382 protein-coding genes, 4 tRNA genes, 6 rRNA genes, 20 pseudogenes and 2 riboswitches (2 of these 414 only partly in view) are annotated in these 461,373 nt (G+C 64.0%); of the genes and pseudogenes, 181 read left to right on the plus strand and 231 right to left on the minus strand.

The features are described 5' to 3' along the window. The 4 genes from OKW37_RS30005 to OKW37_RS30020 form a co-directional block, all read right to left on the minus strand. A protein-coding gene (locus OKW37_RS30005; RefSeq protein WP_429404318.1) for a UbiA family prenyltransferase crosses the window boundary here: on the minus strand, positions 1 to 546 show its beginning. The gene continues 669 nt to the left of window position 1, outside the view; only the first 546 of its 1,215 coding nucleotides appear in the window; it begins with the start codon at positions 544 to 546; its stop codon lies beyond the left edge, outside the window. A 274-nt stretch (positions 547 to 820) separates the two neighbouring features. Continuing rightward, positions 821 to 1,276: a hypothetical protein gene (locus OKW37_RS30010; RefSeq protein ID WP_429403075.1), complete on the minus strand. Its 456-nt coding sequence runs from the start codon at positions 1,274 to 1,276 to the stop codon at positions 821 to 823. A 31-nt stretch (positions 1,277 to 1,307) separates the two neighbouring features. Beyond that, entirely contained in the window at positions 1,308 to 2,492 is a 1,185-nt protein-coding gene (locus OKW37_RS30015; protein ID WP_429403076.1) for a hypothetical protein, read from the minus strand. Between the two features lie 296 nt (positions 2,493 to 2,788). Continuing rightward, the gene (locus OKW37_RS30020; protein ID WP_429403077.1) at positions 2,789 to 4,069 is read right to left on the minus strand and encodes a DUF445 domain-containing protein; all 1,281 of its coding nucleotides are present in this window, start codon (positions 4,067 to 4,069) and stop codon (positions 2,789 to 2,791) included. Positions 4,070 to 4,282: 213 nt separating this feature from the next. Between OKW37_RS30020 and OKW37_RS30025 the strand changes: the two genes are divergently transcribed. Both OKW37_RS30025 and OKW37_RS30030 read left to right on the plus strand, forming a co-directional pair. Beyond that, positions 4,283 to 5,488 carry a metallophosphoesterase family protein gene (locus OKW37_RS30025; protein WP_429403078.1) on the plus strand — a complete coding sequence of 402 codons (1,206 nt, stop codon included), beginning with the start codon at positions 4,283 to 4,285 and terminating at the stop codon, positions 5,486 to 5,488. After that, positions 5,485 to 8,106 carry an AAA family ATPase gene (locus tag OKW37_RS30030; RefSeq protein ID WP_429403079.1) on the plus strand — a complete coding sequence of 874 codons (2,622 nt, stop codon included), beginning with the start codon at positions 5,485 to 5,487 and terminating at the stop codon, positions 8,104 to 8,106. The genes OKW37_RS30025 and OKW37_RS30030 overlap by 4 nt, the downstream gene beginning before the upstream one ends. A 34-nt stretch (positions 8,107 to 8,140) precedes the next feature. On the opposite strand, the gene cobJ is transcribed toward OKW37_RS30030, so the two are convergent. The 4 genes from cobJ to cobG are packed head-to-tail and all read right to left on the minus strand — an operon-like array spanning position 8,141 to position 12,694. Then, complete coding sequence (cobJ, locus tag OKW37_RS30035) at positions 8,141 to 9,895, minus strand: precorrin-3B C(17)-methyltransferase (protein ID WP_429404320.1); 1,755 nt, start codon at positions 9,893 to 9,895, stop codon at positions 8,141 to 8,143. After that, on the minus strand, positions 9,892 to 10,635 hold the full coding sequence (locus OKW37_RS30040) for a precorrin-2 C(20)-methyltransferase (protein ID WP_429403080.1): 744 nt from the start codon (positions 10,633 to 10,635) through the stop codon (positions 9,892 to 9,894). Before OKW37_RS30040 ends, cobJ begins: the two co-directional genes overlap by 4 nt. Then, positions 10,636 to 11,262, minus strand: coding sequence for a precorrin-8X methylmutase (locus OKW37_RS30045; protein WP_429403081.1), 627 nt, complete (start codon positions 11,260 to 11,262; stop codon positions 10,636 to 10,638). Next, positions 11,255 to 12,694, minus strand: coding sequence for a precorrin-3B synthase (gene cobG, locus OKW37_RS30050; RefSeq protein ID WP_429403082.1), 1,440 nt, complete (start codon positions 12,692 to 12,694; stop codon positions 11,255 to 11,257). Before cobG ends, OKW37_RS30045 begins: the two co-directional genes overlap by 8 nt. Positions 12,695 to 13,001: 307 nt before the next feature. On the opposite strand from cobG, the gene cbiE reads away from it, so the two are divergent. The 6 genes from cbiE to OKW37_RS30080 all read left to right on the plus strand — a co-directional run bounded on the left by cbiE (position 13,002) and on the right by OKW37_RS30080 (position 19,168). Next, on the plus strand, positions 13,002 to 14,225 hold the full coding sequence (gene cbiE, locus OKW37_RS30055) for a precorrin-6y C5,15-methyltransferase (decarboxylating) subunit CbiE (protein WP_429403083.1): 1,224 nt from the start codon (positions 13,002 to 13,004) through the stop codon (positions 14,223 to 14,225). After that, complete coding sequence (locus OKW37_RS30060; protein WP_429403084.1) at positions 14,225 to 15,325, plus strand: cobalt-precorrin-5B (C(1))-methyltransferase; 1,101 nt, start codon at positions 14,225 to 14,227, stop codon at positions 15,323 to 15,325. The genes cbiE and OKW37_RS30060 overlap by 1 nt, the downstream gene beginning before the upstream one ends. Continuing rightward, entirely contained in the window at positions 15,322 to 16,062 is a 741-nt protein-coding gene (locus OKW37_RS30065) for a cobalt-precorrin-6A reductase (RefSeq protein ID WP_184060059.1), read from the plus strand. The genes OKW37_RS30060 and OKW37_RS30065 overlap by 4 nt, the downstream gene beginning before the upstream one ends. Positions 16,063 to 16,082: 20 nt before the next feature. Further along, positions 16,083 to 16,811 carry a precorrin-4 C(11)-methyltransferase gene (gene cobM / locus OKW37_RS30070; RefSeq protein ID WP_184035399.1) on the plus strand — a complete coding sequence of 243 codons (729 nt, stop codon included), beginning with the start codon at positions 16,083 to 16,085 and terminating at the stop codon, positions 16,809 to 16,811. A 171-nt stretch (positions 16,812 to 16,982) separates the two neighbouring features. Then, positions 16,983 to 18,002, plus strand: a complete 1,020-nt coding sequence (locus tag OKW37_RS30075) for an AraC family transcriptional regulator (RefSeq protein WP_429403085.1) — start codon at positions 16,983 to 16,985, stop codon at positions 18,000 to 18,002. A 2-nt stretch (positions 18,003 to 18,004) separates the two neighbouring features. Continuing rightward, on the plus strand, positions 18,005 to 19,168 hold the full coding sequence (locus OKW37_RS30080) for an alpha/beta hydrolase family protein (RefSeq protein WP_429510004.1): 1,164 nt from the start codon (positions 18,005 to 18,007) through the stop codon (positions 19,166 to 19,168). A 37-nt stretch (positions 19,169 to 19,205) separates the two neighbouring features. Here the strand turns inward: OKW37_RS30080 and OKW37_RS30085 are convergent, their stop codons facing one another. Next, positions 19,206 to 20,906, minus strand: a complete 1,701-nt coding sequence (locus OKW37_RS30085; protein WP_429403086.1) for an MDR family MFS transporter — start codon at positions 20,904 to 20,906, stop codon at positions 19,206 to 19,208. Here OKW37_RS30085 and OKW37_RS30090 point away from each other — a divergent pair. Both OKW37_RS30090 and OKW37_RS30095 read left to right on the plus strand, forming a co-directional pair. Further along, positions 20,905 to 21,180: a DUF1488 domain-containing protein gene (locus tag OKW37_RS30090; RefSeq protein WP_008923225.1), complete on the plus strand. Its 276-nt coding sequence runs from the start codon at positions 20,905 to 20,907 to the stop codon at positions 21,178 to 21,180. The genes OKW37_RS30085 and OKW37_RS30090 overlap by 2 nt on opposite strands. Before the next feature lie 319 nt (positions 21,181 to 21,499). Next, complete coding sequence (locus OKW37_RS30095; protein WP_090809864.1) at positions 21,500 to 22,135, plus strand: carbonic anhydrase; 636 nt, start codon at positions 21,500 to 21,502, stop codon at positions 22,133 to 22,135. A gap of 110 nt (positions 22,136 to 22,245) precedes the next feature. Here the strand turns inward: OKW37_RS30095 and OKW37_RS30100 are convergent, their stop codons facing one another. Further along, entirely contained in the window at positions 22,246 to 22,455 is a 210-nt protein-coding gene (locus OKW37_RS30100) for a hypothetical protein (protein WP_429403087.1), read from the minus strand. Between OKW37_RS30100 and OKW37_RS30105 the strand changes: the two are divergent. Beyond that, positions 22,454 to 23,352 (plus strand): annotated as a pseudogene (locus OKW37_RS30105) (DMT family transporter). The gene OKW37_RS30100 and the pseudogene OKW37_RS30105 overlap by 2 nt on opposite strands. A gap of 247 nt (positions 23,353 to 23,599) precedes the next feature. Further along, the gene (locus tag OKW37_RS30110) at positions 23,600 to 24,394 is read left to right on the plus strand and encodes a DUF4148 domain-containing protein (protein WP_429403088.1); all 795 of its coding nucleotides are present in this window, start codon (positions 23,600 to 23,602) and stop codon (positions 24,392 to 24,394) included. A gap of 31 nt (positions 24,395 to 24,425) precedes the next feature. On the opposite strand, the gene surE is transcribed toward OKW37_RS30110, so the two are convergent. After that, positions 24,426 to 25,205, minus strand: coding sequence for a 5'/3'-nucleotidase SurE (gene surE / locus OKW37_RS30115; protein WP_429403089.1), 780 nt, complete (start codon positions 25,203 to 25,205; stop codon positions 24,426 to 24,428). A 116-nt stretch (positions 25,206 to 25,321) separates the two neighbouring features. Between surE and OKW37_RS30120 the strand changes: the two genes are divergently transcribed. The 4 genes from OKW37_RS30120 (at position 25,322) to OKW37_RS30135 (ending at position 29,154) form a co-directional block, all read left to right on the plus strand. Then, the gene (locus OKW37_RS30120) at positions 25,322 to 26,497 is read left to right on the plus strand and encodes an epoxide hydrolase family protein (RefSeq protein ID WP_429403090.1); all 1,176 of its coding nucleotides are present in this window, start codon (positions 25,322 to 25,324) and stop codon (positions 26,495 to 26,497) included. Between the two features lie 163 nt (positions 26,498 to 26,660). Continuing rightward, positions 26,661 to 27,620, plus strand: a complete 960-nt coding sequence (locus OKW37_RS30125; RefSeq protein WP_429403091.1) for an aldo/keto reductase — start codon at positions 26,661 to 26,663, stop codon at positions 27,618 to 27,620. 172 nt (positions 27,621 to 27,792) lie between these two features. Next, the gene (locus OKW37_RS30130; RefSeq protein WP_429403092.1) at positions 27,793 to 28,737 is read left to right on the plus strand and encodes a metallophosphoesterase family protein; all 945 of its coding nucleotides are present in this window, start codon (positions 27,793 to 27,795) and stop codon (positions 28,735 to 28,737) included. Between the two features lie 36 nt (positions 28,738 to 28,773). Next, complete coding sequence (locus OKW37_RS30135) at positions 28,774 to 29,154, plus strand: cupredoxin domain-containing protein (RefSeq protein ID WP_429404322.1); 381 nt, start codon at positions 28,774 to 28,776, stop codon at positions 29,152 to 29,154. 78 nt (positions 29,155 to 29,232) lie between these two features. Here the strand turns inward: OKW37_RS30135 and OKW37_RS30140 are convergent, their stop codons facing one another. From OKW37_RS30140 to OKW37_RS30155, 4 genes are all read right to left on the minus strand, one after another. Further along, entirely contained in the window at positions 29,233 to 29,538 is a 306-nt protein-coding gene (locus OKW37_RS30140) for a hypothetical protein (RefSeq protein ID WP_429353705.1), read from the minus strand. Between the two features lies 1 nt (position 29,539). Next, complete coding sequence (locus tag OKW37_RS30145; protein WP_429403093.1) at positions 29,540 to 29,899, minus strand: hypothetical protein; 360 nt, start codon at positions 29,897 to 29,899, stop codon at positions 29,540 to 29,542. A gap of 27 nt (positions 29,900 to 29,926) precedes the next feature. Then, a complete protein-coding gene (locus OKW37_RS30150) occupies positions 29,927 to 30,286 on the minus strand; it encodes a hypothetical protein (RefSeq protein WP_429403094.1) in 360 nt (119 codons plus the stop codon). 254 nt (positions 30,287 to 30,540) lie between these two features. Beyond that, positions 30,541 to 31,608: an FUSC family protein gene (locus OKW37_RS30155; RefSeq protein WP_429403095.1), complete on the minus strand. Its 1,068-nt coding sequence runs from the start codon at positions 31,606 to 31,608 to the stop codon at positions 30,541 to 30,543. A 588-nt stretch (positions 31,609 to 32,196) separates the two neighbouring features. On the opposite strand from OKW37_RS30155, the gene OKW37_RS30160 reads away from it, so the two are divergent. Then, the gene (locus OKW37_RS30160; RefSeq protein ID WP_429403096.1) at positions 32,197 to 32,988 is read left to right on the plus strand and encodes a hypothetical protein; all 792 of its coding nucleotides are present in this window, start codon (positions 32,197 to 32,199) and stop codon (positions 32,986 to 32,988) included. After that, complete coding sequence (locus tag OKW37_RS30165) at positions 32,945 to 34,141, plus strand: diguanylate cyclase domain-containing protein (RefSeq protein ID WP_429403097.1); 1,197 nt, start codon at positions 32,945 to 32,947, stop codon at positions 34,139 to 34,141. Before OKW37_RS30160 ends, OKW37_RS30165 begins: the two co-directional genes overlap by 44 nt. 12 nt (positions 34,142 to 34,153) lie before the next feature. Here the strand turns inward: OKW37_RS30165 and OKW37_RS30170 are convergent, their stop codons facing one another. The 3 genes from OKW37_RS30170 to OKW37_RS30180 form a co-directional block, all read right to left on the minus strand. Further along, complete coding sequence (locus OKW37_RS30170; RefSeq protein ID WP_429403098.1) at positions 34,154 to 34,804, minus strand: glutathione S-transferase family protein; 651 nt, start codon at positions 34,802 to 34,804, stop codon at positions 34,154 to 34,156. A 162-nt stretch (positions 34,805 to 34,966) separates the two neighbouring features. Next, entirely contained in the window at positions 34,967 to 36,442 is a 1,476-nt protein-coding gene (locus OKW37_RS30175) for a sodium:solute symporter family protein (RefSeq protein WP_429403099.1), read from the minus strand. Continuing rightward, complete coding sequence (locus tag OKW37_RS30180; protein WP_184047032.1) at positions 36,439 to 36,654, minus strand: DUF3311 domain-containing protein; 216 nt, start codon at positions 36,652 to 36,654, stop codon at positions 36,439 to 36,441. Before OKW37_RS30180 ends, OKW37_RS30175 begins: the two co-directional genes overlap by 4 nt. A gap of 349 nt (positions 36,655 to 37,003) precedes the next feature. Between OKW37_RS30180 and OKW37_RS30185 the strand changes: the two genes are divergently transcribed. Both OKW37_RS30185 and OKW37_RS30190 read left to right on the plus strand, forming a co-directional pair. Continuing rightward, on the plus strand, positions 37,004 to 37,681 hold the full coding sequence (locus OKW37_RS30185) for a MarC family protein (protein ID WP_018425193.1): 678 nt from the start codon (positions 37,004 to 37,006) through the stop codon (positions 37,679 to 37,681). Positions 37,682 to 38,101: 420 nt separating this feature from the next. Further along, the gene (locus OKW37_RS30190) at positions 38,102 to 38,347 is read left to right on the plus strand and encodes a DUF6723 family protein (RefSeq protein ID WP_090809892.1); all 246 of its coding nucleotides are present in this window, start codon (positions 38,102 to 38,104) and stop codon (positions 38,345 to 38,347) included. Between the two features lie 47 nt (positions 38,348 to 38,394). Here OKW37_RS30190 and OKW37_RS30195 read toward each other — a convergent pair whose 3' ends face one another. Then, entirely contained in the window at positions 38,395 to 38,631 is a 237-nt protein-coding gene (locus tag OKW37_RS30195) for a hypothetical protein (RefSeq protein ID WP_429403100.1), read from the minus strand. Between the two features lie 195 nt (positions 38,632 to 38,826). On the opposite strand from OKW37_RS30195, the gene OKW37_RS30200 reads away from it, so the two are divergent. The 5 genes from OKW37_RS30200 (at position 38,827) to OKW37_RS30220 (ending at position 42,957) form a co-directional block, all read left to right on the plus strand. Next, positions 38,827 to 39,153 carry a hypothetical protein gene (locus OKW37_RS30200; RefSeq protein ID WP_429403101.1) on the plus strand — a complete coding sequence of 109 codons (327 nt, stop codon included), beginning with the start codon at positions 38,827 to 38,829 and terminating at the stop codon, positions 39,151 to 39,153. A 60-nt stretch (positions 39,154 to 39,213) separates the two neighbouring features. Next, positions 39,214 to 39,390, plus strand: a complete 177-nt coding sequence (locus OKW37_RS30205; protein ID WP_429403102.1) for a hypothetical protein — start codon at positions 39,214 to 39,216, stop codon at positions 39,388 to 39,390. 53 nt (positions 39,391 to 39,443) lie between these two features. Continuing rightward, the gene (locus tag OKW37_RS30210; protein ID WP_184060095.1) at positions 39,444 to 39,989 is read left to right on the plus strand and encodes a cupin; all 546 of its coding nucleotides are present in this window, start codon (positions 39,444 to 39,446) and stop codon (positions 39,987 to 39,989) included. 265 nt (positions 39,990 to 40,254) lie between these two features. Beyond that, on the plus strand, positions 40,255 to 42,336 hold the full coding sequence (gene tkt / locus OKW37_RS30215) for a transketolase (RefSeq protein ID WP_429403103.1): 2,082 nt from the start codon (positions 40,255 to 40,257) through the stop codon (positions 42,334 to 42,336). A gap of 162 nt (positions 42,337 to 42,498) precedes the next feature. Beyond that, complete coding sequence (locus OKW37_RS30220; RefSeq protein ID WP_184060099.1) at positions 42,499 to 42,957, plus strand: ferritin-like domain-containing protein; 459 nt, start codon at positions 42,499 to 42,501, stop codon at positions 42,955 to 42,957. On the opposite strand, the gene OKW37_RS30225 is transcribed toward OKW37_RS30220, so the two are convergent. Further along, on the minus strand, positions 42,954 to 44,063 hold the full coding sequence (locus OKW37_RS30225; protein ID WP_429403104.1) for a DMT family transporter: 1,110 nt from the start codon (positions 44,061 to 44,063) through the stop codon (positions 42,954 to 42,956). The two genes, OKW37_RS30220 and OKW37_RS30225, sit on opposite strands and share 4 nt — an antisense overlap. 378 nt (positions 44,064 to 44,441) lie before the next feature. Between OKW37_RS30225 and OKW37_RS30230 the strand changes: the two genes are divergently transcribed. Further along, positions 44,442 to 45,146: a LuxR C-terminal-related transcriptional regulator gene (locus OKW37_RS30230; RefSeq protein WP_184060101.1), complete on the plus strand. Its 705-nt coding sequence runs from the start codon at positions 44,442 to 44,444 to the stop codon at positions 45,144 to 45,146. Positions 45,147 to 45,187: 41 nt separating this feature from the next. Here OKW37_RS30230 and OKW37_RS30235 read toward each other — a convergent pair whose 3' ends face one another. Next, positions 45,188 to 47,134: a hybrid sensor histidine kinase/response regulator gene (locus OKW37_RS30235; protein WP_429403105.1), complete on the minus strand. Its 1,947-nt coding sequence runs from the start codon at positions 47,132 to 47,134 to the stop codon at positions 45,188 to 45,190. Positions 47,135 to 47,203: 69 nt separating this feature from the next. Further along, a complete protein-coding gene (locus tag OKW37_RS30240) occupies positions 47,204 to 49,153 on the minus strand; it encodes a hybrid sensor histidine kinase/response regulator (protein WP_429403106.1) in 1,950 nt (649 codons plus the stop codon). 633 nt (positions 49,154 to 49,786) lie between these two features. Between OKW37_RS30240 and OKW37_RS30245 the strand changes: the two genes are divergently transcribed. After that, entirely contained in the window at positions 49,787 to 50,140 is a 354-nt protein-coding gene (locus tag OKW37_RS30245) for a DUF4148 domain-containing protein (RefSeq protein WP_429403107.1), read from the plus strand. Positions 50,141 to 50,262: 122 nt separating this feature from the next. Then, positions 50,263 to 50,595, plus strand: a complete 333-nt coding sequence (locus tag OKW37_RS30250) for a hypothetical protein (RefSeq protein WP_429510006.1) — start codon at positions 50,263 to 50,265, stop codon at positions 50,593 to 50,595. On the opposite strand, the gene OKW37_RS30255 is transcribed toward OKW37_RS30250, so the two are convergent. Further along, positions 50,570 to 51,403 (minus strand): oxidoreductase, encoded by an 834-nt coding sequence (locus OKW37_RS30255; RefSeq protein ID WP_429403109.1) that lies wholly within the window; start codon positions 51,401 to 51,403, stop codon positions 50,570 to 50,572. The genes OKW37_RS30250 and OKW37_RS30255 overlap by 26 nt on opposite strands. A 154-nt stretch (positions 51,404 to 51,557) precedes the next feature. Between OKW37_RS30255 and OKW37_RS30260 the strand changes: the two genes are divergently transcribed. Next, positions 51,558 to 52,469 (plus strand): AraC family transcriptional regulator, encoded by a 912-nt coding sequence (locus tag OKW37_RS30260; RefSeq protein WP_260321133.1) that lies wholly within the window; start codon positions 51,558 to 51,560, stop codon positions 52,467 to 52,469. Positions 52,470 to 52,944: 475 nt separating this feature from the next. On the opposite strand, the gene OKW37_RS30265 is transcribed toward OKW37_RS30260, so the two are convergent. From OKW37_RS30265 to OKW37_RS30285, 5 genes are all read right to left on the minus strand, one after another. Continuing rightward, positions 52,945 to 53,247, minus strand: coding sequence for a hypothetical protein (locus OKW37_RS30265; protein WP_429403110.1), 303 nt, complete (start codon positions 53,245 to 53,247; stop codon positions 52,945 to 52,947). A gap of 228 nt (positions 53,248 to 53,475) precedes the next feature. After that, complete coding sequence (locus tag OKW37_RS30270; RefSeq protein ID WP_429403111.1) at positions 53,476 to 53,904, minus strand: VOC family protein; 429 nt, start codon at positions 53,902 to 53,904, stop codon at positions 53,476 to 53,478. Between the two features lie 250 nt (positions 53,905 to 54,154). Next, complete coding sequence (gene zapE / locus OKW37_RS30275) at positions 54,155 to 55,255, minus strand: cell division protein ZapE (RefSeq protein WP_429403112.1); 1,101 nt, start codon at positions 55,253 to 55,255, stop codon at positions 54,155 to 54,157. 229 nt (positions 55,256 to 55,484) lie between these two features. Then, positions 55,485 to 57,320: a thiamine pyrophosphate-requiring protein gene (locus OKW37_RS30280; protein ID WP_429403113.1), complete on the minus strand. Its 1,836-nt coding sequence runs from the start codon at positions 57,318 to 57,320 to the stop codon at positions 55,485 to 55,487. Positions 57,321 to 57,416: 96 nt separating this feature from the next. Continuing rightward, positions 57,417 to 58,319, minus strand: a complete 903-nt coding sequence (locus OKW37_RS30285; protein ID WP_090809917.1) for a YihY/virulence factor BrkB family protein — start codon at positions 58,317 to 58,319, stop codon at positions 57,417 to 57,419. 159 nt (positions 58,320 to 58,478) lie between these two features. Between OKW37_RS30285 and OKW37_RS30290 the strand changes: the two genes are divergently transcribed. The 8 genes from OKW37_RS30290 to OKW37_RS30325 all read left to right on the plus strand — a co-directional run bounded on the left by OKW37_RS30290 (position 58,479) and on the right by OKW37_RS30325 (position 67,681). Further along, positions 58,479 to 59,561: a ligase-associated DNA damage response exonuclease gene (locus OKW37_RS30290; protein ID WP_429403114.1), complete on the plus strand. Its 1,083-nt coding sequence runs from the start codon at positions 58,479 to 58,481 to the stop codon at positions 59,559 to 59,561. Between the two features lie 10 nt (positions 59,562 to 59,571). Next, on the plus strand, positions 59,572 to 61,245 hold the full coding sequence (locus OKW37_RS30295; protein ID WP_429403115.1) for an ATP-dependent DNA ligase: 1,674 nt from the start codon (positions 59,572 to 59,574) through the stop codon (positions 61,243 to 61,245). A gap of 443 nt (positions 61,246 to 61,688) precedes the next feature. Beyond that, positions 61,689 to 62,165, plus strand: a complete 477-nt coding sequence (locus tag OKW37_RS30300) for a response regulator (protein WP_018425151.1) — start codon at positions 61,689 to 61,691, stop codon at positions 62,163 to 62,165. 270 nt (positions 62,166 to 62,435) lie between these two features. Next, a complete protein-coding gene (locus tag OKW37_RS30305; RefSeq protein ID WP_184062277.1) occupies positions 62,436 to 63,302 on the plus strand; it encodes a glucose 1-dehydrogenase in 867 nt (288 codons plus the stop codon). Between the two features lie 87 nt (positions 63,303 to 63,389). Continuing rightward, on the plus strand, positions 63,390 to 63,704 hold the full coding sequence (locus OKW37_RS30310) for a hypothetical protein (protein ID WP_184060127.1): 315 nt from the start codon (positions 63,390 to 63,392) through the stop codon (positions 63,702 to 63,704). 154 nt (positions 63,705 to 63,858) lie between these two features. Then, positions 63,859 to 64,419, plus strand: a complete 561-nt coding sequence (locus OKW37_RS30315) for a (2Fe-2S)-binding protein (RefSeq protein ID WP_429403116.1) — start codon at positions 63,859 to 63,861, stop codon at positions 64,417 to 64,419. Continuing rightward, a complete protein-coding gene (locus OKW37_RS30320) occupies positions 64,416 to 65,423 on the plus strand; it encodes an FAD binding domain-containing protein (protein WP_429403117.1) in 1,008 nt (335 codons plus the stop codon). The genes OKW37_RS30315 and OKW37_RS30320 overlap by 4 nt, the downstream gene beginning before the upstream one ends. Beyond that, the gene (locus tag OKW37_RS30325) at positions 65,420 to 67,681 is read left to right on the plus strand and encodes a xanthine dehydrogenase family protein molybdopterin-binding subunit (protein ID WP_429403118.1); all 2,262 of its coding nucleotides are present in this window, start codon (positions 65,420 to 65,422) and stop codon (positions 67,679 to 67,681) included. Before OKW37_RS30320 ends, OKW37_RS30325 begins: the two co-directional genes overlap by 4 nt. Positions 67,682 to 67,752: 71 nt before the next feature. Here OKW37_RS30325 and OKW37_RS30330 read toward each other — a convergent pair whose 3' ends face one another. Beyond that, positions 67,753 to 68,175 (minus strand): PRC-barrel domain-containing protein, encoded by a 423-nt coding sequence (locus OKW37_RS30330; protein WP_184060132.1) that lies wholly within the window; start codon positions 68,173 to 68,175, stop codon positions 67,753 to 67,755. A 292-nt stretch (positions 68,176 to 68,467) separates the two neighbouring features. Between OKW37_RS30330 and glgX the strand changes: the two genes are divergently transcribed. From glgX to OKW37_RS30345, 3 genes are all read left to right on the plus strand, one after another. Then, the gene (glgX, locus tag OKW37_RS30335) at positions 68,468 to 70,681 is read left to right on the plus strand and encodes a glycogen debranching protein GlgX (RefSeq protein ID WP_429403119.1); all 2,214 of its coding nucleotides are present in this window, start codon (positions 68,468 to 68,470) and stop codon (positions 70,679 to 70,681) included. A gap of 151 nt (positions 70,682 to 70,832) precedes the next feature. Next, on the plus strand, positions 70,833 to 71,009 hold the full coding sequence (locus OKW37_RS30340) for a DUF2934 domain-containing protein (protein WP_429403120.1): 177 nt from the start codon (positions 70,833 to 70,835) through the stop codon (positions 71,007 to 71,009). 95 nt (positions 71,010 to 71,104) lie between these two features. Then, on the plus strand, positions 71,105 to 73,084 hold the full coding sequence (locus OKW37_RS30345; RefSeq protein WP_429403121.1) for an AI-2E family transporter: 1,980 nt from the start codon (positions 71,105 to 71,107) through the stop codon (positions 73,082 to 73,084). 22 nt (positions 73,085 to 73,106) lie between these two features. On the opposite strand, the gene OKW37_RS30350 is transcribed toward OKW37_RS30345, so the two are convergent. From OKW37_RS30350 to OKW37_RS30370, 5 genes are all read right to left on the minus strand, one after another. Then, positions 73,107 to 74,699 carry an efflux transporter outer membrane subunit gene (locus OKW37_RS30350; RefSeq protein ID WP_429404325.1) on the minus strand — a complete coding sequence of 531 codons (1,593 nt, stop codon included), beginning with the start codon at positions 74,697 to 74,699 and terminating at the stop codon, positions 73,107 to 73,109. 70 nt (positions 74,700 to 74,769) lie between these two features. Beyond that, positions 74,770 to 76,368, minus strand: coding sequence for a DHA2 family efflux MFS transporter permease subunit (locus tag OKW37_RS30355; RefSeq protein WP_429403122.1), 1,599 nt, complete (start codon positions 76,366 to 76,368; stop codon positions 74,770 to 74,772). Then, complete coding sequence (locus OKW37_RS30360; protein WP_184060142.1) at positions 76,365 to 77,594, minus strand: HlyD family secretion protein; 1,230 nt, start codon at positions 77,592 to 77,594, stop codon at positions 76,365 to 76,367. Before OKW37_RS30360 ends, OKW37_RS30355 begins: the two co-directional genes overlap by 4 nt. Before the next feature lie 138 nt (positions 77,595 to 77,732). Continuing rightward, positions 77,733 to 77,912, minus strand: coding sequence for a hypothetical protein (locus tag OKW37_RS30365; RefSeq protein WP_184060145.1), 180 nt, complete (start codon positions 77,910 to 77,912; stop codon positions 77,733 to 77,735). Between the two features lie 39 nt (positions 77,913 to 77,951). Beyond that, positions 77,952 to 79,562, minus strand: a complete 1,611-nt coding sequence (locus OKW37_RS30370; protein WP_429403123.1) for an FAD-dependent oxidoreductase — start codon at positions 79,560 to 79,562, stop codon at positions 77,952 to 77,954. 265 nt (positions 79,563 to 79,827) lie between these two features. On the opposite strand from OKW37_RS30370, the gene OKW37_RS30375 reads away from it, so the two are divergent. From OKW37_RS30375 to OKW37_RS30390, 4 genes are all read left to right on the plus strand, one after another. Next, positions 79,828 to 81,972 (plus strand): response regulator, encoded by a 2,145-nt coding sequence (locus OKW37_RS30375; RefSeq protein ID WP_429403124.1) that lies wholly within the window; start codon positions 79,828 to 79,830, stop codon positions 81,970 to 81,972. A 151-nt stretch (positions 81,973 to 82,123) separates the two neighbouring features. Next, the gene (locus OKW37_RS30380) at positions 82,124 to 82,411 is read left to right on the plus strand and encodes a hypothetical protein (RefSeq protein ID WP_187611388.1); all 288 of its coding nucleotides are present in this window, start codon (positions 82,124 to 82,126) and stop codon (positions 82,409 to 82,411) included. Between the two features lie 294 nt (positions 82,412 to 82,705). Next, a complete protein-coding gene (locus tag OKW37_RS30385) occupies positions 82,706 to 83,362 on the plus strand; it encodes a hypothetical protein (protein WP_260321127.1) in 657 nt (218 codons plus the stop codon). A gap of 28 nt (positions 83,363 to 83,390) precedes the next feature. Beyond that, a complete protein-coding gene (locus OKW37_RS30390) occupies positions 83,391 to 83,876 on the plus strand; it encodes a hypothetical protein (protein WP_184060155.1) in 486 nt (161 codons plus the stop codon). A 189-nt stretch (positions 83,877 to 84,065) separates the two neighbouring features. Here OKW37_RS30390 and OKW37_RS30395 read toward each other — a convergent pair whose 3' ends face one another. The 3 genes from OKW37_RS30395 to OKW37_RS30405 form a co-directional block, all read right to left on the minus strand. Continuing rightward, the gene (locus tag OKW37_RS30395; RefSeq protein ID WP_184060157.1) at positions 84,066 to 85,085 is read right to left on the minus strand and encodes a class I fructose-bisphosphate aldolase; all 1,020 of its coding nucleotides are present in this window, start codon (positions 85,083 to 85,085) and stop codon (positions 84,066 to 84,068) included. 97 nt (positions 85,086 to 85,182) lie between these two features. Beyond that, the gene (locus OKW37_RS30400; RefSeq protein ID WP_184060159.1) at positions 85,183 to 85,602 is read right to left on the minus strand and encodes a secondary thiamine-phosphate synthase enzyme YjbQ; all 420 of its coding nucleotides are present in this window, start codon (positions 85,600 to 85,602) and stop codon (positions 85,183 to 85,185) included. 15 nt (positions 85,603 to 85,617) lie between these two features. After that, positions 85,618 to 85,938: a thioredoxin family protein gene (locus OKW37_RS30405; protein WP_184060161.1), complete on the minus strand. Its 321-nt coding sequence runs from the start codon at positions 85,936 to 85,938 to the stop codon at positions 85,618 to 85,620. Positions 85,939 to 86,107: 169 nt separating this feature from the next. Here OKW37_RS30405 and OKW37_RS30410 point away from each other — a divergent pair, with 169 nt between their 5' ends. From OKW37_RS30410 to OKW37_RS30430, 5 genes are all read left to right on the plus strand, one after another. Beyond that, positions 86,108 to 86,404, plus strand: a complete 297-nt coding sequence (locus OKW37_RS30410; RefSeq protein WP_090810532.1) for a DUF2628 domain-containing protein — start codon at positions 86,108 to 86,110, stop codon at positions 86,402 to 86,404. A gap of 78 nt (positions 86,405 to 86,482) precedes the next feature. Beyond that, complete coding sequence (locus OKW37_RS30415) at positions 86,483 to 86,971, plus strand: hypothetical protein (RefSeq protein WP_429403125.1); 489 nt, start codon at positions 86,483 to 86,485, stop codon at positions 86,969 to 86,971. A 234-nt stretch (positions 86,972 to 87,205) separates the two neighbouring features. Further along, positions 87,206 to 88,549 (plus strand): sugar efflux transporter, encoded by a 1,344-nt coding sequence (locus tag OKW37_RS30420; RefSeq protein WP_429353741.1) that lies wholly within the window; start codon positions 87,206 to 87,208, stop codon positions 88,547 to 88,549. Positions 88,550 to 88,765: 216 nt separating this feature from the next. After that, positions 88,766 to 89,800, plus strand: a complete 1,035-nt coding sequence (gene gnd / locus OKW37_RS30425) for a phosphogluconate dehydrogenase (NAD(+)-dependent, decarboxylating) (protein ID WP_184060167.1) — start codon at positions 88,766 to 88,768, stop codon at positions 89,798 to 89,800. A 74-nt stretch (positions 89,801 to 89,874) separates the two neighbouring features. Further along, positions 89,875 to 90,573, plus strand: coding sequence for an HAD family hydrolase (locus tag OKW37_RS30430; RefSeq protein ID WP_184060169.1), 699 nt, complete (start codon positions 89,875 to 89,877; stop codon positions 90,571 to 90,573). A 51-nt stretch (positions 90,574 to 90,624) separates the two neighbouring features. Here the strand turns inward: OKW37_RS30430 and OKW37_RS30435 are convergent, their stop codons facing one another. After that, on the minus strand, positions 90,625 to 91,155 hold the full coding sequence (locus tag OKW37_RS30435; protein ID WP_184060171.1) for an ankyrin repeat domain-containing protein: 531 nt from the start codon (positions 91,153 to 91,155) through the stop codon (positions 90,625 to 90,627). Between the two features lie 463 nt (positions 91,156 to 91,618). On the opposite strand from OKW37_RS30435, the gene OKW37_RS30440 reads away from it, so the two are divergent. After that, the gene (locus OKW37_RS30440; RefSeq protein WP_429403126.1) at positions 91,619 to 94,012 is read left to right on the plus strand and encodes a phosphoketolase family protein; all 2,394 of its coding nucleotides are present in this window, start codon (positions 91,619 to 91,621) and stop codon (positions 94,010 to 94,012) included. A gap of 167 nt (positions 94,013 to 94,179) precedes the next feature. On the opposite strand, the gene OKW37_RS30445 is transcribed toward OKW37_RS30440, so the two are convergent. After that, positions 94,180 to 94,434: a BON domain-containing protein gene (locus tag OKW37_RS30445; RefSeq protein ID WP_184035143.1), complete on the minus strand. Its 255-nt coding sequence runs from the start codon at positions 94,432 to 94,434 to the stop codon at positions 94,180 to 94,182. A 195-nt stretch (positions 94,435 to 94,629) separates the two neighbouring features. On the opposite strand from OKW37_RS30445, the gene OKW37_RS30450 reads away from it, so the two are divergent. Next, positions 94,630 to 95,325, plus strand: coding sequence for a YceH family protein (locus tag OKW37_RS30450; RefSeq protein ID WP_429403127.1), 696 nt, complete (start codon positions 94,630 to 94,632; stop codon positions 95,323 to 95,325). Positions 95,326 to 95,374: 49 nt separating this feature from the next. On the opposite strand, the gene OKW37_RS30455 is transcribed toward OKW37_RS30450, so the two are convergent. The 6 genes from OKW37_RS30455 to OKW37_RS30480 all read right to left on the minus strand — a co-directional run bounded on the left by OKW37_RS30455 (position 95,375) and on the right by OKW37_RS30480 (position 100,725). After that, positions 95,375 to 95,893 (minus strand): SLATT domain-containing protein, encoded by a 519-nt coding sequence (locus OKW37_RS30455; RefSeq protein ID WP_429353745.1) that lies wholly within the window; start codon positions 95,891 to 95,893, stop codon positions 95,375 to 95,377. Between the two features lie 22 nt (positions 95,894 to 95,915). Next, on the minus strand, positions 95,916 to 96,959 hold the full coding sequence (locus tag OKW37_RS30460) for a rod shape-determining protein (protein ID WP_013091688.1): 1,044 nt from the start codon (positions 96,957 to 96,959) through the stop codon (positions 95,916 to 95,918). Positions 96,960 to 97,105: 146 nt separating this feature from the next. After that, positions 97,106 to 97,963 (minus strand): IclR family transcriptional regulator, encoded by an 858-nt coding sequence (locus OKW37_RS30465; protein ID WP_429403128.1) that lies wholly within the window; start codon positions 97,961 to 97,963, stop codon positions 97,106 to 97,108. Between the two features lie 90 nt (positions 97,964 to 98,053). After that, a complete protein-coding gene (locus OKW37_RS30470) occupies positions 98,054 to 98,782 on the minus strand; it encodes an SDR family NAD(P)-dependent oxidoreductase (RefSeq protein ID WP_429403129.1) in 729 nt (242 codons plus the stop codon). A gap of 13 nt (positions 98,783 to 98,795) precedes the next feature. Next, entirely contained in the window at positions 98,796 to 100,097 is a 1,302-nt protein-coding gene (locus tag OKW37_RS30475) for an MFS transporter (protein ID WP_187611371.1), read from the minus strand. Positions 100,098 to 100,203: 106 nt separating this feature from the next. Then, positions 100,204 to 100,725: a 2,4'-dihydroxyacetophenone dioxygenase family protein gene (locus OKW37_RS30480; protein ID WP_187616730.1), complete on the minus strand. Its 522-nt coding sequence runs from the start codon at positions 100,723 to 100,725 to the stop codon at positions 100,204 to 100,206. A 327-nt stretch (positions 100,726 to 101,052) separates the two neighbouring features. On the opposite strand from OKW37_RS30480, the gene OKW37_RS30485 reads away from it, so the two are divergent. Then, positions 101,053 to 102,471: a trypsin-like peptidase domain-containing protein gene (locus OKW37_RS30485; RefSeq protein WP_429403130.1), complete on the plus strand. Its 1,419-nt coding sequence runs from the start codon at positions 101,053 to 101,055 to the stop codon at positions 102,469 to 102,471. A gap of 63 nt (positions 102,472 to 102,534) precedes the next feature. Here OKW37_RS30485 and OKW37_RS30490 read toward each other — a convergent pair whose 3' ends face one another. The 7 genes and pseudogenes from OKW37_RS30490 to OKW37_RS30520 form a co-directional block, all read right to left on the minus strand. Then, the gene (locus OKW37_RS30490; protein ID WP_429403131.1) at positions 102,535 to 104,016 is read right to left on the minus strand and encodes an efflux transporter outer membrane subunit; all 1,482 of its coding nucleotides are present in this window, start codon (positions 104,014 to 104,016) and stop codon (positions 102,535 to 102,537) included. Beyond that, positions 104,009 to 107,208, minus strand: a pseudogene (locus OKW37_RS30495) (multidrug efflux RND transporter permease subunit). Before OKW37_RS30495 ends, OKW37_RS30490 begins: the two are co-directional and overlap by 8 nt. A gap of 11 nt (positions 107,209 to 107,219) precedes the next feature. After that, positions 107,220 to 108,428 (minus strand): efflux RND transporter periplasmic adaptor subunit, encoded by a 1,209-nt coding sequence (locus OKW37_RS30500; protein WP_184060188.1) that lies wholly within the window; start codon positions 108,426 to 108,428, stop codon positions 107,220 to 107,222. A 367-nt stretch (positions 108,429 to 108,795) separates the two neighbouring features. Continuing rightward, entirely contained in the window at positions 108,796 to 110,262 is a 1,467-nt protein-coding gene (locus OKW37_RS30505) for an amino acid permease (protein WP_429403133.1), read from the minus strand. Between the two features lie 313 nt (positions 110,263 to 110,575). Beyond that, a complete protein-coding gene (locus OKW37_RS30510) occupies positions 110,576 to 111,304 on the minus strand; it encodes a hypothetical protein (protein WP_184060192.1) in 729 nt (242 codons plus the stop codon). 321 nt (positions 111,305 to 111,625) lie between these two features. Then, positions 111,626 to 113,107, minus strand: coding sequence for an ISNCY family transposase (locus OKW37_RS30515; RefSeq protein ID WP_429401505.1), 1,482 nt, complete (start codon positions 113,105 to 113,107; stop codon positions 111,626 to 111,628). 612 nt (positions 113,108 to 113,719) lie between these two features. Then, positions 113,720 to 114,142, minus strand: coding sequence for a hypothetical protein (locus OKW37_RS30520; protein WP_184038385.1), 423 nt, complete (start codon positions 114,140 to 114,142; stop codon positions 113,720 to 113,722). Between the two features lie 691 nt (positions 114,143 to 114,833). Here OKW37_RS30520 and OKW37_RS30525 point away from each other — a divergent pair. Next, positions 114,834 to 115,238, plus strand: coding sequence for a helix-turn-helix domain-containing protein (locus tag OKW37_RS30525; protein WP_090809994.1), 405 nt, complete (start codon positions 114,834 to 114,836; stop codon positions 115,236 to 115,238). A 70-nt stretch (positions 115,239 to 115,308) separates the two neighbouring features. Here the strand turns inward: OKW37_RS30525 and OKW37_RS30530 are convergent. Then, positions 115,309 to 116,265, minus strand: a pseudogene (locus OKW37_RS30530) (pyridoxamine 5'-phosphate oxidase family protein); the annotation flags it as partial. A 43-nt stretch (positions 116,266 to 116,308) separates the two neighbouring features. Next, positions 116,309 to 116,950, minus strand: a complete 642-nt coding sequence (locus OKW37_RS30535) for a glutathione S-transferase family protein (RefSeq protein ID WP_429403134.1) — start codon at positions 116,948 to 116,950, stop codon at positions 116,309 to 116,311. 109 nt (positions 116,951 to 117,059) lie between these two features. On the opposite strand from OKW37_RS30535, the gene OKW37_RS30540 reads away from it, so the two are divergent. Then, positions 117,060 to 117,974 (plus strand): LysR family transcriptional regulator, encoded by a 915-nt coding sequence (locus OKW37_RS30540; protein WP_429403135.1) that lies wholly within the window; start codon positions 117,060 to 117,062, stop codon positions 117,972 to 117,974. A gap of 136 nt (positions 117,975 to 118,110) precedes the next feature. Next, positions 118,111 to 118,986, plus strand: coding sequence for a formyltetrahydrofolate deformylase (gene purU, locus OKW37_RS30545; RefSeq protein ID WP_429403136.1), 876 nt, complete (start codon positions 118,111 to 118,113; stop codon positions 118,984 to 118,986). Between the two features lie 58 nt (positions 118,987 to 119,044). Here the strand turns inward: purU and OKW37_RS30550 are convergent, their stop codons facing one another. From OKW37_RS30550 to OKW37_RS30595, 10 genes are all read right to left on the minus strand, one after another. Then, the gene (locus OKW37_RS30550; protein ID WP_090810004.1) at positions 119,045 to 119,902 is read right to left on the minus strand and encodes a glycine betaine ABC transporter substrate-binding protein; all 858 of its coding nucleotides are present in this window, start codon (positions 119,900 to 119,902) and stop codon (positions 119,045 to 119,047) included. 183 nt (positions 119,903 to 120,085) lie between these two features. Further along, positions 120,086 to 121,276, minus strand: a complete 1,191-nt coding sequence (locus OKW37_RS30555; RefSeq protein ID WP_429403137.1) for a 2Fe-2S iron-sulfur cluster-binding protein — start codon at positions 121,274 to 121,276, stop codon at positions 120,086 to 120,088. Between the two features lie 34 nt (positions 121,277 to 121,310). Further along, positions 121,311 to 122,597: an aromatic ring-hydroxylating oxygenase subunit alpha gene (locus OKW37_RS30560; protein WP_429403138.1), complete on the minus strand. Its 1,287-nt coding sequence runs from the start codon at positions 122,595 to 122,597 to the stop codon at positions 121,311 to 121,313. A 73-nt stretch (positions 122,598 to 122,670) separates the two neighbouring features. After that, positions 122,671 to 123,450: an electron transfer flavoprotein subunit beta/FixA family protein gene (locus OKW37_RS30565; RefSeq protein ID WP_429403139.1), complete on the minus strand. Its 780-nt coding sequence runs from the start codon at positions 123,448 to 123,450 to the stop codon at positions 122,671 to 122,673. Then, positions 123,447 to 124,631 carry an electron transfer flavoprotein subunit alpha/FixB family protein gene (locus OKW37_RS30570; RefSeq protein WP_429404327.1) on the minus strand — a complete coding sequence of 395 codons (1,185 nt, stop codon included), beginning with the start codon at positions 124,629 to 124,631 and terminating at the stop codon, positions 123,447 to 123,449. Before OKW37_RS30570 ends, OKW37_RS30565 begins: the two co-directional genes overlap by 4 nt. A gap of 7 nt (positions 124,632 to 124,638) precedes the next feature. Continuing rightward, the gene (locus OKW37_RS30575; RefSeq protein ID WP_429403140.1) at positions 124,639 to 126,555 is read right to left on the minus strand and encodes a (Fe-S)-binding protein; all 1,917 of its coding nucleotides are present in this window, start codon (positions 126,553 to 126,555) and stop codon (positions 124,639 to 124,641) included. A gap of 2 nt (positions 126,556 to 126,557) precedes the next feature. Beyond that, positions 126,558 to 128,621: an FAD-dependent oxidoreductase gene (locus tag OKW37_RS30580; RefSeq protein ID WP_429403141.1), complete on the minus strand. Its 2,064-nt coding sequence runs from the start codon at positions 128,619 to 128,621 to the stop codon at positions 126,558 to 126,560. A gap of 25 nt (positions 128,622 to 128,646) precedes the next feature. Then, positions 128,647 to 129,186 carry a DUF5943 domain-containing protein gene (locus OKW37_RS30585; RefSeq protein ID WP_429403142.1) on the minus strand — a complete coding sequence of 180 codons (540 nt, stop codon included), beginning with the start codon at positions 129,184 to 129,186 and terminating at the stop codon, positions 128,647 to 128,649. Positions 129,187 to 129,231: 45 nt separating this feature from the next. After that, complete coding sequence (locus OKW37_RS30590) at positions 129,232 to 130,203, minus strand: dipeptidase (RefSeq protein WP_008922398.1); 972 nt, start codon at positions 130,201 to 130,203, stop codon at positions 129,232 to 129,234. Between the two features lie 18 nt (positions 130,204 to 130,221). Continuing rightward, positions 130,222 to 131,496: a serine hydroxymethyltransferase gene (locus OKW37_RS30595; RefSeq protein ID WP_429403143.1), complete on the minus strand. Its 1,275-nt coding sequence runs from the start codon at positions 131,494 to 131,496 to the stop codon at positions 130,222 to 130,224. A gap of 418 nt (positions 131,497 to 131,914) precedes the next feature. On the opposite strand from OKW37_RS30595, the gene OKW37_RS30600 reads away from it, so the two are divergent. Further along, positions 131,915 to 132,910, plus strand: a complete 996-nt coding sequence (locus OKW37_RS30600; RefSeq protein WP_184060219.1) for a GlxA family transcriptional regulator — start codon at positions 131,915 to 131,917, stop codon at positions 132,908 to 132,910. Between the two features lie 19 nt (positions 132,911 to 132,929). Here OKW37_RS30600 and fdhA read toward each other — a convergent pair whose 3' ends face one another. Then, on the minus strand, positions 132,930 to 134,129 hold the full coding sequence (fdhA, locus tag OKW37_RS30605) for a formaldehyde dehydrogenase, glutathione-independent (protein ID WP_429403144.1): 1,200 nt from the start codon (positions 134,127 to 134,129) through the stop codon (positions 132,930 to 132,932). A 280-nt stretch (positions 134,130 to 134,409) separates the two neighbouring features. Between fdhA and ampC the strand changes: the two genes are divergently transcribed. Next, positions 134,410 to 135,591, plus strand: a complete 1,182-nt coding sequence (ampC, locus tag OKW37_RS30610) for a class C beta-lactamase (protein ID WP_429403145.1) — start codon at positions 134,410 to 134,412, stop codon at positions 135,589 to 135,591. Positions 135,592 to 135,603: 12 nt separating this feature from the next. Here the strand turns inward: ampC and OKW37_RS30615 are convergent, their stop codons facing one another. From OKW37_RS30615 to OKW37_RS30640, 6 genes are read right to left on the minus strand one after another with little or no spacing between them, the layout of a single operon-like run. Beyond that, positions 135,604 to 135,867, minus strand: a complete 264-nt coding sequence (locus OKW37_RS30615; RefSeq protein WP_018425089.1) for a hypothetical protein — start codon at positions 135,865 to 135,867, stop codon at positions 135,604 to 135,606. A gap of 31 nt (positions 135,868 to 135,898) precedes the next feature. Further along, the gene (locus tag OKW37_RS30620; protein WP_429403146.1) at positions 135,899 to 136,555 is read right to left on the minus strand and encodes a sarcosine oxidase subunit gamma; all 657 of its coding nucleotides are present in this window, start codon (positions 136,553 to 136,555) and stop codon (positions 135,899 to 135,901) included. Further along, complete coding sequence (locus tag OKW37_RS30625) at positions 136,545 to 139,547, minus strand: sarcosine oxidase subunit alpha family protein (protein ID WP_429403147.1); 3,003 nt, start codon at positions 139,545 to 139,547, stop codon at positions 136,545 to 136,547. The genes OKW37_RS30620 and OKW37_RS30625 overlap by 11 nt, the downstream gene beginning before the upstream one ends. Continuing rightward, entirely contained in the window at positions 139,544 to 139,879 is a 336-nt protein-coding gene (locus tag OKW37_RS30630) for a sarcosine oxidase subunit delta (RefSeq protein WP_429403148.1), read from the minus strand. The genes OKW37_RS30625 and OKW37_RS30630 overlap by 4 nt, the downstream gene beginning before the upstream one ends. Positions 139,880 to 139,896: 17 nt before the next feature. Further along, on the minus strand, positions 139,897 to 141,141 hold the full coding sequence (locus OKW37_RS30635; RefSeq protein ID WP_429403149.1) for a sarcosine oxidase subunit beta family protein: 1,245 nt from the start codon (positions 141,139 to 141,141) through the stop codon (positions 139,897 to 139,899). Positions 141,142 to 141,180: 39 nt separating this feature from the next. Further along, positions 141,181 to 142,575 carry an L-serine ammonia-lyase gene (locus OKW37_RS30640; protein WP_429403150.1) on the minus strand — a complete coding sequence of 465 codons (1,395 nt, stop codon included), beginning with the start codon at positions 142,573 to 142,575 and terminating at the stop codon, positions 141,181 to 141,183. A 324-nt stretch (positions 142,576 to 142,899) separates the two neighbouring features. Between OKW37_RS30640 and OKW37_RS30645 the strand changes: the two genes are divergently transcribed. Then, complete coding sequence (locus OKW37_RS30645) at positions 142,900 to 143,982, plus strand: GlxA family transcriptional regulator (protein ID WP_429403151.1); 1,083 nt, start codon at positions 142,900 to 142,902, stop codon at positions 143,980 to 143,982. Positions 143,983 to 144,013: 31 nt separating this feature from the next. Here the strand turns inward: OKW37_RS30645 and OKW37_RS30650 are convergent, their stop codons facing one another. From OKW37_RS30650 to OKW37_RS30670, 5 genes are all read right to left on the minus strand, one after another. Beyond that, positions 144,014 to 145,006, minus strand: coding sequence for a GlxA family transcriptional regulator (locus OKW37_RS30650; RefSeq protein ID WP_429403152.1), 993 nt, complete (start codon positions 145,004 to 145,006; stop codon positions 144,014 to 144,016). Between the two features lie 20 nt (positions 145,007 to 145,026). Beyond that, a complete protein-coding gene (gene choW, locus OKW37_RS30655) occupies positions 145,027 to 145,929 on the minus strand; it encodes a choline ABC transporter permease subunit (protein ID WP_429403153.1) in 903 nt (300 codons plus the stop codon). Then, a complete protein-coding gene (locus OKW37_RS30660; RefSeq protein ID WP_429403154.1) occupies positions 145,922 to 147,097 on the minus strand; it encodes a quaternary amine ABC transporter ATP-binding protein in 1,176 nt (391 codons plus the stop codon). The genes choW and OKW37_RS30660 overlap by 8 nt, the downstream gene beginning before the upstream one ends. A 259-nt stretch (positions 147,098 to 147,356) precedes the next feature. After that, positions 147,357 to 148,484 (minus strand): VIT1/CCC1 transporter family protein, encoded by a 1,128-nt coding sequence (locus OKW37_RS30665; RefSeq protein WP_184060241.1) that lies wholly within the window; start codon positions 148,482 to 148,484, stop codon positions 147,357 to 147,359. A 67-nt stretch (positions 148,485 to 148,551) separates the two neighbouring features. Then, positions 148,552 to 148,863: a hypothetical protein gene (locus OKW37_RS30670; protein WP_429354225.1), complete on the minus strand. Its 312-nt coding sequence runs from the start codon at positions 148,861 to 148,863 to the stop codon at positions 148,552 to 148,554. A gap of 421 nt (positions 148,864 to 149,284) precedes the next feature. On the opposite strand from OKW37_RS30670, the gene OKW37_RS30675 reads away from it, so the two are divergent. Beyond that, positions 149,285 to 149,662 (plus strand): BON domain-containing protein, encoded by a 378-nt coding sequence (locus OKW37_RS30675; RefSeq protein ID WP_429403155.1) that lies wholly within the window; start codon positions 149,285 to 149,287, stop codon positions 149,660 to 149,662. An 18-nt stretch (positions 149,663 to 149,680) separates the two neighbouring features. On the opposite strand, the gene OKW37_RS30680 is transcribed toward OKW37_RS30675, so the two are convergent. From OKW37_RS30680 to OKW37_RS30690, 3 genes are all read right to left on the minus strand, one after another. Next, positions 149,681 to 150,250: a helix-turn-helix domain-containing protein gene (locus OKW37_RS30680; protein ID WP_429403156.1), complete on the minus strand. Its 570-nt coding sequence runs from the start codon at positions 150,248 to 150,250 to the stop codon at positions 149,681 to 149,683. A 36-nt stretch (positions 150,251 to 150,286) separates the two neighbouring features. Continuing rightward, a complete protein-coding gene (locus tag OKW37_RS30685) occupies positions 150,287 to 150,466 on the minus strand; it encodes a hypothetical protein (RefSeq protein WP_429403157.1) in 180 nt (59 codons plus the stop codon). A 152-nt stretch (positions 150,467 to 150,618) separates the two neighbouring features. Then, positions 150,619 to 150,909, minus strand: a complete 291-nt coding sequence (locus OKW37_RS30690; protein WP_090805850.1) for a nucleotidyltransferase family protein — start codon at positions 150,907 to 150,909, stop codon at positions 150,619 to 150,621. Between the two features lie 294 nt (positions 150,910 to 151,203). Between OKW37_RS30690 and OKW37_RS30695 the strand changes: the two genes are divergently transcribed. Next, complete coding sequence (locus tag OKW37_RS30695; RefSeq protein ID WP_429403158.1) at positions 151,204 to 152,598, plus strand: LLM class flavin-dependent oxidoreductase; 1,395 nt, start codon at positions 151,204 to 151,206, stop codon at positions 152,596 to 152,598. Positions 152,599 to 152,645: 47 nt separating this feature from the next. Next, positions 152,646 to 153,209, plus strand: a complete 564-nt coding sequence (locus OKW37_RS30700; RefSeq protein ID WP_429403159.1) for a flavin reductase — start codon at positions 152,646 to 152,648, stop codon at positions 153,207 to 153,209. 221 nt (positions 153,210 to 153,430) lie between these two features. Here OKW37_RS30700 and OKW37_RS30705 read toward each other — a convergent pair whose 3' ends face one another. From OKW37_RS30705 to OKW37_RS30730, 6 genes and pseudogenes are all read right to left on the minus strand, one after another. Next, on the minus strand, positions 153,431 to 154,579 hold the full coding sequence (locus tag OKW37_RS30705; RefSeq protein WP_429403160.1) for a DUF1501 domain-containing protein: 1,149 nt from the start codon (positions 154,577 to 154,579) through the stop codon (positions 153,431 to 153,433). Between the two features lie 5 nt (positions 154,580 to 154,584). Next, on the minus strand, positions 154,585 to 156,081 hold the full coding sequence (locus OKW37_RS30710) for a DUF1800 domain-containing protein (protein ID WP_429403161.1): 1,497 nt from the start codon (positions 156,079 to 156,081) through the stop codon (positions 154,585 to 154,587). An 81-nt stretch (positions 156,082 to 156,162) separates the two neighbouring features. Next, positions 156,163 to 156,675 (minus strand): periplasmic heavy metal sensor, encoded by a 513-nt coding sequence (locus OKW37_RS30715; RefSeq protein WP_090805856.1) that lies wholly within the window; start codon positions 156,673 to 156,675, stop codon positions 156,163 to 156,165. Continuing rightward, positions 156,672 to 157,088 carry a hypothetical protein gene (locus tag OKW37_RS30720; RefSeq protein ID WP_429403162.1) on the minus strand — a complete coding sequence of 139 codons (417 nt, stop codon included), beginning with the start codon at positions 157,086 to 157,088 and terminating at the stop codon, positions 156,672 to 156,674. The genes OKW37_RS30715 and OKW37_RS30720 overlap by 4 nt, the downstream gene beginning before the upstream one ends. Further along, a pseudogene (locus OKW37_RS30725) lies at positions 157,085 to 157,675 on the minus strand (RNA polymerase sigma factor); the annotation flags it as partial. The gene OKW37_RS30720 and the pseudogene OKW37_RS30725, both read right to left, overlap by 4 nt. A 256-nt stretch (positions 157,676 to 157,931) precedes the next feature. Next, positions 157,932 to 158,249 carry a YXWGXW repeat-containing protein gene (locus tag OKW37_RS30730; RefSeq protein ID WP_184060263.1) on the minus strand — a complete coding sequence of 106 codons (318 nt, stop codon included), beginning with the start codon at positions 158,247 to 158,249 and terminating at the stop codon, positions 157,932 to 157,934. Positions 158,250 to 158,538: 289 nt separating this feature from the next. Here OKW37_RS30730 and OKW37_RS30735 point away from each other — a divergent pair, with 289 nt between their 5' ends. The 4 genes from OKW37_RS30735 to OKW37_RS30750 all read left to right on the plus strand — a co-directional run bounded on the left by OKW37_RS30735 (position 158,539) and on the right by OKW37_RS30750 (position 163,119). Further along, entirely contained in the window at positions 158,539 to 160,263 is a 1,725-nt protein-coding gene (locus tag OKW37_RS30735) for a phospholipase C (protein ID WP_429403163.1), read from the plus strand. Positions 160,264 to 160,425: 162 nt separating this feature from the next. Further along, entirely contained in the window at positions 160,426 to 161,871 is a 1,446-nt protein-coding gene (locus OKW37_RS30740) for a cytochrome-c peroxidase (protein ID WP_429403164.1), read from the plus strand. A 98-nt stretch (positions 161,872 to 161,969) separates the two neighbouring features. After that, complete coding sequence (locus tag OKW37_RS30745) at positions 161,970 to 162,656, plus strand: HAD family hydrolase (RefSeq protein ID WP_429403165.1); 687 nt, start codon at positions 161,970 to 161,972, stop codon at positions 162,654 to 162,656. 208 nt (positions 162,657 to 162,864) lie between these two features. Then, positions 162,865 to 163,119 carry a hypothetical protein gene (locus OKW37_RS30750; protein ID WP_429403166.1) on the plus strand — a complete coding sequence of 85 codons (255 nt, stop codon included), beginning with the start codon at positions 162,865 to 162,867 and terminating at the stop codon, positions 163,117 to 163,119. Positions 163,120 to 163,339: 220 nt separating this feature from the next. On the opposite strand, the gene OKW37_RS30755 is transcribed toward OKW37_RS30750, so the two are convergent. After that, positions 163,340 to 164,770, minus strand: a complete 1,431-nt coding sequence (locus OKW37_RS30755; RefSeq protein WP_429403167.1) for a mannose-1-phosphate guanylyltransferase/mannose-6-phosphate isomerase — start codon at positions 164,768 to 164,770, stop codon at positions 163,340 to 163,342. A 238-nt stretch (positions 164,771 to 165,008) separates the two neighbouring features. Further along, positions 165,009 to 165,209 (minus strand): annotated as a pseudogene (locus OKW37_RS30760) (UDP-3-O-acyl-N-acetylglucosamine deacetylase); the annotation flags it as partial. 73 nt (positions 165,210 to 165,282) lie between these two features. Between OKW37_RS30760 and OKW37_RS30765 the strand changes: the two are divergent. Both OKW37_RS30765 and OKW37_RS30770 read left to right on the plus strand, forming a co-directional pair. Then, positions 165,283 to 166,509, plus strand: coding sequence for a chondroitin 4-O-sulfotransferase (locus OKW37_RS30765; RefSeq protein ID WP_222944822.1), 1,227 nt, complete (start codon positions 165,283 to 165,285; stop codon positions 166,507 to 166,509). Positions 166,510 to 166,798: 289 nt separating this feature from the next. Next, a pseudogene (locus OKW37_RS30770) lies at positions 166,799 to 166,965 on the plus strand (IS5/IS1182 family transposase); the annotation flags it as partial. 128 nt (positions 166,966 to 167,093) lie between these two features. Here OKW37_RS30770 and OKW37_RS30775 read toward each other — a convergent pair. Beyond that, on the minus strand, positions 167,094 to 169,490 hold the full coding sequence (locus tag OKW37_RS30775) for a glycosyltransferase family 4 protein (protein WP_429403168.1): 2,397 nt from the start codon (positions 169,488 to 169,490) through the stop codon (positions 167,094 to 167,096). 69 nt (positions 169,491 to 169,559) lie between these two features. Between OKW37_RS30775 and OKW37_RS30780 the strand changes: the two genes are divergently transcribed. After that, positions 169,560 to 169,856 carry a hypothetical protein gene (locus OKW37_RS30780; protein ID WP_429510008.1) on the plus strand — a complete coding sequence of 99 codons (297 nt, stop codon included), beginning with the start codon at positions 169,560 to 169,562 and terminating at the stop codon, positions 169,854 to 169,856. On the opposite strand, the gene OKW37_RS30785 is transcribed toward OKW37_RS30780, so the two are convergent. The 7 genes from OKW37_RS30785 to OKW37_RS30815 all read right to left on the minus strand — a co-directional run bounded on the left by OKW37_RS30785 (position 169,843) and on the right by OKW37_RS30815 (position 179,968). Further along, positions 169,843 to 171,504, minus strand: coding sequence for a glycosyltransferase (locus tag OKW37_RS30785; RefSeq protein ID WP_429403170.1), 1,662 nt, complete (start codon positions 171,502 to 171,504; stop codon positions 169,843 to 169,845). The two genes, OKW37_RS30780 and OKW37_RS30785, sit on opposite strands and share 14 nt — an antisense overlap. A gap of 4 nt (positions 171,505 to 171,508) precedes the next feature. Beyond that, positions 171,509 to 173,695: a rhamnan synthesis F family protein gene (locus tag OKW37_RS30790; RefSeq protein ID WP_429403171.1), complete on the minus strand. Its 2,187-nt coding sequence runs from the start codon at positions 173,693 to 173,695 to the stop codon at positions 171,509 to 171,511. Positions 173,696 to 174,157: 462 nt separating this feature from the next. Next, positions 174,158 to 174,499, minus strand: coding sequence for a cytochrome o ubiquinol oxidase subunit IV (gene cyoD, locus OKW37_RS30795; RefSeq protein ID WP_429403172.1), 342 nt, complete (start codon positions 174,497 to 174,499; stop codon positions 174,158 to 174,160). Continuing rightward, a complete protein-coding gene (gene cyoC, locus OKW37_RS30800; protein WP_018425052.1) occupies positions 174,500 to 175,105 on the minus strand; it encodes a cytochrome o ubiquinol oxidase subunit III in 606 nt (201 codons plus the stop codon). Beyond that, positions 175,105 to 177,126: a cytochrome o ubiquinol oxidase subunit I gene (gene cyoB, locus OKW37_RS30805; protein ID WP_429353803.1), complete on the minus strand. Its 2,022-nt coding sequence runs from the start codon at positions 177,124 to 177,126 to the stop codon at positions 175,105 to 175,107. Before cyoB ends, cyoC begins: the two co-directional genes overlap by 1 nt. Before the next feature lie 3 nt (positions 177,127 to 177,129). Beyond that, the gene (gene cyoA, locus OKW37_RS30810) at positions 177,130 to 178,020 is read right to left on the minus strand and encodes a ubiquinol oxidase subunit II (protein WP_184060279.1); all 891 of its coding nucleotides are present in this window, start codon (positions 178,018 to 178,020) and stop codon (positions 177,130 to 177,132) included. A gap of 391 nt (positions 178,021 to 178,411) precedes the next feature. Beyond that, positions 178,412 to 179,968: an NADH-quinone oxidoreductase subunit M gene (locus OKW37_RS30815; RefSeq protein WP_184060281.1), complete on the minus strand. Its 1,557-nt coding sequence runs from the start codon at positions 179,966 to 179,968 to the stop codon at positions 178,412 to 178,414. Between the two features lie 686 nt (positions 179,969 to 180,654). On the opposite strand from OKW37_RS30815, the gene OKW37_RS30820 reads away from it, so the two are divergent. The 3 genes from OKW37_RS30820 to OKW37_RS30830 are packed head-to-tail and all read left to right on the plus strand — an operon-like array spanning position 180,655 to position 185,214. Beyond that, on the plus strand, positions 180,655 to 181,386 hold the full coding sequence (locus tag OKW37_RS30820; protein ID WP_429403173.1) for an ABC transporter ATP-binding protein: 732 nt from the start codon (positions 180,655 to 180,657) through the stop codon (positions 181,384 to 181,386). Beyond that, on the plus strand, positions 181,376 to 183,955 hold the full coding sequence (locus OKW37_RS30825) for an FtsX-like permease family protein (RefSeq protein WP_429403174.1): 2,580 nt from the start codon (positions 181,376 to 181,378) through the stop codon (positions 183,953 to 183,955). Before OKW37_RS30820 ends, OKW37_RS30825 begins: the two co-directional genes overlap by 11 nt. Then, a complete protein-coding gene (locus tag OKW37_RS30830; RefSeq protein ID WP_429403175.1) occupies positions 183,955 to 185,214 on the plus strand; it encodes a lipocalin-like domain-containing protein in 1,260 nt (419 codons plus the stop codon). Before OKW37_RS30825 ends, OKW37_RS30830 begins: the two co-directional genes overlap by 1 nt. A gap of 72 nt (positions 185,215 to 185,286) precedes the next feature. On the opposite strand, the gene rrf (OKW37_RS30835) is transcribed toward OKW37_RS30830, so the two are convergent. From rrf (OKW37_RS30835) to OKW37_RS30855, 5 genes are all read right to left on the minus strand, one after another. Further along, positions 185,287 to 185,400 (minus strand): 5S ribosomal RNA (gene rrf / locus OKW37_RS30835). A gap of 227 nt (positions 185,401 to 185,627) precedes the next feature. Then, positions 185,628 to 188,509, minus strand: a 23S ribosomal RNA gene (locus OKW37_RS30840). A 344-nt stretch (positions 188,510 to 188,853) separates the two neighbouring features. Next, positions 188,854 to 188,929, minus strand: a tRNA-Ala gene (locus OKW37_RS30845). A 53-nt stretch (positions 188,930 to 188,982) separates the two neighbouring features. After that, a tRNA-Ile gene (locus OKW37_RS30850) sits at positions 188,983 to 189,059 on the minus strand. 75 nt (positions 189,060 to 189,134) lie between these two features. Continuing rightward, positions 189,135 to 190,667, minus strand: a 16S ribosomal RNA gene (locus tag OKW37_RS30855). The 16S, 23S and 5S rRNA genes sit together here with 2 tRNA genes alongside, the layout of an rRNA operon. A gap of 576 nt (positions 190,668 to 191,243) precedes the next feature. On the opposite strand from OKW37_RS30855, the gene OKW37_RS30860 reads away from it, so the two are divergent. Then, complete coding sequence (locus OKW37_RS30860) at positions 191,244 to 192,188, plus strand: flagellar brake protein (protein ID WP_429403176.1); 945 nt, start codon at positions 191,244 to 191,246, stop codon at positions 192,186 to 192,188. Positions 192,189 to 192,255: 67 nt separating this feature from the next. Here OKW37_RS30860 and OKW37_RS30865 read toward each other — a convergent pair whose 3' ends face one another. From OKW37_RS30865 to cobW, 4 genes are read right to left on the minus strand one after another with little or no spacing between them, the layout of a single operon-like run. Continuing rightward, on the minus strand, positions 192,256 to 192,870 hold the full coding sequence (locus tag OKW37_RS30865; RefSeq protein ID WP_429403177.1) for a vWA domain-containing protein: 615 nt from the start codon (positions 192,868 to 192,870) through the stop codon (positions 192,256 to 192,258). Positions 192,871 to 192,926: 56 nt separating this feature from the next. Continuing rightward, the gene (locus tag OKW37_RS30870; RefSeq protein ID WP_429403178.1) at positions 192,927 to 194,027 is read right to left on the minus strand and encodes an ATP-binding protein; all 1,101 of its coding nucleotides are present in this window, start codon (positions 194,025 to 194,027) and stop codon (positions 192,927 to 192,929) included. Then, positions 194,024 to 197,842, minus strand: a complete 3,819-nt coding sequence (gene cobN, locus OKW37_RS30875; RefSeq protein WP_429403179.1) for a cobaltochelatase subunit CobN — start codon at positions 197,840 to 197,842, stop codon at positions 194,024 to 194,026. The genes OKW37_RS30870 and cobN overlap by 4 nt, the downstream gene beginning before the upstream one ends. A gap of 14 nt (positions 197,843 to 197,856) precedes the next feature. Then, a complete protein-coding gene (cobW, locus tag OKW37_RS30880) occupies positions 197,857 to 198,948 on the minus strand; it encodes a cobalamin biosynthesis protein CobW (RefSeq protein ID WP_429403180.1) in 1,092 nt (363 codons plus the stop codon). 202 nt (positions 198,949 to 199,150) lie between these two features. Continuing rightward, positions 199,151 to 199,428, minus strand: a riboswitch (cobalamin riboswitch). An 80-nt stretch (positions 199,429 to 199,508) separates the two neighbouring features. Then, positions 199,509 to 199,768: riboswitch (cobalamin riboswitch) on the plus strand. Positions 199,769 to 199,963: 195 nt separating this feature from the next. Between cobW and cobA the strand changes: the two are divergent. From cobA to bluB, 5 genes and pseudogenes are all read left to right on the plus strand, one after another. Continuing rightward, positions 199,964 to 200,704: pseudogene (gene cobA, locus OKW37_RS30885) on the plus strand (uroporphyrinogen-III C-methyltransferase); the annotation flags it as partial. 75 nt (positions 200,705 to 200,779) lie between these two features. Next, on the plus strand, positions 200,780 to 201,214 hold the full coding sequence (locus OKW37_RS30890) for a cobalamin biosynthesis protein (protein ID WP_429404329.1): 435 nt from the start codon (positions 200,780 to 200,782) through the stop codon (positions 201,212 to 201,214). Beyond that, on the plus strand, positions 201,211 to 201,813 hold the full coding sequence (gene cobO, locus OKW37_RS30895; RefSeq protein WP_090805916.1) for a cob(I)yrinic acid a,c-diamide adenosyltransferase: 603 nt from the start codon (positions 201,211 to 201,213) through the stop codon (positions 201,811 to 201,813). Before OKW37_RS30890 ends, cobO begins: the two co-directional genes overlap by 4 nt. 3 nt (positions 201,814 to 201,816) lie before the next feature. Beyond that, positions 201,817 to 203,196, plus strand: a complete 1,380-nt coding sequence (locus OKW37_RS30900; protein WP_429403181.1) for a cobyrinate a,c-diamide synthase — start codon at positions 201,817 to 201,819, stop codon at positions 203,194 to 203,196. After that, complete coding sequence (gene bluB, locus OKW37_RS30905; protein WP_429403182.1) at positions 203,180 to 203,839, plus strand: 5,6-dimethylbenzimidazole synthase; 660 nt, start codon at positions 203,180 to 203,182, stop codon at positions 203,837 to 203,839. Before OKW37_RS30900 ends, bluB begins: the two co-directional genes overlap by 17 nt. Before the next feature lie 36 nt (positions 203,840 to 203,875). On the opposite strand, the gene OKW37_RS30910 is transcribed toward bluB, so the two are convergent. The 8 genes from OKW37_RS30910 to OKW37_RS30945 all read right to left on the minus strand — a co-directional run bounded on the left by OKW37_RS30910 (position 203,876) and on the right by OKW37_RS30945 (position 216,081). After that, positions 203,876 to 204,490: a DUF4136 domain-containing protein gene (locus OKW37_RS30910; RefSeq protein ID WP_429403183.1), complete on the minus strand. Its 615-nt coding sequence runs from the start codon at positions 204,488 to 204,490 to the stop codon at positions 203,876 to 203,878. 42 nt (positions 204,491 to 204,532) lie between these two features. Further along, positions 204,533 to 207,019: a CHASE2 domain-containing protein gene (locus OKW37_RS30915; RefSeq protein ID WP_429403184.1), complete on the minus strand. Its 2,487-nt coding sequence runs from the start codon at positions 207,017 to 207,019 to the stop codon at positions 204,533 to 204,535. A 66-nt stretch (positions 207,020 to 207,085) separates the two neighbouring features. Continuing rightward, positions 207,086 to 208,537 (minus strand): FecR domain-containing protein, encoded by a 1,452-nt coding sequence (locus tag OKW37_RS30920; RefSeq protein WP_429403185.1) that lies wholly within the window; start codon positions 208,535 to 208,537, stop codon positions 207,086 to 207,088. Continuing rightward, positions 208,534 to 209,274, minus strand: coding sequence for a response regulator transcription factor (locus tag OKW37_RS30925; protein WP_429403186.1), 741 nt, complete (start codon positions 209,272 to 209,274; stop codon positions 208,534 to 208,536). The genes OKW37_RS30920 and OKW37_RS30925 overlap by 4 nt, the downstream gene beginning before the upstream one ends. A 1,035-nt stretch (positions 209,275 to 210,309) precedes the next feature. After that, positions 210,310 to 213,816, minus strand: coding sequence for an SNF2-related protein (locus OKW37_RS30930; protein ID WP_429403187.1), 3,507 nt, complete (start codon positions 213,814 to 213,816; stop codon positions 210,310 to 210,312). Positions 213,817 to 214,013: 197 nt separating this feature from the next. Continuing rightward, positions 214,014 to 214,553, minus strand: a complete 540-nt coding sequence (locus tag OKW37_RS30935; protein ID WP_090805927.1) for a cytochrome b — start codon at positions 214,551 to 214,553, stop codon at positions 214,014 to 214,016. Next, on the minus strand, positions 214,550 to 215,659 hold the full coding sequence (locus tag OKW37_RS30940; RefSeq protein ID WP_429403188.1) for a catalase family peroxidase: 1,110 nt from the start codon (positions 215,657 to 215,659) through the stop codon (positions 214,550 to 214,552). The genes OKW37_RS30935 and OKW37_RS30940 overlap by 4 nt, the downstream gene beginning before the upstream one ends. Before the next feature lie 149 nt (positions 215,660 to 215,808). Continuing rightward, positions 215,809 to 216,081, minus strand: coding sequence for a DUF4148 domain-containing protein (locus tag OKW37_RS30945; RefSeq protein WP_184068896.1), 273 nt, complete (start codon positions 216,079 to 216,081; stop codon positions 215,809 to 215,811). Positions 216,082 to 216,247: 166 nt separating this feature from the next. Between OKW37_RS30945 and OKW37_RS30950 the strand changes: the two genes are divergently transcribed. From OKW37_RS30950 to OKW37_RS30960, 3 genes are all read left to right on the plus strand, one after another. After that, positions 216,248 to 216,973: an anti-sigma factor family protein gene (locus OKW37_RS30950; protein WP_429403189.1), complete on the plus strand. Its 726-nt coding sequence runs from the start codon at positions 216,248 to 216,250 to the stop codon at positions 216,971 to 216,973. 158 nt (positions 216,974 to 217,131) lie between these two features. Further along, complete coding sequence (locus tag OKW37_RS30955) at positions 217,132 to 217,650, plus strand: sigma-70 family RNA polymerase sigma factor (protein WP_018421072.1); 519 nt, start codon at positions 217,132 to 217,134, stop codon at positions 217,648 to 217,650. Further along, entirely contained in the window at positions 217,647 to 218,498 is an 852-nt protein-coding gene (locus OKW37_RS30960; RefSeq protein WP_429403190.1) for an anti-sigma factor family protein, read from the plus strand. Before OKW37_RS30955 ends, OKW37_RS30960 begins: the two co-directional genes overlap by 4 nt. 33 nt (positions 218,499 to 218,531) lie before the next feature. On the opposite strand, the gene OKW37_RS30965 is transcribed toward OKW37_RS30960, so the two are convergent. After that, a complete protein-coding gene (locus tag OKW37_RS30965) occupies positions 218,532 to 219,443 on the minus strand; it encodes a helix-turn-helix domain-containing protein (protein ID WP_429403191.1) in 912 nt (303 codons plus the stop codon). A gap of 238 nt (positions 219,444 to 219,681) precedes the next feature. Here OKW37_RS30965 and OKW37_RS30970 point away from each other — a divergent pair, with 238 nt between their 5' ends. Beyond that, the gene (locus tag OKW37_RS30970) at positions 219,682 to 220,587 is read left to right on the plus strand and encodes an NAD(P)H-binding protein (RefSeq protein WP_429403192.1); all 906 of its coding nucleotides are present in this window, start codon (positions 219,682 to 219,684) and stop codon (positions 220,585 to 220,587) included. A 78-nt stretch (positions 220,588 to 220,665) separates the two neighbouring features. Next, on the plus strand, positions 220,666 to 221,076 hold the full coding sequence (locus OKW37_RS30975; protein ID WP_429403193.1) for a hypothetical protein: 411 nt from the start codon (positions 220,666 to 220,668) through the stop codon (positions 221,074 to 221,076). Between the two features lie 395 nt (positions 221,077 to 221,471). Here the strand turns inward: OKW37_RS30975 and OKW37_RS30980 are convergent, their stop codons facing one another. From OKW37_RS30980 to OKW37_RS31045, 14 genes and pseudogenes are all read right to left on the minus strand, one after another. Next, positions 221,472 to 222,350: a DUF4396 domain-containing protein gene (locus tag OKW37_RS30980; protein WP_429403194.1), complete on the minus strand. Its 879-nt coding sequence runs from the start codon at positions 222,348 to 222,350 to the stop codon at positions 221,472 to 221,474. Positions 222,351 to 223,038: 688 nt separating this feature from the next. After that, complete coding sequence (locus tag OKW37_RS30985; protein ID WP_429403195.1) at positions 223,039 to 223,698, minus strand: hypothetical protein; 660 nt, start codon at positions 223,696 to 223,698, stop codon at positions 223,039 to 223,041. A 43-nt stretch (positions 223,699 to 223,741) separates the two neighbouring features. Next, positions 223,742 to 225,034: a chloride channel protein gene (locus OKW37_RS30990; RefSeq protein ID WP_184050100.1), complete on the minus strand. Its 1,293-nt coding sequence runs from the start codon at positions 225,032 to 225,034 to the stop codon at positions 223,742 to 223,744. A gap of 95 nt (positions 225,035 to 225,129) precedes the next feature. Further along, the gene (locus OKW37_RS30995; RefSeq protein ID WP_429334609.1) at positions 225,130 to 226,332 is read right to left on the minus strand and encodes an MFS transporter; all 1,203 of its coding nucleotides are present in this window, start codon (positions 226,330 to 226,332) and stop codon (positions 225,130 to 225,132) included. 531 nt (positions 226,333 to 226,863) lie between these two features. Then, positions 226,864 to 227,187, minus strand: a complete 324-nt coding sequence (locus OKW37_RS31000; protein ID WP_429403196.1) for a DUF1840 domain-containing protein — start codon at positions 227,185 to 227,187, stop codon at positions 226,864 to 226,866. Between the two features lie 375 nt (positions 227,188 to 227,562). Then, positions 227,563 to 228,294, minus strand: a complete 732-nt coding sequence (locus tag OKW37_RS31005) for a YfdX family protein (RefSeq protein ID WP_187610278.1) — start codon at positions 228,292 to 228,294, stop codon at positions 227,563 to 227,565. 524 nt (positions 228,295 to 228,818) lie between these two features. Further along, complete coding sequence (locus OKW37_RS31010) at positions 228,819 to 230,420, minus strand: APC family permease (protein ID WP_429403197.1); 1,602 nt, start codon at positions 230,418 to 230,420, stop codon at positions 228,819 to 228,821. A gap of 245 nt (positions 230,421 to 230,665) precedes the next feature. Then, positions 230,666 to 231,394, minus strand: coding sequence for an ABC transporter ATP-binding protein (locus tag OKW37_RS31015; protein WP_429403198.1), 729 nt, complete (start codon positions 231,392 to 231,394; stop codon positions 230,666 to 230,668). Next, positions 231,391 to 232,140 carry an ABC transporter ATP-binding protein gene (locus tag OKW37_RS31020; protein ID WP_429403199.1) on the minus strand — a complete coding sequence of 250 codons (750 nt, stop codon included), beginning with the start codon at positions 232,138 to 232,140 and terminating at the stop codon, positions 231,391 to 231,393. The genes OKW37_RS31015 and OKW37_RS31020 overlap by 4 nt, the downstream gene beginning before the upstream one ends. Then, entirely contained in the window at positions 232,137 to 233,030 is an 894-nt protein-coding gene (locus OKW37_RS31025) for a branched-chain amino acid ABC transporter permease (RefSeq protein WP_260334916.1), read from the minus strand. Before OKW37_RS31025 ends, OKW37_RS31020 begins: the two co-directional genes overlap by 4 nt. A 53-nt stretch (positions 233,031 to 233,083) precedes the next feature. Then, the gene (locus OKW37_RS31030) at positions 233,084 to 233,953 is read right to left on the minus strand and encodes a branched-chain amino acid ABC transporter permease (protein ID WP_429353831.1); all 870 of its coding nucleotides are present in this window, start codon (positions 233,951 to 233,953) and stop codon (positions 233,084 to 233,086) included. Between the two features lie 116 nt (positions 233,954 to 234,069). Next, the gene (locus tag OKW37_RS31035) at positions 234,070 to 235,326 is read right to left on the minus strand and encodes an ABC transporter substrate-binding protein (RefSeq protein ID WP_184069005.1); all 1,257 of its coding nucleotides are present in this window, start codon (positions 235,324 to 235,326) and stop codon (positions 234,070 to 234,072) included. Between the two features lie 531 nt (positions 235,327 to 235,857). Beyond that, entirely contained in the window at positions 235,858 to 236,244 is a 387-nt protein-coding gene (locus OKW37_RS31040) for a hypothetical protein (protein ID WP_184069008.1), read from the minus strand. A gap of 190 nt (positions 236,245 to 236,434) precedes the next feature. Beyond that, positions 236,435 to 236,905, minus strand: a pseudogene (locus tag OKW37_RS31045) (chloride channel protein); the annotation flags it as partial. Positions 236,906 to 237,296: 391 nt separating this feature from the next. On the opposite strand from OKW37_RS31045, the gene pal reads away from it, so the two are divergent. Beyond that, positions 237,297 to 237,794: a peptidoglycan-associated lipoprotein Pal gene (gene pal / locus OKW37_RS31050; protein WP_429403200.1), complete on the plus strand. Its 498-nt coding sequence runs from the start codon at positions 237,297 to 237,299 to the stop codon at positions 237,792 to 237,794. 28 nt (positions 237,795 to 237,822) lie between these two features. On the opposite strand, the gene OKW37_RS31055 is transcribed toward pal, so the two are convergent. Both OKW37_RS31055 and OKW37_RS31060 read right to left on the minus strand, forming a co-directional pair. After that, on the minus strand, positions 237,823 to 238,077 hold the full coding sequence (locus tag OKW37_RS31055; protein ID WP_429403201.1) for a hypothetical protein: 255 nt from the start codon (positions 238,075 to 238,077) through the stop codon (positions 237,823 to 237,825). Further along, positions 238,061 to 239,995, minus strand: a complete 1,935-nt coding sequence (locus tag OKW37_RS31060) for a chloride channel protein (RefSeq protein WP_429403202.1) — start codon at positions 239,993 to 239,995, stop codon at positions 238,061 to 238,063. The genes OKW37_RS31055 and OKW37_RS31060 overlap by 17 nt, the downstream gene beginning before the upstream one ends. Positions 239,996 to 240,468: 473 nt before the next feature. On the opposite strand from OKW37_RS31060, the gene OKW37_RS31065 reads away from it, so the two are divergent. From OKW37_RS31065 to OKW37_RS31080, 4 genes are all read left to right on the plus strand, one after another. Next, positions 240,469 to 240,903 (plus strand): MarR family winged helix-turn-helix transcriptional regulator, encoded by a 435-nt coding sequence (locus OKW37_RS31065; RefSeq protein ID WP_090805961.1) that lies wholly within the window; start codon positions 240,469 to 240,471, stop codon positions 240,901 to 240,903. 468 nt (positions 240,904 to 241,371) lie between these two features. Then, positions 241,372 to 242,112: an ATP-binding cassette domain-containing protein gene (locus OKW37_RS31070; RefSeq protein WP_184067230.1), complete on the plus strand. Its 741-nt coding sequence runs from the start codon at positions 241,372 to 241,374 to the stop codon at positions 242,110 to 242,112. 113 nt (positions 242,113 to 242,225) lie between these two features. After that, positions 242,226 to 243,164: an ABC transporter permease gene (locus tag OKW37_RS31075; RefSeq protein WP_090805964.1), complete on the plus strand. Its 939-nt coding sequence runs from the start codon at positions 242,226 to 242,228 to the stop codon at positions 243,162 to 243,164. Positions 243,165 to 243,375: 211 nt separating this feature from the next. After that, positions 243,376 to 244,368, plus strand: a complete 993-nt coding sequence (locus tag OKW37_RS31080; RefSeq protein ID WP_184067251.1) for a sugar-binding protein — start codon at positions 243,376 to 243,378, stop codon at positions 244,366 to 244,368. A gap of 811 nt (positions 244,369 to 245,179) precedes the next feature. Here the strand turns inward: OKW37_RS31080 and uppS are convergent. Both uppS and ribA read right to left on the minus strand, forming a co-directional pair. Then, positions 245,180 to 245,920 carry a polyprenyl diphosphate synthase gene (gene uppS / locus OKW37_RS31085; protein WP_184067224.1) on the minus strand — a complete coding sequence of 247 codons (741 nt, stop codon included), beginning with the start codon at positions 245,918 to 245,920 and terminating at the stop codon, positions 245,180 to 245,182. Between the two features lie 1,541 nt (positions 245,921 to 247,461). Beyond that, complete coding sequence (gene ribA, locus OKW37_RS31090) at positions 247,462 to 248,112, minus strand: GTP cyclohydrolase II (RefSeq protein WP_090805969.1); 651 nt, start codon at positions 248,110 to 248,112, stop codon at positions 247,462 to 247,464. 338 nt (positions 248,113 to 248,450) lie between these two features. Between ribA and OKW37_RS31095 the strand changes: the two genes are divergently transcribed. After that, complete coding sequence (locus tag OKW37_RS31095) at positions 248,451 to 248,894, plus strand: CBS domain-containing protein (protein ID WP_018420894.1); 444 nt, start codon at positions 248,451 to 248,453, stop codon at positions 248,892 to 248,894. 280 nt (positions 248,895 to 249,174) lie between these two features. Here OKW37_RS31095 and OKW37_RS31100 read toward each other — a convergent pair whose 3' ends face one another. Then, complete coding sequence (locus OKW37_RS31100) at positions 249,175 to 249,516, minus strand: DUF4148 domain-containing protein (protein WP_187610266.1); 342 nt, start codon at positions 249,514 to 249,516, stop codon at positions 249,175 to 249,177. A 302-nt stretch (positions 249,517 to 249,818) separates the two neighbouring features. After that, the gene (locus OKW37_RS31105) at positions 249,819 to 250,448 is read right to left on the minus strand and encodes a DNA-3-methyladenine glycosylase (protein WP_429510011.1); all 630 of its coding nucleotides are present in this window, start codon (positions 250,446 to 250,448) and stop codon (positions 249,819 to 249,821) included. Between the two features lie 369 nt (positions 250,449 to 250,817). On the opposite strand from OKW37_RS31105, the gene OKW37_RS31110 reads away from it, so the two are divergent. Together OKW37_RS31110 and OKW37_RS31115 are read left to right on the plus strand one after the other, a co-directional pair. Further along, positions 250,818 to 251,177, plus strand: coding sequence for a BON domain-containing protein (locus tag OKW37_RS31110; protein ID WP_184067215.1), 360 nt, complete (start codon positions 250,818 to 250,820; stop codon positions 251,175 to 251,177). 319 nt (positions 251,178 to 251,496) lie between these two features. Continuing rightward, positions 251,497 to 252,579, plus strand: a complete 1,083-nt coding sequence (locus OKW37_RS31115; protein WP_429403204.1) for a calcium:proton antiporter — start codon at positions 251,497 to 251,499, stop codon at positions 252,577 to 252,579. Positions 252,580 to 252,614: 35 nt separating this feature from the next. Here OKW37_RS31115 and OKW37_RS31120 read toward each other — a convergent pair whose 3' ends face one another. Next, complete coding sequence (locus tag OKW37_RS31120) at positions 252,615 to 253,508, minus strand: LysR substrate-binding domain-containing protein (RefSeq protein ID WP_090805978.1); 894 nt, start codon at positions 253,506 to 253,508, stop codon at positions 252,615 to 252,617. A gap of 491 nt (positions 253,509 to 253,999) precedes the next feature. On the opposite strand from OKW37_RS31120, the gene OKW37_RS31125 reads away from it, so the two are divergent. The 7 genes from OKW37_RS31125 (at position 254,000) to OKW37_RS31155 (ending at position 260,466) form a co-directional block, all read left to right on the plus strand. Beyond that, complete coding sequence (locus tag OKW37_RS31125) at positions 254,000 to 255,094, plus strand: ABC transporter substrate-binding protein (RefSeq protein ID WP_429403205.1); 1,095 nt, start codon at positions 254,000 to 254,002, stop codon at positions 255,092 to 255,094. Positions 255,095 to 255,099: 5 nt separating this feature from the next. Further along, positions 255,100 to 256,083 carry an ABC transporter permease gene (locus tag OKW37_RS31130; protein ID WP_429510065.1) on the plus strand — a complete coding sequence of 328 codons (984 nt, stop codon included), beginning with the start codon at positions 255,100 to 255,102 and terminating at the stop codon, positions 256,081 to 256,083. Further along, the gene (locus OKW37_RS31135; protein ID WP_429403206.1) at positions 256,080 to 256,973 is read left to right on the plus strand and encodes an ABC transporter permease; all 894 of its coding nucleotides are present in this window, start codon (positions 256,080 to 256,082) and stop codon (positions 256,971 to 256,973) included. Before OKW37_RS31130 ends, OKW37_RS31135 begins: the two co-directional genes overlap by 4 nt. Positions 256,974 to 256,998: 25 nt before the next feature. Then, positions 256,999 to 258,093: an ABC transporter ATP-binding protein gene (locus OKW37_RS31140; protein WP_429403207.1), complete on the plus strand. Its 1,095-nt coding sequence runs from the start codon at positions 256,999 to 257,001 to the stop codon at positions 258,091 to 258,093. Between the two features lie 62 nt (positions 258,094 to 258,155). Beyond that, a complete protein-coding gene (locus OKW37_RS31145) occupies positions 258,156 to 258,977 on the plus strand; it encodes a transporter substrate-binding domain-containing protein (protein ID WP_090805986.1) in 822 nt (273 codons plus the stop codon). A gap of 62 nt (positions 258,978 to 259,039) precedes the next feature. Next, complete coding sequence (locus OKW37_RS31150; RefSeq protein WP_184067205.1) at positions 259,040 to 259,807, plus strand: amino acid ABC transporter permease; 768 nt, start codon at positions 259,040 to 259,042, stop codon at positions 259,805 to 259,807. 2 nt (positions 259,808 to 259,809) lie between these two features. Continuing rightward, positions 259,810 to 260,466 carry an amino acid ABC transporter permease gene (locus OKW37_RS31155; RefSeq protein WP_184034006.1) on the plus strand — a complete coding sequence of 219 codons (657 nt, stop codon included), beginning with the start codon at positions 259,810 to 259,812 and terminating at the stop codon, positions 260,464 to 260,466. 25 nt (positions 260,467 to 260,491) lie between these two features. On the opposite strand, the gene OKW37_RS31160 is transcribed toward OKW37_RS31155, so the two are convergent. The 4 genes from OKW37_RS31160 to OKW37_RS31175 form a co-directional block, all read right to left on the minus strand. Then, the gene (locus tag OKW37_RS31160; RefSeq protein WP_429403208.1) at positions 260,492 to 261,814 is read right to left on the minus strand and encodes an MFS transporter; all 1,323 of its coding nucleotides are present in this window, start codon (positions 261,812 to 261,814) and stop codon (positions 260,492 to 260,494) included. Between the two features lie 274 nt (positions 261,815 to 262,088). Further along, positions 262,089 to 263,393 carry a c-type cytochrome gene (locus tag OKW37_RS31165; RefSeq protein WP_184067202.1) on the minus strand — a complete coding sequence of 435 codons (1,305 nt, stop codon included), beginning with the start codon at positions 263,391 to 263,393 and terminating at the stop codon, positions 262,089 to 262,091. Between the two features lie 17 nt (positions 263,394 to 263,410). Beyond that, positions 263,411 to 265,663, minus strand: a complete 2,253-nt coding sequence (locus OKW37_RS31170; protein WP_187610254.1) for a xanthine dehydrogenase family protein molybdopterin-binding subunit — start codon at positions 265,661 to 265,663, stop codon at positions 263,411 to 263,413. Position 265,664: 1 nt separating this feature from the next. Continuing rightward, complete coding sequence (locus OKW37_RS31175; RefSeq protein WP_018420878.1) at positions 265,665 to 266,120, minus strand: (2Fe-2S)-binding protein; 456 nt, start codon at positions 266,118 to 266,120, stop codon at positions 265,665 to 265,667. A 361-nt stretch (positions 266,121 to 266,481) separates the two neighbouring features. On the opposite strand from OKW37_RS31175, the gene OKW37_RS31180 reads away from it, so the two are divergent. Beyond that, on the plus strand, positions 266,482 to 266,880 hold the full coding sequence (locus OKW37_RS31180; protein WP_184034018.1) for a hypothetical protein: 399 nt from the start codon (positions 266,482 to 266,484) through the stop codon (positions 266,878 to 266,880). A 250-nt stretch (positions 266,881 to 267,130) separates the two neighbouring features. On the opposite strand, the gene OKW37_RS31185 is transcribed toward OKW37_RS31180, so the two are convergent. From OKW37_RS31185 to OKW37_RS31195, 3 genes are all read right to left on the minus strand, one after another. After that, on the minus strand, positions 267,131 to 268,078 hold the full coding sequence (locus tag OKW37_RS31185; protein WP_184067196.1) for a peptidoglycan DD-metalloendopeptidase family protein: 948 nt from the start codon (positions 268,076 to 268,078) through the stop codon (positions 267,131 to 267,133). A gap of 427 nt (positions 268,079 to 268,505) precedes the next feature. Beyond that, entirely contained in the window at positions 268,506 to 269,684 is a 1,179-nt protein-coding gene (locus OKW37_RS31190) for a porin (protein ID WP_184067193.1), read from the minus strand. A 73-nt stretch (positions 269,685 to 269,757) separates the two neighbouring features. Beyond that, positions 269,758 to 270,000 carry a hypothetical protein gene (locus OKW37_RS31195; RefSeq protein WP_143037192.1) on the minus strand — a complete coding sequence of 81 codons (243 nt, stop codon included), beginning with the start codon at positions 269,998 to 270,000 and terminating at the stop codon, positions 269,758 to 269,760. Positions 270,001 to 270,211: 211 nt separating this feature from the next. Here OKW37_RS31195 and OKW37_RS31200 point away from each other — a divergent pair, with 211 nt between their 5' ends. Then, positions 270,212 to 271,321 (plus strand): OpgC domain-containing protein, encoded by a 1,110-nt coding sequence (locus tag OKW37_RS31200; RefSeq protein ID WP_429403209.1) that lies wholly within the window; start codon positions 270,212 to 270,214, stop codon positions 271,319 to 271,321. Between the two features lie 212 nt (positions 271,322 to 271,533). After that, positions 271,534 to 272,406 carry an alpha/beta hydrolase gene (locus OKW37_RS31205; RefSeq protein ID WP_429403210.1) on the plus strand — a complete coding sequence of 291 codons (873 nt, stop codon included), beginning with the start codon at positions 271,534 to 271,536 and terminating at the stop codon, positions 272,404 to 272,406. A 57-nt stretch (positions 272,407 to 272,463) separates the two neighbouring features. Here the strand turns inward: OKW37_RS31205 and OKW37_RS31210 are convergent, their stop codons facing one another. Further along, complete coding sequence (locus OKW37_RS31210; protein WP_429403211.1) at positions 272,464 to 273,558, minus strand: AI-2E family transporter; 1,095 nt, start codon at positions 273,556 to 273,558, stop codon at positions 272,464 to 272,466. Between the two features lie 343 nt (positions 273,559 to 273,901). On the opposite strand from OKW37_RS31210, the gene OKW37_RS31215 reads away from it, so the two are divergent. Then, on the plus strand, positions 273,902 to 274,189 hold the full coding sequence (locus OKW37_RS31215; protein WP_013091570.1) for a DUF3331 domain-containing protein: 288 nt from the start codon (positions 273,902 to 273,904) through the stop codon (positions 274,187 to 274,189). A 283-nt stretch (positions 274,190 to 274,472) separates the two neighbouring features. After that, a complete protein-coding gene (locus OKW37_RS31220) occupies positions 274,473 to 277,058 on the plus strand; it encodes an adenosylcobalamin-dependent ribonucleoside-diphosphate reductase (RefSeq protein ID WP_429403212.1) in 2,586 nt (861 codons plus the stop codon). Between the two features lie 57 nt (positions 277,059 to 277,115). On the opposite strand, the gene OKW37_RS31225 is transcribed toward OKW37_RS31220, so the two are convergent. The 5 genes and pseudogenes from OKW37_RS31225 to OKW37_RS31245 all read right to left on the minus strand — a co-directional run bounded on the left by OKW37_RS31225 (position 277,116) and on the right by OKW37_RS31245 (position 282,773). Continuing rightward, positions 277,116 to 278,069, minus strand: coding sequence for a dimethyl sulfoxide reductase anchor subunit family protein (locus OKW37_RS31225; RefSeq protein ID WP_184067176.1), 954 nt, complete (start codon positions 278,067 to 278,069; stop codon positions 277,116 to 277,118). A gap of 19 nt (positions 278,070 to 278,088) precedes the next feature. Continuing rightward, entirely contained in the window at positions 278,089 to 278,859 is a 771-nt protein-coding gene (locus OKW37_RS31230; RefSeq protein WP_429403213.1) for a 4Fe-4S dicluster domain-containing protein, read from the minus strand. 21 nt (positions 278,860 to 278,880) lie between these two features. Then, positions 278,881 to 281,832: a molybdopterin-dependent oxidoreductase gene (locus tag OKW37_RS31235; protein WP_429403214.1), complete on the minus strand. Its 2,952-nt coding sequence runs from the start codon at positions 281,830 to 281,832 to the stop codon at positions 278,881 to 278,883. A gap of 220 nt (positions 281,833 to 282,052) precedes the next feature. Continuing rightward, positions 282,053 to 282,436 (minus strand): annotated as a pseudogene (locus OKW37_RS31240) (Ldh family oxidoreductase); the annotation flags it as partial. Then, on the minus strand, positions 282,432 to 282,773 hold the full coding sequence (locus OKW37_RS31245; protein WP_187610244.1) for a UxaA family hydrolase: 342 nt from the start codon (positions 282,771 to 282,773) through the stop codon (positions 282,432 to 282,434). The gene OKW37_RS31245 and the pseudogene OKW37_RS31240, both read right to left, overlap by 5 nt. Before the next feature lie 269 nt (positions 282,774 to 283,042). Between OKW37_RS31245 and OKW37_RS31250 the strand changes: the two genes are divergently transcribed. Next, a complete protein-coding gene (locus tag OKW37_RS31250; protein ID WP_429403215.1) occupies positions 283,043 to 283,801 on the plus strand; it encodes a GntR family transcriptional regulator in 759 nt (252 codons plus the stop codon). Positions 283,802 to 283,924: 123 nt separating this feature from the next. Continuing rightward, positions 283,925 to 285,403, plus strand: coding sequence for a diguanylate cyclase domain-containing protein (locus tag OKW37_RS31255; protein ID WP_429403216.1), 1,479 nt, complete (start codon positions 283,925 to 283,927; stop codon positions 285,401 to 285,403). 45 nt (positions 285,404 to 285,448) lie between these two features. On the opposite strand, the gene OKW37_RS31260 is transcribed toward OKW37_RS31255, so the two are convergent. The 3 genes from OKW37_RS31260 to OKW37_RS31270 form a co-directional block, all read right to left on the minus strand. Then, a complete protein-coding gene (locus OKW37_RS31260; protein WP_429403217.1) occupies positions 285,449 to 285,751 on the minus strand; it encodes a putative quinol monooxygenase in 303 nt (100 codons plus the stop codon). 104 nt (positions 285,752 to 285,855) lie between these two features. Then, the gene (locus OKW37_RS31265; RefSeq protein ID WP_429403218.1) at positions 285,856 to 287,256 is read right to left on the minus strand and encodes a heavy metal sensor histidine kinase; all 1,401 of its coding nucleotides are present in this window, start codon (positions 287,254 to 287,256) and stop codon (positions 285,856 to 285,858) included. After that, complete coding sequence (locus OKW37_RS31270) at positions 287,253 to 287,924, minus strand: heavy metal response regulator transcription factor (RefSeq protein WP_429403219.1); 672 nt, start codon at positions 287,922 to 287,924, stop codon at positions 287,253 to 287,255. The genes OKW37_RS31265 and OKW37_RS31270 overlap by 4 nt, the downstream gene beginning before the upstream one ends. A 232-nt stretch (positions 287,925 to 288,156) precedes the next feature. Here OKW37_RS31270 and OKW37_RS31275 point away from each other — a divergent pair, with 232 nt between their 5' ends. From OKW37_RS31275 to OKW37_RS31285, 3 genes are read left to right on the plus strand one after another with little or no spacing between them, the layout of a single operon-like run. Continuing rightward, on the plus strand, positions 288,157 to 288,798 hold the full coding sequence (locus OKW37_RS31275) for a hypothetical protein (RefSeq protein WP_429403220.1): 642 nt from the start codon (positions 288,157 to 288,159) through the stop codon (positions 288,796 to 288,798). 43 nt (positions 288,799 to 288,841) lie between these two features. Then, the gene (locus OKW37_RS31280) at positions 288,842 to 289,492 is read left to right on the plus strand and encodes a cytochrome b/b6 domain-containing protein (protein ID WP_429403221.1); all 651 of its coding nucleotides are present in this window, start codon (positions 288,842 to 288,844) and stop codon (positions 289,490 to 289,492) included. Further along, positions 289,489 to 290,295: a molybdopterin-dependent oxidoreductase gene (locus OKW37_RS31285; protein WP_429403222.1), complete on the plus strand. Its 807-nt coding sequence runs from the start codon at positions 289,489 to 289,491 to the stop codon at positions 290,293 to 290,295. Before OKW37_RS31280 ends, OKW37_RS31285 begins: the two co-directional genes overlap by 4 nt. On the opposite strand, the gene OKW37_RS31290 is transcribed toward OKW37_RS31285, so the two are convergent. Continuing rightward, entirely contained in the window at positions 290,292 to 291,260 is a 969-nt protein-coding gene (locus OKW37_RS31290; protein WP_429403223.1) for an AraC family transcriptional regulator, read from the minus strand. The two genes, OKW37_RS31285 and OKW37_RS31290, sit on opposite strands and share 4 nt — an antisense overlap. A gap of 337 nt (positions 291,261 to 291,597) precedes the next feature. On the opposite strand from OKW37_RS31290, the gene OKW37_RS31295 reads away from it, so the two are divergent. Together OKW37_RS31295 and OKW37_RS31300 are read left to right on the plus strand one after the other, a co-directional pair. Next, positions 291,598 to 292,650 carry an NAD(P)-dependent alcohol dehydrogenase gene (locus OKW37_RS31295; RefSeq protein WP_184067146.1) on the plus strand — a complete coding sequence of 351 codons (1,053 nt, stop codon included), beginning with the start codon at positions 291,598 to 291,600 and terminating at the stop codon, positions 292,648 to 292,650. A 740-nt stretch (positions 292,651 to 293,390) separates the two neighbouring features. Continuing rightward, positions 293,391 to 294,347 carry a LysR family transcriptional regulator gene (locus tag OKW37_RS31300; RefSeq protein WP_429403224.1) on the plus strand — a complete coding sequence of 319 codons (957 nt, stop codon included), beginning with the start codon at positions 293,391 to 293,393 and terminating at the stop codon, positions 294,345 to 294,347. A 33-nt stretch (positions 294,348 to 294,380) separates the two neighbouring features. Here the strand turns inward: OKW37_RS31300 and OKW37_RS31305 are convergent, their stop codons facing one another. The 5 genes from OKW37_RS31305 to OKW37_RS31325 all read right to left on the minus strand — a co-directional run bounded on the left by OKW37_RS31305 (position 294,381) and on the right by OKW37_RS31325 (position 300,498). Beyond that, positions 294,381 to 295,526 (minus strand): nucleoside hydrolase, encoded by a 1,146-nt coding sequence (locus OKW37_RS31305; RefSeq protein ID WP_429403225.1) that lies wholly within the window; start codon positions 295,524 to 295,526, stop codon positions 294,381 to 294,383. A gap of 170 nt (positions 295,527 to 295,696) precedes the next feature. Then, positions 295,697 to 297,178 carry a glucose-6-phosphate dehydrogenase gene (gene zwf / locus OKW37_RS31310; RefSeq protein ID WP_429403226.1) on the minus strand — a complete coding sequence of 494 codons (1,482 nt, stop codon included), beginning with the start codon at positions 297,176 to 297,178 and terminating at the stop codon, positions 295,697 to 295,699. A 236-nt stretch (positions 297,179 to 297,414) separates the two neighbouring features. Further along, the gene (lhpI, locus tag OKW37_RS31315; protein ID WP_429403227.1) at positions 297,415 to 298,347 is read right to left on the minus strand and encodes a bifunctional Delta(1)-pyrroline-2-carboxylate/Delta(1)-piperideine-2-carboxylate reductase; all 933 of its coding nucleotides are present in this window, start codon (positions 298,345 to 298,347) and stop codon (positions 297,415 to 297,417) included. A gap of 130 nt (positions 298,348 to 298,477) precedes the next feature. Continuing rightward, positions 298,478 to 299,110: a C39 family peptidase gene (locus tag OKW37_RS31320; protein WP_429403228.1), complete on the minus strand. Its 633-nt coding sequence runs from the start codon at positions 299,108 to 299,110 to the stop codon at positions 298,478 to 298,480. Between the two features lie 47 nt (positions 299,111 to 299,157). Next, on the minus strand, positions 299,158 to 300,498 hold the full coding sequence (locus OKW37_RS31325) for an NAD(P)/FAD-dependent oxidoreductase (protein ID WP_429403229.1): 1,341 nt from the start codon (positions 300,496 to 300,498) through the stop codon (positions 299,158 to 299,160). Positions 300,499 to 300,729: 231 nt separating this feature from the next. Between OKW37_RS31325 and OKW37_RS31330 the strand changes: the two genes are divergently transcribed. The 3 genes from OKW37_RS31330 to OKW37_RS31340 all read left to right on the plus strand — a co-directional run bounded on the left by OKW37_RS31330 (position 300,730) and on the right by OKW37_RS31340 (position 303,588). Then, entirely contained in the window at positions 300,730 to 300,984 is a 255-nt protein-coding gene (locus OKW37_RS31330) for a helix-turn-helix domain-containing protein (RefSeq protein ID WP_184067129.1), read from the plus strand. 1 nt (position 300,985) lies between these two features. Further along, entirely contained in the window at positions 300,986 to 302,326 is a 1,341-nt protein-coding gene (locus tag OKW37_RS31335; protein ID WP_429403230.1) for a type II toxin-antitoxin system HipA family toxin, read from the plus strand. A gap of 407 nt (positions 302,327 to 302,733) precedes the next feature. Beyond that, positions 302,734 to 303,588 (plus strand): helix-turn-helix domain-containing protein, encoded by an 855-nt coding sequence (locus tag OKW37_RS31340; protein ID WP_184067124.1) that lies wholly within the window; start codon positions 302,734 to 302,736, stop codon positions 303,586 to 303,588. A gap of 51 nt (positions 303,589 to 303,639) precedes the next feature. Here the strand turns inward: OKW37_RS31340 and OKW37_RS31345 are convergent, their stop codons facing one another. Beyond that, the gene (locus tag OKW37_RS31345; protein ID WP_429403231.1) at positions 303,640 to 305,487 is read right to left on the minus strand and encodes an ATP-binding response regulator; all 1,848 of its coding nucleotides are present in this window, start codon (positions 305,485 to 305,487) and stop codon (positions 303,640 to 303,642) included. Next, positions 305,457 to 306,026 (minus strand): molybdopterin-dependent oxidoreductase, encoded by a 570-nt coding sequence (locus tag OKW37_RS31350; protein WP_429403232.1) that lies wholly within the window; start codon positions 306,024 to 306,026, stop codon positions 305,457 to 305,459. Before OKW37_RS31350 ends, OKW37_RS31345 begins: the two co-directional genes overlap by 31 nt. A 270-nt stretch (positions 306,027 to 306,296) precedes the next feature. On the opposite strand from OKW37_RS31350, the gene OKW37_RS31355 reads away from it, so the two are divergent. Next, positions 306,297 to 307,244 (plus strand): phosphoribosyltransferase, encoded by a 948-nt coding sequence (locus tag OKW37_RS31355; RefSeq protein ID WP_187610232.1) that lies wholly within the window; start codon positions 306,297 to 306,299, stop codon positions 307,242 to 307,244. Positions 307,245 to 307,284: 40 nt separating this feature from the next. On the opposite strand, the gene OKW37_RS31360 is transcribed toward OKW37_RS31355, so the two are convergent. Continuing rightward, positions 307,285 to 308,952 (minus strand): ATP-binding domain-containing protein, encoded by a 1,668-nt coding sequence (locus OKW37_RS31360; protein ID WP_429510013.1) that lies wholly within the window; start codon positions 308,950 to 308,952, stop codon positions 307,285 to 307,287. A 182-nt stretch (positions 308,953 to 309,134) separates the two neighbouring features. Between OKW37_RS31360 and OKW37_RS31365 the strand changes: the two genes are divergently transcribed. Then, positions 309,135 to 309,761, plus strand: a complete 627-nt coding sequence (locus OKW37_RS31365; protein ID WP_429403233.1) for a glutathione S-transferase family protein — start codon at positions 309,135 to 309,137, stop codon at positions 309,759 to 309,761. Between the two features lie 26 nt (positions 309,762 to 309,787). On the opposite strand, the gene OKW37_RS31370 is transcribed toward OKW37_RS31365, so the two are convergent. Together OKW37_RS31370 and OKW37_RS31375 are read right to left on the minus strand one after the other, a co-directional pair. Then, the gene (locus OKW37_RS31370; protein WP_429403234.1) at positions 309,788 to 310,480 is read right to left on the minus strand and encodes a potassium channel family protein; all 693 of its coding nucleotides are present in this window, start codon (positions 310,478 to 310,480) and stop codon (positions 309,788 to 309,790) included. Continuing rightward, positions 310,473 to 311,714: a TrkH family potassium uptake protein gene (locus OKW37_RS31375; protein ID WP_429403235.1), complete on the minus strand. Its 1,242-nt coding sequence runs from the start codon at positions 311,712 to 311,714 to the stop codon at positions 310,473 to 310,475. Before OKW37_RS31375 ends, OKW37_RS31370 begins: the two co-directional genes overlap by 8 nt. Positions 311,715 to 311,974: 260 nt before the next feature. Here OKW37_RS31375 and OKW37_RS31380 point away from each other — a divergent pair, with 260 nt between their 5' ends. Beyond that, the gene (locus tag OKW37_RS31380) at positions 311,975 to 312,574 is read left to right on the plus strand and encodes a Fur family transcriptional regulator (RefSeq protein WP_429403236.1); all 600 of its coding nucleotides are present in this window, start codon (positions 311,975 to 311,977) and stop codon (positions 312,572 to 312,574) included. Between the two features lie 148 nt (positions 312,575 to 312,722). Here the strand turns inward: OKW37_RS31380 and OKW37_RS31385 are convergent. Beyond that, positions 312,723 to 313,248: pseudogene (locus OKW37_RS31385) on the minus strand (response regulator). 522 nt (positions 313,249 to 313,770) lie between these two features. On the opposite strand from OKW37_RS31385, the gene OKW37_RS31390 reads away from it, so the two are divergent. After that, positions 313,771 to 314,502: a ribonuclease activity regulator RraA gene (locus OKW37_RS31390; protein WP_429403237.1), complete on the plus strand. Its 732-nt coding sequence runs from the start codon at positions 313,771 to 313,773 to the stop codon at positions 314,500 to 314,502. Between the two features lie 47 nt (positions 314,503 to 314,549). On the opposite strand, the gene OKW37_RS31395 is transcribed toward OKW37_RS31390, so the two are convergent. Further along, a complete protein-coding gene (locus OKW37_RS31395) occupies positions 314,550 to 315,362 on the minus strand; it encodes a TetR/AcrR family transcriptional regulator (RefSeq protein ID WP_429403238.1) in 813 nt (270 codons plus the stop codon). A gap of 75 nt (positions 315,363 to 315,437) precedes the next feature. On the opposite strand from OKW37_RS31395, the gene OKW37_RS31400 reads away from it, so the two are divergent. From OKW37_RS31400 to OKW37_RS31410, 3 genes are all read left to right on the plus strand, one after another. Further along, positions 315,438 to 316,949: an MDR family MFS transporter gene (locus OKW37_RS31400; protein ID WP_429403239.1), complete on the plus strand. Its 1,512-nt coding sequence runs from the start codon at positions 315,438 to 315,440 to the stop codon at positions 316,947 to 316,949. A 431-nt stretch (positions 316,950 to 317,380) separates the two neighbouring features. Beyond that, entirely contained in the window at positions 317,381 to 318,553 is a 1,173-nt protein-coding gene (locus tag OKW37_RS31405; protein WP_429403240.1) for a hypothetical protein, read from the plus strand. 256 nt (positions 318,554 to 318,809) lie between these two features. Next, positions 318,810 to 319,883 (plus strand): TAXI family TRAP transporter solute-binding subunit, encoded by a 1,074-nt coding sequence (locus tag OKW37_RS31410; protein WP_187629790.1) that lies wholly within the window; start codon positions 318,810 to 318,812, stop codon positions 319,881 to 319,883. A gap of 45 nt (positions 319,884 to 319,928) precedes the next feature. On the opposite strand, the gene OKW37_RS31415 is transcribed toward OKW37_RS31410, so the two are convergent. Then, a complete protein-coding gene (locus tag OKW37_RS31415) occupies positions 319,929 to 321,368 on the minus strand; it encodes a PLP-dependent aminotransferase family protein (RefSeq protein WP_429403241.1) in 1,440 nt (479 codons plus the stop codon). Between the two features lie 111 nt (positions 321,369 to 321,479). Between OKW37_RS31415 and OKW37_RS31420 the strand changes: the two genes are divergently transcribed. From OKW37_RS31420 to OKW37_RS31430, 3 genes and pseudogenes are all read left to right on the plus strand, one after another. Beyond that, on the plus strand, positions 321,480 to 322,367 hold the full coding sequence (locus tag OKW37_RS31420) for a DMT family transporter (RefSeq protein ID WP_184008450.1): 888 nt from the start codon (positions 321,480 to 321,482) through the stop codon (positions 322,365 to 322,367). Positions 322,368 to 322,523: 156 nt separating this feature from the next. Further along, positions 322,524 to 322,892: pseudogene (locus OKW37_RS31425) on the plus strand (hypothetical protein); the annotation flags it as partial. A gap of 76 nt (positions 322,893 to 322,968) precedes the next feature. Continuing rightward, positions 322,969 to 323,556 (plus strand): N-acetyltransferase family protein, encoded by a 588-nt coding sequence (locus OKW37_RS31430; protein ID WP_429403242.1) that lies wholly within the window; start codon positions 322,969 to 322,971, stop codon positions 323,554 to 323,556. Here the strand turns inward: OKW37_RS31430 and OKW37_RS31435 are convergent. The 8 genes from OKW37_RS31435 to garD all read right to left on the minus strand — a co-directional run bounded on the left by OKW37_RS31435 (position 323,553) and on the right by garD (position 332,787). Beyond that, on the minus strand, positions 323,553 to 324,107 hold the full coding sequence (locus OKW37_RS31435) for a putative glycolipid-binding domain-containing protein (RefSeq protein WP_026225863.1): 555 nt from the start codon (positions 324,105 to 324,107) through the stop codon (positions 323,553 to 323,555). The two genes, OKW37_RS31430 and OKW37_RS31435, sit on opposite strands and share 4 nt — an antisense overlap. Positions 324,108 to 324,357: 250 nt before the next feature. Next, on the minus strand, positions 324,358 to 325,569 hold the full coding sequence (locus OKW37_RS31440; protein ID WP_090806074.1) for a porin: 1,212 nt from the start codon (positions 325,567 to 325,569) through the stop codon (positions 324,358 to 324,360). Between the two features lie 77 nt (positions 325,570 to 325,646). Next, complete coding sequence (locus tag OKW37_RS31445; protein ID WP_429403243.1) at positions 325,647 to 326,999, minus strand: TRAP transporter large permease; 1,353 nt, start codon at positions 326,997 to 326,999, stop codon at positions 325,647 to 325,649. A gap of 13 nt (positions 327,000 to 327,012) precedes the next feature. Continuing rightward, positions 327,013 to 327,522, minus strand: a complete 510-nt coding sequence (locus tag OKW37_RS31450; protein WP_429403244.1) for a TRAP transporter small permease — start codon at positions 327,520 to 327,522, stop codon at positions 327,013 to 327,015. A 177-nt stretch (positions 327,523 to 327,699) separates the two neighbouring features. Then, complete coding sequence (locus OKW37_RS31455) at positions 327,700 to 328,692, minus strand: TRAP transporter substrate-binding protein (protein ID WP_184067071.1); 993 nt, start codon at positions 328,690 to 328,692, stop codon at positions 327,700 to 327,702. 612 nt (positions 328,693 to 329,304) lie between these two features. After that, positions 329,305 to 330,234 (minus strand): SMP-30/gluconolactonase/LRE family protein, encoded by a 930-nt coding sequence (locus OKW37_RS31460; protein WP_429403245.1) that lies wholly within the window; start codon positions 330,232 to 330,234, stop codon positions 329,305 to 329,307. Beyond that, a complete protein-coding gene (locus OKW37_RS31465; RefSeq protein WP_429403246.1) occupies positions 330,231 to 331,097 on the minus strand; it encodes an NAD-dependent epimerase/dehydratase family protein in 867 nt (288 codons plus the stop codon). The genes OKW37_RS31460 and OKW37_RS31465 overlap by 4 nt, the downstream gene beginning before the upstream one ends. Positions 331,098 to 331,197: 100 nt before the next feature. Beyond that, positions 331,198 to 332,787, minus strand: a complete 1,590-nt coding sequence (garD, locus tag OKW37_RS31470) for a galactarate dehydratase (protein WP_184067062.1) — start codon at positions 332,785 to 332,787, stop codon at positions 331,198 to 331,200. 255 nt (positions 332,788 to 333,042) lie between these two features. On the opposite strand from garD, the gene kdgD reads away from it, so the two are divergent. From kdgD to OKW37_RS31485, 3 genes are all read left to right on the plus strand, one after another. After that, entirely contained in the window at positions 333,043 to 333,960 is a 918-nt protein-coding gene (kdgD, locus tag OKW37_RS31475; RefSeq protein ID WP_090806087.1) for a 5-dehydro-4-deoxyglucarate dehydratase, read from the plus strand. 190 nt (positions 333,961 to 334,150) lie between these two features. Then, positions 334,151 to 335,509 carry an MFS transporter gene (locus OKW37_RS31480; RefSeq protein ID WP_429403247.1) on the plus strand — a complete coding sequence of 453 codons (1,359 nt, stop codon included), beginning with the start codon at positions 334,151 to 334,153 and terminating at the stop codon, positions 335,507 to 335,509. A gap of 221 nt (positions 335,510 to 335,730) precedes the next feature. Then, a complete protein-coding gene (locus tag OKW37_RS31485; protein ID WP_090806091.1) occupies positions 335,731 to 336,474 on the plus strand; it encodes a FadR/GntR family transcriptional regulator in 744 nt (247 codons plus the stop codon). Positions 336,475 to 336,617: 143 nt separating this feature from the next. Here OKW37_RS31485 and OKW37_RS31490 read toward each other — a convergent pair whose 3' ends face one another. Then, positions 336,618 to 338,201 (minus strand): aldehyde dehydrogenase (NADP(+)), encoded by a 1,584-nt coding sequence (locus OKW37_RS31490; protein WP_429403248.1) that lies wholly within the window; start codon positions 338,199 to 338,201, stop codon positions 336,618 to 336,620. Positions 338,202 to 338,433: 232 nt separating this feature from the next. Between OKW37_RS31490 and garL the strand changes: the two genes are divergently transcribed. Then, a complete protein-coding gene (gene garL, locus OKW37_RS31495; RefSeq protein WP_429403249.1) occupies positions 338,434 to 339,234 on the plus strand; it encodes a 2-dehydro-3-deoxyglucarate aldolase in 801 nt (266 codons plus the stop codon). Next, a complete protein-coding gene (locus OKW37_RS31500; RefSeq protein WP_262414788.1) occupies positions 339,231 to 340,160 on the plus strand; it encodes a 2-hydroxy-3-oxopropionate reductase in 930 nt (309 codons plus the stop codon). Before garL ends, OKW37_RS31500 begins: the two co-directional genes overlap by 4 nt. Before the next feature lie 28 nt (positions 340,161 to 340,188). Here OKW37_RS31500 and OKW37_RS31505 read toward each other — a convergent pair. Next, positions 340,189 to 340,358: pseudogene (locus OKW37_RS31505) on the minus strand (IS5/IS1182 family transposase); the annotation flags it as partial. A 290-nt stretch (positions 340,359 to 340,648) separates the two neighbouring features. On the opposite strand from OKW37_RS31505, the gene OKW37_RS31510 reads away from it, so the two are divergent. Together OKW37_RS31510 and OKW37_RS31515 are read left to right on the plus strand one after the other, a co-directional pair. Then, a complete protein-coding gene (locus OKW37_RS31510; RefSeq protein ID WP_184067047.1) occupies positions 340,649 to 341,482 on the plus strand; it encodes an RNase A-like domain-containing protein in 834 nt (277 codons plus the stop codon). Further along, positions 341,482 to 341,772, plus strand: a complete 291-nt coding sequence (locus tag OKW37_RS31515; protein WP_429403250.1) for a contact-dependent growth inhibition system immunity protein — start codon at positions 341,482 to 341,484, stop codon at positions 341,770 to 341,772. The genes OKW37_RS31510 and OKW37_RS31515 overlap by 1 nt, the downstream gene beginning before the upstream one ends. A gap of 138 nt (positions 341,773 to 341,910) precedes the next feature. On the opposite strand, the gene OKW37_RS31520 is transcribed toward OKW37_RS31515, so the two are convergent. The 3 genes from OKW37_RS31520 to OKW37_RS31530 form a co-directional block, all read right to left on the minus strand. Continuing rightward, positions 341,911 to 343,209: an MFS transporter gene (locus OKW37_RS31520; protein ID WP_429403251.1), complete on the minus strand. Its 1,299-nt coding sequence runs from the start codon at positions 343,207 to 343,209 to the stop codon at positions 341,911 to 341,913. 45 nt (positions 343,210 to 343,254) lie between these two features. After that, entirely contained in the window at positions 343,255 to 344,049 is a 795-nt protein-coding gene (locus OKW37_RS31525) for an NAD-dependent epimerase/dehydratase family protein (protein WP_184067005.1), read from the minus strand. A gap of 359 nt (positions 344,050 to 344,408) precedes the next feature. Next, entirely contained in the window at positions 344,409 to 345,230 is an 822-nt protein-coding gene (locus OKW37_RS31530; RefSeq protein WP_429403252.1) for an alpha/beta fold hydrolase, read from the minus strand. Between the two features lie 624 nt (positions 345,231 to 345,854). On the opposite strand from OKW37_RS31530, the gene OKW37_RS31535 reads away from it, so the two are divergent. The 4 genes from OKW37_RS31535 to OKW37_RS31550 all read left to right on the plus strand — a co-directional run bounded on the left by OKW37_RS31535 (position 345,855) and on the right by OKW37_RS31550 (position 349,504). Beyond that, positions 345,855 to 347,279, plus strand: a complete 1,425-nt coding sequence (locus tag OKW37_RS31535; protein WP_429403253.1) for a cytochrome ubiquinol oxidase subunit I — start codon at positions 345,855 to 345,857, stop codon at positions 347,277 to 347,279. A 24-nt stretch (positions 347,280 to 347,303) separates the two neighbouring features. After that, entirely contained in the window at positions 347,304 to 348,308 is a 1,005-nt protein-coding gene (cydB, locus tag OKW37_RS31540) for a cytochrome d ubiquinol oxidase subunit II (protein WP_184066997.1), read from the plus strand. Then, positions 348,283 to 348,480, plus strand: coding sequence for a hypothetical protein (locus OKW37_RS31545; protein ID WP_090806107.1), 198 nt, complete (start codon positions 348,283 to 348,285; stop codon positions 348,478 to 348,480). Before cydB ends, OKW37_RS31545 begins: the two co-directional genes overlap by 26 nt. Positions 348,481 to 348,736: 256 nt before the next feature. Next, on the plus strand, positions 348,737 to 349,504 hold the full coding sequence (locus OKW37_RS31550; protein ID WP_429365324.1) for a response regulator: 768 nt from the start codon (positions 348,737 to 348,739) through the stop codon (positions 349,502 to 349,504). A 46-nt stretch (positions 349,505 to 349,550) separates the two neighbouring features. On the opposite strand, the gene OKW37_RS31555 is transcribed toward OKW37_RS31550, so the two are convergent. Next, positions 349,551 to 351,443: a hybrid sensor histidine kinase/response regulator gene (locus OKW37_RS31555; protein ID WP_429403254.1), complete on the minus strand. Its 1,893-nt coding sequence runs from the start codon at positions 351,441 to 351,443 to the stop codon at positions 349,551 to 349,553. A 432-nt stretch (positions 351,444 to 351,875) separates the two neighbouring features. Between OKW37_RS31555 and OKW37_RS31560 the strand changes: the two are divergent. From OKW37_RS31560 to OKW37_RS31570, 3 genes and pseudogenes are all read left to right on the plus strand, one after another. Then, positions 351,876 to 352,097, plus strand: a pseudogene (locus OKW37_RS31560) (Arm DNA-binding domain-containing protein); the annotation flags it as partial. Next, positions 352,069 to 352,374, plus strand: a pseudogene (locus tag OKW37_RS31565) (hypothetical protein); the annotation flags it as partial. The pseudogenes OKW37_RS31560 and OKW37_RS31565, both read left to right, overlap by 29 nt. A 314-nt stretch (positions 352,375 to 352,688) precedes the next feature. After that, positions 352,689 to 353,015, plus strand: a complete 327-nt coding sequence (locus OKW37_RS31570) for a hypothetical protein (protein WP_429510072.1) — start codon at positions 352,689 to 352,691, stop codon at positions 353,013 to 353,015. Positions 353,016 to 353,022: 7 nt separating this feature from the next. On the opposite strand, the gene OKW37_RS31575 is transcribed toward OKW37_RS31570, so the two are convergent. Together OKW37_RS31575 and OKW37_RS31580 are read right to left on the minus strand one after the other, a co-directional pair. After that, entirely contained in the window at positions 353,023 to 353,640 is a 618-nt protein-coding gene (locus OKW37_RS31575) for a flagellar biosynthesis sigma factor (RefSeq protein WP_184066974.1), read from the minus strand. Positions 353,641 to 353,642: 2 nt separating this feature from the next. Continuing rightward, the gene (locus tag OKW37_RS31580) at positions 353,643 to 354,656 is read right to left on the minus strand and encodes a DUF2515 family protein (RefSeq protein ID WP_429403256.1); all 1,014 of its coding nucleotides are present in this window, start codon (positions 354,654 to 354,656) and stop codon (positions 353,643 to 353,645) included. Between the two features lie 564 nt (positions 354,657 to 355,220). Between OKW37_RS31580 and OKW37_RS31585 the strand changes: the two genes are divergently transcribed. From OKW37_RS31585 to OKW37_RS31595, 3 genes are all read left to right on the plus strand, one after another. After that, positions 355,221 to 356,012: a hypothetical protein gene (locus OKW37_RS31585; RefSeq protein ID WP_429403257.1), complete on the plus strand. Its 792-nt coding sequence runs from the start codon at positions 355,221 to 355,223 to the stop codon at positions 356,010 to 356,012. A gap of 252 nt (positions 356,013 to 356,264) precedes the next feature. Further along, complete coding sequence (locus tag OKW37_RS31590) at positions 356,265 to 359,681, plus strand: alpha/beta fold hydrolase (RefSeq protein ID WP_429403258.1); 3,417 nt, start codon at positions 356,265 to 356,267, stop codon at positions 359,679 to 359,681. A 312-nt stretch (positions 359,682 to 359,993) separates the two neighbouring features. Continuing rightward, entirely contained in the window at positions 359,994 to 360,167 is a 174-nt protein-coding gene (locus OKW37_RS31595; RefSeq protein ID WP_260321456.1) for a hypothetical protein, read from the plus strand. Between the two features lie 18 nt (positions 360,168 to 360,185). On the opposite strand, the gene OKW37_RS31600 is transcribed toward OKW37_RS31595, so the two are convergent. Both OKW37_RS31600 and OKW37_RS31605 read right to left on the minus strand, forming a co-directional pair. Continuing rightward, entirely contained in the window at positions 360,186 to 361,616 is a 1,431-nt protein-coding gene (locus OKW37_RS31600; protein ID WP_429403259.1) for an FAD-binding oxidoreductase, read from the minus strand. Between the two features lie 11 nt (positions 361,617 to 361,627). Next, positions 361,628 to 362,602 (minus strand): isopenicillin N synthase family dioxygenase, encoded by a 975-nt coding sequence (locus tag OKW37_RS31605; RefSeq protein ID WP_429403260.1) that lies wholly within the window; start codon positions 362,600 to 362,602, stop codon positions 361,628 to 361,630. 239 nt (positions 362,603 to 362,841) lie between these two features. On the opposite strand from OKW37_RS31605, the gene OKW37_RS31610 reads away from it, so the two are divergent. The 5 genes from OKW37_RS31610 (at position 362,842) to hutC (OKW37_RS31630) (ending at position 366,809) form a co-directional block, all read left to right on the plus strand. Beyond that, positions 362,842 to 363,669, plus strand: coding sequence for a transporter substrate-binding domain-containing protein (locus tag OKW37_RS31610; RefSeq protein ID WP_187618363.1), 828 nt, complete (start codon positions 362,842 to 362,844; stop codon positions 363,667 to 363,669). 88 nt (positions 363,670 to 363,757) lie between these two features. Continuing rightward, complete coding sequence (locus tag OKW37_RS31615) at positions 363,758 to 364,408, plus strand: amino acid ABC transporter permease (RefSeq protein ID WP_018420800.1); 651 nt, start codon at positions 363,758 to 363,760, stop codon at positions 364,406 to 364,408. A 28-nt stretch (positions 364,409 to 364,436) separates the two neighbouring features. Further along, a complete protein-coding gene (locus OKW37_RS31620; RefSeq protein ID WP_429403261.1) occupies positions 364,437 to 365,099 on the plus strand; it encodes an amino acid ABC transporter permease in 663 nt (220 codons plus the stop codon). 13 nt (positions 365,100 to 365,112) lie between these two features. Continuing rightward, positions 365,113 to 366,000 (plus strand): amino acid ABC transporter ATP-binding protein, encoded by an 888-nt coding sequence (locus tag OKW37_RS31625; RefSeq protein WP_429403262.1) that lies wholly within the window; start codon positions 365,113 to 365,115, stop codon positions 365,998 to 366,000. Next, positions 365,997 to 366,809, plus strand: a complete 813-nt coding sequence (gene hutC, locus OKW37_RS31630) for a histidine utilization repressor (RefSeq protein WP_429403263.1) — start codon at positions 365,997 to 365,999, stop codon at positions 366,807 to 366,809. The genes OKW37_RS31625 and hutC (OKW37_RS31630) overlap by 4 nt, the downstream gene beginning before the upstream one ends. A gap of 15 nt (positions 366,810 to 366,824) precedes the next feature. Here hutC (OKW37_RS31630) and hutC (OKW37_RS31635) read toward each other — a convergent pair whose 3' ends face one another. The 4 genes from hutC (OKW37_RS31635) to OKW37_RS31650 form a co-directional block, all read right to left on the minus strand. Then, positions 366,825 to 367,610, minus strand: a complete 786-nt coding sequence (gene hutC / locus OKW37_RS31635) for a histidine utilization repressor (RefSeq protein ID WP_429403264.1) — start codon at positions 367,608 to 367,610, stop codon at positions 366,825 to 366,827. A gap of 112 nt (positions 367,611 to 367,722) precedes the next feature. Further along, on the minus strand, positions 367,723 to 368,403 hold the full coding sequence (locus tag OKW37_RS31640; protein ID WP_429404332.1) for a methyltransferase family protein: 681 nt from the start codon (positions 368,401 to 368,403) through the stop codon (positions 367,723 to 367,725). Between the two features lie 23 nt (positions 368,404 to 368,426). Then, positions 368,427 to 369,263 (minus strand): arylamine N-acetyltransferase family protein, encoded by an 837-nt coding sequence (locus tag OKW37_RS31645; protein WP_429403265.1) that lies wholly within the window; start codon positions 369,261 to 369,263, stop codon positions 368,427 to 368,429. 91 nt (positions 369,264 to 369,354) lie between these two features. Beyond that, the gene (locus OKW37_RS31650; RefSeq protein WP_429403266.1) at positions 369,355 to 370,032 is read right to left on the minus strand and encodes a hypothetical protein; all 678 of its coding nucleotides are present in this window, start codon (positions 370,030 to 370,032) and stop codon (positions 369,355 to 369,357) included. Positions 370,033 to 370,361: 329 nt separating this feature from the next. On the opposite strand from OKW37_RS31650, the gene OKW37_RS31655 reads away from it, so the two are divergent. The 6 genes from OKW37_RS31655 (at position 370,362) to OKW37_RS31680 (ending at position 378,322) form a co-directional block, all read left to right on the plus strand. Continuing rightward, entirely contained in the window at positions 370,362 to 371,885 is a 1,524-nt protein-coding gene (locus OKW37_RS31655; protein WP_429403267.1) for a carbohydrate porin, read from the plus strand. A gap of 181 nt (positions 371,886 to 372,066) precedes the next feature. Then, positions 372,067 to 373,161 (plus strand): hypothetical protein, encoded by a 1,095-nt coding sequence (locus OKW37_RS31660; protein ID WP_429404334.1) that lies wholly within the window; start codon positions 372,067 to 372,069, stop codon positions 373,159 to 373,161. 33 nt (positions 373,162 to 373,194) lie between these two features. Continuing rightward, positions 373,195 to 374,508: an iron uptake transporter deferrochelatase/peroxidase subunit gene (gene efeB, locus OKW37_RS31665; RefSeq protein ID WP_429403268.1), complete on the plus strand. Its 1,314-nt coding sequence runs from the start codon at positions 373,195 to 373,197 to the stop codon at positions 374,506 to 374,508. A 71-nt stretch (positions 374,509 to 374,579) separates the two neighbouring features. After that, a complete protein-coding gene (locus OKW37_RS31670; protein WP_429403269.1) occupies positions 374,580 to 375,611 on the plus strand; it encodes an iron ABC transporter substrate-binding protein in 1,032 nt (343 codons plus the stop codon). Continuing rightward, complete coding sequence (locus OKW37_RS31675) at positions 375,612 to 377,216, plus strand: ABC transporter permease (RefSeq protein ID WP_184068374.1); 1,605 nt, start codon at positions 375,612 to 375,614, stop codon at positions 377,214 to 377,216. Between the two features lie 50 nt (positions 377,217 to 377,266). Continuing rightward, the gene (locus OKW37_RS31680; protein ID WP_429403270.1) at positions 377,267 to 378,322 is read left to right on the plus strand and encodes an ABC transporter ATP-binding protein; all 1,056 of its coding nucleotides are present in this window, start codon (positions 377,267 to 377,269) and stop codon (positions 378,320 to 378,322) included. Positions 378,323 to 378,345: 23 nt separating this feature from the next. Here the strand turns inward: OKW37_RS31680 and OKW37_RS31685 are convergent, their stop codons facing one another. Then, complete coding sequence (locus tag OKW37_RS31685) at positions 378,346 to 379,203, minus strand: LysR family transcriptional regulator (RefSeq protein WP_090806141.1); 858 nt, start codon at positions 379,201 to 379,203, stop codon at positions 378,346 to 378,348. 102 nt (positions 379,204 to 379,305) lie between these two features. Between OKW37_RS31685 and OKW37_RS31690 the strand changes: the two genes are divergently transcribed. Beyond that, complete coding sequence (locus OKW37_RS31690) at positions 379,306 to 380,238, plus strand: DMT family transporter (protein ID WP_187610185.1); 933 nt, start codon at positions 379,306 to 379,308, stop codon at positions 380,236 to 380,238. Positions 380,239 to 380,259: 21 nt separating this feature from the next. On the opposite strand, the gene OKW37_RS31695 is transcribed toward OKW37_RS31690, so the two are convergent. Then, entirely contained in the window at positions 380,260 to 381,558 is a 1,299-nt protein-coding gene (locus tag OKW37_RS31695; protein ID WP_176078874.1) for an MFS transporter, read from the minus strand. 205 nt (positions 381,559 to 381,763) lie between these two features. On the opposite strand from OKW37_RS31695, the gene OKW37_RS31700 reads away from it, so the two are divergent. From OKW37_RS31700 to mdcH, 8 genes are read left to right on the plus strand one after another with little or no spacing between them, the layout of a single operon-like run. Next, positions 381,764 to 382,534 (plus strand): GntR family transcriptional regulator, encoded by a 771-nt coding sequence (locus tag OKW37_RS31700; protein WP_184068364.1) that lies wholly within the window; start codon positions 381,764 to 381,766, stop codon positions 382,532 to 382,534. 20 nt (positions 382,535 to 382,554) lie between these two features. Beyond that, on the plus strand, positions 382,555 to 384,225 hold the full coding sequence (gene mdcA, locus OKW37_RS31705) for a malonate decarboxylase subunit alpha (RefSeq protein ID WP_429403271.1): 1,671 nt from the start codon (positions 382,555 to 382,557) through the stop codon (positions 384,223 to 384,225). A 2-nt stretch (positions 384,226 to 384,227) separates the two neighbouring features. After that, positions 384,228 to 385,193, plus strand: coding sequence for a triphosphoribosyl-dephospho-CoA synthase (locus OKW37_RS31710; RefSeq protein ID WP_429403272.1), 966 nt, complete (start codon positions 384,228 to 384,230; stop codon positions 385,191 to 385,193). Positions 385,194 to 385,198: 5 nt separating this feature from the next. Continuing rightward, the gene (locus OKW37_RS31715) at positions 385,199 to 385,522 is read left to right on the plus strand and encodes a malonate decarboxylase subunit delta (RefSeq protein WP_184038621.1); all 324 of its coding nucleotides are present in this window, start codon (positions 385,199 to 385,201) and stop codon (positions 385,520 to 385,522) included. Continuing rightward, positions 385,519 to 386,403 (plus strand): biotin-independent malonate decarboxylase subunit beta, encoded by an 885-nt coding sequence (locus tag OKW37_RS31720; RefSeq protein WP_429403273.1) that lies wholly within the window; start codon positions 385,519 to 385,521, stop codon positions 386,401 to 386,403. Before OKW37_RS31715 ends, OKW37_RS31720 begins: the two co-directional genes overlap by 4 nt. After that, a complete protein-coding gene (gene mdcE, locus OKW37_RS31725) occupies positions 386,400 to 387,221 on the plus strand; it encodes a biotin-independent malonate decarboxylase subunit gamma (RefSeq protein ID WP_429403274.1) in 822 nt (273 codons plus the stop codon). The genes OKW37_RS31720 and mdcE overlap by 4 nt, the downstream gene beginning before the upstream one ends. Continuing rightward, positions 387,221 to 387,919 carry a malonate decarboxylase holo-ACP synthase gene (locus OKW37_RS31730; protein ID WP_429403275.1) on the plus strand — a complete coding sequence of 233 codons (699 nt, stop codon included), beginning with the start codon at positions 387,221 to 387,223 and terminating at the stop codon, positions 387,917 to 387,919. The genes mdcE and OKW37_RS31730 overlap by 1 nt, the downstream gene beginning before the upstream one ends. Continuing rightward, positions 387,919 to 388,851, plus strand: a complete 933-nt coding sequence (gene mdcH / locus OKW37_RS31735) for a malonate decarboxylase subunit epsilon (RefSeq protein ID WP_429510015.1) — start codon at positions 387,919 to 387,921, stop codon at positions 388,849 to 388,851. The genes OKW37_RS31730 and mdcH overlap by 1 nt, the downstream gene beginning before the upstream one ends. Before the next feature lie 116 nt (positions 388,852 to 388,967). Here the strand turns inward: mdcH and OKW37_RS31740 are convergent, their stop codons facing one another. Continuing rightward, positions 388,968 to 389,882 carry a LysR family transcriptional regulator gene (locus OKW37_RS31740; RefSeq protein ID WP_429403276.1) on the minus strand — a complete coding sequence of 305 codons (915 nt, stop codon included), beginning with the start codon at positions 389,880 to 389,882 and terminating at the stop codon, positions 388,968 to 388,970. A gap of 100 nt (positions 389,883 to 389,982) precedes the next feature. On the opposite strand from OKW37_RS31740, the gene OKW37_RS31745 reads away from it, so the two are divergent. The 3 genes from OKW37_RS31745 to OKW37_RS31755 all read left to right on the plus strand — a co-directional run bounded on the left by OKW37_RS31745 (position 389,983) and on the right by OKW37_RS31755 (position 393,808). Next, positions 389,983 to 390,810: an SDR family oxidoreductase gene (locus tag OKW37_RS31745; RefSeq protein ID WP_429403277.1), complete on the plus strand. Its 828-nt coding sequence runs from the start codon at positions 389,983 to 389,985 to the stop codon at positions 390,808 to 390,810. Positions 390,811 to 391,102: 292 nt separating this feature from the next. Continuing rightward, positions 391,103 to 391,540 (plus strand): RidA family protein, encoded by a 438-nt coding sequence (locus OKW37_RS31750; RefSeq protein WP_429403278.1) that lies wholly within the window; start codon positions 391,103 to 391,105, stop codon positions 391,538 to 391,540. Positions 391,541 to 392,182: 642 nt separating this feature from the next. Next, positions 392,183 to 393,808 (plus strand): L-lactate permease, encoded by a 1,626-nt coding sequence (locus OKW37_RS31755; protein WP_429403279.1) that lies wholly within the window; start codon positions 392,183 to 392,185, stop codon positions 393,806 to 393,808. A gap of 835 nt (positions 393,809 to 394,643) precedes the next feature. On the opposite strand, the gene OKW37_RS31760 is transcribed toward OKW37_RS31755, so the two are convergent. Both OKW37_RS31760 and OKW37_RS31765 read right to left on the minus strand, forming a co-directional pair. After that, positions 394,644 to 395,741: an extracellular catalytic domain type 1 short-chain-length polyhydroxyalkanoate depolymerase gene (locus tag OKW37_RS31760; RefSeq protein ID WP_429403280.1), complete on the minus strand. Its 1,098-nt coding sequence runs from the start codon at positions 395,739 to 395,741 to the stop codon at positions 394,644 to 394,646. Positions 395,742 to 395,786: 45 nt separating this feature from the next. Beyond that, complete coding sequence (locus OKW37_RS31765) at positions 395,787 to 396,212, minus strand: CopG family transcriptional regulator (RefSeq protein ID WP_018420777.1); 426 nt, start codon at positions 396,210 to 396,212, stop codon at positions 395,787 to 395,789. A 623-nt stretch (positions 396,213 to 396,835) separates the two neighbouring features. On the opposite strand from OKW37_RS31765, the gene OKW37_RS31770 reads away from it, so the two are divergent. Next, complete coding sequence (locus OKW37_RS31770; RefSeq protein WP_090806167.1) at positions 396,836 to 397,645, plus strand: class I SAM-dependent methyltransferase; 810 nt, start codon at positions 396,836 to 396,838, stop codon at positions 397,643 to 397,645. A 20-nt stretch (positions 397,646 to 397,665) separates the two neighbouring features. Here OKW37_RS31770 and OKW37_RS31775 read toward each other — a convergent pair whose 3' ends face one another. Together OKW37_RS31775 and OKW37_RS31780 are read right to left on the minus strand one after the other, a co-directional pair. Next, on the minus strand, positions 397,666 to 400,419 hold the full coding sequence (locus OKW37_RS31775) for an HAD-IC family P-type ATPase (RefSeq protein WP_184068318.1): 2,754 nt from the start codon (positions 400,417 to 400,419) through the stop codon (positions 397,666 to 397,668). A gap of 45 nt (positions 400,420 to 400,464) precedes the next feature. Further along, positions 400,465 to 401,412, minus strand: a complete 948-nt coding sequence (locus OKW37_RS31780) for a polyphosphate kinase 2 family protein (protein WP_429403281.1) — start codon at positions 401,410 to 401,412, stop codon at positions 400,465 to 400,467. A 297-nt stretch (positions 401,413 to 401,709) separates the two neighbouring features. On the opposite strand from OKW37_RS31780, the gene OKW37_RS31785 reads away from it, so the two are divergent. After that, positions 401,710 to 402,018 carry a phosphatase PAP2 family protein gene (locus OKW37_RS31785; RefSeq protein ID WP_429403282.1) on the plus strand — a complete coding sequence of 103 codons (309 nt, stop codon included), beginning with the start codon at positions 401,710 to 401,712 and terminating at the stop codon, positions 402,016 to 402,018. Positions 402,019 to 402,111: 93 nt separating this feature from the next. Here the strand turns inward: OKW37_RS31785 and yjfF are convergent, their stop codons facing one another. The 5 genes from yjfF to OKW37_RS31810 all read right to left on the minus strand — a co-directional run bounded on the left by yjfF (position 402,112) and on the right by OKW37_RS31810 (position 407,904). Further along, the gene (gene yjfF / locus OKW37_RS31790) at positions 402,112 to 403,209 is read right to left on the minus strand and encodes a galactofuranose ABC transporter, permease protein YjfF (RefSeq protein WP_018420772.1); all 1,098 of its coding nucleotides are present in this window, start codon (positions 403,207 to 403,209) and stop codon (positions 402,112 to 402,114) included. Then, positions 403,206 to 404,249: an ABC transporter permease gene (locus OKW37_RS31795; RefSeq protein ID WP_184069082.1), complete on the minus strand. Its 1,044-nt coding sequence runs from the start codon at positions 404,247 to 404,249 to the stop codon at positions 403,206 to 403,208. Before OKW37_RS31795 ends, yjfF begins: the two co-directional genes overlap by 4 nt. Beyond that, entirely contained in the window at positions 404,246 to 405,880 is a 1,635-nt protein-coding gene (locus OKW37_RS31800) for a sugar ABC transporter ATP-binding protein (protein ID WP_429403283.1), read from the minus strand. Before OKW37_RS31800 ends, OKW37_RS31795 begins: the two co-directional genes overlap by 4 nt. Before the next feature lie 253 nt (positions 405,881 to 406,133). After that, complete coding sequence (locus tag OKW37_RS31805; protein ID WP_090806177.1) at positions 406,134 to 407,120, minus strand: ABC transporter substrate-binding protein; 987 nt, start codon at positions 407,118 to 407,120, stop codon at positions 406,134 to 406,136. A gap of 181 nt (positions 407,121 to 407,301) precedes the next feature. Continuing rightward, the gene (locus OKW37_RS31810) at positions 407,302 to 407,904 is read right to left on the minus strand and encodes an alpha-ketoglutarate-dependent dioxygenase AlkB family protein (RefSeq protein ID WP_090806179.1); all 603 of its coding nucleotides are present in this window, start codon (positions 407,902 to 407,904) and stop codon (positions 407,302 to 407,304) included. Between the two features lie 140 nt (positions 407,905 to 408,044). On the opposite strand from OKW37_RS31810, the gene OKW37_RS31815 reads away from it, so the two are divergent. Then, positions 408,045 to 408,629, plus strand: a complete 585-nt coding sequence (locus OKW37_RS31815) for a malonic semialdehyde reductase (RefSeq protein WP_429403284.1) — start codon at positions 408,045 to 408,047, stop codon at positions 408,627 to 408,629. Positions 408,630 to 408,687: 58 nt separating this feature from the next. Here the strand turns inward: OKW37_RS31815 and OKW37_RS31820 are convergent, their stop codons facing one another. Next, entirely contained in the window at positions 408,688 to 409,035 is a 348-nt protein-coding gene (locus tag OKW37_RS31820; RefSeq protein ID WP_090806184.1) for a hypothetical protein, read from the minus strand. 392 nt (positions 409,036 to 409,427) lie between these two features. On the opposite strand from OKW37_RS31820, the gene OKW37_RS31825 reads away from it, so the two are divergent. From OKW37_RS31825 to OKW37_RS31835, 3 genes are all read left to right on the plus strand, one after another. Then, positions 409,428 to 410,591: a metallophosphoesterase gene (locus OKW37_RS31825; RefSeq protein ID WP_429403285.1), complete on the plus strand. Its 1,164-nt coding sequence runs from the start codon at positions 409,428 to 409,430 to the stop codon at positions 410,589 to 410,591. Positions 410,592 to 411,067: 476 nt separating this feature from the next. After that, entirely contained in the window at positions 411,068 to 411,775 is a 708-nt protein-coding gene (locus tag OKW37_RS31830; protein WP_090806188.1) for an MgtC/SapB family protein, read from the plus strand. A gap of 162 nt (positions 411,776 to 411,937) precedes the next feature. Beyond that, positions 411,938 to 412,192 carry a GlsB/YeaQ/YmgE family stress response membrane protein gene (locus OKW37_RS31835; protein WP_184068294.1) on the plus strand — a complete coding sequence of 85 codons (255 nt, stop codon included), beginning with the start codon at positions 411,938 to 411,940 and terminating at the stop codon, positions 412,190 to 412,192. 104 nt (positions 412,193 to 412,296) lie between these two features. On the opposite strand, the gene OKW37_RS31840 is transcribed toward OKW37_RS31835, so the two are convergent. From OKW37_RS31840 to OKW37_RS31850, 3 genes and pseudogenes are all read right to left on the minus strand, one after another. Then, on the minus strand, positions 412,297 to 413,796 hold the full coding sequence (locus OKW37_RS31840; RefSeq protein WP_429403286.1) for an acetyl-CoA hydrolase/transferase family protein: 1,500 nt from the start codon (positions 413,794 to 413,796) through the stop codon (positions 412,297 to 412,299). 177 nt (positions 413,797 to 413,973) lie between these two features. Then, on the minus strand, positions 413,974 to 414,192 hold the full coding sequence (locus tag OKW37_RS31845) for a hypothetical protein (protein ID WP_090806192.1): 219 nt from the start codon (positions 414,190 to 414,192) through the stop codon (positions 413,974 to 413,976). A gap of 138 nt (positions 414,193 to 414,330) precedes the next feature. Beyond that, positions 414,331 to 416,543, minus strand: a pseudogene (locus OKW37_RS31850) (FUSC family protein). A 199-nt stretch (positions 416,544 to 416,742) separates the two neighbouring features. On the opposite strand from OKW37_RS31850, the pseudogene OKW37_RS31855 reads away from it, so the two are divergent. The 3 genes and pseudogenes from OKW37_RS31855 to OKW37_RS31865 all read left to right on the plus strand — a co-directional run. Next, positions 416,743 to 417,387, plus strand: a pseudogene (locus OKW37_RS31855) (LysR family transcriptional regulator); the annotation flags it as partial. Positions 417,388 to 417,454: 67 nt separating this feature from the next. Further along, a protein-coding gene (locus OKW37_RS31860; RefSeq protein ID WP_429402993.1) for an IS3 family transposase occupies positions 417,455 to 419,022 on the plus strand; the annotation gives its coding sequence in 2 pieces (ribosomal slippage) (positions 417,455 to 417,893 and positions 417,893 to 419,022; 1,569 coding nt in all). Positions 419,023 to 419,053: 31 nt separating this feature from the next. Further along, positions 419,054 to 419,422, plus strand: a pseudogene (locus OKW37_RS31865) (LysR substrate-binding domain-containing protein); the annotation flags it as partial. Here the strand turns inward: OKW37_RS31865 and OKW37_RS31870 are convergent. From OKW37_RS31870 to OKW37_RS31945, 16 genes and pseudogenes are all read right to left on the minus strand, one after another. Further along, positions 419,411 to 419,890, minus strand: a pseudogene (locus OKW37_RS31870) (integrase core domain-containing protein); the annotation flags it as partial. The pseudogenes OKW37_RS31865 and OKW37_RS31870 overlap by 12 nt on opposite strands. Before the next feature lie 49 nt (positions 419,891 to 419,939). Next, a pseudogene (locus OKW37_RS31875) lies at positions 419,940 to 420,047 on the minus strand (hypothetical protein); the annotation flags it as partial. A 218-nt stretch (positions 420,048 to 420,265) separates the two neighbouring features. Beyond that, positions 420,266 to 420,379 (minus strand): 5S ribosomal RNA (gene rrf / locus OKW37_RS31880). A 227-nt stretch (positions 420,380 to 420,606) separates the two neighbouring features. After that, positions 420,607 to 423,488: ribosomal RNA gene (locus OKW37_RS31885) — 23S ribosomal RNA — on the minus strand. Positions 423,489 to 423,834: 346 nt separating this feature from the next. Then, positions 423,835 to 423,910: transfer RNA gene (locus OKW37_RS31890), tRNA-Ala, on the minus strand. 53 nt (positions 423,911 to 423,963) lie between these two features. Next, positions 423,964 to 424,040: transfer RNA gene (locus OKW37_RS31895), tRNA-Ile, on the minus strand. Positions 424,041 to 424,114: 74 nt separating this feature from the next. Then, positions 424,115 to 425,647: ribosomal RNA gene (locus OKW37_RS31900) — 16S ribosomal RNA — on the minus strand. A gap of 502 nt (positions 425,648 to 426,149) precedes the next feature. Then, positions 426,150 to 426,710 carry a phosphonate degradation HD-domain oxygenase gene (locus tag OKW37_RS31905; RefSeq protein WP_429403287.1) on the minus strand — a complete coding sequence of 187 codons (561 nt, stop codon included), beginning with the start codon at positions 426,708 to 426,710 and terminating at the stop codon, positions 426,150 to 426,152. A gap of 3 nt (positions 426,711 to 426,713) precedes the next feature. Continuing rightward, positions 426,714 to 427,633 (minus strand): annotated as a pseudogene (locus tag OKW37_RS31910) (aldehyde dehydrogenase family protein). Then, entirely contained in the window at positions 427,630 to 428,895 is a 1,266-nt protein-coding gene (gene phnA / locus OKW37_RS31915; RefSeq protein ID WP_429403288.1) for a phosphonoacetate hydrolase, read from the minus strand. Before phnA ends, OKW37_RS31910 begins: the two are co-directional and overlap by 4 nt. A 121-nt stretch (positions 428,896 to 429,016) precedes the next feature. Beyond that, positions 429,017 to 429,772, minus strand: coding sequence for a phosphonate utilization associated transcriptional regulator (locus OKW37_RS31920; protein ID WP_429403289.1), 756 nt, complete (start codon positions 429,770 to 429,772; stop codon positions 429,017 to 429,019). A 107-nt stretch (positions 429,773 to 429,879) separates the two neighbouring features. Beyond that, positions 429,880 to 430,743 carry a 2-aminoethylphosphonate ABC transport system, membrane component PhnV gene (gene phnV / locus OKW37_RS31925; RefSeq protein WP_187613138.1) on the minus strand — a complete coding sequence of 288 codons (864 nt, stop codon included), beginning with the start codon at positions 430,741 to 430,743 and terminating at the stop codon, positions 429,880 to 429,882. Further along, positions 430,733 to 431,695, minus strand: a complete 963-nt coding sequence (locus tag OKW37_RS31930; RefSeq protein WP_184068117.1) for a 2-aminoethylphosphonate ABC transporter permease subunit — start codon at positions 431,693 to 431,695, stop codon at positions 430,733 to 430,735. The genes phnV and OKW37_RS31930 overlap by 11 nt, the downstream gene beginning before the upstream one ends. Then, the gene (phnT, locus tag OKW37_RS31935; RefSeq protein WP_090806214.1) at positions 431,673 to 432,773 is read right to left on the minus strand and encodes a 2-aminoethylphosphonate ABC transport system ATP-binding subunit PhnT; all 1,101 of its coding nucleotides are present in this window, start codon (positions 432,771 to 432,773) and stop codon (positions 431,673 to 431,675) included. Before phnT ends, OKW37_RS31930 begins: the two co-directional genes overlap by 23 nt. A gap of 73 nt (positions 432,774 to 432,846) precedes the next feature. Continuing rightward, a complete protein-coding gene (gene phnS, locus OKW37_RS31940) occupies positions 432,847 to 433,938 on the minus strand; it encodes a 2-aminoethylphosphonate ABC transporter substrate-binding protein (RefSeq protein ID WP_429403290.1) in 1,092 nt (363 codons plus the stop codon). Between the two features lie 506 nt (positions 433,939 to 434,444). Continuing rightward, positions 434,445 to 435,200 (minus strand): DeoR/GlpR family DNA-binding transcription regulator, encoded by a 756-nt coding sequence (locus OKW37_RS31945; RefSeq protein WP_429403291.1) that lies wholly within the window; start codon positions 435,198 to 435,200, stop codon positions 434,445 to 434,447. 295 nt (positions 435,201 to 435,495) lie between these two features. Between OKW37_RS31945 and OKW37_RS31950 the strand changes: the two genes are divergently transcribed. Further along, positions 435,496 to 437,052, plus strand: a complete 1,557-nt coding sequence (locus OKW37_RS31950) for an ABC1 kinase family protein (RefSeq protein ID WP_429403292.1) — start codon at positions 435,496 to 435,498, stop codon at positions 437,050 to 437,052. An 84-nt stretch (positions 437,053 to 437,136) separates the two neighbouring features. Beyond that, positions 437,137 to 438,006 carry a DMT family transporter gene (locus OKW37_RS31955; RefSeq protein WP_429403293.1) on the plus strand — a complete coding sequence of 290 codons (870 nt, stop codon included), beginning with the start codon at positions 437,137 to 437,139 and terminating at the stop codon, positions 438,004 to 438,006. Between the two features lie 36 nt (positions 438,007 to 438,042). Here OKW37_RS31955 and OKW37_RS31960 read toward each other — a convergent pair whose 3' ends face one another. Continuing rightward, positions 438,043 to 438,990, minus strand: a complete 948-nt coding sequence (locus tag OKW37_RS31960; RefSeq protein ID WP_429403294.1) for a L,D-transpeptidase — start codon at positions 438,988 to 438,990, stop codon at positions 438,043 to 438,045. 450 nt (positions 438,991 to 439,440) lie between these two features. Between OKW37_RS31960 and nadE the strand changes: the two genes are divergently transcribed. Then, positions 439,441 to 440,301, plus strand: coding sequence for an ammonia-dependent NAD(+) synthetase (nadE, locus tag OKW37_RS31965; RefSeq protein WP_429403295.1), 861 nt, complete (start codon positions 439,441 to 439,443; stop codon positions 440,299 to 440,301). A 111-nt stretch (positions 440,302 to 440,412) separates the two neighbouring features. Here the strand turns inward: nadE and OKW37_RS31970 are convergent, their stop codons facing one another. The 5 genes from OKW37_RS31970 to OKW37_RS31990 form a co-directional block, all read right to left on the minus strand. Continuing rightward, complete coding sequence (locus OKW37_RS31970) at positions 440,413 to 440,679, minus strand: RNA-binding protein (RefSeq protein ID WP_184054915.1); 267 nt, start codon at positions 440,677 to 440,679, stop codon at positions 440,413 to 440,415. A 315-nt stretch (positions 440,680 to 440,994) separates the two neighbouring features. Next, positions 440,995 to 441,345 carry a hypothetical protein gene (locus OKW37_RS31975; RefSeq protein WP_018425032.1) on the minus strand — a complete coding sequence of 117 codons (351 nt, stop codon included), beginning with the start codon at positions 441,343 to 441,345 and terminating at the stop codon, positions 440,995 to 440,997. A gap of 80 nt (positions 441,346 to 441,425) precedes the next feature. Further along, positions 441,426 to 442,100: a hypothetical protein gene (locus tag OKW37_RS31980; protein WP_429353935.1), complete on the minus strand. Its 675-nt coding sequence runs from the start codon at positions 442,098 to 442,100 to the stop codon at positions 441,426 to 441,428. A gap of 184 nt (positions 442,101 to 442,284) precedes the next feature. Next, a complete protein-coding gene (locus tag OKW37_RS31985; RefSeq protein WP_429403296.1) occupies positions 442,285 to 443,949 on the minus strand; it encodes a S10 family peptidase in 1,665 nt (554 codons plus the stop codon). 80 nt (positions 443,950 to 444,029) lie between these two features. Then, positions 444,030 to 445,589: a S53 family peptidase gene (locus OKW37_RS31990; RefSeq protein WP_429403297.1), complete on the minus strand. Its 1,560-nt coding sequence runs from the start codon at positions 445,587 to 445,589 to the stop codon at positions 444,030 to 444,032. A gap of 311 nt (positions 445,590 to 445,900) precedes the next feature. Here OKW37_RS31990 and OKW37_RS31995 point away from each other — a divergent pair, with 311 nt between their 5' ends. Further along, positions 445,901 to 446,413: a DUF1993 domain-containing protein gene (locus OKW37_RS31995; RefSeq protein WP_184068086.1), complete on the plus strand. Its 513-nt coding sequence runs from the start codon at positions 445,901 to 445,903 to the stop codon at positions 446,411 to 446,413. 35 nt (positions 446,414 to 446,448) lie between these two features. Here the strand turns inward: OKW37_RS31995 and OKW37_RS32000 are convergent, their stop codons facing one another. Next, on the minus strand, positions 446,449 to 446,775 hold the full coding sequence (locus tag OKW37_RS32000; RefSeq protein WP_429403298.1) for a YnfA family protein: 327 nt from the start codon (positions 446,773 to 446,775) through the stop codon (positions 446,449 to 446,451). 161 nt (positions 446,776 to 446,936) lie between these two features. Then, positions 446,937 to 447,608: a LysE family translocator gene (locus tag OKW37_RS32005; RefSeq protein ID WP_429403299.1), complete on the minus strand. Its 672-nt coding sequence runs from the start codon at positions 447,606 to 447,608 to the stop codon at positions 446,937 to 446,939. 154 nt (positions 447,609 to 447,762) lie between these two features. On the opposite strand from OKW37_RS32005, the gene OKW37_RS32010 reads away from it, so the two are divergent. Further along, the gene (locus tag OKW37_RS32010; RefSeq protein WP_018425024.1) at positions 447,763 to 448,233 is read left to right on the plus strand and encodes an Lrp/AsnC family transcriptional regulator; all 471 of its coding nucleotides are present in this window, start codon (positions 447,763 to 447,765) and stop codon (positions 448,231 to 448,233) included. 86 nt (positions 448,234 to 448,319) lie between these two features. After that, on the plus strand, positions 448,320 to 448,553 hold the full coding sequence (locus OKW37_RS32015; RefSeq protein WP_013091435.1) for a hypothetical protein: 234 nt from the start codon (positions 448,320 to 448,322) through the stop codon (positions 448,551 to 448,553). Positions 448,554 to 448,623: 70 nt separating this feature from the next. Here OKW37_RS32015 and OKW37_RS32020 read toward each other — a convergent pair whose 3' ends face one another. Both OKW37_RS32020 and OKW37_RS32025 read right to left on the minus strand, forming a co-directional pair. After that, entirely contained in the window at positions 448,624 to 449,100 is a 477-nt protein-coding gene (locus OKW37_RS32020; RefSeq protein ID WP_090806238.1) for an OsmC family protein, read from the minus strand. Positions 449,101 to 449,147: 47 nt separating this feature from the next. Next, on the minus strand, positions 449,148 to 449,540 hold the full coding sequence (locus tag OKW37_RS32025) for a hypothetical protein (protein WP_429403300.1): 393 nt from the start codon (positions 449,538 to 449,540) through the stop codon (positions 449,148 to 449,150). A 150-nt stretch (positions 449,541 to 449,690) separates the two neighbouring features. Here OKW37_RS32025 and OKW37_RS32030 point away from each other — a divergent pair, with 150 nt between their 5' ends. The 4 genes from OKW37_RS32030 to OKW37_RS32045 all read left to right on the plus strand — a co-directional run bounded on the left by OKW37_RS32030 (position 449,691) and on the right by OKW37_RS32045 (position 457,847). After that, positions 449,691 to 451,694 (plus strand): VTT domain-containing protein, encoded by a 2,004-nt coding sequence (locus tag OKW37_RS32030; RefSeq protein WP_429403301.1) that lies wholly within the window; start codon positions 449,691 to 449,693, stop codon positions 451,692 to 451,694. 768 nt (positions 451,695 to 452,462) lie between these two features. After that, positions 452,463 to 453,704, plus strand: coding sequence for a phospholipase A (locus OKW37_RS32035; RefSeq protein ID WP_429403302.1), 1,242 nt, complete (start codon positions 452,463 to 452,465; stop codon positions 453,702 to 453,704). A gap of 296 nt (positions 453,705 to 454,000) precedes the next feature. Continuing rightward, on the plus strand, positions 454,001 to 455,233 hold the full coding sequence (locus OKW37_RS32040) for a hypothetical protein (protein WP_184068065.1): 1,233 nt from the start codon (positions 454,001 to 454,003) through the stop codon (positions 455,231 to 455,233). Positions 455,234 to 455,249: 16 nt separating this feature from the next. Beyond that, on the plus strand, positions 455,250 to 457,847 hold the full coding sequence (locus tag OKW37_RS32045) for an ATP-binding response regulator (RefSeq protein WP_429403303.1): 2,598 nt from the start codon (positions 455,250 to 455,252) through the stop codon (positions 457,845 to 457,847). A 36-nt stretch (positions 457,848 to 457,883) separates the two neighbouring features. Here the strand turns inward: OKW37_RS32045 and OKW37_RS32050 are convergent, their stop codons facing one another. The 3 genes from OKW37_RS32050 to OKW37_RS32060 form a co-directional block, all read right to left on the minus strand. Next, a complete protein-coding gene (locus OKW37_RS32050; protein WP_187613122.1) occupies positions 457,884 to 458,990 on the minus strand; it encodes a porin in 1,107 nt (368 codons plus the stop codon). 107 nt (positions 458,991 to 459,097) lie between these two features. After that, positions 459,098 to 460,357 (minus strand): MFS transporter, encoded by a 1,260-nt coding sequence (locus OKW37_RS32055; RefSeq protein ID WP_429403304.1) that lies wholly within the window; start codon positions 460,355 to 460,357, stop codon positions 459,098 to 459,100. Between the two features lie 92 nt (positions 460,358 to 460,449). Then, positions 460,450 to 461,373: the 3' portion of a PDR/VanB family oxidoreductase gene (locus OKW37_RS32060; protein ID WP_429403305.1), read on the minus strand. Its footprint extends 39 nt past the window's final position; the window shows 924 of its 963 coding nt (coding positions 40-963); its start codon lies off the right edge, out of view; it ends in the stop codon at positions 460,450 to 460,452.

Raw genomic sequence — 461,373 nt, forward strand, 5'->3', positions numbered from 1 at the left:
ATGACGCCGATCTGCATCGAGGTCGAGCATGTCATTTAGCAGGTACACGGACGACGCACAGAAAGAGAAAGAAACAAAGGCTATTGCGTCGGCGCTCAGTGCCTCGACATTGGCAAACCGGTGCGAGGCGGGAAGCGGCACGAAGATAAGGAGATTCTTCACCCATTGATAGACGCGCATCTCTTTGATGACGAGCCAAAGGAGCGGTCTTTTGCTATCAAACACGACCGTTGCGTGATTGACTTTGGAGGCCGCAGCCTGGATGCTTTTTCCTCCAACGACGATTGCCTTGCAGGCCTGCTTCCACACGGGCACGTCAGCGTGGGAATCGCCGCAATAGTCGAAACCCTGTAGGCCGAACTCGGCCGTCAAGGCGCCGGCTTTGCTAGCGCCTGATAGATTTCGCAGCTCGTTGCTCGCCATCACGCCTTTGAAGAAGCCGAAATGCGAAGCGATCTGTTCTGCAAAGCGTTGATCGCCTGCCGTGCACAGGTAAAGGTCGCGACCGCTCGATCGCTCACGCTTCAGGAAATCAATCAGGCGAATCGCATGAGATCGCTATCAAGAGACAGATAGGTCCGGTGCGCTCACTTTATTGATAACCGAGCCTCTAGTTGTGTAGAGCGCCATTGGCGGGAAGCTGCTGAACAGCATCCGAGCGGTCAGGAAACGGGTTCGGCAGACCTTCCGTACTATTCTGTCTCGGTTTGTTGCGATATGAGGCGAAGCTCAGAGAATGCATACCCGACGAACGGTGGTCCCTCGTCGAACCGTTGCTACCCGTGGGGGCGCTCGCAACAGCTTCCAAGCCGACAGAAGTTCACCGACTGAGTACCGTCACAGCGGGAAACCGCATCAGATACCAGGCGTCTCGACTGTCTCCCACATAGCGAATATCAAGCAACCTCCCCGGGCGAACAGGATCGGCCGCCACGCCGCGAGCAACCAGACGCTCCAGGACGTCATGACGCAGCCAGAAAAGCGTCCCATTGTAAATCGCGGGCAGATAGTCCGTCTGGAATTCGGCGACGGAGTATATCCCGCTGTTGCTGCTCCAAAGGCCATGTGTTTCGATAACTTCCGGACGTTCCTTGCTCAGATAGTCCGCAAACCCTGCATACCCGCGACGCGCCAGCGATGGGTTGGTCAACAGCGCCGAATCCAGAATGTCCAGATGTTCGCAGCACAGTGCGGCGCCACCAACGTCTGGCGTCATGAACTTGAGTGTCGGTTGCCCCAGATACTCGCGCAGATGATCAACCGAAGCACCCGTCATCGCGTAGTTCGCTGGCGTAATTCCGCGCCAGTCACCGGGGAAATCGTGCCACGCTCTTTTTCGGGCCGCGTCTCCTGCCGCATTCAGCGCAGCGGGCAGCACGCCACGCATCGCCGCAAAGGATTACCGTGTCGACGTTGTCGCGCAGCAACGCAATGTTGAACAGGAAAGTTCCAGAAAGGCACAGCAAGAGCCCACGAAATACATATGGTTGACGCATATTCGCAAAGCGTTCTGCGAGAGAAAGGACGAAAAGGGGAACCACGGCCATGAACATCCGCCCGGTATACCCCCAATTTTTTCCCGATACGAGCGCGAATACGGCAAAAGAACATATTAGAAGTACAGGCATCGGATCCAGACGGCGCTTTTTCTCTCCCTTCCGGCTCAGGTACATGCCAGCCAGAAACGCGGCATTCACGAAAAGGAAATCCTTGAGACCGCGCAGCTTTACCAATACGCCGTCCCAGCCTTTTTTACTGTAGGGCATTTGCAGCTTGGCCAGGATGGTATTCGGCAATAGCGTGCCGAAGACACGATACCTCCAGATTGTCATCAGCAGAAAGCAAAGCATGAGCCAGACGCACATTCGAATGGCATGCGGCCTATCCTGCGGGCAAAACACGACCATCCAGCCAAGCGCGAATCCCAGATAGAACACCGCCTCGAAGCGAGTCAGCATCAGAAGCGGCAACAGTGCATAGGCGAGTGTCGATCGCGCGCGCCAGGAGAGCACGAACGCAAACAGCAGCAACGCAAAGACCGGCATTTCCATGCCATTGATGATCTCGGCCTGGCAGGCTGGCAGCAGCCCCAGCAAGCACACCACAATGAGGCGATGCGTTGGGCTCGGCAGGCACGGTTCAAGTGCGCGCCACACGAGCACCAGAGTAGCGCTCAGTGCGATGAAGGAGAGCAACTGCGCCGTCATGATCGCATCCAGAAAGCCTGGATGCATCATCCACTGCCCTATCGCCAACATTGCCGTCATGAGCAAAGTTGACGTACCTTCGGCCGGCGCCGAAGCTGATGTCAACGCGAATACCCCATGTCGCCCGAGTGTATGCGCATAGGCAATAGTGATGGCGCCGTCGTCCCAGCCATACGGGCCGACCAGCGCTATCGCTGTCAACGAAAGTGCCGCATACGCGACGACGAAGAGGAATCCGGTGGCTCCAACTCTCCCCTCGACACTGCGTGTCAGGTTCTCGGACATAGCCAGTCGACGTAAGTAGGATGGCTGATAATACATCGGGCAAGCGGCGAGGGAACGTGGCCCCGAATACATGGACGCAGGTTGGTTCGACTTTCCGTTTTGTACAGACCATTGTCCGATTTGCGCGTGACGAAATGCGAAGTGATTGGCGAACGCGGCATGCACGAGTCAGAGAATTGCTCGATGCGCACTCCTTGATCAAAACTGCGATCGAAACCGCATCAGTCAAAAAGTGCGACGTCCTTCGGCCGATCGACGGCATGGAAGACTACCGGTAGGGGCCGCCAATCCGCATGCTAGCCGACATGCACCCGCAGCATCTCCAGCAATAGCGAACTCACATACAGCAACAAGCCGATAAATCCGCCGACGATCGTCCCATTGATGCGGATGTACTGCAGATCCTTGCCGATATTCATCTCGACCTGGTGCGACATCTCGTGCGCGGGCCAGTTCTTCACCGTATCGCTGATATGGCGCGTGAGGAACCGCGCGAAATCCGGCGCCATTGCGCGCGCCGCTTCCTCGAGGTGATCGTTCAGCGATTGCCGCAGCGCTGGATCGCGCGCGAGTTCGCGGCCGACCCACGCGCCCATCGCGGCGACACGCGCATGCAGTGCCGAATCGGCGCTTTGCAGATCGCGCTTGAGCCACGCGCGCAACTCGCCCCACATGTCCTTCACGTAGCTGCCGAAAGCCTCGCCTTCGACCAGATAGCGCTTCAGTGCTTCGCCTTGCTGCAGGAACACGGGATCGGTCTTCAGCCGCACGATCAGCTTCTGCACCGCGTGGTCGAACTTGTCGCGCAGCTCGTGCGTGGGGTTCTCCGCGATCTGTTCGAGCATACGGTTCGCGGCGCTCGCGATCGCCTCCGCTCCCTTGTCGCCGAGCCATACCGACGGCAGAAACTTCTCCATCGTCGGATACTCGCTTTTCACCCAATCGACGATGCGCGCGGCAATGAATTCGCGCGCCGGCGCCCCGCGCAGCACCGCGATCACCTGATCGATCGCGGTGTCGAGCAGTTCCTGATGGCGGCCGTCGCGCGTCAGCGTGTCGAGAACCGCGCCGAGCGATTGCGACAGATCGACCTTCGCGAGCACGTCGCGCAACCCGTCCCTGATGAAGTTCTGAATGCGCGCGTCGTCGGCCACGTCGAGGATGCCGCCGGTGAGCCGCACCACGTAGTCGCCGAGGCGCGCGGAGTTGGCCGATTCGCTGAGCCACGCGGTGATGGTCTGCGCCGGATCATGCCGGCGGATCAGACCGACCAGCGACGGCACGTCGAGAAACTTGTCCTGCACGAAGTGCGCGAGGTTGTCGGCGATCTTGTGCTTGTTGCGCGGGATGATCGCGGTGTGCGCGGACACGAGCGGAATCGGCACGCGGCGAAACAGCGCCGCGACCGCGAACCAGTCGGCGAGCGCGCCGACCATCGCGGCCTCGGCGACGGCCTTGATGCCGTCGACCCACAGGCCGCGCGGCAGGAATGCGGCGACGACGAAAACGCAGGCGGCCGCGAGCAGCAGCAGTAAAGGCGTGCGCTTGGCCTTCTTCAGTTCGGTGATCTTGTCCATCGGGCGCGGTTGATCGTGTCGGGCGGGGGCTGGAAAGTCGGCGGGCTCAGCCGGTTCGGTTGCAATGATGCGGTACGGCCCGCGCGCGCGTCCAGCCTGGATACGCGCGCGCAATACGCGCCGGCGCTTCGGCAAGGTAACATTCGCGATCGGGCTCCTCGGCGAAATCAACGCAAGAGGACGCAACGCAATCGCAATCGCAATGGAGGCACAGTGATCAGGTTTCTGCACACCGCGGACTGGCAGATCGGCACGCAATTCGGTCAGTTCGAACCGGACGAGGCCGCGCATCTCGCCCAGGCGCGCTTCGACACCGTGCGCCGCATCGCCGAAGAAGCGGCCGCGCGCAACGTCGACGCGGTGCTCGTCGCGGGCGACGTGTTCGATCTGCAGACGGTGTCGGACACCGTGATCCGACGTTTGTTCGCCGCGCTGCAAGCGTTTTCCGGAGCGTGGATCATGCTGCCGGGCAATCACGACGCGGCGCTCGTCGAAAGCGTGTGGACCCGCGCGCAGCGGCTCGATTGCGTGCCGCCGAACGTGCGCCTCGTGCTCGAAGCCGGCGTCGTGCTGCTCGACGCGTGCCGTTGCGCGCTGCTGTGCGCGCCGCTCACGCAGCGCATCACCTACGACGACACCACCGCGTTGTTCGATTCCACCGATACTCCGCCCGGCTATCACCGCGTGGGGCTTGCGCATGGCAGCGTCGGCGGCATTCTGCAAGACGGCATCGATTCGTCGAATCCGATCGCGCCGACGCGCGCCGCCAGTGCGCGGCTCGACTATCTGGCGCTCGGCGACTGGCACGGCCATCTGCGCGTCGACGAACGCACGTGGTACGCGGGCACGCACGAGCAGGACCGTTTCCGCGCGAACGAGCCGGGCTTCGTGCTCGACGTTACCGTCAGCGATCCCGGCGCGGTGCCGCAGGTCGACGCGGTGCGGGTCGGGCAATACCAGTGGCATCGCTGGGACGAGACGATTTCGGTGCCGACCGATGTCGATGCATTGAAAACCCGCCTCGCCGAACTCGGCGCGAATGACGTGCTGCGCATCGAGGTCGGCGGCACCGCGGCGCTCGCCGATGCCGAGGCGCTGCATGTCGCGGTCGAACAGGCGCGCGCGCGCGTGCGCGCGTTGCGTGCCGATCTGGGCAGTCTGCACGTGCTGCCGACCGCCGACGATCTCGCCGAACTCGGCGCGCAAAGCGGCTATCTCGCGAAGGTGGTGGCGCGGCTGCGCGGTCTGCAGGAAGACGCGCAAGCCGATCCGCAAGAGGCGCGGCGCGCGGCCGAGGCGTTGCTGCTGCTGGCGCGTTTTCAGCGCGACCAGCGGCAACGCGATTCGCAGGCCGCACCACCCGCGCAGACGCGCGAGCGGCAGCAACCTGAAGCGCCGCGTGAAGGAGCCCCCGCATGAAGCTGCAACGTATCGCGATTCAGGAATTCAGGCAGTTCGGCGGGCAGATCGTGATCGACGATCTGCAGCCCGGTCTCAATCTGTTCATCGGCCCGAACGAGGCCGGCAAAAGCACGATTGCCGAGGCGGTGCGCACGGTGTTCCTCGAACGCTACAAGGCGTCGCATCTGAAAGACCTGTTGCCGTGGGGGCTCGCGAGCGGGCAGCCGTCGGTCGAGGTCAGCTTCGAGCTCGATGGTGTGGCGTGCCGTCTGTCGAAGCAGTTCGTGTCGCGTCAGCGTTGCGAGCTGAGGATCGGCCAGGCCGTGTATAGCGAGGACGAAGCCGAAGACAAGCTCGCCGCGCTGCTCGGCTTCTCGCGCGCGGCGCGCGGTCCGATGAAAGCCGAGAACGCCGGCGTGCCGGGTCTGTTGTGGGTGCAGCAAGGCGGCACGCAGGAGATGCGCGATTCGACCGGGCACGCGGCGCAGTATCTGCGCGACGCGCTCACGCAACTGTCGGGCGGCCGCGAAGCGGGCGGCGAGGACGCGCTGATCGCGGCCGTGCAGCGCGAGCTGCGGCAACTGCTGACCGCGCGCACGCAGAAGTCGACCGGGCCGCTCGCCGAGGCGGAGCAGAAGCTCGCCTCGCTGATCGCGAGCCGCGACGAGCTGCAACAGCAGCGCCAGCAGTTCGACGACAACATCGCGCGCCTCGCCGCCCAACAGCAGGCATTCGACGACGCCGAGCGCAGGCGTCCGTGGGAGCTTCACGAGCAGAAGGCCGCGCTCGCGCAGCAACGTGCCGCGGCGGTCGAACGACTCGAACGCGGTCTCGAAGGGCTCGCGCAGTCGCTGAAGATCGGCGAGGCCGAACTCGCGTTGTCGGTGCAGCAGGAGCAGGGCGCGCTCGAACTGGAGGCGGCCATCGCGCGCGAACGCGAGCAGCTCGACGCGGCGCGCGCGGAGGTCGCGGCCGCGCAAACCGCGCATGTACAGGCGCAAAGCCGTGTGGCGCAATTCGAGCAGGCATCGGCCGAGGCGAACCGCGCGCTCGAACTCGCGAACGCGGCCGTGACCGCCGCCGATCTGCGCAGCCAGGTCGATTTCTATCGGGCGGAGGGCCAGCGGCTCGAAGCGTCGATCGGCGAGGCGGACAAGGCGAACGCGGCGGTGTTGCAGGCCGCGCGAGACGCGGCGGCGCTCGAACTCGACGACGCGCAGTTCAAGCGCCTCGTCGCGCTCGACGGCGAACTGACCGTGCTGCGCGCGCGGACCGAAGCGGCGATGACGCGCATCGAGTACAGCTTGAATGGCGAGTTGAGCGTCGGCGATCAGACGATCAGCGGCACGGGCGTGCTGCATGTCGACGATGAAAAGCGCATCGGCCTCGGCAAGCTCGGCGAATTGCGCGTGATTCCGGGCGTGTCCGATCTGTCCGCGCGGTTGTCGGAGCTGGCGTCGCTCGAGGCGAAGCACGCGCAGTTGCTGCGCTCGCTCGGCGTCGCGTCGGTGGGCGATGCGCAGGCGCGTCACGAGCAATGGAAAACGCTGGTCGCGCAACAGAACAGCCAGGCGAGGATTCTCGAGGTCCATGCGCCGCAAGGCATCGATGCGTTGCGTGCGGCGCTGGCATCGACGGCGGCGCGCTTGCAGGCGTCGAGCGAGCGCCTTGCCAGTCTGCCCGACGTGTCCGCGGCGCCACCGCTCGACGACGCGCGCCGCAACGCCGACATCGCGCGCGACGCGTTGGAGATCGCGCGCAAGGTGCTCGCGCAGGCGGCGGGCGCGCAATCCAGCGGCGTTGCGAAGGCCGATTCGCTCACGGCGCAGTTGCAGCGCAAAGAAGCGCAGCTGCACGACGAGGCGTTTCGGCGCAACCGCGCGCAATGGCAGGCGCATATCGTCGAGCAACGCATCAAGGTCGATGCGCTGAAGAACCAGCGCGGCGAGCGCGAGCGCGAACTCGATGCGGCGCGTCTGGACGACCCCGTGGCGGAGGCGAAGCGCTATCGCGCATCGGCGGAGCTCGCGCGCAACGAGCAGCACGAGCGTCAACTGCGGATCGCGGAGCTGCGTAGCCAGCTCGAAACGATGGGCGCATCGGGCCTCGGCGAACGGCTTGCCGCGCTCGAAGCCCAGGTTGAGCAGGCCACGCGTCGCAACGACGAACTGCGCCTGCGCGCGAGCGCGCTGAGTCTGCTCGACGAAGTGCTGGTCGACGAACGCGACGCCGCGCTCGCCCAACTGCGTGCGCCGTTGACCGAGCGGGTCGGTCACTACCTGAAGCGGCTTTTTCCGCAGTCGAGCCTCGCGCTCGGCGACGATCTGATTCCGGCGATGCTCGATCGCGACGGCCGCGCGGAACTGCTCGATGCGCTCAGCTTCGGCACGCGCGAACAGCTCGGCATCCTGACGCGGCTCGCGTATGCGGATCTCTTGCAGGCCTCAGGCCGGCCGACTCTGCTGATGCTCGACGACGCCGCGGTACACACCGATGCCGCGCGCCGCGACGCGCTCAAACGCGCGTTGATCGACGCGGCGACGCGGCATCAGATTCTGGTGTTCACGTGCCATCCGGAGTTGTGGGACGACCTGGGCGTCAGGCAGCGGGCGGTGCAGGATCTGAAGGTGGGGTGAGCGGGGCGGGCCGGTACCACCCGGTACGGTCCGCTTACTCGTACCACCGCGGCGTGTACACCCACTGCGCGCCGTGATGACCGCAAGCGAATCTTCTCGTCAGCGACGACCCGACGATCACCATCGTGCGCATATCCACATCGGCCGAGCGAAGCTCGCCGAGCGTCAGCGTGCGCAGCGTGCCGCCGGGCCGGCCGATATCGCGACCCAGCACCACCTGGGTCGATGGCACGCGATACTCCCGCACGATGTCGAGTGCCTTGTCGAGTTGCCACGGACGCGCGCGCGAAATCGGGTTGTAGAACGCCATCACGAGATCGGCTTGCGCCGCATGGCGCAGGCGGGTTTCGACGATCGTCCACGGCTTCAGGTTGTCCGACAGCGACAGCATGCAGAAGTCGTGGCCAAGCGGCGCGCCGGCCTGCGCGGCGGTCGCGAGCGCGGCCGACACGCCCGGCACGATCGATAGTTCGACGGCCGCCCATGCGTCGTTCCGGGAAGCTTCGAGCGCTTCGAGCACGGCGGCCGCCATCGCGAACACGCCGGGGTCGCCCGACGACACCATCACGACCGAGCGGCCTTCGCTCGCGAGCTCGAACGCGTGCCGCGCGCGCTGCATTTCCTCGCGATTGTCGGTGCCGTGCACGCGCTGACCGGCGCGCAGCGGGCCGGCCATTTTCACGTAGGTGTCGTAGCCGAGGATGTCGGTCGCTTCGTTCAACGCGGTGCGCGCGGCCGGGACCATCAGCTCGGCCCGGCCGGGACCGAGGCCGATCACGGTCAGACGGCCTCGGGCACGGCCGAGCGTCGCGGGGTCGATGGCGAGCGGGGAGAGGGCGAGCGCGACGTTGGGGTGCGCATCGTCGTGCAGCGTTTCGTGGGGGACGCGTAGCGCGGTATGCAGCAACCTTGCGGCACTCGATTCGCCCGGTTCGGCGCTGGCATCGGCGAAGCGCAGCGGCACCTCGAGAAGCCTTGCCGCTTGCGCGAGCGCCGGGTCGGCCATGCTCGTCGATGGCGCGAGCAAGGCCGCAAGCGAAAGCATCGCGAGACCCTGCGCGTTCAGTGCCGCGCGCACGCGCGCGACGATCGCGTCGGCGGCATCGGCATCGTCGCTGGCGACAGCCGCCACCACACTGCGCGGATGAATCACGAGCTCGTCTTCACGCCCATCCCACGCGCGCGGCGTCACGCGAATCGCGAGACGCGCCGACGCCGAGCGCGGCAGTTGCGCGTCCTCGAGCCACGGCGCGTCGCCTTCGATGCGCGTGCTTTCGCCCGCGAGCAGATCCGACACGAAGCGCTTGCCCTGACCCAGGTCGGCGAGCGCATAGCCATCGGGCGGATTGAGCACGCAGGTGCCGAAACGCAGCTCGCCGCTCGTCGTGATCGCGGGCTGTACGGCCAACGCCGCGGCGATGTCGCGCGCCATCACGTTGACGCCCGCGAGGCCGCCGAGCAGCGGCACGACCGCGCTGCCGTCCTCGGCGACCGCGAGGACCGGCGGCTCGGCGCCTTTGTTCGACAGCAGCGGCGCGAGGCAGCGAATCACGATGCCGGCCGCGCACAGCGCGACGATCGGCGTGCCGCGCGCATACAGCTCGCGCAGATGCGCGCCGAGTTCGCCGTACGAGACGTCGGCGTCGACGCGCCCTTGCAGCGCATGGACCTGGCAGTCCGTGGCAACGCCGGCCGCGGCATGCGCGCCACGCTCGACATACGACGCCTGAATCCGCCGCGCGGTCGCAAGCGCGCCCGTACCGAGAATCACGATGGCGGGCGCGTTCATCCTTGCCATTTTTGCCCCGGCACGACCAGCAGTGAGAAATACGGCGACGCCATCGGATCGACTTCCGCGAGCGGCACGATGCGCTGATTTCGCATCGTCGCGCGTTCGACGTACAGCGCGCGCTGCGCGAGTCCGAGTTCGTCGAGTACGCGCCGTACCTTGTCGAAATTGCGGCCGAGTTTCATGATGACCGCCGCGTCGGCGTCGGCCAGACGGCGGCGCAATTCATCTTCGTGCAGCACGCCCGACAGCACCGACAAGCTCTGGTTGCGATAGACGAGCGGCGCGCCGAGCACCGCCGCGCCGCCGAGCATCGAGCACACGCCGGGCACTACCTCACTGTCGTAGCGCGCCGCGAGCCGGTCGTGCAGATACATGTACGAGCCATAGAAGAACGGATCGCCTTCGCAGATCACCGCGACGTCGCGGCCCGCGTCGAGATGGCCCGCGACGATTTCGGCGGCGGTGTCATAGAAGTCCGCGATGATCGCTTCGTACGACAGCGGCGGTTCGAGTGCTTCGGTGGTGACCGGATAGACGAGCGGCAGATGCTGCTGCGCGTCGTGCAGATGCGCCTCGATGATGCCGAACGCGTTGCCCTTCTTGCCCTTCGCGACGAAATACGCGACCACCGGCGCCGCTTTGAGCAGCCGCAGTGCCTTCAACGTCAGCAATTCCGGGTCACCGGGACCGACGCCGATGCCGTACAGCCGTCCGCGACTCGTTAGCTGGCTCGCCATTTATTCGACCTCCGTCGCAAGCGCGTTGACCGCGGCGGCGGCCATCGCGCTGCCGCCGCGCCGTCCGTGCACGACCACATAGGGGACGCCGCGGCTGTTTTGCGCGAGTGCCGCTTTCGATTCCGCCGCGCCGACGAAGCCGACCGGAAAGCCGAGAATCAGCGCCGGCTTTTGCGCGCCGGCATCGAGCATGTCGAGCAGATGAAACAGCGCGGTCGGTGCATTGCCGATCACGACGACGCTGCCCGCCAGATGCGGGCGCCACAATTCGAGCGCGGCGGCCGAGCGCGTGTTGCCGATTTCGCGCGCGAGCGCGGGCACGTCCGGGTGCGTGAGCGTGCAGATCACTTCGTTGTTCGCGGCCAGCCGCGCGCGCGTGATGCCTTGCGCGACCATGCCCGCATCGCACAGGATCGGCGCGCCTTGCGAGAGCGCGCGGCGGCCCGCGCTGCCGGCGCCGTCGGAGAACGCGAGGTCGTCGATCACGTCGACCATGCCGCACGCGTGGATCACGCGCACCGCGAGCTTTTCGAGGTCGGCGGGGATGCGCGCGAGGTCGGCCTCCGCGCGGATCGTCGCGAACGATTGGCGATAGATCTCCTGACCGTCGCGAATGTAATCAAGCATGTGGAGTACTCCGGGCGAGGCGCGCGAGCAGCGCGGCGGCCTCGTCGATCGTCAGTTGGGGCGCGACGCATTGGCCGAAGCCGGGGCGGCCGTCGCGTCGATAAAGGTCGTAGAGGCCGGGCGCGGCGGCGAGCAGCGTGTAAGGCGCGCGATGGGCGGCCGCGCAGGAGCGCGGACAGCCGGTCAGATGCACGTCGACGCCGGCGGGTAAGCGCTCGGCGAGTTGCAGCGCGTCGGTCTTGGTGTCGGCGAGGCCCTTCGCGCAACCGGCCGAACCGGTGCAGGCGATCACGTGCGTGATGGCCTGCGCGGGATCGCACGCGAGACCGAGTGCGATCAGCTTCGCGAGCACGGCGGGCACCGCTGTCGTCGCGATGTCGGGCAGCAGCACGCTTTGCCATGGCGTCGCGTGCAACCTGCCGTTGCCGTGTTTTTGCGCGAGCGCAGCCAGGGCGCGCAGCGTGGCCGCATCGATCCGGCCGAGCGGTGGTTGGCCGCCGACATGCGACGTGCCGTCGCCGCGCTGCGCGTGCGCGCCGAGCCGCAGCGATGGGTCGGCGGCGATGTGCCGTTGCCAGTGGCTCAGCGATGCGTCGCGCGCGAGCGGGAAATCGACGTAGCGCTGCGCGTGCTGCAGCAGCGCGTCGGCGCAATGCGTGGCGAGCAGGTCGCGCATGCGGGTCGTGTCGGCTGCGGCGAGGTCGAGGAACGTGTGCAGCAACGCGCGCAGGAGCGCGGGCACGCGCGACGCCGGCACCGCCGCGAGCGCGCCCGTGCCGTTGGAATCGTGATGGTCGCGCGGGTTCGAGTTCTCGCCTGCCGGAGCCGGGCACCCCGCGAGGCCGAACACAAAGCGCACGCCTTCTTCGTCAGCCGACGCCGCGAGCCACACGTCATGCGGATGATCGACCCGCGCAAGGTGTTCGCCGCCGTCGAGCAGCAGCGCGAATTTCGGCGACAACGCTACCAAGCGCGCATCGCCTTGCAGCAGCGTCAGCAGTTCTCCGCACAGCGGCGTCGTGTCGATCAGCGCGTGCGGATCGCGGCCGGCGGCGGGGCTGATCATCACGTTGCGGACGTCGTCGGCGGAACTGAGCGCGCCGGCCGGTCCAAGCCCCGCGCCGATCAGCGCCGCGCTCAACGCCGCTTCGTGTCCGTTACGCACGCCGCGCAGTTGCAGATTCGCGCGATTGGTCAGCTCGGCGACGCCGTTCGCGTGCCGCGTGCTGGCATCGGCGATCGCGCGTGCCTGCGCCGCGCTCAGCACGCCGCCGGGCAGTTTGATGCGGCAGATGCCGCCGTCGCGCGCGGAGACGATGCGCAGCAACCCCGGACATGTCGAGGACCGCGGTGTCGTGACCGCGTGGGACGAAACGGTGGGAGGCGAAGCTCGATTCAAAGGGGCACCGGGTTTAGCGTCGCGCGACGGCATGGCTGCGGCCTCGCTGCATGCTGCCCGACGAGGGCCGGCGTGAACTGTGCGGCCGAAAGGCGCTTCGGGCCGACCGTGGGCAATGAAAGCGGCCATTATATCTTTACGCTGTGGCCGCAGCGCCTGTTTGCCGGCCATCGCGCGATGCCGGTGATCCCGGGTGCATGGCGCTCCGCCGCGAAGCCGCGGGCCGCATGGCGGCGGTATCATGCGGACTTTCGCAACCGGCGCTCCGAGCGTGCGCAAAGCCGCATGCGTGAGCCGGTGCAATCGCTAAAGAATCGACGCAACCGATGAGGATGGATGCATGCCGGCATGGCTGACCGTAGTGGGCATTGGCGACGACGGCTTCGCCGGTTTGGGGCGGCCCGCGCGGCGTGCGTTGCTGGGCGCGTCGGTCGTGTACGGCGGCGAGCGCCATCTGGCGATGCTGCCCGCGCGGCTCGCCGCGCGCCGTGCCGCGTGGCCGCGTCCGTTCGATCTCGCGCCGTTGCTCGCCGAGCGTCCGCACGCGGTGTGCGTGCTCGCGAGCGGCGACCCGATGCTGTTCGGCGTCGGCGCGACGCTCGCGCGGCAGTTGCCGGCCGGCGAGTTGCGCGTGCTGCCGGCGCCGTCGTCGTTGTCGCTCGCGGCCGCGCGGCTCGGCTGGCCGTTGCAGGATGTCGCGACCGTCTCGCTGGTCGGCCGACCGCTTGCCGCGCTGAATGCGCATCTGCGTGACGGCGCGCGCCTGTTCGTGCTGAGCGCGGACGGGCACACGCCCGCGGCACTGGCGGCCTCGCTCGATGCGCGCGGTTTCGGCGCGACTGCCATGACCGTGCTCGAACATCTGGGCGGTGCACGCGAACGGCGTGTCGATGGCCGCGCGGGTCAATGGCCGGCCGGCGAGATGGCCGCGCTGAATCTGATCGCGCTCGCGTGCCGCGCGTCGGCGCATGCGCCGCGTCTGCCGCTGACCTGCGGTTTGCCCGACGACGCCTTTATCCACGACGGCCAGTTGACCAAGCGCGACGTGCGTGTCATCACGCTCGCGCGCCTCGCGCCCGCGCCCGGCGAGTTGCTGTGGGACGTCGGCGCGGGCAGCGGTTCGATCGGAATCGAATGGATGCGCGCGCATCCCACGTGTCGCGCGATCGCGATCGAAGCGAACGAAGCGCGGCAGCGCTTCATCGAACAGAATCGCGATGCTTTGGGCGTGCCCGGGCTGCAACTCGTGGCCGGCCGCGCGCCTGACGCGTTGCGGGGATTGCCGGCGCCGCACGCGGTGTTCATCGGCGGTGGGGTGACGGAGCCCGACGTGCTCGACACCTGTTGGACACAACTGCGCGACGGCGGCCGGCTCGTCGCGAACGCGGTGACGCTGCAAGGCGAGGCGGTGCTCGCCGCATGGCGCGAGCGGCATGGCGGTACGCTGACGCGCATCGGACTCGCTCACGCGCAACCGCTCGGCGGCTTCGATACGTGGCGCCAGGCGTTGCCGATCACCCTGCTCGACGTGACCAAACCCGCCAAACCATCGGCCGATTCGTGATGCGCGACGAGACTCCCGAGCAGCCGGCGCCGCTGCGCAGCGGCTATACGACCGGCAGTTGCGCGACCGCGACGTCGCTCGCGGCCGCTCGTCTACTGCTGGCGGGCGAGGTTAGCGAGGTCGCGGAGATCGTGTTGCCGAAGGGCCAGCATGTGCCGATGCGGCTCACGTTCTGCCGGCTTACCGCGCTGGACGGCGAGCGGATCGCCGAAGCCGGCACGATCAAGGACGCCGGCGACGATCCCGACGTGACCCATGGCGCGCTCGTGTTCGCGCGCGTGCGCCTCGTGCCCGGGCCCGGTGTGATCTTTCGCGCGGGGCCGGGCGTCGGCACGGTCACACGCGCGGGGCTTACATTGCCGGTCGGCGAACCGGCGATCAATCCGGTCCCGCGCCAGATGATCACGCAGCACCTCGTCGAACTCGCCGCGCGCCACGCGTATCGCGGCGGCTTCGAAGTGACGATCGGCGTCGAAGGCGGCGAAGCGCTCGCGCTGAAAACGATGAACCCGCGACTCGGGATCGTCGGTGGACTGTCGATCCTCGGCACCACCGGCATCGTGCGGCCGTTTTCGTGCTCGGCATATATCGCGTCGATCCATCAGGGCATCGACGTCGCGCGCGCGAACGGCTATACGCATGTGGCCGCCTGCACCGGCAACGCGAGCGAGGACGCGATGCGCGCGCACTACGGCCTGCCCGATATCGCGCTGATCGAAATGGGCGATTTTGTCGGCGCGGTGCTCAAGCATGTGAAGCGCGCGCCGGTCGAGCGACTGAGCATTTGCGGCGGCTTCGGCAAGCTCAGCAAGCTCGCGGCCGGCCATCTCGATCTGCATAGCCGCAACTCCAGCATCGATCTCGAACAACTCGCCGGCTGGGCTGCCGCGCATGGCGCCGACGCCGCGCTGCAAGCGGCCATGCGCGCGGCCAACACGAGCCAGCAGGCGCTCGCGCTTGCTCACGCGCGGCAGGTGCCGCTCGGCGATATCGTCTGTCGGCACGCGTTGGCCGTTGCTCGCGATATCGTGCCGCCGCAGGTCAGCGTCGAAATCTTCGCGATCGACCGGCAGGGCAACATCGTCGGAGTCGCGCGATGACGCGCATCCTACTGCTCGGCGGCACCGGCGACGCGCTGAAGATCGCGCGCCAACTCGGTCCCGCGCATGTGTACAGCCTCGCGGGACTCGGCAAGGTCCCCGACGACTTGAAGTGCGCGGTGCGCGTCGGCGGTTTCGGCGGCAGCGCGGGTCTGGCGCGTTACCTCGCGAGCGAAGCGATCGGCCTCGTGATCGACGCGACGCATCCGTACGCGGCGCGGATCAGCGCGAATGCCGTCGACGCGTGCCGCGTGGCGAAGGTGCCGTGCTGGGCGCTGCGGCGTCCAGCGTGGCAGCCGCAAGCCGGCGACGACTGGCGCATGGTCGATGACTGGAACGAACTGATCGACACGCTCGCGCCGTTCAGGCGGCCGCTTTTCACGCTCGGGCGCGAACCGCTCGCGCATCTCGACGAGATTGCGCCGCATCAATTCTGGACCGTGCGCGTGCTCGATTCGCATCCGGACACGGCGCGCTCGCGCATCCTCGCGGCGCGCGGACCGTTCACGCTCGACGGCGAACGCGCGCTGTTCGCGCTGCAGGCGTTCGACGTTGTCGTCAGCAAGAACAGCGGCGGCGGCGCGACCGAGGCGAAGCTCGAGGTCGCGCGCGAACGTGGCTTGCCGGTGATCATGCTGCGACGGCCGGTGTTGCCCGAGGTCGATCGCGAGTTCGCCGGCGTTGCCGATCTTCTCGATGCGTTGCCCGAGCAGGCGAATGCGGATTCGGGTAAGTGAGCAAATAATTGGAGTACTGAATGACAGTGTTTTTTATCGGCGCGGGTCCGGGCGACCCGGAACTGATCACGGTCAAAGGGCAGCGTCTCGTGCGCAGTTGTCCGGTGATCCTGTATGCGGGGTCGCTGGTGCCGGCCGCGGTGCTCGAAGGTCATAGCGCGCAACAGGTGATCAACACCGCGGAGCTCGATCTCGACCAGATCGTCGCGCTGCTCGCGGCGGCGCATGCGAAGGGCCAGCATGTCGCGCGCGTGCATTCGGGCGATCCGTCGCTGTACGGTGCGATCGGCGAGCAGATCCGCCGTTTGCGCGAGCTGGCCATTCCTTACGAAATCGTGCCCGGCGTGACCGCGACGGCCGCATGCGCGGCGGCGCTCGGCTGCGAGTTGACGCTGCCCGGCGTGTCGCAGACGCTGATCCTCACGCGCTACGCGAGCAAAACGTCGATGCCCGAAGGCGAGCAGTTGGGCGATCTCGCGCGGCATCGCGCGACGCTGGCGATTCACCTCGGCGTGCGGCATCTCGCGCGCATCGTGGATGAGTTGCGGCCGCATTACGGCGGCGCGTGTCCGATCGCGGTGATCTATCGCGCGAGTTGGCCCGACGAGGAAAAGATCACTGGCACGCTCGACGATATCGTCGCGAAGGTGCAGGGCAGCGCGATCGAGCGCACCGCGCTGATTCTGGTCGGCCAGGTGCTGGCCGCCGAAGGGTTCGCCGATTCGACGCTGTATGCGAAGGGCAGTTGACGGCGCCGTGAAAGCCGTTCTGGCGTCAGGAAGCCGCTTGGGTTGTCGATCATAATGTGACGCAGCGCGCGAGCCTGGCCGCCCGTCTGCTGGCAAAACGCGAAGCGCGAAAACGCGAAAATCCGCAAGTTCTGCACCGCCTCGCGGCGCGCAGACCGCTATCGTGGCGCCATGATGAAGCCCAGCACCGAACGTGATTACCGTCGACGGATCGCTCGCGTGGTCGAGGCCATTCTGGTCGAGCCCGGCGCGCGACACACGCTCGACAGCCTCGCGGCCGTCGCGCATATGTCGCCGTATCACTTCCACCGGATTTATCGCGCGTTGATGGGCGAGAGCGTTGGCGACACCGTCAAGCGTCTGCGGCTCGCCGAGGCGGCCCAGCGGTTGACCGACGCCGCGCAGGTCACCGCGGTCGCGCACGACGCCGGCTACGACAGTCCCCAAGCATTCGCGCGCGCGTTTCGTGATTTCAGCGGTGTGTCGCCGAGCGAATTCAGAACCCGGCAGCGGCATCTGGTGGCGAATCCGGCGGTTTCGACAGCTTCGGCGCGGACCCTGCGAACGGCGCAAGCGCGCATCGCGCAGCGAGGCGACGGCGATGGCGCCCGCATTCACGATGGCGTCGACGGTAACCGTGACGAAAGCACCGAAAGCCAAAGCCCGCCCGCGCTGCCGTCCGTCGAAGTCACCGAGCTCGCGCCGCTCGACGTGCTATGCCTTCGCCATGACGGCCCGATCGCGACGATCGGCCAGACCTTCCACACGCTGATGACGACGCTGCGCTGCGACAAGAACCCGCTGTTGCAACAGCGGGTCGGCATTTGCGCGCGCGATCCGTCGATGGCTGGCGGGTTTTGCTATCACGCGGCAATTGTCGCGGGCTCGCAGGCGGCGTTGAGCAGTGCGATGGAGCGGCTCGACGAAGCCGCGCAACGCCCGCGTGTTGCCGGGCCGCCGCCGGGCATCGAGCCGCTGCGGCTCGAAGGCGGGCTGTATGCGGTGCACCGCCTCGTCGGCCCTTATGCGCTGATCTCGCCCACTTTCAGGGCGCTGTACAGCGGCTGGCTGCCGCGCAGCGGCTACCGGCGCGATCAGCGGCCGGGGCTGGAACTGTATCGAAGCACGCCCGATCGCGGCGCGCAACATCCCTGCGTCACCGATCTGCTGATCCCCATTTGCGAGAACTAACCATGATGCGTCGAGGTTGTGCCGCGCTGTCGAGCGCGGTGGTGGTGTCGTTGACCGCGGCGCTGTCTGGCGCGATGTGGGCTTCGTTGCCGGCGAACGCCATCGCGCAAACCGCCTCCGCCGGCTGGCATGTCGGCGAAACGAGCCGCGTATTTCACCCCGCCGTGGCCCGCAACTGGCGCGGCGCGCAAACGCAGGCGCTGATCACGCGCATCTGGTACCCGGCCGATGCGGCGCAACCCGAGACGCCTCACGATATCGGCGCGCCGGGCCATCCGATGTTCGTCGGCCACGCGGCCGCCGACGATGCCCCGCTGTCCGCCGCGCAGCCCAAATACCCGTTGCTGCTGCTATCGCACGGCACCGGCGGCAGCGCGGACAGTCTCGACTGGCTCGCGGCCTCGCTGGCCGCGCAGGGTTATATCGTCGCGGGCGTCAATCATCCGGGTAACAACGCGCTGGAGCCGCGCACGCGCGACGGCTTCATCCTCTGGTGGGAGCGCGCGACCGATTTGAGCGAAGTGCTCGACGGGGTGCTCGCGGACCCGCGTTTCGGTCCGCGCGTCGACACGACGCGGATCGGCGCGCTGGGCTTTTCGCTCGGCGGCTATACGGTGCTCGAAGTCGCGGGCGCACGGACCGATCGCGCGGCGCTGGAGCGCTTCTGCACGTCGCCCGAAGCCGATGCGATCTGCTCGCCGCCCGAAGCCGCCAATCTCGCGCACGCGCCGGGCACGCCGGCGCTAACGGTCGAGGGGCTATCGGCGGAAACGAACGCATCGCGCGCGCGCTCGGGCGACTCGTATCGCGATCCGCGCGTCAAAGCCGCGTTCGCGATCGCGCCCGCGCTCGGCGAGGCATTCAACAGTTCGTCGTTCAAGGAAGTGACGATTCCGGTCGCGCTGCTGGCGGGCGAGGCGGACACGACCGCGCCAGTCAACACCAACATTCACCGCATCGCGGGCTTCATGCCGCAAGCGACGGTGACGATGGTGCCGGGCGCCTCGCACTATACGTTCATGGATGTGTGCGAGCCCGAGGCGATGGAGCGTCTGGCGCCGATCTGCAAGGACGGGCCGGGTGTCGATCGCGCCGCGATTCATGCGCGAACCGCGGCACAGGTGCGTGATTTCTTCGCGGCGACGCTGCCGGCGGGCGGCCCGTAGCGCTCGCGAACGCACGTGGTTCGCGACGCCGCGCGACTCAGTCCTCGAGCGGCGACAATGCCTTGAGTGGTGCCGGCTTGTCGTCGCCGAATCGGATCGTTGGGACCAGCGCGAGCAGCGCGACCACGAATAGCGCGATCACGAACATCGACACGAAGGTCAGATGCAGCGACTGGTGCAGCACGAGCCGGACCAGATCGCTGTCGCCGAGATCGGCGGCGCGGTTCTGCAGCAGCGCCTTCAGCTGATCCGACGTGACGGTCGCGACGCCCTGCGAATGACTGAGCCCGAAGTTCAGCACCGCGCCGAACAGCGTCGCGCCGAGCGTGCTGCCGAGATTGCGCGAAAACAGGTTCGACGCGGTCGCGCTGCCGCGTTCGTCCATCCTGACGATCTCCTGGATCAGCACGAGCGAACTGACGCTCGACGTCCCCATGCCAAAGCCCATGATCAGCGACGCGAACCCGGCGACGAGCGGCGACGCGCCCGGCGACAGCAACAGCAGCAGCACCGCGCCGAGCGGCACGAACGCGCTGCCGCAGATCAGGATGCGCCGCAAACCGAGCCGGTGAAACGACTTCGCCGCGAACGTCGCGCCGGTGGGCCAGCCGACCATCATCATCGTCAGCGCGAGGCCGGCCACCACGGGCGAACGATGCAGCACGCCCTGCACGTACATCGGCAGGAACGTGGTCGCGCCCATCAGGATCATGCCGGCCAGCACCGTCGCGCTGTTGCATGCGGCGATCGGGCGGCGGCTCCATAGCGCGAACGAGATCATCGGTTCGGCCGCGCGACGCTCCTGCCGCACGAACAGCAGCACGCACAGCACGAAGACGCCGGCTGCGAACGAGGCTGGCGCCAACGCGTCGTCGCCGGCGTAGGTCAGCGCCATCATCAGCGCTGCGATCGCGGCCATGAACAGCGCGGCGCCGGCGAAGTCGATGGACGGCCGCGCGTGCCGTTCCGATTCGCGCAGGAACGCGATGAAGCCCGCCGCCGACGCAAGCCCGATCGGCACGTTCATCCAGAAGATCCACGCCCACGACAGGTTGTGAATGATGAAGCCGCCGACCATCGGACCCACGACCGCCGAAATCGCCCACACGCTCGCGAGATAACCCTGCACCTTGCCGCGTTCGCGCGCCGGGTACAGATCGGCGACGACGGTCAGCGTGACCGGCTGGATTGCGCCCGCGCCGATCCCCTGGATCAGGCGGAACACGATCATCGCCGGCATCGACCACGCGAAGCCGGCGAGCACCGAGCCGACGAGAAAGATCGCGATGCCCGCGAGGATCACGGGCTTGCGCCCATAGAGGTCGGCGAGCTTGCCGAACACCACGGTCATCGCGGTCTGCGTCAGTAGGAACGACGAGAACACCCAACTGTATAAATGCAGGTCGCCGAGTTGCGAGACGATCTGCGGCATCGCGGTCGACACGATGGTCGCTTCGATCGCGACCATCGCCATCGAGGCCATCACGGCGGCGATCACGAGCGGGCGTGAAGATTGAGTATTGCGGGACATGAAGGGCGTAGTATCGATATGTTGAATGCGTCGACGGCCCGGAGGAGGCCTTGCTGCGACGCATCGGCGCGGCCGCGCGTGGCGGCCGGTCAGGAGTATGCACCTTGCGGAGAATGCGCGCTCGCGCCCGGGCAGCCGGCGAGCCGGCCGGATTGGGCACGACCGTTGCGTATTCGGATTTCCCTTTGACACACGGAGGACAATCATGAGGATCGAATTCACCGGACGCCGGGAAGTGGTGGCTGCTGCGCGCGTCGCCTACGAGGCCAATGTGGACGGGAAGGACGTATGGTGCAGCGTGTCGCTGGACGCGCTCAATGACCATTTCGGCAATGGCAGCCTCGGCAACGGCGCCCCGTCTGCTCACGATCTGGTGGGAGCGTTCGAGGCGAACCGCGCCCGCATTGAAAATGCTACGCGGCGGGTGCTCGAACGCAACGGGGGACGGTCCGTGGAGCTCGAGACGCGCGACTTCGATTGAGCGACCCGCTTGCTTGTATCGGGTCAAGCGATTCGTGCCGCGGTGGAAAGGACTCTTCCATCGCGGCGACTATATCCGCGACGTCGGCGCGGCTACAGTATCGACGCACACACCGCTTAACGCGTGTGAGCGAGAGAGTTGGACCCGGCTGCCGGCAGCCGGGTCTTTTTTTATGGCGCGTGCAAGCATTCCATTATTTCGCTGGCAGTTCACCGCAGGAGCGTCCGACGATTAGCACGGTGATTCGCGCGACGATTGAAAGGCTGCGGTATAGTCGCGGCAACTTTAAATCCGTCTCTTCGATTCTCTGGAGAATATCGTGCAGGAAATCATCGAAGGTCTGATCCGCTTTCAACGCGAGGTCTTTCCACAGCAAAGCGCACTCTTCAAGCGTTTGTCGACCGCGCAGAATCCCAGCACGCTCTTCGTGACCTGTTCGGACAGCCGCGTGGTGCCGGAACTGCTGACGCAGACCGAACCGGGGTCGCTGTTCGTGATCCGCAACGCGGGCAACATCGTGCCGTCGTACGGTCCGGAGCCGGGCGGCGTGTCGGCGACCGTCGAATATGCGATTGCCGTGCTCGGCGTGACCGACATCGTGATCTGCGGCCATTCGAACTGCGGCGCGATGACGGCGATCTCGAGCTGCACGAATCTGGAGCACATGCCGGCGGTCGCGAGTTGGCTGCGTCACGCGGATGCGGCGAAGGCGATCAACGCGTCGCGCCACTACTGCTCGGATGCGGAGCGTCTCGAGGCGCTGGTCAAGGACAACGTGATCGCGCAGCTCAGCAACATCCGCACGCATCCGTCGGTGGCGGTCGGACTCGTGAACAAGACGCTGCGGCTGCACGGCTGGATCTTCAATATCGAAAGCGGTGAAATGCTTGCGCTCGATGGCAAGACCGGTAACTTCTTGCCGCTTGCGGATAATCGGGAAATTTGTGCGAGTTGAAGTGGCATTAAAACGGGTTTTTAGTTTGCGGGATTAACACTCGGCTTGCTAAAAGCCGGCGCGGCGGCGCGGTTTCAACCCCACCGCGCCGCCCGCCACAACCATCCCTATCAGCTCGACGACACCAGCGAATCCGACGGCACGATCTTCAACACACCAGGGCTCTTCGCAGCCGGGTTCGACCACAGCAGATGCATGCTCGCCGCGCTCGTGCCGTGCAAGTACTCGACCTTGATCGACGCCCTGATTTGCCAAAGTGGGCGCGAGGGAGCGCGGGCATAATCCTGTTTTCCATCACCCACGCCCACCGAATTGTCCATGCCGCACGTCGCCGCCGTCCGCCCGAGCGCCATACCGTTGCGCAGCGTCGCGCTGATCCTGGTGTCGATGTTCTGCTTCGCGCTCGTCGACGCCCTCGCGAAATCGCTTGCGCTCGCCTATCCGGCCAACGAGGTCACGTTCTTCCGCATGCTGTTCGGTCTGTTCCCGGCCCTCGCGATGTGCCTGCGCGGCAAGCCGCTCGCCACGCGCTTGCGGCAACTGGACGTGCGCGGGCAGACCCTGCGCGCGCTGACGCTGCTCGGCGCATCGGGGCTGTTCTTTGCGGGCTGCCGTATATGCCGCTCAGCGAGGCGGTCGCGATCGTCTATTCGGAGACCTTGCTCGTGATCGTGCTGGCGCCGCTGTTGTTGCACGAAACGCTCAAGCCGCGCGACGCGCTGGCCGCGGCGGTCGGTTTCGCCGGCATGCTGCTAGTGGTGCGCCCTGACGGCTCGCATGCGAGCTGGCTCGGGCCTGCGCTGCTGATCGCGAGTGCGTTGTGCGGCGCGCTGTCGATCATCCAGATCAAGCGCATCAAAGCCAGCGACGATTCGGGCACGACCGTGCTGTACTTCACGCTGGTCGGCACGGCCGTCATGGGCGCGTCGCTGGTCTTCGCATGGCGCACACCGTCGTTCGATGCGCTCGCGATCATGGCGCTGCTCGGCGCGCTTGCGACGGCGGGCCAGTTGCTGATGACGATGGCATTCCGCGATGCCGATGCCGGTGCGCTCGCGCCGTACAACTACACGAGCATCGTGTGGGCCGCGCTGTTCGGCTACCTGGTGTGGGGCGAGACGATCGGCGCAATATCGATGCTCGGTATCGCGTTGATCGTCGGCAGTTCGATCGCCGTCGCGATGCGCGGCAAGCCCGAGGAAGGGCCGCTCGTCTGAGCTGCGCTTGCGTCGCTGAAAACAGGGTCGAAGGGGGCGCCGGAAGAATCGCTTGGGACTCCGATCAAGGCGCGCGTTTGAACGGAAGAATACCCGTCGGTTTCGGACACATCCCCGACCAGATCCGCCGATTCGTCTGTTGTTGGGTCTAAAAAGGAAAACACTGTCATTCGTATCGCCCACACTTTGACTAATGGGTCGGTCGATCGGTTGGAATGGGGAGCGTGCCTTGTATAGCGAACCGAGAATGATCGTGTTGATGGGCCTCGTCTTCGGCGCGGTGACGATCGGGGCCTATGTGTCGCAGCTGGACAACGACTGGTCGTCCGGTCGGGACGTGAGTCTCGTCGCCGACGGCGAACGGGGTGTCAGCGCGACGGGGGCGGCGGCGGGGCAGAGCGAAGGCCGGCCCGGCGCGGCGACGGTCGCGCCGGCAACGCGCCGCCATGCGCTGCGCGACGACGTGGCCGCCTTGCGGGCTCAGCCGGCCGCGTCGATTGGAGCGCAGGCGGGCGATGCTCTGGCCATCGCGGCGCTACAGTTCGCGCGGGAGTCGAACAAGGCGCAGCAGCAGCCGCACCCGCAGCCGCAGCCGCAGCAGACGAGTTTGCCGCCGCAGCCTGCGGTGACTTCGAACTGGACCCAGGCGCCACCCACGGCAAAGACCGGGCACGCACACCATAGCCGCGTTGCGTCGGGTACCACGACGAAACCGCACTCAGCGCAAAGTGTTGCGACGACATCGGGTAGTCATGCGCGGGGCGGCAGCCACCGGAAAAGTTCTACTGCTGAGCGGTCTGGGAAGAAAGCGGCCAGCGTCGTGCCAGAGGCGCGGCCGTTGCCCCAATATGCAACGCAAGGCGTCGAGTCGCCTTGGTCGATGCCGCGCGCGGGGCTGACCAGCCCGTCCGCAACTCAGGCGGTCGCCAGCAACGGCCCCAAAACCCGCGCCGAAGTAGAGGCCGAACTCGTGCGCGCGCGTGAGAACGGCACGATGCCCGCGTTCGGCAGACCCGAGCCATCGGGACCTGGGGCGCACTGAAGCGGACCTTGCGCCGCGTCCCCGACAACCGTTAGATCAACGACGCGGCGAGCCGCGCGAAGGTGGCTTCGTCGGTGCGATCGAACGCAAGCGGCGTGACCGATACGCACCCCGCCGCGACGGTTGCCGTTTCGCTGTCGGCATCGTTCTCGCGCGGGCCACGATCGAAGCGCAGCCAGTGATACGCAATGCCGCGCGGGTCGACTTCCGGCAGCACCTCGATGTCCCTGACGAGCCCGACGCCCTGGCGCGTCGGCGTCAGCGGACCTGCGTCGGCGGCATCGACGTCGGGGAAGTTGATGTTCAGGCAGGTCGGCGCCGCATGCTCGATCGCGAGCAATTGACGGATCACGCCGGGTGCGAGCGTGCGCGCGGTGTCCCAGCGCACGCGCTCGCGATCGCTGAACGCCTGGCTCAGCGCGAACGACGGCAGCCCGAGCAGCAGACCCGTCATCGCCGCGCCGACCGTGCCCGAGAACATCGTTTCGATGCCGAGGTTGCCGCCGCGATTGACGCCGGACAGCACCAGCGACGGCGGCGCCTCGCGCATCAGATGACGCACGCCCATCACGACGCAATCGCCGGGCGTGCCGGTCACGCCGAAACGGCGTTCGCCCTGGCGGCTCACGCGCAGCGGCGAATGCAGGCCGATGGAATGCGACGTACCGCTCTGGTCGTGCTCGGGCGCGACCACCCAGACTTCGTGCGCGAGCTCGGCGGCCACGGCTACGAGCACGGCGAGGCCGGGCGCGTCGATACCGTCGTCGTTCGTCAGCAGCACTCGCGGCAGCTTGGATTCGTAAGCGGACATCGCGTCAATCTCCTGTGGCTCGGTGAATGAATCGTAGGGAAGGGACGCCCATTATCGGGCTTCCGTCCGACGCGCGTACGATGACGGTGAGCCGCCAACGACCCAGGACGACCCCCATGCAGATCGACCCGTTTGAGATTGCGATCGCCGATCAGGATATCGACGATTTGCGCCGCCGCATCGACGCCACCCGCTGGGCGCCCACGACGCCCGCGCCCGCCTGGCAGCAGGGCGCCGACCCGGCCTGGCTGCGCGAACTCGCGACCTATTGGGCCGGGCAATTCGACTGGCGCGCGGCCGAACGCAGGTTGAACCAGCTGCCGCAATTTCTCGCCGACGTGAACGGCCAGACCGTGCACTTCGCGCATCGGCGCGCCGCGAGTGTCGCGCCCGGCTTTCAGGCTTATCCGCTGGTGATCACGCACGGCTGGCCCGGTTCCTTCTTCGAGTTTCACGCGCTGCTCGATCAGTTGTGCGATCCGGTCGCGTTCGGCGCCGATCCCGCCGACGCCTTCGACGTCGTCGCGCCGTCGCTGCCGGGCTTCGCGTTTTCGCCTGCGCCCGCGCAGGCCGGCATGTCCGCGTTCCAGGTCGCGGACCTGTGGGTGTTACTGATGCGCGGGCTCGGCTACGAGCGCTTCGGCGCGCAGGGCGGCGATCTTGGCGCGGGCGTGTCGATCGCGTTGGCCGCGCATCATCCGCGGGTGGTCGACGGCATCCATCTGAACTTCCTGCCGAGTTCCTATGAGCCCGCGATCGGCGCGGCGCAACTGGAGCTGACGCCGGCCGAGCAGGACTATCTGCGCGAGAAGAACGACTGGGCCGCACTCGAAGGCGGTTACGCGCATCAGCACGGCACCAAACCGCTGACGCTCGCCGCATCGCTGAACGATTCGCCGGTGGGACTCGCCGCATGGATCGGCGAGAAGTTTCGCTCGTGGAGCGATTGCGGCGGCGAGGTGGAAAGCGTGTTCTCGAAAGACGATCTGCTGACCAATATCTCGCTGTACTGGTTCACGCAGTGCATCGGCCCGGCGATGCAGATGTATTGGGAAAACCGCCTGCAGCCGATGCGTTTCTCCGACGGCGAGCGCATCGACACACCAGTCGGCTTCGCGCTGTTTCCGAAGGAGATCAATCATCCGCCGCGAAGCTGGCTCGAACGAACCTTCAACGTCGCGCAGTGGAGCGAAATGCCAGCCGGCGGGCACTTCGCGGCGATGGAAAAGCCCGCGTTGCTCGCGGCCGAGATTCGAAAGTTCTTCAGGCCGTTGCGGCGGAAAGCGCGCTAGGCGCGCAGCGCGACGCGTCACGCTGCTTCTGTTTCACCTGGCACGACCGCGCCGCTGGCGTCGAGCGTCTCGCGGCGATCGCAGGCTGCCCGCATTCATCGACGACAGCCAGGCCAGCGTGGACGGTGGTCGAACTTTCATGCACGAGGGCACCATACACGCTATGGCACATTCGTCGAACCACGATCACCGCCGCCGCTTTCTGCGCACGGCGCTCGGGCTGCCGGCAGCGCTTGTGCTGTCGCGCGTCACGTCCGCGCAAACCGAGGCGCACGCGCAATCCGGTGCCGCCTTACCCCGCATGAGCCACCGCGCGATCCCGTCCACCGGCGAAGCGCTGCCGGTGATCGGCTGCGGCACGTGGCGCACCTTCGACGTCGGCGACGATGCCGCCGCCCGAGCCCAACTCGCCGAGGTGCTGCGCATCCTGTTCGAAGCGGGCGGCTCGGTGATCGATTCCTCGCCGATGTACGGTTCGTCGGAAGCGGTCGCGGGCGCGCTGCTCACGCAGCTCGACGCGCATCGCAAGGCGTTCGTCGCCACCAAGGTCTGGACCGAGGGACGCGAGGCCGGCATCGCGCAGATGGAGGAATCGCTGCGGCGTTTTCAGCAGCCGCATGTCGATCTGATGCAGATCCACAATCTGCTCGACTGGCGCACGCAGCTCGCGACCTTGCGCGACTGGAAAGCGCGCGGCCGGATTCGCTATCTCGGCATCACGCATTACACATCGAGCGCGTTCGACGAAGTCGCGGCGGTGATGCGCAGCGAGAAGCCCGACTTCGTGCAGATCAACTATGCCGCCGACGATCGCGCGGCCGAGCAGCGCATCCTGCCGCTCGCGGCCGATCTCGGCATCGGCGTCGTGATCAATCAACCGTTCGGCGGCGGCGGTTTGCTCGCGCGCGTGATGAAAACGCCGTTGCCCGCATGGGCCGGCGAAATCGGCTGCACGAGCTGGGCGCAGATTCTGTTGAAATTCGTGCTCGCGCAGCCGGCGGTGACGGTCGTGATTCCGGGCACCGGGCGGCCGCAATACATGGCGGACAACGTGCGCGCCGGATCGGGACCGCTACCCGACGACGCGATGCGCGCTCGGATCATCGCGGCGGTCGGCGGCTGACTCGATGCGCAATCCAGTGCGCAATCCATCACGGCGATTACTTGCCGCTTGCTATTCGCATACAGGTGCCGCCTCCCACAAATGCCGCACGATACGGGAATAAAACCCGCCCCACGCCAGTCATGCCTCACGAACCGGGTTCGGTTCGGCGAATCCTTATCGTGAGGTCATCATGTCGTCACATCATTCATTCGATCCGGCGCGTCGCGGCGCGCTGAAGTGTCTTGCGTTCGGTGGCCTCGGCACCGTGTTCATGCTGTCGGGCGGCGTGCTGACGCCGGTCGAACTCGCGCTCGCGGCCGACGCGAACACCGCGACGCCAGCGGCTGGCACGCCGCTTTTCCTGCAGATCAGCGACACGCATATCGGCTTCAACAAGGAGGCGAATCCCGACGTCGCGGGCACGCTGAAACAGACGATCGATTACGTCAACGCGATGCCGGCGCGTCCGCCGCTCGCGATTCACACCGGCGACATCACGCATCTGTCGAAGCCCGCGGAATTCGATCTGGCCGCGCAGCTGATGTCGGGACTGAAGATCACCGAGCTGCACACGGTCCCCGGCGAGCATGACGTCACCGACGGCCCCGGCACGGAGTACTTCAGCCGCTTCGGCAAGGCTTCGGATAACCGCGGCTATTACAGCTTCGATCACCAGGGCGTGCATTTCGTCGGGCTCGTCAACGTGATGCATTTCAAGCCGAACGGCCTCGGCGGTCTCGGCGACGAGCAGCTCGAATGGCTCGAAAACGATCTGAAAGGCCGCTCGTCGAGCACCCCGGTCGTGGTGTTCGCGCACATGCCGATGTGGACCATCTACGAGCCGTGGGGCTGGGGCACCGGCGACGCGGGACAGGCGATGAGCTATCTGAAGCGCTTCGGTTCCGTGACGGTGTTGAACGGCCACATTCATCAGATCGTGACGAAGGTCGAGGGCAACGTTACGTTCCATACCGCGCGCTCGACCGCCTATCCGCAGCCGACCGCCGGCCAGGGCGATGGCCCTGGGCCGCTGAAGGTCGCGAGCGACCAGCTGCCGAAGATGCTCGGCGTGACGAGCGTCAGCATCGCGCGTCATCCGCTGAAGGCGATGCTCGACGACACGACGCTCGCCTGACGACACGCGCTACTTTTACGCTCGAGGAGATCAATGATGCTAACCAGGATGATGGGCCGCGCGCTCGCGATTCTGCTCGGCAGTGTCGCGATTCTGGCGGTGTCGGCGGGGCTCGGTTTTGCGCAAACGACGATGCCGATGCAGGTGCAGAAACAGACCGTCGCGTCGACGCCTAACGCGATCGTCATCAAGAACTTCATGTTCTCGCCGATGGAACTGACCATCAAGGCGGGCACGACGGTCACATGGAAGAATCTCGACGGCGAGCCGCACTCCGTGGTCAACGACGCGGGCCTGTTCCGCTCGGCCGCGCTCGATCAGGACGACACCTATCGGTTCAAATTCGATAAACCGGGCGTGTACAAGATCTTTTGCGGCATCCATCCGAACATGAAGGCGACCATTACCGTGCAATGATCCAATTGCCGCCAAGCCCTTGCTCAGCAAGGGCAGTTCGGATTTTGCTCCGAACTCAACCCTGGATCGCGAGCACTGTTATTCCGTAGGCGGCTTGGCCTGCCCCCAGTCGACGGGGTGGTGCAGCGAAATGTGCAGACGATCGCGCAATTCGGGATGGACAGACGCCTGGTTGAGAACAGCCATGCCTCCGATTTGACGCAAGGTTTCGTCCGTGATCGGCGCGCGGCAATCGTCCGAACCCAGAGGCACAGTCATTGCCATTCCGCGCGCTATCTGCCGATCTATTGCCCCCTCGACTTCCTCGCGCGACACGGTACATACCTGGATTTCACAGGCATCCTCGTTATAAAAAATCACGGTGGCGCGCTGGCGCTTTGTCATCTCAGAAACCTCTGCAGCTCTGGTAATTTTGAAATGCCGTCTGTTTGCACATGGCATAAGCACGGGGGTCTTGGGTCATCGCTCGTACGAAGTTGCATTGCTCCAAATCCAATTCGTACTCGGCAAAACAATTTGCCTCATGCACTTCACTGACGCCACGCGCGGCCAGTTCCTGCGCATCGCCGAACTGCGGATCTTCAGTGTACTCAAACGGCCGCTCATTGCCGAGTGGCGTTGATACTGGCGTAGCGATGGTTCCGTCCAGCAGCACGTCGCCGGGGCGGGCATACCAGATCGCCAGGCCATCTTCGGCTGGCAGCCGCGGCAATTTGGGGCGCTCGAACGAGCGCGCGGCACGCACTACGGGCAGTGCGCCTCGCACGAGCTGTTACGGCGTGATGGTTGGGTAGTACGGCCGGATCTGCTGCTGGATGGGTGCGCTCCCTCCGCGCGAGGTGCGGAGCGAGGGCGCGACCGCAATCACATCGCCGCGCTCGACGGCGGTCTGTAGCGTGCGGGCGATCTGCTCCGGAGCAGCGCCGCTCGCATATGCGCGGCCCGGCGAATTGCGCATGAACTCGGCGAGCTGCGCTAGCTGGCGCGTGTTGTGTGTAAGCTCCCATGAACTTGCCGAGATAATGAGACGGCGCCCGGTACCCACCTCGTCGCTAAAGACGTTGCCGCGATATTCCTGCCGAGTATGGAGCGTGCAGCTCCGGTGGTTTCCGACTTTGAAATCGATCGCCATCTGTCTTCCATGTACATGTCAGATCCGCCAGCGAACCTATCATGGCGTCGAATTGCGTACCGCAAAAAGAATGAGTCCCTGAGGCCGCCGCGAATGCGATAGCAAGCCTTGGCCGGTACGGGAAGGCACCGCTCGACGAATTCCTGCACCCTGGAACATCGTGGAAAACTGTCAACACAGGTAGTACGCGACTGGAAGTTGTCCATCGTGCATCGTGTTGCGGTCCTGGTAGTTCTGACTGTGCGGAAGGCCCCTCACGCGGTATGCAGCTCGCTCAACCGGCATAGCAGAATCCCATAGCCGGTCAGATGCCCGAGGTACACGCTCGTGAACACGTTCGACGCGGGCAGATCCTCGGTCAGCTGACGCAGGTCCTCCATATGCAGCGGCGGCGCGTCGAGCGACGGACGCTCGACGCGCAGGTCCGCCGCCCCGGCCAGTTGCCGGTGCGCGTTGACGAGCCGCGCGAGCCGCGCGAGAAACATTTCGCGCCACGCGGCGTCGAGCGCGGCGAACTGATCGTGAAACGTGTCCATCGTTTCAAGAAAATTGACCAGCGAATCGAAGGTCTCCTGATAGCTCGCGAACACCGGCAGCCGTGCCGCGTTGCGCTTCAGATGTGGCGACACCCACGCCTGCTCGAGGTCGGTCTTCAGCAACAGGTGCGCCTGCTTCAGGTTCGTGCTCAGCGTGCGCAGCCTGGAGGCCGCCGGCTTGATCTGCGCTTTGTCGAGCTGTCCCGCGGCCAGTTGCGCGACGACATCGGTGGCCTGTTCGTTGCCGTCGTTGACGAGCGTGTTCGCCCAGTAGCCGTGATCGGGCGGAAACGCGATCTGCTGGATGACGAAGCCGAGCAACATGCCGAGTACCACGCCAATCAGGCGCTGTTCGAGCAGCGGAAGATGTTCGCCGGTATAGAGCACGAGCGTGATCGGCACCGTGATGCTGGTCATCTGGAACAGCGACGGCCGCAGCGCGACGATGCTGAAGATCACGACCGGCAGCAGCGCCGCGCCCATCCACAGGTGCGGCGCGGTCAGCCAGATCAGCAGCGTGCCGATCGGCATCGCCACCACGTTCGAAAACACCCGCTTGTAGAAGTAGCTTCGAGCCGCCGAAATCGAGCTACCGAGCGCCAGCGTCAGCATCGTCGAACCGGCTAGCGGCACGGCCGCGTCGGGAAAGCCGAGCAGGTATGGGATGCCGAAACCGATCCACAGGCCGAGCGTCAGCTTCGTGTACTTGGCGGTTTCCGACAGAGAAAAGCGCGCGAGCGCGCGGCGCAACGGCGTGAGTGGCTGGTGCAGATACCTGTTCGACATGATTTTTATGTTGACCGATGACGTTGGGCCGGGCGCCCTTGGGCTGGGCACCGTTGGGCCCGGCACGGCGCGGCGTTCGCGACATGCGCGCACGTGACCTTATCATCCGGCGCGGACGGCTTCGGGAATTCGCACGGTAGCAGGTTCGCGGAATGCGGCTCGAGTCGCGCGGCGCGCGCAGTCCAACGCGGGTTTCAAGCGGCGGTTTCGGCGTCGCGTGCGCGTTCGCCGCCAGGCCCGGTTGTTGCGTGCGAAACGGCGACCGCGTTGGCGCGTTTCGCAGAATCCGCGTCGCATCGGGCGTAGCGGCCGACGGCAGGCGCACGGCTGGCTGTCGGGCTCTGTGCTGGGTTGGAGTTTTTACCTGCTTTGCACGCTTTTTTGCCAACTCACACGGCATCTGGGGGGCCGTTTGAAGCACCGCCGGAGCGAGGCGGAAACGCAACGCTGCTATGTTGTCGGCCGTTCGCGACAGGATTACATTCATTGAGCATTGCGTGCAGCGGCAGCCTGCGAGCTCGGTTTACGCGCCGGCTCGTCAGCGCGCCAGCTTGTCTGCAAGAAGTGGCATACCCGGAGCGTATTGCGATGGCTACCGATCCCGACGATATCGACTTGCGTCATTCCACAACGGACGGCCGGTCCTCCTTCGAACCCGACGGCCCTGACGAATCGGGCGTGCCGCCCCCGCGCTTCGGCCGCCTCGCCCTGTGCCTCGCGGCGGCCGGCGCGCTGACCTTCGGTGTGGTGGGCACCGTCGCCTACGGCGTCTGGTTCAACCAGGATCAGCAGACGTACGCGGATGCCATTGCGGGCGCGCGCCAGGCGCTCGGCTCATCGGCATCGGCCCGGGTGCCGACGGTGGCCGTCGCGCACGCGTCGGAGGAGGCCGCCGCGCCGTTTGCCATGCCGTTTGCCATGCCGTCAGCCAGGCAGCCCGCCGCGCCAGAGGTCGCGCTCGCAGCGGCCGGCGCGAACGGCGGCTTCGAGGACACCAACCCGGCCGTGTGGTCCGGGCAGATCCGCCCGAGTACGCCTGACCCGAATCTCACCGCCACGCTGGCCGATACGCCGGTCGATACCTCGGCGGATATGTCGGCAGATATGTCGGCAGATATGTCGGCCACCCCACCCACAGCCCCCATTGTTCCCACGCCACCGCCGGGCTACACGCGGCACGTCGCCAATGCCGCCAATTCCACCGCGAAGCCCGCGGCCGGTCACGACGCGAAAGAAGCACGGCTCGCACAGCAGGAGCGGCGCGCGTCGTCGCAGCACAAGGGCGGTCTGTTTGCGCGGATCGGACAGTTCTTTCGACGCGTGAGCTATCGTCAACATGACAACGGCCGACGGCAACAAGATCCCTACTCCCATCCCTGAGCACGCGGTCGTCGGGCCAGCGGGGCGAGCAGGGCTGCGCGGCGCCGCACGCGCACGCGCGCCGGTGTGGCGCTTCCGGCCGGGGCCCGCGAGCGTCGGCGTGGCCGCGCTGTTGTGTCTGCTGTTCGGCCTGCTGTATGTGGCGATGCAGATCCGCACGGTGTTTTCCGATCAGTTGAAGCAGGAGTACGCGGGCCTCGTGCTCGAAGCCGCCGGGCGCGTCGACAGCGCGCGCGAACAGTTGGCCGCGTGGCAGCGTATGGCCGACACCCGGGCGAGTCACGACGCGTCGTTCGTGCCGGCCTATGACGCGGCGCGCGCCGAACTCGCGCGGCGTTTCGCGGCGCTCGCGGCGCTCGTCAACGCGAGTCCGTCGCCGGCGCCGCCCATTCCGCTGATGTCACCGACACAGGCGACGCCCGAAGCCGTCGCGGCGGCGCTCGGCAGCGTGTCGGCCTACTGGCGCGCGCAACGCGACGCGTCGAGCGCCGACGTGCGGCTGCGCGTCGCGCACGTCGCGCGCACGCTGATCGCGCTCGCCGCGCTGCTGTTCTGCATGCTGATCACGGCGCTCGGCATGTACGCGAAGCGCACCCGCCAGCTCGCGGGGCAGTCGCACGAGTTCGAGCTGGCGTCGCTGCACGATTCGCTGACGGGCCTGTCGAACCGCCGCAAGCTGCTGGCCGCGCTCGACTCTGCCGCCAGGCACGCGCGGACCGTGGCCGTCGAGCAGCGCCTCGCGGTGCTGTATATCGACCTCGATGGCTTCAAGCAGGTCAACGATTCGTTCGGGCATCGCACCGGCGACGAATTCCTCGCCGCGGTATCCGCCCGGTTTCGCGCGTCGGTGCGCAAAGGCGATCTGGTCGCGCGCATCGGCGGCGACGAGTTCGCGGTGCTGGTGCGCACCTTTGCGGGCGATGACGAGCTCGCCGAGATCGCGCGCCGGCTGATGGCCTGCGTGGTCGACACCGACCAACAGATGGGAATCGGCGGCGTGCGCGCGAGCGTGGGCATTGCGAGTTATCCCGACGACGTCGACGATCACCGCCGTCTGGTCGCCGCCGCCGATGCCGCGATGTATCAGGTCAAGCGCGACGGCAAGAACGGCTTCGCGTTCGCGGCGCAGACGGGCAGGGAAGCGACGTTGTGAACCGCCTGAACGTCACTGGCCTTCGTTGCGCCACTCCGTCAGCTTTTCGCGCTCGTTGAGTTCGATGAACGCCGGCCGTGCGCGCAGCCTGCGGATATAGCTCGCGAGATGCGGCCAGCCCACCGTCGCCGGGTGGGGCATGTTGCGGGTCCAGCGCATCAGCACGAGCGCGAGCAGATCGGCGGTGCTGAGCTTGCCGCCCGCGAGGTATGCGTGGCCGTCGGCGAAATGCCTGTCGAGCCGCGCACACGCTTCTTCGATGCGGCGTTGCGCGAGCGCACGCACCGCCTCGGCGCCCGCGGGGTCGCCGTCGCTGCCGGCGTAGAACCAGTCGCGCATCGCGGGCAGCAGCGTATTCGCGAGGTAGATCATCCATTCGAGCCATTCCGCGCGTGCGGCCGAGCCGGGCGCGGGCGCGAGGTCGGCCTCGGCGTGGCGCTCGGCGAGCAGCATCAGCAGCGCGGCCGATTCATGCCGCGGCACGCCATCGACGACCAGCGTGGGCACGCGCCCGGCCGGATTCAGACGCAGATACTCGGGATCGCGCTGCTGGCCCGCGTCGATATCGACGAGGCGCGCTTCGAACGGCACGCCCATTTCGAGCAGCATCCAGTGCACGGGCATGCTGGCCGCGCCGGGCGAGTAGTAGAGAACGTAGGACATTCGGGGCTCCGTGGATCGTCGAGAGCGCGGTCGAGCCGTGCACAGAAAGAATCAGGGGCTGTCGCCGAAACGAACAGCCCCTTCAGATGCGTCAGGCGCCAGCGTACGCAAATGCGGGCGCTCGAAACAGCAAGCCTCGAATCACGCCCGCGGCCAGGTCTTTCAATGCGCCGACGCGTGCTTCTCCTGCTCGGCTGCGCTCGGCTGCGTCACCGCGCTGACGATCACGAACACGATCACGTTGACCGCGAGCGCAAGGAAGCCGATGTTGACGTCCTTCAGCGCCTCGGGCAGGAACGGCATCAGTTGACCGACGCTCCAGTGCAGCGTCGTGGTCAGTGTGACCACCGCGACACCCGCGACGATGCCGCAGAACGCGCCTTGCCTCGTCGCGCGGTTGTGCGGGAACAGGCTGCAGAGCACGGCCGGGAACAATTGCGTGACGAAGCTGTAGCCCATCAGCAGCAGCGCGACGATGGTTTCGCCGCCGTTCAGCGTGAAGGCGACCGCGACCAGCGCCACGACCGGTACGAGGAAGCGCGCGATCACCGTGACCGACGCATCCGACGCGTTGCGGTTCACCATGCCGCGATACACGTCGTTGGCGAGCAGCGTCGACGCCGAGGTCAGGATCATCGAGCCCGGCACCAGCGCGGTCAGGATACCGGCCGCGCCGATCACGCCGACGAACCACGGATCGAACGTCTGCAGCGACAGGCGGAACAACGACAGGTCGATGTCGGCGCCCTTCAGGCCCGGCACGCGCAGCGTCGCCGCGAAGCCGACGAAGAACACGAACAGCAGGATCAGCTGATAGAGCGGCAGAATCGCGGCATTGCGGCGGAAGATTCGCTCGTCCTTCGCCGTGAAGATCGAACCGAACGTGTGCGGCCACATGAAGAAGCCGAGCGCGGTCAGCAGCACCGTCGACTGGAACCACACGACGCTCGAACCGCGCGCCGGGAAGGTCAGGAAGCCGGGACGGGCGGCGTCGATCGTGCGGAACATCGCGCCGATGCCGCCGTAGTAATGCAGCGGCAGATAGATGCCGAGGAACAGCACGATCGCGAGAATCAGCAGATCCTTGGCCACCGAGTTCCAGGCGGAGCCGCGCACGCCCGACACGATCACGTAAGAGGTCACGACGATCGCGCCGATCCAGATCGCCGCCGTCGACGAGATCGCGCCGTACGACGCGGTCGCGACGATGATGCCGAGGCCCTTCAGTTGCAGCACCAGGTACGGGATCAGCGCGGCCACGCCGACCAGCGCGACCAGCGTGCCGAGCGCCGGGCTCTCGTATTTGCGCCTCAAGAAGTGCGGCTGCGAGACCAGGCGGTGCGTCTTCGCGTAGCGCCAGATCGGCGGCAGCATCCAGTACGACAGGATGTACGCGAGCGTGCCGTACGCGAGGATGTAGTAGACCGGCGCCCCCTTGCCGTACGCGAAGCCGCTGCCGCCGAGGAACGTGAAGGTCGTATAGATTTCGCCGGCCATCAGCAGGAACACGAACGCGGTGCCGAAGCTGCGGCCGCCCACGGTCCACTGCTCGAGGCTCATGTCGTGGCCGCGCCTTGCGCGCACGCCGAGGAACAGCGCGAATAGCGTAACGGCGGCGATGATGACGAGTGCGCTCATGGGCGAACCTCCTCGCCATCGGCGGCGACGTGTCGGTTGGACGGATCGAGGTTGTAGATGATCGCCATGATGATCGCGCTCAACACCACCCACATGACGATCCAGGCCAGCACGAACGGCATGCCGAGCACGAGCGGCTCGACGCGATTGACAAACGAAATGCCGACCAGGATGCCGACGAACGGCAACGCGGCAAGTACACGAAGCAGCATGTGGACAACTCCTCGAACCAGTAGGTATGTGTCGTTGAAATTCCGGCTTCGCTGAGGACTGTATGCCGGATACTTCGGTCCCGTAAAGCAGGTCAAAATAAATGTCGGAGTTTCGACCGCTGCAATTGCATCTTTCCAGCCCGGATTGCTGCAGTGCAAAGCGGGACGCGCCGTGGCGCGCAAGGCGTCGCGCGGCTTTTCTGCAGGCCGACTGGCGCGCCGCGATATGATCTGCGAGCATTGCAGCATTTTCCGGACCGCGCGATTCCAGCCGGGTTCATGACCGGCGGCGCGCCCAGGCGCGAACCCGCGCGAGCACACGCAGACAAGCAGGCACACGGACACCCACATGGTCGAAAGTCTGATCTCGGACATCATGTTTGGCTTTATCGGCTTAATCAGCATCATCAATCCGTTCAGCGGCGCGTTCGTGTTTCTGGACCGGACTGCGTCGTTGACCCTCGACGAGCGCACCCTACTCGCCCGCAAGATCGCGATCAACGCCGCCGTTGTGCTGCTGGTGGCATTCTTCATCGGCACGCCGATCCTGCATTTCTTTGGTATCTCGATGGAGGCGCTGCGCATCGGCGGCGGGCTCGCGCTTGCCGTGGGCGGCTGGCAAATGCTCAATGCGCCGGACACGCCGGCAGTCGAGCAGACGGAAGTCAAGCGCGTCGACGCCGAAACCGCGAAATCGCGCGCGTTCTTTCCTCTGACCGTGCCGCTGACCACCGGGCCTGGCTCGATCGCGACCGCGATCGCGCTGTCGGCGAATCGCACGCACAAGCTGTCGGCGTTCGTCATGTCGGGCATCGCGTCGGTCGCCATCACGTTCGCGGTGGCCGTCTGCGTGTATCTGATCTACAGCCGCGCGACGATCCTCGCGCGCTATCTCGGCGTCGAGGGCACCAAGGTCGCGTTGCGGGTGTCGGCGTTCCTGCTGCTATGCATCGGCGTGCAGATCATTCTGACCGGCGTGTCCGAATTCCTGATTCCGATCGCGACGATGCGCCCGCCGGCGGGCTAGCGCCGCATGCCGGCGCCATGCACGCTGTGGCGGCGGCGCCGCAGGTGGATCGCCTTCGGGTGGTTCGTGCGGAACGTCGACCGGATCGTCCGGGATCGGATCGGGGTCGATCTTCGGCGGCGGCGTGTTCGGCGCGATGTCGGGGTCGACTTCGGGCGGCATCGGCGCATGCGGATGCAGCGGCAGCGACTGGTCGAATGTGCCGATTGCACTGGGCGCTTGCCGGCTCGTATCAGGTAAATCCATCAGTCCTCTCCTAGTCTTCGTTCAGACGCGCAATGCTCGTGCCGCATGCCGACAGATGTCGTTCGCGTGGAACGCCAATTGCTGGAACCCGGCACGCGCGCCGCATCGCGATGACCGCGCGCGCCCGGCTCACATTGGACATCGCCCACGCAAAGCACAGGACGAGGAGCGCATATGGCGCGACACAAGGCCGACGTTGCCGACGACGACTTCGAGATTTTCGCCAGCTATCACGGAACAGGCGACGGCCGATACATAGGTGGACTGAAGGTTGTGAGGAAAGCGGACCGGCGGATTCTGTTCCCGTTCGAGGGCGCACCGCAGATCGGCCCCTATGCGACCGCCGACGAAGCACGCCGCGCCGCGATTGCGTACGGCCGCAAGCTCGTCGCGGCCGATCGTGCCGCGCCCGAAGGCTGAGCGGGCGCAGCAGGTTTCGCAGTGCGTGCGTGAGAGGCGCAGAGCCATCAGGGCATACCGCCGAGCGACGGGGAAATCGTGCTGCCGCGCGCGGGATCGCCCGGATGTTCGTCGGGCAGGGTAGGGCGCGCCGACAGCGGCGGATGATCGCGATAGCAGGTGTCGACCGAACCGTCGACGAGGCAGTACTGGAACGCATCGGCGTCGCTCTTTTGCGCGAACGTGTACAGCGTGCGCTCGACCTGCACCTCGGTATCGGATACGCGAATTGTCGTAATGCTCATGAGGTTCTCCTTCGGGGGCGCTTTTTTACAAAGCGAACGTGCCGCGCTACTGCCTTCGAGATCGCAATGGCCGTGCCTGTTGCGCTGCGCGCGGCCTTCTCCGGCAAGGCTCGAATGTTGCTGCATGAACCAGGTGCCCGTTCGAGATGGCGCGTAACGACGCGAATCGACGGCAGAGCAAACGAGGAGGGCGCGATGCAAGATCCCCAATCGACCGACACCCCGCAGCAGAGCGCGACGCAAGGCGGCGAGCAGTCCGCGAGGCCAGATAACCGCGCCGCGCCCACGCTGTCCGACGAAGTCAAAGCCCGCAACAAGCCGAGCGGCACGCACTACGTCGAGCCGAGTCCGCTCGGCATCGAACCGGTCGTGCAGACCGGCGTGGACAAAGCGACCAATCCGCCACGGTCGAGCGAGCGGCCGCGCCAGGGCGCCGAAGTGCCGCTCGGCACCGGCGAGCACGCGGAGCCGCCGGGCGGCGGCGGGCGCGAATCCCATCACAAGCAGCCGGGCGAGCAATGACGCGGCGCGTTGCGTGCCAGCCGTGCATCCAATCCGTCAACACCCAACCGGAGAAAGCGCATGCAACCGGACAATCCAACCCCATCGATGAACCCCGGCGACGAAGCGCCGCCCAACACGCCGGGCGCTGGCGAAGACCTGTGCGGCGCCTGCCACGGCACGGGCAAGGTCGAGGGCGCTCGCTGCGCGGTGTGCGGCGGCACGGGCAAGGTGCTGCAGGGCATCGGCGGAGGCTAGCCGGCTGCTCGTCCGCAGGTTCGCGGCAACCGCATCACAAGCCAGGAGCAACCATGTTCAACGAGTCCAGGCACGGCTTCGACGCCGCGCAGACCGAATACGAAGCGTTCATGCTGGAGCCGCACGACTGGGTGCCGAACAACAGCAAGCTGCCGGTCGTGCTGTACCGGCGCGCGCTGTCGCCCGGCAGCGGCAATCTGCCCGCCGCGTTCGAAATCCTCTTCGAGCGCAATGCATGGCCCGCGCAGTGGCGCAACAGCATCTTCGACTTCCATCACTTTCACGCGACCGCGCACGAGGTGCTCGGTGTGACAGACGCGAGCGCCGAGGTGATCGTCGGCGGGCCGGGCGGACGCGTGGTGACGCTGCACGCGGGCGACGTGCTGCTGCTGCCGGCCGGCACCGGCCATTGTCTGCAATCGTTCGAGCGGCATTTTCAGGTGGTGGCGGGCTATCCGTTGGGGCAGCAATGGGACATTCGCCGCGAAGCGCTGACGCCGCAGGAACTCACCGAGATGCTGGCGTTGCCGTTTCCGCCGCTCGATCCGATCGACGGCAAGCATGGTCCCGTCATCGAGTTTTGGCTGCAGTCGGCCTGAACTTCGTCGTTCGCGAAGCAACCGACCTGCCGCAGCGTGATGTGCAGAGTCGCGCGGTTAGGCGCATCATCTGTGGGCTTTGCCGCGATTTTCCCGCGCGCTTTCGGCGCTGACGCTGGCACGTGGGCGGTTCCACGTGCGGCTTCGCGTCCTTATTGACATGCCCGGACGCGCGCGATTCCATGTCGACACGATGCGCCGATCCGTCCGCGCGCTCCGCGGCGCGCGTCGGCCGTCTTGCGAATTGCCGAACAAGGAGCGTCCCATGCAAAACGATTCCGCCCTCGATCAGTTGTGCATCAACACGATCCGCACGCTGTCGATGGACGCCGTGCAGAAAGCCAATTCCGGCCACCCCGGCACGCCGATGGCGCTCGCGCCGGTCGCCTATCACCTGTGGCAACACCACCTGCGTTACGACCCTGACGAGCCGCTGTGGCCGAATCGCGACCGCTTCGTGCTGTCGGCCGGGCATGCGTCGATGCTGCTGTATTCGCTGCTGCATCTGGCCAACGTGAAAGCCGTCGACGAACACGGCAAGCCGACCGGCGCGCCGGCCGTGTCGCTCGACGACATCGAGCATTTCCGCCAGATCGACAGCAATACGCCGGGCCACCCCGAGTACCGGATGACGACCGGCGTCGAGACCACCACGGGACCGCTTGGGCAAGGGCTCGGCAATAGCGTCGGCATGGCGATGGCCGCGCGCTGGTACGAGAGCCACTTCAATCGCGCGGACGCGCCGCTGTTCGACTACCGCGTGTACGCGATTTGCGGCGACGGCGACATGATGGAAGGCATCTCGCACGAAGCGGCCTCGCTCGCGGGGCATCTGAAGCTGTCGAACCTGATCTGGATTTACGACAGCAACCGCGTGACGATCGAAGGCCATACGGACCTCGCGTATAGCGACGATGTGGCAAGCCGCTTTCACGGCTACAACTGGCACACGCTGCACGTCGGCGATGCGAACGACACCGCCGCGCTGGAAAAGGCGCTGGTCGAAGCGAAGAGCGTGACCGACCGGCCGTCGCTGATCGTGGTCCACAGCATCATCGGTTGGGGGGCGCCGAACAAGCAGGACACCGCGTCCGCGCATGGCGAAGCGCTCGGCGTCGAGGAAGTCGCGCTCGCCAAGAAGTTCTACGGCTGGCCCGAGGACAAGTTCTTCTACGTGCCCGAGGGCGTGCACGAGCGCTTCGCGCAGGGCATCGGCGCGCGCGGCAAGGCGGCGCGCGAACAATGGCAGGCGAAGTTCGACAGCTACAAAAAGCAGTATGCGGAGCTCGCGCGCGAATTCGCGCAGATCGAGGCGCACGAATTGCCGCAGGGCTGGGACAGCGACATCCCGAGCTTCAACGCGGACCCGAAGGGCATCGCGACACGCGAATCGTCGGGCAAGGTGCTCAATGCGATTGCCGCGCGTGTGCCGTGGATGATCGGCGGCGCGGCGGACCTGTCGCCGTCGACGAAAACCAACCTGAAGTTCGAAGGCGCCGGCAGCTTCCAGGCGGATCACTATTCCGGCCGCAATCTGCACTTCGGCATTCGCGAGCATGCGATGGGCGCGGTGGTCAACGGTCTTGCGCTATCGAATCTGCGCGCGTACGGCTCGACGTTCCTGATCTTCAGCGACTACATGAAGCCGCCGATCCGCCTGTCCGCGATCATGGAAGTGCCGGCCATCTTTGTGTTCACGCACGATTCGATCGGGCTCGGCGAAGACGGTCCGACGCATCAGCCGATCGAGCAGCTCGCGTCGTTGCGCGGCGTGCCCGGCCTAACGGTGCTGCGTCCCGGCGACGCGAACGAAGCGGCCGAGGCCTGGCGCGTTGCGCTGACGCAGCCGCATCGGCCAGCGTGCATCGTCTTGTCGCGCCAGCCGCTGCCGACGCTCGACCGGAGCCGCTATGCGCCCGCGAGCGGCGTCAGGCACGGTGCGTATGTGCTCGCCGATGCGCCCGCTGGCAAGAAGCCAGAGGTGATCCTGATGGCGACCGGCAGCGAGCTATCGGTCTGCGCCGACGTGTACGAGAAGCTGAAGAGCGAGGGCATCGCGGCGCGCGTCGTGTCGATGCCGTCGTGGGACATCTTCGAGCGCGAGGACAGCGCGTATCAGGAGTCGGTGCTGCCCGCGGAGGTCGAGGCGCGCGTCGCGGTCGAGCAGGCTGCGTCGCTCGGCTGGGATCGGTATACAGGACGGCTCGGTGCGCAGGTCGTCATGCATACGTTCGGCGCGTCGGCGCCGATCGCGGATCTGAAGAAGAAATTCGGTTTCACGCCGGAAGTCGTGTATCAGGCGGCGAAGCAGCAGATCGAGCGGGTGAAGAAGGGGAAGGGCACTTGAGCGTGCGGCGCTCGACGACGTCGTGAACGCTTGATGCGAAAAGCGGTGGGCCGGCGGAATCTATCCGTTTCGATCAGGCGTGCGGCCACGGTTTGCGGCCGCTTGCCGGCCTACTCGGTCGCGAGGCCGGACGCCTCGCCACGCCATGAAAGGAGACTTCAAATGGCCGAGATCAATAAGGAAGACGTTGTTGCGGTGCTGAACCGGATTCTCGAATCCGAGTTGGCCGGCGTCGTCCGATATACGCACTATTCGTTCCTTGTTTTCGGATTCGGACGCATTCCGATCAGGTCGTGGCTGCGCGCGCAGGCCGATGAATCGTTATTGCACGCACAGCAGGCCGGCGAATGGATCACGACTCTGGGTGCCTATCCGTCGCTTGCGATCGGTCCTCTGCTCGACTCGCACACCTTCGATATCTCTTCGATCCTCCGCGAGTCGTTGCAAGCCGAGAATCTTGCGTTGCAGTTGTATCGCGACCTGCTGGCGCTCGTCGAGGACCGCTCGGTTGCACTCGAGGAGTTCGCCCGTCAGATGATCCACGTCGAGGAGATGCACGCGGGCGAAGTCGACAAGATGCTGCGCCGCCCTGGGGAAATGTCGACCTCGGAGGACAGCTAGTGCTGATGCCGATGATGGATATCGGGGAAATGCGCGTGCGAATGTGTAATAGGCAGATGCACGTGAAGGTGCGTGTGCGGCTCTTCACCGGCATAAGGAAACTCATGCGCGTGCTGATGGTGCTCGTCATGGCGATGCCGGTGCGTGTGTTGAAGAAACTCATGGCTGTGCTCATGCTCATGCCGCTCGCGCACATGTAGCCAGATACCCAGCGCCATCAGGGCGGCGGCAATCCAGAAAGACAGATTGGGTAGCGCGGGCCATATGATCAGCGAAAGCATGACACCGAAAAGCGGCGCAACGGAAAAGTACGCGCCTGTACGCGCCGTACCGAGATGGCGAAGTGCAACAACGAACAGCACGAGGCTGATGCCGTAACCGCCAAGCCCGGTCAGCATCGCTGCCGCCATGGTTCCTGCTGACGGAAGCGAAGCGCCCGCCGCGATCGCAATGCCGAGATTCACGGGACCGGCCACCATCCCTTTGAGACACGCGATCACCATCGCGTCGTTCGCCGAGACCTTGCGCGTCAGGTTGTTGTCGATTGCCCAGCACAGACACGCGCCGACGATCAGTAACGCACCCACCGGCACGCCTGACTGTCCCGGATGCCACGACAGAAGTACGCCGCCCGCAACGATCGCCACCATCCCGAGAAAAACCTGAATGTCGACATTTTCCTGGAAGACCACCCAGGCAATCACTGCGGTCAACACACCCTCAAGGTTGAGCAATAACGAACTCGTTGCCGCTGGAGTGGTGGACAGGCCCAGCATCAGCAATGCGGGGCCGGCGACGCCACCCATCGCTATCGCCCCGATCAGCCAAGGCAACTCGCCTTTGGTGATGCGGTGGTCCGCGGCGGACTGAAGCCCGCGCGATCGAAAGGCACGCCACGCGATGCCGACGCCAAGCCCCAGGCCGCTACCGAGATAAAACAGTCCTGCGAGCATGAAGGGGCTGACTGAGCCGAGCAGCGCCTTGGCCAACGGTGTCGCGGCGCCGAACAGCGCCGCGGCGATTAAGGCGGTGAATATCGCGCCGTATACTGATCTCACCACTCCAACCTCCTGTCCGCAGCAGAAGGGACAGTTTCCAAGGTACATCGGTCGTTCGACACCGCCTGGACGAAATGATAGGGGCATACGTCGACGCACTTCGCACGTGTTCGGAGCATCGAACTGTCGGCACGCCGCAGACATTTCGCCGCGAGGCTGTCCGTGCGCCACCACCACTCGCGAATCGCCTTCATGCCGGCGGCTGCCGCGCAAACCGATTCGATCGCGCAAAGCCGTGTGCCGCCCGGGGCGCGGCACACGGCGCGAACATGGCACACCCTGTGCGCTAGAGACCGTGGGTCCGCAACACTCTGCAGTTCAAGGATCTGCGGCCTCGTTCGATATGCTAAGCTGTCAGGCAGTACTCCGCGCAAACGTAGCGCACGATCGATGCTTTTCTCGGATGTATAAAGAGGAGAAGCGACCATGAAAATCCTATGGGTCGATGACCACGAAATTCTTTGCGTTGCTCTTTCCGAATATGTCCAAACACACGCGTCGGAGCTGAGCGCAGCCCCAATCGACATCACGCCCGTCTTTACACTTGCCAGCGCGCTTGAAGAAGTCAACAAGACACCGCCCCCGGACCTGGTATTCCTGGATCTTAATCTGGATGGTGAGAATCGTGGCGCCGCGACACTTGAACATTTTCAGGCCGGAAATCCATCCAATGTTCCCGTGGTCATCTGCACAGGACTTGCTCCTGGAAACGATCATGAAGTTGAAATTTTGCGAATGTGCATGCGTGACTACGCCGCTCGAGGAATCCTGTTGAAAGGAGGCGCGCACAAAAAAATGTTCATTGGACTGAGCAGAATCTTAGGAGGTGAACTCTGGATTCCGGAAGAAGTCTTGCTCCGCTTTGCATGCTCGACACAAGCGCCCTCAGCTAGCCGGAATCAGCATCATCTTGGGCTTTCTCCGCGAGAGTGGGATTTGGCGCGTTGCATTGCACGTGGCCTCTCAGGTAAACAGATCGCAAGAGAGCTTGGCGTCTCCGAGGGACATGTCAGACAGGTTTCTTGTGTTATTTACGACAAACTTCAAGTCAGAAACCGCGTTGAAGCTGCACTTCGAGTCAATGCCGAACTTACCCTTGGAACGGGGGCAGCAGATACGCGACTGTCGTGAAGATCTCTGCTAACGCTCTTCATGTTTCCCTGCCATCACTTTTAACCGCCTTCGGTCGACGTTTTTGGCTTATGTTCTGCAAGTGTGGTCAATAAGGTTCGTTCCGAAACCGGTTTCGACAAAAGCTTGATGCCACTGACGGCTACTTTTTTGAGCACAGCTGACGAGGTGTCGCCCGACCACAGGATCGCAGGGATCGAAGCGTCGGTAGCAGCGCGGACCGCCGTAATCGCCGCAATGCCGTCCTCGTTTTCCAGCCGGTAGTCAGAGAGGATGAAGTGCGGACCGCTTGCCAAAGCCTCAATGCGCAACTGCTCGATGACGTCGGATGACGATTCCCCCGCCACGACGTAGCAGCCATGCTCGATCAGGCGCATCGATATTTCTATTCTTAAGTCGCTGTTGTCCTCGATGATCGCCACGATCATATTGGTCAGGTCCGGGTCGCCGTCTTCAACCGTTTGAACCTCGCGCAACTCCGGCGGTATGAGTCCCATGAACGGGACCGTAACCGAAAAACGCGATCCACGTGCTGGTGTCGAGTCCACGTCCAGTTTGTGACCAAGAAGGTTCGCGAGACCCTGGACAATGGACAGACCCAGGCCGAACCCTTTTTCACGATTCCTCTCGGGATTATCGACCTGTACATAGCTTTTGAAGATATCCGCCTGTCGACCTTCAGGGATACCGATCCCGTTGTCCCAGACGCTTATCTTTATGCCGCTGCCTCGCCTCTGGCAACTCACCAGAACATGTCCCTTCTTGCCTCCCTGTTCGGAAGGCGTGTAACGGAGCCCATTGAGCACCATATTCCGGACGATCCTGTCCAACGCATGTCGATCCGTACGGACCAGATAGGGGCGACTATGGAGTCTTAACTTCAGCCCCTTCGCCTCAGCCAGCGGCTGCATATCCACGACTATGCCGCGTAAAAGGGAAGGCAGCGCCACCTCCTGAATTTCTACATTCCAGGTGCCGGACTCGAGGCGGCAGATATCCAGTGCCCCGTTAATCATCCCTTCCATCGCATCCACTTGCCTTTGCGCAATCGAGACGCCTTCGTCCAGATCGGTCGATTTAACGCTCCGCTCGATGAAATTTAACTTCAGGCCGAGCGTGGTGAGCGGTTGACGCAGGTCATGGCTTATCGCAGCGATAAGCAGGTTCTTCTCCGCCGTTGCCGCTACAGCCTGAGATCGCGCCTCCTCGAGAATGATCTCTTTAACATATGCGCGCTTCTGAGTGTAAAAAATGAACCACGCGAGGAAACAATAGCCAATTAGTTGAGCCTTATAAAAGCCCAGCATTGCTGGCCGGTAAATAAATAGAGGTGGTCCCAAGCTGAATCCGAACGGGATAGCGCCGAGCACGAATGAACCTAAATTCGCACGAAGACTCGGTGCGAGCAGCAGCAAGGTAAATGTATGGCTGATTAGCGTGTACTCAAGGAAGCCAGAACTGGCCAATTTGACGTAGGGAGCATGGCCCGAGAAATCGGGTGGAGTTAGCCCAAAGCTACCTGCCGCCCACCAGAACGATGTCAGTGTGACGACTGCAGCCCATGTCCAGTGCATCTGCTCGACCGCGTCGACGCTGGCGTGCTTCGGGAGCGCCATGGTCTTTTTCAGCAAGTATGCTGCCATGGGAGTGGCTATCCCCCACAGTCCCAGGACCCAGACGACACGGAACCAACGGTAGCTATCCGACGTTTTGATCCACGATCCATATACGCACAACAGCGAGGCTCCGACCGACACTAGCACGGTCCAACATACCGCTCGACGGGACAGCGATTTCAATAACTCACGTTTGACATAGAGATTCTGCTCGGTACTGAGTGCCGCACCCGGTCCCAGAAAAGGATTCACAAGTTCAGCGAATACGCGGCGCTCGATTGTGTGAGCCGTTTCGCCCGCGCACAGTGATGTGCTGGCCCCGGGCTTTTCGCCCGCGTCGGAATCACGTCTTGTTTGAATACGGGACGCCATAGCAGGCCTCCGAGAATCAAGTGCAGCTACGCTCCGTTGCGCTAGCTTTGTGTTCCCCTGCCATCTCTTTCACCCGCCTTCGGTCAATGTTTTTGGCTTATGTTCTGCAAGTATGGTCAATAAGGTCTGGTTAGAATCCGGTCCCGACAAAAGCTTGATGCCACTGACGGCTACTTTTTTGAGCACAGCTGACGAGGTGTCGCCCGACCACAGGATCGCAGGGATCGAAGCGTCGGTAGCAGCGCGGACCGCCGTAATCGCCGCAATGCCGTCCTCGTTTTCCAGCCGGTAGTCAGAGAGGATGAAGTGCGGACCGCTTGCCAAAGCCTCAATGCGCAACTGCTCGATGACGTCGGATGACGATTCCCCCGCCACGACGTAGCAGCCATGCTCGATCAGGCGCATCGATATTTCGATTCTTAAGTCGCTGTTGTCCTCGATGATCGCCACGACCATATTGGTCAGGTCCGGGTCGCCGTCTTCAACCGTTTGAACCTCGGGCAACTCCGGCGGTATGAGTCCCATGAACGGGACCGTAACCGAAAAACGCGATCCACGTGCTGGTGTCGAGTCCACGTCCAGTTTGTGACCAAGAAGGTTCGCGAGACCCTGGACAATGGACAGACCCAGGCCGAACCCTTTTTCACGATTCCTCTCGGGATTATCGACCTGTACATAGCTTTTGAAGATATCCGCCTGTCGACCTTCAGGGATACCGATCCCGTTGTCCCAGACGCTTATCTTTATGCCGCTGCCTCGCCTCTGGCAACTCACCAGAACATGTCCCTTCTTGCCTCCCTGTTCGGAAGGCGTGTAACGGACCGCATTGATCACCATATTCCGGACGATCCTGTCCAACGCATGTCGATCCGTACGGACCAGATAGGGGCGACTACGGAGTCTTAACTTCAGCCCCTTTGCCTCAGCCAGCGGCTGCATATCCACGACTATGCCGCGTAAAAGGGAAGGCAGCGCCACCTCCTGAATTTCTACATTCCAGGTGCCGGACTCGAGGCGGCAGATATCCAGTGCCCCGTTAATCATCCCTTCCATTGCATCCACTTGCCTTTGCGCAATCGAGACGTCTTCAACCAGATTGGTCGATTTAATGCCCCGCTCGATGAAATCTAACTTCAGGCCGAGCGTGGTGAGCGGTTGACGCAGGTCATGGCTTATTGCGGCGATAAATTGGTTCTTCTCCGCCGTTGCCGCTACAGCCAGAGATCGCGCCTCCTCGAGAACAACCTCTTTTACACATGTGCGTTGCTGATCGTTGCAAATGAACCATGCGACGACACAATAGCCAATTATTTGAGCCGTATACCAGTCAAACATTCCTGGCCGGTTAATAAAGAACAGTGGTGCCATGTTAAATCCGAATGGGATAGTGCCAATCACGAGTGCGCCTAAAGCCGCACGAAGACTGGGTGCGAGCAGCAGCAACGTAAATGCCTGGCAGATCATCGTCAGTTCCAGAAAGCCATACCGGCCGAATCTAAAGTAATAACCATGGAGGACCACGAATTTGGGTGGGATGAGCCCAAAGCTGGCCGCCGCCCACCAGAAAGATGTCAGCATGATCAATGCAGCCCATGCCCAGTGCATCTGCTCGACCGCGTTGACGCTGGCGTGCTTCGGGAGCGTCATGGTCTTTTTCAGCAAGTATGCTGCCAAAGGAGCGGCTATCCCCCACAGTCCCAGGATCCAGACGACACGGAACAATGGATAAATATCCGATGTTTGGATCCACGATCCAAATACGAACCAGAACGGGCTTCCGACCAGCAGTAGCGCGATCCAATATACCGATCGGCGGGACAGCGATTGCAATAACTCGCGTTTGACGAGGAGATTCTGCTCAGTACTGAGTGCTGCAACCGGTCCCGCAAAAAGATTCATGAATTCAGCGAATCTGCGGCGCTCGATTGTGTGAGCCGTTTCGCCCGCGCACAGTGATGTTCTGGCCCCGGGCTTTTCGCCCGCGTCGGAATCACGTGGTGTTCGAGTACAGGACGCCATAACAGGCCTCCGGGCATCAGGTGCAGCTACACGCCATTGTGCTAGCGGTCCGCCAGCAAGTCGATGGACAAGTGTTCTGTTTTTTGCCGAACAAAAGTTCGTGATCCACGCAGGTGGTCCCTACCGGAGATTTGTGCCCGCTGTGAAGAGCGTTGGGCGCAAGACCGTCAAAGCTGCTGAACGAGGGTAAGTATGAGGCTGATCTCTAGCGCTGCGCAGTACCAGTAACTCGCGGTTGTCCTGATCAAGCACGGCTCGCCAATTGCGATATTGGGTGCTCGCTCCGTGTGTGCCGCGTCGAACTGCATCCGTAACCAGGCGTGCGCCGTACGCTCAAGAAATCACTCTAACGAATAATCGTAAAGCGACACCGAACATTTATTCTCCAGAAAAGGAACTTTTAATGCCGAACATCAAATTATCGACGTAACTACAACTGACACGATTACACGGCGCAATAATGCAACATAATTCGATACAAGGAGGGCGTCAATCACCGCACAATGGCCCGCGTTCTTCTCTTGTCGAATGCCCCCATATCAACCACAACTTCCAGTTTGTCTGCAGAACTGGCTGCAGTGTGCTATTCGGTTTCCCGATTGTTAAGTTAGCCATGAATCAAGGAGCTCCACGATGAAAACCCTTGCATGCCTTGTCCTCGCCAGCTGTGCGCTTGGCAGCCCAGTCGTCAGCTTCGCTCAGAGCACCGCGCCCGTCACCCGTGCGCAGGTGCGCGCGGAACTGATCCTTCTCGAGCAGGCCGGCTATCACATGGGCGACGGCGACCATACGAAGTATCCCGAGCAAATTCAGGCTGCTGAAGCGAAGATCGCTGCACAGGACAGCCAGCAGGCGGGCAATAGTGACGTTGGCGGTACGACGACCAACGGCACCGCAGCTTCCGGCAGTGTCGAGCATGTGTCGACGCCCTCGCCATCGTCGTGCGTCGGCCCCGCAAGTTATTGCAACCTTTTCTTCGGTAATTGACCGCAGATGGCTCGCCCGACACCGCCCCGACGATCCGGGTAACGTGCCTGGATCGTCGGGGGGCGTCCTCACCGGTGGCGTCCGAATCTTCGGACCCTGCGCAACGAATTCCAGGTGAAATGATGAACCCGCGGTCGATACGCATCGCCGGCCACATGGTGTTGACCTCGTTGACACTTTACGTCGCCGATGTATTGCTGCGCACTAACAACAGCGTTGCAGGCGCGATGTTGCTGATCCTCGGGACGTTGGTCATACATCTCCTTCGCCCCTTAATCCATTCGAGCATCGAGCCGCCTTCGATGAGCTTTCGCGTCTGGCTCAACAAATCCTCGCTGCCAACGGACTTTCAGATCGGGCAAGCATCGCTTCGTTCGCACCCGACGCCGCGGGATACGGTTCTCGACAGCTTCTCAGCCTCGGCGCTCATCAGCCGTCCGTCGAAACGGTGGTAGCCTCCCATGCATCGATTTCCACGTTCAATGCCGACAACCTGTCGCGAACGAGCCCGAGTGCGTCGCTACCGAGCAAAAGACGCGTGGGCGGATGATCCGCTGCCATGGCGGCCAGCATTGCGCGCGCCGCTTTCCTGGGATCTCCCAATTGCTTGCCGCTTTTTTCCTCGCGGGCCTGGCGGATGGGATTGAAAATATCGTCGTAATCCGAAATCGAGCGGGGGGTCCGCGTCATCGAGCGACCTGCCCAGTCAGTGCGAAATGAGCCCGGCGCCACGGCCGTCACGGCAATACCGAAGGGCTTGACCTCTTTGCCAAGCGCCTCGGAGATGCCCTCCAACGCAAACTTGCTGCCGCAGTAATAAGCGATTCCCGGCATCGTGATGTAGCCGCCCATCGATGTGATATTCAGAATGTGGCCGCGGCGGCGCTCACGCATGAACGGCAGGACGGCCTTCATCATGGCGACCGCACCAAATACATTCACATCGAACTGTCGGCGCATATCCGAGAGCGGCGATTCCTCCATGATGCCCTCGTGGCCGTAGCCGGCATTGTTGACCAGCACATCGATTGGTCCGACGCCAGTCTCGATTTCCGCCACGACGCCGTCGATCGCGTCGAAGTCGGTCACGTCGAGCACGCGTCCCCAAGCGGCATTCGCGGATACGGACTCGAATTCACGCTTTGCCTGGGCACTTCTCACCGTACCGACGACCTTGTGACCCACCGCCAGCGCTTCCTGTGCGAGCGCGCGGCCAAAACCGCTGCTGACGCCGGTGATGAGCAGTGTTTTGCTGGTTGCCATTGAAGCTTCTCCCGAATGTCGATTGGAGAGTGCATACTAATCTGACCAGCGAGGCAAATTAAGCCGAATTCCGCTGATTTTCTTGCATAAAACTATGAACACGATACGCGCTTTGGCCCAGCATCCAGCTCTATCCTCTCGAAGCCAGAAACGCATGATTGTCCTGCTACGCGCGTTGGCGCCTGACGAGGGCTACAACCTGACGGCACTGCCGAGCGTCCGCATCTTGCGGTCGAACCGGGCGCTATCGCGCACGCCCGTTCTGTACGATCCCGGTATCGTGATCGTCTGCCAGGGCCGCAAGCGAGGTTATTTCGGCGACCAGCTCTACCTGTACGACGAGCGTCACTACCTGGCCGTGTCCGTGCCCGTGCCGTTCAGCATGGAGACCGACGCAACCGAGGAGCGCCCACTGCTCGCGCTGTATCTGCACCTCGATTTCGCATTGGCCGCCGAACTTGCGGAGCGGATCGACCGCGAAGGCGTGGGGGAGTGCGCACCAGCACCTCAAAGCATGATGTCGACGCCGATGGATGACGCAATGCAAGCGTCCGTGCTGCGCTTCCTCGAGGCGATGCATCGGCCACTCGAATCTGCTGTGTTGGGCGCCGGGCTGCTGCGTGAACTGTATTTCCGGGTGCTCACCGGAGCCCAGGGAGGCTCGTTGCGCGAGGCTTTGGCGATGCGAGGACAGTTCGGCCAGATAGGCCGCTCACTCCGCCTGATTCATGCAAGCTATGCGCAGCCCCTCGACGTGAGGCAACTGGCCGACGAAGCGGGCATGAGCATTCCGAGTTTCCACAGCCACTTCAAGGCGATTACGCAGGTGTCGCCGATGCAATATGTGAAGTCGACGCGCCTTCATCAGGCTCGCCTGTTAATGGTGCGCAAGGAACTAACCGCGGAGGCGGCGGGACACGCTGTGGGTTATGCGAGCCCGTCCCAGTTCAGCAGGGAATTCAGGCGTCTGTTTGGCTTGACGCCTGCCGCAGAGGCTAAGCGTATGCGCGAGAGCTTCGCGATCCCGGCAGTATTCGCTGATACGGCTTATGTCTCGTCGCACTGAATTTGCCGCACCGGTGAGCGCGATTGTTCGATGTCACGCCGATTGTCCGAAAGTTAGGGGGATACAGGGACGGCGGCCGTTTTCAAGCGGCGATGCAAACCACCGAGCCAACGGATTAACTGACCGAGGTCCGTCCTTGATTCGTTGCGCGGCCGCCGCCTTGAACTCCGCCGTGTACACCTGGTTTGGTACCTTGAACATCTCTTCTTTCCTTCCTTTGGGTCGATTTTATGCACGACCTACTGGAAGGCGAAATTTCGGGGGAAGCTCAATCGAGACGTTTTGGCACACAGGCCGACACGTTGGGGCGAACTCGACCTTCTGGCGCGTTATGACCGGCCAGTCACACCAACTTTTTTCTACCGTCGCGATCTGTGTTGCCAGTCGCGGCTATCCGGTCACGCTACGCCCGACGAAATTGAACCGCCTGGTCGCATTGCGCTCATTTGCGCCCGGTTGCCAGCCTTGATTGCTCTCATTGGCCTGCTGGCGACTTTGTGGTTGGGGTCGCCAGCGAGTTGTTAACCCCGTAAGCGGGGGGGCGGGCCGTCGAGCTACTGTTGGCGCTATTCGGCTGGCCCCAGGTCGGCTGGCCCGAGGTCGGCGACCCGGCGCCGCTGTCCGTGTTGGTGGCACCAGGCGTGCCGTAGCCACTCGTTGCAGCGGCCGGCGACTGTGTGCTCGGAGTCGCCAGCGTGTTGTTGCTTTGTGCATATACGCCGCCCGACAGCGTGAGTGCGGCGACGGCCGCGATCAATGTGGTGGTTGACTTGTTCATGACACGCTTCTCCTTGGTTGGACTGCGATTTCGACGCAAACGATGCTTCCGCACTGTTTCCGTCGTGCTCGCCTAATGCCAAGTTTAGGAAAGCGGTGGCTGATAGTTACGCGCATTATTCACAATGGTGAATATCGATTTTCGGCGCTAACCGGTAACCTGACGCGCGCTGGTCCCCAATCTGAGGCTATCAGTCACCGCGCGCAAGACTGCCACTGTGGCTGCCCATCATTTCTGTTCCCGCATCCACGGCGTAAACGTGATTCCGACCAGCAATCCTTCCGGCCCGATGAAGCGACTGACCGTCTGGCCCCACGGCTCATTCCGGTTCCTGACCAGCATCCGATACCCTTGCGATTCAAGTTCCGCCGTTGCCGCCTGGACGTCGTCGACATCAAACTCGATCCAGGCTTGCGGGATGGGTACGTCGCGAGGCCACGAATCCGTGCCGAAGCACGACTGGGAGGCGTGGGAGAGCGGCCACAAGGCGAAAGAGTTTGCGCCGTTCAGACCCTCCGTATGGAGATAGCCGCCGTTCTCTTCCTTGAAGGGGATACCGAAGGCCCGACCGTAGAGATCGCGGCTTGCCTGGGCATCAATCACAATCGGGCCAAAACCTGCGATGAACAAGGCCGTGGCTTTTGGGATCTTTTCCATGGCTTCTCCTTTGCCGCGAAAGAGCGGCGCGATGAAGAGCGAACATGTTCGCCCACGCCCATCGAACTGATCTGGCGGCGAGTTTTCCGGTACCGCAGGGCATGGCATGGTTGAGTGTAGGCTTGTTTCGGGGGGCCGGCGATGCATCGCCCGGCGCCGTGGCGCGTGCGTCGACGCGAAACGGCGTTGGCACGCTTTACCGTCGCTTTGCAAGAATTGCAGAAATGCGCGCGGGTCCGATGCCCGGCCATCAAGCCTTGGCGTTGATGCCGTCTTGCGCGTTGTCCTCGCCGCCTCGTTCAAGCGTGCTGCGATATGCGCGCGACTGCATCTCGGCAAGCCGGCTCAGCGTACGCGACAGATCATGCGCGCCTTCGAGACCGATCAACGCGGTCTCGATCGGCTGATCGGAGGCGATGAAGAGCGCACGCTTGCGGTCGTAGAAGATGTCGATGAGCCAGACGAGTCGCTGCAGCGTATGCGGCTGCCTCAGCGCTTCCGTATGCAGACGATCGACGATCAAGCCTTGCCATTGCTCGGCGAGATCGAGGTAGTCGAGGTGCGAGCGGCTTGCGACGCACAACTGCTCGAAGTCCGCCCACAGCAGCGCGCGGCCGGCTGCCCGCGCTTCGAGCGGCCGGCCCGCCGCGCTCATCCTGACCGGCTCGATCGCAGCGTCGCGTTCATGGCCCGTGAAGATATCGCGCAACGCGGCCTCGCTCGATGCGTCGAGCGGCGCGAAAAAGCGCGGCACCTCGGCCGCTTCGCCGCCGAAGCGGTAATCGCGCACGCCGTCGAAATGGATCACCGTGAAGCCGCGTTTGATCTGCGCGATGGTCGGCAGAAAGCGCTCGTGAAACTCGGGGTCGGGCAACAGATCGTCCGGTGCGTAGTTCGACGTCAGCACGATACGCGTGCCCAGCTTGATCGCGGTGTCGAGAAAGCGGCCCATCAGGAACGCGTCGGCGATATCGTGCACATGGAATTCGTCGAAGCACAGCAGCTCGATACCGTCGAGCCATTGCCGCGACACGTCGCCGAGCCGGTTGTCGCCGCGCGGCGCGTGCACGAGCCGGCGGTTCATTTCGCGCAGGAACTCGTGGAAATGCAGGCGCCGTTTGCGGCATGGCGCAAGCTCGAACAGCGTATCGACGACGAGGCTCTTACCGCGGCCCGGCAGTCCGTGACAGTAGACGCCTTGCGGCCCGAACGCGGCGGTGGACCATGCCTGCCGCGCGCGCTGCTGCGCGCCGACCAACCCGACGAGCGCGCCGATGGCCTCGCGCTGCCGTGCATCGGCAGAGATGCCGCGCGCGGTCAATGCGCGCGCGATGCGGGTTTCGTCAAGCATGGCCAAGAGCGTGCATGCCTGATGACGCGAATGATGCGACTTGCGCGAATGACGCAGTGTGGGCCGCCGCGAAAACGGCGAGGACGTGTGTGAGCATGAGATAACGGCCGACGTGATGGCCTGCGGCGAAGCAGACCCAATGAGCGCGTGCACGGAGCGCGCGCCATTTTACCAGCCACGTTCTGCGTCGAACGTTGGCGCGCACACGCGTCGTCGAGCCGCTACCGCGTCATTTGTCGTGATGCCCCGGCAGCACGGCACCGAGCACCTGCTTCGCGGTTTCGACCACCACGTTGCGCTGATCGGGGTCGCCCTTCATCAACGTCTCGGCGAACGCTTTGGCCTGCGCGAGCGTGACGTGCGGCGGCAACGGCGGCACGTTCGGATCGGCCTTCACCTCGATCACGACCGGACGATTCGACGCGAGCGCGTCGTCCCAGGCGGTGGCCATCTGATCGGGATTGTCGACATAGATGCCCTTCAGACCGATCAGTTCCGCGAAGCGGTGATACGGCACGGACGGAATGCTCTGCGAGGCCTCGAACTTTGGATCGCCTTCCATCACGCGCTGCTCCCACGTGACCTGATTCAGGTCGCCATTGTTGAGCACCATGCAGATCCAGCGCGGATCGCTCCAGCCTTGCCAGTACTTCGCAACCGTGACCAGCTCCGCCATGTTGTTCATCTGCATCGCGCCGTCACCGACGAGCGCAATCACGGGCCGCTCGGGGTACGCGAACTTCGCGGCGATCGCATAGGGCACGGCCGCGCCCATCGACGCGAGCCCGCCCGACAGCGAGCACATCATGCCGCGCTGCACTTGCAGATCGCGTGCGTACCAGTTCGCGACCGAGCCCGAATCGCTGGTGACGATCGCGTTCGAGGGAATGCGCTTCGACAGCTCCCATACCGAGAGCTGCGGATTCAGGCCATCTTTCGCGGGTTCGTGCGCGCGTTTCTCCAGCGTCTTCCACCAGTCGGACACCCAGCCTTCGATGCGCTCGCGCCACAGCCGATCCTTCTTTTCCTCGAGCAGCGGCAGCAGCGCGCGCAGCGTCTCGGCGCTATCGCCGACGAGGTTCACTTCCATCGGATAACGCAGGCTCAGCATGTCGGCCTTGATGTCGATCTGCACGCCGCGCGCGTCGCCTTCCTTCGGCAGAAATTCCGAGTAGGGGAAGCCCGAGCCGATCATCAGCAACGTATCGCAATGGGTCATCATGTCGTAGCTCGGCTTCGTGCCGAGCAGGCCGATCGAACCGGTCACCCACGGCAGATCGTCGGGCAGCGCGGCCTTGCCGAGCAGCGCCTTGGCGACGCCGGCGCCGAGCTTCTCGGCGATCGCGATCACTTCGTCGGTCGCGTGCAGCGCGCCCGCGCCGACCAGGATCGCGACCTTGCGGCCCGCGTTCAGCACGTCGGCGGCCTGGCGCAACTGCTCGTCGCTCGGCACGACGCGCGGGCGCGCGTAACCGATGCCCGAATGCAGCGTGCCATGCTTGCGCCCCGGCGGCTCGTAGGGGATGTCCTGCAGATCGTTCGGCAGTATCAGCGCCGTGACCGCGCGCTCGGCGAGCGCGATGCGCACCGCGCGATCGACCAGATGACGGACCTGCGCGGGCATCGTCGCAAAGCCGACGAACGAGCCGGCCACGTCCTTGAACATCGCGGGCAGATCGAGCTCCTGCTGATAGTGTCCGCCGATCGCCGCGCGCGCCTGCTGACCAGTGATCGCGAGCACCGGCATGTGATCCATGCGCGCGTCGTACAGCCCCGTCAGCAGATGCGATGCGCCCGGCCCCGAGGTGGCGATGCACACGCCCAACTCGCCGGTGAACTTCGCATGCGCGGAGGCCATGAACGCGGCCATTTCTTCGTGACGGACCTGAATGAATTCGATCGGGCCCGGCTGATCCGTGCTTTTGTGGCGTTTCTTCGCTTCGCTCTGCGCGCGGTTCAACGCGCCGAACACGCCGTTGATGCCGTCGCCCGGATAGCCGTAGATTCGCCGCACACCCCATGCGTGCAGCCGCCCGATGATGAAATCGCCGACGGTTTCAGCCATGATCCTCGCTCCTCGATAGACAGTCGATGCCGCCCTGCGAAACGGGCGGCCGTCGTCGGTATCGGCGAGCAAGGGTTGTTCCTTGCGAATGGCTTGCTACCCGGTCTTGATCCTCGGCTGCGGCGCGTCGAGCGGTTCGTGGCCGAAGCGCTCGTATTGCGATATCACCTGCGCGCCGAACAGCAGCAAGGTGGCGAGCCATTCGAAGCTGAGCAGGATCACGATCGCCATCGTCAGCGAACCATAGACGACGCTGACCTGCGACAGCGTGGCGAAATACCAGACCAGCACGTGCCGCGTGATCTCCCACAACGCGCCGGCCACCACGCCGCCGATCAGCGCGTGTTTGAGCGATGGCCGTCCCACCGGCATCACCAGATACACCGAGGTCAGCACGAAGATTTCGCCGGCGAGCCCGAACAGATACAGCATCACTCGCGAGAAGCCCTGCAACGACACGTGCAGGCCGAACAGTCTGAGTCCTTCTGCGCCGATCGTGTCGAGCGCGCTCGACACGAACGTGACGATCAGCAGTCCCACGCCAAGAAACAGGATGTAGCAGTACGGCAGCAGCGCCGAGATCAGGAAGTGGCGCCGCTTCACGACGACCCGATGCACGAAGATCAGCGACATCGCGTTTTCGAGCACGGTGAACGCGAGCGAGCTGAAGAAGATCATCGTCAGCAGCAGTACCCAGCCGATTACCGCGCGGTGCAGCAGGAAGTTCGACAGCTCACGCACGAGCGCGGCCGATTGTCCGGGCACGAGCCAGCGCAGCAGATGCGCAAGCGCGTCGAGCACCAGCTGCTGCGGCACCACGCGCGACAACACGATGACGATCAGGATCAGCAGCGGCACGATGGACAGCAACGCGTAGTACGCGACCGCGCCCGCGAGCAGCAGCCCCTGGTTAGCGCGAAACGCTTTCAGCGTTTGCAGCAGGAAGCGCCAGGGATGTCTGGCGATATACAGCGCTTGCTGGTCGAGCAGGATCGGCATGAGGCCTCGCGGTGCGCGCCGGGCACTGCCGGATGGCAGCCGCTCTCGACACGCCTGTGTGCTTTATATACCGTAAGCAGAAACGGGGCCATCAATGGCGCGGCATATAGTTTGCTTGGCCGCGTTCGCAAGATCGCGTTCCCTTGCCGAGGACAGCCGATGGATCAGTCGCCGCGTCAGACCGACACCGCGCCGCAAGCCAACGATCTGGTGATCGCGCGGCCGGAGGGACTGTATTGCCCGCCCGGCGATTTTTACATCGATCCGTGGTGGCCGGTCGAACGCGCGGTGATCACACATGCGCATTCCGACCACGCGCGTTTCGGTCATCAGCGCTACCTGGCCGCGCGCGCGGGCGCGAGCGTGCTGCTATCGCGGCTGCCCGGCATCGCGCTGCACACGCTCGACTACGGCGAGCCGCTGACGATTGGCGCGGCGCGCGTGTCGCTGCATCCGGCCGGGCACGTGCTCGGCTCGGCGCAGGTGCGGATCGAATACGCGGGCCGCGTGTGGGTGGCGTCGGGCGACTACAAGCTCGAAGCCGATCCGACCTGCGCCGCGTTCGAACCGGTGCGCTGCGATACGTTCATCACCGAATCGACCTTCGGTCTGCCGATCTATCGCTGGGATACGCCGCAAAGCGTGTTCGATTCGATCGATTCATGGTGGCGTCACAACGCCTCCGAAGGGCGCGCGTCGGTGCTGTTCTGCTATTCATTCGGCAAGGCGCAACGCGTGCTCGCGAGCGTCGATGCGGCGATCGGGCCGATCTTCTGCCACGGCGCGCTCGAGCCGCTCAATCGCGCGTATCGCGACACGGGCGTGCGTCTGCCGGCGCTCGGTCTGATCGGCGAGATTGCCGCGAAAGACAAGGGCGTATTCAAACAGGCGCTGATCGTCGCGCCGCCGTCCGCGCAGAACAGCGCGTGGCTCAAGCGCTTCGGCGACTACAGCGATGCGTTCGCGTCGGGCTGGATGCGCCTGCGCGGCGCGCGTCGCCGGCGCGGCGTCGATCGTGGCTTCGTGCTGTCGGATCACGCGGACTGGCCGGGTTTGCAAACGGCGATACGCGAGAGCGGCGCCTCCCGCGTGATCGTCACGCATGGCTCGATCGAACCGATGGTGCGCTGGCTCAACGAGCAGGGCCTGCACGCCAGCGCGTTCGAAACGCAATACGGCGACGATACCGTCGAAGCCGATGCGGCCGGCGCCGACCAGGCGCCGGCGGCGAGCGAATCATGACGGGCACCGTATGAAACGCTTCGCGGCTCTCTACACCGCGCTCGATGCGACCACGTCGACGCACGACAAGCTCGCGGCGCTGACCAGTTATTTCTCGGTGGCCGACCCCGAAGACGCGGCATGGGCGTCGTATTTCCTCGCGGGCGGCAAGCCGCGTCAACTCGTGCCGACGCGTTTGCTGACCGAAATCGCGCGCGAGCGCGCCGGCTTGCCCGAGTGGCTGTTCGAGGAGTCGTATCACGCGGTGGGCGATCTGGCCGAGACCATCGCGCATATCCTGCCGCCCGCGTCGCGCAACTCCGAGCTGGGTCTCACGCAATGGATCGAGCAACGCATGCTGCCGCTGCGCGGCCTGCCGCCCGACGAGTTGCGCAGGCGTCTGCTCAGCTACTGGGACGAACTCGACTGGGGCGGTCGTTTCCTGCTGACCAAGCTGATCGGCGGCGGCTTTCGTGTCGGCGTCGCGCGGCAACTGGTGGTGCGTGCGCTCGCCGAAGTGGCCGGCGTCGATCACAAGCGGATCGCGCAACGAATGGTCGGCTGGACCGATTCGCAACAGAAGCCCGATGCGGCGCGCTATCTGCGTCTGATCGCGCCGCAGACCGACGACGATCCGCAAGCGCACGCGCCTGAACACGATAGCGACCTCGGCCTGCCGTATCCGTTCTTTCTCGCGCATCCCTTGCAGACCGATCCGGCGACGCTCGGCGATCCCGCGCACTGGCTGATCGAGTGGAAGTGGGACGGCATACGCGCGCAACTCGTCAAACGCGGCGGCCGCGTGTGGTTGTGGTCGCGCGGCGAGGATCTGATTACCGATCGTTTTCCCGAAGTCGCGGCATTGGGCGAGTCATTACCCGATGGCTACGTGATCGATGGCGAGATTCTCGCGTGGGAGCCAGGCGCGGCAGCGCCATTGCCGTTCGCGCGGCTGCAACCGCGCATCGCGCGCAAGACGCTGACGCGCAAGATACTCGCGGATTCGCCCGCCGCGCTGCTCGCATACGACCTGCTCGAAGCAAACGGACAGGACCAGCGCATGAACCCGCTCGCTGAACGGCGCGCACGCCTCGATGCGCTGGCCAGCTCCGTCGATGGCACGCTCGCGCGTGGTCTGCTGCGCATATCGCCGCTCGTCCTTGCAGCGGACTGGAGCGCGCTCGCGGCGTTGCGCGACGAGAGCCGCGCGCGCGGCGTCGAAGGTTTGATGCTCAAGGAGCGCGAGTCGATGTACGGCGTCGGTCGTACCAAGGCGTCGGGCACGTGGTGGAAATGGAAGATCGAGCCTTATGCGGTGGACGCTGTACTTATTTACGCGCAGCGCGGTCATGGCCGTCGCGCGAGTCTTTACACGGACTACACGTTCGCGGTGTGGGACGAGGCCGACGGCGTGCGCACGTTGGTGCCGTTCGCGAAGGCCTATTCAGGGCTCACAGATGAAGAGATGCGTCGGGTCGATGCGATCGTGCGCAAGACCACCGTCGATAAATTCGGCCCGGTGCGCAGCGTGACGCCAACGCTCGTGTTCGAGATCGGCTTCGAAGGGATACAAGCGAGTTCGCGTCACAAGTCCGGCGTGGCCGTGCGTTTTCCGCGCATGCTGCGCTGGCGCACGGACAAACACATCGACGACGCAGATACGCTCGCGATGCTGAAGGGGTTTATCGATAATCGTGCGGGATAACCCGCAGAGCACAAACCCCTAACATGTCGAGCATTTTTTTATCGGCATCGTCGCTTATTCTTTTGATAAGACCGCGTCATCGATTCGCGCCATAAGTGCGATTGCGGCTTGCATTGCGTGGACCCCTCAATCCGTTGAAATACCGATATCGTGCGACGCCTCTGAACGAGACGGATCGCACAAGGACAGTGCGTCGATCGATGTTGCGCAGCGCGCACATCGCAGGCGCCGTCATTCAAACGCCGTGATGAATGGGCACGCTGAATCCCGCATTCCAGGTGATTGCAACGTCGGAATGCGCGACCAGGCGTGCTGGCCGCGGCATCGTCCGAGCGAAGCGGAAATAACAAAAAACCGGTCGTAGTCCGGCAGACGCAACGGGATCGAATCTTGCACGTGTGGCGCGGATGCCCTTCAGGGCCAATGTAAAAGGGCGAGAAAAAATGACTGTGTTCAACGACAACGTGGACAGCAGCGACGACGTGCTCGTATGGCGACCAATCCGCTATGCGATGGCCGCGCATCGTCGCGTGCTGGTAGTCGACGATTACCGGGAAGCGGCCGATGCGCTGCAAATGCTATTGATGGCCGACGGCTTCGAATGCCGCGCGCTCGACGATCCGTTTGCCGTGTGCGAGACCGCGCGCGAATGGCAGCCGTTCGCGGTGGTGCTCGACATCAAGATGCCTGGACTCGACGGGCTCGAACTCGCGCGGCGGCTGCGCGCGCATCCGCAGACTTCACACATGCTGCTGGTCGCATGTACCGCGTTTGCGTCGCGCGACGATCGCGCGCTCGCGAAGGCCGCCGGCTTCGACGCGCATTGCGCCAAACCGTTGACACCCGAGCGTCTGCTGCGCGTGCTCGAATCGGCGGCGGCGTTGCATGCGGCGGAGCCATCATCTGAATCACGTTGTTAGCGAAAACTCACTGATAGTTCTGTTATTTCTGCACGGTCGTCGCCAGAAAATCGCACTCGTCGCTCTGCGAATCTATTTGTCATCAATCTGCCATCTGTCCGCCACCGTTCTGTCCAACGCAGTTTCTTAAGCCATGCGTGCCCCTGCGCCGCCCGGCGCGCAGCAGTTTCCTCTCGCTATTGCAGGCAGGCCCACTCGTTGCTGAAAGACCGATGACGCGGCGCGCTCGTGCGCGCCGCCCATGGTCATTCGCACCGAGGGAGATCCGACATGAGCGACACGCAACGTCCGGCACCGCCGTTTCCTGAACAGCAGCAGGACCAGAGGCCCGGCCGCACGGCCGACATGAACCCGCAACCGGATCACGGCGAGAAAACCTATGAAGGTTCGGGGCGTCTCGCTGGCAAGGCGGCGATCGTGACCGGCGGCGACAGCGGCATCGGCCGCGCGGTCGCGATCGCGTTCGCGCGCGAAGGTGCGGATGTGCTGATCGCCTATCTCGACGAAGACGACGATGCGCGCGAGACCGCGCGCTGGGTCGAGGACGCGGGTCGCAAGGCGGTGCTGGTCGGCGGCGATATCCGCGATCGCACGCATTGCGATGCGATCGTCGACAAGGCGATCGAGGCATTCGGCCGGCTCGACGTGGTGGTCAACAACGCCGCGTATCAGATGAGCTATCCGTCGCTCGATGCGATCAGCGACGAAGAATGGGACAAGACCTTCGATACCAACATCGGCGCGATGTTCAGGATCACGCGCGCGGCGGTGCGCCATATGAAGCCGGGCGGCGCGATCATCAATACTTCGTCGATCAATGCCGATCATCCGAATCCTGGTCTGATCGCGTATGCGACCACCAAGGGCGCGATCCAGAACTTCACCGGTGGCCTCGCGCAATTGCTCGCGGAAAAGGGCATTCGCGCGAACTGCGTGGCGCCGGGACCGATCTGGACGCCGTTGATTCCATCGACGATGCCGGCAGACAAGGTCGAGCAGTTCGGCAAGCAGGTGCCGATGAAGCGCCCCGGCCAACCGGCCGAACTGGCCGCCGCGTACGTGATGCTCGCGTCGGATGAAGCGAGCTACATCTCGGGCGCGACGATTGCGGTAACGGGCGGCGCGCCGATTATTTAGGTTGTCGAACTGATGGCGGCATGGCCGCCTGCGCTCACGTACGAGGTTCGCGCAGTGGGTTTTCATAACGTCTTAAGGGAGAGTGCCATGAAGATCGATGTATCCGTCAAACTGGCTGCCGCGCTCGTTTCAGGCTGCTTCGCGCTAGGCTTTGCGCAGGCGGGCTTCGCGCAGACCGGTACCAATCCGTCCATGCAAAACAGCAAGTCTGCCGCGCAACCCGGCGCAAGCCTGGAAGAATCGCGCACGCCGGACACGACCAGCGCGAACAACGCGAACGGCAATGTCGGCGAATCGGGGGGCGCCACCAATGGCGTCGCCGGCGGCGGCAATGGGAAAACCACCAACAGGCGCTTCAAAGGCGCGACGCCGCCGCGCGCGGGTAGTGGGGCGGGGCAATAAGCGATCCGTCGAGCGCGTCGGCCTGCCTCGCGACGCGCCGGACGCCGCGGCGGCATCGCGCTCGCGCGCTGTCGCCGCTTTGCATTGGTTCGAATTGCGTTGAGTTCCGTCGCGCGCCGCACTGCTTGCGCGAGCCTTGTGAGGAGGAAATCCGATGGCTACCCCCGATGCTGAAACCGCCCGGGGCGACGCGCCCGCGTCGCATGCATTGACGTTCGAGATCAACGGCGAGACGCGGCGCTTCGACGTCGAGGCGTGGACCTCGCTGCTCGATCTGCTGCGCGAGCATGCGCACCTGAGCGGCACCAAGAAGGGCTGCGATCACGGTCAATGCGGCGCTTGTACGGCGATCGTCAATGGCCAGCGGATCAATACCTGCCTCGCGCTCGCGGTCGTGTACGACGGCGCATCGATCACGACGATCGAAGGTCTCGCGAACGGCGACACGTTGCATCCGCTGCAGCAGGCGTTCATCGATCACGACGCGTTCCAGTGCGGCTACTGTACGCCCGGACAAATCTGCTCGGCGTACGCGATGCTCGAAGAAGGACATGCGCGCTGCGCGGACGATGTGCGCGAGCAGATGAGCGGCAATCTGTGCCGCTGCGGCGCGTATCCGAACATCGTCGCGGCGATTCTCGACGCTGCGAATTTCGGTGACGATGACGCAAGGCAAGACAGTGCGGTCGCGAATAAATCTGGAGCGCGGCCATGAACCGCTTCTCGTACACGCGCGCCGATGCGGTGCAGGATGCGCTCGAACGGCATCGTTCGGACAGGGGCGCCGCGTTCCTCGCGGGCGGCACGAATCTGGTCGACCTGCTGCGCGAAGACGTGGCGCGCCCGGCTTTGCTCGTCGACATCAACCGTTTGCCGCTCAGGCAGATCGAAGCGTCGGCGCAAGGCGGCCTGAAGATCGGCGCGCTCGTCACCAATAGCGCGCTCGCGTATGACGATACCGTCGCGACACGCTACCCGCTGCTCGCGAAAGCGATCCTGGCGGGCGCGTCGCCGCAGATTCGCAACGTCGCGACGGTCGGCGGCAATCTGCTGCAACGTACGCGCTGCTACTACTTCTACGACGTGGGCACGCCGTGCAACAAGCGCGAACCCGGCAGCGGCTGTCCGGCGCTGCACGGCGTGAACCGCATTCACGCGATCCTCGGTGCCAGCGAGCACTGCATCGCCGTGCATCCGTCCGATATGTGCGTCGCGTTGGCGGCGCTCGGCGCCACCGTGCATCTGATCGGCAACGACGGCGCACGCACGCTGCCGTTCGCGGATTTTCACCGGCTGCCCGGCGATACGCCGCAGATCGACACCAACCTGCGCGACGACGAACTCGTGACCGCGATCGAACTGCCGCCGCAAGGTTTTGCCGCGCATCACGCGTACGTGAAGGTGCGCGACCGCGCATCGTATGCGTTCGCGCTGGTGTCGGCCGCGGTCGGCGTCGAACTCGATGACGAGTCGCGGATCGTCGACGCGCGTTGCGCGCTCGGCGGGGTCGCGCACAAGCCGTGGCGCGATCCCGCCGCCGAAACCGCACTGCGCGGCGCGACGCTGAACGCGCGAACGTTGCGCGACTTTGCGGCGACGCTGCTGCGCGGTGCGCGCGCTCAGCGCGACAACGCGTTCAAGATCGAACTCGCGGCGCGCGTGATCGTGCGCGCCTTCGGCGAGGCCACACAACGTTCGTTCGAGGAGGCCGCGCGATGAACCGTGCCGAAACCTTGCCGTCGACAGGCAGCCCGAAGCCTGCCACCGGCGTGCCGCATTCGCGTGTGGACGGGCCCGTCAAAGTGACCGGCGCCGCGCAATATGCCGCCGAGTTCTGCGTCGAAGGGCTCGTGTATGGCGTCGTCGTGTCGGGCACGATCGCGGCAGGCAAGATCGTGTCGATCGATACCTCGGCCGCCGAGGCGCTGTCCGGCGTGCTGCTCGTGCTCACGCATCGCAAGCGCCCGGCGCTGCCGTCGGACGTCGACGCGTTCAAGGACATGGTCGCGCCCGGCGGCACGCCATTGAGGCCGCTGTGGGACGAGCGCGTGTGGTACAGCGGGCAGCCGGTCGCGCTGGTGGTCGCCCAATCGCTGGAACTGGCGCGCTACGCGGCGTCGCTGGTGCAGGTGCGTTACGAGGCCGGCTCGCACCAGACCGATATCGAAGCAGCGTTGACGAGCGCCGTGCCGCCGTCGGTGGAGAAGGGCGGCTTCGATCCGCCTCCGCCCGAGCGTGGCGACCCACGCAAGGCCTTGGCCGATGCAAAGGCGCGCGTGGACGCGTTCTACACGACACCACCGGAGTATCACAATCCGATGGAAATGCACGGATGCACCGTGGTGCCCGATGCGCAAGGACGCTTGACCGTCTATGAAAAGACTCAGGGCGTCGTCAATACGAAGGGCTATCTGACGCGTGTGTTCGGTTTGAAAGACGACGAAGTGCAGGTGGTGTCGCCGTTCGTCGGCGGCGCGTTCGGCTCCGGCTTGCGGCCGCAATATCATCTGGCGCTCGCGGTAATGGCCGCGCGCGAACTGAAGAAACCCGTGCGCGTCACGCTGACCCGGCAGCAGATGTTCACCTTCGCGCATCGTCCGCAAACGGTGCAGCGCGTCGCGCTCGGCGCGTCGGCGGATGGCCGCCTGCAGGCGGTGATCCACGAGGCGGTGTCGGAAACCTCGCGCTACGAGGACTACTGCGACGTGGTGGTCAACTGGGCGGGGCAGCTGTATCGATGCGACAACGTGTCGATGGGCTACAGGGTCGCGAAGCTCGACGTGCCGACACCGGCCGACATGCGCGCGCCCGGCGCGACACAAGGGCTCTTTGCGCTCGAAGTCGCGATGGACGAACTGGCCGAGGCATTGCGGATGGACCCGCTCGAATTGAGGCTCGTCAACTATGCGGAGCGTGACGCGAACAAGAACCTGCCGTTTTCGAGCAAGGCGCTGCGCGACTGCTATCGCGAAGGCGCGGCCCGCTTCGGCTGGGCGGGGCGGCCGCTCGAGGCGCGCGCACGCCGCGACGGCAACGAGTTGATCGGCTGGGGCATGGCGACCGGTGCGTGGGACGCGATGCAGAACGAAGCGGCCGCACGCGCGGTGTTGACGCCCGATGGCCGCGTCAGCGTGTCGAGTTCGACCGCCGATATCGGCACCGGAACCTACACCGCGATGACGCAGATCGCCGCCGATGCGCTCGGCGTGCCGCTCGGCGACGTCAGCTTCGAACTCGGCGACACCCGGCTGCCGAAGGCGCCGATCGAGGGCGGATCGTGGACCGTGTCGTCGGTGGGCAGCGCAGTCGACGCCGCGTGCACGCGCCTGCACAACAGTCTGGTTGAACTGGCGCGCGAACATGGTGGGGCACGGTTCGCGTCGGCGACTCGCGAACACGTACGGCGCGAGCGCAACCGGCTCGTGTGCGGCCCACACGAGGACGACTCGATCGCGATTGCGACGCTGTTGCAGCGCGCCGGGCTGGACGAACTCGAAGAGCAGGCCAGCGTGAAGCCGCACGAAAAGCAGCAGGCGTATTCGATGGGCACGCATTCGGCGGTGTTCGCCGAAGTGCGCGTCGACGCAGCGCTCGGCACTGTGCGGGTGACGCGCGTGGTCAGCGCGGTCGCGGCGGGACGCATCGTCAATCCGAAGACGGCGGGCAATCAGGTCGCGGGCGGCGTCGTGTGGGGCATCAGCATGGCGCTGCACGAGCACGGCCAGTTCGATCACGCGCTAGGACGCCAGATGAATCACAACCTCGCCGAATATCACATGCCGGTGAATGCCGACATTCACGAGATCGACGTGCTATTCGTCGACGAGCGCGATGACATCGTCAATCCGCTCGGCGTCAAAGGTGTCGGCGAAATCGGCGTGGTGGGCGTGGCCGCGGCAGTGTGCAACGCGATCTGGCATGCGACCGGCAAACGCATCCGCGATTTGCCCATTACGCCCGACAAGCTGCTCGGCTGACTACGCCCCTGAACGCCTGTGCATGGACGGCCCGTTGCCGCGTCGATCGATTCGACGCGGCAACGCCGCGCTCAATTCGCGTACTTGAACTCCGGCAACGCCTCGAGCGATTTCTTCGTCGCCTCGGGCAGCACGACGCGCCGGTTGTCGATCTGCAGATCGTTGAACGGCACGGCGACCAGATGCTTGCCCATGCCGAGAAAGCCGCCGACCGACAGGATCGCATACGTGGTGCGCTCGGTGCCCGGCGACACGATCAGATCGTCGAGCGTGCCGATGTTGTCCTTGTTGCGGTTGTACACGTCCGCGCCCGACAGCTTCGACGCGCGATAGCCGCTCGCGAGCTGCACGACGTCCGTGCGTTTTTCGGTGATCGCCTGCGGCGCGCCTTGCGCGAACGCGCTGCCGCACGTGCCCAACGCGGAAATCAGCGTCATGGCGGCGAGAAGCGATGCGGAAGCGGCCAGCGGTGTGATCTGCGGGTTGCGCATCATCTGTGTTCTCCCGGTTTGGTGTGGTGGCGTTTCGACGGCGCGCAATGCGTGCGCCTTGCCGGTATGCTGCAAATCTCATGCCGCGACTTTGAGCTGAGGGAAAGCGAGGCGCATCAGGCCCACAAGTTGCTACACGCACCGGCCCGCTGCTCGCGCGGTGCAATGTCCGGCGCGCGGGCCTCCAATGCCTACACTGGAACAATGAGCAGCAAAGAACACGTGGAAAGGCAGTTGAAAAAAACACATGCATGACCCTGAGATACACACCTCCTTGCAGCCATTGAGAACACCTATGTCTTCCCCAGCCAGCTACTCGACACGCATTGCCGAAGGCACGCCTTTTCCGCTCGGCGCGACATGGAACGGCAGTGGCGTCAACTTCGCGTTGTTCTCCGCGCACGCAACCAAAGTCGAACTGTGTCTGTTCGATGAAACTGGCCAACACGAACTCGAACGGATCGAGCTGCCCGAATACACCGACGAGGTATGGCATGTGTTCGTACCGAATCTGAAACCGGGTGCCGTCTATGGATATCGCGTGCATGGTCCCTACGAGCCCGAAAACGGGCATCGCTTCAATCCGAACAAGCTGCTGCTCGATCCCTATGCGAAGGCGCACATCGGCGAGCTTATATGGGCGCCGGAAATCTTCGGCTATACGCTCGGCTCGGAAGAGCTCGACCTGTCATTCGATGAACGCGATAGCGCGCCTTTCGTGCCGAAGTGCAAGGTGGTCGACGCGAATTTTTCGTGGAGCCATCCGGAGCGCAACGCGCTGCCGTGGGAGCGCGTGATTCTCTACGAGACGCACGTGCGCGGCTACACGAAACGTCATCCGCGGGTGCCCGAGCGTTTGCGCGGCACGTTCGCGGGTCTGGCGCAGCAGCCGGTGCTCGACCATATCCGCAGCCTTGGCGTGACCTCGGTCGAGCTGATGCCGATCCAGACTTTCGTCAACGACAGCCATCTGCTCGACAAGGGTCTCACGAACTACTGGGGTTACAACACGATCGGCTTTTTCGCGGCCGATCCGCGCTTTTTCGCGTCGTCGACCGAGTCGGTCGGCGAATTCAAGGAGATGGTCGACCGGTTTCACCAGGCCGATCTCGAAGTGATACTCGACGTCGTGTACAACCACACGGCCGAAGGCAACGAACGCGGCCCGACGGTCTCGTTCAAGGGCATCGACAACGCGTCGTACTACCGGCTGATGCCCGACGAGCCGCGCTACTACATCAACGACACCGGCACCGGCAATACGCTGAACCTGTCGCATCCGCGCGTGCTGCAGATGGTGACCGACAGCCTGCGCTACTGGGTCACCGAAATGAAAGTGGACGGTTTCCGCTTCGATCTCGCGACGATCCTCGGCCGCGAAGATCACGGCTTCGACGAGGGCGGCGGCTTTCTCGACAGCTGCCGCCAGGACCCGGTCCTCTCCAGCATCCGGCTGATCGCCGAGCCGTGGGATTGCGGCCCCGGCGGCTATCAGGTGGGCGGTTTCCCGCCGGGCTGGGCCGAATGGAACGATCGCTTCCGCGACACCGCGCGGGCGTACTGGAAGGGTGACGAGGGCACCGCCGCCGATCTCGCGACGCGCGTCACCGCGTCGGGCGACAAGTTCAATCATCGCGGCCGGCGGCCGTGGGCGAGCGTGAACTTCATCGCCGCGCACGACGGCTTCACGCTGAACGATCTGGTCTCGTACAACGACAAGCACAACGAGGCAAACGGCGAGGACAACCGCGACGGCCATTCGGACAACAAGTCGTGGAACATGGGCGCCGAAGGACCGACCGACGACGCCGACATCCGCCAGCAACGCGAGCGCCAGAAGCGCAATCTGCTCGCGACGCTGCTGCTGTCGCAGGGCACGCCGATGATCCTCGCCGGCGACGAATTCGGCCGCACGCAGCAGGGCAACAACAACGCGTATTGCCAGGACAACGAGATCAGCTGGGTCGATTGGGATGCGATCGACGACGACGGCCGCGCGCTGACCGAGTTCGTGCGCAATCTGACCACGTTGCGCCACCGTTTGCCGGTGCTGAGGCGCGGCCGTTTTCTGACTGGCGAATACAACGAGACGCTCGACGTGACCGACACGCGCTGGCTATCGCCGGACGGCACCGACATCACGGGCGAGCAGTGGGCCGATCCGGCGATGCGCTGCTTCGGCCTCGTGATCGACGGACGTGCGCAGGCGAGCGGCATTCGCCGTCTCGCGTCCGACGCGACCTTGCTGCTGGTGCTGAACGCGTATCACGACGTCGTCAACTTCACGCTGCCCGACATTCCCGAGGGCGATTTTTGGACCTGCCTCGTCGACACCAACATGCCGGTGCGCGCCGAGCTGCCGCAATTCAGCGCGGGCGATGCCTACCAGGTGACCGGCCGCTCGCTGCTGCTGTTCGCGCTCGAAGCGCCGAGCCGCGCGACGCAGCGCGTGTTCGACCGCCTCGAAGAGCAGTTGACTTCCGACGAAGGCGACTCCGCGCCAGGCTAGTGCAGGCTGGCGAGCGACGCCAGCCCTGTTGCAAAAGCGGGCCGCAGCACAGGTACAAGGTTTGCTCCCGCTGTTGTTGACGATACGCACGCGTCTCCGAGCTTCGCCACGGCAGGCGTGCGCACGCAAATGGCCAAGCTGGAGTGAACAAATGGAACAGGAACCAAGCGTCGACGAGCAGATCCGCACGCGCGCCTACTATCTGTGGGAGCAGGCGGCCGAGCCGAAGGGCACGCCCGAGCAATACTGGGAGCAGGCCCGCAGTGAGATCGAGAAGGAGGCACCACCGGTCGAGAGCGGGCCGGTGTCGGACGATTCGATGAAATAGACATTGCTCAACGGTATTGAGTAATAAGACTCCGAGCCGGCGAACCGCGTGCGGCTCAGAGACCGTTTTCCCATGCCCGATTTTCGCTTCGCAACATGAACGACACACCCGAGCCGCGCGGCACGAGCGCCGCCTCGCGCATTCAGGCGGCCTCCACCGCATTCGGTATCGAGGGCCTCGTCACGTTCGGCGTCGGCGTGATCGCGGTCGCATGCCTGTACGTCGCGAGCGCGGTGATGATTCCGATCACGCTCGCGATCCTGTTGAGCTTTCTCGTCGCACCGCTCGCCGATGCGCTGTCCCGGCTCAAGCTCGGCCATGTCGCGTCGGTGTGCGCGGCGGTCCTGATCTCGGTGTCGGTCATCGCGCTGCTGTGCGCGGTAATCGCCACACAGCTGACCGATCTCGCGGCCGGCATGCCGCGCTATCAGGCGACCATCCAGCACAAGATCGACACCGTGCACAGTCTGACGATCGGCAAGCTGAACCGTTTCGCGAGCGAGGCGGGGCAGGCATTGCAGCGCGCGACGATCGAGCCGCCGCAGCCGCGAGCGCCGAACGGCGCCGCGGCCGCGGCGAGTCCGCAGGCGTCGACGGCGGTGCCGGTGGAAGTGCGCGAGCCGGTGCCGACGCCGTTCGAGCTCGCGCGACGGGTGCTGTCGCCGGCCATCAGTCCGTTGGCAACCGCGTTCATCGTTTTCGTCGTCACGATCGTGATCCTGCTGCAACGCGACGACCTGCGCGATCGCGCGATCCGGCTGTTCGGCTCGCGCGACCTGCACCGCACGACCACGGTGATGGACGAGACCGCGCGGCGCCTGAGCCGCTACTTCGTGTCACAACTCGGCGTCAACACCGGCGTCGGCGTCGTTATCGGGACGGGGCTGTTTCTGATCGGCGTGCCGAGCCCGATCCTGTGGGGCATTCTCGCGGCGCTGCTGCGGCTCGTGCCCTACGTCGGCATCTGGATCGCGGCGATACTGCCCACCGCGCTCGCCGCCGCGGTCAGTCCCGGCTGGGCGATGGCGATCTGGTCGCTGGTGCTGTTCGTGGTCGCGGAGCTAGCGGTGGGGCAGGTGGTCGAGCCGCTGCTGTATGGGCGCAGCACCGGCCTGTCGCCGTTTTCGGTGGTGGTCGCGGCGATCTTCTGGAGCTGGATCTGGGGGCCGATCGGACTGATCCTGTCGACACCGTTGACGCTGTGTCTGCTGGTGCTCGGCCGGCACGTGCGGCGTCTCGAGTTTCTCGACGTGCTGCTCGGCGATCAGCCCGCGCTGACGCCGGTCGAAAACTTCTATCAACGCGCGCTCGCCGGCGATCCGGATGACGCGATCGAGCAGGCCGAAGTGCTATTGCGCGACCGCTCGCTGTCGGCCTATTACGACGAAGTCGCGATCAAGGGCTTGCGGCTCGCGGCCAACGACGTGACGCGCGGCAGCGTGACGAGCACGCAACTCGCGCGCATCGAGTCGACGACCAACGACCTGGTCGACGGCCTCGACGGCTACGAGGATCGCGAGCCCGCGCCGCTCGCGACGCAGGCGAAGCCGGCCGCAGTGGGGCCGCTGGCACCTTCCGACGAAACGCAGGCCGCGCGGGCGATGCCACGATCGGTCGACGCCGCGGCCGTGTTCGCCTCGCATGCGCCGACGAGCCGCGTGTTGTGCCTGCCGGGCCGTGGCCCGCTCGATGCGCTCGCGACGATCATTCTGCTGCAGTTGCTCGGCAAGCACGGCTTCGCGGCGCGCTCGCTGCCGCACGAGGCGGTGTCGCGCGCGTCGATCGACAGCCTCGTGGCGGACGACGTGGGCATCGTCTGCCTTCTGTATCTGCAGATCGACGGCATTCCGTCGCATCTGCGCAATCTGATCCGGCGCATCCGCACGCGCTTGCCGAATGCGTCGATCGTGGTCGGCCTTTGGACACCCGAGGATACGCAGCAGTGGAGCGCGGAACAGCAGGAATCGCTGGAAGCGGAGTGCGCCGTGATGTCGTTGCAGCAGATGCTGGCCGCGTGCCGTCGTCTCGATGCGACGCGAACGGTGATCGCGGAGCCGCAGTTCGAGGATGGCTGAAGCCTTGCGGCAGCGTGGCTGGTTATCCGCCGCTGCCTGACGGCGTCGCCGCGCCCGTTGCTCCTGCCGCATCGGCATCGCTCTGCCAGCCGCCGCCTAGCGCCTTGTACAGCGCCACCAGGTCGGTGCTGACCTGGGTCGTGCCCTGAGCGTATTGCTCTCGTGCCTGCGCGAGCTGCCGCTGCGCATCGAGCACGTTGATGAAGCTCGTCAGGCCCTTGCGATAGCTATCGCGCGACAGATCGAACGAGGTCTGCTGCGCGGTGACGCTGTCCGCGAGCGCATCGCGCCGCGCCTGATCGGTGCGATAGACGACCAGCGCGTTGTCGACGTCCCTCAGCGCGCTCAGCACGGTCTTGCGGTAATCGAGCGCGGCTTCGGCCTGTTGGGCCTTCGACATGCGCAGATTGGCTACCAGCGCGCCGCCCTGGAAAATCGGCAGAGACACGGTGGGCCCGAACGAATAGAACAGGTGCGACCAGCGCGCGAGATCGCGGGCATTCGTCGCGCGCATGCCGGCCTGGCCGGTCAGCGACACGTCGGGGTAGAACTGCGCGACCGCGACGCCGACACTGGCCGTTGCCGCATGCAGATTCGCCTCGGCGCGGCGGATGTCGGGCCGGCGCCGCGCGAGCGTCGACGGCAAGCCTATCGGCACGACGGGCGGCACCGGCGGCACGGTTTGCGGCGTGCTCAGTTGCGCTTCGAGCGCGCCGGGCGGCTCGCCGATCAGATACGCGAGCGCGTTGAGCGACTGGGCAATCTGCTGATCGTATTGCGGCAACTGCGTTTTCGTTTGCGCGAGCTGCGCCCGCGCGCTTTGCACGTCGAGCTCGCTCGCGAGCCCGACCTTCGCCTTGTTCTGCGTCAACCCGACGGTCTCGGCTTGCTGCTCGACGAGGCTCATCGCGATGTTGTGCAAGGTTTGCGCGCCGCGCAGCTGCATATAGGTCTGCGCGACCTCGGCTTCGAGCGACAGCAACGCGTCGTTGCGGCTCTCGTACGCGGCCTCGGTTTGCGCGCTCGCGGCCTCGACCGAGCGACGCACGCGGCCGAACAGATCGAGTTCCCAGGTTGCGTCGAAGCCGACCTGCCATAGATTGATCGGCGCGCTCAACTGGTCGAGCAGGTTGTTCGCGCCTTTTTGCAACGCGGCGCCCGCGCCCGGTGCGATCGCATTGACGGGCGAATTGGGCGCGCCGAGCTGATCGACCTTGTCGTAGGCGCCGTTCTCCTGCAGAAAACCCTTGAGGCCAAGCTGCTCGCGCTGATAGCTGCCGGTCGCGCGCAGATTCGGCAGACCCTGCGCGGCCGCCGATTGGACCTGGGTGCGCGCTTCGACGATGCGCAGCACCGCTTGCTGCAAGTCCAGATTGCCGAGCGCGGCGCGCGTGATCAGCGCGTCGAGCGTCTGATCGTTGAAACTGCGCCACCAGAGCGGGTCGGGATCGGTGTCGAGGGTGGGCACCGAAGCGACGTTGGGCCTCGTTACGGACGCGTCGCTCGCGGCGGCATTCGCCGCGGTGCGCTGCGTATCGTGCCACTGCGCCGGCACGTCGGCGTACGGCGCATGAAAGTCGGGGCCGACCGTGCAGGACGCGAGCAGCGCGGACATGCCGACGACGACACAGGCAATCAAACACGTGGCGGGTTCGGGAACGCCGCGCTTCAAACCAGGCTTCACTTCAATGTCCTCCGCCGCCGGACGCCTTGGCCGGTGAAAAGAAAATCGTGATCGGAATGCAAAGCGTGCAGAAAATCGCGAGGAACGCGAACACGTCGACATAGGCAAGGAACGTCGCCTGCGAGATGTACGTGGTGTACAGATGACCGTTGGCCGTTTGCAGCGCCTGAGAAAGCGGCATGCCATTGATGTCCGCGATCGTCCGCGCGTTGCGTTGCAACGTATCGTTGTAATTCTGTGAAAGCGGCGACATGAACTCCGACAGATGCGCCATGCGTGCCTGCGTGCGCTCGCGAACCATCGCGGTCGACAGCGAGATACCGATCGAACCCGCGACGTTGCGGAACATCGTGAACAGCGCGGACGCGTCGTCGTTCAGTCGCGGCGGTACCGTCAGATACGCAAGCGTCGTGATCGGCACGAACAGGAAGCCGATCGCCAGCGACTGCGCGCTGCGCATCTTCACCAGCGTGAAGTAGTCGATGTCCGGCACCAGCGTGTGCGAATACGCGAGCGCGCACGCGAGCAGCCCGAAGCCGGTGGCCACCAGAAAACGCGTCTGCACGTACGGCATCATTTTGCTGATCAGTGGAATTTCCATCGTGATCAGCACAGCGCCAGGCGACAGCACGAGGCCCGCGAGCATCGCCGTATAGCCGAGCTGCTGTTGCGCGAGCTGTGGCACGAGCACCGCGCTGCCATACAGAATCGTCGCGAACGCGGCGATCGTCACGCAGCCGAGCGCGAAGTTGCGGTCCTTCAGACAGCGCAGATCGACGACCGGCTTCTTCGTGTACAGCAGCCAGTACGTCGCACCGACGATGCCCGACACCGCGAGCACTGCGAACGTGCGAATGAAGTTCGACGAAAACCAGTCGTCGTCCTCGCCGCGATCGAGCATCACCTGCAGGCAGCCGAGGCCGATCGCGATCAAAAGGATGCCCACGTAATCCACCGACACGCGCAGATCGCCCTTGCGTTTCCACGGCGGATCCTCGACCAGTTGCATCACCGCGAGCGAGGTCAGCACGCCGAACGGCACGTTCACGAGGAACACCCAGCGCCACGAAAAGTTGTCGGTGATCCAGCCGCCGAGCGTGGGTCCCAGCACCGGCGCGACGACGATCGCGACCGCCGAGATCGAAAACGCGCGGCCGCGCTGCTGCGGCGGGAACGTGTCGAGAATGATCGATTGCTGGTTCGGTTGCAGTCCGCCGCCGAAAAAGCCCTGCAAACAGCGGAAGATGATCAGCTGCCACAGATCGGTCGCGATGCCGCATAGAAACGAGCACACGGTGAACGCAATGATGCAGAGGAGGAAATAGCGCTTGCGCCCGAACAGCCGACCGAAGAAACCCGAGATCGGCAGCACGATGCCGTTGGCGACCAGATATGAGGTCAGCGTCCACGTCGCTTCGTCGTAACTGGCAGACATCGTGCCCGCGATGTGCGGCAGCGCGACGTTGACGATGGTCGTGTCGAGCACTTCCATGAACGCGGCGAGCGTGACGACGATCGCGATCAACCACGGATTCGCGGATGGCTTCCAGTTCGACGCATCGCCGGGCGACGCCTCGCCGGGCGCGTCGGACGCCGTCATTTCAGGTACACCTTCGGCGTGACCGACAAGCCCAGCCCGAGCGGATGATCGCGCGGCAGACCTTCGTCGATGATGATCTTGACCGGTACCCGCTGCACGATCTTCACGAAGTTGCCGGTTGCGTTTTCGGTCGGGAACGCCGAGAAGCGCGAGCCGCTGCCGAGTTGCACGCTATCCACGTGGCCGCGCAGATCGAGCTTCGGATACGCGTCGACGTCGACTTCGACCTTGTCGCCGGGGCGCAAGCGGTCGAGCTGCGACTCCTTGAAGTTCGCGGTGACCCACACCTGCGGCGTGACGATCGAGAACAGCGACACGCCCGCGCTCAGGAAGCTGCCGAGCTGCACGTTGCGCCGCGTGATCCAGCCATCCGACGGCGCGCGCACTTCGCAGTACGACAGATTCAGCTGCGCCTGTTCGAGCTGTGCCTCGGCCTGATGCACCTGCTGGCGGCGTTCGTCGACGGCGGCCTCGGCCTCGCGCAACTGCTGCGGCACGAGGCTCGCGGTCCGCTGCTGCGCGCGCGCCTGCTCGAGGCTCGCGTTGGCCGACTGGCGCTGTGCGTCGGCGGTATCGACGTTCTGCTGCGTGGTCGCGCGCGGATCGACCGTGTGCTGACGCTGCCAGGAGGCTTGCGCCTCGCGCAGATTCGCTTCCGCCGACGAGGTTTGCGCCTTCGCCTGGCGATACTGCGCCGGATACTGCACGCGCGCGATGTCGAGCTGCACCTGCGCGGCGTTCAATTGCGCCTTTGCAAGACCAAGCTGCGCCTTCGCCTGATCGACCTGCGCCTGGTAGTCTCGCTTGTCGATCACGAGCAGCAGGTCGCCCTTGTGCACGAACTGGTTGTCGTCGACCGCGAGCGTCACCACGTAGCCGGAGACTTTCGGCGCCATCGTGATCGCGTTGCCATCGGTGTAGGCGTCGTCGGTCGTCACCTCGTTGCGCGTCGCGAACCACCAGACGAAGCCGACGATGCCAATCAGGATCACGACCGCGCCGAGGATGATCAGCGGCTTCTTGCCGGGCGTCTTTTTCTGCTGACCGTCGTCGCCGTTGTCCTTGTCGCTGTTGCCGTTGCCATGTTTGCCGTCAGCGCGGCCCTGGTCGCCGCGTTTGCCGACGCCATCGCGTTCGTCGTTGCCGTCGCGGCGATCATCGCCGTGCGGCGCATCACGCCCGAATGCTTCCTGCCCGGTGCTGGCCGAGCCGGTCTCGTCTGACATGGTGAGTCGTTTCCGTCGTTCCAGTGGGTTGAGAATGGGGGAGTGCAATAGATGCCATCCGCGGCCGCCGCGAACACAATGATGGGCGAGGCCGCGGGCGCTCGGCAAGCGCGGGCAGCGCGAACCGCTGCCACGCGGCTATTGACCGGCGGGCTTGTCGTGCCCGGCCTTTGCCTTTGCCTTGTCCTGCTCCGGCTCGATCCTCGTGGTGCCGCCCGTCGACGGCGGGTCGCTAGCCGGGAAGCTGTCTTCGACCTGCTTGTCGATCTGCTTTTCACTCTTTTCCGAGTGAGGATGTTTTTCCTTGTGCGTCGTCATGGTGGCTCCTTAGTCAAGGTTGAACGGCAACACGATGGGTCACGACGCCGCCGCTTCCGGCGCGCCGATGATCGCGAGCGCGTCGGCCCGCGACAGCCCGCCGCGCATCGCGTCGGAAAGCCGCGCGGTCAGCGCTTCGCGCTCGCAGGCGAACACCGCGTCGACGTGGCCGTCGCGCACGTACAGCGCGATGAACTGGTGATGATCGAAGTCGCCATCGACGACGATCTCATCCCACTCGCTCGCGTGGCCGAGGTATTCGAAGTTCTTGCCGTAGTGATAGGTCCAGAAGAACGGCACGTCGGCATAGCGATTGCGCAAACCGCACATGTTCTGCGCGGCGATGCGCGCATGCTGCTGCGCGACGCGCCAATGCTCGATACGCACCGGCTCCTGGTTCTCATGCAGCGTGAACACGGCGATATCGCCGGCCGCATACAGACCGCACGCGGCGTTCATGCCGGCATTGACGACCACGCCGCCGTCCTTCTGCAATGGCAGTCCTTCGACAAACCCCGTAGCCGGCGCAACCCCCGTGCCCAGCAGCACGACATCGGCCGCGATGGCCTCGCCGCCGGCGAGCATCACCGTATGCACATTGCCTTCCTCGCCCTCGAGCGAGGCGACCTTGGCGTCGAGATAAAACTTCACGCCATTGCTTTCGTGCAGCGCGCGAAACATCTGGCCCGCGCGCTCGCCGAACTGCTTCGCGAACGGCACCTTGTCGCGCGAAATCACGGTGACGGGCACGCCGTGCTTGCGCAACGCGGACGCGACTTCGAGGCCGATGAAGCTGCTGCCGAGAATCGCGACGCGGGTTTGCGATGCATCGTCGCCGAGCGCGTCGATCAACGCGGCGGCATCGTCCAGGTGTCGAAGCACATGCACGCCGCCGAGTTCGCAGCCGGGCATGTCGGGCACTTTCGGCACGCTGCCGGTCGCGAGCAGCGCGGTGTCGTATTTCAGCGGCTCGATGCTCTGCTCGCTACCACCCGCGCCGGCTTCGAAATGGATCGTGTGCGCAGGCACGTCGAGCCGCGCGACCTTCGCGACGATGCGCTCGATGCCGTGCGTGTGCAGCCAGTCGGGCGGCAGCAGCGGCGGCACGTCGGCGGGCGTCATTTCAAACGAGGGGACGAATTTGCTCAGCGAGGTGCGGTCATAGGGCGCGTGCGCTTCGTCGCCGATCAGCGTGATGCGGCCCTCGAAGCCGAACTCGCGTAGCGCGGCACAGGCAGCGGCGCCGGCCGCGCCCGCGCCGATTACCACGTAGTGCTTGACTTGCGCGGTGGCATCGGGCGGGGATGTGTGCGCCGCCGGTTCCGGTGCTGCGATTTTTTCCGCCGACACGAGCACGTCGTCGCCATCGAGCGTGACCGGGTAGCGATCGAGCGGCAGCAGCGGGGGCGGCTCGAGCACGTTGCCGGTCGCGACGTCGAACGTACCCTTGTGCCATGGGCAGATGATGCGGCCGTGGCACAGCGCGCCCTCTTCGAGCGGGCCCCCGGCATGCGGGCAATCAGGCGAGTAAGCCCGCACGGTGTCGCCATCGCGCACGAGCAGAATCGGCGTGCCGTCCACGATCACGCGCACCGCGCGGTCCGCTGGCAATTCCGGGAGCCGCGCGACGCGGCGGGCAGTCGTGGACATGGTGAGGCCTCGCGCAAGAAAGAGCTCGCGCAGCGCACGCAAACGCGTCGCGAGCGGTGACGGAAGTACGCTTGCCATCAAGCAGCGATAAGCCAGCAATCGTCGTGCCCGGACGCGTCGGCGGAGTGATGCCGTGAAGCTGCTTGGGAAGATAGGCCGAGTTGCGGTAAATTTCGAGGCAGGGGAATTAGCGCGCGAACAGCGGCGTGCGAATTCACAGGCAATGCCTTCCCTGACCGTATGCAACTTTGATGGAGCAGGGACCGTGCAGCGTGCAGAACGTGTCGCAGTCGATGTGCCGATGCCGTCACGCAACTTCGCGGCGACGCAGCGCATGCTGCTGATCTTGCTGGCCGTGTCGATCGTGTTTCCGTTGGCCTGCCTCGTGGGCTACGGCTACTTCGACTACCAGCGCCGCATCTCCGATGCGAACGATGCGCTCGACCGCCTCGCGCGCGTGGCGCAGGAGCAGGCCGTCAAGGTGCTGGATTTGAACCGGCAGATGGCCTCGCGCGTGATCGAGCTGCTCGGCAATTCCGACGACGCGCAGATCCGCGCGCGCGAGCGCGAATTGCACGAGCGTCTGCAGAGCATCGGCGGCGACTTTCCGCAGGTGGCGTCGATCTCGCTGCTCGGTGTGAACGGCCAGTTACTTGCGTCGAGCCTCGCGTATCCGGCGCCGGCAGTGACGAGCGGCTTGCGCGACGATTTTCTCGCCGCGAAGGCAATGCGTCCGCAGCCGTATTTCTCGCTGCCGATGTTCGGCAAGCTGTCGAAGGTCGACGTGTTCACGACCGCGATCGGCCGCTCGGGTACGGACGGTCAGTTTCTCGGCGTGGTCACGGTGGCGCTGCGCAGCGAATATTTTTCGCGCTTCTATCGCGAGCTGACCAACGGCGATCCGTCGCTCGCGCTCGCGCTGTACCGGCAGGACGGCAATCTGCTGGTGCGCTATCCGCCGTGGCCGGCCGGCGCCCGGCCGTCGATGCACAGCGCGTTCATGTCCGCGTTGCGCGACAAACAGCTGTTCGGCCACGTGCACCTGAATTCGACCGTCGACGGCGTCGAGCGGCTGCTCGCGTTTCGCCGTGTCGGCGACTATCCGTTGTATGTGATGAGCGCGTACGCGATGTCATCGATCGTGGCGGCGTGGCGCACGCACTTTATGTTGATCGCGGCGCTGACGGCGGTGCCCTGCATCGCGATCTGGTGGCTCGTGCTGTATTCGCTGCGTCAGCTCGAGGCGGAGCGGCGCGCGTGGGAGCGGTGGCAGGGCGAGGTCGCGATGCGTCTGTCGGCCGAGGCGTCGAGCCGGCAACTGCAGCGCATGGGCGCGCTCGGCAATCTGGTCGCGAATGTCGCGCACGATTTCAACAACCTGCTGATGGTGGTGTCGGCGAACACCGAACTCGCGCGCCTCAAGCATTACAACGATCTCGAGAAGGAAGTGCATGCGGTCGAGCGTGCCACTGCCACGGCCGAAGCGCTGACGCGGCGTCTCTTGAGCGTCGCGCGCAAGCAGCCGCTGAAGCAGGAGCCCGTCGAGCTTGCGCGCTGGCTGCCGGCCGCCGTGCCGCTGATCAACGCGGCGCTCGGCGACACGGTCGAACTGGCGTTGCGCATGCCGGAGAACCTGTGGCAGGTGCTCGTCGATCCGACCGATCTCGAGTTCGCGATCGTGAACATCGCGATGAACGCGCGCGATGCGATGCCGCGCGGCGGACGCTTCGTGATCCGCTGCCAGAACAATCGGCTGGTCGGCAGCGATACGCTGCTGCCGGACGGCGAGTACGTGCTGATCGCCTGTTCCGACGACGGCGAAGGGATGCCCGAATCGGTCGCGCGACGCGCGTTCGAGCCGCTGTTCACGACCAAGCTGCGCGGCTCGGGCACCGGCCTCGGGCTCGCCCAGGTGCTGTCGATGTCCGAGCAGGCCGGTGGCACCGCGAAGATCGACAGCGTGCTGGGCAGCGGCACGACGGTGCGGATGTTTTTGCCGCGCTATCGTGAGGGCGCCGCGCTGGCCGGCGCCGATGCGCGCCAGCCGCTGCCGACCGCGGCCGGGGCCGTGCTGCTCGTCGAGGACAACGAGGACGTCGCGGCCGGCGTGACCGCGGTGCTCGAAACCTTCGGCTGCGAGGTGCATCACGAGCCGACCGCCGACCAGGCGTTCGACGTGCTGAGCGCTGGCGAGCGCTTCGAGCTCGTGCTGTCGGACATCCAGATGCCGGGCAAGCTGAACGGTATCGACCTGGCGGAGAAGATCCGCAGCGCGTGGCCGTCGCAGAAGATCGCGCTGATGACCGGTTACGCCGACGAGCTCGACCGCGCGCGTCGGCTCGGCATTGCGATACTCGCGAAGCCGTTCAATATCGACGAACTGCATGCGCTGGTGGCTTGCGGCACCTGAAGCCGCGGCACCGTTCGTCTATCGCATCCATGGGCTTTTCCTGGCGTGCTGTGCTGCGGCACAGCCCTTGCTGAAAAGAGCGCGAGGTTTGCGCGTGCGGTCACCGCGCGCCCACTTCCTTTCGACACTCTCGACACCCAGGAGAATCGCCATGAAGATCAGACACGCAGTGCTCGTTTCCACCTTGCTCGCGGCTTCGTCGCTCGCAATGGCGCAAGGGGCCGGCGGTGGCGCAGGCGGCGGCGGGGGGCCGGCCGGCAACGACCCGAACAGCAACGCCGCGACCTCGACACGCGAGGGCGGCGATGCGGGCGCGACCGGGGAGACCACGCCTTCGACTCACCATCACATGAAGAAGCATTCGAAGTCGAAGAAGCCCATGACCGACTCGACGAATACGCCGGGCGCCGACGCGAGCAGCGATACGAAGGGGCAGTAAGCGCAGCGTGTCAAGGCAGAAGGGCGGCTGGCGCCCCGCGTCGAACATCGTCTGGCGCGTCGGCTCCGGCAGTTTTTCTGTGCGCCGCAGTCCCCGCCAGAACCCGGCACTGTCGGCAACGGGGGTTTTATGAGATGGTGCCATGTTGCACAATCGTGCCTCGTCAATTGACTGTGAGGCACGATGACTTCACTTTTTCCCGCTCCTCACCTCGACGTCCGTGAAAGACGGCACGGACATTTCTTCTGGCAGAGCGTTCGCAAATCGATCTACCTTCACATTGAGTCGCCCCGCATGTTTGACGCGGACCGCTGGTTTCATTTTGCCCTGCCAGCCGGCGCACCCCGCGCGGGAAACGACGACCTGGCGCAAGGCATGGAGGAAGCGCGCGCAGCGTGGCTGCAACACGCCCCCTCGATGCTGCTGTCCCTCCAGTCGTACGAGCTGCGCGACGTGCTTGGCCGAAGTGACAACCGATTCGATATGCGCCGGATGGACGACCATGAGGTTGCAAAGGCCCTTTACAACGAAGTGCAGAACGGTGGCCTGCTCTTTGTGCCGGAGCGGCAGGATATGCGCAAGTGCGTGCAGGCGATACAGGAGCAGCGAGACAAGGGTTCCAGGCAAGCGCCCGCGCGCGCGCAACAGCCAGCCGACGCGGACATGGCAAAGCTTCTTCGTAGCAACAGCGCGCGCGTGCCGCAGAATCTCGCCAATGTAAAGCCGTTCGAGTACACACCGGACGCGGCAAGTGGCGACGTTGAGGTACTGGCGGGCGCCGAGGGAATGCCGGGTAATAATCAGGCGCAAAACAGGCAGACTCGTGATGTAGCAACTGCCTTGGGCCTGAACAAAAATCAGGCGCAGCAGCTTCATCGGGAAATTGGCGGTCAACGGCTCGGCTATCACGAAATAATGGAACGCGCCAAAGATATGTTCAACTTGTGGTAACGCGGCCAACAAACAGTGGAATTACCGAATGATTAACACACGAGACGAGATTGAGCGCCGCCTGTCAGCTGTTGAAGGACTGCCGATAAGTGCGGTACATCATGCAGCAGGCACGCTGACGATGCAGTTTGGCTCCCTAAGACCGGTAGCCAATTTCAAAGGTGCGATCAGGCACGTTGGGGAGTGGTCGTTACACATCCAATGCAACTGGAAAATAGAACAGGCTGGCAGTGCGATTGCAACGCAAGATGATCTTTTCGGTCCCGATGAAAAGGCACACCGTTCGGCTCAGCGTATTGACGATTTGCTGGTCAAACAGGGCCCTGCCATTGTGAAAGGCGTATCGGGAAGCGAAGAAGGCGGTGCAGACATTTTACTGTCCGGTGGCTTGCGGCTTGTCATCAGCCCGAACAGTGCGCCTGACGAAGAAGACTGGCGCTTTTTTGACCCAACCTCCAATGCGAAGCACTTTATCATCGAGGGCGGCAAGGTTGATCCCTGGTCTTTATCGTGACGAACGTCCCCAGGAAAAGGCAAATCTCGGCGTTGGATTATCTGCAAAGCCCGTAACAGTCGCTGACCGTCAATTCGTACTGTCGGCTGTGATATGTGCGGGATGGATGTTATGCGCGGACGCGATCCAGAAGCCTTTTTCCACAGCTCCCGGATAGCCTGCGCCCGCGCCCGGGTTCAATCCCTGGGTTCAATCCTTTTCCATCGCCGCGTCGTACTTGCCGAGCGCGGCCGCGCCGTTCAGACGCGCGCGCTTGAGCAACGCCTGCTGCGCTTCCTTCACGTTGGCCGGCTGTCCGCGCCACGCATTCAACGGCGGCTCCTGCAACGCGCGCCCGTACGAAAAGCTCAGATTCCACGGCAGCGCGCCGAGCCGGTTCATCGCACTGAGATTGGCGGTAGCCTCCTCGGGCGACTGTCCGCCCGACAGGAACACGAGACCGGGAACCGAAGAGGGCACCGTACGCATCAGCACGCGCACGGTCGCCGCCGCGATATGCGCCGTGCTCGACTGCTGCTGATGCTCGGAGCCGGCCAGCACCATGCTCGGCTTCAGCACGATATGTTCGAGCACCACGCGATGCCGATGCAGCGCATGAAACACCTCGTGCAACACGGCCTCGGTGACTTCCGCGCAACGCTCGATCGTGTGCTCGCCGTCCATCAGCACCTCGGGTTCGACGATCGGCACGATGCCGGCTTCCTGGCTGATCGCCGCGTAGCGCGCGAGCGAATCGGCGTTCGCCTCGATCGCGAGCCGGCTCGGCAGGCTCGCCGTGATGTTGTAGACCGCGCGCCACTTCGCGAAGCGCGCGCCTTGCCGTTTGTAATCGACGAAGCGTTTGGCGAGACCGTCGAGGCCCTCGGTGATCTCGTCGCCGGGAGCGAGCGCAAGCGGCACCTTGCCGAGGTCGACCTTGATGCCGGGCACGATGCCGTTTGCCGCGGCCACCTGCGGGAACGGCGTGCCATCGTCGGCTTTCTGGCCGAGCGTTTCTTCGTAGAGGATCACGCCGCTCACGAACTCGCCGAGGCCGGGCGTCGTCAGGAGCAGGTTGCGATACGCGCGACGGTTTTCCTCGGTCGACTCGAGGCCGATCGTCTTGAAGCGTTTGGCGATGGTCGGGCCGCTTTCGTCGGCGGCGAGAAGACCCTTGCCCGGTTGAACCATCGCCTTGACGGTGGCTTGCAGCTCGCTACGGGTGTCCATGAGGTGTGCTCCCTTGGGTAGGCTCCGGTCGATGCGGTGTGCGGAGAAGTGCCGGTGACAGTTTCCTTTGCGTGACGAGTGGGTGCGAAAGCGGACTTCATTCGCCGAGCAGATGCAACACGATATCGCGCGGCTGCGGGTGACGCCGATGTTCGAACAGATACAGCCCCTGCCATGTGCCGAGCACCATCCTTCCATGCTCGACGGGCACGCACAACTGCACCTGGGTGAGCGCCGTGCGCAGATGCGCGGGCATGTCGTCGGGGCCTTCGGTGTCGTGCTCGTAGCGCGTGTCGTCCTCGGGCGCGAGGGTCTCGAAGTAGCGCTGCAGATCTCGCCGCACGGACGGATCGGCATTCTCCTGAATCAGCAGCGACGCCGACGTGTGCCGGCAAAACAGCGTCAGCAGACCGGTACGGATGTCCGTGTCGTCGACGAAGCGGCGCGCGTCGTCGGTAAATTCGACGAGCCCGCGGCCGCGGGCCTGGACACTCAGATGATGGATGACCTGGCGCATGACGGAGCTCGAATCTCAGAGCGACGCGAACGCGTCGTCGATATCCTCGGCGCTGCGTGGCCGCACCACGCGCGCGACCTCGGCGCCGTCGCGCATCAGCACGAGCGTCGGCCACAGCTTGACCTTGAACGAGCGGCCGAGCGGGCGGCCCGGGCCGTCCTCGATCTTCAGATGCCGCAGGCCCGTGTGCGGCGCGAGCGCCTGGCGGATCGATGCCTGCGCGCCCTGGCAATAGCCGCACCAGTCGGTGCCGAATTCGACGACGGTGACGCCGGGCAGCGAGTCCAGCTCGGCGCGGGTCGGTCCTTTCGGGGAATAAGCTGTCGGCGAGGTCATGCGTGCTCCGCTGATCGTGATCTGCCAAGGGTAGCAGCTATGCCGCGGATCGTCAGCGCAGCGGCCGTATGCTGCCGATGCGCGCGGTGTCACCGCGGCATGTTAAAAAGCGGTGCGCGCGCGCTCGATCGATCGACGCGCCGCGTCATCGCACGGAACCTCGCAAAACATGAACGCACGAATCTATCTGCAACATCCGCAACACAAGGACGCTATCGCGGTCGCGACCGGCTTCAGCTGGGGCGCGTGCCTGCTCGGCTTCATCTGGGCGCTGTCGAAGAGAATGTGGTTCGCCGCGTTCGTGATGCTAGGCATCAACGTGATCCTGCTCGGCATCGGGCTGTGGGGCGAGACGGCCGATCTGATCGGCTTCGTGCTGTCGATCGTGTTCGCGTTCGCATGCGGCGCGTATGGCAACCGGTGGCACCGCTGGACGCTCGAACAGCGCGGCTACGTCGTGGTGTGATGCGTTCGCGCTGGAGCGGGGATTGCTGCGCGCAGGGGTGTGATCGAAGCTGAGTTCAATCCGTCATGGAGGCGTTTTATGCTCATTGCATCAGCAATCGCTGGTCTTTCCGCTGATCGGCTTTCGACGCGCGGCGCGCGGGCGGTCGCGCTGGCTGCATCGTTGGTCATGTTGGCCATCGCGCCGCTCGCGCACGGCGCCGACGCGGCGCCCCCCGCCACGATGGCGGCCACCTCAGCCACGGCAGCCTCCGCCCCCGCCGACGACACCTTCCTGCTGACGATCTTCCTGCGCCACGACGAATCGAAGCCGCTGCCGAAAATCAACGATCAACTGCGCGAGCAGGGCTTCTTCAAGACCTTCCCGCCGCCAGGCATCGAAGTCGTGTCGTGGTACGTGATGATGGGCATCGGGCAGGTCGTGACGCTGCGCGTGCCCGCGAGCCGGTTGCGCGAAGTGAACCGCGCGATCGAATCGACCGCGTGGGGCGGCTATCACACCGAGTTTTATCCGACCTACGACTACAAGGCGCAGGCGCAGCAAATGCGCGCAACTGAGGGCAAGTAGCGGCGAGCGTGCCAACAGCTTGCCGCTAACGGCACGCATCGGCACGGCGCGGCGCGAGTCGCCGGATGCATCCGCGCACGCCTCACGGATTTGGGACAGCTATTAGCGGGTTTACGCGAGCCGCGCTCCGGGTCGATAATGCCCCGGTCGTTCCGGCCCCCTGCCTGCGACGCCTAACGTGCCTTCGAGCGCTTCGCTGCGTATCGAGGCCCGCTCCACCTGACCCACCGCCCCGTGTTGAAAACTGCGCGTTTTTTCGACCTGCTTCGCATTCCAGGCTTCAAGCCGCTCGCCGCCGCCACCCTGATGCTCGGTGTGGCGATGTCCTTCACCGCACCGTATCTGTCTCTGTTCGGCATCGAACGCGCCGGCATGACGCCGTTCCGGCTCGGCGTATTCATGACGCTGATCGCCGCGAGCGGCGTGCTCGCGAGCACGGTGGCGGGGCGCTGGAGCGACCGGAGCGGGCGGCATCGACCGTTATTGCTGGCGGCGCTCATCGCAGCCGCGCTCGGCTACCTGTGTCTGTGCGTGGTGCGCGATTACCGACTGCTGCTCGTGGTCGGCATCGTGTTCATCGGCGCGGGCGGTTCGGCGATTTCGATGGTGTTCTCGTTCAGCCGCGCGGCGCTGCCGGTGCCCGACCCTGCCGAGCGCGTGTTCGCGAGCGCGACGCTGCGTACGATCCTCTCGGCCGCATGGGTGTTCGGGCCGGCGGTCGGCGCGCTGGTGCTCGCCGCGACGAGCTTCACCGGACTCTTCCTGTTCGCGGCCGCCAGCTTCGCGACCTGCGGCTTCATCGTCTGGCGCATGCAGGAGCCGCAGAGCCATCTCGGCGATCACACGGTCGAGGACACCGCGTCGGAGCCGTCCGCGTCGATCACGGTGCCGCCGCTGAGGCAGCCCGGCGAGGACGCGCACGAAACACTGCCGGTCGCGTCGGCGAACGACATCCTGCGCTCGGTGACCGCGCTGACCTTACTCGGCCTCGCCGCGAACGCGACGATGATCGTACTGCCGCTGTACATCGTGCATGGGCTCAACGGCACGCATCTCGACGTGTCGGTGATGCTCGGTCTCGGCGCGCTGACCGAGATCCCGATGATGCTCGCGCTCGGCGCGAAGTCGTCGTCGCTGCACAAGCCGAACTGGCTTGCCGCGTGCGCGGCCGTGCATGCGGTGTACTTCGTCGCGATGTCGCTGGCCGGCAACGTCAGCGTGCTGATCCCGATGCAGATGCTGAACGCGTTCGTGGTCGCCGTGACCTCGTGCCTCGGCATGACCTACGTGCAGGATCTGATGCCGCATTCGCCCGGGCGTGCGACCGCGCTGTTCTTCAATGCGGCGCGGGTCGGCTCGATCCTGTCGGGCGTGCTGTCGGGGCTGCTCGTGCAGGCGTTCAGCTATCGCGGCACGTTCCTGTTCTGCGGACTGCTGGCGCTGGGCGCGCTGGTGCTGTTCGCGGTGCCCGGCTATCGCTATCCGCTGATGTGGCGCGCGGTCAAGCGCTTCGCGGCCGAGCAATACGCGAAGCTGGCCGCCCGCCGCGGCACGCGCGTGCCCGAGCGTAGCGAATGACACGTGGGCTCGCCGCGTTCGCTTTCGTGCGGATGCGGCGCGCCTCCAGTTGCGTGGAACTTTGAGCCGCGCTGCGCCTCTGCAAAAAAGTGCGGCTTGCTTCGATACATGCGGCGTAGCTCGCGACACAGCGCCTATGCTTAAGGGCAGCCGCGCCGCCGCAACACGATGACCGGAAAATCGGGCAGCGCAACGCAGCATCTTTAGGAGCGAGCCATGCAGCTAGGCATGATTGGATTGGGACGAATGGGCGCCGACATGGTGCGGCGCCTGACCAGGGGAGCTCAGCAGTGCATCGTCTACGACGTGCAGCCGGCGGCGGTCGACAGGCTGAAGCAGGAAGGCGTGGCCGGCGCGAGCTCGCTCGAAGACCTCGTCGCGAAGCTCGACAAGCCGCGCGCCGTGTGGCTGATGGTGCCCGCCGCCGTGGTCGACGCGACGCTCGACAAGCTCGTGCCGCTGCTCGAGCCGGGCGACGTTGTGATCGACGGCGGCAACTCCTACTACCACGACGACATCCGCCGCGGCCAGCAACTCGGCGCGCGCCAGCTTCACTACGTGGACGTCGGCACGAGCGGCGGCGTCGCGGGGCGCGAGCGCGGCTACTGCCTGATGATCGGCGGCGAGGCTGAGGTCGTCAAACGGCTTGAACCGATCTTCTCGACGTTGGCGCCCGGCGCGGGCACGCAGAGCGCGACGCCGGGCCGCGCGGCGGGCGCGAGCACCGCTGAGCAGGGCTTTCTGCATTGCGGCCCGCAAGGCGCGGGGCATTTCGTCAAGATGGTTCATAACGGCATCGAGTATGGGCTGATGGCCGCCTACGCCGAGGGTCTGAACGTGCTGCGCCACGCCGACGCCGGCCGGCACGCGCGCGAGGCCGATGCGGAGACGTCGCCGCTGCGCCGTCCCGAGCTGTATCAGTACGATCTGAATCTCGCGGATATCGCCGAGGTCTGGCGGCGCGGCAGCGTGATCGGCTCGTGGCTGCTCGACCTGATCGCCGGCTCGCTCGCCAGCGACACCGAACTGAAAGGCTACGCGGGCCGCGTATCGGATTCGGGCGAGGGGCGCTGGACCGTCACGGCGGCCATTGACGAAGGTGTGCCGACGCCGGTGCTCAGCGCGGCGCTGTTCGCGCGCTTCAGTTCACGCGGAGAAGCCGATTTCGCGAATCGCGTGCTGTCGGCGATGCGGCACGATTTCGGCGGCCACGCGGAAAAACCCGTTGCGCCGGACGGCGGGCTGAAGTAGCCGAGGCCATCCACGCGTGCGCTATCACGCCGACCCGCCGAACCGGCCCGCCGAACTTGCCACAAGGAACCCCGATGCCAGTCACCTCCGCCACGCCGCACGACGTCGTGTTTCTGTTCGATTGCGACAACACGCTGCTCGACAACGATCACGTGCTGCAGGATCTGCGCGCGCACATGATGGGCCAGTTCGGCGAAGAGAACAGTGCGCGCTATTGGGAAATCTTCGAGAACCTGCGCACCGAACTCGGTTACGCCGACTACCTCGGCGCGCTGCAGCGCTACCGGACCGAGCATCCACGCGACACGCGCCTGCTGTTGATGTCGTCGTTCCTGATCGAGTATCCGTTTGCGAACCGGCTCTATCCGGGTGCGCTCGACGCGCTGCGGCATCTCGGCAAGCACGGGCCGACGGTGATCCTGTCGGATGGCGACGTCGTGTTCCAGCCGCGCAAGATTTCGCGCTCGGGCCTGTGGGACGAAGTCGACGGGCGCGTGCTGATCTACATCCACAAGGAGCTGATGCTCGACCAGGTGATGGAATGCTATCCGGCGCGCCATTACGTGATGGTCGACGACAAGCTGCGAATTCTGAGCGCGATGAAGAAGGCATGGGGCGCGGAGCTGACCACCGTGTTTCCGCGCCAGGGACACTATGCGTTCGATGCGAAGCAGATCGCGAGCAATCCGCCCGCGGACGTGACGGTCGGGCGGATCGGCGAGTTGGCGGAGCTCGACGTGGACACGCTGTTGCGTAGCGCGAAGGGCAACTAGGCGGCGCCGCGCGCGTGGTGCGGGCGCCGTTTCATGGGTGACATCGCGGGCTCATGCGCCCAGCGCTTTCAGGCGCGCCTGGGTATCGGCCGCGCCCATCCGTGCGGCGGCATCGGCCGCGCTGACGCCGTTCGCGTCGCGCGCATGCGGGTCCGCGCCGTGCGCGAGCAGCAGATCGACGATCGCGGTGCGGTTGAACATCGCCGCGATCATCAGCGCGGTACGGCCATCGGGCGATGCGCCTTCGACGTCGGCGCCATGCGCGAGCAAGGTTTCGATCACCTTGTCGAAGCCCTTGAACGCGGCGCCCGCGATCGGCGTCTGGCCCGCGTCGTTGCGCAGGTTCGCATCGGCGCCCCGGTCGAGCAGCGTGCGCACCGCGTCGACGTGGCCGTGGTAGCTCGCGAGCATCAGCAGGCTGTCGCCGCGCTCGTTGCGCAAATTCGGCGGCACGCCTTTCTCGATGACGGCCGCGAGCATCGTCGCATCGCCGCGCCGCGCGAGGTCGAAGACTTCGCGCGCGAGCGCCTGCAATTCGGGATCGGGTTGCGATGCGGGCGGGTTGTCGGTGCGGTCGGTCAAGGCACTCTCCTTGCGATGAATGAGCGGCGCATTGCCAATGCCGCGCCCGGTCTTTCAGCGAGCATACACATTCCGTGGCGCTCGCGTTCGCACGCTGGCAGCCGCGCCGCTGTGCTAGACGTGGCTGAACAGCTTGACCAGCAGCCCGAATATGCCGATCGGTATGGCGACAGCCAGGCATGTGAACACGAGCGTAAGGACCAGGACCACGAGCACTTTGAGCGCACTGGGAGATGTCGACATGGCGGCCATTGACCTGAGACAGAAGATCACGAAAAGAAAGCAGACAGCGCAAGGAGTTGCAGCACGAATGCCACATTCAGCGCGACATACTGGGAGGGGTAGAAAGCATTCGCCCCCGTTTGAGCAGCTTAGTACATTCGACTCGCACCGCCCGGCTTCGTTTCGAGTGCGCCGCATCATCCGCCAACCAGCCTGACAGTTCTTTTCGAGGAGTGACGCCATGGCCGAAGCAACCTCGCATCCCACCCCACCGGAAGTTCTGGACCCCGATACGCTGCGCAACCTCGATCGCTACTGGCGCGCATGCAATTACCTGTCGGTGGGCATGATCTATCTGCGCGACAACCCGTTGCTGCGCAAACCGCTGAAGGCCGAGCACATCAAGAACCGGCTGCTCGGCCATTGGGGCTCCGACGCCGGCCAGAGCTTCGTGCTCGTGCATCTGAACCGGCTGATCCGCAAACACGATCTCGACGTGATCTTTCTGTCCGGCCCCGGTCACGGCGCCCCCGCGAGCCTCGCGCACTGCTACCTGGAAGGCCACTACTCGGAAATTTATCCGGACCGCAGCGAGGACGAAGCCGGTATGCGGCGCTTTTTCCGGCAATTCTCGTTCCCGGGCGGCATCGGTTCGCATTGCACGCCCGAAACGCCGGGCTCGATTCACGAAGGGGGCGAACTCGGCTACAGCCTGTCGCACGGCTACGGCGCCGCGTTCGACAACCCCGAGCTGATCGTCACCGTGATGATCGGCGACGGCGAAGCGGAAACCGGCCCGCTCGCCACGTCGTGGCATTCGAACAAATTCCTGAACCCGATCCGCGACGGCGCGGTGCTGCCGGTGCTGCATCTGAACGGCTACAAGATCGCCAACCCGACTCTGCTCGCGCGCATTCCGCGTGAGGAACTCGAAGCATTGATGGTCGGCTACGGGCACAAGCCGTATTTCGTCGAAGGCGACGATCCCGACACGATGCATCAGCAGATGGCCGCGACGCTCGAACAATGCATCGGCGAAATTCGCGCGATCCAGCAGCATGCGCGGCAGAACAACGACACGACGCGGCCGCGCTGGCCGATGATCGTGCTGCGCTCGCCGAAGGGCTGGACCGGGCCGAAGGAAGTCGACGGTCACAAGGTGGAAGGCTCGTGGCGCTCGCATCAGGTGCCGGTGGCCGATGCGGTGAGCAATCGCAAGAGTCTGCAGATCGTCGAGGATTGGCTGCGCAGCTACGGCCCCGAAACGCTGTTCGATGCGAACGGCCGGCTCGTCGAAGAACTGCGCGCGCTCGCGCCCGAGGGCGCGCGCCGCATCAGCGCGAATCCGCACGCGAACGGCGGACTGTTGTGCAAGATGCTCGATATGCCGCCGTTCCGCGACTACGCGGTGGCCGTGAAGAAACCGGCGGCGGCGTATACGTCGCCGACTGCGGTGCTCGGCACGTTCCTGCGCGACGTGATGCGCAACAACATGTCGAACTTCCGGCTGTTCGGTCCCGACGAAACTTCGAGCAACAAGCTGCACGCGGTCTATGAAGCGTCGGGCAAGACCTGGCTCGCCGCGCTCGAACCGGGCGACGCCGACGGCGGCGAACTGTCGCCCGATGGCCGCGTGATGGAAATGCTCAGCGAGCACACGCTCGAAGGCTGGTTGGAAGGCTATGCGCTGACCGGCCGTCACGGACTCTTCGCGACCTACGAAGCGTTCGTGCACGTGATCGACTCGATGTTCAACCAGCACGCGAAGTGGCTCGAAAAAGCCAAGCGCGAGCTCGGCTGGCGGCAGCCGGTGCCGTCGCTCAATCTGCTGATCACGTCGATCGTGTGGCGCCAGGATCACAACGGTTTCACGCACCAGGACCCCGGTTTTCTCGACGTGGTCACCAACAAGAGCCCGGACGTCGTGCGCATCTATCTGCCGCCCGACGCGAACTGTCTGCTGAGCGTCGCCGATCACTGCCTGCGCTCGCGCGACTACGTGAACGTGATCGTGTCCGACAAGCAGCCGCACCTGGACTATCTCGACATGGACGCGGCCGTCACGCATTGCACCAAGGGCATCGGCATCTGGGACTGGGCGTCGACCGATCAGGGCGTCGAGCCGGACGTCGTGATCGCGTGCGCGGGCGACATCGCGACGATGGAAGCGCTCGCCGCCGTGCAGATCCTCAAGGAGCACTGCCCGACGCTGAAGATCCGCTTCGTCAACGTGGTCGATCTGTTCCGCCTGATGCCCGAGCATGCGCATCCGCATGGACTGTCCGACCGCGATTTCGATTCGCTGTTTACGACCAGCAAGCCGGTGATCTTCAACTTCCACTCGTATGCGGCGCTCGTGCACAAGCTCACGTACAACCGACAGAATCACGGAAACATGCACGTGCATGGCTATAACGAGAAGGGCAACATCAATACCCCGCTCGAACTCGCGATCATCAACGGCGTCGACCGCTTCACGCTGGCGATCGATGCGATCGATCGCGTGCCGTCGCTGCGCGGCGTCGGCGATCATACGAAGGAGTGGCTGCGCGGGCAGATCATCGAGCATCTCGCGTATGCGCACGAGGAAGGGATCGACAAGGAGGAAATCCGCAACTGGACGTGGAAAGGCTGAGCGTGGAGGCGCCATGCACGACCACGATCAGGAACGGACGATCCTCGTGCTGAATAGCGGGTCGTCATCGCTGAAGTTCGGGCTGTTCGCCCACTCGGCCAACGACGAAACACTGCTGCTCGAAGGCGCGGCTGCAAGCGGGCGGGAGCTGACTCGCCTGACTGAGGTCAGCCCTTGCGGACGACGGTCCGGTCCGCGACTGAAGTGACGCCGAACAGACGCGTCACGTCTTCGAGCATCGCGGCGCGTTGTGCTTCGCGCTGAAGCTCGCCCGACAGCGTGATGCGCCCTCGCGCGACCTTCACGCGCACGGCGCGCGGCGGCACGGCCGAATCCCACGCGAGACGGCGCGCTGCTTCGGCGGCGATCTGCGCGTCGGTCAGGCGGGCAGATTCGCTCGATCTCGAGCTTGTGGACCGCATGGCGTCTCCGCGAAACAGAATGTCGATCAACTCACACTAGCAGATGTGGCGGGTTTTGCCGGCGTGCGCGCTTCGCCGGCAACGCAGATTCGCTCGCCGCGCCGGGCTCGCCACGTTTATCATAGTGCCCACCTGACAGAACGCGCCGTCCAGCCGCGAACGGCGCGCGCATCTTCCACGAGATCTCGCAATCCCATGAATTCGACTCCCGACGCTCCTTCCCGACCCTCGCTGCGCGCGCTGACCGCGCTCGAAGGACGTCTTCTCGGCGTGCTCGTCGAAAAACAGCACACGGTACCCGACAGTTATCCGTTGTCGCTGAACGCGCTGACGCTCGGCTGCAATCAGAAGACCGGCCGCGCGCCGGTGATGAGCGCGACCGAGGCCGAGGTGCTGACCGCCGTCGACGGCCTGAAACGCCTGAGCCTCGTGTTCGAGGGCAGCAGCAGCCGCGTGCCGCGCTTCGAGCACAACATGAACCGCGTGCTCGGGCTGCCGGGACAGTCGATCGCGCTGCTGACCACGCTGCTGCTGCGCGGCGCGCAAACGGCCGCCGAATTGCGCCTGAACAGCGCGCGCCTGCATGGCTTCGCCGATATTTCGTCGGTCGAGGCGTTCCTCGACGAGCTGGCCGCGAACGATCCGCCTCGCGTCGTCCGGCTGCCGCGCATGGCGGGCGAGCGTGAGAATCGCTGGATGCATCTGTTGTGCGGCGAGCTCAGCATCACCGAAGCCGCGCAGTCCGCGCTCGCCGAGGACGACAGCGTGCCGCTGTCGGCATTCGAGGCGCTGAAGGCCGAGCAGAAGCGTCTCGCCGATGAAGTCAGCCGTCTGCAGGCCGTCGTGCGGCGCATGGCGACCGAGCTGGGTATCAGCGCGGACGATCTGTGATCTGAAACGGAAACGAAAGCGAAGGCGAAGGCGCGCCCGGCCGCCTGTATCACGCATCACGCCGACGCGGCCTGTCCGCCAGCAACGTACGCTGCGTGCGATAGAAGATCCGCGGCGGCACGTTCGGCGAGTCTTCGGCGAGACGGTCGAGTTCGGTACGGATCCCGGTGAGATAGTGCGCTTCGCGCGCATCGGCGTCGCCGGCAAACACCGCTTCGAGCCGCCGACGCACCGCGCCATAGCGCGCACCGGCCGCGCGATGCTTCTCGGCACGCTCCGCATAGCGCAGGAACGTCTGCAACGCGGCCGACAGCGCCGCCGCCACGCTGACGAGCCCAACGACTATCCGCATCTCGATCGACACCGGCGGCGCGCTCAACGACGCGAACACCGCCGTGCCGACGAACGCGGTCAGCGCGGTCACGAGCCAGCCCATGCGGCGCTCGCGCGCCGACAGCAGATCCGCCATGTCGTAATGGCTCATCTGCGATTCGCGCGCGCGGCGAATCCATTTCAACAGCAGCTCGGTTTCGTCGACGGGCGGCTCGTAGGCGGGCAGGGTCGTCATCGTTCAGCGTTCGGCACGCGCATCAATCGTAGGAAAACGAGCTGCCGAACTTCTCGATCCGCTCCAGCGCCATGCCCGAGCCGCGTACGACGCAGGTCAGCGGCGCCTCTGCAACGAACACCGGCAGGCCGGTTTCCTCGGCGAGCAGACGGTCGAGATCGCGCAGCAGCGCGCCGCCACCCGCGAGCGTGATGCCGCGCTCGGCGATGTCCGCGCCGAGTTCCGGCGGCGTCTGTTCCAGTGCGATCTTCACCGACGACACGATCTGATTCAGCGGATCGGTCAGCGCTTCGAGGATCTCGTTGCTCGACACAGTGAAGCTGCGCGGAATGCCCTCGGACATGTTACGGCCTTTGACTTCCATCTCCATGACCTCGGAGCCCGGAAACGCGGAGCCGATTTCCTTCTTGATCGCCTCGGCGGTCTGCTCGCCGATCAGCATGCCGTAGTTGCGGCGGATGTAGTTGACGATGGCGTCGTCGAACTTGTCGCCGCCGACGCGCACCGAACCTTTGTACACAATGCCGCCGAGCGAGATCACGCCGACCTCGGTGGTGCCGCCGCCGATATCGACGACCATCGAACCGGTTGCATCCGACACCGGCAGGCCGGCGCCCGTCGCCGCGGCCATCGGTTCCTCGATCAGATAGACCTGCGAGGCGCCCGCGCTATGCGCGGCCTCCTTGATCGCGCGACGCTCGACCTGGGTCGAACCGCACGGCACGCAGATGATGATGCGCGGCGATGGCGCAAACAGCCGCGACTCGTGCGCCATCTGGATGAAGCGCTTGATCATCTGCTGGGTGATGTTGAAATCGGCGATCACGCCGTCTTTCATCGGGCGGATCGCCTCGATGTTGCCCGGTACCTTGCCGAGCATCTGCTTCGCTTCGCGGCCCACGGCGAGGATGATCTTCTTGCCGTTCGGCCCGCCTTCCTGGCGGATCGACACGACCGACGGCTCGTCGAGAACGATGCCCTTGCCGCGCATGTAGATCAGCGTGTTCGACGTACCGAGGTCGATTGCCAGGTCGTTGGAAAAGTAGCCGCGCAGAAAACCGAACATGCGTATTCCTGTCTTTGCGAAGGCGGGCGCGTGAGCGCCGCCGGGAGCTTGTCGGGGTCTGCCGCTTGCACGCGGCGGGCGGCCAGAGCGGCCGCGCGACAGCAAGAATAGCAGTTTATCGACGGGCGCGGCCGCACTATCGTCCGCTATCTGCCGCTCGCCGGCCCCAGCCGCGCCGCGATCGTGCGGCATGCCGCAAGCAGCGGCTCGATGTAAGTGGCTTGCACATCGTCGCGGCGGCGAAAGGTCGGCATGCTGATGCTCACGCAGCCGGCCGCGCGGCCGTCCGGGCCGCGAATCGCGGCGCCGTAGCAGCAGATCGATACTTCGTTCTCCTCGTGGTCTTCCGCGTAGCCGCGTTGCGCGGTCGCGTCGAGCTCGCGGCGCACGGCGTCGAGGTCGGTCAGCGTGTGCTCGGTGAAACGCTCGAGCGGCGCGTTCTTCAGCAGCGCCTCGCGCTCGGCTACGCTGAGTGTCGCCAGATACGCCTTGCCGACCGAACTCGACGTCAGCGACACGCGCGTGCCGATGCGCGATGCCATGCGCACCGCGTGCGGGCTTTCGAGCTTTTCGATGTAGACCATCTCGCCCTGGCTGGGCACCGCGAGGTGGATCGTCTCCGATGTGAAGTCGCGCAACGCCATCAACGCATCGACGGCCGCGAGCCGCAGATCCGAGCGCTCCCAGCTATGGCTCGCAAGGTTGATCAGGCGCGGTCCGAGGCCGAAGGTGTTGGCGCTGCCGCTCGCGACGATCAGCCCTTCAGCCTGCAAAGCCGCGACGATGCGATGGACGGTCGGGCGTGGATAGCCGCTCGCCGCGCTCAGCTTCGCGACGTTGGGCGGCGTTGGCGCATCGGCGATCAGTTGCAGCACCGCGATGAACTTCGAGAACGCGGCGGCGCCGGCGACGGCCTTGGAGTCGGCTTTGTCGTCGGCGTGCCCGACAGCGTCATGGCCGGCGGCGCTGGCGTGGGAACGGGGTTTGGAAGCGGAACTCGACATCACACAGAGGCAGGGCAGGGCAGGGGTACGCAATTATGCCTTTATCGATGGCGACGAACGACGGCGGCGCCGCTTCACGCGCCGACTCGATCACGCGACGAGATATCCGCCGTCGACCGGCACGATTGCGCCCGTCATGAACGACGCCGCCGGCGAGCACAGGAACACCGCGACCTGCGCGACTTCCTGCGGCGTGCCCCAGCGACGCAGCGGCGTACGTTCCAGAATCGCCAGCGAGCGGCCATCGTCGTCCTGCAACGCCTGGGTGAGCGGCGTTGCGATCCAGCCCGGCGCGACCGCATTGACGCGAATGCCGTCGACGGCATAGGCGATCGCGAGTGACTTCGTTAGCTGCGCCACCGCGCCCTTGCTCGCGCTATAAGCGGGCACGAGACCGCCGCCGAAAAAACTCAGCATCGACGCCGTATTGACGATGCAGCCCGCCGACGCCTTCAACGAATCGCGCGCGGCGGCGCACACGCGCATCGTGCCGTTCAGATTGATATCCATCACGCGTTCGAACACGTCGAGCCGATGTTCTTCGACGCGGCTGATCACGCCGGCGCAGTTGACCACGATGTCGAGACGCTCGAACGCGTTCACCGCGGCCGTGACGGCGTTGCCCGAGCGGACATCCAGCGTGACGCGCGCAATCTCGCGATTGAGCGTATCGGGCGTGCCTTCGGGAAGCGGCAAACCAGCCGCCACCGTGTGCGCGCCAAGCTGCGCGAGCGTGTTGGCGATCGCCGCGCCGATACCGGACAAGCCGCCGGTCACGAGCGCGGTCTTGCCTTCGAGGAGCTGGTTCTGGAACGTCATGGGAGAAGCCGCCTCAGGTGGGTTGGGTCTCGATCGAGTTCGCGAGCGGCGCGGGCGCCACTTCCTGGACGACGAACAGATAGACGAGCGCCGCCGCGAACGCGACGGCCGCGCTGATCAGTAGCGCGTTGACGAACGAATGCGTCCGATCGACGACGATGCCGGTGATCACCGGCGCGAACGAGCCGCCCAGATAGCCACCGAAGTTCTGCATGCTGCCGAGCGACGCCACCAGATGTCGCGGCGCGGCGACGCTGACGAGCGCCCATGCGCTGCCGCTCGACAGGTTCACGAACAGCATCGCGAGCGACACGTAGACGATCGCGAGCGTCGTGCTCGGTGTGTAGGCGGCCGGCACCGTGAATGCGGCGGCGCCGACGAGACCGACGCACAGCGGCCACTTGCGGCTGCGGATCGGCGCCATGCCGCGCTTCAACAGATAGTCGGCGATCACGCCGCTGCTCGCCATGCCGATCGTGCCGAACACATACGGAATCGCGACGAGCCAGCCGGTGTGCGCGATGCTCAGATGACGCTCACGCTCCAGATAGCCGGGCAGCCACGTCAGATAGAGCCACACCATGTAGATCACGCCCATGAAGCCGAAGATCATGCCCCACGTGTTGCGCAGCTTGAACAGCGCGCCCCATTCGGACCAGCTGAGGCCCTGCGGATTCTCCTGGCCGGTCGCGCCTTCGTTCAGATGCGCGGTTTCTTCTTCGGTCAGCGCGATTTCGCTGCGATTGCGATAGACGAGGTACCACGCGAGCGCGACGACAACGCCGACCACGCCCATGATGACGAACATCGTTCGCCATCCGAAGGAAAGCATCAGCACCGTGAGCAGCGGCGGCGCGATCATCGGCGCAATGGTGGATGACGAGATGAAGGTGCCGATCGGCGTGCCGCGTTCGCGTACCGCGAACCATTCGCTGACGACTTTCGCGCCGGCCGGAAACAGCGGCGCCTCGGCGATGCCGAGCACGACGCGCGCCGTGAGGAAGTGATTGAGCGTCTGGATGAAGCCGCCCGCGACCTGGGCGATCGACCACACGAGCATGCCGAGGCCGAGCATCACGCGCGATCCGAAACGGTCCAGCAGCGCGCCGACCGGCAACTGCGCGAACGCATACGACAACGAGAACGCGGACAGCAGCAGCCCCATCTGCGAAGCGGACAGATGCAATTCCTCGCTGACCAGATGATTCGCGATCGACAGCGTGCTGCGGTCGAGATAATTGACGATGCCCGCGACCGTCAGGAAGACGACGGCGACCACCTGGATACGTTTCAGACGCTGCGACTTCTGAAGCATGTTTGTCTCCTGCGCAATGGGTCCTGCTGTGTGGGAATGGTGTTGCCGTGCCTGTCGGTATTGCGGTGTCCTGGCCGTTGGTTCTGTTGGGGGCTTGCGCGGCCTTTTACCGGACGAACTGGTCGACGTAGTCTTCGCCGAGGCCCACCGCCGCGTAGTGCTTGCGACACATGTCGATCTTCGTGAATACGTCTTCGTAACCGGTGTAGTTCCCGTACGGATCGCAATAGAACATCACGCCGTTGACCTGGAAGTACGTGATCATTTCCTCGACGTCCTCGGGCACATATAACGTATGCGTTTCGCCCGGCGGCTCGTACACGTAGCTGCCTTCGGTCGCGACCCAGTCATGCTCGAGATAACGCCAGCGGCCCTTGAGCACCATGCCGTGCACAGCCTGCGGATGACGATGCCGGCTCAACACACCCGAGCGGCGTACGCGCAGCAGATTCATCCAGTATCCCTGCGACGCATTCAGGCACAGTGGGCGGAACGACACGTTTTCTGCCTGCGGGACCCACACGCGTTCGTCGGTCGGAATCGCGAAGGGCACGACGATTTCCTTTTGCGCTTCCTTCGGGAACGGTAGCTGGTACGGCGTCAGGTCGGATTGATTGGCCTCTGGCATGGGAAATTCCTCGCGAAGTGTGCAGAAAAAAGAAATGTCCACATTGTGGATAACAAGTCCACGATATGGTTATTATCCGAACCGCTTTGGGCGGGGTCAATCCTGGGGAAATTACTGGTCAGGCACGATAAAGCGACGCTGCACTCGTTCTCGAATCGCGCGAAAGATGCAGATGTTGCTATCTCATAAAAGCCGCACGACACGCAAAAAGCGCCTAAAACAAGGCCTGCGCGCGCATTCTGATCGAACACCATCTTTAAGTCTGCTTTAAGTGGAGGCCACTACATTACGCATCCACCACGTAACCCTCCGCAAGACTCCCTGACTATGACCACCAAAAACTATTGGCGCGGTAGCGCCGCGATCTGCGCTGTCCTCGCAATCGGCGGCGCGTATGCGCTCAGCCATCGCAATGCCGATGCGTCCGTAAACGACGCGCAGGGATCGACGTCGTCGCTGCACGCGGCGGCGGATGTCGTCGGCTCGCGCTCGTCGGCACCGGACTTCTCCAGCATCGTGACGCGCTATGGCCCGGCGGTCGTGCATATCGGCGTGAAACAAGCCGCGTCGGTCGACGAGAACGGTCAACGCAAGAGCGGCGGCGAAGCGCTCGGCTCGGGCTTCATCATCAGCCAGGACGGGTACATCCTGACCAACAATCACGTCGTCGACGGCGCGACCAGCGTGACCGTGAAACTCACGGACGGCCGCGAATTCCACGCGCGCGTGATCGGCAAGGACAAGGCCACCGACGTCGCCGTCGTCAAGATCGACGCGACCAATCTGCCGACCGTGAAGATCGGCAACCCGGACAGCAGCAAGGTCGGCGAATGGGTCGTGGCGATCGGCTCGCCGTACGGCTTCGACAGCACGGTGACCTCGGGCATCATCAGCGCGAAATCGCGCTCGTTCTCCGACGATAGCCCGATCCCGTTCATCCAGACCGACGTGCCGGTCAACCCGGGCAACTCGGGCGGTCCGCTGTTCAACCTGAACGGCGAAGTGATCGGCATCAACTCGATGATCTACTCCCGCACCGGCGGCTTCCAGGGACTGTCGTTCGCCATTCCGATCGACGCGGCGATGCACGTGAAGGACCAACTCGTGAGTACCGGTCACGTAAGCCGCGGCCGCATCGGCGTGGGCGTGCAGCCGCTCAGCGCCGACAAGGCCAAGGCGCTCGGCCTTGACTCGACGGGCGGCGCACTGGTCGGCTCGGTCGATCCGAATGGTCCCGCGCACGCAGCCGGTCTGCGCCAGGGCGACGTGATCGTCGGCGTGAACGGCAAGCATATTGGTAACACGACCGAATTGATCGGTCAGGTCTCGCAACTGTCGCCGGGCAGCAAAGCGACGATCAGCGTGTGGCGCAACGGCGGCGAAAGCAAGCTGGCGGTGACGGTGGGCGCGCAGCAAGCGTCGGACATGGCGTCGGCCGCGCCACGCGAAGAGCAGCAGGAACAACCGCAGCAGCAAAACCGTCCGCGTCTCGGCGTCGCCGTGCGTGCGCTGACTCAGGACGAACAGCAGCAAGCGCAGCTGCCGGGCGGCGTGGTGGTGCAGCAGTCCACCGGTCCGGCCGCCGAAGCCGGCATTCAGGCGGGCGACATCATCGTTGCCGTCGACGGCAAGGTGATTCACGGCGTCGAGCAACTGCGCCGCATGATCGCTCAGGCGGACGACAGCGTGTCTGTCACCGTGGTGCGCGATGGTGAACAAGCATCGGTCGACGTAACGCTTGGCTGATGAGTAGAACCCGCCGGTGCAATGCCGGCGGCGGACACGACGCGCTGCTGTGGCGCGCGTGCCTCAGTTGGACGGGTGGACCCCCGCAGCGTGAGACGTGCTTTGCGTGACGTTCCGCGGCTCGTCGGGCCCGCCCCCCAATGCGACGTAAAGTGACACTCCGTTCTGCAAGGCCGTCGCCCGAAGCTGGATCAGCTGCTGCTCGGCGGCAAACTGATTGCGTCGCGCATCCACCACCTCGAGATAGATCGAGATCCCGTTTTCGTAGCGCAGCTCCGCCGTTTCGGCGAGTTGCCGCTGCGCCTGCACCGCCTGCTCCTGCGCCGCGATCTGTTCCTTGTAACGTTGTCGCGCGACCAATGCGTCGGACACTTCACGAAACGCGTTCTGCACCGTGCGCTGATAATCGGCGACCAGTTCGTCGCGTCGCGCGCGCGCCTGCGATAGTTGCGCCTGGCGCTGTCCCGCATCGAAGATCGGCATGCCGACCAGCGCGCCGAACGACCACGCCTGCTTGGCCGGCACGAACAGATCGCCGAGTTCGGGCGACACATATCCGAAGCTACCCGTCAGCGCGATGCGTGGAAAAAAGTCCGCACGAGCGGCGCCGATGTCGGCATTGGCTGCGCGCAGTTGCTGCTCGGCCTGCTGGATGTCCGGCCGGTCGATCAGCAGTGCGGAGGGCAGGCCCGCATCGAGCTCGCGGAACTGCGCGGCGTCGGCGATCGGCGGCGCCGGCGGTAGCGACCCGCTGAGCGGCCCTCCGATCAGCACCTCGAGCAGATGGCGCTGCTGCGCGGTGGTCCGTTGCAGCTCGGCCAGCTGCGTCTGTGCCTGCGTGACCAGAATGGCCGCCTGGTCGTAATCGACCATCGACGTGACGCCCGCGTCGAGCCGCATCTTCGCGACTTCCAGCGCGTAGCGCCGACTCTCGAGCGTCTGTTGTGCAAGCTCGATGCCTTCCTCGCCAGACCGGATCGCGTAGTAGTTCGACGCGACATTGCCGATCAGCGACAAACGGAACGCGTGCTGCGCGTCGACAGTGGCCAGATATCGACGCCGCGCGGCTTCGCTGGTGTTGCGCACGCGCCCCCAGAAGTCGAGTTCGAACGACGTCACTGCGGCCTGCACGTTGTACTGGTTGAACTGGACCGAGATGTCCGTGTTGTCGAACTCGGGATCGATCGAACCGAGTGGCGCCCTGGTGCGGGTCGCACCCGCGTTCGCATTGACCTGCGGCAAACGCGCGGCGTTCTGGATGCGATAAAACGCGCGCGCCTGCTCGATGCGCGCGATCGACGCGGCGAGATCGCGGTTGTGCTCGAGCGCCGCCTCGATCAGCAGCTTCAGTTGCCGATCGGCGAAGAAGGTCTGCCAGTCGACTTCGCTTGCCAGATGCGCGGCGGCCGGATTGGCGGTCTCCGTCGTGTCGAAACGATCGGCGATCGGCAATTGGGGCTGCTGATAGTTCGGCGCAAAGTTGCAGGCGGCGAGCGAGCAGCAGAAGAGGGGCAGCACCAGGCGCACATGAAGGCATTTACGCATCGCGCGGCCCTCCACCCGAATCGCGCGGCATGCCTGTCGGCAGATCGTCATCGTCGAGATCGGTGCTGCGTTTCTTGCGGCTCAGCCAGCGTCGCGCGGCGACATAGAACAGCGGCGTAAAGAAGACGCCGAACATCGTCGCGGTTAGCATGCTGCCCATCACGCCGGTGCCGACCGCGCGGCGGCTCGCCGCGCCCGCGCCGGTCGCGAGCACGAGCGGCAGCATGCCCAACACGAACGTGACGCTCGTCATCAGAATCGGGCGCAGACGCTGCTGTGCGCCGCTTTTGGCGGCGGCTAGCGCGTCCCTTCCTTCGGATTCCTCCTTGATCGCAAATTCGACGATGAGGATGGCGTTCTTCGCGGCAAGGCCGATGATCGTCACGAGGCCGATGTTGAAATACACGTCCGCGGACAGTCCACGCAGCATCGTCAACAGTACCGCGCCGATCACGCCGAACGGGATGATCAGCAACACCGCGACCGGAATCGCCCAGCTCTCGTACAGCGCCGCGAGCAACAGGAACACGACCACGAGCGACAGCCCGAGCAGCATGCCGATCTGGCCGCTCGCCTGTTTTTCCTCGAGCGCGGTGCCGGGTCCATTCGTAAGTCAGGTTGCCGGTCAACACGTGCGACGCGATGCGCTCCATCTCGGCGATCGCCGCGCCGCTCGAGCGGCCGGGCGCGGCCTGACCCGACAGCGTCGCGGACGGAAAGCCGTTATAGCGTTCGAGCTGCTGCGGTCCAGAAATCCAGCGCACGCGCGTGAACGCCGAGAACGGCACCATCTCGCCGCGGTTATTGCGCAAGCGCAGCGAAGTCACGTCCTCGGCACGCATGCGTTGCTCGGCGTCCGCCTGCAACAGCACGCGCAGCACGTTGCCCTCGAACACGAAGTCGTTCACGTAGTTCGAGCCGAACGTCAGCGCAAGCGCCTGGTTGACCTGACCGATTTGCAGGCCTAATGCGCGCGCCTTCACGCGGTCGATCTCGACATACAGTTGCGGCGCTTCCGGCATGCCCTCGGCGCGCACGCCGGCGAGAAGGGGGCTTTGCGACGCCTCGATCATCATCCGCCGCGCGGCCTGTTGCAGCGCTTCGCCGCCGATGCCGCTGCGATCCTGGATCTTCATCGTGAAGCCGGTCGCGTTGCCGAGCGACGGAATCGGCGGCGGGTCGAGCGCAAAAATGATCGCCTCGGGAATCTGCCGAAACGCCGCATTCGCGCGACGCACCAGCGCGCTCGCCGAATTGGCCTCGCCCGAGCGCTCGTCCCACGGCTTCAGATCGACGAACGACAGAGCCGCCGATTGCCCCTGGCCAAAGAAGCTGAAGCCCGTCACGGACGCGACGTTGCGCACTTGCGGCTGGCTTCGCAGAAACGCCTCGACCTGGTCGATCGCGTACTGCGTGCGCTGGTCGGTCGACCCCGGCGGGCCGGTATACGTGATGAAGATATGCCCCTGGTCCTCGGTCGGCAGAAAGCCCGTCGGCAGCCGCGTGAAGAAAAACACGGTGATCGCGCAGGCCGCGACGAACACCAGCAGCCAGCGCAGCGGCGAGCGCAGCATCGCATCGACGCCCACGATATAGCGTGTGGTGCCCGCGTCGAGCCCACGATTGAAGCCGTCGAACACGCGATGCAGCAGACGCGAAGCCGCGTTCTTCGGCCGCTCTTTGGCGGCCGCCTCGCTGCGCAACAGCGCCGCGCACAACGCCGCGCCGAGTGTCAGCGCCAACATCGTCGACAGCAGGATCGACACCGCGAGCGTGACCGAAAACTGCCGGTAGATGCCGCCCGTCGAGCCCGGAAAAAACGCCATCGGAATGAACACCGCGACGAGCACCAGCGTACTCGCGATCGCCGCACCCGATATCTGCCCGATCGCCTTCACCGTTGCGCGCGGCGCGCCGAGCCCTTCCTCGCGCATGATGCGCGCGACGTTTTCGACGACGACGATCGCGTCGTCGTTGAGGATACCGATCGCGACCACCATGCCGAACAGCGACAGAATGTTGATCGACAGCCCGAACAGGTAGAGTCCCGCGCACGTGCCGATCAACGCGATCGGCACCACGATCGTCGGGATCACGGTCGCGCGCCAGTCCTGCAGGAACAGGAATACCACGACCGTCACGAGCAACAGCGCCTCGACCATCGTGCGGATCACGCCATGCACCGAGGTCGTGATGAACGGCGTGGTGTCGAACGGCACGGTCCACACGACGCCGCGCGGGAAGATCGGCTGCAATTCGGCCATGCGCTGGCGCACCGCGTTGGCGACTGCAAGTGCGTTCGCGCCGCTCGCGAGCTGGATCGCGATCCCGGCCGACGCCTTGCCGTTGACGGTCAGGCGGTTGCCGTAGCTGTCGTTGCCGAGCTCGACGCGCGCGACGTCGCCCACCCGCACGGTCGAGCCATCCGGATTCGCGTGCACGATGATTTCGCGGAACTGCTCGGGCGTCGTGAAGCGGCTTTGCGTGACGATCTGCGCGGTGAACTCGGAGCCCGGCGCGATCGGCTGATCGCCGAGGCTGCCGCCCGCGGTCTGGCTGTTCTGCTCCTGGATCGCCTGCAACACCTCGCTGGCCGACAGCCCCAAAGCCCGCGAGCTTGCGCGGATCGAGCCAGATCCGCATCGCGTACGACGAGCCGAACAGTTGCACGTCGCCGACGCCGTCGATACGGCGCAGCTCGTTGACGATGTTGTTCGACGCGAAGTTGCCCATCGCGACGGCGTCGGTGGTGCCGTCGGTCGCCTGCAGTGCAAGCAGCATCAGAAAGCCCGACGACGCCTTCGTCACGCTCAAGCCGATCTGACGGACTTCGAGCGGCAGGCGCGGTTCGACGCGGCTCAGACGGTCCTGCACCTGAGTGCGCGCGATGTCGAGATTGGTGCCGGGCTTTAGCACCACGGTGATCTGCATCGTGCCGTTCGAGCGGCTCACCGACGACATGTACAGGAAATTCTCGATGCCGTTCATCTCGTCTTCGACGATCGACGTGACGGTACGCTCGAGCGTGCTCGCGTCCGCGCCGCTGTAGACCGCGCTGATGGTGAGCGACGGCGGAGCGACGTCGGGGTACTGCTCGACCGGTAGCAGCGCGAGCGCGATCGAGCCGAACAGCACGATGAAAAGGGCGATGACCCACGCGAAAACCGGCCTGGCGACGAAGAATCGATTCATCGGCGAGCCCGTCAGTGCGCGGTCGAAGCGGGAGCGGGGGACGCGGCCGAATGCGCCGCTGGCGACGCATCGGGGGCGGGCCGCGCGTCGACCCGTTGACCGGGCTGCACCTTCTGCCAGCCATCGACGATCAGGCGCTCGCCAGGCTTCAGACCGTCGCGCACGGTCCAGCGTCCTTCGCCCTGCTCGCCGAGATCGATATTGCGGCGGACCACGGTGCCGTCGTCGGCGACCAACGCAACGCTTGCAATGCCGTTGTCGAGCTGCACCGCGCGCTCGGGAATACGGATGCCCTGCGCATTGCCCGCCGCGATGATGCGCCCGCGCACGAACTGCCCCGGCAACAGCGTGCGGTCCGGATTCGCGAACTGCGCGCGCACCGTCTGCGTACCGGTCGACGGATCGACGACGAGATCGGCGAAGTCCAGAAAACCGCGCTCGTTGTAGACCTGGCCGTTGGCAAGGATCAGTTGCACCTCGACGTGCTTCATGCTGGTCGGCTTGCGCGCGCCCGACTGGATCTGCTGCTCGACGTCGAGCATCGCGGTATTCGACTGCGTGAACACCGCGTTGATCGGCGTCAGTTGATTGACCTGCGTGAGCAGCGTGGCGGCGCCCGCGCTGACGAGCGCGCCTTCGGTGACGAGCGCGCGGCCCGCGCGTCCGGCGATCGGCGTGCGTACGATGCAGCGATCGAGCCGCAATTGCGCAAGCGAGACCGCAGCTTGCGCATCGGAGACATTGGCCTGCGCCTGCTGCATGGTCGCGAGTGCGGCGTCGTATTCCTGCGCGCTGACTGCATGACGGCCGACGAGCGGCTTGAACCGGTCCACCACCGACGCCGCGTTGTCGCGCACGGCGCTCGCGCGCGTGAGCGCGGCCTGCGCCTGCTGCAACTGCGCGCGATAGTCGCTCGCGTCGATCTGGAAGAGTGGGGCGTTGGCCGGCAGGTCCGTGCCTTCCCGATAGAGCGTGCGCTGGACGATGCCGTCGACGCGCGCGCGAATCTCGGCGGTGCGCACGGCCTCGATGCGGCCAGGCAACTCGACGACATCGGCGACAGGGGTGGTGGAAACCGTTTCGACCAGCACGGGAACCGGTGGCATCGACGCGGCGGTGGGCGTCTGCGACCGGTCGTTGCAGGCGGCAAGCAGGAGCGGCAAACCGGTGATCAGAAGCGATACGGCACGACTACGCAGGCGGCATGCGGAGCAAAGCAAGAGAAACTCCTTTGATCAAGGCAGTCTTTTTTGCGCGTGAGATCGGTGACGGTTTTAACGGTTTGCGGTCGAATTAACTATTCAGAACGTGTGTGGGTGCGTTAATGCGGGGAAAAGATTTCTGTTGATCCTACCGTGTCTGGGTAGCTTGTCAATTTATTCTTGGTGGTCGCGAGTGGAATGGACTCGCAACGACCAGGCGGCGCATGCGGTGGGCACGAGCGGGTGATTCCCGCTCGCAGACGAGGTGTTGAATGGTAATTGTCAATTACATGTCAATTGTCATCCAGCAATTGCCGCAATTCAAAGGCATGCAATTGTCATCGAAATCGAGGCGCCTGAAAAAATATTCCGAGTCGCCACACATTCACGTACGCTTGCGCTCCGGATGCCGCAACACCGAATGGTTGCGGCCGTATGACAGATAAATCGTCATGCCGATCACGAGCCACACGACGAGCCGCAGCCACGTGACGAGCGGCAAGCCGACCATCAGCAGCAGGCAGAACAGGATGCCGAGCACTGGCACGACCGGCACGCCGGGCGCCCGGAATGGACGCGTCGCCTCGGCGTCGCTGCGCCGCAGATAGATCACCGCGCCGCACACGAGGACGAACGCGAACAGGGTGCCGATGCTGACCATCTCGCCGAGCACGCCGATCGGTGTCAGCGCCGCGACGATCGCGACGACGGTGCCGATCAGGATCTGACTCAGATAGGGTGTATGCAGACGCAGATGGACCCTCGAGAAAAAGTGCGGCAACAAACCGTCTTGCGACATCGTGAAGAAGATGCGGCTTTGTCCATAGAGCAGCACGAGTATCACGGTGGTCAGCCCCGTCAACGCGCCGATTTTGATCAGGATCGAGAACCACGTGAGCCCGATCACGTCGACGCCCTTGGCGATCGGATCAGGAACGTTCAGCTCGGGGTACGCAACGAGGCCGGTCAGCACGCCGGCGACGAGGATGTACAGCACCGTACAGATGATCAGCGAGCCGAGAATGCCGATCGGCATGTCGCGCTGCGGCTGTCGCGCTTCCTGCGCGGCGGTCGACACCGCATCGAAGCCGATGAACGCGAAGAACACCACGGCCGAGCCGCGCAGAATACCGCTCATGCCGAAACTGCCGAACTGGCCGGTATTGGCAGGAATGAACGGATGCCAGTGTTCCGGCTTGATGAAAAACACGCCGACGGCGATAAACGCGACCACCACGGTCAGCTTGATCGCGACCATCACGTTGTTGAGCCGCGCCGACTCCTTGGTCCCCAACACGAGCAACGTGGTCAGGATCGCGATGATCAACACCGCCGGCAGGTTGATCACGCCGGTGATCGTCGAGCCATCGGCCAGTTTGACGACGGTGCCGGGGGCGGCGGCGAGGGTAGGTGGAATGTCGATGCCGACGTTGCGCAACAGGCTCACGATATAGCCGGACCAACCGACCGCGACGGTCGCGGCGCCCATCGCGTACTCGAGGATCAGGTCCCAGCCGATCATCCACGCGAAGATCTCGCCGAGCGTCGCATACGTGTACGTGTAGCTGCTCCCGCACACGGGCAGCATCGCCGCAAGCTCCGAATAGCACAGGCCGACGAACGCGCACGCGATGCCGCCCAGCACGAACGACAGCGTGATGGCCGGCCCCGCGAACTGCGCGGCGGCGGTCCCGGTCAGCACGAAGATGCCTGCGCCGATGATCGCGCCGATGCCCATCGCGGTGATACTCGTCGCGCCCAGCGTTTTCGACAGGTGACGGCCTTCTTCGGCGTCGGCGCTGGCGACGATATCAGCAACGGTTTTGCGTGCCATGTAACCGGTATCGGCCATGATGAGTCGTCCCTTTTCAGTGTTGATCAGGCACGAACCGGTTAGGCTGCCATCGGCTCGTGGAGCACGACAAAAACATCCGTCGCCGTGCACGGCAATGGCCACGGCAAGTGCGGAGAAAGCGTCTAACGGAAAATTCAGTCTATGCCGGATTAAAGGCAAAGTGAAATCCGCTTGCTTTGTCGGCGCGATAGGGCAGTGCGATGGCTGGCGATCGCAAGCAAGGCCTCTGGTTCGATTCAGGAGGACTTACGATGTGCGATTGCGGAATCGGCAAGCCAACGTGGACGATTTCAGGCTTGCGGGGCGGACCTCAGCCGATCCGTCCGCGCCGCAGCACGCCGCTCAGACCGAGCGAGTGGCCTGGGTCGTAGTAGTGAATGAGGAGCGTGCGCCGCTGTCCGTTCTGTACGTCGAGGTTCGCATGCTGAAGTGCGAAGCCGTTGAATTCGTAGACGCTGCCCGGCTTGACCGGAATGCGCTTGCAGTTGCCGACACGCAGATCATGCAAGGTATGCCAGCTGCGCCAGCTGAGCGGCAGGCTTTGCAGGAAGCCATGGCGCATCTTGCAGATCATGTTGGTCAGCGTCGTTACGGACAGGCGCGGCTTGCGGTACATCACGAGGTCGCCGTTGTGAACTCCGTCGGGTGCGAGCTGAAGCGGAATCAGCAGCGTCAGCAGGTGCGAGTCGTAGTGGCGGCAGTGGCTCTCGGCCAACGAAGTCTTGCTCGCACAGCGCAGTACGTGGAACGGCTCAGTCGGTAAGTTTGTCCGACCGAACTTCGCGGCCATCGCGCGCGCATTCGCGCAGATCGTCTGTTCGAGTTCGCGAAAGGCCTGACCGCGACGCAGCATCTCTGCAATCTTTGCGCCGGACTGCGAGCGCGGTGCCGTCGTGCCAAACAGGTGGTCGATGAAGTCGTTGATTTCGACGATCGTCTCCTGCGGAATCACGTCATCAAAAGAGTTCAACGCGACGCTTTTGTCGATTCGAATCCGCTTAGTCTCTGTATGCCCACGCACGTCTGTCAGGGTGTCCATAGCCCAAATTTCCATTCGCTTTTTGTTCTACGACCGTATTGAAAAATATTCCCTCCGAGGCGCGCACAATGTGCGCCAGCGTACATAAAGTCATCAGGCGATTGAGCTCGATCATTAAATCTAAAGCGGATTTCTCTGACAGCTTTGGTAAATCTCGTTGGGCCGATTTGGAAAATGCTGCGACTGCGACGCTTCAGCTTTGCTTAGGTACGACATTACAGCTCTGCCGTAACACATCATGTCGAGGCCATTCTGAAATGTCCGCTTTCCGGCTAAGTTGAAATGTCCAGGTTTGGGGGGGTGTTTCTAACGCTTTTTGTCTCACACATTGTTGAAGGACGACGCCTGAACTGGCAGGGCGCTTAGGTCTGCGTCGACCACCTTTGCAGACCGACGGCCAGGTTTGCGTGGTTGTTGCGTTTGCCGCTGCTGCGACTGTTCCAGAATCACACCATTGATATCGGCCTGCGTGAACTCGCGTTGCTTCTTCTTGCCTGGCGAGCGGCTTTGAACCCTCGTTGCGACGCCCAGGTGGGTTCGCGAAGGCGCTTTGCCGATCCGGCTGTTATCGCGTTGAGCCTGGATCACCTGCGAGACCTGAAGCACGTGACCCAGCCGCTTATGCTCAACAACCGCGCCCTGGTCAACTTCGGTCAGCCGGTCGTACTGTTTGCATGACAGTGCACGACCATCGGCGCGGAGTTCGATACGCCCGTCCGGATACTCCCACACGTCGATGTAGCGGCCGATCAGTTTGCGGTGCCCGGGCGTGTCGTCCAGCAGATACATGACGCGGTCATACCGCACAGTCAACGACTTGCTCACCTTGCGCGGTTCGCGCCACGTGAGCACCAGATCAAGATTCTCGTCAGCCCTGAGTGGGCGGTGAGCATCGAAGCCGCTCTTCGGTGGCTTCGCGAAGCGCACGTTGTAATTTGCCATGAAGGCAGACGCATACGCATTGGCTCCGGCAGCCGTGCTGATGCCACGCAACCGCAATTCTTTTACGAGCCGGTCCTGCAACGTCAGGTGTGCCCGCTCGACGCGCCCCTTGGCGGGGCTACTGTTCGCGCAGAACGTGTCGATGTTCAGCTCGTACATCGCCCGGCCGAAATGGGTCACGCTGCTGCCATCCCTGTTCGCGCCGGTCTTGCGAAACACGCTGTACTTGTCGCTGTAGAACGCGACGGGCTTGCCGTGGCGTTCAATGTACGCGCGCGTCGCCTCGAAGTAGCTGAAGGTCGACTCGGTGGCTGTGAAATGCAGCATCATCAGCTGGCTCGTTGCATCGTCGACGTACACCAGCAGCGAGCAGGCCGGCGCCCGTTCCTCGAACCACCGGTGATCGCTGCCGTCGATCTGGATCAGCTCGCCCAGACACGCGCGCCGCGCGCGTGGCTGGTAGACCTTCGGTGGTCGCTGCCGGCGGGGAACCCAGAGACCTGCATCCGTCATCAGGCGCCTGACCGTCTCCTTTGCAAGCCGGATGCCGTGACATTCGTACAGCTTCTCGCAGGCCAGCGTGGGCCCGAAATCGGCATAGCGCTCACGGATGATCGAGAGTGCCCGATCAGCCGTCATCGCGTCCAGCTGGTTGTTGCTGGGCTTCGAGCGCCGACGCGACACGAGACCTTCCGGTCCATGTTCGCGCAACCGTCCAACGAGACGGCGAACCTGCCGCGTCGTCAGCCTGAGCCGTTCCGCCGCGCGCCAGGGCTTGAGCCTGCCGTCGGCGACGTCCTGAATGACCTTGAACCTGTCCAGTTCGCGCATCGTCATCGTTATCCGTTCGGTCGCAGCCATGGAAGCCTCCCGCGCCGAAACGCCGGCGGCCGGTCAGCTTACGCTGCGAAAAAGCGGACATTTGAACTTGGCTAAAAGCGGACATTACAACTTAGCCTCTACACATCAAAACGTTGATAATTTATCTTATGTCAAATTGTGGATTCTTCAGAAAAAGGCTTCCAGTACGCATCGCATCGGCCACCGTCGATGCGCGTGCCGCGTGTCGGCCCTCCGCCACAAGCGATGCACGCCGGTGCGCGGTGACCATCGCGAATCGTCCGAACCGCGACTCTTTCGCCTGCCACAACTGACACCGGGTGCAGCCCGGTTCAGTGATCAACAAAACTGGCGCGGCAATTCAATTCCAATTTCTATGGCGGGCCCAATCAGAGCCCTCACGAATTAAGACGCGGCTGTGCGTACAGATCAATTTATGCACGCGACATGCCGAAATTAGACAACTGTTAAATACAGCTTTTGCGCACCACGAGAATAAGCTTTGTAGCGAAAGCCAATGCCGCTATCGCAGCTCGCGCGGATTTTTATCGTCGGCTATTGCCTTGTGGCTTAGAGACGTTTCGCATTTCTCTCAACCGGCGAGCGTGTCGTCGTTGAGCGACTGTGAATGGGCTACGTGCATTTCGACGTGGCGTACGGGCGCAACGTGTTCGCCACCCTCCCACTTGCCGCGATCTGAGATGCATGTTCGAACACGCGCAGACGCTCGGCATCCGCAATCAGTCGCTTCTTCGTCATCGAGCGTCCCGCCGATCCGAAGCCCATCACCTTTTCGTACTCACGCGGCCTGCCGTGCCTGAAGCGATTAAAGAAGTCATCGCCCGGCAGGCCGTTGTCGAGGCTCATCAGGCAGCCGTAGTCGAGCGACGCGCAATCGCTCAGTGAGCGCGCCGCGTCCTCCAATGCGCGATAGCGGCTTTGCAACGGTTCGTCGCGACCGAAAAGCGCGTGCAGTTCCTGATAAGTCACGAGTCTTTTGCGTTTCGCGGCACGCAGTAGCATCGCGGCAATATCGCGGGTCCTATCCATGTTCATGTCGTTCTCCTTACCGCCTGCTTGCAAGCGCCCAATGGCAACCGATGAAAGCGCTGTCAGCTTTTATCGCGGTTAGGCGTATCGAGTCGGAAACTGCCCGGCATAAAATATTTCCGGTATTGAACGACGCAGCTAAAATTAAGCGGGTGGTTACTGGATTCGGGCTTCACAACGCCACTCTGCGCGAATGTCCCGTTTACATATAATCCGCTGGAAAAACGCCGCGAAGGATTTTCAATCTTCAGCACCTTTTCGCAGCTTTTCGGCGAATCGCCACCCTGCACCGAAAAATGCATTCCAATTACATTCGCAAAACAGGAATCCGCGCACTCAAACGGTTCAGTCTTCCGACCTGCTGCCCGCACTTAAAAGCGCCCGACGTCAAGCCGTATGCGGCCTAGCGCTATCCGGGCTGCCAGAGCGAGCCGACTGTTTGAAATCACGTCAATCAGGTTAGCAAACGTTAAATTCAATCGCAAGAGAGATATTTAAGATTTTAGAAAGAAAACATCGCGTAACCGCCTTACGGGCGGCTTGCGTGATTTTCTATCAGAGGAAAGACGCGATTGATTTTTTATTCTTTTGGACACAACGGGCGACTTTTCGATTATCTGTAGGTGGCGCGCCCTCCTCACTGTCTACCCCATAACCGATTGCAGTCCGGTCAGCGACCCAACGGCGGAGTTCTCCGATGCATCGACCAAATGACGATTTGCCGACCGTCGCGCGGCGTCTCACGGCGGGCAAGAAACTGCTCGACGGCGTCGCTGCGGCCGAGGTCGCGAGACAGATGGGGATGGCCAAGACCACCGTCGAGCGATATCGCAAGCTGTTGGAGCAAGGCGGGCTCGAGGCGCTGAGAAACATGAGCGTCGGCGGCCGCCATTCCGCACTCGCGGTGGCGGATCTGGACTGGTTGGCCCAGGCGCTGAGGGCCTCGCCGCGGGACTACGGCTTCGACGCCGATGGCTGGAGCAATGCGCGCATGCGGGAGCTGATAAGCCGTCAGTTTGGCATTTCGTACTCGCGAGTCTATGTATGGCAACTGGCCACCAGACTCGGCGTGTCTTATCGGCTCGGCCGGAATGCGCAGTAAAACGGCGCCCGTACCCAGCTAAAGCACGCGCGTGCGCATCGGCTCAAGCGCTTTCTCGTACCTTTGGCAGAAACTGCGGCGCCAGTTCGACCTCCGACCATTGGAACGGCAACGCGCCGCGACTGCGCCGCACTTCGCTCACATGAAACCGCACGAGCCGCTGCGCGCCCGCGAATGCCGCGAGTTCGTCGCCGTCCCAGATGATCTCTGCTCGCACCGCCAGATAAAGCAGATCGCCGGTTGCGAAGTCGATAAACAGCAGACCCGCGCGCGGATCATGCACGAGGTTGCCGATCGTGTTGAAGAAGCGGTTGCCGCTGTAGTCGGGCGTGGTCAGCGTCGTTGCGTCGTCCACGCGCACGAAGCCCGGCGCACCGCCGCGATGGGAAACGTCGATCCCCTTTCCCGGCCCCGCTTCCTCGCTCAGATTCGCGCTGGCGATAAAGAACGTGTCCGCGCTCGCGAGCAACTCGCGGTCGGCACTGCTCAGAAGCGTGGCGATCTCGGGCTGCGCGCGCGTCGCGGCCGGGTCCCGCTCGATGAAAGACGGCGCGCGGCTCTGGATATACTTCGGGCAATTGCCGAAGCTCTGCGTGACTTCGACCTGCAACGTGTCGCCTGCCACGGACCGGACTACGCCATTTGCCCGATTGCGCCGCCGCGTACGCGGCTCGATGCCCAGCGCACCAAGCTGCGCGCCTTCGCGCCAACCCGCGGCGAGCGGATCGCCAGCCAATGTGCCACCTTCGATGCGCAATGTCCGCGCATCCGGTGACGAGACGAAACCCGGCGCACCCGCACGCAGCGTCGCCCACGGCTGAGCGCTCGCATCGACGCCGCCAATCACGACGAACGGCTGCGCGGCAAAGAACTCGCGATGCTGCTCAGGCATGAATCGGCGAATGCCTCGACGTCCCATCGACTCGGCCACCTCACGCACACCCGCGCGCTGCTGCGCATCCTGCTCGCCGGCATGAAACGGCGACGCGTCGCTTCCCCAGTTATTCAACGGGACGAACTCGGACATGATCGGACTCCTTTGCAAGATCTGACGCAGCCGTCAACGCGTATCACGCCGCCAGCAAGCCCGCCTTCGTCGAAGGCATTGCGATGAAACGCGGCAGTGCCTCCACGCGCTGCAGCCACGCACGAATGTTCGGATACGGCCGCAACGACACGCCGCCCTCGGGCGCGTGAGCGATATACGTGTGCGCGGCGATATCGGCGATCGTGACGTGCGCGCCAGCCACGAACGGCTTACCGGCAAGCTCCTCGTCGATCACGTCGAACAGCTTGACGGCGATCTGCTTCGCGCGTTCGTGGTCGAGCGGCGCGCCGAACACGGTCACGAGCCGTGCCGCGCACGGCCCGTAGGCGATCTGGCCAGCCGCGAGCGACAGCCAGCGCTGCACCGCCGCGGCGCCGCGCGGATCGTCCGGCAGCCACGATGCGTCGCCATAGCGCTTCGCCAGATAGACCAGAATCGCGTTCGAATCGAACAGCGTGAGCTCGCCGTCCTGAATCGTCGGCACCTGACCGAATGGGTTGAGCGCGAGGTACTCGGGCTTGCGGTTGTCGCCCGCCTTCATGTTCAGCTCGATGACCTCGAACGGCAGATCGAGCAGCGTCAGAAACAGCTTCACGCGATGACCGTGGCCTGAAAGCAGCGTCGTATGCAGCTTGATAGGCTCGGCGAGTCTGGCAGCGGGCATGGATGGCTCCGGATACGTTGAATGACACGCCCAGCATAAGGCGTAGGCACTGTCGTGCGGAAGCCCGATAATCCGGGAAACACAGTCAAGCGAGAATGGACAATCGATCATGGCCGATGTGCGCAACGTGAACCTGAACCGCCTCGCGATCTTCGTCGCGGTCATCGACGCGGGCTCGCTGAGCGCCGCCGCGACGCGGCTCGGGCTCGCGAAGACGATGGTCAGCACGCACATGCAGAGGCTCGAGGCGGAAGTCGGCGCGAGCCTGCTGGTGCGCACCACCCGGCGGCTCGGCGTCACCGAGGCGGGCCGCACGTTCTACGAGGCGAGCGTGAAGATTCTGCGCGCCACCGAGGACGCGCTGAACGCGCTCGGCGGGGAAACCTCGCCGGTGCGCGGCACGCTGCGCGTCAGTGCGCCGAACGACTACGGCACGCTCGTCGTCGCGCCCGCGCTGGTCGAACTGCGCCGCACGCATGCGCAGCTCGACGTCGAGCTGCTGAGCAGCGACCGCTACGTCGATCTGATCGCCGATGGCATCGATGTAGCGATCCGGCTTGGTCGCCTCGCGGATTCCAACTATCGCGCGGTGAAGCTCGGCAGCTTCGTCAAATGGCTTGTCGCGAGTCCGGACTTCCTGCGGACGTGGGGCATGCCGGGCACGCCGGCCGCGCTGGAGACGCTGCCCTATTGCGCGTTGTCGGTGCTGCCGCATCCGTTGACGCTCGACTTGCGGCACGTCGACGGCAAGATCGCGAGCGTGCGCTGCGCGTCCGCGTTGCGCGTCAACACGGCCGATGCCTGCCGCGCGGCGACGCTCGCGGGCGGGGGCATCGGTCTGTTGACGGATTTTTCGATCGCGGACGACGTCGCGGCGGGACGGCTGATCCGGCTGCTGCCCGAATGGGCGAGCGCACCGGCGAGCATTCAGGCCGTGTTCCCGCCGACGAGTCACCCGCCGGCGAAGGTGCGCGCGTTGATCGATACACTGAAGCGAAGGCTCGCGGCGGAGCCTGCGGATTAGCACGGCAGATCCTCCTGGCGCTCCCATTCCAGCGCAACGGCGGTTAGCTTCTATCCGCGTTATCGCCCGATTTGCTCTACTGCGACGATGCGCGCCGCACCCCGCGGCCTCGCCTGATCGTCAATGTGGAGAGCTGATGTCCGCCATTTCCCGTTCTGCTCAAGGGGTTCTCACCGTCGCGTGTCCGAGCGCGGCGGGCCAGGTTGCCGCCGCCGCTGGCTTTCTCGAACGGCATCGTTGCTATGTCGACGAACTCACCGTATTCGACGACGAACTGAGCGAGCGCTTTTTCGTGCGCTGCGTGTTTCACCACGTCGATCGCGACGATGCGCTGCAGATCGCCACGCTGAAGCAGGAATTCGCGCCGATCGCCGAACGCTTCCGGATGACGTGGGCGATCCACGATCTGTCGAGCCGGCCGAAAGTCCTGATCATGGTTTCCAGGCTCGAACACTGTCTCGCCGACCTGCTGTTTCGCTGGCGCATGGGCGAACTGAAGATGGACATCGTCGGCATCGGCTCCAATCATCGCGATCTCGAACCGCTCGCGCGAGCGCACGGCCTGCCGTTCCATCATCTGCCGATTACAGCCGACACGAAGCCACAACAGGAAGCCGGCCTGCTCGAGCTGTTCGATACGTCCGGCGCGGAACTGCTGATTCTCGCGCGCTACATGCAGATCCTGTCCGCCGAAACGAGCCGGGCGCTCGCCGGGCGCGCGATCAATATCCACCATTCGTTCCTACCCGGTTTCAAGGGAGCGAGACCGTATCATCAGGCCCATGCGCGCGGCGTCAAGGTGATCGGCGCCACCGCGCATTTCGTGACCGACGATCTCGACGAAGGTCCGATCATCGAGCAGGGAGTCGAACCGGTCGATCACTCGTACAGCCCCGAACGGCTGCTGACGACCGGACGCGACGTCGAATGCATTACGCTCGCGCGCGCGGTCAAGGCGTTCGTCGAGCGGCGTGTGTTCATCAATGGCGAGCGCACCGTCGTGCTGCGGTAAACAGAAAAACGCCGCTGAAAAGCGGCGTTTTCGTGTGCTGCGCCGACGCGTGGCCGAGTTACTTCACCCAGCTATCCACCCGGTCCGCATGCGCGCTGACCCACGCGTCGGCCGCTGCAGCCGGCTTTTCGCCATTCTGCGTGGCCAGCATCACCGTGTCGATCTCGCCCGGCTTCCATTGGAACTTCTTCAGGAACGCGACCACTGTCGGCGCTTTTTTCTCGAGCTCGGGATTCACCACGCTATCCACGTGCTCGGCTTCACCGAATACCTTCTTCGGATCGTCGAGGAATTTCAGCTTGTACTTGGCGAACATCCAGTGCGGCTTCCATCCGGTCACGATGATCGGCTTGCTGGCCGCCTCCGAGCGCGCCAGTTCGGCGGTCATCGCGCTTCCGGAACTCGGCATCAGCTGATAGTCGAGCCCATAGGCCTTGATCGCCTCGCTAGTTTTCTGCATCACACCCGCGCCGGCGTCGATGCCGACGATGCGCGCGCCGAACTCCGCCTTCTTCGCCTGCAGATCGCCGACGCTCTTCACGTCCGCGTTGTCCGGCACGATCAGACCGATCTTCGCGTCGTTGAAGTTCGGCCCGAGGTCGACCACCTTGTCCTTGAAGTTGTTCCAGTAGGCGCCGTGCGTGACCGGCAGCCACGCGGACAGCGTCGCGTCGAGATCGCCGCGCGCCACGCCCTGCCACATCACGCCGGCCGCCACCGGCACCAGTTGCACCTGATAGCCGAGGCGTTTTTCGATCACCTCGGCAGCCACGTTCGAGGTCGCCACGCTATCGTCCCAGCCCTCCACGTAACCGATCTTGATGGTCGGTTTCGAATCGGCCGACACGCCCGCACTGACCGCCGCCAGCATCACCCCCAACGCGCTTGCCACCACTACCTTTCCGATCAGTCTCATCGACGTTCTCCCGTTGATCCATTTGCCCATTGACGCGTTTGCCATCGAACCGCACATCGCGTATTTAGAATCGCCAACCAGAATTGCCGGGTAGCGTTGTTTTTCGACATGCAGTTGTCCGCATGCGACATCCACGCAAATCCGCCCAGTGTTTGCCGTGTTCTTGCGGTGTTATCAGTCGTATTACTTGTCGACGACGAGATCGGTCAGCGGCTTGCTACAGCACAGCAGCACCATGCCCTGATCGATCTCGCGCTGACGGATACCGCCCGCGTGCTTCATCGCCACTTCGCCGGACACGAGCTTCACCTTGCAGGTGCCGCACATGCCTTGCGTGCACGACGCCGGCAGCCGCACGCCCGCCTGCTTCGCCGCATCGAGCACATGCTGGCCGCCGCCGCACTCGATCTCGCGATGACTGCGCGTAAAGCTCACCTTGAAACGCGTGGCGGTTTCGGCCGGCGCGCACGCATCGCTCAGCGTGTGCGCGACAGGCGCTTCGGCCAATTGCGCGGCCACTTCGCTGACGGTCTCGAACGAGAAGCTTTCCTCGTGATAGTGCTGGCGATCGAAGCCGCCTTCATCGAGCAGATTGCGCACCGCCTGCATATACGGCGCGGGGCCGCACGTGAAAATCTCGCGCTCCAGAAAATCCGGCGCAATCAGTTTCAGCAGCGGCAGCGTCAGAAAGCCGGTGATGCCGGGCCAATTGGTGCGCGTGCCCACGCGTTCGCAGACGAACGCGGTGCGGAAATGCGCCTGATTGGCGGCGATCAGATCGAGCTCGCGCGCGAAGATGATGTCGTCCGGCGTACGCGCGCTGTGCACGAAGACGATATCGCTGTCCTCGCCGAGTTCATGATGCGCGCGGCTCATCGACATCAGCGGCGTGATGCCCGAGCCCGCCGACAAAAACAGCAACTTGCGCGCCGGATGCCGCGCGCAGGTGAATTCGCCGGCTGGGCCCAGCACGCGTACCTGCATACCCGCATGCAGATGGTCGTGCAGCCAGTTGGACACCGGGCCGCCCGGCACGCGCTTGACGGTGATCGAAATCGTATGCGGCCGGGTGGGCGCAGACGAGATCGTATAGCAGCGATTGACGCGCTCGCCGTCAATCTCCAACTCCAGCGTGATGAATTGCCCCGGCTCGAACACGAACGCCCGACCGGATGGCGCGCGGAAGAAGAAACTCTTCACGTCGTGCGTTTCGCTGCGGACCTGGCAGCACTCCAGCGTGTCGTCGGCGTCGCTGTTCCAGCGCGCCGGCAGCGCGTCCCAGAAGCGCGGCTGCGTGACGCGGCTCGGCGCGTCCGCTGGATTCTGTGAAGTCTGCTCGATGTCCGGTTGAAACATGGCCTGATCGCGCATCATGGTTGTCCCCCCGCTCCTCATTGCGGTCTTGCGCTCAGCGCACGAACGACACGACTTTCTCGTCGTGCACCGCCCGTGGGTTCGCGTCGTAATCCGCGAGACGGCCGATATACCACTCGCAGAACTTTTCGACGAGTCCTTCGGTGAACGGCGAATAAGGACCGGGCTCATACGCGCTGCTCGTCGCGCCGCGCTGCGAATATTCGACGAGCGCGCGATCCTGGTCGTTGGTCGCGCGCCATACGGCGGTCAGATTGTCGACGTCGTAATCGATGCCTTCGCGCGCGTCCTTGTGCACGAGCCATTTGGTGCGCACCAGCGTCTTGCCGGCCGACAGCGGAATCGCCGAGAAACTGACGATGTGGTCGCTCATGAAGTGATGCCACGAATTCGGCTGGGTCCAGAACGACAGGCCGCCGAGATCCGCATGCCTGAAACCGCCGAGCAGCTTCTTCGAGGCGACCTTCGCGTCGAGCGTCTGCGATTCGCCGTCGCGATCGAGCGGCAGACGTTGCGTACGAAACCCGGTGACCAGGTCGGCGAGCCGCTCGATTTCCGCCGACGGCAACTGCATCGCCTCCCACTGCGCGGTGCGGCGCGCGACCGTCGTCTCGAACGCGGCCATGCCCTCCTCGTTCGCCGGCGTGCGCTGATAACCGAAACCGTATTCGTACAGCGAGATGGTCAGCTCCGGATGGTTCGCGACGCAGTGATAGCACTCGCGATTGTTTTCCATCGTCAGCTTCCAGTTGCCCTCCTCGATGATGTCGATCGACGCGGCGATCTTGCAGCCGGCCAGATCGTGCGGCAACAGATACGGTTCCATCGCGGCGCGCATCACGGCGAAATCGGCGGGCGGCTGCTCGGCGAGGCAGATGAAAATCAGTCCGGCGAGATTTTCGACATGCACCGCTTTCAGACTATGTTTGCAGCGCTCGAACTGCTCGCCCATGTGCTCGGCGAACATCAGGTCGCCATTGAGGCTATACGTCCAGCTGTGATACGGACAGACGATATTGCCAAGCGAGCCCTTGCCGGTATTGCACAGACGCGCGCCGCGGTGGCGGCATACGTTATGAAACGCACGCACCCGCATGTCGTCGTCGCGCACGATCAGGATCGAATCGTCGCCGATCTCGACCGTCACATAGTCGCCCGGCTCGGGCACGTCGGGCTCGACCGCGACCTGAATCCAGTGCCGACGGAAAATCGCGTCGATGTCGAGCGCGAAGATGGGCTCGCTGGTATAGAACGGCGCTTCCAGCGTGTAATTCTGCTTGCGGCGTTCGATCATTGCGCGAACGTCTGCGGAAACTTTCATTGTTTGCTCCGTTGCGTGTCACGTCTGGCGCCGCGCCAGGCCCTCCTGGTCGCATGCTGGCCCGAGCCGGAATTCAGTAATCCACCAGTTGATGCTCGCGCAAATACGCGAGTATCACTTGTGCTTTTTCGACGGAACTCCCTTCAATTACGACGCTGCCGCCGCGGCTCTCGGTCGTCGTCGCCGACAGCATGCGCGCGTGGCCTGAGCGCTTTTCGGCGGCGGCGAGGCGCACCGGTTTCGCTGTGGCGGGGCCGATCGTCCATGCGGACTGTTCGGGAGTGGTGCCGTGCCGCGCGTCGGCGAGCGGCGCGACGGCGCGCTCGATCGTGCCTTCGCGCATCCGTGCATATGCGTACGACGTCGCGACGTTCGCGAGCGGATGCACGGCAACCAATGCCGGCAGCCGCACTTCGACGCGCCGTCGCAGGCCCTTCGGCATGAACTGCCGGACCTGCGCTCGACCGTCGCGCAGCGCCACATCGACGGCGGCGCCGACGAGCGGCACCGCCAGCGCATGCGCGACGCGATACGGCAGCATGCCGCTATCGAAACCGCCTTCGGCGCGCGTGCCGGTCAGCACCAGCTGGTAGCCACGCAAACGCCCGGCGAGTTGCGGCGCAGGATCGGCGTCGGGCGGCATCTCGAGCACTTCGACCGAACGCGCGCCGAGCGCCAGATACTCGTTCAACGCGGCGTTCGACGGATCGCCCGCGTGCAGCACGTCGAGCGTCGCGCCATGCGTTCTGACGAGCGACAGCGCCAGCGTCAACGCCGCCGCATCGTTGCGGCTGTAGCGCGCGACGCCGCTGACCGGGTGACGTCCGACTGAAACCAGCACGGCGATCTTCATGCGAGCACTCCTTCGGCAAGCTTGCCCGGCCGCAGCAGCGCGGCCGAGGTGGCGCGGGCACCGCGCGCCGCGGCCGCCGCCTCGTCGAGCGCCGCGATGGTTTCCTGCGCGTCGGCGATCACGGTCAGATTCGCGCGCTTCGCGATCGGCGCGCTCGCGTCGAGATTCACCGCGATCACATGGCGGCAATCCTTGATGCCTTGCAGATGCTGCACCGCCCCCGAGATGCCGAACGCGATATACACGCTCGCCTCGACGGTCTTGCCGGTCGCGCCGATCTGCTTGTCGCGCGTGAACTTGCCGTCGTCGACGGCAACCCGGCTGGCACCGATCGCCGCGCCGAGGGTCGTCGCGAGTCGCTCGAACGCGAACACGTCGCTGACGCCGTTGCCCGCCGACACGATGAAATCCGCCTCCTCCAGCGCGACCTGCGCCGCGTCGATTTCGTCGATGCCGAGATCGTGTATCGCGCGTTGCGCGACCGTGCTGTCCGCTTCGCGCTCGAAGCGCCAGGCGACCCGCTCGCCCGCGCCGACGAACGGCAGCTTCGGATCGACCGCATTCGGCTCGAGCAGCACGACCTCGGGCAGCGCGCGGCTGGCGAGCGCCGTATCCGCGCGAATATAGGTGCACACGTGCCCGGCAGCGATCTCGACGACGTGCGTCGCGACGCTTGCATCGGCCGCCGCCGCATAGCGTCGGCCGAGGTCGCCGTCGCCGGTCGCGTTGTCGGGCAGCAAGACATGGGCTGGCGCATAGGCTGCGACGCAGGCCGCCAGCGCATTCAGTTCATCGTTCGGCGCGTACGTGCGGCGATCGAACATCGGCAATTCGATCAGCTTGTCGGCGCCGAGCGCGGCGGCATCGCCGGTGAATTCGCCGAACACCAGCAGCACGACTTCGCTGTGCGTGTCCGCGATCAGCGCGGCGGCCGCGAGCGTCTGGCGCGCATGTTCATCGAGCGCGCCGCGGTCCGCGTGCGCCGCGACCAGCAGCACATGGCGCGGGGCGGCCGTCGTGCGGCGCGGCTTCGGCTGTTCGCGATGCCCGGCATGACGCGCATCGGACCGTGTGGCACTGTCGGCGTCCGCGATGCCAACGACGCCGAGCGTGATGCGCCTGAGTCCCTCTGCCGTCACCGTGAACGGCCGGCGCGGATCGATTCGTTTGAGCGTATTCATCATCGCGTTATTCCAGCGCCGCGGCGACCAGTTCGGCGACGTCCAGCACTTCCGGTCGCGGCCCCACCACCCCTTCGAGCATCGCGGTGCAATTCGGACAGCCGACCGCGACGATCTCCGCGCCGCTCGCGCGCGCGTCGTCGATACGGATGTCGGGAATCCGCCGTTTGCCGGGAATATCGGTCAGCGGTGCGCCGCCGCCACCGCCGCAGCAGCGTCCACGCAGGCCGTGACGCTCCATCTCGACCACCTTGATGCCGATGCTCTTCAGCACCCGGCGCGGCGCTTCCGTCTCGCCGTTGTAGCGGCCCAGATAGCACGGGTCGTGATATGTGACGTTGCGCTCCGCGACGGTGGCGGCCGCGCGCGGCGACAGCTTGCCGCTCGCGATCAGTTCGTCGATCAGCGCCGTGTGATGCTGGACCTGATAGAACCCGCCGAGCGCGCGATACTCGTTGCGCAGGCTATGCAACACATGCGGATCGGCGGTAACGATGCGCGCGAACGAGTACTGCGCGAGCGTCCCGATCAGCGTACGGGCCAGTTGCTGGAACGTCGCTTCGTCGCCGAGCCGCCGAGCGGTGTCGCCGGTATCGGTCTCGACACCGCCCAGCACCGCGTAATCGACGCCCGCGCGGTTCAGCACCTTGACGAGCGCGCGCAGCGTGCGCTGATAGCGCATGTCGAACGCGCCTTCGCCGGCGATCAGCAGCACGTCCACGTGACGGCCCGGCTGCGCGACCTGCACCTGCAGATCGACGGCCCAGTCGTAGCGCGCGCCGATGTCATAGCCGTTGAGGCTGCCGGTTTCGCGCAGATTCGCGAGCGTCGCCGGCCCCTTGCCCGGCACGCTGCCTTCGACGAGCGTCTGATTGCGGCGCATGTCCACGATGGCGTCCACGTGCTCGATCAGCATCGGGCACTCCTGCACGCAGGCGCGGCAGGTCGTGCAGGACCACAGCGTGTCCGCTTCGATCAGCGTCGAGATCAGCGGCTTGCCGGGCGCGCCCGCGTGCTTGCCGACAGGAATGCCGGGCGTCGGGCTGCCTGCGTACTGCGCGTCGGTGCCGCCGACCATGCCGGTTACCAGATCCTGAATCAGCTTCTTCGGATTGAGCGGCTGACCGGCCGCGAACGCGGGGCACGCCGCTTCGCATTTGCCGCATTGCACGCAGGCGTCGAAGCTGAGCAACTGGTTCCAGCGGAATTCGACCGGCTTGCCGACGCCGTATTCCTTCGCGTCGAGCAGCGGGGTTTTAAGCGCGGTGGGCGGCACGGCATCGCGAGCAGCGGCAAAACCAGCAAAGCGCTCCTGACGCGGATGAAACGCGAGGTGCAGCAGACCGGCCACCGCATGTTTCATCGGACCGCCACGCGCCGCGCCGAACGTCATCGTGAACGCGCCCGCCGCGATCAGCAGCGCGACGATCACCGCGAGCGCGCCGGACATCGCCGTCGCGGGCAGCGCGATGAACAGCACGAGACCGAGCGCGAACGCGCCGAGCAGCAGCGGCAACTGATCCCACGGGCCGCGCGAGAGTCGCGCCGGCACCGTCTTCGCGCCATGCCGGCGGCGCCACACGAACACCGTGCCGATCAGCATCGCCAGCGCGGCGAGAAAGATCAGTTTGTCGAGCCACGGCGAGTAGATCGCGAGACCGTAGTTGACGAACACGAGCGCCATCGCGAGGATCGCTCCGCCCGCCGTGGCAACGTGCGTGCGGGCGATATACGGATCGCGCGCGACCACATGATGCAGGTCGACGAAGTAACGCTTCGGGATCGCGAGCAGATTGGCCCAGCCATAGGCGCCCGCGACCGTCGCACGGCCCTCGCGCCAGTAGGCGGCGCGGCGCGCCAGCGCGAACGCGAGACCGGCCACCGACACCCACAGCAGGACGGTGATGACAAACACGGGGCTCATCGTCAGAAATCCTTGCAAAGGCGCAGCGCATCGTAGATCGCGCCGTGAATGTTGTGCATCGAGATGCAGTCGCCGACCCGGAACAGCAGGAAGCGGCCGTCGCCGAGCTGCTCGTCGAGACACGGTTGCGGTTCGGACGCGAACAGTTTGTGCACGTCGACCTGGCCGCGATTGACCGATTCAGGCTTCAGCTTCCAGTAAAGCCGGTCGTTCGGCGTACTGCCGTTTTCGATCACCACCTGGTCGACCGCGCGCTCCTCCTGCTCCTCGGTGTACTCGTTGCGGATCACGGCGATCTTCTTGCCGTCCTCCTCGTACACCCTGTCGAGCCAGTAATTGGGCGTATGGATCACCCCTTGCGCGTACAGACGGCGATAGAAGATCGGGAACGTGGTGCCGCCGACGTCGTCGGCGACCTTAACGTCGGGCGTGACGATCTCCACGTTGGCGCCGCGGCTCGCGATGAAATCGGCTACGCCCGCGCCGGCATGCGTGCTGACGCCGTCGTACACGAGCACGTTTCTGCCCGGCTCGACCTTGCCGGCCAGCACGTCCCACGAACTGACCGCGAGCCCAGCGTCGACGCCCCACGCCGCGACCTGCGACGTGAACGCCGAACCGCCGGTGGCGAGCACGACGATGTCGGGCTTCTCGGCCATGATGGTCCGCTCGTCGGCGGCGACACCGAGGCGGCGGTCCACGCCGAGACGCTTCGTCTCCATGTCGAACCAGCGCACGATGCCCGCCATCTGCTCGCGCTGCGGCGCTTTCGCCGCCAGCATGATCTGGCCGCCCACGTGATCGCTCTTTTCGAACAGCACCACGTCGTGACCGCGCGACTTCGCGACGCGCGCCGCTTCGAGCCCCGCCGGCCCCGCGCCGACCACCACGACCTTGCGCTTCGGTCCGCGCGAGCTGGCGATCACGTGCGGCATCGTCGCTTCGCGCGAGGTCGCCGCGTTCTGCACGCACAGCACATCGAGCCCGTTGTACTGACGGTCGATGCAGTAGTTCGCGCCGACGCACTGCCTGATTTCGTCCTCGCGGCCATCGCGGATCTTGATGACCATATGCGGATCGGCGATCTGGGCGCGCGTCATGCCGACCAGATCGACCATGCCGCTCGCGAGCAAGCGCTCGGCCTGGCCGGCGTCGCGAATGCTTTGCGCGTGCATCACCGGCACCTTGACGACCTGCTTGATGCCGGCCGCGAGATGCACGAACGGCTCGGGCGGCAGCGCCATCGGCGGCATGCAGTTGGCGAGCGTATTGTGGGTGTCCGCGCCGGAACCGATCACGCCGAGATAGTCGATCAGACCGGTCTCGCTCATCGCCTGGGCAATCTCTTTCAGCTGCTCGTGATCGAGCCCGTCTTCATGGAATTCGTCGCCACACATGCGCAGGCCGACGCAGAAGTCGGCTCCCACCGCCTCGCGCACCGCCTGCAACACTTCGACGCCGAAACGCAGGCGGTTTTCGAGCGAGCCGCCCCATTCGTCGGTACGGAAGTTGGTGCGCGGGCTCCAGAACTGATCGATCAGATGCTGGTGCGCCGCCGAGATCTCGATGCCGTCCATGCCCGCATCCTTCACGCGCTTCGCGGCCGCCGCGAAGTCGCCGATGATGCGGCGGATCTCTTCGACCTCGATGATCTTCGCGTTGCCGCGATGCACCGGCTCGCGCACTCCCGACGGCGACATTAGATGCGGCCAGTGCTCGCCGTGAAACGCCGAGCGGCGTCCCATGTGGGTGGCCTGAATCATGATTTTCGCGCCATGCGCATGCATCGCTTCGGCGAGCCGCGCGAGCGGATCGACGATCCGGTCGGTGGCGAGATTCACCGACTTCCACCAGCCTTGCGGGCTGTCGATCGACACCGGGCTCGAACCGCCGCACACGGCGAGTCCGACTCCGCCCTTCGCCTTTTCCTCGTAGTACCGGATATAACGGTCGCCGGGCAGACCACCCGGCTCCGCATAGACCTCCGCGTGCGCGGTACTGACGATGCGATTGCGCAGCGTCAGCTGGTTCAACGTGAGCGGCTTGAAAAGGTTCGGGTAACGCATCGCGATCGACCTCGGAATGCCCGGATTAAATTGACGCGAGCGGCGAGACTTCGAACACGCAGTGCTCGTGTCCCTCCGCCGCGCAGCGCGCTTCTTTCGACTGCGACGGCGGGCCCTTGCGCGCGCCGTCGGGCGCGGTATCGTTGACCCAGTCCATCGCGCCCGCGAACCAGCCGGCGAACATGTAGCAAAGCTTGCCGGTCTTGCCCGGTTGCGCGAGCACGAACGACGAGTGCCGCAATTCGATCCGCGCATGCGAGCTGGCCGGATCGGCTTCGATGATCCTGAAGATGCCCCAGCCGCGCTGCGACAGACGGTTCAGGTAATGCTCGAATACCGCCATGCCGGCAAGAGCATGTTGCTTCGCTTCCTTCTCGCACCAGAAATAGGCGGACTTGTGACCGGCCTTGTAGAGAATCCCGGCGTACGTATCGCGGCCGAGCGCTTCCTCGACGGCGACGTGGTTGTTGGTGAAGAAGTGGCGCGGCACGTACAGCATCGGCAGCGCGTCGGTGGTCCAGACGCCGGAGTCCGGATCGACGTCGATAGGCAGTTGGGGTTGCATGTGGAGACTCCGTTTCGTATCCGCTATGAAAACAAGGGCTAAAGCTCACACCTTCCAGACTTCGCCGAACACCCTTACCCAGTTTTCGCCCATGATCTTGCGGATGCGCGTCTCGCTCCAGCCGGCGCGTTCCATCGCGGCGGTCAGGTTCGGAAACTCGCCGATCGTGCGAATGCCTTCGGGATTCACGACCTTGCCGAAGTTCGTCAACTGGCGATAACGGCCCTTGTCGTGCGTGATCCAGTCGAAAAACTCGGTGCTGTAGCCCTGCGTGAAATCCGTGCCGATCCCCACCTGGTCCTCGCCGATCAGGTTCACCACGTACTCGATCGCCTCGATATAGTCCTCGACGGTCGCATCCGGTCCGCGCTTCAGGAACGGCGCGAACATCGTCACGCCGACGAAGCCGCCCGCGTCCGCGATCTCCTTCAGCTGCTCGTCGGTCTTGTTGCGCGGATGCTCCTTGAGCCCGGACGGGCAGCAATGCGAATAGCAGACCGGTTTCTTCGACGCCGCGATCGCCTCTGACGACGTCTTGCCGCCCACATGCGACAGATCGACCATGATGCCGACGCGGTTCATTTCCTGAATCACTTCGCGCCCGTAGCCGGACAGACCGCCGTCGCGTTCGTAGCAGCCGGTGCCGACCAGGTTCTGCGTGTTGTAGCAAAGCTGCACCACGTTGACGCCGAGATCCTTGAACGCTTCGATATAGCCGAGGTTGTCCTCGAACGCATGCGCGTTCTGGAAGCCGAAGATGATGCCGGTCTTGTTCTCTTTCTTGGCGCGGAAGATGTCGTCGGTGGTGCGCACCAGCGTGAGGATCTCGCTGTATTGGCGGATTTGCTGCTTCATTTCGGCGATGTTGTCGACGGTCTTCTGAAAACTCTCCCAGACCGACACCGTGCAGTTCACTGCGGTCACGCCGCCCTTGCGCATGTCCTCGAACACCGAGCGCTCGAACTTCGAAATGTTCAGCCCGTCGATGATGATGCTGTTTTCGTGCAGTTGACTCACCGTTTGCTCCACGCGTACTCAGTAAATGGGAAAGCGCTCGCACAGCGCGAAAATCTCGCGGCGCACGCGTTGTTCGGTTGCGGCATCGCCTTCGGGCGACACGCGCAGCGCATCGAGCACCTCGACGATCAGACGCCCGACCTCGCGAAACTCGCTGACGCCGAAGCCACGTGTCGTGGCCGCCGGTGTGCCGAGGCGGATGCCGGAGGTGATGGTCGGCTTCTCCGTATCGAACGGAATGCCGTTCTTGTTGCAGGTGATGCCCGCGCGCTCCAGCGCCTGTTCGACCTGATTGCCCTTGAGCCCCTTCGGCCGCAGATCGACCAGCAGCAGATGGTTGTCGGTGCCGCCCGTCACCAGATCGACGCCGCCCGATGTGAGCACCTCGCCCAATGCCCGCGCGTTCGCGAGCACGCTGTCGATATAGGTTTTGAAGCCCGGCTGCAGTGCCTCGCCGAATGCGACCGCCTTGCCGGCGATCACGTGCATCAGCGGGCCGCCCTGCAAGCCGGGGAACACGGCAGAGTTGATCTTCTTTGCGATCTCCTCGTCGTTGGTCAGCACGAATCCGCCGCGCGGACCGCGCAAGGTCTTGTGGGTGGTCGACGTGACCACGTGCGCATGCGGGACCGGATTGTCATGGCGGCCCGCCGCGATCACGCCGGCGATATGCGCCATGTCCACCATCAGCTTCGCACCGGCGCCATCGGCGATCGCGCGCAGCCGCGCGAAGTCGAGCGCGCGCGGATAGGCGGAGAAGCCGGCGATCAGCAGCGTCGGCTTGTGCTGTTGCGCCAGTTCCTCGATCTGCTCGTAGTCGATCAGCATCGTGTCGCGCCGCACGCCGTACTGCACCGCGTTGAACCACTTGCCCGACATCGCGGGTTTCGCGCCGTGCGTCAGATGCCCGCCCGCGTCGAGCGACATGCCGAGCACCGTGTCGCCCGGCCTGGTGAGCGCGAGCATCACCGCGCCGTTGGCCTGCGCGCCAGAATGGGGCTGCACGTTGGCGAACTTCGCGTTGAAGAGCTGCTTGATGCGATCGAGCGCGAGCGTCTCGATCGCGTCGACGTATTCGCAACCGCCGTAGTAACGCTTGCCCGGATACCCTTCCGCGTACTTGTTGGTCAGCACCGAGCCCTGCGCGTCGAGCACCGCGCGCGACACGATGTTTTCCGACGCGATCAGCTCGACTTGCGACTGCTGACGCTCGAGCTCTTTCAGAATGGCGCCGCGCACGGCCGCGTCGCGCGCCGCTAGCGAGTCTTCGAAGAAGGGATTCGGGTTCGACATGGAAGGTCCGTGAGAACGTTGACGGGAAGGCCGCTACGGGTTGCCGGCGGGATCGCGCTACCGCTTTGCCCTGGGTCTATTCTTGACGGTCACCCGGCGCGTCTATTTACGAATTCAGACGCGTTCTTTGCCTTTTCCGCCATGCGCAACCTTTTTCGACAAGTCGGCGCAATCCGCGCGCTCAGCGCTGCACTACAACGCAGTATTCCTGCGCCGATCGGGTGCGCTGCAAGAGCGTCGCCGCGCTGTTCCGGTGCCGCGCGGATGCTTTCATCAGTCGATTGCTTAGCTATTCCAGGCTTTGTGCGCAGTATCCAAGGGTTTAGCCTGATGGCACGGTAGTTGCCCTGATACTCAGAATTCAGATAGTCGCCCTCCCCACGGCGACGCGACATTTACATCAGGAATCACCGTTCCCATGTCCACCGATCGCACGGCATCGTTGTCGCATTTCGCATTCATGCCGGTCCCCAACTTCACGATGATCGCCTTCTCGAACGCGATCGAAGTGCTACGCATGGCGAACTATCTGACGGGCCAGACGCTTTACCGCTGGTCGATCGTGAGTCCCGCCGGCGGGCCGGTCATGGCGAGCAACGGGTTATCCGTCGATACGGGGTCGGTCGAATGCGTCGGGCAACCCGACATCGTGTTCGTGGTCGGCGGCATCGACGTGCAGCGCTCCACCACCGCCGAGCATCTGTCCGCGCTGCGCCGTTTCGCGCGCATGGGCTGCGTGCTGGGCAGTCTTTGCACGGGCACCTATGCGCTCGCGCGCGCCGGCCTGCTGGCTGGTTATGCGTGCGCGATTCATTGGGAAAACATGTCGGCGCTGAAGGAAGAGTTTCCCGATACGCGCTTTCTGAAAGAACTGTTCGTGATCGATCGCGATCGCGTGACCTGTACCGGCGGCGTCGCGCCGCTCGACATGATGCTGAACCTGATCGCGCCGCGTGTTGGCACCGCTCGGGTCACGCAGATCGCCGAGCAGTTCATCGTCGAACACGTGCGCGACACCAGCGCGCAGCAGAAGATGCCGCTCGTCGCGCGGCTCGGCTCGGCCAACAAATCGCTGTTCGAAGTGATCTCGCTGATGGAGAACAACATCGAGGAGCCGCTGTCGCGCGAAGAACTGGCGCGGCTCGCCGGCATGTCGCAACGGCAGTTGCAACGGCTGTTCCGCGAGCATCTGGGCATGACGCCGACGCACTACTATCTGACACTGCGCCTGCGGCGCGCGCGCGAGCTGCTGTTGCAGACCGACATGTCGATCATGCACATCACGATGGCGTGCGGCTTCCAGTCGGCCTGCCACTTCTCGAAGAGCTATCGCGATGCGTTCGGCACCGCGCCGACGCGCGAGCGTCGCAAGCAGGTGCCTTCGCTATCGAACGCGCCGGTGATGGCCGCTTGATACCAGCGGCCAACGAACCTCAAGCGGCCTTCAACAACCCGTGCGGGTCGATCACAAACTTCTTCGGCGCGCCGCCGTCGAATTGCCGGTAACCCTCGGGCGCATCGTCGAGCGACACCACCGTCACGTTGACGATGTCGGCGATCGGCAAACGGTCCCACAGGATCGCCTGCATCAGATTGCGGTTGTACTTCATGACCGGCGTCTGCCCGGTGTGGAACGAGTGCGATTTGGCCCAGCCGAGCCCGAAACGCAAGCTGAGGCTGCCCTGGCGCGCGGCGGCATCGGTCGAGCCCGGATCGTCGGTCACGTAGAGTCCGGGAATGCCGATCGCGCCGGCCGCGCGGGTAATTTCCATCGGCGAATTGAGCACCGCGGCCGGGGCCTCCTCGTGTGAAGCGCTGCTGCCGTGACCGTGTGCTTCGAAGCCGACGCAGTCCACCGCGCAATCCACTTCGGGCTTGCCGAGAATCTGCTCGATCTGTTCGCCGAGCGTCACGTCCTTCGACAGATTGATAGTCTGGAAGCCCATCTTGCGCGCATGCGCAAGGCGTGCCTCGTTCATGTCACCGACGATCGTGCAGGCCGCACCCAGGAGGCGCGCGGACGCGGCCGCCGCCATGCCGACCGGGCCCGCGCCCGCGATGTAGACGCTCGCACCGGGCTGCACGCCGGCCATCACCGCGCCGTGATAGCCGGTCGGCAGAATGTCGGACAGGCACGTCAGGTCACGGATCTTCGACATCGCCTGCGCGCGGTCGGGAAATTTCAGCAGGTTGAAGTCCGCGTACGGCACCAGCACGTATTCGGCCTGGCCGCCGATCCATCCGCCCATGTCGACGTAGCCATACGCGCCGCCCGCGCGCGACGGGTTTACGTTCAGGCACACGCCGGTATGCTGCGCCTTGCAGGTCGGGCAGCGCCCGCAGGCGACGTTGAACGGCACCGACACCAGATCGCCGACCTTCAGCGTCTCGACATCGCGCCCGACCTCGATCACTTCGCCGGTAATCTCGTGCCCAAGTACGAGGCCGACCTCGGCGGTCGTGCGGCCACGCACCATGTGCTGATCGGAGCCGCAGATATTCGTGCTGACCACTTTCAGGATCACGCCGTGGCCGATCGAACGGCCGCGAGGATCGACCATCTTCGGGTAGTCGATCGATTGCACTTCGACCATACCCTGCCCCAGATACACGACGCCGCGATTGCTGCTCATTGTCTCGTCTCCATGTTCGTGAGCGGCACGCCCCGCACGCCGCGCGGCGCACCGTTTCACCAGCGTAGCGGCCGCCCGGAGCGACACCTGTGTCGAACCCGACACGCGTTTGGCTTCAGCCGACAACGCCGGCGCCGCTCGGATTGCCGCCCACAACTTTTTCTTTACCGTCGCCTAACTTATCCTCGTTTGCCAGCGGTTCTCAAAAGCCGGATAGTGCTGCCTCAGCCGAATCGCCGATCCACCGATTCACACTCCCCCGACCGAGGACCCGTTTGCAATGAAGACCCGAGCGCTCAAACTGATAACAACCGCCAAGTTCGCGCTGCTCACGCTCTGCGCGATCTCACCCGTCGGCCACGCGGCCGAGCCCACCGCCGCGCAACTCCAACCGACCATCGATGCCGCGATCAGGCCGCTGATGGCGAAGTACCATATCGCCGGGATGGCGGTCGGCGTGATCGACGACGGCAAGCCCTACGTGTACAACTACGGCGTCGCGTCGACGCAAACCGGCAAGCCGGTCACACGCGATACGCTGTTCGAACTCGGCTCGGTCAGCAAGACCTTCACGGCGACGCTTGCGTCGTACGCGCAGCTCGACGGCAGGCTGTCGTTGTCGGATAGCACGGAGCGCTATCTGCCGACGCTGCGCGGCCGCCCGTTCGGCAAAGTCAGCCTGCTGAACCTCGGCACGCACACGCCTGGCGGCCTGCCGCTGCAGGTACCGGACGACATCCACAACAACGCCCAATTGCTGCAGTACTTCCACGACTGGCAGCCCGCTCACGCGCCCGGCACGTTCCGCACCTACTCCAATCCCGGCATCGGCACGCTCGGCCTGATCACCGCGAAGAGCATGGGCGAGGACTTCACCGTGCTGATGCAGCAACGCGTGTTTCCGGCGCTCGGTATGAAGAGCACCTATATCGACGTGCCCGCGGCGAAAATGCCGGACTACGCGCAGGGCTATGCGAAAGACGGTGCGCCGATCCGTCTGACGGGCGGCGTGATTTCCGCCGAAGCGTACGGGGTGAAGTCGACCGCCGCCGACATGCTGCGTTACGTGCAGGCAAACATGAATCTGATTCCGCTCGACAGTCAGTGGCAGCGCGCGATCACGGACACGCATACCGGCTACTTCCAGTCCGGCGTGCTGACCCAGGATCTGATCTGGGAGCAGTACCCGTATCCGGTCGCGTTGCCGACCTTGCTGGCCGGCAATTCGCCGGAGATGGTCCTCAACGGCACGCCGTCGACCGCAATCAAACCGCCGCTGCAGCCGCAGCAGAACGTCTGGATCAACAAGACCGGATCGACGAACGGCTTCGGCGCGTATGTCGCGTTCGTGCCGCAAAAACGCATCGGTATCGTGATGCTCGCCAATCGCAATTTCCCGAATGAAGCGCGCGTGAGCGCCGCGCATCAGATCCTGACGGCGCTGGATGGCGGCAAGCCCTGATACGGCGTGGACTTACGGGCGCAGCCGCGCACGCGCTGCGCCGGCGATCCGCGCGAGCGCATCCGCGCTCAGACGGGCCGCGATTTTCTCGACGTACGCATGATGCCGCGCTTCGAGCGGCGCACCGAGCTCCCGCGCGAGTAGATAGCGGATCAGCGCAATGCGCCGATGACGCAGCGCGATACTTTGATCGAGCAGCGCGAGCGCGGCGCCGGCATCGCGCTCATCGCACGCGCGTGCCGTGAGAAGCGAGGTGGCCGCGCGTGCCGACGTCATGGCGAAATCGGCAAAGCGAAGCGCGCGTCGCTCAGCACATCAACGGCTCGGCGGCGTCGAGCATGATCCTGACGAAGTAATCCGCGAAACTGCGACGCACGACGATGTCGAAACTGTCGGTGCCCGTGGGCAGCAACGTGATCGACGCCTTGAAATAGTGGCTCTGCGCGCACTGCCCCAGGCCGAAAAGTTTGGGATGCAGGTCGAGCGGACAGCCGCGCGCGAGCACGTCGCGCGTGCGCGTGCCGGTGATTTCGAGCACCGTATAGCCGCTGCCCACATCGACCGCCGATGCGAACACGCCCGCGAACGCCGCGCCGAGCTTCGCCTGCAACGGCGCCGTGCGCGTCGCATCGTGCGCGGCCTCCGAACGCACGAGCCATTCGTCCGGGCCGAGCCAGACCATGTCGTAGCCGTTGCCGCGCGCGACGGTGTTCGGCTTCTCCGGCGGCTTGCAGCCGATCACCTGTTCCACCGCGCGAATGAACGCCGCGTCGCGCGTATCGCCGCGCACGTTCACGAGTTCGAGAAATGGCCGCTCGCCAAGCCGGAACGCGGCAGTCGCGTTGGCCTGATGCTGTTTCAGCAGCCCATCCACACCGACCAGCGGCGACTCCTGCCACGCGCCGTTTTGCCGCCCGAGCGTGCGGTCCACGATGGACACCGTCCCGCCTGTTTCATTCCACATGTTGACGTGCTCCTTCGCTGTCGTAGAACACCGGACTCGCGATCTTCGCCGCGATCTGTTTGCCGCTCGCGAGCGGAATCGTGACGGTCGTGCCGATCTTGTCGAGACCGCCCTTGACGACCGCCATCGCGATCGAGCGTTGCAGAATCGGGCTGTAATAGCTCGACGTGACGTGCCCGAGCATCGGCGCGGTGTCGCCCTGGAACGGACCGGCGACGATCTGCGAGCCCTCGGGTATCACGAACGACGCATCCTCCGCGAGCAGCCCGACCAGTTGCTTGCGTCCCGCCTTCGCGGTGTCCGAGCGGGCGAGCGAGCGCTTGCCGAGAAAGTCCTTGGACTTCGCGACGAGCCCGCCCATGCCGAGGTCGTGCGGCGTCATCGAGCCGTCCGTATCCTGGCCGACGATGATATAGCCCTTCTCCGCGCGCAGCACGTGCATCGTCTCGGTGCCGTACGGCGTGATGTCGAACTCCGCGCCCGCGGCCATCAACGCTTCCCACACCGCGCGTCCGACGTTGGCCGGCACGTTCACCTCATACGCGAGTTCGCCCGAGAAGCTGATGCGCATCACGCGCGCCGCCGCGCCCGCGACGGTGCCTTCACGATACGTCATGAACGGAAACGCCGCGTTCGCGAAGTCGATGTCGTCGCAGACCTTTTGCAGCACCTTGCGGCTCATCGGGCCGACTACCGCAAAAGTTGCCCAGTGATCGGTGACCGACGCGAGCCGCACGCGCAGGTCGGGCCATTCGGTTTGCAGCCAGCGTTCGAGCCACGTGAGCACACGCGCCGCGCCGCCGGTGGTGGTCGTCATCATGTAGTGCTGCTCGGCGAGGCGCACGGTGACGCCGTCGTCGAAGATCATGCCGTTTTCGTCGAGCATCAGGCCGTAGCGGCACTTGCCGACTTCGAGCTTGGTCCACGGATTCGTGTACACCCAGTTCAACAGTTTCGCGGAATCGGGGCCCTGAATATCGATCTTGCCTAGCGTCGACGCATCGAGGATGCCGACGCTCGTGCGCACCGCGAGCGCTTCGCGCGCAACCGCCGCGTGCAGATCCTCGCCCGCTTTCGGGTAATACCACGGACGCTTCCAGTTGCCGACGTCCTCGAACGCCGCGCCGTGTTCCACGTGCCATTCGTGCACCGCCGTCTTGCGCACCGGATCGAGCAATTCGCCCAATTCACGGCCGGCGAACGTGCCGAACGTGACCGGCGTGTAGTTCGGCCGGAACGTCGTCGTGCCGGTCTCGGGAATGGTCTTACCGAGCGCCTGGGCGAGAATCGCCATGCCGTTGATGTTGCCGAGCTTGCCCTGGTCGGTGCCGAAGCCCATCGCGGTGTAGCGCTTCACGTGTTCGACGGATTCGAAGCCTTCGCGCGCCGCGAGGAAGATGTCGGCCGCCGCGACGTCGTTCTGGAGATCGACGAACTGCTTGGGCCCGCGCGTGGCCAACTCGCGTCCGCCGACGAGCCACAGCGGTTCCAGCTTCGTTTCGCTCAGTTCGGCGACCTGCACCGGCTTTGGCCGCGCGACGATGTGCCCGGCCGCGCGCGCCGCTTCGACGCCGGCGTCGAGCGCGAAGCGGATGCCCTGGCCGAGCGTGAAGTCGCCCGCGCAGGCGCCGACGCTGGTCTCAGGCTGGACCGCCTTGCCCGGCACGAAGCAGGCCTTGTCGTCATGCCAATGGGCCTTGCCGCCCGACTGCGCGAACAGATGCAGCACTGGGCTCCAGCCACCCGACATCGCGAGCAGATCGCACGGCAGTTGGCCCTGCTGAGCGGTGATCTGCCCTTTCGCATACGAGGCGAGCGACACCGACGCGACGCGCAGCTTGCCATGCGCCGCCGTGACGACCGTGCCGTTCAGCACCTTGATGCCATGGCGGCGCGCAAGCGCGGGCAGCGTGCCCTTCGATTCGCCCGCGCGCGGATCGATGACGCTCACCTGCGCGCCGGCCGCCTTCAGGTCGAGCGCGCATTGATAGCCGTCGTCGTTGTTCGTGAACACGATCGCATTGCGACCCGGCAGTACCGCATACCGATGCAAATAGCTCGACACCGCCGACGCGAGCATCACGCCAGGCAGATCGTTGTTGCCGAACACGATCGGCCGTTCATGCGCGCCGGTCGCGAGAATCACGCGTTTCGCGCGGATCTTCCACAGCAGTTCGCGCGTGCCCTTGCGCTGCGACACGGGCAGATGATCGGTCAGACGCTGCGTGACCGTGACGAGATTGTGGTCCTGATAGCCGAACGCGGTGCTGCGGCTCAGGATCTTCACATCGGGCACCTGCCGCAATTCGTCCTCGATTTTCTGCACCCACCGCAGCGCGGGCTTGCCGTCGATCTCCGCGCCGCAGGACAGCAGCGAGCCGCCCAGCTCGGGCTGATCGTCGACGAGCGTCACGCGCGCGCCGGACAAGGCCGCCGCGTGCGCGGCCGCGAGCCCGGTCGGGCCGCCGCCGACCACCAGCACGTCGCAATGCGCGAAGCACTTGTCGTAGCGGTCCGCGTCGCGCTGTCGCGGCGCGGTGCCGAGGCCGGCCGCGTCGCGAATCGCTTCCTCATACTTCGGCCAGAGTTTGCGCGGCCACATGAAGGTCTTGTAGTAGAAGCCCGCCGGAATGAAGCGCGCGATCTTCTGGTTGATCGCCATGCGGTCCTTCTCGATGCTCGGTTTCGCGTTCACGCTGCTCGCGACGAGCCCCTGGTACAACTCGACCTCGGTGGCCCGCGCGTTCGGCACCGTGAAGGCGCCGGTCTCCAGTTGCACGACCGCGTTCGGCTCCTCGACGCCCGCGGTCACGATGCCGCGCGGCCGATGATATTTCCAGCTGCGCGCGACGAAATGCATGCCGTTCGCGAGCAATGCGGACGCGAGCGTATCGCCTTGATAACCCTGATACTCGACGCCGTTGAACGTGAAGCTCAGCGCGATCGCGCGATTGATGCGCCCGCCGGTCGGGAGTCGGTCTTTCTGGCTCATGGTGCTTTGCCCTCTTGTGCCTTTACCTGTGCGTTTGCTGCCTGTGTATCGGTACTGTCCAGCGCCAGCAACGGACGCTCGAACGTCTGATAGCCCTGGAACGCATAGCTGACGGTGTCGCGCTGCGCCTTGAACCAGCGGCGGCAGCCCTGCGTGTGGAACCATTGCTCGCGATGCACGCCGCGCGGGTTCTTGCGCATGAAAAGGTAGTCGCCCCATTCCTTGTCGGTGAGCTTGTCCGTGTCGAGCGGGCGGGCGATGTCCGCCTCGCCGCCGCACGAGAATTCGGTTTCGGCGCGGGGACCGCACCAGGGGCATTCGATCAGCAGCATCTGTGTCTCCTTGTCGACTAGTGGGCCACGGCGGCAGCGCCATGCTCATCGATCAGATGACCGGTATAGAACCGGTCCAGCGAAAACGGCGCGTTCAACCGATGGGGTTCGTCGTTCGCGATCGTGTGCGCATAGACCCATCCCGAGCCGGGCGTCGCCTTGAAGCCGCCCGTCCCCCAGCCGCAGTTGAAATACAGTCCCTTCACATCGGTCTTGCTGATGATCGGGCACGCGTCCGGCGACACGTCGACGATGCCGCCCCACTGCCGGTTCATCCGCACGCGGGAAAACACGGGGAACATCTCGACGATCGCCTCGAGCGTGCCCTCGATGACCTGGAAGCTGCCGCGCTGCCCGAACCCGGTGTACTGATCGACGCCCGCGCCGATCACGAGATCGCCCTTGTCGGACTGGCTGATATACGCGTGGACCGCATTCGACATCACGACCGTGTTGACGACCGGCTTGATCGGCTCCGACACCAGCGCCTGCAACGGATGGCTTTCGAGCGGCAGCCGCACGCCGGCCATGTCGGCGAGCGTCGAGGTGTTGCCGGCCGCGACCACCGCGACCTTCTTCGCCTTGATGAAACCCTTCGTCGTGTCGACGCCCGTCACCTGGCTGCCGTCGCGGCGAATGCCGACGACATGGCAGTTCTGCACGATATCGACGCCGGCCTGATCGGCGCCGCGCGCGAAGCCCCACGCCACCGCATCGTGCCGGGCCACGCCGCCGCGCCGCTGGATCGATGCGCCGAGCACCGGGTAGCGGCTGTTCAGATTGATGGTCGGCTCGAGTTCCTTGATCTGCGCGGGCGTGAGAAATTCGGCGTCGACGCCGTTCAGGCGGTTCGCGTTGACGCGGCGTTCGGTGTCGCGCACGTCCTGCAGCGTATGCGCGAGATTCATCACGCCGCGCTGGCTGAACATCACGTTGTAGTTCAGATCCTGCGCGAGCCCTTCCCACAGCTTCATCGCCTTCTCGTAGAGCGCGGCGGATTCGTCCCACAGGTAGTTCGACCGCACGATCGTCGTATTGCGCGCGGTGTTGCCGCCGCCGATCCAGCCCTTCTCGAGCACCGCGACATTGCGCACGCCATGCTCCTTCGCGAGGTAGTACGCGGTCGCGAGACCGTGCCCGCCGCCGCCGACGATCACGACGTCGTATTCACGTTTAGGCTCGGGGCTGCGCCATTGCCGCTCCCAGTTCTCGTGATACGACATCCCGTTGCGTAGCAGGCTGAATATCGAATAGCGGCTCATCGTCGTTCCTTTGCGGTTTTGCAGATGCGGTGTAGCGGTTCAACACTCGATGACGTTCACGGCCAGTCCGCCGCGCGACGTCTCCTTGTATTTCGTCTTCATGTCGGCGCCGGTTTCGCGCATGGTGCGGATCACACTGTCGAGCGACACCACGTGCTGGCCGTCGCCCTTCATCGCGAGGCGGGCCGCGTTGATCGCCTTGATCGCGCCCATCGCGTTGCGCTCGATGCACGGAATCTGCACCAGCCCGCCGACCGGATCGCACGTCATGCCGAGGTTGTGTTCCATGCCGATTTCGGCGGCGTTCTCGACCTGGGTGGGCGTGCCGCCCATCACGGCCGCGAGCGCGGCGGCGGCCATCGAGCAGGCCACGCCCACTTCGCCCTGGCAGCCCACCTCGGCGCCGGAGATCGACGCCGTTTCCTTGTAGATGATGCCGATCGCCGCGGCGGTCAGCAGGAAGTCGACGATGCCGGCGTCGTTCGCCGCATGCATGAATTTCACGTAGTAGTGCAGCACTGCCGGGATCACGCCGGCCGCGCCATTGGTCGGCGCGGTGACGACCCGGCCGCCCGCGGCGTTCTCCTCGTTGACGGCCATCGCGTACAGGTTGACCCAGTCGAGCATCGACAGCGGGTCGCGCAGCGATTCCTCCGAGTGTGCGCGCAAGCGCTCGCACAGCTCGGCCGCGCGACGCTTCACGTGCATCGGGCCGGGCAACTCGCCGCGCGCCTTGCAACCGCGCTCGACACACGCGGCCATCGTGCGCCAGATCGCCAGCAGGCCCTCGCGCACTTCGTGCTCGGGCCGGGTCGCGCATTCGTTGCGCAATGTCACTTCGGCGATGGACAGGCCGCTTTCGCGGCACACGCGCATCAGATCGTCGCCGGTGCGAAACGGATACGGCACCTCCGCGTTGGCGCGCCGGCCGTTCACGCGATCGCCGTCGCGATTGACGACGAAGCCGCCGCCGATCGAGAAGTACTCTTTTTCGACGAGCAGTTGACCGTTCTCGTCGAAGGCCTGGAAGCGCATGCCGTTCGGATGCACGACGCCCGAGCCCGGCGCGCCCGGCATCAGCTTGCGCAAGAAGCCGACATGTTCGCGCTCGTCGAACGCGACCGGATGCTTGCCGAGCAGCACGAGCTGGCGGGTCTCGCGGATCGCGCGCAGCCGCGGCTCGATCAGCTCAGGATCGAGCCGGTCGGGCAGATTGCCTTCGAGGCCGAGCAGCACCGCCTTGTCGGTGCCGTGACCCTTGCCGGTCGCGCCGAGCGAGCCGAACAGCTCGGCTCTGACGCGCCGCACGAAGCCGAGCAGATTCGCGTCCTCGATGTGCGATGCGAAGCGGCATGCGGCGATCATCGGCCCGACCGTGTGCGAGCTGGATGGACCGATGCCGATCTTGAACAGATCGAAGACGCTGACGTTCATGGCGTGCCTTGTGCGTTGTGTCTTGCGTGTTGCGATGGCCGGAAGCGCTTCGACTCGACTCATGCGCCCGGACGGAATGTGCGTCTATTGCACCGCACGCCGGGCCGGATCGATAGAATAAAAACGGCATCGCAATGGGATGGCGTCGTCAGGTGAACCGCCAGGCGGGTCTTCCGGCGCATTTGCGATGACTTGGGACGCATTTGCGACAGGCGGCCCGATTGCGGCCGGCAATGCTGAAGGTCCGTGGTGCTATCCTCGCTTCACCGTTACGGTCAACGTTCGTTCCTCTTTCGCCGTTCTTTTCACCGACCCGCCGCGCGCATGAATTCCGCTGAAACGCTTGCCCCTCCCTCACTCGACACGGCCGCGAAGCAGCGCATCCGCTTCGGCATCATCCTGCTGCCGAACTTCACGCTGACCGCATTCGCGGGTTTCGTCGACCTGCTGCGCCTGTCCGCCGACGAAGGCGACTTCAGCAAGCCGGTGCGCTGTTCGTGGAGCGTGATCGGGGAAACCCTGGCTCCGGTGCGCGCGAGTTGCGGCATCCAGATCACGCCGTGGGAAACCTTCGAGACCGCCGGGAAGTTCGACTACGTGGTGGTGGTCGGCGGACTGCTGCACTCGGGGCCGGCCGCGAGCGAGGCGACGCTCGCGTTCATCCGCCGCGCCGCCGCCCGCGACGCGACGCTGGTCGGCATGTGCACCGGCGTGTTCTCGCTGATGCGCGCGGGCGTGCTCGACGGCCATCGGATCTGCGTGAGCTGGTTTCACTACTGGGATTTCATCGAGCGCTTTCCGTCGGTCGACGAACAGATGCTGGTCGCCGACCGGCTGTTCGTGATCGACCGGCGGCGCATCACCTGTTCCGGCGGCCGCGCGTCGATCGACGTCGCCGCCGCGATCCTGCTGCGTCATTTCGAAACCGCCACGGTGCAGAAGGCGCTGCGCATCCTGCTCGTCGACGACCTGCAGAAAGGCAACGCGCCGCAGCCGCATCCGCCCGGTCTCGCGCCGGCCTCGCATCCAAAGGTCAAGCGCGCGATCCTGCTGATGGAGCAGCACGTGGGCCGCGCGCTGCCGCTCGACGAACTGGCGGGCAAGCTCGATCTGTCGCCGCGTCAGCTCGAACGGCTGTTCAAGGCGCAGACCGGCAAGGCGCCGCAAGCCTACGCGAAGCAGGTGCGCCTGCGCACCGCCGCGTGGTTGTTGACGAGCTCAGACAAAACCGTCGCCGATATCGCGTCGAGCTGCGGTTTTTCGGACGCCTCGCACCTGGGACGGGAATTTCGCAAACAGTTCGGCGTGCCGCCGATGATGTATCGCGAGCAGCGCGGCACGGCGGAGCAAGCCGACGACGGCTCCTGCTACGACGAAACGTTTCCGGGCCGCGCGCAGGCGATCTGAATCCGCGCGGCATGCGAGGCCGCGGCACCCGCTACTCCGGCATGCGCCGCTCGACGCTCGGCGCATGTCCGAACTGCGCGCGATAGGCCTTGCTGAAATGACACGGAGAATGAAAACCGCACACCGTGGTCACGCGCGCGATCGACGCATCGGTATTGCGCAGCAGATCGCGCGCGCGGCGCAGCCGCAAGCTCAGGTAGTAATGCGTCGGCGACATGTTCAGGAATAGCTTGAACATCCGTTGCAAATGACGCTGCGACAGGTTGACGAGCCGGGCGAGTTCGTCGAGCGATAGCGGCTCCTCGATGTTCGCTTCCATCAGCCGCACCGCTTCGATCAGCTCGGTGCGCGACAGGCCGACCCGCGCGTCGACCGGAATGTGCTGGTAATCGGTCGAGCCGCGAATCCGCTCGACGATGAATTGCTCGGACACCTGCGCGGCCACCGCGGCCCCCAGCCGCATGCCCACCAGATGCAGCATCAGATCGAGCGGCGCGGTTCCGCCGGTGCAGGTCAGCCGGTCGCGGTCGATCACGAACAGTTCGTCGTCGAAATGCACATGCGGATAGCGCTGGTGCAACGGCGACATGTCCTCCCAATGCACGGTCGCGCGATAGCCGTCGAGCAGCCCGGCCGCGAGCAGCGCATACGGACCCGTGCAGATGCCGCCGAGCGGCACGCGGTGCGCGGCCGCCTCGCGCAGCAGCGCGATCACCGCGTCGTTCACATACTCGCGCACGTGCCAGCCCGCGCACACGAACAGCAGGTCCGGCATGCCGGCCTCGGCGAGCGTGGTGGTCGGTTTCACCGTGATGCCGTTGCTCGCGCGCGCCGGCTCGCCGTCCGGCGTGATCACCGACCACCGGTAGTGCTGCGCGCGGCCCACGTAGTTCGCCATGCGCAGCACCTCGACCGCGCTCGTGAACGCGATCATCGAGAAGTTCGGCAGCGTCAGGAAGCCGACGTGCGCGACGGCGCACAGCCGCGCATCGGCTTCGGCGGAGGCGATTGCGTCGCGCTTCATGGACGTATCGAATCAGGCCATCAACCGTGTTGCGCCGCCGGCTCGCGGCGCACTTTCATCGCATTGCGCAAACCGGCGAACAGGGGCGCGCGTACCTTGCCCGGCGCCCGGCCGAAGCTCTCGGTGATGCGGTCCAGAATGATCGCCAGCATCACGACCGACATCCCGCTTTCGAAGCCGAGTCCGATATCGAGCCGCTGGATGCTCGCGAGCACGTCGTTACCGAGGCCGCCCGCACCGACCATCGACGCGATGATCACCATCGACAGCGCCATCATGATGGTCTGGTTCACGCCGGTCATGATCGACGGCAGCGCGTTCGGAAACTGCACCTTGTACAGCAGTTGCCACGGCGTGCAGCCGAACGCCTGTCCCGCTTCGACGATTTCGCGATTCACGTGCCTGATGCCGAGCGCGGTCAGACGCACCGCGGGCGGCATCGCGAAGATGACCGTCGACAGGATGCCCGGCACGCGGCCGAGACCGAACAGCATCGCGGCCGGAATCAGGTAGACGAACGCGGGCATCGTCTGCATCAGATCGAGCACCGGGCGCACGATCATTTCGACGGCGCGGCTCTTCGCCATCCAGATGCCGAGCGGCACGCCGAGCACGAGACTGATCACCGTCGATGACAGCGTGAGGCCGAGCGTGATCACCATCTGATCCCAGAAGCCGGTGCCGTAGATCAGCAGCAGCGCCGCCAGCGTGAACAGCGCGAAGCGCCAGCCGACGCGCCACAAGCCGATGCCGACGAAAAACGCCATCAGCGCCCACATCGGCACGGCCTGCAAACCGTGCTCGACCGCCGCGGCAAAACTCTCGATGACCTTGCCGATCGTGTCGAAAGTCTTCGCATCGTGATCGAGCAGATAGTGAACGCCGTGATCGACCCAGGCGCCAAGTGGAATGACTTCAGACATGGGAACCTCGATGGCGCGTGAGAACGGTCAGCACGTTCGTCTTGTTGACCGAACCGCAGTAGGAGCCGTCCGCTTCGACGACCGGCAGCGGCGCGCGGCTCGCCACCACGCGCTCGACCACGTCGTCGAGCGGCGTGCTGCGGCGGATGCATTCGATCTGGTTGAGTTTCGGCGACGCGCTGCCCGTCGCATCGCGGCACACGAAGCCGCGAATCCGGCGCTCGCTGTCGAGCACGAACGCGTAGTCGGCGCTGCCGTCGAGCGTCGCGGCGACGCTCGACGCGTCGATCTGCGGCGCGTGCATCAGCGGCACGTCGTCGGTCTGCATCAGATCGCCGGCCGTCAGATAGCGGCTCGTGTCGATGCCTTCGAAGAACGCGCGCACGTAGTCGTCGGCCGGGTTCTTGATGATTTCCCGCGGCGTGCCGATCTGCACCACGCGCCCGCCTTCCATGATCGCGATGCGCGTGCCGATGCGCATCGCCTCCTCGAGATCGTGCGACACGAACAGGATCGTGCGCTGCTGCTCGCGTTGCAGATCGAGCAGCACGTTCTGCATCTCCTTGCGCTTGAGCGGATCGAGCGCGGAGAACGCCTCGTCCATGATCATCAGCGACGGGTTGACTGCGAGCGCGCGCGCGAGCCCGACGCGCTGCTGCATGCCGCCCGACAACTCGGCCGGCAGTTTCTGCGCGAACGGTGCAAGGCCGACCTGTTCGAGCACCGTCAGCGCCCGCGCCTCGCGCTCCTTACGGCCGACGCCCGCGACTTCGAGGCCGAACGCCGCGTTGGCCAGCACGCTGCGCTGCGGCATCAACGCGAAGGACTGGAACACCATGCTCATGTCCTTGCGGCGCAGCGCGGTCAGCTCGGCGCGCGGCACGCCCGCGACATCGCGGCCGTCGATCAGCACCTTGCCGGCGCTGGGCTCGACGAGCCGATTGATCAGGCGAATCAGCGTCGACTTGCCCGAGCCGGACAGGCCCATCAGCACGAAGATCTCGCCCTCGCGAACCTCGAACGACGCGTTGTGGACGCCGACGATCTGACCGGTGCGGGCAAACACCTCTTCTTTCGTGGCGCCGCCGGCCAGCATCGCGAGCGCCTGTTTCGGGTTGCTGCCGAACACCTTGCACAGCCCTTCGACCACGACCTTGGGGGAATTCATCGAGTGCTCTCCTCGCTTGCGGACGTCCGTCCGCGCTGTGCCTACATAGTTGCCAGAAAAAAGTGCGGCTAACCGACTAATTCCGACAACCACATGAGGAAATGCGACACCCGGCCATGCCGTGGACGCTCGGCGCGGCGAGCAAACCCTTGTGGGAGAAAGGCTTGACGCGGGTTGGCCCGCGCGCGGAGCGTGTCGCGACATAGCAAGCGGCGCTCCCGGACGGCGGCGGGCGCGAGGCGCCTGAGAGGCGCCGGGTTCAGGAAATCGACACGCCCAGCAAGCGCCCGACGCCGAACGTGAACCCTGCCGCGATGAGCCCGATGACGATCTGGCGCAGCGCCGAAAACCCCGCGCTGCGTCCATTGAACAACGACGTGAACACGCCGATCGATGCGAGCGCCAGCATGCTCAGCACGACGCACTGCACGATTGCGCTGACGCCGCGCGTCCACAGGAAAGGCATCACCGGGAAAATCGCGCCGAGCGAGAACAAGCAGAACGACACACCCGCCGCCGACCACGGATTGCCGCCCAGTTCCGCCGGATCGAGACCGAGCTCCTCGCGCGTGAGGGTGTCGAGCGCCTTGTCCTTGTCGCGCATCATCTGCGAGGCCACGCGTTTCGCCTCGCTCGCGTCGAGCCCTTTCGCGCGGTAGATCAGCGCGAGCTCGTGCTCCTCCGCTTCGGGCTGTTCTTCGATCTCCTCGGCTTCCTTGGCGATCTGCGTGCTCGCGAGTTCGCGCGCATTGGTGACCGACAGCCATTCGCCGAGCGCCATCGAACAGGCACCGGCGATCAGCCCGGCGAGGCCGGTCAACAGGATCGCCTTGTTGCCGGTGCCCGCGCCGGCGACGCCCATGATCAGGCAGAAGTTGGACACGAGGCCATCGTTCGCGCCGAGAACCGCCGCGCGCAGATCGTTGCCCGACGCGGCGCCCTTGTGCCACGATTCGGCCGCGGCAATGCGCGCGCCGGACGACAGGTTGGCATTGCCGGTGCTCGCGAGCGTCTGCACGACTGCCGCGTGATGATGTTCGTCGGCCGACATGTGGCCCGCGTCGCGTTGGCCTTGATATTTGTTGCGGTCCGCGTATTCGGCTGCGGCGAGCGTCGGCAGCACGAAGTCCGCGCCGCACACGCGCACGAGCCCCTTCATCAGACGCGTCTTGACCGCATGGCCACGGCCCTTCGGTTCGATGCCATTGGCTCTGAGCTTGTCGGCCCACACTTGCGCGTGGCTGTGTTCGGATTGCGCGAGATCCTGATAGACCTGCTTGCGGGTCTCGTCTTTCTCGACCTGCGCGAGCGTCTCATAGAGGGCGGCGCTGTGCAGTTCGTCGGAGAGATTCGCCTTGTAGCGTTTCACTTCATGTTTCGTTGCCATGATCGCGCCTCGCAACTGCCCGGCGCCTCATCAACGATGAATGCCACGCCGGGCGTCCGCCTGTCCGTTACTGGCTGGCAGGCACACCAACGCCGGCCTTCTTCTGGGCTGCCTGCAGCTTGTCCGGATAGTTCGGATCGTTCTGCGCCGGCTGGTAGCCCGCGTCTTCGAGTTTCTTCAACTCGGCGTTCTTTTTCGCGCGGGCCTGTTTGCGCTCTGCCTTGCGCTCGGCCTTGGTCGGCTTTGGGGTGGTCGTCGTCGCGCCTTCCTGGGCTGCGGCATCCGTCGAGCCCTGCGCGAGCGCGAGCGGAATCGTACCGGCCATCAGTGCGACGGCCGAAACCCCCAGCATGATTCGTTTAATAGCGAAGCTTTTCATCACTGATATCCCCTGAAAAAATTGGCAATAACGTACGAATTGCGGCTGCGAATCGTGAACCACACGCCGGGTCGCGCAGCCTCCACGCGAACCCGTCTACGGGAGCTTACTGCCAAATAGCGGGATGCGGGTCGGGAGCGTGGACGGCCCCCGGCGCCGCGCGCCCGCGCTTATAGTCGGCTGCGTCGTATGCCGGCGCCTGTGTCCCACCGTGCTGGAATCAAGCCGCACACACTTCCTTCCGCGATTCAGTTTTTTGGCATGTCCGCGCCGTCAGGAGTATCTTTTAACCGCGCCGGAAGCGCCAACACCACCACTCCTCTACAAGACAGACGCTTCCCAGAGTCCAGACCTGCTCGACAAAGCGCGGCGTTTCTAACATGCAACGAAGCGACATCAACTTATCGAGGATGGTGAAACAGTGAAAACAGTCAAACTTTTGAAGGTGCTCGGTATTGCATTGTGCGTGGCAACCGCATCCAGCGCCTATGCCCAGGCGAGCGACGCGCAAGCGCCTGCCGCCACGGCAGCCGCGCCGGCCACGACCGCCCAATCGACGCGTGCAGCAGATCGCAAGCTCGGCCGCGACGTGCGGCGCGCGCTCGGTAAAGCGCCGGGCTTCAATGTATCGAACGTGTTCGTGCGGGCGCGCGGCGGCGCGGTGACGTTGACCGGCTCGGTGCCTCAGGGCGAAATGATTCAGCAGGCCGGCGATGTTGCGAAAGGCGTGCCGGGCGTGGCCTCGGTGACCAACAGACTCACCCTGAACCTGCCATCCCGCGGGAGTGGCGGGAGCTGAGCACAAGCTGGACGAAACTCAGCGCCGCACCAACCCGACCACATATCTGCACACCTCGGTGCCCGCATTGAAGAACTCGCATTCGACCGGCGCACCGAGTTGCAAACAATCCCCCGCTTCGAGCCGGTGCGTGAGCGCGCCCTCGCGAAACGTCAGCACCCCTTGCGTGACCCAGATCTGCTGATGCTGAAACACGAACGCATCCGACGGATAAGGCACCCTCACCCCAGTCGGCAATTCGATTTCGAGCAGTTCCAGCACGCCGCCGGTCGGCGGCGAAATACGCCGCCGCGTATAGCCGGTTTCGGGGTCCTCCCACAGCGACTGGTCCGCATGACGCACGAGCCGCTCGCCGGTCTGCTCGGCGAGTGCGAGCAACGTGGACAGCGTCAGCCCGAACGCGCCCGACAGCCGCCCGAGCACCATCGCGGTCGGACTCGCCTCGCCACGCTCGATCTTGCTGATCATCGCCTTCGATACACCCGAGCGCTCGGCCAGCTCGGCGAGCGACCAGTTGCGCGCCTCGCGCTCGGTCTTCACGCGCGCGGAGATCGCCTGGGTCAGATCGATGGCGGAAGTTTCGGACATGGCGGGTTGTCGTTGCGCAAGTGGGGGGAATTATCCTCAAAGACCTTCCGACAACCGGCTTTGGAAGGCCTCTTGTTGCAACGGAAGGTTCTGATCCTGCGTCGAGACACGGGGGTAGCCGATGATCGTGGCGTGACAGAGCCCATTGACGAGTTCGTTGCCGCCGGCGGCCGAGATAGTTGCCTTCAGTTCCGTTAACTCCATCCGCTCGGTCATTGCTTTATTCCGTCGTCCTTGCGGTCTTCATCTTCGGCATCCTGGCACGCGGCAGGCAGTTGTTTCAGTAGCTCTGGTAGCGCCGTTTGCATTGCAAGCATCGGTTGCGGCTTGCTGCATGTGGTCGAGGTAGTCCGGCAAGCGGTTCTCGTTCATACCGGCTGCGCCTGCGCAAGCACCTTGGCCCGGAACTTCTGCGGCAGGTCGGCCGGGGTCAGCAGATCGACGTGGACGCCGAGTAGCGCTTCCAGTTCATCCTGCAACCCCCCCAGGTCGAACAGCGTCGCCCCTGGCAGCGCATCGACCAGCAGATCGAGGTCGCTGCCGTCCCGGTCGGTGCCGTGCAGCACCGAGCCGAACACGCGCGGGTTCGCTGCGCGGAAGCGACTCGTCGCTTCGCGCACTACGCTGCGCTTCATGTCGAGAACAACGGACGGTCGCATGGGCATCCTTTCTTATCGAAACTCATCGAGACGATAAGCGATTGAGTCGAGACTCGCAATGCCTTCACCTCCCGTGCCATGCCGGTTGCGTTGGCGGGCTTGCTGCCCCGGCACGGACTACGCGAGGCTGATTACCTTTGACGCAGCAGCGCCAGGATCAGCGCCGACCAGTTCAGGCCGCTACGACCACCGCAACCGGCACAGCCAGCCAACCATGTCTTGCATAGTGATTTTTCGTCCACTATATTAAACACCACGCCATCGCCCGAACCCGCTCGTCAGCAGGAACACACCATGCCGAAGGAAATCGTTCTCAACGCGTTCGACATGAACTGCGTAGGCCACATCCAGCAAGGGCTGTGGACCCATCCGCGCGATCAGTCCACGCGCTACACGGACCTGCAGTACTGGGCCGACTACGCGCGCAAGCTCGAAGCGGGCCTGTTCGACGGCATCTTTTTCGCGGACGTGGTCGGCGTGTACGACGTCTACGGCGGCAGCCCGGACGCGGCAATCGGCGGCGCCGTGCAGGTGCCGGTCAACGATCCGACGCTGCTGATTCCGGCGATGGCCGCGCTCACGCGGCATCTGTCGTTCGGCGTCACGTCGAATCTGTCGGTCGAGCCGCCGTTTCTGTTCGCGCGCCGCATGTCGACGCTCGATCATCTGACGCGCGGCCGGGTCGGCTGGAACATCGTGACCGGCTATCTGGACAGCGCATCGCGCGCGATCGGCCTGAGCGGCCAGATGGCGCACGACGATCGCTACGATCTCGCCGACGAGTACATGGAGCTCGTGTACAAGCTGTGGGAATGCAGCTGGGAAGACGGCGCGGTGCTGCGCGACAAGGCGCGCGGCGTCTATGCGGACGCGTCGAAAGTCCACGTGATCCATCACCACGGCAAGCAGTACCGCGTCGATGCGATGCATCTCGCGGAGCCGTCGCCGCAGCGCACGCCGGTGCTGTATCAGGCCGGTTCGTCCGCGCGCGGCAAACAGTTCGCGGCGGCACACGCGGAGTGCGTGTTCGTCAACGGCCAGGCGAAGCCGGCGGTCAAGACGATCGTCGACGACATCCGCGCGCACGCGGTCGCCGGCGGCCGCCGTGCCGACGACATCAAGGTACTGCTCGGCCAGACCGTGATCACGGGCCGCACCGATCAGGAAGCGCGGGAGAAATTCGAGGAGTACCGCCGCTATGTGAGCTCGGAGGCGGCGCTGGTGCATGCGGCCGCGTCGCTTGGCATCGACTTCGCGCGCTACGACCTCGACGAGCCGATCGAAACGGGCAAGAGCCAGGCGATCGTGTCGAACGTCGAAGCGATGACGCGCGCGGCCGGTCCGCAATGGACGAAGCGCAAGCTGCTCGAACAGATGGTGCTCGGCAGCCGCCAGCAGCCGCTCGTCGGTTCGGCCGACAAGATCGCCGACGATCTGATCGCGTGGACCGAGCAAACCGGCGTCGATGGCTTCAATCTGTCGCGCACCGTCGTGCCCGAGTGCTTCGACGATTTCATCGAACTGGTCGTGCCGCTGCTGCAGGAACGTGGCGCGTACAAGCGCGCGTATCGTGACGGCACGCTGCGCGAAAAGCTGTTCGGCCACGCGCGGCTGCCTGCGAGCCACACGGCGGCGCGCTTCCGTTCGCCGGCTTGCGCGGCGGCGCCGGACGACGAGGCTCGCGGCTAACTCGACCACCGTTGTTTTGGCGAACCCGACTTCCAGCAGAGGCCCCCATGCTTGACAAGAGCACGTTCCGCGACGCGATGGCCGGGCTTGGCGCGGCCGTCAACATCATCAGCAGCGACGGCAAAGCCGGCCTTGCGGGCTGCACCGCGTCGGCGGTCTGCGGCGTCACCGACGAGCCGCCCACCCTGCTCGTTTGCATCAACCGCAGCAGCCGCAACAACGCGGCGTTTCGCAGCAACGGCAAGCTCTGCGTGAACGTGCTGAGCGCCGAGCAGCAGGCGCTTGCCGCGCACTTCGCCACGAGCGCGCTCGCGATCGAAGAGCGCTTCGCCGCCGCGCAATGGGACGACCTCGCAACCGGCGCGCCGGTGTTGCAGGACGCGCTAGCGTCGCTCGACTGCGAGATCGAGTCGGTGACCGAAGTCGGCACGCACACGGTGTTCTTCTGCGCGGTGAAAGCCGCGCGCACGCAGGGCGCGGGCGATGCGCTGATCTACTACGGCCGCCGCTATCATCGCGTCGGCGAGCGCTCGGTTCACGCGACGCCCGTCGCTTCACCTGCCCCGCCCCAGCCTCGCCAACGGCCCGGCCGCGATCGTCCGGCCGAATAGCGCGGCCGCGGTGCGCTCCGGATCGAGCGCAATACTTTCGCTCGCTGCACCGACGATCAACGCGTCGAGCAAAGCAGTCAGCGTCGGCTCACGCGACTCGCCATGCCGATGCGACGCGAACCCCCGTCCGCCGCGAACGCAGGTCGCTCGCCCACGGAACCCTCGATCGCCCATCACACCTGCGTGCCATCGTCATTGCACGCCGTTGTGCGATCAACGCGTCACGCCCGCACGACACCCGTCATCGGTCTGCCCGCCATGGTCCGGCCAAACAGCGCTGCCGCCGTCCGTTCGGGATCGAGCCCGAGACTTTCACTCGCGGTGCCGGCGATCAACGCATCGAGCGAGGCGGTCGGCTTCAGGTCGCGCGACTGATACAGCTGATGCGGCGCGAGACCCGGCCAATCGGCAATCACGCGTCCGCCCTGCACCGACCCGCCCACCACCATCGCGACCGAGCCGGTGCCGTGATCGGTGCCGCCCGTGCCGTTCGCGGCGGCGGTCCTGCCGAACTCCGTCGCGACCAGCACCGTGGTCTTGCGCCACGATGAACCCATGCCGTCGCGCAACGCCGCGAGCATCGTGTCGAGTGCCTTCAGTTGATTCGCGAGCCGCGCGTTCTGCGCGCTGTGCGTGTCCCACCCGCCGGTCTCGATCATCGCGATGCGCGGACCGTCGTCGCGCGCCAGAAAACTGGCCGCGAGCTTGCCGAGGCTCGCCGGGTCCTGGCGCGCGCCAGCGTCGCCCGCAAGGCCGCGCGCCGCCATCGCCGATTCCCACAGCGCACGCAGTTGCGCGTCCTGCTCGTACAGTTGCGACACGCGCGCGAGCAGATCATCGGGCGCCTGCGGCAAGGCCGACGGTGCATACGACGTCACCGCCGCGGGCCCGCGCAGCGCCATCGGCACGGTCGGCGCGAACGCGATCGCGTTTTCGCGGGTGGCGGGCAGTTGCGCGGCGAGCCGGTTGAGCCAGCCGTCCTTCGTCTGATACGGCGACGTGCCGCCGGTTTCCAGCACGTTCTGTCCGTCGAAATGCGAGCGGTCGCGATACGGCGAGGCGACCGCGTGCACGAACAACGCCTCGCGCTGCGCGTACAGCTTCGCCATCTGCGCGAGCGCCGGATGCAGCGCGAACGTGCCGTCCAGATGCGGCGCGTTCGACGCATCGATCGCGAGCGGCCCGCGCAGCGTCGCATACGCGGGGTCCGCGTACGGCACGACGATGTTCAGCCCGTCGGCCGCGCCACGCTGGATCACGAACACGAAGCGGCGGTCGGTCGCGACATGCGCGAACGCAATCCGCGGCGACACGAGCATTGCGCCGGCACCGGTGGCGGCGACGCTCAGAAACTGACGGCGTGACAGCATGGCGTTCATCTCCGTTGAAAATCGGGCGATACGAGCAGCAGCGCGATCGCCGTCGATGCGCTTTCCGCGCGCGCCACCGCCGTGGCCGTCGGCTCGCTGAGCGAGCCAGCCAGCAAGGTCTGGCCGAGCGAGCGCGCATCGAGCCGGTCACCCACGCGCGCGGCGAAACGTTGCGCGACTTCGACGCGGCGCACGAGCGCATCGGGCGCGGCCCAGCTCGCGGCGATATCGTCGTAGCCGGCGGGTGAACCGGGCCGCCACACCGGCTGGCCAAGCTGCGTGAGGATCGGCGCGCTCTGCAGATTGCCGGGCTCGTGCCAGCCGAGTCCGCGCATCGACGAGATGGTCCACTCCCACGGCGTCTTGAACTTCACCGCGGCCGGCGACCACGCTTGCGGCGTATCGATCAACGCGCGATAGACGGTCGGCAGATCGCCGTCGCTGCGCGCGAACGCATCGGCCAGACGTTCGCCGACGCCAGGTGGCGGATTGTCGGCGACGAAATGGCGCGCGAGCTTCGTGCCGATATGCTGCGCGGTGCCCGGCGCGTGCGCGAGGTCATGCAGGATCGCGAGCGCCTGCTGTTCGCCGGCTTCGTCGTAGCGGCGTCCCATGATCGTGCGCGAGCCGGGCTCGTGCAGCGCGGGACGAAACACGAAGCTGCCGGGTTCGCCGTTCTGTTCCAGCACGCGCCGGTTCGCATTGGCGCCGCCGTTCCGCGGATTGCCGACGAGACTCCAGCCGGTCAGCGCACGCGCGAACTCGGTCACGTCGTCCTGGCTATAGCCGCTGCGCACGCCGAGCGTATGCAGCTCCATGATCTCGCGCGCGAGGTTCTCGTTGAGTCCGCGTTTGATGTCCGGATTGCGCTGCGCGGCGCGCAGCGCGGCCATGCTGTCGGGACCGACCGAGCGGGTCTGGTCGAGGAACAGCTGCATGGCCGGATGACGCTCGACGGCCACCAGCATGTCCTCGAAACGGCCGAGCACGTGCGGGCGAATCGCCTCCGCTTCGAACGACCCGGCGAGCGCCGCGACGCCGGGCTTTTCGGTCGACACCGCGAAGTGATTCGCCCAGAAATGCACGAGGCGTTCGATGAACGGCGTCTGCGTGGTCAGCGCGCTTGCGACGCGCGCATTGACCGACGAGCGGTATATGTCGAGGATTTCGACGCGCAGAGCTTTTCTTTCGGCTTGCCTGGCGGCTTGCGCGTCGGTCTGGCTGGGTGCTGCGGTGTTGTTCGCATTCTGGCTCGGGTTGGTCTCCTCGCCCGCCTTCTGTTTCGACTGCTGCTCCATCTGCATGCGCTGCTGCACGAGCTGCGTCGACAATGCGATCGAATCGGGTTGGTTCGCCCACGCGTCGGGCCGCGGCTGATACTGCTCGAACTGCGCGAGCAGCCAGCCCTTCGGATCGGCGGGCGGCGTGTCGTCGGCGCGCGCGCCGAGGCCGAAGCGGTTCAGTGCGATCGCCGCGGCATTCAGGTTCGGTGAGTTGGCCATACGATCCTCGTCGCAGGTAGGACACCTGCATGTCCGTTAAACGGCCGACACGCTGAAATCCGTCGCCATCGCGCGCATTTTTTATTCGCTCGATGCGGCATTCGCCGCCGGTTTTTTCGCGTTCGGCGCCGGCTGCGCTTCGCGCCATTGCCCGCGCAACTTCAAACTCTCGGCGAATTCGACGCGCTCCTCGGGCGTCAGCGTCGCCGCGAAATCGGCGACGCTCGCTTCGACCATCGCGCGCAGGCTGACGTCGGCCGCGCGCGTGCGCGCGAGCGCGGCATCGAGTGCGGCGCGATCGAACTTCGGCGCGGCCAGCAGACGCAGCACCTCACGACGCCCTTCGCGAGCGTCGCGCGCATACTGGCGGCCGTCGCGCCGCGCGCTCTTCAGGCCGTCGATAAACGCCTGCCGCTGCTGCGCCGACAGCGGCTCGGCGGCGAACCGCAGCGCGCGCCGGTCCTGCGCCGCCGCCGGCGGATTCGCACCGTGCGCGGCGAACCATTGATACGCGCCGCCGGCGATCGCGCCGAGCAGGAACACGTTGAGCACCACCGAGCCCAGCAGCGCAAATTTCCACGAGCGCCCGTTCATTCGCCGCTCCAATCGGCGGAGCTGCCGCCGAAGCTCGAAGTCAGATACGAGGATTCATGCACGACCGGCGCGTTCCCGGTCAGCACGAAGAACGACACCGCGAACGCCCCCGCCACGCCGCCGAGCAGCCCGACACCTGCCACCGCCGCGCCCGACCACCACAAACGCCAGCGCGCGGCTGAGCGTCGCGACGGCGCACGGTCGATGATGCGACGCTGCAGTTCGAGGTTCGGCGGCTCGAGCTCGTCGGCGGCGAGCCACGCGTCGAGGCTGGCCGCGTCGCTCAACGCCGCATCGGCTTCGTCGCGATGCGCGCGCGCCCACGCCTGCGCGGCTTCGCGTTCGCGCTCCGGCCAGCGGCGCGCGTCGGCGCCGTACGCTGCAACGATCTGATGGAATCTTTCGGGCGTCATGACTTGTCCTTGCTAAGGCCGCTGCCGGCCAGTTGGGCGCGCAAATTGTGCCGCGCGCGGCTCAGCAGACTCTCCAGCGCATCGACGCTGACGCCCATCAAGGCGGCAGCGTCGAGGTTCGACATCTCCTGGTAGTAGGTCAGCACGAGTGCCTCGCGCTGTCGCGCCGGCAGCGCGGCGAGCGCCGCGCGCACGCGCGCGTGGTCGGCACGTGCTTCGAGCCGCGCGTCGGGCGGCGCGGCGGGATCGGCCGAATCGGGCAGTTCGTCGCTCGGGTCTTCGCGCTGGCCGCGCAGACGGTCATAGCAAAGATTGAGCGCGACCCGATGCATCCACGTGTCGAACTTCGCTTCGCCTTCACGCCAGCGGGCCGCCTGTTTCCAGATTCGCACGAAGACCTCCTGCGCGACGTCCTCCGCTTCCATGCGATCGCCGAGCATGCGCGTGGCGAGCGCAAGTAGCCGCGGCAGCTTGCGCGCGACCAGCGAGCGGACCGCGCCGGGCTCCGCGCGGCCCACCCGCGCGATCAGCTCGGCGTCCGGGTCGGCGTCCGGATCGGGTGGTGCGTCGCTCAAGGCGTGCGGCTCGGTCGCGACATCACGCGCGCGCTTTCGCGTGAGGACCGCATCACGGGATCAACGTCGTTCACTTGCCGCCGCTCCTTCAGCTGTCGTGTCGTTATGTTGTCGTGCCGCTACGCCGCTATCCGGCCAGGTATCACGTACGCGGTCAATATACGACGACCGCCGGCCGGTAATAGGCCGGGCGTGCCGGATAGACCACACAGCCGGCGAGCGAGGCCGCCAGCAGAATCATCACGAGTGTTTTCATCGCAAGACTCGTTCAAGCCCAATGTCCTTCGATCCAGCGCCAGTGCGGCCCACGTTGCGCCCAATGCCCGGGCACCCAGTGATAGCCGACGCGCACCGGCTGCCAGTGGCCCGGCACCCACGCATAGCGGCCGTGCTCCCAGCGCCAGCGGCCCTGATCCCACACATAGCCGTCCCGTGGCGCGGGCACGACTTCGACGCGCGGCGGCGGCGGTGCCATCGGCGCGATCATCACTTGTGCGGAGGCGGGCGCGGCCGTCAGCGTGGCCGCGCAGCACAGCGCGGCGCTCAGCGTGGAACCGAGCAGACGAGCGATGCGGTTGGTGTTCATGTCGATTTCTCCCTTCAAAGCTGGAACAAGTCGGCGCCCAGGACGGCCCCGTTTCTACTTGAACGCAGCAGCGGAAGAAATCCGTCGCGCTATTGGCAAAAAAGCACGAATACAGTCGGGTTCACGAAAGGCAATAGTCGGCGTATTGCCCGAAAACTTTCATTTTTTGATGGTCCAATGCCCGGGCTGCAATCAATGGCGTCGGCCGTTACGCTTCTAACAACAATTTCCAGCACCGTTCATACCTATCGATGGAAGGGCTGGACCGCGAATGTGGAGCCACCAAAAAATGTTTCGTAAAGCCCTTTTGCCCATTCCGTTTGCCGCCGCACTGTTCGTGCTGAGCGCATGCGGAAACAGCAGCGTCAGCTCTCCTTCGACTGCATCCGCGCCGGCCTCCACACCGGCTGCTACCGTATCCGCCCAGGACGCGTTGGCCACGGCAACGCCGATCAAGCACCTCGTCGTGATCTTCGGTGAGAATCGTTCTTTCGATCACTACTTCGGCACCTATCCGAACGCGCAGAACCCGGTCGGTGAACCGGCGTTCACGGCGGCGAACACGCCGGCCCAGATCAACAATCTGAATCAGAATTCGCTTCTGACGAGCAACCCGAACTTCCTGAACACGGCGAACAACGCGGCCTCCGCAGGCAGCGGTATCAATCCGTTCCGCCTCGACCGCAGCCAGGCCAACACCAACGGCCAGTCGCACGACTACATGAAGGAACAGCTCGCCTACGACAATGGCGCGGCGGACCTGTTCCCCAAGTACACGGGTAACAACAGCGCCGGCAGCGGTTCGACGTTCGGCACGCCGGGTCTCGTGATGGGCTATTTCGACGGCAACACGGTCACTGCGCTGTGGAATTACGCGCAGAACTTCGCGATGAGCGACAACATGTACACCGACACGTACGGTCCGTCGACACCGGGCGCGCTCGAGGTGGTTTCCGGCCAGACCAACGGCGCTATTCCTGCGAACGGTGCCGCTCAAGGCGACAACGTGATTGCCGACGGCGCGGGCAGCTTCACGATGAACGGCGATTCCGACCCGACCGGGGACGTGTGCAACACCTCGACGTCGAGCGGCCAGGCCACGCTGAGCTCGAATAACAAAAACATTGGTGACCTCCTCAACGCGAAAGGCATTACGTGGGGCGGCTTCATGGGCGGCTTCGACCTGAGCGCCACCAACTCGAACGGCACCACGGCGTGCAAGCGCAGTACCTACTCGTCGGTCCTCGGCGCAACGAAGACGGACTACGTACCTCACCACAACTGGTTCCAGTACTACGCTACGACGGCCAACCTGGCGCACACGCGCCCGACGTCGACCGCGCTGATTGGACAGACCGACCCGCTCGATTCGACGGCGACGCCGGTGCACCATCAATACGACGTCAACGACTTCTTCACGGCCGTCTCGGCGGGCAACTTCCCGTCGGTCAGCTACCTGAAGGCACCGGCCGTCGGCGATGCGCACCCGGGCAACTCGGATCCGATCGACGAGCAGGCGTTCGTCACGAAGGTCGTCAACTTCCTGCAACAACAGCCGGACTGGAAGAACACCGCCGTCATCATCACGTACGACGATTCGGATGGCTGGTACGACCACGCTTATGCGACGCCGACGACTTCGTCGTTTGACGCCACCGCCGACCAGCTGAACGGCGCCGGCACCTGCAACGCAACGGGCGCGAAGCAAGGCGTCGGCGTGACAGGCGCGGCAGTCAACGGCCGTTGCGGCCCGGGAACGCGTATTCCGCTTCTGGTGATCTCGCCGTACGCACGTAGCAACTACGTCGACCACACGGCGATCACTCAGGCTTCGGTTGTCAGGTTCATCGAAGACAACTGGCTCGGCGGCACCCGCATCGGCAACGGATCGCACGATGCGGCGACGGGGAGCATCGCCTCGCTGTTCGACTTCACCAACGGTGGCAAAACGCCGGCGTTGTACCTCGACACGAACCTTGGCACCAAGCTGTCGGCTCCTCCTGCAACGAACTAAGGAGCCACCGTTTATCCGTCCGTTCTGCCGCACAGGGAAGTACGCGGTGTGACGTTCAGGGAACGGAGCTGTTGATGCCCGTCAATCAGTGATGACGTCGAGCCAGCCGGTACGGTGGCTCGACGTGCTTGTTTGCAGTTCAGCTTGCCTACCGCTATCGCCATGAATCGTCGTTCGAACGCCACCTTGTCTTCGCAACTACCCACCGCAAGCGCCCCGTCCCCTCGCGCTGCGAGCAGCATGTGGCGTCGCCTGATCCTCCGGATAATTCTGGGCATCGTGCTGCTGGGCGCCGCTCTGGTTGGCTACGCGCTGATCTATCCCGAGCGTATGCCCGCGGCGATCGGCGATGCGGTCGAGAATCTGACGGGCCTCAACGCCCATCCGGTCAAGCTCCTGCGTCCCCCCGTCGCGCCCCTTAGCGCGGTCGCGGTACTCGGCAGGGACCTGTTCAATGATCCGTCGCTTTCGGCGTCGGGCAAACAGTCGTGCGCGTCGTGCCACAGCGCCGCGCACGCTTTCTCGCCTCCCAACGACCTGACGGTACAACCAGGCGGACTTCACATGACGGAAGCGGGCTATCGGCCGGTGCCATCGCTCGCGTACCTGTATCGCCAGGCGCCGTTCAGCATCGGTCCCGACCAGGGCGATACCGACGCCGCACCGGTCAGCCTCGATACGCAGGCATCGGCCGCGCTAGGCGTGCAGCGCGCCCAGAAAACCGCGGGCGTTGCGCCTGCCGCGCCGGCTACGGTGCCGCAAGGGGGACTCTTCTGGGACGGCCGGGCAAGCACGCTGCAGGACCAGGCGCTTGGGCCGCTGACCAACCCGGTCGAGATGGCGAACCCCGACCTGGCTTCGGTTGCCGACAAGCTAAGGCACTCGAAGCACATCGATACACTCAGACAACTTTTCGGTCCGCACGTCGTCAACGATCCCGATCTGCTCGTGTCGGAAGCCATGTTCGCGATCGGTCGGTATGAATTCGAAGACCCGGCGTTCCATCCATTCTCGAGCAAATACGACGCCTGGCTCGAAGGACGTGCACGCCTCACGCGAGCCGAACTACGTGGCTTGCGTCTGTTCAACGACAAGGACAAGGCCAATTGCGCGGGTTGCCACCTGAGCCAGCCGACGTCGGACGGCCTTCCACCTCTTTTTACCGACACGCAGTATGAAGCGCTCGGCGTGCCGCGCAATCGCGAACTTGCGCCGAACAGGAATCCGAAGTTCTACGACATGGGCATTTGTGGGCCCTTCCGGACCGACATGGCCAGGGAGACGCAGTATTGCGGCATGTTCCTGACGCCGACACTGCGCAATGCCGCCGAACGCAAGACGTTCTTCCACAATGGCGTGTATCACGACCTCAAGCAGGTGCTGGACTTCTACAACCTGCGCAATACGTCGCCGGACAGAATCTATCCGCGCGATGCGTCGGGCAAGGTGCAGAAGTACGACGATCTGCCGCCGCAATACCATGCGAACGTGGATGTCGCCGATGCGCCGTTCGACCGCAAGTTCGGCGACCAGCCCGCAATGACCGATCAAGACATCCAGGACATCATCGCGTTCATGAAGACGCTGAGCGACGGGTACAAGGACTGAGCAGCCGCGCTGGACGCCGCCGCTGCAGCTTCCAGGCTGCGGCACGCGGCCCGGTGCGGTATCCTTGCCGGTCCGCGACCTTATCCCTACCCTCCCCGATGGCCGATTTTCCTTTCGACGCCGTGCTCTTCGACTGCGACGGCGTGCTCGTCGATTCCGAACCGATCACGAATCGCGTGCTCACCGAGATGCTCGGCGAGCTCGGCTGGCATTTGAGCGTCGAAGAGACGATGCGCATTTTCGTCGGCAAGATGGTCAGGGACGAAGCCGCGTTGATCGAGGCGCGCACCGGCTTCGCGATCACGGCCGAGTGGCTGGCGCAGTTCCGCGCGCGTCGCAACGTGGCGCTCGACAATGAGTTGCGCGCGATCGACGGCGCGCCGGCCGCGGTGCGCGCGCTGCAGCAAACGTTGAACGGACGCATTGCGGTAGCGTCGGGCGCGGATCGCGTGAAGATCGAATTGCAGCTTGTGAAGGCTGGCATCCTCGACTGCTTCGACGGACGCATCTTCAGCGGCCACGAAACGCCGCGCAGCAAGCCGTTTCCCGACGTCTACCTCGCCGCAGCCGCGGCACTGGGCGTCGAGCCGACACGCTGTGCGGTCATCGAGGATACGGTGACGGGCGCGACCGCGGGCGTCGCGGCCGGCGCGACGGTATTCGGCTATTGCCCGACGCACCTCGGCCATAGCAGCGCGACCGCGTTGCATGGCGCGGGCGCGGTGCACGTGTTCAGGGAGATGGCTGCGCTACCGGCGTTGCTCGCGGGATGGGGCACGCGCTGATCGACCGACGTGTTGGCGGTTGAACGACACCGGCTTGCCGCAAGTTGGCCAACGCCGATCAGTTTTCGACTGCGCAGATCCGGTCGATCAGCGCTCGACCCAGCACAGACGTTGAATTCCGCCGCATGGCATGGTGCGTGCAACTGGAACGCCCGGGCGTAAAGCATTTGCGCGCTCGATACCCATCCAACGTTGCCGGAGATTCATCATGACCATCCTGACCCTTGCCGACCTGTCGCGCTGCGACGACCTCGACCACGCAGCTGCACAGTCCGTGCGCGGCGGCCACTCGTGTTTCCCGCACGAATACCCGCCTTCGTGTTACGGCGAAAAACCGCCGGTTCGCGGCCCGTCGTACTACAACCCGCCCTCCTACAACCCCTGCCAGCCCGTGCATTACGGCTGCGGGCCGGTCTACACCCCGGTCTGCCATCCGGAGCCGGTCAAGATCGTGCCGCTGTAAGCACGAGGCCCAGCGCCGCTGCGTACGACGGCGCAATCACGCATGGGTTGCGGCCCGGGTTGGTACGATCGGGCCGCATCGCGCGCTTCATGCTCTTTTTCGAAGGTCCCTTCGCGTGCGGTAAGTCGGGTTCCGGATGCGCTCACGCAAATGAAAAAAGCCACCGGTCCTTCGACCGGTGGCCTTTGAAACACGTCGCCGAGGCTAAAAGTCGACGGCGTTAAACCTTCGCCACACGCCCGTACGTATCCTCGAACCGCACGATGTCATCCTCGCCGAGATACGCGCCCGACTGCACCTCGATCAACTCGAGCGGAATCTTGCCGGGGTTCAGCAGCCGGTGCGTGACGCCGAGCGGAATGTAGGTCGACTGATTTTCGGTCAGCATGATTTCCTTGTCGCCGTTCGTCACGAGCGCGGTGCCCTTCACGACGATCCAGTGCTCCGCGCGATGATGATGCATCTGCAGACTCAGCTGCGCGCCCGGATTGACGACGATGCGTTTGACCTGGAAGCGCTCGCCGCTATCGATGCCTTCATACGACCCCCACGGCCGCACCACGCGACGATGCGTGACCGACTCGTGACGCCCCATCGCATTGAGCTGCGCGACGATCTTCTTCACGTCCTGCGCCTGATCCCGATGCGCGACCAGCACCGCGTCCGCGGTCTCGACGATCACGACGTTCTCGAGCCCGATCGCCGCCACCAGCCGATGCTCGGCGCGAATGTACGAGTTGCTGACCGCCTCGGTCAGCACGTCGCCGATCAGCGCGTTGTTCTGCGCATCTCGCTCGGCGATGTCCGCGAGCGCGGTCCACGAACCGATGTCGTTCCAGCCGAGATCGGCGACCGCGACGACGGCCGCGCATTGGGTCTTCTCCATCACCGCGTGGTCGACGGAAAGGTTCGGGCAGGCGGCGAACGCCTCGGCATCGAGTCGCACGAAATCATGATCCTGCTGCGCGCTGTGCAGCGACAGTTCGGCCTGACGCGCGATCTCCGGCTCGTAGCGGCGCAGTTCGTCCATATACGTCGACGCCTTCAGCATGAACATGCCGCTATTCCAGTAGTAACGGCCTTCGTCGATGAAGCGCTGAGCGGTCGCGGCATCGGGCTTCTCGACGAACGAGTCGACCGCGAACGTCTGCGTGCCGTCGATCAGCGCCGCGCCCGCGCGGATGTAACCGTAGCCGGTATGCGGCTCGGTCGGCGCGATGCCGAACGTGACCAGATGCCCGTCTTTCGCGATCTGTGCTGCCGCTTCGACCGCCTTCACGAACGCGGCCTCGCCGGCGATCACGTGATCGGACGGCAGCACCAGCAGCAACGCGTCGGGCGCGTCGCGCAACGCGAGCAATGCCGCCACGGCGATGGCCGGCGCCGTGTTACGGCTCGCCGTTTCCAGCACGATGCGCGACGAACCCACGTCGACCTGGCGCAGTTGCTCGGCGACAAGAAAACGCTGCTCGTTGTTCGTGACGACGATCGGCGCGGTCACATCATCGATGCCGCGCAGGCGCAACGCGGTTTGCTGGACCAGCGTGTGTTCGCCGGTCAGTGCCAGATACTGCTTCGGGTAGCCGCCACGCGACATCGGCCACAGTCGTGTGCCGCTGCCGCCGCAAAGAATTACGGGATGGATGTGCATATTTCAGGTCCTCGTTTGTGTCTTATCAATCGACTGCATCGAGCATCTGCGTCTTGCTTGCGTCGTCCGTTGCTGGCCGTCTTTTTTTCCGCGCCACTTATTGCTTGCCAAGCCACTCCATTCGCACCGACTCGAGCTCGCGCGGCAAGCGCGCCGAAACCGGCGCGCGGCGCGGCAATTCGACGAAGCCGAGACGCCGGTACAGCGCGTATGCGCGCTTGTTGCTCACCAACACGGCGAATTCCGCCCATTCCCACGCGTCGCGATCCGCGAGCAGCGCGGCGACGAGCCGGTAGTTCATTTCGTGACTCGGCCGCAACGCGCTCACGCGGCCCAGCAATGGCGCGCCGGCCATCGCCATGTCGCCGACCAGATCGAGCACGCGGTGCCGCACGAACTCGTCGGGCACGCGCATGCCGCCGAGCACCCGATTGCCGACCTCATGTGACAATTGGTTGTTACACCTAGAGTCCGCCATTGGATTTAAGATTGAGGCTCCCCAACACATACCAATGTCCTACGTGAACAAACCTCTGTTCTTCATACATCCGCCGAAATGTGGCGGTTCCACTGTTATTTCCTTTTTTGACCTTAATCTCGATCGCGATAAATTCATCAATTTCGTGTGGGGTGGGGTATCTCGGGAAAAAACACGAGAGCGATTTTTGGCAAGCGGAATCGGCGGCGGTCATGATCCTATCGGCATTCATCGAGACCTCAAGATGCCGTTGGAATATTGCAGTATTTTGCGCAACCCGCTTAGTCGGCAGACCTCGCATTACTGGTTCGCGCGTAACGGAAAAAACGGGGGCGTCGCGCGCGGAGTTTCGGTTTCCGAGGCTGAAGCGCTGGCGCAAGGCGGTGAATTGTCGCTGGACGACTGGGTGAGCGAATCGTGCAGCGGCAAGAATCTGTTCGTGCAAATGCTGAGCGGCCATGGCCGCGTGAACCGTGAAAGCCTCGAAATCGCGATTGAGAACGTCCGGCAACATATCCCGACAGTCGGTCTCTGTGAAGACATGAGCGATTTTCTGCTTCGTCTTTGCGGTAGAACCGGAATGCGTTTGCCGTTCTTCATCCGGACGAATGTGACGGAAGGCGTGCCCAAGGAGCGCTCGCCGCTATCCGAACGAGCCCGTAAAAAATTTGTCGAAGACAACCAACTGGACTACGAGTTGTACCAATACGTGTGCGATGACATCACACGGGAACGGGAGTCGTACGGCGCTATTTATACCCGGGCCATAGACGCTGTTCGCCTGATTCAGCGGCAGATCGATGCTCTCGACAATCCCTATATTTATACCGGTAAGTCGAACATGTTCGGATTCGACGAAAATCATTTGCGCATGGTGCGCGAAGTCGCTACCTCGGCTGATCTCTCTCCGATCGATGCATATATCGAGCTGGCGCATTCGCGTCGCCGCGAATGCGGCGACCTGTTCGATGGTTTCGTGGACGCAGTGAATGACGACATGGTGCACGGCTGGGCGGTGAATCTGAGCGTACCGGACAAATGCGTACCGATTGAAATATGGGTACGGGAAAAGCTGGTTGCGACGACGCTGACTGGCAACCCGCGGCCGGATGTGGCTGCTGCGGGCTATGGGTCCGATCGTTGTGGCTTTGCTGTTCGGTTACCGGAGGAGGCGCAGGAGGGATTCAGGGTTAAGATTGCAGGGTCTGTGCAAACGATACAATGTGCGGGGACTTGGCAGCGGGGTTGGCATATGGCGTGAGACGCCGTCCTGCTCCGGTCGTGCCCACTCGCGTTTGAGCACTTCAACGAACATCACCCTCATAGCGAGCTGAAGTACCGCTCGCCACGCGAGGTATGAGGCTTGTCGGCCTCTCCAAGGACAATCGGACACCGAAGACCGTTTCTGGCCAACTGTCGCCCCACGCGGTCGGCCGTAGCCGGACCCAGAGTGTGCGAAAACGCATTGATCGCCTAAACTGAATCAACGCACTGAGACCGGGTGAATCATGAAGCGATTTGTTGAAGGCGATGACCGCTAGCAGGTCGCACTGCTTCCCGAATGCGTCGATGACTACATCCGACAGGACAATCCGGTCAGGGTCGCAGATGCTTTTGTCGACGAGCTAAACTTTGACGACCTCGGTTTTAACGGTACCACTCCAGAGTCACCGGACGCCCGTCCTACCATCTTGGCGTGCTGCTTAGGATCTACATCTAGGGCATCGAAGCCAATTGCATACAGCTCGGCCTGGAAACCAGGACGCTCAGCCATTCAAACAAAGCCGATGCGGTGGTTACCCACCGCATCGGCCGAGAAAATGTCCGGAGCACATACCCGCAGCGTCATATCGTCTTCGCCTCCGCAATGTCGTTCAACCGTCGCGCATACGCGCGTGCGACTGCCTCAACTGAGTAGTCGCGCTCGATGCGCGCCTTCCCCGCCAGTGCGATGCGCTCACGGAGTGGCGCATCGTCGATCATGCGTTTGAGCTGTTCCGCCGCGATCGATACCTCCGGATCGCACCAGTACTGACCTTCGGCGAACAGGTAGTCGCCGGGGCGCAGCGGCACGAGTTCGCCATCCACGAGGAACGCGGTGTCGGGTTCGCAAAAGTCGACGTTGCCAGAGAAGTTCGTGACCACGACCGGCTGCCCCAACGCCATCGCCTCCGCGATCACGCGGCCGAAGCCTTCGCTACGGTGCAGCGAAATGTAGGCGTCGCAGCAGGCCATGAAGTCGGTCGAGTCCTGGCGGCTCAGGCGCTCGGACACGATGTGAATGCGGCTATCGCCCGCGACAAGGTCGAGCACGGCGCGCCACACCGGGTCGTCGTCGCGCACGTTCATCGCCTTGATGACGAGCCCGACGCCCGGCGAGCTCTCGCCGAACGCCTGCTTGAACGCCTGCACGCCGGCGAGCGGATTCTTGCGGCTCAGCCACGAGTTGCCGTCGAACATCAGGTAGAACAGGAACTCGTTGGCCGGCAGGCCAAAGCGCTCGCGCTTCGGCTCAAGCGGCGCGGGGACTTCGACCGCCATCGGCATCTGGTAGACCGGCGTGTTGCCGAGCCGGCTGTAGACGCTCTGGACGAACCGGCTCTGCGCCCAGATCTCGTCGACCATCTGATGCACCTTGCCGAACGCGCTCGGCCAGTGAGGCAGTTCCCACGGCCACGCGCCGATCTTGTACGTCGGTGCGTCGATAAATTTACGGCCGCCCTCCAGCGCAAGGCGCACCATTTCCGGCGCCGGCAGGCAGATCAGGCTGATGTTGTACTTGAGCTCGTCGCTGATCAGATGATCGACCGAGTGTTCGAGGCGCGCGGGTCCCGCCATTGGCGCGTTGATCAGCGTGACCGGCGTGGACGACAGTTGCAGCACGCGCCCGGCCATGCGGGCATCTTCGCCCAGGCCGAGCACGCCTTGCGGGAAGCCGATCACGTTCACGCCGTGGTCATAGCCGACCCCTTCAAGACGCGCGCGATAGCGGGCCGGCTCGCGCTCGTGGTCATCGCTGTCGTCTTCGGCGCTCTCGACCCGCCGTATCTTGAGCGATCCAAGCAACGGATATTCGACTTCGGCCCACTCGTTCCACCAGCTCACGAGCTGAGCGCGACCCGCTTCCGTGTTCATGTCGTAGACGCTGCGCAGATCGGCGCGGTCATTCGCGATCAGAATCAGAAAGCGCGGCAGCAACGAGGTATCAGCCTGCTGCTCGTTGTCGATGTTGGACAGCACGTCGGCCAGACGGACAGCCGACCATTTAATGGCGCGATACTCGTGTTGTCCGTCTCTGTCCCACCACGACAAGCACTTGATGCGTCCGACGAAGCTGTCCAGCGAGCAGAACTCTTGCAGATCCGTTCGCTCCTCGACGATCATTCGCAGGAAGCGCGGCACCGGCAGCCAGTCGGGATGCTCGCCCCATTCCATCTCGAACAGCGGCGCGGGCACCGTGGGCGGGACCCACTTGATCGCGCGATACTGGGACTGACCATGTTCGAGCCACCACGACAGGCAATTGAGCCGACCGACAAAAGTGTACAGCGAACCGAACGCGGCGTGGAGGTCCGACCGTTCCCCGACGATCTGCGACAGAAAGCGCGGCACGTGGGGGCCGTCGTCAACAGCGGGCTGCGTGGGTTCGAGTAGCCCGCCGCCGATAGGCGGCTGGGCCCACTTGATCCGCTTGTACTCGAGGTAACCGTGCTCCGCCCACCAGCTCAGGCAAGCGAGCCGGCCGGTCAGCGTAGTCAGGTCGAAGGCGCTGCGCAGATCGGGGCGCCCGGTCGTAATGAGCGCGAGAAAGCGCGGAACCGGTATGTTGCTGGACTGGGGCGAGTCGATCGGCTCCAGCAGTTCGGGCCAGGAAATCGGTTCGAGCAAGGTTTCGGCGAGGTGCTTTGTGTCGAGCACGCTCGGTGCGGTCGCGCCCAGCCAGTATGTAACTGCGTCCGGATGCTGATCGATCAGCGTATCGTTATCGAGTTGATGCAGATATTCAAGATCTTCCTGACGAAGCGCCCAGTGGAAATCCGGGTATGTCTCACGCGCCGTCATTTCCCACCAGAAGTACAGCGTGACCCGATCGTCCAGCGTATTCGAATCGAAGGGCGCGAGGTCGGCTCTGAATTTCACCAGAAAGTAGATCGCGCTCGGCAGGCAGAACTGCTCTGCCGGCGACGGGTGCCAGTACTCTGCCAGCCACTCTGTCTTGTTGTTCGGTCCCAGATTAACCAAGTTTTGCAATCCCTGAAGGCCATGCGAAGGAAAGTCGTCGGCGGTCAGCGTCGGTTTGGGCGAGCAATGATGGGCGCTCAATACCAGATCGCCCCGGCGCTGCCGGACCACCTCGAATTCCTGATTGAAGCGGCTGATTTTTTTCGGCGTATGGGTTCGCAAATCGCCGACGCCGAGCACCACGCTGCTGTGCTGAACCGGCTACGCCCGATTCGCGCCCACGTTCGCCTGCAGCGACAACGAAATCATTTTTTCGAGCCAGTCGGCGTTGATGACTTCGATGTCGTTGTTCATCAGGCGGACGAAGTGGGCCGTGCTCGCCAGCGTGATGCGATTATTCAGCGCCGAGTAGTTATTTCCGAATGAAATAAACGTCCTGGTTGTCGTCCCAGCCGCCAACGATACGTTCCACGATCGTAAGTTTGTTTTCTTCGCAGAAAGTCCGAAGCCAGCGTTCCGGAATCATCGAAACACCGTAACTTTCCCCGAAATCTTTGGCGACTCTGGCTCGCGACGAATTTTTAGGTTGAGATTCAACAAAGGCGTATTCTCCCGCATCGTAAGAAGAAAGCAGGCGTTTTCGCGCTTCTTCTCCTACCGAATAGCAATCGGTTTCACTTAGACGCTCTCTCGACCGCGCGCCGTGTGTGGTTACGACAGCAATGCCGCCAGACCGAAGCTTGCCGAAGAAATGCTTCATTGCAGATCGGCCGTCTGCCAGCGACAGATGGGTGAGGAGGGACTCCAGTGCAGCGACGTCGAACTTTCCGTTTTCGATTGAGGCAAATTCAAAGAACGGGGCAATGATGTCATGCCCGTGTACGCCGAAGGTCGAACGGCAAAAGTCTACAGCCGGCGCCACGATATCTGCAACGTGGACATCAGATGACGTGAACTTCTTAACGAGATGCCGGGTGGTGCGTCCGTAACCACAGGGAAGCTGAAGGATTGTTGGATTTTTGCTACCGACCAACCTGGCAGCCCGCTCCACAAATTCCGCCATCTGCGAACCGGCCGATTCATAGTGGGCTATAGAACCCTCGAACACGTCGTCGTTGGGGTGGATCGGTGCCGCAACTGCGATTTCGACTTTCGGTCTATCGGCGGCACCGGCGGCGACAGACTCGGCGAATACCTCATCGACACCTAATTCTTTCAGAGCATTTCGGATTGTCAGATTTTCGGCACGGTCTCGCAGACCCAGCTGATTTTTAACAGTCTCACTGAGTCGGGTAATTCTGCGTCGAGCCTCAATCAACGCGGCGACCTGCTCGTATTCGCGTAAGCGCTCGCCACTCAGCTTGCCTTCCGCCCCTGCAACGCCTGTCGAATTACTCAGATCAGATTTGATGTAATAGTCACCGACGATGGTGCCAACCAATTTGAAATCTGAGGGATATGCGGCCGTAATGCGTAGCAGAAGATCGTAATCTTCCTCCCAAGTCAGCAGAGGATCGAAATAGAGTTCGGCAGAAGTAATCGATCTATCGATCATATAGGAATGAATCGGGCAGAAGTTAGCCACGAACAGATCCTCGATACCTTCGCCAGGAAAAACCGCAGAATCTGCGCGCGTAGCCACGATAAATTGCGGGGATACATCGGCGTGCACCACTCTGACAGATGAGAAGACAATTGCGGCGTTGCTTGTCTTCAATCGGTCGACCAGAAGACTGTAAGCCTCCGGATACAACACATCATCGTAGTCAAGAAAAGCGACATACTGACCGCTAGCCTTGGATAGGCCCAGATTCAACAGTTCTGTTCGCGCATCTTTTGGTTCTTCCGAAGCGAAATTCACTAACTCCAGCGAAGGAGCGTCGTGCATCTTGAGCAAGCGAGCAAGCGATGCCTCGACCTGTGCGATATCAGAAGGCGAGAACCTTTGTAACACAACAATAATATTGAGTGGACGATAGGTTTGACCGACAAGCGAGAAAACGCAACGTTCCAGCTCATTAAGGCGCTTGACGTCGTGAAGCCTAACGATACAGTCTACTTGATCTTCAATCATGGTTTTACCAACGCGGTTTCGCGAAGCTTGTGTGTGCGGTGAAATCGGCGATCTTGCTCCACTCAACGGGAACAGGCTCTGGATAATGCTGAGGTAATTGCTTCCCCAAGCCATCCATTTCGCTCCGCAACCACTGCTCGAACTCCGCGCCACGCCACTTCCTCGCTAACAAGCAAGCAGCTGTGTAGATCATTTCTACCGTCGACGCGCTCATCTTGCGATTGGTGACACGATGAAGGAAAAGTGCCTGCGGACAAGTTTTCAGACTGAATCCAAGCGCTCTGGCACGCCAGGAAAGGTCGACATCCTCGCAATACATAAAGAAGCTCTCATCGAACCCACCCACTTCCTCGAAGCACGTCTTGGAAATTGCCAGGCACGCACCAGAAACCCAAGGAGTTTCGAGCGTCAATGAATCGTAGGGTTTGGGGTGTTCTGAAGGAAATTGAAGTGCTTCGACCAATGATCTTCCGTCTGCCGTGAATACGGCTTTAACCAGGCTGCCAATCGCGTCCGGATGCAAAACTCCATCCGGATTGAGGCAAATATAGATGTCAGCACCGTCGTCGAAAGCCGCACGCATCAACCTATTGTGACCAGCGCCAAAGCCAACATTGCCCTCGGATTGAAAACGTGTCAGGAAGCTGCGGTCTAAATCGTAATGTTCGGTGGGGTCACCGTTATCGAGCAGGAAGAGACTGTTCGCTACTGGCAGGTCGGCCTCGGAGAGAGAGATACGAGCCGCTTCGACCGCACGTTGAAGTTCCGCTCGGTCATTGTTATAGGTGACGATCCCGATAACGACCTTTGCGTTGTGTGGCGTTTTGACCTGCAGACCGAGAGCGCGTTGCTGAATGATGTCGGCCAATCGTCGAGGCGGTTCTGCGATCGGTGTCGGCCGAACGGCGCGGATCTTGACACCCTTTGGGTCAAGAAGATGAAAAACATAATGCTTTGCAAAAGCTTTCAACTCCCGCGCGGAGGCAATGGCGATCATCGCCGGAGTTTTCTCATACAGCTCTGGCCGCGCAATTTTCATCCAATGAAAACCTGCACGCTCGCAAGCGTAGAAGAAAAGCCGTTCGATTGAATGCGCGAGCGTGGCGTCCGTCTGATTTGTTTCAGCCGGAAAATCTTCGAGACTCAGATTCAACTCGACGAGATTTTTCAGGGCCGCCGTCCGCGCCCAGAACATCGATCCCGATGGAAAATCGAGCGGTGTCGATTTGTCTATAGCGAAACCGAGACGGTTTGCAAGCCCCTGCGCGCCGTCGAAGTTGCCCCCCCAATTGGTCCAGTGCCGCATTGTTTCAAAATGCTGAGCGGCGACCATCCCCAGGTTGGGATCATGCTCGAATGCGTAAAGGACACTGCTGACGACTTCAGCCGAACCGGAAAGACTTTCGAGAAGAAAGTGACGCCATTGAGCCAATGCACTTGCATGATGTGAACGCTTGCCATGCAGACATAGAACGAAGTCATAGCGCTCGAAAACGCTCTTGAACGCGAGCAATTTTGGCGCGATATCGCGACCGCGGTTCTGGACAACACAAACTTCGACCGTGCCTTTCGTCCAGCCCTTGAAAGCATTCTGGATTAATCCGGCCGAGAATAAATCACAGGTCGATATATATACATCGACACCGACCGGAATGTTGTTCAAATACACACGGAACTCTGGCGCGAGTTCAGGATAAAACAAATGAATGATCGCAGCGACGCGCTCCGTTTTTATCTGATTCAACGTCGGAAACTGAAACGGAACCTTGACGCTATAGTCGACTTCGATAGCACGACCTGCCTCCGGAGGCGTCACCGGCGGCAGTGGAGCGCCTTCTAACTGAACGGACGGCATGACCCGCTTCAAGTGCTTGGTCAGAGGATGCAGGAATCGCGTCCATGAACGACGTGGCCCTGTGATGGACTGCGCAGATGTCTCGCGCATTGTCGCCACTTCGGCCGCAGCCGCATCCGCGATCGCGCGATATCGGCCTTCGATCGCTTTGATTCTGCGCCGCTCGTCCAGAATCATGTCGCGCAGCATTAGACGGTTCTCGTCTTTGCGCCAGAAGTGCTGGGCTGTATCTAAGGATCCCGCGTTTGCCACGGTATTTGGCGCGTCCGGGCGCTCTTCAGTCGCTACTGCAAGCGAGGAGAACACAGGATCTTGTTCCGTTGTAATCGAATTCATGCGATAGCAAAAGTTGTGGAATATGCGAGACCGAAACTGTATGACCTGATGCAAGACCGGCCGCCCAAGAGTCAACGACACCCAACTCAATTAGGCCGGCTGCATTGTACCTGAGGATCTGCTGCAGATTTTCACACGCGACCGCAGTGGGCCAACTGGCATCCGTCGGTCACCAGTTAAATTTACCGATCGAATCAGCGACAAACCTCTTCCAACTCTCAAGAAGCAAGCTCCAATAGTCCTCGCCTTCCAAACCTTACGGCCGCCAGTCACCAGTGATGAACAAAAAGATCTGGAATACCATTCTTAAATTTTCTCAATGATATCAACAAGCTCGAATTGACCAAGAGATCATTTGACTTTAATTAGTAAAAAAACAAACCGTCCAGACAAAACAAAAGCCCCGCAAGATCGAAATCTTGCGGGGCTTTTTTCCGAGGCTGACGCTAAAGCGTTATCCGCTTAGCGCGACATCATATTCATGCTGACGTTATGCAACACCCACAACGTCCCGCCAACCACGATCACAGCGGTCAGCACGGTGAACGCAAACGCCGTCACGTTCCAGCGCTGCGACGACGACGTGTTCATATGCAGGAAGAACACCAGATGCACGAGGATCTGCACGAACGCGAGACCCGCGATCGCGAGCAACGCGCTCTGGCCAGTCAACGTGCCGGTCATTACGATCGCGAAGGCCGCGAAGGTCAGAATGACGGAGAGCACGAAGCCCGCCGTATAGCTGCCGAAGCTGCCGTGACCGCCTTCCGAGTGTGCGCCATGGGCGCTATGACTATGGTCCATTTAGATCACGCTCGCAAGATAGACAAAGGTGAAAACGCCGATCCACACGACGTCGAGGAAGTGCCAGAAAAGGCTCAGGCACGTCAGACGGATCATGTCGCGTTCGGTCAGGTCGCGATGACGCATCACCTGCAGCGCCAGCACGACCATCCAGATCAGGCCGAACGTCACGTGCAGGCCGTGCGTGCCGACCAGCGTGAAGAACGACGACAGGAACGCGCTGCGGCTCGGACCCGCGCCTTCGGCGATCAGGTGCGAAAACTCGCGCATTTCCAGCACGAGGAACGCGAGGCCCAGCAGGAACGTCACGCCGAGCCAGCCGAGCAGCACGCCCTTGCGGTTCTTGTGCGCGCCGAGCATCGCGAAGCCGTACGTGATACTCGAGAGCAGCAGCATCGTCGTTTCAAGTGCGACGCCCGGAATCTCGAACAGGTCCTTGCCGCTCGGACCGCCCGCGAACTGGTGGCTCATCACCGCGAACACCGCGAACAGCGCCGCGAAGATGATGCAGTCGGTCATCAGGTACAGCCAGAAACCGAACACCGAGTGCGACGGCACATGGTCCGGCGCGAGTTGCGGCTCAACCGCAATTGTCTTCTGTAACATCAGTCCACCTCCAGCGCGACCTGCTTGCCGGCGCTTGCGCCGACACCGGCCACGGCACCAGCACCGCCGTTGCGATTCTCTTCAATCAGCGCAACAGTGTCGGCAGGAATGTAATAGCCGTCGTTGTCCATGAAGCTGTAGATGATCACGGTGGCGATCGCGCCGACCGCGCCAACGATCGCAAGCCACCAGATGTGCCACACACCGGCAAAACCGAGCACCAGCGAGAACAGACCCACCAACAGACCCGCAGACGTATTCGACGGCATGTGAATGTCGCGATACGCCGGCACTTTCACACCGCCCTTGCGCGACTTCATTTCGGTGAACGCGTCGAGCGAGCGGACGTCCGGGATGTGCGCGAAGTTATAAGCCGGCGGCGGCGAACTCGTCGCCCATTCCAGCGTATGACCGTCCCACGGATCGCCCGTGAGGTCGCGGTTTTCCTTCAGGTTGCGATCGCGGATGCTGACGACCAGTTGCAGCAGTTGGCAAGCGATACCGATTGCGATCAGCACCGCGCCGAACGCGGCGGCGATCAGCCACGGATGCCAGGTCGGGTTGTCGTAGTGGTTCAGACGACGCGTCATGCCCATGAAGCCGAGCACGTACAGCGGCGTGAACGCAACCCAGAAGCCGATCTGCCAGAACCAGAACGCGGCCTTGCCGAGCTTCTCGTTCAGCTTGAAGCCGAACGCCTTCGGGAACCAGTAGTTGAAGCCGGCCAGATAGCCGAACAGCACGCCACCGATAATTACGTTATGGAAGTGAGCGATCAGGAACAGGCTGTTGTGCAGCATGAAGTCCGCGCCCGGAATCGCCATCATCACGCCGGTCATACCGCCGATCGTGAAAGTGATGATGAAGCCGATCGTCCACAAAACCGGCGTCGTGAATTGCAGACGGCCCTTGTAGATCGTGAACAGCCAGTTGAACACTTTGACGCCAGTCGGGATCGAGATGATCATCGTCGCGATACCGAAGAACGCATTGACGTCCGCGCCGGAACCCATCGTGAAGAAGTGGTGCAACCACACGAGGAACGACAGCACCATGATCGCGCAGGTCGCCCACACCATCGTCTTGTAGCCGAACAGCGGCTTTTTAGCGAAGGTCGCGACGACTTCCGAGAAGATACCGAACGCCGGCAGGATCAGGATGTACACCTCGGGGTGACCCCATGCCCAGATCAGGTTCAGGTACAGCATCGCGTTGCCGCCGGCATCGTTCGTGAAGAAGTGCATGCCGAGGTAACGGTCCAGACCGAGCAGCGCGAGCGTGACGGTCAGGATCGGGAACGACGCCATGATCAGCACGTTGGTGCACAGCGCGGTCCACGTGAACACCGGCATCTTCATGAACGACATGCCCGGCGCGCGCATCTTCACGATGGTCACGAAGAAGTTCACCCCGGTCAGCAACGTGCCGATACCGGAGAGCTGCAAGCTCCACAGGTAGTAGTCGACGCCGACGCCGGGGCTGAACTGCAATTCGGACAGCGGCGGATAAGCGAGCCAGCCCGTCTGCGCGAATTCACCGATCACCAGCGAGATATTGATCAGGATCGCGCTGATTGCCGTCATCCAGAAGCTCAGCGAGTTGATGAACGGGAACGCGACGTCGCGTGCGCCGATCTGCAGGGGCACGATGAGGTTCATCAGACCGACCATGAACGCCATCGCCATGAAGAAGATCATGATGACGCCGTGCGCGGTGAAGATCTGGTCGTAGTGATGCGGCGGCAAAAAGCCCGGGGCCAGGTAAGACAGCGCCAGTTGCATACGCATCATGATCGCGTCGGCGAAGCCGCGCAGCAGCATGATGAAGGCAATGACGATATACATGACACCGATCTTCTTGTGGTCGACCGAGGTCAACCATTCGGCCCACAAGTAGCGCCATTTGCCGAAATACGTGATTGCGCCGAGCACGGCCAGCGCAGCGAGAATCATCCCCGCGCCCGCCGTAACGATGATTGGCTCGTGATACGGGATCGCATCGAGCGTTAGTTTTCCGAACATGCGTTACCCCTTAGGCGCACAGTTAGCGTCCTTGTTGTCGAGGACGTTGCCGTTGTTGTAGCGGGCGATGATGTTGTTGAACAGCTTCGGATCGACCGTCGAAAAGTACCGCACCGGGTCCTTTTCGCTCGGCTCGGACACCGCGTGATAGCGGTCCATGTCGAGACGATCCGACGAAGCGCGAACCTTGGCGACCCACGCGTTGAAGTCTTCAGGAGAGCTGGCGAGCGTGCGGAACTTCATGTCCGAGAAGCCCTTGCCGCTGAAGTTTGCCGAGGTGCCCGCGTAGTCGCCGGCGTGATCGGCGATCAGGTGCAGGCGCGTCTGCATGCCCGCCATCGCGTAGATCTGGCCGCCCAGCTGCGGGATGAAGAACGAGTTCATCACCGTGTCCGACGTGATCCGGAAGTTCACCGGCGTGCCGACCGGGATCGCGAGCTGGTTCACCGACGCGATGCCGAGGTCCGGATAGATGAAGAGCCACTTCCAATCGAGCGCGACGACTTCGACGTTGATCGGCTTGACCTGCGATTCGAGCGGGCGATACGGATCGAGCTCATGCGTCGTCCGCCACGTCAACACTGCGAGGAACAGAATGATCAAAGTCGGAATCGTCCAGACGACGACTTCAACCGCGGTGGAATGCGTCCACCCTGGCTGGTAGTCGGCGTTCCTGTTCGATGCGCGGTAACGCCACGCGAAAAACAGTGTCATCAGAATCACCGGCACCACGACGATCAGCATGGCCCACACCGAAGTCGCGATCAGATCACGCTCCGCGAGTCCCACACTCCCCTTCGGATTCAGAATATCGAGGTTGCTGCAACCCGAAAGCAGCAACATGAGGCTGGCGGAAATGAAACTTGCCGGCCTTCTCAGCGTCCGTCCTTTCATATCCACTGCCTCGTTTTTTTGACTTCAACGAACGTCATTCGACGGCTCTCCATTAATAAGCGCTCGCATAATAGGGGGGCATCGGGTGCTAATAAACACTCGATTTAGCAACGAACTATTGCGTCGCGACGCAGTGCGACACGTTGCCGCATCTCCCCGCGCACCCTATTCACCAGCGTCGTTTGCGACGCTTCGAAACGAAGCATCGAAAAGCTGACGCATCGCAAAAGTCCCCTGAAATAAGCGCTAAAAATCGCTGGACGCGCAGCGGTTTTCGACGTACTGCAACACGCATGCATTCACAAAGGGATTGATAACGACGCGCAAAAGCGCAAGAGCGTCGCCGCATCCTGACGCGCGGATGCGACAACGACTCTTGCGCTCTGTTCTTTCAACCCGGAGTCTGCGTGGCGACGGGAACCGGTCCGGGCGCCGCTGCCTGCAGATGCTCGCCGCCCTCCGTCGGCACGGAGTCCGACGGCAGCGCCGAGCGTTCCGATTGCGCGAGCAGCGTGGCGACCGACGGATCGATCGCATCGGTAAACGGCTTCGGGTCGAGACCGATCGCGAGCACCAGCAGCGCCAACGCACCGAGCAGCGCGAACTCGCGCTTGCCGAGGTCCTTCAGCTTCGCGACGCGCGCGTTGGCAATCGCACCGAAGATCACGCGCTTGTACATCCACAGCGTGTAGGCCGCGCTCAGAATCAGGGTGGTCGCGGCGATCGCACCGATCCAGAAGTTGAAGCGGATCGCGCCCATCAGCACCATGAATTCGCCGACGAAACCCGACGTGCCCGGCAGACCGATGTTGGCCATCGAGAACAGCATCACGAAAGCGGCAAAGCGCGGCATCGTGTTGGCGACGCCGCCGTATTCGGCGATCGACGCGGATTTCGTGCGGTCGTAGAGCATGCCGGTGCACAACAGCATCGCGCCGGACACCACGCCGTACGAGATCATCTGCACGATTGCGCCGGACTGGCCGAAGCGGTTGAAAACGAACAGACCGAGCGTGACGAGGCCCATATGCGCGACCGTCGAATACGCGAGCAGGCGGCGCATGTCGGTCTGCACGAGTGCGAGCAGGCTCGAATAGATCACCGCGACGAGCGACAGCGTGATCATCATCGGCGCGAAGAAATGGCTCGCTTGCGGCGCGATCGGCAGCGCGAAACGCAGCAGACCGTAACCGCCGATCTTCAGCATGCCGATCATCACCGCGGCGCCCGTCGGGCCGTCGAGGTGCACGTCGGGCAGCCACGTGTGCAGCGGCCACATCGGCACCTTCACGCCGAACGCGGCAAGGAAGCCGAGGAAGATCAGCGCCTGCGGCACCATGTCGAGGTGCGCTTCGCGCCACACGGCGAGGTCGAAGCTGTGCGTCAGGCTATACAGATAGAGCAGCGACATCAGCATCATCAGCGAGCCGAGGAACGACACGAAGAAGAACTTCACCGCCGCGTACGTGCGGTTCTTGTGACCGTAGGTGCCGATCAGCAGATACAGCGGGATCAGCGTCGCCTCGAACGCAATGAAGAACATCATGCCGTCGAGGGACGTGAACACACCCTGCATGAAGCCCGACAGCATCAGGAACGCGCCGAAGTATTGCGCGGTGCGCTGCGTGATCGACTCCCACGATGCGATCACGATGATGATCGTCGTCAGCGCGGTCAGCGCGACGAGCCACAGCGAAATCCCGTCGATTCCCACATGCCATGCGATATCGAACGTCGGCGACCAGCGGACGTTCTCGACGAACTGCATCGAGGTCACGTCGTTACGGAAACTCGTCACGAGCGGGATCACCGGCAAGAAACCCGCCACCGCGCCGATCAGCGCGAGCCAGCGTGTGCGATTACGCGCCGCGTCCGACCCGGCGCGCAGAACCACGAACCCGGCGACGATGGGGATCCAGATGAGAAGACTTAGGAGAGGCAATGGCATGTGCTCTGTCAAAACTTGAAGTACAAAACGCCGCGTCAACGCCCCCTGAAACAAGCAGACATTGAAATGGAAATGTAAGTTGGAGTTCGCTGAAATTGACGCGTGGAGCGGTTTCCCGCTACACGTTTACCCGCAGCCGACTGACCAAGGGTGGGAGATTACCAAGATAAGAATAATTTTGCATCGCAACAGCCGCGAAATCCGCGCCACAATACATTGTTGCGACGTGGGCGCTTGCAAAATGGATCGAAATGTGCACTTGCACATTGTTACAAATGCGTCGTTAGGCCTTGGCAGTTTGGCAGCAAAAGCTGGCAATTAGCCGGAGGTTGGCCGCTGTTAGACATTCGCTGTTTATGGGGCTGGTTCGACTGGAACGGATCGTGCTGTCGAATGCTTTTTGACGGCCGCTGACGAGCGGCAACCAAACAAAAATTTGCCTCGTCGGCGATAAAAAAATTTTTGTACGAGCGGTCTAAACCGACCGACGAGGAGGTCGCTAGCGGTGCCGCGCGCCTCGATCAAGGTGCGCTGAAACTGTTCCACTCCAGGCGCACGAATCTTCCGTTTTCCTTACACGGACCGGCGCCGCGCCATGGTAACTGCTGCAGAAACTCGCGCGGCGAGGCACACTCAATTCGCGCAACGGGCTCCCCTCGCCCGACTCCTTTTCCGGACCTCCTCGCATGGCGCTTCGTGACGACGTCGTACCCGCACTCGAATGCCGCGGCCTCAGCAAGCGGTACGGCACCGGCCGCATCGTGCTCGCGCAGCTCGACTTCACACTCGCTGCGGGCGAGTTCGTCGCGATCATGGGCGACTCGGGCGTCGGCAAGTCGACATTGCTCAACCTGGTCGCCGGGCTCGACCGCGCCGATAGCGGCAGCGTGCTAATCGACGGACGCCCGGTCGAACAACTCGACGACAACGCCGCGACGAGACTGCGGCGCCAGAAGCTCGGCTTCGTGTTCCAGGCGTTTCACGTGCTGCCGCATCTGACGCTCGCGCAGAACGTCGCGCTGCCGCTGCTGCTCAATGATCTACCGACGGCCGCCGCGCTCGACATGCTCGCGGCGGTCGGCCTCGGCGGACGCGGCGACGACTTTCCGCGTGATCTGTCCGGCGGCGAATTGCAGCGTGTAGCCATTGCACGCGCACTCGTGCATCGTCCGACGCTGCTTCTCGCCGACGAACCGACCGGCAACCTCGACCCTGCCACCGCGCGCGACGTGCTCGGCCTGTTCCGCGCGCAATGCAAGGCGACCGGCGCGGCGACGATCATGGTCACGCATTCCGAGGCCGCGGCCGCCGTGGCGGACCGCGTGTTGATCCTCAGCGACGGCGACTTGCATGGCGCGCGCGACAAGGCCGCGAACGTCGCGCACGCCGCGGCCCGCTCGACCCACGATGGCCGTTGACCTTCGTCCACTGCCGCGCGCGCCGGGATATCGTGTTCTCGCGCGCTGGCTGATGTTCGCGGAATGGCGCAGTCATCGCGGACGCGCGATCGTCGCCATCGCGACGATCGCACTAGGCGTCGCGCTCGGCTACGCGGTGCAATTGATCAACAGCGCCGCCTTCAACGAATTCTCGGCGGCCGCGCGCAGTCTGTCAGGCGAAGCGGATCTGCAGGTGCGCGGCGCGCAGCCTTTCGTCGACGAGTCCCTCTATCCGCGACTCGCCAACGAACCGGGCGTGGTGCTGGCGAGTCCCGTGCTCGCGCTCGACGTCGCGGTGCCGGGCCGCACCGGTGCACTGCCCGTTCTCGGCATCGACGTCTTCAAGGCGAGGTCGATCACGCCCGATCTGATCGGCGTGCCCTCGCCTGATCGCCCGTTCGACACGCTCGCCTCCGATGCGATATTTCTGTCGACGGCCGCGCAGCAATGGCTGAACGTCAAGACCGGCGACGACGTCACGCTACGCCGCGGTACGTCGGATCTGCATCTGCGCGTCGCGGGCGGGCTCGTGCGCACGCGGCCGGGTCAACGGCTCGCGGTGATGGACATCGCCGCCGCGCAATGGCGATTCGGCAAGGTGGGCAAGCTGACGCGCGTTGACGTGCAACTCGCACGGGGTGTCGATCGGCAACGCTTCAAACGCGATCTGCAACAGCAGCTCGGCAGCACATGGGTAGTCGCCGAGACGCGCGACACCGAGAGCCGCACCGATCGCCTGTCGCGTGCTTACCGGATCAACATGAACGTGCTCGCGCTGGTCGCGCTGTTCACTGGCGCGTTCCTCGTGTTTTCGACTCAGGCACTCGGTGTCGTGCGACGCCGATCGCAATTCGCGATGCTGCGCGTGCTCGGGCTCACGCGAGCTCAGCTATTGCGGCAGATCCTGCTTGAAGGCGCGCTGCTCGGGTTGCTCGGCTCGTTGTGTGGACTTGCGCTCGGCTACGCGATGGCCAGCGGTGCGCTGCGCTTCTTCGGCAGCGATCTCGGCGGCGGCTATTTTCCGGGCGTGCAACCGCGAGTCGGCTTCGAGCCGCTCGCGAGCGTGGTGTTTCTCGCGCTCGGGGTCGCGGTGTCGGTGTTGGGCAGCGTCGCGCCCGCCATCGACGCGGCGCGCGCACGGCCTGCCCCGGCACTCAAGGCCGGTGCCGAGGAAAGCGCATTGGCGCGGCTCGCCACGCCGTGGCCGGCATTCGGCTGTTTGCTGGCGGCCGCCGCGCTGACGCGCGTGCCGCCGTGGTTCGATGCGCCGATCGCCGGTTATCTGGCGGTCGCGTTGCTGCTCGTCGGCGGCATTGCGCTGATGCCGCGCGTGACCGCGCTGATATTCGGCGCGGCAGGCCGCGCGCGCGGCACGCGACGCCGCGCGGGCGCGACGGGCACGCTCGCGATTGCGCGTCTCGCGAATGCGCCGGGGCAGGCGTCGATCGCGATGGGCGGCGTGCTGTCGAGCTTCGCGCTGATCGTCGCGATGGCGATCATGGTGGCCAGCTTCCGCGTGTCTGTCGACGACTGGATCACGCATCTGCTGTCCGCCGATCTGTATGTGCGCGTAGCGTCGGGCGGCAATAGCGGCGACAGTGGCGGCTTGCGGCCCGACGAACAGACGCGCATCGCGACGGTGCCCGGCATCGGCAACGCCGCGTTCGCGCGCATTACACATCTGACGCTCGATCCCGCGCGCCCGGACGTCGCGCTGCTCGCCCGCGAAATCGACGCGACCGATCCGGGCGCGACTCTGCAGATGACCGGCGCGGTGCTGCCGCCGTCCGCGCTTCGCGCCGGCGACATACCTATTTGGGTCTCCGAAGCAATGATCGACCTGTATGGGTATGAGTTAGGTCAACGCGTGCGGTTGTCGCTCGGCGAGCATGGCCAGACGTTCGTCGTAGCCGGCGTCTGGCGCGACTACGCGCGGCAGAGCGGCGCGATCCAGATACGGCTTGCCGATTATCGGCGGCTGACCGGCGACTCCACCGCAACCGATGTCGCCGTGACCGTCGAGCCGGGCGTGACTGTCGAACGCGTCGTCGCAAGTTTGAAGGCGCTGCCGTTCGGCGCTTCGCTCGAGGTGTCGCAACCGGGCGAGATCCGTGCGCGCACGCTGGTGATCTTCGATCGCAGTTTCGCGGTCACGTATCTGCTCGAGGCGGTGGCGATCGTGATCGGATTGTTCGGCGTCGCAGCGACGTTTTCCGCGCAGACGCTCGCGCGCGCCCGTGAGTTCGGGATGTTGCGCCACGTCGGCGTGACGCGCGCGCAGATTCTCGCGATCCTCGCTTCGGAGGGCGGTCTGCTCACCGCATGCGGCATTGCGCTCGGTTTCGCGCTTGGTTTCGCGATCAGCCTGATTCTCGTGTTCGTCGTCAATCCGCAGTCGTTTCACTGGAGCATGTCGCTGCATGTACCGTGGTTAGTGCTTGGCACAGTCGCGTTGGTAATGCTGGTGCTGTCGTGTACGACGGCGGTGGTCGCGGGACGCGGCGCGGTGTCGGTGGATGCAGTGCGCGCGGTGAAGGAGGACTGGTGATGCCAGTTGCGCGGCGTGCGTGTGAAATGCGGTTGATCCGGGATAGCGCGGCCATTCGCGAGGTTTGCTCTGCGCTTGATGGCTGCGCGACGTGCATCGCGCGCCGACACGGCGGGTCACCTCCGCGGCGCCTTCAGCTTTTTTTCCGAGGGCTACTTTGGATTGGCATCGCCGCTGTGTCGCCCTCTTTCGCCGCTAGTAGCGACTCCACTGGATCCACCCCGGTCGCCTTCGCGGCAGTCACGCCAGACCATCCGATCTCGTTTCCGCGGGACAGCGGTGCTCATCCGGCTTTCCGCACCGAATGGTGGTACGCGACAGGCTGGCTCACGACGCCCGACAACCGACCGCTCGGATTCCAGATCACGTTCTTCCGTACGGCGACTGGTCACGATGCCGCCGATCCAAGCGATTTCGCCCCGTCGCAACTGATCATCGCGCACGCTGCGCTGAGCGATCCGGCCATCGGACACCTCGTTCACGATCAACGCATCGCTCGGCAGGGTCTCGGGCTCGCCTACGCGAAGACCGCCAACACCGACGTCAAACTCGACGCCTGGAAAATGATTCGCGCCGCGGACGGCCACTACGACGTCACCGCCGATGCAAGTGGATTCTCGCTACACCTCCAACTCACGCCAACGCAGCCTCCGCTGATTCAGGGCGAGCGCGGTTACTCGCGCAAAGGACCGCGGCCCGAACAGGCGAGCTATTACTACAGCGAACCGCAACTCCGCGTGACGGGCACTGTGGTGCGCCCAGCCGGAGGTGGAAACGACACGACGCGCGATGCAGCAGTGACGGGGACCGCATGGCTCGATCACGAGTGGTCGAGCACGTTGCTCGACGCCAATGCGGTCGGATGGGATTGGCTCGGCGCCAATTTGACGGACGGCTCGGCGCTAATGGCATTCAAGATCCGTAGCCGCGACGGACATGCAATATGGGCCCACGCGACGCTTCGCAGACCCGATGGTCAGGTAACGAATTTCGACCCCGGTGAAGTCGACTTCACGCCGCGTCGCATGTGGCGCTCGCCGCACACGAATACTTCGTATCCGGTCTCGATGACAGTTAGAGCGGGAACGCTGACATGGCAACTCGATCCACTGATGGACGATCAGGAACTCGACTCACGACAGTCGACCGGTGCCGTGTATTGGGAAGGCGCGGTACGGGTGAGTCAACAGAATGCGGATGTGGGGCGAGCCTATCTGGAACTGACGGGTTACGCGGATGCGTTGCGGATCGGAAAGTAGTGAAGCGCGCAAAGTCGGCCGCGTAAACGCAAAAACCCCACCGCGGCGGGTGGGGTTTCTGACTGGGGGGGAGCCTGACGATTACCTACTTTCACACGGGCAATCCGCACTATCATCGGCGTGGAGTCGTTTCACGGTCCTGTTCGGGATGGGAAGGGGTGGGGCCGACTCGCTATGGTCATCAGGCATGACGGGTTGCTGCGTCGCAGGGCTGGAGTCAACCGGTTGCGCCACAGCCAATCGGGAAGAAGCGTAAAGGATTCGAGTGGGGGGGGTTGTGTTGTTTCTGGCACAACACTGAATCCCAACCGGGCGTTTCTGTGAGCTCCCGCGGGAGTTCACACCAATCCCCTTCGGGGATCGGACCCGCGTAAGTGCTGAAGCACTACCGCGGGTCGAGACACACCTGTTATAGGATCAAGCCTTACGGGCAATTAGTATCAGTTAGCTCAGTACATTACTGTACGTGCACACCTGACCTATCAACGTCCTGGTCTTGAACGACCCTTCAAGGGGCTCGAAGCCCCGGGGATATCTCATCTTAAGGCGAGTTTCCCGCTTAGATGCTTTCAGCGGTTATCTCTTCCGAACATAGCTACCCGGCGATGCCACTGGCGTGACAACCGGTACACCAGAGGTTCGTCCACTCCGGTCCTCTCGTACTAGGAGCAGCCCCCTTCAAATATCCAGCGCCCACGGCAGATAGGGACCAAACTGTCTCACGACGTTTTAAACCCAGCTCACGTACCTCTTTAAATGGCGAACAGCCATACCCTTGGGACCGGCTACAGCCCCAGGATGAGATGAGCCGACATCGAGGTGCCAAACACCGCCGTCGATATGAACTCTTGGGCGGTATCAGCCTGTTATCCCCAGAGTACCTTTTATCCGTTGAGCGATGGCCCTTCCATACAGAACCACCGGATCACTATGACCTGCTTTCGCACCTGTTCGACTTGTCAGTCTCACAGTCAAGCACGCTTATGCCATTGCACTATCAGCACGATTTCCGACCGTACCTAGCGTACCTTCGTACTCCTCCGTTACACTTTGGGAGGAGACCGCCCCAGTCAAACTGCCTACCATGCACTGTCCCCGACCCGGATCACGGGCCAAGGTTAGAACCTCAAACAGATCAGGGTGGTATTTCAAGGACGGCTCCATTGAGACTGGCGTCCCAACTTCATAGCCTCCCACCTATCCTACACAGACCGGTTCAAAGTCCAATGCAAAGCTGCAGTAAAGGTTCATGGGGTCTTTCCGTCTAGCCGCGGGGAGATTGCATCATCACAAACACTTCAACTTCGCTGAGTCTCGGGAGGAGACAGTGTGGCCATCGTTACGCCATTCGTGCAGGTCGGAACTTACCCGACAAGGAATTTCGCTACCTTAGGACCGTTATAGTTACGGCCGCCGTTTACCGGGACTTCAATCAGGAGCTTGCACCCCATCATTTAATCTTCCGGCACCGGGCAGGCGTCACACCCTATACGTCCACTTTCGTGTTTGCAGAGTGCTGTGTTTTTATTAAACAGTCGCAGCCACCAGTTTATTGCAACCCTTTCACCCTTCTGGCGCAGGCCAGTCAGGCTATGAGGGCGTACCTTATCCCGAAGTTACGGTACCAATTTGCCGAGTTCCTTCTCCCGAGTTCTCTCAAGCGCCTTAGAATACTCATCTCGCCCACCTGTGTCGGTTTGCGGTACGGTCACTGTGAAACTGAAGCTTAGAGGCTTTTCCTGGAACCCCTTCCAGTTGCTTCGCCACCGAAGTGGCTCGCCTCGCACCCTTGAATTCTGCGCCCGGATTTGCCAAAGCGCCTTCTCCAATGCAAGGACCGGGACTTCCAACACCCGGACAACCTTCCGCGATCCGTCCCCCCATCGCATTTCACAATGGTGCAGAAATATTAATCTGCTTCCCATCAGCTACGCATTTCTGCCTCGCCTTAGGGGCCGACTCACCCTACGCCGATGAACGTTGCGTAGGAAACCTTGGGCTTACGGCGAGGGGGCCTTTCACCCCCTTTATCGCTACTCATGTCAGCATTCGCACTTCCGATACCTCCAGCACACTTTCCAGTGCACCTTCGCAGGCTTACGGAACGCTCTCCTACCATGCACATTACTGTGCATCCGCAGCTTCGGTATATGGCTTAGCCCCGTTACATCTTCCGCGCAGGACGACTCGATCAGTGAGCTATTACGCTTTCTTTAAAGGGTGGCTGCTTCTAAGCCAACCTCCTGACTGTTTTAGCCTTCCCACTTCGTTTCCCACTTAGCCATATTTGGGGACCTTAGCTGGCGGTCTGGGTTGTTTCCCTCTTGACACCGGACGTTAGCACCCGATGTCTGTCTCCCGTGATTGCACTCTTCGGTATTCGGAGTTTGCTATGGCGTAGTAATCCGCAATGGACCCCACAACCATGACAGTGCTCTACCCCCGAAGGTGAGACACGAGGCACTACCTAAATAGTTTTCGGAGAGAACCAGCTATTTCCAGGTTTGTTTAGCCTTTCACCCCTATCCACAGCTCATCCCCTAACTTTTCAACGTTAGTGGGTTCGGTCCTCCAGCACGTGTTACCGTGCCTTCAACCTGGCCATGGATAGATCACCTGGTTTCGGGTCTACACCCAGCGACTGGACGCCCTGTTCGGACTCGCTTTCGCTACGCCTGCCCTAATCGGTTAAGCTCGCCACTGAATGTAAGTCGCTGACCCATTATACAAAAGGTACGCCGTCACCCCTTCGCAGAGGCTCCGACTGTTTGTATGCATGCGGTTTCAGGATCTGTTTCACTCCCCTCCCGGGGTTCTTTTCGCCTTTCCCTCACGGTACTGGTTCACTATCGGTCGATCACGAGTATTTAGCCTTGGAGGATGGTCCCCCCATCTTCAGACAGGATTTCACGTGTCCCGCCCTACTTCTCGTACACCCAGTTCTTCCATGCTGTTTTCGTCTACAGGGCTATCACCTGCTATGGCCGCACTTTCCAGAGCGTTCGACTAACAATACAGATAACGTGTACCGGCTGATCCCATTTCGCTCGCCACTACTCTGGGAATCTCGGTTGATTTCTTTTCCTGCGGTTACTTAGATGTTTCAGTTCACCGCGTTCGCCTCACGCAGCCTATGGATTCAGCTACGGATACTCCATTAGGAGTGGGTTTCCCCATTCGGACATCTCCGGATCAATGCTCGTTTGCCAGCTCCCCGGAGCTTTTCGCAGGCTACCGCGTCCTTCATCGCCTGTGATCGCCAAGGCATCCACCACATGCACTTGTTCGCTTGACCCTATAACGGGTGTGTCTCTGTGTCGACCCACGTTAGCGCTTTAGCGCTTACGTGGGTCCCATCCCCGGAGGGGATAGACGCACTCGCTACAGGTTGAGTATTCGTGTTGCGCCGTATTCCAAAGCGATCTCTCGATCACCTTTAAAATACATCGATACAATCACAACCCTGATTCACCTACTCGGCACCCATCTCCAGGTGCCTTTCGTGAATCTCTTTACTACTTCTTCCTGATTGTTAAAGAACGACAGCCGATATCACAGTCAAACTGTGTACCGCTCTGACTGGCTCAATCGCCAATGCGCAACGCTCTGCCTTCATGCAGAACCCTGCGCATTGAGGATTGGTGGAGGATGACGGGATCGAACCGACGACCCCCTGCTTGCAAAGCAGGTGCTCTCCCAGCTGAGCTAATCCCCCAGTCCCACAGATAGTCCAGCGGCCCCAGCCCTTCAGCTCACCAGACAAGACACTGGTGGGTCTGGATGGATTCGAACCATCGACCCCCGCCTTATCAAGACGGTGCTCTAACCGGCTGAGCTACAGACCCCTGAGCCTGCCTGCGTTGCTTCTAACCACAGCCGATAAGCGTGAGCACTTGAGTGCAGGGAATGCACAGCTCTGGAAAGGAGGTGATCCAGCCGCACCTTCCGATACGGCTACCTTGTTACGACTTCACCCCAGTCATGAATCCTACCGTGGTGACCGTCCTCCTTGCGGTTAGACTAGCCACTTCTGGTAAAACCCACTCCCATGGTGTGACGGGCGGTGTGTACAAGACCCGGGAACGTATTCACCGCGGCATGCTGATCCGCGATTACTAGCGATTCCAGCTTCACGCACCCGAGTTGCAGAGTGCGATCCGGACTACGATCGGTTTTCTGGGATTGGCTCCACCTCGCGGCTTGGCAACCCTCTGTTCCGACCATTGTATGACGTGTGAAGCCCTACCCATAAGGGCCATGAGGACTTGACGTCATCCCCACCTTCCTCCGGTTTGTCACCGGCAGTCTCCCTGGAGTGCTCTTGCGTAGCAACTAGGGACAAGGGTTGCGCTCGTTGCGGGACTTAACCCAACATCTCACGACACGAGCTGACGACAGCCATGCAGCACCTGTGTTATGGCTCCCTTTCGGGCACTCCCGCCTCTCGGCAGGATTCCATACATGTCAAGGGTAGGTAAGGTTTTTCGCGTTGCATCGAATTAATCCACATCATCCACCGCTTGTGCGGGTCCCCGTCAATTCCTTTGAGTTTTAATCTTGCGACCGTACTCCCCAGGCGGTCAACTTCACGCGTTAGCTACGTTACCAAGCCAATGAAGGCCCGACAACCAGTTGACATCGTTTAGGGCGTGGACTACCAGGGTATCTAATCCTGTTTGCTCCCCACGCTTTCGTGCATGAGCGTCAGTATTGGCCCAGGGGGCTGCCTTCGCCATCGGTGTTCCTCCACATCTCTACGCATTTCACTGCTACACGTGGAATTCCACCCCCCTCTGCCATACTCCAGCGCTGCAGTCACCAATGCAGTTCCCAGGTTAAGCCCGGGGATTTCACATCGGTCTTACAGCACCGCCTGCGCACGCTTTACGCCCAGTAATTCCGATTAACGCTCGCACCCTACGTATTACCGCGGCTGCTGGCACGTAGTTAGCCGGTGCTTATTCTTCCGGTACCGTCATCCCTCACGGATATTAGCCACGAGGTTTTCTTTCCGGACAAAAGTGCTTTACAACCCGAAGGCCTTCTTCACACACGCGGCATTGCTGGATCAGGCTTGCGCCCATTGTCCAAAATTCCCCACTGCTGCCTCCCGTAGGAGTCTGGGCCGTGTCTCAGTCCCAGTGTGGCTGGTCGTCCTCTCAGACCAGCTACAGATCGTCGGCTTGGTAGGCCTTTACCCCACCAACTACCTAATCTGCCATCGGCCGCCCCTTGAGCGCGAGGTCCCGAAAGATCCCCCGCTTTCCTCTCCCGAGCGTATGCGGTATTAATCCGGCTTTCGCCGGGCTATCCCCCACTCCAGGACACGTTCCGATGTATTACTCACCCGTTCGCCACTCGCCACCAGACCGAAGTCCGTGCTGCCGTTCGACTTGCATGTGTAAGGCATGCCGCCAGCGTTCAATCTGAGCCAGGATCAAACTCTTCAGTTCAAACCTGTTACTGTGTTCGGGCTCTCTCGAACCCGGTCGCTCACTCAACGTACTGACGATGATTGATCCGTCTTTCGACAGACAAACCTTCCTCCAATACTGTGTGAGGCTTCTGATACTTCTGCCTGACAGCAGATTCCGGAGAATCCGCCGCCGCATTCCGCATCAAGCGCCCACACTTATCGACTGTTAGTTTTTAAAGATCGGTCCGCCAAACCCGCCGCGCCTGAACCACCACTACCCGGCACTGCTTCGTTTGCGTCGCTGCGTCTGCAGCAGAGAAACGAGATTATGGAGAGCGGTCAACAACACGTCAATACCCTTCTGCGAATTTCTTTTGTGAGCAAAGACTGCCATCTCCATCGCATTGCCGCCAGCCCTAAAAAAGAGTCAACTCTGGCCAGATCAAAAATCGGCGGAAATAGTTAGTCATCCGATTCAACCCGCCGAAGTCCTGATACCGACAAAACAAAGTAGTCCGAGCACGGCTCGAACTCACCACGGCTCCCCAAATTAAAGTTCTACCCTTCCCCGCCGTCAATCAGATCATCCCGCCACTTAAATTAGCTGCCGACTATGGACAATCTCGTCGACGCACACGTCGAGGACACCCAGCCCGCCGCGGCATCCCCGATGCTCGAGCCTGATACGGTGCCGGTAGGCACGCCGCTCCCATGGCCGATCGTCGATGCCGACGGCACGCTGCTCTTCGCAAGCGCGACGACGCTCGCGACCACCGACGAGCGCGCCTTTCTGTTTCAACACTTCCGCCCGCAACGCGGCGACCTGTTCGACCTCGGCGCACAACAACCGCCGGCGCCAACCGCCCAGCCTGACCACGCCGGTGAGTTGACGCTGAAAGACATGCACCTCGAGATCGGCACATTGATCGGCATGCGTTCGCAACTCGGCAGCGGCGCGCCGATGCAACCTTGCGGCATCATCGGTTTCGCGCCGAATCATGCGCTGTTCGTCACGCCGCCGATGCTGCAGGGCCAACCGCTGCCGCTCACGCCCGGCGAGAACGTCGAGGTCGTCGCGATCGCGAGTCAGGCCGTGTTCCGTTTCGTCTGCACGGTCGATGCGGTCTGCCGCGTGCCGTTCGACTATGCCGTGTTGTCGAGGCCCGGTATGGTCCGCCGGCTCCGTGAGCGCAAATCGATCCGCGTCCATGCGCACCTGCCCGTGCGGTTTGGCATCGGCGGGAGCGGTGACACTTACGAAGGCCTTGGACTCGCCAAGGGCATCAGCGCGCTCGGCATGTCGTTGAGTGCGTCATGGACACTGGGCGAAGTCGGCGAGCGGCTGCGCATCGCGTTCCGGCTGAAGTCGGCCGAATACGATTCACAGATCGAGACGACGGCGGTGATCCGCAACGTTCAGAAGGGCAAAGCGCCTGGCGAGCCGTCCATGCATGGGCTCGAACTGGATCAACTCGATTCCGTTCAACAGATGGCGATGAAGGTGTTCGTGTTCGATCGTCAGGAGGATGTGCAGCACTGGTCCAACGGACTGAAATAAGCGGTACGGCCACAAAAGCAACGCGCGTGCGGACACAGCAGCGCCGACCTCGCTGCGCACACATCGATCAGCCGAGCAACTCTTCCGGCGTCAACCGCCGCGCTCCCCAGGCATTGGCGAGCACCTCGCAACGACCAAGCCGTATCGCACCACGCTCGAAATCGACGAACACGACTTCATCGACGTCGGCCGGCCGCGCGGGTTCGTCGCTCGTGCGGCCGTCGGTCAGAATCCATAACCAGCGCTGCTGGGCCGGCCGTCGCCGCGCGCAGCGTTCGAGCAGTTGCGCGGCGCGGCGCACGCCCAACGCGAGCGGCGAACCGCCGCCTCCGCCCACGGGCGCGAGCCATCGCTCGTTCCACCAGCGCGGCACGGCCGGGCCGAAGCGCACATCCGCTCCCGCACCGCCGAAGCAGATCAGCGCAGCCTCGGCGCGCATCGCACTCGCACGGTCGAACAAGGCAGTCAGTAGACCCTTCGCCAACGCGAGGCGTTGGCCCGCCAGCATCGACCCGGAGCAATCGAGCACGAAACAATGCAGCACACCGCCACGCGGCACTTCCCGTACGAAGCGCAGATGCTCACGACGCAGCGTGTGCTCGCGCATCGCGGCGAGCGTCGGTGGCCATGCAATGCGCCTGCCCGGTTCGCCGCGCGACGTGTCGCGCGAATCCGCCCCCACGCCTTGTCGCCATCGAAAACCGCTGCGCGAGTCAGCGGCGGCGCCTTTCCGATGGCTCAGCGTTTTTTTGCGTCGAGCGCAATGACGCCTTTGACAGGCAAAGCCGCCGTCGGCTCGGGCGGCAGGTAGCCCCAGTCGGAGTCGGCGGAAGGTGTCGTGGATGCAGCCGTATCGCCAGACGCACCCTCAGCGACGTCCCGTGCCGGCGCCTCGCTTTCTGGCCGGCGCTGATTCGCATGTTGCGAATCATGCTGACGCCGCCGATGAAGCAGCACCGGATCGGCAACGCGCTCCACATGCCGCACCGTCACCGCACCTGCCCGTTCGAATGCGGCCAGCGCGCGCGCCGCGCGCAGCATCACGAGGTCGGCGCGCAAACCGTCGACGGCCGCGTCGATGCATAGCGCGCTCACGCGCGCATGGACGGCGTCATCGAACGACAGCAGCGGCAGCGCCGCGCGCGCCGAGCGAATTCGCTGCACGTATGAAGCCTGCTGCTCCGCGTGAACGGTACGAAACCCAGCGGGATCGAGATCGAACGCGAACCGCGCTTTGACGATCGCCTGCCGCACCTGCGGCTCGAACGCGTTCTGCAACTCCACCATCAGACCGAAGCGGTCGATCAATTGCGGCCGCAACTCGCCCTCTTCGGGATTCATCGTGCCGATCAGCACGAAGCTCGCGTCATGACTATGCGACACGCCATCGCGTTCGACGGTATTCACGCCGCTCGCCGCCGCATCGAGCAACGCATCGACGAGCGCATCGGGCAGCAGATTGACTTCGTCGACGTACAGCACGCCGCGATGCGCCTTCGCGAGCAGCCCCGGCGAGAAGCGCACCGAGCCGTCGCGCAGCACGCTTTCGATATCGAGCGTGCCGATCAGACGATCCTCGCTCGCGCCAAGCGGCAGATTCACGAGCTCTCCCTCCGGCAGCAGTTCCGTAAGCGCGCGCGCGGCAGTCGACTTCGCGGTGCCACGCGGCCCGCTGATCAATACGCCGCCCAAGCCCGGATCGATCGCCGCGAGCACCAGCGCCTGCTGCAACGAGGCCTGGCCGATCAGCGCCGCAAACGGAAAAAAGGGGCGCGCCGCCGTACCCGATACACAGGCGGAGCTACCTGCGTCGCCCGCTCCTCGCATCGCTCCATTCATGTTTGTCTTCCTTCGATCTGCTGTTCGCTCGCAAGCAGATGCGTTTCCACCTGCGCGCGATAGTCACCCGGCTGCTGCCACAGCCCCCGCTGCATCGCCTCGAGCAAACGCTCGCAGATCGAATGCAGCGCATGCGGATTGTGCCGTTGCATGAACGCGCGCGTATCGGCGTCATTCAGATAAGCATCGGCGACGAGCGCGTATTGATGATCCGCGATCACGCGCGCTGTCGCGTCGTAGCCATACAGATAATCGACGGTCGCGGCGATCTCGGCCGCGCCCTTGTAGCCGTGGCGCTTCACGCCGTCGAGCCATTTCGGATTGACCACGCGCGAGCGGATCACGCGCGCGATCTCCTCCTGCAACGTCCGCACGCGCGGCGCGGCCGGATTGCTGTGATCCGCGTGATAGACCCGCGGCTGCTGACCTGCCAGATGCCGCACCGCCGCGACCATGCCGCCCTGAAACTGGTAGTAGTCGTTGGAATCGAGCACGTCGTGCTCGCGGTTGTCCTGGTTCTGCAGCACGAGGTCCATCGCTGCGAGGCGCGTGCCAAACGCTTGATGCGCCTCCTCGCCCGCGCTCTTCTGCGCGTACGCATATCCGCCCCATGCCTGATACGCGTTCGCGAGATCGGCGTCGGTCTGCCATTGACGCGAGTCGATCATCTGCTGCAGACCCGCGCCGTACGTGCCCGGCCGCGCGCTGAACACGCGCCAGCCGGCGCGCTTGCGCGCTTCGACCGGGTCCATGCCGCGCGCGATCAACGCATCGCGTTCGCGCTGCACGCGCGCGCGAATCGGATTCAGCTCCGCGGGCTCGTCGAGTTCGGCAACCGCTTGCACGGCCGCATCGAACAGATGCATCACGTTCGCGAACGCATCGCGAAAAAAACCGGATACGCGCAACGTGACGTCGATACGCGGCCGATCGAACGCGTCGATCGGCATGATCTCGAAGTCCGTCACACGGTGGCTGCCCGGCGCCCATTTCGGCCGCACGCCGAGCAGCGCGAGCGCCTGCGCGATATCGTCGCCGCCGGTGCGCATCGTCGCGGTGCCCCAGACCGACAGGCCGATCGCGCGGGGATAATCGCCGTGCTCCTGCAGATGCCGCTCGATCAGTTGCTGCGCCGATTTCAGGCCGAGTGCCCACGCGGCTTGCGTCGGCACCGCGCGCGTGTCGACCGAATAGAAGTTGCGGCCGGTTGGCAGCACGTCGGGCCGACCGCGCGACGGCGAACCGCTCGGACCTGGCGGCACGAAACGTCCTTCGAGGCCGCGTTTCAACTGCGTCATTTCCTGCGGGCCGCAGGCGTCGAGACGCGGCAGCACGTCGTCGCGCAGACGTGCGATCACCTGTGCCGCTTGCGGCAGACTTTCGTCGGCTACGGGGACGGCCTGCGAACGATCCGCATCATCGCAATCGACATTGCAGACACCGCGCAACAGCTCGCCCGCGAGCAATTCCAACCGCTCGCGCGTATCGCCGTAATGTCGCCACGGCGCATCGCTGATCCGCTGCAATACCTCGTGTCGCGGGCCGTCCCATGCGGCGGCCCAATCCACCGTCAACGGGTCGAACCGATGATCGATGCGCAGATCGCGCGCCAACGCGTCGACGAGCCCCGCCTTGCCGCCCTGCCCATCGCCGACCGGAAAGCGCCCGAGCGCGAGCAGCGTGTCGCGCCGCTGCACGCCGCGCGGCGACTGCCCGAACGTATGCAGGCCATCGCGAATCTGCGCTTCCTTCAGCTCGCACAGCCACGCATCGACGCGTGTGAGCAGCGCGTCTTCATCGTCCTGTCGGTTCGGCGCCGCGAGACTCAGCTCTTCGTGCAGCCGATGCTCGACGATCGTCGTCAGAATCGTGCGACGCAAGAGCTTCGCGCGACGCGAATCGACCATCAATGCTTCGTAGTATTCGTCGACCTGGCGTTCGAGGTCCTGCAGCGGCCCATAGTTTTCGGCGCGTGTAAGCGGTGGCATCAGATGATCGATGATCACCGCCTGCGCGCGCCGCTTCGCCTGGCTGCCCTCGCCCGGATCGTTGACGATGAACGGATACAGATGCGGCATCGGTCCGAGAATCAGATCGGGCCAGCACGCGTCGCTCAAGGCGACGCTTTTGCCCGGCAGCCATTCCAGGTTGCCGTGCTTGCCGACGTGCACGACCGCGTCGATGCCGAACTGATGGCGCAGCCAGAAATAGAACGCGAGGTATGCGTGCGGCGGTACGAGCTCCGCATCGTGATAGCTCGCGTAGTCGCCGTGCTCGCGCGAACGCGCAGGCTGAATGCCGACGAACACCTGGCCGCAGCGCCAGCCGGCGATCATGAAGCGGCCGCGCCGCAGCGTGGGGTCCTGCTCGGGCTTGCCCCAGCGAGCGTTCAACGCGTCGCGCACGCTCGCCGGCAACGCGTTGAAATGCGCGAGATAGTCGTCGAGTGCGAGGCTTTGCAGGGCCGGACGCAGATCGCGTACGACCGGATCGTTGGTCACGCCTTCGGTCAGCCTGTTCAACAACGCGTCGCCGTTTTCGGGTAGTTCGCCGACACGATAAGCTTCATCGCGCAGCATCGACAGAATGCCGACCACCGACGCCGGCGTATCGAGCCCGACGCCATTGCCGATGCGCCCTTCGCTCATCGGATAGTTGGCGAGAATCAACGCGACTTTCTTGTCGGCGTTATCGAGCGAACGCAAACGGCACCAGCGCCGGCTCAGCTCGGCGAGAAAGCGCACCCGTTCGAGGTCGGGCTGATAGCGGACCACGTCGACCTGCGTATGCGCACAGCGATACGCGAGCCCCTTGAAGCTGATCGCGCGCGTGATGATGCGCCCGTCCACTTCGGGCAGCGCGATATGCATCGCGATGTCGCGCGAATTGAGGCCGTGGTTGTCCTTCAGCCAGTCTTCGCGATTGCCGCCGCTCAGGATCACCTGAAACACCGGCGCGTCGCCGGCGAGCGCGAGCGGCTCCGGGTCGTCGATCGCGGAAGCGGCGAACGCGGTCGTGTTCAGCACGAGCGCGACACCATGTTGGGCGCACAGCGACTGCACGACATCGCGGCTCACCGCATCCTTCAGCGACGTGATCGCGAGCGGCAGCGGATTGAGCCCTTGCGCTTCGAGCGCGTCGATCAACGCATCGAACACCGCGGTATTGGCGGCCTGCAGATGCGCCTTGTAGAACAGAATCGCGACGACCGGCGCGTCTTGCCGCCAACGCGCCTGCCAGTCGGCGACGATGGGGGTATCACGCTCGGGGTGATACAGCGACGCGGCCGGCAACGCGCGCGGCGGATCGGGTTCGCGCCCCCAGTCGAGCGCGCGATACGCGATGCAGCGCAAAAACGCCTCGGCGTTCTGCGGACCGCCCTCGCGCAGATAGCGCCACAGCTGCTGACACAACTCGGCGCTCGCGGTGCTGCGCGCGAGCAGGTTCGGGTCTTCCTGCAGATCGCCGGAAAACATCGCGAGTGTTTGCTGTTTGCGCTGCGCGAGCGCGACCACCTGCTCGATGCCGTACGGCCAATACGTTTCGCCGCCGAGATGATCGACGACGACCACGCGCGCATGCTGCAACACGTCGTCCAGATAGAAATCGACCGAGGCAGGCTGACGCAGATACGTGACGTTCGCGAGCCGCACGCTCGGAAAGCCGTCGCCGAGACGCGGCACTACGCTCGCGAGCAGCGACAGCGTGGTGTCGGCGGAACTGAGCACGACGATCTCGGCGGGCTGCTGATCGATGCGGATCACGCCCTGCGTATCGTCGACGAAGCCGCCCGGCGTCGTGCGCAGCAGATGCATGCTGGGGCGCCCGTTTATGCCGTCGCGTTCGACGTCGCGCCGAGCGCCGCGTCGAACGCCTGTTGCAGCGCGTGCTGGTCGAGGTCTGCGCCGATCAGCACGAAGCGGCTCAACGCGCCGTCGCCATTTTCACCCGCTTGCCAGCGCCGGTCGAAGTAGCTGTCGAAGCGCCGGCCCACGCCCTGGATCACGAGACGCATCGCCGCGCCCTGCAGTGCCGCGAAGCCTTTGACACGGTAAATCGTGTGGGTTTCGACGAGCGCCTGCAAGGCGGCGAGCGCCGCGTCGCGCGACGGTACGGATGCCTGCACGACGACCGAATCGAATTCATCGTGGTGATGATCGGGGTCGTCGGCGGAACCGTGGTGGTCATGACGCAGGTGGATCGTCTCTTCCGACGCCGCTTCGAGGCCCAGCAGCGTATGCAGGTCGAGCCGCCCCTGCTGAGCGCGCACGATCTTCACCTGCGGCGGAATCTCCGCGCGGATCGCGGCTTCGACCTCGTGCTGCCGCGCGTCGTCGATCAGATCGGTCTTGTTCAGAATCACCAGGTCGGCCGCCGACAATTGGTTTTCGAACAGTTCATGCAGCGGCGACTCGTGATCGAGATTCGGATCGGCCTTGCGCTGCGCATCGACGGCGAGCGGGTTATCGGCGAACTGGCCGCTCGCGGCGGCCGGGCCGTCCACCACCGTCACCACCGCGTCGACCGTGAAGCCATTGCGGATCTGCGGCCAGTTGAACGCCTGCACGAGCGGCTTCGGCAACGCGAGCCCCGACGTTTCGATCAGCACGTGATCGAGTTCATCGCGGCGCTCCGCGAGCTTTTCCATCACCGGGAAAAATTCTTCCTGCACGGTGCAGCACAAACAACCGTTCGCGAGTTCATACAATTGCCCTTCGGTCTCGACGCCGTTTTCATCGCAACCGATGCCGCAGCCCCTGAGGATTTCGCCGTCGATGCCGAGCTCGCCGAACTCGTTGACGATCACCGCGATGCGCTTGCCGCCCGCATGCTGAAGAATGTGCCGCAGCAGCGTGGTTTTGCCGCTGCCGAGAAAGCCCGTGACGATCGTGACGGGGATCTTGCGCAATTGAGTTTGCATCGTGAGGTCCATCCCTTGGCGTTGATCGGTATGCCGGAAAGTCCGCGCGTGGGTCCGCGTCGGCTGGCGAATGGAGCGAATGAAGCACGCGCAGCAGTACCAGCGATCACCAGACACGGGGACGAACGACGGCATTGCCGCGACAACGGAAATACAGAAAGCGGAACTGAGGTCATGAACGCGCCGCCGCATCCCCGCGGCGGTCGTTCTGCTTCTTTGGGCCGGTATCCGGGCTGGCGAAAGCGCCGCTTCCCCTTCCCGGCCGAGTGGTTTCTCGTCCAGTGGTGAAATGTCCACGCGAGCTTGCGCGAGGACATCGAAGCCGGCACTGCGGTGCCCGGCTATCAAGCCGGAACCGCTTTTCGCTTACCGTTGCGGGGACAGCACAGGTTAGCCGCTCCAGAGCAGGTGGCTCCCTGTTTCCCGTTTAACTGCATGCGCACGAGCGCGCATGCGAGCACCCAAAGTGCGTGCGAGTGTAGGCCCGCGGCGTTGCGCAGTCAAGCAACGCACCGAGCCGGAAAGCGCCGCCGAGGCTTATCCGGCAAGGCGCCATGTGCTATCGTATGCGCGCGTTTGGTGCCCGCACATGCGCTCGCGTGTGCAGTTAAACGGGAAACAGGCAGCGCCTCGCGCGTTCAACCTGTGCTGTCCCCGCAACGGTAAGCGACCTGCGGCGCGCGATTCGATTCGCCTTCGATTCCGCCGTGCCGCGCATGCGTTTTTTGATGCCACTGTCCCGCGAATCCACAAACCGGGACGGGAAGGCGAAGCGCATGAGGCCGCCAGCCCGGATACCGGCCAGACGCGGAGGCGGTGCCGCATTGCATCCGTGCATCACGCGGCGCCGCCGGCCGCCGGAATCCGCGGGGAACGGATGTGAAGGCGTAGCAGCGCGGCATCGCGCGTGCCCGGATTCGCAGTTCCGCATGACCTCTATATTCACCGCCGCGCGCGCTGTCGCACGCCGCGTCTCTTCTTCCATCACCGCATGGCGCGCGCCATGCACGCCGCGATGACGCGCGCCTGGCTGATCGGCGCCGGTCCCGGCGACGTCGAACTGATCACGCTGAAGGCCACCCGTGCGCTCGCGCAGGCCGATGTCGTGCTCGTCGACGATCTGGTGAATCCCGACGTGCTGCAGTTCGCGCGCACCGACGCGCAAGTCGTGTACGTCGGCAAGCGCGGCGGCCATCCGTCGACGCCGCAAGCCGACATCGTCGCGCAAATGCTCGGGCATCTGCGCGCGGGGCGCAGCGTCGCGCGGCTCAAGGGCGGCGATCCGTTCGTGTTCGGCCGCGGCGGCGAAGAGTTGCAGGCGCTGCAGGCCGCGGGTATCGAAGTCGACGTGATCAACGGCATCACGGCTGGCATCGCGGCGCCCGCGGCGCTCGGTATCGCGGTCACGCATCGTGATCACGCGCAGGGCGTCGTGTTCGTCACCGGCCACGGCGCCGGCGGCAGTGGCGAACCGGACTGGGCCGCGCTCGCCGCGACGCGCATGACGCTGGTGATCTATATGGGCATGCGCCGGCTCGGCGAGATCGCCCGCGCATTGCTCGCGGCCGGCATGTCCGCCGACACGCCGTGCGCGGCGATCGAGTCGGCGACGCGGCCTGAGCAGCGTCATGTGCTCGCGCCGCTTCGCGAGTTCGCCGAGGCGGTGGCGCGTGCGGGGCTCGGCTCGCCGGCGATCGTCGTGATCGGCGGTGTGGCGTCGCTCGCGCTGGCGCGTGATGCGGCCAAACGCGACGCCGGCGTTGCTCACGAACTGGCAGCGAGCGCGACACGACACGGACTCGGACGCGCGATCAAAACGCTGAGCGTCGGCATCGGTTGCCGCTTGCACAGCAAAGCCGCTGAGATCGAAGCCGCCGTCCGCGCAGCGCTCGGATCGAATGCCTTCGAGCAGATCCGCGCGATCGCGACGATCGACACCAAAGCCAACGAAGCCGGTCTGCTCGAATTCTGCTCACGTCATCAGCTGCCGCTGCAACTGTTCAGCCGCGAGCAGATCGCCGCGGTATCGGTCGCGTCGCCGTCGGCGGCGGCACACGCGCATCTCGGTGTCGATGGTGTGTGCGAGCCGTGCGCGCTGCTGGCGGCAACGGCGCCGGACTCCACCACAACCGCGCAAAACGCGCGCCTAATCGTACGCAAGACCGCGCACGCTGGCATCACGGTGGCGATCGCAGCGGCGAACAATGCTGCCCTTAGCGACGCGCCCCCATCCCATCCCGCCCCTCAAAACCAGGACCCTCGATGAAAACCGATCCGGAATCGCATCAACGCATGACCGAACGCCGCCGCGAAGGCCACGAAAAGAAGCAGGCCGGCGCGACCGTCGAAAAAGGCCTGCTGATCGTCAACACCGGCACCGGCAAGGGCAAGAGCACGGCCGCCTTCGGCATGGCCGTGCGGGTGCTCGGCCACGGCATGCGGCTCGGCGTCGTGCAGTTCATCAAGGGCGCGCTGCATACGTCGGAGCGCGATTTCCTCGGCGCGATCGCGCAATGCGATTTCGTCACGATGGGCGACGGCTACACGTGGAACACGCAGAACCGCGAGGCCGACATGGCGACCGCGCGCAAAGGCTGGAACGAAGCGCGGCGGATGATCGAAAGCGGCGACTACCAGATGGTGATCCTCGACGAGCTGAACACCGTGCTGAAGTACGAATACCTGCCGCTCGACGAAGTGCTCGCGGTGATCAACGCGCGTGCGCCGATGTTGCATGTCGTCGTGACCGGACGCCATGCGCCGGACGCGCTGATCGAAGCCGCCGACCTCGTCACCGAAATGCGCGCGATCAAGCATCCGTATCGCGAGCAAGGTGTGAAGGCGCAGCGCGGCGTGGAGTTCTGAGCGATGTCGGCGTCCCCTAACGGGGCTTCGTCCGGGGCGCCCCCCAAGGGGACTTCCTTCGGGGCGTCCCCCCAGGGGACTTCCTTCGGGGCGTGCCCCGCGCTGTTCATTAGCGCGCCCGCGTCGGGACAAGGCAAAACCACGATCACCGCCGGTCTCGCGCGCTATCACCGGCGGCTCGGACGTCGCGTGCGCGTGTTCAAGACCGGGCCGGATTTTCTCGATCCGATGATCCTCGCGCGCGCGAGCGGCGCGCCGGTGCTGTCGCTCGATCTGTGGATGGTCGGCGAAAGCGCATGCCGCAACCTGCTCGCGCGGGCGGCGCAAGAAGCCGATCTGATCCTGATCGAAGGCGTGATGGGCCTGTTCGACGGCACGCCGAGCAGCGCCGATCTGGCGACCACGTTCGGCGTGCCGGTGCTCGCGGTGATTTCCGCGCAGGCGATGGCGCAGACCTTCGCCGCGGTCGCGTTCGGCCTTGCGCGCTTCAGACCGCAACTGCCGTTCCACGGCGTGCTCGCGAATCGCGTCGGCTCGGCTCGGCACGCGCAGATGCTGCAGGAAGCACTGCCGCCCGAGTTGCGCTGGTGCGGCCACCTCGCCGCGAGCGACGAGATCACGCTGCCCGACCGCCACCTCGGCCTACACCAGGCCGATGAAATCGACGATCTCGAAGCGCGCCTGGAACGCGCGGCGGATACGCTCGCGTCGACCGCGCTCGCCGAACTGCCGGCGCCGGTCGATTTCGGCGTGCCCTCGCCCGAAGTGCTGCCGCGTCTGCTCGAAGGCAAGCACATCGCGATCGCGCGCGACGCCGCGTTCTCATTCATCTATCCGGCCAACGTCGCGCTGCTCGAAGCGCTCGGCGCGCGGCTCAGCTATTTCTCGCCGCTTGCCGACGAAGCGTTGCCCGCCGGCACGCACGCGCTCTATCTGCCGGGCGGCTATCCCGAGCTGCATCTGGCGACGCTCGCGGGCAACTCGACCAGCGCGGCATCGATCCGCGCGCACGTCGAGGCGGACAAACCGGTGGTCGCCGAGTGCGGCGGCATGCTCTATCTGCTCGACACGCTGACCGACGCGCAAGGCACCAGCACGCCGATGCTGGGCCTGCTGCCCGGTCACGCGACGATGCAAACGCGCTTCACGTCGCTCGGCATGCAGCAGATCGATGGCGTCCACGGCACGCTGACCGGCCACACGTTCCACTACTCGAAGCTCGCGACGCCGCTCGCGCCGCAGCGCTTCGCCACGCGCGCGCACAGCGACACGCCCGGCGAAGCGGTGTTCCGCGTGGGCCCGATTGTGGCAACCTATATGCACGCTTACTGGCCCTCCAACCCGGCTTTCACGGCCGCCCTCTTTCATGGCGAAGCCTTTTGACGACTCCGAGCGCGAAGCGGTCTATCGCGCGATTTACGAACGCCGCGACATGCGCCACTTCGTGCCCGATCCGGTCGATCCGGCGGTGCTGCGGCGTCTGCTCGACGCGGCGCATCACGCGCCGAGCGTCGGCTACATGCAGCCGTGGCGCATCGTGCGCATCACCGACGCGGCGCTGCGCACGGGCTTGCGCGACATCGTCGAGCGCGAACGGCTCGCCACCGCCGATGCGCTCGGCAAGCGCCGCGACGAGTTCATGAAGCTGAAGGTGGAAGGCATGCGCGAATGCGCGGAGCTGCTGGTGATCGCGTTGATGGACGGGCGCGAGCGACACGTCTTCGGCCGCCGCACGCTGCCGGAGATGGATCTCGCGTCGGTCGCGTGCGCGATCCAGAACATGTGGCTCGCCGCGCGCGCGGAAGGACTCGGGCTTGGTTGGGTGTCGCTATTCGATGTCGACGCGGTGCACCAGCTACTGGGGATGCCGGAAGGCGCGCGGCCGGTCGCGATTCTGTGCCTCGGCCACGTCGCTGCCTTCTATAGCGAGCCGATGCTCGAAACGGAGCGCTGGGCGAGCCGTCTGCCGCTCGCCGATTGCGTGTTCGAAAACCGCTGGCCGCAAGACGAGCCGGCGCAGGAATAACTGATACTCGTGGCCCCGGCGATCCGAGGCTGCGTTTTAACGCTGCAGCGGCTCCATCGACTCGACGTTCGGCACACCGCTCGTCTTGTCGATGCTGAGCTTCACACGCCAGTCGGCCGGCGCATCGAACGGCAGCTTCGCGAGCGCGGTTTTCACGAGCAACGGCAGTGCATGCAGCGGGTCCGCGTCGCGATCCATGAACACCGCGCCGACCTTGTAGCGCTCGGCGCCGCTCGCGTAGTCGAAAAAGCGCAGCGTCAGCGCGTGCTGATACTTGCGCCCAAACAACAGCGCGCTTGGACCGTCGCTGCCCGCGCCGCAATCGGCGGGCGCGCAATCCTCACCGCCGATGCCGATCGACGCCGGCCGCGTGCTATACGCCATCGACAGCAGATAATGCGCGGGCTTGTCCGCCGTATCGACGAGCCCGTGTTTCGCCAACTCGTCGCGCAACAGCTTTTCGACTTGCGGATGGTCGGCGCTGTCGTCCTGCGGCTGCGTGCGCGCGAGCGAATAGGTCTGCTCGCCTTGCAGCGCAACGGCGCGGTCGGCGCCGTTAGCGGAGACGGTGTGCACGTCGGCGCTCAGGCCCGCGCAAGCGGTGAGGCTCGCCGCGGCCAGCGCGGCACAGAGGTGAGCGATCTTTGCCATTGTTTGTTTTCTCTCTAGTACATCGAATACATCAAAGGCGCATCAGACGCGCGGTGCGATCGATTCGTCGAGGGGCGCGTCGTCGAGCGCGGGCAGCCAGATCGTGAAGGCCGTCCCCTCGCCGGGCGCGCTGACGACTTCGACGCTGCCACCGTGGCGCGTGACGACGGTTTTGACGAACGCCATGCCGAGTCCCGCGCCGCCCACTTCCGGCCGCTCCGCCTCGTGAAAACGGCGAAAGCGCTCGAACAATCCCGCTTGCTGCTCCTCAGGAATGCCATAGCCCTGGTCGCGGATCGTGCACGACACGCGCGGCGCCTCGCTGCCCGCGCGCTTTGCCGCCGGCTGGCCAGCGAAGCTGCATACGATGCGCGTGTCGGGCGGACTGTACTTGACCGCATTGTTCAAGATATTGACGAGCGCGCGTGTCATCAGCGAGCGGTCGGCGCAGATCCAGGGATCGTCGTCGGCGTCGTCGGCGGATTCCGTATGCAGCGCGATGCGCTTCGCATGCGCCTGCGGCCAGACCTCGTCGCTCGCATCGATGACGAGTTCGGTCAGACTCAGCGGCTCGAGCACATAGGCCTGCGATTCGGCGCGCGCCAGTTGCACGAAGTCGTCGGCAAGCGTGAGCGCGCGTTGCGCGTAGCGTTCGATGCGCTCCAGCACGCTGCGCGCGAGCGCAGGCTCGGTCCGCGCGCGCTCGATCTCGACCAGCGCAATGATCGACGCCTGCGGCGAGCGCATGTCGTGCGACAGCAGCCGCAGCGCGTCTTCGCGCTGACGCTCGGCCGCATGCAGCGCCGACACGTCGACGAGACCGGCGATCCAGCCGGTCGTCTCGCCCTGCGCGTTGGTGCAGGTCGCATAGCGCAGCAGATGGTCGCGCTCGTTCGCGTCGCGCACCTCGACGCCCTGCGCCATCAGCGCCGCGAACTCGCCGCGCGTCGGATCGAGGAGCGCCGGCCAGTGCGCGTGCGCGGACAGACTGCGCTCGTTGTCCGTGGCCGCGCCGGTATCGATCGTCTTCACGAGCGTGAGACCACCGAGCACGCAATGCATCGGCTGGCCTTCGGGCATCGGCGCGCCTAGCCGAGCGAAATGCGCTTTCGCCGCGTGATTCGCGATCAGCACGACGCCGGCCACGTCGCTGACGAGAATCGGCTCCGGCACGCTATCGAGGCTGCCCCACACGAAGCGCTTCATGTCCTGCACCCGTTGCGCGGCCTGCGCCATCAGCGCCATGTGCTGCGCGAGCACGTCGCCGCCGAACTCGCGGCGGCGCTTCGGCGTCTCGGGCAGCAGATGCGGCTCGTCGGCGAGACGCTGCAGTTCGCCGCGCAGATACGCCATCGTCATTTCGAGGCGTCGCCAGTTCCAGATCGGATAGACGATCACGACGCCGAGGATCGCCGGCACCGGCGAGATCCACAGCCTGCCGCCGTACAGCAGCAGCGCGCTGCCGGTCGCGGCGAGCAGCACCAGCGCGCCGGTCAGCAACAACGAGCGGCGCGGCGACAGCACGAGGAAGCCGGCGAGCAGCGCGGCGAGCGGCCCGAGCGCCGCCGCGAACACGACCCACAGCGCGACCGGCTGGATCTCGCGGCCGCTCAGCAGCGTGTCGAGCACGTTCGCGTGGATGTAGACGCCGGGCAGCGGACCGAGCTCGCCCGATACCGGTGTCGCGAAGCGGTCGTACAGACCCGACGCCGTCACGCCGATCACGACGATGCGCCCGCGCAACTGATCGGCCGGCACCTTGCCGGCGAGCACGTCGGCGAAACTGAGCCTTGGGTAGTTCGCGGCGTTCGGGCCGAACGGAATCAGGAAGCGCTCTTCGCCGCCGTCGTCGCTGCCGCGTGCGGGCTCGTTCGAGGAGCGCGGCGGCAGGCCGCCGCGCAGATGCAGCTTGCCGTGTTCGACCGCGTCGGCGACGAGCACCGTCAGTTGCGGCCAGCGCGAGCGCTCATCGCCCTGGAAGCGCGCGACGCTGCGCACGATGCCGTCGCTGTCCACTTCGAAATTGATGTGACCGAGCCCGGCAGCAGCCTGCGCGAGCGGCGCGACGGGTTCATCGACGGTGCGCTTGCCGCTCGCATCGGGCGGCGTCAGCAGCACGGGCAGATAGGTCGGGCTCAGCGCAATGGCGTGGGCGAGCTGGGCGTCGTCGACATTGGGCTCGGTGAACAGCACGTCGTAGATCACCGCGGCAGGTTTGGCCGCGGCGATCTGCTCGAGCAGCCGCGCGTGCACGCTGCGCGGCCACGGCCAGCGGCCGAGTGCGTCGATGCTCGCGTTGTCGATCTCGACGACGACGATGTCGGACAGCCGCGGCTGCTCGCGCAGCTTCAGAAACTGGTCGTACACCAGCAGATCGATGCCGGCGCCGACGCGCCCGAACGACGTCAGCAGGATCACCACGAAGCCGAGACAGCCAACGCTGACCCACTCGATCAGAAAGCGCCGGCCCGCCCGCCGTCCGAGACGGGCGCGCGGATCGAGGCTCATTCGCGTAGAAGTGGCGGGCACGGGACGATGTAGTCGGGAACGGGAGGACGGACCGGCCAGCAGGCCGGCCCCGAGAATCTACCAGCGTCAGCGCGCAAGCGTAAAGGAGCGGACCGGACTGCTCTTTTCGTAGAAGCGGCCGTTGTCGAACTGCTCGGCGACGATCGTCCAGTAGTAGACGCCCGGAGGCAGATCGCTGATCACGAGTTCGCCGCCCGGCAGATCGGGGCGATCGATTACCGGATGGCTCAGTTCGGCCGTGTTCGCGAGCAGGAAGCGGAAACGGGTCGGCACGTTGCTGCGGCTGACGAACCAGCGGAACTCGTAGTCGCGGCCACCCGCGCGCTGCGCGGCCGAAGCGTCCAGCCCCAGCTGGCGGCGCTCGAACGCGTACACGTTCGGCAGGCCGTCGAGACCGTTGCTATCGGTCGACGCGACGCGCACGAAGTACGTGCCGTCGGGCAGATCGCCGAAGTCGGCATGCGGCGCGCTCACACGCAGGTCTCGCACCAGGTCCAGTTGATCGGCGTCGTGCGAAATCTGCAGCCGATAGCCGACCGCGTGCTCGGCCGGGTTGACGTCGAACGCGACGCTCTTGCCGTCCTGCACGCGCGCCGGCCGCGCGAGCGCGGGTGCGGGCAACAGCTGGACCGGACTGCCGACCGCGCCGCCCGAGTGCGTGACGTTGCCGAAGCTTGCCTCGACCAGCTGCTCGGACGCCTGCAACGGCCTGCCTGGCGCCGGCGCGGCGCTCTGGCCATGCTGCGTGGCCGGATCGACGCCGACCGCGCCGTCGAGCACCGCCACCGCGGTGGTTTGCGTGTCGCCGTCGTAATCGACGCGAAAACGCGTGCCGCGCACTCCGGCGACCACCGAAGGCGAACGGATCTGGAAGCGATCATCGCGTCGCTTCGCATGCGTGACCTGGCTCTCGACCTCGCCGGCGCGCAGCTCAAAGACGCGATCGACGACGCCGGTCAGCGTGACGTGCCGCAGTCTCTCGATATTGAGTTCGCCGTTCTGCGCGATCGTCACGTATGAGCCGCCGGGCAGCTCGAGCGTCGCGAACCCGTTCGCGCCGGTACGCAAGCGATCGCCTTCGGCAAGCGTTTCACCGGTTTTCAGCGGCAGATAGGGGCTCGAGTCGAACGCGTGCTCGACTGGACCGCTGGTCGCGATCACGCGAGCCGTGTCCCGATCCTGGCGCAGCCTTCGGGACGGCAAACGCAGCACGATGCCGGCCGCCATGCGGCGCGGCGCGGGCACGTGATTGAGGCTGCTCAACAGCGCCCAGTCGGTCGGATCGGCCATGTAGCGGGCGGCGATGTCATACAGCGTGTCGCCCTCGTGCGTCGTGTACGAAGCGTAGACCGGCGACGCCTTCGCTCCGGTCTTGCCGCGCGCGGGCTGCGCGTGCGCGAGCGCGCTCCAGCCGGTCGCGCCCGTTGCCATCAGACAGGCCGCGGCAAGCCACGCGGCGGCGCGGCGGCCGGGCATGGCGGCGCTGCCCGATGCCGCCCCATCCACGCAGACCGTCACGCTTCCCCCGCTTCTTCAGTGGGTTCGTCGTCGGCGGCCGGTGGTGTGCCGGTTTCGATCCGCTCGAGGCGGTAGCCATAGCCGTAGATCGGCGTGAGCCGATAACCGTGCTCGGGGCGCAGACCGAGCTTGCTGCGCAACATCGACACATGAGTGTCCATCGTGCGCGACGGGATGTCCGTGGCCTGCTTCCAGATCACGTCGAGAATGTGTGCGCGCGACAACGGCCGGCTCATATGCTGGAACAGCAGCAGCGCGAGTTCGAACTCTTTCTGCGTGACGGAGACCGGGGTGCCGCGGACCACGACGTGCTTGACGCTCAGGTCGAACTCGAAGTCGCCGAATACTTCCCTCGTTGCCGGCGGCTTCAGGTAATACGCGCGCCGCAGCAGCGAACCAACCCGCGCGAGCAGTACGGCGCCCGACACGGGCTTGACGAGATAGTCGTCGGCACCGGTATTCAGAATCGAAGTGATGTCGGTTTCGCGGCCGCGGCTCGTCATGAACAGCACCGGCAGGCGCTCGGACAGGCTTTCGCGCACCCAGCGAAGCACTTCTTCGCCGGACATGTCGGGAACGTTCCAGTCGAGCACGAGCAGATCGAACGTCTGACGACGCAACTGGCGCACGAGTTCGCGCCCTGCGCCATACGCGTGACAGACGTGTCCAGCGGCGGACAGCGTTTGACACACAAGGTCGGCCTGAGCCGAATCATCATCGAGGACTGCAATTCTCATAACACCCCACAACGCAACAGCGCCTTCATGGCTGACGGCCGGTATACCGGCTGACGACCGGGATGACGGCGCAGCACCGCCGATCCGGCTTCCCAAAAAATTCCGGCTGTTACTTTCTGATTAATGGTCCCTCGCCGTCCCCCGCCATGACGCTGCTTTCATGAAGCGGAAATCAGCGCATAAATGTAATTTCCATAGCGATTATGCAGGGCAGATCATGATAATCGAAAACCTTCTTTCTTCCCGTTTGCCGTGTACCGGCAATCCGTCGCGAAAAACCCTAATCAGAAATGGCTGACGCGCTTTTCAGGTTTTTCTGGTCTGCCACCACTAGCCGGCGCCGGAAGGAAGCGACACTGTGGACGGAAGATCCTTGCTGGAGCGGCTTTTTGACCATGCTCGCTTATCGGCTTTAAGATTCCTTTCAGGTACTCTTATTTAACAATTGCGCGTTCAGTATAAGAATAATCTCAAAATAAATCGTTTAAACATTGTTAGATTTTGTCCCGGTCGAGTTGTCATTCGAGGCAGTCGGCCTGGTCGGGCGAGCGACTCAAAGCCCTCGTTTTGCATGAGGCATTCGACTGCTTCACATTGTCGGCCGACGCGATGACGCGCCGCGAGACGGGCCGTCAGCGGGTGATGCGCAGCGTTAGGGTCGCAGGCAAAAAAATGCGGCGCTGCCCCTGTCGAAGCAACGCCGCCCACAAACACTACACACGCTCGCCGGGGTCTAACCGCACGAGTAACGTCACGTTAGCTGGAAGAACAGCCGTGCTCAAGATGAAAGAACTTCCTTTGTAACCGTTGGCGAAGTAGTTATTACGCGCCGCACCAGCCGCGCGCGACGCGCAAGCCTTACACAGCGCGAGTTCGAAATTGGTATGAGTTTGAAGTCCCATCGACGGTAATTTACATACACAGACGCTTTGTTACAGTGTGGCCCCGATTGGCGTTGCCGCGGCGCGTCAGATTTCCCCTTGCGTGTCTGCGTGGCCCGTCTGCGTTGCCTCGTTCGGTCGCTTGCCCGCGCGTTCAACGCGCGCCTTCGAGGTCCGGCATAGGCGCGAACAGCGCGTCGAGATCGTCGTCCGAGAACTTTGCGGCGCCGGCCGCATCTTCCGCGAGAATGCTGTCGGCGAGCCCGGCCTTGTGCTCCTGCAACGCGACGATCTTTTCCTCGATGCTGCCGGCCGCGATCAACTTGTACACGAATACCGGCTTGTCCTGTCCCAGCCGATGCGCGCGGTCGGTCGCCTGGTTCTCGGCGGCCGGGTTCCACCACGGGTCATAGTGGATCACCGTGTCGGCGGCGGTCAGGTTCAGCCCCACGCCGCCGGCCTTCAGGCTGATCAGGAACAGCGGCACCTCGCCCTGCTGGAACCGCTCGACCGGGCTCACGCGATCGGCCGTGTCGCCCGTCAGCATGACGTACTGGATGGCGGCTTCGTCGAGCGCCTCGGCGATCAACGCGAGCATGCCGGTGAACTGCGAGAACAGCAGCACGCGGCGTCCCTCCTCGATCAGCTCGGGCAGCATCGACAGCAGCAGATCGAGCTTGGCCGAGCGTATCGCGCGCTCGCCGCCGCCCGTAGCAGCGCCGTCCCCGATACCGCTGGCGGTGCGCACGAGCCGTGGATCGCAGCACACCTGGCGCAGCTTCAGCAACGCATCGAGCACGATGATGTGGCTGCGCGCGAGCCCCTGCGCGCTGACCGCCGCGCGCACCTTCTGCTGCATCGCGGTGCGCACGGTTTCGTACAGGTCGCGCTGCGCGCCTTCGAGATCGACCGGACACACGATCGTCGTCTTCGGCGGCAGCTCCTTCGCGACCTCGTCCTTGCGACGGCGCAGCATGAACGGCCGGATGCGGCGCGCGAGCAACGCGCGGCGCACGTCGTCGCCGTTCTTTTCGATCGGATTGCGCCAGCGTCGCGTGAAGTCCTTCTGGCTGCCGAGAAAGCCCGGCAGCAGAAAATCGAATTGCGACCACAGCTCGCCGAGATGATTCTCGAGCGGCGTGCCCGTCAGGCACAGCCGATGCCGCGCCTGCAAGCCGCGAATCGCCTGGGCGGCTTTGGTGGTCGCGTTCTTCACGTACTGCGCCTCATCGAGAATCAGCAGATGATAGTCGTGCTCGGCGAGCACCTTCTGATCGCGCCACAACAGCGCATAAGTGGTCAGGATCAGCTCGGCTTCGCCGATCTGCTCGAAACGCTCCTTTCTCTGCGGCCCGTTCAGCACCAGCACTTTCAGCTCCGGCGCAAAGCGGCGCGCTTCCTCGCGCCAGTTGTGCACGAGCGTGGTCGGCACGACGATCAGCGCGGGATGCGTGAGCCGCCCCGCTTCCTTCTCGGCGAGAACGTGCGCGAGCGTCTGCACGGTTTTGCCGAGGCCCATGTCGTCGGCGAGCACGCCGGCCAGATCCTGTTCGCGCAGGAACTGCATCCAGTTCAGGCCCTGGTGCTGATACCCGCGCAGCTCGGCCTTCAGCCCGCGCGGCACCGGCACTTCGCGCAGGCCCGGACCGGCTTGCAGACGGCGCGCGAGCTCGCGGATCGAATCGTCGCCGCTGAACTGCCAGCGGCCGGTGTCGTGCAGCGCATCGAGGCGACCCGCATCGACCGCGGGCACGCGCAGAGGCGCGCCTTCGGCAAGCGCGCCGCCGAGCGAATCGAACAGATCGACCAGCACGCGCACCACCGGCTTCAGACGATCGGCGCGCAACCGCAGGCGCTTGTTCTCCTCGGTCTTCAGCTCGATCGGCTCGTCGTCTCGAATACGCTCCAGCGCGCCGGAGAGCCAGCGCCGGTCGCGCCGGAACAGATCGGCCAGCAGCGGTTCGAGCCGCACGTTGCGCTCACCGACGCGGATGCCCATCTCCAGATCGAACCAGCCGTCGCCGGCCTGCTGCGCGGTGCCGTCGATCGCGTCGATCTCGATCACGTTGTAGCGGAACTCGGGCGCCATCGTCACGCGCCAGCCCTTCGCGACCAGATCCGGCACCGCGTCGTTGACGAACTCGGACCACGCGTCGGTGTCGGGCAGTCCGAGCATCGTGTCGGGCAACAGACGCGACGCATGCAGGTTGCGCGTCGGCACCTTTTGCAGACCGGTCTTGCGCAATTCCAGCAGACGCTTTTTCTCGGCGTCGTAGCGCCGGCGGATGTGAATCACGTCGCCGCCCGGCAACGGCACCAGCGTCACGCTGCTGTCGGCGTTGATGCTGACACCGTCGTAGTCGAAGCTCGCGGCCGCCAGCTCTAGCGCGGCGGACTTGCGCTCCGCGGCCTTCGCGGCCTTCGCCGTTTTCGCCGTTTTGATGCCCTTCCCCGCGCCGGGCAGCGCATGGCTGTTCAGCGTCAGCACCGGCACCGGTTCGACGTCGATCACCCGAATCGCGGGCGCGTCGTGGGTCGGCGGCAGCGGCAGCTCGGGCGCGATCTCGCGCAGCACCGACGCGACGAGCGGCGCCTCGGCGAGCGAGATCGGCGGCATCGCGAGGTAGTCGGGCAGTTGCTGGAACGGCAGCGACAGTGGCACGACGCCCGCCTCGTTGGCGACGCCGTCCACGTACCAGACCGGCTCGGTCGGCAGCACCATGCTCGCGCGCGGTTCGGTGCGCAGTACCGGGCGCAGGCGCTCGTCGGCGAGCGGCTCCCACTCGATGCGCCCGAGGCGGTCGGCGGCGCGCGCGAGCGGCGTCGGTCCGGCCTGGCCCGGCGCGATCCCGAAGTCGAAGAACAGGCGCCCGGTCGCGATCAGCTTCTGCAGCGTTTCCGCGCCACTCGTGCCTCGCAGCACGAACTGGCCCAGGTCCTCGCGCGAGCGACCGAGCCATAGGCCGCGGAGGATCGACAGGTCTTCGTCGGACACGAAGCGCGGCTGCCTGAGCAGCGCGCCTTCGACGTCGCCCCAACTGTCGCCGACTTCGACGATCACGCCGTCCGCGTCGCAACGCGCGCGATGCAGCACGACTTCGTGGCGCATATGAAAACGCGACCAGTTGAGCCGATAGGCGAGCGTTTCCTTGCGCGTGGCGTCGAGCTTCCGGGCGGCGTCTTTTTCGGCGGCGTCGGCCACGCGGGCGCGCGCGCGAAAACGCTCGAGCCAGCTGACCAGTTCGGGTCGCACACCTTGAGATGAAGATGGAGACGGTGACGGCGCCGGCGGCGCGCCCGGCACCGTAATCCGTCGCGCGATGAATACCTCCGACCTCGCCGGGTCACTGCCGTCCTCGACCTGTGTGATGTGATCCATCTCGTCGTGGTAGTGGAGTTCCGCAAGCAGTAGCGCCGCGACGTGCTTGCAATTGCGGCCGACCGGGCACGTGCATTTGCCTTCGGCCGACGGCGACCCGCCATCGGTACGAAAGCGAACCCGCGTCAGGTACGGCCGCGGCTGCGAGCCCTGCACGTCGCCCGACAGCGTGTCCCCCTGCCATTTGACGTTGCTGACCGCGCCCACCGAGCGCGCCTTGGCGACGGTGCGCTCACCGAGCCATTCCGCAATCCTTTCCCGATCGAAGAAAACTGACGACATCCGCGTGCATTCCTGTTCAAACCGGCGAAGGCAAGCGCGCGTGGACCATGACGGGGCGCCGCGCGACGCCCGGCCGATTCTGTCCAGTTGCGATTTGCCAGTGATAACCGGCCATTTTACGCGTTGGACGAAAATCGCCAGGGCGGGCGATCTGGACAGTTCGGGAGCAACCCGGTCAAGCCGCGGTTCGACCCATATCAGCGTTCGCCGCGGGCCATGCTGCCCCACACTCCGTCGCGCAGGATCAGCCCATGCAACAACGCCGCCGCCAGATGCAGCAGCACCGTCGCGAACAACGCGAACGCGAGCCACGTATGCAGCGCGCGCAGCAGCGCGAACAGCGCGACGTCGTGCGGTGCGATCGGCGGCAGATGCAGCGGACCGAACAGCGTGACCGGATAGCCGGCCGCCGATAGCATCGCCCAGCCGATCAGCGGCATCGCGAGCATCAGCCCGTACAGCACGAGGTGCGACGCATGCGCCGCGATTCGTTGCGGCTTCGACATGCGCGCGGGCAATGGCGGACTGCCGCGCATCACGCGCACCGCGAGCCGCACCAGCACGAGCAGCAGCAACGCGATGCCGAGCGGCCGATGCAGCGCGACCAACGCATCATGGGCACGCGATACCGTCGCCACCATGCCCACGCCGATAAACAGCATCGCGACGATCAGCGGCGCCATCGTCCAGTGCAGCAGCCGCGCGAGCGGACTGAAGTGAGTGCGGGTGCGCGTCATGAAGGCTCTCCGTTTGGCTGGGTTCGATGGATCTCGGGATGCAGCGCCTCCTCGCGCGTGCGGCGTTGGAACGACTGTGCGTAGGCCGCAGAGCGCGCGGCGAGCAGCGGATCGTCCGATGGCGCGATGCCGGCGGGCACGATCGTCGGATCGAAGTTGATGTCGCGGCAGGCGCCGTCCTCCTGCGACGTGGTGCGTTCGATCACGAGCGTCCCCGCGTCGACGCGCTGGCGGTCGTCGGGCCACTGCAGCGTCGCGTCGCTGGTCGGGTCGCCCGGTTGCGCGACGGTCAACAGCAGATGCCAGCGCAACGGTCCGCGTTGCAGACGGTCGTCGAGATCGGCGGCGAGGAAGTTCTTTTCGGCCTGCTGCGCCGCGGTGATCGGCGCGTAAGGCGTGTCGGGCACGACGGCCCAGCGCACGGCGCGCGTCGTGCCGTGGGCATCGGTAAACAGAAACGCGTCGATGCCGTAGTATGCGGCGTTCGCGAGGCTCGACGACGGCGCGTGCGACTTGACCCAGCGCTGGAACGGCTGCGTCTCGGGATTGGCCGCGTAGAATGCCTTCAGCTTCGCGGGGTCCGGTTTGCCGGTCGCAGGGTCGGGCTTCGCGGCCAGCAATTGCTGATAGAACTGAGCTGGCGTATGCACCGCGAACACCGGCGTCGAGTTCATGCCGGTACGCCACTGTTCGCCATCGCGAAGCCGGAACTGCAGCGCGAGACTGCGCACCGGCGAGCTCGTATCGGGCGCGGACGGATTACCGCCGGGCACCGCGAAGCGACCCGACACCGGCGTGCGGCCCGGCGCGAACACTGCCGCGTGCGACAGCGCCGCGCCATTGCCGTTGCTGTCGAAATAGCCGTCGACGCACAGGCCCTTGGCGTGATTGCGTCGATAGCCCGGATGCGGGCCCGCGACCGCCTCGAACGTATCGATGATGCGCGGGGCGGTCAGACGCGCGGGCGTCAGCCACCCCGCGGTGTAGGCGAAGCCGCCCGCGAGCGCGAGCGCGACCGCGCCGATCGCGGCGAGCCGGCATGTCACGCAGATCGGCCGCGGGTCGGAGCCGGCGGGGTTGGGTTTGGGTGCGAAGGGTGGTGTCACGGAAACTCCTTGCCGGATGGATCGACGATTCGATCGATGGGTCGATCGACTCATCGACCGTACGGGCGAACACGCCTCGCTACGGTCTATTCCATCCGGCCCTGGCGCGCACATTCAAACCCATTCGCGCGCCAGTGGCCGATGCTGCTTCAATGGGTGCCAACAGCCGGCGCTCCCGAGTTCGCGACGTGGCTCGCGGCGAGCGCCGCTTGCGCGGCGAGCGCCTGCTTGCGCTGCTCGACCTGACGTGCGAACACGGGACTGACATCGGGATAGGACGCGTCGGTGATGTAGTCGAGACCGTTCTGCTGCGCCTCGATCAGTTCCTGGTACACCTGAGCGCGTGTCTTGCCCTGCGCAAACGCGCTCGACGAAGCGGCGAGAACGACGAGCGACAAAGCAACCAACGAAAGCTTTTTCATGATCGACTCCTTGGAGAGTTGTGCGGGTTCGCACCAGGGAGAACCACGGGTGGGCAGCGTTTATTCCTGTATTCGTGGCGTGAAAAAAACATCGCCGGCGCGGGGAATAAATGTCTCCGCCGCCGTGTTTGCCGTCTGATAGCAGCAATCAAGACCGCGCGTCATCATGACCTCGACTCACCGCCCCTCCGGCGCTCCGCCCTCCGAAGACGACATCCAGGCCTATGCGGACGGCACGCTGACGCCCGAGCGCGCCGCGTCGCTGCGCGACTATCTCGTCAAGCATCCGGCGGAAGCACGGCGTGTCGCCTTTTACGACCGCTTGAACGCACAGATCCAGGCCACGTTTCAGACCGCCGAGGAGCCCGCGCCTGGGCGCCTCGGCGGATCGCGCCCGCTGCGCATGCGCCCGCAACCGGGTGGTCGCGCACGCCGAACACTTGTCGCGCTCGTCGCGCTCGCGCTGATGCTGAGCGCCATCAGCGGTTGGCTCCTGGCGACTCAGGTGTCGGCACGAGCGCTCGATAATGCTGCCGTGATGGCGCTCGCCGAAGCCACCGCACGGCCCTTTTCCTCGGCATCGCCGACGCGCGTCGATCCAGCCGCGCCGGATCTCGGCGCGATCGGCCTGCGCCTCGTCGAGCAACGCGTGCTGCGGCTCGGGCCATTGCAGCGCGCGGACGAACTCGTCTATCTGAACGGCGATCAGCAACCAGTGGTCGTGCTGTCGGCCGCGGCGCCGTTTGCGCGGGAAGAGCCGCAGTGGGCCGCGCGCCGCATCGGCGAACTGCGGCTGTTGACGTGGACCGCGCGGCGGCAGCGTTTCGTCGTCGCGGGCAATGCGCGCACCCACGGCCTGATGCGCGCCGCCGACGTGATGAGCGCGCGCTGACGCCGGTGCGCGCGGCCCTCGCGGAATAAAATGCGCTGACAGGTGTTTGCAGTTCGAACGCATCGTGCGACGGAAGCCTCCGCGACCGGCCCGGCGCGTATCGATACCGACGCGAATGAAGCCGATGCCACCCCCACGCCGCTTGACCGGGATCAACCATGGATGTCCGTGACGAGCTGATCGAGCACGTGCCGCGTCTGCGGCGCTATGCGCGGGCGCTGATCAACAATCGGGAGCTCGCCGACGACCTCGTGCAGGACACGCTCGAGCGCGCGCTCGGCCGCACCCGTCTGTTCCAGCCGGGCACCGATCTGCGCGCGTGGCTGTTCACGATCATGCACAACGTCTTCGCGAATCAGGCGCGCAAGGCGTCGGCGCGCGCGGTCCACGTCGCGGTCGACGACGACAGCATCGCCGAAAGCGAGCTCGCGGTGCCGTCGGGCCAGACGCGTTCGCTCGAAATGCGCGACCTCGACTACGCGTTGCAGCGGCTGCCGGTCGAACAGCGCGAGGTGGTGCTATTGGTCGGTCTCGAGGAGATGAGCTATGCCGATGTCGCGCTCGCGCTGAACGTTCCGATCGGCACGGTGATGTCGCGGCTCTCGCGCGGACGCGAACGGCTGCGGGCTTTGATGGCGGGCGCCCAGCCCGGTGCGAAATTACAGGTGGTGCGATGAGCGAGCCGCAAATGCCGATCGGCGAAGAAGACTTGCACGCGTACGTGGACGGCACGCTGTCCGGCGAGCGGCGCGACGAGGTGGAGCGCGCGCTCGAACAGAATCCGGAGCTGGCCGCGCGCGTCAGCGATTACTTTTCGCTCAATGGTCTGCTTCACGAGCGCTACGACCGCGTGCTCAGCGAGCCTGTGCCGAAGCGTCTGCAGACCGGTGTGCCGCGCCGCGCGCGAGCGGCCGCGAACTGGCCGCGTTTTGCCGCGCAGTTCGCGGGCATGGCCGCGGCGCTCGTGCTCGGCGTGGGCATCGGCATGCACAGGAACGATCTGATTGCACCGGTTGCGATCGATCGAACCGACCCAGGGGCCGAAACGCAAGCCGGAAATCGTCCGGTCAGCGCGGACAGCGCCGAGGGCTTCGCGCGCCAGGCGGCGCTCGCACACGTCGTCTACATGCCGGCGATCGACCGGCCGGGCGACATGAGCGCCGATCGCGAGCAGGACTTCGTGCAATGGCTCGCGCACCGGCTCGGCACCGAGGTCCATCCGCCGATGCTGTCCAAGAGCGGATTCATGCTGTCGGGCGGCCGCCTGCTGCCTGGCGACGACGGTCCGACCGCGCAGTTCATGTATCGCGGACCGAACGGCGAGCGCGTCACGCTGTGCATCTCGCATCGTCGCGAGAACGCGAATACGACCGCGTTCAAGCTGTATCAGGCGGGGCCCGTCAACGTGTTCTATTGGGTCGACGGTGATTTTGGCTATGCGGTGTCGGGTGGGATCGATCGCAAGGAGCTGCTGCAGCTCGCGCATGATGTCTATGCGCAGTTGACGGGGGCCGCGCCCGGTTGAAGCGGATGGGTTCCGCGCCGCGCGGTTCGCGCATCAACGTCGTGTCCTCTCCTGCCCCGACATGGCCGTGTCATCGCGCGCGGCGCCGCGCAGTTCACGCGGCGTTGCACCGAGCAAACGCAACATCCAGTGCGCCATATGGCTCTGATGCGCAAAGCCCGTTTCGAGCGCGATCTGGCTTGCGCTGAGGCGTCCCTGCAGCAGCAGCGTTCGCGCGCGCTCAACCCTGCGCTGTACCACGTACTGATGCACGGGCACACCGAGCGTGTCGCGAAACAGCGCCTTGAAATGCGGCACGCTCAGTTGCGCCTGCGCGGCGAGCTCGTCGAGCGTCAGACGCTGATCGAGATGCGCGTCGATAAACTCGATCACACGTGCGGCCGTGCGCGGCGCGAGCGTACGCCGCCGGTTGCCCGGCATGGGTTCGACGCCGATCAGACGCACCAGCATCGCCGTACACAGACTTTCGGCGTAGAGCGGATCGGACGCATCGTCCGCTTCGAGCTCCGCGCGCAGCGCCCAGGCGAGATGCTGAAAGCGCGGATCGCGCATCTGGAAGCGCGGGCGCAGCTGCGCGTCGGCCGAGTTCAACGCGAGTTGCTCGACCGTCCGTCGCGCGAAGTCCTCTGCAAACCAGACGCTGAAAATCGTGCAGGCGGCGTCATCGTTCCACTGACCTTCGAGCCCCGCGGGGATCACGTCGGCGTCGCCGTGCGCCTGAATCCGCGTGTGGCGGCGCGCATCGCACAGACAGCGCGCAGTCACCGGCGCACCAACGTGCACGCCCACGCGATGATGGCGAAACGCGGGCATCCGATGCAAACCGGCCGACACGTTGACCAGCTCCGCACCGAAGCCTTGCCAGCCAAGCGCCCTGCTCGTGCGCACGGTGATGCGCGAGCCGCTGTGCGGCGCAGGCGCGGGCATCGGGGTGACGGCGTTCATCGCTTGTCTCCTGAGTGAGCTGAATGACGGCGAGATGCCTGCATTGTGCGGCGTTTTTGGCAGGTTCGCCGGCGTGACGGAATATGGTAGCTCGCGAACAGCCAACGCGACTCGCGCGACCTGCGCGGCATCGGCGTAAAAAATCATCCAGATCTGCGCAAAGTCATCCAGATCTGAGCGCCTCGCGAGCACCGCGTCCCTACCATCACGTCATAGCGATCCTCAAAAGGAGCACAACGTGTTCGTCATTTTCGGAGCGACCGGTCACGTGGGACACGCGAGCGCAACCGCCTTGCGTCGCGCGGGCCGCCAGGTACGCGCGGTGGTGCGCGACGCCACGCAAGCCGAAGCGCTCGCGGCAATCGGCTGCGAGATCGCGATCGCCGACCTGAACGACCCACAGCTGGTCGCGCGCGCGATCGACGGCGCGCAGGCAGTGCAATGGCTCTGTCCGGTGCCGCGAGCGCATGACGATCCCGCGGCCGCCATGCGGCGCATCATCGACGCGGGCGTCGCGGCTTTGCGCATCAGCGCGCCACCGCGGCTCCTCGCGCTGTCCGACTACGGCGCCGAGCACGCGGATGGCACCGGCATCACGACGCTGTTCCACTACCTCGAAACGCAGTTGCGCACCGTCGCGTCGTCGCTGATCTTGTTGCGCGCCGCCGAGCACATGCAGAACTGGGCACGCGTGCTGCCGGTCGCGCTCGGCCGGGGCGCGCTGCCGAGTCTGCATGATCCGCTCGACAAGCTGTTTCCGACCGTCGCGGCGCAGGACGTCGGCGAGCTTGCCGCGCAGTTGCTGCTCGATGAAGGGCCTTCGCGCGCGACGCCACGGGTGGTCAGTATCGAAGGGAAAGAGCGGGTAAGCGCGCTCGACGTCGCGCGTACCTTGGCGGAACTGTCCGGGCGGCCGGTTATCGCCCACCGGGTGCCGCGCGACGAATGGAGTGCCGTGCTGCGCGGCGCCGGGCTCGGCGAGCGGCACGCCCAACTGATCGTCGATCTGTACGACGCGCACAACGCTGGACGCATCGACGTCGAGGCGAATATCAGCGAGCGACGCTTCGGCGCCACCACGTTGCGACAGGTGTTGAGGGCGCTGCTATCGGGCGTGGCCGGTACGGCAGCGGCGGCGCGGTGATCCGCGTGGATGTAGGGCAAGCGGACGGCGTGGCGCCGCGCGAACAGCGTCGAAGGCGTTCAACACTGGAGAGACAGCATGCAGACCTGCCCGTTGCTTCACGCATCGATCGACGCCAGATCAACGAAAAACGCAATGCGACGGATGCAGTGCGTAGCGTCAACACCGTCAACGCACCCGAGCTCACGCGCCGAGCGCTGGCTGCGCATAGCGATAAGGCTATCGAGCTTCATGGGCTGGCGCGCGCTTGCCAACCTGCTCGCCGCGATTCCCGACAGCAATGACGATTTCGGCGTGTTCCAGGTTCTCAGTCATGAGCCGCGGGCGGGTCAAGCGGCGCTGAAGGTGCCGGGCTGGTGGCAAGCACCGCGCCGCAAGCCGCCACCAACCCGCTTATCGAGCCGGTTTACTCGTTCTCGTCGAAATAGTGACCCGGGCGAGCTTTCTCGTACAAACCTACGCCAACGCTTACGCCGGACCACTGACTGAGAGGTTGATACCGTCAGCGATACAGTCGGGTCACGGCCTTTTTCAACGCGATCAACCCTGAGCCACGGTTCGAGCTTCTCTGACCACAACGACGACTTTTAAGGTACAACCACGCCACTTGCCTAACTGAGTCGGCCGGCGGGTGGTCTTGAGGTTTGTTCGACGCCTGCCCATCTCCGCGGACTCACGAGCGCGTGAAGTCGCACGTTGGTTGTATTGGGGGTGAGGTCCAGATTACTACGGTCATCCGGCATCCATCACAATGCACGTTTTGTCCGGGTGAACGCGTTTGGGACGCAGCTAGTATCCAATCGCCGCACATCCTGTGGGACCGCCTTCACGTCAGTTGCGATTTTGCCTGTCGCCATCAGCGCCCTTTTCGCTGAGGGTTTGGTCTACATCTTCTCCTTCACACCGGAACGAATCAGCCACCAGTTCACAGGGTAGCTCGTTACGAAGCCCGCGAGCATGGCGATCTGCATGGCGAACCAGAACTCCGAACTTGTCACGTTCGCGATGCCGCCAAAAACCGGCTTGAACCATAAGAACTGAATGGTCGCCATTGCTCCATACATGCCAATCTGCCACGCGGTTATCGAGGCAATATCCGCTTTGACTGCAGCGATCACGCCCTGTCCAATTGACAGGTCGCGCATCGGCTTGATGGTGAAGTACTGAAAACCGATTCCTAGCAGAAAGGCGATCATGAAGTCTGGGATCCAGACGGCAAAAGTTTTCTCGTTGAATACGCTGTGCCATCCGAACCACACCGCCAACCCTGGAAACGCAAACGCTGACCATTCGACAACAATGTCGCCGAGTGTGCAACCAGCGCCGCAATGACTAGTGCCTTTCATCACGATCACTGTGAACGGTTGCGTTTTATCGCCAGCTTCGGCGGCGAGCACGTTGCGTCCCCATGCATAATAGGCAGCAAGCCAGAGAACTGTGCCGAATAGCGTGGTCAGCGGCCAAACCAGGCTCATGATCCACATCTTCTGCGGATGTCTTACCTCGTCAGTCACAATGATGGCGGCACACACCACGCCTAACACAATCCAGGTGATTGACAGACTATGGAGCCACGCTGGAAAAGTACCGTAAGTCATCGTTGGTCTTGAAAGGCTTTGCACCGATAGCGCACAGAAGAGCAACTGCCGTTCCGGCTCTGCAAGATTGGCTGATGAACAACGGCTCGATTCGGGCAGACGCCCGGTTACGGGTCTCCTGATGACCAAGCGGGATTGCGCGTCAACCGAACGGTCGCGATGCATCGTTAAGCACGTCGTTTGTCGTGGACCGTTTGTCGTGAACACTTGTAACGTCGACCGATGTAGGCTTAACGCATGGGAAACGTGCCGATCCTGGGCAGCTCGGACAATATTTCGCCGCGCGCGAAAAAGACGATCAGAGAGTAGCGACGATGACAGCGCTCTGACCACGTAACGTCAATCAGATAGCCCTCCGCAATTGCCCATCGGGTTTTTCCAATCGTTTCTGTGAAACCGACCTTCTCTGAACCCTGCGTCGCACGACGTGCCCATTGCGGTGCTGCGACGCACATGCCAGCGCGCCGCCCGAAGCTAACGGCTGCACAGCTGTAAGTTGCGCGAGCTTCGCGATGCAAACCTGGACCCTTATCTACCCAGGGACTGCTCTGCAGATAGGCTCCTGTTCGCGGTGATCTCCCGCTCGGCACGTTGCCCGGGCCATCGGTCAGAATCACAAGAAGTGAGTTTGGCCTCGCGTTGGCGCGGCCTCCGAAACGCTCCGACAGATCAAACCAGCAGGTCGAGCGATCGACTCTGCCGTCAGAGGAGCGACCGCGCCACCTGTCTCGACTTTAATCCGGCGTGCGTCTCCGGCCCGCGCTGTGCGAGTGGCGAGAGGTCGCGCCGGTTCAGAACAGTTGGTGCAACAGAAAACACCTTACATCGGCATCCCATCTCAAGTCGCGCCAGCTCATTCCTGTCTTTTCACCGCGCTATTACGCGTATTGCGTTCGATCGCTGTGAGCAGTAGCAGCAAAGTCAGGAAACCTGTCAACGCGAGAAGAATTCCCAGCGACGAACCGAACTGAGCGTTTTTGCCCTCTGCCGCCTGAACGGCGCTTTGGGCCGCATCAATCCGCCCAATCTTGACACGGGCATACTGATCCATGGCCGCTGCAACATACCGCTCGCGGTTGTCCCATTCCCACGTAGCAGCGTGCTGCCCGGCAGCCGCAACGACGTCGGACAGTTCATCCAGGAACTGCTGTCGGTCGGCTTGGGGAATACGCTCGAGCCACGCCTTGAGCAGCGGTTGGCTTGCATTATTCTGGTTCAACAGGGCATTAAGCGGAGCGGGGATAATTAATCCCGCGGCGCCAGCGACATCCGCCATGGCGTTGCCGTACGCGCTGTCGATCTTCAGACCGTCGTTGGCCGCCTCCGAACCCGCTATCGAAGAGAGTACCTCGCTCGCGCTGACGGGCGGATCTGTGATAACAGCTGCCGTCCTCGGAACGCCAAGCGCAAACATTAATGCGATCATCGCCAGGATGGCGCCAACTAGCGCGATCAGACATAGCACGCGCGCCATGCCCAATAGACGCTTTTCGATTCTGTCTGCGATCCCCATATGAACTCCGTCGATGTCTGTTCGACCTACCGTCGCCTTTGCCTCACGGCTTGCGCAGATAACGCTCCGAGAGCGCCTCGTACAGCGGTGGCGCAAAAAAGCGCGAGACGCGACTCGCGATGAGCGCCGTGGCCATCAGCGAGATAACGAGCGCGTGCCCGTTGATCATCTCGATGACGATCACGAACGCCGTGATTGGGCTCTGGGTGACCGCCGCCAGATAGCCGACCATGCCGAGCGCGATGAGCATCGGAAGCTGGATCTGCGAGAACGCCATGTGAACGGTGTTGCCGATGCCAGCCCCGATCGCGAGCGACGGGGCGAACAGGCCTCCGGGCGCGCCTGGCAGATACGACCCCACCATCGAGACCATCTTCAGGAGCGGGTATGCCGCGCTGACATGCGCGCTGCCTTCCAGCATGCTCCGCGCTTCGGCATAGCCGCTGCCAAATGTATGGCCATTGGCGCTCACGCCGACGACCGCAATGACCAGGCCGCATAGCGCGCCGAATAGCACAGGCCGCTTCACGCGCAGTTCGAGCAGAACTTCGGGCATCCAGCGCTTCGTGTTGAGCAACAGCCAGCAGAAGCATCCCCCTAGCGCGCCCGCAAGGACACCGATCAGCACTACGGCGAGGCTAATCCATCGGGGCAATCCCGACCCGATATCGATCGTGCCGAAATACACATAGTTTCCCTGAAGCCCAAGTGAAACGACGCCAGCGAAGATGATTGCCGTGATCAGCACGCCGCTCGCGCGCTCCTCGAAGCTGCGCATCAGTTCCTCAATGGCGAACACCACGCCTGCGAGCGGAGCATTGAATGCCGCCGACAAACCGGCGGCCGCACCCGCGAGCGCGAGTCTGCGCTCCAGCACGCCCGGCCGGATCGCCAGAAAACGCCTCGGGTAAAAGCGCCTCAGGCTGAACATCAGGGCGGCGCCAACATGAATGGTCGGACCTTCGCGGCCGATGGTAAAGCCACCGAGCAGGGCCAGGAACGAGACCAGAATCTTTCCAACGAGAATACGCAGTGTAAGCAGCCGTGGCCCGAGTTCGTTCGGCCCGTGCAGCATGGCGATCACCTGGGGGATACCGCTGCCCTCGGAACCGTCAAAAAAGCGCCGTGTAAGCCACACCGTAACGGCGCCGGTTGCGGGCGCCACGATCAGAGGCAGCCAGAACCGGTCAGCCGCATAGCGAAGGAACACCGCGTAGCCGAAATCGATCAGCTTCGCGTAAAGCACCGCGACCAGGCCTACGGCGATCGCCCCCAGCCAGAACACGCCATAGTGGAGCCATAACCGGTTGATGCGCTGCAGCTTTCGACGGTCCATCAGCGCGAGAATGCGCACGATCTGTTCCCCTGTTTTTCTTCTGGGTTTTTTCCGGCGACGCCCTCACCGGCTGCATTTCGCGCCAGAAGCGCGACTCAGGCTTTCCGCGGTGACGGAACCTTCATATTGAACGCGATTGCGAGCCAGCACAATATGAGCCCGGAGCACGCGTAAAACACCGCGTTCGCGCCATCGTGTTTTAGAAGCCAGCCGCCAACCACGCCGCCGAGGGCAAGGCCGATCGACTGCGTGGTGTTGTATACGCCCGTGGCCGCACCCTTCCGATCGCCCGGCGCGAGCTTCGAGACGAGCGAGGGCTGCGACGCTTCGAGGATGTTAAAGCCGAGGAAATACACGAACAGGACGGCGGGCACGATAACGAGTGTATGTTCGAGCGAGCCAAGCAATAGCTGGCCAATGAGGATCAGACCGATTGCAGAGACGACCACGGCCTTCATTTTCCCCCGCTTCTCCGCGGCAATGATGGCCGGCACCATCATGACGAACGCAATACCCATGACCGGCAGATAGACCTTCCAGTGCAACGAGACCGGCAGCCCTGCGTCGACGAGCAGGCGAGGCACCACAAGGAACAGCGCCGTTTGCGTGGCGTGCAGTACAAGCACGCCGAAGTTCAGGCGCAGCAGCTCGACGTTGTGGAGCACTTCGGCAAATGGCGCCCGCAAATGGACGGGCCGGTTCGGCGAATCCGGCACGACCCAGATCACCACGCCCACCGCGAGAATCGAGAGCGCGCCGACCAGCGAGAACAGGCCGCTCATCCCGAGCCAGTGGAACACCAGAGGCGCACCCACGATCGCCACCGCAAAGGAAATGCCGATCGAGGCCCCCACCATCGCCATTGCTTTTGTGCGGTGCTGCTCGGCAGTGAGGTCGGCAATAAAAGCGAGCACCGCGGAGGAAACGGCGCCCATTCCCTGGATCACGCGACCGACGATTATCCACACAATATCGTGCGCCCCCGCGGCGACGAAGCTGCCGATCGCAAATATTACGAGACCCGTCGCGATAACTGGCTTGCGGCCAACCTTGTCGGAAACCCAGCCGTAGAAGATATAGAAAAGCGATTGAGTGACGCCGTACGCCCCCAGCGCGATGCCGACCAGCAGGAGATTGTCGCCGCCGGGAATGGTTTTCGCATACACCGAAAACACCGGCATGATCATGAAGAGACCGAGCATGCGCAGTGCAAAGATCGCTGCGAGCGACAGCGTCGCTCGCAGCTCAAGCGCACTCATGCGCGAGCGGGAAGTGGCCGATGTGGAAGTTGCGCTCATATCGTGTAAAAAAAAACCCAGCAGTCGCTGGGTGAAGATAGCTGCCGATGCTGCAGTCGAACGTGCTTGACCGGCAAGCTGAGGACACGTCGAAGTCACGCGATTCCGCGCCGCACCCGCTGAAAGCCTGGTGCAATATTATGGCACGACATGACATTTCTCAGAATTTAGACGCGAAAACTTAAACGAAACTTAAAACCCGGCCCATGAGCCCTCGCTCGTGTCGCGCGCGGCACCGCCGCCCGCACGACGAAGGGCATGCGCGATTTACCGCTCGCGCAGATTACGTCGGATCGCAATCATTTCGCTTCGCGACATGTCGAGAATTATTGGTCCGATGCGGCAGGTCGCTAATAAATGATGCGTCGGCGCTGGGTTCGATGCGCGTGGCGACGATGATCCTTTGAACGTCAGGTCGCATCTGCAGACTTATCGCGTCTATCCCCTGGAACGCCCTTGCGCTGACAACGGCATCGGCGCTGTCTCGCGATAACGAGAAGACATGCGCCTGCGCCGCAGCGCTCCAACGGTCTAAATACCCCAGAGAATATCGTCGCCATGGCGATGGGCCTCGCGCATCATGTCGAGCAATGGCCAGGCGCGATGTTCGACGGTCGCGGCCGCACTGTTTGAACTATGGTCGTTCGGCACGTGATGGAGGACGTTGAGGGCTGATTCAGTGCGTGCCTGATCTTCGATAGCGCGTTCAAGCCGCGTTATCACCGTACCCAGTTCATCGTGGCTGATGACGCCACGAGTGGCGACTTGCTTACCAATGGCTGCGAGGAGATATTCCGCGAGGTTCCGCAGCATGACGACGTCCGGAGTTGAACGGCACTTGAACGTAACAAGCATACAGACCTCTCCGCGAAGGACAACTGTGCCGTTGCGACGGCCGCCGAGACGGCCGCCTGATGCAATCGACGCTTATAAGCAGCAACGAGGCTTGCGCCAATCTCGATATCCAAAGTGTAGGCCAATATGTCACATTGTGCTATATAAAGATCAGATGCGCGGACCATACCTTACCGGCGCGCAGGCAGGTCGACATGAATCTAACTCGCGGGCAGCGCTCATTAGCTGCGCACGACGTTCGTCGTGTCGTGGCATAAGCGGAGGCAATAAATGCCATGATCGACTGCTCTTTGGGGGCGTGATGACCCTTCAGAATAAGCTAACGCTAAATTGTCCCTCTGTACCGCCAGGGACGCTTTGGCATCGCGGACAGATTCATCGTGCGCTCGCGGACGAGGCGGGATGCTCGGCAGGCTTCGAAGCCATTTGTGCGGTTTGTGCGTGCTGAGGAATGGCGTCCAGGTCGACCCAGTCATACCGCACGCTCGCCACCGCCTGCCGGAGGGCGTCATTTGCTTGATAGTACTGGTGATGAGAGATCAGCCTCGCAGCGTCATTGACGTCCGCGATCACCAGTTTTAGCGGAACGAGTTCCATGGTGTAGGCAACGTTAATATTCGCGACCTTCAGGGCGTTGAGCGCCTGATCCCGCTGACCTTGCTTGATGTGCTCATTCGCGGATGCCACCGCTTTGGATTTCTCGGAAGACTGGGCGAGATTGTCGGTGATAGTTACGTCAGCGCCAACCGGAAGCCACATCAACTCCTGCGAAGCGCGAGCGACGTCCGCTTGGACATGCGGCGCGCTGGAAGCCGTGGGTGGAAGTTTCAAGTCTTTTTCAGCCTTGGTAAAAGCAGTATTGTCAGCCTGCGCTTCCTGCAGTGATTTCTGGGCGGCTTTTACAAGCGTGGCGGCCTCCGAACCGTTACCGTTGAAGATTGCGAGCCGCGCAAGTTCGATCTGCTGGAAGGCCTCGTTTCCTTTCCCCGAGACTTTGCCCATGTCCGACGCGACGGCCCGCGGGGACTCGGCGGCCTGCACGGCCGCACCACAATAGGCGGCGGAGAGCAACGCGCACATGACAGCGATAACCTGATGCCTTTTCATGGTTCATTCTCCTTAGCGAGTGTCCAGTTCCCGACGTCGCATGCGGCTTTGCGCGCTCACATCGGCGGCGCATATGGCATGCGAGACTTTCACAGGGCTTGAACTTCGAACAGTTGACGCTTTAAAGCTAGGCCGTGGTGCTTAAAGGACGCTTAAGAAGGAGCCATCCGGACGCAAGGCGGCAGCACTGGGTAGTGCGAAGAACCGGACCTCGCCAGTTAGCGTTCGCATGATGTGGTAGCAGCGCGAAGCGACCACAGCCGCTTCTGATGCGCGATGACGTCAGGTTCATCGCACATACTCGTGATCATCGGCGTTAGAGGGCGCTCATTCTGCCCTTCGCTTCCGGTTAGACAAGTCTTGCTCGATCGCCGCGCATTACATGAGCGCGACTCCCTGACCAGATCTCACCGTTGGAAGTCTGGCTTGCAGTTCAGGCGGGTACTCGGGTAGTCCCTTCAAGCGCCCCGCTAACGGATAGAGCTTCCGTTGACTCCTCCCTCGCTGAACGATGGCGTTGCCAGTCAACTCGTCGCGTCCATTCGCTCCATCATTGCTCGCGTCTGCTCGACGCCCAACGCGCAGCGCATTGCGAGCCTCATCACGATCACGCTCCAGAGCGCCACTAGAAGAATGTCCCAACCGAATCCGATCACACCGAGTCCGCCACCGACGCCGCCGAGCCACGACAATAACCAGATGCCCCCAAACCACGGCAACAGCCACGCAATGTTGTTCCAGCCGAAGTCTTTCGCAGCTTTGCGCAAGACGATGTGGTAGTACGCCGCGTAGAGTACGAAACCGATCGCCACCAGCGCAAACAGAAAGGTGTTCGTTGCAAAGCCAGTCCAATATATTACGAGGTTGCTGCAGATAAATGCGACTGGCGCCAGCACGGGGGCGGCCCACATGCGAAATGGACGATGCAGTTCCGGAAGATTACGGCGCAACACAAGCAACGCGACCGGACCAAGACCATATGTCAGCACCGTAACCGACGTAATGTAGTCGACCATCTTCTGCCATGCAGGAAACGGCAGCAGGAAAATGGTGCCAACCACCCACATCACGAGAACCGCCAGCCATGGCACCTTGTTGCGGTTCAGCTTTGTCAGCACGCGAGGACCTGCCTCCATTTCGCCCGTAGCAAAGAGGACGCGCGATCCGCCGGTTACATACATCAGCCCCGTGCCGCCAGGCGATATATAGGCGTCGATATAGAGAAGCGTCGCCATCCAGCCGAGCCCGAGCGTCGCGGCAAGTCCAGCGAACGGTCCCATTTCCCCCTTGAAGCTGAGGTGTGCCCATCCGTGCGCGAGATCGACCGGCGACAGCGCCCAGATAAAGGCCACTTGCAACATGATGTAAACCACTGCAGCGAGCACGACCGAGCCAATCACGGCTAGCGGAATGTCGCGATGTGGATTGGCCGTTTCGCCGCCGAGGTCGATCGCAGTACGGAAGCCCAAATAGCTGAAAACGATACCTGCTGCGGGAAGTGCCGTGAACATGCCGGAGAGCTTGTAGGTGTCAGGCGCCGCACGCACGACATCCCAGTGGGTGCTCGCTGCCATCAAGCCAACGATGGTCAGTATCGGCACCAGAATTTTCCACCACGTAATGGTTGAATTGACGTTGAGCAGCCATCTGATCACCATCAGATTCAGCAGCGCGGTGATTCCGAGCAAACCGGCGCACACGAAGAAGCCCGCCAAACTCAGCACCCCGGCGGACCCAGGACGGATCAGCCATGGCAGATAGTTGCTTGCATAAGTGACGATTGCTTCGGCTTCGACTGCAGGCACCGGGACATAGGCGAGGAAGAGCAGCCAGCACCACAACCTTCCAAGTCCGTCGCCATGGCTCGCGTGGCTCATATGAACCAGCGCCCCACTACGAGGAAAAACGGCGGCAAGCTCCGCGAAACATAGCGCAATCAGCATGATGATGACAGCGCCAAGCGCCCAACTGCCTATGCTCAACGGACCGGCTATTCTCGATGCATGGTAGGCGCCGAACAGCCACCCTGAACCAATCATGCTAGTGGTGCTTGCGAACAGCAACCCCACTATCCCAGCATCGCGGCGCAGTTTGCCCGTTAGCGTCAGGTCGGAAATCGTGCTCATTTCTGGTCTCCTTGCGCCTGCCCCGGAGTTCGGTTTTTGAACCGGCGTTGCGCGAAAGAGGCGGTGCGCATTCGCGCACCGTCATACATGAACGGCTCACCCTGAACGCTTCGACCGCAAAGACGGCGATAAAATTCCCGCCGTGAACCGAAGCAACAATTAAAGGGCTTGGAAATGCCTGTGCGCCTCGACGAGCGTTAGTTCACACTGTGCCATTTCATATTCGTGGCATGGCTTCATGCGATTCAAGCATCGTCGAGCATGCGCCAATCGCTCGCACTCGCCCCGGCCAGAGTACGCACACGAGCTTCGTCGCGCGCAAGTTCTCGCGCGGATCCGGAAAAAACGACCCGACCATCGTCCAGCACGCAAGCTGCGTCGGCAATCTCGACAGCCGCTCGAACGTTCTGCTCAACCAGAAGCACCGACATGCCTTCGGCGCGCATTCTGACGATAACATCAAACACTTCCCGCACCATCAGCGGTGCGAGACCTTGAGACGGCTCATCGAGAAGCAGTACGCGTGGGTTGAGCAGCAGGCCGCGTGCGATCGCGAGCATTTCCTGCTCCCCTCCGGAGAGTTGCCGGCCCTTGCTGTTCCGACGCTCGCGTAACCGGGGAAAAAGCTCAAACACACGTGCGATCGTCCAAGGACCGGTGCGCCCGTTGGGCACAAGCAGATTTTCTTCCACGCTGAGACCCGCGAATATGCGCCTACCCTCCGGCACATATCCGACACCGAGCGCCGCGACCCGGTCTGGCGGCCAACCGGTCGTTTCGCGGCCTAGAATGTTCACCCTTCCCGCGCGTGGCCGGGTCAATCCCATCAGGCTTCGCATGGTTGTCGTCTTGCCGGCACCGTTGCGCCCTACCAGGGCGACAATCTGGCCGTCGTCAACGTCCACCGATACGCCATGCAGAATGTGGCTCTTGCCGTACCAGGTCTGCAGTCCCTCGGCAACCAGGGCACTCATTTTGCTGTTCCCAGATAGGCTGCTTGCACGGCTTGATTGCCGGTGATTTCTTCGGGCGTTCCTTCTGCCAGAATCCTGCCTTCGGCGAGCACCATGATCCGCTGTGCCAGCTGGAAGATGACGCGCATGTCGTGCTCGATCAGAATCATCGTCAGCGATCGATCGCGGTGCAGGCGTCGTATCAGTTGCGTCACGTCGTAGGTTTCCTGATCTCCCATCCCCGCGGTCGGTTCGTCGAGGAGCAGGAGCCTGGGTTCGAGTGCGAGCGACATGATGATTTCCGTGGCTCGCTGGTCGCCAAGCGACAGTTCACCCACCAACCGGCGCGCACGCTGCTCGAGTCCGCCGAGCACGAGCAATTCTTCCAGCCGCTGGTTGACGGTCGCGCGCGCCGCCCTCGATAGCCACGGCGAGAGCCTGTGCCCGGCCCGAAGTTCGACCGGAATCCGCAGATTATCGCGAACGGACAACTCAGGAAAAACTTCCGTAATCTGGAAAGTCCGCGCCATTCCCATGGCAACGCGGCGATGAGGCGCAAGCCGGGTCACGTCGCGTCCGTCGAACACGATACGCCCCGACGTAGGCGGAAAGAACCCACTGATCAGATTGAAGAACGTCGTCTTTCCTGCACCGTTAGGCCCAATCACCGCGCGAAGCTCACCGGCTTCCACAGTCAGGCAAACATCGCTAACCGCGCGAAGATTGCCGAACCGGTGAGATACGTGATCGACTACGAGCAGGCTCATGAACGCACCCCGCCCGTCCGGATGCCCAGCACGCCACGGGGAAAGAACAGAACGACGAGGATGAACAGCAGGCCGATAAACGACATCCAGTTCTCAGTCCGTGTGGAGATGTAATCCTGAACCAGCACGAAGACGGCCGCGCCGATCAGCGGTCCCCACAACGAGCGCATTCCCCCCAGCACGGCCATGATCACAAAATCGCCTGACTGGTCCCACCGCAGATCATGCGGATCGGCGAAGTTATTGAGCAGCGCGTACAGGGTACCGGCAAAACTCACGAAAAAGCAGGAGATCACGAACGACAGCCAGATATGCTGCTCCACCGGCAGCCCCAGGAAGCGCGCCCGTTTTTCGTTCTCGCGTATCGCCAGAAGCGTACGGCCAAACGGAGAGCGCAACAGCGCAGTCATGACGCCAACCGACACGGCAAAGCAAAGCAGAACGAAATAGTAAAACACGGTGCTGTTGCCAAGAATGTCGATTCTCTGCTGGCCAAAGTGGAGAGGCATGCGATGCCATCCGGAGAGTCCATCGTCGCCGCCAGTCACGGCGTTCCAGCGAAAGGCGACGAAGTAGAACACCTGGCCGAATGCGATCGTCGCCATCGCGAAATAGACGCCCCGAAGCCTGGCAATCAGCGCGCCGATGAGCGCCGCCGCCAGCGTGCCGGCCGCGACCCCAATGACGATACCAAGCGGCGTATTCGGCACCAGATAACGGATCGTCATACCAACGCCATACGCGCCGAGACCAAAATATGCCGCGTGACCGAACGACAACACGCCAGTAAAACCGAGTAGAAAATTGAGCGCCATCGCCGCCAATGCCATCACTACTACGCGTGTACCAAGTGCCGTATAGCCGCCGAGCCAGGTGATCCAGTACGGCATGGCTGCGAGCGCCAGCCAGACCGCCGCATCCCCCGCGAGTTGCAGTGATGATCTCACTGGACCCTCCCTTCCTCACCCAGCAGTCCGCGCGGACGTACGAGCAGCACTAGACCCATCAGGACGTAAATCACCGCTTCGGTCGCGGACGGGAAAAAGACAGAAGTCAGGCCAGAAGCGACGCCAATGAGAATGCCGCCGAGCAGCGTACCCGGCAGGCTGCCCAGTCCCCCGACGATGATCGCAACGAAACTCGGCATGATGAGCGAATCCCCGATTGTCGGTTGCAGTCCGAGCATGCCGGCTGCCAGTACGCCAGCCAGCCCCGCGAGAAAGATGCCGAGGCCGAAATTCATGCTGCGAAGCCACCGTACATTCACGCCCAGTGTCGCGACCGTTTCGAGGTCTCCGACACCAGCGCGGATACGAATGCCGGATCGAGTGAACTTCAGGAACATGAAGAGCGCCGCCACGACGATCACGACCAGAACGACCATGAACACACGATAGCCCGTTAGAAAGAAGAACGAGGACGTCAATGGCTGGTTCAGCGCGTCCGGAATCTGGTATGGCAATGTCTGAGGCCCCCAGATATAGCGGCTACCGTCCTGCAGCAGAAACGCGAGCCCGAACGTGAGCAGCAGACTGTATAGGGGATCTCTTCCATACAGCCGGCGAATCAGTACCCGCTCGATCAGCAGTCCGAGAGCAGCCGTCAGCAAGGGTGCAATAACAAGCGCCGCCCAAAAGCCGACATACGGCATGATCGTGTAGGCGAGGTAAGCGCCGATTGCCAGGAATCCGCCGTGCGCGAAGTTGATGACACCGCTCAGATTCAGGATCAGCGACAGGCCAAGCGCCATCAGCGCGTAAAACGCGCCAATGACGATACCGTTGAAAACGTTGAACAGGATCAGTTGCGTCATACCGTTACCTGTGCTGCCGACGTCCGCTTCCGATGTCCCGGCTCATCGGTCGCGCGGCCGTTGCGGCAGCGCGACATCATTAGGCACTCAGCCCCCTGTCTGGCTCCCCGAACCGGTCATGCCCATGTCAGACGGCAGCCGGTTTCGCCGACCGGCAGCGCCGCGTCGATGCCCTTTACCAGCTGATCGACGTGGAATAGATCATCAGGTCTAGGTCCCTGCGCTACCGCATGTCCCACATAGAGATCCGGCATGAGCTGATGGTTGCCGGCCCGATAGAACGGTGTGTCCGGCATCAGCCCTACGTCCGGCGGCAACTTGAAGCCTTCGAGCGCCCGTGCCAGTTTCACCGCGTCAAGCGTCTTCTCCTGATTAGCGACGAGTGCAACGCTATTGACAGCGACGTGCCCGAACCAGTGTCTGGCAGTCGGCACTCTCCCGGCCTTCTTACGGATGCCGGCCACGTATTCCGCTACGTGGGGTACGTTGGGCTGGTCCCAGTACCATTCGAATACCCACGTACCGATTCGCGCATCCGGCGGCAAGCCCTCGAGCACCTCCAGTTCCTGCTGCGCCCCGGCGATGTGGAAACGCTTGTTAAGGCCGAACTGCACCGCCTGCTTAAGCGAATTGACAGCATCCTGACCTGCGGTAAGAAACAGGATGACGTCAGGATCGGCAGCCTGCGCCTTGATCAAATATGACGAATAGTCGGTGGTGCCAAGCGGCGCCAACGCGGCTCCAGCCTCCACCCCTCCGAACTTCTTCAGGCTCGCCTCGAAGCCGAGTTGCAAGGTGTGGCCAAATGCGTAATCGGGGGTGATGAAAAACCATTTTTTTCCGTACCGGTCGAACAGGACCTTCGATACCGAGTTGGTTTCCATCCTCGTCGTATTGCAGACCCGAAAGACGTTCCAGTGACAATCTGTACCGGTCACGGCGTCGGTATGCCCACCCGTCACAATATGCAGTGTTTTCAATTCGTTTGAAACCTGCCCGATCGCAAGCGCCATAGCCGAGTTGACATTGCCAAGCAGGAAGTCCACCTTGTCACGTTCGATCAGCTTGCGCGCCTTCTGTACAGCAGCGCCAGTATCCGCGCTGGTGGAATCCTCCACGATGAGCTGAACCGGACGACCCAATATGCCCCCGCGCGCATTGATCTGATCGATCGCGTATTCGCAACCCATTTGCTCGTTCTTGCCGAGTTCGGCATAGGTACCTGTCAACGGATCGTCGAGCCCGAATTTGATTGGAACCTCTCCGCGCGCCTTGATGATGAAGGGTGCGCCGATCTGCGCAATTCCGGCTGCGGCAGCAGCCTTCAGTACGAGCCGGCGATGCCGTCGGCCCGCGGTCGATAGTCTTCCCATTTCGGTCTCCCACAGAATGGACACGTCCGAGCAATGCTCGCGCTCTCCTCCTGGGAAAGCTGGGTCCGATTTCTACGCTTCGGATTTCCAACGCATATCAAATGTTAGTGCACGATATGACATAATTCCATGAGACGTAACGAAACGTCTGAGTGCCAGCCGGTCTATCGCGGTGATTCAACGCACACCGGCGCGGTGCGCGGGTAAAGCGCTTCAGTAAATGTCCCGGGATGCGCATGAAAGAGACTCGGGAAAACCTCCACTCTGAAGAACCCTTCCTCCATTGAGGCATCTGGAACAACCCCGATGCTCGCGCCGGGTGTTGGGAGATCTGGCAGCATCGTAGGCAGTGGTCGCGCTCGCAACCGATTCGCTTGTCAAAGATTGCGCCAAAGCGAAGGCAAAATTGTGGGACCACATCGGCGTTTCGTGCGCGGCGTCCGTTACAGAGATGGCCGATTTCGAATGGGTGAGTTCCCCTCCGCAATCAGGCAAGACGAGCCACGGCCCTCGCTACCGCGATTGAGTTGATTAATCGAGGCTCGAAGCCCCGAAACCCAACGCGCTGAGTGCGAAACTTCCTGCGCCAAACGCATTACGTGACGGCGTGTACGCATCGTCAAACGCCAGGATTTCGCCGTGCGCTGCCAGCGATATGTCCGCCAAAGAAGACCGGGAATACGGATCGGCGCGCTCCGGATACCATGGTGTCGTTGGAGAGGATACTGCCTCAGAGGTCGAGCCTCTGCTCGAAGACCTCATCTTGGCCCATGGACCAGAGGAATCCAGCGGCACTAACTCGTCCAGCATACGATCACCTGTCATCGCGTTCACGCTGCCGCAAATGGCTGTCGCGACCAACAGCACGGCCTTGGTGAGCTTGCGAAGGAGTTTTGATGAGTCTGGCGCAGACTTCATGAATGATCGCTGTGTCACTTCAGAATTCAGACGTTTGGAACTTGCCGCCTCACGGCACAGTCGCTGCATGATAGCGGGTGGCCTCTGCCAAATAAATCTATGTTTACTCCCTATCTGCGAGTGCAGCGCACCGATGGATCCCGCACCCGGTGCTCCCTATTGATCATCGCGATGACAATCACGAAGGCCTTGCCAACCCGGAGATGACGCCGATCAGCAGCACCGCGACGGCGAGCAGACCGGGCATGTAATTGCCTACTTCGATTGCGCCGTAATGATCACGCCGCTCATGCGTGCGTCGAAGCTGCGGGTCAATTCCTTGATGGCAAAGACCGCGTTCACAAGCGGCGCATTGAACGCCGCCGACAGACCTGCGGGGGCGCCGGCGAACGCGAGCCTGTGCTCGAGATCGACGCCGCGGATGGTCCGAAATCGCGCGGGATGGAAGTGCCGCAGGTTAAGCATCAGCGATGCGCCGACGTGGATCGTCGGCACGCCGCAATATGTCACAATCTGCATCAATCAGATGCGCTTCCAGCACTGCGACGAGAGCGGTGACCAACGGGCCCACCCAGAAGATTCCATAGTGGAACCAAAGCCGCCGAACATCTTGCAGCGTTCTTCTGTCCAGGACGCGGAAGAAAGTGGCAGACGGTTTCAACGTCAGATAGGGATCAACGCAAAAAAAGCCCAGCCGTGAAGCTGGGCGGAGGGGAATCGCCTTCTGTCGCCTGAAAACGAGTGGGCTTGCTGCCGGACCATACGCCATAACATGCAATATCGGCACGCCAGGTCCCACACCACTAGCCCCTAGAATAAGCACGTTGTGACATTTATTCAAGCGATTCCTGCACCTTTTTCGTAAAGCCAGGAAGGGGGAACACGGCAGGAGTTCATTCAGATGACCTTCGCGAGATAACGGCGGCTGCTCCGATGGCGGCATCGCCTGGGAAAATACGGAGGCACACCACGCAAACGCCACATAGACTTCAAGACGTCGCTTCCCTCGACGTACTGCCCTGCTCCACGTCGTCACTTTTCTCGGAGACAGAATGAAAAAATGCACGATCCGGCTCACGTTCGTGATGCTCGCGCTGCTCGCGGGATGTCATGAAACGAAAACGCCGCAAACGGTCACATCGAGCGGCCAGGCTGCCAATGCGTCGGCGCTCAGTACCGGTCCCTCGACGATCGACGAACTGAACAATCCCAACAGTCCGCTTGCAAAGCGAAGCATCTATTTCGATTTCGACAGCTATACGGTCAGGGATGACTATCAGGCGCTACTCCAGGCACATGCGGACTATCTGCGCCGGCATCCGTCCCAGCATGTGCTGATACAGGGCAACACCGACGAGCGCGGCACCACCGAATACAATCTCGCCCTGGGCGAGCGGCGCTCGCAGGCCGTCATGCGTGAGTTGGAAACGCTTGGCGTGCCCGGGACTCAACTGGAAGCCGTCAGCCTGGGCAAAGAAAAACCGGTTGCGCTGGGGCACGACGAGGCGTCGTGGTCGCAGAATCGCCGCGCCGACCTGGTGTACCGCTAATTGCGCAGCGCACGACGCGCGGACCAGTTCAAAGCCCGAAGTACCAGAGCCGCACGTCCTCTTCCTCCGACCATATCTGCACGTCCAGCATCTCGTCGAATTCGACCGGCTCGCCCCGGTACATGCAGCAGAACCCGCGCTCGGTGCGATAGACGATCACCCACTCGCGCGGGTCGGGGGTTGCGTCGGGCGAACGGTCTTCCCGTGTGCTCCCGGAATCCACAAGGTGCGCCGCGGCCTTGAGCCGCTCGCGCAACGTCCGCCACTCAGTTTTCAGCTTCACGGTCGCTCACCTTGAGACCCCTGCCGTGCACGGCATACGAAGCGTCGTTGACGCGCACGGATTGCGTCGACGTGGCGGTCCTTCCGCGAACCCGGGGCTGGAAAATATCGATACTGCGGGCGACGGCGTCCGCAATATGCTCCTTCGCAATCACGCCGGACACGTCGAACGCGCCATCGACAGCGGCATCGACGAGGACCACCGCCATCACCGCGCGGCGCTGCCGGAGTTCGCTGATCACTTCGAACGCCGCATCGGATCGCTTCACGACGATGAAGTTGCGATGCGCGAGTTGCCCGATCGTGACCGTCGGATTGTCATGGCTGACCGCGCGGCGCAGGCCGGTGTTGATGCGCAGCACGCCGTACAGCATGCCTGCCTTCGTGACGACGATGTGCCGGAACGGCGCGACGCCCATGCGATCGAGGAGATCGCGAAACGGGACGTCCGCGTCGAGCACCAGTATGTCGGCCTCCATGATCGCCCCCGCGTTCTGCACGAGAAACATATTGGCGTGCAACGCATCTGGAATGACATGACCGCGCTTGACGAGTTTCATCGTGTAGATCGTCTCGCGCGAGAGGAGCCGGCGGGTGCCGATGCTGAACGCAACCGCAAGTATCATCGGCAGCACGATGTCGTAATCGCGCGTCATTTCGAAGATCATCGCCACTGCCGTCATCGCGGCACCCGTGCCGCCCGCGACCACCGCCCCCATGCCGACCATCGCGAATGCAGGCACGCTGACCGGAGCGGCCGGCACCAGCAGATGGAACAGGGACGCCAGCGCGGCGCCCAACGTCGCGCCGATGAACAGCGACGGCGAGAACACGCCGCCCGACGAGCCGGAGCCGAGGCTAACCGACGTCGCGGCCATCTTGCACAGCGCAAGCAGCAGCAGGAACAGGCCACCTTGCAACTGTTCATTGAGCGTCGCCTGGATCGTGGCGTAGCCCACGCCTTCCACGTAGTAGTGGCCTGCGTAGCGCATCAGCAGATACATCATTACGCCGACGAACAGCATGCCGAGCGCGTGGCGCGCAAAACGCCCCGGAACGCGATCGAAGGCGTCCTCCGCCCAGTGCAATCCGCGAATCAGCAACGCGGCCGCCACGCCGGCCACGACCCCGAGCAGCGCGTAAAGCAGCAGCGTGAAGCCGCTCGCGAGATGGTTATCGAGCGCTCCGAGTTGAGGGGGAACCAGGAAAGCCGCTGCTCCGCCAAGGAACAGCCGTCCCACGAACGTGGCAGTGCCCGTTGCCAGTGCGACGGGCAGAAAAGTCCCCACGCTGATTTCCGGCATCATCAGCTCGGTCGCGAACAGTACGCCGCCGATCGGCGTATTGAACGTCGCGGCAATGCCGGCCCCCGCGCCGCTCGCAACGAGAATGATCCGCTGACTGGCGGGCATCCGCAGCCACTGACCCAGCGTCGAGCCCAGTGCCGAACCGATCTGGATGATCGGACCTTCCCGGCCCACCGCCGCACCGGTGCCGATCGCGATCGCCGATGCGAGCGACTTGACGACCGCCACGACCGGACGGATCACGCCGCCCCCGAAATAGATCGCGTCCATCACTTCTGGCACGCCATGCCCTTTTGCTTCCGGTGCGAAGCGGCTTACCAGCCACGTGACCACGAAGCCGCCTGCTACCGGCACGAGAATCACCCATGCGCCCCACGGCGACGGCGGGGTAAACTGGCTCGCGTCGTAGAGCGGCGAAAGGCGTCCGAGAAACGCCGCATTATGGATAGTGCCGATCAGCATCCTGAACACGACCGCGCCAAAACCGGTCACGATCCCGAGGCAGAACCCCAGCATGCTCATGCGATAGAGGTCGAGCGGCTTCACGACTTCTTGCGCGTTTTCAGGAGGCGCCGAATCTCCTTCCTTGCCGTCGAGCTTCGTGGGGGCCATATCCCGCTTCTCCTCGCATGACAACACCGCGTCATCGTTCGGCGCGGGGGCCTCGATCGGTCCCATGCACGCAATACAAGGTCCACGCAGAAAGAAGCCGAGCGGTCTTGGGGGGATGATCGAACATCGCACCGCCCGCCTTAATCGGTCGGTGCGACCGGGTAGACAGGCCTCGGCAATCATGTCATGCCGTGCCATGCACTATAGTCCTATCAACGCGTGTTCACCAACCTTGACGCTCGTGGCGATACGGAACACCCACCGTTCACCGCATCCAGATCCGGCGCGGGCACGCAATCCATCTGATACGATTTTGCGCTGTCACCCCGTCACGCCGCATTGCCGGTGCGCCTTGCGATAGAGCAACAGGATTTCAGCAAGGCTGCAGAGAATCCGGTTTCAGGCGCCTGGTCCATGTTCCGAACGAGACAGGTAGCAAAGTGAAGCAAACATCACCGCACATCCGGGTCGGCATGCCCAACAAGCAGGATCTCGAAGCCATGTCGGCATTCCGTTACCAGTTACGCAGGTTCCTGCGGTATTCGGAAGAAATTACTCACGCGGAAGGAGTCACGCCTCTGCAATATCAGATGCTCCTTCACGTCAGGGGATTTCCCGAGCGCTCCTGGGCCAGTATCGGCGAACTGGCTGAACGGTTGCAGGCAGCGCCCAACGGTACCGCGGCGCTCGTGTCCCGCTGCGAAGCCGCCGGGCTCGTCGAGCGTCGCCCCGACGCTTCCGACCGGCGACTCGTGCAGGTCCACCTGACGGAAAAAGGCGAGCGGTGCCTGTTGAAGCTCGCGATGCTGCACAAGCGGGAAATCGAGTCATTCGGTTGGGCGCTGGGGCAGTTTCAGGTTCAACAGACACCATTGGTTGGCGGAGCGGCCAAATCGCCAGATTGGTGATCATGCAGCGCCGCCAGGGATGAGCATTCGTCGACGGCCGGCGCGCCAGCGACGATCTCCGCGTGCCAGCCCTTTAGCCCGTGTCCGTCCGACCCATTCTCAAGACATCCAAGACCGCTTGGGCTAATGGGTGATTACCCTCGGACGGACGCGCCAGAAGCTTTCAGGCCTGCCTTAATTGGGGCGATCGTACTTGTCATGCCAGGAGCGGCGCCTGTGCCGCGAAGTCCGCTGGATGACATTTTCCGATGGACGCGAGTGGCTCGACGCCCCTCAGCGGCCACCGCTCGCCGCTTCGTGCGCAGCCGCAATGCACGCGCCTTCCGATTCGGCGGCACGTTCGACAGGTGGCCGAAGTGCCTTGCTAAATGCCCTATCGTGCGCTAAAAAATATTTACTTCCTTCGCGTGTCTACTGGCCGTCCGGCCAATGCCATGGACGCCCCCACTCCAGCGAGCACGACTGTCCATGAGTCTTCTTGAGCTCAGAGGCGTTTCCAGGCATTTCGGCGCCATTCAGGCCCTGACCGACGTGACGCTCAGTCTGGAGTCAGGTCAGGTCGTGGGGCTCATGGGCGATAACGGGGCCGGGAAATCGACTTTGGTGAAGGTCGTCGCCGGCAACTTTCCACCTTCGCACGGCGAAATTCTCATCGATGGAAATCCCGTGCATTTCAACAAGCCGGTCGACGCGCGCGCGCGCGGCATCGAAGTCGTCTATCAGGATCTCGCGCTCTGCGACAACCTGACGGCAGCCGCCAACGTTTTCCTTGGCCGCGAACCGCGGGTCGGGTTCGGGCCTATCCGCGTGCTCGATCACGCGACCATGTATCGGCGTGCGGGTGAACTGTTCAAGGCACTGAAGTCCGAGACGCGCCCGCGCGACCTCGTCAGGCAAATGTCGGGGGGACAGCGGCAGGCGGTGGCCATCGCCCGCACACGCCTCTCGGAAGCAAGGCTCGTCCTCATGGACGAGCCGACCGCCTCGATCAGTGTGCGCCAGGTCGTCGAGGTGCTGGATCTCATCAGACGCCTGTCCGAACACGGTATCGCCGTCATCCTCATCAGCCACCGCATGCCTGACGTATTCGCCGTTGCCCATCGGGTGGTTGTCATGCGGCGCGGGCGCAAGGTCGCCGACAAGAAGACCGAAGAGTCCTCCCCGGAAGAAGTGACCGGACTGATCACCGGCGCCATCGCCGCTGCCTGAAACTGCCTCGCATCGGAGCCACCACATTGAACGACGCGCCGCGAAGGCCCCCTACAACCCCGCCATTGCTCGATGATCCACAGTCCGCGAGGACGCATACTCGCTGGTCGGGAATGCTCGCAAGCCAGGTGTTCTGGGTCGTGCTGGCAACGATCGTCGCCTGTATCGCCCTGTCTTTCGCGACCTCGACCTTCGCGACCTCCGAAAATCTTTTCAACGTTACGCGAAACTTCGCCTTCGTCGCCATCGTGGCGCTGGGAATGATGGCGGTGATCGTCACGGGCGGCATCGACATTTCGGTTGGCTCGACGATCGGCATCAGCGGTATCGTGCTCTCGGTCGTCATGAACGCGGGCTACCCGATCTGGGCCGGTATCGGCATGGGACTACTGACCGCCGGGCTGGTCGGCCTCGTCAACGGCTTGCTCATCGCATATCTCGGCATGCAGCCTTTCGTCGTGACGCTCGCCATGCTGAGCGTCGGCCGCAGCCTCGCACTCGTGATCTCCCGCAGCCGGACCATTTTCGATTTCGGCCCCGACGGCAGCAAGCTCCTCGCGCTCGGCGGCGGCGCGACGCTCGGCGTCGCCAATCCGGTGTGGTTCCTGATCCTGCTTGGGCTGTTGTTCTGGTTCGCGTTCGGCTGGACCCGCTGGGGCCGCTATGTGTTCGCGATCGGCGGCAACCGTCATGCGGCGACTCTCACCGGCGTACCGGTGCGCCGCATCGTTTGTTCCGTCTACATGCTCTGCGGCCTCATGGCGGGCGTCGCGGCGATTCTCGAAGTCGGCTGGCTAGGCGCGGTGACGACAGGCCTCGGCACGGGCGACGAACTGCGCGTGATCGCTGCTACCGTGGTCGGCGGGACCAATCTGATCGGCGGGGTTGGCAGCGCCTTCGGCACGATCGTCGGCGCGGCGCTCATCGAGGTCATCCGCAACAGCCTGATCCTGCTCGGCGTCGACGCGTTCTGGCAGGGCACGGTCGTCGGCAGCTTCATCGTCGTCGCGGTGCTTTTTAACAGGCTCGGTGGCGAGCGGCAAGGAGATTGAAATGTCGTTGGACGCGCCGGCCGCTTCCCGGCCGGTGCCGCGGGAAGCGGGTGCGGCCGGATTAGGCGCGGAACTGCCGCACGCATGGGTTCACAAGACCGCGAGGATCCGCTCCAAGGCCGAGTTCCGATTTCGGGCCTGACGTTCGATCGTTAAAGACTGTGTAGGCCCACATGGGCACCGTAGAGCCGGCGCCGAACAGGAGGAAGCAATGAAGAAACTGTGGATGTGTCTTGCCGCGGCTGGAGGACTCGCGATGCTGGCGTCCTCTGGCTTCGCGGCCGATAAGACCCTTGCGCTGGTGGTGAAGGGTCTCGACAACCCGTACTTCGACCTCATGCATCAAGGATGCGAACGGGCGAACAAGGAACTCAACAAGCAAGGCTACAACTGCTACTACACCGGTCCCGCGACCGCCGCGGACGAGAGCGCGCAAGTGCAGATCATCGACGACCTGCTGACCAAGGGCGTCGCGAGCATGGCGATCTCGCCAGCGAACGCGCCGGCTGTGGCGGAGGTGCTGCGCCGCCGCGGCGGATCGGTCCCGGTCATCACCGCGGATGCCGATCTGCTGCCGAAGGATGCGTCACTGCGCAAGAGCTATGTCGGCACCGACAACTACGAACTGGGCGCCAAGCTTGGCGAGCAGTTGAAGATGCTGATGCCGAAAGGCGGCAATGTCTGCCTGGTGATGGGCAATCCGGCAGCGGAGAACATCAACCAGCGGGCCCAGGGCGCGCGCGATGTGCTCTCCGGGAAGAAAGGGATCACGAAGCTCGCTGGCGAGAACGGCTGGCATGAGATCAGTGGCTGTCCGCTCTACGTGAACGACGACGCCGCCAAGGCGAACCAGATGATGCAGGACACGCTGACCGCCCATCCTACCGGTCTCGACGCCTTTCTGCTAGCGGGCGGCTGGCCTCTCTTTGCGCCGCAGGCCTTTTCGCAGGTTGTCGCGCCGATAATGGACAAGATCAAGAACGGCAAGTTCGTGATCGTCTCGGCGGATACGCTCGGGCCCGAACTGCAAGCGCTCAAGGAACACAAGGTGAATGTGCTCGTCGGCCAGCGGCCCGAGGAAATGGGCTACCGCGCCGCGATGGTCATGCGTGACCTCGCGGAAGGGAAGTCGGTACCTCCGGTCATTCACACCGGACTCGACGTCTGCACATGGAAGAACGCCGACACTTGCCTGAAGCATTGAAGGCCGGCGGCCCACATCATCACGATAACGCGGGAGCCGGATCGACACCGAGCCGACTCTGCGCTGCCTCAATGCATCGACGACACCATTTGCCTGCTCTTCCTGAAAGAGGCCGGGCGCGGCATTGAACACCAATAGCGCGCCGACAATGCACGCTTCGACACGTTCGCCGTTGATGCGCATCGTTAACCTCGCCTTAAGTTGCCCAGGAGTACGCTGATTACATGAGAAATCCCACGGCTCGAAGCATCACTCTGGTTTGTTCAGTCATCCCAAACATGACTTCGCTAAGCATCAGATAAGCTTCGCATCCTGGACTTCTCTCACGTTCTTCTCATTGCACCGCAGGGTTTTGACGTTGGTCAAATGACCCGGCGTCTCCGCATTGCAGCAACCACCGGCCAGCCCGCCTGAGCGAATCCTGCACGGCGAGCACCGAGTCCCAAGAAAATGCATGGACCGAACCTCCTTATGAGCGCCAGTAGCCCATCGTTCGTCTCCTGCAAATCACAGCTTTTGAGCCAAATGTCGCTGGGTCGCGATAACTAAACAGAGCGTCTTGAATAATGCAGCATAATCTTCGCAAAATCTCGTTTGACCTGATCCAGTGTCGGAAACAGGCCTCGACGACCTCAAGCCCTTCGACGAGCGTGGAAAAGTAGCGGTTGCGCAATTCGCCAGTGGCGTGCCGCGATCGCGGCGCGGCTGACAGAATGGCACCGGCCATTTCGTACAGCAGGAGATTGTCTGAGTGACCCATCTCCTCCCGATAAAGTAGGCGTCTAGCATGAGTGAATACTTCACACCTCTGTCATGCATTTGCGCGCCCAAAACGACGTTCGCGCGCCCGATATGATGCGAGTGCGGCATCAAGCGCGGCGTCGTCAAAATCTGGCCAGAATATGTCGGTGAAGTAGAGTTCAGTGTACGCGAGCTGCCATAGCAGGAAGTTGCTGATGCGCTGCTCACCTCCGGTCCGGATCAGCAGATCGGGTTCCGGCGCGTACGCCATCGCCAGATATTGCGCGAAGCTGGCTTCGTCGACCGGCACGGCGTGACCATCGACGGCACTCCGTGCGGGTAGCTCGCTTATAGCGTGAAGGATATCCCAGCGACCGCCGTAATTCGCCGCAATGGTCAGCGTCATACGCGTATTGTGGGCGGTTCTGATTTCCCCTCGCTTCACGAGCGCCCGAAGGTGCGCATCGAACGCCGATAGATCACCAACGACGCGCAAGCGGATGCCATTCTTGTGCAACCGTGCCGTTTCACGCTGTAGCGTCGCCCCGAACAGACGCATCAGGAACGACACTTCGTCCTCCGGCCGGCGCCAGTTCTCCGAACTGAATGCAAACAGCGTCAGGAATTCGACGCCGCGCCGCGCGCAGCCCTCGACGATTGCGCGGACCGCTTCGACACCCTTCACGTGACCGGCCACTCGGGGCAGCCTGCGCTGCGCCGCCCAGCGGCCATTGCCGTCCATAATGATTGCAATGTGCCGCGGCACATCGGTCACGGCCGGTACGCTAACGGTCGAACTTTTATGGATCATGGGAACCGCCGCGAGTCAGGCGGAACACGAAAGTCCCCGAAGGTCATGAAGGTGCCCCTGGACTCTTTTCCTGGTGATCAACTCGACCGCCACCAAATCACGTGGACATCGGCTGGGCCACCGGACGAAATGGACAATCGTATGGTATGCAGACGAAACTGAAAGGATGCTTAAGACGGAGACACTCTCCAGGCTTTGTTCACGTATTGGCAGGTTTAAGGGGGCCCGGCGATGATTTCGTTCATGAAAGCAGCCGCCCAACAGAACGATACCGCCGTCGACAACCCGCTCTCCTATGTTGGCTATCGATTTCCACCCGACGTGATCAGCTACGCGGTGTAGTGGTATACCGTTTCCCGCTAAGAGTCGTTAATACAACCTGGACAGCGCGGCTGGGCCCACACGCCATATCCTGGCAGGATGACAAGACGAAAAATAAGCAACGAGATCTGGGCGGCGCTGGAGCCGCCAGGCGATGCGACAGCTGCGTGAGCCACTCACGCCTTTCCCTGTGATAAGTATCGCGGTTGTAGACGCCGATGATTCCGGGCTGTACGTGGCCGAGGACTGCCTCGGCAATATCGTTGGGACATCCCAGCGTTGCAAGAAGCGTCCGAGTTGCGCGTCGAAGGTCGTGGGCGGACCAATGCGTGACGGGCAAGCGCGGGGGGTGTCCGGAATTTTGTGTAAACGGGTTGAGGTTTAACCCGGCACCAGCCGCTCTTCGAACTGGATCGTGAAGCGGTTCAGTGCGGCCTTCCAGTCGCGGATCGGCATCGTCCACTTCTTGCTGATGTTGTTCAGGAAGACGACCAGCATCAAGCGCGTAATGCCAGGCGCTACCCAGTTCCATGCGAAGGCGCGAGGCGAGCACCGGCGTCGACCGGTACGACTCGAGGAAATCGAAAGCCTGGGCGCGTGTGACGGCTGTGACGCGCATATCCCCTATAGGCCCCAGCTTCGCCTTGAATATACGTGCGACCTCGACCGCTCCCTTTGTCTTCCGATTTACTTCTACATACCCTTCCAGATAGTCGCGGCACCGCTGTCTGACGGTGTAATCGCCTGGGTGCGCAGCCGCTGATTCCCGTTCTCCGCAGTGTCGAAGGTTCGGCTCCGGAATCGCGTTCGACGCGCTTCGTTTGCCACGCAGCGATCGCTGCGGCAAATGAGGTCGACGGCCACTCACGAGGTTCACCTGTCGCATGCGACCGTCGATCGGCGACTTATAGCGATACCTCCATGACTTGCGGCTCGTTGAAGCCTGGTAGGCGTAGGCCTGGAAATCCCTCAAACGTCATGTGCTTGCCGCTCGGCAGCTTGGCCACGGCACGTGCATCAAAGCGCATTCTTCCCTCGGCGCAGGTTTTCTGCATAACGGCACAAAAACCTATGCCAGCATCACAAGTTTGGGTAAGCGGAGACACGCGTCGACACACCAACCGACGGGCCTGAAGCGTTAATATTTTTCTTAAAATTCAGTTACTTGCCGTATATCCTGGGAAGGCTTTGGGCTTACCGAGACAAGCCTGAAAACATGGCTACTCATTCTCGTCGAAGTAATGCCCGAACTTCAGCTGCTTCGTGCGGATATATCGCTCGTTTTCCTCGCGCATCGGAATCGCGAGCGCGACACGCTCGCACACCGGAATGCCGTGCTTCGACAGCGTGTCGAACTTTTCGGGATTGTTACTCATCAGCCGCACCGACGTGACCTTCAGCGTGCGCAGGATGCCCGCGGCCGAATCGTATTCGCGTGAATCGTCGGGCAGACCGAGATCGAGGTTGGCTTCGACGGTATCGCGCCCCTGCTCCTGCAGCGCATACGCGCGGATCTTGTTCGACAGACCGATGCCGCGTCCTTCGTGGCCGCGCAGATACAGCAGTACGCCGCAACCCTCTGCCGCGATATAGCGCAGCGCGAGATCGAGCTGCTCGCCGCAGTCGCAGCGATAGGAGCCGAGCACGTCGCCCGTCAGACATTCCGAATGCAGGCGGGTCAGCACCGACGACTGGTTGGCGACATCGCCCATCACGAGCGCGAGATGTTCGGCGCCGCTGTCGACCACGCGAAACACATAGGAAGTGAACGTGCCGTAGCGCGTGGGCAGCGTGGCGGTGGCGTCGAGCACGACGCATTCGCCGGTGACGGCGCCGTCCGCTGCGGGCGATGGATCCTGAGACGTGAGCATGGCGTTGAACAATGGTGCTGGCATGAACCCGGTCGAGCCGGGGATAAGGTGTGGATTGCGAGTTTACCGCTAATCCGCATGCAGCACGTGGATGCCCCTTCGCTTGCACGGGACGCTGCCCCGCGACAAGCCGCACCCGGCAGACGCGCATCACGCGAAACACGAGCCCGAGACCCGAAACAAGCCCGCACGGACCGCGTCAATCCAGCGCGCATCGTCCGGCGCGCCCGAGGTATTCCCGGTGTACCGCGGGCGCACGTCGCGCCTATACTGGTATCGCCTGTCCCTCACGACAGTGCGCCACTTCGGCGTGCTGCATTGCGAAACGGAGCCGCTCCATGACAAGCGTTGCACAGCTTCTTAAAACGAAACCGAACCCCTCCGACGTCTACACGATCGGCGCCGACGATTCCGTCTACGAGGCGATCCGGTTGATGGCCGAGAAAAGCATCGGCGCGCTGGTGGTGACGGACGGCGACAGCATCGCCGGCATCATCACGGAGCGCGACTACGCGCGCAAGATCGTGCTGATGGACCGGTCGTCGAAGGCGACGCCGGTGCGCGACATCATGAGCAAGGCGGTGCGCTTCGTTCGTCCGGACCAGACGACCGAAGACTGCATGGCGCTGATGACCGAGCGGCGCATGCGTCATCTGCCTGTCATCGACAACGAGAGGCTGGTCGGCATGGTGTCGATTGGCGACCTCGTGAAGGACATCATCGCGGAACAGCAGTTCACGATTCAGCAACTCGAGTTCTATATTCACGGCGAACGGCTCTGACAGGCAGCACGGTTTTCGCTGAGCGACACCGCATCGATCATCCGCGCGGGACCAGGCGCAAAAAAAGCCCAAACCTCTAAGAGCTTGGGCCAAGCTACCTTGCGGCAGCGGAGGTTCCTTCGGAAAGAGGAACGCTACGCGCGCGGATCACACGCTCTCGGGCGCATGAGTGCGGCGCGCTCGTTTGAAACAGTACCGGGTATGAAACGCTGTGTGCGCCGTCAAACGACGCGCACACAGATTCTGCTGCCTGCTTAGTTACCGAAATTAGTTACCGAAATTAGTTACCGAAATAGACGCTCTTCGGGCCGCTCATCGGCTGCTTCATGCCGCCCGCCTGGGTCGATCCGCTCATCGGCGCGCCGTAACCGCTGGTATCAGCGCTCGGCTGGGTTTGCGCGACGGCCGGATTTTGCGCTTGCACGCGCTGCTCGGCGGCCTGGATGTCGGCCGGATATTTCGGGTCGCTCGAGGTCGCCGGGTTGTAGCCCGCGTGCTCCAGCTGGATCAGTTCGCTGCGGACTTCCGCGCGGGTGACCGGCTGCTGGGTCGACTGCGCGAACGATACGACTGGCGCGGCGACAAGGGCCGCAATGGCAACTGCCTTGATCAGCGATTTCATGGTGACTTCCCTCCAATGTGGTTTTATCTGCATCGCCGACACCTCGGTGTCCAGCGAATGACTTGAGTCTAGTCACCGCACTGCCAAGGGAAAACCCTTAATTTCGAGATAGAAAATTGCTCGGTTCGCAACGATCTCGGGAAATATCGTGGAACCGCCTCCGTTAGCATGATCTTCGGGGTAACAATTGCCCGGATCGTCACCTTTGCGTCTGATGTTTCCGAAATACGTCTGATCGAAGAAAAAATTCGCCCGCACGCACGCCGAAACGTCTGAATCGATGTACGCGCGTAGCTGCGACGTCATGCGCCCGAATGCGGAATCGTCAGTAGCTTGCGCGGGCCGCTGACGAACGCGCTGCCCGGCTCGAAAAATCGCAACGGACGGTGCATCTCGCGCGACAGGCCGATGCGCGTCGTCACGCCGATCGGCGCGTCGCCAGTCTCGATCACGCCGATCCATAGCCCCCGCCCCGTACACAAATCGCGGCCGTCGAGCGCCTGGCCGATGCCGAACGCCACCGTCAGCCGGCCGGGTCCGCGCGCGAGATCGCGCAGCGGCACGCCGGGACGGCGCGCTTCCATCAGCGCGAGTCCTTCGAGCGGTTCGATCGCGCGCAGCAGGATGCCGGCGCCGATCTCCTCCGCTTCGGACGACATGTTGAGCATGTAAGACACGCCGTAGGTGAGCCGCACATAAGCATGACCGCGCGCGAGGAACATCGACCCGTTGTACGGACGACGTCCGATGAACGCATGGCTCGTCGAGTCGCCGAGCGGATACGCCTCGGTCTCGACGATGCGTCCGCTCAGGCGTCCTTCGGGCAGATCGTGCACGAGATATTTGCCGACCATGAAGCGCGCGAGTTCCACGGTATCGATCGGCAGATCCTCGCGGCGCAACGGTCGGATCGGAAGAGCTTCGTTTCGCATGCGCTGGGTGTCCTTGAGTCGGTGCTGAAATCGGTGCTGAAACCTACGGCCTCGCGACAAGCGCGCAGTCGCCCCACTCCCACGTCATCGACCGGTTACGCTCGACAAATTCGTTGTACCGAAGCCTCATTTTCTGCGCCATGGAAGTCAACATGGCACCAATTGTTGTATTGTGTTCATCCGGCCGGTCACACGGCCGTTTGCATGTTTCGGCGCGCGCTTCGCGGCTCGCTGAAACCGCGTGTCGGCTGAAAGCGTTCGCAGACTGCTGTACCTGTTCCATTGGCATTGAATCCCGCCGTACCCGCTGGTGTAAAAAAATCGACCCCATCCGGGGATCGACGTTCTACGACAACAGGAGATGGTTGAATGAAAGCATTCTCGGCAATCAAGATGATCGGCGGCGCACTGGTCGTTCTCGCTTCCCTCAACGCGTACGCGCAAAGCAGCGAGGCGGCCGCGACCGCAGCGCCGGCGGCAATGGCACCGACCGCCAAGCAGACTCGCGCGGCTAATCGCGCGCTGCAGAAGAAGGTCCGCGCGACGCTCGCACGTACGAAGGGCCTGACCGTCGGCAACATCACCGTGCGCGCACGCGAAGGCGCCGTCACGCTGGAAGGCTCGGTGCCGGAACAGGCTCAGATCGAACTCGCGACGAACGCCGCTCAAGGCGTGGCAGGCGTGACGTCGGTGAAGAGCGCGCTGTCGATCCGCGCCATGGGCCAGTAATCCGGTCGAACGGCCGAAGAAGTTGCGGTAACAGCAGCAAGCTGGCGTCGACGGCGGAAAGCTCCGCCGCGACGCCAATTCCCCCTCCGATGCAGCGCTCGACATCATTGCCTCACGGTGCGGCCATCGCACCATCCGACGCGGCGATTCCCCGCCCCCCCGAAACCGCGATATTTTCAATGCGCTACGCGCGTCGCGATGACGACCCGACCGCGTGGCGACGGCTTCTCGTAACGAGTTATCCCCGATAATTTAATAGCTTAACGTCACTTGTTAAGATATTACTTCAAGTTCATACACGCACCGAAAGGAAGGCCGCATGACTTCGTCCGCGACCGTCTTGCCTCGTTGGACCCTCGTCGCGCCGATCGTTAGCTGGATCGTGCTCGCCGCCGCCTACGCGATGCCGGGCAACACGCTGCTGCTCGCACTGGCCGGCATGTCGCTATGCGCGGCCGTGTTTGCCGCCGTGCATCATGCCGAAGTGGTTGCGCATCGCGTCGGCGAGCCGTTTGGCACGCTGGTGCTCGCGGTCGCCGTCACGGTGATCGAGGTGGCGCTGATCGTCTCGGTGATGCTGACGTCCGGTCCCGAGAAAGCCGGCCTCGCGCGCGATACGGTATTCGCGGCCGTGATGATCGTCTGCAACGGGCTCGTCGGGCTGTGTCTGCTGGTGGGCGGCATCCGTCATCTGGAACAGGACTTCCAGAGCCGCGGCGCGGCGGCCGCGCTGGCGGTGCTCGCGTCGCTGTCGGTACTGACGCTCGTGATGCCGAATTTCACGACCACCAGCCCCGGGCCTGTCCTGTCGCCGTCGCAGCTCGCGTTTGCCGGCGTGTCGTCGCTGGTGCTGTACTGCGTGTTCGTGTTCGTGCAGACGGTGCGCCATCGCGACTACTTCCTCGCCGGCGTGCCCGACGAAGACGTCCATGCCGAGCCGCCCGGCGTGCGCCTCGCCGCCATCAGCGGCGCGCTGCTGCTCGTGAGCCTCGTCGCGGTCGTGCTGCTCGCGAAAGTGCTGTCGCCGGTGGTCGAGTCCGCGGTGCTGAGCGCGGGCGCGCCGCCGGCGGTGGTCGGTATCGTGATTGCGTCGCTGGTGCTGTTGCCGGAAGGACTCGCGGCGCTGCGCGCGGCGCGCGCCGACCGTCTGCAGACCAGCCTGAACCTCGCGCTCGGCTCGTCACTGGCGAGTATCGGCCTGACCATTCCCACCGTCGCCGGTGTGTTCCTGTACATCGGTCAGCCCATCGTACTCGGCATCGATGGCAAGGACATGGTGCTGCTCGCGCTCACGCTGGTGGTCGCCACGCTGACGCTCAGCACCGGGCGCACGACGATTCTGCAAGGCGCCGTGCATCTGTCGCTGTTCGCGGCTTATCTGTTTCTGTCGTTCGCGCCGTGACGCGATGCCTTATCCGGCACGGGCGGACGGCAACCTCACTCTTCCCAATGCTCGGCGATCCAGTCGCGGAACAGATTCAGCTTCTGCTGTTGCGCGACTGAGTCCGGATACACGAAGTAATAGCGCCAGCCGGTCTTCAGCACGGTATCGAACGGCCGCACGAGGCGCCGGGCGGCGACGTCCTCGTCGATTAGCGCGAGGTCGCTGATCGCGACACCGAAACCCTGCGCGGCGGCGTTGGTCGCCATGTCGAGCGTATCGAAGCTCGGGCCGAGCTCCGCGTCGATCGTCGCGGCGCCCGCCGAATCGGCTTCCGCGACTTTCGCGAGCCACATCTTCCAGTCGCGGTGATCGCGCGTCGGATGCAGCAGCGTGTGGCGCCCGAGATCGGCGACCTGCGCGAGCGGCTTGTCCTTCAGCAGCTCGGGCGTGCAGACCGGCGTCAGACGCTCCTCGAACAGCGACACCGCCTGCACGTCCGCACCGGGCGACGAACCATAGATGATCGCCGCGTCGAACGGCTCGCTCTGGAAATCGACGTCGTGCTGCCAGGTGGTCGTGATCTGCACGTGCAGATCGGGATAGTCGGACTGGAAGCGCATGATCTTCGGCAGCATCCAGCGCATCACGCAGGTCGGCACCTTGAGCGCGAGATCGGTGCGCTGCCTCGTCAAGCGCAGCGACATTTCCTCGATCCGCGCGAAGCTCTCCTTGACCGCCGGCAGCAGCATTTCGCCCTCGGCGGTCAGCGTCAGCCCCTTTGCGTGACGCTTGAACAGCGGAAACTTATAGTACTCCTCGAGCGCGATGATCTGCCGGCTGACCGCGCCTTGCGTCAGGCACAGATGGTCGGCGGCACGCGTGAAGCTGCGATGGCGCGCGACGGTTTCGAAAATCTGCAGCGCGTTGAGCGGCGGTAGGCGTCGCATCGGATGTCCAGGATCAGAAAAAATCATTGCGTGGCTGCGGCAGCGCCCCTCGCCGCCCTGCCCGTCAAGCCCACAGCATACGCGATCGGCTATGCGCGCACGAGTGGGCGCGGGGCAAACCCGCATGCGTTCGACTCATGGCATGCGTGAAAAACGCCCGTACCGAGGAATGTCGCACCGGCGCGGTGCAAAGAAGCCTTCAGCAATCGCACCAGAACCGAGCTTTCCTCATACCTCGACGCACGCTGGGATTCCTCAGCCAGATCTGGACGTTAACCCGCATAAGCCATCGCCCGTAGCTTCCCGGCGTGTCGCCAAATCGCTCGCCACCGCGTTCGCCGGCGGCGAGCCATGAGCGTACGTCATGCGATCCATGCGCATATTTCGATTGTTGCGTGATTTTGGCAAACCTACAGTGCATCCACGCACGGTAGATCCGGCAGCGGTCACGGCGAATCATGGGCAACGGGCGTTCAACACAGGAGACCGCCATGCAGCAGATCAAACGGGGTAGAAGGCAGGCCATCAAGACAATCGGTACGGCGCTCGCGGCATCCGCGCTGCCGATGCCGTTCCTCAACCTGCGCGCGCAGGAGCACAACTTCAGCGGCAAGACGCTGCGCATCCTGACGTGGTCGGACGATACCGGCACGGCCGCGCTGCGCAACATCGCCGCGACCTTCACGGCGAAGACCGGCGCGAAGGTCATCGCCGATCGCGCCGACGGCACCTCCGGCATGGTCGCCAAAGTCAAGGCAGCGGGCGAGCGCCCCACCTATGACGTGATCACGCTCGCCGGCGTCGGCGCCTCCGGCCTCGCCGACGCGGGCCTGCTGATGAAGCCCGACCTCGAGCGCCTGCCGAACCTGAAAGAAGTCGCGCCGCCATACCGCACCGGCGCGAACGGTTTCGGCGTCGGCTATCTGCTGTGGTCCGACGGCCTCATCTACAACACCGCGACGGTCAAGACGTCGCCTTCGTCGTACGAGGCGCTGTGGGACCCGAAGTACGCCGGTCGCGTTTTCCTGCCGCCGCCCGAGTGGGCCGAAGCGGTCGATCTCGCGATCATCGCCGCGAAGATGAACGGCGGCTCGCAGCAGAACATCGAGCCCGGCTTCAAGAAGCTCGCGCAGCTCAAAGACCGCGTGATGACGCTCGGCGAGAACCCGAACCAGGTGGCCGACCTGTTCCGCACGGGCTCGCTCGACATCGGCGGCATCTACTCGCCCGCGTTTTTCCCGGATCAGATCCGCAAGCCCGAATACAAGATGGGCGTGACCTACGGCATGAAGGAAGGCTTCGCGACGCAACTGATGTTCACGGTGATTCCGAAAGCGCATCCGGGCGACACCGACCTGATCCACGCGTTCATCAATCACTCGCTCGACGCCGGCGTGCAAGGCCGCATGGCCGCCGATGTGCTGAACGGCCCAGTCAATTCGAAAGCGATGATTCCGGCCGAGAGCCGCGCGTTCGTGCCGAGCCCGCAGCAGATCGCCGAGAAAGCCGTGCTGCATGACGACAAGGCGCTCGCCGCCGTGCAGCCGGCATGGATCAAGCGCTACACCGAAATCTTCTCGGCGTAATCACGATGCTCGCGCGCTTCCCGCGGCGTGCCGCGATGATGCCGGACGAAGCGGCGCCGGGCCCGACGCCCGGCGGCGCTGCTTGCGCTTGCGCAGTCGTCGAGACTGCCGTGACCGACCCCGCTGCCGGCGCAACGACGCTCGCGAAAGCCCGGCCGTGGCTGCTGCTCGCACCGATCCTTGTGTTTCTGGCGATACTCGGCGCGGCCGCGCTGGTCGTGCTGCGCATGAGCTTCGGCACGTCCGGCAACGAATGGCGCAGCTTCACGCTGCAGAACTACGCGGACCTGCTCGACGGCTACTTCCTGAAATCGTTGTGGCTAACGCTGCGGCTCGCGTTCCAGAGCATGCTGTGCGCGGTCGTGCTCGCGATTCCGGTCGCGCTCGCGATGGCGCGCACGACATCGCGGCTCGCGCGCCGGCTGCTGCTCGCGGGTGTGCTGCTGCCGCTGCTCGTCAATCTGCTGCTGCAAGGCTATGGCTGGCTCGTGATCCTCGGCCCGGCGGGTCTGCTCAATCACGCGCTGCTCGCGAGCGGACTGGTCGAGCGTCCGGTGATGTGGCTGTATCGCGAGCATGGCGTGTTGCTCGGGCTGATCCAGACCGCGTTTCCGCTCGCCGTGCTGCCGCTGTCCAGCGCGATGCGCGCGGTGTCGCTCTCGTACGAGGAAGCCGCCGCGACTCTCGGCGCGACACGCTGGCAAACGCTGCGTCACGTGCTGCTGCCGCTCGCGATGCCGGGCCTCGTGTCGGGCGCGCTGCTGGTGTTCGCGTACAACGCGAGCGCGTTCGCGGTGCCGCTGCTGCTCGGCGGCCGGCGTGTGCCGATGCTCGCGGTGCTGGTGCACGATCAGGTCGCGCCGCTCTTGAACTGGCCGGCCGCCTCCGCTTCCGGCGTGGTGCTGATGATCGCGACGCTCGCCGTGATGGCGCTGTCGCAACGGCTCGTGCGCCGCACCCAACGCCTGACCGGGGAGCCTCACGCATGAGCACGCCGCTGCCGACCTCGCACCTGCCGCGCACCGAACCTCGTTCGCCGCGCTTCCCGCGCCTGCCGCAGACGATGCCCGGCCAGCTCGGCCGCGCGACCGCGCTCGTCGCCGGCGTGGTGCTGTTTCTCGCCGCGCTGCCGATCCTGACGATGATCGCGATGTCGTTCAGCGCGGCCGACACGCTCGAATTCCCGCCTCACGCGTACAGCCTGCACTGGTACCGCGCGGCGTGGCACAGCTTCGTGTCACCGGACGCGACCGATACGCTGTCGATGGGCGCCGCGCTGAGCACGAGTCTCGTCGTCGCGCTATCGACGATGCTGATCGCGACGCTGGTCTCCGTGCCCGCCGCGTACGCGCTGTCGCGCTACCGTTTTCACGGCAAGCCGGTGGTCGAGCAACTGGTCGCGCTGCCGCTCGTCTATCCGCTCGTGATGCTCGGCCTGTCGCTGCTGCTGGTGTTCAACGTGCTGCCGGTCGAGCTTGGCGTCGGCCGGCTGATCATCGCGCATGTGATCCTGGCGCTGCCGTTCACGGTGAAGAACTGCGCGGCGTCGGTCGCGTCGATCGGCCCCGAGTTCGAGGAAGCCGCGCTCGTGATGGGCGCGAGCCCCGGCCGCGCGCTCATCGACGTGGTGCTGCCGCTGATGCGCCCCGGCATTCTCGCCGGCATGCTGTTCGCCTTCATCGTGTCGTTCAACGAGTTCACGGTGACGTTCTTTCTCTACAGCATCGACACGATGACGCTGCCGGTATGGCTCTATAGCCGCACGGTGTCGTCGCTCGATCCGACCGTGTTCTGTTTCGCGGTGGTCATCGTCGCGATCGACTTCGCGCTGATCTGGCTGCTCGAAAAGCTGATCGGCGACGAAGGCGTCGCGCTGTGAACCCGTCACCTTGCTGGAGCTTCCGATGACCCATCTGACCTTGCAGGCCGTCACGCGGCGCTTCGGCGCCGTGCGTGCCGTCGACGACGTCGACCTGAGCGTGCCCGACGGCAAGCTCGTGTGCTTTCTCGGCCCGTCCGGCTGCGGCAAGACCACGCTGCTGCGGATGATCGCAGGCCTCGAAACGCCGACCGAGGGCAGCATCCATTTCGCCGGCCGCGACATCACGCGACTGCCGGCCAATCGGCGCGACTTTGGGATGGTGTTCCAGTCGCTCGCGCTGTTTCCGCATATGACGGTCGCGCAGAACGTTGCGTATCCGCTGAAGCTGCGCAAGGTCGCGAAAGAACGGCAAACGCGCCGCGTCGCCGAACTGCTCGAACTGATCCAGCTGCCGCACATGGCGAACCGGCCGGTCACGCAACTGTCGGGCGGTCAGCGCCAACGGGTCGCGATCGCGCGCGCGATCGCTTCGGAGCCGCAACTGCTGCTGCTCGACGAACCGCTGTCCGCGCTCGACGCGAAGCTGCGCGAAGCGATGCAGGTCGAAATCCGCCTGCTGCAGCAACGCCTCGGCATCACGACGATCATGGTCACGCACGACCAGCGCGAAGCGATGACGATGGCCGACGAGATCGTCGTGATGGAGAAAGGCCGCATCGCGCAGGTCGGCAAGCCGCTCGACATCTACCGCGATCCGGTCAGCGAGTTCGTCGCCGACTTCATCGGGCTCGGCAACATTCTGCCGGTGCGGTACGACGGCGCGGGCGTCGTGAGCCTGCCGGGCGGACGGCGCATCGCGGTGACGCCGCACCCGAGCGCGCCGCTCGCCGATGCGCGGCAGCCGGGTGCGGCCGGCGACGCGATCCGCTTGCTGATCCGCCCCGAGGACATCTGCGTGAAGGCGGCCACGGAAGCACCGAACCCGAACCGGCTGCCCGGTACCGTCACGTTCATTCGCGACGTCGGCGCCTCGCTCGAAGCGACGATCGATTGCGTGGGCTTCACGCTGACCGCCGCAACCACGCCGCGCGACACGCCCGGGCTCGCGCTCGGCATGCCGGTGCTCGCCGAGCTGCCGCCGCACGCGTGCAAGCTGATCGCCGCGCGCGCCGCCTGATACCCGAACCCATCACACGGCCTTGCTTGAATAACTACCGTATTACGACAGAGGAACACATCATGAACCAGCGCCCCGCTCTCCAATCGACCCGCCGCGTGTTCGCGACGCTCGCCGCGACGCTCGCGATGACCGCGCTCGGCGCGCTGTGCGCACTGCCGTCGGCCGCGCATGCCGACGCGCTCGACGACATCGCGAAGTCGGGCACCGTGCGCATCGGCGTATTCGAGGACTATCCGCCGTTCGGCTCGATCGGTCCGGACATGAAGCCGGTCGGCTACGACATCGACGTCGCCAATCTGATCGGCAAGGCGCTCAACGCGAAGGTCGAACTGGTGCCGGTCACCGGCGACAACCGCATGGCCTTTCTCGCCGACCACAAGGCCGACATGTTGCTGTCGGTCGGCCAGACGCCCGAGCGCGAAAAAGTGATCGACTTCTCGCAACCCTACGCGCCGTACTACCTCGCGGTGTTCGGCCCGAAGTCGCTGCCGGTGAAGACCGCCGCCGACCTCGGCGGCAAGTCGATCTCGGTCGCGCGCGGCACGCTCGAAGACCTGAGCGTGACGAAGATCGCCCCGCCGTCGGCGAACATCAAACGTTTCGACGATCCGAACGGCGCTATTTCGGCGTTTCTTTCTGGTCAGGTACAGTTGATGGTGGTCGGCAACGACGTCGGCGCGACGATTCTCGCGCGGCATCCGGCGAACGATCCGGAGCAGAAGTTCGCGCTGTTCAGCTCGCCCGATCACGTCGGTCTGAACAAGAACGAGCCGCGCCTGAAGGCGAAGGTCGACGAAACGATTGCCAAGGCCCGCAAGGACGGCACGATGAACGCGATTTCGCAGAAGTGGCTGCGCGCGCCGCTGCCGGCCGATTTTTGAAACCTGTGGCGTGGCGCCGTGAAGGCCGCGCCGCGATCTGATCCTACGATGGGCACGAGGCCATGACTTACGCGTTCGATTTCAGCGGCTTCGGCCTGTATGCGGGGATGCTCGCGCGCGGCGCCGCCGTGACGCTCGGCCTCACGGCCGTGTCGACCCTGGCGGGCGGGATGGTGGGGATCGCCGGCGCGAGCATCGCGGCGGCCGGGCCGAAGTGGGCGCGCTGGCTGGTCGCGAGCTATGTCGAGCTGATCCGCAACACGCCGTTTCTGGTGCAGTTGTTCTTCGTGTTTTTCGGCCTGCCGAGCCTCGGCATTCATATCGACGAGATACAGGCCGCGATTCTTGCGATGACCGTCAATCTCGGCGCGTACGCGATCGAGATCGTGCGCGCCGGCATCGATTCGATTTCGCGCGGCCAGGTGCAGGCCGCCCAGGCGCTCGGCCTGCATGGGCGCCAGGTGTTCCGCTACGTCGTGCTGCCGCAGGCGCTCGCCAACGTGTTTCCCGCGCTGCTCGGCCAGGTGCTGATCGTGATGCTCGGCTCGGCCGTCGTGTCGCAGATCTCGGTGCCCGACCTGACCTATGCGGCGAACTTCATCCAGTCTCGCAACTTCCGCTCGTTCGAGAGCTACGTGATCATCACGGCTGCCTATCTGCTGATGTCGATCGTGTTGCGGCAGCTGTTGAACCGCTTCGGCCGCGGGCTGTTCGCGGGCCGGGCGGCGCGAGGTAACAACCGCAGCAGTAGCGGCAACGACGGCTTGCCGCGCAACTGGCGCAGCCGCCTGATGTGGCGCGGCGCGCGCACCCTGCCGACGGAGCGCTGATCATGGTCGAATTCACGCTGTGGGACATCGCCCGCAACCTGCTGCTCGCCGCGCGCTGGACCGTGCTGCTGTCGCTGATCGCGTTCGTCGGCGGCGGGATCGTCGGGCTCGTGCTGCTCGCGATGCGCGTGTCGCCGATCGCGTGGCTGCGCCGCATCGTCGTGCTGTACGTCGAGGTGTTTCAGGGCACGCCGCTCTTGATGCAGCTTTTTCTCGCCTTCTTCGGCTTGCCGCTCATCGGCATCGACGTGTCGCCGTGGGCCGCCGCGACCGTCACGCTGACGCTCTATACGAGCGCGTATCTGGTCGACATCTGGCGCGGCTGCGTCGAAGCGGTGCCGCGCGGTCAGTGGGCCGCGGGTGCGAGCCTCGGCATGACGTTCGGCCAGCAGTTGCGCTACATCGTGTGGCCGCAGGCGCTGAAGATCGCGGTCGCGCCGAGCGTCGGTTTTCTCGTGCAGGTGGTCAAGAGCACCGCGCTCGCGTCGATCATCGGCTTCGCCGAACTGACGAAGACCGGCACGATGATCACGAATGCCGCGTTCCGGCCGTTTCCGATCTACGGCATGGTCGCGATGATCTACTTCGCGATGTGTTTTCCTCTGACCTGGTATGCTCGCGTGCTCGAAAAGCGGCAGAAGGTGGGACAGCATCGGTGAGGTGAGGTGATTCGCGCTCTGTAGTTCAAGTCACGGATACCTGCTGCCGGGAAGCAATCTTGATGCGCGAGACGAACCACGCCGCGAGCACGAACCACCCTGCTGCGACGACGAACGCGACGACATAGGCGGGTCCGGCACCGGCAAACGCCTTGACCCATGACAGCATCCACCCGGTCGCGGCAGGGCCGAGGATCTGCGGTAGCACCATCGACACTTGCCAGATGCCCATGTCCTTGCCGCTGGACGCATCGTCTGGCAACACTTGCAGCGCGAGTGCCCAGTCGACGGCTTGATAGGTTCCGTAAGCGGCGCAGAAAACCAGCCCGACTGTGATCACCAGCAACAGGTTTGGATGCAACGCCAGCAGGACAAAGCCAATCGCAGCTCCGGCCATGATCCAGCTGGTCAGGCGGACAACGGGAACGACGCCGTGCCGGTCGGCGAGCCGTGCGCCCAGCAGGCTGGCCGGGATCGCTAGCACCACGCCGACGCCAAGCAGCCCATTCAGGAGACTGGTCGGATGACGAATGCCGATCACGTCCTGCAGGTAGTACAACATGAAGGCGAAGATCGACCAGATTCCCATGTTGCCGAACAGACGGGTTACCAGCACCCAGTAAAAGTTTCGGTGCAGGCGTGGATCGAGATAGAACGAGCGCATGAACGTGACGAGCTCGAACCGTTGTGGGGATCTGACAGGTGTCGGCTCGCGCGAGCCGCGAATCGTCAGCCAAAGGCAGAGCAACATGATCGCAATGAACGCGGCAACCGTAGGATACAGGTGGCCCGGCGAATAGAGGACAACGAGCACCACGTTGCCAGTGATCGTGCCGAGCACGGTCATCACGTTGAGCCACGCGCTCGCGCGGTTGGTTTCCTGTTTTGGCACGACATCGGGCACCAGCCCGGCGTACGGCCCCGCCGCCCAGTTCCACCAGAACTGGAGATGCAGGAACGCGAGTGTATACATCCCTACGCTCCCCCCGCCGTTGAATGAAGCAAGCCATACCAGTGCAACCGCAATGCCGAACACGCCGGTGACGAGAAACGGTCGCCGACGTCCATGTTTTGCAGAGCAGCGATCCGACAGAGCGCCGGCCAGTGGCGCCACGATCATCGCAATGAATGCGCCGGACGCAATGACGGAGCCGGCCACGCCTTCCTTCAACGCGGCATCGCGTCCGAGCATATCGGCGACCTGTGCCGGCACGAGCACCGGAACGACCGTCATCCATTGGGTAAAGAGCGCAAACCACAGCGACGCGATCTGTATGTGACTGAGCGTCGACAGGCGAGAAGCCGACGGTGTGACCGACACGTTTCGGGCTTGACTGGATAGGGTCATGTCGGAAGTCCATGAGCGTCGCGCAGAGACTTCGACGCCGCACCGCGGACGAAGGTCGTGGCCAATTCTGAGAGCCGTTCGAACACGACGGGGACTCCGATAGGACCAATGCGCCTGTATCGATCGTGGTGCAAATGTCGGCATTGGCCGACAGCGAGTCCATCGACGAAGGCGCGGTGTGGCCGGCCCACTATGATAGCTGCCGTCGGTTGGCCCACAACCTGAAACGGCGCGAGGTCGGCAAGCGCGCTTCTGCGCCGCACTTAGCGACCGATCAACGCCCCGCCTGCGTCGACTGCCGCAACTTCGCCACCTCCGCCGCACCGACCGCCGGCGCGCCGTTGTTCCAGCCAGCCCGCACGAAGCTCAGCACATCGGCGATCTGCTGATCGTCGAGCACCGCGGCGAAGCCGGGCATCGGAAACGGCGACGGCACGCCGTCGATCACGAGATCGCCGGTGCCGTTCAACGTGACGTTGATCAGCGACGACGCGTCCTTCGCGAGCACGTTCGGATTGCCGGCGAGAGGCGCGAGCATCGGCGCGAAGCCGTGCCCGTCGACGCCGTGGCAATGCATGCAATACGCCGTATAGACGCGTGCGCCGGCATCGTTCGCGGGGCGATCGAGCGACACCTTCGTCGCCTGCGGATCGTACGTATAGGCCGCCGCGCCGGTGCCGCCGACCGGCGGCAGCGACTTCAGATACGTCGAGACTGCCGCGACGTCCTGATCGCTCATCGCTTGCGTGCTGTTGTTGATCACGCTCGTCATCGCGCCGAACGCCGATGCATGGCGATTCGCGCCGGTCTTCAGGAACGTGCGCAGATCCTCGTCGCTCCAGCGGCCGAGCCCGGTGTTGTGCTCGCCCGTGAGGTTCGACGCGAACCAGCCGTCGAGCAGCGCGCCGCTCAGGAATGCGCTGCCGCTTTCGTCGAGCGCACTTTCCTGGAACGCAACACCGCGCGGCGTGTGACACGACCCGCAATGTCCGAGCCCTTGCACCAGATACGCGCCGCGATTCCACGCGACGTCCTTGCCCGGCTTGTCGCGATACGCACCCTTCTCGAGAAACGCCATGTTCCAGAACATCAGCGGCCAGCGCATGTTCAACGGCCACTTGATGTCGGACTCGCGATTCGCCTGCTGCACTGGCGCGACGCCGTGCATGAAGAACGCGTACAGCGCCTTCACGTCGTCGTCGTCGACCTTCGCGTAGGACGGATACGGCATCGCCGGATACAGGTTGTGGCCGTCTTTCGCGACGCCCTCACGCAGCGCCCGCGCGAAGTCGGCTTCCGTGTAACCGCCGATGCCGGTCCGTGCGTCGGGCGTGATATTGGTCACGTAGATGCGGCCCATCGGCGTGTTCATCGGCAGGCCGCCGGCGAACGGCTTGCCTTTCGGCGCGGTGTGGCAAGCGGCGCAATCGCCGAGTTGAGCGAGGTAAGCGCCGCGTTGCACGAGGGTTTGATCGGCTGCGCCGGTGGCTGACGCAGTTGCGGCATCAGCAGGCGCCTGGGCGATAAACGGCAATGCGACGCATAGCGCCGCGCCAAGACCCTTCAGCATTTTTTTCATGTCGGGCTCCTTTCGCGTCAGGCGTTGTGCAGTTGGCGGCCAACCGGCAATTGCCGCAGCCGCGTGCCGGTGGCCGCATAGATCGCGTTGGTCAGCGCGGGCGCGAGCGCCGCGGTGCCGGGTTCGCCGATGCCGCCGGGCGCCTCGCCGCTCTTCACGATATGCACGTCGATCGGCGGCGTCTGGTTGATGCGCAGCATCCGGTAGTCGGTGAAGTTGTTCTGCTCGACGCGACCGTCCTTGATCGTGATCTCGCTATAAAGCGCCGCCGTGATACCGAAGATGATGCCGCCCTGCACCTGCGCTTCGATCGTGTTCGGGTTGACGAACATCCCGCAATCGACCGCGCAGTTGACGCGCTTGACCGTCACTTCGCCCTGCTCGACCGCGACCTCGACGACGATCGCGAAGAAGCTGCCGAACGCGTGCATCACCGAGATGCCGCGCCCTTGCCCCTTGGGCAGCGCGCTGCCCCAGTTGCCCGCTTGCGCGGCCAGGTTGAGTACGTTCAACGCGCGCGGCGATTTGCCGAGCAGATCGCGCCGGTACTGCACCGGATCGATCTTCGCGTGCGCGGCGAGTTCATCGATGAAACTCTCGACGACGAACGTGCCGCGCGTCGGCCCGACGCCGCGCCAGAACGCGGTGGGCACCGCGTGCGGTTCCACGCGCACGTAGTCGACCAGCTGGTTCGGCAAGTCGTAGGGCAGATCGGCGGCGACCTCCACCGCATCGGGGTCGAGCCCGTTCTTGAACGCGGGGGGCGCGAAGCGCGCCATGATCGACGACCCGGCGATGCGATGCTGCCACGCGATCGGTTTGCCGTTCGCGTCGAGCCCGGCGGAGATCGTGTCGTAGTAGTACGGTCGGTACATGTCGTGCTGGATGTCCTCCTCGCGCGTCCACAGCACCTTGACCGGCGTCGACACCTGTTTGCCGACCTTCACGGCCTGCGTGACCATGTCGGTTTCGAGCCGCCGTCCGAAGCCGCCGCCGATCAGATGGTTGTGCACGATGATCTTGTCGGCGGGCAAGCCCGTGACCGCGACCGCCGCATCGACGACACGCGTCGGCACCTGCGAGCCGAGCCAGATTTCGCAGGCGTCGCCGCGCACGTGGACCGTGGCGTTGACCGGCTCCATCGTCGCGTGCGCGAGGAACGGCTGCTGGTAGACCGCGTCGACGCGCGACTTCGCATCGCCGAACGCGCGGCCGACGTCGCCGTCCTTGCGCGCCACCGCGCCGCCATGTTGCGAGGCCGCCGCGAGATCGTCGACGATGCGCTTCATCGATACTTGCGCGCCCGCGCCTTCGTTCCACTTGATGTCGAGCGCCTGCAGGCCGCGCTTCGCGGCCCACGTGTGAGCGCCGATCACCGCGACCGCGTTGTCGAGCTTGATGACCTCGCGCACGCCGGGGATCGTCTTCGCATGCGTATCGTCGACGCTCGCGAGCGTGCCGCCGAACACCGGACAGTTCGCGATCGCCGCGTAAACCATCTCAGGCAAGCGCACGTCGAGGCCGAACTGCGCGGTACCGTCGACTTTCTCCGGCGAATCGAGACGCTTCGCCGGCGTGCCGATCAGCTTGAAGTCCTTCGGGTCTTTCAACGGCACGTTCTGCGGCGCGGGCAGCGCGGAGGCGGCCTGCGCGAGCTGACCATAGCTCGCGCTGCGATTACTGGCCGGGTGGATCACCTGACCGGCCTGCGCATGGCAACTCGCCGGATCGACCTGCCACTGCTGCGCGGCCGCGTTGATCAGCATCACGCGCGCAGTCGCGCCCGCGCGGCGCATCGGCTCCCACGCGAAGCGGATCGACGTCGAGCCGCCGGTCAACTGGCCGCCGAGCAGCGGGTCCATGAAGAGCTTTTCGTTGGGCGGCGCATGATCGAGCGTGACCGTGCCGAGCGGCACTTCGAGTTCCTCGGCGATCAGCATCGGAATCGACGTATAGACGCCCTGACCCATCTCGACCTTCGGTATCACGAGCGTGACCTTGCCGGCGTTGTCGATCTGGATGAACGCGTTCGGCGCGAACACGCCGCTTTGCGGCGCCTCGTTCGCGTCGCCGCCGATCACGCTCTTGCCCGCCTTCTGATCCTGGCTCGCGGCCGGCATGCTGAAGCCGAGCAGCAGACCGCCGCCGGCCGCGGCGCCGACCGTCACGCCGAATTTGAGGAAGCCGCGCCGCGAGATGCCGCGCGCATGCCGCGTGTCGGTGTCAGCCGGCTGCGCGCCGTTCTGTGCATCGAGCAATCCCTGGGACATGTCAGGCCCCCTTCGCGGCGTGCTTGATCGCCGCGCGCACGCGGTGATAGGTTCCGCAGCGGCAGATGTTGCCCGCCATCGCGGCGTCGATGTCGGCGTCGCTCGGATTGGGATTGCGCGCGAGCAGCGACGCCGCCGACATCACCTGCCCCGACTGACAGTAGCCGCATTGCACGACGTCGAGCTCACGCCACGCCTGCTGCACTTTCTGGCCCGTGGGCGTGGCGCCGAGCGCTTCGATCGTGACGATCTTGCGGTCGCCGACCGCCGCCGCCGGGAACACGCACGAACGCACCGCGACGCCATCGAGATGCACGGTGCATGCGCCGCATTGCGCGATGCCGCAGCCGAACTTGGTGCCGGTCAGCCCGACGAGATCACGCAGCACCCACAGCAGGGGCATGTCGGGCGGGGCATCGACGGTATGGGTTTCGCCGTTGATATTGAGCGTTGTCATGAGCGGCTCCGGATGGGGATGTTGTTGTGGTCAAGCGGTTTAGATCGCGACACCGCACCAGAGCGCCGACATGCACCGGTTTTGTTCGGCGTGTCGCGCTAATAAGCCATGAAATGCGGCCTGTGAGCGAGCGGGTGTCGCAAGAAAACCGGCCGATTGTAGTCGTGTCGAAAGAAGTTCGCTTTGGCGGTGTCAGGCGGCACATCGCATGCTGTGCGCGGTGGATCGCATGTGTGGGCTGGAGCGATGCGTTACCATCGACGGATCGATCCGTTAGCGTGATCGCGCGACCCGCTGCATCGCACTGCGTGGTGTTGCGACGCACGATTCCGTCGAATCACCTCAGCCGCTGGAGCCGCCGATGAACGACCCGCAATGCACTCAATTCCTCACGGACATTCGCCGACCATTGCTTGCGCTGCACAAGGCGATTCTCGATCACGAACGCGCCGCGTACGAAAAGGAGTTCGGCCCGGTAACGCCGGCGGCATTCCTGCAGGTGCTGATCAACGGCTCGGGGTTTCGTTGGCTGACGCCGCTGTCGACGGTGATCGCGAGCGTCGACGAAGTTCTCGACGACGCGGAAGCCGAGGCCGGCGACCGTCTCGCGACCGCCGAGGCCGTGGTCGGCCTGTTTTCGCCCGATCAACCGCACAATCACTTCCTGCCGCGTTATCTGCCGCTCTTGCAGGCCGATCCCGCGATCCTGCATTACCACGGTGAGGTATCGCGACTGCTGCGCGGAGGGCAAACGACGTAACGGCGATTCGCACCAGGCACGGCGGCGGCGCGTGCGCTGCCTGCCGGCTCCTGCATTGCCTCACCGTTCATAAACGGCTGCGGGTCGAGGCCGCATGGTTGATCGTCGGTATTCTTGCGCAGATCGAGCGGAATGCTCTGACGTGAAGGTACTTTTGCAACGATTCGTCGACCGCCGGAATGCGCGGTCGATCAAATTACCTGGTTTAGCTGAATAAATCCAAGGTGAGCGTTTGCGGGAACGTGGAAGCTCAGCCGCGCCCCTGCGGCAGATAAGGCAGCGGATCGACCGGCTTGCCGTCGCGCCGCACTTCGAACCCCACCGACACACGCGAGTTGTTCTCGTCGCCCATCTCCGCGATCTGCTGTCCCTTGCGGACGATGTCGCCCATCTTGACCATCAGCTTGCGGTTGTGCGAATACGCGGTCAGAAAATCCTTGTTGTGCTGGACGATGATCAGACTGCCGTAGCTGTTCAGTCCGGTGCCCGCGTACATCACCTTGCCGTCGGCGGCGGCTCGCACCGGATCGCCCGCGTTGCCGCCGATTTCGATGCCGCGTGTTTCGCCGGGCTGGAACGCTTCGACGACGCCGCCCGCGGCAGGCCATGCGAGCGTCACGCTGCTCGCGTGCCGGCGGGTTTCCTGCGTGACTTCGCGCACTGCGGTGGCATCCGCAGCCGGCGCGGCGGACTGTGTCGAAGCTTGCGCCGACGTTTGCGCTGTCGCTTGTGACGCACGCTGCGCTGCGGATTGCGCCGCCGCCTTCGCGGCGGCCGCCGCATTGGCCGCCTTCACCGCGCGCACCGTTTCCGGCGACGCAACGTGCAGCACCTGCCCCGGCTTCAGCCGCGCCGACACCTTCAACCCGTTCCATGCCTGCAACTGCTTGACGCTGATGTGATGATGCTGCGCAACCCGCGCGAGCGTGTCGCCGCGCCTGACCCGATACACGAGCGGCGGCGATTTTTTCAGCGGCGCGTTATCGCTGGCGTCGATCGACAGCGGCGCGGCTGCCGCCGGGTCGCCGGACGCCGCTCCCGTCGCATTCGCCGCCGGCACGCCGGACGCCGCGTTGGCGCTGGTTGCCGCACCGTTCTGCGCATTGGGCTGCCCGACGTTCGCACAACCGCTGACGGCCAGCGCGACCCACGCGCCAGCGAGACTGGCCAATAACGTTCTGTCGAAACGCTTTCTCATCCTGTTCGACTCCTGCTGTATGAATGCGCAAGCCGGATAGCCCGATGCCGCGGACGAGGTGCGCGATCTTCGGCCGCGCGGCCTTCCCGACGGCACGGCGAAGCCGCCTCGTATGGCGCTCATTTCCTGCCTGCCTGCCAATCAAATTTCTCGCGGAATTCTAAAGTGTCGTTTAACAAAAATGCCCTGCCCCACACACTCTGATACAGACGTTACGAGCCGTATTTCCGCGTTACGACCGCACGTGTATTGGGACGCCAACGACGCACACATCACCGCTTCGCCGCGGCGCGTTCAGACTTGTTGACATTCGACTTATCGGCAGGCGCGAGGGGAACTTGAATAGCCATGCGTCGCGTCGGAGGGCGCAAAAAAGCCAGCCTTCGAAATCCGAAGGCTGGCCGATCTGCGTTTGAAGGGCAGCGAACTAGAACTTATGCCGGATCGCCGCACGCACGACGACCTGCTTCGACGTCGACGACGGCGACTGCGTGCCGGGGATGAATGCGAAATCGAGGATCGATAGCGTGGAATCGCCGGTGACCTGTTGATAGGCGCCCTGCAGATAGAGGTCGGTGCGCTTGGACAGGTTGTAGTCGGCCATCAGGCCGAACGTATGGATGCGCGGCTTCACGCCGCCGTTCGATGCGTCGTAGGTTTCCATCGTGTACACGTACTGCGCGCCGACGAACAGCACCGGCGAAATCTGATATTTGCCGTTGATCTCGAAGTTCTGATACTTGAGCGAATTCAGCAGCACGCCCGGCGGTGTGACGGGCACGAGCGGCACCAGCGGCTCGATGCCGAGATAGCCGTTTGCGGTCGGCTCCAGGTAGTTCGAGTTGCTATAGACGAAGCCCGCCGTCGCCGGTCCGAACGTATAGGTGATGCCGCCGCCGAACACGCGCAGGCGCGTCGCGACGAAGCCGGCGTCGTTCGCGGTGATCGCCCCGTTCGAGCCGTTGCCCGGATTGTCGGCCTGCAGATAGGCGGCCGCGACCAGCAGCCCGCCATACGTGTACTGGCCGCCGAAGCTGTAGGCGCGATTGTTGGCGAAGTTCGTGTCGTTGCTGAAGCTGTAGGTGCCGCCGAACTGGAAGCCCGAGATCGACGGGGTCGTGTACTTGACGGTGTTATCGAGGCGGAACGTGTTGTCGGTGTTGTCGTTGTCGTACGGATGCGAGAACAGCTCGCCGCCCCAGTTGCCGTTGGCCGTGGTCTGCGCGAGATAATCGACGACCGAGTCGTATTGCCGGCCGAACGTCAGCGTGCCGTACGCCTCTGAACTGAGTCCGACGAAAGCCTGCCGGCCGAACAGGCGGCCGCCCTGCCCGAGCCGCCCGGAATTCAGATCGAAACCATTCTCGAGCTGGAAGATCGCCTTCAGGCCGCCGCCGAGATCTTCGGAGCCCTTCAGGCCCCAGCGGCTTCCCTGCGCAAGACCGCTGGCGAGTTCATAAACATGGCCGTGGCCGACATTGTTCGTGTAGTTGATGCCTTCGTCGATCACGCCGTACAGCGTGACGCTAGTCTGCGCGGCGGCAGGCGCGGCAAGAACGGCAGACGCAGCAATGGAGACAGCCAGCGCGAACACTTGCTTGTTCATGATGATCTCCCTGCACCGCGAGTGATAGGACAACTCGATCCGGCCGCTTTGTTCTCTTTGCTCTTTATTCTCGTCACTTTTCCAGCAGTTCTGAAGACTGCTCCAATGGCTGCGCTTTTCCGGAAATCCTCACATGACATCGTCCGGGCGTCCATGAGTGGATGCGCCAAGCATCGAGAATGTTGCTAATTCTCCACTGCGTGTTGCTGCCTCTTTTTTCGTAACGTCGCTTCAGGTAAACAGCAGCCGCTGCTGCCCGTCTCGCTGCGTCATTGTCATGAAAAGAAATATAATCCTGCGCCTTGCTGCGATGCAACGGAACTCGGCGTCACAGCGAAGGTCATCTTCACAGCCCGCTGACACGGCCGCCTTGCGATACCGGTCGAGCGTGGCGAGATGGGCCACAGGCGACGCCAGCACGGATCACCTCACCGCCGCAGCACCCAATCCCATATTAAAAAGCCTTGTGAGACGCCCGCCGCGCTGGATCAGCGCGCCGTCGCACGGGGCTGCTTTTGACGCAAACAATGGCCAAGTCATCTTCCCGCCTGATCGAGCTCGACTTTTTCCGCGGACTGGTTCTGCTGATCATCGTCGTCGACCACATCGGCGGCAGCATCCTGTCGCGCGTGACGCTGCATGCGTACGCGCTGTGCGATGCCGCCGAAGTATTCGTGTTCCTCGGCGGCTTCGCGACCGCCACCGCCTATGCGACGCTCGCCGAGCGGCGCAATGAGACGATCGCGCGCGGCCGCTTCCTGCGCCGCTCGTTCGAGATCTATCGCGCGTTTCTCGTCACCGCCGGGCTGATGCTGCTGGTCAGCGCGGTGCTAACCGCATTCAGCATCGACGGGCCGAATCTCGCCACGACCGATCTCGACGACCTGATCGACACGCCGCTTGCCGCGCTGCGCGACATCGTGCTGCTACGCCGCCAGCCGTACCTCGCGTCCGTGCTGCCGATGTACGCGTTCTTCGCGCTGCTGGTGCCCGCGATCCTGCCGCTCGCGCGCAGCAAGCCTTGGCTGCTGGTCGCCGGCAGCGTCGCGCTGTGGGCCGGCGCACCGGCGATCAGTCAGTACCTTCCCGCCGCGCCCGACATGCACTGGGACTTCAACCCGTTCGCGTGGCAACTGATGTTCGTGCTCGGCGTGCTCGCGCGCTGCCAGCCGGTATATCAGCGCACCAGCGCGCATCGATCCGGGTGGCTCGTCAGCGTGCTGGCGTTCGCGGTGGTCGTGGGCGCCGCGTACTACAAGCTCGTTGTGCTGCATGCGCCACTTGCCGCGAGCCTCAAGCAGAACCTGTCCTACCTGCGCGCTGGGAACTTCCTCGCGATCGCGTGGCTCGTCGCCAATCTGGTCGAGCTCGGCTGGGCGAAGAAGGTCGCGCGGCGGCTGCCGTGGGTCGGCGTGATCGGGCGTCAGGGTTTGCTGTGCTTCATTGCCGGCGCGGTGATTTCGCTGGTGATCGACTCGCTGCTCTACGCGGCGACCGATGGTTACCTGAACTATCCGCTCGGACTGCTCGCCGATGCGGCCGCGGTCGGCGCGCTGTTTGCCGTCGCGTTGGCCGTGGAACCGCTGAAGCGGGTCGTCGGGCGGCTCGTGGACGGGCGGCTGCGGACGTCGGGCTGAAGAACTTTTCGGCAACGTTTCGAGCGCCCTTCGAGCGCGTCCCTGACGCGTCGCGATTCTCGGGGCACTTGACGTCCCCTTGGCGCCCGAAGAACTTTGCGCGCATAAAGCGCCGTCCTTCTCTGCGCCACTTTCCATCTCAAATCTGGCGCCAATGCTGATAGCATGACGGCCGCGCGCGAGTCCCGCGCCCGCCGTCCTTCCCTACTGACATGCGTCGATTCCTCAGTTTCGCCCTCGCACTGCTTGCCTGCGCCGTCGGCGCGCCCGCATTCGCGAGCACGGTCGCGAGCCGCAGCTTCCATTCCGATGCGCTCGGCCGCGACTGGAACTACACGATCTACCTGCCGGGCGGCTATCGCGCGGACGGTCCGCGCCTGCCGGTGCTCTACCTGCTGCACGGCAATAACGGCGACGCCAACGACTGGCTCACGCAAGGTCATTTGCAGAACGCCGCGGACACGCTGATCGAGCGCAAGGAGATTGCCCCGGTCGTCATCGTGATGCCGCAAGGCGGCACGGACTGGTACGTCGACCGCAAGGAAAAGATGGAGAGCGCGTTCTTCGACGATCTGCTGCCCGAGATCGAAACGCACTACGCGGTCGCGACGCAGCGCGGCGGCCGGATGATCGGCGGCGTGTCGATGGGCGGCTTCGGCGCGCTGCGCTACGCGCTGACGCAGCCCGGGATGTTTTGCGGCGCGCTGCTGCTCAGTCCGGCGATCTACGCGAACGAGCCGCCGCGCGCGTCGGCGGCACGGCGGGTCGGCGTGTTCGGCGAGCGCCGGTTCGATCCGCGCGTGTGGCACGAGCTCAACTATCCGGCGCAGTGGGACCGCTACATGAGCCAGGCGTATCGCCTGCCGATGTTCATCGCATCCGGCGACGACGACCTCGACATCCAGGCCGACGCCTCGCTGCTATACACGCATCTGCGGCTCGCGGGCAATCCGGCGGCGCTGCGCATCATCGACGGCGGCCACACGTGGGACGTGTGGAGCGCGCTGTTGCCCGCCGCGCTCAAATACACGCTCGGCTGCGTGAAGCCGCCGGCGCAGGAGCATCCGTCGAATCAGCGCCCTTGAGCCGGCGCGGCACGCGAGGCGCACGGCCGCCCAGCCCCGCGGCCCTCGACGCCCGCGCTACTCCACGAGATCGGTCCACAGCACCATCAGCACCGTCATCAACGCGGGGCCGATGAAAATCCCTAGCAGCCCGAACGTCTCCGCGCCGCCGAGAATGCCGAACAGCACGAGCAGAAACGGCAGGCGCGTCGAGCTGCCGATCAGCACCGGCCGCACGAAGTGCTCGGCGACGAACACGACGACCGCGCCGAACACCAGCAGCCCGGCCGCCGCGACCATCGAGCCCTGCACGAGCAGCCACAGTGCCGCGAGACCGAACACGATCGGCGCGCAGAACGGCAGCATCGCGGCGATCGCCGTGACGAAGCCGAGCAGCGCCGCATGCGGCAGCCCGGTCACGAAGTAGGCGACGCCAAGCAACAGGCCTTCGCCGACGCCGACCACGATCAACCCCGACACAGTGCCGCGCACCGCGGTACCCATATGCGCGACGAGGTCCGCGCCGCTATCGCCGAAACCGCGTCGCGCGGCCTTCAGCAGCGAGCCGGACAACCGCGGCCCCGCCTGAAAAATCACGAACAGCGTGACCAGCATGAACGCGAACACCATTGCCGCATGCGCGGCGCGCGCGCCGAAATGCCGGCCGAGCGTCATCACCGTATTGCTGTGCAAGCCTTTCATCGCGGCCGAGTCGCGCAGCGGCTGAGCAAGATTGGCCTGCCACCAGGAAGTGATCTGCTGCACGCCGAAAGGTAGACGGTTGATGAAGTCCGGCAGCGCGATGCCGTTCTCCTGCACGCTGCGGAACCAGTCGTTCAGATCGTGCGCCTCGCGCAGCGCCTGGGCGATGCCGAGCCCGACCGGCAGCAGCACGAGCACGGCGATCACCAGCGTGAAGACCGTCGCGAGCAAGGTCGCGCGCCCCTTGAACCAGTGGCTGCCCGCCACCTTGTGCAGCAGCGGCCACAGCGCGATCGCGACGACCCCGGCCCACGCCACCACCACGATGAAATCGCGCACCACCCACAATGCGAGCAGCGCGAGACCGATATAGAGCACGATCGATGCGGCCTTCTGCTTTTTCAGGCGCTCGGCGGCGACGGACGACGCTTCGGGAGAGTTGGGGGGGACGGCGGGAGGGCGTGGAATCATGTGAACTCTTGTGTTTTTGAACGGTGTGCGCGCGAGCCGACCTGAAAAATTCAAACCCGCTACACTGACGGCTCAGTTCGCCGCCCGACATTCGACATCTTAAAGGAAGCGTTGCCGCCTCTTTCCCGGCCGCCCTCCCCGTCGCGCCACAGGCAACACAGCGTTGCAAAAATATGCCTTATTAAAAAATCACATAAAAAATGCTTGCAACGCCTGTGGTTTCGGCAAATCGCTAATGTCAAGTCTGATTATTGCTAATTCCGGAACGGTGTTTCAACGGTGACACAATAGCTATCCGGCGCGCGCGGGACTACATTCGGCACTCCACAACACGGAGCCGATGATGACCCTGGAGTCCATCCCCCTCGACGGTAGCAATGGCGTACGCATCGAAATTCTCGAGAGCTCCGACACGACGCTGGTGATCCGCTGGGTCGAGCCGGGCCGCTGCCACTACGGTGAGCAGCGCTGGCGCCGTCGCTCGGCGCATTCTTCCGGCACCTGCGCGGTGTCGCGCCGCAAGATCCGTCGCGGTGACCCGGTGTTCAAGCCGGCCGAGCGCCCGGCGCCGTCGAATGCGTCCGCCATGATCTGCGCGGAAATCCTCGAACCGCTGCTTGAAGCGGCCTGACGCACGGAACGTTCCCGAGTCCCGCGCACTAAGCGCGGTTTTCAACCCGTTGTTCCGGGGGCGATCTCCCTACTGCCCACGTGCCCTTAGCGCGCGCGTGCCCGGCGGCCGCGGCATCGCAAGATGCGGCGCCGCGCCGGCCCCGCTGCCGGTTGCCGCCCCGCGCCTCGTGCGTTAAGGTGGACTCGTTGCGCCCGCCCGACCGCCGGCTCGCTATCCGGTGCCGGCCGCGCGCCTTCCACCACCGCGCCGCGCCCGCCGCGACGCCGTTTGAGGGCCGATCATGGCAGAAGACACGCCGCAAACCCGCGCGGCCAACGCCGCTTCCACGCCTCCCGCCTCCTCCGCTCCTCCCGCTTTGCTAATCCCGCCGCAGCAGTTCTCTCTCGACGTGCTGCTCGAAAAGTATGCGAAAGGCGACGAGCAATCGGCCGACGATGTATATCGCCGCGTCGCGCGCGGCGTCGCCGAGGCCGAGCAGCCCGAGATGCGCGCGTCGGTCGAGGAACAGTTCGTCGACAACATGCGCCACGGCGCGCTCGGCGCGGGCCGCATCATGAGCGCGGCGGGCAGCGGTATCGCCGCGACGCTGATCAACTGCTTCGTGCAGCCGGTTGGCGATTCGATCCAGGGCGTCGATGAACAGGGCTTGCCCGGCATCTACGTGGCGCTGCTGGAGGCGGCCGAAACGATGCGGCGCGGCGGCGGCGTCGGCTACAACTTCTCCGCGATCCGGCCGAAGGGCGCGCGCGTTCACACCACGAGTTCGGCCGCCTCGGGTCCGTGCAGCTACATGGACGTGTTCGACGCGTCGTGCCGTACCGTCGAAAGCGCGGGCTCGCGGCGCGGCGCGCAGATGGCGGTGCTCGACTGCGACCACCCCGACCTGCTCGAATTCATCGAGGCCAAGCATTCGAAGGGACGCTGGAACAACTTCAACGTGTCGGTCAGCGTCACCGACGAGTTCATGCGCGCGGTCGAAAACGACGAGCCGTGGCAACTGGTCCATCGCGCCGAGCCGTCGCCGGCGCTGCGCGCGGCCGGCGACGTGCGGCAGCGCGAAGACGGCCTGTGGGTCTACAGCGAACACCCGGCGCGCGCGATCTGGGACCGCATCATGCGCTCGACGTACGACGTCGCCGAGCCCGGCATCGTGTTCATCTCGCGGATGAACGAGGACAACAATCTGCGCGCCGTCGAAACGATCCGAGCCACCAATCCGTGCGGCGAGCAGCCGCTGCCCGCGTACGGCTGCTGCAATCTGGGGCCGCTCAATCTGACGCGCTTCGTCGTCGATCCGTTTGCGCAGTTGCAGGGCCGCCAGCCGTCGTTCGACTGGGACGGCCTCGCGCGGCGCACCCGCACGCAGGTGCGTTTTCTCGACGACGTGCTCGACGTCACGCTGTGGCCGCTGCCGCAGCAATACGACGAATCGCGCGCGAAGCGGCGCATCGGCGTCGGCTTCACCGGCCTCGGCGATACGCTCGTAATGTTGGGCCTGCGCTACAACTCGCAGGAAGGCCGCGATTTCGCGGTGCGCATCGCGCGGCTGATGCGTGACGAGGCGTATCGCGCATCGGTCGAACTCGCGAAGGAGCGCGGCGCGTTCGAGCTGTTCGACGCCGCGCGCTATCTGGAAGCCGGCACGTTCGCGTCGCGCCTGCCCGATGACATTCAGCAGGCGATTCGCCGCGACGGCATTCGCAACAGCCACCTGCTGTCGATCGCGCCGACCGGCACCGTGAGCCTCGCGTTCGCCGACAACGCGTCGAACGGCATCGAGCCGGCGTTCTCGTGGACTTATACGCGCGTGAAAGTGATGGCCGACGGCGGCCGCGAATCGTTCGACGTCGAGGACTACGCGTACCGGCTCTATCGCGAACTCGGCGGCGACGTGAGCCGGCTACCCGACTACTTCGTCAGCGCGCTGCAGATGTCGGCGCGCGACCATCTCGACATGATGGCGGCGGTCCAGCCATACGTCGACACGTCGATCTCGAAGACCGTCAACGTGCCAGCCGACTATCCGTTCGACGCGTTCGAAAGCCTCTACTTCGATGCATGGAAAAGCGGGCTGAAGGGCCTTGCCACCTATCGCCCCAACGACACGCTCGGCGCGGTGCTGAGCGTGACGCCCGCGCAGGCCGACGACACGCTCGCCGAGATGGACCAGGACCCGCTGCGTATCGCGATCGATCATCGGCCCAGAGGCGAGTTGCCGGCGATCATCGAGAAGGTCGAGTATCTGACCCAGGCGGGCAAGAAGTCGCTGTACGTCGCGGCGTCCTTCATCGAGGTGACGGGGCGGCTCGGCGGCGAGGACGTGACGATCGAGCGGCCGATCGAGTTCTTCATTCCGACCGGTCAGCGCGACGAGTCGCAGCAGTGGATCACCGCGACGATGCGTTCGCTGTCGCTGGCCGCGCGCGGCGGCTTCGTCGCGCGCAATCTGCAGGATATGCGCAAGGTGTCATGGGATCGCGGACAGGTGCGGCTTGGCGACGTGCAGCGTCTCGACGGTCATCGCGCGCCGCGCTGGCACGATTCCGAAGTGGCGGCGCTCGCGTTCGCGATCCAGCAAATCCTGTATCGACGCGGCTTTCTCGACGCCGAGGGCAATCAGGTCGCGTCGCGGATGCTCGCGCGTTTGCCGCGCGGGCACATGAAAACCGACATGGCGCTGTCCGCCGATTTCGGCATCCGTCCGAATCCAGCGGATAGCGCCGACACCTTGCTGCAGCCGAACGGCACGCAAGGACTGCACACGATGCTCGGACGCAAATGCGCTTCGTGCGGCGCGAATGCGGTGATTCGCAAGGACGGCTGCGATTTTTGCACCGCGTGTGGGGAGGTGGGGGCGTGCGGGTAGTGTGAGGCGAGGAGCGCGCTGGCACCCAGGCCGAACGCGCTCGTTGAAGGCTATGCCTCACCCCACCCTCGCGTAGTAAAGATTCTGCGGATGCTTCGCCTCCGCGAAGAAAAACCAGCGCTCCGCCACGAGCCCCGCATACTGCACGAGACAAGCCGCGGCCAGCAAGCCGAACGACCCGCCAGGCGAACGCAGCCCCGCGCCCAGCACGATCAACACGACCGGCACGACGAACGCACCCACGAGAAAGCCCCATTTGACGCCACGCAACGTCCGCGCCGATTTGCCGTGAAAGAACTCCCGCAAATTGAACGCACCGGCGGTGAAGCCTCGTGACACCTGCACGAGCTTCGGATTGCGGATGCCCGTCGCGCTCTGCACCGTCGATTTCGGCCGCAAGCGCGCATTGCGCATGAGCGACGCGTAGCGGCTCGCGCAACCGGCGAGCGTCAGCAGGCACGCGCAGACCGCCAGTCCCGCCGTCAGCGCGGGCGCGAACCATGCGCTCAGTGCGGTCGCGAGCGTCAAGCCCGATGCGCAGCCGAGCAGCACGAAGTTCACCAGCGTCAGCGGCGTCGCCCACTCCTGCAGAAAGCGCAGGCACGCATAGATCATCGCGGAGCAGACGAACAGCGCGGCGCTCGCGAGCACACCGAGCCAGCCGAGCGCGAGCGACCACGGCGAGCCGAGCCAGTGCGCGACGCCATACAGGAACGCGCACGCCAGAAACGCCGGCAGGCACAGGCATTCGCGCGACAGCCACGAGGTGCGCCACATCGCGATCGCGCGCCACGCGCGTTCCGGATGGCCTAGATGGAAGAACGACGCGATCAGACCAAGACCGCCCAGCAGCACCGCGAGCGCCGCGCCGCTCACGTAGAACGCGGTGGCGGCGGGTTGCGCAACGACGCCCAGGCACGCCGCACTCTCGACGCCGACGAGCGCGATCAACAGCCCCTGCGCCGCGCCGCTCAGCGTGGTCAGGAAGACTACGGAAAAAGCCGGATTCATCGTATGGCCTCGTTGTCGTTCAAATGCGCTTCGCGATCGACGCGAGATGCACTTCGCCATGCGCGAGCTGCCCCTCGAGCTGCGAGTCGGGCGAGCCCGACGTGTGCGTGGCATCGCCGGTGGTCGTTCCTGACGATTTGCACGAGCACCCGTCGCCGCCGCAACTCGCGGACGTGATCGGCACGCGCGGCAAATAGTGATTCGCGGGACGCGTGCCCCACTCCGGCATCAACTGATAGCCGCCGCGCTCGCGGATCGCTTGCGACACCACCGACTCCGGATCGTGGATATCGCCGAACAGCCGCGCGGATGTCGGACATGCGAGCACGCAGGCCGGCTTGCGATCGCGCTCGGACAGATGCTCGTCATGAATGCGATCGACGCACAGCGTGCACTTGGTCATCTCCTTGCGCGCTTCGTCGAGTTCGCGCGCGCCGTACGGGCACGCCCAGGCGCAATACTTGCAGCCGATGCAGCGATCGAAATCGACCAGCACGAGACCGTCTTCCTTGCGCTTGTAGCTCGCGCCCGTGGGACACACCGGCACGCACGGCGGGTCCTCGCAATGCAGGCACGACTTCGGGAAATGGATCATCTCCGTGTCGGGGAAACTGCCCGCTTCGAAACTCTGCACGCGGTTGAAGAACGTGCCTGACGGGTCCGCGTCGTAAGGATTGAAATCGGCGAGGCTGCCCGATTCGCCTGACGTGTTCCATTCCTTGCAGCTCGTCACGCACGCCTGGCATCCCACGCATACATTCAGATCGATCACCAGCGCCATCTGGGTCATTGCAAGCTCCTTGCCGTGGCTTTAGCGGTCGTCGCCGTTAGTTTCGGCGCGGCGCAACGTCCCGCGCAGGCGAGCCGCGAACTCTCCGCGTCCCGCGAAATAGGTCTGGACGATGCGCGACACCACACTCTTCTGTGCAACCGCGCCGGGCAATTCGGGCATCGCCTCGAACTGCGGCAGCGTGTGCCGCGCGTCGGCTTCGGCCGGATAGATGCGCACGCGCACGTCGTACCAGGCGGCCTGGCCCGTCACCGGATCGGAGTTCGACATGCGCGCGGGTGCCTCGTCGCAGCCCGGCAGTTCGTCGGTGATCAGGTGATTGAGCAGGAAGCCGCGCTGCGATTCGTTCGCGTCCGGACCGAGATTCCATGCGCCCGCCGCTTTGCCGATCGCGTTCCACGTCCATACGGTGCCCGGTTCGACGGTCTCGCTGTAGCGCGCCATACAGCGCACGCGGCCCCATTGCGATTCGACGTAGATCCAGCTGCCGTCGGCGATGCCGTTCGCGCTCGCCGTTTTCGGATTCACATAAAGGTAGTTTTCCCCATGAATCTGCCGCAGCCACGCGTTCTGCGAATCCCACGAGTGATACATCGCCATCGGCCGCTGGGTGACCGCGGCGAGCGGGAATCGCGCGAGATCCGTCGCCGCGCTTTCGAGCGGTGCGTACCAGAACGGCAGCGGATCGAAGTACCTGTCGACGCGCGCGCGCAGATGGTCGGGCGGCTGCCGGCCGCTCGTGCGTCCTTGCGCGGCGAGCCTGAACTTCTGCATCACGTCCGAGTAAAGCTGGATCAGAATCGGTTCGCTGAATTTGCGAAAACCGTTTTTGACCGCCCAGTCGAGATACGGTCCGTTGCAGTTGCGCATGTACTGCAAGGTCTCGGGCAAGCGGTAATGGAATACGCAGTTGTTCTTCGCGTACTGCTCCCATTGATTCGGATTCGGCTCGCCGACGAGCGCCTTGTCGCCATCCTTGCCGCGCCAGCCGATCAGAAAGCCGACCCCGGAACCGGGTGACGTCGTGTGATTGACGATGAAGTCCGGATAGTCGCGAAAGCGCCGGCCGCCATCCTCATTGGTGAACGCCGGAAACCTCAGGCGCGACGCCAGTTCGATCAGCACTTCCTGGAACGGCTTGCATTCGCCGGTCGGCGGCACGACCGGTACACGCACCGAATCGACGGGGCCGTCGAACTCGGAGATCGGCCGGTCGAGCATCGACATCGCGTCGTAACGTTCGAGGTAAGTCGTGTCCGGCAGGATCAGATCGGCGAACGCGGTCATCTCCGACTGGAACGCGTCGCACACGACGAGAAACGGAATCTTGTAGTCGCCGTTCGCGTGTTTGTCGGCGAGCATCTCGCGCACCTTCATCGTGTTCATCGACGAATTCCACGCCATGTTGGCCATGAAAATCATCAGCGTGTCGATGGGATACGGATCGCCGCGCCACGCGTTGGTGATCACGCTGTGCATGACGCCGTGCACCGCGAGCGGATATTCCCACGAGAACGCCCGGTCGATGCGCACCGGAGCGCCGTGTTCGTCGATGAACAGATCCTCGGGCGCGGCGGGCCAGCCTAGCGGGCCCGTCGCAAGCGGTGTATTGGGCTTCACCGCGGCGGGGTCGTTCGGTGGTTTCGCCGATGGCGGCACCGCGCGCGGAAACGGCGACTTGTGACGAAAGCCGCCGGGCCGGTCGATCGTGCCCAGGAGCGACATCAGCACGGCGAGCGCGCGGATCGACTGAAAGCCGTTCGAATGCGCGGCGAGCCCGCGCATCGCATGAAAAGCGACCGGGTTGCCCGTGACCGTCTCGTGCGTTTCGCCCCACGCGTCGGTCCAGCGGATCGGCAGCGTGATGCGGTGCCGACGGCCCGTCTCGATCATCTCTCCGGCGAGCCGCCGGATCGTCTCGGCCGCGATGCCGGTGATCGCCGCCGCCCATTCGGGCGTGCACTCGGCGACGCGCTCGCGCAGCAACGCAAACGACGGCGTTACCGGCTTGCCGTTGTCGAGCGTGTAACGGCCGTCGAGCGCGGGCCTCACGCCGCTCGCATGATGCGGCATCGCGCGCTGGGTGGCCGGGTCCCACCACAGATGATTCTGCGGAAACAGCGGATTGCCTTCGGCCCGTTCGGGATCGCGCACGAACAAACCGAAGTTTTCGCTCGCTTCGTCGAGATCGATCAGCTCCGCCGCGTTCGTGTAGCGCTGCACGAACTCGTGATCCCACGCGTCGGCGGCGATCAGTTCGTGCAGGAACGCCATGAACAGCGCGCCGTCGGTGCCAGGCTTGATCGGCACCCATTCGTCGGCGATCGCCGCATAGCCGGTGCGGATCGGATTGATCGCGATGAAGCGGCCACCCGCGCGCTTGAACTTCGCAATCGCGATCTTCAGCGGATTCGAATGATGATCTTCCGCGGTGCCGATCATGAAGAACAGCTTCGCGCTGTCGAGATCCGGTCCGCCGAATTCCCAGAACGAACCGCCGATCGTATAGATCATGCCGGCCGCCATGTTCGACGAGCAAAAGCCGCCGTGCGCCGCATAGTTAGGCGTACCGAACTGCTTGGCGAACAGGCCGGTCAGCGCCTGCATCTGGTCGCGGCCCGTGAACAGCGCGAACTTCTTCGGATCGCTCGAGCGAATCGCGGCGAGACGCTTTTCGAGCACGTCGAACGCGGTGTCCCACGAGACCGGCTCGAACTGCGCGCTGCCGCGCTGCGCGCCGGCCTTGCGCATCAAAGGCTGCGTAAGGCGCGCGGGCGAGTACTGCTTCATGATGCCGGAGGCACCCTTCGCGCAGATGACGCCCTGATTGAGCGGATGCTCCGGATTGCCGTCGATATAGCGCACCTCGCCGTCGCGCAGATGCACCCGGATGCCGCAGCGGCACGCGCACATGTAGCAGGTGGTGGTCTTGACATCGAGCCGTTCGTTCTGCGTGCGGGCGTGGTGCTCCATGGCCATCTCCGTCGTTGCTTCTGGTGGGCCGAAGCGCGCGTCATACGCGCTGCTCATACGATACCGACCATCGTATTCGCACCTGCCTCACAAGGGAAATCGCGATTTGCGAGCAAAACTATCTGGCGCACCGATAGTTTCGGTTTCGCTTTCAGCTATGCGCTTTTTTCGACGGCGTGTCCAGCCGGGTGAGATCGGTTGGGTGCGCTGGGACGCTCGTTTAAGCGCGGCCCTCCAGTTGCGCGATCAGCGCATCCGGAATTTCGACGCCCTCCTCGTATGCCGCCTGCGCAAGCTGCTCCCGGCGATAACCGGGCAGGCGCACGTCGTCATCCATCAGCATCATCTCGATCAGCGCCTCGACACGCGACAGATACGCGTCGTCGCCGGCCAGCGCGCCCGGGTCGATCACCCAGAACAGGTGGCCGATGCGCGAGCGCTCGCCCTCCTCGGTCAGGAACGAGCCCGCTTCGTAGCCGAAGTTCGCGCCGCTCAGCGCGGCGGCCAGCAGTTCGACCACGAGCGCGAGCATCGCGCCTTTCGCGCTGCCGAACGGCAGCATCATGCCATCGAGCGCGGTGCGCGCGGCGCTGCTCGGCCTACCAGCGCTTCGTCTTGATGTTGTGCACGTGGGCGTGCTCGCCGGCCTTGATCGGCGCGACCACCTTGCCGATGTCGACGCCGTACTTGAACACCGTGTCGCCAACGGCCATGTCCTTCAGCGCGATCTTGTGACCGATCGGAATGTCCTGCTTCGCCGGCACGGTGACGATTTCGTCGTCGTCCATGATCCATGCGTTGAGCAGCGTGCCCGCCTTGATGCCCTCGACCACCGCCACGCCGACCGTGTCTTTCGCCTCGTGCAGCACGATGTGGATCGTTCTGCGCGGCGCCGACGCGCCCGCTGCGGTGTCGTTGATGTCTGCCGTGGGATTGCTCATGAGCGTCTCCATTCGTAGTTTGAATGCGGTGAGGGTGCCGCCGGGGCAGCGCAGCCAGGTGCGCCGCGGTGAATCGATATTAGGCGGCGACTTACCCAATGTCAACTAGGTCATATATATGTGTTAGACGACTGGGCGAGAACCGGGCTGTTGTCGCGATTCACCGACAACATACGATTCATCCAGATGGATTAGATGATCTGGTCGTTTAGAATCAGGGCAGGTTCAACCCCGGCGAGCGGCACGACTCGCGTATCCCAGAGGTTTTCATGAGCACGCTCGCGATCAATGCGCCCGCAGTGGGAGGCACACGGTACAAGGAGGTCAAGAGCGCGATTCTCGCGGCGCTCGCGGCCGGCGAATGGAAAGGCGGCGAATGCATTCCTTCGGAAAAGCGCCTCGCCGAACGCTTCGGCGTGTCGATCGGCACGCTGCGCAAAGCCATCGACGAACTGTGCGCCGAGAACATTCTGATCCGTCATCAGGGGCTCGGCACGTTCGTGGCGATGCATCAGCGCGACCGGCACTTCTTCCGCTTCTTTCGCATCGTGCGGCGCGACGGCGACAAGGCCTACCCGGTCGTCACGCTGATCGGGTTCAGGAAGGCGCGTGCCTCGCGCGAGGCGGCCGCCGCGCTCGGCATCGACACCGGCGCGCGCGTTCTGCAGTTCGTCAACGGGCTCGCGCTGCACGGCAAGACCGTGCTGATCGAACATATCACCGTGCCCGAAGCGCTGTTTCCCGGCTTGACGGAAAGCAAGCTGCGCAACCGGCCGAACACACTGTACAACTTCTATCAGGACGGTTTCGGCATCAACGTGGTCGAGACCGATGAGCATGTGAGCGTTGCGCTCGCCAATGAGCTCGAAAGCACACAACTAGGCGTCGAAGTCGGCGCGCCGCTGCTCGAGATCCGGCGCATCGCGTACTCGTATCGCCGCAGCGCGGTCGAACTGCGCATTTCGCGGCTCAATACCGAGGAATACGAGTACATCGGCACGCGCGCGGCGCGCGACGATCAGAAATAGCGGACCTCGGTCGCCGCCTGCGCTTCATATCACATCTGCGCAAAAACGACAGGCCAATCGTCTTTCATTTTCGGCCGGCGCCAACCTGTCTAAAATAGCCGCACTTCCGCCCCCGAGAACCTCATGCTGGATACCCTCACGAGCGGCTCCGCGCCCATCAACGACGACTCCGGGATGTTCGAACTCGCGCCCGTGTCGCTGTGGCTCGAAGATTTCAGCGGCGTGCGCGCATTGTTCGACGCGTGGCGAGCCGCCGGCGTGACCGATCTGCGCGCCCATTTCGCCGAAGACCCGCGCCGCGTCGCCGAATGCGCTCATCGCATCCACGTGATCAAGGTCAATCGCCAGACGCTCACGCAATTCGAGGCCGCCGATTTCGACACGCTGACGAGCAATCTCGCCTCGGTGTTCCGCGACGACATGCTGAAAACGCACCTCGAAGAGCTGTGCCAGCTGTGGGCCGGACAGTCGAACTTCACGAGCCACACGGTCAACTACACGCTCGGTGGACGGCGCCTCGACGTACTGCTGAAAGGCGCGGTGCTGCCCGGTCACGAGGAACGCTGGGACCGCGTGCTGGTGTCGACCGAAGACATCACCGAGCTCGAAGGCGCGCGGCGCCGCGTCGCGCAAGCGGAGGAATACGCGCGCGGGCTCTTCGAGCATTCGCCGGTATCGCTGTGGGTCGAGGATTTCAGCGCCATCAAACGCCTGCTCGACGGCGCGCGCGCGGCCGGCATCAACGATTTCCGCGTGTTTACCGACGTCCATCCTGAGTTCGTCGAACGCTGCATGGCTGAAATCCATGTGCTCGACGTCAACCATCACACGCTCGGGATGTTCGGCGCGAAGGACAAGAAAACGCTGCTCGCGCGCCTCGCCGACGTGTTCCGCGACGACATGCGTCCGCATTTCCGCGAGCAGTTGATCGAACTGTGGGACAACAAGCTGTTCCAGCAGCGCGAGGTGCTCAACTATTCACTCGACGGCAACGAGGTGCACGTACACCTGCAATTCTCGGTGCTGCCAGGCCACGAACAGGACTGGGACCTCGTACTCGTCGCGCTGACCGACATCACCGCGCGCAAGAAGGCCGAGGCCTACCTCGAATTCCTCGGCAAGCACGACGTGCTGACCAAGCTGCGCAACCGCTCGTTCTACGTCGACGAGCTGAACCGGCTCGAACGCAAGGGACCGTGGCCCGTGACGATCATCATGGCCGACCTGAACGGCCTGAAGCGCGTGAACGATCAGCTCGGTCACGCGGCCGGCGACGCGCTGCTGCGGCGTGCCGGCGAAGTGCTCGCGAAGGCGATGGAATCACCGTTCCACGCGGCCCGCATCGGCGGCGACGAGTTCGCGGTCCTGATGCCCGATACCGATGAGCGCGGCGGCGCGGCGATGATCGACGCGATCCGCCAGCTCGTCGAGATGAACAACCAGTTCTATCCGGGCTCGCCGCTGAGCTTCTCGATGGGCGCGGCAACCTGCCAGCGCGGCGATCGGCTGGAAGCGGGCGTGCAGCGCGCCGACCTGCTGATGTACGAGGAAAAGCGCGCGCACTACGGGGCGCAGCCGGGGGCGGACGCGGCGGCGAAGTAACGCTCGCCGGCGTCAGGCGTTCTCACGCCAACGCAACGCTCGACTTCAGCCCGGCAGCTTGGCCGCGAGCACATCCAGCTTGACGATGCTCGGTGGCGCCGCGAACAGCTCGCCCGCCTTCTCCATCAACGCGGCCGCGACCTTGCCGTTCAGATGCGCGTCGCGGCCGGCTTCGTCTTCGAACGCGTCGAAAATGGCGTACGTCGACGGACCGAGCTTCAGACCGAACCACGCGGCGGTGGCCGGCTCCTGCTCGACGAGCGGCAGGCCGCCGAGCAAAAACGCCTCGACTTCCTTTTCCTTGCCGGGCTTGGCTTCCAGACGGACATACAAAGCGAGCTTGACCATGATGCGACTCCTGGTGAGTTCGGCAGCGAACGGTCCTTTCAAAGCGCTTTGAAAAGTATAGGCGGCGTCGGCTGAGGCTGCGCCGGACCTACCCCGCTAGCAAGTCACGCACCCGGAAAGCGCAGCTCGAAGCGCACGACGCCCGGTCGCGGACACACCACACGCGCGCCGCCGCCATGCAGATGCATGATCGCCTTCACGATCGCGAGCCCGAGTCCGTTCGATTCGGTGAGCGCGCTGCGCGCCGCGTCGCCGCGATAGAAGCGGTCGAACAGCCGGTCGAGTTGCACGGCGGGAATCGGCTCGCCCTCGTTTTCGACCGTCACCAGCGCGCCTGCTTCGTCCTGCGCGCCGCGCAGGCGCACGATCGTGTCGCCCGCGCCGTAACGCACCGCGTTGACGACCAGATTGTTGATGGCGCGCCGGCACAGCATCGGATTCGCAGACGCGACGCCCGCCGCGTCGACTTCGAAACGCATCCCGCGTTCGTCGGCCAGGCCTTCGAAATAGTCGGCGATCCTGATGAGCTCGCCATGCAGATCGACCGGCTGCCGCTCGATCGACAACGCCGCATGATCCGCATGCGCGAGAAACAGGATGTTCTCCGCGATATGGCTCAGGCGATTCAACTCCTCGAGATTCGATTCGAGCAGTTGCTGATATTCGTCGGCTTCGCGCGGCTGGGCGAGCGCCACCTGGGTTTGGCCGACCAGCGCGCCGACCGGCGTGCGAATCTCGTGCGCGAGATCGGCGGAAAACTGCTGCAGGCGTTGATAGCCGTCGGCGAGACGATCGAGCATCGCGTTGAACGCGTGTGTGAGTTGACGCAGTTCCACCGGCGCCGCTTCGTCGTCGAGCCGGACCGCCAGGTTCGTCGGACTGATTTGCGCGGCCCGCGTGGCGATCTCGCGAACCGGTCGCAGCGCGCGGCGCAGCACGCCGTAAGCGAGCAGCGTCGCGGCCAGCATGCCGCTCAGCGTCGCCAGCACGATGCGGTTGCGGTATTCGTCCAGCATGCGCATTTCGTTCGTCATCGGATGGCCTGCGATCACCTCGACTTCGGCGCCATCCTCGCGCGCTGTCGCGGTCGCAATCGCCCAATGCACCGGCACGCCGTCGGAGAGGCGCGTCTGACGCATGTCGGCGGCACCCGGCGGATTGCCCACCGGGCCGACCGGTAGATCAGGCACCGCGAGCCTGCCCGGATTCACGTCGACGAACGGCGCTTCGCCCGGCCGCCGGAAGATCAGCACGTCCTCTTCCGCGCCGAGCATCGTCTCGAACAGCAGCGGGCGCTTTTTTAATTCGCTGACCGAATAAAGGTCGTGCACGATGCGGCTGAAATGCTCGACACGGCCGCTCAGCACGACGTCGGCGCGGCGTTGCAGCGAGACTTCGGCGGAATGATAGAAATACGCGCCGAGCGAGCCGATCACCGCGCAGGCGATCAGCGCGAACAGCAACGTGGTGCGCGCGATCAGCGAGCGTTCGGTCCAGCGTTTCATGCACCGTCGCCGAACGTGTAGCCGATGCTGCGCACCGTGTGAATCAGCTTCCGCTCGAACGGGTGATCGACCTTCGCGCGCAAGCGCTTGATCGCCACGTCGACCACGTTGGTGTCGCTATCGAAGTTCATGTCCCACACCTCAGATGCGATCTGCGAGCGTGACAGCGCTTCGCCCTCGCGCCGCACCAGCAGATGCAGCAGCATGAACTCCTTGTTGGTCAGCGCAATGTCGACGCCCTCGCGCGTGACCCGGCGGCGCAATACGTCGAGCTTGAGGTCGGCGACTTCGAACACGTCGCTCTCGCGGATCACGCCACGGCGCAACAGCGTGCGAACGCGCAGCACCAGCTCGGTAAACGAAAACGGTTTGACCAGATAGTCATCGGCGCCGAGTTCGAGACCGCGAATGCGGTCGCTGACCTGATCGCGCGCGGTCAGGAAAATCACCCGCAGATCGCGCCGCGCACGCAACGCCCGCATGATTTCCCAACCGTCGATGCCGGGCAGCATCACGTCGAGAACGACCAGTTCGTATTCATGCTCGAGCGCCAGATGCAGGCCGTCCGTGCCGGTGCGCGCGAGGTCGACCGCGTAGCCATGCTCGCGCAGGCCCTTCTTCAGATAGTCGCCGGTTTTCGGATCGTCTTCGATGACCAGAATGCTCATGATGCTCGCTGCTCCTCTCGCGCGATGCGACCGTAAAGGCCGCGCTCGCACGCGCAAAAAAGCCTGATGACAGCGCTCGAGAACAACCGCAGCGCTCCCGGCGGCCATTCTACGTGGCCGCCATCGACCCTTGATGACGTTTTTGTCATCCTCCCGTCACTCTGACGAGCCGATGCGACGGCTAGTCTGAACGCACCGTCCACCACGCTGCATCCCTTCCTGGAGTTGCCTCATGAAGACCCGAATCAAGATCGCCCGCGCACGAACGCTGCGCGCCCTCGCCGTCCCCGCACTCGCCGCCGCGCTGCTCGCGACGACGTTCGCGGCTTCGGCCCAGACCGCCGCGCCGACCGGCGTGCGCGGCACGGTGACGTCGCTGTCGGGCGATCTGCTCAAAGTCCACACGCGCAATGGTCAGGACGTCGACGTGAAGCTCGCCGCCGACACGCCGATTCGCGGCGTCACGCTCGCCAACGTGAGCGACATCAAGCCGGACAGCTACGTCGGCACCGCCGCGATTCCGCAGCCCGACGGCACGTTGAAGGCGCTCGAAGTGCATGTATTCCCGCCGAGCATGCGCGGTTCGGGCGAAGGTCATCGGCCGTGGGATCTCGGCGCGAACAGCACGATGACGAACGGCACGGTCGGCTCGCTCTTGGTCAGCAACGGCCGCACGATTACCGTCAAGTACAAGGATGGCGAAAAGAAGATCGTGATTCCGCAGGACGTACCCATCGTCAGTCTGGAGCCGGGCAGCCGCGCGTTGCTCACGCCCGGCACGAAGGTCGTGCTGTTCGCGCACAAGGAGGCGGACGGCGCGATGGCGGCAAATTTCATTTCGGCCGGCGAGCATGGCGTGACGCCGCCGATGTAAAGCGGCCCGTCGATCGTCTTCATCCCTCTCGTCTTTGAAGCCAATGCCCGACTCGCAAGCGTTTCTGGTCGTTCATCCCCTCGTCGTTCGCGTGACGCACTGGATCAATGCGTTCGCGATGGTCTGCATGGTGATGAGCGGCTGGGCGATTTATAACGCGTCGCCGATCTTTCCGTTCCGGTTCCCCGTGTGGGCGACGGTCGGCGGATGGCTCGGCGGCTCGATCGCATGGCACTTCGCGGCGATGTGGCTGCTGTGCGCGAACGGCCTGCTGTATCTCGCGCATGGCGTCGCGAGCGGCCATTTGCGTCGCAAGCTGCTGCCGGTGCGTGCCCGCGAGCTGGCGCGCGACGCGGCGCTGGCGTTGCACCTAAGACTGCCGCACGAAACCGGCAAGTACAACGCCGTGCAGCGCGCGTTGTATCTGCTGGTACTGCTGCTCGGCTTGCTGCTGGTCGCATCGGGACTGTCGATCTGGAAGCCGGTGCAATTGTCGTGGATAACCGCGCTGTTCGGCGGCTTCGATTTTGCGCGCCGCGTGCATTTCGTCGCGATGGCCGGCGTGGTCGGCTTTGTCGTCGTGCATCTGCTGCTGGTGCTGCTGGTGCCGCGCACGTTGCCGCCGATGTTCACCGGACGCGCCCGGCGCAGCGCGCAGCGCATCGATCAAGCCTCCCAGAGGACTCGCGCATGAGCGCCCCGCAACGAACCGACACGGCGAACGATACCCACGCCCAAACAGAAGACGCGCGCCGCTCACGCATCGTGCTTGCCGAGCACCGGCCGCGGATCGAGCAGTTGCAACGCCGCTTGTTTCTGCGCTCCTCGCTATCGATCGGCGCGCTCGCGATGCTGTCCGGCTGCAACCTGCAGGACAACGATTCCGTCGACAAGGTGCTATGGGCGATGTCGCGCTGGAACGACCGCGTGCAGGCGTGGCTGTTCAATCGCAACAAACTCGCGCCGACCTATTCGGCGCGCGATATCACCGATCCGTTTCCGTTCAACGCGTTCTATCCCGAGTTCGACGCGCCCGATATCGACGGCTCGACCTATCGGCTCGAAGTATCGGGGCTCGTCGCGGATAAACGCGGCTGGAGTCTCGAGCAGCTGCGCAGGTTGCCGCAGGTCTCGCAGATCACGCGTCACGTGTGCATCGAAGGATGGAGCGCGATCGGACAATGGAGCGGCGTGCCGTTTCGCACGTTTCTCGAACTGATCGGTGCCGATCTGAGCGCACGCTACGTCGGTTTCAAATGCGCGGACCGCTATTACTCGAGCCTCGACATGGCGACCGCGCTGCATCCGCAAACGCAATTGACGCTCGATTTCCGCAACGCGCCGCTGCCGGCCAGATACGGCTATCCGCTGAAGCTGCGCGTGCCGACCAAGCTCGGCTTCAAGAACCCGAAGCACATCGCCGCGATCTTCGTGACCAACACGAACCCGGGCGGCTACTGGGAAGATCAGGGCTACAACTGGTTCAGCGGGCTTTAGACCGCGGTCACATAACGCGGCACCGGCTTGCGCGCGCGCGGCGGCGGCGCATCGTGAGCGACGCGCATGCGCTTGACCTCGTCGACGGGACTCAGGCCGAACAGCCGCTTGAACTCGCGGCTGAACTGCGACGCGCTTTCGTAACCGACCCGCACGGCGGCCGCGCCCGCATTCAAGCCATCCTGCACCATCAACAGACGCGCGTGATGCAGACGCGTGGTCTTCACGTACTGCATCGGCGAGGTCGCGGTGACCGCCTTGAATTGCGCATGAAACACCGCGAGGCTCATGCCGGCCTCGGCCGCGAGCGTATCGACGTCGAGCGACGCGTGGTAGTCCGCATGAATGCGCCGCAGCGCCTTCGCGATGCGGCCAAAGTGATTCTGATGCGTGAGCGCCGCGCGAATCGCGCCGCCCTGCTCGCCGGTCAACACGCGATAACAGATTTCCCGGACGATGCCAGGCGCCAGGATTTGCGCGTCGAGCGGCGACGCGAGCGCCTCCAGCAGACGCTGCACCGCGCTGCTCAGTGCGGCATCGAGCGGCGTCGAATACATGCCGGCCGGTTCGTATTGCGCGAGGCCCTGGGTTTCGTTGAGCGCCATCAGCAGTTCGGCGACCATCGTCAGATCGACGCGCACCGACATGCCGAGAAACGGCTCCTGTTCGCTTGCCTCGGTCTCGCATTCGAACGGCAACGGCACCGACAGCACCAGGTACTGCTGTGCGTCGTACTGGAACACCTGATCGCCGAGATAGCCGCGCTTGCGCCCCTGACAGACGATCACGATGCTCGGCTCGTACATGACCGGCATGCGAGGCATCGGACGATTCGCGCGCAGCAGGCTGACGCCTTCGAGGCTCGAGCGCGTCATGCCGGCATTCGGCGCGAGCAGGTTGAACAGTTCGAGCAAGCGGCGTTGCGCGGGGTCTTCCGGAATGGAACCGACAGCTTGAGTGGACATGACGATATGGCGACGGCCAGGAGAATAATGCTTGAAATTTAGCATCAAACAGCCTGTCGCGCTGCCCCTCCAGAGTTTTAGGCAAACCTTCAAGACGATCAGGTATTCCCCGGGCGGCGCCGGGTCCCTAAGATGGGAACCCTGCCGGATCGCCTTTTTCGACGCGCGCAGCGTGCGCGGTCATCGACCGCCATGCGCCGACTGCTTGCCAATGGCGGCCCCCAACGCTCGCGCCCCGATCCCGGTTCATGCTGCGGCCCGCCGCATCCGCAACCCAGTGTTGCGCATCGTCGGCGCGTCGCATGTTGCGCCATCACCCTCTTTGCTGGAGCTATCCATGAGCACGACGTATGCCTATGCAGCGACCGACGCCACCGCGCCGCTCGCCCCATTTGAAATCCAGCGCCGCGCACCCCGCGCCCATGACGTGCAGATGGAAGTGCTGTACTGCGGCGTGTGCCATTCCGACCTGCATCAGGCGCGCAACGAATGGAAGAACACGATCTACCCGGTCGTGCCGGGCCACGAGATCGTAGGCCGTGTGACCGCGGTTGGTCCGAACGTGACGAAGTACAAGGTCGGTGAACTGGTCGCGGTCGGCTGTCTGGTCGATTCGTGCCGCACCTGTTCGAGCTGCGCGGAAGGTCTCGAGCAGTATTGCGAGAACGGTTGGGTGGGCACGTATAACGGTGTCGATCGCGTCGACGGACAGGTCACTTACGGTGGCTATTCGACGCAACTGGTCGTCGATGAGGCTTTCACGCTGCGCGTGCCGCGGAATCTCGACGCCGCGGGTGTCGCGCCGCTGCTGTGCGCGGGCATCACCACGTATTCGCCGCTACGCACGTGGGGCGTGGGCCCGGGCAAGAAGGTCGGGATTGTCGGCCTCGGTGGACTCGGCCATATGGGTGTGAAGCTGGCTCGGGCGATGGGCGCGCAGGTCGTGCTGTTTACGACTTCGCCGTCGAAGATCGAGGATGCGAAGCGGCTTGGCGCGCATGAAGTCGTGGTTTCGAAGAATCCGCAGGAGATGGAAGCGCATGTGAATAGCTTCGATTTCATTCTCAATACGGTGGCTGCGCAGCATGATCTGAATCCGTTTTTGAATCTGCTCAAGCGTGACGCGACGATGACGTTGGTGGGTGCTCCGGAGCACGATCATCCGTCGCCGCAGGTGTTCAATCTGATCTTCAAGCGGCGGCGCCTTGCTGGTTCGCTGATTGGCGGTATTGCCGAGACGCAGGAGATGCTCGATTTCTGTGGCGAGCATGGCATTACTTCTGATATTGAAATGATTCCGATGCAGAAGATTAATGAAGCTTATGAGCGCATGCTCAAGAGCGATGTGAAGTATCGGTTTGTGGTTGATATGGATTCGATGCGGAAGTAATAGCAACTTTTTTGGCCGCGCAGCGGGTGGTTTTTTTGCGCCTGCGGCGCGGGGTTCTGTTTTGTTGTTGTGTTTTTTTGCCTTCGCACTTTTTTCTGTGTTCTTAGGGCGTTGGCCTTTCCTTGATTTCTTGTCGGTCTATTGGCGTTGCCCCTGTGCGGGGCGGCACCTACTTTCTTTGCTGCTGCAAAGAAAGTAGGCAAAGAAGACAGCTTTAAACCGCTAACTCTTAAGCGGGTCCCTCTGTATACCGCGGGTAGTGGTGCATCTGGAATCTGTGTTTCCGCACACTCCGCGTTAGTGACAAGGCTGTCATTCTTCCGGCGGCGCTGCGCGCGCCGAAGCGCTGGTCTCAAACCATTGGTCGTTTCGGCGCGTCGCCGAGGCGCAGCCGATGATCCCACTAACATAAAAAACAGCCTGGTTTCCCTTGCATACGCGTCCGCGACGCACGTAGTGCGGAGTGGGATGGATGACGGCTTTGTCACTGCCGTGGAATGTGCGGGGGCACGGATTCCAGATGCACCACTGCCATTCGTGGAGCACGGTGCCCGCTTAAGAATTAGCGGTTTGAGCTGTCTTCTTTGCCTACTTTCTTTGCAGCAGCAAAGAAAGTAGGTGCCGCCCCGCACAGGGGCAACGCCAATAGACCGACAAGAAATCAAGGAAAGGCCAACGCCCTAAGAACAAAGACAGATCCGCCGCAGGCAAAAAAACAGAAAACCATTTGGAGCATCCCAGTGATCGACAGAATAACTGCAATGCGCACATTCATCCGAATTGTGGACACCAACAGCTTCACCCGCGCAGCGGAGTCATTAAACATTCCGCGTGCAACGGCGACGACGATCGTCCAGAACCTGGAAGCCCTGCTGGGCACAGCGCTGTTAGTCCGTACGACGCGCCGCCTGAGCATCACGCCGGAGGGCGCCGCCTACTACGAACGCTGCGCGCAAATCCTGGCCGACATCGACGAAATGGAAGCCAGCCTCCGTAATTCGACCGACAACCTCACCGGCCGCCTCCGCATCGAAATGCCCAGCGCGGTAGCGAGTGCAATCGTGCTGCCGTCGCTAGACGACTTCCACACCCGTTACCCGAACCTCGACCTCGCGATCGGCGTCAGCAACCGCACCGTCGATCTGGTCTCCGAAGCAATCGACTGCAGCATCCAGCTCGGTGAATTGCCCGATTCCAATCTCATCGCGCGGCAACTCGGCACGCTCGATCAGGTCACCTGCGCGAGTCCGGCCTACCTGGCCCGCCACGGCACGCCCGCCGATCTCGACGATCTGCGCGCGCACGTCGCGGTCAACTGCGTGTCGCCGCATAGCGGCCGCGAATGCGACTTCGATTTCGAAGTGGGCGGCGAAGCGCGCAAGGTCAAGCTCAACGGCTTCGTACAAGTCAGCGACGAACAGGCGTACCTGACCTGCGGACTGCAAGGCCTCGGCATGATCCAGCCCGCGCGCATCGCCGCACAGCCTTACCTCGATTCGGGCTTGCTGCATGAAGTGCTGCCGCAATGGAAACCCGTGCCGATGCCGGTCTCGGTCGCGTATGTGAAGAACCGCCGCGTGTCGCCGCGCGTGCGCGCGTTCGTCGATTGGCTCGCGGAGCGGTTCGAGAAAGCCGGGCACGTCGAGCAGGATCTGTCGCGCGTGCGTCAGTTGCTGCGCGGCCTGCATCCCGCGTGAAGCGGGTGCGGGCGCGCGGCGCTCGCGCGTTGACTAGTCCAACGGCCGCACCGGCACCGGCCGCGTCAGCAGATCGACATAGAAATTAAAAAACGCCGGATTATCAAATCGTTTGACGACCGTCATCTTCTGCAAACCCGGCGGCGGCGAACTCGTGTAGCCCGTGGCCTTGCCATCGTTGGCGCCGAAGCCCGTATCCACATCCACCCACTCCTCGACGGTCTGCGTCGCGAACGACGGATGCATCAGATAAGCGAGCGTCAGCGTGTCCCAGATGTTCGTCGTGTAGTTCGGATTGGTCTCGAAGCCGTTCTTGCCGTCGTATCCGTAGCCGTTCAGCTTCCTGAACAGTTGCGTGATGATGGTCTGCTTCGCCGGATCGTGCGCGACGCGATCGTACAGTGCCTTGTCCATTTTCACGGTATCCGTCACGTCGAGCGGAATCACCGTCTGTTTGATCGGCAGACGCAGCACCGCTTTCGCCGCTGCGGGATCGAACCACCAGTTGAATTCGGCGGTGGGCGTGGTATTGCCCCGCACGTCGATCGCGCCGCCCATGCAAATGATCTGCTTGATCAGCGGCACGATCTCGGGATGCTCGCGCGTGGCCAACGCGATGTTGGTCAGCGGGCCGATCGCGAGGATCGTCACCTCGCCCGGGTACCGCTTGACCGATTCGGCGATGAAGTCGATCGCGCTCTGGCTCTGCACCTTCGTGTGCGTCGCGAAGCCGTCCGGCGGCGCGACGAGGTCGCGAGCCGATTTCGGCTCGGGCTTGCTCCATGCGCCAACATAGCCATCGCCGCCGGGGAATTCCTTCAGTTCCCGCTGGATCGTTTTGAAGTCGTGCGTCAGTGCGTAGTTGGCGCCCGCATAGACGCCGATCTGTTGTTCGACGCCGAGTCGTTCGACCGATTTCAGCGCATCGGCAACACCTTGCTTCAGCCACTGATTGCCCGACACCACGGTAATGCCGAGCACTTTCAGCGAGCCCTGCGCCTGCAATTGCGCGGCCATCACCCCGAGCTGGCCGTCGTCGCCGAGCGTGTTGTAGTCGCTGTCGATGATCACCTTCGGCGGATCGCTCCGGGCATCGAGACTGCTGCTGGCGCAAGCCGTGAGATCGAGTGTGATTGCCACGCTTGCCGCCCAGATCAATGCCACGAGAATTCGCCCCATCGATGCCCCGTTTGGAATGCCGCTGAGTGACGCGGACAAGGAAACCATCATAGGCGCAAGCCGTATGAATGACGAATGATCAGCGCGGCAACGACAGCACACGCAAAAGCGGCTCGCGACGCCACTGCAACGTCGCGAGCCGCTTCGAATAGCGCGCTGTCAAAAGCCCGTTACTGCGATTCCTCCGCCCACACGGCGTTCTCCCGCGTCATCAACGCGGTCGATGCCGCCGGTCCGAACGTGCCCGCCGAGTATGAGCGCGGCCGCTCGCCCGACTTCGCCCAGCCTTCGAGAACCGGCTCGGCCCACGCCCATGCCGCTTCGAGTTCGTCGCGGCGCATGAAGTGCGTCAGACGTCCGCGGATCACGTCGATCAGAAGCCGCTCATAGGCTTCCGCGCGACGCTCGGTGAACGCCTGCTGCAGGTCGAGGTTCAGGCTCACCGGCAGCATGTGCATGCCGCTGCCCGGTTCTTTCGCGAGCACCTGCAACTGGATCGACTCTTCGGGTTGCAACTGGATCACCAGGCGATTGCCGTAGGTTCGTCCACCGCTCGGGATGATCGAGAACGGCAGATCGGAGAATTCGATGACGATCTCCGACAGCTTCTTCTGCATCCGCTTGCCGGTGCGCAGGAAGAACGGCACGTTGGCCCAGCGCCAGTTGTTGATCCGCGCGCGCAACGCGACAAAGGTTTCGGCGCGGCTGCCCGCCGGCACGTTGTCTTCCTCGAGGTAGCCCTTGACCGCCTCGCCATCCACCGCGCCCGCCGTGTACTGGCCGCGCACCGTGTCGCGCGCGATGTCCTCGGGCGTCATCGGCCGCAGCGAGCGCAGCACCTTCAGCTTTTCGTCGCGCACCGCGTCGGGATCGAGCGACACCGGCGGCTCCATCGCGACGATGCACAGCAGTTGCAGCAGGTGGTTCTGCACCATGTCGCGCAGCGCGCCGGTCTTGTCGTAGAACCCCGCGCGGCTGCCCACGCCGACCGTTTCGGCCACCGTGATCTGCACGCTCTTGATGTACGGCGCCTGCCACAGCGGCCCGAAAATCGGATTGCCGAAGCGCAGCACCATCAGGTTCTGCACGGTTTCCTTGCCGAGGTAGTGGTCGATCCGGTAGATCTGCGCTTCTTCGAAATGCTTGCCGACCGCGTTGTTGATCTCCTGAGCGGACGCGAGATCGTGGCCGAGCGGCTTTTCGAGCACCACCCGCGAATTGCCATCGACGAGCCCGGCCGACGACAGGTTGTCGCAGATATGGGTGAACAGATCCGGCGACGTCGCCAGATAGAACACGCGGTTCACGCCGTCGCGCGACGCTTCCTTCAGGCGCAGGTAGTCCTCGGCCGCATCGACGTCCATCCGCACGTATTCGAAAATTGCGAGGAATTTGTCCCACGCCGACGCGTCGAACGCTTTTTCGTCGATGAAGGGCTTGGCCTTCTGCTCCATGAATTCGCTGATGTATTCCTCGCGCGACCAGGGCTTGCGCCCGATCGTCAGAATGCGGGTGTCGGGCGGCAGGTTGCAGTGCAGATGCGCCATGTACAGCGCGGGCAGCAGCTTGCGGAACGACAGGTCGCCGGTGCCGCCGAAGATGATCATGTCGAGCGGCAGGTCAGGTGTGGCAGGAGCTTGTTGGGTCGTCATGGCACGGTCGCAGCGTCTAGGGGGAAGGCGTCGATCAGGAATCGGCGGCGGGCGGACGGGCTACGGCTCACGTCCGCTATGGCGCTTTTTCCGGCAAACATCTATGGTGCAACGTTTTGAGATAGTTTGCACGGCAGCATCTGCCGCAGGTTAGCGCAAGTTGCCAACCTTGCGCGCCAGACAGTCGTTTTTTCGGGATATTTTGCGGGATTATTTGCCGGTTGGGCCGCTGACGGTCAGCCGCGCGCCAGCGCGTCACGCGCGACCCGGCACGCGGCCAGATCCCACGCCGCGCAGCCTACGCTCTTGAACACCACCGGCCCCGCCGGCAAGGGCTGCGTCTGCTCGAGCACCGCGGCGATCCCGCCCACCCGCGCCCAATCGACACCGGCCTGGATGAAATCGCCGGCCTCGTGCATTGCGCCAGCCTGATCGTCGACGAACAGCGCGCTGCCCGCGATCGTAGTCGCGCCGATCTCGACCATCTGCGGCGTGAAAGCGCCGACGCCGATCACGAGCCGCTCGGCGCGCGCCGTCTCGTCGTAGACCGGCTGTTTGCTCGTGGTCAACGCGATCACGACGTCGACCGAAGCGGGAATCGTCGCGCCCGCATCCGCGAGCGGCCGCAGCTCACGCACCTTGCCGCGCTGCGCCGCGCAGAACGCTTCGGCGCGCGCGGGCGCGCTGCCCTTGACCCACACGCGCGCGTCGGGAAACAGTTCGCCGATCGCCTCCAGATGATTGAGCGCCTGCGTGCCGGTGCCGATCAGCAGGAATTCACGCGGCGCGCCCGCGGCGAACGTCGCGATGCCGAGCATCGACATCGCAGCGGTCCGGCGCCCCGTCACTGTCGGACCATCGAGGATGAACAGCGTCTCGCCGGTATCGGCATCGAAGGCCATGACCTGACCGTGGATCGTCGGCAGATGGCGCGCACCGTTGCTCGCGCACACATTGACGAGCTTGTGGATCGCGAGATCGGGCGCGGTGGCGGGCATCGACAGCATGACGCCGCCGGCGTTCAGCGGCACGACGAGCCGCTCGGGGCTCACGATGCGTCGTTGCGCGTAGTCGATGCTAGCGCGTCTCAACGCGTCGACAAGCGCTGCGTAAGGCATCAGCCGCGCGGTGGCGGCGGCGTCGAAGATCTGCGTGATCGGGCGGGTCATGGGCGGAACGATCCAATGGGGGATGGAGTGGGCATGACGTCACCGTAACCGAGCGCGAAAAAATTGACCAGTCGTGTGGACGTCTACTGCCCGCCGAATCGCGAACTCCGCTTCATGCCCAGCGCGCCGGCTACCTCGTGCCGCGGCTGAGCGTCATCCCCCGCCCTGCATGGAAACGCGAGATCGTCGCGAACGGCAGGTACACGTCGGACTGGTGCGGCGCGACGCCCGACGGGTTGTGAAACCACACGCCGCCGCGATCCCGCCCGTGCAGCAGGATCAGATGACCGCCCCGCCGCTGGTTCGTCCGCTCCGGATAGCGGATCTCGGGACTGACCGACACGATCGCGAGCGTATCGTCGTCGAGCCGCGCCGCGATCTCCTCGAGCGACGCCTGCGGCAGCACCTCGATATCGAGGCCGAACGCCGGGCCCGCCCAGTCGGCGAACGGCCGGTAGATCAGACCGTCGACGCCACCATCGTCGCGCAACCGGTATACGCCGTGCCGCAGCGCGTCGTCGAGCAGTGCGGCGCGCGGCGCGTGATCGATGCTCCAGTAGTCGAGAGCCGACTCGAGGCACGTCAGCCCGCACAGGCGTTGCGCCCAGAAGCGATAGCGCTCGGGGTCGGCGAAACCGCTGCGCTGCCAGTGCGGATCGTCGCACGGGTCGCGCTGCTGTTCGACGATGGCGCGCACCCACTCGGGGCTGCCCCATTGCGTGTAGTACGGGACGTCGGCGTGGCGGAGAACGGGTTCGGTCATCGGTGGTATCGGTCGGGTTGGGTTGTATCGGGTCGGGTCGCGCGGGGTTACAGCATGCTGCGCGGCCGCTTCATCGTGCCGTCGAAGAAACGCTGCAAACGGAACGCCGACAGATCGAGCGACGCCTCGCCGCCATCGTTGAGTTCAGCCAGCAGCTTGCCGACGATCGGCCCCATCGCGAAACCGTGACCGCAGAAGCCGGTCGCGATCGTCAGGCCCGGGACCTGCGGCGGCGCATCGATCACCGGAATGCCGTCGGGCAACACGTCGATCAGCCCCGCCCACGCCTCGACCACCTGGGCGTCGCGCAACGCCGGAAACAGTGCGCGCAGCTTTTTCAGCGCGCGCGGCGCGTGGCGCGCGTTCGGCTGCGGATGCGGGTCGCGCGGATAGAGCACGCGTTCGGCGTCGGGCACGCCGCCCGGCAGACGTTCGCGCAGATCGTGCAAACAGGCGCCGTTCAGATGGAAGCTGAACTTCTGGCGCTGCGTCCACAGTTCGGGCAAAAACCATTTCAGCGCGCGGAAATGACCGAGCGTCATGTCGACGTCGACCTGCATGTCGTCGGCGAGATTGATCGCGCCGTTCGCGCGCTGCCGGATGCCGAGACCGTGGCCCCAGAAGGTCGACGCCGTGATCGGCGGCAACGGATTGGTGCGCATGCAGGTACCGCGCACGGCCTGCTGCGGCAGTTCGAGACCGAGCGTTCCGAGCAGCCGCCAACTGCCCGCGCCGGCCACGCAGATCAGACGCGAGGTACGAATCGTGCCGCGCTCGGTGACCACACCAGCGATCGCACCGCCCGCGCGTTCGACGCCGACCACGCCGCAGCCCTCGAAAAACAGCGCGCCGGCTTCGGCCGCCCGTGCCGCGAAGGCCGCGGCGACGCGGCGCGGCTCGGCCTGACCGTCGCTTGGCGTGTACAGGCCGCCGAGCGCGGGGCCCTGCATGCCGGTCACCACGGCGTCGATCTGCCTGCGCTCGAGCGTGCGGGTATCGAGGCCATACTGACGTGCGACCTCGGTCCATTGCTGAAACGATGTCCAGTCTTCATCATGGGTGGCGACATACAGGCAACCGCCCTGGCGCCATTCGAGATCGAAATTCAGCTCACGTTCGAGTTCTTTCCACAATGGAATGCTGGCCATCATCAGCGGCACCTCCGCGGCTTCGCGACCCTGCTGACGCACGAAGCCCCACGCGCGCGATGACTGCTGCCCGGCGATCCGCGACTTGTCGAGGACCGCCACCGACAGGCCGCGCCGCGCCAGGTAATAAGCGGCCGCGCAGCCCATGATGCCGGCACCGGCGATCACGACGTCGGCGTGGCTGGGAAACGGTTGGTCGGCGGGCGTGAAGGTCGAGTGCAGCGGGTAAGTCGTGGTCATGGGTGGGCGGATTGGCGATGTGGGCGTCATCTTCGCAGTGGGAGCCATTGTCCGCAATGACGAGCGACGTCGGCACCGCGGCTGGTCGCAGCCGGGACAGCGCAGCCGGCGCCTGCCGGAATGCCCGATTATCCGTCACACGAATATTCGTCGATTATGCGTCACGCAAATATTTGACAAATATTCGTCTCACGCATAAATTGCGTTTATTCGTCTCGCAGATAATCCGCCATGCTCCACCTGATCGCCACGTCGGACCAGCTCGCGCAGTTGCTAGCGGCCAGCCGCCGCCAGGCCGGCCTCACGCAGACCGAGGCCGCCGCGCGCGTCGGCGTGAGCCAAAGCCGCATTTCCGCGCTCGAAACCGATGCGAGCGGGCTCACGCTCTCCCAACTGCTCGCGCTGTGCGGCGCCTACGGCCTGCAACTGCAGTTGCGCGACAAAAATCAGCCGAGCTCCGAGCCGGCACCGAACGTCGAGTGGTGAGATGGCCCGGCAAACCGCTTCGAAGGCATTGTCGGTGTGGGCCAACGGCGAGCGCGTCGGGCTCTGGCGGCTGCCCGCGCGCGGCCCGATGGAGTTCGCCTACGACGCCGCCTGGATCGCGTCGCCCGCGGGTCGTCCGCTGTCGCTGTCGCTGCCGTTCACGCCCGGCAACATGACGCACAAAGGGCCGCGGGTGCTCAACTACTTCGACAACCTGCTGCCCGACAGCGACGTCATCCGCAAACGCATCGCGCAGCGCTACCGGACCGAAACGCTCGAAGCATTCGACCTGCTGCAGGCCATCGGCCGCGACTGCGTCGGCGCGGTCCAGCTGCTCGCCGAAGACGACGCGCCGGCCGGGGTCCAGCGCATCGAAGGCACGCCGCTTTCCGACGACGACATCGAGGCGCTGCTCGCGCAGACGGTCGGCAAACCGACGCTCGGCGCGCCCGACGAATTTGACGATTTCCGCATCTCGCTCGCCGGCGCGCAGGAGAAAACCGCGCTGCTGTGGCACGACGGCCAATGGCAACGGCCGCACGGCGCGACGCCGACCACGCATATCTTCAAGCTGCCGCTCGGGCTGGTCGGCAACCGGCTCGCCGATCTCAGCACGTCGGTCGAAAACGAGTGGCTGTGTCTGCGGATTCTGCGCGCGTTCGGCCTGCCGGTCGCGAACACCGAGGTGCTCAGGTTCGGCAAGCAGCGCGTGCTCGCCGTCGAACGCTTCGACCGGCAGATGCATTCGAGCGGCCGCTGGCTGCTGCGTCTGCCGCAGGAAGATTTCTGCCAGGTCTACGGCGTGCCGTCGCATCGCAAGTACGAAAACGAGGGCGGCCCCGGCGTGCTCGACCTCGCGCGGATTCTGCAGCAATCGGTCGAGGCGCGGCAGGACATCGAGACCCTGCTCGCGAGCCAGATCCTGTTCTGGATTCTGGCCGCGCCGGACGGCCACGCGAAGAACTTCAGCATCCGCCTGCTCGCCGGTGGCCAGTACCGTCTGACGCCGCTTTACGACGTGATGTCGATCTGGCCGGTCGAGGGCAACGGCCCGAACCAGTGGTCGTGGTACAAGGCGCGGCTTGCGATGGGTCTATGGTCGCGCAGCAAGCACGATGCGTTTCGCGACGTGCAGCGGCGACACTTCAACGCGATGGCGTTGAAGTGCTCGTACGGCGCCGACGCCGAGCCGCTGCTCCAGCGTCTGATCGAGCAGACACCTGGCGTGATCGAGCGGGTCTCGGCGGAGTTGCCCGAGCGCTTTCCGGGCAAGGTCGCCGAGCGGATTTTCAAAGGACTTCAAAATTCGGCGGCCCGGCTCGACACGATGCCGGCAAGCTGAACGCGGACCGCGCGTGCCGGCGCAAACCCGATCCCTCCGGACACACTTTTCATTGCGCCTCTCGCCTGGCTTTTCCGCAAGGGCGGACCTGCCGGGCTTTGCGGCAAGCGGCCGGATCCGTCGCCTTGCGCACTACTCATTCGTGGATTCCCTACGGTTTCGTCATCGTTTCACCGGTAGAATGCCTTTTGATGCTCAATGCATCAAAAGTCGCCGGCACGGCCATGGCGTCGCTTGCATCAGCGGACTCGGCGGCCGGTCTGACAAAATCATAAATGGTGATTTTTTTTACGGTACATTTGCTGTCCCCGCGTGACCGATTCATGCGCATAGCATGCGCAGGGTCGGCTTGCGCCTGCCGACCGCGCTCCAGATGTACCTTTTAACCCGGCGGATTTTCACCCAGCATGGCCAACGAAACACACTCACCCGACTCCATCGCGGTTGCCGAGCGCGTGCGCGAGTTGATGAGCAGGCATGGAATCGGCAAGCGACAGCAAACCACGGAGCTATGCCGCATCCTCGATCTGAGTTTTTCTCAGGGGCACCGCAAACTGCGCGGCAATAGTCCGTGGACGCTGTCGCAGATCAAGAAAGTCGCCGAGGTATTCGACGAACCCGCGGCGCAGCTGTTCGGCGCGCAGTCGCTCGATCCGGGCGTCGTCGGCGCGATCGCCCAGGAGGCGGTGTTCTGCATCGGCGCGACCGAAATCGCCTGCACCGCGTGGGTCGGCGCGGCGCTCGAACCGGGTAGCCGCCCGGAATTCGTCGCCTATTCGCGGCTCGGTCAATGGCGCGTCTCGCGTCATGATGGCGCGCTGTATCAGAGCGCGTACGAAGTCCACAAGATCGAGATCTATCCGCGCCGCGCCGAGACCGACAAGCCGGCCATCGCGGTGGTCGACGACGATCGTGCAAGCGCCGATAACCTGCGCGATTATCTGGAGCGCAGCGGCTTCACGGCGGTCGCGATCTATGGGCTCGCGGCCTTCAGCGAGCAGTTGCAGACGCAGGTGTTCGACGGCGTGATCATCGACTGGCTGTTCGGCTCGCAGACCTCCGCGGCCGCGATTCGCGCGGTGCGCGCGTCGGAGAACCCGGACGCGCCGATCTTCGTGCTGACCGGCGAACTGCTGACCGGCAAGGCCAGCGAATCGGAGATCAGCGAGGTGATCCGCGATTTCGACGTCGCGTGCTACGAGAAGCCCGCGCGCATGGCGATCCTCGTCGCCGATCTGTCGAAGCGGCTGAACCGCCCCTGAAGCGCGGGCGCCGATGCGCGCCCCGTTCGCGGCAGCGCCGCCTTCACGCGCTCACGCCTGATGCCGCGCCGCCAGCGCCCGCTGCAGGGCGTGCTTCAGATCCTCGTAATGGACTGGCTTTAACAGCGCCTCGAACACCGACGGCACACCACTCGCGCCACTTTCGCCATTCCGCACGACCTCCGGCGCGTACGCGCTGACCACGATCACCGGCACGCCCGCCGACGGTCCGTCGCGCGTCGCGAAGTCTTCGAGAAACGTGTAGCCATCGCGCTCCGGCATGTGCAGATCGAGCAGCACCACTTCGCAGCGGTGGGTGTCGAGCCACGCGAGCGCGTCGTTGGCATTGCCGAATGCGAGCGAGTCGTAGCCCATGTGCGCGACCATTTCGCTGAGCGACTCGCGGATCAGCCGGTTATCGTCGATGATCAGCACGCACGGCTGCGCGCCGTCCGGCTCGGCTTGCTCCGCGACCTCGGCCGGCTCGACGGTTGCGACCGGCACGACCGGGATCGTCACCGTGAAGCTGGTGCCCTCGCCGACCGTGCTCGCGACATCCACCGTGCCGCCGAACAGCTTCACGAGCCCTTGCACGATCGTGAGCCCCATCCCCGCGCCTTCGAAGCGGCGCGTGCGCGACGCGTCGAGCTGCGTGAACTCCTCGAAGATCAGCGGGATCTGTTCGGACGGCACGCCCGGCCCCGTATCGCTGACGACGAAAACCAGCAGCGCCGGCTCTTGCCGCAGTTCGACGCGCACCGTGCCGGTCTCGGTGTAGCGGATCGCGTTGGTGACGAGGTTGTTGACGATCTGCCGGATGCGGTGCGGGTCCGACTCGACGAGCCCGCTCGCGCCGCTCGCCTCGCTTTCGAGCTCGAGCCCGCGCGTCCTGGCGGACATCGTGTGTTCATCGACGATCGACGCCAGCAGCTCGCGCGGCTCGAAATGCTGGTGCCGCAGTTCGAGCTTGCCGGCGCCAAGGCGCGCGTAGTCGGTCAGGTCCTTCATCTGCGCCTCGAGATGGCGCGCCGCGGTTTCGAGCCGCTGGATCACCTTGCGGTCGGCCTCCGAGTGATAGGTGAAGCCGAGCAGTTCCACCGACGAGACGATCGCATGCAGCGGCGTGCGCAGTTCATGGCCGATCATGCCGAGAAACGCATCCTTCGCGAGGCTCGCCTCGCGCGCCGCGCGGCTCGCCTGATGCTCGGCTTCCAGCGCCGCGCGCTGCTGGCGCATGAGCCGCGTGCGGCGCCGGCCGTTGAGCACGAGCAGCAGCGTCGCCGCCGCCGACAGCAATAGCAGCACCAGACCGCCCGCGAACAGAAAGCGGCGCTTGTCGATGAAATCGCGGTTCATCGCCTCGCGGTCGGCGACATCGGCGAAACGGCGCGACAGCGCGAGATCGTTGACCTCGCTCCAGTGCTGGCGCAGCTGCGCGTCGATCCGCGCGGCACGCGCACGGTCGCGCTGCAGTACGTCGATCTCGGGCTGGATGTCGTCGAGCACAGTCTCGAGCGTCTTGATTTCGTCGAGCTGCCGTTGCAACAGAGCGAGCTGCGCGGAGAGCCGCTGCGTCGAGCCGGCCATCACGCGCAGCTTCGATTGCAGCAGCTGGAAGCGCAGCTGCAACTGCTGATAATCGTCGTCGGCACCGGACTGATACAGCAGCAGCTGGTTCTCGAAGCGCGCGTACGCGATCTGCAGTTGCGCGGCGTCCCAGTAGAAACCGTCGTAGGTACCGGTCAGCTGCTCGGTCGCGCGCGGGTTCAACAGGTTCGCATAGAGCAGATAGCCGATCGCGCCGGCGGGCGCCGCGAGCGCCATCAGCCAGATCAGCACGTTCAACACGCGCCGCCACGGACGGCGCGCTATTTGACGATGAGGGCCTTGATCTGCCATACGAATTTCGAGTCGCCGACCGCGCCAGTCAGTTCATCTGGAAAAGCGTCGCGCGGATAGATCAGAAACAGCGGCCCGAAGTCGCTGAGTTTCAGGCGCCGGCCGTTCATGCTGTACGCGACGATCACGCCGTAGCGTTCGCAGTCCGACACCGGCACGGTGTAGGTGTAGTCGTCGAACGTGTGGAGTTCGATCTGGGTGCCGTGCGCGCCGACGGCCTTCAGGATGTCGGCGAGCCTGGGCCCGGTGAACGTCGAGCGCGGCGTCCAGGTGGTCGAGGTCGTGATCGTATGCACGGGCAGCGCGAGCAGTTGAGCCTCGTTGAAGTGATAGGTGCGATGCGCGGCGTCGTTGGTATTGGCGATCTTGCCCTGCACGTCGAGCGCCAGCGCCGGCGACTGCCGCGCGCCCGGCTGCGCATGCGCGCAACAGACGGAAAGCCCGACGATCAGTCCCGCCAGCCCCGTCAGCCAGCGCATCCGCCAGGGCACACCGGTTCCGCTGGCTGCGTTGCGCAGCGTTGCAATCAGATTGGCCATTTGCTTTTTTTATCCGATTTCGTTGATTCGCCGGACCGCGGGCGGCGCCACGGTCAGCCGATCTCATGCCACGCGAAGTGTTGCGCCGTACCGTGCCGTCAAACGCGTGCCACCCCGACACGCGACCTTTGACCCGCATGCATAATATCGCCAAAATGCGCTGACTCAAAAACGGGGACCCGCGATGTCGCGCCAGTGCGTCAGCGCGCGCCGCGCGCGCATCCCCGCGGACCATCGCCTTCCATCGCGCCACGCGGCGCCTCGATAGTCATGAACAAGCCGGTCCTGCCTCTGACGTACGAACAGCTCGATCACTGGATCGAATCGCTGCAACCCGCGTTGCTCGCCGAGCGTTTCTCGATGGCGCTCGGGATTCTGCGCGGCGGCGCGCCGCTCGCGCTGATGGTGTCACACGCGGTCGGCGCGCCGGTCGCGTTCCTGCGCTACGACCGCCAGACGCGCGCGGTCGCATGGGATTCGACGCTGCCGATCCCGCCCGCCGGATCGAAAGTGCTGTTGTGCGAGGACATCGCGGGACGCGGTTTTACGCTCGTCGATTGCATCGCGTTTCTGCAGGCGCACGGGCTCGAAGTCAAAACCCTGACCGCCGCGGTCGATGATCTGAGCCGCGCACAGCCCGACTACGCGATCGATGCGCGCGGCTACTTCGCCCTCTTTCCATGGGAGCGCCAGGCGTACACCGAGCGCTACCGCGACGACTGGGCGCGCGTCGAAGCCGGCGCCGCGCCCGCGATGGCCAACGACCACGAGTACGCGGCCTACGCGATCGACCTCGACGGCATCCTGCTGCCCGACGTACCGCTCGCGCGCTACGACGAGGACCTCGCCGCCGCGCTCGCCGAGCGCGACGCGCTGCTGCCGTTCGAGGTGCTGCCCGGCCTCGACCTGCAGCAGGTGCGCACGATCATCACGGGCCGCCCGGAGATGGATCGCGCGCGCACCGAAGCGTGGCTCGCGCGACACGGCTTCGCTCACATGCAGTTGGCGATGCGCACGCCTGGCCTGCACGACGACAGCCCCGCCGGCGCGGCCGCGCACAAGGCGAGCGCGGCGCTGCGCGCGGGTGTCACGCACTTCGTCGAAAGCGATCCGGTGCAGGCGCTGCTGATCGCGCAGCAAGCGCCGCTGCTGCGCGTGATCTGGTGGGATGCGCTGACGCGCACGGGGATTTTGGTGAGCGCAAGGGCGTGGAGTTGAGCGCAACGTTCCGAGTGGGCGCAGCGCCCGAACGCCGCCGCTACCCGTCCTTCGCCTCGCGCAACTGCAAATGCCGCGCGGCCCGCTGCGACGCGACGACGATCAGCTTCATCGTCGCGCGCGTCGCGCCGACGAACAGCTTGCGCGCGCTGCGTTCGTCGAACGCGTCGAAGTCGATCTCGGTGAAGATCACGCACGGCGCCGCCTGCCCCTTGAAGCGGTAGATCGACTCGAACAGCACGTCGCCTTCACGATACTCCGGGTTGCCGAACAGATCGTATTTGCCGGTGAAACTGCGCAGCCGATGCGGTCCGAGATGATCGAGCGCGCTCATCGCCGAGCCCTCGCGGCCGCGGAACGACAGCACCGCGATGTCCTGCTTGCGAAAACCGAGCGATAGCGCCTGCGTGATGGCGCGCTTGGTTGCGTCGATACTGCTTTCGGCGCCCTGCGCTTCGTCGTAGACCGACACCGAAACCTCGGAGCCGTCGAACGGACTGCCCGACGTAAGTGCCGCGGCCAGCGGCACCGACGCGCCCAGCACGTCGCGCAGATAATCGAGGATGTCGCGAGGACTGCGGTAATTGGTGGTTTCTCTCAGCGTGGTCCAGCCGGGCAACGAGACCGGCTCACGCATGTACAGATTCTGCAGTGGGTCTTCGAGCCACCACCACGCGGCGCCCGGCCGCAGCAGCCGCTCGAGCGCGGCAAACCATGGCTGCTGGAAATCCTGCCCTTCGTCGACGATCAGTACGTCGAATTGCCAGCGCGGTTCGATCGGCGTGTCGGCGAATACGGCCTCCAGTTGATCGAACACCTGCGCCAACCGGAAATCGGGCGCGCGGCCCGCGTCGCGCGCGATCCAGTCGCAAAGCTGGTGATAGTTCGCGACTTTCGCCTCCGGCGGCGCGACCCGCGCGATGTGATCGGCGAGCGGCCGGTTGAAGCACACGTACAACGGCCGCTCGCCGCGCGCGACCGCGTCCTTCATCACCTGCACCGCGAGTTGCGTCTTGCCGCAGCCCGCCGTGCCGATCACGCGCAAACGGAACGGCGCGAATTCGAGCCGCCGGGCCCATGTCGCAAGTCCGCCCGAAAGGCGCGTGACGAGCGTGCCCGCCTGCCCGACGAGCGCGCTCGTGTCGGGCGTCAACGCGAGTTCGTCGGCGAGAAAGTGGTGGATTTTCGCCGCGCAGGGAAGCCGCGGTTCATCGGCCGGCAGTGCTTCGCGGACGATCGCCGCGAGACGCTCGCGCCGCGTAGCGTCGACGATGCGCGCGGGATTCACGCCGGCGATCGCCGCATCCTTGACGATGTGATCGGGACAGTACAGCAGTTCCTCGATGAAATAGGCGCCCGCGCCGAACGCCGCGGTAAAACGCCGGTGCAGACTCTCGATCGTATGGGCGAGCGCGATCGCGACGTTTCGTTCGGTTTGCAGATACACCTTGACGAGCCCCTTCGGCGTTTCGCGCAGAAAGCCGGTCTTCTGCTCGATGATCAGCAGGCGCCCGGCGGGACTCACGATCACGAAATCGGCCTCGCCGAACACGGAGAAGTTCTGGTTCAGGCGCGTCCAATGCACGCCGTGGTAGACGGTGTAGTCGGCGGGCAGTGCCTTTTCGAGCAGCGCGAGCGTTTCACGTTCGCGCGCCGCCGCGCCGGTCGCTTCGAGGCTCTTCCAGTCGTCGGGAACAATGCGGGCCATGCGGTGCCTCAATGAGTTGGGATGCGTGTTTTCAGCGGGCAATCCGGAGTGCGGTCATTGTACGCAACGCAATGTCGGCCGGGCGGCCCGTCGCGCAAAGGCGCGCGCATCGTGTATCGTTACAGGCTGAACGCCGCGCACGCCGCGCGGCTTGCCAACCGTAAGAGAAAAGGATTTACCGGATGATTACGATCTGGGGACGCGCCAATTCGGTCAACGTCCAGAAGGTCTTGTGGTGCTGCGACGAACTCGTGCTGCCGTTCGACCGCATCGACGCGGGCCTGCAATTCGGCCGCAACAACGAACCCGACTATCTCGCGATGAACCCGACCGGCAAGATCCCGACGCTGGTCGACGACGACTTCGTGCTGTGGGAATCCAACTCGATCCTGCGCTATCTGGCGATGCAATACGGCGAATCGAGCCTGCTGTATCCGGCCGGCCCGAAACTGCGCGCGAGCATCGACCGCTGGCTGGACTGGTCGCTGTCGACGCTGCAGCCAGTGGAACGTCCCGTGTTCTGGACCCTCGTGCGCACGCCCGAGGCCGAGCGCGACGCCGCCAAACTCGCCGCCGACGCGAAGGCGGTCACCGTCCTGTGGCGCCTGCTCGACACGCATCTGCAGGGCCGCTTCTTTCTCGAAGGCGACAAGTTTACGCTCGCCGATATCGTGATCGGCGCGTACGCGAAGCGCTGGTTCGGCCTCGACGGTTTGCAGCGGCCGCCGCTGCCGAATCTGGAGCGCTGGTATTCGCGTCTCACGACGCGTTCCGGGTTCAAGAAGTATGTGGATTTCCCGTTGACCTGAGCATGGCGCGGGTCGGCTGAAACAGTTCAGGTATGCGCGCGACCCGCAAACTCTTCAACCTTGCTCGCGGGGCCCGACACGATCAGCAGATCCCCCGGCACAACAACCGTGTCAGGCCCCGCGTGCTGGAACTCTTCGCCGGCGCGCCTGACGGCCATGACCATGACACCGAACGCCTCCAGAACGCCGCAATCTGCGAGCGGACGGTTGTGTGTCGGCGCCGGGGCATGAATCGCGGCGACGGCAAATCCTTCGCCGAATTCAATGTAGTCCACGATTCGGCCTGTGATCAGGTGAGCGATCCGTTCACCCATTTCCGCTTCCGGATAAACCACGTGATGCGCGCCGATGCGCTGGGCAATCTGGGCGTGTTCCGTGGTCACCGCCTTCAGCCAGATGTCCTTGATCTGAAGTTCCGTTAGGGCCATCAGGGTCATCAGGCTCGCCGAAAGGTCGCTTCCAATGCCCACGATCGCATGAGGGAAATCGGCAACGCCCAATTGACGCAGGGTATTCACGTTGGTCGAATCGGCCTGGACGGCATGCGTCAACCGGTCCGCCCATAACTGCACCTGCTGCTCGTCCCGGTCGATTCCCATCACGTCATGGCCAAGCCGAAGCAGCGACTGGGCCACGGCACAGCCGAACCGCCCCAAACCGATGACGACCACACTGTCGCCTTTCGAAAAAGAGAGCGAAATCTTGAACAGGTCAGCCAACAATTGGATGCTCCTCGGGGTAGCTATATTGCGCACGCCGCTCAACCAGTATTAACGACGTTGCAAAGGTAATGGTTCCAACCCGGCCGACGTACATCAGCGCGATGATCACGAACTGTGCCGGCGCAGGCAGATCACCCGTGACACCCGTGGACAGACCGACCGTACTGAACGCCGAAATAACTTCGAAGATGACCTGATCGGTAGGGAAATCGGTGATGTGCAGAATGATCAGTGTGCCGACCGTGATCATCACGGCGCCCAGCGCCACGACGGTAATCGCCTGCCGCTGCGCCGACGCGCTGACACGGCGCCCAAACGCTTCGATATCGCCAAGCCCGCGGATCTCTGCGATCACCAGCAAGGCCAGAATGGCGATGGTGCCGATCTTGACACCCCCTGCCGTTCCCGCGCTGCCCCCGCCAACGAACATCAGGAAGAAATGCAGGGCCCAGCTTTCATGACGCATTGCGCCGACGTCGAGCGAGTTGAAACCCGCCGTGCGCACGGATACCGAGGCGAAAGCTGCCGAAAGGAGCTTCTCTCCGAACGGCATCGGACCCAGGGTTTTTGGATTGGTCCATTCGAACAGCAGCAACGCAAGAAATCCACCGAGCAGCAGCACCCCCGTGACCACTAAAGTGAGCCTGGTGTGCAATGAAAGCCGACGGGCACCCCGAAGTTTTTCCCGCAGATCGTACAGAACCGGAAACCCGATTCCGCCGACGACAATCGCGACCATCACCGGTACCAGCATCGACGCGTCGGCGGCATAGCGCATCAGACTGTCCGGGTGAATTGAAAAGCCCGCGTTGCTGAACGCGGAGACCGCATGGAACCATCCACTCCATGCGGCCTCGCCCCATTGGAAGTTGTACCCGAAATGAAGCCTGACCGTCAGCCAGAGTGCCGTGGTCAGTTCAGTGACGAGCGTCACGACGAGCACGAGGCGCGCCACGCTGCCGATGTCCCCGAGACGGAGCGTGTGCGTCTCGACCTGGGTGATCAGCTTCGCTCGCAGCGGCAAGGACCGGTTGACCATGAGTCCCAGCAAGGTGGCTGCGGTCATCATGCCGAAACCGCCAATCTGAAACAGGCCGAGGATGACCCACTGTCCAAAGCTTGACCAGTAGGTGCCCGTATCGACAACGACGAGTCCGGTCACGCAGACCGCGGAGGTAGCGGTAAAAAAAGCGCTCAGCCACGGCGCTGCCTCACCTTTGGCCTGCGACAAGGGCAACCTCAAAAGGAGCGTCCCTGCGGCAATCGCAAAGAGAAAGGCTAAGGCTACTGCCCGCGATGGGTGAAGCAGTTGTCTCATCGAGATCCCATCAAACACATTCAGAGACTGACTGACAAAGAATAGGCATTTTTTGCCAGTAAAGACCCTATTTTTCGTTTGTTGTCAGTTGTAAGCCAAATCTGGGGAATCCCGATTCTCTCGACGCTTCGACCGGCGCGGCACTTGCATCCCCCTGCCTCTATAATCGACGCATGAAAACCGCCAAGCCCGCCGCGACCGGCCGTCCGGTCGCTCCCACACCTGCCTCCCCCGCCGCCGATGCACACGATCATCGAGCGCATCACGACGTGCACGAGCCGTCGCACGCACATGGCCCGTCGCAGGAAGCGGCTCTCGCACTCGCCGAGGAATATTGCCGCGAACGCGGCGAAAAACTCACGCCGATCCGGCGCAAGGTGCTCGAACTGCTGCTGAACTCGGGACGCGCGACCAAGGCCTATTCGCTGCTCGACGAAATGCGCCAGATCCACGCCGGCTCGGCGCCGCCGACCGTCTATCGCGCGTTGGATTTTTTACTGTCGGCGGGGCTCGTGCATCGGATCGAATCGATCAATGCGTTCACTGTCTGCCATGATCTGACGCAATGCCAGCACGGCATTCTCGTCGTATGCCAGCAATGTGGCAGTGTCACCGAATTGCATCAACCGAAGCTGCGTCAGGCCCTCGTCGCGCAGATCGAGGACGCGGGCTATCGGCTCGCGAGCGACGAAATCGAATTGAAGGGATTGTGTGCCGCCTGTCAGGCGGCCAAAGCGGCCAGCGCGGCCGCGCCGGTGGCCGCGGCGAAATAGCGGCGCGCCACATTGGGTGCGCAACGCTGTGTGACGCGCTGCAAAGCGTCGATGGCCGTGCGCTGCTTCGAGAAACGACATCTCCCCGCCGCGCGCCGGCCTGCCCTGTCTAAAACCAGCTCCCACGAGAGCCGCTGCGAAGCGTCGATCAACCCGCCGCGCGGGCGTCGATCGCGTCGTGCAGCAGCGTCACGAGCGCTTCGGGTAACGCAGGTTTGGTCATGAAATGCTGGAAGCCTTCGCCGATGCTGCGCAGGCGGTATGCGTCGTCGGTATGGCCGGTGAGGGCCACCGCCACCGAAGGGCAATGACCGCCGCAAATCTCGTGGTCGCGCAGCCGCTGGATCAGATAGAAGCCATCCATGGCCGGCAAGTCGAGGTCGCAGACGACCGCGTCGGGAAGCAGCCGCATCGCCGCCACGACGCCCTCTTCCGCATCGGCGACCGCGCAAACCTTCGCGCCTTCCGCCTCGAGTAACAAGGTCAACGATTCCCGGCTGTCCGGGTCGTCCTCCACCAGCACGATCGTGGCCTGATCGAGCCTCATTGCTGCGTTCATCGTAATGTTGTTGCTCTGAAAAACCGGTTTGGCCGTCCGAGGGGGCGGAGGTTTCACTTTGTATTTCACTTTGCTGATTGCCGCCGATTCGCGCGGCCAGGGTGTTGCTGTCCATGATTCCGACCCGATTTCGCACGCCGAGTTGCAGACAGGTCCGCGCTTGTAAAACATTGCGCAACATCTTCCCGAGTACAACGCTTGCGCACGGTAACGCGCCAAAATTGCACGTCGATGAAAAAACGGCGCTCGACGCACACCGCGATTTAGCTGCTCAGTGTCCGCAGTTTTTCCGCGGCTCGCCGATCGCCGGCACCCGAAGTTCCGGCGCGGTTCGTACGAACCCCGTTCGTACGGCCTTCCCCGCCCGGTATCGATTCTGCCCTTCGTATTGTTTGCACAACGCGGCGCCCCCGTTCGTTTTGTGTCGCTCGCATCCGACGACACTGCAAGCACGTCGCGTGCCTCGTTGCAGCGGTTCGCGTCACCACACACGTAAAGAAGGGCTCGGTCGCGGTTGCCGATGTCGCGCGATGAATGGCGCTGGCCTGCTAACCGGTGGTGTCGCGGCGCTATCATCGTGGGCGCGCACGCGCGCCTACCGATGCCCCCTCATCTCAACCCGAGGTCAACCGACACCATGTCCGCCACATCGCCCGCGCTTTCCGCCGCGACGCTCGACATCCTTCGTCACGTCAGCACCGCCACGCTGACCACGCAGCTATTCAAGCGCGGTCTGCGCAACACCTTCATGCAGGGCGTCGCGCCGCTCGGTCCGCGGCGCGGCGCGAATCTGGTCGGGCCGGCGTTCACGCTGCGCAACATCCCATCGCGCGAAGACATCGACGTACTGGAGCTATTCGCGGACCCTGAGTACGCGCAACGCAAATGCGTCGAGACCATTGCGCCGGGCCACGTGCTCGTGCAGGATTGCCGCGGCGAGCGCGGCAGCGCGTCGTTCGGTTCGATTCTGTCGCTTCGTTTGCAGGTGCGCGGTGTTGCCGGGATGGTGTCCGACGGCCCGGTGCGCGACAGCGCGACGATCGCCGCGCTCGACATGCCGGTGTTTTGCGCCGGCGCGAGCGCGCCGCCCAATCTGATCCGCCATCACGCGGTCGATATCAACGTGCCGATCGGCTGTGGTGGAGTCGCGGTGTTTCCGGGCGACGTGATCGTCGGCGATGTGGATGGAGTTGTGGTAATTCCGCTGCAGATGGCCGACGACGTCGCGCAAGCCGCCGTCGGGCAGGAACAGCTCGAGGCGTTTCTCACCGAAAGGATTCGTGCCGGCGCCGCGCTGCCCGGCACCTATCCGCCGAACGACGAGACGAAGGCGGCGTTCGACGAGTGGAAGAAAAATCGCAAAATCTAGGGCCCTTTCAAACGACGCGGCGACCGGTGCGCCACACGGGCGCCAGTTCAATCGCCCTTGCCGGGCCCGATACCCTGCAACAGCAACGCCACCGCGTGCCGCGCAATGTCCGCACCGCCGATACTGTGGCGCAACGGATCGTTGCGCCACAGCTTCGAGGTGGCAAGCGGCAGAATCGTCATGCCGAGCAGCGTAACGAACACGAGCGCGGGTTCGAGCGATGCATTCAGGCGCCCCTCCTTCTGCCAGCGCGCGATCGCCAGCAGCGACGCGTTCTGATGCGCGAAACCAAAGCGCTCATGCATGCGCTGGCGCAGCAGCCCGCCGTCGCTGATCACTTCGCGCACCCACAGCGACGCGAACCACGGGTTGTCGCTCGCGATCTGCACGAGCCGCTCCGTGAGTTGCGTGATTGCCGCGACCGGATCGTCGGGATTCTCCTGAAACGGCAGCCCGAGGCTCGCGCGCAACGGTACGAAACACTCGTCGATCAGCACATCGAGCAGTTGATCGCGCGTCTTGAAGTAGTAGTGCACCATCGCGGGCGTGACGCCGGCCTCGCGGGCGATCTCACCCAGCGATGTCTCGACGATGCCCTGCCTCGCGAACAGCGTCAGCGCGGCGTCGAGCAAGCGCGCACGCTGCGCGGGACCGCGCGCGGCGCCCGACGGCCGGCCGGGGCGGCGGGCGGCCGATCCAGCCGGTGCGCTGCTGCCGATATTCGCGGCATGAATATCCGTTGCCGCTGCCGTGAGTTTGGGCTTCGACGCGTCGCGCTCTTTCGCGGCCATTCGCGCGGGCGGCCCCGTATCTGCCACGGCATTGTGCGCCGCGGCGTCGTCAGGCGAGATCCTTGTCATTGCATTGAATTTGACGTGAGAGGCGATGTCACATATATTAATCGCTCAGTTAATTAATTTCAACGCGTTGCCGCCATGGAACAACCCGCTACGACCCTGTCAGTCGACTCCGCGCCCGCGGCCGACCATCCGCCGATCCGGCTGCTGTTTCCGGCGCTGCTGCTGGTCATGCTGCTCGCCGCCCTGGACCAGACGATCGTCTCGACCGCGCTGCCGACCATCGTCGGCGAACTGGGCGGGCTCAATAACCTGTCGTGGGTCGTGACCGCCTACCTGCTCAGTTCGACCATCGTCGTGCCGCTGTACGGCAAGTTCGGCGACCTGTTCGGCCGCAAGATCGTGCTGCAGACGGCGATCGTCATCTTTCTCGTCGGCTCGGCGCTGTGTGGCATCGCGCAGAACATGAGCCAGCTGATCGTGCTGCGCGCGCTGCAAGGGCTCGGCGGCGGCGGCCTGCTCGTCGTGACGATGGCGGCGATCGCGGACGTGATTCCGCCCGCTGAGCGTGGCCGCTACCAAGGCGTGTTCGGCGGCATCTTCGGTCTTGCCACCGTCATCGGTCCGCTGCTCGGCGGCTTTCTGGTCGAGCATCTGACGTGGCGCTGGATCTTCTACATCAACCTGCCGCTCGGCATCCTGTCACTCATCGTGATCGGCGCGGTGTTCAAGCCGCACGTGCGCCACGTGAAGCACACGATCGATTACATGGGTGCCGCGTTTCTCGCCGGCGCGCTGACCTGCATCATCCTGTTCACGAGTCAGGGCGGCACGATCCTGCCGTGGTCGTCGCCGCAACTGTGGTTCACGCTCGGCATGGGCCTCGCAGCGATCTGGGGATTCATTCACGAAGAACGCAGCGCGCTCGAACCGATCATGCCGCTCGGACTGTTCAAACAGCGCACGTTTCTGATCAGCAGCCTCGTGAGCTTCATCATCGGCGTATCGCTGTTCGGCTCCGTGACGTTCATTCCGCTCTATCTGCAGGTCGTGAAGGGCTCCACGCCGTCGCACGCCGGCATGCAGATGCTGCCGATGATGGGCGGCCTGTTCATCCTGTCGATGGTGACGGGCCGCGTGATCAGCAAGATCGGCAAGTACCGGCTGTTCCCGATCATGGGCACGTTCCTCGTCTCCGTGGCGATGCTGCTGCTCGCGCGCCTGCAGATCGATACGCCGATTCATGTGATGTATCTGTACATGGGTCTGCTCGGCTGCGGCCTCGGCATGGTGATGCAGGTGCTGGTCCTCGCGGTCCAGAACACCGTAGAGTTCAAGCATATGGGTGTGGCGACATCGGGCGTCACGCTGTTTCGCTCGATCGGCGGCTCGATCGGCGTGGCCGGCTTCGGCGCGGTGTTCTCGAACGGCCTCGCCGGACGCCTCGAAAAGCTGATCCCGCCCGACACCGAACTTCCGCAGGCATTGGGTCCCGCAGCGATTCATCAGCTACCCGAAGCATTGCGCAACGACTATCTGCATGCGTTCGCGGGTGCGTTGCACACCGTGTATCTGTCGGCCGCATGCGTCGTGGTGCTCGCCTTCGTGCTGGCATGGCTGCTGAAGGATCATCCGTTGCGCAAGCACTGAGCGTACTTCGACGCCTGATCGGAAAGCTGATGCAAACGCGTACCGGCAGGCGCCAGATAGCAGGTCGATCACGAGGCCGCACGCACGACGCGTCGGCCTCGTTGTTTTTTTGTCGCGCTCGCTTCATGCAGCGCGATGCTTCCGGGTACCTTCCATTTGTCGTGAAACAACAGACACATACACTCGTTTCGAATGTATGGCCAGGGTTTCTTCATACCTCCGAATGAGCGGTAGCGCACACAATCCAGGGACCAACCGCGTTGACGTCCCCCGTGAAACGCCACATATTGGAACCCGTGGAAACGCAGCCGCTGCCTACGTCTCCACGACTTCCGGCGCATGTGGATCGTGATTCCGCGGACAAGGCTCCTGCCTCTACACGATCCGAAGCATGCCTTTACGGCATCGTTTTCCAAAGGTGGGTCCACGGCATGTCCACCCAGACAGCAACCGGCCAAACTTTCCCCACGCCCTGCAAACGCTGCGGTGGCGCACTGTACCGACAAGTCGACGCCTGCCCCTACTGTGGCGCTGCGCATCCGTTCGACCAGGACGATCCGCACATCCGCACCGGTATTCCAGGCAGCCGTGCGAGCGCCACGCACAAGCCCCTGCCCCGTTTCGACGACGAACTCGGCAGACGGGACGAGCCCGCCATCGCCGCTGCCGCGATGGCGTCCGAACCCCTGTTGCAGACCGAGCCGGTCATGCACACGGCGCTCGTGTCGACCGACACCACTATCCCACCTTACGAAGATCCGATGTATGCGCCGCCCAACACTGCGCAGACGATCTGGCGCGTGCTGTACGTGATCGGCGCGGTTGTCGCAATCGGCCTGACGTATGTCGCTTATACGCTATTCAGCGACGGCGGCGAATCGGAGGATCAAGGCGTGGAGCAGATTACGCCGGATGCCAGAACAACGACCGGCATGATCGCGCCGCTTGTGTCCGCCCCGGTGATTGCTCAAGCACAGACCATGCACGCGCCGGCCGCGGCCAAGCCTGCGCCACCGCCCGTGACCGCACTGGCGGCGAAGCCCGCGCCCGTCGTGCCCGCGGCTCCTGTCATTCCAGCAACACCAGCCGCGCCGCCGATGGCCGCGACGCCCATGCGGCCCGCGCCGCAATTCCACGACGCCGGACAAGCATTGCAGGTCGCGAAGACAGCGTTCCGCGCGAACGATCTGTCCGCCGCCCAAGCCTCTCTCGCCGCCGCGCAAACGTTACAACCCGGAAACAGCGACGCGCAGGGTCTGGCCGATCAGATGCGGCCGCTCGTCCAGCGTCGCGATACTGCGCTACAGGCCGCGCAGGCCTGCGTCGCGCAGCAGTCGTGGCCGTGCGCGCGTCAGCATGCGAACGAGGCGCTCGCGATCGACAGCGGCAACGACGCGGCGAAAGTGATCCTCGAGCGCGTCATTCGCGAGACCGGCTGGGCGCCGCTGACTCCGCCGCATGCGGCGACGACGGATGCCGCGCCGGGCGCGCCGCAAGCGCAAGCGCAGGCACCGCTGCCCGTCGGCATGCAAGCGCACGGCGAACCGGTCGTGACTGCAACGAACGTCGGCGTCGTGAGAACCGTGACGCCGCGGAGCAACTAGCGCTCACGCGCGACGCGACGGTCCGAACCGGGTCCCGGAGACGCAAACTGCTGCGCCGTCGCGCAAAAACATTGCTTCGCATACCAGATCAAATGGCCGCCGTCTGTGCCGATTCGCACATTATCGTGCGTCCTCTGAGCGGAAACAGACAGAGCGACCCTGGCAGCAGTTTGAACATGACATGGCAACCGGATCACTGGTGCTTCCACGCGCCACGCGTGAAGCGGGATCAACCTGACCGATAGGTAGAAAGATCATGCTGAAGAGACTCCTCGCGGGCTGGCTGGGCCTGGTGGTACTGGTCGTATGTTCGCTGGCCGGCGCGGAACCGGCGCACTACAAGATCGTCACCGGGCCGGAGCGCGGCACATATATCCAGATCGGCAATGACCTGTCGAAATGGGTGGCCCAGCCGGTTGGCATCGACCTCGAAGTGGTGGCGTCGAAAGGCTCGGCCGAAAACGTGCAGCGCATGCGTTTCGAGCCCGGCGTGAAGCTCGCGCTCGTGCAGTCCGACGTGTACCAGGCGTTCATCGACATGGCCAACTCGGGCAACCCCGATGCGGGCACGACGATCCGGCCGCTGCGACTGATCATGCCGCTCTACGACGAGGAAATTAACGTCGTCGTACGGGCGGATTCGCCGCTGAAAACGCTCGCCGACATCAAGGACAAGACCATCAGCGTCGGCCTGCTAGGCAGCGGCACCGCGCAGTCGGCGACGACGCTCTATCGCCTGATGTTCGGCCAGCCGATTCCGGAGCAGAACGTCGTGCATCTGAGCAACGAGGACGCGCTCGCCGCGCTGATCGTGAAGAAGATCGACGTCGCGATCATCGTGGTCGGGCAGCCGGCAAAGCTGTTCAACGACATGAAACCCGACCTGCTGTCACAGTTGCGTCTGTTGCCCGTCGATCCCAACGCGCCGGAGACGAACCGCGCGAAGCAGACCTACTTTCCGACTACGATCCACCAAAGCAGCTACCCAGGCTGGTTGAAGGAAGACGTGCCGGGTCTGACCGTCAAAGCGTTTCTGGTCACCTACGATTACGGCTTGCGCGACACAGTCAGCAATCTGAATCATTTCGCCGACTCGTTGTGCGCGAACTTCGACAATCTGCAGGAGCATGGCCATCCGAAATGGAAACAGGTGAAGCTCGAATTGCCGACGCTCGTTCGTGGGTGGAAGTACTACGGTCCGGTCGAGAAGCATCTGCGCGCGTGTCTCGCGAACCGCAGCGCGGCGATGAGCGCGGCGGCCGCGCAACCCGCGCCGAAACCGCACACGCCTTGCTCGGAAGAAGAACGGATGCTTCTGCTGTGCAAATAACGCTGTAGCGGGGGACCGCGAACGCCTGCTTCGCCTGAGTTCGTCTCAGACCCGCTCGCGCCCCGCGCCGGCCGACACCGTGCACGCTTGCATCGCCCGTTGCAATGCCTCGTACACCTTCGGGCGATTGCATTGCGACACGTTGAAACGCAGAAAGCCCGCCGCCGCTTGCGACGCGCTGAACACGTTGCCCGGCGCGAACACGACGCCCGCCGTCAGCGCATGACGGGCGATGTCGGCGGCATCGAGCGCCCCGGGCAAGCGCGCCCACACGAACAGGCCCGCGCGCGGCCGTGTCCAGATATCGAGGCCCGCATAGCCGAGACGCCTGATGGTCTCTCCCATCGCATCGGCCAGCTTCGCGCGCATCGCCTCTAGATGACGCCGATAGGTACCGTCGACGAGCATCCGATGCACGACGCTCGCCGCGAGCTGACCATTGCCGAACGATGTCGCGAGCTTCAGATCGATCAACGGCTCGACCCATTCGGCGCGTGCCGCAATATAGCCGCAGCGCACCGCCGCCGACAGCGTCTTCGAAAAGCTGCCGATCGACACGACGCGCGCGAGGCCGTCGAATGCGGCAAGGCGCGGCGCGGCTTCGTCTTCGAAGTCCGCGAAGATGTCGTCCTCGACGATCAGCAGATCGTGCTCGCCGGCGAGCTTCAGCAGCCGGTGCGCGACGGCCGGCGCGAGCGTCGCGCCGGTCGGATTGTGGATCGCCGAGTTCGTCACGTAGAGCCGCGGACGCTGCTCGACCAGAACGCGCTCGAACGCCGCGAGATCCGGTCCTTGCGGCGTGTACGGCACGCTCGCGATCCGCACGCGATGCGCGCGCAACAACGCCTGAAAATTGAAATAGCAAGGATCGTCGATCAGCACCGTGTCGCCGGGTTCGAGCAGGAAGCGGCACACGAGATCGAGCGCATGGGTGCCGCCGTCGGTCAGCAGGATCTGCTCGGGCGGCGCATCGACCCCGTGCGCGGAAAGCCGCCACGCAAGCTGCTGACGCAGCGCGGGCAAGCCCGCCGGGCTCGCGTAATCCGCGAGCAGCGATTGCGGATCACGGGCGACCGCGCGCAGCGCGCGCCGCACGCCATCTTCCGGCAACCACGAAGCCGGCATCCAGCCGCAGCCGGGCTTCAGCGCTTTCGAGCCGGTCTCCAGCGACTGCCGCGTGAGCCACAGCGGATCGACCTCGCGATCGAGCCGCGGCCCGAGATCGGCGAGCGCGAGCGGCGGCGCATGGCCCGACACGAAGAAGCCCGAGCCGCGCCGCGCGATGATCACCCCTTCCGCAACGAGACGGTCGTAGCCTTCCACCACGGTCGACTTGGACACGCCGAGCGTGTCGGTCATCGCGCGAATCGACGGCACGCGGGCGCCCGGCATCAGCGAGCGGCTCGCGATACGCTCCCGCAGATTGTTCATCACGAGGCCGACACGCGTGCCCGGCACCGTCTCGTTGTTCTCGTTTTCCGCCATCTGTACTGCTCCCATGTTCGGTACAGTTTGTACGAACTGTACTGATCTGTAGCTTAACGTTTACGGCCGCGGCGCGCACCATGAGACTCTTTCAGCGCAGGGATGTTTGCCATGGACAAAACCACCAACGGCTGGCTCAGCGGTTTCGCGGGCGTGCTGATTTTCAGCGGCTCGCTGCCGGCCACGCGGCTTGCCGTGCAGGGCCTCGATCCGGTGTTTCTGACCGTGGCGCGCGCGACGATCGCGGGCATCCTTGGTCTGCTGCTGTTGCTGGTGTTCCGCGAGACCCGCCCGGAGCGGCGCGATCTGCTGCCGCTCGTCGTGGTCGCGCTCGGCGTCGTGGTCGGCTTTCCTTTGCTGACCGCGCTCGCGCTGCGTCATGTGAGCGCCGCGCATGCGGTCGTGTTCATCGGCCTGCTGCCGCTCGCCACCGCGATCTTCGGAGTGTTGCGCGGCGGCGAGCGGCCGCAGCCGGCGTTCTGGCTGTTCTCGGCGCTCGGCAGCGCGGCGGTGGCCGCGTTCGCGCTGCGTCACGGCATCGACGCCTCGCCGCTCGGCGACGCGCTGATGCTCGCGGCGATCGTCGTGTGCGGGCTGGGCTACGCGGAAGGCGCGCGGTTGTCGCGTCATCTCGGCGGCTGGCAGGTGATTTCGTGGGCGCTCGTGCTGTCGCTGCCGTTGATGCTGCCGCTCGCATGGTGGACGCGGCCCGTGTCGTTCGACGGTGTCGGCGCCGCCGCGCTGTGGGGACTCGCGTACGTGTCGCTGTTCAGCATGCTGATCGGCTTCGTGTTCTGGTATCGCGGGCTCGCGCTCGGCGGCATCGCGGCGGTCGGCCAACTGCAGCTGCTGCAGCCGTTTTTCGGGCTGCTGCTCGCCGGCGTGCTGCTGCACGAGCAGGTACCGCCATCGATGATCATCGTCACCGTGATCGTGGTCGCCTGCGTGGCTGGCGCACGGCATTTTTCGCGCGCCGCGCCGGTGCGGCGGCCGGTCTGACGCGGCTCGACCGTCGCACGGCGAACAGACTTTTTCAGGATCGAATTGCGCGAGCCGTGGATCGATCTGTCATCATTTCGCAGATTGGCACAACCAGCGCCCCGCGCCGCGTTCCGTCGTGGCCCGAGCGACTGCGCGCAAACCGTTGAGCTTCATGAACCGAGCGTCGCTGACGGCTCCTCGCCGCGCGACGCCGCGCTCGCCCAATCGCTCGAACTCGAGATCGGCGCGATCCGGCACGTGTATGAACTCGCGCGCTCGCCGGCCTTCGCGCGCGTCGCCGAGCGCATGGCGAACGCCGATGCGGTCTACATCCTCGGCATCCAATCGACGCGCGGCATCAGCAACGCGTTCTACAGCTATCTCGAATACATCCGCCCGCGCGTGTTCTATTCGGACGGCATGTCGGGTTCCTACGTCGATTCGCTGATCTCAGCGGTCGTCGAACGGCGTGGACCGGCTATCGACGAACGCGTGGCGCGTAATCGCGAGCTGCAGAGCGAGTTCGATCAATTCGATCTTTGACCCGCTTCAAATCCGCCCCGGCGACAGGCATAGTGAAGACTTCCGCCAAACTGCGCCCGCCACGACAGGACCCCGCATGAGTTCACCCCGCCCTCCGCTCGACGCCCCGCTGATCCGCGACGCCAGCGAAGCCGACCTCCCCGCGATCCAGGCGATCTACGCGCATCACGTGCTGACCGGTGTCGCGTCGTTCGAAGAAACCCCGCCGTCCGTCGACGATCTGCGCGCGCGGCTCGCAAGCGTGCGCAGCCACGGACTGCCATATATGGTCGCGGAGATCGACGGCGACGTGGCCGGCTATTGCTATGCGACGCCGTATCGCCCGCGCGCCGCCTATCGCCACACGATCGAAGACTCAATCTACGTCAACGACGCGTATCGCGGACGCGGCATCGGACGCGTGCTGCTGCAGGCGCTGATCGAACGTTGCGAGACCGGACCGTGGCGTCAGATGATCGCAGTGATCGCCGATGGCGGCAGCGGCGGCTCACTGTCGTTGCACGCGCAACTCGGCTTCGAGCTGACCGGCACGTTGAAGGCTGTCGGCTACAAGCACGGCCGCTGGCTCGACACGACGCTGATGCAACGCCCGCTCGGCCGCGGCGCATCGACTGGGCCCGCCGACGAGTCAAACGCAGCAGGCGACGCCGAACGCACAACCTAACGCGCGCGCGGCAAACGCGTGAACAAGGTCGGATAGTCGATCACGAGACCATCGCTATCCACGCGCAAATTGGCGGTGAACTCGCGAAAAATGCCTTCGTAGCGGTACTCGCCATTCAACTCGATGCACGTGTAGGCCTGCTCGGCGCGCGTGACCTGCAAGTCCGGCGTCGAGATATACGCGACTTCGATCGGCTGACGTTCGCCTTGCGCCAGTTGCAGCCGACGGATCGGCAACGTATTGGTGTACGGCGTCGCCGCGATATCGATGTCGATACAGCCTTCGATCGCGCTGAGCGCGAGGCCGTGCCCGTCGTGCCAGTGGCCGTCGCCATCGCCATGCAGCTCCAGTTCGCCACCGCCGACGATCTTCAGCCGCGCGTAGCGCGTGCGCCAGCGCGCGTCGCAGCGCACCGCGTAATGCAGCCCGTACGCCTTGCCGTAGCGCTGCCCGACCACGACGCTTTCAACGGCGAAGCCATCGTCGCGCGCATCGAATACCAGATGTTCGATGCCGTCGCCCTCTTCCGAAGCCCATCGTAATTCACGCATCGGCGTCTCCTCGCGAAACGGCGCAGGAAAGCGCGCCGGGCTCTCATCGTAACGCGAAAGCCCGCGCGCGAGGCAATCCCAACCCAGATCTGGCACCGCTGGCGAGACCAGCGCCTGCGATGCATCAAAATGAAGCATCCAAAAAAAAAAGCTGCGCACGTAATGTGCGCAGCTTTGCGAGACACACGACGCGAAAAAAACGCGTCGATGTGGCGGCAAAACAACGTGCCGCCACGTATTCAGTAACTGTTTAGAACTTGTGGATGATACCCACGCCAACCGCGGTCTGGCTGCGCGACGAGGACGGCGAACCGTTCTGGCCGTCACCGATGCTTGCCACTGCGTTGATGATGGACTTGCCGTTGCCCGACAGCGTCTGGCCGCTAGCGCGCTGATACGCTTCGAGTGCGTACAGGCCGGTGCGCTTGGACAGCGAGTAGTACTGCGACAGGTTGAACTGGCTGTAGCTAGCCGTGCTCTGAATGCCGTTCGACGACGTTGCACGGGTGTAGCTATAGCCAGCGGCCAGGTCCAGCACCGAGATCGGCTTCCAGTGCAGCACTGCGCCACCGGTATTCCAGATCTGCGTGTCGTGGAACAGCGAAGCCTGGCCCGCGGCGTATTGAACGTTCGAGTATGCGAACGAAACGTCCCACTGCGAGTTGAACGCGTAACCACCCGTCACCGCAATGCGCTGCTGCTTCGCTGCGGTCTGGAAGCCGTTGTTGATTGCCGAGACGGACGGCTGAGCGCCGTTGTTCGACGCCGTGGAATTCCACGCGGGGGTGCCAACGGTCGCCGCGTTGTCAATGCGCTGGATACCTGCCGCGAGACCGATCGGGCCGTTCAGGTACTGTGCCGCAACGCTCCAGGTTTGGCCGGCTGCGAAGCTGCCCGCGTTGCCGCCCAGTGCGTACGAACCGCTAACCGTCAGACCGGCAAAGCTCGGCGACGTATAAACCAGTTGGTTGTTCACCCGGAACGTCGTATCCAGCGAGTCGATATCACCCGGGTGCGCACCGTATGCACCGGTCAGCCACGTGGTCGGGCTATACGGCGAGAGCAGCGTGTAGTACGAGGTGTACCCGCGGCCTGCCGTCACCGTACCGAACTGAGCGTTCGTCAGACCGACCCATGCCTGGCGGTTGAATGCCAGACCCGACACACTTTGCGCGCCAGTTGCGCTGTTAAAGCCTTCTTCCAACTGGAAAATCGTCTTCGTGCCGCCACCCAGATCTTCCGAGCCCTTCAAACCGAAACGGCTGCCTGCCCAGATGCCGTTGATCATCTTGACTTGCGAGTTGCCAGCGACGGTCTGCGGTTTCGCCGCCGTGGTCAGCGACGCCGAACTGTTCTGCCAACCCAGGCCCGTATCGACGATACCGTAAAGCGTCACGCTGCTTTGCGCATGTGCGCCCAGGGCGACCAACCCCAAGGCAGAAGCTAAGAGAGTCTTTTTCATTGTTACTCCTCTGTTAAAAACTTTCTAATGCGGCCTATGCGAGCGCCGCTGAGTGTGGGTAAGACGTTTTATTTGGATCAGAACACCGGGTGACCGTTGATGATGCTCGGCAACCAGGTCGAGAACCACGGGACATAGGTGACAATATTGATGGCCGAGAAGATAGCGAGGTAATACGGCCAAGCCACCTTAGTAGTTTCCCCTATCGACACATTGCCAATTGCGCAACCAATGAACTGCACCGAGCCAATCGGCGGATGCACGAGACCCAATGCGCAGTTCAGCAGAATCATGATGCCGAACTGAACCGGGCCCACCCCGTTGTGCATGGCCATCGGCAGGAACAGCGGGGTTGTGATCAGGATGTGCGCCGCCATGTCGACGAACGTACCGAGGAACACCTGAATCACGTTGATGTACAACAACATCAGCCACGGCAGCGAGGTCGCGCCGTCGAGCATGCGCTCGATCGCCTCCGGGATCTCCAGATAGGCCATCTGGTAGCGCAGCATGTTCGACACACCGATCAGCAGCAGCACCACGCCGGTCGTTTTCGCGGCCTTGCCGAGCGCATGGCCGAGCTTCTTCATCGACAGCGAGCGATACACGACGATGGTCAATATCAGCGAATAACCCACGGCGATTGCGGCCGCCTCCGTCGCGGTGGCGATACCGCGCGCCACGCAGAACAGAATGATCGCGATGACCATCAGACCCGGCACCGCGCCGACAAACGTACGCAGCACCGCCATCCAGCCCGGGAAACGCTGCAGTTCGGTCGACCCGTCGGGACGGCGCGGATAGCCGAACTTGACAGCCTGCCAGTAAGCGGCGATCAGCACGAGGCCCATCACCCACAGCACCGGCAACAGACCCGAGAACAGCAGATCGCCGATCGACACGCCGCTCATCTGCTTGCCGTTCAGCACGCCGCTCACGCCTTGCGCGGCGAACGCGTAGATGATCATGTTGGTCGACGTCGGCATCAGCGCGCCGGCGAGCGACGAGTGCGTGGTCACGTTGACCGCGTATGCGGCGCTATAACCTTCGCGCTTCATCAGCGGGATCACGACGCCGCCCATGGCCGACGTATCCGCGGTCGGCGAACCCGACACGCCGCCGAACAGCGTACAGGCGACCACGTTGGCCATGCCGAGGCCACCGCGGAAATGGCCGACCGAGGCCTGCGCGAAACGCAGGATGCGGTCAGCGATGCCGCCGTGGAGCATCAGCTCGCCGGAGAAGATGAAGAACGGGACCGCGAGGAACGAGAAACCGTTCATGCCCGAGATCATCGACTGCATCGCGGTCGCGGTCGGCAAGCCTTCGAACAGGTACGTCAGAACGCAGGACAGGCCCAACGCGAATGAAACCGGAACCCCGAGGAAGAGGAAGATTAGAAAACTGGCGGTAAGAAGGGCAAGTTCCATGATGGTTCTACTTTTATTCCGTGGCGGAGAGTTCGAGCACCGGCTCTTCCCGTTTCCCCGCGAAGAGCTCGAGCAGATGCTCGATCGAGAACAACGCGATGCACACACTCGCGAAGATCGGGATGCAGTAGCGCACGCCTTCAGGCACGCCGATGATCGGAATGCGATCGCCCATCGTGGTTTCCGCCATCTCGAGGCAACCGACGAAGACCGCCACCGCGAAAGCGACCAGACACAGGTGCTGAATCCCTTTCGCGATCACCTGGCCTTTCTCGGGCAATTTCTTGACGAGCGAGTCGAGTCCGATGTGACCGCCCTCGCGAACCTTCAGCGCGGCGCCGAACATCGCGATCAGGATCACCAGCAACAATGCGATGGGCTCAACGAAATCGGGCGCGTCGCTAAACACGTAGCGCATCACCACGCTATAAATCACGAGCAGGCAAAGTACGGCGAGGCTAAGCGACGCCACGACCAGCAGCACGCGAAAAAGAAAATCATTTGGGCGTTTCAGGAAACTCATGACCCTGTCCTTGCTTACGACCGACCTGTGCTTGAGATTCAGCCGTCCCGATGCGACACGATCCGCACGCGCGCGCGAAATCGCGCGGCGGAAGGTCTCGCGAGTTTCCTCGCGGGACCATTCACGCCGCTGTTGCGACAAGCGTTGCTATTGCTGATTGCGTCCGGGACGCGTGACTTACTTGATTGCTTCGATCTCGTCGACGATCTGCTTCATTTGCGGGGTCTTTTCGTACTTCGCCCACACAGGCTGCATCACCTTCACGAAAGCCGCGCGGTCGATCTGCGAAGCCGCGATGACCGTTGCGCCACCCTTCGTGACGGCCTTCTGTGCGTCGGCTTCGCGCGCGGTCCACAGCTTCTCGTAGTAAGGCACCGAGTCAGCCGCGGCCTTCTTGATGATCTGCTGCTCTTGCGGCGACAGCGTGTCCCAAACCTTCTTCGAGAACACCAGCACTTCCGGCGTCATCGAATGCTGGGTCTCCGAGTAGATCTGAGCGACTTCGAAGTGCTTGGTTTCTTCGTACGACGGCAGGTTGTTTTCGGCGCCGTCGACGAGGCCGGTCTTCAGGCCCGTATAGACTTCCGAGAACGGCATCGGGGTCGGCGTGCCGCCCATTGCCTTGATTTCGTCGACCATCAGGTCGGACGGCTGCACGCGGACCTTCAGCCCCTTCATGTCAGCCGGCGACTTGATCGCCTTCTTCGCGTACATCGAGCGTGCGCCGCTCTCGTAGAACGTCAGTGCGATCATGCCCTTCGCGGTGAAGGCGTCGAGGATCTTCTGGCCTTCCGGGCCGTACATGACCTTGCGGAAATGGTCGACGTCGCGGAACAGGAACGGCAGCGACGGGATCATCGATTCCGGCACGATTTCGTTGAACGCAGCACCGTTGGCACGGGCCATGTCGAGCGCGCCGATACGGACCTGGTCGATCGTGTCGTTTTCCGAACCGAGCGCGCTGTTGCCGAACACCTTCACGGAGTCCTTGCCGCCGGTCGCCTTGCTGATCTCCTCGCCCATGTACTTCACGGCCATGTTGGTCGGGAAGGTGTCGCCGTGCACATCGGCGACGCGGAACACGCGCGCTTCAGCCGACATCGTGCTGAACGCCAACGCCGCGGCCGCGACGATCATCGAAATATGGGAAGAGGCAAACTTCTTGTTCATCGTGACATTCCTTGAAAAATAGACCATCCCAGCAACAGCGGATGTGACATGGTTTTGACGCGTCTCCGGCTTCACGCTCACTGCCTTCGCAGGTGCGGGCGTTGGCCGTACTGGCTGTGCGACTTCCCCGGCACAGTTCACCCAGCACTCCAGTCGACAACTCGACTACTTACTTCAATCACGCCGGCCGGCTTCGGACATGCATGCCGCATCGACCGCGGCGGCACGAATGCCTTGAAAACCCACCGAATTGCACTGTCACACGAACACAGAAAGCCATTTGTTTGGACTTATATGTTGTACGACAACATACGAAGTCTATAAAAGGGGTTTTATCTTGTACAGACGGTATTTACCCGCATCAAGAAAAGCGCCGGCACGGATGACCGGCGTGGCATGCCACAGGGTCCCGCGCCGTCCGGCATTGGATGGGGACGGAATCGGTACAGTCTGCGGAGCTGTGGTATTTTTGCTTAAGAAATACGTGCCGGCGTGGTCTTCACACAACACGTTGTACGACGAGTGACAAATAAAGGGCCATACGAATGGTCCTGAAAAATGAAAACGCCGGGAGAAAAACTTCGTCCCGGCGCATGCTTCATGCAAGCAACGTTACAGTTGCCCTGCGAATTCGGGCTCAGGCAGCCCGCTCACGCCGGGCCGCAGCGCGAACACGTGGCCGTCGTGCTCGCTCGCGCCGTTGGCGGGACGAATCGAGGTGACGAACAGCGTATCGAGATCGCGGCCGCCGAACGCGCACATGGCAGGCTTGATGGCCGGCACCGGAACCTGCCGGTCGAGCTTACCCTGCGGCGTAAAACGCAGCAGCAGACCGGCGTCGTTCGCGCAGATCCAGTAGCAGCCGTCGGCATCGACCGCCGCGCCGTCCGGACGGCCCGAATAGTGATGCAGGTCGGCGAACACGCGGCGGTTGCGCGGCTCACCGCTGTCGACGTCGTAGTCGAACGCCCAGATCAGCCGGCGCAGCGGATGCGAGTCGGACAGATACATCGTCGTGCCGTCCGGCGACCAGCCGAGGCCGTTCTGCGTGATCAGCGAATCGACGACCGGCGCTGACAGCACGCCCTTCTCGTCGAAGCGGTACAGCGCGCCGCCCGGGATCGCCGCGGCCATGTCCATCACCATCGTGCCGGCCCAGAAACGCCCTTGCCGGTCGCAGCGGCCGTCGTTGAAACGCATTCCGCCGTGCGGGAATTCAGGCGCCGCGAGCTCGCGCAGCGACGCTGTCAGCGGCTCGCCGCTCGCCGCTTTCGACGCGTCTGCGAGCGAGACCGCGAACAACCCGGTCTCGCAGCCGGCGAGCACGGTGCCGGCGTGATCGAACGCGATGCAGGCAACCTGCTCCGGCAGCAGCCATTCGCTGCGCTGGCCCGTCGCGAGCGAACCGCGCACGATCTTTTTCGCCGGAATGTCGACCCAGTACAGCGCCTGCTCGGCCGCGCGCCAGACCGGGCTTTCACCGGTGGCCGCGGGCAACGGACCGGCCGCTTCGAAGCGCTCCACTTGCGGATTCGCGCTCATTGCTTAGGCTCCCGCTTAGGCTCCGGCTTCGGCTCCCTCGGACCGGCTAGCACGAACGGGCCGCCCTGGTACAGCTGGGTCGGGTCGTCGTAGCGCGTGTCGGGGGCGCTCGGTGGGAACAGGTGTTCGAACTGCGCCGAGCTGTCTTGCGGACGGTAGCCGAGAAACGCGGCGTTCGTGTTGTCGACCCACGAGATGCGGTTGTTCGACACGCCGTAGACGATCGCGTGACCGACGCGGTTCGTGAACAGCGAGCAGCGCACGAGCTCGATGAAATCGCGGTAGCTCAGATACGTGATGAGCATGCGCGCGGTCTTCGGCTGCTCGAACGACGAGCCGATCCGCAAACACACGGTCTCGAGACCGAAGCGGTCGAAGTAGTAGCGCGACAGCGATTCGCCGAAACACTTCGTCACGCCGTACATGCCGTCCGGACGCAGCGGCACTTCGGTATCGAGAACCGACGTGACCGGATGGAAACCCACCGCGTGATTCGAGCTCGCGTAGATGATGCGCTTCGCGCCATGCTTTTGCGCCGACGAGTACACGTTGTAGAGGCCGCGGATGTTCGCTTCGAGCAGGTCTTCGAACGGCGCTTCGACGGAGATGCCGCCGAGATGCACCACCGCGTCCACGCCTTCGAGCAGCGCGTGCACGGCTGCTTCATCGGCGAGATTGACGACGGCCGCTTCCTCGTGCGCGGCGACTTCGCCGAGCGCAGCGATATCGGACACGCGCACGATGTCGGCCCATTGCGCGAGCGCGGGACGCAGTTGCTTGCCGAGGTTGCCCGCGGCGCCCGTGAGCAGCAGACGGCGGAAGGGTTTCTTTGCCGCGGAGCGGTCAACGTTCAAATCGGTCATGTCTCTTTGCTGTTGTGATTGCGAGCGGGTCTTCTGAACGGAAAAGCGAGCGCCGGCTGGACCGGCGCTCGCCCGAGTATTGACGGGGCACGGTGCCTGCTCAGGTCACCGGCGCCGGGTTGAACAGCGTCAACGCATTGTGCAGTCCGAGCTTCTCCGCGCAGGTTTCCTTGCGGCCGCTCGCGACTTCGAGCATCAGGCGGAACAGTTCCCAGCCCACCTCCTCGATGCTGGACTGGCCGGTCGCGATCGTGCCGGCGTTGATGTCCATCAGATCGTGCCAGCGACGCGCGAGGTCCGAACGCGTCGCGACCTTGATGACCGGTACTTCGGCGAGGCTGTACGGCGTGCCGCGGCCGGTCGTGAACACGTGCAGCGTGATGCCCGAGGCGACCTGCAGCGTGCCGCAGATGAAGTCGCTGGCCGGCGTGGCCGCGTAGATCAGGCCCTTCTGGTTGACCTTCTCACCCGGCGACAGCACGCCGGAGATCGCCGAGTTGCCCGACTTGATGATCGAGCCCATCGCCTTTTCGACGATGTTCGAGAGGCCGCCCTTTTTGTTGCCGGGCGTCGTGTTCGCGCTGCGGTCCGCGCCGCCGCGCTTCAGGTAATCGTCGTACCACTGCATCTCGCGGATGATCGCCTGTGCGACGTCCGCATTGGCCGCGCGCGCGGTCAGCTGATCGACGCCGTCGCGCACTTCGGTGACTTCCGAGAACATCACGGTCGCACCGGCGCGCACCAGCAGATCCGTTGCGAATCCGACGGCCGGGTTCGCGGTCAGGCCCGAGAACGCGTCGCTACCGCCGCACTGCACGCCGATCACCAGATCCGACGCCGGACAGGTTTCGCGACGGCGGTTGTTCAGGCGCTTCAGATGCCCTTCGGCCATCCTCATGATCGACGTGATCATCGACTGGAAGCCGACGTGCGATTCGTCCTGCAACACCACGACGTCGCCGTTCTGCTCCAGCGCGACATCACCGATGTCCGCGACGTCGTCGACGACCGCCGCCGCCGCGATCGGAATCGTTCCCGGCGGCATCAGACGCTCGGGCTGCAGCTTCTCGCAGCCGAGGCTCACCATCATCACTTCGCCGCCGAAGTTCGGGTTCAGCGCGATGTTGCGCACGGTGCGGATCGGCACCATCGCGTCGGGCGCGTCGATCGCGACGCCGCAGCCGTAGGTGTGACCGAGGCTGACGACATCGTCGACATTCGGATATTTCGGCAGCAGCTCGGCCTTGATGCGCGTGACCGCGTGTTGCACGACGTCGGCGACGCACTGCACGGTGGTCGTGATCGCGAGGATGTTGCGCGTGCCCACCGAGCCGTCCGAGTTACGGTAGCCCTCGAACGTATAGCCTTCGAGCGGCGGCATGTCCGGCGCTTTGGTGGTGGCGATCGGCAGGTCTTCGAGTCCCGGGGGGCTCGGCATGCGGATCACGTGTTCGTTGATCCAGCTGCCCTTCGGCAGCGGCTTCAGCGCATAACCGATCACGACGTTATAGCGGATGACCTCGTCGCCCTCGGCGAGATCGGCCACCGCGACCTTGTGGCCCTGCGGCACACGCTCGCGCAGCCTGAGGCCATCGGCAAATACCGCGCCCTCGCCCAGACCGCCGTCGTTGACGACGATCGCGACATTGTCATTGGGATGAACGCGGATGTAGAGCGGAGTTTGTTCCATTGATCGATCCTTGAGGCGTGATAGACCTGCTTCGCCATTAATCATACGTCATCCTACAACGTGAAGTTTCGCCCGGATGTTCCGTATTTACCCTATAGCGTGAATTATGCCGTGAAAACCCCGTTGAGTTACCGGATTTGTTGTTGTACGATGACGTATAAGAAATCTGATTTCCAAAGATTTTCTACTAGTACGACGTCCGTTGTACTGGTTGGAACCAACAACGACCCAATCCGACGCCTGGATACTTTGATCATGACGACACCGCAGGAACTCAAGCAGATCGTTTCGGAAGGCCTCCTGTCCTTCCCCGTCACCGACTTCGACGCTAAAGGCGACTTCCGCGCCGACACCTACGCAGAGCGTCTCGAATGGCTCGCTCCGTACGGCGCATCGGCGCTGTTCGTCGCCGGCGGCACGGGCGAATTCTTCTCGCTGACGCAAGACGACTACACGCAAGTAGTCAAGACCGCGGTCGAGGTCTGCAAGGGGAAGGTACCGATCCTCGCCGGCGCCGGCGGCCCGACCCGCGTGGCGATCGCCTACGCGAAGGAAGCGCAGCGCCTCGGCGCGCACGGCATCCTGCTGATGCCGCACTACCTGACCGAAGCAAGCCAGGACGGTATCGCCGAGCACGCCGAAGAGGTCTGCAAGGCTGTTCCGGGCATGGGCATGATCATCTACAACCGCGCGAATTCAAAGCTCAACGCCGACATGCTCGAGCGTCTGGCAGACCGTTGCCCGAACCTGATCGGCTTCAAGGACGGCGTGGGCGAGATCGAAAACATGGTGACGATCCGCCGCCGCCTCGGCGAGCGCTTCTCGTACCTCGGCGGCCTGCCGACCGCGGAAGTCTACGCTGCCGCCTACAAGGCGCTGGGCGTGCCGGTGTACTCGTCGGCGGTGTTCAACTTCATTCCGAAGACCGCGATGGACTTCTACCGCGCGATCGCCGCTGACGACCACGCAACGGTCGGCAAGCTGATCGACGAATTCTTCCTGCCGTACCTGAAGATCCGCAACCGCCGTGCCGGCTACGCGGTCAGCATCGTCAAGGCTGGCGCGAAGCTGGTCGGCCACGACGCAGGTCCGGTGCGCGCACCGCTGACCGATCTGACGCCGGAAGAAATGGAACAGCTCGACGCGCTGATCAAGAAGCTCGGACCGCAGTAAGGCACCGGCGTCAGGGCTTCGAGCGAAGTAGCTCGCGAGCCTCATCGATGAGGGCCGCCTAGACGGCCGCGTGGCGAACGCCCGGCACAGCAACGTCGCCGGGCGTTCGTGTGTTTGCCCGACAGGCAGGTGGTCTGCGGGCCACCCGGTGTGCAGACTACACCTCGCCCGACAATACAGGAGATGACCCATGGACTTGAGCCGCTCGGCCAGTTCCACCGACGCCGCTGCTAGCGCGGCACGCACCAAGGTCCGCTACGGGATCCTGCTGCTGATCTTTGTGATCACCACCCTCAACTACGCCGACCGCGCGACGCTGTCCGTCACCGGTTCCGCAATGCGCACCGCGTTCAGCCTCGACGCGGTCCGCATGGGCTATATCTTTTCCGCATTCAGCTGGGCTTACGTGCTGTCGCAACTGCCGGCAGGCTGGCTGCTCGACCGTTTCGGCGCGCGCCGCGTGTACGCGGCGAGCATCTTCTCGTGGTCGCTATTCACGCTGCTGCAGAGCTCGGTCGGCCTGCTCGGCAGCGCCGGTGCGGCGATTACCGGCCTGTTCGCGCTGCGCTTCGTGATGGGAGCGGCCGAGTCGCCGGCGTTCCCGGCGAACGCGAAGGTCGTCGCGAGCTGGTTCCCGACCAACGAGCGCGGCACCGCGTCGGCGATCTTCAACGCCGCGCAATACTTCGCCGCGGTCGTGTTCACGCCGCTGATGGCGTGGCTCACGCACGCGTTCGGGTGGGAAATGGTCTACGTCGTACTGGGCGTGGCCGGGCTGCTGCTCGCGCTGACGTGGCTGAAGGTCATGAAGAATCCCGCCGACCATCCGCGCGTGTCGCGCGCCGAGCTCGAGTACATCGAGCAAGGCGGCGGCCTCGTCAGCGGTGCGCGCAAGACGCGCCCGGACGATGTTTCGAAGGCCGGCGGCTGGACGCTCGTGCGTCAGTTGCTCAGCAACCGCATGCTGCTCGGCGTCTATCTCGCGCAGTACTGCATCAACGTGCTGACCTACTTCTTCCTGACGTGGTTTCCGATCTACCTCGTGCAGGCGCGCGGCATGACGATCCTGCATGCGGGCCTCGTGGCCTCGCTGCCGGCGATCTGCGGCTTTCTCGGCGGGGTGCTCGGCGGCGTGCTGTCGGACGGAATGATCCGCCGCGGCTGTTCGCTGACCGTCGCGCGCAAGGTGCCGATCGTCGGCGGCATGCTGCTGTCGACCTGCATCATCGGCTGCAACTACGTGTCGACCGACTGGGTCGTCGTCGCGCTGATGTCGCTCGCGTTCTTCGGCAAGGGCATCGGCGCGCTCGGCTGGGCGGTCGTCGCCGATACGTCGCCGAAGGAAGCGCTCGGCTTGTCCGGCGGGATCTTCAACATGTTCGGCAACATCGCCGGCATCGTGACGCCGATCGTGATCGGTTATCTCGTCGCGCGCACGGGCTCGTTCAATGGCGCGCTGGTGTTCGTCGGCGCGAACGCGCTGCTGACCGTGATCAGCTATCTGGTGATCGTCAAGGACATCCGGCGGGTCGAGTTGCGTCCGGCGTGAGCCCGTTATAGGCTGGGTTATCGTCGCGGTTATCGTACTTCCGGCCGACCGACCCGGCGCCTCGCGCGATCTATTCGCGCCGAGGCGCCAAACTTCCGGCCTGCGCCGATATACGTGACATTTGCGCCGGAAACGAGCCGGCCTTCTATAATCAGTCGTCAGACGACGATATAATAAAAATGCACGATTCCCCGCGATCTTTCAAACAAGGAGCGTTTTCGATGGCTACACCACTAGCATCCGCGGCACCGCCACGACGCGCTCGCAATCTTGCCGAGTTCGTCGTCAACTACGTCACCGAGCAGATCGCGGCCAACTTGCTGAAGCCGGGCGACAAACTCCCCACCGAATCGCAGCTGATGAGCACACTCAGCGTGAGCCGCACGGTGATTCGCGAGGCGATCTCGCGCCTGCAGGCAGGCAAGGTCATCGAGACGCGGCACGGCATCGGCAGCTTCGTGCTCGAGCCGCAACGCGAAAAGCTCGGCATCGACATGGTGCCCGCCACCACGCTGCGCGACGTGCTGTGCATTCTGGAGCTGCGCATCAGCCTCGAAACCGAATGCGCCGGTCTCGCCGCGCAACGCGCGAAACCGGACGACCTCGCGCGCATGCGCACCGCGCTCGACGCGATCGAGGCCACGCGCCACAACGGGCTCGACAGCGTGCAGGCCGACCTGCAGTTCCACATCTCGGTCGCACGCGCAACCGGCAACCGCTATTTCGTCGACATACTGTCGCAAATGGGCAGCGCGCTGATTCCGCGCAACCGGCTCGACTCGGCCGGCATCGCGCGCGCCGATCCTGATGCGTATCTGTCGCTCGTGAACCTCGAGCATGAAAGCATCCTCGAGGCGATCAGCCGGCACGACGCCGAAGGCGCACGCGCCGCGATGCGCATGCATCTGTCGAATAGCCGCGAGCGGCTGCGTCGCGCGAATGAAGTGAGCGAAGCGAACAGCTGATTCTCACGAAGCTCGCGGGCGAGAAAAATGGCCGGGAATCTCCCGGCCATTTTTTTTATCTTGCGATTGCGTCCGCCCCTCCCTTCGATCCGCGCCTGGCCGACTGGCCCGGGCACGCATCCGTTCAGGACGGCGTCACGCGATTAACCGCGCGTGAGTTCGCCATCGCGACGACGCCACAGTTCCAGCGGATTGCCGTCAGCCAGCGTTTCCGGCAGCAGCTCGGCCGGGAAGTCCTGGTAGCAGACCGGGCGCAGGAAGCGGTCGATCGACGTGGTGCCGACCGAGGTCGCTCGACTATCCGACGTTGCCGGGAACGGGCCGCCGTGGACCATCGCATGGCACACTTCGACGCCGGTCGGGAAGCCGTTGACCAGAATCCGGCCGGCCTTGCGCTCGAGAATCGGCACCAGCTTCTTCGCAGCCGCCACGTCGGCGCTGTCCATCTGCAGCGTCGCGGTCAGCTGGCCGGCGAAGTGTTCGGCGACCTTCAGCATTTCCTGCTCGTCCTTGCAGCGGATGATCGTCGACACCGGGCCGAATACTTCGTCTTCGAGCGCCGGGTTCGCGAGGAACGTCTGCGCGTCGGTCACGAACAGCGCCGCGCAAGCCTGGGTCGGGCCGGTCGCGGCGACGCCGCGTGCCACGACTTCGACGCCCTTCGTTGCGGCCAGCTTGCCTTCGCCGTCTTCATACGCGGCGTGAATGCCCGAGGTCAGCATGGTCTGCGCCGGCTTCGCCGCGAGCGCTTCCGATGCGGTCGCGACGAAGCCCTTCAGCGCGTCGCTGTCGATCGCGATGGCGAGGCCCGGGTTGGTGCAGAACTGGCCCGCGCCGAGCACGAGCGAGTCGACGAAACCGCGCGCGATGCCGTCGCCGCGTGCCGCAAGAGCGTTGGGCAGCAGGAACACCGGATTGATGCTGCTCATTTCCGCGTACACCGGGATCGGCTCCGGACGCGCCGCCGCGACGCGCATCAGCGAAGTGCCGCCCGCGCGCGAACCGGTGAAGCCGACCGCCTTGATGGCCGGGTGCGCAACCAGTGCCTCGCCGACCGAGTTACCCGCGCCGACGATCATCGAGAACACGCCTTCGGGCAGATCCATTTCCTGCGCGACGCGCTGGATCACGCGACCGACCAGCTCCGACGTGCCGAGGTGAGCGCGATGCGCCTTCACGACGACCGGGCAGCCAGCAGCCAGCGCCGCGGCGGTGTCGCCACCCGCTACCGAGAACGCGAGCGGGAAGTTGCTCGCGCCGAACACCGCGACCGGACCGAGCGCGATCTTCTGCATGCGCAGATCCGAGCGCGGCAGCGGCTTGCGCTCCGGCAGCGGCGAATCGAGCGTAGCGTTGAGCCACTGGCCCGCGCGCACGGTCTGCGCGAACAGCTTCAACTGGCCGGTGGTGCGGCCGCGCTCGCCTTCCAGACGCGCCTTCGGCAGTCCCGATTCAGCCTGCGCACGCTCGATCAGCTCGTCGCCGAGCGCGGTGATGCCGTCAGCGATACGGTCCAGGAACTCGGCGCGCACTGCGAGCGGCAGTTGACGGTAGGCGTCGAACGCCTGTTGCGCGAGCGCGCAGGCCTGCGCGACGTTCTCGACGGTGCCGCTGCCGAACACCGGCTCGGCAATCTCGGAACCCGTGGCAGGATTAAACGCGCGCAGCGGTTTTTCTTCGCCGCGCACGGCTTTGCGACCGATCAGCATTTCGCCGGTAATAGGCATTTTTGACTTTCCTTTAATGAAGGCTGAAGATATAGGTCATCCTACAACATCGCGGGGGCCCTATGCAACCCGAAACGCTTGTCTGACAGGCGCATACGGGTATACTCGGCCATTACAACCGGGCCGTGCGGTGCTAATCTACAACTGGTCGTACGACGACTTATAACTCGCATTTCGCGGTTTAGCATTGTCGCAGCTTTTCCCGATCCATCGCAGTTCGAGGAGACACCGCATGCCCGCCGTCACGCCTTACGAATCCTTGCCCAACCGCTTCCGGCGCGCGGTGCGCGAGGGAAAAACCCAGATCGGCTGCTGGGCGTCGCTCGCCAGCCCGATCGCCACTGAACTGCTGGGCACGGTCGGCTTCGACTGGATGCTGCTGGACGCCGAACACGCGCCCAACGACGTGCTCACGCTGATCCCGCAGTTGATGGCGCTCAAGGACAGCGGCAGCGCACCGGTCGTCCGACCACCGGCCAACGACAGCGTCGTGATCAAACGTTTTCTCGACAGCGGCTTCTCGAACTTCCTCGTGCCCTTCGTCGACAGCGCCGACGACGCCGCCCGCGCGGTCGCGTCGACACGCTATCCGCCGCAGGGCATTCGTGGCGTGTCGGTCGGCCATCGCGGCAATCGCTACGGCACCGTGTCCGACTACTTCGCGATCGCCGACGACAATGTCTGCGTGATCGCGCAGATCGAAAGCCGCAAGGCGGTCGAGAATATCGACAGCATCCTCGCGGTGGACGGCATCGACGCGGTCTTCATCGGTCCGTCCGACCTCGCGGCGTCGTATGGCCACCTCGGCAATGCGAGCCATCCGGACGTGCAGCAGGCGATCGCGCATGTGGTCGCCCGCGCGCAGGCGGCCGGCAAGTCGAGCGGCATTCTCGCGCCGGTGCAGGCCGACGCGGAACGATATCTGTCGATGGGCGCGCGCGTCGTCGCGGTCTGCGCGGATCTCGGGTTGCTCAAGGGCGCCGCGCAGGCGGCACAGAAACACTTCATGCAGAAACCGGCGGGTGAGGCTTGAACGCGGCCGCCACGACATCTTCGGAGCATTCCATGCAAACAGCAGGCTTTATCGGACTCGGCATCATGGGCAAGCCCATGGCCGCCAACCTTCTGAAAAACGGCGTGTCGCTCGCCGCCTTTACGCGTAGCGGCGTGCCCGCCGAGCTCACGCAGGCCGGCGCCCTCGCATGCGACAACCCCGCCGCGGTCGCCGCCAACGCGGACGTGATCTTCATCATGGTGCCTGACACGCCGGACGTCGAACGCGTGCTGTTCGGCGAGAACGGCCTCGCGAGCGCGCTGCGCGCCGGCCAGACGGTCGTCGACATGAGCTCGATCTCGCCGATGGCGACCCGCGATTTCGCGGCGCGCGTGCGCGAATCCGGTGCCGATTATCTCGACGCGCCAGTGTCCGGTGGCGAAGTCGGCGCGAAGGCCGGCTCGCTGACCATCATGGTCGGGGGCGAACAGGCCACGTTCGACAGCGTGAAGCCCCTGTTCGACATGATGGGCAAGAACGTCACGCTGATCGGCGCGGTCGGCGCGGGCCAAGTGTGCAAGGTCGCCAACCAGGTGATCGTCGCGGCGACCATCGAGGCGGTCGGCGAAGCGCTGCTGCTCGCGTCGAAGGCGGGTGTCGATGCGGCGCGCGTGCGTGAGGCGCTGATGGGCGGCTTCGCATCGTCGCGCATTCTCGAAGTGCACGGCGAGCGCATGACCAGGCGCACGTTCGATCCGGGCTTCCGCATCGAACTGCACCAGAAGGACCTGAACCTCGCGCTGTCGACCGCGCAGGCGCTCGGCGTGTCGCTGCCGAACACCGCCACCTGCCAGGCGCTGTTCAACGCGTGCGTCGCGCACGGCGGCAAGGCGTGGGACCACTCGGCGATGGTGCGCGCGCTCGAAGTGCTCGCGAATCACGAGATCGGTCAGAAGAGCGCGTAAGCGCGCTGTTGCACGGCGCCACTTCACAGTTGCGATCGGGTTTTCCGTCTGTCCGCATGTGACCGATGGCCGGCTCGATCGCAATTCGTCGTCTGATCGGGAGCGATGCTCTTCTCACGGTCGACCATAACGGCTTCCGCCGCGGCATCGCTCTGAATTGCCGCCTGATCCAGCGCTTCTAACCAGCGTATGACCATCAACGCGTGAGCATAGCTCGCGACCTTTCGTCTCCTCATTAACGGCCGATGCTTTCGCAATTTTATTGCGAGCTACGCGCCCCTCTTGCGGCTGTCAAAGCGTACGGCGTGGGTAGTGGCCGGGCTGCCATGGCATTCGCCCCATGCCCTTGCGCCATCCAATCCAACTAACGTCCGATCGAGCGAACCATCGGGACGCACGGGCTGGCACAAGAATCATCCTTCGCCCATTCCCTCGCTCTGTACCCGGCTGTTAGCTTGATGGCCCCAACAATGACAGAGGAGTCCGGAGTGTCATATAACCAGGATTCGGATGGCGTGCGCGTCGTACTCAGTGCGCCACAACTGGCGGCGGTGCTGACCCGCCAATCGATCAGCCACAGCGAAATGCTTTCCAACCGGCTATGGGGCGGATTGCAACTTGTCGGCGGTCTGCTGGAAATGGTCGGGGCCGGCGCGCTGTGTGTGATGCCAGAACCGACCATGGCAAGCAAGGCCGGATGCGTTGTGTTCGGCGTTCACGGCTCGGACACAGCGGCCGCTGGCTTGCGTCAGATCTGGACGGCGCGAGATACGGCGACGCTAACCCAGCAGGGCACGACGAAACTCGCCGAAGCGATGAATGCCAGTCCCGATATGGCGAACAATATCGGTCTGTGGCTCGATATGGTCGTGCCGTTTGGCTTTGCTGGTTCGATCAAGGCTGTACGGACTTCGCAGATCGTGATGGGCCGGATCAGACTGATGGAGCACGAAGCGAAGGACGGTAGCCGGATCGGCGGGCATACAATCGAAAAGCATGTCGGGCGGACTGAGGCGCAACTGCGCGAGAGGCTGCGCCTGGAACCAAAAAGAGACGTAGTATCGTCGTTTCGGGATTTACCGACGGCGGAATGGGCGATCTCCAAGGTTATGGAATCCAACACACTGAAAATCAGGAGTTGGGCTCAATCAAATCCGAGACATGCGTTAACTCTATTCCATAACGTTGGAAAAACTGTAGGTTATGGAATTAACCGAGAAACCGGGCAAGTAAAGGGTATGAGTATGGTTCAGGTTGTGTTGAAATATGAGAAATACAATGGAATGCCATATTACATTTTGACGTCTTATCTACTGAAATGATGAACGAAGAATCATATCCCCAGTTCTATGTCCTGTTCGGGGGATATCTCAACCAAGACAGCGATCTCTGGGGTGACACTCTGGAGCAGGTTGTATCGTGCTTCAAGGGAGACAGTTCTACAGAAGAAATTGCAGAGACGCTGCGCGAAATAGATAAATATAAAAAAGAAGCAGGCGAAAAACTTGACCAAAAGTTTTACGAAGATTATGGATTTAATTTCCATCCGAAATTGTGGGGATACACTACCGCATCCTTCTTTGACGAATTAAAACGTCTGCTGGGCGACTAATCTGCTTGCCGGCTGCAACGCTCACGGCGCAACAGCGCCATCCTGCAAACGGCCGCAAAACCGACAAAGAAGCGGCGCCCACTCATGGGCGCCGCTTCTTTCACAACATCGGCCCACTAAAGCCGACCGCACTTCGCCTTACTTCGCCGTCACCGCACCGGCCGACGCCCACTTCGGCTCCGGCATCTTTTCCGAACTCCTGGCCATCAGGCAGACCACGACCGCGGCAATCAGATCGAACACCGCCAGCACGACGAACAGCGGGCTATAGCCGATCTGCGTGACGAGCACACCGAACAGCGCGGTGAACGCCGCGGCGCCCAGATATCCAGCCATGCCGCCCATGCCCGTCGCGGTCGCGACCTCGTGCCTGCCGAACATGTCCGACGTGATCGCGTACAGTGCGCCCGACAACGTCTGGTGCGCGAAGCCGCCGACGCACAGCAGCGCCACCGCCATGTACGGGCTCTCGACGAGACCGACGCACGCCGGCCCGATCATGAACAGCGCACCGACCACGAACACCATCTTGCGCGACGTGAACAGCGACACCTTCGCGTACTTGTGGAACAGCGGGCTCAGATAACCGCCGAGCACGCAGCCGATGTCGGCGGCGAGGAACGGCATCCACGCGAACATCGCGATTTCCTTCAGGTTCATGTGACGCTCGGTCATCATGTACAACGGAATCCACGCGTTGAACGTTTGCCAGGCCGGCTCGGACAGAATTCGCGGAATACCGATCGCCCAGAAATCGCGGCTCGCCAGCATCGCGCGCCAGTTGCGCTTCGGCGCGTTGATGTCATCGTGATGCTTCGCTTCCTGGCCGCTCAGAATGTAGTCGCGCTCCGCGTTGCCCAGCAGCTTCTGGTTGCGCGGATGCTTGTAGATGATCATCCACAGCACGCTCCATACGATACCCGCCGCGCCGACGATCACGAACGCGAGTTGCCAGCGGCCGTGAAACAGTGCCCACACGACGAGCGGCGGCGCAAGCACCGCGCCAATCGACGAGCCAATGTTGAACCAGCCGATCGCAACCGACCGCTCTTTCGCCGGGAACCACTCGCTGGTTGCCTTCACGCCAGCCGGAATCCCGGCCGATTCGGCGAGACCCAGGATCCCGCGGAACACTGCGAGGCTGCGCCAGCCCGTCGCCCATGCCGCCGCCGCGCACGCCACCGACCACGCCAGCGCGAACACCGCGAAGCCGACCTTGGTGCCGATCGTGTCGAGCACGAAACCGGCGACCGGCTGCATGAACGCATAGCAGAGCTGCCACGCCACGACCACGTGCGAATACTGCTCGGTCGTGATGTTCAGCTCCTTCATCATCGTCGGAGCCGCAACCGACAACGTGTTACGCGCCAGGTAATTGATGATCAGGCCGGCCGCGACCAGCGCGACCATCCACCAGCGAATACCCTTGATCTTCATTGCTGCTACTCCTCGTGTTGCATTGCCCGTCAAGCCGAACGGGACTCAAGCCTTGCGCGAATAGTCGATGCCGACGAAGCTACCGCCCTGGTAGCGCTGGCACAGCTCATCGAGCGGATTCGGGCGCGACAGGATGTCTTGCGCGTAGTCCTCGGCGTTCTGCTTCGGCTCGTAGCCAAGGCGCGCGGCGCCGCTGTTGTCCCACCAGCTGCGCGTATTGGCCGACACGCCCCAGATGGTCAGGAAGCCGACGTCTTCCGCTTCGATGCAGCGCTCGAGGAAATGCATCAGGTCCTTGTGGCCGAACCAGGTGCTCAGATGGCGCTGCTCGGTCGGACGCTCGAGGCAGCTGCCGATCCGCACGCACACGCTTTCGATGCCGTGCTTGTCCCAGTACATGCGCGCGAGCGCTTCGCCCCACACCTTCGACAGGCCGTAGAAGCCGTCCGGGCGCAGTTCGCAGTCGAGGCTCAGATGCTCGGTGACCGGATACATGCCGATCGCGTGGTTCGAGCTCGCGAACACGATGCGCTTCACGCCGTTGCGGCGCGCGCCTTCGTAGACTTCGACGAGGCCGCGCAGGTTGTTCTCGATGATCTCGGGCAGCGGACGCTCGACGCTCGTGCCGGCGAAATGGATCAGCACGTCCACGCCGTTCAGCAGACGGTCGACCACCGCCGGATCGCGCAGGTCGCCGTTCATCACGTCTTCGCCGTCGACGAGCGGCGTCAGTACTTTGGAGCCCGCGGCCGAGCGCAACGGCACGCCACGCGCGACGAATTCAGCACGTACCACGGAGCCGAGCTGGCCGCCGGCGCCACTCAGGGCAATCTTCTTCATAGGGGTTCCTTTTACTGCGCCGCGCGCGAGGTCTTCAGAGAACAGACAGAGGATCTGAGCGGCCGGCGAAATCGCGCTGCGCGCGTCGCATAACACACTCAAGTTGTACGATAACGTACTATCGACGATGGACAAACGGATTTCAACTCCGCATTTACCCTTAAATTACTGCGCGGCAGTTTCGTACCTCTTTTAAAAACAAAGGCATAGGAACGTCGCTTTCGTGCGACATCGTATAACCTGAAGTGGATTTTTGTTCCAGGAGTGGATTTACCCGACGCCAGCGGGCGCGTGGCGTCCGACGCGAGCGGCGTCCGTATGCCGCCCGCGCCCTCAACGGATCACTTCGTTACGTTCGCTCAGGCGCCGATGAATTCGAGCAGATCGGCATTGACCTTGTCGGCCTCCACCGTGCACATGCCGTGCTGGCCGCCCGGATAAACCTTCAGCGTTGCGTTCTTGACGATCTCCGCGGTGCGTCGGCCGGCTGCGTCGATCGGCACGATCTGGTCGTCGTCGCCGTGCAGCACCAGGGTCGGCACGTCGATTTTCTTCAGATCTTCGGTGTAGTCGACTTCGGAGAACTGCTCGATGCAGTCATATAGCCCCTTGATCGAACCGGCCATGCCCTGGCGCCAGAATGAATCGATCACGCCCTGCGACACCTTCGCGCCCTCCCGGTTGTAGCCGTAGAACGGCACGGCCAGATCCTTGAAGAACTGCGAGCGATCGTCCGCGACGCCCTTGCGGATGCCGTCGAACACGTCGATCGGCAGGCCGAGCGGATTATCGGCGGTCTTCAGCATCAGCGGCGGCACCGCGCCGATCAGCACAGCCTTCGCGACGCGCCCCGTGCCATGCCGGCCGATGTAATGCGCAACTTCGCCACCGCCTGTCGAATGGCCGACCAGCGTCGCGTCCTGCAGATCGAGATGTTCGATCAGCGCGGCGAGATCGTCGGCGTAGGTGTCCATCTCGTTGCCGTCCCACGGCTGCTCCGAGCGGCCGTGACCGCGCCGGTCGTGCGCGATCACGCGCAAGCCCTTGCTGCCGAGAAACAGCATCTGCGCATCCCACGCATCGGCGGTCAGCGGCCAGCCGTGCGAAAACACGACCGGGCGTCCATGGCCCCAGTCCTTGTAGAAAATCGAGGTACCGTCTTTCGTTCTGATCGTGCTCATCTGCTGACTCCTTGTCGATGAAGTCTGCCGTCGCCGGCAGGTGGATGAAGCGCAAGCTGCTCACGAAGTATGCGCGCGACGCATGACAGAACGCCGTGCGAATGCGGCAATGAGTCATGACCTATTGAGAAATTCCGCCGCGAAATAACATCAACACCAAACGAATGGCGAACGGATAATGCGCAACGAATACTGAAGAGAAAAAGCTGAAACGGCCACGCGGCAGCGTGCATCGTAGAAGTAAAAAAATCGCCTGACCAGCACGCCCACCGACGAAGTCGGTTTGGATGGATCGATTGTCGGCTGGCGACAGACACCGCCCGCGACCTTGCCGCGCAAGGCTGCGCGAAACGCATTGCTGCAGCGCGGTCGATTGACGCAGCTCACGCGCCGAGGCACACACGGCCACGTATCAGCCGCCAAAAGAAACTTGATATTCAACAACGGCTTGCCTCATCGATAAGCGTATTTCGCATAAAACAAGGCGGTTTTTTGACGCACATCGCATCGCAACACTTTTTGTTTCGATCCCCTACTCTTGCGCCATCTGCCCAGCGCAGTGCGCACCGACATCGGTCGACGCGCGTAAGTCCGCTCACGCGGGCCATCACGCACAACAGGATCATGAACTCCGCACTATCGGCATTCGATCTCGCGCGCATTCAATTCGCGTTCACCGTTTCTTTTCACATCGTTTTCCCCGCGCTCAGCATCGGTCTCGCCAGTTTCATCGCCGTTCTCGAATGGCGTTGGCTGAAAACCGGCAAGGCCTACTACAAAGATCTTTGTCTGTTCTGGTCGAAGATCTTCGCGGTGGCCTTCGGCATGGGCGTCGTCTCCGGTGTCGTGATGAGCTATCAGTTCGGCACCAACTGGTCGGGCTTCTCGAGTTTCGCCGGACCGATCACCGGTCCGCTGCTGATGTACGAGGTGATGACCGCATTCTTTCTCGAAGCGGGCTTCCTCGGCATCATGCTGTTCGGCTGGCAGCGCGTGAGTCCGCGCGCGCACTTCGGCGCAACGCTGATGGTCGCGATCGGCACGCTGATCTCGACCTTCTGGATTCTCGCGTCCAATAGCTGGATGCAGACGCCGCAGGGCTTCGAAGTCGTCGACGGTCATGTCGTGCCGCTCGACTGGTTCAAGATCATCTTCAATCCGTCGTTCCCCTACCGGCTCGCGCATATGGCGCTCGCGGCGTTCATCGTCGCGGGGCTGGTGGTCGCGGCGGTCGGCGCGTGGCATCTGCTGCGCGGCCGGCGCGATCCCGCCGTCAAGAAGATGTTCTCGATGGCGCTGTGGCTGCTGTTGATCCTCACGCCGATCCAGGCATTCGTCGGCGATCAGCACGGCCTCAATACGCGCAAGTATCAGCCGGCGAAGATCGCGGCGATCGAAGGCTTGTGGGATACCGAAAAAGGCGGTACCGCGCTGAACCTTTTCGGCATCCCCGACATGAAGGCGGAGACCACGCGCTACGCGGTGTCGGTGCCGCACCTCGGCAGCCTGATCCTCACGCATAGCTGGGACGGCGAAATCCGCGGTCTGAAGGAATTTCCGCCGCAGGACCGGCCGGATTCGACCGTCGTGTTCTGGAGCTTCCGCATCATGGCCGGCCTCGGCGTCCTGATGATCGCGATGTCGATCGCGGCCTGGGTGCTGCGCCGGCGCGGGCGCCTGTTCGAAGCGAAGTGGTTCCAGCGGCTGTGCGTCGCGATGGGGCCGAGCGGCTTCATCACGCTGCTGGCCGGCTGGGTCACCACCGAAGCGGGCCGTCAACCGTGGGTCGTGTACGGCGTGATGCGCACGTCGCAGGCGGTGTCGCCGCTGACCACGCAGCAGGTCGGTCTGTCGTTGATGACGTTCGTGGCCGTCTACTTCCTCGTGTTCGGCACCGGCATCTACTACATGCTGAAGCTGATGCGCTCCGGTCCCGCGCTGCCTGGCGGCAAGTCGCACGACATGCCCCACGGCCTGCCGCAGCCGACGCCCGCGCAGACCGCGCGCCGCCCGCTGTCCGCCGCCGATCAGATGATCGACGCCGTCTAACCTACGCTTCGAGAGAAAGAAAAAATGGACGTAACCGTCGTATGGGCCGCGATCATCGCGCTGGGCCTTTTCATGTACGTCGTGCTGGACGGCTTCGACCTCGGCATCGGCATCGTCTTTCCGTTCTTCCCCGACGAAAAGGAACGCGACCTGATGATGAACACGGTCGCGCCAGTGTGGGACGGCAACGAAACCTGGCTCGTGCTCGGCGGCGCCGCGCTGTTCGCGGTGTTTCCGGTCGTCTACTCGACCGTGCTGTCGGCGCTCTATCTGCCGCTCGTGTTCATGCTCGTGTGCCTGATCTTTCGCGGCGTGTCGTTCGAGATCCGCGCGAAGTCGCGGCGCACGAAGCATCTGTGGGATCTCGCGTTCATCGGCGGCTCGGCGGGCGCGGCGTTCTTCCAGGGCATCGTGCTCGGCGCGTTCCTGCAAGGCATTCCGGTCGCCGATGGCGCCTATGCCGGCGACGCGTTCGGCTGGCTCACGCCGTTCAGCCTGTTGACGGGCCTCGGACTCGTCGCGACCTACGCGCTGCTCGGCTGCTGCTGGCTCGTCGCGAAGACCGAGGGCGATCTGCAGCGAAGGCTGCATCGCGTGGTCTGGCCGCTGACGCTGGTGCTGCTCGGCTTCGTCGCGCTCGTGAGCCTGTGGACGCCGCTGATGGACGCGGGCATCGCGCAACGCTGGTTCCATGACGGGATCTTCTACCGTCTGCTGCCGGTGCCGTTCCTCGTCGCGATCTGCGCGTTCTTCATGCATCGCGCGGTGCGCGCGCGCCATCACAACACGCCGTTCGTGCTCGCGCTGGCGATCGTGCTGCTCGGCTATCTCGGGCTGCTCGTGAGTCTGTGGCCGTATGCGATTCCGTCGAGCATCACGCTATGGGAAGCCGCCGCGCCACGCTCGAGCCAGACGTTCACGCTGGCCGGCGCGGCGGTGATCCTGCCGATCATCGTCGCCTATACGACGATGGGTTACTGGGTCTTTCGAGGCAAGGTGCGTCATGGCGACCAACATCACTATCACTGAAACGCGGGGTGCCAGTGCGTCGGCTCCCACCGCCACTGCCGCAACGCCCAGCCGCAAACTGCCGGGCTGGCTCTGGTTCATCGCGCTATGGTGCTTCGGCGTGACCGCAGCGATGTCGCTCGGCTTCGCCTTCAGGCTTCTGATGAATGCGACGCTGTTCGCGGTCAGATAGCGGCGCGCGAACCCATGTCGATCCGGCGAGCATAACCTTCCGGATCGTGCGCGTCAGCGCTTCAAAAACGGGGCGCGCGGCTCGTCTACGTAGCAAGCCGGAACCTATGCGCGGGAGACCTGCCTTAACATCACGAAGCGCATCGAACGATGCCGGCAGCCGGCCACGCGCGTCGCAGCGCAACTGCGCAGCCTGCAACTGCGGCATGTGCAACGGCGGCAGCCCTCAACGGACAGGCTCGACTCGCGGAGACATCATGAAGTTTCTTGTAGCCGACGACCATGAACTGATCCGGCAAGGCGTCAAAGGCATGCTGCGCGGCTTCGATCCCGACGCCCAGTTCGACGAAGCCGACAGTTGGGAAACCCTTGCGACCGCCGCGCGCCCCGACGCGAATCACGATCTGGCGATCGTCGATCTGCATATGCCGGGCATGAGCGGCGCGACGTCGCTCGAAACGCTGCTGAAGGCGAATCCGGCGCTGCCGGTAGTGGTGCTGTCCGCCGAGGAGTCGCCCGACGAGATGCGCGCGGTGCTCGCGGCCGGGGCGCTCGGCTTCGTCCCCAAGCGCCAGCCCGCCAGCGTGATGCTGAAGGCGATCGAACTGGTGCTGTCCGGCGGTGCCTATGTGCCGATGGAGGCGCTGAGTCTGCTCGGCTCGCGCGAGACGCAGGCGAGGGCCGATGCGGATGGATCGGCACGTGTGCCGGCCCCGGGCGCCGCCGCGCAAGCCGTCCGCGGGCCGGGCCCCGGCACCGTCCCGCAGCTCGAACCGGTCACGCAGGTGCCGTCGCTGCAGCCGCATCAGCAGCATCTGCTGGAGAACCTGTCACCACGTCAGCAGGACATCATGCGGCTCGTGCATCGCGGCTGGACCAACAAGATGATCGCGCGCGATCTCGGCGTCGCCGAAGGCACGGTGAAGGTGCATCTGTCGGTGATCTTTCGGGCGCTCGGTGTGCATAACCGGTCGACGGCGATCGCCGTAATCAATGGATGGCTGGAGGCCGGGAAGACGTTGTAGCGCTTTGTGCTGCGCCGCAAGCCCAACCCGTCTTGGTTTCCAGCCTCTAAGGCTGCGTTTCGCTTTGCGCGCCTGAGCCCGCTTCGGCTTGCGGCGTGCCGGCCGCGGCGGGCGACGGCGGTGGGTCGTCCGGCGCTCCGCCCCCCAACACCACTGCACCCGCCGGCCGCCCCTGATCGAGCTCCGCCTGCTGCCACAGCATTTCCAGCGTGCGCCGCAAGCGCGCCGGCGTCACCGGCTTGTGCAGCACCGGAATCCCCTGCAACGCGAGCGCCGTCAGCTCCGCCGACGCCATATCGCCGGTGATCAGCAGCGTCACCACATTGCCGTGCCCCTCCCGCGCAAGCACGCCCCGTATCGCGCTCAGCGCCTGCGCGCCGGTGCGGTGATTGGCGAGCTGGTAGTCGCACAGCACCGCGTCGGGCACGAAGCCGTCCGCGAGCGCGGCGAGCGCGCCGGCTTCGTCGCGCGCGCCGCGCACGTCGCAGCCCCAGCGCTCGAGCAGACTCGCGAGGCCTTCGAGTATCGACGGCTCGTCGTCGATGCACAGCACGCGCCACCCCTGCGCGGCCGGGCCGCCCGCGACCGAATCGTTCAGACTCGCGACGATGCCGCTCGCGTCACCCGCCTGCACCGCAAAGCGGAACACCGAGCCGCGCCCCGGCGCCGAGCGCAGCTGCAACTCGCCGCCGAGCAGGCCGACGAGCCGCCTGACGGTCGGCAGCCCGAGCCCATGCCCCTGACGCGCGTCGCGCTGCGGATTCTCGACCTGGTAAAACTCCTCGAAAATGCGCTCGTGCTCTTGCGGCGCCATGCCGACGCCCGAATCGCGCACCTCGATATAGCCGCCCTTCTGTCGCCCCGCGCGCCGGAAGCCGAGCCAGATCGCGCCTTGCTCCGTATAACGCACCGCGTTCGACAGCAGATTGCTCAACACGCGTTCGAGCAGCACCGGATCGTCGTAGACGACCATCGTCGTAGGCGCGATGCGCAGCGCGAGCCCCTTCGCCGCGGCCTGCGGACGATACTGGCTACCGACCCGTTCGAACAGTTCGGAGAGCCGGAAGTGCAACCGGATCACCTGGGTCACGCCGCTTTCGAGTCGCGCGAGATCGAGCACCTGGTTGAACAGCTGATTGAGCGCCTCGACGTTATAGACGATGTGCCCGGCCGTCTTCGCGTGCTGCGCGGGCGTCGCCGCCGGATCGTTCAGAGATGCCGCAAGCAGGCCGATTGCATGCAGCGGCTGACGCAGATCGTGGCTTGCCGCCGCGAAAAAGCGCGTCTTCGCGAGACTCGCTTCTTCGGCGACGCGCTTTTGCGCGGCCAGCGATTCCGCGAGGTATTGCTGATCGACACGCGCCTGCACGACCTGGCGAAACAGCTTGCGATAGCTCATCGCGTAGACGTTGATCGCGCAGAAGAAGAACGCGAGCACGATCGCGAGAATCGTGCGATCGAACGTATGCGAGCCGAAATGCAGCACGATCGACGGCAGCAGCAGAAACGGAATCGAGGTCGAAAAATTGAGGAGATCGAACCCATTCGACATGAACACGCCGGCCGCGAGCGTCACCAGCAGTACGGTATGCAATAACGGCAGATCGGTTTGCGGACTCTGGAACGCGAACCACACCGCGAAGCCCGGCCCGCTATAGAGGAGCACGCCGCGCAGCGCGTGCAGATAGATCCAGTCGCGCGGCGAGACGAGCTGCGGATAACGGCGATTGCAAATCCACAGCGCCAGGCCCGCGCAATTGGCGAGCGCATAAAAAACGAAGCACGCGATAAACAGCGGCGGGGCCGGCACATGCGGCCAGTAGATCGCCACCAGCACCGCGATCGAAAACCAGTGCGAAAAGAACGCGATCGGATCCTGCGCGTAGAGCACGCGCACGAGGTCTTCGTCGATGGCACGCTGGATCGGGTCGGCCCGCATGGGGCGGTCTCCTCTGTCGATCGGCGTGAGCGCTTTAGCGCTTACGCCGATCCCACGCAGCTTTATCGCGCGGGCATGGCAACTTCGTTGAGACGAAACACTGACGAAGCGGCGGCGCTCCGGCACTTCGTGGCAACCGCGGGTCGAATCGGGCGACCGAATGCGCCGCCCGCGCGGTCTATTCTACGGCGGAATGCCCGCTCTTCAGACGAATCGTCAGCAATCCACCGGAAGGTTTACCCGGCAGTTTACCATCGCGAGTTTTTATGACGCGTCGCACCAATTTTAAAGACACTAAGCTGTTGATTAAAAACAAATAACATGTTTACCGTTTTACTCCTGCCTTCTATACACTGCCCCGACATAACGGTTCGCTGTGGGGGAATGCTGTGGGGGAATTGACCGAAAAATCTACTGGCCGTACTCACGCCGATAGACCAAGGACGCGTCCTCCGGGATGGCAATGGAGTCGCAGGAAAGGTTCACGTGTCCGCAACCGGCGCGATTAGTGTGCACTTCCGCTATCGCTATCGGTTCGACGGGCAACAGAAGGAAGTGGCGCTGGGTGCCTGGCCCCGTGACACATTGAACGCCATTCGCGAAAAACATCAAGCCATCAAGCTTCGTGTCTCACTTGGCGCTGATCCCAACGGCCAAAAACAAGCAGTACGCCAGCAGATCACGCTCGAGCGGGCATTGGAAAAACGGCTGCTTGCAGAGCATACGGCCCGCGTCGAACAGGAACAGATTACGCGGTCCACCTTCCGCCAGCTCTGCGACGCATGGCTGGAACACGGGGTCAAACCGGAAATGCAAGAAGCGGCTCAAGCTCACGTTCGAGAAAAACATCCTGCCGTCACTCGGGGAGAAACGTGTACACGACGTAAGTGATTCGATCCTCCTTGAAGTGCTGCAAGCGATCATCTCATCGGGTCGTAAGCCGACCGCACTCGCTCACTTTGGCGAGCTGCACCACATGTTCAAATGGGGCAAGCGCGGCAAGCCGTGGCGTGACCTCATCGATGTGCTGCCTACCGAACTGATCGATCTGGACCGCCTGTTCGGCAAGGGGTACGTCTCCTTGCGGACACGGACCCTCTCCGAAGACGAAGTGCGTGACCTCAATTTGAAGGTCGCGGCAACCCGTGAGACTCCCGACCGGGAAACGTGGGGTCGCGTGCGGCACACTCCGCTGGGCGAGGACACTGAGGCTGCAATATGGATCTATCGACGCGCAAGCGGAACATGGATCGCAAACCATCTCCACTGTGGGATTCGCTCGTACTCTCCGGGGGTGGCTGGACACCTCACGATCTGCGACGCACCGGCGCAACTTTCATGCAATCGCTCGGCATCTCCCCTGTCGTGATCGAGCGGTGTCTAAACCACGTCGCGCCACAGCGGGATCGACAGGAGGTCAATCCGAAACTGGTGCGCGTCTACCAGCAGTACGGCTACGCCAACGAAATGTGCGATGCCTGGCAACGCCTGGGGCACTACCTCGGCACACTACTGTCAACGCCTGTTGATAGCTTCGACGTCGAAACGCTGCTACTCGATCACACCCTGTGATTTCTGGTTACCGATTGGCTTCCAGCCAAGGCGAAGCGACATCCAAGGTAATCAGGTAACGCTCTAAGTCCGGATGAGAATCTGTCCGGAAACAACGGACGTTCAGGCCAAGCTGATATTTGTCGCCCGCCTGCCAATAGCCAGTAGGGGCCGCGCATCCGCGTATCTTAGCTCGCACAGTCGGCGTGTCCTCAAGGGGCGGGGAGTCTTCAACCAGAATCTGCCGCCAGCCGCCTCGACGAAGCTGCTCCTGCAAGTCCAAGACAATCGCCATCGTCTCGTCGAGCGGCAAGATCGTGACCTGTGGTGACATCCGAACGGAATCGACCTTACCGTGCTCGTCGTAGCTCACAGCCATGAACTTTGCAACAGGGGTCGAGAACCCGTACTGAGGATCGGTAAAACGCAGCCTAGCCGGACGGTTGATTACGCCGCCCCAATTCGCGCCCGGCTCGGCGGCCGGCAGGGTCGAGCGCGATTGCTGGCGCACCTGTTCGTAAGGCTCCCCGATCGTCAGTAGAACTTCATCAGCAGGTCTAGTCACCGCGTAGATACCCCCTACGATAGTGCAGCCAATCACCAAGCACCCCAGATACACGAGCCGTCTGATTTTTTTACGCGACATAGCTATCTCGGATGCGCAACTAGAAAGATGGAATTCTCGACCATGTGCTTCTCTGTCGGGTTGCGCAATAGGTCGTCAAACCGCTGGGCTGCGCGCATTACGAACGCCATCCGCTGACCAGGATCGGCAAGGTTGGCGAGCGGCTGCTTACTGAAAATTTCAATTTGGGCGTTCGCTCCCGTTACAGTGCACTGGTTCGCAAGCGTCAACTGAATCTCGCGTGCCGAGCTAGTCGGAATGTTTAACGCCCATGCGAACTGATTAGCCCGCATCAGCATCGCAAACATCGGATCGTTGTACATAGCCGGCTGCAAGATATTGACCTGTTCATGCCATGCCAGCCGTTCAACACCTTTCGTGATGTTACCGGCATCAATTGCCTCAAAGCCCTGAACGGTTTCAAGTTGCGGCTCGCCGAAAGGCACTTTATCCGCAATCGGCCATACGACCGAGCCACGCAGCGCCGCGCGCTCCTTGAGACACCGCTTGAACCGCTGGAGCCCAAATCGTTTATAGAACATGTGCAGCGGCCAGATGTCGAGGAACAAGGCCGTATTGCCCTTGGCGAGCATCTGATACACCTTGGTCGCGCCTTCGCCGGTTGCCTGATCCGGCACAGGCATGCGGGGCGATCCATATGGCGACAGCCTTTCCAGAGGCGAGCTTTGCCGTTCCCATTGTTGATAGGCGTTGCGCTGCTGATTGGACTTGTGAATCAACTCGGCAGCGTTCAACAACCCGCAACCTACCTGCTTCGACGCGAACGCAGCAAGCCCGGCCCACTGGAAGCGATGATCATCAAGCCACAACTGTGCATAGGCGGCGTTGATACGGCGGTTGCGTGCAATCGGATCGTCTACGGCGACGATGGCTTCGGCCTGCTTCTGATAGAAGCGCCAGCAGTCGATACAGTCCTGCTTGTCATCTTCCGCTCGCTTTTTTGCGGCGGCCTCTTCCTCCTTCCAGTTGGGGTAACAGATCGGACATCTCGGGTTTTCACATCCCTGTCTAGCCATGCTCGCCAGCCTTTCCTTTTGTTATTTGAGTCGTACAACGAACATTCATGCGAATACCCTACAACAAGTTACTTGTCTACAAGACCGGTTCGACTTAACAAAAAATCACAATTAAGTTGTCAGTGACGGCAGTCAGGGCAGTCATCCCAATCCTCGCCGTGAGAACAGGTTTCCGGTTGCATGGCAAGCAATCCCCGGATTCTATACACGATCCGGTTTGGCTCGTATTCGTTCATCGTGCTCGCGTAACACACAACCGCGTCGAGATGCGGCTCGATGGCGCGCAGCAGTTCCAGCGCTATTTACTGAGAAATTCAGGCTCTTCGCTTGACTAGCTATCGCCGTAAGCGCCTGATGTCCAAGGGTTTTCTGCGCGCGCTTAAAAATCAGGCTGGTTTACCCGGCGGTTTACCCATCGGCTAACACTTAATCCATATAGGCGAAGGCCTTGCCGCGAACCATACTGCATTCACGTTTCAGCGCGGCATTTCAGCCACCTTCCCTCGACTCGCGGCCCACGCGCCGCGGCTCGCCGCGCTCCCTGCCAACCGACGGAGGTTTTCCATGGGCGCAGTCCCGAGCTACGAGTTCGCCCGCCAACTCGACGACGCGATCCTCCCCGATCTGTGGCGCAGGCGCACCCGGCTCTCAGCGGACGAAATGGTGTCGATGGTCGACCTGGTCAAGCGCGCGTTGCGGACCTACCACCCGCTCGAATTGCAGGCGCTCGGCGAGGACAAGGAAGAACTGGTCGCTCAGTTCATCTACGCGAAGGTGTTGCGCCTCGCGCCCGGCCACACCGAAACTAACGCGCGCGCCGACAGCGCACCGTCCAACAGCTACGCGGTATGCGCGTATTTCCGCCGCTATCTGATCGACTGCCTGCGCAGCGCGTGCCATCAGCGCAATGTGTCGATGGAGACCGAGGGCGTCGCGCAGGAAATCGATCTGCACGCGCACGCGCTCGAAGACCCGGTGGAAAGCGTGCTGCTGCAATACGGCCTCGACGAACAGCGCGTGCGGCGCGCGGCGCGCGAGTTCATCGAAGGGCTCGACGAACCCGAGCGGATCGTGCTGGCCGGCAGCCTCGGCTGGTGCTCCGAAGGCAAAGGCGGGCTTTCGGCGGTCGCGGCTCGGCATCGGGTGCCCTCTTATCACTATCGCGCCGTCAAACTCGGCGTCACCATGAAAAAGACGGCCGGCGCCGAGGAATTTTCCAACACCAAGCTCGGCCGCTGGCTCACCGACGCGCTCGGCATCGAGATCGACGTCGACAATCGCGCGGCGATTCTGGTTGCGCTGAATCTGCTCGCGGCGGAATCGAGCGATAGCGAATTCAATGAAGTGGCCGCGTAATAGTTCGGATAACCAACAGGCCACATAAGAAGCGCGATAAGTGCGCATGCCCGTACGGCCGGGTACACCCGGCAACGGCCGGCCGGGCGTGCCGCCCTGAACCTCGCACGCTACGACTTCGGCGCGCCCTCCACGGCGCGCTTTTTTTGCGCCGATATTCCGCCTACGATAAAAAAGCTCCCGCAGCACGCCGTCTTTGTTCCGAAGTCGAGCTTCCGTTCCCCGCATCCGATTACAGACGAGGTGGTCCTGATGAACCGCTTATCGAGCGCGCCGACGGCGCTGCAACGGCATTACGAGGTGGTCGTGATCGGCTCGGGCTACGGCGGCGCGATCGCCGCGAGCCGCATGGCGCGCGCGGGCCGTCGCGTGTGCGTGCTCGAGCGCGGCCGCGAATTCATGGCCGGCGAGTATCCGCGCACGCCCGTGCAGGGCGCCGAGCAGATCCAGTACAACACGGCCGAGGCGCAGATCGGTTCGCCGCTCGCGCTGCTCGAAGTGCACTTAAATGAAGACGTCAACGCGGTGGTGGGCTGTGGGCTCGGCGGGACGTCGCTGATCAATGCGAACGTAGCGCTGGAAGCCGATCCGCGCCTGTGGGACGACCCGCGCTGGCCGGCCGCGCTGCGCGCCGACCAAGCCGGACGCGACGACGGCTATGCGCTCGCCTGGAAAATGCTGTCACCGTCGCCCGTGCCCGACGACTTCCCGCCGCTGCCGAAGCTGCAGGCGCTCGAAAAATCGGCGCAGGCGCTCGGCATGGCCGACCGCTTCAGCCGTCCGCCGATCACGGTCACGTTCAAGGACGGCCCGAACGCGGCGGGCGTCGAGCAGCAGCGCTGCGTCGGTTGCGGCGATTGCAACTCCGGTTGCAACTACGACGCGAAGAATTCGACCCACATGAACTATCTGCCCGACGCGCTCGCCCACGGCGCGCAGATTTTCACCGGCACGGCCGTGCATTCGGTGCTGCGCGATCCCGACACGCAGCAATGGAAGGTCAACTTCCAGCTCGTGAAGCTCGGCCGCGAAAGCTACGACGCGCCCGATCTGTTCGTGCTGGCCGATATCATCATCGTCGCGGCGGGCACGATCGGCTCGACCGCGCTGCTGCTGCGCTCGCGCGACGCGGGCTTGAGCACGTCGGAGATGCTCGGCCAGCATTTCACCGGCAACGGCGACGTGCTCGCCTTCGCGTACAACACCGGGGACACGATCAACGGCGTCGGCTGGGGCGAACACAAGCCGGGGCAGATTCCGCCGGTCGGGCCGACCATCACCGGCCTGATCGACAATCGCGCCGACGAGAAAAACGTCAAGGACGGCTATGTGATCGAGGAAGGCTCGCTGGCCGGTGCGGTCGGCGAGGCGCTCGTCGGCATGCTCGGCGCGCTCGCGCCGCTCGAAGGCGTGGATGCGGCTGGGGCCCCGTCGCTGCTCGAGCGCATGAGTTATGACGCGCGTGCGCTCGAAAGCCTGATCCGCGGCCCGTACCACGGTGCGCTGAATCACACGCAAAGCTACCTCGTGATGGCGCACGACGACGAAAGCGGCCGCATCACGGTCGGCGACAAAGGCCGTGCGCGCATTGAATGGAAAAACGCGGGACGCCAGCCGATCTTCCAGAGCATCGAGAACGTGCTGATCGAGGCGACCAAACCGCTCGGCGGCAAATATCTGCGCAACCCGATTTCGACGAAGATCGCCGGCCGGCACACCGTCACCGTGCATCCGCTCGGCGGCTGCGGCATGGGCGAGGACGCCGCGCATGGGGTGGTCGATCATCTGGGCCGCGTGTTCAGCGGCACGGTCGGCATCGCGGTGCACGACGGCCTCTACGTGATGGACGGCGCGGTGATGCCGATGTCGCTCGGCGTCAATCCGCTCCTGACCATCTCCGCGCTCGCAGAGCGCAATTGCGCGCTGCTGGCCAAAGCGCACGACTGGTCGATCGACTACATGTCGAAGGGCACCGCCGCCGCGCCGCCCGCACAGAAGATCGGCCTGCGCTTCACCGAGACGATGGTCGGCACCTACACGCCCAGCGTGGCGGGCGAAGCCGCGAAGAGCCCGATCGAATTCACGCTGACGGTCGAGTCCGACGATCTCGCCGACATGCTGAGCAACCCGAATCACCTCGCGCGCACCGCCGGCACACTGACCTGCCCCGCCCTGTCCGCCCAACCGCTGACGATCAGCGACGGCACCTTCAACCTGTTCGTCGTCGACGAATCCGATCTCGACGAACGCAACATGAACTACCGGATGACGCTCGACGCGGTCGAAGGCAACACCTGGTATCTGACCGGCAAGAAGATCATCACGCGCACGTCGCCGATCAACCTGTGGGAGCAGACCAACACGCTGTATGCGGAGATTCGCGCCGCGGCGCAGGACGATGCGCCCGTCGTCGGCACCGCGACGCTGATCATCACGCCCGAAAACTTCCTGAAGCAGCAGCGCACGCTCGAAGTCACACACGCGCCCGACCTGAAGACGCGCCTCGAATGGACGCTGAAGTTCGGCAAGTTCTTCGCGGGCGTGCTGTTCATCGAATACGGCGGCGTGGCCGCGCCGCTGCAGTTCTACGATCCGTACATACCGCCGCGCGCGAAACGCACGCTGCGCGCGCCGGCGCCGCAGGTCACGTATTTCGACACACCCGACCGCACGCGGCTCAAGCTCACGCGCTACTGCGATCCGGCCGCGGGCAAAGCCGCGAAGCCGATCCTGCTGATCCACGGCTCGGGCGTATCGAGCCGCATCTTCTCGACCGATCTGATACCGACCAACCTCGTCGAATATCTGTACGCGTCGGGCTACGACGTGTGGCTCGTCGATCTGCGCGTCAGCATCGAACTGCCGAGCGTGCTCGTGCCGACCAACGTCGACAAAGTCGCGCGCGAGGACATTCCCGCCGCCGTCGCGAAGATTCGCGAAGTGACCGGCGCGCCGAACATTCAGGTACTCGGCCACTGCCTGGGCGGCCTCGCGCTCAGCATGTCGCTTCTCCATGGACTCGACGGCGTGCGCTCGGCGGTGATTTCGCAGGTGTCCGCGCATCCGGTGCCGGGCACGTTGCAACGGATCAAGGCCGGCTTGCATATTCCCGACCTGATGCAGCATCTGCGCATACGCGACCTCACCGCCTATACGCAGGAAGATTCGTGGCCCGCGAACCTGTTCGACGAAGCGCTGCGTCTCTATCCGCTCGATCACGGCGAGGGCTGCGGCAATCCGATCTGTCATCGCGCGACGTTCCTGTATGGCCTGCTCTACGAGCACGACAAGCTGAACGAGGCGCTGCATGCGAACCTGCAGGAACTGTTCGGCATTCACGACATGGCCGTGTTCCAGCATCTGGCCACGATGGTGCGCGCGGGCCAGGTCGTCGATGTGCGCGGCGACGACGTGTATCTGACCGGCGCGGACGGCATGAAAGGACTCGAGGGCATGCGTTTGCCGATCGGCTTCATTCACGGCGAGAAGAACGAAACCTATCTGCCGGTCAGCACCGCGCGCACTTACGACCTGCTGCGCGAGCGCTTCCCCGAGCAACCGTACGAGCGGCATCTGATCCCGGGGTATGGGCATATCGACTGCATCTTCGGCAAGAACGCGGCGGTCGATGTTTATCCGTTGATCGTCGGCTATCTGAATGCGCATTGACACGGCTGCATTGCCGATGCGCCACGCATTCGGACAATAAAGCCAGGCATAAAACAAGAGATTTTGATAGAAGCCGGCGTGTCGCAATATTGCGTGGATTCGTTCGACCATTATCTCAAAATCACGAGGCGCGATTAATACGTTAGTATCGACCCTCTCGTAAAGCCGAGGCGCAAAGTTCAGGGCTACACGCTTACGGATGGATCGAGGTAACGACAATTGGCGACACTTGCCCGTAGACTTTGCAAGCTGTTTCTTTTTTTGGCTTTGTTTTTGTTATCGGTGCGGTATGTCCACACGTACCCATCACCCATGACGCTGGAGCAGCAGCAAATATTGATCGAAATCTCCGATAAGCTCGAAGTGGCCGATTATGAACTGCTTTACATCGGCGCAATGACGGCCATAGATCTGATTGTGGCGATCGTTCTTTATGTGCTGATCGTGAAAATATGGCGGACTTGCACGCGAGGCAGAAGTCGTTGATTTGCTTCTCATCGAAACTCAGAACAGCTTGCCCGGATTCAAAATGCCGTTCGGATCGAGCGCACGCTTGATCGCGACCATCGCCGCAAGCTCGGCCGGTGAGCGCGAAATCGGCAGGAACTCGCGCTTCAGCGCACCGATGCCATGTTCCGCCGACACCGACCCGCGCAACGGCCTCAGCATCTCGTAGACGAACGCATAGACCGCGTGATGTTCGACGCCCGGAATCGAATGACCATCCACGGTCAAATGCAGATTCGAATCGCCGATATGCCCGAAGAAATACGCTTCGTTGCCGGGCCAGCGCTGATCGAGCGCCGCGCGGCAACGGTCGACGAACGTGCCGATCTCGCCGATCGGCAGACTCACGTCGAAGTTGATCGGATCGAGCTTGAGCGGAAACTCCGCGGTGCACTCGCGGATCGCCCATAGCGCGCGCGCATTGGCGACCGATTGCGCGATCACCGCGTCGCGCAGCGCGCCCGCTTGCAGCGCATCGGTCAGCGCCTGGGCGAAACGTTCGCCAGCGTCGTCGGCATCGAAGCCCGCGTGTTCGATCAGCGCATAGAGCGGATGCGCGGCGTCGAACGGCGAGCGCGCGCCGGTCAGCTTCACGCCGAAATCGTAGAAGTCCGGCCACATGATCTCGAACGCGCCGATGTCGTTGCCGAAGCGCGTCGCGAGACGGCGCAACAGGCTCACCGCGGCATCGTAATCGTCGAGCGCGACGAGCGCCGTATGGCGCGCCGCACGTCGCGGATGCAGCCGCAGCACCGCGCGCGTGATCACGCCGAGCGTACCCTCCGAACCGATGAACCAGTGCTTCAGGTCATAGCCGGTGTTGTTCTTGACCATCTTGCCGAGCGAACTGAGCACGTCGCCATTGGCGAGTACCACTTCGAGCCCGAGCACCTGGTCGCGCGCGGTGCCGGACTGGATCACGCGATTGCCGCCCGCGTTGGTCGCGAGATTGCCGCCGATCTGGCATGAGCCGCGCGCGCCGAGGTCGAGCGCGAGTTCGAAGCCCGCTGCTTCGGCGGCTTCCTGCGCGGCCTGTAACGTGGTGCCGGCACGTACGGTCAGCGTGGCCGACGCGGTGTCGAGTTCTTCGACGCCGGCCAGACGTTCCAGCGACAACGCAATATCGTTGGCGCGCGCGATCGCGCCGCCCGCGAGTCCGGTCATACCGCCTTGCGGTACCACCGGCTGATGCGCGGCGTGGCAGATCGCGAGCGCACGCGATACTTCGTCGGTCGTGCGCGGCATCAGCAGCGCCGCCGGACGCGTCGGCTCGTGGCGCGTCCAGTCCGTCAGCGCGCGTTCGCCGATCTGTTCGCCGACGCGCACCGCGTCGACGCCGAGCACGGCGCGCAAGGCCTCGAGCGTCGTCGCGAGCGGTGCGGTTGCGGTCTGGGTCGTCTTGTCGTCGGTGATGCTCGGTTCTGTCATGCAGGTGGTCCTTACTGTGCGGTAGCAGCGAGTTTCTTGCGGTAGCCCATCGAATCGTTGATGCGGCCGAGGATATAGTCGCCCGCGGCGACCGGCTGATATTTGCTTTGCGCGTCGCTCGCGCCGAGCTCGCGCGGATCAACGAGCGCGCCGTAGGTCGGATCGTAGAACGTCGCGATCGAATAGCGCTCGCGCCCCGATGCATTGATCACGCGATGCAGCGTCGAGCGGAAGCGGTCGTTGGTCCAGCGCGCGAGCAGATCGCCGACGTTCACGACGAAGCTGCCTTCGACGGGCGGCGCCTCGACCCACGTATCGTTGGCGATTTCGCGCACCTGCAGGCCGCCGACCTGATCCTGCCACAGCAATGTGATGCAGCCGTAGTCGGTGTGCGGCGCGACGCCGAACTGATCTTTGCCCGACTGCGGCGGCTGCGGCGGGTAGTAGACCATTTGCGTGCGCTGCATGCGCTTCGTGTAGCGCGGCGCGAAGAAATTTTCTTCGATGCCGAGACTCACCGCGACCGCGCGCAGCAGATCGGCCCCGCACGCGCCGACCGCTTCGTAATAGTCATACAGCACCGGCCGCAACCCGGGCATGAAGTCCGGCCAATTGTTCGGCCCGCGTAGTGCCTGGCCCGCCAGCACGTCGGGATCGTCTTCCGGCAGTTCGAGGCCGATGCTGAAGAACTCCTTGTAATCGGGCCGCTTCGCCTGATACATCGTCGCGTCGCCAAGCGCATTGAAGCCGCGATGCCGATGATTGACCGCCGCGCGTCGTTTCGTGTCGACCGGAAACGCGAAGAAAGTGCGCGCGGCCTGCGCGGCGGCATCGATCTTCGCTTGCGGCACGCCGTGATTGACGATGTAGAAAAAACCGATCGTCGTACAGGCTTCATGAATTTCCTTCGCGACGCGTCGGAGCGCCTGCTGATCGCCCGCGCGCACGCCGGCGACATCGATGATCGGAATGCGGGTCACGGCCATCGCGCGGCTCCTTCGAGGATCGGTATTGCAGTGGTATATACCGCCAAAAGCAGCGCCGCAAGTTGCTTCGCACGCGTCGATATCAGGGCTTTTCTCTACTCAAGCGAGCATTTATTTTTCGCCGGAAACGCGGTATATACTGCCGAGCGAGGCCCGCATCGCGCCGCCGGCGCGGCGGATCTGGAACGAACACTTCGACACGCCGGCGACCCAACACCAATTCGCCCCCGGAGAACCCCATGCGTATCCTTGCAGGCTGGAAATGTCGTCTGGTCATGCTGGCGCTGTGCGCGGCAAGCGTCGCCGCGCACGCCGAAGACCAGCTCGCCAAAGTGAAGAAAGCCGGCGAACTGGTGGTCGGCACCGAAATGCAGTTCGCGCCATTCGACTTTCTCGAGAACGGTCAGCAAGCCGGCTTCAACAAGGATCTATTCGCGGAGATCGGCAAGGAAATCGGCGTGAAGGTGCGCTTCATCGATCTGCCGTGGCCGAGCGTGCTGCCCGGTCTCGAAGCGGGCAAATTCGATATGGTCGGTGGCCCGCTGACGGTCACGAAGGCGCGCATGGAACGCTACACGTACACGCTGCCCGTCGCCGATGCGACCGACGCGCTGCTCAAGCGCGCGAACGATGCGTCGATCAAGCAATCGTCGGATATCGCGGGCAAGACGGTCGGCGCGGGCAAAGGCACCGCGCAGCTGGACCAGCTGAAGAGCTACGCGGCCACGCTGCCGAAGCAGCCTGAAATCCGCGAGTACGTCGACAACAATCAGGCTTACGCGGACCTCGCGGCGGGCCGCATCGCCGCGGCAGCGAACTCGATGACCAACATCGCATATGTCGCGAAGCAGCGCCCCGAGATGTTCGCGGTCGTGCAGCCGCCGTTCGGCGCGAAGGTGTACTTCGCGTATGCATTGCGTAAGGACGCCGACAGCAAACCGCTCGCCGATGCGTTCAACGCAGCGCTCGTGAAGATGCAGAAGGATGGCCGCCTCGCCGCGTTGCAGAAAAAGTGGTTCGGTGTCGCGATGGAGATGCCGTCCACGATGCCCACGCCGAACTACTGAGCGTCTTCAACGTGGGCGTCCCGCGTCGCGCAATCGTTTCGCCGTAGCGCGGCGCGCATCGCCCTTCCCGTTCCACCGGCCGCGACTCATGTTCAACACGACCGTCTTCGTTCAGGGCCTGCCGCTGCTGCTGCATGCGGCGCTCGCCACCGTCGGCATTTCGCTGACGGGGCTCGTGATCGGATTCTTCGTCGGCATCGGCGTGTGCACCGCGCGGCTGTCGCAGCATCGCGCCGCGCGCCTCGCGGGCGGCGCCTACGTGTTCTTCTTTCGCGGCGTGCCGATGCTCGTGCAGCTGCTGCTCGTGTACTACCTGCTGCCGTTCGCCGGCATCAACGTGTCGCCGATCGTCGCCGCGATCAGCACGGTGTCGCTGTGCTCGGCCTCGTATATCGCGGAGATTCTGCGCGGCGGTTTTCTGAGCATTCCGCCCGGACATCTCGAAGCCGCGCGCATGCTCGGGCTTTCCCCGCTCGATACGCTGCGGCGCATTCTGGTGCCGCAAGCATTCCGTTTGACGCTGCCGTCGCTCGTCAACGAAATGGTGCTGCTGATCAAGGCTTCTTCGCTGATCTCGGTGGTCGGCGTCGCCGAGTTGACGCGCACCGCGCAGAACATCGCCGCGAGCACTTACCGGCCGCTCGAAGCGTATGTCGCGGCCGGGCTCATCTACTTCGTGATCTGCGGTTCGCTCGCGCTGGTCGCGCATGCGGCCGAACACCGTTTGCAGCACGCCTGAATCGACTCACGTTTAAGCGAACCTCGCCATGCAAACGTTCGACCCGACCGTCATCACGCACAACCTGCAGCCGATCGCCGCCGGCCTCGCGACGACGCTCGCCAGCTGGGCCGCGGGCGTCGCGATCGGTCTCGTGATCGGCTTCCTGATCGCGGTGCTGCAACTGTTCTGCGGACGCTGGCTGCGCGCCACGTTGCGTGTCTACATCGAGTTGCTGCGCGGCACGCCGTTTCTCGTGCAGCTGTTTCTGCTGTACTACGCTGGCCCGTCCATCGGCATCACGCTCGAACCGATGACGGCCGGCATCGTCGGCCTCGGTCTCTACGGCAGCGCGTATTTCGCCGAGGCGTTCCGCTCCGGCTTCCAGTCGGTGCCCAAAGGCCATCTCGAAGCGGCGGCGTGTCTCGGACTCACGCGCTGGCAGGCGATCCTGCGCATCCAGGCGCCGCAGATGCTGGTGCTGATCGTGCCCGCGCTGACCAATCTGATCATCGTGTTGAGCAAGGAAACGGCAGTGCTGTCGATCGTCACGGTGCCCGAACTGACGTTCGTGCTGACCGGCATCGGCTCGGCCACCTTCGCTTTCGTCGAAACCCTGCTGGTGCTGTGCGTGTGCTATCTCGCTCTAGTCGAGCTGACCTCGCGCGCGGGCATGTGGGCCGAAGCCCGCCTCGCACGCTTCATGGCATGATTCCGGAACACCTATGAACGCCATCGCCGACATGTCCTCCCCCGCGCAATCTTCCGCGCCGTCCGCCAGCGCAACGGCGAACGCATCGAATGTCGCGCCGCTGATCGAGGTGCGCGATCTGCGCAAACGCTTCGGCGATGTCGAGGTCCTGCGCGGCGTCGATCTCGAGATCGCGCGCTCGGAAGTGGTCTGCATCATCGGGCCGTCGGGCTCGGGCAAGAGCACGCTGCTGCGCTGCCTCGCCGCGCTCGAAACCTACGATCACGGCGACGTGCGCATCGAAGGCGAACTGCTCGGCTATACCGAGCGCAACGGCAAACGCGTGCGCGCCTCGCAGGGCGAGATCAACCGCGTGCGCCGCAACGTCGGCATGGTGTTCCAGCAGTTCAACCTGTGGCCGCACATGACCGCGCTCGGCAACGTGATGGAAGCGCTGCTGCGCGTGCGGCGCCTGTCGCACGACGAAGCGCGCCGCCGCGCGAGCGCGATGCTGGAGACGGTCGGCCTCTCGCACAAGGGCGACGCGTATCCGGCGAAACTGTCGGGCGGTCAACAGCAACGCGTCGCGATTGCGCGCGCACTCGCGATGGAGCCGCACATCATGCTGTTCGACGAGCCGACCTCGGCGCTCGATCCGGAGCTGGTCGGCGAGGTGCTGCAGGTGATGAAGCAGCTCGCGCGCGACGGCATGACGATGGCCGTGGTCACGCACGAAATGGGTTTTGCCGCGCAGGTCGCCGACAAGGTCGTGTTCATCGATCAAGGCCGCATCGCCGTGCAGGGCAAACCGCGCGACGTGTTTCACGATGCCGCGCAGCCGCGTCTGCGGCAGTTTCTGCAAAACTACTTCGACCGCAATGCGTTCTGGACGCGCGGCCCCGACGACACCCCGCCCCTATGAGCGCCACCGTTCGCAACAAGCCTCATGGCAAATCGTCCGCCAGCGCGGCCAGCGCCGCGGCCAAAATCGCGCGCGGCAGCGACGAAGCGCCGGCCGCGCGCTACGAGCAGGTCAAACAGCACGTTCGCCAGATCATCGGCTCGGGCGAACGCCAGGCGGGCGACCGTCTGCCTTCGGAGCTCGACCTCGTCGCGACGCTCGGCGTCTCGCGCATGACGGTCAACCGCGCGCTGCGCGAACTCGCCGACGCGGGGCTCGTCACGCGCCTATCGGGCGTCGGCACTTTCGTCGCGCCGAACAAGCCGCAGTCCACGCTATTGATGATCGCCCATATCGGCGACGAGATCCGCTCGCGCGGCCACGCTTATCGCTGCGATATGGTGCTGTTGCAGCGCGAGACCGCGTCGGTCACGGTGTCGAACGCCTTGGGGCTGGCGCCGGGCGCTTCGGTGTTTCATGTGATCTGCGTGCATCGCGAGAACGGTCTGCCGGTGCAGCTCGAAGATCGCTATGTGAATCCGGCCGTCGCGCCGGATTTTCTGCAGCACGATTTCTCGGCGCTGAAGCCGTCCGAGTATCTGCTGACGGTCGTGCCGATGCACGATCTCGAACACGTGGTCGACGCGGCGCTGCCGACGCCTGCCGAAGCAGAGCTGCTCGAAATTCACGCCGAAGAACCGTGCCTGACGCTGACGCGCCGCACGTGGACGGGCGGCGTCGCCGTGACGTTCGCGCGTTTCGTGCATCCGGGTTCGCGCTATCGGCTCGGCTGCCGCTTTTCGCCGAATACCTCGCAGCGCCAGGGATAACGCGCGCTTCAGGCCCTAGACGGTCCCCGCCAGATGAAAACGCGACGCCGGATGCCATAGCCGCACCGACGTCGCGACGTTCTCGCCGACCCACGTGCGCCGCCACAGCAGCAGACACGGCTCGCCGATATCCATCATCAGATGACGCCGCACATGGGCGTCGGGCTTTTGCGCGTAGATGCGAAACTCGGCGCGCTGCACGGGCGCGAGCCGCACCATGTAGTGATTCGGCGTTTCGACCGAGAAGTCCTGCTGCAGATATTCAGGGAACACCTTCGGATTGACGAAGCGGTCCTCGTACTGGATCGGCTCGCCCTCCTCGCTGTGCACGATGCACGAGTGAAACGCGGGACCGCTCGCGAGACCGAGCGCTTCGAGCGCGTCGGCGTCGTCGCTCGGTTCGAGCGTCAGCACGCGCGCCGAATGACGATGACCGCGCGCGGCGATTTCATCGGCGATATTGCGGATCTCCAGCACCGTCGATTCATACCGCTGCGGCGCGACGAAGGTGCCCGAGCCTTGCACGCGCGTGAGCACGCGCTCGGCGGTCAGCTCGCGCAGCGCGCGCGACACCGTCATGCGCGCGACGCCGAACTCCTTGACCAGTTCCGTTTCGGAAGGGATCAGCCCGCCCGGCTTCCATGCGCCTTCGCTGATGCGCTGAAGCACGTAGCGTTTGATCTGCTCGTAGGCGGGCATCGCCTTGACCGGCGTATCGCGATCGCGATCGCGTTCGGCGGAATGCTGTTTCTGCCCGGCCTGTGCGGCGGGCGCTATACGCGCCTGTGTCGTTGTTTTCACTCCAAACCTCATCGGTGGTTCGCCGGTGGTACATGAGGTACACCGTGGCCGGTTCTCCGACGGCCGGGCCCAATCTTACCCGGTTCGACGGTGGGGAGACGGCTGGAACGCGCTACCAGATATACGGCACGAAACGGTAACGCACACGAGCCATGTATTGGGTGTAGCCGTCGAGCTGCCCGGCGAGCAGCCGCTCCTCGCGCACCGCGCGCCAGCCCATCCCGTACCCCATCACGGGCAGCGCCACGAGCCCCCACCACGAGCCGAGCATCAGCGGCGTGCCGACGAAGAACACCAGCGCGGCCGCGTACATCGGATGACGGACGTACGCGTAGGGCCCGGTGTCGGCGACCTTGTGCCCGCGGCTCGACTGAATCTTGACCACCGGTGCGGCATAGCTGTTCGCGCGAAACACGAACCGGCACGTGAAGATGCACAGGAACACGCACAACGCGCCGAGGCCCATGAGCCACGACGGCAGCGGCGCGGACCAGCGAAACCGCATCGCGTCGAAACCCATCAGGATCAGCCAGCCGCACCACGCGGCCCCGATCGCGGCCATGAACACACGATCCCAGTGGCTCTGCTGCGCCTGCACGAACGGCGCGAGCCGCTCCGCGAGCAGCGCGGGATCATGACGCGCGAGCCACAAGCCGAGCCACAGGCTCAATACCGCCAGCTCGAACAGATACCACCATGCTGCCGGCCACGCGAGCGTGCCGGCCGCGCCGAACAGCAGCACGCCCATGAAAACCAGCCACGCCAGCGATTGCAGGATCAGACGTGCGACCATCGCGGCTCCCTCGAGCGGTCGGCTCATGCGGCCTCATCGCGCGTGCGCACGCGCTCGAACACGTCGGCGATATCGATGTCCTCCAGATTCAAGCCGAAACGCTCACGCAGACAGTCGGCGAGTTCGGCGGCGCTCGCGAGGCGCCGTTCGTTGACGATCTGCCCTCGTGCGTCGCGCTCGTTGAACTGATCGTTGAATAGCGCCAGTCGCAGTTCGGGCAACACGCGGCACGCCAGCAGGTTATGAACGAACTTCGAATCCGGTGACGTCGAGGTGTACCAGTTCGAGGTTTCGTAGTCGATCCACTCGACTGCGCGCAGATCGACGTGATAAACGCGGGTCCAGCTCTCGTCCGGCGCCAGCACCTCGAGATAGACGGTGTCGCGCCCCGCGTCGGCGAGACGGAACGTGCCGAGCGGAATCGGCTGCGCGAGGCCGGCGGTCAGCCGCAGCGGCGCGGTCAGCGTCACGGCGCCGAAGCCGACGTCGGCGATCCATGCGTCGCCGTCGATATCGACGCGCAGCACCATATGCGTGCGCGGCGCAATCGTGCCGGGCTCGCGGCCCCACACGACGCGCGCAAGCATCGGTGTGACCCTGAAGCCGAGTTGCATCAGCACGTTCGCGAACAGAATGTTCTGCTCGAAGCAGTAGCCACCGCGCTTTTCGGTCACGAGCTTGCGTTCGACGGCTTCGAGCTCGAGCCTGACGGGCCGGCGCGTCAACGGGTTCAGGTTCTCGAACGGGATCGCGGCGGGATGGAGCCGGTGAATCGCTCGCAGCACGTCGAGCGTGGCGGCGCGCGGGCCCTGATAGCCGATCCGGGCGAAGTAGTTTTCCAGATTGATGGTGTGGGACATCGGCGGAATTCCGGTTGGACTGCGGGTTCGACGCGATCATAGCGGCTTTCGGCGCTGACTCGACCGCGCGCGGGACGAAGCGAAAACGCGCCTACAACCCCTTCAACGCCGACGTCGCGATCGACGGCACCGTGATGCCGTGGCTCGATGCGAACTGCACGGCCGAGCCCAGCGTCGACATCAGCGACTGCAACTGCCCCGGCGCCGATTGCGCGATATACGAAGCGCTTTGCGCAGTCTGCGGATTGAGGCCCGATTGCAGCAGCGACGACGGACTCATCTGACCGAGGCTGCCGAGCCCCGACTGCAAGCTCGAATACTGGCTCACACCCTTGCCGAGCGACGACAGACCTTGCGTGAACGCTTCCTTGTTGACCGGCGTCGCAGACGCGCCGCCACTTGCATGATTCGCGAACGCATCGGTCAGCTTCTGCGACAGCGACTGCTGGGTGCTGCCGACCTGCGTCAACTGACTGACCGACGGCGTGCCGCCGCTGAGCAGCCCCGCCGCCTGCTGCGCCTGGCCGGCGGCACTCGTCATGCCCATCGCCGACGCGAGGCTCGACTGTCCGCTCAGCACCTGCTGGTTCGCGCCCACGTAACTCTGCAGCAACTGCGACACGCCGCCCGACGACGCCCCGGCACCCGCCGCGCTATCGCCACCCCCGCCGATGCCGAACTGCTTCAGATTCAACTGCGCGTGCGCTGCGCCGCCCAGCAACAGACCACCACTCACCAGCAACGAAACCAGAAGAATGCGCTTGCCCATCTCTACCTCCTTACTTTGACTTTCGGGGTGACTCGTGCGCTTCGACACCTCGCCGTTTCGCACGTTCGGCCTGACTACATCAATACATTTTCATTACGCGCCAATGAATATCTGTTTACGTCCTCATAAAGTTTAGACGCAGTCCGTAAATCCGGGAATTACATGCTAGTAATATTGTTGCGAATCGTTCTCATTTGTGTTGACTGCCGCAATACGCCTGCGTACGATCACGCCATCAGCCGCTTTGGCAGCCTCGGACAACACGCGATGTCGCGCCAGGCAGTCGCAGATTGATCACATCGATCGAAACAACACTCATAAGGATTTCGATGAAGTTCGCCCAACTCAATGGATCGCGTGCCAATGCGCGTCCGGTTTGCGACGCTTGCGCAGGTCCCGGCGCAACTCATCGTACGCGTTTGCCTTCGATGCGGCGCGTCGCACTGTGCACGGCCTTCGCGTGTGCCTCGTTGACCGGCCACGCGGCGCTGGCCGAAGCCAATCCCGATGCGAACCCGGAAGCGCCCGAGGCCGACCTGAACATTCAGGCGACGCAAACCAACCAGTGGACGGGCCTCTGGAACCGCCAGCAATTGCTCGGCGACATGGGCGGCCTGCGTCCGTGGCTCGGCAAGTACGGCATGACCTTCACGCTGACCGAAACCAGCGAAGTGCTGGCCAATCTGCGCGGCGGTCTCGCGCGCGGCGTCGACTACGACGGCCTGACCACCGCGACCTTGCAGATGGATACGCAAAAGGCGTTCGGCCTGCCGGGCGGCCTCTTCAACGTCAGCGCACTGCAAATTCACGGCGCGAACCTGAGCGCGAACAAGCTCGGCACGTTGAATACCGCGAGCGGCATCGAGGCCGACGACGCGACGCGTCTGTGGGAGCTCTGGTATCAGCAGTCGTTCCTGAACAAACGCGTGGACGTGAAGATCGGTCAGCAGAGTCTCGACCAGGAATTCATCACGAGCACGTATGCGGCCCTGTTCCTCAACACGATGTTCGGCTGGCCCGCGCTGCCCTCGTACGACATGCCGTCGGGCGGTCCCGCCTATCCGCTCGCGGGTCTCGGCGTGCGCGTGCGCGGCCAGATCACCCCTTCGTTGACCGCGCTTGCCGGCGCGTATTCGGGCGACCCGCTCGGCAACGACCCGGACAACATGAGCGGCACGAACTTCAACCTGCATAACGGCGCGTTGTGGATCGGCGAGTTGCAGTACGCGATCAACCAGCCGGCCGAAGGAGAAATGGTCGGCACGGGCGGCGGCGGTCTGCCGGGCACCTACAAGCTCGGCGTCTGGTACAACACCAACAAGTTCGCCGATCAGCGCTACGACAACATGGGGCTGTCGCTCGCGAATCCGGCGTCGACCGGCATTCCGGTGAATCGCAGCGGCAACTACAGCTTCTATGCGGTCGCCGATCAGATGGTGTGGCGCCCCGACTCCGACGAACCACGCAGTCTCGGCGTGTTCGCACGCGTGATGGGCGCGCCGGGCGACCGCAACCTCGTGCAAGTCGCGGCCAACCTCGGCGTCGTGCTGAAGGCGCCGTTCAAGGGCCGTGACAACGACAGCGCCGGTCTCGCGCTGACCTACATCAAGGTCGGCAGTCATGTGAACGGACTCGACAAGGACTTCCTGGCATTCAACGGCAGCCCCTACGGCGTGCGCACCAGCGAAACCACGCTCGAGGCGACCTACCAGTACCAGGTCAATCCGTGGTGGCAGTTGCAGGCCGACGCGCAATACACGTTCAACGCCGGTGCGGGCCAGAACCCGAACGACCCGACGCAGCCGCTGCGCAACACCTTCGTCGTCGGCATGCGGACCAATATCAACTTCTGACGCCGCCCGCCGCGCGCTTTCATCCTCGCAAGCACATGCCACCCCACGCAACCGGACCAGCGCTTCCCATGCTTTCTATCGTCGCCGCCACTCCCGCTTTGTGCACCCGCACGGAGGCCCAATCGTGAATCAACTCACGCGCAAGCTTGCGGCGCGCGCCGCGCGAGCCCTGCTCGCCGCGATGGCCGGCGCCGCCGCTCTCACGATGGCCGCCAGCGCGCAGGCCGAGCCGCAAGGCTTCCTTGAAACGATCAAGCATCACACGACGCTGATCAACACCGTGCCGGATAACGGCGACCAGAATCCGTACGCGCTCGTGGTCGCGCCGGTCAGCGCGGGCACCGTGAAGAAAGGCGACGTGCTGGTCGGCAACTTCAACAACTCGACGAACCTGCAGGGCACCGGCAGCACGATCATCAACTATCACCCGGACACCAGACAGATGACGGTGTTCGCGACCGTGCCGCGCGATCTGAAGGAATGCCCGGGCGGCATCGGCCTGTCGACCGCGATGACGATGCTGAAGTCGGGCTGGGTGATCGTCGGCAGCACGCCGAGCAACGACGGCACGACCGGCACCAAGGGCGCTGGCTGCCTGATCGTGATCGACCCGCAAGGCAAGATCGCGTCGACGATCTCGACGCCGAACATCAACGATCCGTGGGGCAACATGGCGGTCGTCGACAACGGCACGAGCGCAACGCTGTTCGTCAGCAACGCGGGCTTCGGCGTCGGCGACGCGCAAGGCAATCCGCCCGTGTTCAAGCAGGCCACCGTGCTGCGCCTCGACCTCGACGTGCCGGCAGGCAAGCCGCCCGTCGTGAAGCAGGAAACCGTGATCGGCAGCGGCTTCGGCGCGCAGGCCGACAAGGGCGTGTTCCTCGTCGGGCCGACCGGCCTCGCGCTGTCGGCCGATCAGAAACTGCTGTACGTGTCCGACGCGATCGGCAACCGCATCACCGCGATCGACGATCCGCTCACGCGCGACAGCAGCGCGGGCGTCGGCCGCCAGTTGACCGCCGACGGCCTGCTGCATCGTCCGCTCGCGATGGTCACCGCGCCCAATGGCCACCTGCTGGTGACCAACGCGTTGAACGGCCAGGTCGTCGAGATCGATCCGGCGACCGGCAAGCAGCTGTACGCACGCTGGATCGATACCGACAAGGCGCAATCGCCCCCCGGCAACGGCGACCTGTTCGGTATCGCGATGACGCCGGAAGGCGACGGCTTCTACTACGTCGAAGACGACGTGAACACACTGGTGCTCGCGAAGTAGGCGGCACCCAGGTTTCAGGAAGGTGAACTGACCATGACAAACGATCACCCCCCACGGCCGTCACGACGCGGCTTCCTGAAGGCGGGGGGCGCGGCGGTCGCCGCCGGCGCGAGTCTCGGCGCGGGCCTCGCGACCTCGCCGCCCGCGCTCGCGAAGGCGCCCGCGCATAGTGCCCAGAACGCCGATCCGCAGTTCGCGGCCGAGCCGTTCTACGGTCCGCATCAAGGCGGTATCGTCACGCCGCAGCAGAGCCACACCTACGTCGCCGCGCTCGATCTGACCACCGACAAGCGCGACGAAGTGATCGCCCTGCTGCGCACGTGGACCGAAGCAGCCGCGCGCCTGACGCAAGGCGGCACGGCCTTCGCTCTGCCCGCCGGCGACGGCGGCGGCGACCAGGCCGCCCCCGATTCCGGCGACGTGCTGGGCCTCGGCCCGAACGGTCTGACGATCACGTTCGGCTTCGGCCCCGGCCTCTTCACGAAGGACGGCAAGGACCGCTACGGGCTTGCGTCGCGCCGCCCCGCCGCGCTCGTCGATTTGCCGCGCTTCAACGGCGATCAGCTTATCAAGGAGAAGACCGGCGGCGACCTGTTCATCCAGGCGTGCGCGAACGACGCGCAGGTTGCGTTTCACGCGGTACGCCAACTGACGCGCCGTGCCTACGGCGTCGCGGCGATGCGCTGGGGCCAGGCCGGTTTCCTGTCCGGTCCGCGCGCTCAGACGCCGCGCAACCTGATGGGCTTCAAGGACGGCACCAACAATCCGGCGACCGCGAAGCCTGAGCTGATGAACCAGTTCGTGTGGGCTCGCGCCACCGACGACGCGCCGTGGATGGAAGGCGGCACCTACACGGTCGTGCGCCGCATCCGCATCACGCTCGAACACTGGGACAACACCGAGCTCGGTTTCCAGGAACAGGTGTTCGGCCGCCACAAATACAGCGGCGCGCCGATCGGCAGCAAGCATGAATTCGACGCGGTGGATCTGAAGGCCGAGGACAAGGACGGTAACCCGGTGATCCCCGAGAACTCGCACGTGCGTCTGTCGAATCCGGCGAGCAACAACGGCGCGCAGATTCTGCGCCGCTCGTATTCGTACAACGAAGGCACGAACTTCTATATCGAGCGCTGGCCGCCGTGGCGCCAGGAAACCGAGTACGACGCGGGGCTGATTTTCATCGCGCACCAGAGCGACCCGCGCACCGGCTTCATCCCGATCAACGACCGGCTCGCGAAGTTCGACATGATGAACCAGTTCACGACTCACGTCGGCAGCGCGATTTTCGTCGTGCCGCCGGGCGCGAAGCCGGGTTCGTATGTCGGCGCGGGGCTGTTCGAGACGTGATGCAGCAAATGAAGCACGCCGGGCGTGCAGCGCCTGGCTCACTCAACACAATCAAAACGGACTTCTGCAACATGGCTCATTCCTGGTTTGCCACCCGTCTGCGCGCGCTCGGCAGCATGGCCGCGCTGTCGCTCACCGCGCTCGCGACGATGCCCTCGGCGGCTCACTCGGCGTCGATCACGCTGTACAACGCGCAGCACGAGCAGGTCGTCAATCTGCTCGCAAAGGACTTCGAAAAGCAGTCGGGCATCTCGGTGAAAGTGCGCAACGGCGAAGGCCCGGCGCTCGCCGCGCAGATCGTCGCGGAAGGCGCGGCCTCGCCCGCCGACGTGTACTTCACGGAGAACTCGCCGGAGCTGATGCTGCTCGAGGAAAAGGGGCTGCTCGCGAAGGTCGACGAAGCGACGCTCCGCGCGGTGCCGGCACGTTTCAATTCGCCGAGCGGTGTATGGGTCGCCGTGACCGCGCGCGAGAGCGTGCTCGCCTACAACACGACGAAGCTGCAGCCGTCGCAACTGCCGCAATCGGTGCTCGACCTTGCGAAGCCTGAATGGAAAGGCAAGGTCGGCATCGCGCCGAGCGACGCCGACTTCCTGCCACTCGTGAGCGCGGTGCTGGCCCTGAAGGGTGAAGAGCAGACGCTCGCGTGGCTGAAGGGTCTCAAAGCCAACTCGCAGATCTTCGACGATGACGAAGGCGTGGTCGCCGCGGTCAATCGCGGCGGGGTCGCGGCCGGTCTGATCAACAACTACTACTGGTCGCGTCTGCATGCGGAAATCGGCGATGCGAAAACCCGCAGCGCGATCTATCACTTCGGCCACGGCGACGCCGGCGCGCTCGTCAACGTATCGGGCGCGGGCGTGCTGAAGTCCGCCCACAACGCGGACGGCGCGCAGAAGTTTCTCGCCTATCTGGTCAGCGAACGCGCACAGCAGCTGATGGCCAACAGCCACGTGATGTTCGAATATCCGCTGCATGCGGGTGTCGCGCCGGACCCGATCCTCAAGCCGTTTGCCGAACTGACTCCGCCCACGCTGACGATCCAGCAGCTCGGCGACGATAGCCAGGCCGGCAAGCTGCTACGTCAGGCAGGCCTGCTGTAAATGAGCGAAGCACTGTCAGCCGGTCCGCCGGCTGTCCCCCCAGCCCCGGCGCGCGGCCGGACGCGCGCGCCGCGCAGCCTTTTTGCGGCGGCAGCACTCAGCGCTTTGCTGGTGCTGCTGCCGATTGCGTTTACGTTCTGGCGCGCGGCGAGCTTCGGGATCGGCGACGCGCTCGATCTGATCTGGCGGCCCCTCGTCGGCGAGCTGCTCGTCAATACGGTGTTGATCACCGTCACGACTACCCTCGTTTGCGCGGTGATCGGCACGGCCGCCGCGTGGTTCGTCGAGCGCACGCATCTTCCCGGACGGCGCGCGTGGGCCGTGCTGTGCGCCGCGCCGCTCGCGATGCCGGCCTTCATTTCGAGCTATGCGTGGGTGTCGTTGAGCGAGGACTTGCAGGACTTCAACGGCGCGCTGCTGGTCTTGACCTGCGCGTATTTTCCGCTCGTCTATCTGCCGGTCGCCGCCGCGCTGCGCGGCATGGACCCGGCACTCGAAGAAAGCGCGCGCGCACTCGGCTGCAACCGCTGGACGAGTTTCGCGCGCGTCGTGCTGCCGCAACTGCGGCCGGCGCTGCTCGGCGGCATGCTGCTCGTCGCGCTCGGCGTGCTATCGGAATTCGGCGCGTTCACGCTGCTGCGCTTTCATACGTTCACCACGCAGATCTACGCGGAATATCGCACCAGCTTCGACGGCGGCGGTGCATCGCTGCTCGCGTGTCTGCTGATCGTGATCTGCCTCGTCGTGCTTGCGTTCGAGTTTCGCGTGCGCGGTGCAGCGCGCTACGAGCGCGTCGACCGCGGCACGCGCCGCGCGGTGTTGCGCTACGAGCTCGGCGGGTGGCGCTGGCTCGTCGTCGCGGGCTTTGCGCTGCTGACGCTTGCGACGCTCGGCGTACCGCTCGGCATGATCGGCTTCTGGCTCACGCAGCCGGGCGCGGCCGCCGTGACGCCCGCCGACGTATCGCCCGAACTGCTGTGGAACGCGACGTGTTCGTCGCTGGGTTTCGGCCTCGCGGCCGCCGCGCTGACCACGTTGCTCGTGGTGCCGCTCGCGTTTCTGCTGGTGCGTTATCCGACGCGTTTCGCGACGCTGTTCGAGCGCACCGTGTTTCTCGCGCAGGGCGTGCCGGGGCTCGTGATTGCGCTCGCGATCGTCTCGCTCGCCGTGCATGCGCTGCAGCCGCTCTATCAAAGTGCGACGCTGCTGATCGTCGCCTACGCGATCCTGTTCATGCCGGTCGCGCTCGTCAGCGTGCGCGCGGCATTCATGCAGGCGCAGCCGCGCCTCGAGGAAACCGCGCGCGCGCTCGGCCTTGACTGGACGCAGACGCTCGTGCGCGTCGTGCTGCCGCTCGCGGGCCCCGGGCTCGGCGCTGCCGCGGCGATGGTGTTCATCTCGGTCGTCACCGAACTGAACGCGACGCTGCTGCTGTCGCCGCTCGACACGCAAACGCTGGCGACCCAGGTGTGGGCCGACACGTCGACGATGGCGTTCGCCGCGGCCGCGCCGTATGCGGCGCTGCTGACCGGCATCTCGCTGTGCGCGTCGGGGCTGCTGTTCGCGCTGCTCGGCCGCTCGGCGCTGCTCGGCGAGCGCGGCTGACACGCGCCGGCTTTTTCATCGCTGCTTTTGTTCGACTACTTCGGATTTTCATGAGCGAACTTCGTATCCGCGGACTGCAGAAATCGTTCGACGGTCACCCGGTGCTGCACGGCCTCGATCTCTCGGTCGAGCGCGGCACGCTGCTCGCGCTGCTTGGGCCCTCGGGCAGCGGCAAGACCACGCTGCTGCGGCTGTTGTGCGGCTTCGAGCGCGCGGACGGCGGCAGCGTCGAGATCGATGGCCGGCGCGTCGTCGGCGACAACCTGCACGTACCGTCGGAGCAACGCCGCATCGGCTACGTGCCGCAGGAAGGCGCGCTGTTTCCGCATCTGTCGGTCGCGGACAACATCGTGTTCGGTCTGCCACGCACGCAGCGCCGCGCGCGCCATCGCGTCGCTGAGTTGCTGGAGCTGGTCGGCCTGCCCGCGCATTTTGGCGAGCGCGCGCCGCAGCAACTGTCGGGCGGTCAACAGCAACGTGTCGCGCTCGCCCGTGCGCTCGCACCCGCGCCGACGCTGATCATGCTCGACGAGCCGTTCTCCTCGCTCGACGCCGCGCTGCGCGTCGAAACGCGCCTGGCGGTCGCAAGTGCGCTGGCCGCGGCCGGCGCGACTGCCGTGCTGGTCACGCACGATCAGTCCGAGGCGTTGTCGCTCGGGCATGAGGTCGCGGTGCTGTGGAACGGGAGGCTGATCCAGACCGCGACGCCCGAAGTGCTATACCGCCGGCCGGTGACGCGCGAGCTTGCGTCGTTCATTGGCGAGGCGGTGTTGTTGCCGGGCATCGCGCAACGGGATCGCGCGAGTTGCGAGCTCGGCGAACTCGCACTGGTCGCGCCCGTCGGCCACGGTGCGGTCGACGTGATGGTGCGTCCCGAGCAGATCCGCCTGCTGCGCGCCGATGAAACCGCGCGCACAGGCGCCGCGCACGACGCGCTCGTCACTGACGTGATCTTCCAGGGGCAGGACGCAAGCGTCGCGCTGCAATTGCAGTCCGCGACGCGGGCGATGGTGCGCGCGCGCGTGCCCGGTTATCTGTGCCCGCGTCCGGGTGAGCGCGTGCGGCTCGCGGTCGAGGGTGAAGTGACCGCCTATTCGCGTGCCTGAACGGCTAAGGCTGGCGCGCTCGGCTACCGCAGCGACAGATCCTGCACCATCTGCTGCGCCAGATAATCGCAGGTCGGCCGATCCGATTTCGCGCTGCGCGCGACCACGATTTCGAGCGGCGCGATTCTCGGCAGGCCCTGCGCGTCGCCGAGTATCGCGAGCCGCGGCGGCACGCTGCACCGCGTCAGCGCAATCACCGACAAACCGGCATCCACGGTCGCGACGAGCCCCATCAGGCTCGCGCTGCTGAACGCCGCGCGATAACGGATGCGCGCGCCATCCAGCGCAGCCAGCGTGTGCTGGCGCGCGACGCAGCCCGGCTCGTACAACCCCACCGGCAACGGCGAGGCCTTCAGCACCGGCGTGTCGACCGACGCCCCCACCCACACCATCGGTTCGCTGCGCACGAATTCGCCGCGCATCCTACGGTCGCGCGTGACGAATGCGAGGTCGATCTTGTTGTCCGCGAGCATCGGCGCGAGTGCCGTGCTCTGCGCGCAGACGATCTCGATCTCGACGCGCGGGTACAGCGTCGCGAAACGCCGCAACACCGGCGATAGCAGCGACGACACATAGTCGTCCGGCGCGCCGAGCACCACCCGCCCGGTCACCTCGGGCCGCACGATCGCCGACCACGCCTCCTCCTGCAACGCAAGCGCGCGCCGCGCGTATTCGAGCAGCGTACTGCCGGGCCGCGTCAGCGACAGGTTGCGCGTGTTGCGTGCGAACAGCGTCGTGCCGAGCATCGTTTCGAGCCGCTTGATCTGCATGCTGACCGCCGCCTGCGAGCGATGCACGCTCGCCGCCGCCTTCGTGAAGCTGCCCGCCTCCACGACCGCGACGAAGCTGCGCAACAGATCGACGTCGAATTCAGGGTTCACGATTTATCAACCGGGCTTATGGAATTGCTCAATTTAATTCGTTTGTGAACAGGTCGCAAGCGGCGCAATACTCGCAAGCATCATGTTTCGGAGTCATTGCGCATGTCCCTCACCTCACGTCAACAAGGCGCGATCACGCTGGCGAGCGGCGGCCTGCTGATGGGCACGATCGGCGTTTTCGTCGAGGAGGCGCGGCTCGATGCGCTGACGCTCGTGTTCTTCCGCTGCCTGTTCGGCTTTCTCTCGCTCGCCGCCTATTGCGCGTGGAAGGGCTTTTTCACGCGCGCACAGTTCACGCGCCGCACGGTCGCGCTCGCGCTGATTTCCGGCGTGCTGATGGTCACGCAATGGGTCGGCTTTTTCGATGCGATTCATCGCACCAGCATCGCGGTCGCGACCGTCGTATTTCATGTGCAGCCGTTCTGGGTCGTGCTGATCGGCGCGGCGCTCTTTAACGAGCGGCTCGGCGCGGACCGGCTCGGCTGGATCGCGACGGCGTTCGTCGGGCTCGTGCTCGCGTCGGGCGTGATCGCGGCCGGAAACCTGCAAGGCCACAGCAGCTATCTGATCGGCTTGAGCGAAGCGCTGCTCGGCTCGCTGCTGTATGCGAGCGTCACGCTGATCGCGAAGAGCCTCGGCGAAATGCGCCCGCATCTGCTGACGCTCACGCAATGCGCGGTCGGCGTGATCTGCCTGCCTCTGATCGCGCCGCTCATCGCGCCTTTGACGCTCACGCATATCGGTCCGATGCAGTGGTTCTGGCTGATCGGCATGGGCGTGCTGCACACGGGATTGTCGTATGTGCTGATTTACGGCGCGCTGCCCAAGCTCAGCACGCCAGTGATCGCGGTGCTGTTGTTCGTTTATCCGCTGACCGCGATCGTCGTGGATGCGCTCGTGTATGGCCGTGCGCTATCGCTGTCTCAACTGGCGGGCATGGCGCTGATCGTCGCCGCGAGTCTCGGCGTCAATCTCGGCTGGCCGTTGCTGACGCTGCTGCATCCGGGTGGGCGGGCACGCAGTCACGCGAAGTAAAGCGCGCCGCCCGCCCGGTTCTTACTGCGGCAGCGTCTCGCCCTTCGTCTCCGGCGCGAACGGAATCACGAACAGGCCGAGCACGAACACGAGCGCGGTCAACGCGATCGGCACGCCGAGCGTCTGCATATGCAGCACCGCCGCGCCGAGCAGAAAGTTGACGCCGGCGCCGACGAAGCGTCCAAACGACGTGCAGAACGCAAACGCCGTCGCGCGTACGCGGGTTTCGAACTGCTCGGGCAGCCACAGGCTGAACAACGCGAAGTTGCCGCCGAAAAAGCCCAGCACGAACAGCCACGCGATGAACGGCGCGAGCCCGTTCGGCAGATAGAACGCCCAACCGAAGCTCGCCGCGATCGACACCGCCATCCCCGCGAAGTACACCGCGAGCGTCATCTTGCGGCCGATGCGCTCGGCCAGTGGCGGCAGCGCGAGACAACCGAGGATCGTGCCGATCGACAGCAAGCCGGTCGCGAGCGACGCGGTGCGAATCGAATCGCCCTTGGACATGCCGGCGCGCGCCGCCAGTTGGATCACCGCGGACGGCTCGTAGACGGCGCCCGCCCACAGCCCGATGATCGCGATCGTCAGCAGAATGCACGCGACCCATGTGCGACGCCGGTAAGCCGGCCCCATGATCTCGCGCAACGGCTTCACGCGCACCGTCTTTGCGTCGGCTTTCTGCCACTTCTCCGGCTCCTTCACGCGCAGCAGAATCAGAATCGCGACGACGACCGGTACCGCGCCGGTCAGGAACATCGCGCGCCAGCCGAAATGCACGCCGACCGTGTAATTGAGCGCAGCCGCGAGGAAGAAGCCCGCGTAGTAGCCGGTCTGCAGATAACCGGCGCCCATTTTGCGACGATCCTCCGGCCAGGCCTCGGCAACGTAGGTGCCCGCGAGCGCCCACTCCCCGCCGATCCCGACGCCCGCGATGAAGCGAAAAATACCGAGCTGCCACACATTGGTCGAGGTCGCGGCGAGCCCGGTGAAAATCGCGAACGTGAAGATGGTGGCGGCGAGCACCTTGGTGCGGCCGAAGCGATCGGCGAGCGGTCCCCAGATGAACGACAGTCCCCAACCGACCAGAAACAGCGCGAACAGGATCGATCCCGCGAGGCCGACATTCGACGGCGTCGCCGCGAAGCCCGAACGCGGCAACAGCTCGGTCAGCGCGGGCGTGAGCACCAGCGCGTAAATGAACGAGTCCATGCCGTCGAGCGTCCAGCCGGCCCACGCTCCCCAGAACCCTGCGATCTGCGAACGATTGAGCGGTGTGCGCTGACGCGCGACCGCTCGTCGGTCGGTTACTGTATTCATCATGCTCCTCCGGCCTACGATAGTTGAACGTAACGAAGAAAGGGACGGGCGCGCTTGGGGATGGCTCGACGACGTTGATTGATCGGCGATGTCCTCGTACAACTCATTCAGAGGACGGCGCGAGCACCTGCCTGGAATGTGGTTCAAGACTTCCGGGTTTGCCCGCGCCGAAATGCGCGTCTTTTCATATATAATATTTGATACCATGACCGACGCAACTGAAGGTTTTCCCCTGGACGCCGCCATGTCCGGTTCGTTTCTTCCGGCCGCCGCGCCGCGCGAAAGCACCTCGCACATGATTGCTGAGGCGCTGCGCGCGGCGATCGTCGACGGCACGCTCGCGCCTGGCGCCCCGCTGCGCCAGGACGCGATTGCCCGGCATTTCTCGGTCAGTGCGATTCCCGTGCGTGAGGCGCTGCGCCAGCTCGAAAGCGAGGGCTGGGCACGCGCGGCGGTCCATAAAGGCGCGAGCGTCGCGCCGCTGTCCGCCAACGAAGCGCGCGAGATCTACGAGATCCGCTCGGCGCTCGAAAGTCTCGCGCTCGGTCTTGCGATTCCGCATCACACCGCCGCGACGCTGCGCGAAGCCAGGGACTTGTGCCGCGCTGCCGAGCGCGAAGAGGATCCGTCGCTATACGTCACGCGCAATGCCGCGTTTCATATGTGTCTCTACGCGCCCGCCGGCCGGCCGCAGCTCGAGGACATGATCGGCTTGCTGCACCGGCGCGGCGAACGCTATCTGCGCCTGAAGTTCGGCTTGCCGTCATACAAGGGCGAGTCCGACAGTGAGCACGCCGCGCTGCTCGATGCCGTCGAGCGCCGCGATATCGCGACCGCGCAGTCGCTGGTGGTCGCGCATCTGCTCGGCACCGGCGAGCTTCTGCATCGTTTCCTGACCGAGCGCGCGCGCGAAGAAGCGCTTGCGCATCAACCGAAGCCGCGCGGCCGCCGTCCGCGCGTCACCACCGGGAGCTGATCGAACCGATGACCGAGCCGATGAAACACCCCGCCGAAGCCGCCGCATCGCGGTCCACTGCCCGCTCGTGGACGACCCGGCGCGACGAAAAGAACCGCCGCCTCGCGGCCATCGCGCCGTGGCTCGAAGACGGCGTGCTGCCTACGCACCGCATCGTCGATGCGCTCGAAACGCTGATCCAGCCCGGCGAGCGCGTCGCGCTCGAAGGCGACAACCAGAAGCAGGCCGACTTCCTGTCGCGCTCGCTCGCCACGGTCGATCCTCACAAGCTGCACGACGTGCATCTGCTGATTTCGAGCATCAGTCGTCCTGAGCACTTGACGCTGTTCGAGCGCGGCATCGCGCACAAGGTCGATTTCTCGTTCGCGGGGCCGCAGAGTCTGCGCGTCGCGCAACTGCTCGAAGACGGCCAGCTCGAAATCGGCGCGATCTATACGTATGTCGAGCTGTATGCGCGCATGTTCGTCGACCTGACGCCGCACGTTGCACTGCTGTGCGCGGACAAGGCCGACCGTCACGGCAATCTGTACACCGGCCCGAATACCGAGGACACGCCGACGATCGCCGAGGCCGCCGCGTTCCGTCACGGCATCGTGATCGTGCAGGTCAACGAGATCGTCGACGAATTGCCGCGTGTCGACATTCCGGGCTCGTGGGTCGACGTGGTCGTGCAGGCGGACCGGCCGTTCGCGGTCGAGCCGCTGTTCACGCGCGATCCGCGTCATATCGGCGACTTGCAGGTGCTGACCGCGATGATGGTGATACGCGGCATCTACGAGCCGTATGGCGTCACGTCGCTGAATCACGGCATCGGCTTCGATACCGCGGCGATCGAACTGCTGCTGCCCACCTACGGCGAATCGCTCGGTCTGAAGGGCAGGATCTGCCGCAACTGGACACTCAATCCGCACCCGACGATGATCCCCGCGATCGAATCGGGCTGGGTCGACAGCATCCATTGCTTCGGCAGCGAGGTCGGCATGGAGGCGTATATCGAGGCGCGCGCCGATGTGTTCTTCACCGGCAACGACGGCAGCCTGCGCTCGAACCGCGTGCTGTGTCAGTTGGCCGGGCAATACGGCGTCGACCTGTTCATCGGCTCGACGCTGCAGATCGATGCGGACGCGAATTCGTCGACGGTCACGCGCGGACGCCTCGCCGGTTTTGGCGGCGCGCCGAACATGGGCCACGATCCGCGCGGCCGACGTCATTCGAGCGAGGCGTGGCTGAAGCTGTTGAAGGGCGACGGCGCGGTGTCGCGTGGCCAGAAGCTCGTCGTGCAACTCGCGGAAACGTACAAGAAAGGCGGCGAGCCGACCTTCGTCGATGAACTCGACGCGGTCGCGGTCGGCGCGAAAAACGGCATGCCGATCGCGCCGGTGATGATCTACGGCGACGACGTGAGCCATGTGGTCACCGAGGAAGGCATCGCGCATCTGCACAAGGCCGAAGGCATCGACGAGCGGCGCGCGGCGGTCGCGGCGGTGGCCGGTGTCACGCCGATCGGTCTGCGCGCGAAGCCCGAGAAAACCGCGGAATTGCGCCGGCGCGGCATCGTCGCGTATCCGGAAGATCTCGGCATCCGGCGCGGCGACGCGAAGCGTTCGCTGCTCGCGGCGCGCAGCATCGACGATCTGGTCACGTGGTCGGGTGGACTGTACGCGCCGCCCGCGCGCTTCCGGAGCTGGTGACGATGGCGTCCGCTGCTGTTCTTCCCGAACGGTTGGACGCGCCGCATGCTTCGGTCCTACACGATGCATGTGGCAGGTCGCCGGTCGCGCCGTTTTCCGACGCCCAACTCGCGCGCGACGCGATCACCGCGCTGATCGACGAGGCGGAGCTCACGCCGAAGCCCGCGCTCGTCGACCGGCGCGGCAGCGGCGCGCATCGCGACCTCGATCTCGCGATCATGCGGCGCTCCGCGCACGCGCTCGAACCGACCTTCGCGGCGCTGGCGCGCACGGCGCGCCGCCGCGGCGAACCCTCGGCGCTGCTGCGCGCCGAACTCGCGCAGATCGGCCGCGCGGGCGAACAGGAGATGATGCAGGCGACAGGAGGGAGCAATGCGCATCGCGGCGCGATCTGGATCATCGGCTTGCTGGTTGCGGGCGTGGCGCTCGAAACGGCTTCGAGTTCCTCCATGCGTGCGCACAGACCTGGCGATCCCAACCATCTCGATAGCTCGCGCGTCTGCACGCTGGCCGCGCAGATCGCCTGCTTCCCGGATCGCTTCGCCGCTTCGTCCGATAGCCACGGCGAACGCGCGCGTCGACGCTATCAGGTCGGCGGCGCGCGGCGCGAAGCGCAGGACGGCTTTCCGCACGCGCTCGAGGTCGGCCTGCCGGCATTGCACGCGGCCCGCGCACGCGGCCTCGACGAAAACGCCGCGCGCATCGATGCGTTGCTCGCGATCATGAGCACGCTCGACGATACCTGCCTGCTGCATCGCGCGGGACTCGCCGGCTTGCATGCGGGGCAGCGCGGCGCGCGGCGCGTGCTCGACGCGGGCGGCAGTTCGACAGCCGCGGGCCGCGTCGCGCTCGACGCGCTCGAACGCGAACTGCTGTCGCTGAACGCATCGCCGGGCGGCGCGGCCGATCTGCTCGCCGCCACCCTCTTTCTCGACATGCTGGCGCATCGCGACGCCAGCCGGAGCTGAGCCTCATGGAACATTTGACCTTTGACTATCCGGCGCAACGCGCCGTCACGACCCGCGCGCACGTCGGCGTGGTCGGCTCGGGCGATCTGGAAGTGCTGCTGTCGCCTGCCGCCGCCGATCCAGGCGGTTCGGCGCTCGCCGCGCACGTGGTGGTGCGCACCAGCGTCGACGGCTATAGCCACATCTGGAAGAGCGTGCTCGACCGCTTCTTCACGCGCTACGACGGCGCCGCGCACATCGAGATCAACGACTTCGGCGCGACGCCGGGCGTAGTCGCGTTGCGGCTCGCCGAAGCGGTCGAAGCGGCCGAGGAAGGAGACAGCGTATGAGCACGAGCGCCAGCGTAGATAGCGCGCCGCTGCTGCGCGAGAGCTTCATCGAACTGCCCGCGCGCGAGCGCGCCCGCTCGCTGCTCGACGCGGGCAGCTTCCGCGAACTGCTCGGACCGTTCGATCGCATCGGGTCGCCGTGGCTGCCCTTGCAGGGCATCGTCTGCCAGGCCGACGACGGCTGCGTGATCGCGCGCGGCACGATCGACGGCGAACCGGCCGTAGTCGCCGCGATCGAATCGGCGTTCCAGGGCGGCAGCATCGGCGAAGTGTCGGGCAGCAAGATCGCCGCGGCGCTCGAGATGGCGCTACGCGACTGCGAGCGTGGCAAGCGCGTGCGCCCGGTCGTGCTGTTCGAGACCGGCGGCGTGCGGTTGCAGGAAGCGAACCTTGGGCTTGCGGTCATCGCCGAGATTCAGGCGGCGATCGTCGCGCTGCGCCGGCGCGTGCCGGTGGTCGGCGTGATCGCGGGCATGGTCGGCTGCTTTGGCGGCATGTCGCTCGCGGCCGCGCTGTGCTCGTATCTGATCGTGACGAAGCAGGGACGGCTCGGCATGAACGGACCTGAAGTAATCGAACAGGAAGCCGGTATCGAAGAACTCGATGCGAGCGATCGCCGCCGCGTATGGCAACTGATCGGCGGCGAGCAGCGCGTCGCGAGCGCGCTCGCCGACACACTCGTCGACGACGATGCCGAGGCCGTGCGCGCCGCCGTACGCGCCGCGTTCGCGCAAGGCGTGCCGGACACGCATCGCAGCGAGCAGGTCGACATGTTCTTGCAGAGGCTCGCGCGGATCGATCCGGCAAGCGTCACGCCCGAGACGCTGCGTGATGTGTACAACCCGCAAGGGCGCGATGCGTCGAACAAGGAGCAGGCATGAACGACACGATACTCACGCGCGGCGCGCGCTGGTTCAATGCACTTGCCGGTGAACCGTCGAGCGCGGCGCCCGTCTGGAGCGGCGATGCGCCGCTCGGCGGCGACACCGCGCGCTTCATCACGGTCGTGCCCGATCCCGCGAACCGTTTTCCGCGCGCGACCACCAACGTGGTTGGGCTCGAACAAGGCTGGCAACTCGCGCGCGCGGTGCGTGAAGCGATCGAAGCGGATGCGGGTGTGGACGCCGGCACGCGCCGCCCGATCGTCGCGATCGTCGACGTGAAGAGCCAGGCGTACGGCTATCGCGAGGAAATGCTCGGCATCCACCTCGCCTGCGCGGCCGCCGTCGACGCCTATGCGAGCGCGCGCGACGCCGGCCATCCGGTGATCGCGCTGATCGTCGGTCCGGCGATGTCCGGCGCGTTCCTCGCGCACGGCTATCAGGCGAACCGCATCGTCGCGCTCGACGCGCCCGGCACGATGGTCCACGCGATGGGCAAGGAAGCGGCCGCGCGCGTCACGCGCCGCACGGTCGAAGAACTCGACGAACTCGGCGACACGATCGTGCCGATGTCGTATTCGATGGCGTCGTTCGCGAAGTTGGGGCTGCTCGATCAGTTGATCGAAGGCATCGACGCGGACGCGCCCGACGCGGCACAGATCGAGCGCGTGCGCAAGGTGCTGGTCGAGCAGATTCGCAGCGCGCGCGAGGGGGATCGTACGCTCGCGCGTCGGCTGGAATCGGCGGCGGCGCGGCAGACTCGCGCGGCGTCGATCGAGGTGCGGCGGCGTCTTGCCGAACAATGGGATGCCGTGTGATGCGCGTGTGTGCGGCTGCGCCCTTCTCCACCGTGCACGCCACGTCGTGCGACGCGCGGTGGCGGCCGCATGATCTGCTGCGCTTGCGGCGGCTGGACTCGCCCGATGACGAACCAGCGTGGGTTCGCGACGCGTTCGAACGCGCGCCGTATGCGGTCGTCCGACGCGCGCTCGCCGCTGATGGTTTCGTCGCGATCGGCGTACGCGGTGCGAAGCGAGCGCAACGCTACGGCACATGGGTGCATGCGGACGATATCGTCGGTGCCGTGCCGCCGGAATCGCTCGCGCAGACGCAAGCCGATGCTGGGCGTGATGCATTGCCCTCGTTCGTTGCACTGCTTTCGTTGCAACGTGATTCGGGCGGTCCGCTTGCTGGATTCGCTTGGGGACCTATTGGCAGCACCGGCTTTGAACTGGCGACGCACGTGCCGACTGTCAACGAAACGAGCGACCTCGATCTGTTGATCCGCGTGCCGCAACCGCTGGCGCTGAATGTCGCGAGTGCTTTGCTGGAGCAACTGCAAACGCTCGCGGCGCATATCGGTATCCGCATCGATGCGCAACTCGAAACGCCCGCGGGTGGCGTGGCGCTCGCGGAATGGGCCGCGGGCAAGGCGCGCGTGCTTGCCCGCGATGCGAGCGGCCCCCGCTTGATCGCCGATCCGTGGGCGGCGGTTGCTCACAATGGCATTGCCTGATGCTCGCGCTTCTGTTCCCCGGCCAGGGTGCGCAGAGCGAAGGCTTTCTACATCGACTGCCGCAGCATCGCGCGGTACAGGACACGCTCGCTGAAGCCTCCGACACACTTGGCATCAACGTGCTGACGCTCGACTCAGCCGACGCTTTCGATTCGACGGTCGCGGTGCAACTGGGCTTGACCGTCGCGGGCGTCGCGATCATGCGCGCGCTCGCCGATGAAGGATTGGCGGCGGAGATCAGCGCGGGACTGTCGATCGGCGCGTATGCGGCGGCGGTCAGTTGTGGCGCGGTGGCGTTCCGCGACGCGCTGAAGATGGTGCAGCGACGCGCCGAGCTGATGGAAACCGCTTATCCGGCGGGCTATGGTCTCGCGGCCGTCTCCGGCTTGAGCGAGCAGCAGGCGGAAACGCTCGTTGCACAGCAGGCCGCGGAGCAACGGCAACGCGTGTATATCGGCAACGTCAATGCACCGCGCCAGATCGTGATGGCCGGCGCGGACGATGCGCTCGACGGGTTCATCGAACGCGCGCTCGCGGCCGGCGCGCGCAAGGCCACGCGGCTCGCGGTCAGCGTGCCCTCGCATTGCGAATTGCTCGCGCGTGCGAGCGACGAACTGCTGGCGTACTCGCGCACGTTGCATGTTGAAAGACCGCGCGGTGTTTATATCGGCAATCGCGGTGGACGCCCGTTATATACGGCCGATGCGATTCGCGAGGATCTTGCGACAAATATGCGTTACACCGTGCGCTGGTTCGATGCGCTGACCGTGATGCAGGAAATGGGCGCGCAGGTGCTGGTCGAGGCGCCGCCGGGGCAGGTGTTGACAGATATCGTGAGGGAGAATTTTTCTGAGGTCAGTGCGCTGGCTGCGAGTACATTGCCGTTTGACAGGTTGGTGGGGACGGTACGCAGGCGGTTGGAGCGTGGCTGACGGGGTGTGCTTTGCGGTGTGCGAATGCGGCTGGGCCAGGGGCGTCTGGGAGCTTCGGCCAGACGCCGCTCGCAAGCCGGCGTCGGCGAATGGTCGCTCTTGCTGATTCGCGGAAGCTACCTCGACGGCTCGGACACGCTGCCGGGCAGTTGCCGCACCAGCTCGATGAATGCCCGCAACCCGGCGGGAATATGTCGGCTTCCGGGAAAATAGAGAAACAGTCCGGGAATGAGCGGGCACCAATCACTCAGCACCGCAACGAGCCGCTTGCGTGCCATCGCGTCGCGCGCATACGGCTCGGGTACGTATGCAATACCGAGTCCCCGCAGTGCCGCTTCGATCATCAACGCATTGCTGTCCATCGTGAGCGCGCCGGGCGGATCTATCGTGAAGGCCTGACCGTGACGCGCAAACTCCCATCGATAGCGTTTGCCACTGGGCAGACGTTGCCGGACGCAGTGATGGGCCTGCAATTCGTCCGGCACGGCAGGCCGGCCATGCTTGCGCAGATAACGCGGCGACGCCACTGCAACAAAGCGTGAATCCTCGCTGACCCGTACCGCGATCATGTCCTTGGGTACCGCTTCACCGAGCCTTACGCCTGCATCAAAGCCTTCCGCGACGATATCGACGAAACGTCCGTCCGAGACGAGATCCAGCTCCATCCGCGGATACATCGCCAGAAAGCGCGGCACGACAGTCTGGAGCAGTTGACGGATCGCCCCGTCGCTTCCATTGATGCGCAGCGTGCCGCGAAGCGCCTCATCTTCCCGCGCGACATCGTCGAGCACGTGATCGAGATCGCTCAGCACAGGGCGCAGACGTGCAAGCAGACGCTCCCCCGCTTCTGTCAGGGATACGCTGCGCGTGGTCCGGTGCAGCAAGCGCACATCCAGATCGTTCTCGAGTCCGCGCATCGCATGGCTCAGCGCCGAACGCGACACGCCCAGTTCGCCTGCGGCCTGCACGAAGCTCCGCCGCGCGGCGACGACCATGAACGCCTGCAGATCGTTGAGAGTCGGTTTGCCCATTGGTGAATTTCCTTCAACACGTCATGCCGATCGGCCTGGCTTCTCCGACGAATTCCATTGTTCTAGCATGAACTCCTGATCCTTCCAACGGAGCATGAGCATGACGAAGAACTGGCTGATCACGGGCGCATCGAGCGGGCTGGGGCGTGGGCTGACGGAGAAGCTGCTGGCACGCGGCGACGGCGTTGTCGCGACGCTGCGCAGGCCCGGCGCATTGGACGATCTGCGCAAGCAACACGGCGATCGACTGGAGGTCGTCACTTGCGACCTGACGAACGTCGATGCAATCAGAGCCGCTGTAGCGCAGGCATTTGCTGCGCTCGCGCGCATCGACGTCGTCGTCAGCAACGCGGGCTACGGGCTGTTCGGCGCGGCCGAAGAGCTCGACGACACCCAGATTGCACGGCAGATCGAGACGAATCTGACCGGGTCGATCCAGTTGATACGCGCGGTCATTCCGCGTCTGCGGGAACAGGGCGGCGGACGGATCGTGCAGGTGTCGTCGGAAGGCGGCCGAATCGGCTATCCGGCTTTTAGCATTTATCACGCGACGAAATGGGGAATCGAGGGTTTCGTCGAAGCTGCCGCGCAAGAAGTCGGACCGTTCGGCATCGACTTCGTGATCATGGAGCCCGGTCCGACGCGCACCAACTTTGGCGCGGGTCTCGACCGCGCGGCGCCGATGCGCGTGTACGACGACACGCCCGTCGGTGAAATCCGGCGCGCACTCGACGCTGGCTATTTCGATTTTGCGGATGCGGCGAAAACTGTCGACGCAATGATCACCGCGATCGACAGCCCGTCCCCTCCGTTACGGCTTGCGCTGGGCAAGTCTGCGTACGAATCGATACGTGCGTCGCTGACAAAGCAACTCGCGAGTCTCGAGGCGCAGAAGGAGATCGCGTTGTCGGTGATGGAGCGTGGATAGCCAGATGGCGAGCCACTCGATGGCCCCGAAACGTAGCGCAAGCGACGTTTCTGAAGGATGACTTCCAAGGGATGAAGAGATTCGAACAGCCGAATACTTCGTCAACCAAGGGAGCAGATGTGGCCGGTCGGTAGTTGACGCGATCGCCCCAGATCGACACTCAAGTGCCCTCCGAATTCCGCGTGCCCTTTACGCCGGCTTCCGACCCGCAACGGACCTTCGCCCGGCCTGATAACGGCCATTCGATGGCCATGTATGATGCCGCGCAACACCCCATCGTAGGAGTTTGGCAATGGTAGATGCAGTGAACCCGATAGAAGTTTGGGCGCCGTTCGGCACCTTCTCTATGGCGGTCATTCAAGGCGATGGCCGTATCGCTCACCTGAAGGGCCAAGTGTCGCTCGATCGACATGGACAAATCGTCGGGCAAGGGGACATCCGCGCGCAGGTAAGGCAGGTACTGGAGAATATTCGCAGCGTCCTAGCGTCGATTGGTGGACAGATGGCGGATGTGATTTCGATGGTTCACTATGCAACGGACATTGAGGCCTTTATGGCCACCGGCGACATTCGCCAAGAGTTTTTTGGTGCGCCGTATCCTGTCACGACGACCGTCCAGGTGCAACGTCTATACCGGCCTGAACTGCTAATCGAGATCGCGGCGATCGCCGAAATTCCCCGCTCGCGGTTTCGCCATCCTGGGCCGGGCAACCAGGCACTACGTGAGTGATTTCCTCGCACGACCCGGCTTGGCCGGCTAGCGCCCGACAACCAAGCGCGGCGATCGCCGCGTGCGCGGCCTCTCATACAAAGGGCATAAGGCGACCCGATTCGGTCATAGAGGATCATGAAACCGAACGGCAGTTATGGAAGTACAACCGACCGACGGCGAGCCTGGTCAACAATCGAATTTCTCCGTGTCTCTATGGATTCGGAGGGCTAACGCATTTGGTTTGTCCGACTAATTCCGCTAATGCGGCGATGACTCCGCTCCGCTGCGGAGAAAGGCTATCCGTCGCGAAACGCTTATCACGTAGGGGCGCCTGCGCTGACGGCACGGGACACACGTAGCCTCGACTTCGGCATGTCAATCTGGAATTGGCGGCTTGCCCCAGCCCGAACAGGATCCTCTCGTCCGCGAACCGAAAGCTCTTCAACGTAGCACCTCGTCGCAATAGGAGGACTGCGATCTGAACGCCCTCTACTGTTAGCCTGTACGGAAATGCCCGAGCAACATCGTTCCGTGGCAACGGCACACGCATCCATACAAGCGTTTATTGCAATATCAAGTATCTTTCCTACACTGCGAGAGGTACCACACCGCGATCACGCGTCTCCCAGCGAAATTTAAAAACAAAACGGAGTCTGATCTATGTTCCAGCAAATTCTCAATCCGACCGGCAGCTTGTTCGCGTCGTGGCTGCTGGCGCTGGTACCCGTGGTCATTCTCCTGGTACTACTCGCAGTCTTCAAGCTTTCTGCCTGGCTTTCCGTCCTGCTCGGCGCGATTGTCACCTTTATCCTCGCCGTCGCGGTATGGGGGATGCCGCTGAGCACCGGGATCCGGGCCTATCTCTATGGCTCGCTGACGGGCATCTGGGCGGTAGACTGGATCACGTTTTGGGGTGTCATGCTCTTCAATTCGCTGACGCTCACCGGTGTGTTCGACCATTTCCGGCGCTGGCTCACCGCCCAGGGCACTGCGGACGTGAGGGCACAGACCATGCTGTTTGCCTGGGCTTTCGGCGCCTTGCTCGAGGGGCTGGTCGGATTCGGCTACCCTTGGGCGTTCGTGGCGCCGATTCTGATCGGGCTTGGCATTCCCGATCTCGACGCGATCCGAGTTGCCGCGATCGCCAATAACGCCCCGGTCTCCTACGGCGCGCTCGGTGTGCCGATCATTGCCCTGGCAGCCGTGACCGGCCTGCCAATACTCGCACTTTCCGCCTCGGTCGCGCATATCGTGGTGGTGCTCGCGTTGCTGCCGCCTTGGGTATTGATCTATCTGGTCTCCGGACGAACCGGTTTGCGCGACGGTTGGCCGCTCGCGGTGGTGGGCTCGCTAGGCTACATCGCCGGACAATACCCGGTCGCGGTTTACCTGGGGCCCTATCTGCCCGATGTGACCGGTTCGATCGTTTGCTTTGCCGCCCTGCTCGTGTTGCTCAAATTCTGGCGCCCGAAAACCGTGCTCGGCTATGGCGGCAAGCCGGTCGATGCGGCGGCAGCGGCACTCGGCAACGCGCCGCACGGACTTTCGAGGGCGCAGGTGTTCCGCGCCTGGCTGCCCTTCATTGTGCTGATCGTGGTGGTGGTCCTGTGGACCGGCCCATGGTCGCCGCTGCCCAAGATAGTCTGGTTCAAGTTCGCGGTCACGGCAGGCTCTTCGATTCGCCAGGGCGCTGAAGTGGGCGCCGTCTTCGCTTTCTCGCCCTTCATCGGCGGTACGGCGATCTTCGCCGCATGGCTCATCACCACCTTACTGATCGGCATGAAGCCCGCGCAATATGCGGAAGCCTTCCGCCGCACCTGGCATCAGATGTGGGGCGCCTTGCTGGTGGGCGTCTTCATCTTCGGCCTCGCGTACATCTTCAATTTCTCGGGGATGGCGGCCTCTCTCGCCCAGGGATTCTCAAAGATCGGTGTCGCCTTCATCGTCGTTGCGCCCATTCTTGGCTGGATCGGCGTGGCGCTGTCTGGCAGCAATACGTCCACCAACGCAATGTTCGGCTTCTTCCAGGTAACGGTCGGGCGCTTGCTCGGCTTCCCCACGCTGCTCCTGCCGTCGCTCAACTCGGTGGGCGCCGAGGTTGGAAAGCCGGTTGCGCCCCAGACCGCGAGTGTGGGCGTGTCGACCAGCCGTTTCGTGCGTAACGAAGGGGAAGTCATCCGACACAACATGGGATGGACATTCATCATGCTGCTCTACCTCATCGTCATCGGGGTGGGTTTCTACGTGTTCGCCCCAAGCTTGATGACGCTGGCAGGTGGCGGTTAGGCGGATTCAGGTGCTCGCGAGGCGTTTCACCGCCGCTCAGCTGAACACGAATTCAAATGCGGACGGGACGGTAGGCCCGTCCGCTTGCGCATTGAACCTCCCCTTTTCGACAGATCCCGGGGCACGTAACTGGACCCGTTGTCGCCGTCGTCGGGGCTTTGTTACTGCGGGAAGTCCTGGCGGATTGGGTCCAGCATCCCAAAGTCGTTGCCCAACGTCCAATTCACGCCTTGTCCCTTTCGCTGCTCCCATTGCAGGAGCAGTCTCCCGTCGAGCGAAGATCAAACGCGATTTGTGCGCGCCTGTTTGGAGGACGATATAAGACGCGAGTCGTACAACACTGTTGATTGACAATCCGGAAAGCCGCGAAGACCAGAAACCCCGGATCTCGCACAGTCGTTTGCGCAAATCGACGGACAGCTTTGACATCTGGATTGGCCGATGGAGGAAGGACCGTTTCGGCCAATCGAATGGCCGTTTGCTGAGTGGATCCGACGTCCGAACGTCCGAGCGATGAGGCGGGCGAATGGCCGTTCATGGCCGATGACTGCCTCACGCAATGGGCACACATCGCTCGAACTTCGCAAGGCCGCGATCGGCGACACGCGACCCGTTGTTGACGATGGACGAACACGCGTGGATGTCTCCAATTGAATGGCAACCCGCCGTACATTGATTGCGGCGCAAATCCGGCTTCGCCGACCTGCCGCCGAGGATTCGCCGCGGAAGTGATTCATCGGGCAGCCTTTATATGCAGTTGAGCAAGCGGACTTGCTCTACATGCACAGCGGACGCCACTCCGTCGCAATCATAGTAACCATAAGAGAGGCCTGCACTATTGCCGTTGCGGATGATCAAGAAAGAAGCGCAGCATTTCGGCACTCGCATCCGGACCAGTAGCGTCCGTATAACTGCCTCGTGCATTGCCGCCTGCCCAAGCGTGCCCTGCGCCATGAATGGTCCACAACTCGGCGTCGATACCGTCGCCGGAAACCAGCCGCGAGACGGTACAGGCGCGTCGGCCCGCGTCGACCCGACGCCGTTCGCTGCCGGCGTCCGGCCGTGCGTCAAACCTCTGCACGAGCCGCGTGGCATTCGCTACGTGAACGGTGGCATCCGCGTCACCATGAAAGACGATCATGGGCCGTCTCGGTGACAAGTCTGTATCGCCTTGCACGCGCCGTGCGTTTCGGGGGTGCTTGCCGCCTTTCATCGCCGCGAGCGCGGAGGGTAAATTGTGCGCGCACCGTGCCGGAAGACCGGAATGCACGCCGACCGCGGCATACAGTTCGGGATACTCGGCGATCATGATCGCCGCCATCGCGCCCCCCGCGGACATCCCCGCGACGTACACGCGCGCGGGATCGACGTTGTGGGCCGAGATGATTTCGCGCGTGATGCCTGCGATCAGCGACGGCTCGCCGCGCTCGCGATGCTGATCGTCAGGTTTGAACCAGTTCCAGCACTTCGACGGATTCGCCTGCTGCGGTTGCACCGGATAAGCTACAAGACATCGATGCCGCTCGGCAAGCGCGTTCATCTGCGTGCCTGCTGCGAAATCGTCGGCGTCCTGCGTGCACCCGTGCAGCATCACAATCAGTGGCAGCGGCTCGCCGACGCCCCCCGCCGGCACATACAGCCGATATTGACGGCGACCGGCGGCATTCGCATACGCAAGCGTGATGAAATGTCCTCGTTCCTCCACGTCCAGGCAGTCTTCTCGCGTCTTGTGCGCGGTCGCTTCCTTGGTCTTTGCAAACGGGAAGACAACGGGCTCTGGCGTCTTGTCCCGCGACGCAGTTTCGTTCACTGCACCGACGCTTTCCCCTCGCAGTGCGCGTTGTATCGCTTCTGTCGCTTCGGCAACGCCGCGGGTACGCAGCAAAGTCATCGCTTCGTGCATTGAGTTCAGAAAGCCTTCGTTGAGTTTCATCACATTTGTCCGATTACCGGTGTTGAGGGGGTGGGCCTCGCGCGGCTAGTGGATTCTGCCGGCAAGCGCCGTCTTGACTGCGGGCGAAGCGTGAAAGGCTCCCAGCACCACGACGCTTTCGATAGTCGCGAGCGCGAGTTCCGGGGAGACATCGGCGGCAATGCTGGCCAATCCCAGGACCTGAATGTTGAGACGCTCGCGCGCGGCTCGAATCGCCTCGAGATCCTGCCTGGAAAAATGCTGCAGCCCGAGCACGAGCGAACGACGCGCAACCGTTTCCTGGACGACCCGCGCATGTAGCGCGAGCTGGTTGCGAATCGCCGTTCGGATCAGGTCGGTCCGGTTCGCATAGAAGCCTTCTTCAACCAGCAGGTCGATCTGCCCGAGGTCGACCGGTCCGAGGTTGATCGTGATTTTTTCCGAGTCGCCGCCTTTCGAGCGGGGGGTGTCCAATACCGCGGGTTTCTTCATCGCACCATCCTTTCACCATCCATATGGATGGTTATAGGATGGTTTTAGATGCGCCGCAACATAAAAATTTGGGGTCGAGACGCCTTCTGGGTCGCCGCATCGCTGGTCGTGGGGGCTAGATAGAGCGCTATCGCCGGTCGATGCGCACATGGATAGCTACGAGGTACTGGCCGGTTGGAGGACGCACATCGCACTGTTCGACCGCATTGTTAAGTTAACGCCGAATAAGACGGCCGAGCATGGGGAGGTTGGCACTGATGTTCGCTCGAACACAACGGATGAGCGTCAAGGCGCAAAACCATCAGAATAAGGCGCGAAATGGAGAGGTTCCCCGACCAGTTTTGACAAATTCAACTGCTATCCTTCAAAACTTGAACCCGTTCACTATCGCGGCTTTATCCAGCTAGTTGCTGCCGCAGGTCTCGCCAAACGCAGTCCATCAGCGCTCAAAATCGGAGTGGTCAACATCCCGCGAACCTCTCAACCCCGATGTCACTCGGGCAGCGAAAGCCGGTACTGCGGAAACGGATTGCGCAGACCTCAACATGGACCAAGGATTCCCAGCATACTGGCCCGGTAGAGCCTGAAATTCGTCGTATCGTTCGCACCGCCATGAGGGAGATATGCATAAACCCATCGACACTGAAACGATCCCGAGCAATGAATTGCAGCAGGTCAAGGCGACTTATGCCAAGCTTTGCGAGGACTACATTGCACATCGTAGCGATGGTGAATACCGGGACTATGTGCAATCGGTCATTGCCAACAACGCGAGTCTCGATCGCCACGTGCGCGCGTTCGAAATTTACGCACCGTATATCAAGCGTGGCATGAAAGTGCTCGACTGGGGATGCCGGCACGCGCCAGATTCGTGCATGCTTCGCACGCTCTACCATGACATCGATATATATGGCTGCGACATCTGCAAGGATGGGCAATTCGCGGAATTCCATGAGTACGCCGGGTTATCTTTCGCATCGCTCGATCATGAATTTCTGCTGCCCTACGAAGACAATCAATTCGATGTGGTGATCGGAAGCGGTGTACTCGAGCACGTGGCCCGCGAGCAAAAGAGCCTCGATGAGCTATGGCGCGTGCTGAAAAACGACGGTTTGCTGATAATCACATTTTTACCTAACCGCTTATCGGTGACCGAAAACGCGTGCAGAGTCATGAAGAAGTACACGGGCCATAATCGACTGTACAGTCTCAGCGACGCGAAGCGCCTGTTTCTCCGGTCGGGATTCGTACTGGAAGAATGCGGCTATCACCAGGTCTTTCCCACCTTCGCAAAAGGCATAAAGGGCGGCGGAGCGCTCAACGCACTGGCCAATATCGGCATGAAGCTGAACCGGCCTTTCGAGCGGATACCGATCGTGAATGCAGTCTCGGCTAATCTGTTTTTCATCCTCCGCCGCGTGCATGAGATGTAGCAGGCGGCCGCCAAGGCGGCCTACCTCGCGGGATCATTGGGCAAGGCCGCGCCCTCCTGTTGCGACGTCACAAATCCTCTCAATGCAGGGGTGAGCCGGAAAACGAGCTTCTCGATCTCCACCACGAGGAAAAACAGGACGCCACCACCGACGAGCCACCCCCACGCCGACAAGGGCAGAGCCTCGGTGTGGAAAACGGCATGGAACGGGAACGTATAGGTGAACAGAAGCTGCAAGACCACGACGCCGGCTATTCCGTACCAGAGATAGCGATTGCCTGTATGGGCGCGCACGGACAGCGACGAATCGAGCAGATACCGGATGTTGAGCAGATAGAACACCTGGCCGAGCGTAATGGCGTTGACCGCGGCCGTGCGCGCCATCTGATCCGACGCCCCTTGCGACTTCATCCAGAAGAAGGTGGACAGCGTATAGATCACGAGCGCCGCGCCGACGAACAGGATGCGCCAGATGCCGAAGCGCGTGACGATCGGCCGGTCGATTGCGCGTGGCGAGCGGCGCATCACGTCTGCCTCGTGCGGCTCGAACGAAATGGTCAGGCCGAGCGCGACGGAAGTAACCATGTTGACCCACAGGATCTGCGGCGCCGTGATCGGCAGCGTGAAGGAGAACAGGATCGCCACCGCGATCACCGCGCCTTGCGCGACATTGGTCGGCAGCATGAACAGCATCGCTTTCTCGATGTTGTTGTAGACCGTGCGCCCTTCCTTCACCGCCGCGGAGATCGACGCGAAATTGTCGTCGGCGAGGATCATACCCGCCGCCTCCTTCGTCACCTCGGTGCCCTTGATCCCCATCGCGACACCGATGTCGGCTTTCTTGAGCGCCGGCGCATCGTTGACGCCGTCGCCCGTCATCGCGACGATCTGCCGGTTCGCCTGGATCGCCTTGACGAGCCGCAGCTTGTGCTCGGGACTCGCGCGCGCGAACACGTCGACGCCGCGCACGCATTCCTGCAGCGCCGCATCGTTCATCGCCTCGATCTCGGTGCCGGACACGGCGGTCTTGCCGTCGCCGATGCCCAGCATTCTTGCGATTGCCGCCGCCGTGATCTTGTGGTCGCCCGTAATCATCGTCACGCGAATGCCGCCGCCGTGGCATTCGCGCACGGCGTCGATCGCCTCTTTGCGCGGCGGGTCCATCAGGCCCACGAGGCCGAGCAGTACGAGGGTACGCGGCAGGTCCTGCGGCCCGAGGCCGCCCGTACGCAGGCCCGGGTCCGACAGCCACGCGAGCCCGAGCACGCGCTCACCTTGCGCGGCGAGCCGGTCGCCCTCCCTCGCGAAGTGCTCGCGATCGAGCGGCGCCGGGCCTTGCGCCGTCTGCTGCCGGTCGCAGTGGTCGAGGATCACCTCTGGCGCGCCCTTGACGAGCAGCATTTCGCCGTCCGTCGAACGGTTCAGCGTCGCCATGAACTTGTGCTCGGACTCGAAGGGGATCGCGTCGATCCTCGGCGCGGCGGCCGTCTCGGCGGCACGGTCCATGCCCAGCTTGGAAGCGAACGGATAGAGCGCGCCCTCGGTCGGGTCACCCTCCACTTTCCATTTGCCGTCTTCCTCGAAGAGCTCGGCGTCGTTGCACAACAGCGACACGCGGCCCATCAGCTTGAGCACGTCCGGCGCAGCGCCGAGCGGCTTGCCATCCGCGCTGACCTCTCCTTCGCTGGCGTAGCCGTCGCCCGTAACGGCATAGGCCGCTTCGGCCGTTACGACGGAGGTCACCATCATCTCCATCAGGGTCAGCGTGCCCGTTTTATCCGAGCAGATGCGCGAGACGGCGCCCAGTGTTTCGACCGCCGGCAGGCGGCGAATAATGGCGTTGCGCTGGGCCATGCGCTGCACGCCGATGGCGAGCGTGATGGTGATGAGCGCCGGCAGGCCTTCCGGGATGACCGATACCGCAATCCCCACGATGGCCTGGAACAGTTCGACGAAGGTCATGTGTCCGAGCCAGTGCCCCCAGGAGAAGAGCAGCACGCTGACAACGGCGATCACTGCCGTGATGACGTAGCCGAACTTCTTGATCTGGCGCAGCAGCGGCGTCTCGAGCGCGCTGACCTCGGCGAGCATCTGGTTGATCCGGCCGAGTTCCGTCTGGCTCCCGGTCGTCACCACGACGCCGGTTGCCCGGCCCGACAAGACCATCGTGCCGCAGAACGCCATGTTCTCGCGGTCGCCGACCGTGGCCTTGGCGGGTACCGGCGCGGTGCCCTTCTCGGCCGGGAGGGATTCCCCCGTAAGAGCCGCTTCTTCCGTGCGCAGGTTCCTGGCGTCGACGAGACGCATGTCCGCCGGGATTTTGTCGCCCGATTCCAGTAGCACGATGTCGCCAGGCACGAGTTCCTCGGCGGGGATCAAGCGAACCGCTCCGCCACGCATCACGCGCGCTTCCGCGGACAGCATGTTGCGAATCGAGTCGAGCGCCTTCTCGGCGCGTCCTTCCTGCAGGAAGCCGAGCAGCGAGTTGAGGATGACGACGGCCAGAATGACCGAGCCATCGAGCCACAGGCCCAGCATCAACTTGACGAAACCGGCCGCGAGCAGCACGTAGATCAGAACGTTGTGGAGCTGCATCAGGAAGCGTACGACCGGCCCCCTCTTCTTGCCCTGCGGGAGGCGGTTCGGCCCATAGGTGGCCAGCCGCCCGGTCGCTTCCGTTGCATCCAGGCCCTGCGCGGGATCGACGTTGAACTGCCGTTCGATGTCACCGGCCGGCATCGCATGCCACGGCGTCGCACTCTCAACTGAGCTCATCCTCGTGTCTCCCGGTTCCAGTGATTTCGGGTCAGGGGGCCGCTCTCAATGGTCTGGATCGTCCCCGGGTTGATCGGGTCTCGTCTCGTCCACCGCTTCAGCGTCGAATTCCTCCCTCGCGGCGGCGAGATCCTTCATCTGCTCTTGCGTGGCTTTCGGATATTCGAGGTCGAGCTTCTCGACGGCCTCGACGATCGCGGCCGCGACGATGAGGCGCGTGAAAGGTTTGTTGTCGGCGGGCACGACGAACCACGGAGCCGCTTCGGAGGCCGTCGCGCGGATCGTCTCTTCATAGGCGTGCATATAGTCGTTCCAGTAGCGACGCTCGCGAACGTCGGCTGCGGAAAACTTCCAGTGCTTGTCGGGATTGTCGAGGCGATCCATGAATCGCCTCTTCTGCTCCCCGTACGACAGGTTCAGATAGAACTTGAGAATGACCACGCCCTGGCGCGTCAGATAGTCCTCGAAGCGCGCGATGTCGGCGAGCCGCTCGTCCCATATGTTGTTGCCGACCCGTGCCGGCGGGATCTTCTGCGCATGGAGCAGATGCTGATGCACGCGCACCACCAGCACCTCCTCATAGTACGAGCGGTTGAAAATGCCGATGTGCCCGCGCTCGGGCACTTTCCTCGAATAGCGCCAAAGGAAGTCGTGGGAGAGCTCCTCATCCGACGGCTGCTTGAACGAGATGACATCGCACCCCTGCGGATTGACGCGCGACATCACATGCTTGATCGTCCCATCCTTTCCCGCGGCGTCCATGGCCTGGAACACCAGCAGCACGGACCAGGAATCCTGCGCGTAGAGGATCTCCTGCTCCATCGCGAGCCATTTCGACCCGCGCTGGAGTAGTTGCTGCGCCTCTTCCTTATGCATTCTGAGTCCCACCGTCTCGCCGGGATCGAAATTCTTCAGGAAGAAATCTTTGCCGCTCGTGACGCGGAACGGATCGGTGTATGCCCGCAGCGCGTCGAGTATTTCCGTGCGAACCATCGCTCTTTCTCCACGGCATCTGCATTCATTTGCACGATTCGCGGATTGCATCGCAACCGCAGTCGTACTGTTCACAACTCTTTCTGATAATAGGTCACGCAGACGGAAACGTGCTCATCGGCAACGACGCTGCGCACCCGCGTAGCGACGGGAAACACACGTCTCAACGCTGCCACGTTCCGAACCGCACTGCCGGTCGATCACCGCCTGTCGGCCCCGTCGACCCAGTCGCGACAAGGCCGTCAGACGATAGGCATTACCTGTGCTTATCCTTCACCAGACAGCGCCAACAAAAAAATGGACGAGCACAATGTCGAGCCACGAACACGAACACGGGGAACAGCGGAGTGGTGGGCGTTACCCGCTATTGTCTTTATCTATGCGCTGCGTCGCATGCCACGGCTTTTGCTGTTTGCGATTCCTCTCAACGTGACGATGATCCTGTCGACGCCGACGCAAGGCGGTCACTATCTCGCCGATGTGATTGCGGGTCTGCTGCTCAGTGCGCTGGCGATTGCAGCGCTCAAGCGCTGCATGCACCTGCTGGCGACGCGCAAAGCCGCGAAGGCGCCGAGTTCGCGGTCCATGCCGGTGCGAACGGCATGAGCTGGACGCTCGGAAGCGGCCGCGCGGACTAACGTGAACGCGGCGCGGCTTGCGCCGCGCCGCCGTGGTTCGAAGCGACTGGAAGACCGCGCGCTAGCCCGGCGCCCGCCCCAACACCTGCGAATCCGACGACGCCGTCGTCGACGTCTCGTCACGCCCGTGCCCATGCCCCGTCGTCGTGACCGCATTGGTGCCGCCGGGCCGACGCACCGATTTCGCGTGCCGCTCGATCAATCGCTGCAGCAAACAGAACGCGCACAGCAGCGCGCCGATCACGATGCGCGTCCACCACGAACTGAGCGTGCCGTCGAACGTAATCAGCGTCTGGATCGTGCCCAGAATGCCGACGCCGAACAGCGAGCCGACCACATAACCGACGCCGCCCGTCAGCAGCGTGCCGCCGATCACCGTGGCCGCAATCGCATCGAGTTCCATGCCCTGCCCTTGCAGCCCATAGCCCGACAGCACGTAGAACGTGAACACCGCGCCGCCGAGCGCCGAACAGAAGCCGCTCAGCGCATACACGCCGACCCGCGTGCGCGCGACCGGCAGGCCCATCAGCAGCGCCGAGCGCGGATTGCCGCCGACCGCATACACGTTGCGTCCGAAGCGCGTGAAATGGGCGACATAGATCGCGGCCGCGAGCGTCACGGCCGCGATCAGCACGTTCGCCGATACCGAACCGACGCCGACACTGAGACGAAACGCGGAGATCGCCTTGAACGTCGGATCGGTGATCGTGATCGACTGCGTCGTGATCAGAAAGCACAGGCCACGCGCGAAGAACATCCCCGCCAGCGTCACGATGAACGCCTGCAGGCGGAAGTAGTGAATCAGCGCGCCCTGCACCGCGCCGAACACCGTGCCCATCAACAGCACGATCGGAATGATGAGCCACACCGACACATGCATGTGCTCGGACAGCACGGCTTCGACGATCGTCGTCAGCGCGACGATCGAGCCCACCGACAGATCGATGCCCCCCGACACGATCACGAACGTCATGCCGATCGCGACGATCAGCAGGAACGCGTTGTCGACGAGCAGATCGAGCAACACCTGCCACGCGAAGAAACCGGTGTACATCACTGAACCAAAGCCAAACAGCGCGCAGAACAGCAGGACCGTCACAGCGATCGGCAGCGTGCGCGGATCGACCACGCGGGCGAGTGCTTCGAGAACGCGCGTCATCGTGCCACCCCGCGCGATTTGACGAGCGACGCGCCGAACGACACCGCGAGCGCGCGTGCCACCGGCGACTGGATCACGCTGACCGCGAGCACGACGGCCGCCTTCACGACGAGCGTCGCTTCCGGCGGCACGCCGATCGAATACGTGGTGTACGTGAGCGTCTGGATGATCAGCGCGCCGAGCACCGTGCCCGCGAAACTGAAGCGGCCGCCGAGCAGCGACGTGCCGCCGAGCGTCACGGCGAGAATCGCGTCGAGTTCGAGCAGCAAGCCCGCGTTGTTGCCGTCCGCGCTACGCACGTTCGAGCTGATCAGGATGCCGGCCAGCGCCGCGGTCAAGCCCGAGAAGCCGTACACCGCGAATACGATCGCCTTCGAGCGCAAGCCGACGAGCCGTGTCGCAACCGGGTTCACGCCGATCGCGCGAATGAACAGACCGAGCGCCGTGCCCTCCACCAGGGCGGCGGTCGCCAGCACGGCTACGGTCGCGATCCATACCGAGCACGGCACGCCGAGCCAGTAGCCGCCACCGACGAACAGATAGCCGGGCGCGCCGATCGGGATGATCTGCCCGGCGGTCAGCAGTTGCGCGATGCCACGGCCCGCGACCATCAGAATCAGCGTCGCGATGATCGGCTGCATGCCGACGAACGCCACGAGCAGCCCGTTCCACATGCCGCTCAAGATGCCGACGACGAGCGCGGCCAGCAGCGCCTGCGCGATCAGCGCACCGCTCGGCACGGCCTGGGTCGCGAGTATCGTCGCGGCCGCGGCGCCCGCGATCGCGACCACCGCGCCGACCGAAATATCGATGCCGCGTGTCGCAATCACGAGCGTCATGCCGATCGCGACCAGCACGAGCGGCGCCGCGCGATTCAGGATGTCGATCGGCGCGCCGAACAGGTGGCCGTCGAGCGTGCGCAGCGCGAGAAAATGCGGATTGGCCAGCAGGTTCAGTCCGCCCAGCAACACGAGCGTCACGCATGGCCACAGCAGCGGACGCTCCACCCCGTCGCGCGCGAACCAGTTCGATAGCTTCATTCGCCGCTCCCTGCGATGAGTCGGTAGATGTTGTCCTCGTTCGATGCCTTACCGGCCACCTCGGCGATCTTGCGGCGATCGCGCAGCACCGCGACGCGATGGCTCACGCGCAGCACCTCGCTGATCTCCGACGAGATGAACAGGATGGACAGGCCGTTCGCGCACAGCGCGAGCAGCCGGTCCATGATGTCGAACTTCGCGGCGACGTCGATGCCGCGGGTCGGCTCGTCGAGGATCAGCAGTTTGGGATCGGTTGCCAGCCAGCGCGCAAGCAGCGCCTTCTGCTGGTTGCCGCCGGACAGCAGCGCGATCGGCTGCTCGGCGTCGGACGCCTTGATGCCGAGCCGCTCGATCCACATATCGGCGAGCTCGCGCGCGCGTTGCCGGCTGATCTTGCGCCACCAGCCGCGCCGCGCCTGCAACGCGAGCATGATGTTTTCGCGGATCGACAGTTCGGCGACGATGCCTTCCTTCTTGCGGTCTTCCGCGCAATAGCCGATGCCGTGGCGCACCGCGTCGTGCGGCGTGCGCAGCCGCACGACGCGCCCTTCGACGAGGATCGTGCCGCTGTCCGCGCGATCCGCGCCGAACAGAAGCCGCGCGGTTTCGGTGCGGCCCGAGCCGAGCAGACCCGCGAGGCCGAGAATCTTGCCGGCCTGCATCTCGAGATCGATCGGCTGCAAGGTGCCGCGACGGCCGACGCCACGCAGCTCGATGAACGGCTGCGTGGCCGTTGCTTCCGTGTGGTCTTGCGCGACCTCCTGATCGTCGGCGGCCTGTCCTTCGTGCGCCGGTTCGCGCAGACGCGCGCTCATGCGCTCGTGGCCGACCATCTTCGCGACCAGTTGATCCGCGGACAGATCGCGCGCGAGATATTCGCCTTCGCGCTCGCCGTTGCGCATCACCGTGATGCGATCGGAGATCGCATAAGTCTGCTCGATGAAATGCGTGACGAACAGGATCGCAATGCCCGATCGCTTAAGATGTCGAAGTATTTTGAATAGCTGCGCGACTTCGCTGTCGTCGAGGCTCGAAGTCGGTTCGTCGAGAATCAGTACGCGCGCATCGACGGACAACGCTCGCGCGATCGCGACCATCTGCTGCACGGCGATCGGGTAGGCGTCGAGCGAGCGCGTGACGTCGAGCGACACGTCGAGGCGTGCGAGCGCTTCCTGCGCGCGCCGCTTGATGTCGGGCCAGTCGATCGCGCCGAAGCGGCGCGGCTGCCGGCCCGCGAAGATGTTCTCCGCCACCGACAGATTCGGGCACAGGTTCACTTCCTGGTACAGCGTGCGCACGCCGGCCGCCTCGGCTTCCTGCGGCGACGCGAACGCGACCAACTCGCCGCCGAGGCGGATCGTGCCGGCATCGGGTGCGAGCACGCCTGTGAGCACGTTGATCAACGTGGATTTGCCGGCGCCGTTCTGGCCCATCAGCGTATGGACCTCGCCGGGAAACAGGCGGAAGTCGACGTGTTGCAACGCCTTGACGCCCGGAAATGTCTTGCTGACGCCGGAGGTCGCCAGAATCGGTTCGCGCGCGCTCATGTCATTCTGTTGGCCTGGCGCGCCCGGCGGCGTGCCGCGCCGCGGCTGGTCCGGCTGATTCGGTTCGGTAGCGGAATGGGTCATGGACCTCGCTCGATCGGCTATGCATGGTTCGGCAGGCCCCAGTGACATGCTCCCGCGGGCGCATGCTCCTGAAAAGAGACCGCCCGCTGCAGAAGAAAGCAGCCCGGGCGGTCAGGCACCACTGGAGAAACCTGTTCGATGCGTCCGTACTGCACATCTCCTTCGCGCCGTGAGCCCGTTGGCCCCGGCGCCTGAACACCGCACACGCCGCGGCGCTCGCGCGAGCGCTGCCGCGGCGACGTTGCGCGCCGCGTCAGTACTTACGCGACGGCAGAGTTTGCGCGGCCACGCTCATCGGGAAGACAGTCTCCTGAGTCAGGATGCGCTTCGGCAGCGGCTTGCCTGCCACGACGTCTTTCACCGCCGACATCAACTGCGGTCCGAGCAGCGGGCTGCACTCGACGTCGACGTTCATCTTGCCGGCGGCCATCGCCTGGAAGCCGCCCTTGGTTGCGTCGAACGAAACTACGACGACGTCCTTGCCCGGATGCATGCCGGCTTCTTCCATCGCCTGGATCGCGCCGAGCGCCATGTCGTCGTTATGAGCATAGACGACGTTGATCTTGTTGCCGTAGGTCTTGATGAACGCTTCCATCACCTGCTTGCCGCCGGCGAGCGTGAAGTCGCCGCTTTGCGACGCGATGATCTTGAACTTCGGATCGCTCTTGATCACTTCGATCAGACCCGCGTGGCGGTCGTTGGCCGGCGCGGAGCCGACCGTGCCTTGCAGCTCGGCGATGTTGACCGGACCTTTATCGTCCTTGTAGTGATCCGCGAGCCAGTGGCCGCCGCGCCGTCCTTCTTCGAGGAAGTCCGAGCCGATCATCGTCACGTACAGCGACGTGTCCTTCACGTCGATGTTGCGGTCGGTCAGGATCACCGGAATCTTCGCGGCCTTGGCTTCGAGCAGCACCGGTTCCCAGCCCGATTCGACGACCGGCGAGAACGCGATCACGTCGACCTTCTGCGCGATATACGAGCGGATCGCCTTGATCTGGTTTTCCTGCTTCTGCTGCGCGTCGGAGAATTTGAGGTTGATGCCGGCCTCCGTCGCCGCCGACTTCACCGATTCGGTATTCGCGGTGCGCCATGCGCTTTCCGCACCGACCTGCGCAAAACCGAGCGTAATTTTCTTGTCCTCGGCATGCGCGCCGGGCGTGGCCAGCGTCAGCGCTCCGAGACTCGCGCAAAGCGCGAGCGCGCCCAGAGCGCGACACGCGGCACGTCGTGTATTCGCCATGACAGTCTCCAATCGTTGTTGTGTAGACGACCCAGCGGTCTGCCCGGCCCTCGTGGCCCTCTCGGCACATGGATCGTGATGTAGCGTACTGTGCGAGGCGTTAACCGTCCAATCATATGATTCGCGCCCTCGATATCAATTTTGGTATGGCGCGTCGGTCAGAGCATTGCCGCTCGCTGCCTCAGGTCGGCGTCATTCTTGGCGTGACCCAGCGAAACGTCAGATTGATGCGCTCGCCGCTCACGCGCGGCTCCTTCGGCACCCGATGACGCCACTGCGCCTGGGTGTCGCCTTTCATCACGAGCAGGCTGCCGCCCTTCAGCGAGAACGATTGCACGACGCCGCTGCGGTTGTGCTGCAGATCGAACCTGCGCGCGACGCCGAGGCTCACCGACGCGATCACCGGTTGCTTGCCGAGTTCGGGCTCGCGGTCCGCGTGCCAGCCCATGCTGTCGGCGCCACTGCGGTAACGATTCAGCAGCACGCTGTTAAAACGCGCGCCGCTGGTCGCCTCGACGGCCGCCTTCAGTTCGGCGACGGCGGGCGTCCATGCTTGCGGCACGTTGCGAATGCCCGAGTACACGTACACCGCGTCCGGCTCGCCCTGCCAGGCGGTCAGACGCGGCAGTGCAACACGGCCGGCGGGCGTGCCCATCATGTCCTGGCGCCATTGCACTTCGTCGATCAGTCGGGCCAGCAGGCGTTCGGCGTCGGCCGCTGCGAGCCAGTCGGGATACCAGTCGACGTCGGGCGTCGGCAGGTCGTTGAATAAATCGGTGCTCATCGGAATGTCTTGATGCAAGCGGACAAGTCAAAACCCTGACTATTATGGCGACACCGGCTCACCCGCTGATTCACGCGCGTTGCTCTTTCATTCGACGCGGCTCTCCGCGTTCCCTCTGTTCTTTCGCACGGACCACTTCCATGACACTTTCGGATCAGGCGCTCGCGCAGCTCTTTCGCGACGCGCGTACGCACAATGGCTGGCAGAACAAGCCGATCGACGACGCCGTGCTGCGCGAGCTGATGGAGCTCGTACTGCTCGGCCCGACCTCGGCCAATTCGAGTCCGGGCCGCTTCGTGTTCGTCAGGACGCCGGAGGGCAAGGAGAAACTGCGCCCGGCGTTGTCGGCTGGCAATCTCGAGAAAACGATGGCCGCGCCCGTCACGGTGATCGTCGCCATGGACATCGCCTTCTACGAGTATCTGCCGAAACTGTTTCCCCATGCGGATGCGCGCAGCTGGTTCGTCGGCAACGAGCGGTTGATCGCGGACACGGCGTTTCGCAATTCGACGCTGCAAGGCGGGTATCTGATTCTCGCGGCGCGTGCGCTCGGTCTCGACACTGGGCCGATGTCGGGCTTCGATCAGGCCAAGGTCGACGAAGCGTTTTTTGCGGGCACGACGCTGAAGTCGAACTTCCTGATCAATCTTGGCCACGGCGATCCGTCAAAGCTGTTAGCGCGCAGCCCGCGTTTTTCGTTCGACGAAGCGGCGCGCATAGTGTGACGGGGCGTTGACGATGGATGGCGCTGCGGGTGCGCGCCACGCGCCGGATCGGATCGCGTCAGGTCAGCACCGCGATATAAAAGACCACCGTGCCGATCAGCGCGCCGATGAAGCAGAAGCCCTCCTCGGCTTCGTCGCCATTCGAGCGCAGCCACGCGCCGACCGCACCGAACAGGCCCGCGATGCCAAGCGCGACGCACACCATCACGACGTCGAACAGCGCGCTTTTGCCGAGTTCGGAGAAATCGATGTTGCGTACGCCGACGTAAAGCGCAATCGCCATCAGCGAGATGCCGACGAGCGGCAGCATCACGTGGCTGCCCTCGTGCCCGACATGATGCTCATGATGAACATGATGCACGTCGTGCGCGTGATGCCACAGGTGGCCCGATTTGAGCAGCTTCATGGTGTGCCTCCCCCCGCCCGATCTTTCCCGGCGACAGAACCAGTCATGGCCGAAGCGCCCTACGCTGCCCCGGCAACAAGCTGGCTTGTTTCCAGCATACTCCACGCATGAATACAATTCAAAGCCCATTTAATTCGCTTGCATAGGCATTGAATGCGTGGCGCGCGGCCCTGTAAGTACGTGCTGAGCACGGAATGCGCCTGCCCCGGCAAACACCTTTCGTGGCGCGTCCCGGCGGCTTCGGGGCCGGCGTGTCGTGCGGTGCGGGAGCACGAATTTTGCGGCTACGGCAAGGGACCGAACATGTCGGTAGAATGATTCGCCGCGTTCCGTCAACCGATCGCCGCCGCGCTATCGCTGCCCTTCGGCCCCTTCCCGCTCTGATCCTCTTTATGCGACGTTCATCGTTTCTTGTCCGCATCATCCTGATTGGCATCCTGCTGCATATCTATGTCGGCTTGCGCCTGATTCCCGACATGCCGATCGACGCGGCCGGCCGCGGGCTGTGCGTGCTGTGGCTCGTGCTGTCGATCTACCTGATCCCGGTCGGCATGATGGCGCGCGGCTTCAAGCGCCAGCCGCTCGGCGACCGTCTCGCGTGGGTGGGCCTGCTCGCGATGGGCTTCTTCTCGTCGCTGCTGGTACTGACGTTCGCGCGCGACCTCGTGCTGGCGTCGCTGCTGACGATCGACGCGATCTGGCCGAACACGCTCACGATCGCGCATTGGCGCACCGGCTCGGCGTCGGCGGTGCCGCTGCTCGCGCTGCTGTCGACGCTGATTGGCCTGTTCAACGCGCGCCGTCGCGCGCGCGTCGTCACGATCGACGTGCCGATCGACGATCTGCCTGCCGCGCTCGACGGCTTCACGATCGTGCAGATCAGTGACATCCACGTCGGCCCGACGATCAAGGGCCGCTATGTCGATGCGATCGTCGACGCGGTGAACCGGCTCAAGCCGGATCTGATCGCGGTGACGGGCGACGTCGTCGACGGCAGCGTGCCGCAGTTGAGCCGGCATACGCAGCCGCTGTCGCGGCTCGCCGCGCGGCACGGTGCGTTTCTCGTGACCGGCAATCACGAGTACTACTCCGGAGCGAACTCGTGGATCGCCGAATTCCGCCGGCTCGGCTTGCGGGTGCTGCTGAACGAACACGTGATCGTCGACCATGACGGCGCGCGCGCCGTCATCGCCGGCGTCACCGATTACTCGGCGGGTCATCACGACCCCGCGCATCGCAGCGACCCGGTCGCGGCGCTCGCCGGCGCGCCGGGCGACGTGCTGATCAGGGTGCTGCTCGCGCATCAGCCGCGTTCGGCCGAAGCGGCCGCGGCGGCCGGCTTTACGCTGCAGTTGTCGGGTCATACGCACGGCGGTCAGTTCTTTCCGTGGAATTTCTTTGTGCGCCTGCAACAGCCGTTCACGGCAGGCCTCGCGCGCCTGAACGGACTCTGGGTTTATACGAGTCGCGGTACGGGCTATTGGGGTCCGCCGAAACGACTCGGTGCGCCTTCGGAAATCACGCGCTTGAGACTCGTGCCGGGCGAACCGGATTGAACTCAACATTCGCAGTCCGGAGCAATTAATTACGGCCTGTCTACGATACGGCTGTAGCAAACCCACATGCGCACTCTCCGCCGATCGCGGCTTGACTGAACTTTGCGCCGCCCTCTAAAATTCGCGCAATTCTTTTAACCGGAATCACGATCTTGGACAGTAGCAGCTGTACCAGCCGAGTATCGATTTGCCCGCTCGCCTGAGCGGCAGGATTTCCGCGTCAGGTGTCCGCGTCGCCGTCCTGCCCTCGGGCTCGATGGCGCACGTCGCTCTCATTTCATTGTCATTCGCGTACTGTCGGTGAAGCGCAGCGTGGCTCGATGCCATGCCGATGCCGCACGCTTCCGGCCGCTGCACGCGTGTGCGCGCGTATTTCGTTCCACCCTCATGCGCTTAGCGTGCACGAGGTAGACGACCTGACGTTCCCACGCGTAGGCTTCACCCTGCGGCAGCGCGCACGCCAACCTTTCTGAACGATGACACTCGAATTCTTCCTGCGGCTTCTGACCGCTTTTGCTTGCGGCGTCGCGATTGGCCTCGAACGACAGATGCGCCAGCGCACTGCCGGCCTGCGCACGATCACGCTCGTGGCGAGCGGCGCGTGCCTGTTCGTCACGCTCGGCGTGCTGACCGGCAACGGCGTCAGCGGCGTCACGCAGATTGCCGCCTATGTGGTGTCCGGCGTCGGCTTTCTTGGCGGCGGCGTCATCATGCGCGACAAAGGCTCGATCCAGGGGATCAACACAGCGGCGACGCTGTGGTGCTCGGCGGCCGTCGGCGTATTGAGCGGCGCGGGACATTACGGACCGGCGCTCGCGGGCACCGCGGTCGTGCTGCTGGCCAACACCGCGCTGCGTGAAGTGAGCCGGATGATCAACTCGACGCCGGTTTCAAACGCCGACCTCGTGCGCGAGTACGTGTTGACGATCGTCTGCCGCGAAGCCGACGAGATCAACATTCGCGCCGCGATTTCCAACTCGATGTACTCGGCGCCGCTGTCGTTCCAGAGCCTCACGAGCGAGGATGTCGAGGACGAACCGGCGCGCATTCGCGTGACGGCGACGCTGACGATGCATCCGAAGGATCAATCGAAGCTCGAACAGATGGCGAGCCGCCTGAGCATGGAAAAGAGCGTGTCCAGCGTCAGTTGGACCGCGCGGGAAGCGGAGCCGACGCCCGAGTGAAGCGCGGCGCGTAAGTCTCCTTTGTTCGCGCGCATCGTCTACACTTAGCGGGCAGCAGATTCAGATAATGTTAATTCCGCGTCGTGAACGTGGACGGTCCCATAACCTTCGACTAAGCTCTGTCACTGTGATTTGTTCACACTCAACCAGGGAGTCTCGAATATGGAACACAGCATCATCGCATGGATCATCATCGGCGCAATCGCGGGCTGGCTCGCGGGTGTGCTGGTCAGGGGCGGCGGCTTCGGCCTGATCGTCGACATCATCGTCGGGATCATCGGCGCGTTCATCGGCGGGTGGCTCGCCGGCGTGCTGCATATCTCGCTTGGCGGCGGCTGGATCGGCTCGATCATCACCGCGTTGATCGGCGCGGTCATTCTGCTGTTTATTATCCGGCTCGTGCGACGAGGGTCCTGAGCACGGCATCCGACGTCATCAAGCGCCAGCGGGTTCGAATCGCTGGCGCTTTTTTATGGCCTGTTGCTTCTGCTTTTATCGCCGCGGTTGTCGCCGCCGCAGAATCAGGCCGGCAGCATCGACCCCGTATCGCGCAGCCGTGTATGCCATGCAAACGCCTGATCGAGGCAATGCGGCGTCTGCCCTCCCCAGAGCAACGCATCGCGGTAGTAGTCGCGCAACAGCTCGCGATACCGCGGATGTACGCAATGCTCGATGATCAGCGTCGCACGTTCGCGCGGCGCGAGGCCGCGCAGATCGGCGAGACCCTGCTCGGTGACGACGACGTCGACGTCGTGTTCGTTGTGATCGCAATGCGGCACCATCGGCACGATGCTCGAAATGCGGCCGTCCTTCGCGGTCGACTTGCTCGCGAACACCGCGCACGACGCATTGCGCGCAAAGTCGCCCGAGCCGCCGATGCCGTTCATCATATGCGTGCCGCCGACATGCGTCGAATTGACGTTGCCGTAGATATCGAATTCGAGCGCGGTATTGAGCGCGATCAGACCGAGCCGCCGAATCACCTCGGGATGGTTGCTGACTTCCTGCGGACGCAGCACGAGCCGGTCGCGATAGCGCTCGATATCGCCAAATACCTGCGCCTGCCGCGCGGCCGACAACGTGATCGACGCGCCGGACGCGAACGTGACCTTACCAGCGTCCATCAGATCGAACGTCGAATCCTGAAGGACTTCCGAATAAATTTCGAACACCTCGAAAGGCGAATCGACGAATCCTGCCAGCACCGCGTTGGCGATCGTACCGATGCCCGCCTGCAGCGGCGGCAACTGCTTCGGCATGCGGCCACGCGTGACTTCGTGCTGGAAAAATTCGATCAAATGAGCGGCGATCAACGCGGTTTCCCGATCCGCGGGCAAGACCGTGGACGGGCTGTCGGCCATGTCCGTCATCACGATCGCCGCGATTTTCTCGGGCGCAATCTCGATAGCGGGTGTGCCGACGCGATCCTGCGCGCGCACGATCGGCAGCGGCTCGCGATGCGGCCGGCGCCCCGGAATCCAGAGGTCGTGCAAGCCTTCGAGCCCGAGCGGCTGCGCAAGATTGATCTCGACGATGACCTTGTCCGCGAGAATCGCGAAGCTCGCCGAATTGCCGACCGACGTCGTCGGCACGATACCGCCGCTCTCCGTGATCGCGGCGGCTTCGATGATCGCGACATCGAGCTTGCCGAGCTGGTTCGCGCGCAGCATCTCGACGGTCTCGGACAGATGCTGATCGACGAACATCACTTCGCCGCGATTGATGGCGTCGCGCAGCGTCTTGTCTACCTGAAACGGCAGACGGCGCGCGAGCACATGCGCTTCGGTCAGCATGCGGTCAACGTCATGACCGAGCGAGGCGCCCGTCATCAACGTGATGCGCAGCGGCTCGCCCAGCCGGCGCGCACGCTCGGCGAGCGCGACCGGCACGGCCTTCGCGTCGCCCGCGCGCGTGAAGCCGCTTGCGCCAACCCGCATGCCGTCGTGAATCAGAAGCGCCGCGTCGGCGGCCGTGGTGATTTTTCCGCGCAGCGCGGCGCAGCGAATTCGGTCTTCGTACATGAAAGGGAGTCTCTCCAAAGTCGCCAGCTCCGTCTACTGGTGCGCACGTCTGCGGTGTGCTTCGCTCAATAGGCGGTTGCCGCACCCGCCGCGGCGTCTCGATCGGACGGCGTCGCGAGCAGGTGTTGGGTCGCGCGATAGGATCCGCGACAGGTGTTGCGCGTGAGGCAGCCGGACTTAGCTGCCGAAGTAGATGTTGCAGAAGCTCATCGGGCCGACACATTCATCAGCTTTCGCTTTCGGCGCTTCCACATGCTTGCGCGGGGCAACCTTATCGGTGCGCTGGCCATCCGCTTGCGCAACCTGCTGCTCCGGCGCGGCCGGCGCCGTCTGTGCATAGGCGGCGGCAGCGGTGGACAAAGAACAGGCAATCAGGACCATCTTCAACACTTTCATCTCGTTCTCCAGGACTTACGACTACTGCGACGAATACTGCGAGGCAGTGACGAAACTATATGACCGCCACCTACGCGAATAAACGGGGCATCCCGGAAGGGATCTTTCCATCTGGCAGAAAGATCCACGCAGCATTGCTCAGCGACGATTGAAGGGCGCGTCCTTGTCGAGCAACGCGCTGCGAATGAAGTGCAGACAGCTCAAGATACGTTGCAGATCGTGATGCCGGGCGCGCTCGGCGTGCACTGCCTGCAGCATGTCTTGCGCGAACCAGGTGGCCAAGCGCACGGCGACGAGTGCGCGTTCGAGCGACCGTGGACCTGGGCGTTCGAAGAGCCGGGCAAGATCGTCGCACGTGTGTTCGATCACGCTGCGCCAACGCGGCTGAAGGATGTCGGCATAATCGGCGCGTGCGGCTTCGTTGCGCAGATCGATGACGGCGTGACCTACTTCGATCGTTGCGAGCATCCAGCGAAGTGCGTCGCGCCGTCGTCGTGAACGGTGCGTCAACAGCACGCGCAGTTGCGAAGTCAGATCATGCGTGCCCGACTGGAAACGTTGGTTCAGACCCGGCAGCGCGTCCTTGCATGCCGACACCGTTTGCGCTCGCAGGTCGCCCATGATCCGGTCGATGAGCCAGCGCATATCGGCGGGAAAGACCACCGCGAAAACAACCGCTGCGAGCAGCATCGACGCGGTCAGCGCGATGCCGTTGTTGATCAGCAGATCGGGCACGTAGCTGACGACGTTGTCCGGCCCGGCCAGCAGACAGAAGAACACCGAAAAGCCGATGCCAAGCCCTGCCGCGCCGCGACGCGTCGCGATGAATGCGCCGAGCGCGAGCACCGGCGCGAGTACCGCGCAAAGCAGCGGGAAACCATCGATGTTCGGATACACGTAGCACATGAACACATAGCCGGCCAGCGTCGCGAGCACCGCGCCGATCGCCATCTGGATGGCCATTCTGGTGGCGCCTGGCGCGGTGGACGTCAACGCGCAGACCAGTGTTGCGCCAATCACGGCGAGACCGCCGCTCGGCCAGTTGGTCGCGATCCAGAACGCACCGGCGATTCCGATGACGACAGCCGAGCGCACGAATGTGAACAATACGGCGAAGTGGTTTGTGCGGCTTAAAGTCTGCTTGTGCGGTGGCTCTTAGTTGGGCTTGAGCTGCATCGTAGGCAGTACTGCCGGCTTGCTGTTTTGCGCCACAAGCATGCATAGGTTTGCGAATAGTTTATCCATTCGCCCACGAATCGATACAGCAATTCGGCTGCCGTGTCGAAGTCCGCAAGCGATTCCGTGGACGCGGCTTCGAGTGGCCGCCTGGTTTCGCGTACCCGGCGTGGCAAGCTCGCTCGAAAGGGGCGCAGATCGGCTGCTGCGTGCGATGCTTCGACGCCGGCTTCAGCTTGTGCTTCGAACAAGACTCCCAGTTCGTCGAGGTACGGACCGATGGCCGCGAGTATCGACACAGCGCGGCTGGCGCGCAACCGTTTGAGCAACTGATTCAGCGCATGCAGACGCGCACACGCATCCATGAATTCGCTATTCAGACGCGCCAGATGCGCACTGCGCGAGCGCATCGCCGGATCTTCGAATGTGACGAACGTGCGGGTTGCTTCGAAGCCAGCGATTTCGTCGACGAAATCCGCGAAACGCCGTTCGAACTGATTGCGCTCGAGCCCGCGTGCGAGCATGTCGACAGCAAACGCAGTAAAATTCGCGTACCTGATCTGAAGGTTACGTCGCAGCGCAAGGATCGAGCGCTGGGGCAGCAGCAACGCGCTGACCGCGCTCGAACACACGATGCCGACCGCCACTTCCGCGGCACGCGTGAGTGCGGCGAGGAACAGTCCCTGAGGCGTCGTCACGTTTGGAATGCCGATCAGCGCGGCGGTGTAACCCGCGAGCACAAAACCGTACCATCTGAAATGCCGATACCGGACCGCCGCAGCAATACAGGCGCTCACCCACACGATCATGCCGAGCATGTACAGTTCGGGCTGCTGAACGAACAGCCCGCCGAGCACGAGCGCGGCCACGGTCCCTACTGCCGTTCCGAGAATCCGGTAGAAGCTCTTCGCGAGCACCATGCCGCTGAACGGTTGCATCAACACAAAGACAGTGGTCATCGCAATGCGCGGCTGCGGCAGATCGAGCAGCATCGCGATGCCCAACGCCAGCAGACCGGCGGTGACCGTCTTCAGCAGATGCAGCCAGGTCAGACCGTCGCTGCTGGCCCAGTCGCACATGGCGCGATTGAGTTTGGCTCGGCTGAGGCGTCGCCGCATGACGCCGCGCGGACCGAAGAAATCCGCCGACGGTTCGATCGCATGATCGGGTTTCATCTGAAAACAGTGCACCCTACGTGGTCGCTGAGAGAGCCTCCGGACAGAATGGCCGACACCGGCAGGCGAGGCGCCGATTGTAGGAGTCCGCGATGTGTACATTAAGCCGATGGGTGCAGAACATCTGTTCCAGAACGGACAACAATAGTGTTCTGAGACTGACGGAAAATATGATCTTGATCATGAAACAGAAGGTTTGATGGACACGCTACAAAATATGCGAGTGTTTGTGCGCGTGGTTGAAGCCGGTAGCTTCACCGCGGCCGCGCAATCGCTCAATTCAACGACCGGCGCGATGTCTCGCGCGGTCTCGGAGCTTGAGGCACATCTGCGCACGCGCCTGCTGAATCGCTCGACGCGTCGGCTTGCGCTGACCACCGCCGGCGAGCGCTATCTGAAACGATCGCAGCAGATCCTCGCGGATGTCGATGTTGCGGAAGAAGAAGCCAGTTGCGCACACGAGCGACCAACCGGCGCACTGCGCATGCATAGCTTTGCGAGCATCGGCCAGCACTACGTCCTGCCGGCCATTTCGCGTTACCGCGAGCTTTATCCTGATGTGACCGTCGAGTTGACGCTATCGCAGCGCATGCCCGATCTGTTCGAGGGCAGCGCCGACGTGGCCGTGATCGGCGCATCGACGCTGCCGAATTCGGACCTCGTATCGTTTCCGCTGGGGACGACGTTCAGCATCCTGTGCGCATCGCCGGCCTACGTGCGGGCGCACGGCGCGCTGCAAGAACCGGCTGACCTTGCGCATCACGAATGTCTGATCCTGCATACGCCGGCGTTCCCGCCACATGAATGGACGCTCGACGGCCCGAACGGCAGTGAGTTGATGGAACCCCCCGCGTCACAATGGTTGTCGCCTGGATAAAATTGGAATCTGGGGGCGATAAAGAGAGAACAAGTTGGCGCGTTACGGAAAGACATTCAAGGACAGAGCAGTGGCGCGGTTGCTGCCGCCGGAGAGCGCATCAGTGGAAGAGGTTGCGCGAGAGATCGGTGTGGGCGCGCAGACGCTGGAGCGCTGGCGCAGTGATGCGCTGTCCATGCCCGCTCGCGAGCGGGCATGGACAGCGGCCGCGCGTTTCGAAGCGGTGTTGAGCACGGCAGCGATGGACGAGACGGCCCGCAATGCGTGGTGCCGCGAGCATGGCGTGTATCCGCAGGAACTGGCGCAGTGGCGGCAAGCGGCCACGCAGGCGCTGGCCGAGCCCGAAGAGGCCCGTGCGAGTCCACAGCAGACGAAGCAGGACCAGCGTCGCATCAAGGAACTGGAACGCGAACTGCGGCGCAAGGAGAAAGCACTGGCCGAGGCAGCCGCATTGCTGGTTCTTTCAAAAAAACTCGGGGCGATCTTCAACACGGACAAGGGCGAGGACGAATGATCGGCCTCGAAGATCGCCAGTTCCTGGCCCGGGAAATCGATTCGGCAAGACTGGCTGGCGCACGGTTGCGCCTGGCCTGCGAGGTGGCCGGAATCGACGTGCGTACCCTGCAGCGCTGGAGGGCCAATCAAGGGCTCGTCACTGGCGACGCCAGGCCCGGCGCGATGCGCCTGCTGCCCGCGCACACCTTGAGCCCGCAGGAGCGGGAAAACGTGCTGCGCGTAGCCAGCGAGCCGCGCTTTGCCGACATGCCACCGGCGCGCATCGTGCCGATGCTGGCTGACGAAGGCGTGTATATCGCCAGCGAATCGACCTTTGCACGCGTGCTGCGCGAGCATGGGCAGATGAGGCGCCGTGGCCGTGCCAGAACTCCTTCGAGCGGCCGGCCGCCGACCACGCACGTTGCAACCGCGCCGCGCCAGGTGTGGTGCTGGGACATGACCTATTTGCCGGCAACGGTCACAGGGCGATGGTTCCACCTGTACCTGATTCTGGACCTGTACAGCCGCAAGATTGTCGGCTGGGAGGTGCACGACAGCGACGCGGCCGAACACGCTGCTCATCTCGTACGTCGTACGGCGCTCTCCGAAGGCATTGCCGCCCTTGAGGCCCGGCCGGTGCTGCACGGCGATAACGGGGCGACGCTGAAGGCCACTACCGTGCTGGCGATGCTGCACTGGCTGGGCATCAAGCCGTCGTACTCGCGCCCCCGGGTCAGCGACGACAACGCCTATGCCGAGGCGCTGTTCCGAACCGCGAAGTACCGGCCGGAGTTTCCGGTCACAGGCTTCGAGGACCTGAACGCTGCTCGCACCTGGGCTGCCGGCTTCGTGCAGTGGTACAACTTCGAGCATCGTCATAGTGGCATCCACTACGTGACGCCTGCGCAGCGTCACGCCGGTGACGATCGTGCGCTTCTCGCCGCTCGGCATGCACTGTACGAGAGGGCCCGCGAGCGCAATCCGGCCCGCTGGTCGCGCCACACGCGCAACTGGACACCGGTTGGTGCCGTGACGCTTAACCCCGAACGCGACTCAGTCGTCGAGATGGCGTCGATCAGCGCAAATAAACAGCCTCTGGCTGCATGAGTGAGGCGACAACTTGCTTGACGCGCGCCGGGAAGTCGACGGCCCCGTGCATGTGAACATCGCCGAATCATTGATCGTGGCGATCCGCGAAGGCATGGGCATCGGCATGGTGCCGCTCTACGCGGCCATTTCCGGGTTGCGCGATGGCACGCTGGTGCGCGTGTTGCCGGAATATACGCTGCAAAAGACGACTGTTTATGCGCTCTATCCGTCGCGCAAATTCATCGATGCAAAGACGCGCACGTGGGTCGAATTCTTGCGCTCGCATCTGCCGAAGGTGATTGCGCGCGACGAAGCATTGCTTGCTGAGGTCGGGCAACTGGGGGGCGGAGATGACCCAGTGCAGCTGGTTGGAGTTGCCCCTGCAACTCAGGACACGCGGACACCGTTAGATCGATGAAATCGCGGCAGCACGCCTGAACTCACGCGGCGAGCGGTATTCCAAGGCTTTGTGCGGATGGCGCTCATTGTAGTGTTCAAATGCAACAGCCAGACTCGAGAGCGCCGCTGGCGCGTCAGGCTCGTCCATACAGGCGACGTAATTGTCGCTTCATGATCTTCACGAACGATTCGACCATGCCATTGCTCTGCGGAGAACGTGCCGGCGTTGTCAATGACTCCCGGGGTCAATTCGCGAGCGAAGCTGCGAGTGCGGTGGTCGACATAAGCCGAGCCGTTGTCCGTCAACCATTCGATGGACAGCGCGACCTGCCCGGTGCCGAATTGCTGCGCGACGGCGGCCAGCATCGCGTCGCGCACTACATCACCGCTATACCCGCCGGTCCCCGCCGCCCGGCCAATCGCCTCTCCGATCGCAGCAGTCGAGTGCAAACGTTACGCGCAACGGCGTGCCATCGTCGCACCGGAACATCTGTATCGCGATCAGCCTGCGCCACCCAGTTGTAGATGGTCTGTGCAGTCGGCTCGAACTCCTTTTCCAGTTCCTCCGGCCTGCGTCCGGCCTTCACCAGCTCGACCATTTGCGCCCGAAATTCCGCCGGGTACGGGGTACGATGCTTGCCCATAATCGGCACCTCCTTCTCCAAAGGATAGATGTCCGTTTTTCTGGATCAACTTCAGTATGTGCAAAAACGCGTCGATCAACAGGCTACTTTTGGCAATGGCTGGCAACGGCGTCCGACCACGCTTATTGTTCGTGCCCGGTCGAGCATGTTGCTGTTGATTTGGGCCGCATAAACGCAAAAACCCCACCGCGGCGGGTGGGGTTTCTGACTGGGGGGGAGCCTGACGATTACCTACTTTCACACGGGCAATCCGCACTATCATCGGCGTGGAGTCGTTTCACGGTCCTGTTCGGGATGGGAAGGGGTGGGGCCGACTCGCTATGGTCATCAGGCATGACGGGTTGCTGCGTCGCAGGGCTGGAGTCAACCGGTTGCGCCACAGCCAATCGGGAAGAAGCGTAAAGGATTCGAGTGGGGAGGGTTGTGTTGTTTCTGGCACAACACTGAATCCCAACCGGGCGTTTCTGTGAGCTCCCGCGGGAGTTCACACCAATCCCCTTCGGGGATCGGACCCGCGTAAGTGCTGAAGCACTACCGCGGGTCGAGACACACCTGTTATAGGATCAAGCCTTACGGGCAATTAGTATCAGTTAGCTCAGTACATTACTGTACGTGCACACCTGACCTATCAACGTCCTGGTCTTGAACGACCCTTCAAGGGGCTCGAAGCCCCGGGGATATCTCATCTTAAGGCAAGTTTCCCGCTTAGATGCTTTCAGCGGTTATCTCTTCCGAACATAGCTACCCGGCGATGCCACTGGCGTGACAACCGGTACACCAGAGGTTCGTCCACTCCGGTCCTCTCGTACTAGGAGCAGCCCCCTTCAAATATCCAGCGCCCACGGCAGATAGGGACCAAACTGTCTCACGACGTTTTAAACCCAGCTCACGTACCTCTTTAAATGGCGAACAGCCATACCCTTGGGACCGGCTACAGCCCCAGGATGAGATGAGCCGACATCGAGGTGCCAAACACCGCCGTCGATATGAACTCTTGGGCGGTATCAGCCTGTTATCCCCAGAGTACCTTTTATCCGTTGAGCGATGGCCCTTCCATACAGAACCACCGGATCACTATGACCTGCTTTCGCACCTGTTCGACTTGTCAGTCTCACAGTCAAGCACGCTTATGCCATTGCACTATCAGCACGATTTCCGACCGTACCTAGCGTACCTTCGTACTCCTCCGTTACACTTTGGGAGGAGACCGCCCCAGTCAAACTGCCTACCATGCACTGTCCCCGACCCGGATCACGGGCCAAGGTTAGAACCTCAAACAGATCAGGGTGGTATTTCAAGGACGGCTCCATTGAGACTGGCGTCCCAACTTCATAGCCTCCCACCTATCCTACACAGACCGGTTCAAAGTCCAATGCAAAGCTGCAGTAAAGGTTCATGGGGTCTTTCCGTCTAGCCGCGGGGAGATTGCATCATCACAAACACTTCAACTTCGCTGAGTCTCGGGAGGAGACAGTGTGGCCATCGTTACGCCATTCGTGCAGGTCGGAACTTACCCGACAAGGAATTTCGCTACCTTAGGACCGTTATAGTTACGGCCGCCGTTTACCGGGACTTCAATCAGGAGCTTGCACCCCATCATTTAATCTTCCGGCACCGGGCAGGCGTCACACCCTATACGTCCACTTTCGTGTTTGCAGAGTGCTGTGTTTTTATTAAACAGTCGCAGCCACCAGTTTATTGCAACCCTTTCACCCTTCTGGCGCAGGCCAGTCAGGCTATGAGGGCGTACCTTATCCCGAAGTTACGGTACCAATTTGCCGAGTTCCTTCTCCCGAGTTCTCTCAAGCGCCTTAGAATACTCATCTCGCCCACCTGTGTCGGTTTGCGGTACGGTCACTGTGAAACTGAAGCTTAGAGGCTTTTCCTGGAACCCCTTCCAGTTGCTTCGCCACCGAAGTGGCTCGCCTCGCACCCTTGAATTCTGCGCCCGGATTTGCCAAAGCGCCTTCTCCAATGCAAGGACCGGGACTTCCAACACCCGGACAACCTTCCGCGATCCGTCCCCCCATCGCATTTCACAATGGTGCAGAAATATTAATCTGCTTCCCATCAGCTACGCATTTCTGCCTCGCCTTAGGGGCCGACTCACCCTACGCCGATGAACGTTGCGTAGGAAACCTTGGGCTTACGGCGAGGGGGCCTTTCACCCCCTTTATCGCTACTCATGTCAGCATTCGCACTTCCGATACCTCCAGCACACTTTCCAGTGCACCTTCGCAGGCTTACGGAACGCTCTCCTACCATGCACATTACTGTGCATCCGCAGCTTCGGTATATGGCTTAGCCCCGTTACATCTTCCGCGCAGGACGACTCGATCAGTGAGCTATTACGCTTTCTTTAAAGGGTGGCTGCTTCTAAGCCAACCTCCTGACTGTTTTAGCCTTCCCACTTCGTTTCCCACTTAGCCATATTTGGGGACCTTAGCTGGCGGTCTGGGTTGTTTCCCTCTTGACACCGGACGTTAGCACCCGATGTCTGTCTCCCGTGATTGCACTCTTCGGTATTCGGAGTTTGCTATGGCGTAGTAATCCGCAATGGACCCCACAACCATGACAGTGCTCTACCCCCGAAGGTGAGACACGAGGCACTACCTAAATAGTTTTCGGAGAGAACCAGCTATTTCCAGGTTTGTTTAGCCTTTCACCCCTATCCACAGCTCATCCCCTAACTTTTCAACGTTAGTGGGTTCGGTCCTCCAGCACGTGTTACCGTGCCTTCAACCTGGCCATGGATAGATCACCTGGTTTCGGGTCTACACCCAGCGACTGGACGCCCTGTTCGGACTCGCTTTCGCTACGCCTGCCCTAATCGGTTAAGCTCGCCACTGAATGTAAGTCGCTGACCCATTATACAAAAGGTACGCCGTCACCCCTTCGCAGAGGCTCCGACTGTTTGTATGCATGCGGTTTCAGGATCTGTTTCACTCCCCTCCCGGGGTTCTTTTCGCCTTTCCCTCACGGTACTGGTTCACTATCGGTCGATCACGAGTATTTAGCCTTGGAGGATGGTCCCCCCATCTTCAGACAGGATTTCACGTGTCCCGCCCTACTTCTCGTACACCCAGTTCTTCCATGCTGTTTTCGTCTACAGGGCTATCACCTGCTATGGCCGCACTTTCCAGAGCGTTCGACTAACAATACAGATAACGTGTACCGGCTGATCCCATTTCGCTCGCCACTACTCTGGGAATCTCGGTTGATTTCTTTTCCTGCGGTTACTTAGATGTTTCAGTTCACCGCGTTCGCCTCACGCAGCCTATGGATTCAGCTACGGATACTCCATTAGGAGTGGGTTTCCCCATTCGGACATCTCCGGATCAATGCTCGTTTGCCAGCTCCCCGGAGCTTTTCGCAGGCTACCGCGTCCTTCATCGCCTGTGATCGCCAAGGCATCCACCACATGCACTTGTTCGCTTGACCCTATAACGGGTGTGTCTCTGTGTCGACCCACGTTAGCGCTTTAGCGCTTACGTGGGTCCCATCCCCGGAGGGGATAGACGCACTCGCTACAGGTTGAGTATTCGTGTTGCGCCGTATTCCAAAGCAATCTTTCGATCACCTTTAAAATACATCGATACAATCACAACCCTGATTCACCTACTCACACACCCATCTCCAGGTATGCTTTCGTGAATCTCTTTACTACTTCTTCCTGATTGTTAAAGAACGGCAGCCGGTATGAAGCCTGTGCCTCATACCGCTCTGACTGGCTCAATCGCCAATGCGCAACGCTCTGCCTTCATGCAGAACCCTGCGCATTGAGGATTGGTGGAGGATGACGGGATCGAACCGACGACCCCCTGCTTGCAAAGCAGGTGCTCTCCCAGCTGAGCTAATCCCCCAGTCCCACAGATAGTCCAGCGGCCCCAGCCCTTCAGCTCACCAGACAAGACCGTGGTGGGTCTGGATGGATTCGAACCATCGACCCCCGCCTTATCAAGACGGTGCTCTAACCGGCTGAGCTACAGACCCTGAGCCTGTCTGCGTTGCTTCTAACCACAGCCGATAAGCGTGAGCACTTGAGTGCAGGGAATGCACAGCTCTGGAAAGGAGGTGATCCAGCCGCACCTTCCGATACGGCTACCTTGTTACGACTTCACCCCAGTCATGAATCCTACCGTGGTGACCGTCCTCCTTGCGGTTAGACTAGCCACTTCTGGTAAAACCCACTCCCATGGTGTGACGGGCGGTGTGTACAAGACCCGGGAACGTATTCACCGCGGCATGCTGATCCGCGATTACTAGCGATTCCAGCTTCACGCACCCGAGTTGCAGAGTGCGATCCGGACTACGATCGGTTTTCTGGGATTGGCTCCACCTCGCGGCTTGGCAACCCTCTGTTCCGACCATTGTATGACGTGTGAAGCCCTACCCATAAGGGCCATGAGGACTTGACGTCATCCCCACCTTCCTCCGGTTTGTCACCGGCAGTCTCCCTGGAGTGCTCTTGCGTAGCAACTAGGGACAAGGGTTGCGCTCGTTGCGGGACTTAACCCAACATCTCACGACACGAGCTGACGACAGCCATGCAGCACCTGTGTTATGGCTCCCTTTCGGGCACTCCCGCCTCTCGGCAGGATTCCATACATGTCAAGGGTAGGTAAGGTTTTTCGCGTTGCATCGAATTAATCCACATCATCCACCGCTTGTGCGGGTCCCCGTCAATTCCTTTGAGTTTTAATCTTGCGACCGTACTCCCCAGGCGGTCAACTTCACGCGTTAGCTACGTTACCAAGCCAATGAAGGCCCGACAACCAGTTGACATCGTTTAGGGCGTGGACTACCAGGGTATCTAATCCTGTTTGCTCCCCACGCTTTCGTGCATGAGCGTCAGTATTGGCCCAGGGGGCTGCCTTCGCCATCGGTGTTCCTCCACATCTCTACGCATTTCACTGCTACACGTGGAATTCCACCCCCCTCTGCCATACTCCAGCGCTGCAGTCACCAATGCAGTTCCCAGGTTAAGCCCGGGGATTTCACATCGGTCTTACAGCACCGCCTGCGCACGCTTTACGCCCAGTAATTCCGATTAACGCTCGCACCCTACGTATTACCGCGGCTGCTGGCACGTAGTTAGCCGGTGCTTATTCTTCCGGTACCGTCATCCCTCACGGATATTAGCCACGAGGTTTTCTTTCCGGACAAAAGTGCTTTACAACCCGAAGGCCTTCTTCACACACGCGGCATTGCTGGATCAGGCTTGCGCCCATTGTCCAAAATTCCCCACTGCTGCCTCCCGTAGGAGTCTGGGCCGTGTCTCAGTCCCAGTGTGGCTGGTCGTCCTCTCAGACCAGCTACAGATCGTCGGCTTGGTAGGCCTTTACCCCACCAACTACCTAATCTGCCATCGGCCGCCCCTTGAGCGCGAGGTCCCGAAAGATCCCCCGCTTTCCTCTCCCGAGCGTATGCGGTATTAATCCGGCTTTCGCCGGGCTATCCCCCACTCCAGGACACGTTCCGATGTATTACTCACCCGTTCGCCACTCGCCACCAGACCGGAGTCCGTGCTGCCGTTCGACTTGCATGTGTAAGGCATGCCGCCAGCGTTCAATCTGAGCCAGGATCAAACTCTTCAGTTCAAACCTGTTACTGTGTTCGGGCTCTCTCGAACCCGGTCGCTCACTCAACGTACTGACGATGATTGATCCGTCTTTCGACAGACAAACCTTCCTCCAATACTGTGTGAGGCTTCTGATACTTCTGCCTGACAGCAGACTCCGGAGAATCCGCCGCCGCATCCCGCATCAAGCGCCCACACTTATCGACTGTTAGTTTTTAAAGATCGGTCCGCCAAACCCGCCGCGCCTGAACCACCACTACCCGGCACTGCCTCGTTTGCGTCGCTGCGTCTGCAGCAGAGAAGCGAGATTATGGAGAACTTCCGTCGGATCGTCAACAGGTTTTTATCACTCGCCTAACCTGCCCACGCCGCCGAAGCCCACGCCATCAAAGGCTTCCCGCTTCTCCGCACCCCGGCGTCCGGAGCGCGAAAGTGCGGAATTCTAGTCGCCGACATCGGGACTTGCAAGCGATATTTTGACCGCTCGGCGCGCAACCTACCGCGACCCAAAACACCTCGACTCACGCAGTCGCATGCGCGCGCATCGCCCGTTCGACCACGACCAGATAATGGTCAATCCCCGGCGTCGCGCGATCCTTCTCTTTCGCGCGATCGTCCCATCGGCGCAAACGCATCGCGTCTTCGGCGTACGGTTTCTGAATAAACGCCTGCGCCTCTTCCCTGCTGAAGACCCCGCCCTGCAATTGCAAGCTGCGCACCGAGTCGGCGGACAGCTGGCCAAAATAGGTAGCGTCGATCGCGCACAGGCAGCGCTTCGCGTCGACGTGCAGACGAATCGGCTCCACCACCGCATCCGACAACACCGGCCGCAAAAACGGCAAGGCGAAATACTGATGCAGATCGTCGACACCCCGTTCCGTCGGCGTCTCCCCTTGCAGGTTCAGCAGATGGCCGAGGTCGTGCAAGAACGCCGCGGCGACGAGTTCGTCGCTCGCGCCTTCCGCCTCGGCGAGCGCGCCGCTCTGCAACGCGTGCTCGAGCTGCGTCACCGGCTCGCCGCTATACGCGAGGCTGCCGTGTCGCTCGAAGAGCACACGGATATCGTCGAGACTCAATGCCACCTGTTACTCCCAAGGTAATGAAAACGTCTTCAGATTGGTAAAGCTCTTCATCGCTTCCTGAACGCCTTCCTTGTAGCCTAGCCCCGAATCCTTGATGCCGCCAAACGGCGTCAGCTCGATCCGATAGGCTGGCACTTCCCACACGTTGACGGTGCCCACGCGCAGCTCATTAATGAAACGCGTGATCGCGTCCTGCCGGTTCGTACACACGCCCGACGACAGCCCGAACGGTGTTCCGTTGCTGATGCGAATCGCATCGTCGCGCGTGTCGAACGCGACGACCGGCGACACCGGCCCGAAGGTTTCCTCGCGCACGAGCGTCATCGACGGATCGACGTTGTCGAGCACGGTCGGCGCATACAACGCGCCGCGGCGCTCGTTGCCGAGGCGCAGGCGCGCGCCCGCGGCCACCGCCTCATTAGCGCGACCTGGTTCATCGGATGATTGAACGGCGTGATCGCGACGATCACGCCCGCGAGCGGCTCGCGCTGCGAGAACACGCGGCGCCTTTTGCCATGCGGCGTCAGATCGCACGAGAAACTCTGACCGTCGTCGCGCAACGCCTCGAACGAGGCAAAGCGGAACACGTCGGCGACGCGGCCGATCTCGTAGCGCGAGTCCTGCTTCGACAGACCCGACTCGAGCGAAATCAGATCCGACGCCGGTTCGATCCGCTCACGCAGCAGCACCGCCGCGCGCTCGAGAATCTGCGAACGCTCGTAGCGCGACAGCGTCGGCCGATACGCGAGCGCGTAGTCGAACGCGGCGCGCACATCGTCGATGCTGGCGAAGGGCACCGTGCCGACGCGCATGCCGGTATAAGGATCGAACACGTCGAGCGTCCGGGCGCGCGTCGCGCGCTCGCCGCTCAGCCGCAGCGCTTCGGCGCGGAACTCAGGATGGTCCCGCGGCGCCGTGTTCATGATGTCGACACGCGATTGAGCGCGACGTCGAAGATATCGAAATTGCGCAGCCGTTTGCCTTCGCTGCCGGTGGCTGACGGCTGAACGCGCCGGTTGAACAGCAGTGGCACTTCCTGCTCGGAAATCCCGCCGTGCGAGCGCAACGGCACGGTGAGCCCGGACAGGTCGTGCTCGTCGCGCCGCGTGCCGAGCACCACATGCTTCGTGCCGATCACGACCAGATCGCCGATGCGATCCTCAGGCAGCCCGAAGCGCGCACACGCGGCGCGTCGATCGAGCACGACTTCGATTCCCGGCAGGCGGCCGATCCGCGCAATCACGGACGCAGCATCGACCTCGCGCGGCAAATAGACCGTCGCGAACGAACCCAGCGCGCCATGATGCACGACGTACGGATCGGTGATCGGCAGAATCACGCGCGCCGTCGACGCGTCGAGCCAGTCGTCGAGCAAGTCCTGCAGATAGATCACGTTCGGCTCGCCGGTTTGCGGATCGTGCTTCGCGTTCATGCCGTGATCGGCGGTGAGGCCGATCACCCAGCCGAGCGCGTCGAGCTTCGCGAGATAGCCGTCCATCATCGCGTAGAACGCGTTCGCGCCTTCGGTGCCGGGCGCCCATTTGTGCTGGATATAGTCGGTCGTCGACAGATACATGAGGTCGAGCTTGCGCGTCTGCGCGAGCCGCACGCCGGCCGCGAACACGAATTCCGACAACCCCGCGCTATACACGTCGGGCAATGGCAGGCCAACCAGATCGAGCACGTCGTCGATGCCGTTTTCCTCGCGCGTCACCTCGTCGGCTTTCTCCGCCGAAAAGCAGATGCCCTTCAACTGCGCGCCGAGTAGCCCGCGCAGTTTGTCCTTCGCAGTGACGACGGCGACCGCGGCGCCCGCGTCGGCGGCGGCCGCGAGCAGCGTGGGCGCGCGCAGGTAGGCGGGATCGTTCATCATCACCGCCGAGCCCGCGCCGTCGTTCGCGTGGGTGTCCCAGAAGTAGTTGCCGCTGATGCCGTGCACGGACGGCAATACGCCGGTCACGATCGACAGGTTGTTCGGGTTCGTGAACGACGGGATCACGCAGTCGCCGCGAAACGCCGCGCCGCCCTCGAGCATCGAACCGATGAACGGCGCGACGCCGGCCGCGACCGCCGCTTCCAGGTACGCAAACTCACAGCCGTCGACACAGACAACGACCGTCGGTTGCGAAGGCAGCCGGTAGCTCCGGCCGTTGACCTCGATCGTGCGTTGCTCGGGGTGTGTCATCGCGTGGTTTTCCATTGCCGGGGTTGTCATTGCAACGTCTTAATCGCCGGGTTGTCTGTTCGTGGGGCGAAGCTGCCGCGGCGTTTGCCGGTACGCTTGCCTCGGCTTCATCGCCGCGCCGTCATCGCCCGCGCGAGCCGGCCGCACCCGCGCCTGCCGGCAGGCGCTGCTCGTGCGCCGCATCGCCCGCCGCCTCGCAGGCCGCATGCGCGCGCTGCAACCCGCCCTGCACATGCGCGCGCATCAACTGCGCGGCCTGCTCCGCATCGCGCGACGCGAGCGCTGTCAGAATCGCGCGATGCTCGGCGAGCGAGCGCGCCATCGCGTCGGCCTGCACGACTAGCGCCGCACGCCGAAACAGGCTCAGCTCGCTGACGAGCCTGCGATACGTGTCGTACAACTTCGTGTTGCCCGCCGCCGCGACCAGCGCATCGTGAAACGCGACGTTCGCGCGCGCATACGCATCGTGATCGTGCGACGCGAGCGCCGCGCGCATCGCGTCGACCCAGTCGCGCAGCACCGCGAGCTTGCCCGCATCGATGCTCGACGCGAGCATCCGGCACGCCCCCTCTTCGAGCACCGCGCGCACCGCGTAAATCTCGTCCGCCTCCGCGAGCGACACCGTCCGCACGAACACGCCGCGATTCTTCTCGGTGCGCACCAGACCCGCCTGCTCTAGTGCGCGAAACGCCTCCCGCACCGGCCCGCGCGACACCTGCAATCGCGCCGCCCAGTCGGCTTCGTTGAGCTTGTCGCCCGGCACCAGCATGCCGCCGACGATATGCCGCTCGATCTCGTCGCGCACCAGCGTCGTCAGCGAATGGCGGCGCAGGACCTCGATCGGATCGACGGAAGCAGAGTGCATATATTCTGTCATTTTGACAACTTTTGCCACATCTACATCGATGCTCACCGGTTCGCGCGCGTGCTTCAGATCAACGAAATCGCTCGCCGATCACTCGGTTCAGTCGGGGCTCAGTCGGCTCAGTCGATCCGGCGCCGCGGAGCGCGCGCCGCGATCAGCAGCAGAGCGACCAGCGAGACCAGCAGCAGAATCAGCGACAGCGCGGAAGCCGGCAGGTAATAGCCGCGTTCCACCTGCCCGACGACGACGATCGGCACCGTCGCGAAGCCTGGCGGATATACGGTCAGCGTCGCGCCGAGTTCGCCGAGCGACAGCGCAAAGCCGAGCGCGAGACTCGCGCGTATCGCCGGCACCAGTTGCGGCAACACGACGCGGCGCAGCACCATCGACGGCGGCGCTCCGAGGCTCGCGGCCGCTTCGCGCAACACGGTCACCTCCGGGCGCAGCGCGGCGGCCGCGCAGCGGTAGCAGAACGGCAGTACCAGCGCGAGCTGCACGAACACCACGATCGCCGCCGAGCTCGACAGATCGAGCGGCCGTTTGTGATACGCGATCAGCACCGCGAGGCCGAGCACGACGCTCGGCACGCCGTTGGGCATCATCGCGATCGTGTCGATGACGGCGCCGAGGCCGCGCCGGTCGCGTCCTTCGAGCGCGAGCGCGAGCCACAAACCGAGGATCGTGCCGAGCACCGCGACGCCCATGCCGACTTCGAGGCTGGTGGTCAGCGCGTCGAAGTCGCTCGAACCGAGGCGCTCGAACCAGCGCATGCTGAAGCCGTCGGGCAGGATCGTGCCGGACCAGTGCGACGCGACGCTCGATAGCGCGACGACCAACACCGGCAGCACGAACAGCCAGAAGCACAGCAGCGCGGCAAAGCCGAGAAACAGACCGCCGAGCAGTCGCACCGCGAGGCTGTGCCGCACCGGCCGGCCCTTCTTGTGCATGACCGGCAGCACGGTCGGATCGAGTTCAACGGCCATGACCGGCTCCTTTCACCTTGCGACGATTGACACGCCGGTACAACGCGTACAACGACAACGACATCAGCAGCATCACGACCGCGCCGGCGGCGGCGGTCGGCAGATCGAGATCGACGGTGGCGGCGCTGTAGATCGCGACCGGCAGCGTGATCAGATGGGCGCTGCCGAGCACCAGCAGAATGCCGAACTCGTTGAGCGTCAGCAGAAAACACAGGATCGTGCCGGCCGCGATGCCCGGCCACGCGAGCGGCAGGATCACCTTGAACGCGACCATCAGGCCGTTCGCGCCGAGGCTGCGCGCGGCTTCGATCAGTCGCTGGTCGAGCAGCGCGAACGATGCCAACGTCGGACGCACGACGAACGGCGTATAGAACACGACTTCCGCGAGAATCACGCCGCCGATGCCGAACAGAAAATCGAGCGGCGGCGCCTGCAGATTGAACAGCCGCTGCAGCCCGATGCTGACCGAGCCTTGCGAGCCGTACAGAAAGATCAGCGTGAACGCAACCAGAAACGACGGGAACGCGACGAACAGTTCGAGAAAGCGCGTGACCATGCGCGCGCCCGGAAACGGCTTGAAGAACAGCAGCGACGCGAGCGCCACGCCGAGCAGCGACGCCAGGCTCGCGCTCGCGAACAGGATGCCGAGCGTGGTGCCGATCACGCCGCGCGTTTCGGGGTTACCGAAGAACGTTACGTACGCGTGGCCAGACAGGCCATGCGCGCCGGTCAGACTCAGCATCACGAGCCGCACCAGCGGATAGATGACGAGCGGTCCGAGCACCACGACTGCAATGAACAGCAGATGCCATTGCGCGAGGCGCTCGCGCCGCTTGACGGCGGCCGCGTGCGCCGCCGCGCTCGCGAGACGGCGCGCGGCGGCGGCTTCGACCTCGGCTTGCGCGGCAAGGTCGAGTGGGTTGGACGTATCAGGGCTTGATAAGGACGACATCGCCAGCCTCGTAACGCAGGGAAACACGCGCGCCCTTCTCCGGCGTCATGCCGAGACCACGCTGCAGCGTGACGAGCACGGGGTCGTTCGGCAGCGCATCGAGCACGACCGATACCGACAAGGCCGCGCCGTACCACTCGACCGACGCGATCGCGCCGTGCAACTGCCCCTCTCCGAGCGGCACGATGCGCAGCGCCTCCGGACGCAGACACGCGACACGTTCGCGCTCGTTGTAGCGCGCGTCGTCCATGCCGAACGCGACCTGCGGCGGCAGCAGATTGGCCGCGCCGAGGTAGCGCGCGACGAAGCCGTCGGCCGGCGAGTCGTACAGCTGCTGCGGCGTGCCGAGCTGCGCGATATGGCCATCGCGCATCAGCAGCGTGCGGTCGGACAGCACGAGCGCGTCGTCCTGATCGTGCGTCACGCAGACGATCGTCAGATTCGGCAGGCGTTCATGCAGCGCCTTCAGTTCGGAGCGCACCGACGCGCGCAGATTGGCATCGAGCGCCGACAGCGGTTCGTCGAGCAGCAGCACGTCGGGCTCGATCACGAGCGCGCGGGCGAGCGCCACGCGCTGCTGCATGCCGCCCGACAGTTGCGCGGGCATCACGTGACCGGCATCGCCGAGCTGCACGAGCTTCAGCACCTCGGCGACGCGGCGCGCGACGTCGCGCGCCGGAATACGCCGCGCGCGCAACCCGAACGCGACGTTCTCGAATACCGTCAGATGCGGAAACAGCGCGTAGCTCTGGAACAGCAGTCCGAGGTTGCGCTTGTGCGGCGGCATGTGCGTCAGATCGCGGCCGGCCACCGTCAGCGTGCCGGCCAGACCGTCGGCCTCGATGAAGCCCGCGATGAAGCGCAGCAAGGTCGTCTTGCCGCAGCCGCTGCGCCCGAGCACGGTGAGCAACTCGCCGCGCCGGATGGTCAACGACAGATCGTCGAGCACCGTGCGCGCGCCGAAGCGCACCGTCAGGTGATCGATCTGCACGCCGCCCGGCGCGTCCGAACGCGCGGCGTCGAGCGCATCCAGCGGAGCGCCAGGCGCAGTGGGGTGAGCGAGACTGGCCGTATTCACCGGAGTCGTCCTCCAACAGGATTAATGCTGATGCGGCGCCGCGCATTACGTGCGAAGCGCCGCCTGAATCGACTTACTTCGGCTTGACCACTTCGATCTCTTTGCCCGACGAACCGATCACGTCGCTCTTCCAGCGCGCGGTCCAGTCGGCCTTCTTCGCCATCACGTGGTTCCAGTCGACCGGAATCAGCTTGACGCCGCTGATCGCCTGCTTGACCGCTTCGCCGTTCTTGCCGGCGAGCGGCACGTCGCTGCGACCCGGAATGCCGAAGATGTCCGGCACCTTCGACTGCACTTGCGTCGACATCAGATAGTCGATCAGCTTCTTGCCCTCGGCCTGGTTCGGACCGTTCTTGATCAGCGCGATCGCGTACGGCAGCTGGAACGTGGTCGGCTGACCGCCGGGCGTGGCGGCGAGGAACACCGGCTTCAGCGACAGGCCGCCGTTGGCCGCGTCGTCGAGATCCATCTGCAGATCGCCGTTGGCGACCGCGATCTCGTTGCGCGACAGCAGCACGTCGAGATAGCCCGTGCCCTTGGTGTGGAACTTGGCGCTCTGTTCGAGCTTCTTCAGATAGTCGAACGCCTGGTCTTCGCCCATCAGCGACGAGGTCAGGATGATCACCGCCATGCCGTCGCCGGCGGTCGCCGGATTCGAATACGCGACCTTGCCGGTGAAGTCCGGGTGCAGCAGGTCCGCGAACGTCTTCGGCTCGGTTTTCGTGACTTCGGGGTTGATCGCGAAGGTGAAGTAGTTGTTCACGAAGGTCGCCCACGCGCCGTTCGGCGCCTTCGCGATGGCCGGCACGTTCTTGTAGTTGGCGCTCTGGTACGCCTGCAGCAGGCCGCTCTGGTCGGCCTGCTGAATGAACGGCGGCAGCGTGACGAGCACGTCGGCCTTCGGCTGATCCTTCTCGATCGTCGCGCGGTTCACGACTTCGCCGCTACCCGCCGTGACGATATTGACCTTCACGCCCTCCTTCTTTTCGAAGGCCGGCAGCACATCCTTGTACAGATTTTCGAGGCCGTCGGCCGTGTACAGCACGACGGCGTCGGCCGCATGAGCCTGCATCGCGGCACCGCCGAACGCGGCCGCGGCGACCAGCGCCGGCAACAGTTTGCGCGCGAGGCCGGCCGCGGCGTGAAGGGAATTCGTCTTTTTCATGTCGCTCTCTCCGAAGCTAAAAACCAGACGGTCGGGATAACCCATACCTGTAGTGATTGAACGGCGGCACGCGCCGCTTGCGTGTTGCCCGCTGCGGTTGCCGCGCCGGTCTGTCGTGGATTGCAGATTGCCGACAACTTTGCCGCTTCTCGCCCAGCCTGACTGACAGCCCCCTACCATACCCGCGCTGCCTGCCGCGCCTGAGCGGGCACGGCAAGAATCACAGGTTTCGATGACAAGGCCATGACGATTGCGCCGAATTCCAAAAAAAGACACAAATTGCCAACTCGCGCCAACCGACGGAATTCGTCGCGCCACCCCAAAGCGGACCCCGCGCGCCGATCCCGTGTGGATCGTACATGGCGAAAATGACGATGTATGCACGGTGCGTCGGGAAAATGCGGAGGCGGCGGGTGGCTTTTTTGTATTTAGATTTTGGCGGGCGCGGAATGTCGCTCAGCGCGAGCGGCGTACGAACGCGGCGGGAACCGCCCCGCCAGCCCGTCTCAGGCGATCAGAATCTCCGGACCATGCGCGGTGATCGCCATGCCAAGCGCGCGCTCGGGCGCCAGTTCGGTGACCAGATACCGCGCCGACTCGATCCCGTTGATGCGCACCGGCGTCACGCGTCCGAATTTCGAATGATCGGCGACGACGACCACCATGTCGGCCGCGGCGATCATGCGGCTGCGTACCTCGGCCGCCATGCGGCTGTAGTCGGTGAGATAGCCGTCCGGCGAGATTCCGCCCGCGCCAATGAACGCGAAATCGGCGTGGTACTGCGTGAGCTGCTGAACCGTGTCGAGGCCGAAGGTCGCGTCTTCGATATCGGACAGCTCGCCGCCGAGCAGCGTCACGCGATTGTCGTTGCGTCGGCCGAGCAGCAAAGCGATGCGCCAGTCGTTGGTGTAGACCGTCAGCCGATGCCGGTCGAGCAGCGCCCGCGCGACCGACTGCGTAGTACTGCCCGAATCGATGATCAGCGATGCGCCGTCCGGCACGAACTCGGCCGCGCGCTCGCCGATCGCACGCTTCGCACCGGCGTTCTCGGCTTCGCGCGTATCGAGATCGGGCTCGCGCCGATCGCTCGACAACGCGCCGCCGTGTGTCGTCACGAGCAGGCCGCGGCCGGCCAGCGCGTTGAGGTCGCGACGGATCGTTTCGCGCGATACGTTCAGTTCGCGCACCAGTTCGGCGACCGACAGCGCGCCGTTCTTTGCGACTTGCGCGAGGATGTATTGATGACGTTGTTCTGCGAGCATCTGAGAAGGCCGGAAGCCGGCACGCTTGGGTTTCGCCGTGGTTGAGGAAGGCCGCCGTATTGTATTACGCGTATTGCGCGTCGTCGGTGCTGGCGTGCAGGTGGCGCTCAGGGTGGCGTGGGGGCGCGTTCATGGCGCGCTCGGCTTGCATCGAGCCGCCCTTGCGCGCGAACACGCCAGCCATCGCGCCGACCTGCTAACCTTGACGGCTGGACTCGCCGGCCATGCGGCGAACGCAACGCCGCCGCCCGGCCGAGTCCCGCGCACAACGCCTCGCCCGTCAACCGAACCGCCGATGCCGCCACTGTTTCGCCGTCTACTGCTGCTGTTCCATGCGCTGCGTTACGGCGCGCGCCTGATCTGGCTCGCCGCCCCGCCCGACCACAAGCTGCACTGGATGATCGAACTGATCGGCCGCGTGCATGCGTCGGAGCGCAGCGGCGCGCAGTTGCATGGTCTACTGCCGGCGCTCGGTCCGCTCGCGAGCCGCTTCGCGCAGACGCTCGCCAGGCGCCCCGAGCTCGCGAGCGGCACGCTGCATGACGCGCTGGACGCCATCGATCACATGGAAGTGCCGCTGTCGCCGGACGACTCCGCGCTGGCTTTGACTCGCGCGTTCGGCCGGCCGCTCGGCGAGCTGTTCAGCGCGGTCGACCTCGTGCCGGTACGCAGCGGCTTCGCCGAGCAGACCCATTTCGCGCGGCTCGCGATGCCGCTCAAAGGTCATCACGAAGTCGCCGTCAAGCTCGTGCGCGCGCAGCAGTTGCAACAGATCGGCGATGAACTCGCTTTGTTGCGCTGGGTCGCGCGCTGGCTCGAAAAGCTGTCGCGCGTCGCGCGCCGGCTGCAGTTGCGCGCGCTCGCGCAAACCTTCACCGACGACATCCTGCGCCGCTTCGACCTGCGCGCCGAAGCCGCGAATCTGAGCCAGACCGGCCACCATTTCGACGGCGACAAGCGCATCGTCGTGCCGGACGTGATCTGGGAGCTGTGCACCGACCACACGCTGACGATGCAGCGCGTCAACACGCTGTCCGCGAGCGACCTGCCCGGTCTGCACGCGCACGGCATCAAGCTGGCGCCGCTCGCCGCGCATATCGTCGAGGTCGTCACCGAGCAGGCATTCGAGCATGGCTTCTTCCACGCGACGCTCGATGCGCGCCGCGTGCGCGTCAGCATCGAGCCGGACACGCTGGGGCGCCTCGTGCTCGCGGAGTTCTCGATCATGGCGACGCTGTCGAGCGACGAGCGCGAATTTTTCGTGCACGGCGCGACCGCGTTGTTCGACCAGGACTACGGGCGGCTCGCCGACATGCATCGCGAGGCCGGCCACGTGCCGGACGACACGCGCGCCGAGCTGCTCGAAGCCGAGGTGCGCACGCGCGCCGAAGCGCACTTCGCGGCGGCGCCCGAGGATCGCTCGGCGGGTTCGCTGTTTCACCATCTACTGCACGGCGTGCAACCGTTCGACGGCCACGTGCCGGGCGCGCTCGCGACCGCGCAGCGCTCGTTCCAGCAGGCGGAGATGCTCGCGCGGGCGCTGCATCCGGGCATCGATACATGGAACATCGCGCGCGGCGTGCTCGCCGATATCGCGCGACGCGATCTCGATCATCGCGGCTGGCTCAAGCGACTGTCACACGAGCTGCCGCATCTCGCGCATATGCTGCCGCGCGTGCCGCAACTGGCGGTGCGCTATCTGCAGCAGCACGATCGCACCGGCACCCCGCAGCAGAACGCGCAACTGCTCGCGGATCTCGCGCGCGAATACCGGCGCACGCGCTGGCTGCTGTGGGCATGCGTCGTCTGTGGCGGCGTGCTCGGAGCGGGGATGACGCTGCTCGCGTGGTGACGGTCCCGCGCGCGTTGCAGCTTTGAACAAGACGCGCGCCGCCCGTGCCGCCAACATGGCGGCTTTTTCACGCCTCCCGCCTCGATGCTCGCTTCCTTTCTTGCCGCCGTCTTCGTCGTGCTGTGGTCGACCGGTTTCGTGGTCGCCCGCGCGATCACGCCTTATGCCGATCCCAATCTGTTTCTGCTTGCCCGCTTCGGCGGCACCGCGCTGGTCTTCGCGCTGGCCACGCTGGTCGCGCGCGCAGCCTGGCCGACCGGACGCGACTTCGGCAAGCACCTGGCCGCGGGCGCGCTGCTGCAAGGCGTCTATCTCGGCGCCGGCTACTGGGCCGTCGCGCAAGGTCTGAGCGCCGGCGTGATGGCGCTGCTCGGCGCGCTGCAGCCGCTCGCGACGGCCGCCGTCGCCGCGCCGCTGTTCGGCGAGCGCTTGTCGCGGCGCGGCTGGAGCGGCATGGCGCTCGGCCTCGCCGGCGTCGTGCTGGTGCTCGCGCCGAAGCTCGCTGCCGCGACGCCGCCCACGTGCGGCAACGCACCCGCGTGGCTGGTCGTGCTGATATCGATCGTCGCGGTGGGGGCGATCACGGCGGGCACGCTGTTCCAGAAGACCTCGCTCGCGAAGGCCGATATTCGCAGCGCGAGCGCCGTGCAGAACGTCGGCGCGGCGATCGTCGCGGGGGTGCTGGCGCTGGCGCTCGGTGAGCATCGCTGGATCGCGTCGCCGACGCTGTGGGCATCGCTCGCGTGGGGCATCGTGATGCTGTCCGGCATCAGCGTCACGTTGCTCGTCTGGATGGTCCGGCGCGGCGATGCGGCGCGCGCGACTGCTCTGCTGTTTCTTGCGCCGCCGCTTGCCGCGCTCGAAGGGTATCTGGGGTTCGGCGAAACGCTGCTGCCAGTGCAGATCGCCGGATTTGCGGTCGCGCTGGCTGGCGTGTTGTTGGCGAGGTCGTGAGGGGCGCCGCGCGCCAGCATCGCCACCAAGCGCCCGTCAGTCGGCCGTATCCGCGCGCGCGGGCATTTTCGCTCGCGCAACCGCGCCCGGTGCTGGCGACCACGCCGGCCGACTCTTGCGCTGCGAATCGACCACGACGATAAAACGCCCCGCCCACGGCATGATCTGCCGGTCGCTTTTCAGCACCCACAGCGATTGGCCGGAATCGACGAGCTGCGCATATGCTGCGTCGAGAATCCCGTAGTGATCGAGAAACGTGTTCAGCGATGCGGGAATCCGCACGCAGCCCTTCGAATGACGAATGCCGAGCAGCGGTTCGAGCCGCTCGGGGTCGGTCGCGTGCATCTGGAAGCGCATCTGCGACATGCCGCCCTTGCCCCAGCCGCGTTCACCCAGCGCCCAGCCGAGGTCGAAGATGCGCATATCGCGCCGTCCGTAGCCGCGAATATGGTTTTCGTTCTGCGTGCCCTCGGAGCGAAAATCCATGTTGTCGGGCGTATGTTCGAACACGCCGAGCGGCGTGATGAAGTGGTCGTACTCGCCGGGCCGTCCCGTGGATACGGGGGATGCGCCGATCATCTGCCAGTTGTCGGCGGGCGCCGGGCGGAAGTAAATCAGGAGCGCCTGCACGTTCGCATTGCGATCGACGAGCACCACGTACTCGCCCGACAGATTGCCAAGCTCGTTCTCATTGAGCGCCGTCTCCAGACGGTCGGCGTACGCTCGCTGCGCCGCGACGGGCAGTCTGAGCCGGCGCGTCACGTCCCGCGCGAATACGTCGCGCAGCAGGAACGCGCGGCGCGGATCGACGACGCCAGCCGCGTCGGGCGCGGCGATGGTGGCGGCGTCGATCGTGGGCAACGGCCGGCTCGCGCCATTCCATGCGTTGCCCGGATTGGCCAGATTCACCGTATGCGCCGCTGATGTCGTGGATGCAGGTGACTGAGCGCTACCGGGCGCCGCCGCATGAACCGGCGCCGCCATCGCACCGGCACTCGAGACGACGGCTGCGCAAACCCACGCGCAAATCCTCAGGCGGTTCAATCCAGGCTGGCCAGGCCGATCTGGGTATCTCATCGCGTCTTGGAGCAAACATGATTATTATTGATCGCACGCCGGGTCCCTGCGGCGTTCGGCACGACCGATGTTACTCAGCGAAGCGAGGCGTGTCGATGAAAATACCTTCTAACCTGCGAACTCTTCAAAAATGATCGGCTATTTTTCGACAATCGACATGCCAGCGAAAACGCAATTAATACGCAATTAAATCGGTCATCGGAAAATCAAACCCCAAAAGGCAATATACGATTTCGTTCGACGAAAGGTAGACAGAAGACGGCGGCACGTGCCGATACTCACGCCGTTTTTCAACCTGCTTGCAATCTGTTTCAAGCCACTTCAATCGCTTTTTCTCTCGCGAGGACAACAACGATCATGGCTCAATCCGATCCAGCCGCGCGCCAGGCCCGCATCGCGACCGAAATGCACGTCGCCGCCGAATTCGACGCAAGCCGCGAAATCGAGCGCCGGGTCGATTTTCTGGCGAACTATCTGCGCGACAGCCACCTGAGAACTTATGTGCTCGGCATTAGCGGCGGCGTCGATTCGACTACGGCCGGGCGTCTCGCGCAACTCGCGGTCGAGCGTTTGCGGGCGAACCATTACGACGCGAGTTTCGTCGCCGTCCGTCTGCCTTACGGCAAACAACGCGATGAAGCGGATGCGCTCGAGGCATTGCGCTTCATTCGCGCCGACGAAAATCTGACTATCGATATCAAACCCGCAGCCGATGCGATGCTCGAGTCGCTCGATAAAAGCGGCGTGTCGTTCAAGGACGAATCCCAGCGGGATTTCGTGCACGGCAATATCAAGGCGCGCCAGCGGATGATCGCGCAATACGCGGTGGCTGGCGCGCGCTCGGGCGTCGTGATCGGAACGGACCACGCGGCCGAATCGGTGATGGGCTTTTTCACGAAGTTCGGCGACGGCGGCGCCGACGTGCTGCCGCTCGCCGGGCTCAGCAAGCGCCGCGTGCGTGCGGTCGCGAATACGCTCGGCGCGCCCGACGCGTTGGCGCATAAGGTGCCGACCGCCGACCTCGAGATGCTGCGGCCGCTTCGTCCCGACGAAGACGCATATGGCATCCCATACGACGCGATCGACGATTTTCTCGAAGGCAATCCGGTCAGCGATACCGTGCGTGACGTGGTCCTGGAGTTTTACAACGCGACGCGTCACAAGCGGGCGCTGCCGTATACGCCGTTCGATTGGCCGGCGTCGCCGGATGGGCAATGATGCGGCCGCGAACGGCGCTCTCAAACGAATAAAGGCGGTGGACATGCGCGCGTCGTCGCGCCTGTCCACCGCCTTCGAAAACAATAGAGCTTACTGCACCATCCGCGGCGCTTACTGCTCGGGCGGCGGTTCGTCGCTGAACAGATCGGCGCTCGCTTCGAGCGGCTGGCCACCCAGTTGCTTGCCGTGAATCTGCCGCGCGATCACGTCGCCGACATACGGCACGCTCGCGTCGAGTTCGATCGTCGCGTAGGCGCCGGGCTTGCCGGCGTCCACCACCTCGACGTGTTTCGCGTAACGGCCGAGTTCGCGCTTCAGAAATTCCCGCACGTCCTGCTCGCTGCACGATTCGGCGATATTGCGCACGGTCAGGTTCATGCGGCCTACCCTCGCCGCGCCTGGCGGTCCGTCCGTTGGTCAGCGCTTGCGATACGCACCGCTCGCAGCGCGGCACGCTGCTTCGTCTGAGTCGCGCCGAGTGCGCGAAGTGCGACCACGCCGGTCGCGCCGGCTAACCCCATAGCGAGCCATGACAAGTAAAAGGCCATCGTTCAAATCTCCTGTGCGAATTGCATCCTGTTGTCAGGATAGCCCGCTTCGACAGCGAACACACTGTGACGCAGTGTCGTAGGCAATGGCGAAACGTCCCCGTCGATGCACTGTACCTGAATCGGTCGCGCCAAATCGCGCCGATCAGTCCGCCGCTTGCACGTTCGCCGCGCTCACCCACCACGCATTCTTACCTTGCGGCAGACGGACCAGCACCGCGGAAGGATCCTCGACGCCGTCATCGGCGATCTGGCATACCGGCAGGCCGTCGGGCAGACGCTTCACTTCGCCAGCGGCCTCGAACAGCGCGATTCGCTGCGCATCCAGCGGGCGCAGTTGCCGATACACGTCGAAGCTGAGCGCCGCGGGCACGTCGCCGCGAATCTCGAGCTCATTGGCGCGCGCGCAATGCGCGGGCGCGACGGCAACTGCGGCGGCGCTGCCGCTCAGGCAGCCGATCGTCAGCGCGACGGCGGCGAGACGGGAATGGGTCATCGTGTTTCTCCGAAAAAAAGTGAGGGGCAGCGAACCGTGGTTCCGCGAGGAATGCGCAAGCGTGCGGACGCGCGGCGCGCTCAACGCTGGCGGGCATGCGCGTCGCCGCGTCGGCTGTCTTCGCTGTCGACGCCATCGTCGTCGCGAGTCGCGAACTCGAGCCGGCTCACGTCGCAGGACGCCTGGCCAAAGCCCGCATACACCGCCGACCAGTTGCCGACGATCACCGCTTGCGCCTGCGCGAGACTCAGCTTGCCTTCGCAGACGCAGCGCTTGAGCAGCGCCGCCGCGCGTGCCTTGCGGCGCTCGCCCTGCGGGCCGGACCACGGCAACAGATCGAGATTGGCCGGCGCATCGGGCGATCCGCCGAGCATGATCGGCACACGGCGGTCGAGCGCGAACGCGGCGACGTCATCTGCATCGATGCCGCGTGCGGCAAGCATGCGATCCTTGTGCGCCATCAGTTCGTCGAACGGCGGCGCGACGGTTTCCGCATAACCGGGGCGGCAAATCGTCTGGCCGATCGACTGCTGGCTCACGCGTTCGTCGAGCATGGCGCTCGGTTGCGCGGCGGCATCTCCGATGCGCAGCGCGAGCAGTGCGCCAACGGTGACGAGCAGCGCACGGTGCGTGATGCGCACGCGCGGACGAAGGACGCGCGTGCGTCCGAGCCGCGGCGCGTTGGCCGCGTCATTGCTGCTGGTCGTGTCGCGGGAAAGACCGCGCCGATGGGTGTCTGCGATGCCTGCGTTCATTCGTCGGCGCGCCGGCGGCGGCACGCGGTAGTTCAATTCGCAAGGCAATTAAAACACATTCAATATGGATGAGTACAAAAGCCGGACATGAGGGCGCGGCGTTTGCCGGCTCGCGGCAGCCGCCGCGAGCCGGCGCAGACCAACCCAGCGCGACGTCGCGATGAGTGGGGGCGCCCCGCCGCCTCTACTTCGCCACCCGCGCCTGCAACGCGCGGATCCGCCCGAGCGCCTGCGCGTTCGACACCGTCTCTTCGTACATCTTTGCGAGGTCGGCTTTCAGCGCGGTGCGCGAACCGCCATCGAGATACACCATATGCCCAGATGGATAGAACCGTGCCGACAGGTTCTGCCGCACCTGCTGACTGACCAGCGGCATCTGCTGCAGATCGAGCACGGTCTGATAGAACGGCGTGACGAAATCGAAAAAGCCATTCGCCGACAGCACCTTGAGGTCGGGATTGAGCGCCATCACGGCGGCAAGGTCGCCGGCCGTGTACAGAATGATGTTGCCTGTCGAGTCGAGACCCTTCTGCGCGCCGGTTGGATCGATATGGCCGAAATCCCAGTACTTGAACGCCTGATCGTTGAGGTCGGTGAACGACGAGTTCGACGTGTACTTCAACTGCTCGTTCAGATAGACGTTCCACATCGTCGTGTAGACGCCGGTGACCGCGGTCATCGTCGGATCGTTGCCGCCGGAGTTCGGGTCGATCTTGCCGGCGATGCCGGTGTCGATCGCCGTTACGCGGCCGTCGTAGGCGCCGAGCGCGAGGCCTTGCGACTTCAGCAACGTGGTCAGGAACAGCGAATTGCCGCGGCTGTCGTAGCCCGCGATGTCGAGGCTCCACGCGAGCAGCGTCGTCTTGTCGATGCCGGTGTATTCGCTGAGCTTTTCGGTGGTCGCGGAATCTGTGGTCGGGAACTTGCGCAGCGCGGCCAGGTAGTCGGTGCGCGCGAACTGCGCGACCTCCTCGGCGAACGCGCCGAGATCGGTCGGCCGCGGCGCGACGCCGAGCTTCTTGTGATACCACGCGTCAGCGGCCGCCGTGGGCAGCGCGCCGACCGGATTGCCCGATTGCGTGTAATCGAGAATCGACGATTGCAGCGTAATGCCGTTCAGATCGACCCCATCCTCGTGCAGCCGGTACGCGAGGACGCAGCTACGCGCCGTGCCGTAGGACTCGCCGAATAGATACTTCGGCGAATTCCAGCGGTTGTTCTTCGTCAGGAAACGCTTGATGAACTGCTTGATCGAATCCGCGTCCTGATCGACGCCCCAGAAGTCGCGATTCTTCTTCGGCGCGATCGCCGCCGAATAGCCGGTGCCGACCGGATTGATGAACACCAGGTCGCTCTTGTCGAGCAGACTGTCCGGATTGTCTTCGAGTGAATAAGGCGCGGGCGGCGTGAACCCCGGCATCGACGTCTTGATGCGGCGCGGCGCGAACGAGCCGAGCAGCACGAATACCGACGACGACCCCGGCCCGCCGTTATAGAAAAACGTGACCGGCCGCGTTTCTTCCTTCTGATTGTCCTGCGTGAACGCGACGTAGAACATCCTCGCCGACGGTTGCGAGCTGCTCGGATCGACGATCACCAGATGGCCCGCGGTCGCCGTGTAGTCGATCTTGTGAGCGCCGATCGTCACCGAATGATGCGTGATCGCGGCCGTCTCGACTGTATCGGTAACCGAATCGTCCGGGCCGTTGCCATAGGCGAGCGGGTCGAAGAGCGGCTGGTCGCCGGCCTTGTGCGGCGCGCTCGTGGCGGTGGACGCGCCTGCCGAGGCCGTGGCATGCGTGTTGTGCGGCGAATGCTGGCTACCGGAAGCTGATTCTGTATTCGTCATGATCGCTCCAAGGGTTCGTTTTAATTGCCATGCGTCCTCGTTCTTACGTCTCGTTGTTGTGTTATGCGCTGTGTTGCAGACTATAGTGCGCCCGCCACCTTCCCGCCATTGGGGCTGCCCAGTCCCGTGCAGGCATCCCACCCCTTCGACGCCGCGAAGCTGCCGTTGTTGCCCTGCGTGATGTCGTTGCAGACGCCCGGCGCCTTGTACAGCTTAGCGTTGACGAAGCCGGCCGGCTGTCCCTTCGCCGCGTTGATGCGCGCGATCAGCGCCGCCCACAGCGGCGCGACCGCGCTGGTGCCCCCCACCACCGTTTGCATTCCGTCGACCAGCACGTCGTAGCCGGTCAACGGCGAGGCATCGCCCGCGACATCCGGCACGCCGCGCCCGCCGAGCGGCTGGCTGCCGCCGCCCGTCGCCGTGGCCGACAAACCCTGCTGCCACGCCGGCACCGGAAACGCGCTGCTCACGCCGCCGCCGCTGGCCCCGCCCTGCTCGCCGTCGTTCCACACGACCTCGCGCGTGATCGCCGAACCGGACGAGCTCAGGTGCGTGCCGCCGCAGGCGAGCACATACGGGCTCGACGCCGGGAAGTCGACCGCGTCGCCGCCGCCCGAGCCGTCGCTCGACCCGCTGTCGCCCGAGGCCGCGCAGATGGTCACGCCGAGCGCCGCCGCCGATTGCAGTACGCTGTTGAGCGCCTGCATCGACTGGCTGGTCCACACTGATTCCGGCGCTCCCCAACTGATCGAGATCACCGACGGCTTGTTAGTTGTGTCGTGCACCGCGCGGCTCACCGCGTCGATGAAGCCGGCGTCGCTGTTCTGCGTGAAGTACACGGCGATGGCCGCGCCCGGCACGATGGCGCCGACGATCTCGATGTCGAGCGTGACCTCGCCGTCCGGCCCGTTCGGATCGCCGCTCGGCTCGTTGCCAGCCTGATCGACGCCGACCGGGGTCACGGTCGGCTCGCTTACACCGAGGCTCGAGAAATAGGTCTTGAGGTCCGACGTGTTGTAGCCGCCGCCGAGCTCGATGATGCCGACGCACTGACCGCCGCCGTCGCCTTGCGGAAACTGGTAGAGCGAGGCGAGCTGCGGCGGCGAGTACGACGTCTGCCCGGCGCGCGCCGGCACGAACGGCGGCCGGATGCGAAAGTGCGGACGCGCCTGCGGCCGGTTGTCGAGTCCGAGCACCGCCTCCACGACGCCATGCAGATCGTCCGGCACGCTGATCGTGCCGGTGCGGCCACGGAACTGGCCGGCCGCGTGATGCCGGTAGAGCTCGAGCTTGACCTCGAACGCGCTCTGGAATTGCGCGATCGTGCCGCTCAGCAGCACCGAGCGCGCCGCCGGATCCTCGCGCGCGACGGTGAGCCCATGCGCGGCCGCGAACGCGCGGACCTTCGCGATGTCATCGGGCGCGGCGCCGTAGTCCTGGGCGAGCGCCTCGCGCGACAGCGGCTTCACGCTCGCGTCGCCGGCTTCGATGCGTTTCATCAAGGCGTCGAACTGCGCCTGCTGCTGGCGGCGCAGCATCACGAAGACCTCGATCCGCTCGGCGGGATCGCATTGCCCGATGACCGTCGTGCCCTGCGCGACCTTTCGCTCGCTGCCCGGCAATGGATGCTTGGTGACCATGGTATCGACTCTCCTTTTAGCGTGGCTTGGCACGCGGTCATGCACGACCGCGCGGCCCGGCGGCGGCCAGGCACGCCACGCGCCTGCATGAAGCGCATCGTGGCGATACGCGGCAGGGGTTGTTCAAGAACTTCGTCCAAGCGTCCGACCAAAGCATTCGAACACAGTTCCGGCCAGCGCGACAGTCGTCCGCATGGCCAGGGTCTAATGCGCGGCGTGGATGCGACACGCTATGATGCTGAAGCGGCATTCCCGCCGTTTCATTGCCGCGCGCGCCGACTGCGCGCACGATCGAGAAATCAGAGGAACCCATGTCAATTTCGATGTATCAAGCATCACTGCCTGTGCTGATTCGCGGCCTCACGAACCTGCAGGCCATCCTGGGCAAGGCCGAAGCGCACGCGGCCGCGAAGCAGATCGAACCGTCGGTGTTCACGAATGCCCGGCTCGCGCCGGACATGCTGCCGTTCGTGCGCCAGGTGTATATCGCGAGCGATACCGCGAAGGGTTGCGCGGCGCGCCTCGCCGGCGTCGAGCCGCCGAAGTTCGACGACGTCGAGCAGACTTTCGATGAACTGCAGGCCCGTATCCAGAAAACGATCGATTACCTGAAGGAATTCAACGCGGCGCAGATCGACGGTTCGGAAAGCCGCACCATCACGCTGAAAATGCGGACGGGTTCGATCGAGTTCACCGGAGCGTCATATCTGTTCGGTTTCGTGCTGCCGAACTTCTATTTCCACGTGACGACCGCGTATGACATCCTGCGTCATAACGGTGTCGAGCTCGGTAAGCTCGACTATCTGGGCGGGATGCAGCAGTAAACGGAGCAGGCGGGTCGTCGATCGCGCGGCCGCCCTCACGCGTGCAGGCGCGGCTGGAATGCGATCACCGCCATGCCGGCCAGCGTCAGCGCGACGCCTGCCGCGTCCCACAGCGTGGGCCGCACCTCGTCCACGACCCACAGCCACGCAATCGCGACCGCCACGTACACGCCGCCGTAGGCCGCATATACGCGGCCCGCTGCGGTGCCATGCAGCGTCAGCAGCCACGCGAATAGCGCGAGGCTTGCCGCGCCTGGCAGCAACAGCCACGCGGAGCCGCCCTGTTTTAGCCAGCGCCACGGCAGGTAACAGCCGAGAATCTCGGCGACAGCGGTCACGACATACAGCAGGAAGGTTTGCATCGATGAGCGTGAGAAGGTGGTTGTGTCGCCGCGCGTGCGCGCGGCCGGCCGCGCTATCGGCTTTATTAACACAATCACCTGGCACCGCGGCCTTTGCATCGGCTGTATGCGCACGCGCGACGAATGCAAAAGCCAGCTCCAAGTTTCAATCCAGCGAAAGTTCAATCGAGCGAAAGCCGCAGCGCGAAGCCGATCAACGCAGCCGAGAAGGTCCACCGTTGTACCGTCTGCGCCAAAGGATGGACGCGCATCCAGTTGGCGATGCGCGCAGCGCCGATCGCATACAACGCGTCGAAGCATGCGCCGATCACGAGCAGCACGACACCAAGCTCGATCATCTGCCACGCTACCGGCCCCGCTTCCGGCCGCACGAATTGCGGCAACAGCACCGAGCAGAACAGTAGCGCCTTCGGGTTGAGCAGGTTCGTCAGCAGACCTTTGACGAACGCGGTCCGCAACGGCCGCACCGCATCGCTCGAAGCAGTGGATTCCACTCGCGGCGCGCCGGCCGCTTGCTTGTCGCGCGACCCGGCCGGCAATGCGAACCCGGGCGAGCGGAAGATTTGAATCCCCACCCACGCGAGATAGACCGCGCCGGCATAGCGCACCGCGTCGTACAGCCACGGCGCGTTGCGCAGCAGCGCCGCCATGCCGCACGCCGACAGCGTCACGTGCGTCGCGCGCGATACGCCGAGCCCCGCCGCGGCCGCGAAGCCGCTGCGTACGCCGCGCGCGATGCTGGTTTGCAGGATCAGCGCCATGTCCGGCCCAGGCACCGCATAAACGACAATCAATGCCGCCACGTAGACGGCCAGCAGGTGAGCGGAAATCATCGGAGCCTCCTTGTTGTTCGAGGCTCCATGTTGCTATCGGATGCGGAGCGTTTGCTGGCGACTTTCAGTCCTCTGCATTCAAAAAATAGCGGAATGCGCTAATATTTCGACATCTGACGACGCCTTCCACCACCCTGCAGCCCCCCTCCCGACCATGTCCACGGACGATCTCGACAAAACCGACCGCGCGATTCTCGCCGCGCTGCAAAACGACGGCCGCATGTCGAATGCGCGTCTCGCCGAGATGGTCGGCCTCAGCGAGACGCCTTGCGCGCGGCGTCTGAAACGTCTGGAGAACGATGGTTACATCGACCGCTACCGCGCGGTGCTGTCGCGCGCCGGGCTCGGTCTGGGCGTGATCGCGTTCGTGCTCGTGCGCTTCGCGGTGCACGACCGCGTGGTGGCCACGCGCTTCGAGCGCGAGGTGCAGGCGATCCCGCGGATCCTGTCGTGCCACAACGTGTCGGGCAGCGCCGACTACATCCTGCAGATCGTCGCGCGCGACCTCGACGACTACGGCACGTTCATGCGCGACGAACTGCGCGGCCTGCCGGGCGTGACGTCGGTGGAATCGGCCTTATCGTTGCGCGAAGTGAAAGCGTTTGGCGGTCTGCCGCTGTCCTGAGCGCGAACGTGGCATAGTCCCCCCTTTAGTCCCCTTTTGAAGCGGCACGAGCCGTTCCGACGCAACCCGACGACCCCGGAGTTCTCATGGATCACGACAAGGCGCGAGCCGAAGAAACCGCCGCAATGGAACGCGTGTTGACCGCCACCAAGCGGGTGCAGACCGCGTTCGCGTCGCTGCAATCGCAATTCCCGCCGGCAGGCAGCGGCAAGCCCTCGCAATTTGCGTTGCAGACTTTCGACGCCGCGCTGCAGGAACTCGAAGACGCACAAGCCGCGTTCGACGAACTGCTCGGCGATCTGCTCGACGGCAATCGTTGAGCGCTAGCGAGCGTCTGGCCGGCGCCCCGCTCGCCAGCCGGCTCGCACGCTTCGCGCCGCCGCATGCGCCTTAACGCGCGTCCGTCTCCACCACCGGCTCGCAGAGAATCGGAAAATTGACGGAGTTCGCGACGTAGCACTTCTGATGCGCGACGTGATGCAGATGCGTGGCCAGCTCGACATCGCCGCTCGCGCGGATCGTCACGCGCGGGCGCAGCACGATCTGCGAAAAGCGGCCTTCCTGCGCAGTATCGAGCATCGTGCCTTCGGCGTCGTCGCGATAGTCGAGCACGACGATGCCCGCCTCCGAGCACAGATGCAGATACCACAGCTTGTGACACGCGCTCGCCGACGCGACCAGCAGGTCCTCGGGATTCCAGCGCGTCGCGTCGCCGAGAAACGCCGGATCCGACGAGCCCGGAATGTCGGGCTTGCCGCCGGAAGAAATCACGTGATCGCGGTCGTAGTCGCGGTAGCCGGAGGTGCCGCTGCCGCGGTTGCCGGTCCATTTCACCGATACGTGGTACTTGTGCTCGCCGTGCGCCATTCGCTTCCCCTTTGGTCGGATCGGACCTGCATTCTATCCGCGCCACACTAGCGCGGCGGCGCCGCGCGGCCGGTCACGTTCGGCGCGCGTGGGTCGGGATTCATATAGAGCGCCGTGCCGTTCGCGCGCATGTTGTTGAGCGCGGCGCCCGAGCCGGTCGCGCCACCCGAGCCGAGCCCATACGAGCCGCCCGCCGACATGCCGGGCCCCGGCATGGCACTCGGACTGACGCCGGTACCGATGCCCATCGCGCCGCCGACCGCCGCATTGCCGCTGCCCCCGCTACCCCCGCTGGTGCCCGCGTTCGTGCCCGCATGAGTGCCGTTCTGGCTGCCGCCAGGATTGCCCGGTTGCTGGGCCTCTACCGTTGCAGCGGCCCCCACCGTCAACAGCGCCGCAAGCAACGCCGACCACACGATCCCACCTGTTGCTGTCTTCATAGCCACCCCCAATCGCATCGATCCGCCGAGCACGATATCTATTCTGAGCCGATCGCGCGACCGATGCAGCGGCGCCGCTCCCGCCCGCGCCCACGGCGTGTCCGTGCGCGTTATGATCGATCGTTACGCCCGAACGGCCGATCGCGCACGATGGAGCACGCCTACATCCACCTTTTGCATCTGCTCGCCGGCCACTCGACGTGGATGCTCGCGGTCGTTTTCCTCGCCGCTTTTTTCGAAGCGATCGCGGTCATCGGCACCTTCGTCCCCGGCAGCACCGCGATGTTCCTCGCCGGCGCGCTGACGGGCACCGGCTCGCTGAGCCTTGCCTGGGTCTTCGTGTGGGCGATCGTCGGCGCGGTCGCCGGCGACGGCGCCAGCTTCTGGCTCGGCGACCGCTACAGGGAACGCATCGTCACGCTGTGGCCGTTCCGCGCACACCCCGGCGTACTCGACGCGGGCCAGCGCTTCTTTCTGAAGCATGGCGCGAAGAGCGTCGTGCTCGCCCGCTTCATCGGCCCGCTGCGGGCGATCGTGCCGGTCGTCGCGGGCATGATGGGCATGCGGCCGCTGCGCTTCCTCTCGATCAACGTGCTCTCCGCGCTGCTGTGGGCGCCCGCGCACATCCTGCCCGGCGTCGTGTTCGGCGCGTCGGTGCTGCTCGCGGGGGCGGTGTCGTTCCGGCTCGTCGTGATCATCGCGATGCTGGCGTGCATCGTGTGGCTCAGCTTTCGCGGCGCTGGGTTTCTGGTGTCGCACGCGAATGCCTGGTCGAGCGCGGCAGGCCGTCATCTCGGCAGTTGGGCATGCCGCCATCCGGGTCCGCTCGGCCGCATCGCGCGCCGCATGCTCGACCCCGACACGCCCGATGCGACCCACCTGCTCGCGACGTCGCTGATCGTGCTGGTGGCCGGCGCGCTTTTCTTCGGGATCCTTGACGACGTCGTCAGCGGCGATCCGCTGACGACCATCGACCTGTCCGTTTATCACTTTCTGCAATCGATACGCACGCCGTGGGGCGACACGTTGCTCGCGGCGCTCGCGACGCTCGGCAGCGGCATCACACTGTTCGCGCTGGTCGTCACGGTTGCCCTGTGGATGGTGTGGGAGCGGCGCTGGCGCACGATCGTCTACTGGCTCGCGGCGGTCGTGTTTTCGCAGCTGCTGATTCTCGGCCTGCAACTCGCGATGCGCCGCGCCCCGCCCAACGAACTCATGAGTGGCCACTTCGTGTTTCCGAGCAATCACGTCGCCGCGACGGTGATCATCTACGGCTTTCTCGCGTTTCTGCTCGCGCGCCGGATCGGCAAGCTCGGAGGCGTGCTGGTTGCCGGCGCCAGCATCATCGTCGTGATCGTGGTCGCGCTCGCGGGCGTCTACTTCGGCCGCTACTGGGTGTCCGACGCGATCGGCGGCGCGGCGCTCGCGTATGTGTGGGTCGCGCTGATTGCGCTGACGGCGATCTGGCGGCATCCGCGGCCGCCGCCGCCGCGCCGTTTCATGCCGCTCGTGGTGCTCGCGGTCGTAGCGCTCAGTGTCGGCCTGCAGCTCGGCGTCGCAATGCCGACGCCGCCGGACGGCGCGCCGCAACCACCCCCCGTGCAGTTCACGCAGACGCAGTGGAAGCTCTCCGGGTGGAAGCGGCTGCCGTGCTTTCGCTCCGACATGGGCGGCGATCGCAAGGAGCCGCTGACGCTGCAATGGGTCTCCGAGCCCGCTTCGATACGCGAGCAGTTGCGCGCGCAGGGCTGGGTCGAGGGCACCGACGTGTCCGCGCACAGCCTGCTGTCGCTCGCTTCGCCCGACGTCGCGGCGGTGTCGCTGCCGGTGCTGCCGAAGCTGAACAATGGCGTGCCGTCGTCGCTGGTCTTCATGCGACCGGGCAATTCGCGCGAGGAACGCTACGTGCTTCGCTTCTGGCCGAGCGGCTACGCGGTCGACAACGGCACCTCCGCGGCGCCGCTTTGGGTCGGCGCGTTCGCGCACGAGCGGCTGACGCGGCCGTCCTGGCCGCTGAACATTCTGCGCATCGATCACGACGCGAGCCCGTTCGACGCGCCCACCAGGTCGGGCGCCGAGCTCGGCGCGACGGTTCTCGCGGAGGTCGATTGTCACGGCGTGCCGGTGTCGCTGCTGGTCTCGCCGAGGCAATGAGCCGCACATCCAGGCACATCCAGGCAACTTCAGGCATCTTAGGCATCCCCAGAGACAACCGTCCGCTTCGGAAGTCCACATCGACGTACCCGGCGCCGTCTATCAGCAATTGGCGCCACGGGGGAAACGCCTGCTGCGCCATATGCCGCGCGTGAGCGAACTCGACAATGCAAGCGCGCCGGAGCAATACCGGAAATTCGCCTATTGAAGAAAGCATTCAGTCGCCGCATTGGCCGCGCAACGAATTGTCACGAAAGCGAATCGCCAATTGACGCGCAATTGCCATAACGGAAATGACTGAGGCGACCGCGGGAATACACCGGGTCGCGAATGACAATCGATTTGACATTTAAGCCTTCGTTGCGCAAATGCAACGACACACCGGCATTATCCCCACTTCCCCCCGCTATTTGCACCGATAGCGCTCCTAATTCATTTTTCCACTCACGCAATCCGTAATCGCACTGGCAGAATGAGCAGAACGCCAGATAGCGGGAACCGGCATGCGTCGCCATTTCCGCAATGAAACACGGCGGCCGCGATTTTCTACCCAATTGCACGCATTAACGCTATCGTCTCTTTGCGACCTGAACTCTCGTAGACCACCAGGAGCTTCGTGTGCGGAATCGATCGATGTCTCGCGTGAGGAAAGACCGCCAGTCCGCCGTTCGCAGCCACCGCTCGCGTGTTTCCCGATTATCTTCAAGTCCGCTTTCCGGCTCCGTTTCCAGCTCGCTTTCCAGGCTTCTCCCCCGGTTATCGCTTTGCATGACTGCGCTGGTGCTCGGCAGCTACTCCGTGTATAGCGTCGCCGGCGTTTCCGTATTGCGTCCGCCGCGCGCAGCGCTATCGAGCAGTCCACTCGAAGTGACGATCGTCTATGCCGGCGATCAACCCGGTGGCACCGAAGTCGACGTGCCGGCGCAATTGAATATCGCGATCAGCAATACCGACGTGGTACCGCATCGGCTCGCGCTCACGCGCGAACGCGGCGCACCCGAGCATCTGAAGCTCGCCGCCGGCGAACTGAAGGCAGTGCGCTATACCGGCACGTGGCCCGAATGGGCGCGCGGCGCGATGCAGATCGACGTGCCGGATCTCGACGTGTCGCCATCGTACGTGCTGCTGACGCGTCCGCCGCGCTCCGGCAAGGACGCGGCGCTCGCGTCGGCCGGGAGCGCCAATGGAGCAACGGCGGCGGGCACCGCGAGCGGCGCACCGTCGTCGACGAGCCTGATCGCGTCGTCGCCCGCGCCATCACGACCGGATGCGCCCGTGCCGCAAATCAACACTTTCCTGAGCCGCTTCTCCGCCTTCGAACCGATGTATTTCGCCGATGGCGGCGGTAGCGAGTCCCTCGCGAAATTCCAGCTCAGCTTCAAGTTCCGCCTCGTCGTTCCGGACGACCCGCGCTCGCGTGGTTTCGCGGACAACCTGTACTTCGCCTATACGCAAACCTCGCTGTGGGATCTCAAGAAGTACTCGGCGCCGTTCCGCGACACCAGCTATATGCCGGCACTCTTTTATTACCTCGAAGACACCGGCTGGAAGAGCACGTGGTGGAGCCGAATGGGCGTGATGGCCGGCTACGAACACGAATCGAATGGACGCGACGGTCCGGAATCGCGCGGCGTCGACTATGTGTTCCTCAAGCCGATCTGGGATTTCGGCGACATCCACAGCTACCATCTGACCATCCAGCCGAAGATTTATTACTATACGCACATCGCCGGCGAGAACCATGACATCGCCGACTACCGCGGCTATGTGGACCTGCGGTTCATCTACGGCAGCCCCGACGGCGCGCAATTGGACACGACGCTGCGCAAAGGAACGCAAGGCGGCAAAGGCAGCGTCGATACGCAGTTCACCTATCCATTGGCGAAGCTGATCAATAGCCGCTGGGGCGGTTATCTGTGGCTCGGCTTCTTCAGCGGTTATGGCGAGGACATTCTCGACTACAACCAGCATCGCTGGATCGCGCGAATCGGCTATAGCATCACACGCTAATCCGGAATTCGCCCGGCATGCAAGCAAAGGGCCGCCGAGCGGCCCTTTTCCATTCGATGACGGCCCACGACGCGCCGTAATACATCGAAACTTCTGCCGTAATCCTTCAAAAGTTTGCCCAAAGCCGCCCTCCACCCGGCGGGCAACCCGTCATGGACCGCTCGTGAATGCTATGTGCACGAACAGACGGGCATATCAGTGTGGATTTCTCTAGAGTTGAAGGGTCGCCGGTCCAACCGGCTGGCCACGCCGCGCGCTGACTTTTCCAGCGTCTAATCAAAACCACGGAAAAACCAATGAAAACCGCTCTCCTTAAAGACGTGTCGCCTGTTTCAAACGAGCCAACCGGACTTCTTTTGCATCGGAATAGTGCACCGCTTGCGCTCAAGCACGAAATTCACCCGGAACAGATCCGGGATAGCCTGCCGGCCCGTCAGGGGGGAGTCGGCTTTCTGTTCCACGCGACCGATTGGGAAACCCTTTCATTTTCTTTTCACAACGTTCGCGAACGAAGCGAATCGTTCGAAGAGGAGTTGTGGAAAACCAGGCCTTTCATCGCATCGCCGATCTATTCGGGCGCGCAGGTGATCGGCGCGAATATCGCCTGCCCGGTGCCGCTCGAAATGTGGCTCGGCAGCCCGCGCGGCATCAAGCGCTTTCGCGAGACGCAATTCTTTCCGGCGCTCGAGCTCGCCCGAAAGGCGGGCTTGAACATGGTCGCGATGGGCGCGTCGACGCCCTACGCGTGCAACTACGGCGCGCTGCCCCGGCCGGTCAAGCCGCCTCACATCACGACGGGCCACGCGGCGACCGCGGCGATGCTGAAGGACTGGGCGATCCATTGCTGCGAACAGCTCGACCTCGAGCTCGGCAACACGAAGCTCGCGCTGTTCGGCGCGGCCGGCCGGCTCGGCACGACGGTCGCGAAGTATCTGCTCTACAAGGATGCGCCGAAGGAGCTGGTGCTGATCGATCTGCCCGACAAGATCAACCTGCTGATCGATCAGGCGAACGAGCTGCTCGCGTCGGACCTGCTCGGCAAATCGAAAGTCTCGGTGCATACGTTCAGCCCGGACACGCCGCTGCCGGACTTCGACGGCGCGATTCTCGCGAGCAGCACGAGCGTGCCTTACCTGAGCGCGGCCGATCTCAAACGCGCGCAATTCTGGATCGACGACTCGCATCCGCGCGCGGCAAGCGTCGCAGCGGAACTCGCTTCTCGCGGTCATACGCTCTATATTGAATGCTTCGCGCGCGGGCCCGCCGGACTCGACACCGCGTTCCCGTTCAGGCTGCCATCCACCCGCGACTGCTATACCTGCTTCGCCGAAGGCTATTCGGCATGGCAGGAAGGTATCGCCTCCGATTTCATCATTGGCAGCCCGCCCGTGTGGTCGGTCTCTTATACTCATGGTCTCCTGAAGAAGTATGGCTTTTCGGTCGGACCGTTTCACGGCAAGAACGGCGATTCGCTCGCCGAAGTCGTCGAATCACAGCAATTCAATACGCATGAAATGATGGGTTCCTAATGAACTCGGAGGCCTGATGGCGATACCGCGCGAAAGCATGCGGGATATGCTGGAACGAAGCAGGTTCGCAATTCGATGGGGAGGCGCACTCGGCCTCCTGTGTCACCCCATCTATTACGTCGTCTGGACCTACATCCTTCCGCAGCCTTACGACAACCTGCTGCTGCGGCTCAGCGCGGCGGCCGTCTGCGTTCCCCTGCTGTTCCAGGCGCGCTGGCCGAGGCGCTACAACCCTGCGCTGCTGATCTACTGGCATTGCTGTCTGATTTACGTGCTGCCGTTCGTCTGCACGTTTCTGACCGTCAGAAACGGTTTCTCCACGATGTGGATGATGACCGAGGTCATGATGATCTTCATTCTGGCGCTGTGTATCGACAACCCCCTGCTGCTGATAACGTGCATCGGTATTGGCGTGTTTTCCGGCGGGCTCGCCGGCGTGTTGAGCGCGCCGACGCCGGTCGTTCTCAGCGCGCAGGACAAGTCCAACCTCGCGTTGCTGCCGGTGGTCGTGCTGTGCAGCATGGCGTTCAGTCATGCGATCAGCAAGGGACGCATCTTCGTCGAAAAGAACCGCGCGTTGCAGGCGCTCGCGGGGTCCATCGCGCACGAGATGCGCAATCCGCTGAGCCAGTTGCGGCACGTGCTCGACCGCGTCGAGGAAGCGCTGCCCGCGGCGACCGAAGCGGGCGCGGCGCCGACGCTGACCGACGGCACGGCCTCGCTGATGTACAACCACCTCGCGCAGGGGCAATTGTCGATCGAGCGCGGCCTGCGCATCATCGCGATGACGCTCGACGAAGTCGCCGCGAAATCGATCCGCCCGGATAGTCTCAGCTACCTCCATGCTGGCGCGACCACGCGCAAGGCGCTCGCCGAATACGGCTTCGACAACGACAAGGAACGCGCGAAGGTGAGCGTCGTCGTCAGGCGCGACTTCGTGTTCAAGGTCGACGAGACGGTTTATCTGTTCACGTTGTTCAACCTGATCAAGAACGCGCTGCATCACATCGTCGCGTATCCGCAGGCGACGCTCACATTGACCGTCGACCGCGACTCGGTGATCGTACGCGATACCGGCCCCGGCATCGCGCCGGAGATCCTGCAGCATCTGTTCGAGCCGTTTCGCACGGCCGGCAACTCGGGCGGCACCGGGCTCGGGCTCGCGTACTGCCAGCGCGCGATGCGCGCGTTCGGCGGCAGCATCGACTGCGAATCGGGACTCGGCAAGTTCACCGCGTTCACGCTGCGCTTTCCACCGGTAGCGGCCGACGAGGTCGAGGAGCACGAGCGGCGCCTGTTCGAACGGGCGATGCCGGCGTTCAAGGGCAAGCGCGTGCTCGTCGTCGACGACGACGACACGCTGCGCGCCCGCACCCGCCGCGTGCTGACGCAGGCCGGCGCCTATGTCAGCGAGGCGTCGGGCGGCGAGCTTGCGCTCGCCACGTTGCGGCGCGCGCCGCTCTACGACCTCGTGTTGATGGACATCAGCATGCCCGCGATGGACGGCTACACGACGACCGAACGCCTCCGCGCCGACAGAGACTGCCCGAACCGCAACGTGCTGATCGCCGCCTATACCGCCGAACCGGGCATCGCGGTGCGACTGCGCGCGCGGCGCGCCGGCATGGACGAGATCATCAGCAAGACGTCGAGTGTGCAGGAGCTGCTCACCGCGTTGCAGACCCTCTTCGACAACGGTGCGCATCATCAGCCGGGCGAACTGCCCGATGTCTTCGCCGGCAGAACCTTTGTGATCGCCGACGACGACACCTACAGCCGGCTTGTCGCGAAGGCGTATCTGGAGCGCTGCGGCGCGAGCGTCGTCGAGGCCGACCACGGTCAGGCGGTGCTGACCAAACTGCACGAAGACGGCTTCATCGACGCGATCCTGATGGACGTGAACATGCCGGGCATGAACGGCATCGAGACGACGAAGTCGATTCGCGCGCGCACCGATGCCTACGCGACGCTGCCTATCATTGCGCTGACCAGTCACACCGATGCCGAGGCGGTGCAGGCCTGCGTTGCCGCCGGGATCAACGAGGTGTTGATCAAGCCGGTGCAGGCCGGCTCGCTGTACGCATGTCTCGCGCGGCAGTTCGGCACACGCGGCGCGCCGGTTGCGGACGCTCCACAACGAATCATGGAAACCGCGGGCGGAGCCGCGCAAACGGATTTTGCGGCGACGCCGGTGGCATTGCCTCCCACTGCGAGCGCGCCCGCGGCCGCCACCATCGCTGAAGAAAGCCTGCTCGACGAAGCGCACCTCAAGGAACTGGTCTCGCTCGATCTGCTTGACGAATCGTTCCTGAACGGCATCGAACAGATTCGCTCGCTCGTCGTGCGCCTCGCAGGCAACAGCGCGGCCGTCGATATCAAGGCGACGCACGCGAGCCTGCATGCGTTGCTTGGCGTCAGCGGCAACATCGGCGCGAAGGCACTGCATCGCTACGCGCGGCAGATCTATCCACGCGTGATCGCCGGTGAGTGGCCAGTGGAAACCGACTGGCACGCCCAGATCCGCGCGTTGAGCGCGCGCTCGACCGACGCCTTGCAGCGGTATTACGCGTCGGCGAAAGGCCGGCGCGATCATCGCGACGCGCTGAGCGATTGAGAGGGCGGCCTCGGTCGCCCTCTTTGCAGCGTCAAGTCAGAACTTGTGCAGCACGCCGACCGCAACAGCGAGCTGGTTCGCGCCGGTCTTCACGGTCGTCGTCGCGACCGAAGTCGCCCACCCCGTCGCACTCAGCGCGGCCTTCGAGCTGTTGATCACATACGTGATGTCGGTGTACAGCGCCGTGCGCTTCGACAGCCAGTAGTCCGCATTGACACCGGTGCTCAATGCGTGCGCATCGACCTGGCGATACGCGTGGTAGTAAGTCGCGGCTGCGAGGTCCAGCGCCGGCGCCACCCTGTAGCGCACGCCCGCGAACGCCATCGACTGCGGCGGCGATGCGGCGAGCGTCGACCGGACGTCGTTCAGCAGCAATTCGTAGCCGCCGTACAGCGTCGCCTTGCCGATCTGATACGAACCGCCGGCCACGTAGCGGCGCTCGCTGTCGCCCGATGACGCGATGGCCGAGCCTTGCCGCTGCTCGTACACGAACGTCAGATTCAGCGGCCCCTGCACGTAGCGTCCGCCGATGTCGTACTGCTTGCCGACGCGGAACGAGCCCGCCACCGGCACGTTGTAGGTGACTGCGTCATAGCCGAGGCTGTAGAGCGCATTCAGCTCGAATGGTCCCACATGGCCGAGATACGACACCGCGTTATCCGCGCGACCGACGAACTGCGCGTCCTGCGCGGAAAGGCCGTAACTCGAATAACCGAGCGGGTCGAGCGCGAGGAAGTAGCGATACATCGGCGTCATCTGCCGGCCGAGCATCATCGCGCCGTAGCGGTCCGATTCGAGTCCGACGAACGCCTGCCGGCCGAACAGCCGCCCTCCTTGCTGCAGGGCACCGGTGTTCATCGACATGCCCGATTCGAGCGTGAAAATCGCCCGCAGTCCGCCGCCGAGATCTTCCTTGCCCGTGAAACCCCAACGCGAATTCAGCCGGTTGCCGGTGCCGAGAGCGACCTGCGTGCCCGACGATCCCTGCGACGTGACAGCGTGAGTCACGTAGGTCACCCCCGAGTCGACGATGCCATAGAGCGTGACCGACGACTGCGCATGCGCCGCGCCGCTGATGCCGATACCAATACCACATGCAAAAAGGACCTTCGACGGCCTGGCGAGAGGCTTGTGCTTCACCATGTGTCTCCTGCTGGAAAGTGAGTTGTTTTGTGATGCGGATTAGTTATCGTTCGACCTCTGTCGTCGCGGTAGCCGGCGCGGGGCCGCGTCGGCTACCGGAGAATCGGTCATTCGCGTGCGATGTGCGGGTTGACGAAGAACATCGCGATGACCGCGATAGCGGGTCCGATCGCGAGTGTGAGGAGCGCGAGCATGAACGAATGGCTCGCGCCATACAGCGAGCCGACCACCATCGGCGACACCGCGCTGCCGGACTGCCAGATAGCATTGGTCCAGCCGGCGCTCGCGCCCGCGAGACGCTTGCCCGATGCGTCGCTGACCTGAGCCATCAGCACCGGCAGATAGCCGAACGAGAACGCACCGAGAATCGGCGCGACCAGATAGAACTGATGCACCGTCGAGCAGTAGCCGAACACCAGCAGCGCGATCGCGAAGGCGATCAGGCAACCGATCGACATCATCCGCCGCGACACACCAGGCAGGTCGGAGATCCAGCCGAGCGTCGGCTTCGCGATCACCGCGCCAATGCCGAACGAGGCGACGATCGATCCGGCGACGATCGGCGCAATGCCGTATTGGCGCGTCATCAGTGCGTTGCCCCATGCACCGAAGCCGACGGTCGCCCACAACCCGCCGCAGCCCGCGATCGACAGCGCGATCAGGTTACGGTTGCGCAACAGGCCAAGCATTTCCTGGAGGCTGTTGCGCGCGGGCTTCGCTTCGTTCGAAGGCCGGTTCTTCAGCAGCAGCAACGTGACGATGCCCCACGCGAACGTGACGATGCCGAGCATATGGAATGCGTTCGACCAGCCGTGCCGCGCGGAGAGCGACGGCACGACCGCGTTCGCGATCACGACGGCGAGCGACGTCGCGGTCGTGTAGAGGCCCATTGCGCGACCACGGTCGCGCGTGAACCATGCGGGAATGATCTTCATGCCGGCCGAGTAGTCGGCGCCCGCCGCGAAACCCATCGCGGCCTGAATCACGATGCCGAATGCGAGCGAATGCGTATAGCCGAACGTGAACGTGAGCACGCCGAGCGGCAGCAGCGCAAGGGTGAGCATCGCGCGACCGCCGAGCAGATCGGTCAGCATGCCGCCAACCACGTTCGCGATCACATAGCCCGCGTAAAACGCGGTCACGAACGCACCGAGCATCGACACGCCAATGCCGAGCGACGCGCCGACCGGCGCAGCTACCGTACTCCATGCAACGCGGACCACATAGCTGAGCAGAAACGCGGCCCAGACGATGAACAGCGCGACCCAGCGATACGGGCTCGTGTCGGCGCTACTCGCCGCCCTCGCATCGTTCCCGGTCCAGACGCTCGCGGGCATACCCTCCGACGACGCCAGATTCTTCTCCATGACTCCTCCGATGCCGGGCGTGCCAGCGGCCGCCCGTTTTCTTTCTGATGGATGGCGCCGACCGCGCCTCGCGGCCGGGCCGGCGATTACGGTTACAGATCGAGCACGAGCACCCTCGACTTCGCGCGTGAACAGCACGGCAGGAACTGATCGTTGCGGGCCTGCTCTTCTGGCGACAGGAACAGGTCGCGGTGGTCAGGTTCGCCTTCGAGCACCCGCGTGACGCAGGTGCCGCAAATGCCCTGTTCGCACGACACCGGCACGTCGACGCCCGCCGCCGCGAGCGCCTGGGTGACCGTGCAATCGGCCGCAATCGACACGACGCGGTCCGAGCGCGCGAGCCGCACGTCGAACGACGCGCCATCACCCGACGGCTGCGCCGCCGCGAAGTATTCGTAATGCAGACGCTCGTCACTCCAGCCGAGCGAGCGGGCCGTGTCGAGCACCGCGTTCATGAAGCCCTGCGGACCGCACACATATAGATGCCGGTCCGCGCCGGCGTCCGTCAGCAGTGCATTCAGATCGAGCATGCCGTGCGCGTCGTCGAAGTGGTATTGCACGTTGCCCGCCCACGACGACGCGGCGATTCGCTCGACGAACGCCGCACGGCTCTTCGAGCGCGCGCAGTAATGCATTTCGAACGCCGCGCCCATTGCCGCCAGCTGCTCCGCCATGCAGAGAATCGGCGTCACGCCAATGCCGGCCGCGAGCAATAGCGGCTTCGCGTCATGCCGGGCGAGCGGAAAGTGATTGCGTGGCACGCCGATGCGAATCGCGTCGCCTTCGTTCACCGCGTCGTGCATGCGCTGCGATCCGCCGCGCGAATCGGCGGCGCGCAACACCGCGATCTGATACCGGTGACGCTCGCGAGACGCGTTGCACAGCGAGTACTGCCGCACCGGGCCGCCCGGCACGTAGACGTCGATGTGCGCGCCCGCCTCGAACGGCGGCAGGTCGCGGCCGTCGATGTCGACGAACTCGAAGCCGGCAATCCCGTCGGCTTCGTCGCGTCGTGC

Source organism: Paraburkholderia sp. MM5482-R2 (assembly GCF_050436125.1).
Lineage (GTDB): Bacteria > Pseudomonadota > Gammaproteobacteria > Burkholderiales > Burkholderiaceae > Paraburkholderia > Paraburkholderia tuberum.

Excerpts from the sequence above, each read along its gene's own strand:
- OKW37_RS30010 (WP_429403075.1), bottom strand. The coding sequence starts at position 1,276 with ATGACGGGTGCTTCGGTTGATCATCTGCGCGAGTATCTGGGGCAACCG.
- OKW37_RS30015 (WP_429403076.1), bottom strand. The coding sequence starts at position 2,492 with ATGTCCGAGAACCTGACACGCAGTGTCGAGGGGAGAGTTGGAGCCACC.
- OKW37_RS30020 (WP_429403077.1), bottom strand. The coding sequence starts at position 4,069 with ATGGACAAGATCACCGAACTGAAGAAGGCCAAGCGCACGCCTTTACTG.
- OKW37_RS30030 (WP_429403079.1), top strand. The coding sequence starts at position 5,485 with ATGAAGCTGCAACGTATCGCGATTCAGGAATTCAGGCAGTTCGGCGGG.
- cobJ (WP_429404320.1), bottom strand. The coding sequence starts at position 9,895 with ATGAACGCGCCCGCCATCGTGATTCTCGGTACGGGCGCGCTTGCGACC.
- OKW37_RS30040 (WP_429403080.1), bottom strand. The coding sequence starts at position 10,635 with ATGGCGAGCCAGCTAACGAGTCGCGGACGGCTGTACGGCATCGGCGTC.
- OKW37_RS30045 (WP_429403081.1), bottom strand. The coding sequence starts at position 11,262 with ATGCTTGATTACATTCGCGACGGTCAGGAGATCTATCGCCAATCGTTC.
- cobG (WP_429403082.1), bottom strand. The coding sequence starts at position 12,694 with ATGCCGTCGCGCGACGCTAAACCCGGTGCCCCTTTGAATCGAGCTTCG.
- cbiE (WP_429403083.1), top strand. The coding sequence starts at position 13,002 with ATGCCGGCATGGCTGACCGTAGTGGGCATTGGCGACGACGGCTTCGCC.
- OKW37_RS30060 (WP_429403084.1), top strand. The coding sequence starts at position 14,225 with ATGCGCGACGAGACTCCCGAGCAGCCGGCGCCGCTGCGCAGCGGCTAT.
- OKW37_RS30065 (WP_184060059.1), top strand. The coding sequence starts at position 15,322 with ATGACGCGCATCCTACTGCTCGGCGGCACCGGCGACGCGCTGAAGATC.
- cobM (WP_184035399.1), top strand. The coding sequence starts at position 16,083 with ATGACAGTGTTTTTTATCGGCGCGGGTCCGGGCGACCCGGAACTGATC.
- OKW37_RS30075 (WP_429403085.1), top strand. The coding sequence starts at position 16,983 with ATGATGAAGCCCAGCACCGAACGTGATTACCGTCGACGGATCGCTCGC.
- OKW37_RS30080 (WP_429510004.1), top strand. The coding sequence starts at position 18,005 with ATGATGCGTCGAGGTTGTGCCGCGCTGTCGAGCGCGGTGGTGGTGTCG.
- OKW37_RS30090 (WP_008923225.1), top strand. The coding sequence starts at position 20,905 with ATGAGGATCGAATTCACCGGACGCCGGGAAGTGGTGGCTGCTGCGCGC.
- OKW37_RS30085 (WP_429403086.1), bottom strand. The coding sequence starts at position 20,906 with ATGATTGTCCTCCGTGTGTCAAAGGGAAATCCGAATACGCAACGGTCG.
- OKW37_RS30100 (WP_429403087.1), bottom strand. The coding sequence starts at position 22,455 with ATGGACAATTCGGTGGGCGTGGGTGATGGAAAACAGGATTATGCCCGC.
- OKW37_RS30110 (WP_429403088.1), top strand. The coding sequence starts at position 23,600 with ATGATCGTGTTGATGGGCCTCGTCTTCGGCGCGGTGACGATCGGGGCC.
- surE (WP_429403089.1), bottom strand. The coding sequence starts at position 25,205 with ATGTCCGCTTACGAATCCAAGCTGCCGCGAGTGCTGCTGACGAACGAC.
- OKW37_RS30120 (WP_429403090.1), top strand. The coding sequence starts at position 25,322 with ATGCAGATCGACCCGTTTGAGATTGCGATCGCCGATCAGGATATCGAC.
- OKW37_RS30125 (WP_429403091.1), top strand. The coding sequence starts at position 26,661 with ATGGCACATTCGTCGAACCACGATCACCGCCGCCGCTTTCTGCGCACG.
- OKW37_RS30130 (WP_429403092.1), top strand. The coding sequence starts at position 27,793 with ATGTCGTCACATCATTCATTCGATCCGGCGCGTCGCGGCGCGCTGAAG.
- OKW37_RS30135 (WP_429404322.1), top strand. The coding sequence starts at position 28,774 with ATGCTAACCAGGATGATGGGCCGCGCGCTCGCGATTCTGCTCGGCAGT.
- OKW37_RS30140 (WP_429353705.1), bottom strand. The coding sequence starts at position 29,538 with ATGACAAAGCGCCAGCGCGCCACCGTGATTTTTTATAACGAGGATGCC.
- OKW37_RS30150 (WP_429403094.1), bottom strand. The coding sequence starts at position 30,286 with ATGGCGATCGATTTCAAAGTCGGAAACCACCGGAGCTGCACGCTCCAT.
- OKW37_RS30155 (WP_429403095.1), bottom strand. The coding sequence starts at position 31,608 with ATGTCGAACAGGTATCTGCACCAGCCACTCACGCCGTTGCGCCGCGCG.
- OKW37_RS30160 (WP_429403096.1), top strand. The coding sequence starts at position 32,197 with ATGGCTACCGATCCCGACGATATCGACTTGCGTCATTCCACAACGGAC.
- OKW37_RS30165 (WP_429403097.1), top strand. The coding sequence starts at position 32,945 with ATGACAACGGCCGACGGCAACAAGATCCCTACTCCCATCCCTGAGCAC.
- OKW37_RS30170 (WP_429403098.1), bottom strand. The coding sequence starts at position 34,804 with ATGTCCTACGTTCTCTACTACTCGCCCGGCGCGGCCAGCATGCCCGTG.
- OKW37_RS30175 (WP_429403099.1), bottom strand. The coding sequence starts at position 36,442 with ATGAGCGCACTCGTCATCATCGCCGCCGTTACGCTATTCGCGCTGTTC.
- OKW37_RS30180 (WP_184047032.1), bottom strand. The coding sequence starts at position 36,654 with ATGCTGCTTCGTGTACTTGCCGCGTTGCCGTTCGTCGGCATCCTGGTC.
- OKW37_RS30185 (WP_018425193.1), top strand. The coding sequence starts at position 37,004 with ATGGTCGAAAGTCTGATCTCGGACATCATGTTTGGCTTTATCGGCTTA.
- OKW37_RS30190 (WP_090809892.1), top strand. The coding sequence starts at position 38,102 with ATGGCGCGACACAAGGCCGACGTTGCCGACGACGACTTCGAGATTTTC.
- OKW37_RS30195 (WP_429403100.1), bottom strand. The coding sequence starts at position 38,631 with ATGAGCATTACGACAATTCGCGTATCCGATACCGAGGTGCAGGTCGAG.
- OKW37_RS30200 (WP_429403101.1), top strand. The coding sequence starts at position 38,827 with ATGCAAGATCCCCAATCGACCGACACCCCGCAGCAGAGCGCGACGCAA.
- OKW37_RS30205 (WP_429403102.1), top strand. The coding sequence starts at position 39,214 with ATGCAACCGGACAATCCAACCCCATCGATGAACCCCGGCGACGAAGCG.
- OKW37_RS30210 (WP_184060095.1), top strand. The coding sequence starts at position 39,444 with ATGTTCAACGAGTCCAGGCACGGCTTCGACGCCGCGCAGACCGAATAC.
- tkt (WP_429403103.1), top strand. The coding sequence starts at position 40,255 with ATGCAAAACGATTCCGCCCTCGATCAGTTGTGCATCAACACGATCCGC.
- OKW37_RS30220 (WP_184060099.1), top strand. The coding sequence starts at position 42,499 with ATGGCCGAGATCAATAAGGAAGACGTTGTTGCGGTGCTGAACCGGATT.
- OKW37_RS30225 (WP_429403104.1), bottom strand. The coding sequence starts at position 44,063 with ATGTACCTTGGAAACTGTCCCTTCTGCTGCGGACAGGAGGTTGGAGTG.
- OKW37_RS30230 (WP_184060101.1), top strand. The coding sequence starts at position 44,442 with ATGAAAATCCTATGGGTCGATGACCACGAAATTCTTTGCGTTGCTCTT.
- OKW37_RS30235 (WP_429403105.1), bottom strand. The coding sequence starts at position 47,134 with ATGGCGTCCCGTATTCAAACAAGACGTGATTCCGACGCGGGCGAAAAG.
- OKW37_RS30240 (WP_429403106.1), bottom strand. The coding sequence starts at position 49,153 with ATGGCGTCCTGTACTCGAACACCACGTGATTCCGACGCGGGCGAAAAG.
- OKW37_RS30245 (WP_429403107.1), top strand. The coding sequence starts at position 49,787 with ATGAAAACCCTTGCATGCCTTGTCCTCGCCAGCTGTGCGCTTGGCAGC.
- OKW37_RS30250 (WP_429510006.1), top strand. The coding sequence starts at position 50,263 with ATGAACCCGCGGTCGATACGCATCGCCGGCCACATGGTGTTGACCTCG.
- OKW37_RS30255 (WP_429403109.1), bottom strand. The coding sequence starts at position 51,403 with ATGGCAACCAGCAAAACACTGCTCATCACCGGCGTCAGCAGCGGTTTT.
- OKW37_RS30260 (WP_260321133.1), top strand. The coding sequence starts at position 51,558 with ATGATTGTCCTGCTACGCGCGTTGGCGCCTGACGAGGGCTACAACCTG.
- OKW37_RS30265 (WP_429403110.1), bottom strand. The coding sequence starts at position 53,247 with ATGAACAAGTCAACCACCACATTGATCGCGGCCGTCGCCGCACTCACG.
- OKW37_RS30270 (WP_429403111.1), bottom strand. The coding sequence starts at position 53,904 with ATGGAAAAGATCCCAAAAGCCACGGCCTTGTTCATCGCAGGTTTTGGC.
- zapE (WP_429403112.1), bottom strand. The coding sequence starts at position 55,255 with ATGCTTGACGAAACCCGCATCGCGCGCGCATTGACCGCGCGCGGCATC.
- OKW37_RS30280 (WP_429403113.1), bottom strand. The coding sequence starts at position 57,320 with ATGGCTGAAACCGTCGGCGATTTCATCATCGGGCGGCTGCACGCATGG.
- OKW37_RS30285 (WP_090809917.1), bottom strand. The coding sequence starts at position 58,319 with ATGCCGATCCTGCTCGACCAGCAAGCGCTGTATATCGCCAGACATCCC.
- OKW37_RS30290 (WP_429403114.1), top strand. The coding sequence starts at position 58,479 with ATGGATCAGTCGCCGCGTCAGACCGACACCGCGCCGCAAGCCAACGAT.
- OKW37_RS30295 (WP_429403115.1), top strand. The coding sequence starts at position 59,572 with ATGAAACGCTTCGCGGCTCTCTACACCGCGCTCGATGCGACCACGTCG.
- OKW37_RS30300 (WP_018425151.1), top strand. The coding sequence starts at position 61,689 with ATGACTGTGTTCAACGACAACGTGGACAGCAGCGACGACGTGCTCGTA.
- OKW37_RS30305 (WP_184062277.1), top strand. The coding sequence starts at position 62,436 with ATGAGCGACACGCAACGTCCGGCACCGCCGTTTCCTGAACAGCAGCAG.
- OKW37_RS30310 (WP_184060127.1), top strand. The coding sequence starts at position 63,390 with ATGAAGATCGATGTATCCGTCAAACTGGCTGCCGCGCTCGTTTCAGGC.
- OKW37_RS30315 (WP_429403116.1), top strand. The coding sequence starts at position 63,859 with ATGGCTACCCCCGATGCTGAAACCGCCCGGGGCGACGCGCCCGCGTCG.
- OKW37_RS30320 (WP_429403117.1), top strand. The coding sequence starts at position 64,416 with ATGAACCGCTTCTCGTACACGCGCGCCGATGCGGTGCAGGATGCGCTC.
- OKW37_RS30325 (WP_429403118.1), top strand. The coding sequence starts at position 65,420 with ATGAACCGTGCCGAAACCTTGCCGTCGACAGGCAGCCCGAAGCCTGCC.
- OKW37_RS30330 (WP_184060132.1), bottom strand. The coding sequence starts at position 68,175 with ATGATGCGCAACCCGCAGATCACACCGCTGGCCGCTTCCGCATCGCTT.
- glgX (WP_429403119.1), top strand. The coding sequence starts at position 68,468 with ATGTCTTCCCCAGCCAGCTACTCGACACGCATTGCCGAAGGCACGCCT.
- OKW37_RS30340 (WP_429403120.1), top strand. The coding sequence starts at position 70,833 with ATGGAACAGGAACCAAGCGTCGACGAGCAGATCCGCACGCGCGCCTAC.
- OKW37_RS30345 (WP_429403121.1), top strand. The coding sequence starts at position 71,105 with ATGAACGACACACCCGAGCCGCGCGGCACGAGCGCCGCCTCGCGCATT.
- OKW37_RS30350 (WP_429404325.1), bottom strand. The coding sequence starts at position 74,699 with ATGTCCGCGCTGCTCGCGTCCTGCACGGTCGGCCCCGACTTTCATGCG.
- OKW37_RS30355 (WP_429403122.1), bottom strand. The coding sequence starts at position 76,368 with ATGACGGCGTCCGACGCGCCCGGCGAGGCGTCGCCCGGCGATGCGTCG.
- OKW37_RS30360 (WP_184060142.1), bottom strand. The coding sequence starts at position 77,594 with ATGTCAGACGAGACCGGCTCGGCCAGCACCGGGCAGGAAGCATTCGGG.
- OKW37_RS30365 (WP_184060145.1), bottom strand. The coding sequence starts at position 77,912 with ATGACGACGCACAAGGAAAAACATCCTCACTCGGAAAAGAGTGAAAAG.
- OKW37_RS30370 (WP_429403123.1), bottom strand. The coding sequence starts at position 79,562 with ATGTCCACGACTGCCCGCCGCGTCGCGCGGCTCCCGGAATTGCCAGCG.
- OKW37_RS30380 (WP_187611388.1), top strand. The coding sequence starts at position 82,124 with ATGAAGATCAGACACGCAGTGCTCGTTTCCACCTTGCTCGCGGCTTCG.
- OKW37_RS30385 (WP_260321127.1), top strand. The coding sequence starts at position 82,706 with ATGTTTGACGCGGACCGCTGGTTTCATTTTGCCCTGCCAGCCGGCGCA.
- OKW37_RS30390 (WP_184060155.1), top strand. The coding sequence starts at position 83,391 with ATGATTAACACACGAGACGAGATTGAGCGCCGCCTGTCAGCTGTTGAA.
- OKW37_RS30395 (WP_184060157.1), bottom strand. The coding sequence starts at position 85,085 with ATGGACACCCGTAGCGAGCTGCAAGCCACCGTCAAGGCGATGGTTCAA.
- OKW37_RS30400 (WP_184060159.1), bottom strand. The coding sequence starts at position 85,602 with ATGCGCCAGGTCATCCATCATCTGAGTGTCCAGGCCCGCGGCCGCGGG.
- OKW37_RS30405 (WP_184060161.1), bottom strand. The coding sequence starts at position 85,938 with ATGACCTCGCCGACAGCTTATTCCCCGAAAGGACCGACCCGCGCCGAG.
- OKW37_RS30410 (WP_090810532.1), top strand. The coding sequence starts at position 86,108 with ATGAACGCACGAATCTATCTGCAACATCCGCAACACAAGGACGCTATC.
- OKW37_RS30415 (WP_429403125.1), top strand. The coding sequence starts at position 86,483 with ATGCTCATTGCATCAGCAATCGCTGGTCTTTCCGCTGATCGGCTTTCG.
- gnd (WP_184060167.1), top strand. The coding sequence starts at position 88,766 with ATGCAGCTAGGCATGATTGGATTGGGACGAATGGGCGCCGACATGGTG.
- OKW37_RS30430 (WP_184060169.1), top strand. The coding sequence starts at position 89,875 with ATGCCAGTCACCTCCGCCACGCCGCACGACGTCGTGTTTCTGTTCGAT.
- OKW37_RS30440 (WP_429403126.1), top strand. The coding sequence starts at position 91,619 with ATGGCCGAAGCAACCTCGCATCCCACCCCACCGGAAGTTCTGGACCCC.
- OKW37_RS30445 (WP_184035143.1), bottom strand. The coding sequence starts at position 94,434 with ATGCGGTCCACAAGCTCGAGATCGAGCGAATCTGCCCGCCTGACCGAC.
- OKW37_RS30450 (WP_429403127.1), top strand. The coding sequence starts at position 94,630 with ATGAATTCGACTCCCGACGCTCCTTCCCGACCCTCGCTGCGCGCGCTG.
- OKW37_RS30455 (WP_429353745.1), bottom strand. The coding sequence starts at position 95,893 with ATGACGACCCTGCCCGCCTACGAGCCGCCCGTCGACGAAACCGAGCTG.
- OKW37_RS30460 (WP_013091688.1), bottom strand. The coding sequence starts at position 96,959 with ATGTTCGGTTTTCTGCGCGGCTACTTTTCCAACGACCTGGCAATCGAC.
- OKW37_RS30465 (WP_429403128.1), bottom strand. The coding sequence starts at position 97,963 with ATGTCGAGTTCCGCTTCCAAACCCCGTTCCCACGCCAGCGCCGCCGGC.
- OKW37_RS30470 (WP_429403129.1), bottom strand. The coding sequence starts at position 98,782 with ATGACGTTCCAGAACCAGCTCCTCGAAGGCAAGACCGCGCTCGTGACC.
- OKW37_RS30475 (WP_187611371.1), bottom strand. The coding sequence starts at position 100,097 with ATGCTTCAGAAGTCGCAGCGTCTGAAACGTATCCAGGTGGTCGCCGTC.
- OKW37_RS30480 (WP_187616730.1), bottom strand. The coding sequence starts at position 100,725 with ATGCCAGAGGCCAATCAATCCGACCTGACGCCGTACCAGCTACCGTTC.
- OKW37_RS30485 (WP_429403130.1), top strand. The coding sequence starts at position 101,053 with ATGACCACCAAAAACTATTGGCGCGGTAGCGCCGCGATCTGCGCTGTC.
- OKW37_RS30490 (WP_429403131.1), bottom strand. The coding sequence starts at position 104,016 with ATGCGTAAATGCCTTCATGTGCGCCTGGTGCTGCCCCTCTTCTGCTGC.
- OKW37_RS30505 (WP_429403133.1), bottom strand. The coding sequence starts at position 110,262 with ATGGCCGATACCGGTTACATGGCACGCAAAACCGTTGCTGATATCGTC.
- OKW37_RS30510 (WP_184060192.1), bottom strand. The coding sequence starts at position 111,304 with ATGGACACCCTGACAGACGTGCGTGGGCATACAGAGACTAAGCGGATT.
- OKW37_RS30515 (WP_429401505.1), bottom strand. The coding sequence starts at position 113,107 with ATGGCTGCGACCGAACGGATAACGATGACGATGCGCGAACTGGACAGG.
- OKW37_RS30520 (WP_184038385.1), bottom strand. The coding sequence starts at position 114,142 with ATGAACATGGATAGGACCCGCGATATTGCCGCGATGCTACTGCGTGCC.
- OKW37_RS30525 (WP_090809994.1), top strand. The coding sequence starts at position 114,834 with ATGCATCGACCAAATGACGATTTGCCGACCGTCGCGCGGCGTCTCACG.
- OKW37_RS30535 (WP_429403134.1), bottom strand. The coding sequence starts at position 116,950 with ATGCCCGCTGCCAGACTCGCCGAGCCTATCAAGCTGCATACGACGCTG.
- OKW37_RS30540 (WP_429403135.1), top strand. The coding sequence starts at position 117,060 with ATGGCCGATGTGCGCAACGTGAACCTGAACCGCCTCGCGATCTTCGTC.
- purU (WP_429403136.1), top strand. The coding sequence starts at position 118,111 with ATGTCCGCCATTTCCCGTTCTGCTCAAGGGGTTCTCACCGTCGCGTGT.
- OKW37_RS30550 (WP_090810004.1), bottom strand. The coding sequence starts at position 119,902 with ATGAGACTGATCGGAAAGGTAGTGGTGGCAAGCGCGTTGGGGGTGATG.
- OKW37_RS30555 (WP_429403137.1), bottom strand. The coding sequence starts at position 121,276 with ATGATGCGCGATCAGGCCATGTTTCAACCGGACATCGAGCAGACTTCA.
- OKW37_RS30560 (WP_429403138.1), bottom strand. The coding sequence starts at position 122,597 with ATGAAAGTTTCCGCAGACGTTCGCGCAATGATCGAACGCCGCAAGCAG.
- OKW37_RS30565 (WP_429403139.1), bottom strand. The coding sequence starts at position 123,450 with ATGAAGATCGCCGTGCTGGTTTCAGTCGGACGTCACCCGGTCAGCGGC.
- OKW37_RS30570 (WP_429404327.1), bottom strand. The coding sequence starts at position 124,631 with ATGAATACGCTCAAACGAATCGATCCGCGCCGGCCGTTCACGGTGACG.
- OKW37_RS30575 (WP_429403140.1), bottom strand. The coding sequence starts at position 126,555 with ATGAGCCCCGTGTTTGTCATCACCGTCCTGCTGTGGGTGTCGGTGGCC.
- OKW37_RS30580 (WP_429403141.1), bottom strand. The coding sequence starts at position 128,621 with ATGCGTTACCCGAACCTTTTCAAGCCGCTCACGTTGAACCAGCTGACG.
- OKW37_RS30585 (WP_429403142.1), bottom strand. The coding sequence starts at position 129,186 with ATGCAACCCCAACTGCCTATCGACGTCGATCCGGACTCCGGCGTCTGG.
- OKW37_RS30595 (WP_429403143.1), bottom strand. The coding sequence starts at position 131,496 with ATGTCGAACCCGAATCCCTTCTTCGAAGACTCGCTAGCGGCGCGCGAC.
- OKW37_RS30600 (WP_184060219.1), top strand. The coding sequence starts at position 131,915 with ATGTCCACCGATCGCACGGCATCGTTGTCGCATTTCGCATTCATGCCG.
- fdhA (WP_429403144.1), bottom strand. The coding sequence starts at position 134,129 with ATGAGCAGCAATCGCGGCGTCGTGTATCTGGGGCAGGGTATGGTCGAA.
- ampC (WP_429403145.1), top strand. The coding sequence starts at position 134,410 with ATGAAGACCCGAGCGCTCAAACTGATAACAACCGCCAAGTTCGCGCTG.
- OKW37_RS30615 (WP_018425089.1), bottom strand. The coding sequence starts at position 135,867 with ATGACGTCGGCACGCGCGGCCACCTCGCTTCTCACGGCACGCGCGTGC.
- OKW37_RS30620 (WP_429403146.1), bottom strand. The coding sequence starts at position 136,555 with ATGTGGAATGAAACAGGCGGGACGGTGTCCATCGTGGACCGCACGCTC.
- OKW37_RS30625 (WP_429403147.1), bottom strand. The coding sequence starts at position 139,547 with ATGAGCCAGAAAGACCGACTCCCGACCGGCGGGCGCATCAATCGCGCG.
- OKW37_RS30630 (WP_429403148.1), bottom strand. The coding sequence starts at position 139,879 with ATGCTGCTGATCGAATGCCCCTGGTGCGGTCCCCGCGCCGAAACCGAA.
- OKW37_RS30635 (WP_429403149.1), bottom strand. The coding sequence starts at position 141,141 with ATGAGCCGCTATTCGATATTCAGCCTGCTACGCAACGGGATGTCGTAT.
- OKW37_RS30640 (WP_429403150.1), bottom strand. The coding sequence starts at position 142,575 with ATGAACGTCAGCGTCTTCGATCTGTTCAAGATCGGCATCGGTCCATCC.
- OKW37_RS30645 (WP_429403151.1), top strand. The coding sequence starts at position 142,900 with ATGAATTCCGCTGAAACGCTTGCCCCTCCCTCACTCGACACGGCCGCG.
- OKW37_RS30650 (WP_429403152.1), bottom strand. The coding sequence starts at position 145,006 with ATGAAGCGCGACGCAATCGCCTCCGCCGAAGCCGATGCGCGGCTGTGC.
- choW (WP_429403153.1), bottom strand. The coding sequence starts at position 145,929 with ATGTCTGAAGTCATTCCACTTGGCGCCTGGGTCGATCACGGCGTTCAC.
- OKW37_RS30660 (WP_429403154.1), bottom strand. The coding sequence starts at position 147,097 with ATGAATTCCCCCAAGGTCGTGGTCGAAGGGCTGTGCAAGGTGTTCGGC.
- OKW37_RS30665 (WP_184060241.1), bottom strand. The coding sequence starts at position 148,484 with ATGGCAACGAAACATGAAGTGAAACGCTACAAGGCGAATCTCTCCGAC.
- OKW37_RS30670 (WP_429354225.1), bottom strand. The coding sequence starts at position 148,863 with ATGAAAAGCTTCGCTATTAAACGAATCATGCTGGGGGTTTCGGCCGTC.
- OKW37_RS30680 (WP_429403156.1), bottom strand. The coding sequence starts at position 150,250 with ATGTCCGAAACTTCCGCCATCGATCTGACCCAGGCGATCTCCGCGCGC.
- OKW37_RS30685 (WP_429403157.1), bottom strand. The coding sequence starts at position 150,466 with ATGACCGAGCGGATGGAGTTAACGGAACTGAAGGCAACTATCTCGGCC.
- OKW37_RS30690 (WP_090805850.1), bottom strand. The coding sequence starts at position 150,909 with ATGCGACCGTCCGTTGTTCTCGACATGAAGCGCAGCGTAGTGCGCGAA.
- OKW37_RS30695 (WP_429403158.1), top strand. The coding sequence starts at position 151,204 with ATGCCGAAGGAAATCGTTCTCAACGCGTTCGACATGAACTGCGTAGGC.
- OKW37_RS30700 (WP_429403159.1), top strand. The coding sequence starts at position 152,646 with ATGCTTGACAAGAGCACGTTCCGCGACGCGATGGCCGGGCTTGGCGCG.
- OKW37_RS30705 (WP_429403160.1), bottom strand. The coding sequence starts at position 154,579 with ATGCTGTCACGCCGTCAGTTTCTGAGCGTCGCCGCCACCGGTGCCGGC.
- OKW37_RS30710 (WP_429403161.1), bottom strand. The coding sequence starts at position 156,081 with ATGGCCAACTCACCGAACCTGAATGCCGCGGCGATCGCACTGAACCGC.
- OKW37_RS30715 (WP_090805856.1), bottom strand. The coding sequence starts at position 156,675 with ATGAACGGGCGCTCGTGGAAATTTGCGCTGCTGGGCTCGGTGGTGCTC.
- OKW37_RS30720 (WP_429403162.1), bottom strand. The coding sequence starts at position 157,088 with ATGACGCCCGAAAGATTCCATCAGATCGTTGCAGCGTACGGCGCCGAC.
- OKW37_RS30730 (WP_184060263.1), bottom strand. The coding sequence starts at position 158,249 with ATGAACACCAACCGCATCGCTCGTCTGCTCGGTTCCACGCTGAGCGCC.
- OKW37_RS30735 (WP_429403163.1), top strand. The coding sequence starts at position 158,539 with ATGTTTCGTAAAGCCCTTTTGCCCATTCCGTTTGCCGCCGCACTGTTC.
- OKW37_RS30740 (WP_429403164.1), top strand. The coding sequence starts at position 160,426 with ATGAATCGTCGTTCGAACGCCACCTTGTCTTCGCAACTACCCACCGCA.
- OKW37_RS30745 (WP_429403165.1), top strand. The coding sequence starts at position 161,970 with ATGGCCGATTTTCCTTTCGACGCCGTGCTCTTCGACTGCGACGGCGTG.
- OKW37_RS30750 (WP_429403166.1), top strand. The coding sequence starts at position 162,865 with ATGACCATCCTGACCCTTGCCGACCTGTCGCGCTGCGACGACCTCGAC.
- OKW37_RS30755 (WP_429403167.1), bottom strand. The coding sequence starts at position 164,770 with ATGCACATCCATCCCGTAATTCTTTGCGGCGGCAGCGGCACACGACTG.
- OKW37_RS30765 (WP_222944822.1), top strand. The coding sequence starts at position 165,283 with ATGTCCTACGTGAACAAACCTCTGTTCTTCATACATCCGCCGAAATGT.
- OKW37_RS30780 (WP_429510008.1), top strand. The coding sequence starts at position 169,560 with ATGGGCGCTCAATACCAGATCGCCCCGGCGCTGCCGGACCACCTCGAA.
- OKW37_RS30785 (WP_429403170.1), bottom strand. The coding sequence starts at position 171,504 with ATGATTGAAGATCAAGTAGACTGTATCGTTAGGCTTCACGACGTCAAG.
- OKW37_RS30790 (WP_429403171.1), bottom strand. The coding sequence starts at position 173,695 with ATGAATTCGATTACAACGGAACAAGATCCTGTGTTCTCCTCGCTTGCA.
- cyoD (WP_429403172.1), bottom strand. The coding sequence starts at position 174,499 with ATGGACCATAGTCATAGCGCCCATGGCGCACACTCGGAAGGCGGTCAC.
- cyoC (WP_018425052.1), bottom strand. The coding sequence starts at position 175,105 with ATGTTACAGAAGACAATTGCGGTTGAGCCGCAACTCGCGCCGGACCAT.
- cyoB (WP_429353803.1), bottom strand. The coding sequence starts at position 177,126 with ATGTTCGGAAAACTAACGCTCGATGCGATCCCGTATCACGAGCCAATC.
- cyoA (WP_184060279.1), bottom strand. The coding sequence starts at position 178,020 with ATGAAAGGACGGACGCTGAGAAGGCCGGCAAGTTTCATTTCCGCCAGC.
- OKW37_RS30815 (WP_184060281.1), bottom strand. The coding sequence starts at position 179,968 with ATGCCATTGCCTCTCCTAAGTCTTCTCATCTGGATCCCCATCGTCGCC.
- OKW37_RS30820 (WP_429403173.1), top strand. The coding sequence starts at position 180,655 with ATGGCGCTTCGTGACGACGTCGTACCCGCACTCGAATGCCGCGGCCTC.
- OKW37_RS30825 (WP_429403174.1), top strand. The coding sequence starts at position 181,376 with ATGGCCGTTGACCTTCGTCCACTGCCGCGCGCGCCGGGATATCGTGTT.
- OKW37_RS30830 (WP_429403175.1), top strand. The coding sequence starts at position 183,955 with ATGCCAGTTGCGCGGCGTGCGTGTGAAATGCGGTTGATCCGGGATAGC.
- OKW37_RS30860 (WP_429403176.1), top strand. The coding sequence starts at position 191,244 with ATGGACAATCTCGTCGACGCACACGTCGAGGACACCCAGCCCGCCGCG.
- OKW37_RS30870 (WP_429403178.1), bottom strand. The coding sequence starts at position 194,027 with ATGAATGGAGCGATGCGAGGAGCGGGCGACGCAGGTAGCTCCGCCTGT.
- cobN (WP_429403179.1), bottom strand. The coding sequence starts at position 197,842 with ATGCATCTGCTGCGCACGACGCCGGGCGGCTTCGTCGACGATACGCAG.
- cobW (WP_429403180.1), bottom strand. The coding sequence starts at position 198,948 with ATGCAAACTCAATTGCGCAAGATCCCCGTCACGATCGTCACGGGCTTT.
- cobO (WP_090805916.1), top strand. The coding sequence starts at position 201,211 with ATGAAAACCGATCCGGAATCGCATCAACGCATGACCGAACGCCGCCGC.
- OKW37_RS30900 (WP_429403181.1), top strand. The coding sequence starts at position 201,817 with ATGTCGGCGTCCCCTAACGGGGCTTCGTCCGGGGCGCCCCCCAAGGGG.
- bluB (WP_429403182.1), top strand. The coding sequence starts at position 203,180 with ATGGCGAAGCCTTTTGACGACTCCGAGCGCGAAGCGGTCTATCGCGCG.
- OKW37_RS30910 (WP_429403183.1), bottom strand. The coding sequence starts at position 204,490 with ATGGCAAAGATCGCTCACCTCTGTGCCGCGCTGGCCGCGGCGAGCCTC.
- OKW37_RS30925 (WP_429403186.1), bottom strand. The coding sequence starts at position 209,274 with ATGAGAATTGCAGTCCTCGATGATGATTCGGCTCAGGCCGACCTTGTG.
- OKW37_RS30930 (WP_429403187.1), bottom strand. The coding sequence starts at position 213,816 with ATGTCGTCAGTTTTCTTCGATCGGGAAAGGATTGCGGAATGGCTCGGT.
- OKW37_RS30935 (WP_090805927.1), bottom strand. The coding sequence starts at position 214,553 with ATGACGCGCACCCGCACTCACTTCAGTCCGCTCGCGCGGCTGCTGCAC.
- OKW37_RS30945 (WP_184068896.1), bottom strand. The coding sequence starts at position 216,081 with ATGAAAAAGCTTTCGTTGGTTGCTTTGTCGCTCGTCGTTCTCGCCGCT.
- OKW37_RS30950 (WP_429403189.1), top strand. The coding sequence starts at position 216,248 with ATGACCTCGACTCACCGCCCCTCCGGCGCTCCGCCCTCCGAAGACGAC.
- OKW37_RS30955 (WP_018421072.1), top strand. The coding sequence starts at position 217,132 with ATGGATGTCCGTGACGAGCTGATCGAGCACGTGCCGCGTCTGCGGCGC.
- OKW37_RS30960 (WP_429403190.1), top strand. The coding sequence starts at position 217,647 with ATGAGCGAGCCGCAAATGCCGATCGGCGAAGAAGACTTGCACGCGTAC.
- OKW37_RS30965 (WP_429403191.1), bottom strand. The coding sequence starts at position 219,443 with ATGAACGCCGTCACCCCGATGCCCGCGCCTGCGCCGCACAGCGGCTCG.
- OKW37_RS30975 (WP_429403193.1), top strand. The coding sequence starts at position 220,666 with ATGCAGACCTGCCCGTTGCTTCACGCATCGATCGACGCCAGATCAACG.
- OKW37_RS30980 (WP_429403194.1), bottom strand. The coding sequence starts at position 222,350 with ATGCATCGCGACCGTTCGGTTGACGCGCAATCCCGCTTGGTCATCAGG.
- OKW37_RS30985 (WP_429403195.1), bottom strand. The coding sequence starts at position 223,698 with ATGGGGATCGCAGACAGAATCGAAAAGCGTCTATTGGGCATGGCGCGC.
- OKW37_RS30990 (WP_184050100.1), bottom strand. The coding sequence starts at position 225,034 with ATGGACCGTCGAAAGCTGCAGCGCATCAACCGGTTATGGCTCCACTAT.
- OKW37_RS30995 (WP_429334609.1), bottom strand. The coding sequence starts at position 226,332 with ATGAGCGCAACTTCCACATCGGCCACTTCCCGCTCGCGCATGAGTGCG.
- OKW37_RS31000 (WP_429403196.1), bottom strand. The coding sequence starts at position 227,187 with ATGCTTGTTACGTTCAAGTGCCGTTCAACTCCGGACGTCGTCATGCTG.
- OKW37_RS31005 (WP_187610278.1), bottom strand. The coding sequence starts at position 228,294 with ATGAAAAGGCATCAGGTTATCGCTGTCATGTGCGCGTTGCTCTCCGCC.
- OKW37_RS31010 (WP_429403197.1), bottom strand. The coding sequence starts at position 230,420 with ATGAGCACGATTTCCGACCTGACGCTAACGGGCAAACTGCGCCGCGAT.
- OKW37_RS31015 (WP_429403198.1), bottom strand. The coding sequence starts at position 231,394 with ATGAGTGCCCTGGTTGCCGAGGGACTGCAGACCTGGTACGGCAAGAGC.
- OKW37_RS31020 (WP_429403199.1), bottom strand. The coding sequence starts at position 232,140 with ATGAGCCTGCTCGTAGTCGATCACGTATCTCACCGGTTCGGCAATCTT.
- OKW37_RS31025 (WP_260334916.1), bottom strand. The coding sequence starts at position 233,030 with ATGCCGTACTGGATCACCTGGCTCGGCGGCTATACGGCACTTGGTACA.
- OKW37_RS31030 (WP_429353831.1), bottom strand. The coding sequence starts at position 233,953 with ATGACGCAACTGATCCTGTTCAACGTTTTCAACGGTATCGTCATTGGC.
- OKW37_RS31035 (WP_184069005.1), bottom strand. The coding sequence starts at position 235,326 with ATGGGAAGACTATCGACCGCGGGCCGACGGCATCGCCGGCTCGTACTG.
- OKW37_RS31040 (WP_184069008.1), bottom strand. The coding sequence starts at position 236,244 with ATGAAGTCTGCGCCAGACTCATCAAAACTCCTTCGCAAGCTCACCAAG.
- pal (WP_429403200.1), top strand. The coding sequence starts at position 237,297 with ATGAAAAAATGCACGATCCGGCTCACGTTCGTGATGCTCGCGCTGCTC.
- OKW37_RS31060 (WP_429403202.1), bottom strand. The coding sequence starts at position 239,995 with ATGGCCCCCACGAAGCTCGACGGCAAGGAAGGAGATTCGGCGCCTCCT.
- OKW37_RS31065 (WP_090805961.1), top strand. The coding sequence starts at position 240,469 with ATGCCCAACAAGCAGGATCTCGAAGCCATGTCGGCATTCCGTTACCAG.
- OKW37_RS31070 (WP_184067230.1), top strand. The coding sequence starts at position 241,372 with ATGAGTCTTCTTGAGCTCAGAGGCGTTTCCAGGCATTTCGGCGCCATT.
- OKW37_RS31075 (WP_090805964.1), top strand. The coding sequence starts at position 242,226 with ATGCTCGCAAGCCAGGTGTTCTGGGTCGTGCTGGCAACGATCGTCGCC.
- OKW37_RS31080 (WP_184067251.1), top strand. The coding sequence starts at position 243,376 with ATGAAGAAACTGTGGATGTGTCTTGCCGCGGCTGGAGGACTCGCGATG.
- uppS (WP_184067224.1), bottom strand. The coding sequence starts at position 245,920 with ATGATCCATAAAAGTTCGACCGTTAGCGTACCGGCCGTGACCGATGTG.
- ribA (WP_090805969.1), bottom strand. The coding sequence starts at position 248,112 with ATGCTCACGTCTCAGGATCCATCGCCCGCAGCGGACGGCGCCGTCACC.
- OKW37_RS31095 (WP_018420894.1), top strand. The coding sequence starts at position 248,451 with ATGACAAGCGTTGCACAGCTTCTTAAAACGAAACCGAACCCCTCCGAC.
- OKW37_RS31100 (WP_187610266.1), bottom strand. The coding sequence starts at position 249,516 with ATGAAATCGCTGATCAAGGCAGTTGCCATTGCGGCCCTTGTCGCCGCG.
- OKW37_RS31105 (WP_429510011.1), bottom strand. The coding sequence starts at position 250,448 with ATGCGAAACGAAGCTCTTCCGATCCGACCGTTGCGCCGCGAGGATCTG.
- OKW37_RS31110 (WP_184067215.1), top strand. The coding sequence starts at position 250,818 with ATGAAAGCATTCTCGGCAATCAAGATGATCGGCGGCGCACTGGTCGTT.
- OKW37_RS31115 (WP_429403204.1), top strand. The coding sequence starts at position 251,497 with ATGACTTCGTCCGCGACCGTCTTGCCTCGTTGGACCCTCGTCGCGCCG.
- OKW37_RS31120 (WP_090805978.1), bottom strand. The coding sequence starts at position 253,508 with ATGCGACGCCTACCGCCGCTCAACGCGCTGCAGATTTTCGAAACCGTC.
- OKW37_RS31125 (WP_429403205.1), top strand. The coding sequence starts at position 254,000 with ATGCAGCAGATCAAACGGGGTAGAAGGCAGGCCATCAAGACAATCGGT.
- OKW37_RS31130 (WP_429510065.1), top strand. The coding sequence starts at position 255,100 with ATGCTCGCGCGCTTCCCGCGGCGTGCCGCGATGATGCCGGACGAAGCG.
- OKW37_RS31135 (WP_429403206.1), top strand. The coding sequence starts at position 256,080 with ATGAGCACGCCGCTGCCGACCTCGCACCTGCCGCGCACCGAACCTCGT.
- OKW37_RS31140 (WP_429403207.1), top strand. The coding sequence starts at position 256,999 with ATGACCCATCTGACCTTGCAGGCCGTCACGCGGCGCTTCGGCGCCGTG.
- OKW37_RS31145 (WP_090805986.1), top strand. The coding sequence starts at position 258,156 with ATGAACCAGCGCCCCGCTCTCCAATCGACCCGCCGCGTGTTCGCGACG.
- OKW37_RS31150 (WP_184067205.1), top strand. The coding sequence starts at position 259,040 with ATGACTTACGCGTTCGATTTCAGCGGCTTCGGCCTGTATGCGGGGATG.
- OKW37_RS31155 (WP_184034006.1), top strand. The coding sequence starts at position 259,810 with ATGGTCGAATTCACGCTGTGGGACATCGCCCGCAACCTGCTGCTCGCC.
- OKW37_RS31160 (WP_429403208.1), bottom strand. The coding sequence starts at position 261,814 with ATGACCCTATCCAGTCAAGCCCGAAACGTGTCGGTCACACCGTCGGCT.
- OKW37_RS31165 (WP_184067202.1), bottom strand. The coding sequence starts at position 263,393 with ATGAAAAAAATGCTGAAGGGTCTTGGCGCGGCGCTATGCGTCGCATTG.
- OKW37_RS31170 (WP_187610254.1), bottom strand. The coding sequence starts at position 265,663 with ATGTCCCAGGGATTGCTCGATGCACAGAACGGCGCGCAGCCGGCTGAC.
- OKW37_RS31175 (WP_018420878.1), bottom strand. The coding sequence starts at position 266,120 with ATGACAACGCTCAATATCAACGGCGAAACCCATACCGTCGATGCCCCG.
- OKW37_RS31180 (WP_184034018.1), top strand. The coding sequence starts at position 266,482 with ATGAACGACCCGCAATGCACTCAATTCCTCACGGACATTCGCCGACCA.
- OKW37_RS31185 (WP_184067196.1), bottom strand. The coding sequence starts at position 268,078 with ATGAGAAAGCGTTTCGACAGAACGTTATTGGCCAGTCTCGCTGGCGCG.
- OKW37_RS31190 (WP_184067193.1), bottom strand. The coding sequence starts at position 269,684 with ATGAACAAGCAAGTGTTCGCGCTGGCTGTCTCCATTGCTGCGTCTGCC.
- OKW37_RS31200 (WP_429403209.1), top strand. The coding sequence starts at position 270,212 with ATGGCCAAGTCATCTTCCCGCCTGATCGAGCTCGACTTTTTCCGCGGA.
- OKW37_RS31205 (WP_429403210.1), top strand. The coding sequence starts at position 271,534 with ATGCGTCGATTCCTCAGTTTCGCCCTCGCACTGCTTGCCTGCGCCGTC.
- OKW37_RS31210 (WP_429403211.1), bottom strand. The coding sequence starts at position 273,558 with ATGATTCCACGCCCTCCCGCCGTCCCCCCCAACTCTCCCGAAGCGTCG.
- OKW37_RS31215 (WP_013091570.1), top strand. The coding sequence starts at position 273,902 with ATGACCCTGGAGTCCATCCCCCTCGACGGTAGCAATGGCGTACGCATC.
- OKW37_RS31220 (WP_429403212.1), top strand. The coding sequence starts at position 274,473 with ATGGCAGAAGACACGCCGCAAACCCGCGCGGCCAACGCCGCTTCCACG.
- OKW37_RS31225 (WP_184067176.1), bottom strand. The coding sequence starts at position 278,069 with ATGAATCCGGCTTTTTCCGTAGTCTTCCTGACCACGCTGAGCGGCGCG.
- OKW37_RS31230 (WP_429403213.1), bottom strand. The coding sequence starts at position 278,859 with ATGACCCAGATGGCGCTGGTGATCGATCTGAATGTATGCGTGGGATGC.
- OKW37_RS31235 (WP_429403214.1), bottom strand. The coding sequence starts at position 281,832 with ATGGAGCACCACGCCCGCACGCAGAACGAACGGCTCGATGTCAAGACC.
- OKW37_RS31245 (WP_187610244.1), bottom strand. The coding sequence starts at position 282,773 with ATGAGCAATCCCACGGCAGACATCAACGACACCGCAGCGGGCGCGTCG.
- OKW37_RS31250 (WP_429403215.1), top strand. The coding sequence starts at position 283,043 with ATGAGCACGCTCGCGATCAATGCGCCCGCAGTGGGAGGCACACGGTAC.
- OKW37_RS31255 (WP_429403216.1), top strand. The coding sequence starts at position 283,925 with ATGCTGGATACCCTCACGAGCGGCTCCGCGCCCATCAACGACGACTCC.
- OKW37_RS31260 (WP_429403217.1), bottom strand. The coding sequence starts at position 285,751 with ATGGTCAAGCTCGCTTTGTATGTCCGTCTGGAAGCCAAGCCCGGCAAG.
- OKW37_RS31265 (WP_429403218.1), bottom strand. The coding sequence starts at position 287,256 with ATGAAACGCTGGACCGAACGCTCGCTGATCGCGCGCACCACGTTGCTG.
- OKW37_RS31270 (WP_429403219.1), bottom strand. The coding sequence starts at position 287,924 with ATGAGCATTCTGGTCATCGAAGACGATCCGAAAACCGGCGACTATCTG.
- OKW37_RS31275 (WP_429403220.1), top strand. The coding sequence starts at position 288,157 with ATGAAGACCCGAATCAAGATCGCCCGCGCACGAACGCTGCGCGCCCTC.
- OKW37_RS31280 (WP_429403221.1), top strand. The coding sequence starts at position 288,842 with ATGCCCGACTCGCAAGCGTTTCTGGTCGTTCATCCCCTCGTCGTTCGC.
- OKW37_RS31285 (WP_429403222.1), top strand. The coding sequence starts at position 289,489 with ATGAGCGCCCCGCAACGAACCGACACGGCGAACGATACCCACGCCCAA.
- OKW37_RS31290 (WP_429403223.1), bottom strand. The coding sequence starts at position 291,260 with ATGTCCACTCAAGCTGTCGGTTCCATTCCGGAAGACCCCGCGCAACGC.
- OKW37_RS31295 (WP_184067146.1), top strand. The coding sequence starts at position 291,598 with ATGAGCACGACGTATGCCTATGCAGCGACCGACGCCACCGCGCCGCTC.
- OKW37_RS31305 (WP_429403225.1), bottom strand. The coding sequence starts at position 295,526 with ATGGGGCGAATTCTCGTGGCATTGATCTGGGCGGCAAGCGTGGCAATC.
- zwf (WP_429403226.1), bottom strand. The coding sequence starts at position 297,178 with ATGACGACCCAACAAGCTCCTGCCACACCTGACCTGCCGCTCGACATG.
- lhpI (WP_429403227.1), bottom strand. The coding sequence starts at position 298,347 with ATGACCCGCCCGATCACGCAGATCTTCGACGCCGCCGCCACCGCGCGG.
- OKW37_RS31320 (WP_429403228.1), bottom strand. The coding sequence starts at position 299,110 with ATGACCGAACCCGTTCTCCGCCACGCCGACGTCCCGTACTACACGCAA.
- OKW37_RS31325 (WP_429403229.1), bottom strand. The coding sequence starts at position 300,498 with ATGACCACGACTTACCCGCTGCACTCGACCTTCACGCCCGCCGACCAA.
- OKW37_RS31330 (WP_184067129.1), top strand. The coding sequence starts at position 300,730 with ATGCTCCACCTGATCGCCACGTCGGACCAGCTCGCGCAGTTGCTAGCG.
- OKW37_RS31335 (WP_429403230.1), top strand. The coding sequence starts at position 300,986 with ATGGCCCGGCAAACCGCTTCGAAGGCATTGTCGGTGTGGGCCAACGGC.
- OKW37_RS31340 (WP_184067124.1), top strand. The coding sequence starts at position 302,734 with ATGGCCAACGAAACACACTCACCCGACTCCATCGCGGTTGCCGAGCGC.
- OKW37_RS31345 (WP_429403231.1), bottom strand. The coding sequence starts at position 305,487 with ATGGCAGATCAAGGCCCTCATCGTCAAATAGCGCGCCGTCCGTGGCGG.
- OKW37_RS31350 (WP_429403232.1), bottom strand. The coding sequence starts at position 306,026 with ATGGCCAATCTGATTGCAACGCTGCGCAACGCAGCCAGCGGAACCGGT.
- OKW37_RS31355 (WP_187610232.1), top strand. The coding sequence starts at position 306,297 with ATGAACAAGCCGGTCCTGCCTCTGACGTACGAACAGCTCGATCACTGG.
- OKW37_RS31360 (WP_429510013.1), bottom strand. The coding sequence starts at position 308,952 with ATGGCCCGCATTGTTCCCGACGACTGGAAGAGCCTCGAAGCGACCGGC.
- OKW37_RS31365 (WP_429403233.1), top strand. The coding sequence starts at position 309,135 with ATGATTACGATCTGGGGACGCGCCAATTCGGTCAACGTCCAGAAGGTC.
- OKW37_RS31380 (WP_429403236.1), top strand. The coding sequence starts at position 311,975 with ATGAAAACCGCCAAGCCCGCCGCGACCGGCCGTCCGGTCGCTCCCACA.
- OKW37_RS31390 (WP_429403237.1), top strand. The coding sequence starts at position 313,771 with ATGTCCGCCACATCGCCCGCGCTTTCCGCCGCGACGCTCGACATCCTT.
- OKW37_RS31395 (WP_429403238.1), bottom strand. The coding sequence starts at position 315,362 with ATGACAAGGATCTCGCCTGACGACGCCGCGGCGCACAATGCCGTGGCA.
- OKW37_RS31400 (WP_429403239.1), top strand. The coding sequence starts at position 315,438 with ATGGAACAACCCGCTACGACCCTGTCAGTCGACTCCGCGCCCGCGGCC.
- OKW37_RS31405 (WP_429403240.1), top strand. The coding sequence starts at position 317,381 with ATGTCCACCCAGACAGCAACCGGCCAAACTTTCCCCACGCCCTGCAAA.
- OKW37_RS31410 (WP_187629790.1), top strand. The coding sequence starts at position 318,810 with ATGCTGAAGAGACTCCTCGCGGGCTGGCTGGGCCTGGTGGTACTGGTC.
- OKW37_RS31415 (WP_429403241.1), bottom strand. The coding sequence starts at position 321,368 with ATGGCGGAAAACGAGAACAACGAGACGGTGCCGGGCACGCGTGTCGGC.
- OKW37_RS31420 (WP_184008450.1), top strand. The coding sequence starts at position 321,480 with ATGGACAAAACCACCAACGGCTGGCTCAGCGGTTTCGCGGGCGTGCTG.
- OKW37_RS31430 (WP_429403242.1), top strand. The coding sequence starts at position 322,969 with ATGAGTTCACCCCGCCCTCCGCTCGACGCCCCGCTGATCCGCGACGCC.
- OKW37_RS31435 (WP_026225863.1), bottom strand. The coding sequence starts at position 324,107 with ATGCGTGAATTACGATGGGCTTCGGAAGAGGGCGACGGCATCGAACAT.
- OKW37_RS31440 (WP_090806074.1), bottom strand. The coding sequence starts at position 325,569 with ATGAAAAAGACTCTCTTAGCTTCTGCCTTGGGGTTGGTCGCCCTGGGC.
- OKW37_RS31445 (WP_429403243.1), bottom strand. The coding sequence starts at position 326,999 with ATGGAACTTGCCCTTCTTACCGCCAGTTTTCTAATCTTCCTCTTCCTC.
- OKW37_RS31450 (WP_429403244.1), bottom strand. The coding sequence starts at position 327,522 with ATGAGTTTCCTGAAACGCCCAAATGATTTTCTTTTTCGCGTGCTGCTG.
- OKW37_RS31455 (WP_184067071.1), bottom strand. The coding sequence starts at position 328,692 with ATGAACAAGAAGTTTGCCTCTTCCCATATTTCGATGATCGTCGCGGCC.
- OKW37_RS31460 (WP_429403245.1), bottom strand. The coding sequence starts at position 330,234 with ATGAGCGCGAATCCGCAAGTGGAGCGCTTCGAAGCGGCCGGTCCGTTG.
- OKW37_RS31465 (WP_429403246.1), bottom strand. The coding sequence starts at position 331,097 with ATGACCGATTTGAACGTTGACCGCTCCGCGGCAAAGAAACCCTTCCGC.
- garD (WP_184067062.1), bottom strand. The coding sequence starts at position 332,787 with ATGGAACAAACTCCGCTCTACATCCGCGTTCATCCCAATGACAATGTC.
- kdgD (WP_090806087.1), top strand. The coding sequence starts at position 333,043 with ATGACGACACCGCAGGAACTCAAGCAGATCGTTTCGGAAGGCCTCCTG.
- OKW37_RS31480 (WP_429403247.1), top strand. The coding sequence starts at position 334,151 with ATGGACTTGAGCCGCTCGGCCAGTTCCACCGACGCCGCTGCTAGCGCG.
- OKW37_RS31485 (WP_090806091.1), top strand. The coding sequence starts at position 335,731 with ATGGCTACACCACTAGCATCCGCGGCACCGCCACGACGCGCTCGCAAT.
- OKW37_RS31490 (WP_429403248.1), bottom strand. The coding sequence starts at position 338,201 with ATGCCTATTACCGGCGAAATGCTGATCGGTCGCAAAGCCGTGCGCGGC.
- garL (WP_429403249.1), top strand. The coding sequence starts at position 338,434 with ATGCCCGCCGTCACGCCTTACGAATCCTTGCCCAACCGCTTCCGGCGC.
- OKW37_RS31515 (WP_429403250.1), top strand. The coding sequence starts at position 341,482 with ATGAACGAAGAATCATATCCCCAGTTCTATGTCCTGTTCGGGGGATAT.
- OKW37_RS31520 (WP_429403251.1), bottom strand. The coding sequence starts at position 343,209 with ATGAAGATCAAGGGTATTCGCTGGTGGATGGTCGCGCTGGTCGCGGCC.
- OKW37_RS31525 (WP_184067005.1), bottom strand. The coding sequence starts at position 344,049 with ATGAAGAAGATTGCCCTGAGTGGCGCCGGCGGCCAGCTCGGCTCCGTG.
- OKW37_RS31530 (WP_429403252.1), bottom strand. The coding sequence starts at position 345,230 with ATGAGCACGATCAGAACGAAAGACGGTACCTCGATTTTCTACAAGGAC.
- OKW37_RS31535 (WP_429403253.1), top strand. The coding sequence starts at position 345,855 with ATGAACTCCGCACTATCGGCATTCGATCTCGCGCGCATTCAATTCGCG.
- cydB (WP_184066997.1), top strand. The coding sequence starts at position 347,304 with ATGGACGTAACCGTCGTATGGGCCGCGATCATCGCGCTGGGCCTTTTC.
- OKW37_RS31545 (WP_090806107.1), top strand. The coding sequence starts at position 348,283 with ATGGCGACCAACATCACTATCACTGAAACGCGGGGTGCCAGTGCGTCG.
- OKW37_RS31550 (WP_429365324.1), top strand. The coding sequence starts at position 348,737 with ATGAAGTTTCTTGTAGCCGACGACCATGAACTGATCCGGCAAGGCGTC.
- OKW37_RS31555 (WP_429403254.1), bottom strand. The coding sequence starts at position 351,443 with ATGCGGGCCGACCCGATCCAGCGTGCCATCGACGAAGACCTCGTGCGC.
- OKW37_RS31570 (WP_429510072.1), top strand. The coding sequence starts at position 352,689 with ATGGATCGCAAACCATCTCCACTGTGGGATTCGCTCGTACTCTCCGGG.
- OKW37_RS31575 (WP_184066974.1), bottom strand. The coding sequence starts at position 353,640 with ATGTCGCGTAAAAAAATCAGACGGCTCGTGTATCTGGGGTGCTTGGTG.
- OKW37_RS31580 (WP_429403256.1), bottom strand. The coding sequence starts at position 354,656 with ATGGCTAGACAGGGATGTGAAAACCCGAGATGTCCGATCTGTTACCCC.
- OKW37_RS31585 (WP_429403257.1), top strand. The coding sequence starts at position 355,221 with ATGGGCGCAGTCCCGAGCTACGAGTTCGCCCGCCAACTCGACGACGCG.
- OKW37_RS31590 (WP_429403258.1), top strand. The coding sequence starts at position 356,265 with ATGAACCGCTTATCGAGCGCGCCGACGGCGCTGCAACGGCATTACGAG.
- OKW37_RS31595 (WP_260321456.1), top strand. The coding sequence starts at position 359,994 with ATGACGCTGGAGCAGCAGCAAATATTGATCGAAATCTCCGATAAGCTC.
- OKW37_RS31600 (WP_429403259.1), bottom strand. The coding sequence starts at position 361,616 with ATGACAGAACCGAGCATCACCGACGACAAGACGACCCAGACCGCAACC.
- OKW37_RS31605 (WP_429403260.1), bottom strand. The coding sequence starts at position 362,602 with ATGGCCGTGACCCGCATTCCGATCATCGATGTCGCCGGCGTGCGCGCG.
- OKW37_RS31610 (WP_187618363.1), top strand. The coding sequence starts at position 362,842 with ATGCGTATCCTTGCAGGCTGGAAATGTCGTCTGGTCATGCTGGCGCTG.
- OKW37_RS31615 (WP_018420800.1), top strand. The coding sequence starts at position 363,758 with ATGTTCAACACGACCGTCTTCGTTCAGGGCCTGCCGCTGCTGCTGCAT.
- OKW37_RS31620 (WP_429403261.1), top strand. The coding sequence starts at position 364,437 with ATGCAAACGTTCGACCCGACCGTCATCACGCACAACCTGCAGCCGATC.
- OKW37_RS31625 (WP_429403262.1), top strand. The coding sequence starts at position 365,113 with ATGAACGCCATCGCCGACATGTCCTCCCCCGCGCAATCTTCCGCGCCG.
- hutC (WP_429403263.1), top strand. The coding sequence starts at position 365,997 with ATGAGCGCCACCGTTCGCAACAAGCCTCATGGCAAATCGTCCGCCAGC.
- OKW37_RS31640 (WP_429404332.1), bottom strand. The coding sequence starts at position 368,403 with ATGGTCGCACGTCTGATCCTGCAATCGCTGGCGTGGCTGGTTTTCATG.
- OKW37_RS31645 (WP_429403265.1), bottom strand. The coding sequence starts at position 369,263 with ATGTCCCACACCATCAATCTGGAAAACTACTTCGCCCGGATCGGCTAT.
- OKW37_RS31650 (WP_429403266.1), bottom strand. The coding sequence starts at position 370,032 with ATGGGCAAGCGCATTCTTCTGGTTTCGTTGCTGGTGAGTGGTGGTCTG.
- OKW37_RS31655 (WP_429403267.1), top strand. The coding sequence starts at position 370,362 with ATGAAGTTCGCCCAACTCAATGGATCGCGTGCCAATGCGCGTCCGGTT.
- OKW37_RS31660 (WP_429404334.1), top strand. The coding sequence starts at position 372,067 with ATGGCCGGCGCCGCCGCTCTCACGATGGCCGCCAGCGCGCAGGCCGAG.
- efeB (WP_429403268.1), top strand. The coding sequence starts at position 373,195 with ATGACAAACGATCACCCCCCACGGCCGTCACGACGCGGCTTCCTGAAG.
- OKW37_RS31670 (WP_429403269.1), top strand. The coding sequence starts at position 374,580 with ATGGCTCATTCCTGGTTTGCCACCCGTCTGCGCGCGCTCGGCAGCATG.
- OKW37_RS31675 (WP_184068374.1), top strand. The coding sequence starts at position 375,612 with ATGAGCGAAGCACTGTCAGCCGGTCCGCCGGCTGTCCCCCCAGCCCCG.
- OKW37_RS31680 (WP_429403270.1), top strand. The coding sequence starts at position 377,267 with ATGAGCGAACTTCGTATCCGCGGACTGCAGAAATCGTTCGACGGTCAC.
- OKW37_RS31690 (WP_187610185.1), top strand. The coding sequence starts at position 379,306 with ATGTCCCTCACCTCACGTCAACAAGGCGCGATCACGCTGGCGAGCGGC.
- OKW37_RS31695 (WP_176078874.1), bottom strand. The coding sequence starts at position 381,558 with ATGAATACAGTAACCGACCGACGAGCGGTCGCGCGTCAGCGCACACCG.
- OKW37_RS31700 (WP_184068364.1), top strand. The coding sequence starts at position 381,764 with ATGACCGACGCAACTGAAGGTTTTCCCCTGGACGCCGCCATGTCCGGT.
- mdcA (WP_429403271.1), top strand. The coding sequence starts at position 382,555 with ATGAAACACCCCGCCGAAGCCGCCGCATCGCGGTCCACTGCCCGCTCG.
- OKW37_RS31710 (WP_429403272.1), top strand. The coding sequence starts at position 384,228 with ATGGCGTCCGCTGCTGTTCTTCCCGAACGGTTGGACGCGCCGCATGCT.
- OKW37_RS31715 (WP_184038621.1), top strand. The coding sequence starts at position 385,199 with ATGGAACATTTGACCTTTGACTATCCGGCGCAACGCGCCGTCACGACC.
- OKW37_RS31720 (WP_429403273.1), top strand. The coding sequence starts at position 385,519 with ATGAGCACGAGCGCCAGCGTAGATAGCGCGCCGCTGCTGCGCGAGAGC.
- mdcE (WP_429403274.1), top strand. The coding sequence starts at position 386,400 with ATGAACGACACGATACTCACGCGCGGCGCGCGCTGGTTCAATGCACTT.
- OKW37_RS31730 (WP_429403275.1), top strand. The coding sequence starts at position 387,221 with ATGCGCGTGTGTGCGGCTGCGCCCTTCTCCACCGTGCACGCCACGTCG.
- mdcH (WP_429510015.1), top strand. The coding sequence starts at position 387,919 with ATGCTCGCGCTTCTGTTCCCCGGCCAGGGTGCGCAGAGCGAAGGCTTT.
- OKW37_RS31740 (WP_429403276.1), bottom strand. The coding sequence starts at position 389,882 with ATGGGCAAACCGACTCTCAACGATCTGCAGGCGTTCATGGTCGTCGCC.
- OKW37_RS31745 (WP_429403277.1), top strand. The coding sequence starts at position 389,983 with ATGACGAAGAACTGGCTGATCACGGGCGCATCGAGCGGGCTGGGGCGT.
- OKW37_RS31750 (WP_429403278.1), top strand. The coding sequence starts at position 391,103 with ATGGTAGATGCAGTGAACCCGATAGAAGTTTGGGCGCCGTTCGGCACC.
- OKW37_RS31755 (WP_429403279.1), top strand. The coding sequence starts at position 392,183 with ATGTTCCAGCAAATTCTCAATCCGACCGGCAGCTTGTTCGCGTCGTGG.
- OKW37_RS31760 (WP_429403280.1), bottom strand. The coding sequence starts at position 395,741 with ATGAAACTCAACGAAGGCTTTCTGAACTCAATGCACGAAGCGATGACT.
- OKW37_RS31765 (WP_018420777.1), bottom strand. The coding sequence starts at position 396,212 with ATGAAGAAACCCGCGGTATTGGACACCCCCCGCTCGAAAGGCGGCGAC.
- OKW37_RS31770 (WP_090806167.1), top strand. The coding sequence starts at position 396,836 with ATGCATAAACCCATCGACACTGAAACGATCCCGAGCAATGAATTGCAG.
- OKW37_RS31775 (WP_184068318.1), bottom strand. The coding sequence starts at position 400,419 with ATGAGCTCAGTTGAGAGTGCGACGCCGTGGCATGCGATGCCGGCCGGT.
- OKW37_RS31780 (WP_429403281.1), bottom strand. The coding sequence starts at position 401,412 with ATGGTTCGCACGGAAATACTCGACGCGCTGCGGGCATACACCGATCCG.
- OKW37_RS31785 (WP_429403282.1), top strand. The coding sequence starts at position 401,710 with ATGGACGAGCACAATGTCGAGCCACGAACACGAACACGGGGAACAGCG.
- yjfF (WP_018420772.1), bottom strand. The coding sequence starts at position 403,209 with ATGACGCGCGTTCTCGAAGCACTCGCCCGCGTGGTCGATCCGCGCACG.
- OKW37_RS31795 (WP_184069082.1), bottom strand. The coding sequence starts at position 404,249 with ATGAAGCTATCGAACTGGTTCGCGCGCGACGGGGTGGAGCGTCCGCTG.
- OKW37_RS31800 (WP_429403283.1), bottom strand. The coding sequence starts at position 405,880 with ATGACCCATTCCGCTACCGAACCGAATCAGCCGGACCAGCCGCGGCGC.
- OKW37_RS31805 (WP_090806177.1), bottom strand. The coding sequence starts at position 407,120 with ATGGCGAATACACGACGTGCCGCGTGTCGCGCTCTGGGCGCGCTCGCG.
- OKW37_RS31810 (WP_090806179.1), bottom strand. The coding sequence starts at position 407,904 with ATGAGCACCGATTTATTCAACGACCTGCCGACGCCCGACGTCGACTGG.
- OKW37_RS31815 (WP_429403284.1), top strand. The coding sequence starts at position 408,045 with ATGACACTTTCGGATCAGGCGCTCGCGCAGCTCTTTCGCGACGCGCGT.
- OKW37_RS31820 (WP_090806184.1), bottom strand. The coding sequence starts at position 409,035 with ATGAAGCTGCTCAAATCGGGCCACCTGTGGCATCACGCGCACGACGTG.
- OKW37_RS31825 (WP_429403285.1), top strand. The coding sequence starts at position 409,428 with ATGCGACGTTCATCGTTTCTTGTCCGCATCATCCTGATTGGCATCCTG.
- OKW37_RS31830 (WP_090806188.1), top strand. The coding sequence starts at position 411,068 with ATGACACTCGAATTCTTCCTGCGGCTTCTGACCGCTTTTGCTTGCGGC.
- OKW37_RS31835 (WP_184068294.1), top strand. The coding sequence starts at position 411,938 with ATGGAACACAGCATCATCGCATGGATCATCATCGGCGCAATCGCGGGC.
- OKW37_RS31840 (WP_429403286.1), bottom strand. The coding sequence starts at position 413,796 with ATGTACGAAGACCGAATTCGCTGCGCCGCGCTGCGCGGAAAAATCACC.
- OKW37_RS31845 (WP_090806192.1), bottom strand. The coding sequence starts at position 414,192 with ATGAAAGTGTTGAAGATGGTCCTGATTGCCTGTTCTTTGTCCACCGCT.
- phnA (WP_429403288.1), bottom strand. The coding sequence starts at position 428,895 with ATGACACACCCCGAGCAACGCACGATCGAGGTCAACGGCCGGAGCTAC.
- OKW37_RS31920 (WP_429403289.1), bottom strand. The coding sequence starts at position 429,772 with ATGACAGAATATATGCACTCTGCTTCCGTCGATCCGATCGAGGTCCTG.
- phnV (WP_187613138.1), bottom strand. The coding sequence starts at position 430,743 with ATGGCCGTTGAACTCGATCCGACCGTGCTGCCGGTCATGCACAAGAAG.
- OKW37_RS31930 (WP_184068117.1), bottom strand. The coding sequence starts at position 431,695 with ATGTCGTCCTTATCAAGCCCTGATACGTCCAACCCACTCGACCTTGCC.
- phnS (WP_429403290.1), bottom strand. The coding sequence starts at position 433,938 with ATGAAAAAGACGAATTCCCTTCACGCCGCGGCCGGCCTCGCGCGCAAA.
- OKW37_RS31945 (WP_429403291.1), bottom strand. The coding sequence starts at position 435,200 with ATGCTCGCAGAACAACGTCATCAATACATCCTCGCGCAAGTCGCAAAG.
- OKW37_RS31950 (WP_429403292.1), top strand. The coding sequence starts at position 435,496 with ATGCCGCCACTGTTTCGCCGTCTACTGCTGCTGTTCCATGCGCTGCGT.
- OKW37_RS31955 (WP_429403293.1), top strand. The coding sequence starts at position 437,137 with ATGCTCGCTTCCTTTCTTGCCGCCGTCTTCGTCGTGCTGTGGTCGACC.
- OKW37_RS31960 (WP_429403294.1), bottom strand. The coding sequence starts at position 438,990 with ATGGCGGCGCCGGTTCATGCGGCGGCGCCCGGTAGCGCTCAGTCACCT.
- nadE (WP_429403295.1), top strand. The coding sequence starts at position 439,441 with ATGGCTCAATCCGATCCAGCCGCGCGCCAGGCCCGCATCGCGACCGAA.
- OKW37_RS31970 (WP_184054915.1), bottom strand. The coding sequence starts at position 440,679 with ATGAACCTGACCGTGCGCAATATCGCCGAATCGTGCAGCGAGCAGGAC.
- OKW37_RS31975 (WP_018425032.1), bottom strand. The coding sequence starts at position 441,345 with ATGACCCATTCCCGTCTCGCCGCCGTCGCGCTGACGATCGGCTGCCTG.
- OKW37_RS31980 (WP_429353935.1), bottom strand. The coding sequence starts at position 442,100 with ATGAACGCAGGCATCGCAGACACCCATCGGCGCGGTCTTTCCCGCGAC.
- OKW37_RS31985 (WP_429403296.1), bottom strand. The coding sequence starts at position 443,949 with ATGACGAATACAGAATCAGCTTCCGGTAGCCAGCATTCGCCGCACAAC.
- OKW37_RS31990 (WP_429403297.1), bottom strand. The coding sequence starts at position 445,589 with ATGGTCACCAAGCATCCATTGCCGGGCAGCGAGCGAAAGGTCGCGCAG.
- OKW37_RS31995 (WP_184068086.1), top strand. The coding sequence starts at position 445,901 with ATGTCAATTTCGATGTATCAAGCATCACTGCCTGTGCTGATTCGCGGC.
- OKW37_RS32000 (WP_429403298.1), bottom strand. The coding sequence starts at position 446,775 with ATGCAAACCTTCCTGCTGTATGTCGTGACCGCTGTCGCCGAGATTCTC.
- OKW37_RS32005 (WP_429403299.1), bottom strand. The coding sequence starts at position 447,608 with ATGATTTCCGCTCACCTGCTGGCCGTCTACGTGGCGGCATTGATTGTC.
- OKW37_RS32010 (WP_018425024.1), top strand. The coding sequence starts at position 447,763 with ATGTCCACGGACGATCTCGACAAAACCGACCGCGCGATTCTCGCCGCG.
- OKW37_RS32015 (WP_013091435.1), top strand. The coding sequence starts at position 448,320 with ATGGATCACGACAAGGCGCGAGCCGAAGAAACCGCCGCAATGGAACGC.
- OKW37_RS32020 (WP_090806238.1), bottom strand. The coding sequence starts at position 449,100 with ATGGCGCACGGCGAGCACAAGTACCACGTATCGGTGAAATGGACCGGC.
- OKW37_RS32025 (WP_429403300.1), bottom strand. The coding sequence starts at position 449,540 with ATGAAGACAGCAACAGGTGGGATCGTGTGGTCGGCGTTGCTTGCGGCG.
- OKW37_RS32030 (WP_429403301.1), top strand. The coding sequence starts at position 449,691 with ATGGAGCACGCCTACATCCACCTTTTGCATCTGCTCGCCGGCCACTCG.
- OKW37_RS32035 (WP_429403302.1), top strand. The coding sequence starts at position 452,463 with ATGACTGCGCTGGTGCTCGGCAGCTACTCCGTGTATAGCGTCGCCGGC.
- OKW37_RS32040 (WP_184068065.1), top strand. The coding sequence starts at position 454,001 with ATGAAAACCGCTCTCCTTAAAGACGTGTCGCCTGTTTCAAACGAGCCA.
- OKW37_RS32045 (WP_429403303.1), top strand. The coding sequence starts at position 455,250 with ATGGCGATACCGCGCGAAAGCATGCGGGATATGCTGGAACGAAGCAGG.
- OKW37_RS32050 (WP_187613122.1), bottom strand. The coding sequence starts at position 458,990 with ATGGTGAAGCACAAGCCTCTCGCCAGGCCGTCGAAGGTCCTTTTTGCA.
- OKW37_RS32055 (WP_429403304.1), bottom strand. The coding sequence starts at position 460,357 with ATGGAGAAGAATCTGGCGTCGTCGGAGGGTATGCCCGCGAGCGTCTGG.